Source organism: Amycolatopsis sp. NBC_01480, from assembly GCF_036227205.1.
Taxonomy (GTDB): domain Bacteria; phylum Actinomycetota; class Actinomycetes; order Mycobacteriales; family Pseudonocardiaceae; genus Amycolatopsis.
The window spans coordinates 1,250,819-1,702,034 of record NZ_CP109442.1; the positions used below are offsets into that span (position 1 = coordinate 1,250,819).

Genomic DNA, 451,216 nt, shown 5'->3' on the forward strand with positions numbered 1-451,216 from the left:
TGAGCCTGGCGGCGACGGTGGCGCTCCCGCTTGCTGCTGCGCCCCCTGCCGCACCACCTGCGACTCCTGCTGCCCCGCTTGCAATTGCTGCTGCCCGGCCTGCGTCGCCTGCCACTGCCCCGCCTGCGGTGGCTGCTGCTGCCCTGGCTGCTGTGCCCACGGCGCACCAAGCGGACCGCTCGAGTCCGCCCCCACGCCGCCGCTCGCAACCGACCCCGAACCTGCCTGCAAGGCCGCCGCCTCCGCTCGTTGCTGCACCCCAGGCGCACCGACCGGCCCCTCCGGCTCCGCCCCGGGTCCCGCAGCCGAGCCCGACTGCGGGTCCGCCGACGGCTGCGCCCACGGCGCGCCGCGCGAGCCGTCCGGCTCCGGGCCAGACCCGAGCCATCCAGCCGAGCTCTGGCTTGACTGCGGGGTCGCCGACTGCGGCACCCCAGGCGCACCGAGCAGTGCGTTCGGGTCCGGTCCTGGCCCCGGTCCCTGGCGCGGCGCTTGCCCCAGGCCAGGTTGCGGGTTCGGCGGCGAGGCCGTGGGTTGTGCCGGTCGCTGCGCCCATGGCGCGCCGAGCGGGGTGTTCGGCTGCTCGGTCATCGTGGGTTTTCACCTGCCGCTCGGATCGATCCGTCACCTACACGGGTCCCGTGCCGGCGCGGTTCAACCGACACGATCGGGGAGAGTACTGCCGCCCGCCCGGCGCCGTGGGTTAGGTTCGAGTTGATCTTGCTCCCTTCACCAGGTCGGCGCCAGGCCGGCGCGGGGTACTGGGATCACCGCCACGGCCGCCGACCGCCGTGCCGCCGGGAGCGCGGTGCACACCCGCCCTCCCGGCGGCCGGTAAAAGCCGCATCGCACTCCCGGCAACCAGCCCACGGCCACCCCGCACCCCCGACAGCCACATCGCCTTCCCGGCAGCCAGCCACCAACCGCGTCGTGCTCCCAGCAGCCGGTCGACGGCCCGTCGCAGTCGCGCCAATTCGGTCAACAACCACATCGCATGCCCAGCGGCCGGTCAACACCTGCACCACGGCCGGGGCAGCCGGTCGACTGCCACATCGCGGTCCCGGCGGCCAGCCAACAGCTGCATCGCGGTCGCGGCAATCGGTCAACAACTCGCGCCCACAGCCGGTCGCTTACTGCCCTCGATGCATGTCGAATGCCACCGAACTCCCGCGAGACACCGCGGCGTCATGCATCGTCCACCGCGAACCGCGAGAAAGGCTCCGTAGCGCACAACTCCAAAGAGTCAAAAAGTCCTTGGAACAGAACGGAATCCGGATCAACCTGATCGGCCACGCAAGCACCACTCGGCCGCGATCAGGACCTGCTCACATGCAGCAGTTCCGGCACCGTTCACCATCACGTGAGACCGAGACGAAGGCCAGGTCGCCAAGCACAGGGCCGGGTCTCAAGCCGCCAACCGCACCGCGCCGAGGTCCGTCAGCACCACCGGGCTGTCCACCGCGCCGCGCCGCCGGGCCACTGCCGCGAGCCCGCGGCGCAGCAACCGGTCCAGGGCCTGGCACTCCCACGGCGGCACGCGCCCGCCCGCGGACCACAGGTAGCACTCCGCCGCCCCCAGGAATCCATTGTGGACGGCCAGCAGCCCCCGCCGCACGTCCTCGAGCGCCCGGACTTCCTCCTCCGCCAGCACCATGACGACTCCCTTCGCCGTCCCCATGGTGCGCCGCCGGGGGCCGTGGTCACATCCGGGAAAATCACCCCAGGGGTTCCCTGAGAAACGGGGTCGCCGCGATCACCGCGGTCTGGCAGGATCCGGGTGCGTGCGGCCCAGGCGTGCTTCCGCCGGGGTCGTCGCGGAGATCGCGTGCGACGAGTCCGGTTCCGAGGGCGAGAACCTCATCGGCGCGAACACGGACGTGTTCGCCCACGCCGGGGTGCGGCTGACCGTGGCCGAGGCCGCCGGCTGCGTCGCCGAACTGCGCGAACGGATCCGCTCGCCCGCGCTGGAGTACAAGGCGAACCACCTGCTCAGGGGCAAGAACCGCGCGGCGCTCGCGTGGCTGCTCGGGCCGTCCGGACCGCTCCCGGGCAACGCGAGCGTGTTGCTGGCCGACAAGGCGCTGTTCGTCGCGGGCAAGGTGGTGGACCTGCTCGTCGACGAGGTCCCTTACCCCGAATGCCTCACCCGGCGCCCGGACGCGCGAGCCCTCGCCCTGCATCGTGAAGGCGCGCGCACCCACGGCGCCGCGGGCTGGACCGAATTCCTGCGTTCGTTCACCGATCTGCTGCGCACTTCACCGCGTCACGAGGGAACGTCGGCCGCGGAGTTCTTCGCGCAGGCCGGACGCTTCGGGCGGGCGCGGCCGCACATCGAGGACCTGCGGGCGCAGCTGCTCGCGAACCCCAAACTCGTGCCGCCGCTGGACCCGCTGATGCCCGCGCTCGTCGACACCGTCGCGCATTGGCAGCCTGCCACCATCGTCCACGACGAGCAGCAGTCGCTCACCCCGGAACGGCTCGATCTGCTCCTCGGGCCCGGCCGTGACCTGCGCTTCGTCGACTCCCGCGCCGACCCGCGCGTCCAGGTGGCGGACTTCCTGGCCGGCGTCGCGCGACGGATCGCCGAGGACCACCTGCACGGCCACGCCGACGCCGAGCTGACCGGCCTGCTCCGGCCGTACGTGCTCCCGGCGTCGGTGTGGGCCGAAGACTCTGCCTAGAGGTCCCGCGGGCTGACCACGTGCACGGCCGCTTCCTCGGCGGACGCGGCACCACCGTCGATGCCGACGTCGGAGGCGTGCAGCTCCTCGTCACTGTCGGCGCCGAAGCCCTTGTCGGTCGCGACGAGCCGGCCCGCGCGCAGATCGCCGACCTCGTCGTCCACCAGTTCGCCGTCGGTGTCCTCGCTGTCGCCGAGACCGTCACTTTCGTCGTACGGGGTGTCCGGGACCTCGCGCGCGAGGCGGCCTTCCCAGCTCTCGCCGGTCAGCTCCTCGCCGGCCGTGGTGCCCCAGTCGTTGACCGCCACCGGCCGCTCCGGCGGCGAATAACCCTCGTCGTACGGGTCGCCGTCCTGCAGGGTGTCCTCGGAGTCCAGCACGCCGGTGTCGGCGTTGTCCTCGATGTCGTCGTCCACGACGGCTCCTCTCGGGTGCGTCCCTGAAGGCTACTGCGCGGCGTCGATATCCTCCCCGCACCTGCATGCACAGAGAGGAGCCGATGGGTGACGCAGTGGGGCGGGCCGACGGTATTGGCCCTGTTCGCCGGGTTCGGGCTTATTGAAACGTATCAAGTCGCGACGGTAGCCACACTGCACGAAGGTGACAAGACCCTGCGGCAGTAGGTGAATCGTTTCATAACCCCTCCTGATCACCACGCGGCGCCGACCGAGGCTAACCACCCGACGACATCGCCGGGCCGGACACCAGCAGTGATCGCCCGGGTGAACTCGCGGCGACAAAGGCGAACCGGTCACCCGGACAGCTCCGGCAGCAACGGCGCTGGCGCGCGCTCAAGGGTGATGTCGTTTTTTCGCGAGGTTTTGCCGGTCGCCCCAGGCAGACTGGCCCTCGTGTACGAGGACACCGAACGCTGCGTCCGCGCGGTGCAGTCGAAGGACGAGCGGTTCGACGGCTGGTTCTTCACCGCCGTGGTGACCACCGGGATCTACTGCCGGCCGAGTTGCCCCGTGGTGCCGCCCAAGGTCGAGAACATGCGCTTCCACCCCAGCGCCGCGGCGGCGCAGGCGGCGGGGTTCCGGGCGTGCAAACGCTGCCGCCCCAACGCCTCGCCCGGATCGCCACAGTGGAACGAGCGCGCGGACCTCGTCGCGCGGGCCATGCGGCTGATCGCGGACGGGGTGGTCGACCGGGAGGGCGTCACCGGGCTCGCCGCGCGGCTCGGGTACAGCGTCCGGCAAGTGGAGCGGCAGGTGTACGCCGAGTTGGGCGCCGGACCCCTCGCGCTCGCGCGGGCCCAGCGCGCGGAGACCGCGCGACTGCTCGTGGAGACCACCAAAATGCCGATGGGTGACGTCGCGCACGCCGCCGGGTTCGCCAGCCTCCGCACGTTCAACGACACCGTGCGCGCGGTTTTTGCGCTCACGCCCAGCGAGCTGCGGTCGCGAGCGAAAGGCGCGGAGCAGTCACCAGGCGGGATTTCGCTGCGGTTGCCGTTCCGCAAGCCGCTGTGTCCGGACAACCTCTTCGGCCACCTCGCGGCCACGGCCGTGCCCGGGGTCGAGGAGTGGCGCGACGGCGCGTACCGCCGCACGCTCCGCCTGCCCCACGGACACGGCGTGGTCTCGCTGCGGCCGACGCCGGACCACATCGCCTGCCGGCTGAACCTCACCGACCTGCGCGACCTCGCGGCGGCGACCAGCCGCTGCCAGTGGCTGCTGGACCTCGACGCCGACCCGGTCGCCGTGGACGAGCAGCTGGCGGCCGACCCCGAGCTGGCACCGCTCGTCGCGAAGAACCCCGGCCGCCGGGTGCCGCGGACAACGGACCCGGACGAGTTCGCCGTCCGCGCGGTGCTGGGCCAGCAGGTGTCCACGGCCGCGGCCCGCACCCACGCCGCGCGGCTGGTAGTGGCCCACGGCACCGCGATCGAGGACCGCGAAGGCGGCCTCACCCACCTGTTCCCACTCCCGGAAGAGCTGGTCGGCCTCGATCCCGAGACCCTCGCGATGCCGAAGTCACGCCGATCCACCCTGCTCGGACTGCTCGGCGCGCTGACGTCGGGCGAAGTGGACCTGACCATCGGCGGCGACTGGGACCGGGCACGGGCCCAGCTGGCCGGGCTGCGCGGCTTCGGACCGTGGACGGTGGAGACCATCGCCATGCGCGCGCTGGGCGACCCCGACGCGTTTGTCGCCACCGACCTGGGGATCAAGCTCGCCGCCGAAGCGCTGGGACTGCCGGTGAAGCCGGCCGGACTGACCGAGCGCGCCGAAAGCTGGCGGCCCTGGCGCGCGTACGCCGTCCAGTACCTGTGGGCCACCGGCGACCACGCCGTCAACCGCATCCCCGCGTGAGAGGAACGACCATGCCCACCGCAGTGCACACGATACTGGACAGCCCGGTGGGCGAGCTGACCCTCGTCGCCCGCGACGGCCTGCTCGCCGGCGTCTACATGACACAGCAACGGCACCTGCCGCCGCGCGAGACGTTCGGCGAACGTGACGAGCGGCCGTTCGGCGCCGTGATCACCCAGCTCGAGGAGTACTTCGCAGGTTCGCGCACCGAATTCGACCTGCCGCTGGCGCTGCGCGGGACGCCGTTCCAGGAAACGGTCTGGCGCGCGCTGACCACCATCCCGTACGGCGAGACGACCAGCTACGGCGAGCTGGCGGAGCAGATCGGGCGGCCGGCCGCCTCGCGGGCGGTCGGGCTGGCCAACGGCAAGAACCCGGTCAGCATCATCGTGCCGTGCCACCGAGTGGTCGGCAGCAGCGGCAGCCTCACCGGCTACGGCGGCGGGCTCGAGCGCAAACGGCAGCTGCTCGACTTCGAAAACGGCCGCACCGCGGCACTCTTCTGAGCGATGCGCGGCTGTCCGGTGGCGGAGTTCTGAGCGATGCGCGGCCGTTTGGTGGCAGAGTGCGGACGGGTAACCGCCCCGTGAGAACCGCCGACGAAGGAGTGCGCTGTGGCCATCGAATCCGTGAACCCCGCGAACGGCGAACGGCTGCTCTCGTTCGACGCGCTGACCGCCCGCGAGCTCGACGGGAAGCTGGCACACGCGGCGGAGGCGTTCGCGAGCTACCGGCACACCTCGTACGCCGAGCGCGCCGGTTGGCTTCGCCGCGCCGCCGATCTGCTCGACGAGGAGGCCGGTGAGCTGGGCCGGCTCGCGACCCTCGAGATGGGCAAGACGCTGGCGTCCGCCGTCGCGGAGGTGCACAAGAGCGCGAAGGGCTGCCGCTGGTACGCCGAGCACGGCGAGGGGATGCTGGCGGACGAGCCCTGGCCGATCGACGGCGCGCGGGTGCGCACCCGCTACGAGCCGCTGGGCCCGGTGCTCGCGGTGATGCCGTGGAACTTCCCGTACTGGCAGGTGTTCCGGTTCGCGGCGCCGGCGCTGATGGCTGGCAACGTCGGGCTGCTCAAGCACGCCTCGAACGTGCCGCAGTGCGCGCTGAAGATCGAGGATGTGCTGCTGCGCGCGGGTTTCGCCGAGGGCGTGTTCCAGACGCTGCTCATCCCGTCCTCGGCCGTCAAGGGGGTGATCGAGGACGACCGCGTGCGCGCGGTGACGCTGACCGGCAGCGAGCCCGCCGGGCGCCAGGTGGCCGCGACGGCCGGCGGCGCGGTCAAGCCGAGCGTGCTCGAGCTGGGCGGGGCCGACCCGTTCATCGTGATGCCGTCGGCGGACATCGAGGAAGCGGCGAAGCAGGCCGTGGCGTCGCGGATGCTGAACAACGGCCAGTCTTGCGTGAACGCGAAGCGGTTCCTGCTGCACGAGTCCATCGCCGACGAGTTCCTGCGGCACATGGTCGCGCGGATGGAGGCGTTGAAGATCGGCGACCCGATGGCCGACGACACCGACCTCGGCCCGCTGTCTTCGGCCGATGCGGTGAAGACGCTCGACCAACAGGTGCGCGACACCGTGGAAGCGGGCGCCGACGTCCTCACCGGTGGCACACCCCTGGACGGCCCGGGGTATTTCTACCCGCCGACGGTGCTCACCAACATCCCGGACAGCTCCCCCGGCCACCACGAGGAGTTCTTCGGCCCGGTCGCCCTGGTCTGGCGCGTCAGCAGCGCCGACGAAGCCGTCCGCGTCGCCAACGACTCCCCGTTCGGCCTGAGCGGCTCGGCCTGGACCGCCGACGAGGCCGAGCAGGAGAAGTTCATCGCCGAGGTGGACACCGGCATGATGTACGTCAACAAATTCACCGAGTCCACGCCGGAGGTCCCCTTCGGCGGCACCCGCAACTCGGGTTACGGCCGGGAGCTGGCCGCGTTCGGCCCGCGTTCGTTCGTGAACCCGAAAACCGTGTGGGTGCAAGGGAAGTAATCCCCGGCAACGCCGCCGCTCCGGTCGGCCCGTCGACGAACCGGAGCGGCGGGCGGCCACCGTCTCCGATGGACAGACGAACCGACCGCCAGCCCGGAACAGCCGTCGTTTGGCCATGCGCCTCCAAGCCCGCGCGACCTTCGTGGTTATCCTGCTGGCGACGGTGCGGTGGTTCCGTCCGGTGGGATTTACGAGGATGAGGACAGTGCTGTGGTCACAGGTAAAGTTGTTCATTTCGACGAGGCTCGCGGGTTCGGTTTCGTCTCGCCCGACGACGGCGGGGACGATGTCTTCCTGCACGTGAATGACATTCACTTCGACAAGCGCCTGCTCGCGCCCGGGGTGCAGCTGCAATTCGACACCGAAGAGGGCGACCGGGGCCTGAAGGCCGCGCGGGTCAGCCTGGTCGAAAGCGGGCAGCGCCGTCCGGTGCACGACGACGACCTCGGCGACCTCCTGCCGGAACACGAGTTCCTGGAGGAGCTCACCGAGCAGCTGCTGGTCAAAGCGTCCTCTTTGACCGGTGAGCAGATCGTCGCCGTGCGGCGGTGTGTGATGGGGCTGGCACGCTCCCACGGCTGGCTGGAGGAGTGACCGTGGTCGCCGCCGGTCCGGCGGCGACCACCGGCTCCACGTCCGGCGGAGACTGATCACGGCTCAGCGTCCGAAAAGGGCGTTCAGCGTGCCGAAGTCCAGGCTTTGCTCCAGCTCCGCATACGTGCCCTTGGTGAGCATCTCGGCCGCCGCGCGCTCGGCGAGGGTGTACGCCGCCTGGGCGATGACGGTGCCGACGGTGACCCGACGGACGCCCACGCCCGCCAGCTCGGAAACCGAGGGCGCACCCGGACCCGCCATGGCGGCGATGGGAATCGGGGCGGCCGCAGTGAGCCTGCGCAGGACTTCGAGATCCACCAGGCCCGGCACGAACAGGCAGTCCGCGCCCGCCTCGGCATAAGCGGTCGCCCGCGCCAGCACGTCGTCCAGCCGGCCTTCCGGGGCGCCGACCCCGAACAGGTACACGTCGGTCCTCGCGTTGATCACCAGCTCCGGCAGCCCAGCCGCCGTTGCCGCTTCGCGAGCCGCACGCAGCCGTTCCGCATGGGCCGGCACATCGAACAGGTTCAGCGTGCCCGCAATCGAATCCTCCAGGTTCACCCCGGCCGCGCCCGCCTCGACGATCGCCGAGACCGTCTCCGCGACGTCGGCCGGCGCCGGCCCGTAACCGCCCTCGATGTCCGCGCTCACCGGAACCGTGACGGCCGCCGCGATACGCCGCACCGCCGACACCATCTCCGCCCGGCTGAGCCGCTGCCCGTCGCCCCGGCCGAGGGCCCACGAAACGCCGCCGCTCGTCGTCGCGATCGCCGGGGCGCCCGCGCGCTCGATGACCGCCGCACTGCCCGCGTCCCACGCGTTCGGCAGCACCAGCACTGCCCGCTCGTGCGCCGCCCTGAACGCCTTTGCCTTGTCCCGCAACGATTCCAGTGTCATGTCGATCCTCCCCGGCCGGCGCTCGCCGACCGAGGAAGAAGCTAGCAGCGGGCACCGACAAAAACCGGCCGCCGGTCACGCCCCCAGTTCTAGCACCACGCGAAAACGGGCCTGGCCGGAGAGCATGCGCTCGTACGCCTGGGGAGCCTCGGCGAAGGGCCGCACCTCGGTCATCGGGTGAATGCCGCGGGCGTTCGCGAACGCCAGGCTGTCCTCGTTTTCGATCGACGAGCCGGTGAGGCTGCCGCTGACGGTGCGCGTGCCGAAAATCAGTTCCGAGGTCTGTACCTCGATCGGGTCGGCCGCCGCGCCGACGACGATCAGCCGCCCGCGCGGCGCAAGCCCGGCAACCAGCGGGGACATGGACGCGCCACTCGCGGCCGTCGCGACGATCGCTGCCGCGCCACCGAGTGCCTGCAACGCCTGGCCGGGGTCCTCGGCGGAGCTGTCGATGTAACGGTCCGCGCCGAGCTTCGCGGCCAGCTCCGCCTTGTCCGTGCCACGCGCGATGGCGGCAACGCGGTGGCCGAGCGCCTTCGCGTACTGGACGCCGAGATGGCCGAGCCCCCCGATTCCCTGCACCGCGACCAGCGAACCAGGACACGCGTCGATCTGGCCGAGCGCACTGTAAGTGGTCAGCCCGGCGCACAGCAGCGGGGCGGCGTCCACAGAGGACAGTCCCTCGGGCACCCGGGCGAGGCCGGACGTGCGTGCGTACGCGTATTCGGCGTACCCGCCGTCGACGTCGCTGCCGGTCTGCGGCTGATCGGCGCAGTTGACGAAGTCCCCTCGGCGACACTGCTCGCACTCGCCGCAGTGGCCGGCGAGGAAGCCGATGCCAACCCGCTCGCCCACCCGCCAGGCCCGTACCCCGGCGCCGACGGCGTCGATCACGCCGACGATCTCGTGCCCGGGTACCACGGGCTGCTCGGGGTGGGCCCGCAGCCCCTCGACACCGAGGACGTCGGAATGGCAGACGCCGCAGTACTCGACCTTGACCCGCACCTGACCGGGCAGCGGCTCGGCCAGCTCCCGTTCGACCAGCCGGAACTGGCGGGACCCGGTGACTTCGAAGGCTCGGTAAGTTGTCATGAATTGATATGACCGGTCGTCTTAGATCATGTCAAGGGGTTCCCACCGCCGGCAGGGCGGAAAAATCGCGGAACTCAGGGCAAGTCGAAGCCCAGTTCCTTCGCGGCGTTCTCCGGGGTCGGCTGAGCCCAGCGCTCGGCGACCGCGGTATGCGTGGACAGGCTGCGCAGCTCCGCGCGGTCCAGGTACAGCATTCCGGCCAGGTGATCCGTCTCGTGCTGGATGATGCGGGCCGGCCAGCCGGCCAGCTCCTCGTCCAGGAACGAACCCGTCTCGTCCTCCGTTTCGAGGCGAACGCGCAACGGGCGGGAAACCACCGCCTGCCAGCCGTGCACGCTGAGGCAGCCCTCGAAGAACGCGGCGCGCTCCTCACCCAGCGGGGTGTAGCGCGGGTTCACCAGGACGCGGAACGGCAGCGGTGCGATCCCGCGAGCCTCGAGCGTCGACGCGGGCACGCCGGGACGTTCCTGGGCGCGGTCCTCGACCACGGCGAGCCGCACCGGAAGGCCGATTTGCGGCGCCGCCAGGCCTACGCCGGGAGCCTCGTGCATGGTCACCTTCATGCCTTCCACCAGCGCAGCCAAGGTGCCGGCGGCAAGCTCGCCCTCATACGGAAGCGCCGGGTTTCGCAGCACCGGGTCGCCCGCCTGGACGATGGGCCACGGCAGCGGCCGCGCGAGCAGTTCGTCCACCAGGTCGATGAGCAAGCGCTCCCTCTCTACAACAGTGAGCCGAAGACGACCGCGAAGAAGTCGTCCAGCGGGGCGGCGGACTTCGCCACCTTGGCCCGGATGATCGCACCCTCCCACGCGTCCAGCACGAACCGGCCGAGCCGGTCGGCGTCGCGGTCGGCCGGGACCTCGCCGGCCCGCTGGGCTTCTCGGATCGACTCGGCGATGTGCCCCGACCACTCGCTCAGGCTCGCCGCGACCTGATCCCGGATCACCTGACTGTGGTCGGCGCGCTCGGCACCCATGTTGCCGATCAGGCAGCCGCGCGTGAAGTCGGCGGCGACCAGCACGTCGCGCATCACGCCGAAGCGGGCGCGGAGGGTGTCCAGCGGGCCGAGGTCGCCGTGCCCGTCGCGCCATCCGGAGCTCTCCGCATACCGGGCGACCACCTCGGCGCCGAGGTCTTCCTTGCTCTTGAAGTGGTTGTAGAACGAGCCTTTCGGCACTCCGGCGGCCCGGGTGATGGTGTCGACCGAGCAGGCCGAGAACCCGTGGCGGTGGAACTCCGTGACCGCCGTCTCGACGATCACCTCACGAACGCTGGGACGAGGCATCCCGCCAGCATATGACCGGTCGTCTCACCTTGCCAAGCGGCCGATCTGCGGCATGCTGGGCGACGTGGCCTACGACGTGAACGCGATCCGCAAGCACTTCCCCGCACTGGACGAGGGCGCCGCCCACTTCGACGGGCCCGGCGGGTCCCAAGTACCGGACGTGGTGGGCGAGGCCGTCGCGGCCACCCTCTGCTCCGCGATCTCCAACCGGGGCACGATCACCCCCGCGGAGCGCCGCGCCGACGGCCTCGTCCGCGACGCCCGTCAAGCGGTGGCCGACCTGCTGGCCGCCCAGCCCGAGGGCGTTGTCGTCGGGCGCAGCATGACTCAGGTGACCTACGACTTCTCGCGTGCCATCGCGAAGGACTGGCGCGACGGCGACGAGGTCGTGGTCACCCGCCTCGACCACGACGCGAACATCCGGCCGTGGATCCAGGCCGCCGAGGCGCGCGGGGTCACCGTGCGCTGGGCCGACTTCGACCCGGCGACGGGTGAGCTGCCCGTCGAAGCGGTGTCCTCGCTGCTTTCCGCGAAGACGCGGCTGGTGGCCGTGACGGCCGCGTCCAACCTGCTCGGCACCCGCCCGGACATCCCCGCCATCACGGCGAAAGCGCGTGAAGCGGGCGCGCTGAGCTACGTCGACGGCGTCCACCTCACGCCGCATTCGCCGGTAGACGTCAGCGCGCTGGGCGCGGACTTCTACGCGTGCTCGTCGTACAAGTTCCTCGGTCCGCACCTCGGCCTGCTGGCCGCGGCCCCGGAGCTGCTGGAGACGCTGCGGCCGGACAAGCTGGTGCCCTCCAGCGACGCCGTGCCCGAGCGATTCGAACTCGGCACCCTCCCCTATGAACTGCTCGCGGGCGCCACCGCGGCGATCGACTTCCTCGCCGGCCTCGTGCCTTCAGCGGGCAGCCGCCGAGAGCGTCTGCTGACGTCGATGGCCGAGCTGGAGGCGCACGAGGAAGCCCTGCGCGAACGCCTCGACGCCGGCCTGGCCGAGCTGCCCCGAGTGGTGCGATACGGCTCTCCGGACCGCCGCCGTACGCCGACGGTGCTGTTCACCGTCGAGGGCTTCACTCCGAAGGACGTGTACGAGCACCTCGCAAGCCACGGAATCAACGCGCCGGCCGCGACCTTCTACGCCATCGAATGCTCGCGACACCTTGGCCTCGGCGACACCGGCGCAGTCCGCGCGGGCATCGCGCCGTACACCACCGCCGCGGAGGTGGACCGGCTGATCAGCGCGGTGGCCGCCCTGTGACGGGCAGGTGATTTCAGGCGGACCGACGGCGCCGCTTGTCCACCGCGCCGTCCAGCAGGGGCCGCAACTCCTCCACCACCACATCGAGCGGGCCCACGTCCTGATGGGCGCGGGCCAGCACGATGGCGCCTTCGAGCGCGCTGATCATCAACACCGCCAGCGAAGCCGTGCGCGCCGGCGGAACTCCCAGCTGCGACAGCGCCTCTTCGACCGGGCGCTGCCAGCCGGTGAAGGCCGAGCTGACGGCTTCGCGCAGGGACTCGTTGACCGCGGCCGCGTCGGCGACCGTGGCGACCAGCGGGCAGCCACCGTCGTAATCACGTTCGACCAGTTCCTCACGCCATTGGGCCGCCATCGCGGCGAACAGGCCGCCCGGCGTCGGCTCGTCGAGGGACTCGAGGCCGCGATGCACGCGGCGCGCGGCGTACCCGCCCGCCCAGGCGACGGCCTCGGCGAGGAGCTGGTCCTTACCCCGGGGGAAGTAGTGCTGGAGCGAGCCCCGCGGCGCACCCGCGTGCGCGACCACGTCCCGCATGCCGGTGCCGCCGACCCCCTGCGTCCTCAGCAGCTGCGCGGCGCTGAACACCATCCGCTCCCTGGCCGGCCTCTCCGCCATCAACGACCTCCTTCACCACATTCGCCAGGCTAGCCGTCACGACCAGCTCGAAGTCGCGCTCGCCGCGCTCGAACACCGGGACCAGGCGGAACCCGTGACGGCGCAGCAATCCCTCCGCGGGCGCGTTGCCCTCCTGCACGGTCGCGTGCACCGTCCAGCCCAGCCAGCGGGCCTCCCGCCAGGCGTGGCGGATCAGCGTGCTCGCGACGCCCCGCCGGTGCCACGCGTCCGCCACCAGAATGCCGAGATCGGCGCGGCACACGTCGTCCGGGACCAGGTTCAGCAGGCCGATCGGGACGTTGCCCACCTTGGCGACCAGCGCCGTCCCAGCCTGCAGGTAACCCCGGTACAGCAGCAGGATCCGCTCCGCGTCCGGCGGCCCGCCGAGCATGAAGCGGAGCCGGAGGCTCTCCGGCGAGCACGCCCGGACCAGGCTGGTCACCTCGTCGTCCGTGGCCGGCCCGGCCACCGTTATGACAGTTGTCATAGTCCAGGTCTAGCACGGCACTGCCGATCGACTCACTATGACGAGTGTCATAATGTTGCTCACGCAGGCGACACGGCGGGGCCCCACGAACCGGCGGCGCCCCGCCAAAACGGTGGCGCGCCACCCCTGGGAGGTTATTTGTATTCACGTGCCGTGTCCGCCATCACCCGTAGGCGCTAAAAAACGCCGGAATTCATGCGTCGGTCATCATCAGTTCCCGCGTAGGCCTCATCGGGTGAAAACCGTTCCCAAAACCTCCCCGGACCCGGTTTTATCCCTATCTTTCAATGGACTCTCCAGCTCGGTCAGCAAAGGGGAAAGGCCATGACCCAGTCGCTCGAGGTTCCGACAAAGGAATTCTGCATCGAGTGGACGATGGACGGCCATGAAGGCGGTCGCGTCCGCTTCACCCTCTCCGGGCAGGTGAGTCTGCTCGACGGCAAGCGCTTCTACAAAGTCGACGGCGTGCTCTACATCTCCGAAGGCAGCACGTACTGCCGCGAAATCGGGAATCCGCGGCTGTACGTCCGGCGCAACGGCGTCGAGGCGAGCGGGCGGCAATGGGGCTGGGAGACGATCAGCTCCCGCAAGACCGCGAACCGCCTCTGCTCGATGGACGGCTATTTCGTGCGCACCGGCTACTGGGCTCCCGCCGACCGCTCGATCCAGTTGAGCATCGTCGCGGAGCACGGCCTCGGCCGCCGCAAGTCGTACAGCCCGACCACTACCCTCCGACTGGTCGACTGAGCACCGGCACACCTGACCTGCGGTGACCGCGTTCACCCACAAGTGTCACGCCACGCCCGAAGGGTGCTGAGAAACACACCGGTTTCTCCCTAAATTCAGGCAAAAAGTTGCGCCGGACACAGCGCTCGCGAACACGTCAGAGGAGCATGGGAGGCATGCGGAACAAGGCCCGGGGCGGCAAACCGCCCCATCCCTGCACACGACTGCTCCGGCGGCTCGGGGCCGCCCGCAATCCGCTCGTCCGGCGGTCCGATCGACTCGAGGGGGTGTTCCTCGCCGTGACGATCGTGCTCGCGCTGCTGGCAGTCCCGCTGGTGCTGGCACTGGGCCAGGCCGACGTGGCGATGGAGACGGCGGCCTCCGACGCACAGGCCCGCACCCGGCACGAGGTCACCGCGACCGTGCTGAAGACCGCACCGCAGGCCGCGACCGTCGGCGACGGCGCGCCCATCACGCAGAACTCGCGCGTCACCGCCGGCTGGCGACTGCCCAACGGTTCGCCGCGCACCGGCGTGGTCACCGTGCCCGCCGGGGACGCGACCGTCGGCACGCAGACCCCGATCTGGCTGGACCACAAGGGCAAGCAGACCACCGCGCCGCTGACCCACTCCGACGCCGTGACCAACGGCGTGCTCGTGGGCGCTTTCGCCTGGTTGTGCGTGATCGCCCTGCTGGCCGCCGCGTACTGGGTGGCCCGCCGGGTGCTGGACCGTCAGCGCGCGGCCCGGTGGGCGGCCGAGTGGCAGCAGTTCGCCGGCCCGGAAGCCGTGCGCTAGTCCACTGTGGACAACCGGCGGCGTGGCTGCCCCTCGTCGAAGGACAGCCACGGCTTGCGGCTCAGACGGGCTGAGGCACGTCTGCCCGCTGTTGCGGAGCGTCGGCCAGCAGGGTTTCACCCTTGACCAGCCAGGCCAACGCGAACGCGAAGATCGCCAGCGACTCCAGCCAGACCGTCGGATGCAGTGACGCCGTGGCGGTGTTGAAGAAGAGGCCGACGAGCACGATCAGGACCAGGCTGGCCAGCATCACCACCCCGCACACGCGGTACAGCACATTGCGTGCCTTTTTCCTCGGCGTGACAACGGAACCGTCCGACTTCGTGAACAGGAACAGGCAGAAGAAGGCCAGCGTCAGGAAGAACACCGCCGCGAAGACCAGGTGCGCCACGCCGATCACGTGCTCCGTCGTGGTCGGCGACGAAGGGCTGGTGGGGAACAGCGCGACGCCGATGCCCGCCACCGCCGCGATGTCGGCCGCGATGTCGTCGATCCGGCCGTAACCGCGATAGGAAATCAGGAACACGCCGATCGCGCACAGGATGCCGACGAAGACGTTGCGCATGTCGCTGTAGTAGTAGCCGCTCAACGAGCCGAGCAGGCCACCTCCTTGCAGGATCTCCTTGCCCACGATCACGACGATCGGCAGGGCGAAGCCCAGCACCCCGATCGCGCGGCGGAGGAAGAGGTACGAGCGGACGAGTGTGTTCATGGGTGGGGCCTCCCCGGGGTCCGACGCTGCCTTGCCCTAAGTTATCGGCTCGGCACCGGGCTCACCTGAGGGCGTCGTCCAGTTCCGCGAGCAGCTTGGCCTTCGGGCGGGCGCCGACGAACGCGCGCACCGGCTTGCCGCCGCGGAAGAGCATCAACGTGGGCAGCGACATCACCTGGTAGGCCCGCGCGGTCTCGGGGTTCTCGTCGGTGTTCACCTCGCGCACGGTCAGCGAGCCGGCGCGCTCCTCGGCGATCGCCGCCAGCACCGGCGCGATCATCCGGCACGGCGGGCACCAGGTGGCCCAGAAGTCGACCAGCACCGGCTGGTCGTGCTCCAGCACCTCGGCGGCGAACGTGGCGTCAGTGGTCATCGGAGTCCTTCCTCAGCCGGGACGACACAGGTCCCGGTACGGGCGGTGGCCTCGGCGAGCTTGTCCATCAACGTGGCCCGCACGGCGCCGAGGTCGCGCAGGCAGGCCTCGACCTCTTCGAGCTTGCGGCGGTAGACCTCGACCGACTCGGCGCAGGAATCGCCGGTTTCGTGGCCGGTGCGCAGGCACTCGACGAACGAACGGGTGTCGTCGAGGCTGAACCCGACCGTGCGCAGGGTCTGGATCTCGCTGACCAGACGCAGGTCGTCCTCGCCGTACTCCCGGTACCCGTTCGCCGAGCGCTCCGCCGGCATCAGCCCCTGCGCCTCGTAGAAGCGCAGCGCCCGTGGTGTGGTCCCCGCCCGCTGGGCGAACTCGCCGATCCGCATGCCCTGACGCTAAACCTTGACGCTCGCGTGAAGGCAACTTCTCAGCTCGCGACCCGGCGGGGGTACTCGCGGTACTCGACCGCGTTCGCGGCGCGGGAGCCCATGTAGTCCCACAGCTTGCCGAACAGCGCGTTGCCCATCATCTTGTAACCGCGGTTGCGGGTGTGGATCCCCTTCTGTGTGGCCGGCACGAGGAAGTTGGCCGAACCGGCGCTGTTCTTGTGCCCGACGTGCGCGGGCTTGCGCAGCCGCTGTTCATAGCGCGCGAACGCGGTCACGTGGTCGCCGTCCGCCGCGGCGAGCTCGCCCGCGAGGATCTGCGCGCCCATCATCGCCAGCCCGGTGCCGGAGCCGCCGGGGCCCGCGCACCACGCGGCGTCGCCGAGCAGCACCACGCGCCCGGTCGACCACCGGTCGAGCCGGATCTGCCCGACGGTGTCGAAGTACAGGTCGTCCGCCTCCGGCATCGCGCGCATCAGCCGGGGGATCTCCCAGCCCGCGCCCGCGTAGACGTCGGCCAGGATTTCCTTCTGCCGCGCCAAGTCCGGGCGGCCGTAACCACCCGGGTCACCGCGGAAGTACAGGCCGACGGTGACCGTTTCCGGCTCGCGGTTGCTGGCGATCATCGCGCTGCGGCCGGGTTCGCTGTAGATGAGGCCGCTGTGGTCGAGGCCGAGGTGGTTGGGCGCGGTGAAGCCCGCGACGTGGTAACCGAGGCCCTGGCGGAACGACGCCTCCGGGCCGAACGCCACCGCGCGGACGCCGGAGTGGATGCCGTCGGCGCCCACCACCAGGTCGAACTCACGCGGCGCGCCATGGCGGAACGTCACCTGCACCCCGTCGGCCGTCTCGGTGAGCGCGGTGACGCGGTCGCCGAAGACGTACTCGGTGTAGTCCTTGGTGCGGTCGTAGAGGATGCGGGCGAGGTCGCCGCGCAGTACCTCGACCTCGCCGCTGATGAACCGGGACGGCACGGTGAACGCCGGTTGCCCGGCCTGGTCGAGCACGACCTGGTCGCCCATCGCGGTCTCCCGCTCGCGGACCTCGTCGGCGATCCCCATGGCGCCCAGCAGCTTCATCTGCTCGCCGCGGAAGTCGACGGCCTGGCCGCCGGGCCGCAGGGCCGGCGCCGTCTCGACGACGGTCACCGAGTAGCCGTGCTGGTGCAGCCAGTAGGCGGCGGACGGCCCAGCCACGCTGGCGCCGGAAACGAGGACGGTCTTGCTGGTCATCGCTGATCCCCTTCTCGGGTTCGGTTGGTGATGACGCAAGACTGCGGCGGGGCGCTGACCACGCCCGCACGAGACGCTGACGGCCCCGCGAGGGACCGTCAGCGGTCAGTGAAACGAGTGTTCACGAGTCAGCGGGTGCAGGGATCGCCCTCGGCGTCCTCGTCGAGCCGCGCCAGCATCCGGTCGAAGGCCCGGCCGAGCACTTCCAGCTCGTCGCCGGAAAGCGGGTCGAAGAAGTACCGCCGCACCGTTTCCACGTGCTGGGGCGCGGCGGCCTCGATCGCGCCGCGCCCGGTCGCCGTCAGCCGCACCATCGAGCCGCGCGCGTCGTCCGGGCAGTCCTCGCGTGAGACCAGTCCGCGCTTCTCCATCCGGCTCACGTGATGCGAGAGCCGGCTGCGGTCCCAGTCGACCTGGGTGCCGAGGTCGCGCATCCGCAGCACTTCATCGGGAGCTTCGGACAGCGGCACGAGCAGGGCGTAGTCGGCGCCGGACAGGCCCGCGTCCCGTTCCAGCTGCCGGTCCACCGCGCCGCCGAAGTCCCGGAGGAGCCGTTGATAGGACCGCCAGACGTGCGCCTCCCGCTCATCGAGCCATCGCGCGTCTGCCATCCCTCGATCCTACAAAATTGTTGACACATCATCACGGTCTCGCGGCGAGGATCACCCCCGGGCCGGGATCGGCGGCGTAGAGCCGTTCGACGATCCCGGCGCGCCGCCGCAGCACCTGGCGCTGGTTGACGTACCCCTTGTCCGTGATTTCGCCGGCATCGAGATCCGGCGGTTCGGCGAGCAGCACGAGCCGCTCGACGCGTCCGGCAGAGCCCGCGGTGGCGTTGAGCGCGGCGAGCAACTTCGCGAGGTGCTCGGCCAGCTCGGGGTGGACCAGGCAGCCGTCGACGACCGTGGGTTCGGCGATCGACAAAGCCCGCGCTTCGGCTTGGTTGAGCCAAGCCAGCGCGCCCACGTGCGCGCGGTCCTCCCCCGCGATCACCGCGTCCGAGAGCACGCGGACGGCCGAAAGCAGCGCCGTCCGCAGCGCGCCGACGCGGACGAAAGTGCCAGTGCCGAGCTTGAAGTCCTCCGCGATCCGGCCACCGAACAGCAGCCCCGCGTTCGGGTCCGCCGGATCGACCGGCAATGCGGCGTCGCCGGGGCGATAAAAACCGTCACTATCGAACGCGGCTGCGGTCGCTTCCGGGCGGCCCAGATAGCCGGGTGTCACGGCGGCACCCCGTACCCGGATCTCTCGCGCATCGCCGACGGGCGCGAGCTTTACCTCCAGCCCCGGGAGCGGGACGCCGATGCACCGCGCGTCCTCGAACGCGTAGTGCGCGCTAGTCACGCAGGGCGCAGTTTCGGTGGCACCCCACGAGCCTGTGAGCGCGACGTCCCGGCCGGTGGTGGCGCGCGCGACCGCCGCGAGCCGTTCGCGCAACGCGGCGGGGAGCGCGGCCGCGGCATTGAACAGGAGCCACACGCGGGAGAAGAAGACCCGGGCGAACTCGGCGTCCTGCTCCAGCACGGGCACGAGCTGGGCATAGCCGGCGGGCACATTGAAGTAGAGCGTCGGCGGCGCGGAGCGCAGGTTCTCCACACTCCGGGCGAACAGGTGCGGCGCGGGCTTGCCGTCGTCGACGTACAGCGTGCCGCCGCTCCGTAGCACCAGGCCGACGTTGTGGTTGCCGCCGAACGTGTGGCTCCATGGCAGCCAGTCGACGAGCACCGGCCGCTCTTCGGCCAGAAGCGGCCAGACCTGGCTGATCGCTTGCTGGTTGGAGCACAGCATGCGGTGGGTGTTCAGCACGCCCTTGGGCGTTCCGGTTGAGCCGGACGTGAAAAGCACCTTCGCCAGCGTGTCCGGCCCGACTCCGGCGGACGCGGCTTCAAGACCGGGCCCCGGCTCCGTCGCGAGCAGGTCGTCGAGCAGTTCGGCACCGGGCACGGGATCACGCGCGACGACCACCGTGCTGGGCGACACCGCGGCGAGTGCGGCCGCGAACGGGCCGCCTTCCTCTGCGAACACCAGCCCCGGCCGCAACAGTGCGGTGATCTCGCGGATACGCGCATGGTCAGCGCTGAGCAGGGAGTACGCCGCGCTGATCGGCGCCACTGGGACGCCCGCCGTCAGCGCGCCGAGAGTGAGCACGAGGTGGGCCGCGGAATTGCCGGAAAGGATCATCAACGGCGAGGCCGGGCCGAGCCCGCGGTCGAGCAGGGCCTGGCCGACGGCGTCGGCACGGCGGCGGACCTCGCCGTAGCTCAACGTCGCCCAGCCGTCTCCGGCGCGCTCGGCCACCAGCGGGTAGTCCGGGTCGAGGGCCGCCCACTCGCGCAGCGTGGCGGCGACGCTCCTCGGGTACGGGCCCAGCGGCGTCCGGGAGCGGAAGACCACGCTCCCGTCCGGCCGGTCCTCGCGCTCGATGTCGGGCACAGCGAACATCCGGCCTCCTCCGCGAGGGCCCCTCACATAACTATTGCGCCTCGCGGGAAATTTGTCGAACGTCAGCCGGTTCAGGCTCGACCAGCCGGCGCATCACGGCGCCGGCCTTGAGCAGCAGCTCCACTTCGTCCTGGTCGAGCTCGCCCAGCCGCTCGACCAATGCCTCGGATTCGTCGCGGACCACCGCGCGCAGCCGCCGCCGTCCCGGCTGGGTGAGGTGGACGTAGCTCACGCGCCGGTCGTCCGCGTCCGTCCCGCGCGCCACCAGGCCGGTCTCTTCCATGGCGTGCACGACCTTCGTCGCGGTCGGCTGGGAGCAGCCGACCTCCTCGGCGAGCGCGCCGACCCGCAACGGCCCGGAGCGCGACAGCTTGGCCAGCACCAGGAGCTGGGTACGGGGCAGGCCGTCCGGCGGCGCGGCCCGGCGCAGCTCCCGCAGCAGCCGGTGCAGCGACAACACGAACTGGAACGCCTCGTCGGCGTCGGCATCCCGCGGCTCGCGCACCATGTCCGCTCCTTCCCTCACCCGGCTGACGTCACCGGATGCGCAGCTCCGGTGAGTACAGATCGAACCAGGTCGCGAAGTTCAGCACCCGCTCGAGGAGCGGGCGCAGCGGCAAGGCCGTGTCACCGGCCGCCAGCAGCCCCTTCAACGACCGGTGGTCGACCAGGTCGAACACCGGGTGCGCGCGGTTCGCCAGCACGTCCTCGACCTGGTCGCGCAGTGCTTCGACGTACTTCGGATCCTGCGTGGACGGATACGGGCTCTTCACCCGCTCCGCCACCGAGACCGGCAGGACATCACGAGCCGCGGCCCGCAACAGGCTCTTCTCGCGGCCGTCGAACGTCTTCATCGCCCACGGCGTGCGGTAGACGTACTCCACCAGCCGGTGGTCGCAGAACGGCACGCGCACCTCCAGGCCCACTGCCATGCTGAGCCGGTCCTTGCGGTCGAGCAGGACCCGCACGAACCGCGTCAGGTGCAGGTAGCTGATCACGCGCATGCGGCGTTCGTGCTCGCTCTCGCCCGCGAGCGTCCCGGCTTCGGCGACGGCGGTGGCGTAGGAGTCGCGGATGTGCCCACCGAGGTCCAATGTGGACATCAGGTGGCCGTCGAACAGTCCCCCGCCAGGCCGTCCGCCCGCGCCGAGCCGGCGCGCCAGCCACGGGAACGTGTCGGCCTGCTGCACCACGGGATCGTGGAACCACGCGTAACCGCCGAACACCTCGTCCGCCGACTCGCCCGAAAGCGCCACGGTGGACCGCTCACGGATCGCCCGGAACAGCAGCAAGAGCGAGTTGTCGAGATCGCCCAGCCCGGACGGCAGGTCGCGCGCGGCCACCACGGCGCGGCGCACCGCCGGGTCGGCGAGGTCACCCGAGTCGAGCACGATGTCCTGGTGCAGGGAGCCGACGTGCTCGTGGACGTCGCGGACGTACGGCGCGTCCGGGGTGGACCGCGACTGGTCGGCTACGAAGCGCTCGGTGTGCCCGGCGAAGTCGACGGCGAAGCTGCGCACCTGCTCGTCCTGATCGGCCAGCTGCCGCGCGGCCAGCGCGGTGAGCACGCTGGAGTCGAGGCCGCCGGAAAGCAGCACACAACGCGGCACATCGGCGACGAGCTGGCGGCGCACGATGTCGTCGAGCAGTTCGCGCACGCGTTCCACGGTCACGCTGACGTCGTCGGCGTGCTCACCCGGCTCCAGCCGCCAGTATCGATGCGTGTGCAGGCCTTGGCGGTCCAGCGTGACGACAGTGCCGGGCTCGACCTCCCGCATGCCTGCCCACACCGCGTTGCCGGGGTTCTTGGTGAACGACAGCAGCTCACGCAGGCCGTCCGCCTCGATCACCGGCCGGACGCCGGGGTGCTCGAGGATCGCCTTCGGCTCGGAGCCGAACAGCAGCCCTTCGCCGTGCGGGAAGTAGTAGAGCGGCTTGATGCCCATCCGGTCGCGCACGAGCAGCAGGCACTCCTCGCGGGAATCCCAGATCGCGAAGGCGTACATGCCGTTGAGCCGCTCGGCCAGGCCGGCGCCCCACTCGAGGTAGCCGCGCAGGACCACCTCGGTGTCACTGGCCGTGGTGAACCGGTGCCCGCGCCGGGTCAGCTCCGCGCGTAATTCGGCGAAGTTGTAGACCTCGCCGCTGTAGGTGAGCGCGACGGTCCCGCCCGCCTCGGCGGTCATCGGCTGGGTGCCCAGCTCCAGATCGATGACGGCCAGCCGGCGGTGGCCGAACGCCACCGGCCCGGCCGCCCACAGCCCGGCCGCGTCCGGCCCCCGGCAGGCCATGGTCGCGGTCATCGCCTCGACCGTCTCCCGCTCAGCCGTCAGGTCCCGGCCGAAGTCCACCCATCCCGTGATCCCGCACATGCCCGCACCCCGTTGTCCGTCGCGTCACCGAGAAACATTCATAGGGAATGAAACTATCTTGCGGACGAGCTTCGCCACCCCGCGAGTGGGTGTCCTGAGTCACATCAGGGCGTCACGAAGACGGGTACAGCCGACCCATCAGCTCCAGCACTTCGTCGATCATCCGGGTCGCCTCGGCCTTCGACGGCGCGTCGGCCACCTCGCGGCCGGCCTCGGTGGACATGGCGGTCAGCGAGAGCACCAGCATGTCCGACAGCGGCCGGGTGTGGCCGTTGACCAGGGTCGCGTTGGCCGTGAGCCACTCGCGGAACCGCTCGCGGGAAAGCAGGCCGAAGCCGGCCGGGCCGTTTCCCGAAAGAAACAGCCGGGCCAGCTTCCGCTCCTGCCAGCAGCCCTCGAGGTAGGCCCGCGCCCCGGCGATGTACAGCCGCAGCGCGTCCTCCTCGCCCGCCGCCAGCGCCGTCCGGAACGCCTTGGCCGACCGGTGCTGCTGGCGGCGGTTGTACTCGTTGTAAACGGTGATGTACAAATCGGACTTCGCGGCGAAGTGGTGATACAGGCTGCCGATACTCGCGCCGGCCCGTTCGGCGATCGCGGCCATGCTCGCCCGCTCGTAGCCGGCGGCGATGAACACCTCACCGGCCGCCAAGAGCAGCGCCGCCCGGGTTGCCTGCGCCCGCTTGCTCCCTGTCGCCTCCGTCATGACGCGATTGTGCCGGACGCGTCTCAACCGGCCGGGATGCCGTTGGCCGGGGCCTGCGGCTGGGGCTGCGTGTAGGGGGTCACGGCGCCGTCTCCGTCATCGGTGACGAGCGGGGTGCCCGCGGAGACCTGCTTGCCGGCCTTCACCATCGCGATCTGACCGCCGGTGTACCCGGCGTGCGAGTCCTTGCCGTAGCGGAACGGGACCAGCCCCGACCCGGTCAGCCCACCCTTTTCCAGCGCGTCGATGACGCCCTGGCGCGTCGGGTTCTTCCCGGCCCGCGCCAGCGCCTGGGTGAACGTGTAGGCGTAGGACATCGCGTAGTAGACATTGCCGTCAAAGGGCACGTTCGGGATGTACTGGTCGTGGATCTTCTTGAACAGCGCGGTCCACGAGTTGCTCGTGTCGTCGAGCGCGGGCAGGTACGCCGAGGTGACCAGGCCTTCGATCAGGTCCTGGCCCTTCACCGACGAGCCCGCCTGCTTCGCGAAGTTCTCCAGCAGCCCGGAAACCGTGATCGGGTCGGCGCCCACGCTGGAGGCCACCAGCGTCGGCGAGTAGCCGAGCTTCAGCGAGGTCAGCTTGAACAGCGCGGTGTACGCCGGGATCGCCTCCAGCACGACAACGTCCGCCTTCGACGCCGCGATCGCCGAAACCTGCGCGGCCACGTCGGTGTTTCCCGGCTGGTACGGCTGGCGCGAGACGACCGAACTCTGGTCGATGTACTTGTCGAGGCCCTTCATGCCGTCGTGGCCGAAGTCGTCGTCCTGGTAGAAATAAGCGACCTTCTTGCCGGCGAAGTTCTTCTTCACGTAGTCGCCGAGGATCTTGCCTTCGACGGTGTAGTCCGGCTGCCAGCCGAACGTGTAAGGGTGCGCCTTCGGCTGGTCCCAGCAGGTGCAGCCGGACGCGACGAACAGGTCCGGCACCCGCGAGGAGTTCAGGAAGTCGACGACCTTGGTGTGCGTCGGCGTGCCCAGCGAGCCGACGATCGCGAACACCTTGTCCTGCAGCACCAGCTGCTTGGTGAGGGTGACGGTCTGGGCCGGGTTGTAGGCGTCGTCGAGGTATTTCAGGGTGATCTTGCGGCCGTTGACGCCGCCATTGGCATTGACGTAGTCGAAAAACGCCTTCGCGGCCGGGCCCTGCTCGCTGTAGCCCGGCGCGGCGGTGCCGGTGAGGGGGATGGTGGAGCCGATGGTCACGGTGTCGGCGGTGACCCCGGGCGTGGCCCCGGCCGAATCACTGCGCGAAGCGCAGGCGGCGGCCAATGCGACCGTCGCGGTCAGGGCGACCGCGACGGAAATGTGTCGGCGTACGGTCATCTTCATGTCTCCTGACGGCTCTCTTGTGGACGGTCGGGGCGGGCGCGCCGCAGCAGCAGCGCGCCGAGCTTGCGCACCCCGGACTGGATGCCACCGGGGAACACGACGATCACCACGATCAGCACCAGCCCGTAGAGGACCAGCGGGATGTTCGCGTAGATCGCCCGTGGCAGATTCGCCTGCTGCGCCAGGTCGGCGGTCCAGTTCGGCAGCAGGGTGACGATGACCGCGCCGTAGACCGCGCCGGCGAGGGAGCCGAGCCCGCCGACCACGGCGGCGGTGAGCAGCGACAGTGAGAGGGCCAGGGTGAACGCGCCGGGCGCGGCCAGGTTGTTGACGATCGCGAACAGGCCGCCGGCCAGGCCCGCGAACGCGGCGCTGATGCCGAACGTGACGATCTGCGTGCGCGCCACGGGCACGCCGGACAGCGCGGCGGCCTGCTCGTCCTCGCGCACCAGCCGCATGTCGCGGCCGAGCCGGCTGCTCGCCAGGTTCGACAGCAGGAACAGCGTGATCACCAGGCACAGCCCGCAAATCCAGGCCTGCCAACGTTCCAGCGGGAAACTCTCACCGAGCGAAAGCGGCGGTGGCTCGGGAGTGACGATCAGGCCGTTCGCGCCGCCGAGCAGGTCGCGTAGCCCGTGGTAGTCCGCCAGCGAGGGCAGTCCGACGGCGAGCGCCAGCGTCGCCCCGGCCAGATACGGCCCGCGGAGCCGGGCGGCCGCGACGCCCACCAGGCAGCCGAGCGCACCGCCGACGACCACGGACCCGAACAACACCAATGCCAGCGGCCATTGGAGGTGCTCCAGCAGCAACGCCGTGGTGTACGCGCCGACCGCGACAAAAGCGCCGTGGCCCAAGGAGATCTGGCCGGACAGCCCGGAGAGAACGGTGAGGCCGGCGGTCGCGATGGCGGTGTAGCAGACCTGCGCCAGTTGCAGGTTCGCGAACGCGTCGAGCGAGGTGGAGACGAAGTAGAGCACGACGAGGCCGACGACCGACAGCGTCAGATGCCGGACCACAGTGGACTGTCGCCATAGCCGCAGTGGGGCGGCGGAGGCCAGTGCCGTCATACCCGCCTGCCCTTCGCGGTGCCGAAAAGCCCCTGTGGCCGCACCATGAGCACGGCGATGAGGACAACGAGCGACGCCAGCGTCACGATGTCCGAGCCGAGGTAGCCGGCCACGTAGCTGAGCACGATCCCGAGCGCGAGCCCGCCGACGACCGCGCCCGGCGGGCTGTCGAGGCCGCCGATCACCGCGGCGGTGAAGCCGAACACCAGCACGGCGTCGAAGGCCGTCGGGCTGACGAACGTGCTCGGCGCGATCAGCACCCCGGCGAGCGCGCCGACCGCGGCGGCCAGCGCCCAGCCGAGCGTCAGCATCCGCCCGACGCGCACGCCGAGCAGCCGCGCGACTTCCGGCGCGAACGCCGTCGCCCGCATCCGCAGGCCGAGCGAGGTCTTGCGGAACACCAGCGCCAGCGCGGCCATCACGGCCAGCACGACGAGCACGATCCACAAGTCGTTGGGCGCGAACAGAAGCTGCCTGCCGCCGGCCTGGAACCCGGCGATGCCGAACGCGGGCGGGTACGAGCGCGGGGTGCCGCCGAACAGCATCCCGGCCGCGCCCTGCAACAGCACGAGCAGGCCGAACGTGACGACCACCGCGTCGAGCGGCGATCTCTTTTCCACCGGCCGCACCAGCACCCGTTCCACCACCGCGCCGAGCACCAGCCCGCCGGCCACCGCGACGACCAGCGCGAGCCAGTACGAGCCGCCGTGGGAGATGATCGTGTAGGCGATGAACGTGGTGATCATCAGCATGCCGCCCTGCGCGAAGTTCACGATCCGCGTCGAGCGCCAGATGAGCACCAGTGCCAGCGCGACGGCCGCGTACACGGCCCCACTGGTGAGCCCGGCCAGGGTCAGGTCCACGAAACGGCCCATCACACCTCCAGGTAGGCGCGGCGCACCCGATCGTCGGCGGCCAGCATGTCCGCGGTGTCGTCGGCGACTTTGCGGCCGAGGTACAGCACGACGGCGCGGTCGGCGACCGACAGCGCCGTCGCGGCGTTTTGCTCCACCAGCAGGAGGGTGAGGCCGCTTTCGGCGCGCAAGGTGCGCAGCACGGCCACGATGCGGGCCGCCACGCGAGGGGCGAGGCCCAGCGACGGCTCGTCGAGCAGGAGCAGGTCCGGGCGGCTCATCAGGGCGCGGCCGATGGCCAGCATCTGCCGCTCGCCCCCGGAAAGCTCCTCCGCGCGCTGGTTTCTCCGGTCCGCCAGCGGCGGGAACAGCTCGTACATCTCCTCCGCACCCGAGCGCAGCCAGCGACGGTCGCGCCGCCACAGGCCGCCGAGGCGAAGGTTCTCCGCCACCGTCAGCTCGGCGATCACCCCGCGTCCTTCCGGCACGTGCGCGACGCCGAGGCGCACCAGATCCTCAGGCGCCAGGCGGGTGATGTCCTTGCCGTCGAGCGACACGGAGCCGTCGCGCGGCCGGTGCAGGCCGCTCAACGTGCGCAGCAACGTCGTCTTCCCGGCGCCGTTCGCGCCGAGCACCGCGGTGATCGACCCGCGCGTCACGTTCAGGTCCACGTGGTCGAGCGCCCGCACCGCGCCGTAGTCGGCGACGAGCCCGCTGACGTCAAGCATGCGCGCCGTCCTCCTCCACGACGGCCGCCACCGGGTCGCCCAGGTAGGCCCGCTGCACCTGCGGGTCGGACCGGACCTCGGCCGGCGTGCCGCGGGCGATGACCTCGCCGAAATCCAGCACCACCAGCTGATCGCACAGGTTCATGACGAAGTCCATGTGGTGCTCGACGAGCATCACGGTGGTCGCGGGCGCGAGGCCGCGGACGGTCTCGGCCAGTTCGCCGATCTCGGCCTCCGACAGCCCGGCCGCCGGCTCGTCGAGCAACAGCAACCGTGGTTCGCTGACGAGCGCCCGCGCGAGCGCGACCCGTTTCCGCACCCCGTAGGGCAGGCCGGCGCAGATCCGGTGCGCGTCGCCGTCGATTCCCAGCTGCCGCAGCACCTCCATCGCCGCGGATGCCAACGCGCGCTCGTCCCGGTCCGCCCACGGCGACCCGAGCAGCGCGCCGACCAGCCCGGTGCGCGAGCGGTGCGTCGCCCCGGCGACGACGTTCTCCAGGGCGGTCAGTCCGGTGAACAAGCCGAGACCTTGAAGTGTGCGGGCGATTCCGTGGTGGGTCAGCCGCTCGGGACGCGGGCGGACGAGTTCGGTGCCGGCGAACGTCAGCCGGCCGGCGTCGGGCCGGACGAACCCGCAGATCGCGTTGAACAGGGTGGTCTTCCCGGCGCCGTTGGGCCCGATCACCCCCAGCACGCAGCCCGCCCGGACCTCGAGCGAAACCTGCCGCAGCACTTCGAGCCCGCCGAAGGACACACACAGCCCCTCGGTGCGCAGCAGCACTTGGTCCTCGGCCACGCTCACCTCCACCGCCTCGTTGCAGTGAAACCGCCGAATCAGAATCCGATTCGGACGCGACGAACAGTACAGTGGCGAACCTGGCTTGCCCAGACCTGTTATCAGGCCGAGTTTTTCGGGTGCCGAGGTGGGTGGCCGGACGTCGTTCACTCGGGGAACCGAATGTTGTTCGACCTAAGTATCGCGTGCTATACCCGGCAGCGGGTGGCGTCGCGCCGGAGCGGCGCCGAGAGCAACGAGGTGCGTTGTGACGAACCGTGCTTGGCGCTCCACCGCGGTGCTGGCCGCACTGGCCGTACCGATCCTCCTCACTTCGATGGCGACCGCCGCCGAGGCTTCGCCCTCGCGTCTGGGCATCACCACCGTCTCCAATCCCCGGCCCGACCTGGTCAGCGGCGGCCAGGTACTGATCAGGGTCACGGCACCGGACCCGGGATCTGCCCGGCAGGTCCGCGTGACCGCGGGCGGCCACGACGTCACGTCCGTTTTCCACAGCCAGGCCGACGGCAGCCTGCTCGGGCTCGTCACGGGCCTGCGCGACGGCGGCACCGACGTCACCGCCACCGCCGGCCACGGCGGCCGCGCGAGCGTGCGCGTGGTGAACCACCCGATCACCGGGCCGGTCTTCTCCGGCCGCCAGCAGCAGCCGTTCTACTGCGAGACCACGGCGTACGGCCTGCCGCCCGCGACGATGCCGCTCTGCAGCGCGCCGACGCAGGTCACCTACCAGTACAAGACGACGGCTGGGAAGTTCCAGCCGCTGGCCGATCCCGCGAGCCGTCCGGCCGACCTGGCGACGGCCACCGTCGGCGGTCACCCGGTGCCGTACGTGGTGCGGGTGGAACGCGGGACGATCGACCGCGCGGTGTACGAGATCGCCGCGCTCACCTCCGACGCCGCGGCACCGTCGCCGTACACCGCGAGCCCCGGCTGGAACGGCAAGCTCGTGTACACCTTCGGCGGCGGCTGCAACGCCGGCTACCACCAGGGCGCCACGACCGGCGGAGTGGTCAACGACCTCTTCCTGGCCCAGGGTTACGCGGTCGCGTCGTCGAGCCTGAACGTGCTCGACAACAACTGCAGCCCGATCATCTCGGCCGAGGCGGCGATGATGGTCAAGGAGCACTTCGTCGACACGTACGGCCCGGTCGCGCACACCATCGGCTGGGGCGGGTCCGGCGGCGCGATCCAGCAGTACGACATCGCCGAGGCCTACCCCGGCATCGTCGACGGCATCATCCCCGGAGTGTCCTTTCCGGACCCGATGACCACGTTCGGGCCAGTGTCGGACTGTGAGCTGCTGAACCACTACTTCGCCGGGAACGGCGCTTCGTTCACCGCCGCGCAGAAGCTCGCCGTCGGCGGCTGGAACTCCTACGACACCTGCGTTTCCTGGGAGCTGACCTTTGCCAACCGTGCGACGGCCACCGACAGCTGCAACGCGGCGATCCCCGTCTCCGCGCGGTGGAACCCGGTGACGAACCCGAACGGGGTGCGCTGCAACTCGAACGAGCAGTTCGTGAACCAGATCGGCCGTGACCCGAAGACCGGGTTCGTGCGCACTCCGTTGGATAACGTCGGGGTGCAGTACGGCCTCGACGCCCTGCGGGCCGGGAAGATCACGCCGGCGCAGTTCGTCGACCTCAACGCGTCGGTCGGCGGGCTGGACTACACCGGCAAGCCGGTGCCGCAGCGCAGTGCCGCGGACCCGAAGGCACTGGACGCGGTCTACCGCGACGACATCTACAACTCCGCCTCGCTGGGGCTGCGCTCGACGCCGATCATCGACCAGCGCACGGACCTCGACTTCGCGGGCACCGGCAACGACATCCACACCAGCGACTGGTCGTACGTGCTGCGACAGCGGCTGCTGGACGCCAACGGGACGGCGGCGAACCAGGTGATCATCGAGAACCAGCCGACGGCCGAGCAGCAGGCCGCCGCGAGCGTCTACGAACTGGACGCGATGGACCGCTGGCTGACCGCGATCGACCGCGACGGCTCGCACCGCCCCGCCGCGGCGAAGGTGATCGCGAACCGGCCCGCGGATCTGTCGGACGGCTGTTACGTCTCGGCGACCCAGCGGGTGCAGGAGAAGCTGACCTACCCGTCGAGCGGCCAGTGCGGCGCGGCGTACCCGGTGGCCGAGAACACCCGGACGGCCGCGGGCGAGGGCACCGCGATGAACACGCTGAAGTGCCGGCTGGAACCGGTGGACTTCCGTTCCTACCCGGTGCGGTTCACCCCGGCCGAGCAGACGGCGCTGCGGTCCGCTTTCCCGTCCGGCGTCTGCGACTACAACCGGCCCGGCGTCGGCGAGCGCCGGCCCGCCGGAACGTGGCTGGACTACGGCAGCCGCTGAGCCGGTGAGGGCCACCCCGCGCCGCCGGGGGTGGCCCTCACCCACCGCGGCCTGCGGTCCGGCGCCAGCGGTGCGATGCTGGGCCGATGACTCACTACGCGCTGGCTCAGGCGGTCACCGTCGCGCAGGACCTCGAAGCGAAGGGGTTCCTGGGCACGGTCGGGAAGATCGCGGCCGCGACCATCATCTTCTTCATCGCGATCGGGCTGATCCTGGGCCTGATCCTCGGTTTCTTCATCGGCCGCGCGGCCGGGCGCCGGCAGGGCTCCGGCTCCTGACCGCGTTCCGAAGACCACGCCGTCCACGCTGTCCACAGAGGACTCGACTCAACGCCGTCTCGGCTCCGGCAGGTGCGGCGACGGCCACTGCCAGTGCCAGGGACTGCGGCGCGCCTCGGTCACCTTGGACGGGTCCGGACGATGCGCCTCCGGCCGCCCGTACCGGTATTCCTGCTGCATCTGCACCAGATCGAAGATCCAGTCGCCTCTCATGTCTTCCTCCCGTGGTCGTCGGTGCTTACGGTGTCCACGTTCTTCCTGAGGGCGCGGTGCGGGCATCGGAAGATCACGTCGCCCCCATCCCTTACGCCGGGCATTCCCTTACCCGCACCGGACGGCCGCACGCGTCCGGTGATCTTCTGGCAAGATTCAGGCGGACTCGGTCGAATTCTCGCCGGAAGGATGGGCACCCATGGGCCTGGGCAGGAAACTGGCGCTCGTCGCCACGGCCGCGGCGGCGGTGGCAGCGACGCTGTCCGGTGTGCCGGCCGGAGCCGCACCGGACGGCGGCATCGCGTGGAAACCTTGCCCCACGGGGAAAGACGTCGACTGCGGCACGGTGACCGTGCCGATCGACTGGGACCACCCGGACCACGGCACGATCCAGCTCGCGCTCGCCCGGCGCAGGGCGACTGATCCGTCGGCGCGGATCGGCTCGATCCTGATGGACCCGGGCGGCCCGGGCGGGGCCGGCGCGGGTGAGGTGCAGGACGGCTGGTCGCTGTCGCCGCAGATCACCCGCCGGTTCGACACCGTCGGCTTCGACCCGCGTGGCGTCGGGCAGAGCAACCCGGTGCGCTGCGGGCTGACCGAGGTCACCGCCCCGGACCCGCAACTGCCGAAGAATGCGAGCGAGTACGAGCAGCTCACGGCATACAACCGCGCACTCGGCGCGAGCTGCGCCAAGAACACCGGGCCGCTCACCGGGTTCGTCGACACCAAGAGCGTCGTGCGCGACATGGACGCCATCCGCGCCGCCCTCGGCGAGGCCAAGCTGACGTACTACGGCGTTTCCTACGGTTCGCTGATGGGCCAGCAGTACGCCGAGACGTACCCGGACCGGGTGCGCGCGCTGGTGCTGGACAGCAACATGGACCACTCGCTGCGGACCACGTGGGAGTTCCTGAGCACCGAGACCGTGTCGTCGCAGGAGTTGTTCGAGCAGTTCGCTTCCTGGTGCGGGCGGACCGCGAGCTGCGCGTTGCACGGCCAGGACGTCCACGCGCTGATGGCGAAGCTGTACGCCCGCGCGGAAAGCGGCGACCTCGGCACCCCGGACGACCGGCTCGACCCGGTGGCGTTCGTCAACCTGGTCAGCCAGAACTTCTACGGCCCCACCTGGGGCCAGCTCGCCACCACGATGGTCAACCTGCGCGACGGCAAGCCCGCCCAGCCCTCGGCGTTCGGCGACATCACCGTGCCGTCGGCGTTCGGCAGCATCTTCTGCTCCGACTGGAAGCTGCCGGTCAGCGGCTACGGCGAGCTGGAGACCTACCGCCGCGCGCTCGCCGCGATGGCGCCGGACATGCGGTTCTCGCCCCTGGGCTGGACCTCGACCGCCAGCTGCCTCGGCTGGCCCGGCCAGGTGCGCAACCCGCAGCACCGGCTTTCGGTGCACGGCGCCCCGCCGCTGCTCACGCTGAACAGCCGGTACGACCCGGCCACGCCGTACCAGTGGGCGCAACGCGCGGCCCGGCAGAGCGGCGCCACCCTGCTGACCTACGACGGCTGGGGCCACGGCGCGTACTTCAAGAACAGCGACTGCGTCACCAAGGCGACCGACGACTACCTGATCTCCGGCACCGTGCCGCCGAAGGGGACGCATTGCGCCGCCGTGGAGCCGAAGGCCCAACAGTCCAGGATGGACGGTCCGATGATGCCGCGCACCACGCTCTTCTGACGCTCACCGACAACGCGGCCCTCCTCGCTTGCTACTCGCGAGGAGGGCCGCGTCGTCTCGAACGGATCAGTAATCGTCGCGCCCGGTGAACTGCTGCTCCAGCAGTTCGGCCGACCCTGCGACCAGCTCCAGCGGGTCGATGAACTCGTTGATGTCGAGGTTGATCAACGGCAGCGAATGCCGCAGCACCACGTGCTCGCCCATCACCACCACCCCGCCGACGACCAGCGTGTTGCCGACCTCGGTGAGCACCGACAGCAGGTCGACCTCGTCCACCCGCGCGAACGGGGTCGCGATCTGCACCCAGTCCTCCCGCTGGTCGAAGATCTCCCGGGCGATCACCATGACCTGCGCGCGCCCCTCCGTCTCCGCGTCGTCGCCGAACGACATGCGGATCCGGATCTCGTCCGGATCATCCAGAATCACCCGGTACTCGTGCCTGATGTACCCGACCAGATCGGCCCAGTCCGCCACGCGTTTCCTCCCGTTTCGCTTCGTGAACGGTCAGGGTAGTGAAGATCCGGCAGCGGAGGGCGGGAAGCGTCGGCTATGTCCGGGTCAAGCGCCGAATCGGGCGACACAATGCCAAAGCTGCTTCACGGTCCGGGGATCAAACGCAGCCGCAGCGTTCCCGACGATACGGGCGTCGATCACCCCGTCTTCCGCGATCTCCAGCCCGGTCCGCAGGAGCGCCGGCCCGTAGAAGGAAGCACGCGCTACGAGGACGTCCGTGGTCAGCCGGAACCCGTGATGCCACGTGACGGGCAGGCCGGTCGCCTTCGCCGCGTCCTCGATCGCCGTGCCGGCGAACGACGGGTCCAGGACCAGCTCCGCCACGTCCTCGGCGAGCCGCAGCGGACCGTGGACGTGGGCTTCGATGTGGTCGTCCAGGATGTCGGGCTCCCCCTGCCTGGCAAGCTCCACCAACGGGAAGTGGTCCGCGGTGCCGAAGTCGGCGGGGTGCGAAAAGCTGTCCGGATAACAGAAACTGGTCCGCTGCCGGACCGGGTGGCGCAGCCGGAAATGCGCCGATCCGAACCGCACCGAGCCGCCCGCCGGGCGGCGCCGGTAATTCAGCGAACCGTACTTCGGGCGCGCCGATGGTGGCGCGTCGTCGTACGCGCCGCCGAACAGACGGTGCTCCCAGTGCCACCGGTCACCGCCCGGATAGGCCGTGAGCCCGCCGTTGCTGGTGCCGGTCTCGAACTGCGAGCGGTACACACCATCGTCGGCCAGGTGCCGCAGCAGCGGGACCCCGTTCACGAGACGGTCCGGGTGGAAGTGCACCGTGATGTCGAACTCGCCGAGTGGCGGGCCGTGGCTCAGCGACGCGACGTGGGCCAAGGCCCGCTGCCAGGGTTCGGTGTCCACCCCGACCGGAATAGCACGGGCGGCGCGCCGAAGCCCCTCCGGCGCGCCGCCCGCCCCAAGCTCAGAGGAGTTTCCAAGCCCCCGTCAGCGTCTCGCGCAGAATCTGCTCCATCTCGTCGAATTCCCGCTGCCCGCAGATCAACGGCGGCGAGAGCTGCACCACCGGCTCGGCCCGATCGTCGGCCCGGCAATACAAACCGGCGTCGAACAGCGCGTCCGACAAGTAGCCCCGCAGCACCCGCTCCGACTCGTCCGCGGTGAAGGTCTCCTTGGTGGCCTTGTCCTTCACCAGCTCAATCCCGTAGAAGAACCCGGCCCCACGGACGTCGCCGACGATCGGCAAGTCCAGCAAGCGGTCCAGAGTCCCGCGGAACGCCGATTCCTGCGCCAGCACGTGCCCGTACAGGTTCTCGCGCTCGAACAGGTCCAGGTTCGCCAGCGCGACGGCACACGAAACCGGGTGGCCGCCGTAGGTGGAGCCGTGCATGAACGTCGTGGATCCGTGCAGGAACGGCTCCATCAGGCGGTCACTGGCCAGCACCGCGCCCAGCGGCGCGTAACCCGAGGTCAGACCCTTCGCCGTGGTGATGATGTCCGGCTGGTACCCGTACCGCTTCGCGGCGAAGTCGTAGCCCAGGCGGCCGAAGGCGCAGATGACCTCGTCGGAAACCAGGAGCACGTCGTGGCGGTCGCAGATTTCGCGGACGCGCTCGAAATAGCCCGGGGGCGGCACGAAACAGCCGCCCGTGTTCTGCACCGGCTCCAGGAACACCGCTGCGACCGTGTCGGCGCCCTCGAATTCGATGGCCTGCTCGATCTGGTCCGCGGCCCACCGGCCGTACGCCTCGTAGTCGTCGGCGTGCTCGGGCGCGCGGTAGAAGTTCGTGTTCGGCACCCGCATCGTGCTCGGCACCAGCGGCTCGAAGTCCGCCTTCGCGCCCGGGATGCCGGTGATGGACAGCGCGCCCTGCGAAGTGCCGTGATACGCCAGCGCTCGGCTGATCACCTTGTGCTTCGTGGGCTTGCCGACGAGCTTGAAGTACTGCTTCGCGAGCTTCCACGCCGTCTCGACGGACTCCCCGCCGCTGACGGTGAAGAAGACGCGGTTCAGGTCGCCGGGCGAAGCGGCGGTCAGGCGCTCCGCCAGCTGGATCGCCGACGGGTGCGCGTGGCCCCACAACGGGAAGTACGCGAGTTGCTTCGTCTGCCGTGCGGCGGCCTCGGCCAGTTCCTCACGGCCGTGCCCGGCCTGCACGGCGAACAGGCCGGCCAGCCCGTCCAGGTAACGCTTGCCGCGCGCATCCCAGATGTAGGCGCCCTCGCCGCGCACGATCACCGGCACTTCGGCGGACTCGAAGCCGGAATGGCGCGTGAAATGCAGCCAGAGGTTGTCACGGGCGGCGGCGGCCAGGGCGGTCGCGTCGGTGGGTTCGGCGGTGGTGCTCATGGCTCCCTCGAAACGGCCTCGGGGCTGCCGGCACGCATGGCGCGCACCGGCCGGACCTCTCGGTTATCGCACGAGCAGACCCATCGTCGCAAGTGGATCGGTTGAAACCAGAGGTTTACACAACCGATTCAAAGCTGATTTGGGCGATCAACCTTCGGATTTAGTCGTCACCCTCAGCGCACACCCCACTGGTACGACTGTTTCCGCAGCTTGAGGTAGACGAGCACCTCCGCATTGCGCACGCCGGGCAGCGCGCGGATGCGGTTGGACGTCAGGTCGAGCAGCGCTTCGTCGTCGGCGCACACCGCCTCGCACAGCACGTCGAAGCGGCCGGCGCACAGCACCACGTAGTCGATCTCGTTCATCTCGGCGAGCGCGTCGGCGACCGGCTCGAGCGGACCGTCCACATTGATCGCCACCATCGCCTGCCGGAACAGCCCGACCTGCAAGGGATCCGACACCGCGACGATCTGGATGACCCCGGAGTCCGAGAGCCGCTGCACGCGCTGGCGGACGGCGGCCTCGGACAGCCCGACGGCCTTGCCGATCGTGGCGTACGCCCGCCGCCCGTCCTCCTGCAGCTGCGCGATGATCTGCTTGGAGAGGTCGTCGATCACCGGCGGCGCGGTCCGGCTCGGGTTCGGTTCCTGGCTGCTCACCACCGGATCATCCCCTCCACCGGCGAGCGCGGGCAAACCGGCGGCCACCGTGTCACCCGGCTCCGAATCGTCACCGAAAGCGACCGTCCGACCAGCGCCAACAACGGATTTAGTCGTCTTTGTGGCGTTGACAACACTGAATCAGTGCTGTTCCATCCGTCGAAACATTCCGCCGCTGACGGAGGGACACCGCCCATGCCCCCTAACCCGGCCCCCACCGAACCCGGCCTGTCCGGCACCGCGGAAGCCACTGCGGAGCCGCCCGCCCGCCGTGGCCTCACCCGCTCGATCGGCGTCGGCGGCGGCACTCTGCTGACGCTCAGCTGTGTGACGCCCGCGTCCTCCCTGTTCGTCCTGGTGCCCCCGCTCTTCGCCCAGCTCGGCACCGGCACCGCGCTGGCCATCGCGCTCGCCGTGCTGCTGTGCGTCGGGATCGCCTTCTGCTATTCCGAGCTCGGCACGCTCGTGCCCAGCGCCGGCGGCGAGTACGCCATGGTGACGACGGTGCTCAACCGGTTCGCCGGCTGGATCACCTTCGTGCTGTCGTTCATCGTCATCCTGGTGGTGCCGCCGATTATCGCGATCGGCGTGGCCGACTACGTCGGCGCGATCGTGCACGTCGACCCGTCGGTGGCCGGCGCGATCGTCATGCTCGCCTCCACCGTGATCGGCCTGCTGAACCTGCGCTCCAACGCCTGGCTCACCGGGATCTTCCTCGCGATCGAGGTCGTCGCGATCGTCGTCGTCTCCGTGCTGGGCTTCGGCCACGTCAGCCGCTCGGCCGCGGTGCTGGTGAAGCCGAGTTTCGACGGGGTCAACGCCATCGGGCTGACGGCGGTGATCGCCGGGCTGGCCGTGGCGCTGTTCGTGGTGCAGGGCTTCTCCACCGCCGTCTACCTCGCCGAGGAGATGCGGGAGCCGCACAAAACGGTGTCCCGCACGGTGTTCTGGACGCTCGGCATCAGCGCGCTGGTGATCCTCGTGCCGGTCGTCGCGATCACGCTGGGCCTGCCGGACCTCGGCTCGCTCGGCGCGGTGGACATCACCGCGCTGGTGGTGGGCTGGAGCAACTCGACGTTCGGCACGATCATCAGCCTGTGCATCGCGGCGGCGATCGTGAACGCCGTGATCGTGATGGTCATCCAGAACTCGCGGGTGCTGTTCGCCTCCGGCCGCGACCAGGCCTGGCCCGAGCCGGTCAACCGTCTGCTGAGCGTGGTGAGCGAACGGTTCGGCTCGCCGTGGGTCGCGACGCTCGTGGTCGGCCTTTCCGAAGCGGTACTGTGCTTCGTCCCGGTGGAGACGCTCAGCGGGGTGACCGGCGTAGCCGTCGTCGCGCTGTACCTGGCGGTCGCGGCGACCGTGCTGGGAGCGCGACGCGCGACGCACCGGCGGCCGCAGGTCTGGCGGATGCCCGGCTGGCCCGTGGTGCCCATCGTCGTGGTGCTGGCGCTGGCCTACGTGCTCGTCGAGCAGAGCGCGCTCGACCTCGGCATCACCGCGGCAGTCCTCGTCGTCTCCGGCCTCTACTGGTTCGGTTACCTCCGCCGTCGCGCCGATCGCTGGCTCGTCACCGTGCCGGGCGCCTGAACCCCAACAGGAAGGAATCCATGAACGACAAGCAGGTCTTCCGGAACTTCGTCGGCGGCGAGCACCGCGACGCGACGGACGGGCGCACGCTCGACCTCATCGACCCGGTGACCGGGACGGTGTACGCCACGTCATCGCTGTCGAGCGAGGCGGATGTCGCCACCGCCGTCGACGCCGCGGCCGAGGCGTTCGAGACCTGGCGCGACACCACGCCGGCCGAGCGGCAGCTCGCACTGCTGCGGATCGCCGATGCGATGGAGTCGCGGGCCGAGGAGTTCGTCGCGGCCGAGTCCGCGAACACCGGCAAGCCGCTCGCCGTGACCCGCACGGAGGAGCTGCCGATGGGCGTCGACCACCTGCGGTTCTTCGCCGGCGCGGCGCGGGTGCTCGAAGGACGCGCGGCCGGGGAGTACATGGAGGGGTTCACCTCGTTCATCCGCCGTGAGCCGGTGGGTGTCTGCGCGCAGGTGACGCCGTGGAACTACCCGCTGCTGATGGCCATCTGGAAGATCGCGCCCGCACTGGCGGCGGGGAACACCATCGTGCTCAAGCCTTCCGACACCACCCCCGCGTCGACCCTGCTGCTCGCCGAGGTGTGCGCGGAGTTCCTGCCGCCCGGCGTGTTCAACGTCGTCTGCGGTGACCGCGACACCGGGCGCGCGCTGGTGTCACACCCGCGGCCGGACATGGTGGCGATCACCGGCTCGGTGCGTGCGGGCATCGAGGTGGCGGGCGCGGCAGCGGCCGACGTCAAGCGCGTGCACCTGGAACTGGGCGGAAAGGCACCGGTGGTGGTGTTCCCGGACGCCGACCTCGCCGCGGCCGCCGAAGCCATCGCCGCGGCGGGCTACTTCAACGCCGGCCAGGACTGCACCGCCGCGACCCGGGTGCTGGTCCACGAGGACGTGCACGACGAGTTCGTCACGGCGCTCGCCGCGACGAAAACCGGCCTGCCGGACGACCCCGATTCGGCGTACGGGCCGCTCAACAACGCGGGCCAGCTCGCGCGGGTGGCGGGGTTCGTCGACCGGCTGCCGGAGCACGCCGTCGTCGCCCACGGCGGGGAGCGGCTCGGCGACCGAGGCTTCTTCTACGCGCCCACGGTGGTCGCCGGCCTCCGCCCGGACGACGAGATCGTCCGCGACGAGGTGTTCGGCCCCGTCATCACCGTGCAGCCGTTCACGATCGAGGACGAGGCCGTGCGGCTGGCCAACGCCACCGACTACGGCCTGGCGTCCTCGGTGTGGACCCGCGACCACGCCCGCGCGATGCGCCTGACCCGCCGGCTGGACTTCGGCTGTGTGTGGGTGAACGCGCACATTCCGATCGTCTCGGAGATGCCACACGGCGGGTTCAAGAAGTCCGGCTACGGCAAGGATCTCGGGATGTACGGCTTCGAGGACTACACCCGGGTCAAGCACGTGATGACGGCGCTGGGCTGACTCACCAGCCCGGCGCAAGCCCGAGCAGTTCGGCGGTCCGGTCCCACAGCGCGCGTTCAAGCTCGGGATCGGCACCGCCGGGCACCCGCACCCGGCCGCCGGTGAAGTAGGCACCGGCCGGCAGATCCGACGCGAAAGCCAGATGCAGCAACGGTTCCGCACCCTGGTCGGGCGTCTTGAGCACCCGGCCGGCGAGCCGCGAGCGCACGGCCGACGCCAAGAACCCGCCTTCCCGGAAAAGGTCGGTGACCACCCCGCCGGGGTGGAAGCTGACAGCCGTCACCGGGGCGCGTCGGGCCAGCTCGCGGGTGAAGAGGATGTTCGCCAGCTTCGAGGTGCCGTAACGGCGAAACGAGTTGTAGCGGGCTTCGGTGGCGTCGAGGTCGTCGAGGTCGATGCGACCGATCCCGTGCGCGTTGCTGGCAGTGGAAACCACACGAGCGCCGGTGAGCGAGCCGGCCAGCAGGCGGGTGAGCAAATAAGGGGCGAAATAGTTGACCTGGATGGTCAGCTCGTGCCCATCGACGGTGACGGCGCGCTCGCCGAACTGGCCCCCGGCATTGTTGACGAGCACGTCGATGGCCGGGTAACGCTCGCCGAGGGTGTCAGCGAGGGCGCGAACGTCGTCGAGCTTCGCGAAGTCCGCCGTGAACGGCTCAGCCCCGGCCGCCCTCGCGACGGCCGCCGTCTTCTCCGGCGAACGCCCCACGACAGCGACCTCGGCGCCCAGCGCAGCGAACCGCCGGGCGGCCGCCGCGCCGATTCCCGCACTGGCCCCGGTGATGACAACGGTCGGCATGGTTCAGTCCTCCAGACGGCAGGCGGGCCCGGGTGGTCCGGCCCCGCGATCAGCGCGGTGCACCGGTCAGCCTGCCACCTGTCGTGGCGGTCCTGAAGGCGGCCTCGGAACGACCCTGGACACGCCGCGTCCTTGACCGGACAGGTCCGTGCTTTTGTTGCCACTAAAGGATTTCCGCACAATTCACCGGCGGGCAAACCTTACCCGATTGAGTGATGTATCGAACACCTGTTCTAGGTATCGTGGCTATATGGACAACACAGAGCAGGTGCTGGAATGGCGGCTTTCCGACGAAGAACTGACCGCTGAACTTCATACCGCGGAACGGGAGTTGTGTCGTGCGTATGCGCGGATGCTGGCGGTGGTCGGCGAGATAGAGCAGCGCGATCTGGCTGCAGGCAAGGGTTTCCGCAGCACTCAGGCGATGCTGGTGCGGTCGCTGCGGGTCTCGTGGAAGGAAGCGCGGGCGCGGGTCGAGCAGGCGACGGCGGTGATGCCGGTGGCGCGGGGTGCGCTGGCCGCCGGTGAGATCAACGCCGAGCACGCGGGCGAGATCGCGCACGTCCTCGGGCAGGCCCCGGATTCGGTGAGACCCGAGGAATCGGCGGGTCATGAAACCGTACTGGTGGTGCTGGCCCGCCAGGCGAGACCGTCGGCGGTGCGGAAAGCCGGGGTGGGGATACGGGACCGTAGAGCGGATTCCGCCCAGCTGGCCGGAGCCGGAACGAAGACCGATCCGCGGCATCGTCCAAGACCGATCCCGAGTCAGCAGCACTCGACGGCGTGGCCGCCCACGGAGAACCATCCGGTGGCGTTCAGTCCATATCGGACACATCGGCCCTCGAAGCATTCGGAGCGGCGGGCCGGAGCAAGACGGGCGACGACACGGCTGCGTGCTCCGCTCGAGAGACACGCCTCAGGCGGCAGCCGGCATCGGCACGCCGAGCGAAGCGGTGACCCGCATGACGAACTCGGCGTTTGACCTGGTGCCGCGGACCTGGTCGAGGAACTGCTCGACGGCGCGCTTGGTGTCCTGTCCGGACAGGGCCCGGCGGACCTCGCCCATCACCGTCAGCTCGGGGCCGGGGACGAGCAGCTCGTCGCGGCGGGTGCCGGAGGCGAACAGGTCGACGGCGGGGAACACGCGCTGGTCGGAGAGCACGCGGTCGAGCCGGATCTCGGAGTTGCCGGTGCTCTTCAGCTCCTCGAAGAACACGGTGTCGGCCAGTGAACCGGTGCCGACGAGCGCGGTCGCGACAACAGTGAGCGAGCCGCCGCCCTCGATGTTCCTGGCGGCACCGAGGATGCGCTTCATCGGCTGCAGCGCGCCGGCGTCGACGCCACCGGAGAGGATGCGGCCGGACGGTCGGCTCGCCAGGTTGTACGCGCGGCCGAGGCGGGTCAGCGAGTCGAGCAGGAGCACGACGTCACGGCCGCTCTCCACCAGCCGCTTCGCCCGCTCGACGGCCAGCTCGGCGACGGCGACGTGCTCGGCCGGCGGCCGGTCGAACGTGGACGCGACCACCTCGCCGCGCACGGAGCGCTGCATGTCGGTGACCTCCTCCGGCCGTTCGTCGGCGAGCAGCACCATCAGGTGCGCCTCCGGGTGGTTGGTGGCGACCGCCTGCGCGATCGCCTGCAGCACCGAGGTCTTGCCGGTCTTCGGCGGCGCGACGATCAGCGCGCGCTGCCCCTTCCCGATCGGCGCGACGAGGTCGAGCACCCGGGTGGTCAGCTGGTGGCGGCTGGTCTCGAGGACGAGCCGCTGGTCCGGGTGCACCGGGGTGAGATTCCCGAACTCGGGCCGCGGCCCGTCGGGCTTCTCCCCGTTGACCGAGGTGATGGTGTCACCGTCGCCCGTGATCTCGTCGCCGCGGCGCAGGCCGTACTTGCGCACGAGTCCGAAGGGGACGGTGGTGCCGCCCGGGCCGTAGCCGAGGGTGGCCTTGTTGGCCTGGATATCAAGAATTCCGTGGTATGACATGGTTTTCTCCTCATGAGAAACAGAACGATCGACGCGTGGTGCGGATCGTGTGATGGTGAACGAAGAAGGCTCTGGGAGAACCGGACTTCGGAAGAACTCCCCGGGCGGCGGATGGGCCGACATCCGTGAGGATCGTGACCGAGCATAGCGCACTCGGGGCGAGAGCCACAACACCCCGGTTTCGGCTAGACTCGCGGGCGAGCGAAAGGGGGAAGGACGGATGGACACTTTGCTGGACCTCGCCTTCCCGGCGCTGATGAGCCCCGCGGGCCTGGTGGCCTTCGCCTCGGTGGTGGCGGCCGGGCTGCTGGTCGTCCTCGTGGTGGGCTACGCGAACCGGGGCGAGCTGTCCTTGTGGGCCGTCCCGGTTCGAAACCGCTTCACGGCTCTGAACCAGCGCGCCCGCCGCGCGGCCTTCCTGCGGCTGCGCGATCCCGCTGCACCCGGCCGATGCCGGCCACGGGCACCCGGACTGCCCGGCTCGGCTGCGTAGCTCCGCGGAAGCAGCGCTTTTCCTTAACCGCCAACGCTTGGCCGGTCGAATCACCGATGTCGTCGCGCGCGATTTCGCGCACGACATCGCAGTCACAGCACTAGGTGGCCAGACCTGTCACGACGTCGTAGCGCGGTATTGCTGCCACACCAACGGTTAGCCGGTCTCGCCACCGCTCCCTAGCGCGTGATCGGCCGCCGCGGCCAATGCTCGGCGATCCCTCACTGCGGTCGTCAGCGTGCGCTGTCGCGTCCGTACTTGACGAATCCGTCAAAGCCGTTGTGGTGTGCCCTTCCGCAGGTTTCCTTGCCCGCAGCCGATTCCGCCGGCCCGAAATCCCTCTCACTCAAGCGGAGTCCAACCCATGCCCGGTTTTCTCGACGTGCCCGTCGCGGGTGCGTATCACCTCGTCCACTGGCTCGTCTCGCTCACCGCTCCCGTCGCCGGGCCGTTCGCGGCCGTGCTGGCGATCGTGGGGTTCACCGTCGCCGTGCGGCTCGCGCTGCACCCGTTCGCCAGGGCGGCGGTGCGGGGCGAGCGCGCCCGGACCGCGTTGCTGCCCGAGATCCGCAAACTGCAGGAGAAACACCGCGGGAACCGCGAAAAGCTCGCGGCCGAGATGACCAAGCTGCAGCAGGAGTCCGGCACGTCCATGTTCGTCGGGTGCCTGCCGATGGTGGCGCAGCTGCCGTTCTTCTGGGTGATGTACCACCTGTTCAGCACCGCGGTCATCGCCGGCATCCCCAACACGCTGCTCACGGCCGCGCTGTTCGGCGTTCCCCTCGGGGCGCACGGGCCGGCGGCCGCGCCGGTGGTGGTCGTGGTGGCCGGCGCGCTCGCTGTGGTCGCCTGGTTCTCGGTCCGCTGGCAGGACCGCCAACGCGATCTGACCGCCCCCGGCGCCAGGCTGCTGCGCCTCCTGCCCTATGGAACAGTCCTGGTCACCCTTTTTGTTCCCCTCGCCGCCTCGCTTTATGTGCTGACCACCACCACGTGGACCGTCGCGGAGCGGGCACTGTTGCGCCGACGTGCTGATTCACCGGTCGGTTAGGGTGCCGCGACGACCGTCACGAACCGACCGGAGGGCCGCCCGCCGTGTTCCTTGAAGTGAGCTGGACCGACCCCGCCACCGGCTGTCGCGGCTATCTGGTGATCGACCGGCTGGTGCGCGGCGTCGCCAGCGGCGGCCTGCGCATGCGGCCCGGCTGCACGCTCGCCGAGGTCCGCGGGCTCGCCAAGGGCATGACGCGCAAGGAAGCCCTCAACTACCAGCCGGAGGACCGCTATCTCCCGCTCGGCGGGGCCAAGGGCGGCATCGACTTCGACCCGTACGACCCGCCGGCCCGGGAGGTGCTCAAGCGTTACCTCGACGCCATGCGGCCGCTGATCGAGCGTTACTGGACTATGGGCGAGGACCTCGGTGTCCGCCAGGACGTGATCGACGAAGTGCTCGCCGAGCTGGGCCTGAGCAGCTCCGTCGAGGCGATCTACCCGCTGCTCGACGACCCGGTGGCCGCGACGGAGCGGCTGGCCGCGGCGTTCCGGGTCCGGGTGGCGGGCCTCGGGCTCGACGAGCTGGTCGGCGGGCTCGGCGTCGCGGAGGCCGCGCTGACCGGGCTGGACCGCCTCGGTCTCGACCGCCGGGAAAGCCGCGCGGTCGTCCAGGGGTTCGGTTCGATGGGCGGCGCCACGGCGCGGTTCCTCGCCGAGGCCGGAGTGCGGGTGGTCGCCATCGCGGACCGGCAGGGTCTGGTCGCCAACCCGGCCGGGCTCGACGTCGAGCGCCTGCTGGCGGGCCGGGACCGTTTCGGCGTGATCGACCGCGACCGCCTGCAGCCGGGCGACTCGACAGCCCCGGCCGACGGCTGGCTCACGGTGCCCGCCGAGGTGCTCGTTCCGGCCGCCGTCTCGTACTGCATCGACCACGAGAACGAAGCGGTCATCACGGCGAAGCTCGTGGTGGAGGCGGCGAACCTGCCCGTGACGGCGGAGGCCGAGGCCCGCCTCGCCGCGCGCGGCATCCCGGTGATCCCGGACTTCGTGGCCAACTCGGCCACCAATTCCTGGTGGTGGTGGACGCTTTTCGGCGACATCGGCCCGGACGCCGAGGAGTCGTTCACCAAGGTGCGCACCCGCCTGCGCGAGCTGGTCGACCCGCTGTTCGTCCACTCCGGACAGACTGGCGGCACGCTTCGCGAAGCGGCGCAACAACTCTGCGACACCAATCTGGCCGCGATCGACGCCCGGTTCGGCGACGTTCCCGTCAGGCCGTGAAGAATTCGAGCAACTCGCGCGCTATCTGAGCTGGGTCGCCTTCGTCCGAAGGGACCGAGTGGTCGAGGCGGGGAAGGTGACCCGGCGAACGTGCGGCAGCACTGCCGACAGGTCATCCAGCGCATCCTTCAGGTAAGCCGGAGACTTCCCGCCGCCGGGCAGCAGCGCCTCGGACGGCACCGCGGCGTAATCCCGCTGGGTGTCCGAGGTTCGACCGGGAGATCGCCGCGGGCGCGATGAAGGGGATGGACGTCGATCCGCTGTTCAACCGGGTCCCGCGACCTGTGCTCGCGCCGATGATGGCCCTGGCAGCCACTCCGTGGGCACCGAACCCCGCACGGACAACGGCGGCTCGTACAAGGCGATCCGTTTCAGCGCCGGGGCCACCAGTGCCGTGTTTCTGCGAGCAACGCCTGGACGTCCGACCTCACACGCCATCCCGTAGTCCGGCCCCGTTCGCCATAATTCTCAGCCACGCCGCAGACCGGGCGGCAGCCGCAGCTCGGTGACGGTTCCGGCCGCGTCGATCGCGACGTCCAGGGTTCCACCGGCCAGCGGTAATCCGGTCACCCGCAACGCGCCGACCGGGCTGGGCCGCGGCGGGTCGACGGTCACCGTGCCCGCCGGGACGTCCGCCCGCAGACCGAGGAAAGTGGCCAGCAGGGCCACCGCCGCGGCCGCGGACCAGGCCTGAGGACGGCACGACGCCGGATACGGCAGCGGCGCGTCAACGTCTTCAGGCCCGTAGCCGGCGAACAGCTCCGGCATCCGGTACCCGAACGCGCCGGCCGCGCGGACCAGCTGCATGCCCAGCTCCGCGGCGCGCGCGGACTGACCGGACTCGCTCAGCGCGCGCACCACCACGGCCGTGTCGTGCGGCCACACCGAACCGCAGTGGTAGCTCAGCGGCGAGAACCCGCCGGCCGTCGACGCCATGGTGCGCAGCCCGAAGCCTGGGGCCAGGGCGGGCCCGAGCAGCAGCGCGCCGATCTCCTCGCTCTCGGCCGCGCCGACCAGCCCCGTGCCGAGCAGGTGGCCGATGTTGCTGGTCAGCGAATCCACCGGCCGCTTCTCGCCGTCCAGGGCCAGCGCCGGGAAATGACCCTCCGAAGTGGACACCCAGAAGGTGGAGCGGAACCGCGCCCGCAGCGCCGAAGCCCACTCCGCCAGCCCGTCAGCCGGCTGCCCCAGTGCGGACAGCAGTTCGGCCGCCCGCAGCACGGCCTCGTGCTGGTAGCCCTGCACCTCGGCGAGCGCGACGGGCGGCGCGGCCTGCGTGCCATCGCCGAACCGCACCGCGTCGCCGGAGTCCTTCCAGCCCTGGTTGGCCAGGCCGCGGCCGGTCTCGTCGAGGTACTCGGCGAAGCCATCGCCGTCGGTGTCGGCGAGCCCGGTGATCCAGAACAGCGCGGCACGCAGGTTCGGCAACAGCGCGCGAACCTCGTCTTCGGGCAGTCCCCAGCGCCACGCGTCGTGCAGCAGGCAGACCCACAGCGCGGTCGCGTCGATCGTGCCGTAATAGCGTGCGGGCAACGACATCCCGTTCACCTCGAAGTCAGCCCGGCGCAGCTCGTGCAGGATCTTGCCGGGCATCTCGCCGGTCGCCGGGTCGCTCCGCTCGCCCTGGGCCCGCGCGAGAGTGCGCAGGGTGCCGCCGGCGAGATCCACCGAAAACGGCAGCGCGAGCCGCGCCGCCCACAGGCTGTCTCGGCCGAACAGGGTGAGGAACCACGGCGCGCCCGCGCCGGCGAACACGTCCTCCGGGTGCTCACGCTCGGCCAGCAGCAGCCCGTCGAGGTCGGTCAGCGAGCGGTTCAGCAGCGCGGTGAACCGCCGGTCGTCGGCCTGGACCACCGGTGCCGCGAGCGTGACGGAGGTGCCGGGCACGAACAGCGAGTCCGGGTCGGCCGCGCTCAGCGTCCAGCGCAGCCGGACGGTCCCGGCCGCCTTCACCCGCCACCGCAGCCGCACCCGGTCACCGTCCACAGTGGCCTCGGCGTCCGTGGTGACGGTGGCCGACACCGAGCCGGACGTCCAGCGGACCCCGCCGTCCACCGGAGCCGGCACCACCCGGGGCTCGCGGGCACCGGACTTGATCACCTCGATCGCCGCGAAGTCCGCGGCCAGCACCAGCTCGACCACGCACTCCGCGGGCCGCGCGGCGTGGGAGACCAGTTCCAGCTCCTCCGTCATCCCGGTCGCGGTGACCCGGCGGTGGCGCCGCAGCCACACCGTCGGGTCCGGGCCGGCGTCGCCGAGGTGGCGCAGCAGCCCGGTGAAGCTCGCCTGGGCGGCCGACGGCTCCTCGGCGCCGATCGGCACCGGTTCGTGCCCGTCGACCGTGACCACGGCTTCGCTCAGCAGGCGCAGGTCACCGTGCAGCAGGCCCTGGGTGCCGTCACCGCGGACCTGGCCGTCGCGGCCGGAGAAGACGACAGTCGGCGCTCGCAGGGCGATCGCGAGGTCGTGGAGCAGCGGCTGCATGGGGGCGTCCTCCGGTGGGGTTGGGTACGTCGATTGGATCGATCAAACCAGGTCCGTGTCAAGTTCCGGGGAAGTCTTGACAGGTCAACGTCCAACGTTCAGAGTAGCCGCCAGGTTGAACGTTCAAACCAGCAAACACGCAGGCGACGGGAGTCGGCATGGCACAGCGGGCGACGCTGAACTCGGTCGCGGAGGCAGCCGCCGTCTCGCGCCAGACGGTGTCGAACGTGATCAACTCCCCCGAAGTGGTCAGCCCGGAGACTCGGGAGCGAGTGCTCGAGGCGATCCAGCGTCTCGGCTACCGCCCGCACACCGCCGCGCGCCAGCTGCGCACCACGCGCTCGCAGATCATCGGGCTGCGCATCGCGCCGGTCGGCAACGGCGTCAGCGGCGTCGTCCTCGACCAGTTCCTGCACTCGCTCACGGCCACCGCCGAGGAGTACGAGCACCGGATCATGCTCTTCACCGCGGCCGACGACGAGTCCGAGACGCGCGCGTACGCCGATCTCATCGCTTCCGTCGGTGTCGATGCCTTCGTGCTCACCCATACCCACCACGACGACCTCCGCACCCGCTGGCTGCGGGAGCGGGAGCTGCCGTTCGTCACCTTCGGCCGCCCGTGGGGCGCCGAACGCGAGCATCCGTGGGTCGACGTCGACGGCGCGCGCGGCACCCGGCTGGCCACCGACCACCTGGTGCGCCAGGGCCACCGCCGGATCGCGTTCGTCGGCTGGCCCAAGGGTTCCGAGACCGGTGACGACCGGCGGGCCGGCTGGGCGGCCGGGCTGGCCGAGGCGGGCATCCCCGAACGGCGCGAGGCCGCGGTGTTCGACGGCGTCGAAGGCGGCCGCTCGGCCGCCGCGCGCCTGCTCGACGAGCCGCTCGCTCCCACCGCGTTCGTCTGCGCCAGCGACTCGCTCGCCCTCGGCGTGGTCGGCGAACTGCGCGACCGCGGCTTGCGGCTCGGCGCCGACGCGTCCGTGATCGGCTTCGACGACACCCCGACCGCGGCGGTGCTCGGGCTGAGCAGCGTCGCGCAGCCGATCGCCGAGGTCGCCGCCGAATGCGTCCGCCAGCTGCGCGTGATGCTGCGCGGTGAGCCCGGCCCCGCGTCGGCGCTGCTGCCCCCGCGGCTGGTGCTGCGCACGACCTGACTTCCCCACCCCACCTGCACGATCAAGGAGGATCGATGCGTCACACGCTCTCCCGCACGGCCGGTGCCGTCACCGCGACCGGGCTGCTGCTCACGCTGACCGCGTGCGGCGGCGGGTTCGGCGACTCGACGGCGCCCGCCACCCAGCAGTCCGGGCCGGCCTCGCTCAAGCTCATGATCGCCTCCAGCGGCGGCGCCGAGCTGAAGGCCATGCAGGACGCCACGGCCAAGTGGAGCGCGGCCAGCGGCGGCTCGACGGCCGAGGTGATCGCCGCGAACGACCTGCCCCAGCAGCTCAGCCAGGGCTTCGCCGCGGGCAGCCCGCCGGACGTGTTCGCCGTGGACGCCACCAAGTTCCAGGGTTACGCGGACGAGATGCTGCCGTACGGGGATTCGGTGTCCTACAAGGACGATCTCTACCCGACGCTGCGCACCACGTTCACCAAGGACGGCAAGCTCTACTGTGTCCCCAAGGACTTCTCGACGCTGGCGCTGGGCATCAACACCGACGCCTGGGCCGCCGCGGGCCTGACCGACAACGACGTGCCGAAGAACTGGGACCAGCTGAAGGCCGTCGCGCAGAAGCTCACCACGAGCAGCCGCGCCGGGCTCGTGTTCAACAACACCCGCGACCGCGTCGGCGCTTTCCTCGTGCAGGCCGGCGGCTGGCCGCTCGACGCCGACCAGAAGAAGGCCACCGCCGACACCCCGCAGAACCTCCAGGCGCTCACCTACGTGCGCGACCTGCTGGCCTCGGGTGCGGCGAAGTACCCGAAGCAGCTCGGCGCCGGCGACTCCGGCGAGGCGTTCGGCCAGGGCAAGGCCGCGATGAGCATCGACGGCAACTGGATGGTCGGCGGGCTGGCCAAGGACCACCCCGACCTGAAGTACCGCGTCGTGCCGCTGCCCGCGGGTCCGGCCGGGCCGGGCACGCTCTCGTTCACGCAGTGCTGGGGCATCGCCGCGAAGAGCAAGTTCCAGACGCAGGCCAAGCAGCTCGTGGACGCACTGATGGCGCCGCAGCAGGAGCTGGCGTTCGCGAAGACGTTCGGCGTGATGCCCTCCCGGCAGTCCGCGCGCACGCAGTACCAGCAGGACTTCCCGCAGCAGGCGGCTTTCCTGGCCGGCGCCGAGTCGGCGCACGGCCCGGTGACGCTCACCAAGATGGACCCGGTGCTGACCGACTTCGACGCCCAGATCCAGCAGCTGCCCGGCGCGGACCCCAAGCAGATCCTCACGCAGCTGCAGACCAACACCACCGCCGCGCTGGGCCAGTGAGCGCGCGCACCACAGCTCCCGCCCCCGCCGCGTCCCCATCCCCCTCGCGGCGGGGGCGGGCACCCAGGCGGAGCCCGCTCCGTCGCGAAGGCCGGGCCGGCTGGCTGTTCCTCGCCCCGACGCTGGTGATCCTCGGCCTGTTCATGGTGGTGCCGATCCTGATGGCGCTGTGGGTGAGCGTGAGCGACTGGACCGGCAACGGCAGCCCGCTGTCTTCGCGGGTGCATTTCGTCGGCGCGGACAACTACGCCGCGCTGCTCACCGATCCGGGGCTCACTCAGCGGAACTTCGCCACGAGTGTGCGCAACAACGCGTACTTCGTGCTGTTCGTGGTGCCGCTGCAGACGGCGCTCGCGCTGGGGCTCGCCATGGTGCTGAACCAGCGCCGGCTCAAGGGCAAGCAGTTCTTCCGGACCGCGTTCTACTTCCCGACCGTGACCAGCTCGGTCGCGATCTCGGTGGTGTTCCTGTTCCTCTTCTCCAGCACGGGCACGGTGAACGCCGCACTGGGGCTGTTCGGAGTGAACGGTCCCAGCTGGTTCGCCGACCCGCGCGGAATCTTCCAGCTCCTCCTGCACGGACTCGGGGTGACGAACCCGCCGCAGGCGCTGACCGACGGCAGCTTCATGGGATTGTCCTGGTGGGACTGGCTTTCCGGGCCCAGCGTGGCGATGTGCTCGATCATCGTGCTCGTCGTGTGGACCTCGACCGGCGGGTTCATGCTGATGTTCTACGCGGCCCTGCAGAACCTGCCGCCGAGCGTGGACGAGGCCGCGCTGATCGACGGCGCCGGGCCGTGGCAGCGGTTCTGGCGCGTGACGCTCCCGCAGCTGCGGCCGACGCTGTTCCTCGTGCTCACCCTCGGCCTGATCGGCACCTGGCAGGTGTTCGACCAGGTGTACGTGCTCAGCCGCGGCGAGCCGGCGAAGACCACGCTCACGCCGGCCTACCTGTCCTATTCGACGTCGTTCATCGGCAAGGAGTGGGGGCAGGGCTCGGCGATCGCGTTCCTGCTGTTCGTGGTCATCGTGCTGTTCACGCTGGGGCAGCGCTGGTTGTTGCGGGAGAAGGGCAAATGAAGCAACGCAGGTCGCTGCGCTGGGCGGGCTACGCCGTGCTCGCCGTGGTCGCGGCCGTTTACATCTACCCCTTCCTGATCCAGCTCGGCACGGCGTTCAAAACCGACGCCGACGCCACGGCCCACCCGCTGACCCCGTGGCCGCACGAGTGGTCCGTGGCGGTGTTCGGCGCACTCGCCCAGCAGGACTTCCCGCGCTGGGCGCTGAACTCCGTGTTCGTCTCGGTCTCGGTCACCGTCGGGCGGGTGGTGTTCGACTCGCTGGCCGGCTACGCGCTCGCCCGGCTGCGATTCCGCGGCCGGACCACGGTGTTCGGCGCGGTGCTGGCCGTGCTCGCCGTGCCGAGCGTGGTGCTGCTGATCCCCAAGTTCCTGGTGCTGAACCAGTTCGGCATGTACGACACCTACGCGGCGATGATCGTGCCGCTGCTGGTCGACGCCACCGGGGTGTTCATCATGAAGCAGTTCTTCGAGACGGTGCCGGTGAGTGTGGAGGAGGCCGCCCGGATCGACGGCGCCGGCCCGTTGCGCACGTTCTGGTCCGTGGTGCTGCCGATGTCGCGACCGGCCCTGATCACGCTGACCATCCTCTCGTTCCAGGGTTCCTGGAACGAGCTGCCGCACTTCATCGTCTCGCGGCAGGACCCGGCGCTGAACACGCTGACCTCGGGCGTGGCCACGCTGGTGTCCGGCCAGCTCGGCCAGGGCAACCAGTTCCCGTTGAAGCTGGCCGCCGCGCTACTGATGACGCTCCCCGTGGCGGTGGTGTACTTCATCTTCTCGAAACGCTTCACCCGCGGGACCTACGAGGGTGTCGACAAGTAGCGACAGCTTCGAGCCAATAGTCCACTGTGGATAGTTTTGCCAGGAAGCAAGCTCCAGACAAAGCGTTAGTGCGCCTTCCACGGCTCCAGCGACAGCGGCTTCCCGGTTTCCAGCAAGGACTTGAGGTTCGACAGCACCGCTGCCCAGCCACCGGAGACATCGCGGTGGGCCTTGTCGTCGGCGAGGTCGGTGTGGGTCACGGTAAGGCGCACGATGCCCTGGTACGGCTGGATGTCGAAGGCCGCGCGGGAGGGGACCTGGTCCTCCGGGCCGTTCGGGTCGTACCAGCTGGTGACGAGCCGCTTCGGCGGCTTGCTCTCGACCACCTCGCCCTTGATGTCGGCGATGCCCGATCCGTCGGCGCGCACGTGGGCCCAGCTCGAGCCTTCCTGCCAGTCGGATTCGTTGCGGTGGCCCCAGTACAGCGCGGTGATGTCCGCGTCGGTGAGCGCTTCCCAGACCTTCTCCGGGGTACTCTCGATGTAGGTGACGTAGACGAAGCTCGGCTTGTCGCTCATGTTTTCCTCTGCTCGGTGTTTGACGGCGCTCAGTGCGTGCAACCGGGGGCGTTCGAACTTGCCGACCCACCGCTCCTGCATTTCGTGCAGCGGCACGGGATTCAGGTAGTGCAGCTTCTCCCGGCCACGGCGGACCGTGCTGACCAGGTTCGCCGCTTCGAGGACGGCGAGGTGCTGCGTCGCCGACTGGCGCGTCATCTCGACGCGCCGGCACAGCTCGTTCAGCGTCAGGCCGTTGTCCTCGTGCAGCTGGTCGAGCAGGTAGCGCCGCGTCGGGTCGGCGAGCGCCTTGAAGACTTTGTCCAGCTCCGGTTGCACACTCACAGTAAGGCAGGTAAATGCCTGCATGTCAAGTCACGGGGTTGGCTCCGGGCGAGATCGAATGCGGATCCTCTTCAGCGCCACTCCCGCGTACAGCCACGTTCTGCCGTGGTCTGGTATGACCGGACTTGGGATGACCGCCGGACCGGCCTGAGGAGGCAGCGCATGAACCGCGTGATCAGAGCGTGGGCCGTGGCGGCGACCGTCAGCGGGTTGCCGTCGACTGTCCACGCGCTGCTCACCGGGCGTGACCCGCTGGCGGCCACGCGGGCGGCGGGCACGTTGCTGCCCGGCGGCCGCGCGAGTGTGCTCGGTGGTGCCGTCGCGCACGTTGTGGTCTCCGCTGGCTGGACGGCCGCGCTCGTCGGCCTGGACCGGCGCCGTCCGCTTTCGGTCATGGACGGGCTGGCCGCGGGCGCGGTGATCGCCGCACTGGACCTGGGACTGGCCGCCCGGCGCTACCCCGCGATCCGCGCCCTGCCGCAGTGGCCGCAATGGCTGGACCACCTCGCGTACGGCGCGCTCACCGCCGCTTCGCTCAAAGCAGCTCGGGACGCAGCGCCGGAGTCATCATCTCCTCGTCGAACGGGAACATCGGCCGTTCGATCGCGACGTGCCCGAGGCGCAGGAGGTCCTGGTCGACGCCGCCGGGCGTGAGCGCGAGCAGCCAGTCCGCCGCCATCTCGTACAGCTCCGGCTCGAGGTAGCCGATCTTGACGATCACGATGTCGGCCTCGCGCGGACGCAGGCCGAGGGCGAGGAAGTCCGACTCCAGGTGATACGGCTTTCGCCGCGCCGTCACGATCACGCGCAAGCCGCCGACGGCGAGCACGGCGGCCGTGCCCGCGACTGGATCGGCGTCGTCGATCGCCTCGACGCGCGCGGTCACCGGCACCGGGCCGTGCGGGCCGGCGTCGACCTTTCCGCCCAGTTCCACCGTCACGGTCGCGCCGAGCCCGGCTTCGACGGCGGCGGCCACGGCGACCGGGTCCACGATCGCGGCGTACAGGGTGGTCAGCCCGGAGTCCACGATCGCCGGAGTCCGCAGCAGCACGTCCAGCGTCCACGACGTGTCGCCCGCACCGCCGGCCGTCGGGTTGTCCCCGGAATCGCTGATGAAAAACGGGCGCTCGGCTGATTTCACGGCCTGCTCCAGGCATTCCGGCAACGTGCCGGTCGGAGCGACGAAAGCGAAGTCACGGCGAGCATCCCAATAGGACTGCGCCAGCCGGGTCACCTCGGCGGTGATCACGTCCTCGTCGTCACCGGTGACGACCACGGCGGCCTGGCAGCGCGGCTCGTCCGCCCACGCATAGCCGACCCAGATGGCCGCGTCCAGCACTCCGTCGAGCGCTTCGACCTCGTCCACGGCAGCGTAAACGCTCTTCGCCGGTTCCAGCCGCGTGCTCGTCTTCTCCCCCGGCAGCAGCACGGGCACCTGCACCCACGCCTTTTTGGGCTTTCCCCCGGAACGCAGGCGTGTGACGAGGTTGCGCGCCGCCCGCTCGCGCGTGTCCCACGCGTCGGTGTGCGGAGCCTTGCGGTAGCAGGTGATCAGGTCCAGTGCCGTGGCCAGCTCACGCGTGACGTTGCCGTGCAGATCCATCGACGCCGACACCAGCACGTCCGGCCCCACGATCGCGCGCACCTGCGCCGCCAGCTCCCCCTCGGCGTCGGTACGGCCGACCACGCTCATCGCGCCATGGATGTCGAAGAACAGCCCGTCGAGGCCTTCCACAGCCCGCAGCCGTTCCAGGATTTCGCCGGACAGCTCGGCGTACGCCTCCTCAGTCACCGCGCCGCCGGGCAGCGAACGGGCGTGCATCAGCGGCACCCACTCGACGCCTTCCGCCCACTCCGGGCGCTCTCGCAGGAAGTCGTACCGCGCCAGCAGCTCGTCGCCCCGCGTCACGTGGAAGTCATCCACAGTGGACCGATGCGGCGAGAACGTGCTCGACTCGATGGCGATTCCCGTGATCCCGACCCGCAGTTTACTCATCGCCCGCTCCGTATCGCTTCGTCGAACACCTCGTCCAGCACCAGCGCGCCCGCGCCGTACAGCCCCGCGTCGGCGCCGAAGCGCACGCGGTCGATCCTCAGTTCCCTGGTGGCCAGCGGGAGGCAGCGTTCGTAGAGGGCGCCGCGCACCGCGGCCATGAACGCCTCCGAGCCGGACAGCGCGCCGCCGAGCAGCACCTCGTCCGGATTGCTGAAGTTGACCACCGTGGCCAGCACTTCGCCGAGTTGCAGCCCGGCGCGCCGGACGGCGGTGGTCGCCGCCGGGTGGCCGTCCTCCGCCGTGGCCATCACCTGCGCGGTGCTCGCCACGTCGACTCCCTGCTCGCGCAGCTGGGCGACCAGCGCCGCGCCGCTTGCCACCGTCTCCAGGCAGCCACGGTTTCCGCAGGTGCACGGCCGATCGCCGGCCACCGGCACGCGCACGTGGCTGATGTCGCCGGCCACCCCGGCGCGGCCGCGGTAGAGCCGGCCGGCCATCACCAGGCCGGACCCGATGCCAGTACCGGCCTTGACCACGAGCAGCGTCCGCCCGGGCGAGCCGGCCACGGATTCGCCCAGCGCCAGCAGGTTCGCGTCGTTGTCCACGGCCACGGGCTGCTCGAAGTGCTCGCGCAGCGCCTCGCGCACCGCGAACCCGCGCCAGCCCGGCATCCGGGACGGCAGCGTGATCGTGCCCGCGCCGACGTCGACCGGCCCGGGGAACGCGACCCCGACGCCGAGCGAACGCCCGGGGCAATCCGCTTCGGCCGCGACCTCGCGCACGGCCGCGGCGAACTCCGTGACGACCTCTTCCGGCTCACGGTTGATGTCCAGCGGCCGCTCGTCCACGTGCAGCAGCGTGCCGGCGATGTCGAGAGCGCCGATGCGGACGTGGCGCGAGCCGACGTCGGCCGCCCAGACGTGGCCGAACCCGGCGTTCACGGACAGCAGCTTCGGCCGCCGGCCGCCCGCGGACCGGCCCTCGCCGTGCTCCGTGAGCACCCCCGCGGACAGCAACGCCTGCGTGCGCACGGAAATCGTGGACTGCGGCAGCCCGAGCACCCGCGCCAGGTCCACCCGGGACACCGCGTGCTCGTGCGCGATCAGCCAGAGCAGGCGCAACAGCCCGGCGGGATCGTCGGCCACGGCCGTCACCTACTTACTTCAGCTCTGATGTAACTACTCCGAAACTCGACCCGGAAACCGCCTCTTGGCTTTTCCCGGCACCCATGCGACATTACACGGCAACCAGGAACCCACCCAATACCCGGATTCCGACTTACATCAACCGTGTTGGAAGTGATGGCGATGGCTCGACACCCGTGGCGCACCGCGCTCGGGGTCACGCTCGCCTCCGTGCTCGCACTGTCCGGCTGCGGGGGCAGCCAGGAGCAGCACGGCGGAGGCTCCGGAGCGCCCCGGACCGGCGGCACCGCGCGGTTCGCGCTGCCGCCCTCGGCGACCCCGAACTGGATCATGCCGATCGCGATCCCCGGGTACGGCGCGAGCTACAACGGGGCCATCCGGGCCACGATGTTCGTGCCGCTCTACAACTACGACGGCAGTTCCGGCTCGGTCGCGCTCAACGACCCGAGCAGCGCCGCCGACCCGCCGCGGTACTCGGCCGACGGCAAGACGGTGACGATCACGCTCAAGCCGCTCACCTGGTCCACCGGCGACCCGGTGACCAGCCGTGACGTCGAGTTCTGGCTCAACCTGGTCCGCGCGGGCAAGGACAACTGGGGCAAGTACTCCGAAGGCCTGCTGCCGGACAACATCAAGGCCTTCCACGCCGTCGACGACCGCACCTTCACCCTCACGCTCGACAAGGCGTACAACCCGGACTGGTTCACCGCCAACCAGCTCAGCCTGGTCGTCCCGATGCCGCAACGCGCTTGGGACCGCACCAGCGCGGACGGCCCGGTCGGCGACCACGACCGCGACCCGGCCGGCGCGAAGCAGGTGTTCGACTTCCTGGTGGGACAGGCCAAAAAGCTCGGCACGTACGCGACGAACCCGCTGTGGAAGGTCGTGAACGGGCCCTTCACGCTGTCGGGGTTCACCGCCGCCGGCGAGGTGACGCTGACGAAGAACCCGAAGTACACCGGCCCCGAACCGGCGAAGCTGGACACGGTGAAGTTCCTGACCTTCACCAGTTCCTCGGCCGAGTACAACGTGCTGCGCGCGGGCGGCATCGACTACGGCTACGTGCCCACGTCGAACCTCGGCCAGCAATCGAAGCTGGAGGCGGAGGGCTACCGGGTCGAACCGTGGAACGGCTGGTCCATCACGTACTCGCCGTACAACTTCAACAACCCGCAGCTGGGCAAGGTGTTCTCGCAGCTGTACGTGCGCCAGGCGCTGCAGCACGCGGTGGACCAGAACGCCATCACGTCAGTGATCTGGCGCGGCTCCGCCCGGGTGGGCTACGGCCCGGTGCCGCAGGACAACGACACGAAGTACCTGTCACAGCGGCAAAAGACCAATCCGTACCCGTTCGACCTCGACGCCGCGCGGAAGCTGCTGGCCGACCACGGCTGGAAGCCCGGATCGGACGGAGTACTCGCCTGCGCCGAGCCGCAGCTGTGCGGCGAGGGCATCGCGGCCGGCACCCGGCTCTCCTTCACCATGCTGACCGAATCGGGCTCCGACGAAACCGACGGCACCATGCAGGAGCTGCGGTCGGAGTTTTCCCGGATCGGCGTCGAAATGAAGGTCAACGCGCAGCCGCTGAACACCGTGCTGGCGAACGGGACCTCGTGCGAGCCGGCCGACGCGTCGTGCTCCTGGCAGCTGTCCTACTTCGGCACTCAGGGCAGCTGGTACTTCCCGGCCAACCCCAGTGGCGAGCAGCTGTTCGCCACCGGCGCCGGGACGAACTTCGGCAGCTACAGCGACAAACACGCGGACGAGCTGATGACCGCGACGAACCTGTCGTCCTCCCAGCAGCCGATGTTCGACTACAGCGCCTATCTGACCGAGCAGCTGCCCGTGCTCTGGCTGCCCAACCCGCCGTACCAGGTGTCGGCGATCGACACCGCGCTGCACGGCATCAGCCAGGACCCGCTCGCCGGGTTGCAGCCCCAACGCTGGTTCTGGACGAGGTGAAGCGATGACCCGGTACATCCTCCGGCGGCTGGTGCTGGCCGTGATCGTCGTGCTGCTGGTCACTGTGGTCACGTTCGTGCTGCTGCACCTGCTGCCCGGCGGGCCCGCGCGCGGCGTGCTCGGGGTGAAGGCCACGCAGGCGCAGATCGACACGTTCAACGCCGCCCAGGGTTTCGACAAGGCGTTGCCCGTGCAGTACTGGGACTACCTGGTGCGGCTGGTGCACGGCGATCTCGGCGACTCCTATACGCAGAACTCGCCGGTGACCACGCTGCTGGGCGAGCGGCTGCCGAAAACGCTGCTGCTCACGGTCGTCTCCACGCTGCTGGCGATCGTCGTGGCCCTGCCGGTCGGCGTCTGGCAGGCGGTCCGCCGTGGCAAGGCGTCCGATCACGTGACCACGGCGTTCACCTTCGTGCTGTACGCGACGCCGGTGTTCTTCCTGTCGCTGGTGCTGATCATCCTGTTCGCGCAGGTGCTGCCGTGGTTCCCGGCGCAGGCCGCGCAAGGTGAAACCGTCGGCGAACTGTTGTCCCAGCCGGGCTCGCTCGTGCTGCCGATCCTGGCCGGGACGGGCGCCGCGCTCGCCGTGTTCAGCCGGTACATGCGGGCGTCCACACTGGACAACCTGGCCGAGGACTACGTCCGCACGGCGCGGGCGAAGGGCACGCCGGAGCGCACGATCGTCTGGCGTCACGTCTGGCCCAACTCGCTGACCTCGGTGGTCTCGATGCTCGGCTACTACGTGCCGACGGTGTTCGGCGGCTCGCTGGTGGTGGAGTCGATGTTCAACTACCCCGGCGTCGGGCTGCTGTTCTGGACCGCCGCGCGCAATGCCGACTTCCCGGTGCTGCTCGGCGTGGTGCTGGTGATCGCGATCGCGACGGTGGCCGGCTCCCTGCTCGCGGACCTGCTGCAGCTGCTGATCGACCCGCGCGTGCGGGTGAAGGGGGCGCGGTCATGACCGTCCTTTCGCGACTGCTCGCCCGGCGCACGGCCGTGGCCGGCGCGATCCTGCTCGTGCTGGTGGTGCTCTTCTGCTTCCTCGGCCCGCTGCTGTACGGCACGGACCAGTCGCACACCGACCTCGCGTCCGCACGGCTGTCTCCCGGCAGCGGGCACCCGCTCGGCACCGATGAGCTGGGGTACGACGTGCTCGGCCGGCTGATGGTCGCCGGGCGCACGTCGCTGATCATCGGGGTGCTGGCCGGGCTGATCGCGACCGCCATCGGCGCGGTGTGGGGCGCGGTCGCCGGCTACACCGGCGGCTGGCTCGACACCGTGCTGATGCGGGTGGTCGACACCGGCGTCGCGATTCCCGCACTGTTCCTGCTGCTGGTGGCGGCGACGCTGGTGACGCCGAGCGTCGGCGTGCTGGCCCTGCTGATCGGCTGCGTCTCGTGGCTGGTCCCGGCGCGGCTGATGCGCGCGGAAACCGTGAGCCTGCGCGAACGCGACTACATCCGCGCGATCACGGTGCTCGGCGCGAGCCGCACGCGGGTGGTCTTCCGGCACATCATTCCCAACGCGATCGGCACGGTGGCGGTGAACGCGACGTTCCAGATCGCCGACGCCATCCTGCTCGTGGCGTACGTGAGCTTCCTCGGACTCGGCGTGCCCGCGCCGGCCACGGACTGGGGCGCGATGCTGTCCAAGGGCATCACCTACACCTTCGACGGCGCGTGGTGGCTGATCCTGCCGCCCGGCATCGCGATCGTGCTGGTGGTGTGCGCGATCAACTTCCTCGGCGACGGGCTGCGCGACGCGTTCGCGGTGAAGGGACGGCGATGAGCGAGTCGGTGCTCGACCTCCGCGATCTGCGGGTGTCCTATGGCGACGGCGCGCCCGCCGTCGACGGTCTGTCGCTTTCCGTGGCGCCGGGCGAAATCGTGGCGATGGTCGGCGAGTCCGGCTCCGGCAAGAGCACGGCCGCGCTGGCCGTGCTGGGGCTGCTGCCCGCGTCCGCCAGGGTGTCCGGCTCGATCGTCCTGGACGGGCAGTCCGTCCTGGACCTGCGCGGCGAGGCATTGCGGAAGCTCCGCGGGCAGGGCGCGGGAATGGTGTTCCAGGAGCCGATGACGGCGCTGAACCCATTGCTGCGCATCGGTTTCCAGCTGGCCGAGGCGATCCGCAACCACGACCCCGCACCGAAACGGCACCGGCACTACTACGACCGGTGCGCCGAACTGCTGCGCCGGGTCGGCGTGCCGGACCCGGCGGCGCGGCTGAAGCAGTATCCGCACGAGCTGTCCGGCGGGCTCCGGCAGCGCGTGATGATCGCGATCGCGCTCGCGGCCGGGCCGCGGCTGATCATCGCGGACGAGCCGACCACGGCGCTGGACGTCACGGTGCAGCAGCAGATCCTCGACCTGCTGCGCGACATCCGCGACACCGAGGGCACGGCGACCCTGCTGATCACGCACAACATGGGTGTGGTCGCGGACGTCGCGGACCGGGTGCTGGTGCTGAAGTCCGGACAGGTGGTCGAACAGGCGCCGACGACGGAGCTGTTCGGCTCGCCCCAGGCCGACTACACCCGTGAACTGCTGGCGGCGGTGCCGCGGCTGGGCGCGGGCGTGCACTCCGAGCCTGAAACTGTGCCGGAATGGCCCGTGCTCGCGTTGTCGGACATCGTCGTGGAATACGGCGGACGGCGGGTGGTCGACTCGGTGTCGCTCACCGTGGCGCCGGGCGAGATCGTCGGTCTGGTCGGCGAATCCGGGTCCGGGAAGACCACGCTCGGCAACTGCGCGCTGGGCCTGGTCACGCCGAAGTCCGGACTTGTGGAGGTGCTCGGCGGTCCCCTGCCGCGCGGTACCGGGCGAGCCGCGCGGGCGGTGCGGCAGCAGATCGGCGCGGTGTTCCAGGACCCGGCGTCGTCGCTGGACCCGCGGATGACCGTGGCCCAGACGGTCGCGGAACCCCTGGCCGTGCACACCTCGGCCGGGCGCGCGGAGCGGCGGAAGCGGGTACGAGAGCTGCTGGACGCCGTCGAACTGCCCGAATCCCTGATGACCCGGTACGGCCACGAGCTGTCCGGCGGGCAGCGCCAGCGCGTGAGCCTCGCACGGGCGCTGGTGCTGGGGCCGAAGCTGCTCATCGCGGACGAGCCGACGAGTGCGCTGGACGTCTCGGTGCAGGCCGCGGTGCTGGACGTGTTCCGGCGGCTGCACGAGGAGTTCGGCTTCGGCTGCCTGTTCGTCAGCCACGATCTGGCGGTGGTGGACAGCCTGTGCGACCGCGTCGCGGTGCTGCGCTCGGGCGAGCTGGTGGAGCAGGGCCCGGCCGCGACCGTGCTTCGCGCGCCGGAACACCCGTACACCAAGGCATTGCTGCTGTCCTCCCCGGTGCCGGACCCGGAGCTGCAGCGCAGCCGGCGTGCGGCGCTGGCCGATCCGGACGTGAACCCGGCGGCGTGAGCGGGCAGTGGGCCGGTGTGGACATCGGCGGTTCGAAGACCTTGGCAGTGCTGTGCGATTCCGGTGGCCGCAAGCTCGCCTCGGCGACGGCGGACTCCGGCGCGCACCTCGGCGGGGAAGCCATCCTGGACATCGCCGCCGGACTGGTGCGGTCCCTTGTGGACGATGCGTCGGCGCTGTCCGGGGTCGGCGTCGGCGCGGCGGGGGTAGTCGACCCGGGTACCGGCACGATCGTGGTCACCGGCGATTCGTTCACCGGCTGGGCGGGCACCGCCGTCAACTCCGGGCTTTCCGCACGGCTCGGCGGAGTGCCGGTGCGCACAGAGAACGACGTGAACGCGTTCCTGCTCGGCGAACTGGACGCGGGGGAACAGCACGTGCTGGGCGTCGCGCTCGGCACCGGGGTCGGCGGCGCCCTGTATGTGGACGGCCGCCTGCTACACGGCGGCGGCACCGGCGCCGGCGAGATCGGCCACGTCGGGAACTTCGGGCCGGCGCCGTGCACCTGCGGAGTGCCCGGTCATTTGGAGGCGTACGCGTCCGGCCGGTCCCTTTCCCGCCGCTACGCCGAGGCGACGGGCGTCTCGATGCCTGCCGCGTCGGTCGCCTCTGCCGCTTTGGCTGGTGACGAAGCGGCTCTTGCGGTTTTCACCGACGCGGGCCGGTTCCTGGGCGAGGCGATCACGCACGCGGGCGGCTTGCTGGGCATCGCGACGGCTGTGGTCGGGGGCTCGGTGACGAATTCTTGGGCTCTGCTGGAAAAACCGATGCAGGCGGCGCTGGCCGCGCATCCGCTGCTTTCCGGTTCGCCGGTCGAGGTGCGGCTTTCGCGCTGGGGCGCGGACGCGATCGCCCTCGGCGCGGTCGGCCTGGTGCGGTCGGCAGGCTGACCGCACCTCGATCGGTGCGCGAATGGCTATCCTGGGAGGCACTATGCGCGCGGAACTGGACAAGCAGGCGAATCAGGTCTCGGCCATGTTCGACGAGGTTGCCGAGGGTTACGACCGGACGCGGTCGGTGCTGTGGCTGGGGCAGATGGGACGGTGGGGCCGGGCCGTTTCGCGGGCGCTGGACCTGCGGCCGGGCCAGCGTGTGCTGGACGTCGCGGCGGGCACCGGCACGTCCTCGCGCGCACTCGCGGCGCCCGGGGTTTCGGTGGTGGGCTGCGACTTCTCCCCCGGCATGCTGCGGGTGGCGCGCCGCCGCGTGCCCGAGCTGGAGTTCGTCCCCGGCGACGCGATGGACCTGCCGTTCGAGGACGATTCCTTCGACGCCGCAACGATTTCCTTCGGCCTGCGCAATGTGGCCGACCATGTGCTCGCGCTGGCCGAGATGCGCCGCGTCGTCCGCCCGGGCGGACGCGTGGTCGTCGCGGAGTACAGCCACCCGACGTCCCGGCTCACCCAGGCGGCGTTCCAGGCCTACCTCCGCAAGGCGGCCCCGCGCATCGCCCGCGCGCTCAGCACGAACGTCCCGGCGTACGACTACCTCGCCGACTCCATCCTGGCCTGGCCCACCCAGCCGGCCCTGGCCGCGGACCTGCAGCGCGCGGGGTGGACGCGGGTGGCGTGGCGGGACCTGACCGGTGGCGTGGTGGCGCTGCACCGGGGGTTCAAGGCCTGAACCCGCCGGGTACCAGCGTTTCGGCTGAGCCCGCACCGGTCGGGATCACTGGCAACCTGACCGCTGTTCGCTGGTGACCTTGAGCCGGTTGACCCAGTCGCCGAGTCCCTTGTCGAGGCTGCTCTGGTTGCCGGGGACGTCGGCGTCGACAGGCGGGCCGGCCCACGACTCCTCGGTGGTCGCCAGCACGCCGCCCCTGACCGGCTTGAAAGTCCACAGGTGCACGCCGGTGATCCCGTTCACCGGGGCGCCCCAGGCGATGCACCGTCCGGGCACGACCGTCTTCACCGTCGACGTGACCTTCATGCCCTGCGGGGACCAGGTGAAGACCGAGCCCGGCCGCAGCGGTCCCGGCGTCTCCTTGCGCGCCGGGGTGATCTCCGGGCTCCAATCCGCCCAGTTTCCGACGTCGGTGTGCAGACCCCACACCTCCCGTAACGGCGCATGGATGAAGACGCTGGCCCGGCTGATCACCGGGGCGCTCTCGTCGACAGTCACACCCCGGCATTCCGCGTGGCCTGGCTGCGACTGCCCGGCCACCGCCGGCGACTGCGCTGACAGTGCCGCGGCGGCGCTCAATGCCGCGATGCCGATGACGTTCAAGAGCTTGCGCCGGTTGTTCATCTGGATCGGTCCCTTCCGCCAATGATTACAGTCGTAAAGTTACGAGTGTTACCTGATCCGGCGCAAGAGGTAACAGGTGTAAGTTTTGTGCAGTAAGCTGACGGCATGAGCGAGGACACGGCGGCACCGGCCCGTGCCCGCAACCGTCGCGGCGAGGGCGCAAGGCTGCGCGACGAGATCGTGACGGCGGCGGCCGAACTGCTCGACGAGACCGGCGACGACAGCGCGATCAGCCTGCGGTCGGTCGCGCGTCGCGTCGGGATCGCGGCGCCCTCGATCTACCGCCACTTCCCCGATCAGCCCGCCATCGTGCTCGCCGTGACACAGAGCGCCTTCGCCGAACTGGACGACCGGCTGCGTACCGGCGTGGCCGCCGCGGGAGAGAACCCCCGGAAGCAGCTCTTCGCGATCTGCCACGGTTATCTGGAGTTCGCCGCCGCCCACCCCGGGCGCTACCGCACGATGTTCGGCGGCTTCTGGAAACCGAATCCGAGCGAAAGCTCCGTGTCCGAAACCGACTTGGCCAGGCTCGGCGAGGCGAGCATGGGGCTGCTCGCCGAGACTCTCACCGCCTGCGCCGACGCGGGCCTGCTCACCAGCACCGATCCCGGCGCCGACGCGGTCGTCCTGTGGCTCGGCCTGCACGGGCTGGCCCACCAGCGGGCAGTTTCCCCCGCCTTCCGCTGGCCGCCGGACATCGCCGAGCGCCTCATCACCAGACTCGCGCGTCTCGACGACGAATGACCCGACGCCGCGCGTCTACCCGGATTGGTCCTGACCGGCCAGGGTCCAGGTGACCGTGTCGGTGTACGCGTGACCTCCGCGTACACCGGTCACTTTCACCACGTTCGCACCCGGCGGGAGGGTGACCGGCCACCTGTAGATGTGGTCCGCGGAAGCCTCCGGACTGCCGGCCGCGACGCCGTTGATCGTCAGCGAGACGGTGTCGACGCCGTTGCCATACGCCTTCACCGTGGTCGCCGCCGTGGTCCGATCGGTCCAGCGCCGGCTGGTCAGGTAGACGAACGGCGTGGTCGTCCAGTTGGCCTTGTACCAATAGAACGCGTCCTTGCGGATCTGCCGGTCGTAGGTCACCAGGCCCTTGTCGTTGCGGCCGAGGGTGTCACCCTCGGCGCGCCCGTCCGAGGCGAAGTCGAACATGTTCCAGACGAAGGTGCCCCACAGGTAGGGCCGCGTCTCGATCTGCTTCCACGAGTTCTCGTGGACCAGCGTCTCGTATTCCTCCGGATGCGTGCGTGACGGGATGACCGGCGGCTTCACCGTGGAATTCTCCACGTGCTGGTTGACGCTGCCGCCCGCGCCGTACTCGCTGATCGCGATCCGGCGGCCCGGGTCCGCCGCGTGCAGCTGGTCGGTCCACGGGCCGGGGCCGGGCGCGGACAGGTCGTACCAGCCGAAGTACTTGTTGTAAGCCGAGAGATCGGCGTGATCCGACACCGAGTCGTGGCCGCCCCGGTTGTTGGCATAGGTGGACAGCCGCGTCGGATCCTCGGCTTTGACCTGGCCGGCGAGCGCCTGCAGGAGGTCGTTCGTGACAGCGTCGCTCTTCGCCTGCTCGTTGCCGATGCCCCAGAACGCGATCGACGGGTGGTTGTAGTTCTGCCGGATCAGCTCGGACATCTGCTGCGCGGCGTTCGCGCGGAAAGCGGCGCTGTCGGTGACGCCGTTGACCAGCGGGATTTCCGCCCAGACCACATAACCGCGCTGATCGGCGAGGTCGTAGACGTGCTGGGACTGCTGGTAGTGCGCGGTCCGCAGCGCGTTGACGCCCATCTCGTCCATCAGGTCGAAGTCCTGGTCGCGCTGCCGGTTCGCGACGGCCCAGCCCTCGTCGAGGCGGTCCTGGTGGGCGTTGACGCCGTGCAGGGCCAGGTGCTGCCCGTTGAGCGAGAAGCCGGTGTTCGGGTCCACAGTGGACGCTCGAAGCCCCAGTGGCTGGCTGACGGAGTCAGTGGCCTGGCCGGTGCGCGCGTCGACGACCTCGGCGGTCGCGCGGTACAGGTACGGGTCCGCCTTGCCCTGCCAGCGGTGCGGCTTCGGGATCTCGACCCGCTGTGTGACGTCGGCACCGGCTGCGGCGGCGAGTTCCTGCGGAGGGGACAGCACCGTCGCGGCGACCTTGCCGCTCGCGTCGGTGACCACCGTCCGCACGCGGACCTGCCGGGCGGCGGTGCCGCTGTTGCGTGTTTTCGTGGTGACGTCGACGCTCGCCGACTCCGCCGTCACGGAACGCTGGGCGAGGTAGACGCCCGGGCCGCCGAAGTCGTCCATCCGGATGCCGAGCCGGTCGACGCCGACGAGCGAGACGTCGCGGTAGATGCCGCCGAAAAACGTGTAGTCCGCGCTCAGCGGGGCGACGTCGGGCTGGCTCGAGTTGTCGACCCGCACGGCGATCACGTTGTCGCGGCCGGTCCGCAGCGCGCTCGTGGCGTCGAAGCGGAACGTCGCGTAACCGCCGCGGTGCTGGCCGAGGTGGACACCGTTGACCCAGACGTCGGCGACGGTGTTGACGCCGTCGAACTGCAGCCACAGCTGCTTGCCCGCCAGCGACGGCGGGGGCGTGAAGTGCTTCCGGTACCAGCCGGCCCCGCGGTAGTAGTCGCCGCCGCCGTCCTGGCCGTCGAGGTTGTTCCAGGTGTGCGGCACGGCCACACTCGTCCACGAAGCGTCCGGGAAGCCCGGCGCCTGGGCCCCCGGCACGTCCTCGCGGGCGAACCGCCAGCCCCCGTCGAGGCCGATCTGCGCACGCGCCCCGGCCGGCGTGGCCGAAACCCCTGGGGCGAAAGCGAATCCGGAAACGCCGAGAACCACGGCCAGTGCCACGGACAACCATCGTGAGCGGCGCACGACACCACCTCGATATTCATGGATGTGAATGAAGTCCAGACGCTTGAATGGCTCCGCAATGTAGTCGCGCTGTTACAACCACGTCAACAATCCGCCCCCGGCCCCGGAAAATCCGGCCAAGTCATGGGCCACACGGGCTAACAGGTCCGGGCCGCGGGGCCGTTCCAGGGGTAACCTCCTCGCGAACCGGCGGTGCGGGAGAGGGAACCGGGCAGGCCTGATGATCACCGGAAACGAGAAGCGGGCGGGGCGGGAGCGCTCCCGGTTGCCGGACGAGGCCGTCTGCTCCGGGAGGCTGAGCGAGAACGCGATCCCCCGGCCTGCTGACATACGCCCACTTGGTCTATACCATTCGAAGGTCAGTGATCCACTACCATGCGGTGGTCCGGTATCACGGCGGCACGGCCCACGAGGGGGATTCCATGCCCGCCATCAGGCGCAACATCGTCCCGCTCAGGTACTCCGACCCGAGCGTGGTCGCCTATGTCCGCAGTCCGAGCGACTGGCTGGTGTCCAACTGCGGCTGGATCCGGGGCCGTGACGGTGTCCTGCTCGTGGACACCTGCGGCACCGAGCGCGACACGCTCGACCTGGTCAAGGACGTGCGGAAGTACTCCACGGTCGAGATGCCGCTGACGCTCGTGATCACCCACGCGCACGGCACCCACCACAACGGCGCGGGCGTCGCGCTGCGCAACGGCGGCCGGATCCTGGCCGCGCCGGCCGCGGTGCCGATCGTGCGGGCCGGGCCGCAGCGGAACGAGGAAGCGTTCAGCTTCAGCCACTGGGGCACGCTCGAGGCCCCGGCCCCCGAAACGGTGTACGCGGTGACGGCGCCCGCGGAGATCAACCTCGGCGGCGTGGTCGTGGAGATCGTGCCCTTCCCCGGCGTCGCGCACACCGACGGCGACCTGGTGCTGTTCGAGCCCCGCACCGGCACCCTGTTCACCGGCGACCTGCTGTCCGTCGGCGCGACGCCGATGGCGGTGCACGGCTCGGTGCCCGGCTGGCTCGACGCGCTGGAGTGGATGGACAAGATGTTCCCCGGCGTCCGCACGTTCGTGCCGGGCCACGGCGGGCTCAGCCACCCGGGCAGCTTCCCGGTCGCGGTGCTGCGCACCTACCTGCACTGGCTGCTCGACGCCACGGCCGCGGAAGGCACCCCCGACTTCCCCGCGCTCGCCACCATCGCCCGCCGCCGCTGGCCGCACTGGAACAACCCGGAACGCCACGTCGGCAACCTCATGCGCGCCCACGCCGACCAGCACGGCGGCCACCTCCAGGAGGACAAGGCGATCAGCGCCATCCTGGACGCTGCGGGCGGCAAGATCGATCTTGACGCGCGGCTGGGCCTGTAGCGGCTGTTTCGGTTTCACTCCGTAGGTCACCCGCGTTGCCGAGCGGCAACAGCGAATCTTCCGGCGGTCAGCAGTCACCAGCCGAAAGCGGGTTGTCATGCCGAGAACGTGCCCGGAGTGCCTGGGATCAGGTCTGGACCGCGAGCGGAAGGCGTGTGGCCGGTGCGGCGGACTCGGCGACGTCTACGAGTTCCTGCGGCGGTGCCTGGGACTCGTGAGTGTTCACGACGGTTAGAACCGGCACGAACACTCACGAGCCAGCCTTCCCCGGTCAGCCCAGGTACTTCTTCAGATCGTCCAGGACTCGCATTGCGCCGATCGGGCCGAGGCCGAGGAACCAGACCTCGTCGTCGACCGGGATGGCGTGCTTCGCCTTGACTGCGCCGAGGGCGGTCCACAGGCCGCTCGAGGTCACGGCCTTCTCGTCGGGAGAGGGGCCCGCGCCGTAGCTGGAGTAGAAGATCCAGTCGGCGTCGGCTTCGTCGATGCGTTCCTTTGAGATCTGCGCGGCGAGTTCGTTGATGTCCTGGTTGGCCGGGCGCGTCAGCCCCACGTCCTTGAGGATCACGCCGATGAACGACAGGTTCCCGTACAGCCGGATGTTGCCGGAAAGGAAGCGCAGCAACGAGATCTTCGGCGTGCCGGCGATCCCGGCCTTCACCTCGCCGGCCTTCTTCTGGTAGTCGTTCAGCACCGTGACGGCCTGGTTCTCGTCGCCGAGCGCCGCGGCCACCAGCAGGAAGTTCTCCTTCCACGGGAAGCCGGGGCGGATGCTGAAGACCGTCGGGCCGATCTTCGACAGCTGCGGGTACAGGTCGTTCGCACGCAGTTTGCTGCCGAGGATCAGGTCCGGCTGCAGGGACGCGATCTTCTCCAGGTTCAGGTTGTTGATGTCGCCGACCGTCGGGATCCCCTTGACCCGGTCGGCGAGGTAGGACGGCACGCCGGTCTGGCCCGCGGTGGTCGCCATGCCGACGGGCGTGACGCCGAGTGCCAGCACGTCGTCGGTTCACCGCTGTCCAGCACGACCACGCGGGTGGGCTTCTTCTCCAGCTTCGTCTGTCCCAGCGCATGGGTCACCGTTCGCGGGAAGACGCCCGGGCCGACGTCGGCCTTCAGTTTCGCGGTCTCGGCGTCTGCCGTGGAGAAGAGCCGTCCGCCGGTGGCGACGTCCTTGTCGCCCACCCCGGAGGTCGTGGTGTTGGCCGGCTGGCTACATGCGCCGACGAGGGTGACGGCGGCGAGCGCGGCGACCGCCTTGGTCCAGCTGGCCAAACGCATGCGGGACTTCCTTTCCTGGGACCGGGTCTTCAACGGAGCGGGGTGGCGGGCGGGCCGGCGTGGTGCCGGCCGATCGGGACGACCATCGGGGTGCCGGACACGGGGTCGTCGATGATCCGGCACGGCAGGCCGAACACCTCCTCGACCAGTTCGGCGGTGAGGATGTCGCCGGGCGCGCCCTCGGCGGCGATCTGCCCGGCCTTCATCGCGATCAGATGATCGCCATAGCGGGCAGCGAGGTTGAGGTCGTGCAGCACGATCACCACGGTGGTGCCGTCCGCGCGGTTCAGATCCGACAGCAGGTCCAGCACCTCGATCTGGTGGCTGATGTCGAGGAACGTGGTGGGCTCGTCGAGCAGCAGCAACGGCGTGCGCTGTGCGAGCGCCATCGCGATCCACACCCGCTGGCGCTGCCCGCCGGAAAGCTCGTCGACCGGGCGGCTCGCCAGCTCGACGGTGTCGGTGGCGAGCATCGCGCGCGCCACGGCCTCGTCGTCCTCGGCGGTCCAGCGGCGGAACAGGCCCTGGTGCGGGTAGCGGCCACGGCCGACCAGATCGGCGACGGTGATGCCCTCCGGCGCCGTCGGCGACTGCGGCAGCAGGCCCAGCACCGTCGCCACATCCTTGCTGCGTAAGGAAGAGATGCTTTTTCCGTCGAGGTACACGGCGCCGGCCGACGGGCTGAGCAGGCGGGCGAGGCCACGCAGCAGCGTCGACTTCCCGCAGGCGTTGGTCCCGACGATCATCGTCACGCGGCCCTCGGGAATGGCCGCCGTGAGATCGTCCACAACGGTCACCGGGCCGTAGCCGAGGGTCAGGCGCTCGGTGCGCAGGGTGGGGGTCAACAGCATTCCCTCTCAGACTCGGCCGGCGCGATTCGCGGTCGCGAGCAGCAGGAGCAGGTACGGCGCTCCGACCGCGCCCGTGACCACCCCGACCGGCAGCTGCGCGCCGAGCAGGTGCTGCGCGGCGAAGTCGCCGAGCAGGGTCACGAGCGCGCCGGTGAGCGCGGGCGGGACGAGCCCGGTGCGGGCGCCGCCGGCCAGCCGGGTCGCGATCGGGTTGGCCACGAACGCCACAAACGCCACCGGGCCCGCCGCCGCGGTCGCGAACGCGGCAAACGCCGTCGCCACCACGAGCAGCAGGAGCCGGGTCCGTTCGACGCGCAGGCCGAGGCCCGCCGCCGTGTCGTCGCCGAGTTGCAGCCCGGTGAGCGCGCGGCTGAGCACCAGCGCCGCGGGCACCAGCACCACCAGCGCGATCGCGAGCGGCACGACGTGGTCCCAGCCGCGCCCGTTGAGATTTCCGGTCAGCCACACCAATGCCTGCTGCGCGAGCGTGACGTCGGCCCAGGTCATCAGGTACGACACGACACTGGTCAGCACGGCGCCGACACCCACGCCGATCAGCACCAGCCGGTAGCCGCTCACGCCGCCGCGCCGCGCGAGCAGGTAGATCACCGCGCCGGTGACGAGCGCGCCGCCGAGCGCCGCGGCCGAGACCACCGCGCCGGACACGCCGAACAGGAGGATGCACAGCACTGCCGCCGCGCTCGCGCCCTGCGTCACCCCGATCACGTCGGGGCTCGCCAGCGGGTTTCGCAGCAGCCGTTGGAAAAGCGCGCCCGCGAGTCCGAACGCGACCCCCACGAGCAGGCCCGTCACCGCCCGCGGCAGGCGCAGCTCCGTCACCACGTACGCGCCGCCGCCGGTGCCATTCCCCAGCAGGATGCCCGGCAGATCACCGAGCGGAACGGTGAAGTCACCGACTGCCAACGAAAGCGCGAAGACCGTCACCAGCGCAACGGCCAGCACCAGCGAAACGACCCGGACGCGCGCGGCCCCGTGACGCCGCGCCGTCTTGACCACACGGACGGCTTCGGCCAGCGGCGCGCTCACACGGTCACCAGCTTCCGGCGGCGCACCAGCACGATGAACAACGGCGCCCCGATCACCGCGGTGACGATGCCCACCTGCACCTCCGCGGGGCGGGCGACGACCCGGCCGACCACATCGGACACCAGCAGCAGCAACGGCGAGATCAGCGCCGAGTACGGCAGCAGCCACCGGTGGTCCGGCCCGGTGATCAGCCGCGCCACGTGCGGCACGGTCAGGCCGACAAACGCGATCGGGCCGGCGATCGCCGTCGCCGATCCACAAAGGACTACCACCGCGAGCGCGCAGACCACCCGCGCCACCGCGACGTTCTGGCCCAGCGCCCGGGCGACGTCCTCCCCCAGCGCCAGCGCGTTCAGCATCCGCGCGGACACCAGCGCCAGCACCACGCCGACGACGATGAACGGACGGGCCTGGATGATCGCGGCCTCGTCCCGGCCGGTCAGCGAACCGACCTGCCAGAACCGGTACTGGTCGAATGTGGTGGCGTCGGTCAGGAGTAGCCCGCTGGTCACGGACTGGAGTGCGGCAGTCACCGCCGCACCCGCGAGGGCGAGCTTCATCGGCGTCGCGCCGACGCGGCCGAGCGCGCTGATCCCGTACACCACGGCGCCGGCCACCGCGGCGCCCGCGAAGCCGAACCAGACGTAACCGGTGACGCTGGTGATACCGAGCGTGCTGATGCCGAGCACCACGAACAGCGCCGCACCGGCGTTCACGCCGAGCAGGCCGGGGTCGGCGAGCGGATTCCGGGTCGCGCCTTGGATGACAGCGCCGGACAGTCCCAATGCGACGCCCGCGAGCACCCCGGCGAGCGTCCTCGGCAGCCGCAGTTCGCGGACCACGAGGTGATCGGGATCGGCGGCGTCGAAGTGGAACAACGCGTCGAGCACCGTCGGAAGCGACAGGCCCCGCGAGCTGACGGCGATGCTGAGCAGCAAGGCCAGCACCAGCGCGACGGCGAGCACGACCAGACCGGAGGTCAGCGAAAGCGCTCTCGGCCGGGCGCGGTCAGCCACTGTTCTTTACCTTTGCGGGGCGGGGTTGATTAGGTTTGGCTAATCTACCTCTCGCGCGCGAGAACTCTACTGTCGGCTAAGTCACGGCAGCGGTTAAGTCACGCCAGCGGCCCGGGTGCCAAGAGAAAGGGCCCGTCACCGCGAGTGCGGTGACGGGCCCTCCCCCACGCGGTTCAGGCGTTCGCCTTCTTGCGCGGCGCGCGCTTGCGGGCGGGCTTGGCCGGGGCCTGCTCGACCTCCACGGTTTCCTCGCGCTCCTCGTAGGCCTTGACGATCTCGGCCGGCAGCCTGCCCCGGTCGGAGACCGCGAAGCCGTTGGCCTCGGCCCACTCACGCATGAGCCGGTTGCGCTCGCGGTCGGCCGCGGAAGACGTCGGGCGCGGGGCCTGGCCCGCGGCGATCCGGACCTTGCGGCCACCGGTGCGGCGGGAGGCGGCCACGTAACGGGCCAGCTCGTCACGAAGCGCGGCGGCGTTGTCCTCCGACAAGTCGATCTCGTAACTAACACCGTCGAGACTGAACGGGACGGTCTGCTCGGCGATGCTGCCGTCGATGTCGTCGACCATCTCGACGTGAACCTTCTGCGCCATGGTTCGTCGTTCCTTCACCTTCTACAGGATGTGCCTGGGCGAACCCTATCGTGTCGACTAATGTCGCGCTCTGTCACACGCCCAGTCCTGTCTGGACAGCGCGTACTCGACATCCCCGTGTTCCGCGCCCTCGATGTATTCGGGCCACTCGAGGAAGAAGGTGCGCACGAGCGTGAGCCCGGCCTTCTCCAGCACTCGCCGGGAACGCTTGTTGACGGTCATCGTGGTGGCGACGACCCGTTCCACACCCGGATCGGTGAGAACCCGGTCGACGAGCAGGCGCAGCCCTTCGGTCGCGAAACCGCGTCCCCACACGGCCGGCCGCAGGCGATAGCCCACCTCGATGCCGCCGTCCAGCCCTGCGCTCACGGCGGGGCGCGCGGAGAACCAGCCCAGGAACCGGCCCGTCGCGATTTCCTCCGCGGCGAAACACCCTTGTCCGCGCGGAAGTTCGCGGTATTCCGCCAGGAACCCCGGAAGCGTCGAGTTCTCGACCACCGCGCGTGGCACCGGTCGCCCGTCGTCGATGAAGCGCATCACTTCCGGGTCGCCGTGCAGCGCGGCCAGATCGGCCGCGTCGTCCGGGGTGAACGGGCGCAGCCGGAGCCGTGGCGTTTCGGTCCAGTTCGTCACCCGCGGATAACACCAGTCACGGACCCCTTTGGCCAACGCCTTTTCGCGGCGCGGCGAGGGGAACCGTCCCCGCAAAAGACTGAAGGTCACCGGGCAGGATCGCCCGGTGACCTTCAGCTCGAACAGTTACCGCGTCAGTGGTGACCGCCCGGTGCGGCCGCACCCGTCTTCGGGTCCAGCGGGAGCTTGCCCGCCTGCGGCCACCAGAAGTTGAACATGTTCCACAGCCCACCGGCCCGGCTGTCGAACGAGGAGTCGCCCACGCGGCCGGCGAACCAGTTGTCCTCGATGAACTGCAACACCGAGGTCTGGTCGGTCCGGGTGTGGTCGACGTAGTTCACCTTGCTGTACGGCGAGACGACCATCAGCGGCAGGCGCGGGCCGTAACCGCAGCGGTCCGCGTACTTGCCCTGCGTGGTCGGCTTGCCGGTGCACACCGACTGGTCCTGCGACACGTCCTGCGAGCCGTTGACGATCGGCGCGCTGACGTGGTCGTACCAGCCGTCCGAGTCGTCGTAGGCCAGCACGACAGCGGTGGAGCGCCAGTCCGGCGACTTCTGGATCTGGTTGATCTCGTTGACGACGAACTGCTGCTCGTCCAGCGGGTCGGAGTAGCCCGCGTGGCCGTCCTGGTACTCGGGCGCCTTGAGGAAGCTCACCGCGGGCATCGAACCGGCCTTCAGCGAGTCGTTGAAGTCGCTGACGTCGTACTGGTGGTTCGCGCGGTCGGTCTGGCCGATCGCCTGCACCGAGGTCGGCGCCAGGTGGTGCGGGTTCGCCGTGGACGCGTAGTACTGGAACGGCTCGTGGTGCGGGCTGTAGTCCACGGAGGACTGGGCGCCGACGTTCGCGTGCTTCGCGCCGCAGACCGCGTAACCGTTCGCGGTGCCGGTCGGCTTGAAGCCGCCCTGGAACCAGCCCCACGTGACGTGCCGCGAATTGAGCAGGTCACCGACGTTGCGGCCCTGCATCGCGCCCAGGTTGTCGGTGGCGGTGTGGTTCTTGTCGGAGCAGTCGTCCCACGCCGGGTCCGGGTCGTTGATCACCGTGCCGACGCCCTTGGCGTCCGGCGACTGGGTGACGTAGGCGTCGGTGGTCGGCTCGTGCGTGACCGGGTCGACCGCCTGCATCCCGTGCGTCTGGCCCGAGATCAGGTTGATCGCGCCCGGGGTGGACGGGCCGAACACGGTGTTGAACGAGTTGTCGCTCAGCGCGTAGTTCTGCGCGTAGTTCCACATGCCGGTGACGGTGTTGCCGTCGTAGTAGTCCATCACCAGGCCGGGCTCGCCGAACAGCACGGGCTGGCCGGTGCACTTGTCCGTCTCGGTCTTCTCGACGAACTTGTCCATCTTGCCGCCGTTGAAGGCGGCCTGCTCCGCGCCGTAACTGTGGTTCTGGTCGCAGGTCAGCGCCTGGCTCGAACCGAGCCGCTTGGGGTTGTAGGCATTCGGGTTGTTCGTCAGCAGCTGCTTCGACAGGCCGTTGACCTTGGGGGTGTTGGGCGCGGCCTGGAACGGGGTGCCGTCCTGGTTGGTCGCCTTGGGGTAGGTGCCGAAGTAGTGGTCGAACGAGATGTTCTCGCCGAAGATCACCACGACGTGCTTGATCGGGGTGAGCGTCGGCAACCACGACGCGGGCTGGGCGTGCAGCGGCTGGGCGGGTGCCGCCGTCGCCGCGGAGCCGGTGACGATCACCAGCGCGGCCGCCGAAGCGAGCGCGCCGGCGCCGAGCAGCCGCCGTGACCGGCGGCGCCGTCTGCCGATTCCTGTGTCCACTGGGGAATCCTCCTGATCTCGGTGACCTCGTGGTGGGAACTGCGGGGCCGGCTCAGGCGAGCAACGCCCGGCCGAAGTGGTCGTCGGGACCGGTGACCCCGGGCAGCGCGAAGAAGTAGCCGCCGCCGAACGGGGAGATGTAGTCGACCAGCGGCTCGTCGGCGAGCCGCTTCTGGACCGCCTCGAACTGCCGCTCGAGGTCCTGCTGGTAGCAGAGGAAAACCAGGCCCATGTCCAGGTTGCCGTTGGAGTCCACGCCGCGGTCGTAGTTGACCGCGCGGCGCAGGATCCGGCTGTTGTCGGTCTCCGCCGTGCGCGGGTTCGCCTTGCGGATGTGGCTGGTCAGCGGGATCACCGTGCCCACCGGGTCGTCGGCGTAGCGCGGCACGTCCTGCTCGTTCGCGCCGTCGAGCGGGGCGCCGGTGTCACGACGCCGGCCGAACATGTTCTCCTGCTCGGTGAGCGAGACGCGGTCCCAGAACTCCACGAGCATCCGGATCAGCCGCACCACCTGGTAGCTGCCGCCGGCGGTCCACGCGGGCTCGCCGCCCCCGGACACCCACACCAGGTGGTCCATTTCGGACTCGGCCGGGTTGGCGATGCCGTCCTTGAAGCCCATCAGGTTGCGCGGGGTGCCGGACGGGCGCGGCTGCGAGCTGAACCCGTTGATCTTCCAGCGCAGCTGCATGCCGCCGCGGGTCGCGCGGGTGATGTCGCGCAGCGCGTGCAGCACGGTGTCGGCCGAATCGGCGGAGAGGGTGAGCGACAGGTCGCCGTGGCACTGCGCCGCGTCGAGCGCGTCGTTCGGGAACATCGTCATCGGCTTGAGCTTCGCCGGCTTGCGGTCGGCCAGCCCGTACCGCCCGTCGAACAGCGAGGAGCCGGCGCCGAGCACCACGCCGAGATTGCCCGGCGGCACCACGGGACCGAGCACGCCGGAATCGGCCGGCGGCGCGGTGATGCCGAGCGCGGCCGGCGCCCCGCCCGTGGTCAGGAACCGCGAGCGATCGGTGATCTCCTGGAGCAGCTGGGTCAGCTCCGCGCGGTTTTCCGCGATCACGTCGAACGACGCGACCACGCTCTGCGCGGGCGGCTGCCGCAGGATCGCGGCCTGGCGCGCACCGTGGAACGGGACCGCTCCATTGTCCTGGCTGCCAGCCGCGGTTGCTGCGGAAGCGCCGACTCCGACTCCGGCGACCGCCGTCAGCCCGGCTCCGACGACAGTGCGGCGCAGGAAACTGCGGCGCGAAGATTCGGTCATGATGCCGCCTCCGCGGGAAAGAGTGCGTCGGCGGTGCTGGATGCCGCCTCCGCGGGAAAGAGTGCGTCGGCGGTACTCAAGAGACCCTCCGCGGCTCGGCGATGGCCGCGATCGGGGCCAGTTGCTCGGTCAGCTCGGCAACGTCGCCGTTGATCTTCTGGCGCTGCGGCGCGCTCAGCTGCCCGACGGGCGTCCAGCTGCCGTCCGCGCGGCGGGCCCCGTCGAGCGCGGTCTCGGTGCGCTTCATCCAGCTGTCTACTGTGGACAGCTGCGGGAAGCGCGGGGCGAGCACCGGGCGCAGCACGTCGAGCACGGTCTGGACGCCGTCGAGGTTGGCGCGCGCCGTGGCGAGGTTCGTGCCGCTGCCGTAATCGGTGCGGCCGGTGAGTTCGAACTGCAGGGCGTTCTCCACGATCTCGTGCGCGCGCAGGCCGAGGTCGTTGCCGTCCACCTGGCTCTTGGCGAACGAATCCTGCAGGGCGTGCGCGTCACTGTCCAGCTGGTCCGCGACGGCGCCCAAAGCGCCGAGGTCTTCGCCGTGCCACAGCCCGTATTCCAGCCGGTGGAAGCCGGTGAAACCCGGGTCGGTCACGCCGCCGGGCAGGCCGGCGGTGGTGCCGTTGAGCGCGCCGTCGGAGTCGCCGAACGCGTCGTACGCGGCACCGAGGCGTTCGTACGTCAGGTGCGCGGTCAGCCAGGCGGCCTGGGCGCCGGCGCGATCGCCGCGGTGCACCGCGTCCTTGACCGGGCCGATGTCGCCGACGAGCTGGACCAGCCCCTGCGTCACGTGTGCCTGGTACGCCTTGAGCGGCTGGAGCAGGTCGTTGTTCGTCACCGGCGCGACCCCCGGGCCGCGCTCGGCGCCGCCACTGACCGTGCTCACCGGGCCCACGATCGCCGACGAGTCCTCCGGCAGGCACCGGAACGCGTACTTTCCATTACCGAGTGTCACCGGGAGCGGCCGGGTGGTCCCGGCGCCGAGCCCCTCCACCTCGCCGTAGACCACGCCGGTGGCCGGGTCGATCAGGTCGACCTCCGAGGTCACCGAACCGGTGTTGTGGAGGTTGAAGGTCTGGGCCCCCGGCTTGGGATCGGTCCACCCCTGACCACAGGAAGAGCGGGAAATGGCGATCTCCGGATCCTGCGCCGACGCGCCGTCGGGCCAGACCGCGATGGCGATCCCCGCGACCACCACCAGACCGACGGCCCCCACCACCCAGCGGGCACGCACAGACCCCGGCACCTGAAGACTCCTGCCACTCGTTCGGACTACCGGATCGAAATTATGCGTGCGGAAAGTGAAGAAGCGAGGGGCCGGGGAGCTCACCTACCCGGAATTCACCAGGACTTCAGCCAAGGAAGCGCCAAAACGGAAATAGCGAACAAAGCGTCCACGGTCATTAAGTCCGGTTCGATCCGTATGGCGGATTCGCTCGCAGGCGCGGAAATAGGCGCCCCGCCCGGGCGCCGGTGTGGTTGGCTGCCGGGATGACCACGCCACCCGGCTATCACACCGTCACTCCGCGAATGGTGGTCGCCGACGCGGCGGCCGCGGTCGACTTCCTCGTCTCGGTCTTCGCCGCGACGGCCCCGGCGCCGGCCGGCGGCCCGGTCCAGGTCCGGCTCGGTGATTCGCTGGTACTGGTCTCTTCGGCGGAATCCCGGGAATTGTTCCCCGCCTTCCTCTACGTCTACGTCGCCGACGTCGAGGGCACCTACGCCCGCGCACTGGCCGCGGGCGCGACTTCGGTGGAGGCACCGTGGGATACGCCGTACGGCGATTTCCGCGCGATGGTGCGGGATCCGTCCGGGAACCTGTTCCAGCTGGCCGCGCAGAAGGACACCGGACGAGAGGGCTCGCGCTGATGGAGCTGCGCCGCCGTTTCGAAGGGCTCACCACCGCGCACCTCGCCGACGCCTGCGTCCGGGCGCGGTTGCAGGTCCGCTGCGCGCCGGCCGGGACGCGGGCGGCGACGCCGGGCGAACGGGTGGCTGGGCGGGCGCTGCCGGCGCAACACGTCGGAAGTGTCGACGTTTTCCTCGAGGCGTTCGCCGGCAGCGAGCCGGGTGACGTGCTCGTGGTGGACAACCAGGGCCGTCTCGACGAAAGCTGCGTCGGCGACCTCGTCGCGATCGAGGCGGCGACCGCGGGTATCGGCGGCATCGTGATCTGGGGGCTTCACCGCGACACCGCCGACCTCGCCGCGATCGGGCTGCCCGTGTTCAGCCTCGGCTCGATCCCGACCGGGCCGTTGAGCGTCCACTCACGACCGGACGACGCGCTCGAATGCGCCACCGTCGGCCCGTGGACGATCACCCGCGAAGACCTCGTGTTCGGCGACGAGGACGGCGTGCTCTTCGTGCCCGCGAGCGAGGCCGAGGAGGTTTTCCGCCTGGCCGGGTCCATTCGCGACACCGAGCACCGCCAGGCCGGGCTCATCCGCGGCGGCACCACGCTCCGGCAGCAGGTGCGGTTCGACGAATTCCTCCGCAAACGCGCGGAAAACCCCTCGCTCACGTTCCGCGAGCACCTGCGCGCAGTCGGTGGCGCCGTTGAAGAGTGAGCGCCCGCTCGCGCTGGCGACCGGTGTGGGCCGCCGGGCCGGCCTCGGCGCCGCGATCGTCGCCCGGCTGGCCGCGACCGGCTGGGACGTCGCGTGCACCCACTGGTTGCCCTACGACGACCGGATGCCCTGGGGCCACGACGCGGGCCGCGGTGAGATCGCGGCTGCCCTCGATCTGGAGGCCGACCTCGAAGACCCGGCCACTCCGTCGACACTCTTCGACCGCGTCACGGCCGAGCTGGGCGACGTCCAGGCACTGGTGCTGGCGCATTGCGAGTCCGTGGACTCCGGGCTGCTGGATACCACAACCGACAGCTTCGACCGGCACTTCGCTGTGAACACCCGCGCGAGCTGGCTGCTGATCCGCGAGTTCGCCCAGCGCTACCGCGGTCCCCATGGCGACGGCCGGATCGTCGCGCTGACCAGCGACCACGTCGTGGGCAACGTGCCCTACGGCGCGAGCAAGGCCGCGCTGGACCGGATCGTGCTCGCCGCGGCGAGCGAGCTGGGACCGCTGGGGATCACGGCCAATGCCGTCAATCCCGGCCCCACCGACACCGGCTGGCTGACGGACGAGCTGGCCACCACCGTCGTCACCCGGACCCCGCTCGGCCGCCTCGGCCTGCCCCGCGACTGCGCCAACCTGGTCGCGTTCCTGCTCAGCCCGGACGGCGGCTGGATCACCGGCCAGCTCCTCACCAGCAACGGCGGTTTCTCGTGACTCAGCCCGACAGCGTCAGGCACTCACGCGCCAGCTGTTCCGCCCGGCGCCGCAGCAAAGAGCGGGCGTCCGCGACGCAGCGGGCCGGGTCGGGCTCCAGATCGGTGAGGGCGTAAACCGCCTCGAAACCCGCCGATCGCCAGTCCTCCGGCGAGAGCAGGCAACGGCCCGCGACCGCGACGACCGGTACACCGGCCGCGGCCGCCGCGCGCTGGACCCCGATCGGAGCCTTGCCCCGCAACGACTGTTCGTCGAGCGAGCCCTCGCCGGTGACCACGAGCCGCGCGTCCTGGACGGCATCGGAGAAGCCCAGCAGTTCCAGCATCAGAGCGCTGCCCGGCCGCATCCGGGCGCCCAGCACCGCCAGCGCCGCGAAGCCCACGCCACCCGCCGCGCCCGCGCCCGGCTCCGCGGCGAACTCCGGGCCGATCACCTCGGACCACCGTCGCAGACCGCGTTCCAGCGTCAGGACATCCTCGATCGACGCACCCTTTTGCGGCCCGTACACCGCCGCCGCGCCGGAAGGCCCCAGCAACGGATTGTCCACATCGGACGCCAGCGAGATCTCCACCGGAGCCACGTCAGACAGATCCACACTGGACAGCGAGGCCAACGCAGCCCCGCCGGGCGGGAGAACGGCGCCGGAAGCGTCCAGCAGACGCGCTCCCAGCGCCGTCAGCATCCCGGCTCCGCCGTCGGTGCAAGCGCTGCCGCCGACCCCGAGCACCACCCGCGAGGCACCTGCCGCCACCGCCGCGGCGATCAGCTCACCCGTGCCGATGCTGGACGCCGTCAAGGGTTGGGGCACGCCGCCGGGCAGCCGGTGGAGGCCGGAAGCCTCGGCCAGCTCCACCACGGCGACGTCGTCTTGAAGCGCGAAGTACGCGGTTACGCGACGCCCGGTCGGGCCGTGAACCCGCGCCGGCACCCGGCGGAATCCCGCGGCGACGGCGGCCGCGACCGTTCCGTCGCCGCCGTCCGCCACCGGCAGCATCCGCACCGGTTCCGGCGAAACCGCCGCGAACCCCTCGGCCACCAGCGACGCGACTTCCGCCGCGGTCAGCGAGCCCTTGAACTTGTCCGGGGCCACCAGCACCGTCACGGGAGCGACCCGGCCGTCACGCCGCCTCCCTGCCGGCCAGATAAGCCCGCCAGTCACCGATTTCCGTGATGTCACGCAACTGCACGTGCGACGTCTGCGGCCGGCGCAGCAACATCGCGAACGCCGAGCTGCCGTCCGCCAGCTCGATCACGCCCAGCTCCAGCTCCGGCGGCTCGGCCGGCAGCACCCGGTCGCGCAGGGCGTCCAGTGAAATGTCGTAGACCTCGCCACTGACCGGCGCGCCGCCGTGGGCCACCGGGACCAGCGCGGGGCACTGCCCGCCGACAGAGTAGAAGCGGTACTTGGGCGCGGTCGTCGTGGCGGTGACCAGCGGCGCGCCATCAAGCAGGTGGTGCAGCGGCTCGCCGCGCATGGCGCCGCCGTTGAGGAAGATCAGGGTCACGGAAGGTCCTTTCTAGAGGATCGCCTTGACGACATCGACGCCGAAGTAAACGGTGAAGACCAGTGCCAGCACGGTCAGGATCCAGCCGGCCTCGCGCCATTTCCCCTTGCAGGTCTTGATCAGCACGTAGGCGATCAGGCCGGCGCCGACGCCGTTGGTGATCGAGTAGGTGAACGGGATCAGCGCGACGGTGAGGAACACCGGGATCGTGTAATCCGGGTCGTTCCAGGGGATGTTGCGGCACTGCGCCACCATCATCCCGCCGATCACCACCAGCGCGGGCGCGGCGGCCTGCGCCGGCACGATGCCCGCGATCGGGGTGAACAGCAACGTCGCGGCGAACAGCACACCGGTGACCACGCTCGCCAGCCCGGTCCGCGCGCCCTCCCCGACGCCGGCCGCGGATTCCAGGAACACGGTGTTCGGCGACGAGCCGGACAGCCCGCCCGCGATCGCGCCCGCGCCGTCGACCAGCAGGATGCGGCCCATCTTCGGCACGCGCCCGTCCTTGGACAGCCCGGCCTCGGCCGAAACGCTGGTGATCGTGCCCATCGCGTCGAAGAAGCCGGAAAGGACCAGCGTGAACAGGAAGATCGTGGCCGTCAGCGCGCCCGCGGAGGCGAAGCCGCCGAACAGGTCGACGTGCCCGAGCAGCCCGAAGTTCGGCGCCGCCACGACGTGGCTGGGCAGCGTCGGGGTGGTCAGGCCCCAGTTTCCGACGCCGAAGCCGTCGTGCAGCACAACCGCGAGCACCGTGGACACCGCGATGCTGATCAGCACCGCGCCGGGCACCTTGCGCGAGGTGAGAACGGTCATCAGCAGCAGGCCGAAGCAGAACACCGCGATCGGCCAGCCGTTGAGATGCCCGTCGAGGCCGAGCCGGACCGGGACGGTGGTGCCGGCCACGTCCGGGACCCGGGTCACGAATCCCGCGCTGACCAGGCCGACCAGGGCGATGTAGAGCCCGATGCCGACAGTGATGGCCATCTTCAGCGGCGCCGGGATCGCGTTCATGATGCGTTCCCGGATCCCGCTGACCGCCATCAGGACGATGCAGACGCCTTCGAGCACCACCAGCCCGAAGGCCTGCGCCCAGGTCATCGACGGCGCCATCTGGAACGCCACGATGCCGTTGATGCCGAGCCCGGCGGCGAGCGCGAGGGGCGCGTTGCCGACCAGTCCCATGAGGATGGTCATCACCGCGGCCGCCAGCGCGGTGGCGGTGGTGACCATCCCGGCGCTGAGCTTCGCGCCGGTGATGTCGGCGGAGGCGCCGAGGATGAGCGGGTTGAGCAGCACGATGTAGGCCATCGCGACGAACGTGGTGACGCCGCCGCGCACTTCCCGGCCGACGGTCGTGCGCCGCGCGGTCAGGTCGAACAACCGGTCCAGAAGCGACTTCCGGACCGGGTCTTTCTCCGGGCTCACAGCGTCTTCGATGCGTACCTGGGTCATGCGTCCTCCCCTTGCCGGTGGGTGTGCTGCACCGCGCCCCGAATGCGATCGGGGCATGGCCAGCGGGACGTTTCGGTTTTTGTGGTGCTCCGGTCAGCACCGGGATGGGCCCGGGGTGCGGGCTTCCGGTGTTGGGGTGGATCGATCCCTAGTAGTCGACGCGGTCCGGCCGGTCCAGCCAGGCGTCGAAGGGTGCGAAGCCGTCCTTCAAGGACAGCCGGGACACGGGTACTTCCCAGTCTTCGCGGCGGTTTTCGAACAGTTCGTAGAAGGCGCGGTCGTCGAACCCGGCCTTGGCGGCGTCGTGGCGGTCGGCCGCGTAGAGCACGCGGTCCACCCGCGCCCACAGTGCGGACGCCAGGCACATCGGGCACGGCTCGCACGAGGAGACGAGCACGCAGCCCGTCAGCTTGAAGTCGCCCAGCGCCTGGCAGGCCGCGCGGATCGCGACGACCTCGGCGTGCGCCGTCGGGTCGAGCGAGGGCGTGACGCGGTTGACGCCGGTGGAGATGATCTCGCCGTCCTTGGCGACCAGCGCGCCGAACGGGCCGCCGCCGTCGGCGACGTTGCGGGTGGCGATGCGGACGCTTTCGGCGAGCCAGCCGTGTTCCAGGTCGGCGGCGGCGGAAACGGTCATTTCTTCAGCTCTCCCATGGTCTTTCAGGTACCGGTGATGTGCTCGGGGCGGATCGGGACACGGGGCAGCTCGAGCCCGGTGGCCGCGCGGATGGCGTTGGCGATGGCCGGCGTCGCGGAGATCGTGGGCGGCTCCCCGACGCCGCGCACGCCGTACGGGGAATGCGGGTCGGGCCGTTCCAGCACATCGATGCGCATCGGCGGCATGTCGAGCACGGTCGGGATCAGGTAGTCGGTGAAGGACGGGTTGCGCACCTTGCCGTCGACGACCTGGATCTCCTCCATCACGGCCAAACCGAGGCCCTGTGCGGAACCGCCCTGGATCTGGCCGAGCACGGCGTCGGGGTTCAGCGCCTTGCCGACGTCCTGCGCGCAGTCCAGCTGCACGACCTTGACCAGGCCCAGCTCCACGTCGACGTCCACCACCGCGCGGTGGGCGGAGAAGCCGTACTGCACGTGGGCGTCGCCCTGGCCGGTCTCCGGGTCCAACGGGTAGGTCTTGCGGTGGTGGTACTCGCGGGTCTCCTCGACGATTTCCTCGCCCAGCAGCTCGGCCAGCCCGGTGAGCACCTCGCCGTCAGCGGCGACGACCTTGCCGCCGGCCAGCGACATCCCGGCAGCCGAGCGGGCGAGCCGACGCTCAGCCAGCGCGTACACCGCATCGGCCACGGCACGGCAAGCGTTGCGCACCGCGCCGCCGGTGATGTACGTCTGGCGAGAAGCCGAGCTGGAACCCGCGTCGCCGACGCTCGTGTCGGCCGGGTGCACGGTCACCCGCGGCACGCCCAGCTCCGTCCGCGCGATCTGCTGTTGCAGCGTGACGAGGCCCTGTCCCACCTCGGCCGCGGCGGTGTGGACCATCGCCACCGGCTCGCCGCCGATGACCTGCAGCCGCACGCGAGCCGTCGAGTAGTCGTCGAGGCCCTCGGCGTACGAGATGTTCTTGATGGTCACGCCGTAGCCGATGCCCCGGACCACTCCTTCGCCGTGCGTCACGTTCGACGCGCCGCCAGGCAGGTCGCGGATGTCCACGGCACCAGTGCGTTCCGGCGGCAGCGGCATGTCCTTCAGCCGCTGGACCAGCTCGCCGACCGGCGCCGGGAAGTCCACGACCTGGCCGGTGACGTTGGTGGAGCCCTCGCTCATCGCGTTGCGTATCCGCAGGTCCGCGGGGTCCATCCCGAGCGCGGCGGCGAGTTTGTCCATTTGGGACTCGTACGCGTACGTCGGCTGCACCGCGCCGAGGCCGCGCATCGCGCCGCACGTCGGGTTGTTGCTGTACACGCCCCAGCCTTCGATCTTCGCGTTCGGCACGTTGTACGGGCCGACGCTGAGCGTCGTGCCGTTGCCGACCACCACCGGGGTCTTGGACGCGTACGCGCCTCCATCGAAGTACATCCGCGCACGGACGTACACGAGGTCGCCGTCCTTCGTCGCACCGTGCTCGTAGTACATCTTCGCCGGGTGACGGTGCACGTGACCGAAGAAGGACTCTTCGCGGTTGTAGACCATCTTCACCGGACGGCCGGTGCGAAGCGCCAGCAGGCACGAGTGGATCTGCATGGAAAGGTCTTCACGCCCGCCGAACGCGCCGCCGACGCCGGACAGCGTGAGCCGCACCTTCTCCGGCGGCAGGCCGAGCGCCTTGGCCGTTTGCCGCTGGTCGACGTGCAGCCACTGGGTGGCGAGGTAGAGGTCGACCCCGCCGTCGTCGTCCGGCACGGCCAGCCCTGACTCCGGGCCGAGGAACGCCTGGTCCTGCATGCCGATCTCGTAAACGCCGGAAACCACCACCTCGGCGGCCGCGTCCGGGTCGCCCTTGAGGATCCGCTGGTAGCGCACCAGGTTCCCGTCCGGGTGCAGCTTCGGCAGGGTGCTGTCGTGCGCGGCGCGCTCGGGGTCGGTGATCGGCTCCAGTACCTCGTACTCGACCTCGATCTCCTTGAGCGCCTGCCGCGCGATCTCGGGGTGGTCGGCGGCGAGGATCGCCACCGGCTCACCCTGGAACCGCACGCGGTCCTCGGCCAGCGCGGGAGTGTCCTGGTACTTGAGGCCGTAGATGTTCTCGCCCGGCACGTCCTCGTGGGTCAGGACCGCGTGCACCCCGGGCTGGGCCAGCGCGCGGGAAACGTCGAGGCGCACGATGCGAGCGTGTGGATGCGGGCTGCGCAAAGTCGCGCCCCACAGCATGTCCTCGTGCCACAGATCGGAGGAGTACGCGAATTCGCCGCGCACCTTGAGCGTGCCGTCGGGGCGCAACGGGCTCGCGCCGATGCCGCCGCTGACGGTTTCGGCCAGATCCTGCGGGGACCGGGCCGGGGCTGACCTGGTCATCCGGCCTCCTCGACGGACGCGGCGAGCCGCGGCTGTGTCGCCACGTCGGCCAGGCACGGCGCCGATGATTCGGACCTGCAAGCAGTCCTCATGCGTTTTCCTTTCGCGCCGCGGCCAAACGCACCGCGTCCAAGATCTTCTCGTACCCGGTGCAGCGGCACAGGTTGCCCGCCAGCGCTTCGCGGATCTCGGCGTCGCTCGGGTCGGTGGTGCGCGCGACGAGGTCGTGCGCCGTCACCAGCAGGCCGGGGGTGCAGAAGCCGCACTGCACGGCGCCACACTCCACAAAGGACTCCTGAATCGGGTCCAGCTTGTCGCCGTCGGCGAGGCCTTCGACGGTCCGCACCTCGCGGCCCTCCGCCTGACCGGCCGCGACCAGGCACGAGCACACCGGGACACCGTCGAGGTACACCGTGCAGGAACCGCATTCGCCTTGTTCACAAGCGTTCTTCGAGCCCGCCAGCCCCAGCCGCTCGCGCAGCACGTACAGCAGGCTCTCGCCTTCCCAGACGTTGTCCGCCTGGCGCTTTTCGCCGTTCACCACCACGTTCACGCGCATTCGGCCTGCCTCCCGCCGCAGTAGTCGGTCCAGGCCCAGGTCAGCGTCCGCCGGGCGAGGACGGACAGGGCGTGCTTGCGGTAGTCCGCGCTGCCGCGGACGTCGTCGATCGGGGCCGCGGCCTGCGCGACCAGCTCGCCGAACCGGCGTTTCACCGAGTCAGCGAGCGCGCGGGGCCGGTCCCACTGGTCCTCGGCCGCCAGCTCGCCGGCGATGAACTCCTCGGCGTCGACGGCGCGGCGCGGGGTCGGGGCGGCCGAGCCGACCCCGGTCCCGACCCGGCGCTCGCCCGGGTGCAGCGCGAGGCCGAAGGCGCAGACGGCGATGACCATCGCGTTGCGCGTGCCGACCTTGCTGAACTGCTGCGGACCGGCGGCGGGCGCGAGGTGGACGGCGGTGATCAGCTCGTCCGGCTCAAGAACGTTGCGCTTCACCCCGAGGTAGAAGTCCTTCGCCTCGACGCGGCGGGTGCCTCGCACCGACGCGATCTCGACCTCGGCTCCATCCGCGAGCAGCGCCGGATGCGAGTCACCCGCGGGCGAGGCCGCGCCGAGGTTTCCGCCGACGCTGCCGCGGTTGCGGATCTGCGGCGAGCCCACCGTCCGGGCGGCCATGGCGAGCCCGGGCAGGCGGTCGCCGAGTTCCGCGATGATCCGGGTGTACGGCGTCGCGGCGGCGATCCGGATCCGGCCGTCCACCGTGTCATGGCCGTACAGCTCGGCGACGCGGTTGAGGTCGAGCAGCGCGGGCGGGCGGCGGTGGTCGAAGTTGATCTCCACCAGCACGTCCGTGCCGCCCGCGACGGGCACCGCGTCCGGGTGCGCCGCCTTGGCCGCCAAGGCCTCGGCCAGCGAGGCGGGGCGCAGGAACTCCATGACGTCCTTTCAGTTCCAGGCCGGGCCGGCGGGCGGCGCGTCGTCGCGCAGCACGGTGCCCTCGATCAGGCCGTACGGCCGGTCGGCGGCGTGGAACACCTCACCGGGGTTGTCCAGGCCGAACGGTGAGAGATCGGTCAGGAAGTGGTGTTTGTTCGGCAGCGAAAGCCGGATCTCGACGATTTCGGGCACCGTCTCCAGCACCCGCGTACCCATCGCGTACAGCGTCTGCTGCAGCGAGAGGCTGTACGTTCCTCCGAACGCGTCGAGCAGCGACGCCAGCGCCGTGTCGTACGCCTTGGTCCAGTCGGCCTCGTCGCCGGCGAAGCGCCAGGTCGCGGACACCGCCGTGGCCAGGATCCGGTCCTTCGTCTCGGCGAGGGTGGTGTACTCCTCGCGCGGGAAACCCCAGAATTCCGAGTCCGTGGTGTTCAGCACCGTCAAGTCACGTACGCCGCCCAGCACCCAGGCGCGCTCGCCGTCGTAGGTCACGGTGGTCGCGCGGGTGCCGCCGCCGGAGCGGGCGAACGAGTGGTGCGCGGGCCGGCCGCCGACCTGCAGCCGCTGCCACGGGTACGACTCGACCTCGACGCGCGCCGTGTGGATGCTCTCCTGCGAAGTCACGAAGTGGCGGGACAGCCGCAGGGCGTAGTCCTCGATCTCGCCGATCCCCTCGCGGGCGAACGCGTGCACCGTGTTCTTCTGCGTGTCGGTGGCCAGGACCTTGTCATTGGCCCCGGTCAGGTGGGTGTCGCTCATGTCGCCCGAGAGCGACACGCTCACGTTGAGGTCGGTGATCCGGTGCTCGTCGCCGTCGCGGTCGACGCGCACGAGCCGGTTCTCCGCCTTCCCGTAGCGGTTGTCACCCAGAACGATCGCCATGGTCTTCCCTTCCCGCGCTCTGCCTTCGATGTCTTGCAGTACACACGCCGCGACGTGGCGCGGACCACGGCAGATCCACTGAAAGGAGCGGGGTGCGCGGGGCCGGATTTCGTAGATTCCTCCAAACGACGCGCCCGGTGGGGTGTGCGGTACTGATGAGGTCCGGACACGGAAGGCCGGAAGCTCGGAAGGAGGTGCGGGGTGCGGCTCGGTGCGCTGCTGGACACGCCGGGGCTCGGGCTGACGCTGCTGGCCGGTGCCGACGCGCTGGACCGCGAGTTCGAGCGCGTGTTCCAGGCGACCCTGCAGGATCCGACGCGGTACCTGGACGGCGGCGAGATCGTGCTGTGCGGCCTGCGCTGGCTGCCCGGTCCCGCCGACGCGGACGAGTTCGTCGGCACCCTGGCCGCGGCGGGCGTGGTCGCGCTGGGCGCGGGCACGGCCGAGGTCGGCGGCCCGGTGCCGGAGCACCTGGTGGAATCGTGCCGCCGGGTCGGGCTGCCGCTGTTCGAAGTGCCGCTTTCGGTGTCCTTCGCGACGGTGACGGAACGCGTGATCCTCGGCCTGGCCGCCGAGCGCGAAGCCCCGGCGCAGGACTCGCACCGGCGGCTGATCGCGGCCGTCACCGAAGGCCGTGGGCTGCCCGCGCTGGTGGCCGCGGGCGCGGCCGAGCTGGCCGCGGACTGCTGGGTGCTCAGCGCGACGGGCCGCCTGATCGCCGGCCCGGACTCCCTGCCTGCCGATCGGCGCGCGGCCCTCGCCCGGCACTTCCTGCGGGCCGAACGCCTGCCGTTGACCGTGAGTCCCCAGACCGACGCGGCCGCCCCGGTCACCCTCTTCGCCGCGGCGAGCCGGTCCGGGCACCGCGTGGCCAGCTGGTTCCTGGTGGTCGACGGCGACTGCTCGGCCTGGCCGTCGTGGCGGCGGGAGCTGGCGCTGGAGCTGGCCCCGCTGGTCGGGTTGGAGCGAACGCGCGTCGACGAAGCCAAACGCATCGAAAACCGCGCAGCCGAGCCATTGCTGAGACTGGCGCTTTCCGACTCGCCGACGGCCGAGCTGGCGTCCCGGCTGGCAGCGGCGGAGTTCCCCGTGCGGGAGCAGCTGGTGGCGCTGTCCGCCGAAGTCACCGGCGGCGGCCCCGGCCTGACGCCGGTGCTGGTCGAAGAACTGCTGGCGGCCGTCTCCGGGCCGACGCTCGTCGGCACCGTGGACGGTGAGACTTTCGGCCTGTTTCCCGCATTCCTGCGCCTCGACCGCGTGGCGGCGGACCTGCGCGAGGCCGTTCGCATCCTCGAGCCGGCGCTGGGTTCGGCGCGGCTGGCCATCGGGCTGAGCCGGGCGCCGGACGCGGCCGGGCTGCGCGCGGGAATCCAGGAAGCCCGACACGCGCGGACGCTCGCGGCGCTTTCGCCCGGACGCGCGAGCGTGCTGGCGGGCGACGAGGTCGCGTCCCACCTGCTGCTGCTCGCCGCCGTGCCGGACGACCTTCGCCGTTCCTTCGGCGAGAAGGTGCTCGGCCCGGTCCTGGCCTACGACGCCGCGCACGGCTCCGAACTACTGGGCACGCTGAAGGCCTTCCTCGAGCACTCGGGCTCCTGGACGCAGACGTCCGCCGCGCTGCACCTGCACGTGAACACCCTGCGGTACCGGGTGAGCCGGATCTCGGACCTCACCGGACGGGACCTGGGCCGGTTCGCCGACCGCGTCGACCTCTACCTGGCGGGCTGCTTCACGCAGGGCTGGGGCTGGTCATGAGGTGCGCCCGTCGTGGACCGCTTCCAGCGCCCATTCCGCGCGCGGCTGGTTGTGCAGCCGCCAGTAGTGCTCGGCGATGTCGTCCGGATCGAACGCGGTACCCGGGGCGACCGCGCCGGCGACGGTAACCGAGGCACAGCGCTGTTTGAAATACAGTGCAGCTCAGGATGTTGCTCGGCGAACAACGCCACCAGCGTCCGCACGCCCGCCTTGCCCAGCGAAAGACTGCTGTAACCCGCCTTCGGCTCCGGCATCCCGCCGGTGACCAGGAAGGTGCCGTGGCCCCGCGCGGCCATTGCCGGCGCCAAGTGCGCCGCGGCCACGTACGCGCCGAGCACGTTGACCCGCCACCGGTCCAGGTGCTCGTCGACGGTCAGCTCGCCCGGGGTGTCCGGCCGGATCACGGCGGCGTTGTAAACCACCACTTCGGGCCGCCCGAGGTCCGCGACGGCCGCGTCCAGTGCCGTGCGCAAGGACCTCTCGTCCGCGACATCCGCCTGGTACGGCCCGGTGCGCGAGATCAGCCCGGTCTCGAACCCTTCACGCTCGAAGCGGCGCGCCACGGAACGGCCGATGCCCGGCCCCGCCCCGATCACGATCGTCACCGGCATGCCCGGCTCCTTCCCTCGGTCTCCTCGACCGTAGGGCCTGACACCAGTGTGAACGTCAAATCGACTGACCGGTTGGTTGCTAGCCTGGGGCATGGCTCGCGACGCGGAACAGACGAAACGCCGGCTTCTCGACGCCGCCACCGCCGAGTTCTCCGGCTACGGCATCGCGGGCGCGCGCGTCGATCGGATCGCCGCCGCCTCGGGCTGCAACAAGGCGATGATCTACTCCTACTTCGGCAGCAAAGAGCAGCTGTTCGACGCCGTCTTCGACGAGCGGACGAAGGCGTTCTTCGCCGCCGTGCCGTTCGACGCCGGCGACCTCGCCGGCTACACCGGGCGCGCGTTCGACTACTACGAGGACCATCCCGAGACGCTGCGGCTGTCCACCTGGTACCGGCTCGAACGGCCCGCCGACGAGCACCTGCGCGCGATCACCGAGGCGAACGACGTCCGGCTCGGCGAGATCGGCCGCGCACAGCGGGCGGGCGAGGTGCCGGAGCACTACTCGCCCGTGCAACTGGTCGTGCTGATCCAGGCGCTGTCCGCGGCGTGGCACACCACGAATCCGGAACTCGGTCCTCGGCTGCCCGCCGATCGGGCCGAACGGCGGCTTACCCTCGTCGACGCCGTTCAGGGATTGCTTGCGCGGAAATAGTCAGGACTTTCTTTGGCGCGCAGTGCGGAAAACAACGAAAAAATAACGGCCCCGACGAGAACAGCGAGTGCGGCAGCGGACAACCCGGTGTAAACGGCCGGCGCCGAGAACGGCGGAATTCCGGTGAAGGCCTCGATTCCGATGACGGCCGTCAGCACCGCGTCCGCGACAACGGCGAGCCACACCAGCCGAAGGCGCTGCCGCTCGGCCAAGCCGGTGAACCGCAGCAGCCAGGCGAGCCCGGGCAGCACCAGGATCGCGTGCATGGCCACGGCGTGCAGGGGTTTCAGCGCACCCGCCGTGGTGTAGGCCAGCTGAGCGTTGCCGCCACGCGATTCGCCGACGCCGCGGGCGATCATCACCGCGCCGGTCGCGAGCGCGACCATCAGCACCAGCAGGCCGAACCGCACCGCGAGCCGCTGACTCGGCGACATCACGCCCGGCGAGAGGAAGGCCGCGATGGTGAAGCCGAGCCCGGTCAGCACGATCACCGCGCCACCGGCGGCGAGCGTCATCGAAACGGCCGTGTCGAAGCCGGTCTCGAAGTTGAAATGCGACAGGACTCCGCGCCACGCCTGCATCGTCACCAGCACCACCTCGGCCACACAGGCGAGGAGGAACGCGCCGAGCAGCACCGTCCGGCCCCGGACCGTGAGGTACGAGGTCGCCCACGCGACCGTCGCCAGGGTGAGGCCGAACGACAACCCGAATGTGACCGCTTTGCGCAGTGAAACCGGCCCGAGCCAGGAGCCGCCGGAAGCCAGCAGCACCACGGCGTTCACCAGCCCACCGGCGAAGAGCACGGCACCCACCACGTACGCGGCGCGCTCGACTCGCCGGCCGTCGCGCCAGATGCGGCCCGCGGCCGCCACCATCGGTGTCATACGCCGAGTCTGGTGCCACGACAACGTTTCGTCGTCGTGCCGGTGTCGACACCAGCGTACGCAGGTTTACGTACGCCGGTCGCTTTAAAAAGGAACAAAAAGCCCCGGTAAAGGAATTCTGGAATTATTGACCGGGAGATGACTTTACGCGTGGGACGCGACACTCGGGAGGAGGATGCAAGGTCGGCTCCGGAGTTCTACCCTGAAGTCATGTACATAGCCTTGCTGACATACACAGCGCCTCGAAACGAAGTCGACTACGCACTTCCGGAACACGCGGATTGGGTGCGCTCGCACTTCTCGCACGGCTTGTTCCTGGTTTCCGGAAAAGGAAACGGGGATGCCGACCAGGTCATCCTCACCCGCCCGTGCCTGCGCGGCAAGCTGGACGCCGTGCTCGCCACCGACCCCTTCGTCATCCAACGCCTCGCGCGCTACACCGTGATCGAGTTCTCCGCCACCCGCACGTCCCACGAATTCCACGCCATCAACGAGGCACTCGCCTCCTGAACCGGTCGAAGGCCCGCGCGCAGGTGGCCTCCGGCATCGTCGCCCGCCACCTGCCGGCCGTAATGCCGTCGTCTGCTCGCCTATGATCGCGGAGACCGACGCACCGGCACGGGAGAGCACATTGAAGACGCCCGACCTCGTCTTCCGAGGCCGCCGCCTCACCGGAGATCGCGCACTGGTGATGGCCATCGTCAACCGCACGCCCGATTCGTTCTACGACCACGGCGCCACCTTCGAAGAGCAGCGCGCGCAGGACGCCGTCCGCCGCGCCCGCGCCGAGGGAGCGGACCTCATCGACATCGGCGGAGTGCCCGCCGGCCACGGCCCCGAAGTCAGCACCGCGGAAGAGATCAGCCGCGTCGTGCCGACTGTCGCCTGGGCCCGCGAGACCTTCCCGGACCTCGTGATCAGCGTCGACACCTACCGCGCCGAAGTCGCCGATGCCGTCTGCCGCGCCGGCGCGGACCTGGTCAACGACAACTGGGCCGCCGTCGAACCGGAGATCCTGGACGTCGCCGCGCAGTACGGCGCCGGGTACATCTGCGCGCACACCAACGGTTTGCAGCCGCGGACGGAAGCCGTCCGGCCCGAGTACGACGACGTCGTCAAGGCCGTGATCGAAGGCACCACCGCGCTGGCCGAGCGGGCGCTGGAACGCGGGGTGCCGCGCGAGGGCATCATGATCGACCCCTGCATCGACTTCGGGAAGAACTCCTACCAGTCGCTGGAGCTGCTGCGGAACGTCGAAACGCTGACCGAGACCGGCTGGCCGGTGCTGATGGCGCTGTCGAACAAGGACGTGATCGGCGAGACGCTGGACGTGCCGGTCGGCGAGCGCGTGAGCGGGACCCTCGCGGCGACGGCGGTGGCTGCGCTGCACGGAGCCGCGATGTTCCGCGCGCACCAGGTGCGCGAGACCCGGCACGTGGTCGAGATGGTGGCCAGCATCGCGGGCACCCGCCCGCCCGCGAACGTGGTGCGTTCGCTGTGATCCGCGAGATCTGGCCCGGCACCCGCGACCTGGCCGACGCCGACCTGGAAGAGCTGTACTCCTACCCGGCGGACCCGAAGTGGCTGGCGGTGAACTTCGTTTCCAGCGCCGACGGCGCCGTGACGGTCGACGGCCGCTCGGCCACGCTGTCGACCCCGGCGGACCGGGTCGTCTACCGGCTGGGCAACGACCTCGCCGATGTCGTGCTGGTCGGTGCGGGGACGGCGTTGATCGAGGGTTTCGAAGGCGGTCAGCCGGACCCGCAGGCGGCCGAACGCCGCCGTCGCCACGGCCTGGCCCCGATCGCACCGGTCGCGGTGGTGACTTCGGGCCGCTCGCTGCCCCCGGACGCACCGGTGATCACGAAGGCCACGGTGCCCACGATCGTCATCACCAGTGAGGCCGCGCCCGCGGACCTGCGCTCGGCATGGTCCGCAGCGGGCGCGGACGTACTGGTCGCCGGCACCGACACCGTGGACTTCCACGCAGCCGTCGACGGTCTGGTCGCCCGCGGCCTGACCCGCATCGACTGCGAGGGCGGCCCGCACCTGTTCGCCTCGCTCGCCGCCGCCGGAGCGGTCGACGAGCTGCGTCTCACGATCGCCCCGCTCCTGGTCGCCGGCACGGCGTCCCGCATCGCCGCCGGCGCCGGGTTGGACCCGGCCCGGCTGGAGCTGGCCTCGGTTCTGGTCGAAGACGGGACGCTTTTGCTGCGGTACCTGCTTTAGGCGCGGTTGCCTGCGGTGTCTCAGCGCTGATGGTGCTCGTAGAAAGCACGGACGCGGGCGGCTTTGCCCGCGGCGTCCAGTTCCACGACGTCGAGCACGCGATTGCCGTTCTCCCGGTGGTAGAACAGCGCGTACCCGTCCGGGCTGCTCAGGAGTGCCTCTTCGGTGAGCCTCAAGTCCGGCGCCAGTTTCAGCCCCTGCTCGAAATGCAGGCGCAGCTCCTCCCGGCCGCGCAGCCGCCCGTCGGCCCGGCCCCACCGGCGGACCACGGTGGACGCCACGAAGTCGATGTCCTCGGCGTAACAGGCCATGACCGCGTCGAGGTCCCGGGCTCGCCAGGCCGCAAGCCAGGCATCAACGTGCGCCCGAGCATCCATGGTCGCAGTATGCCCGCGTCGGGAGACGTCCGCGATCAAGGAAGACGCGGGCGGGCGGGTTTCCGGGCCAGGACTCGACGCTCCGGGTTCCCGGCCCGGGCTCATCGGTCGCGGGTCTGGCCCAGCAGCTCGACGTACGGGGCCGTCCGCAGGTCCCCGCCCTTCAGCTCGGCAGTCCGTTCCGCGCCCAGCACTCCGATCCCCTCTTGGTAGGTCGCGCCGCCGCGGACGCCCAGCGGCAACGAGATCCCCGGCGACGCCGGGGAGTACACCGTGAGCGGCCCGCCCTCGATGAGCGCCCGGATGTTCGCGGCCACGACGTCGGCCTGCATTCCGGCCGCCCGCGCCATCTTCGCCTCCGGCAGGTCCACCAGGTCGCCGAGCGCGAAGACCCGCTCGTGGCCGGCGACGCGAAGGTGCGGAGTCACCCGTAATGTCCCGGCCGTCGTCCGCGCCGGAGAGCCGGAAAAGTAGCCGGAAGCCGGCGCGACGCCGAAGCAGCGAAACCACACTCCGGCGCTCACCCGGTGCCCCGAACGCGTCGTCACGGTGAACGCTTTCGATTGTCCTGCCTGGGAAACCGGATCCTCCGTCAGGCTGGTGCCCAGGAGCAACGTCACGCCCAGCGCGTCGAGCTGGCGGCGCAGCTCCGCGCGGAACTCGTCCGGGTACTGCCCGCCGAGCACGTCCGCCGCGGGGTCGACAATCGTCACGGCCTTGTCCGGCCAGCGGTCTTTGATCTCGCCGGTCAGCTCCAGCCCGACCGGGCCGGCGCCGAGCAGCAGCACCGCGTCGGCCTCGGCCACGGCCTCCCTCGCGGCGTGGAGCCGGCCTTTCGCCGCGGTGGTACCGAAAACGTCCATCTTCGCCGGTAACGGATACGCCGACCCCGTGGCGAGCACGACGTAGTCGGCCACCACCCGCTCGCCCGACGAGAGCGTCACCTCGCCGCAGCTGTCGCCGACCTGCACGACGTGGTCGCGGAGAATTCGGCCGTGCCTGAGCAAGTTCTCGTACGGCAGGAAGATCCGGTCCGTCCACTCGGGATCGACCAGCGCGCGCAACGCCGCATTGTGGTGCACGAACTCCTCCCGCGGCTCGACGAGCACCACCTCCGCCACGTCGTCGAGCGCCTTCGCCACCGCGATCCCGCCGTAGCCGCCGCCGGCCACCACCACTCTCGCCATCGCGCCCCCTTGGTTCGCCATACGAACAGTTCGTAGTACGAACCTTACGTTAGTTCGCACTACGAACTGTCGTCAAGTAGGCTTCGCACCGGGAGGAGCCATGACGAAGACAGTGCCCACCGCGGACATCGAGCTGGCGGGTTCCCTGGTGCGGCTTTCGCATCTGGTGCAGCACGTGTTCGCCGACGTCAGCCGTCAGCACGATCTGACGCCGCAGCAGGCTCAGCTGCTGTGCGTGCTGATGGACGGGCCGCTCGGGATGTCGGAGCTGGGCCGGGTGCTGCACCTGGAGAAGTCCAGCCTCTCCGGCCTGGTCGACCGGGTGGTGCGCCGCGCGCTGGCCACGCGCGGCCAGCACCGCACCGACCGCCGCACCTGCCAGGTCACCCTGACCGACGAGGGCCGCGCCCTGGCCTGCGCCACCCACGACGGCATCACCGCCGAACTGGCCACCCTCCTCGCCGACCTGCCCCCAACCCACCGAACCCGCCTCGGCGCCGACCTCACCCACCTGCTCGCGGGCACCCACCTGGCCTGACCTGCGAAGCCCTCGGGCATCGGCCCGGACCGGTAGGTGTGCCCGGCATCAGCCCGAGTTGCCAAGCGCGCCTGGGCAGCAGCCCGAAGCAGCAGTGCCCGGACCATCGGTCCGAACCACCACGCGCCTCGGGCATTTCAGGCCAAACCACCAGTCGCCCCAGGGCATCAGCCCGAACTTCCAGTCGCCACAGGGCAACAGTCCAAACCACCACGTACCTCGGAGCCTCAGTCCGGACTAGCAGCCGCCTTGGGGCCACAAGCCCAACCCCGGGTCTCCGGACCCGGCGCGCCAGCCCGACACCTGAGCCCGGGCCGACCACCAAGCACCCCAGGACATCAGCCCGAAGCACCAGTCATCCCGTAGCCCCAACCCAGACCACCACTCACCTCGGTCCCTCGGCCCGGACTGCCAGCCGCCTTGGGGCGCCAGCCCAGCCCTCGGACTTTCGGTCCTGGCACGCCAGGCCGCCGCGAGCACCAGCCCGACACCGGCCCCCGGCCGACCACCAGTCCCCCGGCGCACCAGCTCCGGCACCGCCGGCTGCCGCGGACACGTCTGCCCACCGCTTGCCCTGCAACCAAGGCTCTGCAGCCCCACCGCCGCAGCCCAACTCGAAGCGAGTCACCGCAGCGAGCGGCCGGACCCCGCAAAGCCGCAGCCCGCGCCGCAAGCCGCTACCAGCGTCCCGACCCGCCGCTACTCACCTCTCACGCGACCGGAAGCAGCTCGAACCCCGCCTTCCCGAACGATTCGCCGTTCACCTGGATTTCCAGCGCGTGCGGTCCCGGGTGGTACACGCGAGTGGTGATCAGCCGGAACGAGTGGGTCCGCTCGACCACCAGCTCTGCCCCCGGCTCGAGGGTTTTCGTGGTGAGTTTGAAGACCTTGGGGGTGGTGGAGCCGTTGGCTTTGCGGTGGTGCACCACGTAGTCGACGACCAGGTTGGCGGGCTCAGTGCTCGTGTTTCGCAGCGTGCAGCTGAAACCGAGGTCGTCGCCGACTGTCACGGATTCGTCCGAGAGCGCGGGACCGTCGAGGGTGATGCCGGACGGCGGGGCGAAACCCAGCAATGCCAACGCATCCGCGTCGCCCTGCTTGATCAGCGTGCGGAGGCCGTGGCGCACGAGTTGCGCGGTCTGCTTTCCGGCGTCTGCGGACGACCAGCGAGCTGCGGCCGAGACTGCGACCTCCGGGCGGCCGCGGCTCAGGTCGTTCAGATGATTGGCGACGGAACGCCGCACGTACGCGGACTCGTCGCGGTAGAGCGCGTCGAGGATCGGCACCGTCACGCCCGGCCGCTCCACGATCGCGGTGACCCGCCTTGCCCACGGCAGCAACGGCCGCGTGCCCTCCGAAGCCAGCCGGCGGACATGTTCGTCGGGGTGTTCGGTCCAGCTCAGCACCTTCGGCAGCGCGCGTTTTAGGTCGGCGTCCAGCAGCGGGCGGACGGCGAACTCGGCGGTGAGCCGCGGGGTGAGGTCGGCAAGCAGGTCGAGCGCCGCGTCGAACGCCGCCGTCCCACCGTTTTCGAGCGCCCGCGACGAGACCGCCTCGGTGACCGGCCAGATCATCCAGCCGGTGAAGGTGTCGTCGGCCAGCGCCCGGCGCACCACGTCCTCCAGCTCGCGATAGCCGCCGGGCAGGTCGGTCAGCAACGCGTCGCGCAGCAAATCGGTGCGCTGACGCAAGCCGAGCCCGGTCAACCGCGCCCGGCCGAGCGCCGGGAACCGCAGACCCGGCGCCGCGGTTTTCAGGCTCGCGGCCAACCCCTTCGCTACCCGCGCGTTGAGCAGCTCGTCTGCCAGTGGCATCGCTTCCCCCTCTGTTACACACATCACTATAGCGTATGTAGCGCTACAGTTGCTACATGGACATCGTGAACGGCAGCGCCAAGGACCGGCTCCTGCTCGCCGCCGCCCAACTGCTCGACGGCGCCGAAGCCCACTCGGTGTCCACCCGCGCGATCTGCGAGCGGGCCCACGTCCAGGCGCCGACGCTTTACCACCACTTCGGCAGCAAACAGGGCCTGCTCGACGCCGTGGTCAACTTCGGCTTCACCCAGTATCTGGAGAGCACCGACAAAATCGATCCGGACGCGGATCCGGTCCAGCAGATCCGCGACGGCTGGGACCGGCACGTCAAGTACGGACTGCACCACCCGGCCTTCTACGTGCTGCTCTACGGCCAGATCAGGCCCGGTGAGCCGTGCACGCTCACTTCCAGCGCAGAGGAGATGCTGCGCAACCTGTTCACCCTCGTCGCCCGCCAGGGCCGGCTGCGCACCACTCCCGCAGAGGCCGCGCGGCAGGTCGCGGCCGCCAACTCCGGCGTCACGCTGAGCCTGATCGCACAGCCCGAATCGAACCCCGACCTGGCGATGTCACACCAGGTCCGCGAGTCCGTGCTGGCCGGGCTGCTCACCGACGAGCCCGCCAAGGAACCGTCCACCGTCGGCGCGCTCGCGGTCGCTTTGTCGACCGCGCTGGACTCGCAAGCCGCCGAGTTGACCGCGACCGAGCAGAGCATGTTGCGCGAATGGCTCAGTCGCCTCGCCCTCTGACTCGTGCTACATTCGCTACAGTTCAATCTGTAGCCAATGTAGGGGGTGTGGGGTGACAGTACGACTCGGCCGGTTCGGCGCCTGGATGAGCCCGGCGACCGACGAGCAGACGCGTCGGAAAACCGCTGTGGAAGCGGAGAAACTGGGCTACGACGCCGTGTGGTTCGGCATCGGCAGCGGCACGGTCGAAGACCTGGCCTACTTCGAGGAGGTACTGGCGGCGACCGAGACCGTCACCGTCGCCACGGCGATCGTGAACATGTGGACCAACGACGCGGGCCGGATCGCCGCGTCTTACCACCGTTTGATCGAGCGTTACGGCAACCGGTTCCTGCTCGGCGTCGGCGTCGGCCACCCGGAATCCGTGGCCCAGTACGAAAGTCCGTACGCGAAGATGGTCGGTTACCTCGACCGGCTAGACGCCGAGGGCGTGCCGAAGGAGGGCCGGATCCTGGCCGCGCTGGGCGACAAGTCGTTGAAACTGGCCGCGGACCGCATGCTGGGCGCGCACCCGTACCTCGTGCCCCCTGCGCACACCGGGCACGCTCGCAAGATCCTGGGCCCGGACGCAATCCTCGCCCCCGAGCACAAGATCGTGGTGGAGGAGGACGCGGAAGCGGCGCGGCTGATCGGGCGGCCGTTCGTGGAGAAGCCGTATTTGGGGCTGCGCAACTACGTGAGCAACCTCCGCCGGCACGGCTACACCGAGGAAGACGTCGCGGGCAGCGGCACCGACCGGCTGATCGACGACCTCGTCCTGCACGGCTCACCCGCGACGATCGCGAACCGGCTCGGCGAGCACCTGACCGCGGGCGCCGACCACGTGGGGATCCACGTACTGGGCCCGGACATCCTGACGGGGTACCGAAAACTGGCCGAGGTGGTGTTCTGACCATCGAGGAATCGGTCCTGGCGACGGATCTCGGGGTTTCCGAGCGCCAGTAGCGCATCGTGCATACGGCAAAGCACATAAGGGAAAGCGGAGAACCCTGCCGACGCACGTGAATATCGGGATGCTCGTGATCGTTTCCCGATGCTCGGCTCACTTGCGTTCACGAGTCGATCAAGCCGCCGCCAGCCAGCCGCGCATTGGCAGCGAGCAGGACACCTTGGGCGAGTTCCCGCATCTCCGCGCGGATTGCTTCATCGTCACGGTTTGCCGCCAGTGTCTCGTCCCAGGCTTCCAGCGGCTGGAGCATCAGCCCGATCTCGGCTGCATTGTCACAGGACCACCGCAAACTCCACAGTGAACGCGCTCCCGCTTCGGGGAGCAGAGTGCCGGCGATCATCTGGCGGGCGATGTCACGGGCAACGACCCACGGGGCCTGCGACGCGTCAATCGGCACCACGCCGAGGTCTGCGAGCAGCTGCCGAACGAGCGGCACAGCATCGGAGAGAAGCAGGCGGGTTGCCGACTCGCCGGCCAGCTCGGCCGTTGAAGGGCTCTCGACACCGGCGACGAGCAGATCGCAAGCCAGCCAGACCGCTTCACCGGGTCGGACCAGGTCCAGCAACAGATCAGCGTTGAGCCGTGACACCCGGTCGCGCAGTTCGTCAGGCAGGTTCTCCACGACCGCCAGTGAAACGCACGATCGCAGTGATCGTTACCGAATATCCGCGAGAACTTTCCGGTCACCAGAGCAGGCGACACCGCGCAGACCGATCAGTCCTCGTTCTCTGAAGCGGCCTTCTTCGCAGCCTCGAAGGCTGAGCGGGCGGCGGTGAGATCTTTGGTCGCTTGGGTGGCGCGGGCTTCGGCGTCGGCGAGGCGGGTGCGGAGGTCGGTGACGCGCGCGTCGGCCTGTTCGGCTGCGTGTTCGGCGCGGATGAGGGTGCGGGCGGCCTCGGCGCGTTCTCGTTGGGCGGCGGCAGCTTTGCGGCGTTGTTCCTCGCGCCGGGCGTGAGCCTGGGCGCGTTCGCGTTCGCGGGCCTGACGGTCCTCCTCGGCCTTTTTCCTTTCCACAGAAGGAGAAGCTGCCTTTTTCGGTGCGGCCTTCGCCGGCGCAGATTTCGTCGGCGCGGGCTTCTTCGAAGCCACCGAAGAAACCGGCAAGGACAGCCACTGGTCCGCGTCCTGCTGGGCCATCGACGTCAGGCGTCCGGCCAGGGCCAGTTCGGCGACGGACGGGTCGGCGACCACTGCCTCCAGGGTTTCCTCCACTTCGCGCGCAACGGCGTCGCTGAGGCTGGGAGCGTCGGCCATGATGCGGCGGACCAGTTCGTTCCGACGGTGGGCCAAGTCGCGCAGTTCGGCGCCGGCGAGGTTCGTATGGGCCTCCCGCAGGCGTTGGCCCAGGGCGGCCAGCTCGGTCAGCGAGGCGGCGCCGTCGCGGGCCAGGCGGTTGATGACGAAGGCCGCGCGGGTCGGCTTGCGCAGCGCGCGGATCCGGGCGGCCAGCTCGCGGTCGCCGGCGGCCGTGGCGTCGCGCGCGGCGGCGGTGCGGGCCGCGACGAACTCGCCGGGCTCCCCTGAGTAGAGGGCCTCGGCGACGGTGTCGAAGTCCGGAACGTCCACCCCGCCACCGAACCACAACCGTGGTCCGATTGCGACGGACGGCGTAGCGTGAATGCCCCACCGCAGGTCAAGCAAGGCGAGGACGATGCCCATGACGTCATCGGCCCGGCTCGCGCTGGCAGCCAGCCCCCTGGTCGCCGGCGCGCTGCAGGCACTCCAGCGCGCGACCGGGCTGCCGGTCGCGATGGGCGGACCCGTGTCGGCGGGTTCGCGCTCCCTGGTGATCGACCAGCTCCGCGGCACGGCCACGCGCTCGTTGCAGCACTTGCAGGTCGCCACCGGCGCCGGGCTCGGCGGCAAAGCCGTGGCGCTGCGGCGGCCGTCCACGGTCACCGACTACCTGAATGCGCAAGGCATCACGCACAAATACGACCGGGCCGTGGCTCCCGAACAGCTGCGGGCCATCGTCGCGCTGCCGGTGTGCGTCGGGGATTCGACGCGCGCGGTGCTCTACGCCGCGACCCGCGATTCGATCACGTTCGGCGATCGGGTGCTGCGCGCCGCGACCGCGGTGGTGTCGAGGCTGGAGCGTGACATCGAGGTGGAGGAAGAGGTCCGCCGTCGCATCGCGACCCAGGCTTACGTTCCCCTGGGCGAGCCGCAACGTTTCTCGACACTCGCCGGGGAGCACCAGGAGCTGCAGGCCGAGCTGCTCGCAATCGCCGGTTCGATGCACGACGTCGAAGCCCGCGCGCGACTACTGGACGTTTGCGAACGCCTCCGCCCGGACGACGAAACCACCAGCGTCGACAGCGACATCACGCTCACCCCACGGGAGCTGGACGTGCTGCGGCTCGTGGGAGCCGGCTGCACCAACGACGAAATCTCCGCGGGGCTGGGACTGCGGGCCAACACCGTCAAGTCGTACCTCAAGCACGCGATGCGCAAGCTCGACGCGTCGAACCGGATCCAGGCGGTGAACCGGGCGCGCGCGGCCGGGCTGCTGGACCACCCGCACCACTGACCACCCCCTTTGTGGGGTGGCCGGTACCCCCGGCGGCGAGTCATCATCGCCGAGCGGGCGGTGCCGCCCGCAAGACAGCGAAGGGACCGGCACGTGTTCTACGACCTCGGCGTCCGCGATTTCCTCGACCGCGCGGAGTCCGTCTACCCGGACCGGATCGCGGTCGTGGACGAGCCCGACCAGCCCGCCGCGTCGTGGGGCGAGGTGACCTACCGGGAGCTGGCCCGCCGCGCCCGCGCGCAGGCCGCGAACCTCGACGCGCTCGGCGTGCCGGTAGGCGGGCGCGTCGCGATCGTTTCGCACAATTCCGCGCGGTTGCTGACGTCGTTCTTCGGCGTCTCCGGCTGGGGACGGGTGCTGGTGCCGGTGAACTTCCGGCTCGCCGCGGCGGAGGTGCGGTACATCGTCGAGCATTCCGGGGCCGAAGTGGTCATGATCGACCCGGAACTGAAGCCACTGCTGGACAGCGTCACCGCGAAGCACGTGTACGTGCTGGGCGAGCACGACGAGCAGATCTTCGGCGGTGACGGCGAGCCGCGGCCGTGGGCCGGCGACGAATCGGCCACAGCCACGCTGAACTACACCTCCGGCACCACCGCGCGGCCCAAGGGTGTGCAGCTCACGCACCGCAACCTCTGGCTGAATGCCGCCGTCTTCGGCCTGCACACCACCTTGAACGACAACGACGTCCTGCTGCACACCCTGCCGATGTTCCACGCGAACGGCTGGGGCATGCCGTACGCCGTCACCGGTCTCGGCGGACGCCACATCGTGCTGCGGAAAGTGGACGGCACGGAGATCCTCCGGCGCATCGAAGAGCACGGCGTCACGATCATGTGCGCCGCGCCCGCAGTGGTCACGGCCGCGCTCGACGGCGCCGCGAAGTGGGAAGGCGAAATACCGGGCCGCGATCGCGTGCGGATCGTGGTGGCCGGCGCGCCGCCGCCGACCCGCACCATCGAGCGGGTGCGCGCCGAGCTGGGCTGGGAGTTCATCCAGATCTACGGCCTCACCGAGACCTCGCCGCTGCTCACGGTGAACCGGTTCCGCAGCGAGTGGGCGGACCTCGACCCGCACGAGCAGGCGAAGCGCCTCGGCCGCGCCGGCACGCCCGCGCTCGGCGTGCGGGTGTCGATCGACACCGACGGCGAGGTGCTGGTCCAGTCGAACATGAACCTCGACGGCTACTGGGAGAACCCGGAGGAGACCGCGCGCGTCCAGGAGGGCAACTGGTTCCACACCGGCGACGGCGGCTCGTTCACCGACGGCTACCTCACCATCGCCGACCGGAAGAAGGACGTGATCATCACCGGTGGCGAGAACGTCTCGTCCATCGAGGTGGAGGACGCGCTCTCCTCGCACCCGGCCGTCCGCGAGGTCGCAGTGATCGGCATCCCGGACCAGAAGTGGGGCGAACTCGTCACGGCGCTCGTGGTCACCGACGGCTCCCCCGTGACGGCCGAGGAGCTGATCACCCACTGCCGCGACTACCTGGCGGGCTACAAGTGCCCGAAACGCGTGGAGTTCCTCGACGAGCTGCCCCGAACGGCGACCGGGAAGATCCAGAAGTTCAAGCTGCGCAAGCCGTTCTGGGACGGCCAGGACCGGCAGGTGAACTGACCCGCCGTCCACTGTGGAAGCCGGCGGGCCTCACTCGGCCGGACGGTAGACCAGCTGCACGACACCGTTGCCGAAGGCCTTCGTCCGGGCCAGCTCGAAGTCGAACGACGGCCCCTCGACCGGGAACAGGCGCCGTCCGCGGCCGACGACCACGGGGTACTGCAACAGGGTCAGCTCATCGACCAGGCCCTCGGCCAGCAGCCAGCGCACCAGCGTCGTGCTGCCGCTGGTCATGATGTCGCCGCCCTCGCCGGCCTTCAGCCCGGCGAGCGCCGCGGCGAGGTCGCCCTCCAGAAGGGTCGAGTTCTGCCATTCGACGCTCGTCAGCGTGGTCGACGCGACGTACTTGCGGACGTTGTTCATGAACTCCGCGCCCGGGTCGTCGGCCACCGTGCGGCCCGGCCACGACTCCGCGAAGCCCTCGTAGGTGACCCGGCCGAGCAGCATCGTGTCCGCGTCCGCCATGCCGGCGCCGACGGCGTGCTCGAGTTCTTCGTTCCAATAGGACAGCGACCACTGGTCCGGCGCCTCGACCACGCCGTCCAGCGAGATGAACAATGTGGACACGATCTTGCGCATCGGGCGGCTCCTCGGCTCGGGAATGCCGCCACTATCGCGCAGGCGGGACCGCCCGTGCAGGCGTTTGGCCGAAGCCGTCCCGAACGCCTCAGCCGACCTGCCGCACCAGGTCGAGGGCCCGGCCCAGAGTGCTGAGTTTCGCGTCGAGCGTTTCGCCCGACGGGTACAGGCGGACGGTGTCGACGCCGGCTTCGCGCCACACGCGCAGGCGCTCGCGGACCATGTCCTCGGTGCCGATCAGCGTGGTGCCCAGCACCATCTCGTCCGTGACGAGCGCGGTGGCGCCGTCGCGGTCGCCGGCCAGCCAGCGCTCGCGGACCTCGGCCGCGACGTCGGCCCAGCCCTGGCGGCTGTACGCGTCGTTGTAGAAGTTCGTGCTCGCGGAGCCCATGCCGCCGAGCGAAAAAGCCAGCTCCTTCTTGCGGCCGCCCACCATCGTCCGCAGTTCGTCCTCATCGGCGGCGAACGCGACTTCCGCGCCCTGACAGACGTCCAGGTCCTTGCGCGTGCGCCCGGACTTCGCGAGCCCGGCGTCGATGGGTCCGAAGTAGGCGCTCGCGCCTTCGGGCACGAAGCTGGTGCCGAGCCAGCCGTCGGCGATCTCGCCGGTCAGCTCCAGCAGCTTCGGCGAGAGCGTGGCCAGGTAGATCGGGATGTCCTCATTCGGCTTCGACGAAAGCCGCATCGGCCGCGCCTCGCCGGGCAACGGGATCTCGAAAGCCTTGCCGGAGAAGGAGATCTTCTCACCGGCGAAGGCCTGGCGGATGATCTGGACGGTCTCGCGCATCCGCGTCAGCGGCTTCGCGAACGACACCCCGTGCAGGCCCTCGATCACCTGCGGGCCGGACGCGCCGAGGCCGAGGGAGAACCGGCCGCCGGACACCTCCGCCAGTGTCAGCGCGGCCTGCGCGATCGCGACCGGCGTGCGGGTGCCGAGCTGGATGATCCCGGAGCCGAGTTGCAAACGCTCCGTGCGCCCGGCGAGGTACCCGAGCACGGACGGCGCGTCGGAGCCCCACGCCTCGGCGACCCAGCACACGTCGAGGCCCAGTTTTTCGGCCTCCAAGACAAAAGCGAGCGTTTCCGCCCAGCCGCCGGACGCCTCGATCGTGGTCGCCGTCCGCATCACTTCGCGGCCTCGACGCGGTCCTTGATCGCCGCGATGGTGGCGGTCATCGAGTTCTCGAACTCGCGCATCCGCACGAAGACGATCTTCTGCTCCTTGTCCGGCATCCGGTCGATCGCGAAGGACAGGCCGGAGCGGGCCGGGCCGATGCGCATCCACTGGGTGAGCCGGGTGCCGCCGTTCTCCGGGGCCAGCGTGAACCGCCAGGTGGCCGTCGGGTTCTCGGTGTCCTGGACGGCCCAGGCGAACACCCGCGGCTCTTCGCATTCGACGACAAACGACTTCGTCTGCCATTCGCCGAGCGCGTCGTGCTTGCTGCTGCCGAGGAACGAGTTGCCCAGCGCCGGGCCCGTCGCGCCGTCACACCACTCGACGGACTGCAGCTCCTGGCTCATCGAGGGCATCAGCCGGACGTCGGCCACGACCTGCCACACCTGCTCGGGGTCGCCGTTGATCCACGTCGTGGCCTCGGCCGTGGGTTGGTCCGCGTACCGCGCGCCGGTCCACTCCATCGTGGTGCGCCTCCTCGCTCGTCTCCCTGCCAATGGCCTCTGACCACGATAGTTGCGTAGTGAAACCCTGATTGTCAACGCGTGGGCGGCGCTAGGCCTCCTGCCGGGCGAACCGCGCCTCGACGTCGGGCCGGTGCGCGATCCGCTCCGGGAAGCCGGGGCCGCGGCGCATCCGGGTCGACTCCGCCGTCAGCCGCTCGCCGCATTCCGCGCACACGACTTCGGCGTGGGTGTCGTGCCCGCAGTCCTTGTGCTGCATGGTTATCGGCGGTCCGGCCTCGGTGGCGAGCCAGCGGTCGCCCCACGCCGTCATCGCCGCGAGCACGCTCCAGAAGTCGCGGCCCTTCTCGGTCAGCACGTAGTCGTACCGCACCGGCTCGGCCTGGTACGGCCGCTTCTCCAGCAGGCCCTCGTCGACCAGCCGCCGGAGCCGGTCGGCGAGGGTGTTGCGCGCGATGCCGAGCGCCTGCTGGAACTCGTCGAAGCGCGTGACGCCGTAGAACGCGTCACGCAGCACCAGCGGCGTCCACCAGTCCCCGAGCAGGTCCATGGTCCTCGCGATGGAGCACGGCCACTGCGCGAAGGAAGTCCGTTTCATGGCGCCGAGGGTACGCCGTCTCAGACTGAAACTCAGCAGTTGAAGGCCATAATCAGACGCGATGGCCGACCGTCACGTCCACATAGTCGGGCACTTCTTCGTGCTGGTCGCCCACCGAGAGCGTGCCCGTCGGCTCAACCAGCAGCACGGCCGCGCCCGCCTTCGAAGACGGCTTGTGGAACGTGCCGCGCGGGACCACGAAGACCGATCCGCGGGTCACCGTGACCACCCGTTCGCCCGCGGGCTCGCGCAGGCCGATCCCGATCTCGCCGTCGAGGACCAGGAAGAACTCGTCGGTTTCCTCGTGGACGTGCCACACGTGCTCGCCGGCGAAGCGGGCGAGGCGGATGTCGTAGTCGTTGACGGTGTCGACGATGCGGGGGCTCCACACGGCGTCGAAACCGTCGAGCACGGACTGGAGGTTGATCGGGTTTTCGCTCATGAAGCCGATTTTCGGCCTGGCCAGGCGGCGGCGGGAGTGCTAGGAATCGCATATGCCGCAAGAATCCTCGCACCGGGTCGTGATGGTGGTGGACGAGGGCTCGAACCCGTTCGAAATGGGCGTCGCCACCGAGCTGTTCGGCTTGCGCCGGCCCGAGCTGGACCGGCCGTGGTACGAGTTCACACTCGCCTCCGCCGGCCCGGAAGTGACCATGCACCTGGGGATGTTCACGCTGTCCGGGGTCGCGGGGCTGGACGCCGTCGACGCGGCGGACACGGTGATCGTGCCGAACCGCCCGGATCCGGAGACGCCCGCGCACCCCGGCGTGCTGGCCGCGATCCGGCGCGCGCAAGAGCGGGGCGCGCGGCTGATGAGCTTCTGCACCGGCGCGTTCACCCTCGCCGAAGCGGGTGTTCTGGACGGACGGCGGGCGACCACGCATTGGCGCTGGGCGGCGGAGTTCATAGCCCGATACCCGCGGGTGCGGCTGGAGCCGGACGTCCTGTTCGTCGACGAGGGCAACGTGCTCACGGCAGCGGGCAGCGCGGCGGCCCTGGACCTGGGCCTGTACGTGATCCAGCGCGACCACGGCGCGGAAATCGCGAACGCCGTCAGCCGGCGGCTGGTCTTCGCCGGCCACCGCGACGGCGGCCAGCGGCAGTTCGTGGCCCGTCCGGTGCCGGCGGTCCCGGACACCTCGCTCGCGCCGGTGCTGGAGTGGGCGCGGGCGAACCTCGGCCGCGCGCTGACCGTCGCCGATCTGGCCGCGCGTGCTGCCACGAGCCCGGCCACACTGCACCGCCGTTTCCGCGCGGAACTCGGCGCCACGCCGTTGTCGTGGCTGACCACCGAACGCGTCACGCTGGCGTGCCGCCTGATCGAACGCGGCGAACTGCGCCTCGACCACATCGCGTCCGCCAGCGGCTTCGGCACGGCGGCCAACCTCCGCGCCCAGCTGCGGCGGCACACCGGGCTGAGCCCTTCGGAGTACCGGCGACGCTTCGGCCCGGCCGCCTAGCGCGGCTTACAGCGCGGCAACAGCAGCGGCGACCGCGTCGCGCTGCATGGCCGGCGAATAAGTCTCCGGATCCGCGGCGGCCAGGGTGTTGAGGCCTTCGGCCAAGGCCACCAGCCGTTTCGCCACCGCTCGGCACCGCTCGTCTGTCCACTCAGGACCGACGGCGCCGGTCAGCCGCGCGATCCGGGTGACAAACGAGCGGTTGTTCGCGCGGTGCCGGGCGGCCAGTTCCGGATCGGCCAGCGCGGCGGCGAGGAACCCGACCCAGACGCGCGCCTCGTCGGCCGCTTCGGGGGTGAGCGTGACCGCCCGGAGAAGCACGTCGCGCAGCACGGCCCGAGGCTCGCCGCCCGCGTCCTGCAACGCGTCCGCGCGGGCGGCGGTGCGCTCGTGCAGCAGCTCCCGGGCGTGCAGCAGCAGCGCCCGCTTGGTCGGGAACGTGTGCATGACCAGCCCGCTCGTGCACCCGGCGCGGGCGGCGACCGCGCGGACCGTCAGGCCGGGCAACCCCTCCTCCGCCAGCACCTGCCAGACGGCGCCGGACAGGAGTTCCCGCTGAGCGGTGACGTCACGCTGTCTTGGCATCCCGGCCTCCGTTCCGTAACGTCAGTTACCGTAACAGGTGTTCCGAGACTGCTACCCCGGGAGTGCCGTGATCAGCATCGAGCCCTGGGACTCTCCCGACGCCGTCACGCTCCGGCAGGCGCAGCGAGACGAGCTGAACGCCCGCTACGAGACCCCGGACCACGAAGCCGGGCCGGTCCCGACCGCCGAAAGCATCGCGCTGTTCCTGGTCGCGCGTGACCAGGACGGCAAGCCCGTCGGGTGCGGCGGCCTACGCCGGCTCGGCCCGGGCGAGGCCGAGATCAAGCGCATGTACGTCGTCCCGGAAGCCCGCGGTTCAGGTCTCTCCACCCGGCTGCTGCGTGCCCTCGAAGAGCAGGCCCGCAGCTACGGCGTCACCCGGCTGCTGCTGGAGACCGGCATCCGCCAGCCGGACGCGATGCGTTTCTACGAACGTGAGGGGTACCGCGCGATCGACGCTTTCGGCGCGTATCGCGGAGACCCGCTGGCCCGCTGTTACGCCCGCGAAATCACCGCCGTTACTCCATTCGGCCTATTCCCCGAAAACGCGGTCGAATAGCCGGTTGCACCAGTAAAACCTTGGTGAAAAAGGACAGTCGGCCGACGATGGATTTATGCCAGATGGACGAAAGTTGGCCGTCTAGGACAAATTCCGCTCAGTGGCTCACCGAATCCCGTCGGCATCGGCTAACTTGGCGAGCGGTGCAGGTCCAACAGACGGGGAGTGACCACATGCCGAAACACCGGCCACGCCCGGAACGCGCCCGCTCGGTCCGGCACCGGACGGCGGCCGCCCTCGCGGGTGGCGCGCTCGTCGTGCTGCCGACGGTGACCGCGTCGGGCCTGCCGGCCCCGCTCGCCGTGCAGAGCCCGCTTGGCGGCGGGCAGCCGGCGCTGGCCGCGCCGTTCTTCCCGCCGGACATCGCGCTCCCGCCGATCGCCGTGGACGGCAGCCTGCCGCAGCCGCCGGTGCCCTCGCCGCTGATGGTGCCCGGCGCGCAGGCCGGCAACGGGTCCTCGGCGCCGTCCGGGCCGCTCGGCATTCCCGGCAGCATGCTCAAGGCGTACAAGAACGCGGCCGACATCATGGCCAAGGAGCAGCCCGGCTGCCACCTCGACTGGGAGCTGATCGCCGCGATCGGCCGCATCGAGTCGAACCACGCGCGCGGCGGCTACGTCGACGCGAAGGGCAACACCCTCGAGCCGATCCTGGGCCCGGTGCTCAACGGCGCCGGCGCGTTCGCCGCGATCCGCGACACCGACGGCGGCCGCTACGACGGCGACCGCACGTGGGACCGCGCTGTCGGCGCCATGCAGTTCATCCCGTCGACCTGGAACGGCTACGCCTCCGACGGCAACGGCGACGGCATCGCCGACCCGAACAACGTCTACGACGAGTCGCTGGCCACCGCGCGGTACCTGTGCTCCGGCGGGCTGGACCTGTCCAGCGACGCGATGCAGCGGCTGGCCGTGCGCCGGTACAACAATTCGCAGTCCTATGTGGACACCGTGATGTCCTACGCCGCGGCGTACCGCGGCGGGGTCTCGCAGTTGCCGGACAGCCAGGTCCCGATCGGCGCGCCGCCGGGGCCGGGCGCCGTCGACGCGGCCGCGGGCAGCCCGGGCGGGGATCCGGCGCCGCCGGTCACGCAGCCGCCGCCGTCGAGCGTGCCGCCTTCGCAGCTGCCGCCGACCAGCACGACGCCGACCAGCAGCTCGCCCACGAGCACACCGACCAGCCCGACCACACCCACAACGCCGACCAGTCCGACGTCGAGCACGCCGACCAGCGACAGCCCGCCGCCGACCACTCCCACCACGCCGACGACCCCGACCACCACGTCGTCCTCGGGTGCCCCGGCGGGCTCGGGCAGCAGCTCAGCGCCGGCGACCACCAGCACGCCGGCCGGCTGACTCAGGAGTCGCGGCGCGCCTGGTCGTAGTCCTCGCGCGCCGCCAGAACCTGCGGAACCCGCCGCTCGGTCCAGCGCGCCAGCGACCACACCTGCTCGGCCGCCTCGCGCCCGAGCGCGGTGAGCGAATAGTCGACGCGCGGCGGGATCACCGGCTTGGCGTCGCGGTCCACAAAACCGTCGCGTTCCAGCGTCTGCAGGGTCTGAGCCAGCATCTTCTCGCTCACGCCGCCGACCTCGCGGCGCAGCTCGCTGAACCGAAACGAGCGCTCCAGCAGCGCGACGAGCACCAGCACGCCCCACCGGCTGGTGACGTGTTCGAGCACGCCGCGCGACGGGCAGTCCGCGCGCTTGACGTCGGGGGCCAGGTCGATCGCCTCGGTCATGCCCGATCCTCCTCGATTACGGGAACACCAGTACCTTACCCCAAAGTGGGTACTATCCCTGAGTTAGTACCACTCCTAAGGTTAGCGACGCATCGTCCACCCGACCTGAGGACCATCAGCATGAGCATCGTCATCACCGGAGCCACCGGCCAGCTCGGCCAGCTCGTCGTCGCGGACCTGCTGGCGGCGGGGGTCGCACCGGACGACGTCACCGCCATCGCCCGCAGCAAGGAGAAGGCCGCCGGCCTGGGCGTCCACGTGCACGTCGGCGACTACGACCGGCCGGAGACGCTCGAAGGCGCGTTCGGGCCGGGCGATCGCGTGCTGCTGATCTCCGGTCCCGACGCGGGCAGGCGCGTTCCGCAGCACACCGCCGTGGTCGACGCCGCGAAGGCTGCGGGCGTCGCGCAACTCGCGTACACGGGCGTCTTCGGCGGCCCGAAGGCGGACTTCGCGCTCGCCGAGGAGCACCGCGTCACCGAGGACCTGATCCTCGCTTCCGGTCTGCCGTATACGTTCCTGCGCAACAACTGGTACAGCGACGTCTATACCGCCGGCCTCGCGGACACGGTCGCGCGCGGCGCCGTCACCAACAGCGTTCCGCCGGAAGCCCGCATCGCCACGGCGAGCCGCGCGGACTACGCGGCCGCGGCAGCGATCGTGCTGCGCACCGAAGGGCACCTGAACGCCGCGTACGAGCTGAGCGGCGACAAGGCATGGACGTTCGGGGAGTTCGCCGCCGAGGTCGCCCGGCAGAGCGGCAAGCCGGTGGTGCACAACTCCGTGAGCCCGGAGGAGAACACGAAGATCCTGATCTCCGTCGGGTTGCCGGAGGCGTTCGCCGAGGTGCTGACGGGTGTGGACGACGCCATCGGCCGGGGTCTGCTCGCCGGCACGCCGGGCGACCTGTCGCGGCTGATCGGACGGCCGACGACGCCGATCGCCGACTCGATCGCGGCGGCCCTGGCGGCTTAGTCGGCGTAGCGGATGACGCTTTCCACGCGCCCAGTGCAGGGAAAGCGTCATCCGCTACCTGCGGCACTCACGAGACCAGCCATCTGAGACACGGCTCCGCGGTGCCGGCCGGGCGGCGACCTCCCTATAGTTCGGGCAGTCCGAGTCCCCGAGGTGCTGGAGGGATCGTGTCCTGGAACCCCGGGTCGCCGCCTGACCTGTCCGGCCGGACCTACGCGGTGACCGGGGGCAACTCCGGGATCGGCTACTTCATCTCCGAGCAGCTCGCCGCGGCCGGCGCGCACGTGGTCATCCTCGGCCGGAATCCCGAGCGCTTGCGCACCGCCGTGGCCGCCATCCGCGGGCACGTCGGCGCCGCGGCGGAGGTGAGCACCATCCCGCTGGACCTGGCCGACCTCGAGTCGGTGGCGTCGGCGGCCGAGGCGCTGGTCCGGCTGGGACGGGTCGACGCGCTGGTCGAAAACGCGGGCACGACGTCGCCCGGCCGCACGCGGCAGACCACCAAGCAGGGCTTCGAGCTGGCCCTGGGCACGAACCACCTCGGTCACTTCGCGTTGACCGCGCTGGCCATGCCGGTACTGAAGTCGACGCCCGGCAGCCGCGTGGTCCCGACGGGCAGCCTCATCTCCCTGCTGGTGAAGTTCGATCTCGACGATCTGCAGAGTGAGCGAAAGTACTCGGAATTCCGGGCGTACGGCCTGTCCAAGCACGCCGTGACGTCGTTCGGCCTCGAGCTGGATCGACGGCTGCGTGCGTCCAATGTGGACGTCCACTGTGTCCTCACTCATCCGGGCCTCTGCCTCGACGGCGGGAGCCCCTCGCGCGAAGGCATCAGCAAGCCTTCGCGGCTCGCCCGCCTTTCACCGATCACGCAGGGCGAGGATCACGGTGCTTGGCCCGCCGTTCGCGCGGCGACCGACCCGTCTGCCGTCGGCGGCGAGTACTACGGCCCGAGCCGGGCGACCGCCGGCCGTCCGGTGCGGCACCGGGCCACTGCCGCCGACCGCGACCCGGCAAAAGCCGCCCGGTTGTGGGAGCTTTCCGAAAAGCTGACCGGCGTCGTATTCACGGTATGAACCTCCGGAAGGAGATCGGCCATGGTGGAACCCGCCTATCAGGCGGCCGCGGGCGGCGCCCTCGACGTGGACCGTGAGTTCTACAGACGGCTCGCCAGCAGCCACAGCGCGCACGAGCTGGTCGAGGCGTTCGAGATCCCGATCCGCTCCGGGCGGGCGTGGACCGTGCCGCAGGGCCACCTGTGCCGGATCGTCACCGTCGAGGGCCCGCAGGTCGGGGACCTCAACGTGTGGAACCGGCACGATCCGCGGGAACGGCTGTGGGCTTCGCGCACCCGGCAGCTGCAGCGCGCGCACGTGAGCACGTTCGACCGGCTCTGGTCGACACTGCCGTTCCTGCGCCCGTTGCTCACCATCACCGCGGACACGCTGGCGGACTACGGCACCGACGCCGACGGCGGCCGCGTGCACGACCTGCTCGGCACGCGCTGCGACCCGTACGTCAACCGGATGCTCACCGGCGAGGACTTCGACTTCCACTGCCATTCCAACCTGGTGCGCGCCGTCCTCCCGTACGGCCTGACCGAGTTCGACGTGCACGACGTGCTCAATGTCTTCCAATGCACCGGGTTGACCGCCGAAGACAAGTACTTCATGGCGGCCTGCCCCGCCCGGCCCGGCGACCACCTGGAGTTCTTCGCCGAGCAGGACCTGCTCTGCGCGCTGTCCACCTGCCCCGGCGGCGACCTCTCGATCCCGTTGTGGGGCCCCGACGCCCGCGATCCGATCGACGTCTGCCACCCGATCGGCATCGAGGTCTACCGGCCCGCCACGGACCTTCTTGACGGCTGGAACCCGCCTGGGCGCGCGGAATACCGTGGCCTGCATGGGATCCGCGTGCCCGAGGGTCAGTCTTCGAAGTAGCGGCCGCGCTCGATCCCGTCCAGCAACCGGTCAAGCCCGAATTCGTACGCTTCAGCCGCCTGTTCGCCCGCGCTCTGGTCGAACCCGCCGCCGAGCCAGGTGCGGTTCATGGCCGGGTGCGCTTCGATGTCGAAGTACTTGCCCCAGAACGACGAGCGCTGATCCCACCACGCGTCGTTCGACTGGCCGGTACTGCGCTCCAGGTGGGCGCTCTCGGCCTCGAGCGCGGCGTTCGCGTCCACGTGGGTGGCGATGCTGTTGGCCGCGGCGACGGCCAGGCGCGGGGGCAGCCCAAGACAGTCCACTATGGACAACAGGTACTCCTGCCCGGCGAGCTGCCCCGGGCCCAGCGCCGGCCGCACGCGGGACATCTCGCGCAGCCACGGGTGCCGTCGATGGACTTCGCGCGTGCGGTCGGAGTAGAGCTTCACCTGTGCGCGCCAGTCGCCGAGCCGGGGCTCGCCGGGCTTGGGCAGGCGGCGTTCGACCAGTGCGTCGTCCACCATCAGGTCGACCAGCTCGGTTTTTCCCGGCACATAGGTATAGAGGGTCATCGTGCCCGCGCCCAGTTCCTTGGCCACGCGGTGCATCGACGTGGCGGCCAGGCCGTCGGCGTCGGCGACCGCGATGGCCGCGGCGACGATGCGGGCGACGGTGAGCGTGGGACGCCGCCCCCGCGCCGGCTCGCCCGCGCGGACCTCCCGGTCCCGCCAGAGCAGGCGCAGGGTCCGGTCGATCTGGTCGTCGACGGTCGGCTCTTCGCCGCACGAACCGGCCGGCATGGGCCTCAGCGCGGCCGTGTCCTTGCCGGTCCGCTCGCCTTCGACGGTCATCGCGCAGCCCGCTCCCCTGCCCCGGCGCCAGTGGTCACCGGCGATCCTACCGGCCGATCCGGGACCTTCGACCCATCCGCCGCGGACCTCACCCGGCTACCGTCAGTAGAACTGGAGGTGGTTCCCGCGACCAAGCGCAAGCCGATCGGCGCGTCCTTCGGGTCCTGGGTGGACCGGCAGATCAACGCCGCGCAGGAACGCGGCGACTTCGACGATCTGCCCGGCGCGGGCAAGCCCCTGCCGAAGCCCACGGGCCGGGACAGCGCCACCGAGTGGGTGCGGCAGCGGCTGAAGGAAGACGACCTCAGCGCCATCGACCTGCTGCCGCCGTCGCTCGCGTTGCCGCGGGAAATCCAGGACCTGCCCGCGAAGCTGGCGAAGGTCCGCGCGGAACGGCGGGTGCGCGAGATCGTCGAAGACCTCAACGCCCGGATCCGCGACGCCCACCGCCGCCCACAGGTCGGGCCGCCGCTGACCGCCGTGCCGCTGGACGTCGAGGAAACCGTGCAGGAGTGGCGCGCCGCGCGCGGGTGAGCGGGTTACGCGGCTCGGGTTTCCATGGCCTGGATGAGTGCGCCGTCGGGGTCGTAGAACAGGAAAGACCGGAGCCCGGGTGAGGGGGACCAGATGTAGCCGGTCTGGGTCTCGTGACCGGCGGCCTTGACCCGCTGGAAGAGGTCGTCGATGTCGGTCACCGCGATCGCCAGCTCCGCCAGGCCGGTCGCGCCGTAACGCAGGTATTCGTCCGGGGTCTTGGTGGTGCGCGGATTGTGCGCCTGTTGCAGCTCCAGTGTGGCGCCGGAATCATCGGCGACGATCACGATCCGGTTCGACGCGTTTTTCGTGCCGAGGATGTCGTCGAGCGTCGGGGCGTCGAACCAGCCGCCGCCGGGCTCGGCGTGGTCGGCCAGGACGTTCTTGAATCCCAGCAGGTCCCGGTAGAACGGCAGCGATCGGTCCAGATCGCTCACCATGACGCAGATGTGGTGGAAAGGCACGGGTTTCTCCTCGGTGAAGTGACGGGACTCCGGCTACGGCTGGTCACCTATTCCTGCGGTTCTCCAGGACGACCTTGCCCCGGACGTGGCCGCCGGCCAGCAGCCGCTGGGCGTCCGCCGCCTCCTCCAGTGGGAAGGCGCGGTCGACGTGCACCGTGACCTTGCCCGACTCGACCAGCTCCACCAGCCCGGTCAGGTCCTCGCCGTCGAGTTTGAGGTAAACGGCGATGGTCCCGGGATAATCGGTGAGGGACTGCGTGATGGAAGCGGCCCGCACCCCCGGGGCGGCGAGCGCCGGCGTCGTGGCCAGAGAGCCGCGGCCCGCGGTGTCGAGCACGGCATCGACTCCGTCCGGAACGATCTTCAGCACCTGGTCGACGAGTTCGTCGCCGTACCGCACCGGCGTCGCGCCGAGTGACTCGATGAACGCCTGGCTGGCCTCGGAGCCCGTGCCGAGCACCCGGGCTCCCTGTGCCACGGCGATCTGGACGGCGAGGTGCCCGACTCCGCCTGCCGCACCGTGGACAAGGACCGTGTCGCCTTCCGTCACCCGGAGGCTGTGCAGGATCGCCTGGTACGCGGTGAGCCCGGCGACCGGCAGCCCGGCGGCCTGGGCCCAGGTCAGGTTCTTCGGCTTGCGGATGAGCTGGTGCGGTTCGGCCCAGATCTTCTCCGCGTAGGTGCCGTAGTGCATGGCCTTGCCGCGGACGTACCCGATCACCTCGTCGCCGGGCCGGAATCCGGTCGCCGAGGCGCCGAGCCGCTCGACGACCCCGGCCAGGTCCCAGCCGGGCGTCACGGGGAAGAGGGAATCCACGAGAAAGTCCACGGCTCCGCTCTGGTACGCCAGATCCGCCGGATTGAGCCCCGCCGCCTCGATCCGCACCAGGACGAAATCAGCGAACGTCTTCGGTTCCGGGAGGTCGACGATTTCGAGGACCTCGGGTCCACCGAAGGTCCGGTACTGAACAGCTTTCATGACTCCAGCTTTTCTAGTGGTTCGGGTTGGCACCTCCAGCTGACCAGGGCGTGCGTGGCGCGGCAATGACGGTCTGGGCAACGGGTAATACCGTGGAGGCATGAATCAGCTGGAGACCCGGGAGCTGGCCTATTTCGTGGCGGTCGCCGAGACGCTGCACTTCGGCCAGGCCGCGGAGCGCCTCGGCATCACCCAGCCGCCGCTTTCCCGCGCCATCGCCCAGCTGGAACGGCGCGTCGGCGTCCCGCTGCTGGAGCGCACCACGCGCCAGGTGACGCTGACCGCCGCGGGCGAGGTCTTCCTGGCCGAATGCCGCGCGATCCTGGCGGCGATGGACACCGCCGTGCGTAAGGCGCACAAGGCCGCCGATCGGCAACGGATCACCGTCGCTGTCCGCCCGTCGGCCGGCCCCGGCGTCCTTCCTGCCCTGCTCGCCGCCGGCACGCAGGGGGTGCTCGTCGACGTCGTTTTCACCTACGACGAGATCAGCGCCCTCCGGGACGGCACTGCGGACATCGCCCTCATGTGCCAGTCGGCCGCCATCCCCGGTCTGGAGCTGATGGAGCTGGGACTGGAACAGCCGATAGCGCTGCTTCCGGCGGGCCACCCACTGGCCGACCGGCCGTTCGTGACCCTCGCCGAGGTCGAGGCCCTGCCGGGCTACGCGGCGCAGATGCCGAACGAGGCACTGGACACCATGGTCGACCGCGTCGCGCTCGGACAGCTGGTGGTCGTTGTCGGGGACAGCGTTCGCGACCGGCTCGGCGGGACGGTGCGGGTGGTGCCGGTTCGGGGATACCCTGCCACGCAACTGGTTCTGGCCTGGCTCCCGGCCGCACGCACGACTGTTTCTCGGCTTACTGCGGCTGCTCAGGCGCTGTTGGCGGCGCAGGCTGCGACTGTTGGGGTGGGGAGCGCTGGGGTGGGAGATGCCGACCTCGGCGACACCCAGCCACTCGGCGGGACCCGCAATCAGCAGGATGCGGCGCGGGCGGCAGCACCCGTCGGCAGCGAGGCGAGCCCTGGCGGTCAGCCCGACGCATGAGCGGGTGGCGGGTTTGCACGGTCCGGGCAGCCCGGCCGCATGCGCGATCCGGCTCTCCGCATCAGCAGTCCGGCTCGCTGCACCAGCAGCCCGGCTCTCCAAATCAGCGGTTCGACTCGCTGCGTCAGCAGTCCGAATCTCCGCATGAGCGGCTGGCCGCATGAGCCCCCTGGCCGCCTTCACCCCATCAAGCGACTGCCATTCGCTCATGTGTTCGATATCGTAGAACCATGAAACCACCCCGCCGAACCACCGAAGTCACCCGCCGCCTCGCCCTGTCCGCCACGGAGATAGCTGCCATGACCGCCCTCGCCACAGCACTCGCCAACGACCTGCCGGAGACCCAAAAAGCCTTACAGGACGGCGAAATCGACATCGGTGTGGCCGCGGAACTAGCCGCCCTCGCCGGCTACCTGACCCCACACCAGGCCCACCTGGCCGCCGACGTGATGAATCCCGGCACCCCCGAATGGCGCTGGCTCAACCCGACACCCGAACCCACCCCGGTCGCCCCCACCACCTCGGCCACCCCAACTGCCCCGACTATCCCTGCCACTCCAGCGGCTTCGACCTAGCCACGCCAACATCCCAGCCATTCCAACAGTTTCGACCGAGCCGCCCCGACATCCCAGCCATTCCAGCGGCTTCCACCTAGCCGCCCCAACACCCCGATCAGCCCAGCGGCCTCCGCCTAACGCCCCGACATCCTGGCCACTCCGGCGGCTTCCACCTAGCCACCCCAACACCCCGGTCAGCCCAGCGGCCTCCACCTAACTCCCTGACATCCCGGCCACCTCAACGGCTTCCACCTGGGCACCCCAACATCCCAGCCGCCCCAATGCCTTCCGCCGAGCTGCCCCAGCCAATCCGACTGCCCGAACCACGCCCGGAGGTTCCCCTCAGCCCCCTGACCGCTTCAGCCGCTCAGCCCCAGCCGCTCCAACCAGTGCGGCCGCACCATTTGCTTCCGCTCCAGCCGCCGCGGCCACTCCAGTTTCCTCCAGGAAGCCATCCCAGGCACCCCAACCAGCCCGGCCGCAGCAACCGCTTCGGTCCCAGGCACCGCGGCCACTCCAGTTGCGTCCATGTAGCCGCCGCAGGCACCACGGGTACTCCAGCGGCTTCGACCTTGCCGCCACAGCCACCGCGGCCGTCCCGGTCACTCCAACCGTTCCATCTTCCCCACAGGAGGCCCATCAGTCCTTTGAGGACAATGCGTAATGCTCCCGCATCCCCGCACTAGCGCCGGGACCCGCGGCAAAACCCACATCAAGCTCGTCGAGCGGCAGGCCCGTGCGGCGGTCGACGAGCACGGCGTCCACCGGTTCGCCCGAAGTTCGGTTGATCAGCTGGATGCTCCGGGAATCAGCTGGCACGTGACGGTCACCGAAACCTGCCAGGGTGATCAGCACCGGCAAGAACTCGCGGCCGCGGGTGGTGAGCACGTACTCGTGTCGAGGCGGGCGGGCCTGGTAGCGGCGGCGTTCCAGCAAACCCCCGTCGACGAGTTTGCGGAGGCGGCGGGTCAGCATGTTCGGTGCGATGCCGAGGTTTCGCTGGAACTCGTCGAACCTTGTGTACCCGTCGAAGGCGTCACGGAGGATGAGCATGCTCCACCATTCCCCTACGTCGTCCAGGGAGCGCGCGATCGGGCACTCCGCGCCGCCGAGATCTGTGCGCGACGCCATCAGACGACCGGGATCGGGTTGCGGACGAAAGACTCGCCGACGATGTCCGTTGACACGCCGGCCGCGGCCTCGTGCGGATTGCCCAACGGCACCGCGCTCACCTCGCCGAGCCGCGACAACTGCTCGGCAGACAAGGAAACGTCCAGTGCGCCAAGGTAATCCTCGAGTTGCGCGACGTTGCGCGGGCCGATCACCGGCACCAGCGTCGTGGGAGACTGCTGGGCGAGCGAAAGCTGCCACGCCGCGGCGGCCTGCGACGGTGTCACGCCGGCTTCGCGCGCGACGTCCAGCAGTACATCGACCACCGCGGTCTTCTGCGTGCTGTCCTCGGTGTGCACCAGGCGGCCCCAGTCCTCCAGCCGACCCGACGCGCCGGCGCGATACTTGCCGGTCAGCAGACCGCCGCCGAGGGGCGACCACAGCGCGACACCCAGCCCCAGCGCCTCGGCCATCGGCAGCAGTTCACGGTCCGCGGTTCGCTCGACCAGGCTGTACTCCACCTGGATCCCGGCCAGCGGCGCCCAGCCACGCAAGTCCGCCGTCGCCGCGGCCCACGAAACGCGCCAGGCCGGGAAGTTCGACAGGCCGGCGTGCAGGATCTTGCCCGACGAGACCAGGTCGTCCAGCCCGCGCAGGATCTCTTCCATCGGCGTCACGCCGTCCGGGAAATGCACCCAGTACAAATCAATCCGGTCGGTCTTCAGCCGCGTCAGGCTCTCCTCCACCGAGCGCACCATGGTCCGGCGGCTGTTGCCGCTCGCGGTCACCGAGCCACGGCCGGGCGAGGCGCCGCGCGTGTACTTGGTGGCGACGACGAAGTTGTCCCGCTCCGCGCCGAGGAATTCGCCGAGCAGCTTCTCCGACTCGCCGAACTGGTAGCCGTCCGCCGTGTCGATCAGCGTGCCGCCCGCCTCGGCGAAGCGGTTGAAGACCTTGCGGGACTCGCTTGCGTCGGCGCCCGCGCCCCAAGCCGTGCCGAAGTTGCCCGTGCCCAGCGCGTACTCCGAAACCCGCAAACCCGTGCGACGCCCGAACGTCCGGTAACGCATGGTCCACCTCCGCCTAGTGACTATCAATATGCAAGTTACCACGTAAACGGCAGTGCCTCGAGGGGTAACAGCCCATCGGGCCGTTAGCCGGCGATTCCGGCTACGCTGGGTTGTCCAGGGACCGGATGACGAGGGATGGCCACTGTGATGCGTCGAGTTCGCCTGGCCGCGATGCTGGTGATCGCCCTGCTCCTGTTGTTCGGCGAGCCGTGGACGGTGTTCGTGCTGCTGCCGGACTGGCCGGTGGCGGGCACCGTCATCGGCACGGTCGTGTTCGCGGCGGCGATGATCGGGTTCCCGCTCCTGATGTTCCGCGGCCACGGCCCGGCGCAGAGCGACGCGGCCGCCCGCGCCGGCGACGTGGTGCTCGGCTCGATCTGGGTGCTGTTCACCTGGAGCGTGCTCGGCCACGTGCTGCGGCCGGCGCTCGCACTGTCCGGTGTGGACGATCCCGCCCGCCCGCGGATCGTCGCGGGCGCAGTGCTCGTCGTTTCGGCCGTCTTGCTCGTGACGGGCAACCGGATCGCGATGCGCGTGCCTCCCGTCAAGGAGGTCGACGTCGTGATCCCGCGGCTCGGCGCCGGCGTCGACGGGCTGCGCGTCGCGGTGATCACCGACACCCACTACGGCCCGATCGACCGCACGAAGTGGTCCGAGCGGGTGGTGGCCGAGCTGAACCGGCTGCAGGCCGACGTCGTCTGCCACGCGGGCGACCTCGCGGACGGCTCGGTGGCCAGGCGCCGCAAGCAGGTCGACCCGCTCGGCGGCGTCGAGGCCCGGCTCGGCCGGTTCTACATCACCGGGAACCACGAGTACTTCGGCGAGGCCCAGGCCTGGCTCGACCACATGACCAGCCTCGGCTGGGACGCGCTGCACAACCGCAGCACCGTCATCGAGCGAGACGGCGACGGAGTGCTCTTCGCGGGCATCGACGACCCGACCGGCGCGACGTCCGGCCTCCCCGGCCACGGCCCCGACCTGCCCGCCGCGCTGGCCGGCGCGGACCCGGAGCTGCCCGTCGTGCTGCTGGCCCACCAGCCGAAGCAGGTGACGCAGGCCAGCGAAGCCGGCGTCGACCTGCAGATCTCGGGACACACCCACGGTGGCCAGATCTGGCCGTTCCACCTCCTGGTCCGCCTCGACCAGCCCACCCTGTCCGGCCTGACGCGCCACGGCGACCGCACCCAGCTCTACAACAGCCGCGGCTCCGGCTTCTGGGGCCCGCCGTTCCGTGTGTTCGCGCCAAACGAGATCACGCTGCTCACGCTGCGCCGCGAAACCGCGCACTGAGCCGCCCGCCACTCCGCCTTGCCGCCCCGGGACGCGGTGCGGCAGTCTGCCGGAGTGGTCACGCGAGCTTTGATCTTCGACTTCGACGGCACGCTGGCCGACACCGAAGCCGCAGTACTCCAGTCCTGGCAGGAGACCTTCCGCAAGCACGGCGCGGAACTGCCGCTGGACGTCTGGCACACCGTCATCGGCACGCAGAACACGGCGTCGACGATGCTGGCGCTGCTGGGCAAACACGTGCCGGACCCGGAGACCCTGCGCCCCGGGATGCGCGCCCGGGTCCTGGAACTGCTGGAAACCGGCGGCCCGCGCGAAGGCGTGCTCGACTACCTCGACGCGGCGGACGCGCGCGGGCTGCGGCTCGGCGTGGCGTCCAGCTCGTCCGGCACCTGGGTGCACGGCCAGCTCGATCGGCTGGGCCTCGCCGCCCGCTTCACGTCCGTGGAGACTGGCGACCGGCACGCGGCCAAGCCCCATCCGGACACTTACCTCGCGGCCCTGGCGACGCTCGACGTCACCGCTGACGAAGCCATCGCGTTCGAAGACTCGCCGCACGGTGTCAGCGCCGCGAAAGCCGCCGGGATCACCACCGTCGCGGTGCCGAACCCGATCACGGTGGACCTGGACTTCGGCCACGCCGACCTGATCCTGCCGTCCTTCGCCGACCGGCCGCTGGACGATCTGCTCGCGGTGCTCGGACGCGGAGCCGGCTAGAGCAGCTCGACGAGCCGGTCCAGCAACGGCAGCTGGCCCTTCAAGAGCTTCTCCCGCGCCGCGGTCAGCCCGAACCACTCGACCCGGTCCATTTCCGGGAACTCCTGCCGGCGCCCGGATCGCGGCGGCCACTCCATCTCGAACGTCCCGGGCTCCACCGCGGCCGGGTCCAGGTCGCCCTCGACGGCCCAGGCCGTGACGACCTTCCCGCCCGACTGCTTGACCTCGCCGAGCGGCCGGTACTCACCGTCGGGTGCCGGCAGCCCCAGCTCCTCGGTGAATTCGCGCCGCGCCGCGGTCTCCGGCTCCTCGTCCGGCTCCAGCTCGCCCTTCGGCAGCGACCACGAGGCCGCGTCCTTCTTCGCCCAGAACGGGCCGCCCATGTGCCCGAGCAGCACCTCGACCCCGGTGTCGTGACGGCGGAAGAGCAGCAGCCCGGCACTGCGTTTGGCAACCATCGGCACAGTCTGCCGGGCCGCGCCGACCGGGATCGAAGACGGTGCGAAAAAAGTTTCCGGGCGGATGTCGATCCGCGGCCGGGCCGTTCGACGCCTCGGTGAAAGCACGGAGAACGCCCCTACGGAAGGACCCCAGCCATGAGCATCACCACCACCACCGCGACCCGCACCCAGTCCGGCACCACCAGCCAGGACACCCGCGAAGACCGGACCACGAGCCACGGCATCCGCGGCAAACTCACCGCCGCCGTCCGGGCCCAGGGCCGCCCCGGGGTGCTGGCCGCCTTCCGCGTCGTGGTCTCGTTCCTGTTCCTCTGCCACGGCCTTCAGGGTTTCGGGCTGCTCGGCGGGATCGACGGGGCCGGGATGGCCGTGCCGTTCGGGCAGTGGCCGGGCTGGTGGGCCGGGGTGATCGAGGTCGTCGGCGCGGTGTTCGTGCTGGCCGGGTTCGCCACGCGGCCCGCGGCGGTGCTGCTGTCCGGCACGATGGCGTACGCCTACTTCACCGTGCACGCGCCGGTCGGCCTGCTGCCGTTGCACAACATGGGCGAGCCCGCCGCGCTGTACTCGTGGATCTTCCTGCTGATCGCGGTGTTCGGGCCGGGCTCGTTCGCACTGGGGCGCAAGCGCCGCGCTCAGTGACCGGGCTCAGTGACCGGGGTGGGCCGCAGCGAGGTCGTTGCGGTCCATCACGTGTTCCATGAGGATCGTCAGCACCTGCTTGGTGGAGTCCCGCTCGCGTGCGTCGCACAGCAGCAGCGGGACTTCCTGGCTGAGGTCGAGCGCCGCGCGCACCTCCTCGGTGCCGTAGCGGTACGCGCCGTCGAAGCAGTTGACACCAACGACAAACGGCAAACCGCGGCGCTCGAAGAAGTCCACAGCCGCGAAGCAGGACTCGAGCCGTCGCGTGTCGGCGAGGACCACGGCGCCGAGCGCGCCCTCGGCCAGCTCGTCCCACATGAACCAGAACCGGTCCTGTCCCGGGGTGCCGAACAGGTACAGGATCAGCTCGGGGTTGATGGTGATCCGGCCGAAGTCGAGCGCGACGGTGGTCGTGGTCTTCTGCTCGACGCCGGCGAGGTCGTCGACGCCCTCCGAAGCGGTGGTGATCACTTCTTCGGTGCGCAGTGGCGCCACCTCGCTGACCGAGCCGACCATCGTCGTCTTGCCGACCCCGAAGCCACCGGCGATCAGGACCTTGACCGCGGTCGCGGTCAGGGTCCGCCGGGGCTCAGAGCTTTCGGATGCCATCAAGAACCGCCTGGAGTACGTGGTGACTGGGGGCTTCACTCACCGGCGCCGCGGTACGGAACAGCACCAGGTTCTGCTCGATCAGGTCGCTCAGCAGCACCTTCACCACCGGCAGCGGCAGGTCGACGCGAGCGGCCACTTCCGCGACGGAAGTGGGCTTCTGGCACAGCGAAAGGATCCGCGCGTACTCCGGCTCGCCGACACCGGACTCCCGCGCCGTGCGCATGGCAACGACCAGGGTGATCAGGTCCAGGGCGAGCGTGCCGGACCGCGTGCGCCCGCCGGTCACCGCGTAGGACCGGACCAGCGGGCCGGCCTCGTCGTCGTACCAGGACTCGTGCCGTGCGCTCATGGCGAAGTCCGCTGGACCACCCCGGCCCTCGGCGCCGCGGTGAGGACCGCGCCCACCCGCTTGACCATCAGGTTCATCTCGTACGCGACCAGGCCCATGTCGGCGTCCTCGCTCGCCAGCAGGGCGAGGCAGGCGCCGCGGCCGGCGGCGGTGACGAAGAGGAATGCGTGGTCCATCTCCACCATGGTCTGGCGGACATTGCCGCCGCCGAAGTGCCGGCCGGTGCCGCGGGCCAGGCTCTGGAACGCCGAGGCCACCGCGGAAAGGTGCTCGGCGTCCTCTTCGGACAGTGTGCCGGACCGGCCGATCAGCAGCCCGTCCGAGGACAGGACCACGGCCCGGTCGGCACCGGCGACCCGCTTGACGAGGTCGTCGAGCAGCCAGTCGAGCTCATTGACGCCGTTGTTGGCCATTACTCGCGATCTCCGTACCTGGTGTCGAAGTAACCGGATCCGGCGTCCGTCGCGCGGGCGCGCCGGGTGCCCTGCTGGAACGCCGCCAGCCGGTCGCGGACGATCTCCGGCGAGTCCTCACGGGTTTCTTCCCGCTCCGGTTCGGGCCGGTCCGCCCGCAGCTGCGGGACGAGGTTCTGCTGACGACGGCGCTGCGGCAGCGGCGGCCGGCCGGGCGCCTCGGGCCGGCGCGGCTGCTGCGGCCGGCCGTTTTCCGGCGTGGGCTCGCGGGCCGGCCACGCGGGCTGCGGCGGACGCGGCGGCCGGGCGGGCGGCTGCTGTTCCGGCTGCGGGACGGCGGCGACCGGAACCGGCGGGACCGCGACCGGGGCGGGCGGAACTGCGACTGGGCCGGGCGGCATGGCGCGGTGCCGCGAGCGTCGTCCGATCCGCGTGACGTCCGCGACGGCCGGCTGGTCCGGGATCGGCGTGTCGGCGGGCTCCCCGGGCTCGGGGTCCGGCGTCACCTCGCTGATCGGGGCGAGCAGGTCGGTCCGCACCAGCACGATCGCCCGGGTGCCGCCGTACGCGGATTCGCGCAGGTGCACGGAAATCCCGTGCCGCGAAGCCAGCCGAGCGACCACGAACAGGCCGAGGCGGGGCTCGTCGGACAGCGCCATGATGCCGAAGTCGGGCGGGTCCGCCAGCATCTCGTTGAGCTCTTCGGTCTGCTCGCGCTCCAGGCCGAGGCCCTGGTCCTCGACCTCGATGACCACGCCCTTGCCGACCACGTTGCCGCGCAGCTCCACCCGCGACTCGGGCGGGGAGAACGAAGTCGCGTTGTCGATCAGCTCCGCGAGCAGGTGCACGAGGTCGCCGACGACCGGGCCGCGCACGGCGATCGACGGCAGCGTGGCCGTCTTCACCCGCGCGAAGTCCTCGGTCTCGGCCGCGGCGCCGCGGACCAGCTCGGCGAGCCCGACCGGCTGCCGCCACTGCCGTCCCGGCTGGCCGCCGCCGAGGATGATCAGGTTCTCGGCGTTGCGGCGGGCGCGGGTGGACAGGTGGTCGAGCTGGAACAGCGTGTCCAGCTGGTCCGGGTCCTCCTGCTTGCGCTCGGCCTGGTCGAGCACCTTCAGCTGCCGGTGCACGATCACCTGGCTGCGGTGGGCGATGTTGAGGAACACCGCCTTGGTGCCCTCCCGGGTCTTGGCCTCTTCGACGGCGGCCGCGATGGCCGCCGACTGCGCCTTGTTGAAGGCCTCGGCGACCTGGCCGATCTCGTCGGTGCCGTGGTCGAGGAAGTGACCGCCGGCTTCGAGGTCCACGGGCTGTCCGGCGCGGACCTGCTCCACCAGTTCGGGCAGCCGCACTTCGGCCGCGTCGAGGGTGTCCTCCCGCAGCCGCGCGAGCCGCGCGATGAAGCGCCGGGACAACCGCAGGGCGACGAGCACGACTGCGATCGCGATCAGCATCGCGACGACACCCGCGATGATCGAGTTCACCAGGGTGCGGTCGGCGTCGCTGATGGCCGCGTTGGTCGCATTCGCGCTCTGCGTGACGAAAAGCGTCATCATCGTGGTCGCCACCTGGTGGGCGGCGGTGCGCCACTGCTCCTGCGGAACGGGCAGCTGGTTCGCCCCGCCGGCCAGGAACGCCGCCTCGACCTGGTTCACGGTCTTCCAGTCCGGGCTCGCGACGAGCTTGTCGTAACTCGCGCGCACCTCGGGGATCATCTGCGGCACGGACTGTTCGAGCTGGGCGTGGTACGCGCCGACCTCGCCGACGTACGCCCGCAGCTCGTCACCGCGGAGGCCGCCGGCCGCGAGCCCCGCAGTGGAGAGCGCGTCGCTGCGCTGCATCTCCTCGGCGGCGTTGAAGATCGGGATGGCCGAAAGCCGCGCGAAAGCGTTCTCCGCGCCGCGGGCGGCCTGGGCCAGACCGGCGACGCCCTGGGTGAACTGGTCGATGATCTGGTTGTAGAAGGTGAACGCCTGCAGCAGCGGGAGCTGGCCGGCGTCGACCTGCTGGCGGAGTTCGTGGATCTTCCCGTACAGCGAGGCGAACGTGGCGATGTTCTGCTTCACGCTCGCCGGCACCGTGCTGTCGTCGGCGAAGCTGCCCTGCAGCAACGCGCTGATCTGGCCGGCCGCGGCGTCGGTCTTCGGCCGTGTCGCCAGCAGCGTCGGGCGCGCCGAGCCCTGCCCGGCGAGCACGCTCATCGTCAGCTGGCGCTCCTGCTCCGCCGCGACGATGAACGAGATGCCCGGGTTCTCCGACGCGCGGATCTTGTTCGCGTAGTCACGCGCCTTCACCGCGTCGGTGATGAGGTAGCCCGCCAGCGCGATCCCGACGAGCAGTAGAGCGACGCTCGGAATCAGCGCGATCGAGAGCACGCGTGATCGAATCGACGACCCTCGGTTGCGTCGAACAGAATTCTGCTTCACCGTGGCCCGTATTCCTTCCGGCAGTAGCTGCGGTTCGGGTCACCCCGGGGCTTTCTCACCCGGTTCCGACCAGCCGGATCAACCACCGTGGTCCGCATCGCCCGCGACGACGGTATGAGTAGCCGAGAGGCACGTCAAGTCCGGATGCGTTTCGTGAGCAGCATCGCGTGATTGACTCACAACCCCGTGCCAGGCTTCGGAAATCGACCACGGCAGAACTGACGCCAAACGGACGGGCGCGGTGTCCCGGCGACGATGGCGGGGTGACCTGCGGCGCAGTGCCGAGCGTCAGAAGTGTACGTACACCGGCCCTGAAACGGTTCGGTGAGATCCGTCACGGACTTCCCGGACGTTCGGTGATGATCGGCTTACCGGCGACCTCGGCAGCCCATGCCGAGAGAAAAGGGTGAAATTGCCGACACTCGCCACGGAATCGCCGCTTTGCGCGGTCGGATTACCACTTTTCAGTGCCGAACGCCGTTCGGATGCCGGTGGTTCCGGTCGCTCTGATGAGGCAGTGACAGCCGCGGGTAGCCGGTCCCGGCCGGGCCCGGCTCGCTGTGGCCGGGATCGGCCCCGCGCTTGAAAAGGTCGCGCAGCATCTCCCGGCACGCCCAGGCGAGCACCGCGACCGAGCAGACGAGCACGGCGACGAGCACCGCCTCCACCGGGTAGCGCACGAGGATCCGGCCGAATTCGGCGAGCAGGAGTCCGAGCGCCACGCCGGCCAGAAGCGTTACGAGATAGGAGATCGGCACCTCACGACCACGCGCCTCAGTCATCTGGCATCCCCCTCCAGCCGGTTTTCCCGCAGCACGATTTCCATTTCCCCGCGGGCCGGTGATCCTGCCCCGGCAAGGCCACGACCAGCGGGAACCAGGTGGCGATCATAACCGGCGAGACCGGGAAAAGACCCCAGCAGCTCACCCGAAGGGGCGATGCGTGGATCAATTCCGCAGCCTGGTCCGGCCATTATCGCGAATTACGTTCACCACGATTTCCGCCTCGGCGTGGGCGGGCGTCACGCCGAAAACTCCTCCGCGAGGGTGTTCCAGAACATCAGCTCGTAGCCCTGGAACAGCCGGGCGTACGTCCGGGCGCGGCCCGCGTCGAGCCGGCCGGCGTCGAGGCCTGCCTGGATCGCCGCGAGGGCCTGGTCCTCGAGCCCCGGCGCGTCGGCGGCGAAGAAGTCGAAGAACGCGCAGGCGTCGTCGTCGAAGCCGTAGTGCTCGCGCATGCCCGCGGCGATGGCGCCGCAATACCGGCCCCACGCGGCGAAGTTCGCGAAAATGGCGACGGCGACTTCGGCCGATTCGCCGTTCAGCGCCAGCCACGCGAAGTACGCCGGGTACGCCTGGCAGCCCACGCGCGGCAACTCGGTGCCGGGGTCCGGGCCCGCAGCCGACGCGAGGGCGTCGAGCTTGCCCAGCGCGAGTTGCTCCCCCGGCGCGAGCCCGCCGAAGAACTCCCGCGCCCGCAGCTCGTCCGCGCGCGCCGCCAGTTCGTGAAAACTGCGCCAGTCACTGCGCACGATCCACTTCTCCTCGGCGGCGATCGCGGCGAACACCGCCCGGTCCGCGCGGCCGGCGGACACCAGCGGCACGAGCCGGTTGCCGTCGTCGCGAGGCGCCAGCTCCGCTTGGATGGTGTCGAGCAGCTCGCGGGCCAGGCTGGTCATGGGCACTCCTCGAGGTCTGGGCGGCGAGTCTCCAGTCAATCAGGCCGGCCGGATCCACGCGGTGGGTAAATGACCGTTTCGACCGGTTCACCGCCAGGTCCACGCCGGTGCCGAAGCTGGCCTCGATTCTCTATCCACACCGGCGGGGAGCCCCTACAGTGACGTGATCAGCCACCGTTGGAGGAGGGTCAGCGTTGACCACGCCCAAGTCCGTCGCCGAGCAGGCCGAAGGCCAGACGATCCCGGGTCTGCTGTTCCGCAACGCCACCGAGTACGGCGACCGCCCCGCGGTCACCTCGCTCGACCTCGAAGGCCACCCGACGCTGACCTGGAGCGAGTTCCGCACCGCGATCGCCGAGGTGTCGCGCGGCCTGGCCGGGCTCGGGCTCGGCGCCCGCGACCGGATGCTGATCATGGCGCCCGGCAGCCCGGACCACCTCATCGCCGACCTCGCCGCCGTGCACCTCGGCGCCATCCCGTGCACCGCGTACGCCACCCTCAGCCCGGACCAGATCCGTTACGTGGCAAGGCACAGCGCTGCCCCAGTGGTCGTCCTCGCGGGCGCCGGAGAGCTGGAGCGCTGGCTGCCGGTACTCGACGACCTGCCGGCCCTGCGCCACGTCGTGGTGCTGGACGCCGGGTCGATCCCGGCCGGCGACCAGCGGTTCGCCTCGTTCGCCGAAGTGCGCGAAACCGGCCGCGCGGCGATCGCCGCCGACCCGGACGTCTTCGAAAACTCGTGGTCCTCGATCAAGCCGGACGACCCGCTGTCGATGATCTACACCTCCGGCACCACCGGCGACCCGAAGGGCGTGGTGCTCTCGCACCGCAACGCCATCCACGAGGGTTACGCGGTGCAGGTGATGCACGGCTCCCCCATGCACGTCACCAACATCGCCTACCTGCCGCTGGCGCACATCGCCGAGCGCGAGATGTCGGTGTACATGCCGATCATGTGGGCGGGCCACGTGCACACGCTCGCCGACCCGTCGGCCGTCGTCACGGCGCTCGGCCAGGTGCGCCCGCAGAGTTTCTTCGGCGTGCCGCGGGTCTGGGAGAAGATGGTGGCGGGGCTGAAGAACATGCTCGGCGGCGTCCCCGAAGACCGGCGGGCAGCGCTGCTGGCGGCCAACGCCTTGCTGCAGGAGGGATACAAGCTCCGCAGCGAGGGCCAGGAGGTCCCGGCCGAGCTGGCCGAGCGCATCGCGAAAACCGACGAAGCCGTGCTCGCCCCGGTCCGCGCGCTGCTCGGTCTCGACCAGATCCTGGTCCCCGCGAGCGGCGCGGCCGCGCTGCCGCTCGAGGTGCTCTACTTCATCGCCGGGCTGGGCATCGAAATCCTCGAAGTCTGGGGGCTGTCCGAGACGACCGGCGCGGTGACGGCGAACGGCGCGGGCGCGTTCCGCGCGGGCACCGTCGGGCGGACGCTCGACGGCGTCGAGGTGAAGATCGCCGAAGACGGCGAACTGCTCGTACGCGGGCCCATCGTGTTCCTCGGCTACCTCCAAGCCGACGGCTCGATCGAGAAGGCGACCGACGACGAGGGCTGGTTCGCCACCGGCGACATCGGCACCGTCGACGAAGACGGCTACGTGCGGATCACCGACCGCAAGAAGGAACTGATCATCACCTCGAGCGGCAAGAACATCGCGCCGACGCACATCGAGGGGCTGCTGAAGGAGCACCCGCTGATCGGCCAGGCGGTCGCGATCGGCGACGACAAGCCGTACGTCACCGCGCTGATCGTGCTCGACGACGAAATCGCGCCCGGATGGGCGGCGGCGAACGGCATCGAGGGCGCCGACACCCTGGAAGCGTTGGCCGTCCACGAAAAGGTCCGCGCGGAGATCGAGCGAGCCGTGGAATCGGCCAACAGCCGGCTGGCGCGCATCGAGCAGATCAAGCGCTACCAGGTGATCACGCGCGTCTGGACGCCCGAGTCCGGCGAACTGACGCCGACGCTCAAGCTCAAGCGGCGCGTGATCAACGAGCGCTACGGCGACGACATCGCCGGGCTGTACACCGGGAGCCCGGCGCCGGCCGCCGGCGCCTGAACCAGCTGTCAAGGCCCCCTTACCCGCGTCGCACGCCGGTAAGGAGGCCTTGACGGACTTGGCCGGACCCGCCGCTAAGCGATGCGGCTGGGGGTTTCCGTCCACTTGCGCAGGCGCGGCGGCACGCGCTTCTCCAGCCCGTAGTTCTCCAGGTGCGCGCTGAACACCTCGTCGAACGCCTTCTGCACCGTCTCGGTGTCCCAGACCGGCCGTTCGAGGATCGGCTGTTTCAAGTACGGCTGGCCCATCACGTGCAGCTGCGGGCCGTTGCACCGGATCATCTGGCCGGTGATCCCGGCCGAGCCGCCGCCGAGCAGGAACAGCACCACCGGCGCGATCTTCGACGGCGTGCGGTCCGGCGGGCAGGCCCGCAGCGCGCGCTCGGACTTCCACACCATCCGCGTGTGCGCCACCGGGCACACGGCGTTGACGCGGATCCCGGCCTCCTCCAGGTCGAGCGCCCAGGAGTAGGTGAGCGACGCGACCGCGCCCTTGCTCGCCGCGTACACGCCGAGCTTGCGCTGGCCCAGCGAAGCACCCGAGGAGATGTTCACGATCGACCCGCCGGTGCCGCGCGCGACCATCGCCTTGATCGCCGCGAGCCCGGTGTACATCACGCCGAGGACGTTGACTTCGACCAGCTCCCTGGCCTGCTCGACGTCGTCCTCCCACGGCAGCGCCTCGTAGTTCAGCCCCGCGTTGTTGACCAGCCCGTCGATCCGGCCGAAGGCCCGCAGGCACTCGTCCACGATCGCCTGCGCCTGGGCCGGGTCGGCCACGCTGTGCCCGCTGGGCACCGCCCGGCCGCCGTACGCGCGGATGTTCTCCGCCGTGCGCTCGGCCAGTTCCACGTCGACGTCGTTGACCAGCACGGCGCCGCCCGCGCGCGCCACGTGCACGGCGAACGCTTCGCCGAGTCCCCGGCCGGCGCCGGTCACGATCACGGCCTTGTCCTGCATCAGCCCGTCCATAACCTCTCCCCACTGCGTGCGCCGGCGGGCGAGGGGCCGCTCCGCCGGGCTCCCCACCAGTCTTGGTCCATTCGGCGCAGCGGACAGGGCGATGGCGACGAACGGTGCCGGACCTGCGCCGAGCGAGTAACCGTCGATCAGTCCACCGGTACCTCCCGACGGGTCAGTACCACCGGAAGACGCGGTCCACCCGGCGTAGCCCGATCGGCTCAACAGCCGACGACATCCCCGTTCCCGGTCCACCTCCGGGTAATCAGCGGCATACTGGCTGTCGTCCCCGGTCACCGAACCTGTGACGCGCCGACCGGCGCTGTCACGGCACAGGCAGAATGCGGGAACGCCACGTTCGCCCGACCGGGGAGGGGGGAATGGTCACCCCGTGACGACCCACGCCAGTGCACCGCTGACCGCACCGCTGCGGAACGTCGAATATCGCGTTCTGTGGGCGGCCGAGGCCATCTCGAGCGCGGGCGACCAGCTGGCGAAGGTGGCGCTGTCCATCCTCGTCTACAACCGCACCGGCTCGGCACTCTGGGCCGCGGTGGTCTACGCGCTCACCTTCCTGCCCGCGCTGGCGGGTGGGCTCGGGCTGTCCTTCCTGGCCGACCGCTATCCGCGACGAGCGGTGCTGGCCTCGAGCGCGACGGTCCAGGCGGTGCTGGTGGGGCTGATGAGCATCCCGGGAATGCCGCTCGGCGTGCTGTGCGGGCTGCTCGTCGCGGTGCAGCTGGCCGCTTCGCCGGCGAACGCGGCGCAGAACGCGATCACCCGTGAGGTGTTCGACGACGACGAGCTGTACCTGCGCAGCCAGGACCTGCGCGGGATCACCACCAACACGGTGATGCTGCTGGGGCTGGCCGGCGGCGGACTGCTGGTGACGGCGGTCGGCTCGTCGTGGGCGCTGGCGATCGACGCGGTGAGCTTCGCCGTGGCCGCGGCCATCGTCCGGGTCTGGGTGCAGGACCGGCCCGCGGCGGGCGGAGAGCAGACGACCTGGTTCGGGGCGACTCGGTGGGTGTTCGGGCAGCGGCGGCTGCGGGTGCTGATCGCGCTGTCCTGGCTGGTCGGGCTCTCGGTGGTGCCGGAGGGGCTGGCCGCGCCGCTGGCCCGTCAGCTCGGCGCGCCGTCCGCGGCCGTCGGCTGGCTGCTCGCCGCCGACCCGCTCGGCTTCGTGATCGGGGCCTACCTGCTGTCCAAATTCGCCTCGGCGCCGACGCGGCAGCGGCTGCTCGGGGTGCTCGCCACCCTGTCGCTGGCCCTGCTCGCGCTGTTCCTGCTGCGGCCGAATTTGCCGGTCGCGCTGGTGCTGCTGGCACTGGCGGGCGCCATGGGGGCGTACATCATCACGGTCACCGCGACGTTCGCCACCTGGGTGCCGAACGAGATGCGCGGCGGCGCCGGCGGGCTGTATCGCACGGGGCTGCGCGTCGCGCAGGGTGTCGGCGTCGCGATCGGCGGGGTGGTCGCGCAGGCGACCGGCTCGGCCGTCACTGCCATCGCACTCGCCGGGGTGGCCGGCGTCGTACTGGCGATCCCCACCGCGTTCTCCTGGACCCGGGTCCGGCACGCGGTCGCCGCCGACTCCGGGCTCTGAATCATGGCCGGATCACTGCCGCCGGCCCGGCGAAAGAGGTCCGGGCATCGAAGCCGGACCGAACTGTTTTCACGCCTCGCGGTCACGCACGGAATCCACCTCCGCTCAGAATGTCACGGAACAAGCATGGTCAGGTCCAGCTCAGGCTTCACGGTCCGACATCGTCCGGCACCTCCTCGTGACTGCAATTCGGACGGAAAAGGGGCGGGAACGATTCAGGCCTCACGGTCCGACATCGGGAAAACACCTCCTGTGGCACACCGCGGGGATGCGGAAGAAGCCGGTGCCGCAATTCGCATTCGGCATTCACCAGCCATCGGGGGAAGGTACCTCCGGGGTGCGGAGGCACGCGAGTGGGCGGAACACGAATTCTGTCCTCGGGGAGGACTCCCTGCCGGGAAGTCGGTGAGTGCGATGATACCGGTAAGGCATCCCACCACCACAGCGGGAACCATCACACGCCGACGACCCGAGAGACCGGAGGAGGCCGAGCCCGATGCCCGAGAACGGACACGCGCGCGGTGAACCGACGGACTCCGGTGACGGAGTACCCAAAGCCGCCCATGATCACCCTGCCCGGAACCAGAATTCTCCGAGTGGTGCACAAACCGCGACCGAACGGTCGCAGGGTGTCGGCGGCAGGCTGCGCTCGCTGATTTCCGCGAATCCGGTGTCCTCGTGGGATCTGTGGACGAAGCCGCGCCCGATGATCATTTTCCTGCTTTCCTGGGAAGCGGTCGCGGTCGCGCTGCTGACGTTCGCGATCGTCACCACCGGCGCCACCACTCTCGTCGACTGGGCGCGGTTCGGGATCCTCGCCGCCTGCGCGACGGTGCACATCCAGCTGACCCGGCGGCAGGAAGAGCGGCGGCGCAACCGGGTCACGGCCGTCCACATCGACCTGTCCGGCATCTGGGTCTTCCCGGGCGCGCTGCTGCTGCCGATCCACCTGACCCTGCTGCTGATCGTCATCGTGCGGACCCAGCGGTGGTTCAACTCGCGGCGGCCGCCGCACAAGTTCGTCTTCACCTCGCTGACCCACGCCGTTTCGGCATTGCTGGCCCATCAGCTCTACCAGAGCTTCGCGTCGGCGGAAGTGGCCCGGCTGAGCCCGGCGAACTCACTGCAGGTCTTCGGCATCCTGATGCTCGTCGGCTTCTGTTACGCCGCGTTGCAGGCGATCGTCATCGGCGGCCTGCTCGCGCTGGGCGGCACCTCGGCGCCGACGCTGAGCAATGTGCTGGGCACCAAGGACGACAACCTCCTGGAGCTCTCGACGATCGGGCTCGGCACCATCGCCACCATCCTGCTCGTGGACATCCCGCCGGCGATCGTGATCCTGGTGCTGATCACCGTGCTCGGCAACCGGCTGGCGGAGATCAACCAATTGCAGTCGGAAGCGCGGACGGACCCGAAGACGGGGATCTTCAACGTGCGCGGCTGGTCCGAATCGGCCGAGCGCGCGCTGGCCCGCTCCGCGCGCGGCGGCGAAATGCTGGCGCTGCTGATGATCGACCTCGACCATTTCAAGTGGATCAACGACACCTACGGTCACCCGGCGGGCGACGACGTGCTGCGCACCGTCGCGCAGACCCTCGACGAGATCACCCGCCCCAAGGACATCATCGGCCGGTTCGGCGGCGAGGAGTTCCTGATCCTGCTGCCGGACGTCGACGAGACCGCGTCGAAGGTGACGGCCGAACGCATCCGCGTCGCGATCGCCGAACAGCAGATCGTCAGCACCGACAAGCGCGGCGGCCAGGCCCGGATCAGCGGGCGCACCGCGTCGATCGGGGTGGCGCTGCTCGGGCCCAACGGGGCCACTGTGGAACAGCTGCTGCACGCCGCGGACGCCGCCGTTTACGCGGCTAAAGAGGGCGGCCGCAACCAAGTGCGGTTCGCCGACGCGGACCAGTCGTTCACCGAGGGCCAGTCCTTCACCGAGAACTGAGCGCCCGTTTCCGGGCCCTCGCGTTTCCGGCCCGCCCTAACCTCCGGACGCCGAATCCGATTAATCGCGTTCGGCTCCAGCCCCGGGCGAGCGGCGGCCGAATTCGCTTTCCGCCAGGTTTCCCGCGGGTTTCGCGAGCCGTTATTCATCAACGCCCGAAATAAGCGGTATGTTCGGCGCCGTCGGCATCGGGGGCTATCCCCCGGCCGCGCCGGGGGCTGTCACCGTGCCGTCCCGGCGGGCGGGCTGGCACTCTAGGACCCATGCCAGCCATCGACGACCGCGCCCCGGCCGCCGCGCGCCCACGACGTCGCTGGTCGACGTCGGGGTGGCTGCTGCTTGTCCTGTTCACCGTGTTCGCCTTCGGGCTGATCGCCTCGCGCCCGGCGTCGCCGCCGGACCAGGGGCCGCCGACCGGTGACGTGCTGGCGGCGCAGAACGCCATCGCGGCGCTGGTGCACCCCGGCCCGCAGCCGAGCGCGCTGGCCCTGCTGCCCAAGGACTTCACCGCCGTGATGGACGTGCTGCCGGGCGTGCTGACCGCGCGCGACGGGACGGTGCGGGCCGTGCACGTCGACGGCGGCTGCTCCGCGCCGTGGGGTGACGACAACACGAAGTGGGACTACTCCGTGCCGTGCAAGGCGCACGACCTCGGCTACGACCTGCTGCGTTACGCCGACAAGAAGGGCCACCCGCTGGACCAGCAGGTCCGCGCGTCGCTCGACGCCCAGCTGTCGAAGGACATGCACCACACCTGCGCGCTGAACCCGATGGACTCGCCGCGCACCTGCCAGCTCGTCGCGACGCTGTACTCGGCCGGGCTGGTGGTGAACTCGTGGCATCAGCGCTGGGGCCCGCCGGTGGGCGACCCGATCGGCGCGATGGTCATCGGCGTGCTGGTCATCGGGGTGCTCCTGGCGTTCCGGCTGCGCGGCTGGCCCGCGGCCCGCCGGACCCGGCCCGCGGTTCGCCGGACCGGCCCGCCGACGCGATGGGCGCTGCTCGGCGCGGGCGGCGCGGCGTTGCTGATGCTCGGCGAATCCGTGACCGCGCTCTTCGACTGGGCGGGCGCGCCGGAACAGGCGTTGTGGCCGTTGACCTGGCTCGCGCAGCTGACCCCGCTGCTGTTCTTCGCCGGCGGCCACGCCAACGAGGCGGGCTGGCAAGCCGAACGCGATCGCGGCTACCGGCACTACCTCGCCGAGCGCGCGAGCCCGTTGCTGCGGCCCGCGCTGATCTTCGCCGTGGTCGCGCTACTCGTGCCGCTGGCACTGGAGCTGCTCGGGATCCCGGCGGGCACCAACGCCACGGTGATGCGGATCGCGCTGCACCCGCTGTGGCTGCTGGGCGTGTACCTGCTGATGATCGTCTGCGCGCCGGCGCTGCTGGCGCTGTACCGCCGGGCGCGGCTGGCGTCCGTGCTCACGCTGCTGGCCCTGGTCGTCGCGGGCGAGCTGGCGGCGACCTGGTCGGGCTCACAACTGCCGCGTTACGGCGCGACGCTCGCGCTGGCGCTGCTGGCCCAGCAGCTGGCCTTCGCGCACGCTGACGGCGTCCGGCCGTCCCGGCGGGTGCTGGCCGTGGCGGCAGTGGTGGGCGTCGGCGGGCTCGCGGTGGCGAGCTTCGTGCTGGGCGCCTCGCCGACGCTGCTGGGCAGCCCCGGCGCACCCGCGGCCCTGTCCGCCGCGCCGTGGGAAGTGCTGCTGCTGGGCGTCACGCAGCTGAGCCTGGCCGGCCTCTTCGTGACGCCGTTGCGGCGCTGGGCCGCGCGGCCGTTGGTCCGGCGGGCAGCTGGGCTGGTGCTGCGCGCGCCGATGAGCCTGTACCTGGCGTTCCTGGCGGCGATGCTGCTGCTCGTCGCCGTGGTCTACCTGCCGGGCCCGATCGCGGACGGCCTCAGCTGGCTGGTCCGGCCGCGGACCGCGATGGCCGTGGCGCTGCTGGCCGTGCCCGCGATCGCCGTGTTCTGGTGGTTCGAGCGGCACCCGGGCGCGCCGGCCGCGGACGCCGTCGAGCCGCCGGTCCGCGTCCGCAGCGGCCCCGGCTGGCACGCGATGCTGCTGACCAGGGCCGCCGCCGTGCTCGGCATCGGCTACGCGACGGCCGGCGTGTTCGGTCTCGCGCTGGCCCGCTTCGGCGACGTCGCCGCGGACGCCGACCTGCTCGGCCTCCGCTTCGACCCGGTGCAGAGCCTGGTCCACCTCCTGCTCGGCGTGCTGCTGCTGCACACCATCCGGACCGGCGCGACCACGGCGGCGAGCACCTGGCTGGCCTGCGCGCTCGGCAGCATTCCCGCGCTGGTGGCCGCTTCGGACGGCGAGCCCTCGGGCGCCGCCACGGTCGTCCTGCATGCCGGGACCGCGGTGTTCGCCCTGATCGCCGCGGCATCGTGCCTGGTCCCTGACCGGCGGGCGGCCGGGGCGACGCCGGGCTGAGCCGGACACTCCGGGTACGACCGGCATTCCGCCGGTCGGGCGAGCAAGGCGCGGATGGCGGAACATGGGTGGTGCGTGCCACACCAAGAAGGGGATGTGTAAACCTACGGCAACCACGTCCCGGCACCATGCGTCTTCAACACCGGGACTTGCAGGACTGACGAGAAGGAGCCGTCGCGTGGATTACCCGCCTCGGAACGGGCAAGGCGACCGCCGCCCCGCCCGCCCCTGGCAGGACCCGCCGGGGCGCGGCCAGGCCCGCCGCGTCCCACCGTCCGGGCGCCCGCCCCGCGAAAACGCCGAGTACGGCGCGCCCCGCGACCCGCGCAAGGCCCCGCCCCGCCGTCCCGGCCCGCCGCCGGAGCGCCGGCCCGCCCGCCGGGTCCGCCGCAACTCCTTCCGCGGCGCCAAGATCGCCCTCACCGTGGTGTCGCTGCTGGTCATGGGCCTCACCGGGTACGCGTGGGCCTCGTTCCAGGGCCTGGTCAACGGCCTGAACTACGCCGACGTGATCGACCCGAAGTCCGGCGGCGACCAGCCGGCCGACGGTGCCCGCGACATCCTCCTGGTCGGCCTCGACAGCCGGACCGACGCGCAGGGCAACCCGCTCTCCCAGGAACTGCTCGACCAGCTGCGCGCGGGCGAGTCCGACGGCGAGCTGAACACCGACTCGCTGATCTTCGTGCACATCCCGAACGACGGAAGCAAGGCCGTCGCCATCTCGCTGCCGCGCGACTCGTACGTGGACATCCCCGGCGGCTACGGCAAGCACAAGATCAACTCCGCGTACGCCCGCGCGATGCTCCAGGCCCGCAAGGACCTGCAGAAACAAGGCGTCACGGACCCGAAGGAGCTCGACGTCAAGGCCAACCAGGCCGGCGCGAAGGAGCTGATCTCCACCGTCGAGGCACTCACCGGGTCCACGATCGACAACTACGCGGCGATCAACCTGCTCGGCTTCAGCGATATCACGCAGGCCATCGGCGGCGTCGACGTCTGCCTGGCCGACAACGTGAACGACACCTACTCCGGCGCGAACTTCACCAAGGGCGTGCACACCATCTCCGGCGTGCAGGCGCTCGAGTTCGTCCGGCAGCGCCACGGCCTGCCCCGCGGCGACCTCGACCGCGTCGTGCGCCAGCAGGTGTTCATGGCCGGCATGGCGCGCAAGGTGCTCTCGGCGGGCACGCTGACCGACCCGACGAAGCTGAACGCGCTGATCGACGCCATCAAGAAGTCCGTGGTGCTCAACCAGAACTGGGACATCTTCGGCTTCGCCGAGCAGATGAAGGGCCTCACCGGCGGCCAGCTCGAGTTCCGCACCATCCCGGTGCAGAACGTCGACTACCAGACCCCGAGCGACGGCTCCGCGATCCAGGTGGACCCGGCCGCGGTCCGGGCGTTCGTGCAGGGGCTGGTCCCGAAGCAGCAGGGCCAGCAGCAGGCGCCGCCCGCCGCTGACAGCGCGAACAAGGCGACCACCGTCGACGTCCGCAACTCCTCGGGCCGCACCGGCCTGGCGGCGAGCGTCTCCAAGGAGCTCGCCGGCAAGGGCTTCACCGCGGGCGACACGGCGAACGGGACCTCGCGCAAGACCACCGTGATCTGGGTGCCGAAGGGCGGCAAGAACACCGGGCAGGCGGTCGCGGACGCGCTGGGCACGAAGGCCACGGTCCAGGAGGACAAGAGCGTCAGCGCCGGCCACGTGATGATCTTCCTCGGCTCGGACTACTCCCCGTCCACCTCGAGTTCCGGCGGCTCGAACGCGGCCGGGGCCCCGGCCAGCGCCCCGGCTTCCTCCCCCGCGGCCCCGCCCGCCGGGGACTCCGGGGGCGACAAGCCGATCACGGCCGACGGGGTCCCCTGCGTCAACTGAGCCGCTTGCGCCGACTGGCCTGTTCAGGCCAGCGCGGTACTCCGTTCGGAGCAGCTGGCGAAATCGTCACCAAAGTCTTCGGCGAAACCGCGTAAGGAAAAGCGCACTGCCCACTTTCATACACGTGAGACGCGCACGCGTTCGCAGCAACGACAGCGGACGCGACGCGGTGGAGCGTGATCAGGGCAGGGGACGAGGAGTGGTGATCGACGTTGAGCACTACCAGCGGATACTCGGGGACGAGCTCCGCAAGCTCAGGCGCGGGCGCGGCTGGACGCGCAAGGAGCTGAACCGGCATCTGCAGAGCGAAATCTCCCTGCAGACGCTGGCGACGTACGAGCTGGGCACGCGCCAGTGTTCCGTGGTGCGCCTGGTCGAGCTGTGCGTCGCCATGGACGAGCTTCCCCAGGACCTGCTGGCGAAGGTGCACAGACGCGTATTCGTGGAAGAGCCCGGCCGCGTCCGGGTCGATCTGCACCGGGTGATCGCGGAGGCCGCCCCGGAGCTGCTGCCGCTGCGCCGCTGGGCGGAAGACCGCCTCCGCCAGGCCGCCGACCCGGGCCCGGACTCGAGTTCGGCGGAAGTGTCGCTCGACCTCGCGGCGCTGGAACGCATGGCGGAACTCTGTGACTTGCCGACTGTCGAGTTGATTACCCACCTTCGCAAGCTCCAACCCAGCTGAGGGGTTCGAGCCTGACCTGGTCTGGCACGAGGGGGACTTTCGCGTCGTCGAGGGCCGCGAAGTCCCCTTCACCGCCGGGCACTCGGGCTTCGGCGCTGCGCAGGCCACCGACGCCGCACCAAGCGGACCTCTGTCGCTGAATCACGTCGATCTCCGCCCACTGGAAAGTTCCCGCTCCGCCACCGGCGACGCCGAGTGGTCACCGCAACGCGCCCGGCGGCCGTCTGCCCTCGGACCGCCGGGCCACCCCTGACCGCTCGGCGGCGCGAACGTCCCCCTCGCGCCGCCGAGCACCGGATGGCCGTGGACGTCGCCAGTTGTTGTCACCCCGCCGAGCAGCCCTCGCGGCGGATCGGTGCGCTTGCCCGTCGGATCCGGGAACTTACTCAGAGTAGGTTACCGCCGGTAGAGTGCTCCCGTGACCACCGCGAAACGCAAGCGCATGCCTCGAGCCGAGCGAGAACGGCAGATGCTCGAGGTCGCGGAGCGGGTGTTCAGCGAGCGCGGCTACGCGGCGGCCTCGATGGACGAGATCGCCGAGCTGGTGGGCGTCTCGAAGCCGATGCTGTACGAGTACTTCCGCTCGAAGGAGGGCTTGCTGCTGGCGTGCATCGCGGAGTCGCGGGCGGCGTTGCGCGAGGTCACGGAGCGGGCGACGGTCGGCGCGGAGACCGCGGAAGAGGCGCTGCGGCGTGGATTGCTGGCGTTTTTCGTGTTCATCCGCGAGCGCCGTCAGGCCTGGTCGCTGCTGCGGCACGAAATGGCCTTGATCGGCACGCCGGCGGCCGACGAAATCGAGCAGACCCGCCGCCAGCAGACCGACCTGATCGCGGCCCTGGTGAGCGGCCACCTCGACAGCGAGGACGAGATGCGCGCCGGAGCGTCCGCCGAACTCGTCGTCGGCGCCTGCGAGCGGCTCGCGATCTGGTGCGAGCGCTTCCCCGACGTCACCCCCGAAATGGCGACCGGCTACGCCATGGACATGCTCTGGTCCGGACTGTCACGACCGGGCCGCTGAGACGCCCGTGAAGATGCGCGTGCATTAGGCCATTCGGTCGTCACTCAGCGCTCATTCCCTCTCGTTACTTGTGACACAGAGTTTTCCTACGGTATCGATGACACTGTAGAAAGACTGATGGAGAGTCGCGGGGAGCAGAAAATCGCGTCATGAACGTGCGGTGGCCGAGTCCCGGCCAGTAACGCATGCTGATGACGAGAGGGGTGGGACAGTGGTGGAGACGATCACAGCGACGTACCTGCACGACGACGAAGACTGGACGATCACCGTCAACGGCCGGGGCAAGGAGCTGTCGGCGAAGGCGCCGGGGATCATCGCTGCCCGTGACCGCGCCGACCAGCTGGTCGAACAGGTCGCCCCGGACGGGCGACCCACGGTCGTGCACCTGCTCAACGGCAGTGCGCTGGAGTTCACCAGCACCTACATGACCGCCCGGCTGACCCTCCCGGAGATCGAACCCCTGCAGGTCCCGCCCGCGGGGACGAAGTCCGCTGCTGGTGCCGCGCCTGCTGGTTCTGCGGTTTCTGCTGGTGACGCGGCTGCGGGTTCGGCGGCTGGAGATCCCGCCTCCGCCGGTGCTACTTCTGCTGGTCCTGCCTCCGCCGGTCCCGCGCCTGCCACCACTCCGGTCGACCGGGCCCCGTCCTCGGCCGGGACCTCCGCGACTCCGGCCGAGGGCCCCGCGAACGCCGACGCCACGGCCGACTCGGTGTCCGTGCCCGGCCAGGCTTCCGCCTCCGCGACCCCGAGGGCGGCCAAGCCGCAGCTCCCGTCGAGCAAGCAGCTCTCGAAGGAGGTCGAGGACCGCAAGCCCGAGGCGCCCAGCCGTCCCGGCGTCCCCGCGGGTGCCTCGGCGAAGCCACCGGTAACTCGCGCCTGACCAGTACAAACACCAGCCTCGGCTGGATCGCGGGCCCCGCCGAGATCGCGGACCCGCTAGAGAGTCGCGCCCAGTAGAACCACTGGGCGCGCAGAGCCTCACAGAACCGCTCGCCCGCGGAGTCCGAGCGGGACCTAGGGCATGCCACGAAACGGCGCTGCCTTCAGCCGGTCCGCAAATTAGCGGTGCGGGTTCCCAGCCAGGCGCGCGAAGCAGCACAGGGTCTCAGCAAGACTGCGAAAGCTGCGCAGGACGAAGCGAGATCTCCACTGCGCCGCGGACCTGCCATGAAGTATTGCCGGGTGTCGGCGAGACCGTGAAGCTGCCGCGGTGCGAGCGGGATCTCAAGCAGGGCTGCGGACCTGCCACCAAGCCGCGGCGTGCCAGCGAACCGCCACAGACCGGCGCGTCAGCCAGACCGCGAAGCTGCCGCAGGGGCAGCGGGGTCTCAGCGGAACAGTTTGCGAACCAGCAGCACGGCGATCAGTGCGCCGGCGCCGATCAGGGGGTACTTGACCTTCGGGTTGTCCAGCTTGGCGCGAAGGCCGTCCTTGGCCGCGTTCGCGAGCTTCTGCGGGTTGGCCTTGGTGCCCAGCTGGTCGAGCGTCGCCACCAGGTTGGTCCTGGCCTGCTCGATCTCACGCTCGATAGTCTCGGGGTCGCGAGCCACGTGCCCTCCTCGCCGCATGGACTGTAGGCGCCCACGTTAGAGGACTCCCCGCCCACGACGGCCACTGGCCACGCCGAGCCGACCCGAACGTGGTGCACGCTACGATTCCCGGAGGTTCCCGGGGGCCGTAGCCCAATTGGCAGAGGCACACGGTTTAGGTCCGTGCCAGTGAGAGTTCGAGTCTCTCCGGCCCCACTCGCAGGCTCTGACCTGCACGGCGACTATCAGCCCGGAAGGCCCTCAGGGGCCTGTGCCACCAACGTGCCACGCCCAGAGGAGTTGGCCTACGGCAGCGGCCAGGGCTGCCCGCACAGGGATCTGTTATGCAGGCTGCGAGCTTCGCTGTCGCGAAATCGCGGCTCGTCGTGGGCGAAGACGACTTGGCCGGCCGCGGCAGTGGACGCCGGTCTTGTCGAAGATGCTCTTCAGGTGTCGCTGGACGGTGTGCGCGGGCACCAGCCAGCTCGGCCACGATCTGGGTGGTCAACGCGCCCTGCGGAACCAGTCCGGTGAGCGCCAGGACGGCAAGGCCGTCCTGGTGGACCCGGCCCCGGGACAGGTCGGTGCGGCCTTACAGGCAGTGCTCGACGCCGGCGCCTCGGCGTTCGACCTCAAGCTGAAGAGCACCGGTGGCCAGCCGGCGAACCTCGAGCTGGACGCCGTCGGTCTGTCCAAGATCCAGTTCGCTGATCCCGGCGCCGATATCTGGTTGCCCCGCCCTGCGCGGCGAAGCACGATCGGGGCATGCGCTTTTCGATCAACATTCCGAACTTCGGGGAGTTCGCCGACGCCAGGACGGTCGCGGCGGTGGCCGCGGCGGCCGAGCAGGCGGGCTGGGACGCGTTGTTCGTGTGGGATCACGTGGTGCACGACAAACGCGAGCGCCAAGGACAGCCGTTCGGCGATCCTTGGATGCTGCTGACCGCCGCCGCGCTGGCGACTTCGCGGATCAAGCTGGGCACGCTGGTCACCCCGGTGGCGCGGCGACGGCCGGAGCAGCTGGCCCGGCAGGTGGCCACCCTGGACTCGGCGAGCGGCGGGCGGGTGATCTTCAGCGCCGGCCTCGGCGGCCCGATCGCGGACGAGTTCGGCAGCTTCGGCGAGCCGACCGACCCGGTGGTGCTGGCCGAGCGGCTGGACGAAGGCCTGGGCCTGCTGGAGCGTTATTGGACCGGCGAGCCGGTGGACCATCAGGGCCGGCACTACCAAGTCCACGACGTCACATTGCTGCCCGCCTCGGTGCAACGCCCCCGCCCGCCGGTCTGGATCGCCGGGTACTGGCCGCACCGCCGGCCGATGCGCCGGGCCGCGCGCTGGGACGGCGTGGTCCCGATGTTCGCCGACGCCGGGCACGGGCGCGCTCCGCAGGCCGGCCAGGTCCGCGAGCTGGTCAGCTACGTCCGCCAGCATCGTGACGGACGGGAGAACGAGCCGTTCGGGGTGGTCGTCGGCGGGATCAGCCCGGGTGATCGGGCCCAGGCCCGCGACCTGATCGGACCGCTGGCCGACGCGGGCGCCACCTGGTGGGACGAACGCCAGCTCCAAACCGGCGAAGACCTCTCCCGCCTGGAGCCGACCCTGCGCCGGATCGAGCAGGGGCCGCCCGTTCTGTAGCCGCACAGGTTGCAGCGGCCCGGATTTCACGCGGCCAGGTTGTAGCGATCCGGCTTGCGGACACAGGCCGCCGACGCTTGTGGCAGCCTTCAGCCATGTCACCACTTCTCGTCCGCCCGGCCGACCTCGCCGCGGAGGCGGACGCGGTCGGCGACCTCATGGTCGAGTACATGACCTGGGCCACCAAGCAGTTCAGAGCCACCTTCGGTCTCGACGCCCCCACCGATCCCGCGCAGATGCGGGACGGTCTCGACGATTACGCCAAGCCGTCGAGCGCCCTGCTGGTCGCCGTCACCGCGGACGGGGACCTCGCCGGGGCCGGGGCGCTGCGGACCCTGGAACCGGGGATCGTGGAGCTCAAGCGGATGTACGTCCGCCCGGCCTGGCGCGGCCGGCACGTTGGGTCCCGGCTGCTCGACGGGCTGCTGGACCAGGCGGCCGAGCTGGGCGCCTCGACGATCCGGCTCGACACCGCGCGCTTCATGCAGGACGCCCATGGCCTGTACCGATCGCGGGGCTTCGTGGAGCGGGACCACTATCAGGGCACCGAAATCCCCCCGGACTTCCAGCAGTACTGGGCCTTCTTCGAGCGGTCCGTCACGGGCGCCTGAGCACTTTTCACCGCAGCAGGGCGGTCGCGGCACGGCTATCGTCTTCCCATGGGGCAGACACTTCCGGTCGAGTTCACCGCCGACGAGGTCGAGGAGATCCAGCGGGAGGCCGCCGCCGCGGGACGGAGCGTGCAGGACTTCGTGCGCGAGACGCTGATGGTCGCCGTGACCTCGCGGGGAGGCCGGCGCTGCGCCGCGCTCGACCACGTGCTCGAAGCCAGCACCGGCCTCAACGAACGGCTCGCGCGGTGATCGACTACCTCACTGTGCACGACCTGATGGTCGTCGCGCGGCGGGTGGTCACCGGGGAGCTGGCGGTGCGCGACACGGGCATCCTGGCGTCCGCCGCCGCGCGGCCGCAGACGTGTGTGTTCGGTGAGGACGCCTACCCCGGCGTCTGGGAGAAGGCCGCGGCGCTGATGGAGTCCCTCGGCCGCGGTCATCCCCTGATCGACGGCAACAAACGCCTCGCCTGGACCGCCACCTGGTTCTTCCTCGGCCTCAACGACCACCCGCTGCGCGCGCCGCTGGACGAGGACGCGGCCGAGCCGTTTGTCCACGACGTCGTCCAGGGCCGGCTCGACCTGCCGCGCATCGCGGCCCGGCTCCCCGATTTCGCTTAGCCGCGAAGCCACACTTTAGTCCTAAGTAGACGGTCCCGCGAAGGACCGGCTGCTTCACCACACGGCCACCGGACCCGTAGGCTGGCCATCCGAAGCGAAATACGGGGAGGTGCGCCGTGGCGAAGGGCGGCCCGCTGAGCTGGCTCCGCCGGTGGACGGACTGGTTCGAGAACCGCGGCGTCTACATCCCCGGCGAGGAGAGCCGCGCCGTCGACCCCGTGCGTGACTTCGGCTGGCTGATGGTCGCGTGGGGCGCGGGCGTCGCAGTCTTCATCCTCCTGTTCGCCTTCGCCGTTTAAGTGGCGTTTCGGTGACGACTGTCACCCGGTGTGCCCTTTCGGTCACGGATCGGCCACGGGTCGACACCAGGTGCGCGTCTTCGCCCGCGCGCACGTGCATGTACGGCCACAGTGGAGCGGGTCCGCTTCGGCAGCTACGCCGAACGGCCCCCGCACACACCCCGACTGGAGTACCCCGCGATGGCGCCCGCGCGCACCCCGAAGCTGTTGCTGTCCGCCTTCCTGCTGTTCGGGGTGGCGGCCTGCGGGGTCGACGCGCGCGAGGGCACGGCGGCGCTCGGCGGTGGCGGCGCCCCGGCGAAGGCGGCGGCCGCGCAGTCCTCGAACGAACTGCAGTTCGGCGCCGAGCACCGGTTCGCCAGCGGCATCACGATCTCCGTTTCGGCCCCGCAGTCGTTCCAGCCGAGCCCGGCGGCATATCCGCGTAGCCCGCGAGCGGCGTCGTTCGACATCGCGGTGACGAACAACGGCGCCGATGCGTACAAACTGTCCGGCCTCGCGGTCACGGCGACCATCGCCGGACGGCCGGCCAAGCAGGTCGTGGACGCCACGCAGGGGTTGAACGGCATCTTCGACGCGGGCAAGGACCTTCAGTCCGGCCGCACGGCGCAGATGACCCTCGCGTTCGCCGTGCCCGCGCAGACCACGCAGCTCAAGGTGCAGCTGCGGCCCAGCGGCGCCGAGCCTGGCGTGGTCACGTACTGCGGCGACGCCTGAATTAGTCTCGGAGTCATGACCGAGCGACTTTCCCAGGGCGACGCCGCCCCCGACTTCACCCTGTCCGACAGCACGGGCAAGGACGTCTCGTTGAGCGACTTCCGCGGCCAGGCCGTGGTCGTGTACTTCTACCCCGCCGCCGGCACGCCGGGCTGCACCAAGCAGGCCTGCGACTTCCGCGACAACCTGGCCGAGCTGAACGACGCCGGTTACCAGGTGCTGGGCGTCTCGCCGGACAAGCCGGAGAAGCTCGCCAAGTTCGTCGCGGCCGAGCAGCTGACCTTCCCGCTGCTTTCGGACCCGGACAAGACGGTGCTCACCGCGTGGGGCGCGTTCGGCGAGAAGAAGAACTACGGCCGAGTGGTGCAGGGCGTCATCCGCTCCACGTTCATCGTGGACGCCGAGGGCAAGATCGCGAAGGCGCTCTACAACGTCCGCGCCACCGGGCACGTCGCGAAGCTGATCAAGGACCTCGGCCTGGCGGCCTGACCTGTACCAGGCTCGTGAGTGTTTAGACCGGTTCTAACCGTCTGTTGCAGTTCAGGACTTCGTGGACAGTTGATGTTTCAGGACATCGTGGACACTGACCGGCCTGTCGGCGTGGTGACCAGGGCGTGTGTGGTGATCATGCGGCGATGGGCAGAGCAGGGTTTTCGATGGATCCTGAGTTCGTTGCCGCGGTCGCGCAGGTCGCGGCGGGCGAGAAGGTCAACATTGCGCGGTTCTGCCGCGAGCACGGCGTGTCCCGGGGGTGTTCCACAAGTACCTGGCCCGGTTCCGGGCCGAGGGCGCGGACGGGTTCACCCGCCGCAGCACCGCCCCGCACCACCATCCGAGGGCTCTGGGCGCCGGGGTGGCCGAGGCGGTGCTGCGAGCGCGCAAAGAACTAGCCGGTGAGGGCCTGGACAACGGGCCGATCTCCATCCGCTGGCGGCTCGAGGACACCGGGGTCACCCCGCTGCCGTCGCAGTCCGCGGTCTACCGAATCCTGTGCGAGCACGGCCAGATCGTCCCGGAACCCCGCAAGAAGCCCCGGACCCGGCGCCGGTTCGAATACGCCGACCCCAACGGCTGCTGGCAGATCGACGGCATGGAGCACTACCTCGCCGATGGCACCAAGGTCTGCATCATCCAGATCCTCGACGACCACTCCCGCCTCGACGTCGGCTCCTACGCCGCGGCCAGCGAGAACGGCGCCGACACCTGGACCGCGCTGCAACACGCCTTCGCCGGCTACGGCCTGCCCGTGAAAGTGCTGTCCGACAACGGACTGGCCTTCTCCGGCAAACACCGCGGGAGGACGGCCGAGCTGGAACGCCACCTCGCCGAACGAGGCGTGGCCGCCATCGCCTCCTCGGTCTATCACCCGCAGACCTGCGGGAAAAACGAACGCTCCCACCAAACCCTGCAAAAATGGCTCCGCGCCCGGCCCACGCCCACCACGGTGCCCGAGATGCAACAACTTCTCGACGAGTACCGGACGATCTACAACCACCGCCGCCACCAAAGCCTGGACGGCGAAACCCCGCAGCAACGCTACGACGCCACCCCCAAAACCGCCCCCAGCACCGCCGCCCACCGGCCCAGCGGCGTCACCACCCGCCCCGTCTCCACCACCGGCGTGATCGCCTTCTCCGGCTGCTCCATCGTCCTGGGCCGCGCCTGGGCCGGCCACACCGCGACCGTTTACTGGCAAGGCGACCGCGTCACCGTCATGATCAACAACACCGTCGCCCGCCACCTCACCCTCGACCGATCAGTACGCTACCAACCACTGACCAGCCACAAACCGTCCACGAAGTCCTGAAACACATCTGTTCACGAAGTCCTGAAACATGACAACCGGTTCTAACCGTCATAGCCACTCACGAGCCGTTCATGGGGAAGCGGAGCGTGAACGTCGAGCCGTGGTCCGGGGTGCTGGTGACCGCCGCGGTGCCGCCGTGCGCTTCGGCCAGGTTGCGGACGATGGCCAGGCCCAGCCCGCTGCCGCCGGAGCCGCGGGTGCGGGACCGGTCCGCACGCCAGAACCGGTCGAACACGTGCGGCAGGTCCTCGGGCGCGATGCCGACGCCGGTGTCGGCCACCTCGAAGACGACGTCGCCGCCGTCGCGTCGGCCGGTCACGGTGACCGAGCCGCCGCTCGGGGTGTGCCGCACCGCGTTGGACACGAGGTTGTCGAGGGATTGGCGCAGCCGCACCGGGTCCGCGGTCAGCTCGGGCTCGGCCATCAGCGGGACGGTCAGCCGGACGCCCGCCGCGTCGGCGCGCTGGGCGTGGGCCGCGGCCAGCTGGGTGAGGAGCACGTTCGCGTCGATCGGCTCCGGGTGCACGCGCAGGGAGCCGGCGTCGGCGAGCGCCAGGTCCTGCAGGTCGTCGACGATGTGCTGCAGGTGCAGCGCCTCCTCCAGCAGTGACGCGACGAGTTCGTCGTCGAGCCGGCTGATGCCGTCCTGCGTGGCCTCCAGCCAGCCGCGGATGTTGCTCAACGGCGTGCGCAGCTCGTGCGCGACGTCGCTGACCATCGCCTTGCGCGCGGCCTCCAGCCGCTCGCGCGCCTCGGACATGTCGTTGAACGCGACGGCCAGCCGCGCGATCTCGTCCTTGCCCCGGACCCGCACCCGCGCGCCGCTTTCGCCCGCCTTCATCCGCTGGGCCGCGCCGGTGAGCGCGTGCAGCGGCCGGATCAGCCGGATCGAGGCGAGACCGGTGACGACGATGGTGAGCAGCAGGATCAGGCCCGCCACCTTGACCAGGCGCACCCGGTTCTCCGCGGACAGCGTGAACCCGCTCGGCGGCTGGTCACTGCCCTTTTCGGTGATGTAGAGCCACGCGGCCGGCGCGACGTACGGCGTCAGCTGCTCACGCCGGGCCGAGGTCACGCAGTTGCGGGCGGCCGGGTCGGTCGCGCCGGAGACCGGGCCCGCGAACGTCCAGGTCACCGGCGCGAGCTGGACGGCGGCCCCGGACTGCGCGTTACGGCCGAAGCAGGCGCTGACGAGCTGGTTCAGCTTGTCCAGCGCGGCCTCCTCGGTGTCGACGGGCTGCTCCAGGGAAAGCTCGCCGCACCGGGTCATCGCGAACGGGTCCTGCACGGTCACGCGCGGGTGCCCGCCCGGGCTGACCTCGATGTCGGCGAAGCCGGCGTAGCGCTCCATGCACGCCTGCACTTTGTGCGCGACGTTCATCAGCGCCTGCTTCTCTTGCGCAGTCAGCTCGTACGGCCCGACGGCGGCGGGGTCGATCCGGTCCGGCGTCGACGGGACGCCGAGGCCCGGGTCCACCGAAAGCGGGTCGATCACCACCGACGGCTGCGCCGGCAGCCGGCCCGGGTCCGGGTCCGAGCTGGCGATCACCTTGCCCTGCGGGGTGGTCAGCACGACGCGGCGGCCGGTGGCGTCGGCGTACTTCCGCACCACCGGGCCGGCGCCGTCCCAGTTCGGGTGGGTGGCGGCGTAGGACAGCAGGCCCTGGTAGATGGTGCCGTCGTCGGCGAAGACCTGCCCCTGCTCCTGCTGGATCGCGCCCGAAGTGGTCTGCGCGGCGAGCCACGCGGTGGCCGCGATCGCGGCCACCGCGACCAGCGCCGACACCGCGATCCAGCGGATCAGCAGGCTACGGCGCATCGGCCGGCCCCGCCGTCAGCTTGTAGCCGACCCCGTAGACGGTGACCAGCCGCGCGGGCTTGCGCGGGGACACTTCGATCTTCTTGCGCAGGTTCATCACGTGCACGTCGATCGCGCGCTGGGTGATGTAACGGTCGAAGCCGTGCAGGTGCTCCAGCAGCTGCCCGCGGGTGAACACCTGGTCCGGGTGCGCGGCCATCACCTCGAGCAGCCGGAATTCCCCCGGCGTGGTGTCCACCGGCTTCTCGTTCACGCTCACCTCGTGCCGCCCGACGTCCACCGACAGCGCGCCGACGCGCATCGGCCCGGCGTCCCGCTCCGCGGCATGGGTGCGGCGCAACAGGGTCCGCACTCGGGCCATCAGCTCACGCGGGCTGTACGGCTTGGTCATGTAGTCGTCGGCGCCGAGGTCGAGGCCGCGCAGCAGGTCGTCCTCTGTGGACCGTGCGGTGAGCATCAGCACCGGCACGTCGGACTCCGCGCGCAGGATCCGGCAGACCTCGAGGCCGTCCAGCCCGGGCAGCATGACGTCGAGCACCAGCAGGTCGGGCCGGCGGCGGCGGACGAGCTCCAGCGTCTCGCGGCCGTCGGGCACGACCACCACCGAATGGCGCTCCCGCTCGAGGTAGCGGCGGACGAGCTCCGCTTGTTTCGGGTCGTCCTCCGCCAGCACGATGTCAGCACACATGCAGCGAGCATATGGATCACCGCGGCCCCGGGCGAGCGGCCCCGCTCGCGGGCCCGGCGAGCGGAACGCCCTCGCCGGGCCGCGGCCTCAGGAACCGGCGAGCTTGCGCAGGTCCGGGACCAGTGCGCGCAGGGCCCGGCCACGGTGCGACGACGCGTCCTTCTCGGCCGGCGGCAGCTCGGCGGACGTGCGCGCCCCGCCGTCCGGGACGAAGATCGGGTCGTAGCCGAAGCCGTTGGTGCCACGGCGTTCCCGGATCAGCGTGCCGCGCCATTCGCCGCGGACCACCGTCTCCTCACCACCCGGGAGGACCAGCGCGGCAGCGCACACGAAGGCGGCGCCACGGCGTTCGTCGGGGGTGTCGGTGAGCTGGCCGAGCACCAGGTCGAGGTTCGCCTCGTCGTCGCCGTGCCGGCCGGACCAGCGGGCGGACAGCACACCCGGCATGCCGTTCAGCGCGTCGACCGCCAGGCCCGAGTCGTCGGCGATCGCGGGCAGCCCGGTGGCCGCCACGGCGTCGCGGGCCTTGGCCACGGCGTTGCCCTCGAAGTCCGGCGCGGTCTCCGGCGCCTCGGGGAACTCCTCGACCTCGTTCAGCCCGACGACCTCGATGCCCGAGATGCCCTCGGCCTCGAGGATCCGCCGCAGCTCGCCCAGCTTCTTCTGGTTGCGGCTGGCGAGCAGCAACCGGGTCACTTCGAGCCCTTCTTGCGGTCCGGGCGCGGCTCCGGCAGCTCGCCGGGGTACGGCAGCGCCAGCGCCTCGTTCTGCATCCGGGTCAGGTCCGCGCAGCCGGCCAGCGCAATGTCCAGCATGGTGTCCAAAGTGGACCGGGCGAAGGTGGCGCCCTCGCCGGTGCCCTGCACCTCGATCATCGTGCCGGCGTCGGTGGCCACCACGTTCATGTCGACCTCCGCGCGCGAGTCCTCCTCGTACGGCAGGTCGAGGCGCACCCGGCCGTCCACCACGCCGACGCTGATCGCGGCGACCGAGGACGACAGCGGCTGCGGGTCGTTCAGCCGGTTCGCCGCGCCGAGCCAGGTGATGGCGTCGGCGAGCGCGACGTAGCCGCCGGTCACCGCGGCCGTGCGGGTGCCGCCGTCGGCCTGGATCACGTCGCAGTCGATCACGATCGTGTTCTCCCCCAGCGCCGCGAGGTCGATGCAGGCGCGCAGGGACCGGCCGATCAGCCGGGAGATCTCGTGGGTGCGCCCGCCGATGCGGCCCTTGACCGACTCGCGGTCGCCACGGGTGTTGGTCGCCGACGGGAGCATCGCGTACTCCGCCGTGACCCAGCCCAGCCCGGACCCGGCCCGCCAGCGCGGCACGCCCTCGGTGACGCTGGCCGCGCACAGCACCCGGGTGTTGCCGAACTCGATCAGCACCGAACCGGCGGGCCACTTCTGGAAGCCGCGGGTGATCTTGACTTCGCGGAGCTGGTCGTCGTTCCTGCCATCTTTTCTCGACACGCGGTGCACTCTAGAACGTGGCACCGACAGTCTGCCGTTCAGATGTCGTAGACCGAGCCCTGCCGCACGGCTTCGGTGTCCGGGAACACCGCCGAGGCCTCGGCGAGCACCGCGCCCCGGTCGGTCCACGGCGCGATGTGGGTGAGCAGCAGCCGCCCGACGCCGGCGTCCTTGGCCAGCTCGCCCGCCTGCTTGCCGGAGAGGTGGACGCCGCCGGGGCGGTCGGCCGCGTCGGTCCAGGAGGCTTCGGACAGCAGCACGTCGACGCCGTCGGCCAGCTCGCCGAGCGCGGCGCACGGGCCGGTGTCACCGGTGTACGCGAGGATCCGGCCGCCGTAGGAGACGCGCAGCCCGAACGCCGGCGTCGGATGGTGCACGGCGACAGCGGTGACCTCGAACGGGCCGATCGACAGCCGTTCTTCGCGCAGCGCATGGAACTCGTAGACGTCCGAGAGGTCGGCGCCGGCCCGCTCATCCGCGTCTGCGGCGTACAGGTGAGCGAGGCGCGAAGGCGCATCCGGCGGCCCGTACAACGGCAGCCGCTGCGGCCGGGCCGGGTACGGCGGCGCGGGGTGGTAGCGGCGCAGCACGGTGAGCGCGTTGACGTCCGCGCAGTGGTCCGAGTGCAGGTGCGAAAGGACCAGCGCGTCCAGGTCGAACGGGTCCAGCACCGTCTGGAGCTGGGCGAACGCGCCGTTGCCGAGTTCGAGCCCGAGCTGGAACCCCTCCGCCTCCAGCAGGTAACCGGAGGCTGCGGTGTTCGGCCCGGGAATGCTGCCCGAGCACCCGAGGATCGTCAGTCGCACGTCCCTCAGCCTAAACTTCCCCGGCCGGTTCTACGCGCTGGTGGGAGCGAGGACACCCGGCGCGAAGCCCATGAAGCGCTGGGCGAGGCGGGTGAACGGCTCCGGCGAGCCGGTGGCCAGGAACTCGTGCTGCGGCGGGGTGTCCCGCTCGGACAGCAGGTCGAGTTCGGTGAGCACGCGGAACAGGTCCTTGGCCGTCTCGTCGGCGCTGGAGACGAGCGTGACCTCTTGGCCCATCACGATCTGCAGCACCCCGGACAACAGCGGGTAGTGCGTGCAGCCGAGCACCAGAGTGTCCACTTCGGCGTCCAGCAACGGTTCCAGGTAACCCTGCGCGAGCCCGAGCACCTGGCGTCCGGAAGTGATGCCGCGCTCGACGAAGTCGACGAAGCGCGGGCACGCGACACTCGTGAGCTTCACGTCGGGCGCCGCGGCGAAGGCGTCTTCGTACGCGCGTGAGCGGACCGTTCCCTCCGTGCCGATGACCCCGACGCGCTTCGAGTGCGTGGCCACCACGGCGCGGCGCGCGGCGGGCAGCACGACCTCGATCACCGGCACGTCATAACGCTCGCGAGCGTCGCGCAGACAGGCGGCCGAAGCGGTGTTGCAGGCGATCACGAGGGCCTTCACGCCGCCTTCGACGAGGTCGTCGAGCGCCGCCAGCGCGTACTCACGGGCCGTGGCGATGGGCAGTGGGCCGTACGGGTTGTGCGCGGTGTCGCCGACGTAGCGAAGCTGCTCCGACGGCAGCAGCTCCAGGATCGAGCGGGCGACGGTGAGACCGCCGACGCCGGAGTCGAAAACACCGATGGGCGCGTCCGGGGAGGTCACACCCCGAGGTTACCGCCGGGCGCCGCCGGGATGGCCTTGGCGCCCCTGCGATCGCCGCGCGAGGTCAGCCAGGCCGCGAGGATGCCGGCCAGCGCGCCGAACAGGTGGCCCTGCCAGGAGATGCCGGTGTTGCCCGGCAACAGGCCCCAGAGCATGCCGCTCCAGATGCCGAGCAGCACCACGGCCACCAGGATCTGGCCGACCGCGCGGTTGAAGATGCCGCGCACCAGCAGGTAGGCCAGCCAGCCGAAGGCGAGCCCGGAAGCACCCACGGTGTAGGTGTTGGCCGGCCCGACCAGCCACACGCCGACGCCGGAGATCACCCAGATGATCGCCGTGACCACGGCCCAGCGCCCGATGCCCGCCGCCATGGCCAGGAAGGAGAACACCAGCACCGGCACCGTGTTCGAGAACAGGTGCGACCAGTTCGCGTGCAGCAGCGGCGCCCAGAGGATCCCGTCGAGCCCGGACAGCCGCCGCGACACGATGCCGCCGTGGTCCAGGTTCGCCGGGAGGATCACGTCGATCAGCTCCACCAGGTACAGGACCAAGGTGAACGACAGCGCCACGATCGCCGCCGCCTTCGGGTTCGGCGGCAGGATCCGCTTCGCCACGTCGGTGGGCTGGTCACCGGACGGCGCGGGCAGAGGAGACAGTGGTGTGCTCACTTGTCCAGGTTACGACGGTCCTGGTACATCGCGCCTCGGGTGAAATCCCTGATACTCGGCCCCGGGACAACCGCCGCTAAGGCCTCCTTACCTGCGTGGGACGCGGGTAAGGAGGCCTTGACGGCGCCGCTCACGAGGGCGGAAGGGGCAGCGGCACCAGGCCTAGTGCCCAGTCGACCGCCGCCTCCGCGTGCAGCCGCGTGGTCGGGAAGGACGGCACCGGGCTGTCCGTGGCGTCCACGAGCAGCTCGATCTCCGTGCAGCCGTAGATGACGCCTTCCGCGCCGGCCTCGACCAGCCGCCGGATCACGCCGCGGTAAGCCTCGCGCGACTCCGCGCGGACGACGCCCTGCACCAGCTCGTCGTAGATGATCCGGTGCACCAGCGCCTGGTCTTCCGGAGACGGCACCAGCACGTCCAGCCCGTGTGCGGCCAGGCGTTCGCGGTAGAACGGCCGGCTCATGGTGAACGCGGTGCCCAGCAGCCCGACGCGAGAAACGCCCGCGGCGCGGATCGCCGACGCCGTGGTGTCGGCCAGGTGCAGCAGCGGGATGCCGAGGCCATCGACGATCCGGTCGGCGACCTGGTGCATCGTGTTCGTGCAGAGCACCACGACGTCCGCGCCCGCCGCCTCCAGCTTTCGGGCGGCGTCGCCGAGCAGCGCGCCCGCGTCGTCCCAGCGGTCCTGCGCCTGCATGGCCTCGACCTCGGCGAAGTCGACCGAGTAGAGCACCACCCGCGCGGAGTGGAAGCCGCCCAGAGCGGCCTTCACCCGCTCGTTGGCCAGCCGGTAGTACTCGGCCGAGGACTCCCAGCTCATGCCGCCCAGCAGGCCGACGACCTTCACGCCCAGAGCTGCCCGTCCAGCCGCGCCGCGGCCTCGTCCAGGGAACCGGAGTACGCGCCCGTCGAGAGGTATTTCCAGCCCGCGTCGGCCACGACGAACGCGACGTCGGCAGGCTCGCCCTTCGCCGCCGCCTTCTCCGCGACGGCGAGCGCCGCGTGCAGCACCGCGCCCGTCGAGATGCCCGCGAAGATGCCTTCGTGCTCCAGCAGCTCACGAGTGCGGCGAAGCGCGTCGTACGCGCCAACGGAGTAGCGGCTGTTCAGCACGCTGGGGTCGTACAGCTCCGGCACAAACCCCTCGTCGAGGTTGCGCAGGCCGTACACCAGCTCGCCGTACCGCGGCTCGGCCGCGATGATCTGCACGTCCGGCTTCGCCTCGTGCAGGTAGCGCCCGACGCCCACGAGAGTCCCGGTCGTGCCGAGGCCGCCGACGAAGTGCGTCACCGTCGGCAGGTCCTTCAGCAGCTCCGGGCCCGTGCCGCGGTAGTGCGCGTCCGCGTTGGCCGGGTTGCCGTACTGGTAGAGCATCACCCACTCCGGGTTCTGCTCCGCCAGCTCCTTCGCGCGGCGGACGGCCTCGTTCGAGCCGCCCGCGGCGGGTGAGAACACGATCCTCGCGCCGTACGCCTGCAGCAGCTGCTTGCGTTCGATCGAGGTGTTCTCCGGCATCACGCAGACCAGCCCGTAGCCCTTGAGCTTGGCGGCCATGGCCAGCGAGATGCCGGTGTTGCCCGAGGTCGGCTCCAGGATCGTGGAGCCGCGCCGCAGCCGCCCCTCACGCTCGGCGGCCTCGATCATCGCCAGCGCGGGGCGGTCCTTGATCGAACCGGTCGGGTTGCGGTCCTCGAGCTTCGCCCACAGCCGCACGTCGTGCGTCGGGGAAAGCCGGGGCAACCCCACCAGCGGGGTGCCGCCGAGGGCGTCCAGGAGCGACTCGTAGCGGGCCATGGATCAGCGTGCGCCGCCGGCCACGGCGGGCAGGATCGTCAGCGTGTCGCCGTCCTTGACCTCGGCCTCGAGGCCGCCGGCGAAGCGCACGTCCTCGTCGTTGACGTAGACGTTGATGAAGCGGTGCAGCTTCTCCTCCTTGACCAGGCGCGCCTTGAGCCCGGCGTGGCGCGACTCGACGTCGTCGATCACCTCGAGGACGGTCTTGCCCGCCGCTTCGACGGACTTCTCGCCGCCGGTGTGCGTGCGCAGGATGGTCGGGATGGACACGGTCACGGCCATGGGTTTCTACCTCCGGTGGGTTCTCACAGGCTGACGCGCGGGACGCCGCCCTTATTCCGGGAGCTCAGTCGAGGATTTCGACCGGCTCCTCGGTGATCTCGGCGTCCACGATCCGGTACGAGCGGAACTCGTGCGAGTCGGGGTCCCGCGTGGAGACGAGCACGTAGTGCGCTTCCGGCTCGGCGGCGATGTTCGCGTCGGTGCGCGACGGGTAGGCCTCCGTCGCGGTGTGCGAGTGGTAGATGACCACCGGCACCTCGTCGTTCGCGTCCATCTCGCGGTAGAGCTTGAGTAGGTCGCCCGAGTCGAACTCGTAGAACGTCGGCGAGCGGGCCGCGTTCAGCATGGGGATGAAGCGTTCGGGCCGATCGAAGCCCTCGGGCCCGGCGATCACCCCGCACGCCTCGTCGGGGTGGTCACGGCGGGCGTGGGCGACGATCTCGTCGACGAGTTCACGGCGGATCCGGAGCACATCGACATCTTAGGTGGTGGACGCGGCGCGTCCACATGGTGAGAGCTTCCGCTCACCGGCCCGATTCGGGAGAATCGTCCGCGTGCCGGTGCCGTCGAAAGTCCGTGAAAGCTGCCGCCCGTTCCTGGCCGAGGGCGACGTGGTCCAGTACGTCTTCCCGGGCACTTCGCTGATCCTCGGCGGAATGGCCGCGCAGCACAGCTTCCTGGTGGTGGTCACCGACCGGCACGTGACGGTGCTGGCGTGCAGCCGGTTCCGCCGGTCACGGCCCAAGTCCGTGTGGGAGCAGCTGCCGCGCACCACCGAGCTGGGCCCGGTGGACGTCCACCCGTCGCTCGGCCCGACGGTCTCGTTCGGCGGGCTGGTGCTGGAGATCGACGAGGAGTTCGTGCCGGCGATCCGGGCCGCGGACCTGGAACGGGGCGGTGTCGGACTGCCGGACGACCCGCTGCCCGGCCTCTAGAAACCCTCAATACGCCTCGGGCCAGACGTCCCGGTAGGCCACGACGCCGCCGGCCGCGGTGGCCGCCAGCAGTCCGTGCACCATCGCCCGCGCGAACACCCGGGCGGCGGCCGAGCACAACACGTCGAGGGCGGCCGCGCGCTGGCCGTCGGCGAACGTGCCCGTGGCCACGGGCAGCTCGCGAGCGCCGGTGGCGAGCGCGAAAACCGTGTCGCCGTCGAACATCGTGTGCGCGGGGCGGACGGCGCGGGCCAGCCCGTCCTGCGCGGCCACCGCCAGCCGTCGCGACTCGGCCTTGGACAGCGCGGCGTCGCAGGCCACTACGCCGATCGTGGTGTTCAGGTCGGTCCCGGCCGGGGGCACCGAGCCGGGCCGGTCCGGCCAGCGGACGCCGAACTCGCCGTCCACCTCGTGGTCGGCCGCGAACGGGCGGCCGGTGGCGAAGTCCACGGCCTGGCCGGCGGCGTTCACCGCGGCCAGCGCGCCCACGGTGAACCCGTCGACGACCTCGCTCGCGGTCCCGATCCCGCCCTTCAGCGAGCCGACGACAGCACCCGCCCCGGCCCCGACGGTCCCCTGCGTGATCGCGCCCGAAGCGGCGGCTTCACAAGCGGCGTAACCGAAAGACGCGTCCGGCCGGTTGCCCCACTCGCTGCGCGGCAGGTCGAACAGCACCGCCGCGGGCACGATCGGCACCACCTCGTGCGGCGCCGCGCCGACCGGGAAGCCCAGGTTCCGCTCGCCGAGCCAGCGCATCACCCCGTCGGCCGCCGCGAGCCCGTACGCGCTGCCGCCGGACAGGCAGACCGCGTTGACGCGCTGCACCAGGTTCTCCGGCTCCAGCAGGTTCGTCTCGCGGGTGCCGGGGGCGCCGCCGCGCTGGTCGACCGCGCCGGTCGCGCCGCCCGGCACCAGCACCACCGTGGTGCCGGACGCCCAGCCGTCGCCGACCCGCTGGTGGTGGCCCACCAGCACGCCGGGCACATCCGTCAGCCCGCTCACGCGGTCAGCGCCTGGATCAGCGTTTCCTGCACCCAGGTCAGCCAGTGGTAAACGCCGAGGTGCGGGGCGCGCGGATCGTCGTCGGGCAGCTCGTCCGGCATGTCCTCGGTGACGTCGAGGGCGGTGCCGAGCGCCAGGCGCACGTCGTTGAGCGCGCCCAGCCAGGCGTCGGCCTGCTCGAAGCTCAGCCGCACGTTGCCGCCGTCGCGGGGCAGCGTGTCCAGCACGATCTTCGCGACGCCGACCTTCGTCTCCAGCAGCTCCGGCTCGTGCAGCGACCGCATCGCGGCGGCGGAGTCGAGGTCCTCGCGCGTCGGGTTGTCCGGGTCGAGCTTGTGGAAGTCGGGCAGCAACCGCGAGAGCACCGGGTCGTCCGGCGATTCCGACGGGCCGGTGCGGATGCCGGTGAGCTCGGCCAGCTCGTCCTGCGGCGCCTCCTCGGCGCGCGCGGTGAGCATGTCCTCGAGCTGGCTGACCAGGCCCCGCAGCACGGCGGCCTCCTGCTGCTCGAAACCCGCCAGAATCGACTCGCCCTTGCGGCGCCAAGGCTTCATGAAGGCTGTTCCATGGTCGCCCACAGGCCCGCCGCGTGCAGCTTCGCCACGTCGACCTCCACCTTCTCCTTCGAGCCCGACGACACGATGGCCTTGCCCTTGTGGTGCACGTCGAGCATCAGCTTCGTGGCGTGGTCCCGGCTGTAGCCGAAGAGCTTCTGGAACACGTACGTCACGTACGACATCAAGTTGACCGGGTCGTTCCACACGACGGTGCGCCACGGCTTGTCCTCCTCGGCGACTTCGACCCCGAGTGGATCAACCTGCGTCTGTTCGGATGCGACAGGCGTGGACATGCACTCCATGGTGTCACGGGGGTCACCGGGTACGCCGCGCCAGGTCCGGCCATGTGGGTGAATAGGCTGACCCCATGGGTTCACCCGAGCCGGTCACCAGCGCCAGCACGGCGCTGCTCACCGACCACTACGAGCTGACCATGCTGAGCAGTGCGCTCGCCGACGGAACCGCCGAACGCCCTTGTGTGTTCGAGGTCTTCGCGCGCCGCCTGCCCGACGGCCGCCGCTACGGCGTCGTGGCCGGGACCGCGCGGGTGCTCGACGCGATCGCGGACTTCCGGTTCACCGACGCCGAGCTGACGCAGCTGGAGCAGACCGCCGTCGTCGACGACGCGACGATCGCCTGGCTCGCCGACTACGAGTTCTCCGGGGACATCGACGGCTACCCCGAGGGCGAGCTGTACTTCCCCGGCTCGCCGCTGCTGACCGTCACCGGCGGCTTCGGCGAGGCGGTGCTGCTGGAGACGCTGGTGCTCTCGATCCTCAACCACGACAGCGCGATCGCGTCCGCCGCGGCGCGGATGTCCGGCGCCGCGCACGGCCGGCCGATCATCGAGATGGGCGGCCGTCGCACGCACGAGTACGCCGCCGTCGCCGCCGCGCGCGCCTCGTACCTGGCCGGTTTCGCCACGACGTCGAACCTCGAGGCCGGCCGCCGCTACGGGATCCCCACGCGCGGCACCGTCGCGCACGCCTTCATGCTGCTGCACGACAACGAGGAGCAGGCGTTCCGCGCGCAGGTCGACAAGATGGGCGCGGACACCACGCTGCTGGTGGACACCTACGACATCACCGCGGGCATCGAAGCGGCCGTGCGCGTGGCCGGGCCGGAGCTGGGCGCGATCCGGATCGACTCCGGCGACGTCGGCCCGCTCGCCCGCAAGGCCCGGGACCAGCTCGATTCCCTCGGCGCCAAGGACACCCGCATCGTGGTTTCCGGCGACCTCGACGAGCACGCTATCGCGGCGCTGCGCGCGGAGCCGGTGGACGCGTACGGCGTGGGCACCTCCGTGGTCACCGGCTCGGGCGCGCCGACCGCCGGCATGGTCTACAAGCTGGTCGAGGTCGACGGCCGGCCGGTCGCCAAGCGCAGCGCGCACAAGGAGTCCCGCGGCGGCCGGAAGTCCGCGCTCCGCCGCCACCGCGTCACCGGGACCGCGATGGAGGAGGTCGTCTGGACGGCCGCTTCCGGGCGTCCCGAGCCCGAGGAGCACGACCGCGAACTCCAGATCCCCCTGGTCCGCGGCGGCCGCGCGGTGGATGATTTGCCCACGCTGGACGACGCGCGGGCCCGGCTGCGGCGCGCGCAGGTCAGCCTGCCGTGGGAGGGCCTCAAGCTTTCGCACGGCGAGCCCGCGATACCGACGACGTTTCTGTAGAGGGAGCCGACCATGGGAACCGCGCTGATCGTGGTGGACGTGCAGAACGACTTCTGCGAAGGGGGTTCGCTCGGCCTGCCGGGCGGGGCCGCCGCCGCGGAGGCGATTTCCGCGCGGGCCGCCGAGGGCGGCTACAGCCACGTGGTCGCGACCCGCGACCACCACATCGACCCCGGCGACCACTTCAGCGACACGCCGGACTTCAACACCAGCTGGCCGGTCCACTGCGTCGCGGGCACGCCGGGCGCGTCGTTCCACCCGGCGCTCGACGTGGTGCCGATCGAGGCGGTCTTCTCGAAGGGCGAGTACACCGCCGCGTACTCCGGCTTCGAAGGCAAGTCACGCGAAGGCAAGACGCTCGAGGAATGGCTTCGTGCCAACGAAGTCACCGACGTGGACGTGGTCGGCATCGCCACCGACTTCTGCGTACGCGCGACAGCGCTCGACGCGGCGAAGGCGGGCTTCGGCGTGCGCGTGCTGCTGGACCTGACCGTCGGCGGCTCGCAGCCCACCGTGGACGCGACGCTGAAGGACTTCGAGGAAGCCGGCGTCGCGTACTCCGGCAAGGCCGCGGTGCCGCCCGCTGCCTGACCTCGGACTCGTGAGTGTCTATGCCGGTTCTAACCGTCATAGACACTCACGAGGAGGTCAGCTCTGCGGCGGGGCCGGCGCGCCGCCCTTGCCGAACGGGTTGCAGGCCGCGGTGCCGAGGTAGATGTCGCCGCTGGCCGGGCCGCCCTGCGGGAACAGCTGGATGTGCACAGCGTGCGTAACCAGGCTGCCGTCGGCCGGCTGCGGGGTCACGGTCTCGTTGAGCGTGACCGTGGCCAGCGCCGTGCCGGCCGCGCCGCCGGGGATGGCGACCCGGTAGTTCGCCGGGATCGACGAAGGCACGGTGATGCCCTCGACCGTGCCGATCGAGACGTCGCCGGTGCTGCCGTTCTGCGTGGTGCTGCAGCCCACCGAGTAGGTGCGGACCTTCAGCACCGGGCCGCCGTAGCGCTTCAGCACGTCCGACTCGAAGCGCTGGCCGCCGGCCTGCACCGTGGTCACGGCGTCCTTGCGGCCGCAGGTCGTGCCGCCGAGGCCGAACACGGCGACGTCGCCTGTCTTGCCGCCGTCGCTGCGGGCGGTGACCGGCCCGTCGGCGTCGCAGCGGGCAAGGTCGCCGGTGGTCACGTGCTCGCCGTCGGCCAGCACGTCGACGCTGCCCGAGGCGCCCCACCCGGTGGAGGTGACCTGGTCCGCCCGCGCCACGCCGGGCAGGACCGCCAGCGCCAGCGCCGTCACCATCAGGACCCGTCCGTGCTTTCCCGGCATGCCCGCACTCCTCTCCGTCGTGCTTCGACATCGGCAGCGCGGCACCCCGCCCAAACGTCGCAACCCCTACACCACCCGGACGAGTGGCGTGGTGAGGAACGCAACTTGTGGGGTTCCGGCGAACTAACGAGCGTTAACCTCCTCGGACGTCCGTTCTCGTTCTGGGAGGTCCCGTGTCGTCGTTGTCCCTCACCGGCCGCCGCCAGGTGCTCGCCGACCTCGTCCCCGGCACCCTCGCGCGCGACCTGGCCCTGGTCGCCGGCGGTGCCCTGCTCACCGGCGCCGCCGCGCAGCTGGTCATCCCGGTCCCGGGCAGCCCGGTGCCGATGACCGGCCAGACGTTCGCCGCGCTGCTCGTGGGCGCGTCGCTCGGCATGCGCCGCGGCGCCGCCTCGATGCTGCTGTACCTGCTCGTGGGCGCGGCCGGCGTGCCGTGGTTCCAGGGCGCCACCTCGGGGCTGTCCGGCGCCTCGGCCGGTTACATCGTCGGCTTCGTCTTCGCCGGTGCCCTCGTGGGCGCGCTCGCCCGCCGCGGCGGTGACCGCACCCCGCTGCGCATGGTGGGGACCATGGTGGCCGGCAACGTGGTGATCTACGCGTTCGGCGTGCCGTGGCTGATGGCCGCCACCGGCTTCGACCTGGCGACCGCGTTCGACAAGGGCGTGACGCCGTTCCTGATCGGCGACGCGCTGAAGACGCTCGTCGCGGCGGGTGTGCTGCCGCTGGCGTGGGCCGCCGTTTCGCACCTCGGTAAAGAACACAGCCGCAAGGAAGACTGAGCCACCAGGAAGATCCCTGCGGTTCCGGCGCGAACGGCCCGTTCGCGCCGGAACGCGCGGTCCTGTCGGACCCGGCGGCTATCGTGTCTCGCTGTGCCCGTCCGAACAGATTTCCCCGGCGTCCTCGAGCTCTTGACCCACGCGGTCGAGTCGGTGGGCGGTACCGAGCGCCCCGGCCAGGTCGAGATGGCCGACGCCGTCGGCCGCGCCATCCGCACCGGTGAGCACCTCGCCGTCCAGGCCGGCACGGGCACCGGCAAGTCGCTGGCCTACCTGGTGCCCGCGATCCGCCACGCGGTCGAGAAAGAGGCCACGGTCGTGGTCTCCACGGCCACCATCGCGCTGCAGCGCCAGCTGGTCGACCGCGATCTGCCGCGCCTGGCGAAGGCGCTGAAGAAGCCGCTCGGCCGCGAGCCGACCTTCGCGATCCTCAAGGGCCGCCGCAACTATCTCTGCCTCCACCGGCTCGACACGGGCGCGCCCGACGAGCCGGAGGACGCGCAGCTGTTCGACCCGTTCGCGGTGTCACGGCTGGGCAAGGAGGTCACGCGGCTGCGGGAATGGTCCTCCGACACCGAAACCGGCGACCGCGACGAGCTGGTGCCCGGCGTCAGCGACCAGGCCTGGCGGCAGGTTTCGGTCACGGCCAGGGAATGTCTGGGCGCTTCGCGCTGCCCGATCGGCACGGACTGCTTCGCCGAGCGCGCGCGGGCGGAGGCCGGGCGCGCCGACGTGGTGGTGACCAACCACGCGTTGCTGGCCATCGACGCATTGCAGGGCTACCAGGTGCTGCCCGACCACGACCTGGTGATCATCGACGAGGCGCACGACCTGGTCGACCGCGTCACCTCCGTCGCCACCGGCGAGCTGAGCAGCGCCATGGTGTCCGCCGCCGCACGCCGCAGCGGGCGGGTGATCGACGCGGACGTGGCCGACCGCCTGCTGGAGTCGGGCGACGGGCTCGCGCTGATCCTCGACGACCTGCCCGCGGGCCGGATGGACACGCTGCCGCAGGCGTTGAAGGGCGCCGTCCCCGCGGTCCGCGACGCGGCCAAGGCCTGTCTCACCGCGCTGGGGTCCGACCGCAAGGAAGACGTCGAGGGAGCGACCGCGCGCAAGCTCGCGCGCACGCTGCTGGAAGAGGTGCACGACACCGCCGTCCGCCTGCTGGAGGCGTACGAAGAGGACCAAGCGCACCAACGAGACGTGGTCTGGCTGACCGGCGACAAGTACTCCTCGAACCCGCGCCCGCCCGCGTTGAAGGTCGCGCCGCTGGGCGTCGCCGGGCTGCTGCGCGAGCGCGTGTTCAACCTCAGCACCACGGTGCTGACCTCGGCCACGCTGACCCTCGGCGGCACGTTCGACACGATGGCGCGTCAGTGGGGCCTGCCCCCGGCGCAGGCGAGGGTGGAGAAGGCGCCGGGCACCGCCACGGACAAGGAGGCGCCGTCCGACGAGGACAAGGGGCCCAAGTGGACGGGCCTCGACGTCGGCTCGCCGTTCGACCACAAGCGCAACGGGATCCTGTACTTGGCCAAGCACCTGCCGCCGCCGGGCCGCGACGGGCTGGCGGAGTCCACAATGGACGAGCTGGCCGGGCTGGTCGAGGCCGCGGGCGGGCGCACGCTCGGGCTGTTCTCCTCGATGCGCGCGGCGAAGCAGGCCGCCGAAGCCATGCGGGAGCGGCTGGACCACCCGATCCTCTGCCAGGGCGACGACGCCACCTCGCTGCTGGTGCGCAAGTTCGCGGACGACCCGCGCACCTGCCTGTTCGGCACGCTGACCCTGTGGCAGGGCGTGGATGTGCCGGGCCCGTCGCTGCAACTCGTGGTGGTGGACCGGATTCCGTTCCCGCGCCCGGACGACCCGGTGTCCTCGGCGCGCCAGCGGGCCGTGGAAGCCAGGGGTGGCAACGGGTTCCTCACGGTCGCGGCCACCCACGCGGCGCTGCTGCTGGCCCAGGGCACCGGCCGGCTGCACCGGTCGATCACCGACCGCGGCGTGGTGGCCGTGCTCGACTCGCGGCTGGCCACCGCGCGGTACGGCGGATTCCTGCGCGCTTCGCTGCCGCCGTTCTGGCCCACCACGGATTCGCAGGTCGCGCGGGATGCGTTGAAGCGGCTGGACGCTGCCGCGCCCGCGTGACGGCGCGCACAACCCCAGCGGGTACGGTAAAGAGAACGAACACGACAGGGAGCACCGGTTGACCCAGGATTCGTCCAGCGCACGATCCCGGACCGTCAGTGTCGACGACACCGGGGTGCGGCGCGTTCTCGCCGATGGCAGCGAAGAAGCCGTGACGTGGTCGGACCTCTCGTCCGTGATGGTCAGGGTGATCCCGGACGGCCCCTGGAACGAGGACGTCTTCTTCATGCTCGTCGGCCACGACGGCAAGGGCACCGCGGTGCCGAGCGGCGACCCGGCGGCCGACGCGCTGATCGAGCGGCTCCAGTCGCTGCCCGGCTTCGACAACGACAAGTTCATCGAAGCCATGACGACGGACGCCGACCAGGCCTACGTCGTCTGGCAGAGCTGACCTGATCCGTCTGAGCTGACCCGTTTGAGCCCGGCCCACCGCCCGGTCCGCAGCAACACCAGCGGGCCGGGCGCATTCACGTGCGCCGGGTTCAGGCGGTCGGGAACGTCTCCGTTACCGGGACGCCCTTCTTGAGCGTCCGGCTCACCGTGCACAGGCGCTCGATCGCGCGGTCCACGGCGGCGGCCAGCGCCTCGCGCTGAGCCGGCTCGAGGCCGGACACGTCGACGTCGAAGGCCAGGTGCACCGCGTCCAGCTCGGAGGCGCCCTCCCGCCGGTCGGCGGTGACGCCGACGCGGAACTTGGAATCCTCGCCCACGCGCCGGGTGATCAGCTCCTCGGCGGTGACGGCGGCGCAGCCGGCCGCCGCGATCTGCAGCAGCTCGGCCGGGGAGAACGCGCCCTCGGCGCCCTTGCGGCCCAGCCGCACCTGCGCGCCGCGCTCATTGCGCCCGACGAAACTGTGCTCACCTTCGCGCTGCACTTCCAGGGTCACGTCAAGCTCCTCTTGCTCAAGGGAAAACGCCTCACCTGCATGAACCTCGGCCCGGACGGCGATGTTCCGTGTCCCGCCCCACGGGCCGGCTCAGGCGGGCTGCTGCGCCAGCACCGTGATCGTGCCCGGGTCGACCTCGGTGAACCCCGCGTCCCGCACCGCGACCACGCGGTTCTCACGCCAGCCGGCCGCCGGGTCGTCCACCGGGCACAGCTCTTTCCATCGGGCGGGTGTGGGCGTGCGGACGGCCACGCGGTAGTCCCGCACCGCCCACGCGGCCAGCTCGGCCTCGTCGAGCAGCGAGGCCAGGATCATCGTGGCGTGGCCGACCTGGGCGGAGGCCTTGCCGACGGTCATCGTCACTTCCGGGTTGAGCAGCAGCAGCGGCACTCCCGCAGGCGCGGGCCCCGGGGTGTCCGGCGGCAGCTCGCTGCCCGAGATCTGCAGCCGTGACACCTCTTTCGGCGTCTCTACGACCAGCCCGGGCACCAGCGCGCGGGCCTCGGCGCCGTCGACCTCGACGGTGATACCCGGCAATCCCTGCACGGCCTGCCAGTGCGCACCGCGCGCCCGGCGCGCGACCTTGCGGATGCGGTTGTCCAGCCACGCCTGCATCGGCTCGGCCCATTCGCCGCCCGGCTCGGCGCGCTCGTCCAGGCACACCGCCAGCGCGGCCGCGGCCGCCGCCTCGAGCAGCGGGGTCCGGCCGGGCGGCTCGGCCCGCTCGATGCGCAGGATAACCGGCATCGCCCGGACCTGGTCCGGTTCCTCGTCCGAGGTGTCGGAGGTGGCTTCGGCGGGCAGCCCCAGCCAGTAGGCGTAGCGGCTGCCCAGCGGCTCCAGGACGCGGTTCACGGCCGGACCAGTTCCAGCCCGTCGGCCGCGTCGGCGGCCTCGACCTCCGCCCGCGTGACGCCGAGGACGAACAGCACGGCGTCCAGGTACGGGTGCGAAAGCGCGGTGTCGGCGACCTCGCGCAGCGCCGGCTTGGCGTTGAACGCCACGCCCATCCCGGCCGCGGACAGCATGTCGATGTCGTTCGCCCCGTCGCCGACCGCGACGCACTGGCCCAGCGGAATGCCGTACTCGCCGGCGAACCGGCGCAGCGCCGTCGCCTTGCCCGCGCGGTCGACCACGTCGCCGACCACCCGGCCGGTGAGCTTGCCGTCGACGATCTCCAGCTCGTTCGCCGCCGCGAAGTCCAGCCCGAGGTCGGCCACCAGGTGGTCGATGACCTGGGTGAACCCGCCCGAGACGACGCCGCAGCGGAAGCCCATGCGCTTGAGCGTGCGGACCGTGGTGCGCGCGCCCGGCATCAGCTCCAGCGAGGCCGCGACCTCGTCGAGCACCGTCGCGGGCAGCCCGGCCAGCAGCGAGACGCGCCGCTCCAGCGATTCGGCGAAGTTCAGCTCGCCGCGCATCGCGGCCTCGGTGATCTGGCGGATCTCCGGCTCGGCCCCGGCGTACGCGCCGAGCATCTCGATCACCTCGCCCTGCACCAGCGTCGAGTCGACGTCGAAGACCACCAGCCGCTTGGCCCGGCGCGCGATGCCCGCGCGCTCCACGGCGACGTCCACGGCCACCTGGGACGCCGCGTCCGCCACCACCGAGCGCAGTTCGGCGTCGGCCGCCGGGGTGTCCTCCCGGACCGAGACGTACAGCTCCAGCCCGGTCACCGGGTAGTCCGCGACACTGCGGATCGAGTCGATGTTCGCGCCCATGCCCGCGAGCCGCCGCGCGACCTCGGAGAACGCCCGCGCCGTCACCGGGCGGCCCATCATCACCAGAACGTGTGACGAATCGCGGCGGCCGAGCGCGAACGGGTCCGCGCCGATCGCGTCGCCGATCCGCACGTCCACCTCCATGCCGACGCTGGCCATCGCCTGCTCCACGGACTCCTGCAGGCCCTCCGGGTCGCGGTACACCCCGGCCAGCACCCCGAGCACGAGCTGGCCGCGGATCACCACCTGCTCGACGTCGAGCACGTCGACGTCGTGCCGGGTGAGCACGGCGAACAGCACGGACGAGACGCCGGGCTTGTCAGGGCCGGTCGTGGTGATCAGGACGGGCGTCTGGGTCACTGGGCTCTATCCCTCGTTCGGCGCGGGCTGCGGGCAACGATCAGTCTGGACTGCCGGACCGGGACACAAAAAGGGCGCGTGCCCGGCTTCACACCAGCCGGGCACGCGCCTTTTCGAAATCAACGGGTCTTAGTGCTCGCCCGAGTTGTCCTTGTCGTGGTCACCCGGCATGGTCGCGTCGACCAGCTTCTGCGACGGCGCGCCGTGGCCGTTGCGCGGCTTGCCGAAGAAGCCGATCTCACCCTCGGCGTGCAGCCGCTCCACCATGTGCGGGTAGTGCAGCTCGAACGCGGGCCGCTCGGACCGGATCCGGGGCAGCTCGGTGAAGTTGTGCCGCGGCGGCGGGCAGGACGTGGCCCACTCGAGCGAGTTGCCGTAGCCCCACGGGTCGTCGACCGTGACGATCTCGCCGTAGCGGTAGCTCTTGAACACGTTCCAGATGAACGGCAGCGTCGAGGCGCCGAGGATGTACGCGCCGATCGTGGAGATCGTGTTCAGCGTGGTGAACCCGTCGCTGGCCAGGTAGTCGGCGTACCGGCGGGGCATGCCCTCCGCGCCCAGCCAGTGCTGGACCAGGAAGGTGCCGTGGAAGCCGATGAACGTGGTCCAGAAGTGCCACTTGCCGAGCTTCTCGTCCATCATCCGGCCGGTGATCTTCGGGAACCAGAAGTAGATCCCGGCGAAGGTCGCGAACACGATCGTGCCGTAGAGGACGTAGTGGAAGTGCGCCACCACGAAGTAGCTGTCCGACACGTGGAAGTCGATCGCCGGCGCGGCCAGCAGGATGCCGGTCAGGCCACCGAAGAGGAACGTGACGATGAAGCCCATCGAGAAGATCATCGGCGTCTCGAAGGACAGCTGGCCCTTCCACATCGTGCCGATCCAGTTGAAGAACTTCACGCCGGTCGGGACCGCGATCAGGAACGTCATGAAGGAGAAGAACGGCAGCAGGACCGCGCCGGTGGCGTACATGTGGTGCGCCCACACCGCCACGGACAGGGCCGCGATCGCCAGCGTCGCGAAGACCAGGCCCTTGTAACCGAAGATCGGCTTCCGGCTGAACACCGGGAAGATCTCGGAGACGATCCCGAAGAATGGTAGAGCGACGATATATACCTCTGGATGGCCGAAGAACCAGAACAGGTGTTGCCAGAGGATGACCCCGCCGTTGGCTGGATCGAAGACGTGCGCGCCGAGGTGCCGGTCCGCCAGCAGGCCCATCAGGGCCGCGGTCAGGATCGGGAACGCCAGCAGGATCAGGATGCTGGTGACCAGGATGTTCCAGGTGAAGATCGGCATCCGGAACATCGTCATGCCCGGGGCGCGCAGGCAGATCACCGTGGTGATCATGTTGACGCCACCGAGGATGGTGCCCAGGCCCGAGACGACCAGACCGGAGATCCACAGGTCCGCGCCGACGCCCGGCGAGTGGATCGCGTCCGACAGCGGGGTGTAGGCGAACCAGCCGAAGTCGGCGGCGCCACCCGGGGTCAGGAAGCCGGACAGGACGATCAGGCCGCCGAAGAGGTACAGCCAGTAAGAGAACGCGTTCAGCCGCGGGAACGCCACGTCCGGCGAGCCGATCTGCAGCGGCAGGATGAAGTTCGCGAAACCGAACAGGATCGGCGTCGCGTACAGCAGCAGCATGATCGTGCCGTGCATGGTGAACAACTGGTTGTACTGCTCAGACGACAGGAACTGCTGGCCCGGGCGGGCCAGCTCCGTGCGGATGAGCATCGCCATCGCGCCGCCCGCCATGAAGAAGGCGAACGACGTGACCAGGTACATGATGCCGATCTGCTTGTGGTCCGTCGTGCGGAACAACCGCAGCAGGTACGAACCCTTAACCGACTCGCGCGCGGGATACGGGCGCGTTGCGATCGGCTTGGGGGCTACGGCCGTCACTCCTGCCTCCAACACTGAAACCTTGTGGTGGTCAACATCCGGGACACCGAAGGGTCAGGCGGGCCTGATCCGGCGGCTAGGTGGGATCGTAGCCCTCGCTACCGACAGTCGCGCGCACCGGCTGGTTAGATCACCGCATGACCGACCCCTACACCGCTTCGGCGGTGCTCGCGGCCACCGCGGTGGCCCGGAGGCTGGGGTTGCCGGCGGACTCGCCCGAGGTGCTCCACGAGCGGTCGAACGTGCTGGTGAGAATAGGTCACGTAGTCGCGAGAGTGCCTGGCACGACGCTGCTCCTGCGCCCCGACGCGACGGCCTGGCTGGCGCGGGACGTGGCCCTGTCGGCCTTTCTCACCGAGCGTGATGTGCGCGTCGTCTCACCCACCACGGATCCCCCGGCCGGCCCGCATTTCGCCGAGGGCCTGCCGGTCACGCTCTGGCACTGGACGCCGCACGATCCGGACCATCGGCACAGCCCGGGCGAGGTCGCGGATTCACTCGCCCGGGTCCATTCAGTACTGCGCGACTTTCCCGGCGAACTGCCCATTCGCGGGCCGTTCGACGAAGTGGAGACGATGCTCCGGCTCCACGGCGACGCCATGGACGGGGCCGCGGACCGGATCCGCGAGGAGGCCGCCCGGATCGAGGCGGAAGTGCCGCTGGCCCCCGTCCAGGCGCTGCACGGGGACGCGCACCCGGGCAACCTCATCGCGACCGCGGACGGGCCGTGCTGGCTCGACTTCGAAGACACCTGGCGCGGCCCGCTCGCGTGGGACCTGGCGATCCTGGCGAAGCAGGGCGGACCGGACCTGCTCGCCGCGTATCCGGCCGAAGTGGACGAAGCCGCCATCGCGTCGTATCTGCGGCTGCGTTCGCTTTTCGCCGTGGGCTGGCGGTTTCTGATCGCGAAGCGGTTCCCGCACCGGCTCGGCGACGCCCGCGCGGCGCTGGCCGAATACTTCAGCTGATCGGGTACCAGACGAGGATCGCCTCCACGACGCCCGCGGGGTCCTCCAGCGGAGTCAGGTGACCGACGCCGGGAAGCACGACGAGGGTGGCGTCCGGCAGCGCGCCGACCATCGTGTTCGCCGCTTCGAGCGGGGTGATGGCGTCCTGCTCGCCGACGATCACCAGCGCCGGAACGTTGGTGTCACGCAGTAATTCGACGGAATCCGGCCGGGCGCGCAGGGCGCGCGCGGCCCAGGCGACCCCAGCGGGCGGCTGCTCGTCGATCAGCCCGCGCACGCGCTCGACGACGTCCGGCGCGGCGGTCGAAGCCAGCAGGTTGGGCAGATTGGCCTCGGCGAGCCACCCGGCGACGCCGTCGGTCTCGGCCCGCTCCGCCACATCCAGCCGGGCCCGCGCGGCTTCGGGCGTGTCGGCCGTCGCCTTGGTGTCGATGAGCACGAGGCCGCCGACGCGTTCAGGGGCCAGCCGCAGCACGGCCATCGCGAGGTAGCCGCCCATCGAACAGCCGCCGAGCACCACGCGATCCAGTTCGAGGCGGTCGAGCAACGCGACGACGTCCCGGGCGGCGTCGTCGAGGTTAGGCTCGCGGCCGCTCTCGGGCAGCGGGCTGCGGCCCAGCCCGCGCTGGTCGGGCGTGACGAGCCGGACGCGCTCGGCGAGCGGCGCGCGCACCGGGTCCCACATCCGGGCGTCGAGGGGGAAGGCGTGCAAAAGCAGCAGGGGCAGTTCGGTCATGCCCGCCATTTTGTCGGACCCCGGGGCTACCTTCGGGGATGTGCTGACGGAGATCAAGACCGAACGGCTGCTGCTCCGCCCCTTCACCGAGGCGGACCGGCAGGAGATGGTGGCCATTGAGACCGACCCGAGAACCAACCGCTTCCGCGTGAACCCGCCGGACGAGCCGGCCGCGCAGCGCATGTTCGACGCCTGGCTCGCGCACTGGCGAGAACACGGCTACGGCTACCTGGCCGTGCGCGACCACCACGGTCCCGCCCTGCTCGGCATGTCGGGCGTCCGCCTCCGCGACTTCCAGGGCGAGAAGGTGCTGAACCTGGGCTACCGCTTCCACCCGTCGGCGTGGGGCCAGGGCTACGCGGTGGAAGCGGCGAGCGCCTCGGTGGACTGGGCGGAGCGCGAACTGGCCCAGGCCCCGGTGCTGATCTCGGTGAACGTCATCAACAAACCGTCGCTGCGCGTCGTCGAACGGCTGGGATTCACGAACTACGAGGAGGTGACTTACGAGGATGGTGCGGTGGTGCGCAACTTCCGGCGGTGACGGGGTCTGGTTGCCGGGTGAGTGGGTGGTTCGGCGCCGGTCGTGACCTGCCTGGCTCCTGGTGGCAGCGCCGGGATCGCGGTGGTGTGGGCGCTGTCGTCACCAGCGGCGGGTTGGTCGACGCGGGCCTCACCAACGGCGGCGGGGCGTGGCGGGTCCCAGCCGACTGGGGTTGGCTGGCGGGATCCCCATCCACGGCAGGCTGACTGGCAGATCCCCCACCAACGGCGGGCGGGTCAACGGTTCTCGCCAACGCCCGGTTGACTGCCTGGGCTCTACCGGCAGCGAGTCGGCTGGCGGCCGTCGCCAACGGTGCGGCGACAGGCGGGTCCTCATCAGCGGTGCGGCGACAGGCAGGGACGTCACCAGCGGCGGGTGGGCCGGCGGCGGCCGCGCGCGTCCCAGCAGGCGCGATGCCAGTGTCGCCGGTCGGCGACAGAGCCGGTTTCGTCGGCGGGCCAGACCACCACGTGCGGGGTGCCGGGGCGGATCTCGTGGTCGCAGCCTGGGCAGCGGTAGGTCTTGGTGGCGTGGGCGCCGGGCACGGTGCGGACCAGCCAGTCCCCGTCCTGACCCGACTCGGAATGCGCCCAGCCACTGGTGCCGCCGACGTCGGGACGGTCGGCGCGATCGGGACGGTCACGCCCGGGGCGGTTACGTCGGGGCACACCGAAAACGGTAACCGTCGGCTGGGCACGCCCGCGCAGGAGTCTCGCCACACCCGCGGAAATCAGCCTGCCATCAGGCACCCGCCGGACCTGCGCCTGCCAACCAGACACCCTCGAACACGCACCCGCTAAGGGAGCCGCCGGGCATGGACCCACCAATCGGCACCCGCGGACACGCACCCGCCACCGGACGCCCACCGGATATGCGCCTGCCAACCGGGCACCCTCGAACACGCCCGCCAAGGGAGCCGCCGGACACGCACCCACCAATCGGCACCCGCGGGCACACAACCACCAACAGACGCCCACCGGACCTGCGCCCGCCAACCAGGCACCGTCGAACACGCGTCCGCCAAGGGACCCGCCGAGCACGCACCCACCAATCGGCACCCACGGGCACCCACCACCAACAGACGCCCACCGGACCTGCGCCCGCCAACAAACACCCGGCGGATCCGCGCCTGCCAACAGACACCCGCGGACACCCGCCCGCTAACAAGCACCCGCCAGGTATGCGCCCGGCAACAGGTACTCCGGGCACGTGCACCACCATCGGCTTTGGGCGAGGGTCGGCGGCCCTCGCTTTCCCTCGCGGCGCCGCCGAAGTCAGACTCGGGTTCCTGCGCAGCGCCCGCGGACGTCAGACTCGGGCTCCTTCGCAGCGCCTCCGAAGTCAGGATCGGGCGAGGGTTGACGTTCCCCCTCTCCGCAGCACGCCCGCGCCCAGCACCCTCCGCGCCACAACCCTCGGTGAGCGTTGTCCCGCAGGCCTGCGGCCAGCCCCTGTACAAGGACCAGCCGCCCGCCCTCCGGAAACGCCCAGCGGTCAGCCTTGTGCGAGCGCCAACGGGACCAGTTGCTCGGCCTCGGTCAGGGAGCCGTGCTGGCCGATGAGGGAGGACTCGACGGCCTCGGCGAGTTCGCGGACCAGGCCGAAAGTCCCGGTCGCCGCTGCGACGACGTCGCCGATGCGCGGGCGGATGCGGTCGCTCACCGGGTGGCCGAACCAGCCGCGTTCGATGGCCTCGTCGCGGGGCAGGACCCAGGCACGGTCGCCGAGGACGGTGCGCCACGCGGCCAGCACGTCGGCCGCCGCGCCGGGTTCGGTGTAGACGTGGCGGGCCCGCACTTCGCCGCCGAACGCGCGGACGCCGGCGAGCAGGTCGGGCGTGTCGTCGAGGTCCAGCTTTTCGTCGACGGTCACCATTCCGTGATCCGCCACCACCGCCAGCAGCGCACCGGGCGGTAGTCCGTCCACAATGGACTCCACGAGCCGGTCGACGTGCCGAAGCTGCATGCGCCACGCCGTCGAGCCGGGTCCGTACAGATGCCCCAGCAGGTCGAGTTCGCTGTGGTAGGCGTAGCAGAACGAGCGTGACGACAACACGTCCAGCGTCCGCGCGGCCAGGTCGCCCAGGGCGTGCACGCCGGCGTAACGCGCGCCGCTCTGCGTCGCCCGGGTCAGGGCCGTGTCCGCGAACTGCGCCGACGACACCACCACCGCGTCGATCCCGGCGGCCGCGGCGCGTTCGAACGTCGTCGGCAACGGCTGCACCTCCCGCGGCGGCAGGGCGCCGCGCAGGTCGCTGCCGTCGGTGTGGGAACGCCAGCGCAACGCGTTCAGCACGCCGGTCCCGGGCATCTCGAAGGTGTAGCCGACCATGCCGTGCTCCCCGGACGCCAGCCCGGTCCCGATCGCCGCGACCCCCGCCGCGGTCGTCGACGGAAAGCCGACCCGCAGCGGCCGCTTCGCGAGTTCCGCGAGCACCGGCGCGTCGGCGGCGTGTTCGGCGAGCAGCTGCCAGCCGAGCCCGTCGATGAGCAGCACGCACGCACTGCTCGCCTCGGGCAGGGCGAGGCTGCTCACCTCCCCCGGCACGCCGAGCGAGCCGAGCAACGCCGGGACAACCTGGCCAAGGTGCGGGAGATCCGCAAGCTGGGGAACATCCACCACCACAGCTTCCCACCGGACAGCGCCACCCGGACATCACCCCGGCCACACAGGCCGACTGGCCGTTTCCTGTCCGGCCCCGTGGCCCTTGGCTGCTCCGGCAATGCTTGCCACCAACCACTTCACCGTCACGGCGACCGGCAGAAGCAGCAGACAGCCAAGCGGCAAGCCCGGCGCGACAGCCACCCGGGCCACCTACCGCCCGGACAGCTCGGCCCATGTCGCAGGGCAGACAGCGTGGCCCGCCCGCACAACAGCCGACCCCGCCGCTGCCAAGGCGACCCGGCCAAGGCAGCAGGCAGCCGATGAGGCCTGCCCGACTCAGGAGTCCACCGGTCGCCCTCCAGAAGGGCGGTGCTTCCCCTGCGGCACCCCGGCGGCGATAATCCCGCCATGCCCACCTACGCCTACCGCTGCCGCGACTGCACCGGGACGTTCGAGTTGCAACGGCCGATGAGCGAGTCCGCCGCGCCGGCGCCCTGCCCTGAGGGGCACACGGACACGGTGAAGCTGCTGACCACGGTCGCGCTCACGGGGTCGGCCGCGGCTCCCGCTTCCTCGGGTGGCGGCTGCTGCGGTGGCGGTTGCTGCAGCTGACGAACAAACGCTTGCGGTCAAGCGCCCGAGTCGGTGCGCGGCCGTACGGGGTCGCCACCGCAACCACCGGGACCGCACGTCGACACCGGGTCGCCAGCACGACCACCGGCGCCCGCACTTCGCTACCGAGCCGCCACCGTGGCAACCAGCAACTGCACCGTGACGTCCGGCCGCCACAACTCGACGCCCGGGCACCACAGGCAATCGCACCGTGGCACCCGGCAATGACCTCAACCGCCGGTAACCGCACCAGCCCTCTGGCAGCCGTAAATCGGCACCCGGTCACCGCCGGCAACCGCACCGTGAGCCCCGACAGCCGCACTTCGATACCCGGCCATCGCTCCGACCACCGGCAACCGCCTCGCGGTGGGCGGCAGGCACGCCTCGACGCCCGGATGCCACCCCAGTCACCGGCAAGCCACGTGTCGGCAGCGGCCGCCACGCCTCGGGTCGCCAGCGCAACGAGCGCGGGGCGGCGAGTGGGTGCGGCCCGGGTGTCAGCAGGCTTTCAGGGCCTGGTCCAGGTCATGCCACAGGTCTTCGACGTCTTCCAGGCCGGCGGAGAGGCGGATCAGGCTGGCGGTGATGCCGGCTTCCTCGCGGTCGGCGGCGGGCACTACTCGGTGGGTCAGGGAGGCGGGGTGCTGGATCAGCGTGTCGACGCTGCCGAGGCTTACCGCGGGCGTGATCAGGCGGACGGCGCCGATCAGGGCGTGCGGGTCGCCCGTTAGCTCGAAGGCCACCAGGGGGCCGCCGAGTTTCGGGTAGTGCACGGTGCGGACCGCGGGGTGCGAGGCGAGGCGCTCGGCCAGGGTGGCGGCCGTGGCGGAGGCCGCGGTGACGCGCAGGGGCAGCGTCGCGAGGCCGCGCAGGAGCAGGTAGCCCGCGAGAGGGTGAAGGACACCGCCCGTTGCGAAGCGGATTTGGCGTAGGCGCGCGGCTTCTTCGGCGTCGCAGGCTACGACGCCGCCCATGACGTCTCCGTGGCCGCCGAGGAACTTCGTTGCGCTGTGCAGGACGATTCGGGCGCCGAGACGGCCGGGGCGTTGGAGGACGGGCGTCGCGAAGGTGTTGTCGACCAGGAGGGGAACTTCGCCGCACGCCGAGGCGAGGGCAGCGATGTCCAGCTCGGTCAGGGTCGGGTTCGCGGGCGTCTCGACGAACACCAGCCCCGTGTCCGGCCGGATCTCCCCCGCCACGTCCTCGGGCGCGACCCAGGTGACCTCCGTGCCGAGCAGGCCCGAGGTGAGCAGGTGGTCGGTCGAGCCGTACATCGGCCGGACCCCGACGACGTGACGTTTCCCTTGCGCCACAGCGGAAAGCAGGCACGCGGAGATCGCCGCCATACCGCTGGCGAACGCGACGCCGTGCTCGAAGCCCTCCAGCTCGGCCAGCGCCTGCTCGAACCGCTCGACCGTCGGGTTGCCGATGCGCCCGTAGATGCCGGTGACGTTGCCGCCCGAGGTGAACTCGTCGATCCGGCGCGCCTCCTCCGCGCTGTCCCGCGAGGGGTACGTCGTGGAGAAATCGAGCGGGGCGACGTGCAGGCCCAGGTCGGTCAGGTCGTCCCGCCCGGCGTGGACGGCTCGGGTGCGCAGCACAGAAGTCATTTGCAAAGGCTCGGTCAAAGCACGGCGGCAAAGCAATGATCTCGGATATCATTCGCGGATGACTGGATCCGTCGAACTGAGTCCGGTTGATCTCGACATCCTGCGCCTCCTGCAGAACGACGCCCGGATCTCCAACAAGGACCTCGCCGCCGAGGTCGGGCTCGCGCCGTCCACCTGCCTCGACCGCGTGGCCCGGCTGCGCGAGTCGGGCGTGATCACCGGCCAGCACGCGTCCGTGGACGCGGCGAAGCTGGGCCGTCCGCTGGAGGCCTTCCTGTTCGTGCAGGTCCGCCCGCACCGGCGGCCGCTGGTGGACCCGTTCGTCAAGCACCTGCTGGCGCTGCCGGAGGTCCGCGCGGTCTACCACCTCACCGGGCCGGACGACTTCCTCGCGCACGTGGCCACCAGCTCCGCCGCCGAGCTGCAACGCCTGGTGCTGGACGAGCTGACCGCCCGCGACGAGGTCGCGCGCGTGCACACCAACCTCGTCTTCCAGCACTGGAGCGGCGGTCCGCTGCTGCCCCCGGCGTGAGCATCAGTCGATCCGCACCTTGAACGGGTGCCGCACGTCGGCCGGGCACAGGAAAACGTTGAGTACCCCCGAATCGCTGACGAAGAGCCCGGTCTCGGCATCCTCCCCGAGGCCGCCGAGACCGAGGTCGCAGCCGCACGGCCGCTCGTCCTCCTGCGACGCGAACGCCAACGTCTGACGCAGCCGCTCCCCGCACTCCCCGCAGTCGAGCTGCCACGGGTCCGCGGAATACCAGGACGTCCAGCCGCCGATCTTGGAGAACTGGCCCAGCTCCGGCCAGTCCACCGCCGCGTGGTCGGCCGGAAAGCCCATCGAGGCACGGTCTTGCGCCGGAATGTCCGCGGTGTAAGGAAGTTCCGGGAACCGGCACGGCCGGAGCGCCCGGGCTTCGAGGATCAGTTCAGGCTCGGCCTCCTCCGGTTCCGGCGGCGGTTCGGCGACCACCGTGACGTCGGCCGCGGTCCGCCAGACCAGCCGCACCGCCGGCCCGTAGTGGTGCTCGCTGTTGTGCAGGGTCGGGCAGAAAAGCACCTGCAGCACGTCCGCCCCGTCCGGAAACGGCAATTCCGGGAAGTCCGGCCGGAAGAACTGCGCGGCGCCCACCATCGACGGCACCGGCTCGTCGGCCGGATGCCCGCCGGCCCACTGGTCGTCGGACGCCCCGGGCCGCGGCGGCCAGGTCACCGGGCACGTCGGCCACGGTTCGCCCGCGGGCCACAGCAGCGGCCCGCCGACATGGCTTTCGCGCACCCCGGGCGAACCCTCGGCGGGATGCAGGCGCACGGCGGTACGCAGGTAGTCGGCGAGGCCCGGGATCGGGGCCCCGCCCAGCGTTGGCAAGTCCATGGCCGCAGCCTAACCAGCACCACCGACAACTTTGGAGCACAGCGCGAGCACCAAGCGCGACGAATTCTCTCGATCCGGTCGCGAAAAAGGGCCCGGGCGCCATTGCCGGTAACGGATTCCCGAGTCGTCCCGACCTCCCGGCCACAATGGATTGCCGAGAACGGTACGGAGGCTGGAGCGATGACAAGCACTACGGAGCCGACTTCGGGGAACACGCCGGATTATTGGAGCCCGCCAACGGAACCACTGCGCCTGCCGACCCCGGCAGAACGCGCGGACACGCTCTGGCTGCTGCTCGCGGCCCTCGCCGGAGCCGCCGTGATCGGCGCGATCTGGCTGGGTATCGCGCTGGCCGTCGGCTAAGGCCCGAAACCGGTTCGTGAATTGCCGAAATCGGTGGCGGGACACCAGCGGAAAACGGTAACGTCCGGCCGGTGAAGATCATTCTGCTGGGCGCGTCCGGGCTCGTCGGCCGGGCCGTCGCCGCCGCCCTCGCGCCGCGTCACGAGCTGGTTCCGGTCTCGCGCAAGAGCGACACCAAAGCCGACCTCACCGACCCCGCGTCGCTCGGCGCGCTGTTCGAAAACACCACCGCCGACGCCGTGGTCTGCTGCGCCGCGAACGTCCCCCTCAGGCCACTGGCCGACCTCACCGAGGACCAGGTCCTCGAAGACCTCCACGGCAAGCTCCTCGGGCAGGTCGCCCTCGCGCGCCGGGCCGCCGCGCACCTCGCCGACGGCGGCTCGATCACCCTCACCGCGGGCACGTTCACCGAGCCGATCCCCGGCAGCAGCCTGGGCGCGCTGGCCAACGCGGGCCTCGCCGGGTTCGTCCGCTCAGCGGCCACCGACCTGCCGCGCGGGCTCCGGATCAACGCCGTCAGCCCCGGCTGGATCAGCGAAACCCTCGAGGCCATGGGCGAAGACGGCAGCAGCGGCACGCCCGTGGCCAGGGTCGCGGCCGCCTACGCCGGACTCGTCGAAGGCACCGCGCAGGGCACCACCGTCATTCCTCAGTAGTCCTTGAAACCCTTGCCCGTCTTACGCCCGAGCCGCCCCGCCGTCACCAGATGCTCCAGCAGCGGCGCAGGCGAAAACCCCTCTTCGCGGAACTCGTTGAACAGCGTCCGCTCGATCGCCAGCGAGACGTCCAGCCCCACCACGTCGAGCAGCTCGAACGGTCCCATCGGCAGGCCGCAGCCGACCTTCATCGCGGTGTCGATGTCGTCGGCCGACGCGTAGTGCGCTTCCAGCATCTTCACCGCGTCGTTGAGGTAGGGGAACAGCAGCGCGTTGACGATGAAGCCCGCCCGGTCGCCGCAGTGCACCGGATGCTTGCCCACGGCCGCGCACACGGCGGCGGCGGTCGCGACCACGTCCGGCGCGGTCGCGATCGTGGACACGACCTCCACCAGCTTCATCACCGGCGCGGGGTTGAAGAAGTGCAGCCCCAGCACGTCCCCGGGGCGCGAGGTCGCGGCCGCGCACTCGATCACCGGCAGCGAGGACGTCGTCGTGGCGAGGACCGCCCCGGGCCGCACCACTTCGTCCAGGGCCGCGAAAACCGCCTGTTTCACGGCCAGTTCCTCGGCCACCGCCTCCACCACGAGGTCCACGTCCGCCAGCGCCTCGAAGTCGGTGACCGGCACGATCCGGCCCAGCGCGACGGCAGCGTCCTCTTCGGACAGACGCCCTTTCACCACGGATTTGTCCAGTGACTTCTTTACTTTCGCCACGGACGCCTCGGCCTTCTCCAGGCTCCGCGCCCGCAGCACGACGTCGAATCCGCGCTTGGCGAACACCTCCGCGATGCCCGTGGCCATCGTCCCGGTGCCGATCACGCCCACCTTCCGCACTTCGCGCGGCGCCACGGATTCCACTGTGGATGAAGGGGTGAAGCCGTCGGCCACGACGGTGGGCGAGTCCGGCGCGTCGTAGGTGTAGAAGCCCCGGCCGGTCTTGCGGCCCAGCAGGCCGGCGGTGATCATCTGCTTCAGCAGCGGTGCCGGCGCGTGCAGCCGGTTGCGCGACTGGTGGTACATCGTGTCGAGGATTTCGTACGCCGTGTCCAGGCCGATCAGGTCCAGCAGCGCCAGCGGCCCCATCGGGTAGCCGCAGCCGAAGCGCATCGCGGCGTCCAGGTCCTCCCGCGTCGCATACCGCTGCTCGTACATCCGCACGGCGTGGTTGAGGTAGCCGAACAGCAGCGCGTTCGCGATGAACCCGGCGCGGTCGCCCATCACCACGGGCACCTTGCCGAGCCGTTCGGCGAACGCGACGACGTCGGTCACCACCTCCGGCTCGGTGACGACCGTGCGCACCACCTCGACCAGCTTCAGCACCGGCGCCGGGTTGAAGAAGTGCATGCCGACGACCTTGCCCGGGCGCGCCGTGTGCACGCTGATCTCGGTGATGGACAAGGACGAGGTGTTCGACACGAAGACCACGTCCGGCCGCGTCACCTTGTCGAGCTGGGAGAAGACCTCCGCCTTCGCCGCCAGGCTCTCCGGGATCGCCTCGATCACCAGGTCCACTTCGGACAGGTCGGACAGCGAGGTCGAGCAGCTGACCCGCGCCAGCAGCGCTTCGCGATCCGCCTCGTCGAGCTTGCCGCCGGCCAGCGCGCGTTCGGTGGAATGCCGCAGATGCCCCTGGCCGCGGGCGACGCCGGCTTCGTCCAGCTCCACGGCGACGACGTCGATCCCGCTGCGCGCCAGCACCTCCGCGATGCCGGCGCCCATCGTGCCCAGGCCGACGACGCCGACCTTCGAGATGTCCCGTGCCATCGGGTCCTCCGGAGGTTACTCGCGGGTAGTGTGGGCCTACTGTGGCACGGCAGCCTCGCGAAAGCACTTCGGAATCGAGTCAGACCGGGGGCATCTCACCCGGTCGCGAACCCGGCTCACCCCCCGAAGTTCGTCTCCACCAGCGCGGTCACCTTCGCCAGCGCCTCACCCGCCTGTGGCCCGCTGGCCCGGACGACGATCCGGTCGCCCTGGCGCGCGCCGAGCGACATCAGCGCGAGCACGCTGTGCCCGTCGACCTCCCGCTCGCCCAGCCGCACGGAGACCTCGGCGTCGATCCCGGCCAGGCTCCGCACCAGCACCGCGGCCGGGCGCGCGTGCAGCCCGACCTCGTTGGCCAGCGTCAGCGCCTTCTCCTCGGCACCATCGGCCTCGGCGTCCACGGCCAGCAGGTCGGGCGCCAGCCCCGCGCTCGCCGCGGCCTCGCCCACGGCCTTGCGGCTCGCCCCGCCCTGCGCGGCCACGGCCGCCGCCACCGCGCCCTCCACCAGCGGCGCGTCGACGACCACCGCCGAGGACGGGTCGGCCAGCGACTCCACCGCCAGCTCGGCCGTCATCTGCGCGCTGCCCAGGTCGTACAGCAGCACCACGCCGTCGCCGGAGTCGGCGCGCTGGACGGCCGCGACGACCTCGTCGTAGTCGGTGCCGATCCCGCCGCCGTCGGGCAGCCCGCCGGCCGGGCGGATCCGGACGTCCGGCGCCATCTGCGCCGCCAGCTCGGCCAGCCCTTCGGCCAGCTTCGCGCTGTGCGACACGAGCACGATTCCGACGGTCACCGGGCCGCCTCCGCGAACGCGCGAAGCAGCAACGCCGTCGACCTGGCGCCGGGATCCATGTGCCCGACGGCGCGCTCGCCGAGGTAGGACGCGCGGCCCTTGCGCGGCACCAGGTCCACTGTGGACTCCGCGCCGCGGTCGGCCGCGTCGGCCGCGGCCGCGAGCACCGAAGCGACCGAGGCGTCGACGGCGGCTTCCTCAGCGGCCGAAACGGCCGGGATCAGCGCGTCCACCATCGTCGCGTCGCCACCGACCGCCTTGCCGCGCGCCTGCACGCCTTCCAGCGCGGCCCGCAGCGCTTCGAGCAGCAGCGGCACGTCGATCTCCGCGGCGTCGCCCAGCTTCGCCGACGCACGCAGGAAAGCCGTGCCGTACAACGGTCCCGCCGCGCCGCCGACCTTCGAGATCAACGTCGTAGCGGCCAGTTTCGCGACGGCCCCCGGCGTCGGCGGCACCTCCGTCTCCAACGCCGAGACGATCGCGGTGAAGCCCCGGCTCAGGTTCTCGCCGTGGTCGCCGTCGCCGATCGCGCGGTCGAGCTCGATCAGCTCGGTGCGGTGCTCGGCGACGACCTCGGCCGCGGCCCGCAGCGCGGCCGCGAAGCCTTCCGAAGAACAGCCCATCAGATCCCCCACCGCAGCGCGGGCGTCCACACGGGCACGTCCCACAGCTCGGTCAGCTCGTCGTCCAGTTTCAGCAGCGTCAGGCTCATCCCCTGCATCTCGAGACTGGTGATGTACGGGCCGACGAGCCTGCGTTCCACCACGATCCCACGCTCCGCCAGCAGCCGCTCGGCGATCCCGTGCGCGAGGTACAGCTCCACCAGCGGGGTGCCGCCCATCGAATTGGTGAACAGCAGCACCTTGTCGCCCGCCTCGTACGGCAGGTCCGAGACGACGGCTTCGACCATCCGGGCGACCAGCGCGTCGGCCGGTTCGAGCGGGATGCGCTCGCGGCCGGGCTCGCCGTGGATGCCGATGCCGAACTCGACCTCGTCCGGGCCGAGGTCGAAACTCGGCTCGCCGACGTGTGGCACCGTCGGCGCGGTCAGCGCCACGCCGATCGAGCGCACCTGCCCGATCACCTTGCGCGCCAGCGCTTCCACCGCGTCCAGCGAGTCGCCGCGCTCCGCCGCCGCGCCGGTGATCTTCTCCAGCAGCACCGTGCCGCCCACCCCGCGCCGCCCGGCGGTGAACGTCGAGTCCTTCACCGCGACGTCGTCGTCGATCACCACGCTGCGCACGTCGAGGTCTTCGGCCGCGGCCAGCTCGGCGGCGGTCTCGAAGTTGAGCACGTCGCCGGTGTAGTTCTTGACGATCAGCAACGCCCCGGCGGGCCCGGTGGTCGCGGCGACGGCGGCCTGCACCGCGTCCGGCGTCGGCGAGGTGAAGACCGGGCCCGGCACCGCCGCGTCGAGCATGCCGCGGCCGACGAACCCGCCGTGCAACGGCTCGTGGCCGGACCCGCCACCGGAGATCACCGCGACTTTGCCGGAAACCGGCGCGTCGGCCCGGACGACCACAGCGGGATCGTCCTGTATCCGAAGGATGTCCGCGTGGGCGAGCGCGAGGCCCTTGAGCGACTCCGCGACCACTGCGGCCGGATCGTTGATGATCTTCTTCATGAGGACCTCCGGCGTCTTCGGTGGGGGTGCGCACCCAACCTATCCGCCCGCGGCCACCCACCGCCAAGGCTCGTGAGTGTCTATGCCGGTTCTAACCGTCATAGACACTCACGAGCTGGTCAGGGCTGCGGCAGTTTCGGCGCCAGCTGCTTGGCCAGGCCGAGCGCCTTGCCGCACGGGTCGTCGGTCTCCGGCTTGGTGTCGTAGTTCGTGTACTGCACCTGGGCCACCTCGACGCTGTCGTCCTGCCACGGCCGGTGCTGCCACTGGACCCGGCAGTCGGAGCTGCCCGCGGTGCCCTGCTTCTGGAACGCCTGGTTCGGGGTGCCGGCGTCGGCCTTCACCCAGCCGTCGCCCTCGAGCGGCGCGGTGCTGGGGAAGAACAGGACCGTGACACTCGCGCTGCTGCCCCACACGCAGCTGTGCATCGAGGCGGCCCTGGCCTTGGCGTTCTTGATCACCGGGTCCACCGCCGCGTCGGTCAGCACCGAGCACGGGTCGACGTTGATCAGGGAGCCCTTGGCTTCGGCGTACTTCTGCGGCGAGGAGTGCAGCTTCTGCACGGCCGGCGTGAGCAGCGTCCGCCCGGCGCGGCACGGGTCGCCGCCCGCGTAGTCGATCACGAACGAGAGGCCGAGGTCGGGGTCCCGCGAGGTGAGCGCGCTGACCGTGCAGGAGCCTCCGGTGGTGTCCTTCACCTCGACCTGCGGCAGGCCGCCGACCTGGCCGGTGCCCTTGCTGGAGGCGAAGCTGACCGGGGTGCCGACCTGGACGTCGACCGAGATCTCCTTGCCACCCGGGTCTTTCACCTTCGCGCGGCAGTCGTCGAACCGAACGCTGGACGGCATCGGGTCGCCGTCGGGCGTGCCGAGCACGGCGAGCGAGGCCTGGTCCACGAACGGGCAAGGCTGCACCGGGCGCAGCGCGGCGGCCGCGACCGCCGGGTCGGTGATCGGGCCGGAGGACGCCGACGAATCCCCGCTCGCGGCGGGGACCGTCGTCCGCGCGAAGTTCTGCTTGCCCAGGTCCGGGCCGCCGCACGCGGACACCACCAGGGCACCCGCCGCGACCAGTGCGGACAGCTTCAGGAACCGGCCGCGCCGGAGATCGTGCACCACGCGGAGCACGGTAGCCGCCACCGGCGCGGCCTGTCCGGACAACCCGGTTATTCGACCGGTGCCGGCGGCTCGGCGATGTTCTCCGACGCCCCGGCGTCCGCGGGGACCACGATCGGGCGCAGCAGCGCCCACGTCACGAAGATCGCCGTGAACACCAGCAGGCCGATGCCGGCCCACAGGTTGATGTTCACCCCGGCGGCCTTGTCCAGGTCCGCCTGGGTGGTGAACGCCGCGCCCATCACCGTCAGCACCACGCCGTACACGCCGGTCAGCAACGCGATGATCAACCGGATGTCGAAGGCGCCCGCCTTGCGCGGCCGCGAGGACTCGTCAGTCATTCCGACCTCCTAGAAGATGACGTTGAGGACGATGGTCACGGCGAGCACGATGCCGGCCAGCAGGCCCGGCTTGCGGTACCAGCCCGAGTTCTCGCCGCTGTCGTCGTGCTTCAGCGAAGCGCGCGGGGTCAGCGAGTAGACCAGCCCGACCAGCTCGCTGTCCGCCTTCGGCCGCGTGACCATCGAGACGCCGACGCTGACCACGATGTCCACCACGAACGCCGCGCCGGCGGCCACGAAGCTGATGCCCTGGCCGGTCAGCCCGATGATCCCGGCCTGCGAAAGGCTCCAGATCAGGATCGCCGACACGGTACCGGCCACCAGGCCGATCCAGCCCGCGCTGGCCGTCATCCGCTTCCAGAACATGCCGAGGATGAAGGTGGCGAACAGTGGCGCGTTGAAGAAGGAGAACAGGTCCTGCAGGTAGTTCAGGATGTTGCCCGAGTTCGACGCGATGAACGCGGTGCCGATCGCCAGGATCGTGCCGCCCGCGGTGACGCCGCGGCCGAGCCGCAGGTAGTAGCCGTCCGGCTTGTCCTTCTTGACGTACGCCTGCCAGATGTCGTACGTGAACACGGAGTTGAACGCGCTCAGGTTGGCTGCCATACCGGCCATGAACGAGGCGAGCAGACCGGCGATCGCGATGCCGAGCATGCCGTTGGGCAGCAGGTCGCGCATCAGCAGCAGCAGTGCGTTGTTGAACGTGACACCGCTCGGCGCGCTGCCGCCCTGGAGCAGGATTCCCTTGTCGTGCAAGTACTCCGGCACCGTGACCGCGGCGATCATGCCGGGGATGATCACGATGAACGGGACCAGCATCTTCGGGAACGCGCCGATGATCGGCGTGCGCCGCGCGGCCGACATGCTCTTCGACGCCATGGCCCGCTGGACCTCCACGAAGTTCGTGGTCCAGTAGCCGAAGGAGAGCACGAAGCCGAGGCCGAAGACGATGCCCAGCACCGAAAGGAAGTTGTTGCCGAAGCCGGTCAGGTTGTCACCCGGCCACGAATGCAGCTGCGCGGTACCGCCCGGGCTGCCGGTGACCTTGTTGACCAGGCCCTGCCAGCCGCCGACCTTCACCAGGCCGACGATGGTCAGCGGCAGCAGCGCGGCGACGATCACGAAGAACTGCAGCACCTCGTTGTAGATCGCCGCGGACAGGCCGCCGAGCGCGGTGTAGGAGAGCACGATGACCGCCGCGATGACGATCGAGATCCACAGGTCCCAGCCGAGCAGCAGCTTCACCACGCTGGCCAGCAGGAACAGGTTCGCGCCGGCGATCAGGATCTGCGCGGCGGCGAAACTGATGCCGTTGACCAGGTGCGCGACGTTGCCGAACCGGCGGCGCATGAACTCGGGCACGCTGCGGACCTTGGAGCCGTAGTAGAACGGCATCATGACCAGGCCCAGGAACAGCATCGCCGGAATGGCGCCGATCCAGAAGTAATGCACGGTCGGCAGGCCGTACTGGGCACCGTTGGCCGACATGCCCATCACCTCGACCGCGCCGAGGTTCGCCGAAATGAACGCCAGCCCGGTCACCCAGGCCGGCAGCGACCGTCCGGAGAGGAAGAAGTCGAGACTGCTCGACACCTGCCTTCTGGCCAGATAACCGATGCCGAGCACCAGCACGAAATAGAACGCCAACTCGATGTAGTCGATAGCACTAGCGTCGAGTCGCAGGTTCGCGTCGGCAAGGACGTGCACCCGACCCACCTCCGAATCAAACAATTTCCCACAGGAACCACCACGTTCCTGCCAGGCGGGAACAGTACTGCATGGATTCAGGGTCGGCACCACGACATGGCGGTTTTCGCCCGGAAGGCCTCCCCACCTCGGGGCAAGGAGGGCAAAAGAGGCTTACGGACGGCGTTGCGAGCGGGTCGGCTGGCGGCCTGTTGCCCGGTGCTCGGTTGAGGGAGCCCGGTTCAGAACAGGCGGAACTCGTCGGACTCGATGCCGCGCAGCGCGTCGTAGTCGAGGGTGAGGCAGCGGATGCCGCGGTCCTCGGCGAGGGTGCGCGCCTGCGGCTTGATCAGCTGCGCGGCGAACACGCCCTGCACCGGTGCCAGCAACGGGTCGCGGTTGAGCAGCTCGAGGTACCGCGTCAGCTGTTCCACGCCGTCGATCTCGCCGCGGCGCTTGATCTCGACGGCGACGCTGCCGCCCTCGGGGTCGCGCGCCATGATGTCGACCGGGCCGATGGCGGTGGGGAACTCCCGGCGCACCAGCGTGTAGCCGTCGCCGAGGGTCTTGATGTGCTCGGCCAGCAGCTCCTGGAGGTGGGCCTCCACGCCGTCCTTCTGCAGGCCGGGCTCTGCACCCAGCTCTTGGGCGTGGTCGTGGTAGATCTCCTCGATCGAGATCACCAGCTTCTCGCCCTGCTTGTTCTCGACGATCCACAGCTTGCCGTCCTCGATGAGCCAGCACGGCGGGCTCATCCAGTTCAGCGGCTTGTAGGCGCGGTCATCGGAGTGGACGGACACGGAGCCGTCGGACTTGACGAGCAGCAGCCGGGTGGCCATCGGCAGATGGGCGGTCAGACGGCCGGCGTAGTCGACCTGGCAGCGAGCGATCACGAGACGCACCCGCCGAGGGTAGGACAGGCTCGGCGATACTGGGTGAGTGGACCCCATTCAGCGTGTCGCGACCCGCGAGGTGTACCGGAACAACTGGATGTCGGTGCGGGAGGACGCCATTCGCCGCGCTGACGGCAGCGAAGGCATCTACGGCGTCGTCGACAAACCGACCTATGCCCTGATCATCCCCCTGGACGGCGACCGGGTGCTGCTCGTCGACCAGTTCCGCTACCCGGTGGGCGAACGGCGCTGGGAATTCCCGCAGGGCACCGCCCCCGGCCTCGCCGAGGTCCCACCCGACGACGTCGCGCGCCGCGAACTGCGCGAGGAAACCGGCCTGCGCGCCGAAACCATCACCGAACTCGGCCGGCTCGAGGTCGCTCCCGGCATGTCCAGCCAGCGCGGGCACGTCTACCTGGCCACGGATCTCACCGAGGGCGCGCCGGAGCGGGAGATCGAAGAGCAGGACATGACGACGGCGTGGTTTGCGCGGGCCGATGTGGAGAAGATGATCATGGCTGGTGGGATTACCGACGCACAGACTGTTGCTGCTTATACGCTTTTGCTGTTGCACGAACGGCGTTGAGTTCGGCGGGTTTGTGGGTAGTGGCGGCTTTGGGTGTTTGTCCGGCGGGTTGATGCGGGCCGTGGCTCCTGGTGTGTGACGGCTGCGGGCGTTCGTCGGGCAGAATGACGGGATGCCTCGACCAGTCCCCGCCGACCTGCTGGAAATCGCCGAAGCACTGGTCCCCGACGCGCCTCTTGCCTCCGCAAGCCTTGCCGGACAAGGGAATATGCACCACGTCGTGCTGTTCCCCGACGTCGCCGCGGTGCGAATCAGCAAACGCCCCGACGCCGCCGCCGAACTGCCGCGCCGGGCCGAGATCCTTCGAGCCGTCGCGGCGGCCGACCTGCCTTTTGCCGTGCCGTCGCCTTTGACGCCGGTGTCCACGTTCGGGGAACACGCGGCCGTCGCAATTTCGTGGATCGACGGCGAACCGTTGCCGGAAGGCACCGGCGACCCGGCGGCGTTCAGCCTGCTCTTGGAGGCATTGCGCGATTTCGAGGTCTCACCGGAGCTTAAGGCCGTTCTCCACACGCCGCGCCGATACGCGGATGGCTTGGGCTGGGCCGACATTCTGAGCGACGAGGTCATCCCGCGCCTGCCGTCTCAGTGGCGCGAGGGCGTTCAGCAGCGGCTGGACACGTTGCTGGCGTTGGAGGAAGTCCCAGCCAGACTCGTCCACGGCGACTTAGGCGGCAGCAATGTGCACTTCGGCTACGACGGCAAACTGACCGGCGTCCTCGACTGGGACATGGCAATCCTGTCCGACCCAGCAATCGACGCCGCCCTGGTCGCAACCTGGCACGGCTGGGACCTCCTCCGCGCATCCGTCGACAAGGAGACCTACCAACGCGCCTGGGCCTGGAACGACGCCATCGAGGTCGGCCACCTCCACGCGGTCTTCACCGGCAAGCCCTTGTCCCGCGTCGACGGCTTCGTCGCTTCCGTCGTCGCTTGGCTGGAACAGCGCTAATCCCCCACGGCCAGTCGGTGCGGCACCCGCCGAATCGCCCAGGCCTCAGACCCCCGCCGCCCGAGAGCAACCCCCGCCCTCCTCTGGGGGGCGTCCCATGCCCAGTCTACCGCCCCACCCCGTCAAACCTCGTGGTCAAGCCGCTAGAGACCTGAGTTGTCCACAACGGGGAGTCCCTGTGGACAACCCGAGTGCGGACGTGCCCCGGACCGGACAAGCCGGGTATGGGAGTGCCTAAGCCAGCCAAGTCGAGCAAGGGTGTGGCCAGTTCGGGCGAGGGGTGTGCGCCAGCCCAAGGACGGCAGCGCTCAACTCGGCCGAGCTGGGCGTGGGAGCGACAAAGTCGGACAACCCGAGGGCGGGAGTAGCCGAAGCAGCCGACCCGAACGCGGCGGTGTCCAAGGCGGCCAACCACAAGCGCGGGAGCGTCCGAGGCAGCCGAACCGAGCGCCTGCACGACCCAACTGACCGAGCCGAACAAGAAAGCAGCCGAACCGAGCGCGACAGTCCCCAAAAGCGGGCAACCACGAACGCCGGGGGGTGCCCGAGGCAGCCGAACCGAGCGCCTGCATGACCGAACCGGCCGAGCCGAACAAAGCAGCAGCCGACCCGAGCGCGACAGTCCCCAAAGCAGCCAACCACAAACGCGGGGGTGCCCGAGGCAGCCGACCCGAGCACGGGTGGGGGTGCGGGTGCAGGGTGCGGGTGCGACCAAACCGGTCAAGCCGGACAAGGGAGCGGTCGATCCAAGCGCGGCAGCACCCAAGGCTGCCAACCACGAACCCGGAAGCACTCGAGGAACGCGGCAGCACCCAACACAGCCGGCCCAAGCACGAAACACCCAGGCCAGCCCAAGCGAAGAAACCGGTCAGTCAGGCCATTCCGCGTGGCGCTTCTCCAAAAACGCAGCCATCCCCTCCCGAGCACCAGGCAGCTGAGAAGCCGAAGCCATCACCTCAACAGCCAGCGCGTAAGCGTCCGCCTCCGGCCGGTCCAGCTGGGCGTAAAGCGTCTGCTTCCCCAAAGCCTTGCTAGCCCGGCTGCCACGCGTAGCGCGAGCCAGCAGCGAAGCGACCTCCTCATCCAGCAAAGAATCCGGGACCACGCGGTTGACGAGGCCCCACTCAAGCGCAGTCGGAGCGTCCACGACATCGCCGGTGAGGGCCAGTTCCATCAGGCGCTTGCGGCCGATCGAGCGCGCCACCGGGACCGCGGGAGTGTGGCAGAACCAGCCGCCCTTGCCACCCGGGAGGGCGAAACCCGCCGACTCCGCGGCGACGGCCAGGTCGCACGAGGCGACGAGTTGGCAGCCCGCCGCGGTGGCCAGGCCGTGTACCCGGGCGATCACCACCTGGGGGAGCGACTGCATCGTCCGCATCAGGTCGGTGCACAGCGTCAGCAACGAGCGCACGCCCATCAGGTCCCGGGAAGCCACGTCGCCGAAGTCGTGGCCCGCGGAGAAGACCGGGCCGGCGGCGGCCAGCACTATGCCCGTCGCGTCGGTTTCGCCTGCCGAGCGGAACGCTTCGAGCAGCTCACGCAAATGGTCGGCGGACAGCGAGTTCCGCCGCGCCGCGCGGTTCATGGTGACGGTGATCGTGTCCCCGTCCCGTTTCACCAGGATGTGCTCGTACTCGCCCATCCCCCGACCGTAACCCCGCGGCCTCAGGAACGGAACGTGCGCCGGTACGAGTCCGGGCCCACGCCGACCTCCGCGCGCAGCCGGCGCCGCAGGTTCGCGGCCGTGCCCAGGCCCGACCGCTGAGCAACGCGCTCCACCGGCAGCTCCGTGGTTTCCAGCAACCGCTGCGCATAACGGACGCGCTGCACCCGCAGCCAGCGCCCGGGCGTCGCACCGGTGGCGGCCGCGAACTCGCGGTGGAACGTCCGCTCGCTCATCCCGGCGTGCCCGACGAGGTCGTCGACGCCGATGTCGTCGCCCAGCCGCGCCATCGCCCAGTCCATAGTGGACGACAGGCCGGGCCGGGAAACCAACGACGGCAATGGGTTCTCGACGTACTGACGTTGCCCACCCTCGCGCGCGGGCGGCATCACCAGCCGCCGAGCGAGCCGCGATGCGACGTCCGCGCCGTGGTCACGGCGGACCAGGTACAGGCAGAGGTCGAGCCCGCCGACCACGCCCGCCGACGTCAGCACGCCGCCGGAATCCGTGTAGAGCACGTCGCGCTGCAGGTCGGCACCCGGTGCGGCGGCGGCCAGCGCATCGAGGTCGCGCCAGTGCGTGGTGGCCGGGCGGCCGTCGAGCAGCCCGGCCGCGGCCAGCGTGAACGCGCCGGAGCACAGCCCCGCCACCGTCGCGCCCGCGCGGTGGGCCCGGCGCAGCGCCGCCCGGGCCGGGCCGGGCACGTCGGCCAGCGGGTCGCTGCGGCCGGGTGCGAGCACGAGGTCGCAGCCGTCGAGGCCGGCCAGCCCGTGCGTGGCCGCGACCTCGCCGAACGGCGCGACGGTCGTGCGCGCTCGCCCCGAAGCGCACAACCGCACGGAAAACGGGCCGATCCCGCTGTCGGTGCGGTCCTGGGCCCACACCTCGGCGATCACGGCGAGGTCGAACATCCGGCTGCCCGGCAGGAGCAGCACCCCGATCGTGCGCATGGCAGGAAAGTACCGCATCGCGCGCCTTCTGCCACTGCCCGCGACGCCTCCGGGCAGCCAGACTCGTCCGTATGACCGCTCTCATCCTCATCGACGTCCAGCGCGGGTTCGACGAGCCGGGGTTCTGGGGCCCGCGCAACAACCCCGGCGCCGAAGCGAACATGAAGGCCCTGCTCGACGCGTGGCAGGAACGCCGCCTGCCCGTGGTCCTGGTGCACCACGACTCGCCGAAGCCGGGCTCGCCGCTGCGCCCGGGCCAGCCCGGCCACGACTTCAAACCCGAGCTCGACGGCGCGCGCCCCGACCTCGTGTTCGGCAAGAAGGTCAACTCCGCCTTCATCGGCGACATCGACCTCGGCGCCTGGCTCAAGGCACGCGGCATCAGCAGCTTCGTGGTCGCCGGCATCCAGACCAACTTCTGCTGCGAAACCACCGCCCGCATGGGCGGCAACCTCGGCTACGACGTCACCTTCGCCCTCGACGCGACGTACACGTTCGACCTGCCGGGCGTCGACGGCGACGTTGTGACGGCCGACGAGCTGTACCGCGTGACCACGGCGAACCTCGCCAACCAGTTCGCCACCGTCAAGTCCACAAAGGACATCCTGAGTGGACTGGACTAGCCGGTGAGCCCGTGCCGCTCGCGGATCAGGTCGACGATTCCCGCCATGATCCCGGTCAGCTCGTAGTCCTTGGGCGTGAACACGCGGGCGATGCCGCGCTCGGTGAGCAGCGCGGCGTCGTCCGGCGGGATGATGCCGCCGACGATCACCGGGATGTCGGCGGCGCCCGCGGCGCGCAGGCCGTCGACCACCAGCGGCACGACCTCCAGGTGCGAGCCGGACAGCACGGACAGGCCGACCACGTGCACGCCCTCCTGCACCGCGGCCGCGACGATCTGGTCCGGGGTCAGCCGGATGCCCTGGTAGACCACCTCGAACCCGGCGTCGCGGGCCCGGACGGCGACCTGCTCGGCGCCGTTGGAGTGCCCGTCCAGGCCGGGTTTCCCGACCAGGATCCGCAGCCGCTCACCCAGTTCCGCCTCGGTGACCCGGACCCGGGCGCGCACGCGCTCCAGCTCCGGGTCACCCTTCCCGGCGGCCGCGGCCGCGGAGACGCCCGTCGGCGCGCGGTACTCGCCGAACACCTCTCGCAGCGCGCCGGACCACTCACCGGTGGTCACGCCCGCCCGCGCACAGTCCACAGTGGCCTCGAACAGGTTGTCCGAAGTCGCCGCCTTTTCCTTCAGCGCCGCAAGGGAAGCCTCGACCGCGGCCGAATCCCGCCGCTCCCGCCAGTCCTCGATCGCCGACACCGCGGCCTTCTCGACGGCCGGGTCGATCGTCTCGATCGCCTTCGCGCCCTCAGCCTGCAGCGGCGACGGCTCGGTGGTCTCGAACTTGTTCACGCCCACCAGTACGCGCTCGCCGTTCTCCATCCCCCGCCGGTACTCGGCGAGCGACGTGACCAGCTGCGACTTCATGTACCCGCTCTCGACGGCCGCGACCGCCCCGCCGAGATCCTGCACCCGCGCGATCTCCTCGCGCGCGCCGGTCATGATCTCGTCCACTTTGGCCTGCACGACGTGCGAGCCGTCGAAGATGTCCTCGTATTCCAGCAGATCGGTCTCGAACGCGAGCACCTGCTGCATCCGCAACGCCCACTGCTGGTCCCACGGCCGCGGCAGGCCGAGCGCCTCGTTCCAGGCCGGCAGCTGGATCGCGCGCGCCCGCGAGCCGCGCGAAAGCGAGACCGCCAGCATCTCCAGCACGATCCGCTGGACGTTGTTCTCCGGCTGCGCTTCGGTGAGCCCCAGCGAGTTCACCTGCACGCCGTAACGCAGGCGCCGCGCCTTCGGGTCCTCGACGCCGTAACGGTCGCGCGTCAGCTCGTCCCACAGCGCGGTGAACGCGCGCATCTTGCACATCTCTTCGACGAACCGCACGCCGGCGTTGACGAAGAACGACATCCGCGCGACGACCTTCGCCATGTCCGACGGCTCCACCTGGCCGGAGTCGCGCACCGCGTCCAGCACGGCGATGGCGGTGCACAACGCGTACGCGACTTCCTGCGTCGGCGTCGCGCCGGCTTCCTGGAGGTGGTAACTGCAGATGTTGATCGGGTTCCACTTGGGCACGTGGTGCACGGTCCACGCGATCATGTCGGTGATCAGCCGCAGGCTCGGCCCGGGCGGGAAGATGTACGTCCCGCGGGAGAGGTACTCCTTGATGATGTCGTTCTGCGTGGTCCCGGTGAGCTTCGCGAGCACCTCGTCCACGTCGCGGCCCTCGGCCTCGGCCTGCTCGCGCGCGACCGAGACGTACAGCGCGAGCAGCCACATCGCCGGCGCGTTGATGGTCATCGAGGTGTTGGCCTCGGCCAGCGGGATGCCGTCGAACAGGCGCCGCATGTCGCCGATGTGGGAGACGGGCACGCCGACCTTGCCGACCTCGCCGCGCGCGAGCACGTGGTCCGGGTCGTAGCCGGTCTGCGTGGGCAGGTCGAAGGCGACCGAGAGCCCGGTCTGGCCCTTCGCGAGATTGCGGCGGTACAGCTCGTTGGACGCGGCGGCCGAGGAGTGCCCGGCGTAAGTGCGCATCACCCAGGGCCGATCGCGCTCGTGGTCGGATGGATACGGCACGGGCCACCTCCGGCGTTGGGTGGACCGATTGTACCCACCGGTAACTTCCGCCGGGCAGTGCAATCGGACACGTAAGGGTGGCACAGCTCGTGAGTGTTCATTCCGGTTCTAACCGTCATGAACACTCACGAGTCAGCGTTCGGGACGGCTGTCCTGAGAAACCGGACGCACGATCACCACACCCTTGTCGAGGTCGACGGTGCCCAGCGGCGGCGCCCCTTGCGCGTCCTGGTCGAGCGTCATCTCCACCGAGTCGCGGTGCTCCAGCTCGTTTCGCTTGGTGCCGTAGAGGAACGCGGTGACCTCGTCCAGGTAGGTCGAGGACAGCCGCGCCTTCAACTTCGACGGCTTGCGCTTCGGCCGCATCTCGTACGCCCCGACGGCCACCAGCAAGAGCGTCATGCCGGGCAGCCCCAGGGCCAGCACTGTCTCCACGGCCACCGAACGAACGGCGACACCGCGGAGTTCCGAGCGGTTTGTCCCGGTACTCGGAGCGCTGTGACGAAAACTCGCGAGACTCTGCTCGTCCAGGCCCCTAGGCTGGGAAAACGTGACTTGGAGTGTGTACGGAAGCTACCTGGTGATCGTCGTCCTCATCGTGCTCGCGCCGGGGCCGGACACGATGGTGATGCTGAAGAACTCGCTGTCCGGCGGCACGCGGGGCGGGCTGCTCGCGACGTTCGGCATCTTCGCCGGCAACGCGGTGCAGGGCACGGCCGCGGCGCTCGGGCTCGGTGTGGTGATCGCCCGGTCCCAGCCGGTGTTCCTCACGCTCAAGTGGCTCGGCGCGGCCTACCTGGTCTTCCTCGGGTTCCAGGCGCTGCGCGGCGCGTGGCGTGGGAACTACGCCGCGGTCGAGGAAACGCGGCGCAAGCGCACCAGCGGGTTCCGCCGGTGGCGCGAGGGCTTCCTGTCCAACATCACCAACCCCAAGGTGCTGGTGCTCTACCTGTCCGTGCTGCCGCAGTTCCTCGACCCGGTGCGGACCACGACGTGGGACGCGCTGGTGCTCGCGTACACCGTCGCGGTGCTGGGCGCGCTGTGGCTGCTGGTGCTGTTGTTCTTCGTGCACCGGGTGCGGACCTGGTTGGAGCGCCGGAAGGTGCGTCGCGCGCTCGACGGCGTCACCGGCACCGCGTTGCTCGGCTTCGGGGCGGCTCTGGCCTTGGAGTCCTGACCGGAGTTACGGTGCGGCCATGACGTGGGGTGTGTACGGCGGGTTCCTCGCCATGATGATGCTGCTCGCCGCCGCGCCGGGGCCGGACAGCATGGTGGTGCTGAAAAACGCGCTGTCCGGCGGCGCCCGTGGCGGCGCGTGGGCGTGCTTCGGCATCGCCGTCGCGAACTTCCTGCAGGGCACCGCCGCCGCGCTCGGCCTGGGCGCGGTGATCACCAGTTCGCGGCCGGTGTTCGAGACCGTGAAATGGCTGGGCGTGGCGTACCTCTGTTACCTCGGCTTCCAGGCCCTGCGCGGCGCCTGGCGCGGGGACTACGAGGCGCTGACCGACGCCCGGCGCCAGCGGCAGACCCCGTTCCGCCGCTGGCGCGAGGGCTTCCTGTCCAACGTGACCAACCCGAAGGTGCTGGTGCTGTACCTCTCGGTGCTGCCGCAGTTCCTCATCCCCGGGGTGACCACCACCGGCGACGCGCTGCTGCTGGCGTACACCGTGGCCGGCGTCGGCGCGATCTGGCAGGTGCTGCTGCTCCTGCTCGTCCACCGCGTCCGCGCCTGGCTGGAGCGCCGCAAGGTGTGCCGCACGCTCGACGGCGTCACCGGCACCGTGCTGATCGGCTTCGGCGCCGCGCTCGCTTTGGAGAGCTAGCGGATCTCCTCGTTCGCGAAAGTGCGGAAATCCCGGGCGGGACGGCCGGTTACGCGCTCGACGGTGTCGGTCACGCGGTCCTCAGAGCCTTCGCGGATGGCGTCGTCCATCGCGGCGAGGACGGCCGCGAATTCCGCCGGGATTCCCGCTGCCGTATGGCGCGCCTCGAGTTCGGCCGAGCTGACCGCGCGATGGGTGACGGGCCGGCCGAGCCGTTCCGCCACGATCGCCGCGGCTTCGGCGTAACTGAGCACCGACGGGCCGGTGAGCACGTGTTCGGTGTTGTGCGGTTCGTCGTCGGTCAGCGCGCGGACGGCGACGGTGGCGATGTCGGTCGCGTCCACGAACCCGACGCGGGCGTCCCTGGTCGCCGTGACGATCTCGCCGTCCCGCGACGACTGGGCGACCAGGTGGTCGCCGGTGAAGTTCTGCATGAACCACGACGGCCGCAGGACCGCCCAGCCCGGCTGCCCTTTCACGAGCCCGTGCAGCTCACCGAGCCCGGGAGTGGCGTCGTCCACGGGCGACGAGCTGAGCAGCACGACCCGCGCGTCGGGCGCGACGGCGAGGAACGGCTCGACCAGCGCCCGCGGCTCGGCGACGCCGATCGGGGCGACCAGGTAGACGGCCCCGACGCCGTCGAGGGCCTCGGCGTGCGTCGTGCGGTCAGCCCAGTCGAAGCGGACCTGGCCCGGTTGCGTCGGCCTGCGGGTGGCGGCTCGGGCCGGAACGCCGCGGTCGCGCAACTGCCGGAGCACGCGGCCGCCGGTGTTCCCCGTCGAGCCGAGCACCAGCACGTCACGCATCCCGGCCCCCGGCGAACGCGGTGAGCAGCTGGTCGGCGCCGCCGAGCACCTCGGCCGCGGCGAGCGGGCTCCAGTAGTCGCGGTAGTGCCGGATCTCGCCGTCGCGGACGGTCAGCACGGCGATGTAGCCGAGCCGGTACGGCTTCCCGGTGGCGACGGCCACCCCGGCCACCTCGAACTCGACCACGGTCACCTCCGGGTCCGCCGTCCGGTGCACGGTCTTCTCGGTGACCTCGCGGATGTCCAGCAAATCGGGATAGCCGCGTAGGTATTCGGCGATCGCCGCGCCGCCCTCGATCCGGCGCGGGTAACCGGGCGAGGCGAACGGGAATTCGAGCACCCCGTCCTCGGCCCACAGGTTCGCGAACCCGGCCATGTCGTGGGCGAGCAGCCGGTCGAGCGCGCGGTCGACGAGGTCCATCGCTTCCTCTCAGGTTAGGACGGGACTGTATCGTCCCGACCAAAGACTACCCGAAATGAAGCGATGGCTCGAAGCCGATGGGTCGGACGCCGGCGCAGGCCCGGGCTACGCGCGGTCCGGCTCCCCCGCCACGCGCTTGATCTTCGCGCCGAGGCGGTTCAGGTTCTCGACGAAGTGCGGGTAACCGCGGTCGATGTGGAAGACGTCCCAGACCTCGGTGATTCCGTCGGCGCAGAGGCCGGCCAGCACCAGGCCCGCGCCGGCGCGGATGTCCGAGGCCCAGACCGGGGCGCTGGACAGGCGTTCGACACCGCGGACGACGGCGTGGTGGCCGTCGGTGCGGGCGTCGCCGGAGAGGCGGATCATCTCCTCGATGAAGCGGAACCGCGCCTCGTAGACGTTTTCCGTGATCATCGAGGTGCCCTCGGAAACCGCCGAGAGCGCGACCGCGAACGGCTGCAGGTCGGTGGCGAAGCCGGGGTACGGCAGCGTCACCCAGTCGACCGCCTTCGGGCGCTCGGGCTGGACGATGCGGAAACCCTTGTCGTCGAAGGTGGTCACGTCCGCGCCGCCGAGGCGGAGCTTGTCCAGCACCAGGTCCAGGTGGTGCGGGTTGACCCCGCGAACGGTCAGGTCGCCGCGCGTCATGGCGGCGGCGAACGCCCAAGTGGCGCCCACGATCCGGTCGCCGATCACGCGGTGCTCGGTCGGGCGGAGCTGCTCGACCCCGTGCACCGTGAGCGTCGACGTGCCGGCGCCCTCGATCTTCGCGCCCATCTCGATCAGCATCTCGCAGATGTTGATGATCTCCGGCTCGCGCGCGGCGTTGTCGATCACCGTGGTGCCCTCGGCCAGCACCGCGGCCATCAGGATGTTCTCGGTCGCGCCGACGCTCGGGAAGTCCAGCCAGATCTGCGCGCCGATCAACGACTCCGCCTTCGCCACCACACAACCGTGCTCGATGATGCTCGTGGCGCCCAGCTTGCGGAGGCCGTTCTGGTGCATGTCGAGCGGCCGCGACCCGATCGCGTCCCCGCCCGGCAGCGCGACGACGGCCTGCTTCAGCCGGCCGACCAGCGGCCCCAGCACGCAGACGGACGCGCGCAGCTTGCCCATCGCCGGCGAATCCGCGCGGTGCGACAGCTCGGCGGGCGTGGTGATGGTCGCCGTGTCGCCCTCGATCACCACCTCGCAGCCCACGCTGCGCAGGACGTCGCCCATCAGCGGGACGTCCAGGATCTGCGGGCAGTTCCGGATGGTGGTCGTGCCCTCGGCCAGCAGGGCCGCCGCCATCAGCTTCAGCACGCTGTTCTTGGCTCCGACCACGTCGACCTCGCCGACCAGCCGTGCCCCGCCGTGCACGTCGAAGTGCTCGCTCATGGCCGCCAATCATGCCCTCTGGTCCAGTTTTGCCTTACGCGGGGCCGGTAGAGTCGGGCGCATGGTCGTTCGCATCAACCGCGTCTACACGAAGGTCGGCGACAGCGGCAGCACCGCGCTCGGCGACGGCTCCCGCGTGCCCAAGACCTCGCCGCGCCTGGGCGCGTACGCAGAAACCGACGAGGCGAACTCGGTCATCGGCCTGGCCGTCTCGGTCGGCGGCCTCACCGAGGAGCTGGGCACCGTGCTGCGACGCGTGCAGAACGACCTCTTCGACGTCGGCGCCGACCTGTGCCTGCCGATCCAGCCGGACCCGCCGTACCAGCCGCTGCGCATCACCGAGGCGTACCTGGAACGGCTGGAGGGCTGGTGCGACGAGTTCAACGAGCGGCTGCCGAAGCTCACCTCGTTCATCCTGCCGGGCGGCACCCCCGGCGCGGCCTACCTGCACCAGGCCCGCACCGTCACCCGCCGCGCGGAACGCGCCGCCTGGGCCCTGGTCGAGGCCGAGCCGGACACCACCAACCCGATCGCGGCCAAGTACCTGAACCGGCTCTCCGACCTGCTCTTCATCCTCGCCCGCCTGGCCAACCCCGAGGGCGACGTGCTGTGGCAGCCGGGCGGCTGAGCAGTTTGCGCCCCGGGCAGCGGCACGCTAGTCCCCGCCGCCGGGAACGACGTTGAGCCCGTGCCGCGGGTCCGGCACGGCGTCGAGCGCCGCCTTGACCGCAAGCTGATCGCGGAACTCGTCGCGGATTTGCTCAGTCCGGAAGGCAACCTCGAGCACCACACCACGGCCGCTTTCCCGCCAGTGCCACCGCACAGCCCGGTCCGCGATCGCAGCGGTGACCAGGGCTTCGGCGTGGGCACTGCGCCAGTCGCGCGCCGGGACCGGCCCATCAAGGACCTCGATGCGCAGCCAGGGATCCGACATCCGGCTACAGCCGCTGCCGGTCAACGTGCTCCTCGGCGCCCATGGCACCCAGGGTAAGCCCCATTCAGGACGCCCGCGGCAGCCTTCGCCCCGGTGGGGCGGACTCGAGCCAGGACAGGAAACCCGTCAGCGCGCCCGGGCCCATGGCGATCTCGATCGCTTCCTGCGTGGGCGATTCACAACGCAGGACGGTCGCGCCTTCGGGCACCGCGTAGGCCTCCGTGCCCGAAGGGTCGCGGCGGTCGGCGATCTGCATGCTGGCCCGCTGGAAGACGCGGTCCGGGCCGGTGCGGAGGCTCCAGACGCGGTACCAGACGAACTCGTCCCCCTCGTAGCGGCCGAGGCCGAGGTGCCAGCTGGAGCGGGCCGCGTCCGGGCGCCACCGCAGCGCGACGCTGACGCCGCCACCGCGGCGCATCCGGATCCAGCGCTGGCCGTACCAGGCGACCAGCACGGCGAGCACGACCAGGAGCCCCAGCACCACGATGGCGATCTTCACGGCCCGGCTCCTGCTCGTCGCTCGATCAGACCGACTGACCAGCCGCGCGCAGCTGGGCCGATGCCCTCGCCCGCTCTGCCTCGTCGTCGCCGGTGAGGGCCGCCTTCGCGGCGTCCACGTCGATCTCGTCGGAGAGCTCGGCGCTCTCGGCGAGCACGCTCACCCCTGTACCGGTCACCGACAGGAACCCGCCGTGCACGGCCGCGCAGATCGTCTCGTCGTCGGTGGTGGCCACCTTCACCACGCCACCCTCGACGAGCTGGCCCAGTACCGGCTCGTGGCCGGGCATGATGCCGATCTCGCCCTCGGTGGTCTGGGCCACCACGAAGGTGGCGGTACCCGACCAGAGCCGGCGCTCCACGGCCACCAGCTCCACGGACATCTCAGCCACGTAGCACTCCCTCGCTCGCCGGTGTCACCACCGAGTGTAATAGGTCCAGCTCCGGTTACGAGAACGGCGGGGGCCGGAGTCCACAATGGACACAGCCCCCGCCGCCCCCGGGAAGTCACTTCTTGGTGATTTCCTTGTACTTCTTCTCGAGGTCTTCGAGGCCACCGATGCCCAGGAACGCCTGCTCCGGGTAGTGGTCGAAGTCGCCCTTGGCGATGCGGTCGAACGACTCGATGGTCTCGGCCAGCGGCACCGTCGAGCCCGGGATCTGCGTGAACGCCTCCGCGACCAGCATGTTCTGGGAGAGGAAACGCTCGATCCGGCGGGCGCGCTGCACGGTGAGCTTGTCCTCTTCCGAGAGCTCGTCCATGCCGAGGATCGCGATGATGTCCTGCAGCTCCTTGTACTTCTGCAGGATCCGGATGACCTCGGAGGCGACCCGGTAGTGGTCCTCGCCGACGATGGCCGGGTCGAGGATCGTCGAGGTCGACGCCAGCGGGTCCACCGCCGGGAAGATGCCCTTCTGGAACACGCCACGCGAGAGCTCCGTGGTGGCGTCCAGGTGGGCGAACGTCGCGGCCGGGGCCGGGTCGGTGTAGTCGTCCGCGGGCACGTAGATCGCCTGCATCGAGGTGATCGAACGGCCCCGGGTCGAGGTGATCCGCTCCTGCAGCTGGCCCATCTCGTCCGCCAGCGTCGGCTGGTAGCCCACGGCCGAAGGCATGCGACCCAGCAGGGTCGAGACCTCGGAGCCGGCCTGGGTGAACCGGAAGATGTTGTCGATGAACAGCAGCACGTCCTGGTTCTGGACGTCGCGGAAGTACTCCGCCATGGTCAGCGCGGACAGCGCGACGCGCATACGCGTGCCGGGCGGCTCGTCCATCTGGCCGAAGACGAGGGCGGTGTCGTTGATGACGCCGTCCTCGCTCATCTCCAGGAAGAGGTCGTTGCCCTCACGGGTGCGCTCGCCGACGCCGGCGAACACCGAGGTGCCACCGAAGTTCCGGGCGACACGGGTGATCATCTCCTTGATCAGCACCGTCTTGCCCACGCCGGCACCGCCGAACAGGCCGATCTTGCCACCCTGCACGTACGGGGTGAGCAGGTCGACGACCTTCAGGCCGGTCTCCAGCATCTCCGTCTTGCCCTCGAGCTGGTCGAAGGACGGCGGGTTGCGGTGGATGCCCCAGCGCTCGAGGTCGTCGCCGTAGCCGGGCTCGTCCAGGCACTCGCCGAGCGCGTTGTAGACGTGGCCCTTGACCTTGTCGCCCACCGGCACGGTGATCGGCTTGCCGGTGTCGGTGACCTCGGCGCCGCGGACCAGGCCGTCCTGCGGCTGCAGCGAAATGGTGCGGACGAGGTTGTCGCCGAGGTGGCTGGCGACCTCGAGCGTCACGGTCTTGCGCAGCTGCTCGAACTCGATCTCGACCTTGAGCGCGTTGAACTGGTCGGGCACGGAACCGCGCGGGAACTCGACGTCGACGACCGGACCGGTCACCGACACGATGCGCCCCTTGGCGCGCGGGGCTTCAGTACTGGTCATCAGTCATCACTTCCTGCTGCGGTGAGCGCGTTCGCGCCACCGACGATTTCGGAGATCTCCTGGGTGATCTGCGCCTGACGGGCCTGGTTCATCTCCCGCGTCAGGGTGCCCACCAGGTCGTTGGCGTTGTCCGACGCGGCCTTCATCGCGGTGCGCCGGGCCGCCAGCTCCGACGCCGCCGACTCCAGCAGCGCCGAGTAGAGGCGCGTGTTGATGTACTTCGGCAGCAGCGCGGACAGCAGGCGGTCGGCACTCGGCTCGAACTCGTAGCTCGGCAGCAGCCCGGACGGCGGCTGCTCCTCGCCCTCGGTGTACTCGACCTCCAGCGGGGCGACCCGCTTGGCCACCGGGCGCTGGGTCAGCATCGAGACGAACTCGGTGTAGACGACGTGGATCTCGTCGACCCCTTCGATGCCGTCCGCGTTGCCGGCGGCGTCGTCGGTGCCGGCGAGGAACGAGCCCACCAGCGTCTCGGCCGTCTCGACCGCGTCGGCGTAACCCGGCTGGTCGGAGAAGCCCGTCCAGCTGCCGCTGACCTCGCGGCCGCGGAACCGGTAGTAGTTGAGCCCCTTGCTGCCGGTCACGTAGACCTCGGGCTGCTTGCCTTCCTCACGCAGGAGGGCGAGCAGTTCCTCGGTCGCCTTCAGCACGTTGGTGTTGTACCCACCGCACTGGCCCTTGTCGCTGGTGACGACCAGTACCGCGGCCCGCTTCGGGTTCGGGCGCTCGACCAGCAGCGGGTGGTCGAGGTTGGCCGCCGCACCGGCCAGCGCCGAGAGCACCTTGGTGATCTCTTCGGCGTACGGCCGGGAAGCGGCGACCTTCGCCCGCGCCTTGGTGATGCGCGCGGTGGCGATGAGCTCCATCGCCTTGGTGATCTTGCCGATCGACTTGGTCGCCTTGATGCGCGACCGAAGTTCCCGGAGTTGTGCGGCCATGAGCTACCAGCTCACTTCTTCGGCGCGGGCTTGTTGACCTTCACGGTCTCCTGCCCGACCTGGTCGGCGTCCATGGCCGCGGCGTCCGCCTCGGCCAGGTTCTTGCCCTCGGAGGTGGTGAACTCCTTCTTGAACTCGTTCACCGCGTCGACCAGGCTCTCGCGGGCCTCGGGCGAGAACTTGCCCGTGTCGCGGACCGAGCCGAGGATCTCGCCGTGCTTGCGGCGAGCCGAGTCGAGGAACTCGTGGTTGAACCGGCGCACGTCCTCGGTCGGGACCGAGTCGTAGTGCCCGTTCGTGCCCAGGAACACCGTGGCGACCTGCTCCTCGACCGGGACCGGCGAGTACTGCGGCTGCTTGAGCACCTCGTAGAGGCGCGCGCCCCGCTCGAGCTGCGCCTTGGAGGCGTCGTCGAGGTCGGAGGCGAACGCGGCGAAGGACTCCAGCTCGCGGTACTGCGACAGGTCGATCCGGAGCGAGCCCGAAACGTCCTTCATCGCCTTGACCTGCGCGGCACCACCCACGCGGGACACCGAGATGCCCACGTCGATGGCCGGGCGCTGGCCGGCGTTGAACAGGTCCGACTGGAAGAAGCACTGGCCGTCGGTGATCGAGATGACGTTCGTCGGGATGTAGGCCGACACGTCGTTGGCCTTCGTCTCGATGATCGGCAGCCCGGTCAGCGAGCCGGCGCCCAGCTCGTCCGACAGCTTCGCGCAACGCTCGAGCAGGCGGGAGTGCAAGTAGAAGACGTCGCCGGGGAAGGCCTCGCGGCCCGGCGGGCGGCGCAGCAGCAGCGAGATCGCGCGGTACGCGTCGGCCTGCTTGGTCAGGTCGTCGAACACGATCAGGACGTGCTTGCCCTCGTACATCCAGTGCTGGCCGATGGCCGAGCCGGTGTACGGGGCGATCCACTTGAAGCCGGCCGAGTCCGAAGCCGGGGCGGCGACGATGGTGGTGTACTCCATCGCGCCCGCGTCCTCGAGCGACTTCTTCACCGCGGCGATCGTGGAGCCCTTCTGGCCGACCGCGACGTAGATGCAGCGAACCTGCTTCTTCTCGTCGCCGGTCTCCCAGTTGGCCTTCTGGTTGATGATCGTGTCGACCGCGACCGCCGTCTTGCCGGTCTTGCGGTCGCCGATGATCAGCTGGCGCTGGCCACGGCCGATCGGCGTCATCGCGTCGATCGCGGTGATGCCGGTCTGCAGCGGCTCGGACACCGGCTGGCGCTCGACCACCGAGGCGGCCTTGAGCTCCAGCGGGCGACGGCCCGTGGTCTCGATCTCGCCGAGCCCGTCGATGGCCTGGCCCAGCGGGTCCACGACCCGGCCGAGGTAGCCGTCGCCGACCGGCACGGACAGCACCTGGCCGGTCCGCTTGACCTGCTGGCCCTCTTCGATGGTCTCGAAGTCACCCAGGATCGCGACACCGATCGAACGCGCGTCGAGGTTCAGCGCCACACCGAGCACGCCGCCCGGGAACTCGAGCAGCTCGTTGGCCATGGCCGAGGGCAGGCCCTCGACGTGGGCGATACCGTCACCGGCGTCGACGACGACGCCGACCTCTTCCCTTTCAACGGAAGGGGCGTAACTCGAGACGTAGTTCTCGATCGCGTGGGCGATCTCGTCCGAGGAGATCGTCAGCTCCGCCATTTCGTTCCCGCTCTCGCTTCTGTTCTGTCCAGTGTGCAAAGTCTGTTGGGCCGGCCGGGCACGCCGGTCAGGCCCGGCTCAGCCGGCCGCGCAGGGCGGCGAGCTGTCCGGCCGTGCTGCCGTCGATGACCTCGTCGCCGACGCGGACGACGAGCCCGCCGCCGAGCCGGGGGTCCACCTCGACGTGCAGGGCCATGGGCCGGCCGTACATCCCGGTGAGCTTCGACCCGAGCTGGGTCTGCTGCTCGTCGGTGAGGGCGTTGGCGCTGGTCACGTAGGCGACGGAGCGCTGACGCCGTTCCGCGGCCAGCTTGACCAGCTTGTCGAGCCCGATGCCGACGCCGCGCCCCTTGGCCCGGCGGACGACCTGCTCGACCAGTGTCTCGGTGACCACGTCGACCTTGTCCGCGAACAGCCCGCGGACCAGTGCCCGCTTGGCGTCGGCGGGGCCGGCCAGGTCCGACAGCGCGGCCTCCAGCTCCGGGGAGCCGGCGACGACCCGCGCGATCTGGAACAGCTGGGATTCGACGGTGTCGACGTTCCCGGCCTGCTCGGCGGCGGTGAGCAGCGCGGAGCGGCCCACCGACTCGAGCCCGTCGGTCAGCTGACGCGGGCTGGACCAGCGGCTGCCCGCCACGGTGTCGAGCACCTTCAGCGCCGGTTCGCTCAGCTTCCCGTCGAACAGCCGGCGGATGAGGCCGCGGCGGGCCTCGGGCTCGACCGAAGCGTCGCCGACCGCCCGGCGCAGGCCGATCTCGCGGTCGAGCAGGTCGACGACCGAGAGCAGCTCGTCTCCGACCGTCGCAGCGTCGGCGCCCGCGTCGGCCAGTACCTCGCCGAGACGGTTCTCGGCGAGGTCGAGCGCTTCACGGCTCGCAGCATGCAGCGTCATTCTGGTCTACTTCCCCGCTCCGTTGGCGCCGGCCGTCTCGAGCTCCTGCAGGAAACGGTCGACGGTGCCCCGGCGGCGTGCCTCGTCCTCGAGCGACTCGCCGACGATGCGGCTGGCCAGCTCGACCGCGTTGCGGCCCATGTCGGCCCGCAGCTCGGCGACGATCTGCGCCTTCTGGGCCTGCAGCTGAGCGTGTCCCTGGGCGACGATCCGCTGGGACTCGGACTCGGCCTCGGCCCGCAGCTCCGCCTTGATCTGCTCGGCCTCGAGCCGCGCGTCATCACGGATCTTCGCGGCCTCGGACCGGGCTTCGGCCAGCTGTGCCTTGTACTGGGCCAGCGCTTCCTCGGCCTCGGCCTGGGCCCGCTCGGCCTTCTCGATGCCGCCTTCGATCTTCTGCGCCCGCTCCTCGTACGCGGTCTCGAAACGAGGGACCACGTACTTCTTCATGACCAGGAGCAGCAGGATGAAGGCGACGAACCCGAGGATCAGCTCGGGGATGTGCGGGATGATCGGGCTCGGCGTCTCCGCGGCGAGCACCAACTCGGTCTTCAGCACAACGTCTCCTTAAGCGATGAGCGGGTGACTCAGGCCGCGGCGGAGGCGATGAAGTAGATGACGATACCGATCAGCGCCAGCACCTCGACCAGAACGAAGGTCGTGTAACCCAGGGTCTGGAGCTTGCCCTGGGCCTCCGGCTGACGCGCGGTGCCGTTGATGACAGCGGCGAAGATCAGACCCACGCCGATACCGGGGCCGATGGCGCCGAGGCCGTAACCGATGGCGGCGAGGCCCGGGTTGATGCTGCCGGCGGCCTGGGCGAGAACCTCAGTAGTCACTTGCGTTTCCCTTCAAACTCGGTCCGCGCGACTCACGCGGATCGGGGGCTTGTGTGTTCTTCTCAGTGCTCGGCGGCCAGTGCGGCGCCGATGTAACTCGCGGACAGGATCGCGAAGATGTAGGCCTGCAGGACCTGGATGAAAGCCTCCAGGAAGGTCATCAGGATGGCGAAGATCCAGGCCACCGCCGAAACCGGCTTCAGCGCCCCGCTCGCCTCGTTCAGCAGGAACGCCCCGCCGAGCGTGAACACCGCGATGATGAGGTGCCCGGCGAACATGGCGGCGAAGACTCGGATCGCGAGCGTGATCGGCGCCAGGAAGAACTTCTGCGCGAACTCGATCAGCGAGAACAGCGGGAGCACGAACGCCGGCACGCCCGGCGGGGCCAGTTCCTTCTTCAGGTAGTGGCCGAGCCCGTGCCGCTTGATGCCGACGTAGTGGTAGACCGGGTAGACCACCAGCACCGCCAGCGCGACCGGGAAGCCGATCCGCGACATGGTCGGGAACTGGAGCACCGGGATGATGCCGAACAGGTTGTTCACCAACACGAAGGTGAACAGCGAGAAAATAAGCGGGACGAACTTCTTGAAGTCCTGGGAACCGATCTGGTCCCGCGCGATGTTGTTGCGGCCGAAGTCGTAGATCGATTCGGCGACGAACTGCCCCTTGGTCGGGACCACCTTCAGCTTGCGTGTGGCCACCAGGAAGTACACCGCGATGATGATGACGGACAGCACCACCAGCAGCATCGGCTTGGTGACACTGCCCCAATAGCCGGAGCCGAAAATCGGCGGCAACACGAAGTCTCCGGCGCCGGGGGGCTGAAAAGTAGCACCCTCGGCTAGTACCAGCGCGCCCACTGGGCTCCTTCCGGTTCTCCCGGCCGGCGTTCACTCCGCCGGGGGAATCGTCACGATCTGGACTTAACGTACCCGATACGTATCGGGACGCCGGAGGCGGCTACCCCACGATGCGCTGAACACGACTTCACGTTCTGCACACGCGGGTTCTCGCGTGAACACTCCCTGGGGACTGCCAGAGATACAGCGGGAGACGGGACGTGCCATCACGGTCGCCACGTTGCTGATCGCGGTGCGTCTCAAGGGAGAGTGCGGCCGAGGCCGCCACCCATTAAGCGGGACCATACCAGCAGGTAATCCGGTGCCGTACGGGCGTACTTCTAACCAGCCGTTCGGCCGAGGACCAAGGTCCCTAGTGGACCCGGGACCTCAGTCCCGAACCGCTCAGCTGCCCGCGGGGATGATCGTCGGGATCTTGGCGCGCTTCTGCGCGCGGACCTCGGCGGCGGCCGAGATGATCACCGCGACGAGCAGGGTGACGCCCAGTGCGAGCGGGTTCACGATCGCGATTCCCTTGAGGAGGGTCAGCGCGCCGAAGAGCACCAGGATCTTGAAGATGTAGCCGCCCAGCGCGATCACCATGCTGAACATCGGGTCCTGCCCGGCGCTGAACCGCATCATGGCGAGAGTGGCCAAAGAGGACAGCAGCCCGAGCGCGCCGCCGATCAGCCCGCCGATCAGCCCGGGCATGCCCTTGAGCACCAGGAAGACCACAACGGACACGACGATCGCCGGGGGCGTCACGAGCAGGGTCGCCCGCTGCATCGCCGCGGCCGCCGTCAGCACGGTCTTCGCGTGCGGGTTCTCGGTCTCGGTGTCGCTCACAGCAAGCTCCCTGCTCGGTTCGACCCACCAGTGTAGAGGTGCCCGCCGCGGCCGGTCCGCCGCCCGGTGCGTTCCGTGATCCGGGTCGCGCCACGCGGGCGCGTTCGAGGATAGCGCTCAGCCGACGGGACGGTGGCGCGCGCGCAGCCGCGGGATGATCGAGATCAGCACGGCGATCGCGAGCGCCAGGCCGATCACCCAGAACTTCACCGGGCCGTCGAACAGCGTCACCGAAACCGCGCCGAAGGCCAGGATCCCGGCCCACAAATAGATCAGCAGCACCGCGCGGCGCTGCGAGTGGCCGATCTCCAGCAGGCGGTGGTGCAGGTGCATTTTGTCCGCGGCGAACGGGCTTTCGCCGCGGCGGGTGCGGCGGATGACCGCCATGATCAGGTCCAGCAACGGCACGAAGAGCACCGCGACCACCACGACGAGTGGCGAAAGCAGGGCCAGCGCGTCCGAAGCGCTGAAGCGCGTGTAGCTCACCCGGCCGCTGGCGGACGTCGTCGCGCCGGCGAGCATCAGCCCGATCATCATCGAGCCCGAGTCGCCCATGAAGATCTTGGCGGGCTGGAAATTGTAGGGCAGGAAGCCCAGACAGGCGCCGGCGAGCGTGGCCGCGATCAGCGCCGGCGGGTACGAGCCGACGTCGCCGCCCGCGCTGTCCAGCAGGCCCAGGGAGAACGCGCAGGTGGCCGCCGCGGCGATGAAGCCGAGGCCGCCCGCGAGCCCGTCGAGGCCGTCGACGAAGTTCATCGCGTTGACCATCACCACGACCATCAGCACGGTCAGCAGCGCGCCCTGGTTCTTGTCCAGCACCAGGACCGAGCCGAACGAGTCGCCCTGGCCGCCCCACGGCACCCAGAACGACACCCACTGCACGCCGAAGATGACCAGGATCCCGGCGCACATCACCTGTCCGGCGAGCTTGGTCCACGCGTCCAGCTCGAACCGGTCGTCGAGCGCGCCGATGAGCGACAGGACGCCGGCCGCGAGCAGCACGCCGACCGCGTCGAGCGAGGCGTCGAAACCGTGGCTGAGCGCGGGCAGCTGGTGCGCGAGCCCCATCGCCGCGGCGACCCCGAGGTAGATGCCGACCCCGCCCATGCGCGGGATCGGCGTCACGTGGACGTCGCGGGCGCGCGGGTTGGCGATCGCGCCGATGCGGATCGCGACGCGGCGGACGACGCCGGTGAGCAGGAACGTCACAGCCGTCGCGGTGAGCGCGACGAGGAGGTACTCCCGGATCGGGAGAAGTCCTTGCACAGGGGACATGACAGCGTCACGCCTGCCGGGGGGTCCGAGTCACCGCGTCACGCTACCGCGACCGTGAGACAGCGTTGTAAACGACTGTCACGCCGTTCGCGGCGGCGGGGCGGTGAGACCATTGTGGACTCCCCCGCTCAGGCCAGCGCCTCGACGGCGATGCCCATCACCTCGGCGATCGCGGCCCGGGTGACCGCGCCCTCGCGCAGCACCACGGGCGTATCGCCGGTGAGGTCGACGATCGAGGACGCGACCGGCTCGCCGCTCGAACCGCCGTCGAGGTACACCGCCACGGAGTCGCCGAGCTGGTCCTGCGCCTCGGCGGCGGTGGCCGCGGGCGGGCGGCCCGAGACGTTCGCGCTCGACACGGCCATCGGGCCGACGTCGCGCAGCAGCTCCAGCGCGACCGGGTGCAGCGGCATGCGCAGCATCACGGTGCCGCGCGACTGCCCGAGGTTCCACTGCAGGCTCGGCGCGTGCGGCAGCACGATGGACAGGTCGCCGGGCCAGAACGCCTCGATCAGCGCCCGCGCCTGCGGCGGCACGCCCAGCACCAGACCGTCCACAGTGGACCAGGACCCGACCAGCACGCCGACCGGCATGTCCGGGCCGCGGTTCTTGGCGCGCAGCAGCGCCTGCACGGCGCCCGCGTCGAAGGCGTCCGCGCCGATCCCGTAAACGGTGTCGGTGGGCAGGACGACCAGCCGGCTGGACCGCACGGAGGCGGCCGCGGCGGCCAGCCCTTCGGCCCGGGACTCGCGCTTGCTGCAGTCGTACACCGTGCTCATGCCGCGAGCCTAGCCCTCGTCCCCGGCGCCTGATCCGGTGGTCAGGTGCCGGGGACGGGCGGCTCAGAAGCCGATCGCGGAGCAGGTGGTGGTGCTCGTGCGGGACGGATCGGCGACCGAGGTCGCGGTGAGCTTGACGCGCGCGGTGTAGGCCGCGCCCGGTGCCCGTTTCGCGTAGGCCCGCACCGGGGCCGTCTTGCCGAACTTCGCCGTCGCCAGCTCGTTGGGCAGGCGGACCTCCCAGCCCTTCGCGTCGGTGCTGACGCTCAGCCGGTAGGTGTCGGAGTCGTACGGGGCCTTCGCACCGCGCGCCGAACCGGTGTTGAGCAGGCGGAAGTCGCACGTCGCGAGTCCGCCGTCGGTGAATGCCGGCAAGGCGGGCAGCAGTGCCGCGCCACGCGTCTGCGGCCCCGCGCCGTCGAGCGAGGCGACCGTGACGGTGTACGAGAGGATCCCGCTGCCGTCCCGCTTGACGTCGGTGACCAGGAAGTGCAGCCGGTTCGCCTGGTCGGTGTACTCGTACCCGCCGGACGCGCCGGTGCCCGCCTTGAACGCGGCATCGTTGAGCTGCCGGTAGTCGCCGACGGTGGCCTTCACCGGCGTGCCGTCCGGCTTCACGTAGTCGGTGAGCCCGACGTCCTGCGGATTGGCGTCGACGATCCATTCGAACGGCGCGGCGTCGCGGTTCTTCGTCTTGGCCAGCAGCACCCCGGAGTCGGGCGCGAACGAGTCCGAGCCCATGCGGTCGACGACCTCGACGGTGTAGTTGTCGTAACCGCCGCCGTCGCACAAGGGATCGGTCTTACCGTCGCACTTCGGCGATTTGTCGCCGCCGGGCAGCGCGATGGTGATGCCGGTGTACGCGCCGGGTTCCGGCGCTGCCTCGCGCGCAGTCACCCGCGCCGTGACGGGGCCGGTCTTGGCCAGCTGGTCGCGGTCGAGCTGCAGCACCTGGGCGGGGTCGACGATGCCGAGCTTGAGCTTGTTGCGCAGCATGTGGTGCGCGCCCATGGAGCCGCCCTCGGTGGCCGGGATCTGCCAGCGCGTGTGCGGTCCGCCGGGGCCGTTGAAGCTGCCGCGCGAAAGCATTTCCCACGGGCCGGTGTAACTGCGCTGGGGCGGGTCGCCGAACGGGTTGTTGTAGTTGTCGCCGATGCCGAGGATGTGGCTGAACTCGTGCGCGTAGACCGCCTGGCCGGAGCTCTCGGCCTGGGTGGACGAGCCGTTCTGCGCGTTGGGCCAGATGCTCGCGGCCGAAGCCCACGAGGTCCACGGCACGTAGCGGGTGTCCGCCCAGTTGGGCAGGGTCTCGTCGCCGGGCGGGCCGAACTCGTCCGGCACGGACTCCTTGTCGCCGAACTTCATCTCGCCGAACTCCTGCCAGGTCGAGCTTTCGTCCTGGCCCGCGGACAGGAAGAAGACGAAGTCGAACTGGTCGGCCACGGGGCCGACGTCGGCGCGCCACGCGGCCGCGGCGTCCGTGCGGAGGTTCCGGGTGCAGTTCGCGCCGTGGGGGCAGGCGTTCTGCTGGAACTCCATGCCGTACTCGAAGGACTTGCCGGGCATCCGGTACGGGCCGAACGCGGTCAGGTCGACGCCGAGGCGGCCGCCGGAGTCCTCCATCCAGTACTCGTTGATGGTGTGGCCGTGGTTGAGCGCTTCGGGCTTGTTGAGGAAGTCCTGGTAGTACTTCGCGACGCCGTCACGCGGGAGGTCGTGCGCGCTCGGGCCGGGGTTGCCGAACACCGTCGAATGCGGCGCCTTGGTGACGACGAAGTCCTGGTCGGGGTAATCGGTGAGGACCACGGCGCCCTTGAACGTGCGCTGGGTCGGCTTCAGCGCCGGGTCGGCCCAGTTCGTGCCGGGGATCTTGCGGTAGTCGTCCCAGGTCATGGCCGCCTGGTCGGTCCAGCGCGCGGCGTCGATCGGGGCGGGCCAGCCGCGGGTGAGCGGGTCGGCGGCCGCGGTGCCGGCGGCCAGGCCGGGCAGCAGCACCGCGGCGACGACCACGGCGAGGGCGGTCTTGACGCGTCGGTAGGAGGGTCTCATCCACGCTCCTTCACGAACTCCGGCCGCCTCGGGGACGGCGGCTCGAAGATCGACCGTAGGGCCGTTAGTTAGGGCTGCGAACGAAATCCACCCCCATGCCTCACGACGAAAGTCGGGCACCGGGGCCGGAAAGGGCAAAAATTCGCGACCGGCGCATTGCGGCCTTCGGTGCCCACTGGGGCTACAAGCCGAACGCGCCGCCCTCGACGAGGATGAGCAGACCGAGGCCGATCAGGACGACCGGCAGCAGGATGTGGCCCCACCGGGCCAGTGCCCTCGCGACGGCCGCGCGGGTGGCGAAGAACCGGCCGGCCGCGAGCCAGCCGGCCATCAGGACGAGGAACACGACCGCGTACTCGGTCATGCCGCCGACGCCCGCGGTGGCGAAGACCGGCACGTACGCGCCGATGTTGTCGCCGCCGTTGGCGAAGGTGATCACCGCGACCTCGAGGATCTTCGGGCCGCGGCGCGCGTTTTCCTGGTCGAGATCGTCGCGGCGCCGCCACGCCTCCACCGCCGCCTTGACCCCGAGCGCGAGCGGCAGCAGCCCGAGGTACGGGACGGCCCCGTCCGGCAGGAACGTCGCGCCGAACGCCGCGGCCACGCTGACGGCGAGGATGACCAGGAAGCCGAGGTACTGGCCTAGGGCGATCGTCCGCGTCGCCCCGCGGTGCCCGGCGTCCTGGGCGAAGAACACCGCCAGTACCAGGAGGTCGTCGATGTTCGTGGCGGCGAACAGGACCACGGCCTGACCGAGGACGCCGAAGTTCACCGCCGGATCACGGACAGGCCGGCCGTCACGACGTGCCCGCGCCGCTCAGCCGAGGCGGCGGGCCGTCACGAAGCGGGCGCGGCCGGTGTAGTCGTTGTGGTCCTCGACGCCGGTCAGCACGCGGCGCGCGCGGACCAGGGCCGGGGCGGCCGAGCCGTGGGTGTCGTCGTGCTCGATGGCCAGCCCGCCGCCCGGGCGGAGCAGGCGGGCGCCCGCGGCGACGGCGTGGCGGATGATCGCCAGGCCGCTCTCCTCCGCGAACACCGCGCGCGCCGGGTCGTGCTCGGCGACCTCCGGCGGCACGTAGGTGCCCTCGGGCACGTACGGCGGGTTGCACAGCACCAGGTCGACGAGCCCGTCCAGCTCGGCGAACATGGTCGGGTCGGTGATGTCGCCGGAGTACAGCCGGATCGGGGTGTTGCCGGCGTCGGAGTGGACGTCGGCGTTGTGGCGGGCCCAGGCGAGCGCCTGCGCGTCCACGTCGACCGCGTAGACCACCGCGTCCGGCCGCTCGTGGGCCAGCGCCAGCGCCAGCGCGGCCGAGCCGGTGCACAGGTCGACCACCACCGGGTACTCGCGTCCCTGCAGGAACTTCAGCCCCCACTCCAGCAGCAGCTCGGTCTCCGGCCGCGGGACGAACACCCCCGCGCCGACGTTCACCGTGATGTTGCCCAGCGCCGCCCAGCCGGTGAGGTACTGCAGCGGGATGCGCTTGGCCCGCTGCGCGACCAGCTGGCCGATCGCCTCGATCACCGGCGGGTCGACCAGCGGCACCATCGGCAGCCTGCCCCGGTCGACGCCGAGGACGTGCGCGGCGATGAGGTCCGCGTCCGACCGCGGGGACTCCACACCGGCCTCGGTGAGAATCCGGGTCGCCTCCATGATGGCCAGGCGCAGCGGCTGCCGATTCACTGGTCGTCCTTCACGTCGTCAAGCCTGACACAGCAGGGGGAATTCCCAGGGTATCGACACCGCGCCCAGCCCGGTCACGCCTGGCCGAGATACCTCGCGAGCGAGCCGCGCCGCCGGCGCATCGCGTCGATCCGCTCGTCCATCGCGGCCAGCTCGCCGTGCAGCAGCGAAACCAGCTGCGGGCACGGGTCGAGCCGCGCCTCCGGGCCGTTGACGCAGTCCAGCGCCCCGGCGATCACCTCGGTTGTCAGCCCGGCGGCGAGCAGGCGCCGGATCTGGCAGACGCGAACCACGGCGTCCTCGCCGTACACGCGGTAGCCGTTGCTGTTGCGCTTGGACGGCAACAGCCCCTGTTCGCCGTAGTAACGCAGCAGCCGCGGGCTCACCTCGGTCCGCCTCGACAGCTCACCGATCAGCATCCGACCCCCAGACTTGACCTTCACACCGGTGTCAATACTTAACGTCGCGGGCATGAGCAAACATTTCGCGCACGTGGTCCGCGGGGCCGGCCCCGGGCTGCTGCTGGCCCACGGTGGCGGCGGCGGGGTCGAGGGCAACTTCGGCGGCATCCTCGACGAGCTGGCCCGCACCCGCACCGTGGTCGGCCCCGACTATCCCGGCTCCGGCGCCACGCCGCGCTCGACGGTCCCGCTGGTGCTCGACGAGGTGGCCGACGAACTGGTGGCCACGGCCGTGGCCGCCGGGGTCGAGCGGTTCGCGATCCTCGGCTACTCGCTGGGCACGGCGGTCGCGGTGCGCGCGGCGACCCGGCACCCGTCGCGGGTCACCGGGCTGGTCCTGACGTCCGGCTTCGCCCGGATGGACAACCGCATGCGCCTGGCCGTGGACGTCTGGAAGTCCCTGCTCGGCGGCGACCGCGAGCTGCTCGCCCGGTACCTGGTGCTCGCGGCGACGGGGGCCAAGCACCTGGCCGCGCTCACCCCGGACGAGCTGGAGACGGCGGTGAAGGAGCTGGCCGCGTTCGTGCCCGAGGGCACTCCCGAGCAGGTCGGGCTGGTGGAATCGGTGGACACCCGGGCCGAGCTGGCCGGGATCGCCGTGCCCACGCTGGTCATCGCGACGACCCTCGACGGCCTCGCCTCCCCCGCGCTGTCGCACGAGCTGGCGGACGGCATCCCCGGCGCGCGGCTGGTCGAGATCGAGGCGGGGCACAACATCGGCGCCGAAGCCCGTGACGAATGGCTCGCGGCGATCGTCCCGTTCCTGGCGGAGGTGGCGTGAGCATGGACTTGCAGGTGGTGTTGCCCAACGAGGCCCCGGACCTCGACCCCGGGCAGTTCGCCGAGCTGGCCCGGCTCGCCGAGGAGCTGGGGTACGAGTCGGTCTGGCTGCCCGACCACGTGCTGCCGCCGGGGCCGTTCGGCGAGGTCTACGGCGGGGCGTACGAGCCGCTGGTGACCCTCGCGTACGTCGCCGCGGCCACCGAGAGGATCGGCTTGGGGACGTCGGTGCTGATCCTGCCGCTGCGGGAGCCGTACGTGCTGGCCAAGCAGGTCGCGACGCTCTCGCGGCTGTCGGGCGGACGGCTGGTCCTCGGCGTCGGCGTCGGCTGGAACGCCGAGGAGTTCGCCGAGGTGGGCGCGGATTTCGCCGGTCGCGGCAAGCGCACGGACGAGACGCTGGACCTGCTGGACCGCCTGTCCACCACCGGCCGCGGCCCGTCGGGCGGCTATTTCGAGCCGCGTCTTACGGAACGCGTGCCGATCTTGGTCGGCGGCAACTCCATGCCGGCCCTACGCCGAGCCGCCCGCACCGGCGACGCGTGGCTCGGTGTGCAACTGGACCCGGCAGCTTTCGCCGAACGCGCGCGGACGCTGGCCGGTCTTGCCGGGGGCCGAACGGTACGGCCGATGACCCGGATGGAGTGGTCCGGCTCCCCAGCTGATCTCGACCGGGCCGTTGCGGACTACCACGCGTACGCGGCCGCGGGTGCCGCTGCCGTGGCCGTGCACTTCGGTGCGAACGCCGGGTACGCCGACCGGATGCGCACCTTCGCCGACGCCGTGCGCTGACGCGGGCGGACTGAACCGCGCAGGTCGGGACCGGTTGCCCACTGTCATCTCCTAGACTCGGCCGGTGCGATCCAAGGAACTGCGCTTCGGCCTGACGGTCTTCGTCGCCTCGTTGGCGCTGCTGCTGGTGCGGTTCCTGGTTCCGCGGCCGATCGGCATGGCGGACAACGGCGACGGCTGGCGGCTGCTCTGCGGGCTCGGCGGCAAGCAGCTCGACCGGCCGTCCGAGGGCTGGGTGCGTTTCAGTTACGGCCAGGGCGTGCCCTGCACCAGCGACTACGTCTCCAGCCAGAGCTGGCTCGACTGGCTCGCGAACAAGGTCGGCACCCTGCTCGGCTCCACCGGCATCCTCAACCTGCTGGTGCTGGGAGTGATCACCTGCGTGCTGGTCGCCGCCGCGATCACGGCCACGGTGCTCGGGCTGGACCTGACCGGGCGGTACCGCTGGATCGCCACCGCGCTGCTGCTGCTCGTGATGGGCGACTCCGCGTTCTTCGGCTACTTCGCGTCCACGCTCAGCGAAGGCGCGGGGTTCCTCGGCATCCTGCTGATCGCCGGCGGGCTGTTCCTCATGCACCGCAAGCACTTGCGGTACGCGGGCGCGATCGTCACCGTCCTCGGTGGACTGATCGGGATCAACGCGAAATCGCAGACGTTGCTGCTCATCCCGCTTTTTGTCATCGCGGTGCTGATGGCGCGCCCGGCCGGCACGCCCGGCAAGGCCCGCTGGGTGCTGCCGCTGGCGGTGCTCGCGATCGTCGGCGTGGGCACCCTGGGCATGCAGTCGCACGGCGACCCGGCGAACGCGGAATACCGCGAGGCCAACATGTACAACGCCGTCTTCGACTCCATTGTGGACGGCAAGCACGACACGAACGCCGACCTGGCCGCCCTCGGGCTGCCGGCGTCCTTCGCGCAGTACATCGGCACCGGCTGGTGGAGCCCGGGCGCGGCCTGGCACGACCCGCTGTACCCGCAGTACCGCGACCAGATCAGCCGCCGCAACATCGCGCACTACTACGCGACGCACCCCGTGCGCGTGGCCCAGATCCTGCAGCAGGGCGGGGTCAACACGCTCACCGCGCGCCCGGACAACCTCGGCAGCTTCGGCGAACTGTCCGGCGAACCGAGGCTGTCGAAGGAATACCGCGTGCCGGTGTTCTCCGGCCTGGCCGCGCTGGTCGCCCCGGCCGGCCTGTTCGTGCTGATCCCGGTCTGGCTGCTCACCGGCTGGGCCGCCGTCCGCGCCTTCCGCCGCCGCGAAAACGGGCGCGAGTACGGGATCGTGCTGTTCCTGCTGCTGTTCTTCTCGGTCGGCCAGCTCGGGCTGTCCGCACTCGGCGAGGGCGTGGAAGGCGTGAAGCACCAGCTGCTCACGCTCTTCCCGACCGTGCTGGCCGCGGTGTTCGCCGGGATCAGCCTGTTGCCCCGCCCCGCGAAAGCCGAGCCGGCCGTCACCGACGAGGAGCCGATGACGGAGACGCTGGAAGCGATCCGTTAGCCGGACTGCGAAGCCAGCCGTTCCTCGCGGTCCGCGGTAGCCAGGGCGTCGAGCACGCCGTCGAGGTCGCCGTCGAGGACCTGGTCGAGGTTGTAGGCCTTGTAGTTCACGCGGTGGTCGGAGATCCGGTTCTCCGGGAAGTTGTACGTGCGCACGCGCTCCGAGCGGTCGACTGTGCGGACCTGCGAACGCCGCGCGTCGGACGCCTTCGCGGCGGCCTCCTCCTCGGCGATGGCCTGCAAGCGCGCCTGGAGCACCTGCAACGCGCGGGCGCGGTTCTGGATCTGCGACTTCTCGTTCTGGCACGACACCACGATCCCGGTCGGCAGGTGCGTGATCCGCACGGCCGAGTCGGTGGTGTTCACACTCTGGCCGCCGGGGCCGGACGAGCGGAAGACGTCGATGCGCAGTTCGTTCGGGTCGATCTCGACCTCTACCTCCTCGGGCTCCGGGTAGATCAGCACCCCGGAGGCGGAGGTGTGGATGCGGCCCTGCGACTCGGTCGCCGGCACGCGCTGCACGCGGTGCACGCCGCCCTCGAACTTCAGCCGCGACCAGACGCCGTCGACGTCGGCCGACTTGCTCTTGATCGACAGCGTGACGTCCTTGTAGCCGCCGAGGTCGGAGTCGGTGGAGTCGAGCACCTCGGCCTTCCAGCCGTGCCGCTCGGCGTAGCGCAGGTACATCCGCAGCAGGTCGCCGGCGAACAGCGCGGACTCCTCGCCGCCCTCACCGGACTTGATCTCCATCACCACGTCGGAGCCGTCGTACGGGTCGCGCGGCAGGAGCAGCTCGGTGAGGCGGGACTCGAGGTCCGGGATCTTCGCGGCCAGCTCGGCGGCTTCCTCGGCGAAGGTGGAGTCCTCGGCCGCCAGCTCGCGGGCGGCGGACAGGTCGTCGCGCGTCTGGTCCAGTTCACGCACCGCGCGGACGACCGGGCCCAGCTCGGCGTACCGGCGGCCGAGCTTGCGGGCCCGGGCCTGGTCGGTGTGCACGGCCGGATCCGCCAGCTGCTCCTCGAGCTGGGCGTGCTCTTGGAGCAGACCCTTGAGCGACGTCGAATCCACGTGTGCCTCTTTCCCGGCCTTGAGAAAATCAAAAGACAAAAAACGGCGCCCACCCGAGCGTGCGGGTGGGCGCCGTTGATCAAGCTACTTGGCGTCGGTCTTCGTCCGCTTGCCGTAGCGCTTCTCGAACCGCGCGACCCGGCCACCGGTGTCCATGATCTTCTGCTTGCCGGTGTAGAACGGGTGGCAGTTCGAACAGATCTCGACGTGGATCTCGCCCGAGTCCTTGGTGCTGCGGGTGGTGAAGCTGTTCCCGCAGTTGCAAGTGACCTGGGTGGTCACGTATTCGGGGTGAATACCGCTCTTCATGGTGTCCTCTCTCGTTGGCCCCGGGTCCCCGGAGGTAGGGTGAACCGGTGCCGGACTTCAGCGGGTCATTCTGCCAGACGGGCTGACAGCTGCTTCAACACACCCCGGTGACCTGGTATTCCACGCCGCCACGGCCGGCGGTTGAGCCCTCAACCAGCCCTCGTTTGTACGAATCTTGTACCTATTGGCGCGATGCTCGCCGGACTCGTGAATTACCCACAGGTAGGAGGCTCAGCATGCGCACAACCGACCTGCTCTCCCGGGTGGTGAAGCCCGCGGCCGTGGCCGCGCTGGTCGCCGCCGCGGTGCTCGTCGCCCCGGCCGCGAACGCGAGCACCGGGATCACCGCCGCCGACGTCCACCCCGCCGCCGCCACCTTCACCGAGCTGCCCTCGAGCACGGTGAGCGTCGACAGCGCCGGTGACGGCACCCCGGCCGGCGCCGTCGCCTGGTACAAGGCGCACCTGGGCAGCACCGGCTGGCAGGGCTACTGCGAGAAGGCCGCCGAGAACGCCTACGGCACCACCGGCGTCTGGGCCTCGGCGAACGCGCACTGGAACGGCGCGAGCCCGAAGCACACCAGCGGCACCCCGCCGCTCGGCTCGTTCGTGTACTGGAACATCAGCGCGTACGGCCACGTCGGCATCGCCGACGGCAGCGGCGGCTTCTACGCCAGCAGCGTCAACGGCGCGATCGGCCACGGCAGCTCGACCAGCTACTTCTCCAACTACCGCGGCTGGACCCCGGCCGCCGTGCCGCACCAGTAACCCACGAAAGCCGTCAAGGCCTCCTTACCCGCGTGGGACGCGGGTAAGGAGGCCTTGACGGCTTTGCCGGGAACGGTCAGTCGTCGTCGTTCGAGCCGAGGGCCGTCTTCGAGACCTGCATGAGGAACTCGATGTTGGTCTTCGTCTTGCGCAGGCGCGAGATCAGCAGGTCGATGGCCTGCTGCGAGTCCAGCGCGTGCAGCACGCGCTGCAGCTTGTGCGTGACCGCCAGCTCGTCCGGCGAGAGCAGCAGCTCTTCCTTACGGGTGCTGGACGGGTTGATGTCCACGGCCGGGAACACGCGCCGCTCGGCGATCTTGCGGTCGAGCTTGAGCTCGGCGTTGCCGGTGCCCTTGAACTCCTCGAAGATCACCGTGTCCATCGTCGACCCGGTCTCCACCATGGCGGTGGCGAACACGGTCAGCGAGCCGCCGTTCTCGATGTTGCGCGCCGCGCCGAGGAACCGCTTCGGCGGGTACAGCGCGGTCGAGTCGACACCACCGGACAGGATCCGGCCGGACGCCGGGGCCGCTAGGTTGTACGCGCGGCCCAGGCGGGTGATCGAGTCGAGCAGCACGACCACGTCGTGGCCCATCTCGACCAGTCGCTTGGCCCGTTCGATGGACAGCTCCGCGACCGAGGTGTGGTCGGCCGGCGGGCGGTCGAAGGTGGAGGCGATGACCTCGCCCTTCACCGACCGCTGCATGTCGGTGACCTCTTCGGGACGTTCGTCCACGAGCACGACCATCAGGTGGCACTCGGGGTTGTTCGTCGCGATCGCGTTGGCGATGTCCTGCATGATCGTGGTCTTACCGGCCTTGGGCGGCGACACGATCAGCGCCCGCTGTCCCTTGCCCACCGGCATGATCAGGTCGATCACGCGGGTGGTGAGCTTGTGCGACTCGGTCTCGAGGCGCAGCCGCTCGTTCGGGTACAGCGGGGTCAGCTTGGTGAACTCGGGACGGCGCTTGGACTCGTCCGGGTCCAGCCCGTTGATCGAGTCGACGCGCACCAGCGGGTTGAACTTCTGCCGCTGCTGCTCGCCGTCGCGCGGCTGGCGCACGACGCCGGTGATGGCGTCACCGCGGCGCAGGCCGTACTTGCGGACCAGCGAAAGCGAGACGTACACGTCGTTCGGCCCGGCGAGGTAGCCCGAGGTGCGGACGAACGCGTAGTTGTCCAGCACGTCCAGGATGCCCGCGACGGGCAGCAGGACGTCGTCCTCGCGGATCTCGGTGTCCGGCGAGCCGCTTTCGCGCTGGCCGCCACCGGTGCCGCGGCGACGGCGGTCGCGGAAGCGACGGCCGCGACGGCCGCCTTCCTCGTCGTCGTCCCCGCCCTGCTGGCGGTTGTCCTGCTGGCCGCGGTTGCCGTTGTCCTGCTGGTTGCCGCGCTGCTGCCGGTTGTCCTGGCCGCCCCGGTTGTCCCGGTTGCCGCCCTGCCGGTCGCCACGGTCGCCGCGGTCGCGCTGGTTGCCGTTCTCCCGGTCGCCGCGCTGGTTGCCGCCATCGCGCTCGGCCCGGTCGCCGCGCTGCTGGTTGCCGCCTTCACGGTCACCGCGGTCACCGCGCTGGCCGCCGTCACGCTGGCCCTCGGGCGCACCCGCGGGCCGGTTCGAACCGCGGCGGCGACGGCCTCGGCCGCCCTCCTCCTGCTGCTGACCGTCGCCGTCTTGGCGCTCCTGCTGCGCGGGGCGCTGCTCGGCCGGGGCGGAGTTCTGCGGCGCCTCGGCCACCGGGGCCGAGCCGTTGCTCTCGGCCTTGGGCGCCTCGGCCGGGGCCTCCTCGCGCTTCTTCGCGGCGCGAGCCGGCTCCTCGGTCTTGACGGCCTTCGGGGCCTTGGCGGCCTCGGGAGCGTCGCCGACGCCTTCGAGCGGGAGCGTCTCCGCGGTACCGGCGGCGCGCTTCTTGGTCTTGCCCTGACGCTCGCGGATGGCCGCGATCAGGTCACCCTTGCGCATCCCGGTGGTCTCGCCCACACCCAGTTCGCCCGCCAGCTGGCGGAGCTCGGCGATGACCATTCCGGACAGGCCCCCGGTGCGGCGCTTCGGAGCGGCCGCGGCCCCATTGCTCTCAGCGGCCGCGGCGGGGGTTTCCACGTCGCCGCTCAACAGATCGGTGTTGCTCACACATGTCCTTCCTGACCGATCCACGCCTCCAGGTGGATCAGCGGACTGCCGCCGATCGCGTCTGATCGCGAAACGGCATTTGCTTCCGATGCGGACGAGTCGCGCCTAACCGTGCGAGACACAGCGAGAGCGCCGCCAGCACAGGGGTGTTTGCCTCCCCCAAACGGAGGAAACGGAATTCGGCACCGCCGAAACCGGAAACCCGCCTGCGTCCTCCGCTTTCCCGCAGCTCATGCGGTACGGATTGGCGGATCGACGAAGGATGCGATCCGGAGACTCCCGAGGAGCGGACAGGACCGGCACCGGATGCGGAAACGCACGGTGATCGAACGCCCCCGAGGGTAGACCGACGCCCACCGGGGTGCAACAACCACCCCCCGCGTGGCGCGGCTGCCCCCTGCCCCGTGACCGGGGCTTTACAGAGCCGCAACCTGCACACCGGCGAGGTCCACGCCCAGCTCCGCGACGTCGAATCCGGTGACGTCGGTATCCGGCGGCAATTCTCCGGTGGTGGTCAGCGCCAGGACGGTGGGACCGGCGCCGGAAATCGTCGCAGCGATTCCTCGAGCACGGAGCGTGCGCACCAGCTCGGTGCTGGCCGGGTACGCGCTCGCGCGGTAGTCCTGGTGCAGCCGGTCCTCGGTGGCCGCCAGCAGCAGCTCGGGGCGGGCGGTCATGGCCAGCACCGAAAGTGCGGCCCGCCCGGCACTGTGCGCCGCGTCCGGGTGCGGGACCTGGGCCGGGAGCAGCCCGCGGGTGGCGTCGGTGGACGACTTCACCGCGGGCACGGCCACGACCGGCCGGATCGACGGCGCCGGCGTCACGCGCTCGGCGTGGAACCGGCCGTCCTCGCACCAGGCCACGACCAGGCCGCCCAGCAGGCTCGCGGCCGCGTTGTCGGCGTGGCCCTCGAACTCGGCGGCCAGCTGGAGTGCCTCGTCGTCGAGCGGCGCCCCGGCCAGTGCGTAGCCCAGCGCCACCCCGGAAACCACCGCCGCCGCGGACGAGCCGAGCCCGCGCGCGTGCGGGATGTTGTTGAAACAACGCAGGTGCAGTCCCGGCGGGCGGACGCCGAGGTGCGCGCACGCCCGGCGGATGGCCCGCACCACCAGGTGCGTCTCGTCGGTCGGCACGTCGGCGATACCGCCCGCGCCCGCGTCGAAGACCTCGACTTTCAGGCCCTCGTCGGTGACCTGCAGCTCGACCACGTCGTGCCGGGCCAGAGCCAGGCCGAGCGCGTCGAAACCCGGGCCCAGGTTGGCCGTGGACCCCGGGACAGTTGCCCGGAACCCGGTGCTCGTCACCGCAGTTCCAGCGCGGCGGCCACCGCCGAGGGGTCCACCGCCAGCGGCTCGACCTCGACGTTGCCTTCCAAGGCCGTGGCCGGGTCCTTGAGCCCGTGGCCGGTCACCGTGCAGACGACGGTGGCGCCCTTCGGCAGCCGGCCGTCCGCGGCGGTGGCGAGCAGGCCCGCGACGCTGGTGGCCGACGCCGGCTCGACGAACACGCCCTCGCGGCTGGCGAGCAGGCGGTACGCCTCAAGGATCTTCTCGTCGGTGACGGCCTCGAACAGCCCGCCGGAAGACTCCTTCGCGGTCACCGCGCCGGCCCACGACGCGGGGCTGCCGATGCGGATCGCGGTCGCGATCGTGTCCGGTTCGGACACCGGCTCGCCGTGCACGAGCGGGGCCGCGCCGGCCGCCTGGAAACCGAACATCCGCGGCGTGTTCTTCACCACACCGTCGGCGGCGTACTCGGAGTACCCGGCCCAATACGCGGTGATGTTGCCGGCGTTGCCGACCGGCAGGCAGTGGATGTCCGGTGCCTGGCCGAGCACGTCGCAGATCTCGAACGCGGCCGTCTTCTGCCCGGCGATGCGCACCGGGTTGACGGAGTTCACCAGCGTCACCGGGTAGTCGGCCGCGGTCTTGCGGGCCAGCTCCAGGCAGTCGTCGAAGTTGCCGTCGACCTGGAGGATGCGCGCGCCGTGCAGCACGGCCTGGGCGAGCTTGCCCATCGCGATCTTGCCCTGCGGCACCAGCACCGCGCAGGTGAGCCCGGCGCGCGCGGCATACGCGGCCGCCGAGGCGGAGGTGTTGCCGGTGGACGCGCAGATCACCGCCTTGAGCCCGCTGGCCAGCGCGTGCGTGATGGCCACGGTCATGCCGCGGTCCTTGAACGAGCCGGTCGGGTTCGCGCCCTCCACCTTGAGATACACCGTCGTGCCGGTGAGCCCGGACAGGTGCGGGGCCGGCAGCAGCGGCGTGTTGCCCTCGCCGAGCGTCACCACTTTCGCGCCGTCCGGAACGGGAATCCGGTCGCGGTACGCCTCGATGATCCCCGGCCAGCCGCTCATGCCGACGCCTCGATTCGGAGTTGCACACTGCTCATTGAGGAGGCGCCGACATGAATAGCGATGATTCGCTTGCAAGCTGCGGTCATTGGTCTTCACCTTCCACGCGCATGACGCTGACGACTTCGTGCACCACGTCGAGTTTCGCGATCTCGTCCACAGTGGATTGCAGCGCCGCGTCGGGCGCCAGGTGGGTGACCACGACGAGGCTCGCCGTGTCGTTCGCGTCGCGCTGGCGGACCGCGGCGATGCTCACGCCGTGGCCCGCGAAGGCCTGCGCCACCTGGGCGAGCACACCCGCGCGGTCGGCGACGTCGAGGCTCACGTGGTAACGCGTCGGCGTCTGGCCCATCGGGCGCACCGGCAGCGCGGCGTGCGCGGACTCGCGCGGGCCGCGGCCGCCCGCGACCTGGTTACGGGCCACCGCGACCAAGTCGCCGAGCACGGCGCTCGCGGTGGGCGCGCCACCCGCGCCCTGGCCGTAGAACATCAGCTCGCCGGCCGCGTCGGCTTCGACGTACACGGCGTTGAACGCGCCGCCCACCCCGGCCAGCTGATGGCTGCGCGGGATCATCACCGGGTGCACGCGCGCCGAGACGGACTCGGTGCCGTCGTCACTCGTCACGCGCTCGCAGATGGCCAGCAGCTTCACCGTGCGGCCCAGCACACGCGCGGCGTGCAGGTCGGCCGCCGTGACGTCGGCGATGCCCTCGCGGTGCACCTCCGAAGCCGTGACGCGCGTGTGGAACGCCAGCGACGCCAGGATCGCGGCCTTGGACGCGGCGTCGTAACCGTCGACGTCCGCGGTCGGGTCCGCCTCGGCGTACCCGAGCCGGCCGGCCTCGTCCAGCGTCTCGGCGTAACCCGCGCCGGTCGAGTCCATTGCGGACAGGATGAAGTTGGTGGTGCCGTTGACAATGCCCATCACCCGCGTGATGCGGTCACCGGCCAGGGATTCGCGCAACGGCCGCAGCAACGGGATCGCGCCGGCCACGGCGGCCTCGAAGTAGAGGTCCACGCCCGCGGCGTCGGCGGCCTCGAACAGGTCGGCCGAATGCTCGGCCAGCAGCGCCTTGTTGGCCGTGACCACGGACTTCCCGGCGCCCAGCGCGGCGAGCAGCCAGCCGCGGACCGGCTCGATGCCGCCGACCAGCTCGACCACCACGTCCACGTCCTCGCGGACCACCAGCGCCGCGGCGTCGTCGGTGAGCAGTTCCGGCGGCAGCTCCGGGTGCTTGTCGGGGCGCCGCACGGCGATGCCGGCCAGCTCCACCCGCGCCCCGGCGCGCGCCGCCAGCTCGTCCGCCTGCTCGACCAGCAGCCGGGCGACCTCACGGCCGACCGTGCCGCAGCCCAGCAGGGCGACCCTGATCGCGCGACCGTCCGATGGAGACCCCGATGGAGACACACCCGATGGAGACACAGTGGACACTTCTCAAACCTCCAGGCGCAGCATGTCGTCCGTCGTCTCCCGCCGCAGCAGCACGCGGGCGCCGCCGTTGCGCACGGCCACCACCGCCGGGCGCGGCTGCCGGTTGTAGCCGCTCGCCATGGAGTAGCAGTAGGCCCCGGTCGCCGCGACGGCCAGCAGGTCGCCGGGGGCCAGCGTGTCGGGCAGCCAGCAGTCCCGGACCACGATGTCGCCGGACTCACAGTGCTTTCCCACGACTCGGGACAAAGTGGCGGCCGCGGGGTCGGTCCCGTCCGCCGCCGAGCGCGAGACGACGCGGCAGTCGTACACCGCGTCGTACAGCGCGGTGCGGATGTTGTCGCTCATGCCGCCGTCGACGCTCACGTAGCGGCGCGCGGTTTCGTCGCCGAGCGCGACGTCCTTGATGGTGCCCACCTCGTACAGCGTGATCGTGCCCGGGCCGGCGATGGCGCGGCCCGGCTCGCCCGCGATGCGCGGCACCGGCAGGTCCGCGTACGCGCATTCCTTGCGCACGATCTCGCGGATCTGCGTGATCATCTGCGCGGGCGGCGGCGGGTTGTCCTTTTCGGTGTACGCGATGCCGAAGCCGCCGCCGAGGTCGACCAGGTTCAGCTGGTCGAGCAGCTCGCGGCCGTGCTCCTTGGCCAGGTCGCCGAGCAGCCCGACCACGCGGCGGGCGGCGACCTCGAAGCCGTCGGCGTCGAAGATCTGCGAGCCGATGTGGCTGTGCAGCCCGGTCAGCTTCAGCGACGGCGCGTTCAGCACCCGGCGCACGGCCTCGGCGGCGTCGCCCGAAGCCAGCGAGAAGCCGAACTTCTGGTCCTCGTGCGCGGTGGCGATGAACTCGTGGGTGTGCGCCTCGACGCCCACCGTGACCCGGACCAGCACCGGCTGCACGACGTCGCGCTGCGCGGCCACGTCGGCCAGCCGGGCGATCTCGTAGTACGAGTCGACCACCACAGTGCCGACGCCCGCGTCCACCGCGGCCTCCAGCTCGGCGACCGACTTGTTGTTGCCGTGGAAGGTGATCCGCTCGGCCGGGAAGTCCGCGCGCTGCGCGACGGCCAGCTCGCCGCCGCTGCACACGTCCAGGCTCAGCCCCTGCTCGGCCACCCAGCGGGCGATCTCGATGGAGAGGAAGGCCTTGGACGCGTAGTGCACCAGCGCCGGGTCGTCGAACGCCTCCGCGTAGTCGGCGCAGCGGGACTTGAAGTCCGCCTCGTCGACCACGAACAGCGGCGTGCCGTAGGTCTCGGCCAGCTCGCGCACGTCGACGCCGGCGATCCGCACCACGCCGTCGGCGGCGCGGAAGGTGTTGCGCGGCCACACTTTCGCGGGCAGCTGGTCGAGTTCGACGGCGCTCGCGGGCGGGAACCCGGAGGCGTCGGCATGGGGGTAGACGTCGGCGTGGCGGGGGCCCGCGGGGTGCGCCATGGGTTACATCCGTTCCGGAGCGGAGACACCGAGGAGGGACAGGCCGTTCGCCAGGACCTGGCGGGCGGCTTCGCACAACGCGAGACGGGCGTACGTCAGAGGGGTCGCCTCCTCGTCGCCCTGCGGCAGGACCCGCGCCTCGCGTACGGCGTAGAACTTGTGCAGCGCGCCGGCCAGCTCTTCGAGATAGCGCGCGACCCGGTGGGGCTCACGCATTTCGGCGGCGCGGCGCACCATGGCGGGGTATTCGCCGATGGTGCGCATGAGGTCGCCCTCGACCGGCAGCGTCAGCAGTCCGAATTGGACGCTGTCGACGTCCGCCGCGATCGCTTCGGGCTTGAGGCCGAGGTCGGCCGCGGAGCGCTGCATCGAGCGCAGCCGGGCGTGGGCGTACTGCACGTAGTAGACCGGGTTGTCGTTGGAGTGCTTGCGCAGCAGGTCCAGGTCGACGTCCAGGCTGGAGTCCACGGAGTAGCGGATCAGCTCGTACCGGGCCGGGTCGACGCCGACCGCCTCGACCAGGTCCTCCATGGTGATCACGGTGCCCGCGCGCTTGGACATGCGCACCGGCTTGCCGTCGCTGACCAGGTTCACCATCTGGCCGATCAGCACCTCGACGCTGTCCGGGTCGTCGCCGAAGGCCGCGGCCGCGGCCTTGAGCCGGGCGATGTAGCCGTGGTGGTCCGCGCCGAGCATGTAGATGCACAGGTCGAAGCCGCGGTTGCGCTTGTCCTTGAAGTAGGCGAGGTCGCCGGCGATGTAGGCCGGGTTGCCGTCGGTCTTGATGACGACGCGGTCCTTGTCGTCGCCGTACTCGCTGGAGCGCAGCCACCAGGCGCCCTCGTCGAAGTACAGGTTGCCGGAGTCCTTGAGCTGCTGCACCGCGGCGTCGACGGCGCCGGACTCGTGCAGCGAGTTCTCGTGGAAGTAGACGTCGAAGTCGGTGCCGAAATCGTGCAGGCTCTGCTTGATCTCGCTGAACATCAGCTCGATGCCGATCCGGCGGAAGGCCTCGTGCCGCTCGGCCTCGGGCAGCGACAGCGCGCTCGGCTCGGCCTTGAGCACCTCGGCCGCGATGTCGGTGATGTAGCCGCCCGAGTACCCGTCCTCCGGCGCCGGCTCGCCCTTGGCGGCGGCGATCAGGGAGCGCACGAAGCGGTCGATCTGCGCGCCGGCGTCGTTGAAGTAGTACTCGCGCGTGACGTCGGCGCCCTGCGCGGACAGCACGCGGCCCAGCGCGTCGCCGACCGCCGCCCAGCGGGTGCCGCCGAGGTGGATCGGGCCGGTCGGGTTGGCCGAGACGAACTCGAGGTTGATCACGCGCCCGGCGAGCGCGTCGCCGCGCCCGTAGCCGTCACCCGCGGTGAGCACCTGGCGGACGACCTCGCCCTGCGCGCCGGCCGCGAGCCGGAAGTTGAGGAAGCCGGGCCCGGCGACCTCGGCGGCGTCGACCCCGTCGGCGGCCGACACGACCTCGGCCAGCGCGTCGGCGAACTCCCGCGGCTTCAGCCCGGCCTTCTTGGCCACCTGGAGGGCGAGGTTGGTCGCGTAGTCGCCGTGTTCGGGGTTGCGCGGGCGTTCGATGGTCACCTGCTCCGGCAGCACGGCGGTGTCGACGCCCCGTGCGTCGAGCACCTGCACGGCGGAGCTGCGGACCAGGTCGGCGAGAGCGGCGGGAGTCACTCGCCGAATTCTAGGTGTGCCCAGGTCGGACGCCCACGGCGGCACGGGCGTGTCGGGAGCGCCGTCACACCCCCCGTGATCGTGAGAGGTGTTCACGGTCACCAGACGCCAGGTCTCTACACTGGCCGGGGGCAGGGTCCGTCCGGATCCCTCCAATCCCTCACGAGGAGATCGCGGGAACCATGGCGAACGGGACAACCAGGAAGAAGGGGACGCCCAACAAGGCGATGAAGGCGGCCAAAGCCCGCTCGGTCGTCGCCAAGAAGGGCACACCGTGGGGCACCATCGCCGGTGTGGTCCTGGTGGTCGCCCTCCTGGCTTCGGTGATCACCTATTACATGGTGAAGTCCGCACCGCAGCGTGACCAGAAGTCGCGTGACGAGGCCGCGGCCGCGTACGCGCCGAGCGCGTCCAACCCGGACCCGTCCAAGAAGATCCCCGGCGTGATCACCGCCAACTACGCCGGCTCGGTGCACATCCTGCCGACCGAGCGCGTGGCCTACGACCACTCCCCGCCCTTCGGCGGCCCGCACGACGGCTACTGGGCCGCCTGCAACGGCGTCGTCTACCCGAACGCGGTGCGCACCGAGAACATGGTGCACAGCCTGGAGCACGGCACCGTGTGGATCGCCTACAACCCGCAGCAGATCACCGGGGACCAGGTGTCCTTGCTGTCCGCTCGGGTCAAGGGCAAGCCGTACACGATGATGTCGCCGTACCCGGGCCTGGACAAGCCGATCTCGCTGCAGTCGTGGGGCCACCAGCTGAAGCTGGACAAGGCCGACGACCCGCGCATCGACGAGTTCATCGCCGCGCTGCGGACCAACCCGAACGGCGTGTACCCGGAAATCGGCGCGTCCTGCGACGCGCTCGGCCCCGGCCAGTTCGACCCGAGCAACCCGCCGCCGTTCGACCCGAGCAAGCCGGGCCCGGACGCGAAGCCGATGACCTACAAGGGCAGCACCGGTGCGCAGGGCGACGCCGGCACCGCTCCGGGCAGCTCGGGCATGCCGTCCAGCCCGCCGGCCGGGCAGTGATCGCTCAATGAGCTCGGAAACCGACCTCGAACCGGACCAGGCCGACGCCGTGGTGGCCGAGCGGCCGGCCTGGTCGCGCTGGGTGGTCATCGGCGGGACGCTGGTCGCCGTGCTGCTGATCGGCGCCGCCATCGGGATGTTCGCCACGCGGCTGACCGACGGCGACTCGGCGACCTTGTCGACGCCGGGCGCCGGCTCGGTCGAGGTCGGTTTCGCGCAGGACATGTCGGTGCACCACCTGCAGGCCGTCACGATGGCGAACTGGGCGCGCGACCACACCACGGACCCCGAGGTGAAGCAGCTCGCGTTCGACATCGAGAGCACGCAGACCGAGCAGGTCGGCCGGATGAAGGGCTGGCTCATGCTGTGGGACCAGCCCGAGCAGACCACCGGCGCGTACATGACCTGGATGACCGAGCCCATGGGCCACGCCGGCATGCAGATGCCGTCCAGCTCCCCGGCCGGCGGCGCGCCGATGCCCGGCATGGCCACCGACGAGGACCTGGCCAAGATGCGCACGCTTTCGGGCAAGGCGCTGGACATCGACTTCCTCCAGCTGATGCTGCGCCACCACCAGGGCGGCACGGCGATGGCGCAGTACGCGCAGGACCACTCGAGCCTGCCGGCGCTCAAGGCGCTCACCACGAGCATGCTGACCTCGCAGGGCGCCGAGATGGACCAGATGAAGCTGATGCTGCAGGCGCGGGGCGCGAAGCCGCTTCCCGCGCCTTGATCTGACACGCGAAAAGCGGGGCCGTCCGACGTCGGACGGCCCCGCTTTTCGCGTGCTACCAAGACATTTCTTGGCACCGTCTCGCACATTGGGGCGCTTCGACCTGCAGCGTGGCGTGCTTGATCGCGTAGCGCGCGGATAGCAGGTCCTGCGCCTCGGTGAGGACGGCCGACTGCTCGGCCTCCCCCTTGATCGTCAGGTGCGCCGAGGCGACCTCCATGCCGGAGGTCAGCGTCCAGACGTGCAGGTCGTGCACGTCCTCGACGCCGGGCAGCGCGGCCAGTTCGGTGCTGATCTCGCCGACGTCGACGCCCGTCGGGGCGTGCTGGAAGAGGATGCGCAGCGCGCGGCGGGCCAGCGTCCAGGTCCGGGGCAGCACGAACAGCCCGATCGCGACACCGATGATCGGGTCGGCGTACCGCCAGCCCGTGGTCAGCGTGATGGCGCCGCTGACCAGCACGCCGACCGAGCCGATCAGGTCGGCGAGCACTTCGAGGTACGCGCCGCGCACGTTCAGGCTTTCCTTGGCGCCTGAGCGAAGCATCAGGAACGACACGATGTTCGCGATCAGGCCGGCGCCCGCGGCGAGCATCACCGGCAGCCCGGCCACCTCCGGCGGGTCGCTGATCCGGCCGATCGCCTCCACCAGCACGTAACCGGCGACGCCGAACAGCAGCACGGCGTTCGCCAGCGCGGCCAGGACTTCCGCGCGGTACATGCCGAACGTGCGGCTGAGCGTCGGGCCGCTGCGCCGCGCCAGCAGGATCGCGGCCAGGGCCATGCCGACGCCGAGGACGTCGGTGAACATGTGCGCCGCGTCGGAGATCAGGGCGAGCGAACCGGTGGCGAAGCCGACCACGAACTCCAGCACCATGAACCCGGCGCCGATGAACAGCGAGATCAGCAGCGCGCGCACGTACCGCCCCGAGGCGCTGCCCGGCGCGACCGCCTGCCCGTGGCCATGTCCGTGGCCCATGTTCCGCCTCCCTGTCCGCGTCTCAGCCGAAATATATAGTCACATGCGCATATGTGCAATACAGGTAAGCCTAAGTTCACCTTAACGACCGGAGGGCGGACAGAACCATCCCCCGGGCGTGGGCTTCCCGGGGGATGGGACGAGCGGTCAGCGGAACAGGCGGAAGAACCCACGCACCTGCTGCACCAGCGATTCCGGCTGTTCCAGCGCGGCGAAGTGGCCGCCGTGCGGCATCTCTTCGAACCAGCGCAGGTCGGTGAACCGCTGCTCGGCCTCCCGCCGCGACGGGCGGGTGATCTCACGCGGGTAGATCGACAGCCCGGACGGCGCCGTGACCTGGGCCCGGAAGCTGCCGAAGCTCTCCCAGTACAGGCGCGCCGACGACGTGGCGGACGCGGTGAACCAGTACACCGAGATCGCGTCCAGGATCTTCTGGCGCGACAAGGCGTCCTCGGGATGGCCGTTGTTGTCCGTCCAGGCCCAGAACTTCTCGGCGATCCAGGCGGCCTGGCCGGCCGGGGAGTCGGTGAGGCCGTAGCCGAGCGTCTGCGGGCGGGTCGACTGCTGCCCCGAATAACCCCGGCCGGTGCGCCCGAACTCCTGCGCGGCTTCGAGGTTCGCCAGCTCCTCGGGCGTCGGGTCGTCGAATGTGCCCTGCGGCGCGGCCGCCATGTTCAGGTGCACGGCGGCGACCCGCTCGGGCGCCACCTCGCCCAGCGCGCCGGACACCGCCGAGCCCCAGTCGCCGCCCTGCGCGCCGTACCGCTCGTAGCCCAGCGAAACCATCAACGTGTCCCAGGCGCGCGCGATGCGCTCCACGCCCCACCCGGTCTCCGACGGCTTGTCACTCCAGCCGTACCCGGGCAGCGACGGCGCGACCACGTGGAATGCGTCCGCCGGGTCCCCGCCGTGCGCGCGCGGGTCGGTCAGCGGCCCGAGCACCTCCAGGAACTCCAGCACCGAACCCGGCCAGCCGTGCGTGATCACCAGGGGGAACGCGTCCGGCTCCGGCGAGCGGACGTGCAGGAAGTGGATGCCCAGCCCGTCGACGGTGTCGCGGTACTGCGGGAAGGCGTTCACCCGCTCGGCGAACCCGAAGTCGTAGTCCTCGGCCCAGCTGCGGCACAGCTCCTGCGCGTACGCCAGCGGCAGTCCCTGCGACCAGTCGTCCACCGGCTCGGCCTCGGGCCATCGCGTCCTTCGCAGCCGTTCCCGCAGATCCGCGATCTCGGCGTCGGTGATGCTGACCTCAAACGGCTCGGCGGCCACGGTGGCTCCCTTCCTCGGCAAGATCGACGTTAGCAGCGCCCCGGCGGGCCCGGCTCCGAAGATCAATCCGTGAGACCCCTCCTGTTGTCAGCCCCGGCGGCGGCATGCGCTAAGCTTCTCCAGTCGCGCAAGCGATGGTTTCGCCCTCGTAGCTCAGGGGATAGAGCACTGCCCTCCGGAGGCAGGTGTCGCAGGTTCGAATCCTGCCGAGGGCACTGCAAGGATGGGAACGGGAGAGGTGCCAGACATGGCATCGCTCCCGTTCTTTTTTGTCGCGTTTGCGCTGGTCTGGCGCTTCAACCGCAGGATGCCAGCCTCGTGAGCGGCATGCTGCGCTGCTGGCACCGTGGCTCCAGACAGAGTGGCCCTGCACTTGATCTGATTAGCGTCCTTGCGGTAGCGGAGTTCGAGCCACCGGGCTTCAAAGAGCCGTCGCGCGGTGTCTTCAGGTAGTTCCTCGACCAGGACCCTGCCTAGAGGTAGGGCGTCGAGCAGGTCGGGGTTGGGTGCCTGCTGGTTCTCCTCCTCACCTTCGGCGAGCACGTTCCTCGTTGATGTCGCGGACGAGGTCGTCAGTTGCCGAAGATGCGGATGGAAGGGAACTCGTTGAGCTTGTCGATGATCGCGTCTTCGCGGTGTCCGCCGATGTCCTGGGCTTCGAAGCTAGTCCTCCAGGGTGACGAGTGGTTCATGGACTGGCTGTGCGGACCAGATCCATTCCTCGATGGGGTTGGTGAGGATGTCGCGCACGTTCGAATAGGTCCAGCGGCCGACGGAGCGCTTCGGGTCGACAGGGATAGGTGGCGAGATCGAGGTTCCGCCGGTCCGCGATGGCCTGGTAGCCCAGGCGTTCGGTGATCCGCCAGTGGTAGGCGATGCGGACAGCGGGCGCCTGTGCGGGGACGACGTCGAGGGACGTCTTCTTGACTCCCTTGGCCCGCTTGGCGGGGACCAGGTGCGGGACGTGGCGAGCGCGGTAGCCGTAGCACGGTTTCCCGACGTTCTACCCCGCCTCGGCGTGGACGGCATAGCCGTCCCATGCCTTCTCCAGCATGTCGACGACGTAGAACTCGGCAATACTCTGCTTTACCCACCGGGTCAGCAAGAACGTAGCAACCTTGGGCTTACGACCGTCCACTGTGGTCAGATGAAAGGGCTCGTCGGCTGCCAGAATACGCACTCCTACGCGTTCGAAGCGATGCATGTGCCGGCCAGCACGTTCGATCGATTCACAGATGACGTGGTCGAATTGCTCGTGCGAGTGGCCGCCGCCGCGTGTGTCGAGGCCCATGCGCCCGGACTCGACATCGTAGAAGTGCGCAACGATCAGCCCGCCTTCAGGAAGCGCACGCTGGGACGAACCGAGTTGGCGAGGCAAGGACAGCGGGGCCCTGCATGTCGCGAGTGGACACCCGGCCCAGCCACGCGAACCGCAGCAGGGTCTTCCGCGCACGAGCATCAATCGACTCGCCACCCGCTTCCGCTGTGCCGTAAGGGCTTCTCGCCCGTCCTACGCCGCGTTGCCCAGCCCACGCGCGGACCTGCTCCAGACCCAAAAGCACGCGGCGGGCGGCAGTCGTAAGACTGTTAATAACCAACCAAGAATGCTGCAGAAACTTTCTTTGCGCCATTAGACTGATAATCTTCACGAATGGTACGTAATGGACTTGTTGTTGTGACGAAGCAGCGGCCGTCCACGATCAAACCTCCTGCACGATGTTCTGCCGTGCGAGGGGGCTTCTTCGGGGTTGTTTATGGTGCCTGGTCAAGGTCTTCTGGCGCGGTTTCATGCTGCACTCATGCGTGTCGAGGGGAAGACTGATGAGGCATAGATCTGCTGCGGCAGTAGCCGCTGTGACGCTGGGGGCACTGGTGGTCGCTGTACCGCACACCGCGTCCGCCGAGGTGCATACGGTGGCGCCGCCGTCGACGGTGTGGACGCCGCCCGCGACGGTGAATCACACCCCGACCGGCGGCCTGCCGCCGTCCGCGAACTGGTCTCCTGGGTGGAAGCCCGGTCTCGCCCCTGCGGCGGTGTCGTCGTGCGGGGCGAACGAGACCGGGCTGCTGCCGCAGTACCCGCTGGAGCGGTTCCCGATCTCGGACCGGATGGAAGCGCTGGTCAACACCCACGACGGGAACCTGACGATCACCCAGCGGCAGCTGACGATCCAGGGCACGGGTGAGAATCTGTCGCTGAGCCAGGTCTACAACAACCAGCGTCCGGGCAACGGCAGCTTCGGCACCGGCTGGACGCTCAGCCACGGCCAGGACATCGGCCTCACGTTCTCCGGCAGCGACGTCGTCGTGCACGGAGACTCCGGTTACTGCGCCACGTACAAGCACAACGCCGACGGCAGTTACGTCGAGGCGCCGGGCATGCACGCCGAGCTGTCCAAGGGGTCGGACGGCAAATACGCGCTGATCTTCGACAGCTCGAACGAGCGGTGGACGTTCAGCCCGGCGGGCTGGCTGCTGTCGCAGTCCGACCGCAACGGCAACAGCAACACCGCGCGCTACAACCCGGACGGCACCACCGCGTCGATCACCGACTCCCAGACCCGGGTGACGACATTCGGGTACCAGAACGGGCTGGTCTCGACGATCACCGACCCGACCGGCACCACTGCCGCGACCTACAGCTACAACACCGCCGGGCAGCTGCAGGACTTCACCGACCGCGCCGGCACCTCGATGCATCTGACCTGGTTCCCCTCCGGTGACCTGGCCACGATCCAGGACCCGGACAGCAAGACCTACAACTTCAGCTACGACGGCAACCACCGCGTGACGAAGGTGACCGTGCCCCAAAAGGCCGGCGACTCGGTCACCCAGTTCGGTTACAGCAGCGGGCAGACCACCGAGACCGACGCGAACTCGCACTCGGTGACCTACCACTACGACACCCAGGGCCGGCAGACCTCGGCCGTGGACGCGCTCGGCCATCAGCGGCAGCAACAGTGGACCGCCAACAGCGACGTCCAGACCACTATGGACGGTTTGAACAACACCACCACCAACCACTACGACCCGCTGAACAACCTCATCGGCACCGACCTTCCGACCGGCGCGAAAACCGGGGTCGGCTATACCGACGCGGCGCACCCGCACCTGCCCACCACGGTCACGGACCCGGCCGGGGACCAGGTCTCCCGCACCTACGACGACGCCGGGAACGTGAAGCTGGTCCACTCCGACGGGCTCAACGCCGACCTGCAGACCCTGACCTACTGGCAGCCACTCGGTCTGGTCCGGACCAGTGTCGATGGCAACGGGCACTCGACCACCTACGACTACGACAACGCCGGCAACCTCAAGCAGGTCACCCCGCCGACCCCGCTCGGGCCGACGACCTACACCTACGACTCGCTCTCGCGGGTCGCCACGGTCACCGACGGCCGCGGCATCGAGCTGGACTACAGCTACGACAAACTCGACCGCGTCGTCTCGGTGACCCGCCACCACACCAGCGGCCCCGACACCGTGCTGCAGACCTCGGCGTATGACAACAACGGCAGCCTCAAACGCCGCGAAACCGCCACCGCGGTCCACACCTTCACCTACGACACCGGCGGCCTGGTCCTCACCGACACCCGCACCGACAGCACCAGCCCGACGGAGAACATCACCTACGGCTACGACCCCGCGACCAACCTGACCAGTATGACCGACCCAGGTGGCCAGACGATCTACGGCTACGACCCCGCGAACCGGCTCACCTCGCTGACCGACCCGTTCGGGCAGACCACCGGCTTCGGCTACGACAACGCCGACCACCGCACCAGCGTCACCTGGCCCGGCGCCGGCAGCCAGACCAACGGCTACGACAACTCCGGCCGCCAGACCAGCCTGACCGTCAAGAACAGCAGCGGCACCCAGCTGTTGCAGACCACCTACAGCTTCACCCGCAGTGACGGCAAGGACTCCGATCAGATGCAGTCCAAGACCGACGCCTCCGGCACCACCACCTACGGCTACGACAGCCTGCAACGGCTGAAGACCGCCGGCTCGACCGCGTTCGACTACGACAACGCGTCGAACATGAAGCAACTCGGCGGCACCACATTCACCTTCAACGCCGCCGACGAACTCGTCAACGACGGCCGCACCCGCAGCTACGACACCGCCGGCAACCTCACCGGCGCCGACAACCCCACCGAAACCAACTACTACAGCGACACCAGCCAATACACCTCCGGCACCGACGCCGCCGGCGACAGCTTCACCGCCAGCTACGACACCCTCGACCAAACCCAACCCCACACACTCACCTACACCACCACCAACGGCACCACCACCGACCAGTTCACCACCACCGCCCTGGGCATGACCCAAGCCATCCACAATGGCGTCCGGACCAGCCTCGTGCGGGACCCCAAGGGCACCATCGTGACCGAGAAGGCCGGGGCCAACCGCTACAACCTGGTCACCGACTACCAGGGCAGCGTCGTCGGGCTGGTCTCCACCACCGGCGCCCTCGCCGCCACCTACAAATACGACCCCTACGGCGGCAGCACCGCCACCGGACCCTCAGCCGGGGACAACCCATTCCACTACCTCGGCCAATACCAATACGGCGTCGACATGCTCCTCGGCTACCGCTGGTACTTCCCCGGCTGGGGCCGCTACACCACCCCCGACCCCACCGGACAAGAAACCAACCACTACACCTACGCCAAAGACGACCCCATCAACAACAGCGATCCCGGTGGCGATTCGCTGCTGGGAGGAATCGGTAAACTGTTCATCGCCGCTGGAGCAGCTATCGTCGGGGGTACCGCAGTCGCCTCTGGTTGCACGGTCGGAGCTGTGACCGCTATCGGTTGCGTAGCCGGGATTGGTGCAGGTGTGGCTGCACTCGGTACCGGCCTGGTGGCTATCAATGAGGCCAATAAAGAATTTAAATCGAAAGACTAAACTATCAGCAAGGAGAATAATGGAGAAGAGTAGCATCGGTTTACTAGCAGGTATCATCGGTGCAATTCTGGCAATCCTCGCTGCCGCCTTCGTCTTCTTGCAGTATGATCCAAAATTCGGCGAGACTCTAAATGTGATAGCAATCGCCATGATAATTGCTGGCGTTGTAATATTTTTAATCGCGTCAGCGATCCTGGCGAAGAAGAATAGAAATAGAAAATAGCATGAAATGGCGATAACCTGGCCAATCGGAGGTTGGGTTGCATTATTATGGTGCAGGCCTCCCTGATTGGCATTTCACCAGCGGGGCTGGTAGTGACCGTCGCCGGCGGATTGAGTCTCGGACAACGCGCTCGCAGGAACTCTCGTCGGCGGCGCCGTCGACCTCATCGTCAGCGCCGGCCCGCTGAGCCCTCTGGGTTGCGCTGTCATCGGAGGCTTGCATCGGTGGGCTCGCCGCTGCAGCCCTTGACCATGTGAACTTGACAGCAGGATGCGGCATCGGAGCCACTACGGGCGTTGCGAGCAGAGGCTCGGAAGCCTGGGTAAGGCTGTGGGATCGCCCTTTAACAAATAGATTAGTTATGGCTCTTCAGCGGGCGTGCGAGAACGCAATCTGACACGTCCGCCGCAGTTTTGGATCGACCATCAGGAGTAGTGATCGAGTGGCAAGAGAAAAAAAGTTCACATGGTGGCCGGTCGCGTCCCTCGCCATCTTGGCTGTCGCCTCCATATGCATACCGCTTACCGTGCCAGGGGCAGAATTTATGCAGTATGTTGCGATTGGATTATTTGTTGGAGCAGTTTCCGCGTGGGCGGGATCCTTCTTCAACAGGGGTCGAACGTAAATCAAGAAATCGATCTTACAAGCAGACCTCGCGCCCGCAGCGGAGAACGCTCCGCAAACGGCGGAATGCCTACGCGGTCATTCTCCGGAAACGCACGCTGCGCAGCGTGCAGCACCGCCACCGGGCACTCGGCCGGTGACAACCCGTTCCGCTGCCGCGTGGGGGCAATCGGAGGCACCCTGGGCGGTGGTTGCGGGATCGCCGTCTTGCCGGCATCGGCCGCGACTTCAAGGCTGCGCACAATGCGCTTGCCCCAGACTTCGGCATCGGCGTCGGCGGGGTTCTCCGCGAACCACAGCAGTAATTCTCCCGCAGTAGCACCGACATCGCTGGGTTGCACAGAAGGCGCTGGAAGATCTCGTCGCGCCACTGCGTTCCACCCGCCCCGTGTCCAGAGCAGGTCACGCATTCCCGAACAGCCGGTCCAGATGCACGTCGATCGCGGCGAGTGCGGCCTGGGGCTTGATCACGTCGAGTTCGATCAGGGGGGTGAAGCCGGTGAAGGCGAGGAGCAGGTTGGTCTCGGTCGCCGGGTCGTGGGCGGAGTCGATGTGCCCGTCGGCGATTGCCTGGCGGACCAACTGCTCGACGTGGGCCCGCCCTTGGACGAGGCCGCGGCGCGCCTGCTCGTGCACGGCCTCGTCGTGCAGCGCCTCCAGGACGTAGGCGGCGCTCATCCGGCTGGTCGCGCGGGCGTCGGCGTGCAGGGGGAGCATTTCCGCGAGCGTCAGTCGCAGTACGTCACGGGGGTGCGGACGGTCACCGAGCTTTTCGAGCCCCTCGAGTACGCGCACCGAGGTCTGCTCGGACGCGAAATCCATGGCGAAGGAGAGCATCGCGGTCCTGGAGGCGAAGTAGTGCTGCAGCTGCCCGAGTGACATGCCCGCTTCCTGCCCCACCACGCGCATCGTCAGCTGGGTGACGCCGCGCTGCTCCACCACCCGCCACAGTGCGCGGGCGATCGCTTCGCGGCGTCCGCGGTGATCCACCTGCTTCGGCATCGCCGGCCCTCCTCGCAACCCGGGATTGTTTCAATACAGTTGACATAATACACCTGACCCATAATCCTGGGCCCACTCGAGGGAGGGAGTCGTCATGTCCGAACAGCCCAAGGTACGGACCACGGAAGGCGTGGTGCAGGGTCTCCGGCGGCAGGGGCACGCGGTGTTCCGCGGCATCCCCTACGCCCAGCCCCCGGTCGGAGCACTCCGCTTCGCCGCGCCCGCGCCGCCGCGCAGCTGGGAGGGGATAAGGCCGGCGGTCGAGTTCGGCTCCGTGGTGCCGCTGTCCCTGCCGATCGACGTGCCCCCGCGGGGCACCGACTGGCTGACGCTCAACGTCGGCACCCCGGACCCCGGCGCGGCGGGACTGCCGGTGCTGGTGTGGATTCCCGTGGGCGGCTACCTCTCGGCGGCGTCGAGCGACCCGATGTTCGACCCGGCCGCGCTGGCCGAGGCGGGACTCGTCGTGGTGACCATCAACTGCCGCGTGGGCGCGGAGGGGTTCGCATTCCTCGAGGACGTGCCGCCCAACCGCGGATTCCTCGACCAGATCGCGGCGCTGGAATGGGTGCAGCGCAACATCGCCGCCTTCGGAGGCGACCCCGGCCGGGTCACCGTGGGCGGGGTATCCGCCGGGGCGGGCTCGGTCGCCGCCCTGCTGACGATGAAGCCGGCGCGCGGCCTGTTCCGGCGGGCCATCGCCCATTCGGTGCCGGGGCTGTACAGCACCCCCGCGCTGGCCCGGCAGGTCACCGCCGCGTTCGCGGACCGGCTCGGCGCGGCGGCCCCCACCGCCGAGGCCCTGCGCGACATCGACCCGTGGCACCTGGCCGCCGAGCTCACCTCCTTCAACGCCGGCCTCCACGCGCACCGGGAGAGCTGGGGACGCCTCACGGCGGCCGGCACCGCGCTGTGCCCCGTCGTCGACGGCGAGGTCCTCCGGGAAACGCCTTGGCCCGCGCTGACCGGCACCCGCGCGAGCGGGACCGAACTGCTCGTCGGCCACACCCGGGACAAATTCCGGTACTTCAGCGTCATGAGCGGACGGCACGGCACCTTCACCGAGGCGGACGCCCACGAAGCCCTGGAACTGCTCGCCCCGCAGCCGGACGGCGCGCGGGCCTACCGTGCCGCGTTCCCGCAGGCAGGCCCGGAGGAGCTGGTGGAGACGGTGTACTCCGACGCCCTCTTCCGCATGCCGTCACAGAAGCTGGCCGAGGCGAACGCCGCAGCCGGCGGCACCTCGTACCTGTTCGAACTGCGCTGGGTCGCCCCGGCCCTCGGCGGCATCCTGGGCGCCTGCCACAGCCTCGACGTGCCCCTGGCGTTCGGCACGCTGGACAGCCCCGCCGGCACCCAGCTCATCGGCGAGGAGCCCACGCCGGAGGCCGTCGCGCTCTCCCGCGAACTCCAGGAGGCCTGGGTCCATTTCGTCACCACCGGCAACGCGGGTTGGTCCGCCCACCGGCCCGACCGGCACCTCACCCGCGTCCTGGACACCGAGTCGAAGACTCTGCCGTACCCCGAACAGGCATCCCGCCGGATCTGGGAAGGCCACTCCCCTGCCCCCTTCGATCTCTCGTAATCGTCCGGGCCGGCTCCTGCGCCTGCGACGCCGCCACTCGCCTGCCCCGTCGCACGCTCCGCGACCACCGTGGTCCGCGGCGCACCGGACCAGTTCAGCGACGCCTTCCAGACCCTGAACAACTGGATCACGCGTGCCCAGGCCACAGCGTTCGATCGCGAGGTCTACATCGACTGCGCCTCCACTGGGCTACTCGCGACTCTGCGGTTCATCCCAGTTGCAAGCCCAACACACGCTTCCGCAGCCGAACGTACGTGCAGGCGCCCGCTCCTTTAAACCGCCTGGAGATGCTCGTCCACGCTCGGCTCGCCGTCGCCGGATCTGGTGCCGCACAAGGGGAATCGGCGGCCAGGCAGGATCGAGTTCACGGCTGCCGGAGGTCCGACGCCTGCTCATCAGGCTGGTTCTGCGGGTCGTCCCGGCCAGGTCTGGCCGCGGTCGTCAGCGCTTGTGCGCCCAGGCTGCGGCCAGGCAGTAGGCGCCGAACGCCGCGAGGCCGAACGCCACCACGGCCAGCAACACGGTGCCGAAGGGCTGCGCGGCGAGTGTCCTGAGGGCGGCGTCCAGCCCGCCGGCCTTGTTCGCGTCGGCGTTGAAGCCGGCGTAGCCCAGCAGGATCGCGATCACCGCGAAGACGACGCCCTTGGCCAGGTACCCGGTGGTGCCGAGCCAGCCGACCCATCGCTTCGTCTTTCCGGGCAGCCCGGCGGGGTCGAGGTCTTCGAGGAAACTCTGCTTCACGCCCTTGACGCCGGCGGCGATGGCCACCCCGAGCACGGCGACCGCGGCGACCACCACCAGTGCCGGGCCGGCGGGCAGCCGGAGCAGCTTGGCGGTGAACTCCTGCTGGGTCTGGTCACTCGAGCCCCCGCTGCCGGTACCGGTGGCGATCCTGAAGGCACTGACGCCGAGCGCGATCACGACAACCCCGCGGGCGCCGGCGCCGAGCCGTTTGCGCGTCCGCTTCCCGCCGCTGGTCCAGGTGTAGCCGGTGGCGGCCATCAGGAACTGCCACAGCCCGAACGCGACCAGGCCGAGGGCGAGGACCCAGAGCATGACCTGCCCGAACGCCGTCGAGCCGACCTGCTCCAGTGCGCCCTTCTGGTCGGCCTGCTCCCCGCCCCCGCCGAAGGCGACCTGCAGGGCGAGATAGGCGAGGACGAGGTGCACGACGCCGTAGCAGGCCATCCCCGCCCTGCCGAGAAGCTGTGCGGTGTCGGTCTTCTCGCCTCGAGCGACCGTGCCCGTTATGCGGTTCATACCTCCTCAGGTACCCACAACGGATCGCGCGCCGCTGGGCCGTGCGGCGTAATTCGCCGTGGCAGTGAGACGACCGCAGGCGCACCCGGGCTGGTTGCTCGACGAAACCGAACCCGGCATCCCGGCCCGAGTCTCAGCACACGGCCCGCGCCACGAGCAACAGGTCGATCAGCTCGCGGACCGCATCGGCAGAGCAGCGCCGGCAGGCGTGGCGGCGGGCGCGCTGTTCGCGCTCGGGTGGTGCCTCACGTCGTGGATTGCGGTGGCGGGCCTGATCGTCGGCATCGTGGTGTACGCGGTGGCGCGGCTGCCGACATCCACGCTGCCTTTCCGGTGCGACAACGTGAGGTCGGCCAACCCCAACTACGCGAAGAACAGCGACTGCGTCTTCGATGGCGCAACCGGGTGGTTCACCATGAAGATTTCAAACCCGGGAATCACTGAATCGGCCCAGTTCATCTGGGATGCCCGGAACAACATCACCAGCATCTACCCGGGTATTCAAGGAAAGTACGTTCCCGGGCAGCAGGGCTACCGCCGAATCCGACGTCGTCGGGCTAGCCGCGAGCGACCTCGGCGGTGTGCGCCGGGAGGTAGCGCTCGCCCGTCACCTGGTCGCTCAGCGGGTCCAGCGCGGCCAGTGCCTCGGTGTCCAGGGTGAGGTCCAGCGCGGCCGCGTTCTGCTCCAGCCGGGCCGGGCTGCGGGTGCCCGGAATGGTCGCCACGGCCACGTCGAGCCGCTCGGCCTGGGCGTGCACCCAGGCCAGCGCCACCTGGGCCGGGGTGGCACCCAGCCGATCGGCCACCTCGCGCACGGTCTGCGCGATCTTCTCGTTGGCCTCGCCCGCCTCGCCGGCGAAGCGGGGGTTGGTGCGCCGGAAATCCTTCTCGCCCAACGTGGAGCGGTCCAGGGTGCCGGTCAGGAACCCCCGTCCCAACGGCGAGTACGGCACCAGCCCGACCCCCAGCTCGGCCATCACCGGGGTCACCGCCTCGACGTCGCGGGTCCACAGCGAGTACTCGCTCTGCACCGCGGTGATCGGGTGCACCGAGTGGGCCCGGCGCAGCAGCTCGCCGTCGACCTCGGACAGGCCCAGATGGCGGACCTTGCCCGCCTCGACCAGCTCGGCCATCGCCCCGACGGTCTCCTCGATCTCCACGTCCTGGGGCGGGCGGTGGGCGTAGTACAGGTCGATCACCTCGACCCCCAGCCGCAGCAGCGAGGCGTCGCAAGAGCGCAGGACGTAGTCCCGGGCACCGCGGATACGGCGGGCGCGGTCGCCGGCGCTGCGGTCGATGCCGAATTTGGTGGCCAGCTGCACCTGGTCCCGGCGCCCGTGGATGGCCCGGCCCACCAGCACCTCGTTGTGCCCGGCGCCGTAGGCGTCGGCGGTGTCCAGGAACGTGACGCCCAGCTCCAGGGCCCGGCCGATGGTGGCCAGGCCGCCGTCCCAGTCGGCGGCGCCGTAGCTCTCGCTCATCCCCATGCACCCCAGGCCCATCGCGCTGACGGTGAGACCGGGCGAGCCGAGCGTGGTTCGGGTGATCATGTGCGGATACTCCTCCTGCCCGGCGGACCGGGCGGTACCTCGATGGCTGACGAACACCGCCGACGCTAGGAGCTGGAGCGCGCTCCAGGTCAAGTCGGACGACCAGGACGGGGCCAGCCCTATTCCCGCTCGTCTGCCCAGCCATCCGGATTCCCTTGCGGGACCGCGGGTTTGACGGCGCGGATGATCGCGGAGAGCAGCTGATCCCCGGCCGGATGAGTCGGACGGATCTCCACGCCGGCAAACCCGGCCGCGTCGAGCAGGGACCGGTACTCGACTTGGGTGAGGGCGCCGGCGAGGCATTCGACGTGCCCGGCGCGCCGGGCACGGTCGGCGTCGGTGAGGGTGTCGGCGGCGAGGATGTCGGTGATCCCGATCCGGCCGCCGGGTCGCAGGACGCGGGCGATCTCGGTGAACACCGCGGCCTTGTCGACGGACAGGGCGATGACGCAGTTGGAGATCACCACGTCCACCGAGTTGCCGGGCAGTGGAATGTCTTCGATCCGCCCGGCGAGGAACTCGACGTTGGTCGCGCCGGCTCGGGCGGCGTGGTCCTGGGCGAGGGTGAGCATCTCCTCGGTCATGTCCAATCCGATGGCCTTACCGGCCGGGCCGACCCGGCGCGCCGAGAGCAGAACATCGAGGCCGCCACCGGAGCCGAGGTCCAGCACAGTGTCACCGGGCCGCAGGTCGGCGACCTCGACGGGATTGCCGCAGCCCAAGCTCGCTGCCACGGCACCGTCGGGCACCTCAACGTCCGGCTCGTAGTGGGCGCCGCCGAATCGGTCACCGTCCTCGGGGCCGGCGGCGAGTCCGGCTTCCTGGCCGGCGGACAGACGTCGGGCGGCGGCGGCGTAACGCTGCCGCACCTGCTCAACCTCATCGGCCGACTCACCCCCGGTCACGACGTCACCTCGTCCGCCGGGGCCGCGCAGCCGGCGGCGGCTGCGTCGAACGCGGTGACCGGGCGGCCCATGACGACGTCGGCGGCCGACGGGAAGCAGCTGACGCAGCGTTGGTTGACCTGGTAGAGCCGGGCGGTCCCGCGCGGCTCTACCAGCACGAAGCGGGCGTCGGTGAGGACCTTCAGATGCGCCGAAACGGTCGACTGCCCCACGGCGACCTGCTCGACGATCTGGCCGACGGTCATCGGTGCGCCGGGCGCGGCGAGCAGGTTCAGGATCTGGACCCTGGTCGGGTCGGCCAGCGCGCGGAACCATCCCGCGTAGGTCTCGGCGAGTTCACGATCAAGCACGAGAATCCCCTTCCATCGTTCATCGACGATAAACGATGGAAGGGGTTCCGGGAAGGCGCCGGCGCTGCCCGTCAGCGGGCGACCGGCACGAGTTCCGCGAGCAGGACGCGGACGCGCCGGTCGATCTCGTCGCGGATCGGGCGCACCGCGTCGATGCCCTGGCCCGCCGGGTCGTCGAGCTGCCAGTCGAGGTAGCGCTTGCCGGGGAAGACCGGGCAGGCGTCGCCGCAGCCCATGGTGATCACCACGTCGGACGCCTGGACGGCCTCGGTGGTCAGCGGTTTGGGGAACTCCCGGCTCAGGTCCAGTCCGAGTTCGTCCATCACGGCCACGACCGCGGGGTTGATCGAGCCGGCCGGAGCGGATCCGGCCGAGCGCACTACGACGCGGCCTTGGCCGTGGTGGTTCAGCAGGGCGGCGGCCATCTGGGAGCGGCCGGCGTTGTGCACGCAGACGAACAGCACCTCAGGCAGGTCGGACACGGCGGCTCCTTGGTTCTCGGCGGTGGCATCGAGCTGCTCGTCCCCGGAGGTGAAGCGGCGGCGCAGCGCGAGTGAGACGTACACGAGCCCGACCAGCACTGGAACTTCGATGAGCGGGCCGACGACGCCGGCGAGAGCTTGTCCGCTGGTGGCGCCGAAGGTCGCGATGGCGACGGCGATGGCCAGTTCGAAGTTGTTGCCCGCGGCGGTGAACGCCAGCGTTGTCGTGCGCTCGTAACCGAGGCCGACAGCCTTGCCGAAGGCGTAGCCGCCGCCCCACATGATCGCGAAGTACACCAGCAGCGGCACGGCGATCCGGACGACGTCCACCGGGCGACTGGTGATCTGATCCCCTTGCAGGGCAAAGAGGATCACGATGGTGAACAGCAGTCCGTACAGCGCGGCGGGCCCGGCCTTGGGCAGGAACTCGGCCTCGTACCACGCCCGGCCCTTGACCTTCTCGCCGAAGTGGCGGGTCAGAAACCCTGCCACCAAAGGGATTCCGAGGAAGATGAGGACGCTCTTCGCGATCTGCCAGCCCGATACGGCGAGGTCGGCCCGGGCGAGGCCGAGCCAGCCGGGCAGCACCGACAGGTAGAACCAGCCGAGCACGCCGAACATGACGACCTGGAATACCGAGTTCAGCGCGACGAGCACGGCGGCGGCTTCGCGGTCGCCGCAGGCGAGGTCGTTCCAGATCACGACCATCGCGATGCAGCGCGCCAGCCCGACGATGATCAGGCCGGTCCGGTACTCGGGCAGATCCGGCAGCATCAGCCAGGCGAGGGCGAACATCAACGCCGGGCCGATGATCCAGTTCAGCACCAGCGACGACCAGAGAAGCCGGCGGTCGCCGGTGACCGTGCCGAGCCGGTCGTAGCGGACCTTCGCCAGGACCGGGTACATCATGACCAGCAGCCCGATGGCGATCGGCAGCGAGATCCCGTCGACCGAGACCGCGTTCAGCGCCGTGTCCAGGCCGGGGATGATCCGGCCGCCGAGCAGGCCGGCGGCCATCGCGGCAGCGATCCAGACCGGCAGGAACCGGTCCAAAGTCGACAGTTTGCCGACGACGCCCGCCGAGGCGGGCCCCCCGGTGACGCTCATGCCGGCACTACCGCCGGGCCGGCGGGAACGAGCACGGCGGACAGGCGGGCGAGGACTTCGGGGTGGACACGGTAGTAAACCCAGGTCCCGCGGCGTTCGCCGTCGATGAGGCCGGATTCGCGCAGCACCTTGAGGTGGTGCGAGATCGTGGGGCCGGTGACCTCGAAGGCGTCGGTCAGGTCGCACACACACGCCTCGCCACCCTCGTGCGAGGCGATGAGCGAGAGCAAGCGCAGCCGGATCGGATCGGAGATGGCCTTGAACACCTTCGCCAGCTCAACCGCCTGCGGCTCGGACAGGGGCTCGCGGGCCAGGGGGTTGCAGCAGGCGTCCATCGCCACCAGCGGCAGTTGCTTCGACATACGTCTATGTTGACAGACTTCTATCTAGACGGCAATCTAAGTCAGGTCTTGTTTTGATGAACGTCTATTCAAGGGAGTCAACCCATGTCCCGCGTCCAGCTCGCCCTCCGTGTCGGCGACCTCGAAGGCTCGATCGACTTCTACGCCAAGCTGTTCAACACCGAACCGGCCAAGCGCCGCCCCGGCTACGCCAACTTCGCCATCGCCGAGCCCGCGCTCAAGCTGGTCCTGCTCGAAGGCAAGCCGGGCCAGGCGACCGTGATGGATCACCTCGGTGTCGAGGTCGAGTCCGCCGGCGAGGTCGGCGCGGCGTCCAAGCGACTGACCGGCGAAGGCATGGAAACCTTGGTGGAGAACGGAACGACGTGCTGCTACGCCCTGCAGGACAAGGTGTGGGTACACGGTCCCGGCCAGGAGCCGTGGGAGGTCTACACGGTCAAGGACGACTCCGCCTCGTTCGGCGAGGACAGCCCCGCCACCGCCACCGCGGCCGCCTGCTGCACGCCCGACGCCGAGACCGGTGAGGCCGAAAAGGACGCTCAGCCCGCCGGCTGCTGCGACTGAACCCCGGCGGTCGCCGCCGCCGCGCGCAGTTTTCGTCTTGAGAGCTCATTTCTGCTTGAGCTGCTTGCGATTGACGGCCAGAACCTCGTCGGACAGTGCCGGCGCGGCGGCGGCGACGGCGCGGGAGAGCATCAGCGCACCGACCATCTGGCTGAACATGACGATGGCGTGCTCGCGGGCGGTCGCGGGGTCCAGCTTGGTGCCGGACTGGCGCCCGCGGTCCACCAGCAGCTCGGTGAAGGCGGCGAAGTAGCCGTCCAGCCCGCGCTGGTACTCGGCCTGGGCCGCGGCGCCGTGACGGCCGGCGTCGGAGACCAGGGCGGCGGAGGCGCAGCCGGATTCCGGGTGGTCGCGATGGGCCGGGGTGACGTAGCTGTCGACGATGTCGTTCAGGGCGGCCCGGGCGGAACGCGGGTGGGCGGCGCGCATGGCGGCGACCGCGTCCAGTGAGTCGGTGAAGCCCCCGCGGAGGACTTCGAGCGCGAGGTCCTCTTTCGAGCCGAAGTGGTTGTAGAAGCCGCCGTGGGTCATGCCGGCGTTTTTCATCAGCTCTTCGATGCCGACGCCGTCGATGCCGCGCGCCCGGAAGCCCTCGCCGGCGGCGTTGACGATCTTCTCCCGGTTCCGCTGCTTCTGCTCCTGCGTGATGCGGGGCATTCCGGCACCTCCCTGGCTCCGCTTGTGATGTTACCTGGCATCAAAGTTGACAATCAATGATGACGAACCACATCATAATATTGCGGTTGGACACCATCATCGGCCGGAGGGGACGAGTCATGGACTTCGGAACGATCGGTGCGGGCGTGATCGGGCAGGCCGTCGCCGCCCATCTCGTCGCGGCCGGACATCACGTTGTGCTCAGCAACAGCCGAGGTCCCGCCTCGCTCGAGGACGTCGTGCAGAGCTTGGGTCCGCTGGCGACGGCCGGCACGGTCGCCGAGGCGGCGGCCGCGGACATGGTCTTCCTCGCCGTCGGGTGGCCGGCCATTCCCGGCGCGCTCGCCGGCCTGCCGGACTGGGGCGGCCGCATCCTCGTGGACACCAGCAACCAGCTGACCGGCCCCACGCCGGCGGACTACGTCGACCTCGGCCCGCAGACCGGCAGCGAGTTCGTGGCCGCACTGGCGCCGGGCGCGCGGGTGGTCAAGGCGTTCAACACGTTGTACGCCAAGTACATCGCCGCCGATCCGCGGCACCCGGAGGGCCGCCGGCTGTTGTTCTACGCCGGCGACGACACCGACGCGAAAGCCGCCTTCCAGCAGACCGCCGCCGAGATCGGCTTCGCCCCGGTGGACGCCGGTCCGCTTCGTGAGGGCGGCCGGCTGATGCAGGTCGGCGGCCCGCTGTCCGCGCTGCACGCCCTCAAACAGGACTGAACGGAGCACCACCATGAAGGCCCTCGGATACGAGAAGGCCCATCCGCTCGACGCGTTCGCCCTGGAGCTGATCGACGTGCCGGAGCCGCGGCCCCGGGAGACCGACCTGCTGGTCGAGATCCGCGCCGTCGGCATCAATCCCGGTGAAACGGCGATCCGCCGGACGCGCAGTGCCGAGCCGGGCGGACGCCTCATCCTCGGCTGGGAGTTCTCCGGGGTGGTCGTCGAAGCAGGCCCGGCGGTCACGGGTTTCGCGGCCGGCGACCGGGTCATGGGCACCGGCGAGGTGACCCGGGACGGCGCGTGGGCCGAGCGGCTGGCGGTCGATCACCGCGTCGTCGCCAAGATCCCGGATCGGTTGTCCTTTGTGGACGCCGCGTCGCTGCCCATCGGCGGCCTTACGGCGTGGGAAGCGTTGTTCCGTGACCAGGACGGCCTGCCGCCCGGGGTGGACCGGGTGCTCGTCCTCGGCAGCGCCGGCGGCGTGGGATCGATGGCGACACAACTGCTGAAGGCCAAGACGCCGGCGTTCGTGATCGGCACGGCGTCACGTCCTGAATCACGCGAGTGGTCCACCACGATGGGCGCCGACCTGGTCGTCGACCATTCGGGAGATGTGGTCGCACAGCTGAATGACGCCGGCGTCGGCCCGGTCGACCTGGTGCTGTCCACCGCCGGGACCATCGGCAGCCTCGGGTGGATCGCCGAGGCCCTCCGGCCGTTCGGCCACGTCTCGGCGATCGACCTCGACGGGCCCGTCGACACCGCTCCCCTGATGCGGAAGTCCTTGTCACTGCACGCCGAAGTGGTGTTCAGCAGGATGGACGGCCAGGCCACGGTGCTCGCCGAACTGGCGCGAGACGCCGCCGAAGGCCGGATACGGCCCATCACCACGACTATCCTCAAAGGACTCACCGTGGACAGCATGCGGCAGGCGCACGAACTCCTCGAGACCGGCCGCACCATCGGCAAGGTGGTGCTGTCGTTCCAGATCGACTGAGGGCCGGGGGAATCACTCCCCCGGCCCCGTTTCCGCCTGTGGTCAGTCGGTCCAGCGCGTGGCGATGCCGGTGGAATCGCCGACGATCACGCCGGTGGTGTTGACGGCCCGGGCGCGGCTGCCGGCCCGGCCGGGCAGGAAGCGCAGGTCCGTGACGCTTCCGTCGGGGGACCACCGCACCGCGGTCCGGTAGAAGTCGGCCGCCTGGGCCTCGCCGACGATCGTGCCGTCGGCGTTGATCGCGTACGCGTAGGCATCCGCCTTGGACGCTCCCGGCAGCGCGGGGAGGTCGCTGATCACGCCGGCGGGCGTCCACTTCACCGCGTGGGTGTACCCGCCGGCGCCGCTTGCATACCCGACGACGGTGCCGCTGTTGTTGATACCGCTCGGAGTGCTGTAGCCCTTGCCGTTGCCCTCCAGCGTGCCGAGGCGGGTGACGGTGCCGTCGGTGTTCCAGCGCACGCCCTCGCTGATGGCCACGCCCGGACCGTCCGCGTCGCCCACGATGACGCCGTCGTTGTTGATGGCCCACGCGTCGGTGCGCTGCCCGCCGGTGCTGGGGCCGAGGTCGGTCGGCGCGCCGGCCGCGCTCCACTTGACCGCGTGGTCGGTGCAGTCGATCTGCGTCCAGCCGACGATGACCCCGGCGTCGTTGACCGCTCGCGCCTCGCCGCCCACCGCGCCGGGCGGCAGGGCGAGCGTGGTCGCCGTGCCGTCGGGGGCCCAGCGGGTCGGGTTGCGGTGGCCGTCGCCGTCGTGGCTGCCGACGACCACGCCGCTTCCGTTCATCCCCCAGGCCTCGCTCCACTGCGTGCCGAACGGGACGCCGAGATCGGTGATGGAGCCGTCGGCGTTCCAGCGCACCGCGTGCCCGGCGCCGTCCGGCGTGAACGACTTGCCGGCCGCCTGCCCGGCGCCGTTGACCGCGCGCGCCTCGGCGACGGTGCCCTTGGTCAGGGCGGGCAGTTCGGTGATGCTCGGCGCCGCCGAAGCGGGTACGGCGGTCAACGGCGCCGCCACCAGCGCCGTGAGGACGGCGCCAGCCATCGTGAGTCTTCGGACCTTTTTCACACTGCCTCCCCTGGATCCGGACAATACTGCACCATTCGCTACTAATCCGACTACAGCCACGGCGGAAACGGGTTCCTACGAGCAGATCGGCTGCAGCCCGTATCCGCCTACTTCCGGTCGGATTAGTAACGACGACAAAGCCCCCGAACTCCGTCGACAGCAGCAAAATTAGCAGGATTCGGCGGGGACGAAGTTGGGGCCGCTGAGATCGAAGCGATCTTTGTGCGCGGTCACGAACTCCCCGACCGACTGCGGGACGCGGTGGCCGACCCGTTCGACGTTGTCGTTGGTCCCGGCGAAGACGCCGTTCCGGTAGTCGACGGCGACGTGGCTCAGGTGCTGGACGAGGTGCGGCGACAGGCCGCGCGCGGTCATGGCCGCGGCGAACTCGTCGACGCTGATCGGCTCGTAGTGCACGGGGAAACCGAGCGTGGCGGCCATGGCGGCGGCGATCTCGTGGTGGTCCAGCTCGACCGGGCCGTGCAGGGTGTACACGGCGCGGTCGTGCGGCTCGGGGTCGGTCAGCAGCGCGGCGATCACGTGGGACTGGTCGGCGGCGGCGATCGGGGCGTGGCGGCCCTCGCCGAACGGGAGCCGGAGGTAGCCCTCACCGTCGCGCAGCTCCCACCACGTCGTGAGCCACTCGGCGAAGAAGGTGGGACGCAGGTGCGCGGTGAGCAGGCCGGTCCGGTCGAGCAGGCGCTCGCTCAGCCAGTGCTGCCGGGCGGCGTCGCTCCCGGCGTCGCGGCGGGCGGAGATCTGCGACATGTCGACCACCGACCGGACCCCCGCATCCGTTGCCGCCTGGGCGAAATTGACAGTCGCCTCGATCAGGCTCGGGGCGATCGGATGGCACAGGTAGGCGCCGGTGACCCCGCGCATGGCGGCGCTCACCCCGTTCAGATCGTGCAGGTCCGCCACCGCGATCTCGGCGCCGGCCGCGGCCAGCGCGCGGGACCGCTCGTCCTCGCGGCGCACCATGGCCCGGACGCGATGGCCGCGTTCCAGCAGCAGTTTGACTGTGCCACCACCGGTTTTGCCGGTCGCGCCACTGATCAGGTACAGGCTGTCGGTCATCTTGATGCCTTTCTCGGTGGACGCCGGTTCAGGCCGTGACCTCGGCGCCGACCAGGTTTCCCTTCATCAGCCAGGTCGGGCCCTCGGCGTAGGTGGTGGCTTCGGCGAAGAACGCGCCGAAGTACGGGCCGGCGGCGTGGGCGTTGAAGGCGTCGACGTCCGCATAGACCTCGTTGAGGTAGAAGACGTCCGGGTTCTCCTCGTCGGCGATGACCTCGAAGCGGTGGGAGCCGGGCTCGTGCGCGAGGGAGTCGCGGCCGGTCTGGGCGGCGAGCCGGACGAAGTCCTCGTGGTGCTCGGCCGGACGGTGAAGGAGACAAGGAACTGGTACACGTCGAAGGCCTTCCGAACGTAGTTCACTGAATGAACTCCGACCGTAGCACGCGGGAGTTCATTCAGTGAACTACCGCGTGTAAGGTGGACGGCATGGTTCTTCCCAGCACGTACGCGGATCGCAACTGCTCGCTGGCCCGGGCGTTGGAGGTGGTCGGCGAGCGGTGGACGCTGCTGATCGTGCGGGACGCGTTCTACGGGATCCGCCGGTTCGGCGATTTCGCCACGCAGCTCGGCATTCCCCGCGCCGTCCTGACCAGCCGGCTCAAGCTGCTCGTGCGTGAGGGCGTGCTCGTCCACGACAACACCGGCGAGTACCGGCTGACCGACAAGGGGATCGGCCTCTGGCCGGTCGTGCGCGTGATGATGGCCTGGGGCGACGAGCATTACTCGCCGGCCGGCGTCAAGCGCGCGCTGCGGCACGACCGCGACGGCACGCTGCTCGACCACGAAGGACGCTGCAGGGAATGCGGTGAACTCGTCCCGGTTCCGGAGATCCGGATCGAGCCGGGGCCCGGGTTCACCCCCGCGAAATCCAGCCCTGATCCCGTTTCCGCCCGGCTCAACGCGCCACGCCGGCTCCTCGAACCGCTCGCGGCCCAGCACTGAGGACCCCGCCGTGCCGACCCATCCGCTGGACAACGCCACCCACTCCGCCCTGACCGGGCCGCACGCCCGGTTCGCCGAGCGCCGCGGCAACGCGCTGCGCTACCCGGCCGACATTTCGCCGTTGATGGCGCTGCCGGACGACCCCGAGACAAAAGACTGGACCGACCTCGCGGCTCTCGCCGGCGCGCGGCTCAGCCTGACCGGCCCCGTGCTCGAACCGCCGGACGGCTGGACGGTCGAAGCGCGCATCCCGCTGCTACAGTTCGTCGACGACGGGATCGCCGCCGCGTCGGACGAGGAGGCCGTCCGTCTCGGCGAGGCCGACGTGCCGGAAATACTCGAGCTGGTCGAGCTGACCAAGCCCGGGCCGTTCCTGAAGCGCACCATCGAAATGGGCACCTACCTCGGGATCCGCCGTGACGGCCGGCTGGTGGCCATGGCCGGCGAACGCCTGCACGCTCCCGGATGGACGGAGATCAGCGCGGTCTGCAGCGACCCGGCCTACCGCGGGCACGGCCTCGGCACGCGGCTGCTGCTGGCCGTCGCCGCCGGAATCCGGGACCGCGGCGAGACCCCGTTCCTGCACGTTCTGGAGTCCAATGTGGACGCTGTCCGGCTGTATGAGCGCCTCGGGTTCCGGCTGCGGCTGCGCACGAACATCGTGATCGCCGCCCAGCCGTGATCACTGGCCGAGCAGCGCGGCCTGGCTCTCCAGAACCGCCGACACCGCCTCGAAGGGCTCAGTGCTACGCAACGCGCGAGCAGTGACCAGCGCCCCCTCCATGCCCGCGACGGCCGTGTGGGCGAAGCGGCGCGCGGCAGCTTCGTCAATGCCGAAAGCCGCGAAGTGTCCTGTCAAACTCTCGATCATCGCGGAGAAAGCCTTGCCGCCCATGGCATCGAGTTCGTCGGAGCCGCCGGCGGACTCGATCACCAGCGGCGCCAGCGCGCACCCCTGCCGGTAATCCGCGGCCACGAGGTTTTCCCGAGCCTGGCCGAGATAAGCGTGGACCAGCTCGACCGGTGATCCGGCTGCCACGGCGGCGCGGTCGATCTGCGCGACCTGCTCGCGTACATGCAGTTCAGCCGCCTCCACCGCCAGCTGGGCCTTGCCGCCAGGGAAATGGAAGTACACCGAACCGCGCGGAGCCTCGCTCAACGCCAGCACGTCCGAGAAGGCCGTCGCGTGGTAGCCCCGCTCGCGCAGGCACTGCCCGGCGGCCCGGACCATCTTCTCTCGCGCATCCGTGCGCCGTCCTGCCATGGTGCCCACGCTACGCCGCTATGTATGTCGTGCGACATAGTTTGTAGCCGAGTATGACGACTGTCATGGAAGGTGAGGGGGTCGAGCGAACGAAGGAGAGCGCCCATGTCATCCGTGCTCATCACCGGCGCGTCCCAGGGAATCGGCCGGGCCATCGCCCTGGAGCTGGCGAACCGCGGCCACCGGGTGATCGCCACCGCCCGCCGCCCGGAGACTCTGGCCGACCTGCCCGTCGACGAGCGCTTGCGGCTCGACGTCACCGACCAGGACAGCGTCGACGAGGCCATGGCCGCGGCCGGGGAGGTCGACGTGCTGGTCAGCAACGCCGGCGCGACCCTGCGCGCGCCGCTGGAAAGCGTTCCCCTGGCCGAGGTCGAACGGATCTACCAGCTCAACACCATCGGCGCGTTACGCGTGGCGCAAGGCGTGCTGCCCGCGATGCGCGAGCGGGGGTCGGGCCGCCTGGTCTTCGTCTCCAGCATCCAGGGACGGCTGGTGCTGCCGGTCATCGGCGCGTACGGCGCGAGCAAGTGGGCGCTGGAGGCGATCGCCGAGACGCTGGCCATCGAGACCCGTCCCTTCGGCGTCAAGGTGAGCATCGTGCAACCGGGCGCGGTGGCCACGAACGGCGCCGGTCAGACCGGCACCTTCTTCACCGACGACGACCCGTACGCCCCGCTGTACCGGCAATTGGGCGCACTGCGCGGCGAGGTCGTCACGCCCGAGGAGGTGGCCGCCGTCGTCGCCGACACGATCGAACAGCCGGAGCCGCCGCTGCGCGTACCCGCTGGCGCCCCGGCTGAACGAGCCTTGCGGGCACGCAAGGAAGCCCCCGAAGATCAGCCGTTCATGCCGGTCGACATCGACTGGTGATCAGGGCCGCCGGAAGATCGTGATCGAGTGGCCGACTTCGTCGATCGGGGTGCTGCTGTCGAGCAGTGACCGCAGGTGTGCGTCGGCCTTGGCGATGAGGGAATCGGAGACCACGAGCAGGCCGTGGACCTCGTTCGGGGGGACGCGGAGCGGGTCGGCGGCGTTGATGCCGTAGTAGGACGGCACGCCGCTGCCCTGGTAGGCGAGCCAGATCGGCCGGCCCGGGTAGCGCTGCTTCAGCCGGTCGCCCAGGCGGCCGAGATCCTGGCCCCAGTCGACGTTCGAGTCGTGCAGGCGCAGGTGCGTTTCGGCCGGGCCGCCGAACGCCTCGTTGGCGTAGGGCAGGTAGTACGGGAACGTCCGCAGCGAGCTGACCGCCACGAAAACGACCAGGACCGCCGCCGCGAGGTGGGCCCACCGGCGGCGCAACGCGACCACGCCGGCCGCCGCGACGGTCAGGAACATCGGCAGGAAAACCGTGTACCGGACGCCGAAGTCGCGGCTGCCGGTCATGGCCGCGGCCAGCAGCAAGGCGGCGGGAACGAGCACGTACGGCGCGGCCGGGCGCAGCCGGGGAATCGCCACCAGCACAACGGCACCGGCCAGCCAGAGCGCCAGCAGGCCCAGCGGCGTTTTCACCAGGATCGCGGCCGGGAGGTAGTACCACAACGAGCCGAAGTAGTGCCGGCCGAACATGAATCCGTTCCACACCTGGTCTTCGAAGCCGAACTGGAAATGCATGCCGTCGCGGTACGGCTGGGGCAGCGGCAACCAGTCGGCGAGCGCGCGCACGCCGTGGAGCACCGGCAACCCCGGCGGCGTCGTCCAGCGCAGCCGCGGATCCACGGCGAGATAGGACGCCCACACCACGGCGATCGCGATCAGCGCCACCCCGACGACGGCCGCCGCGAACTGAAAGAACCCCGTCTCGCGCGTGCGGCGGGTGTGCCAGACGGACAGCACGACCAGGAGCAGCACCACCGGAACTCCGGCCAGTGCGCTCATCTTCGTGGCAATCGCCGCACCGAGGGCCAGCCCCGCCAAGGGGAGATACAGGACCGGCCGGCGCCGGGCCCGCCACACCAGCCAGACCGAGGTCAGCAGGAAACCGGCCTCCGGCACGTCGAGGTTGGCCAGTGCCCCGTACGCGATCAGGTCGGGCGAAAACGCGTACAGCGCGAGCGCCGTCAGCCCGCCGACGGGGCCGAAGAGATCACGCGCGAACGCGAAGACGACCAGCCCGAACAGCAGCGTGAGCACGATCATCGGCAGCCGCGCCAGCAGCATCAGCCGTCCCGGATCGTTGCCCGACTCATACAGCACGTGCCGGCCGAGCTGCGTCTGGTCGCCGGCGAACGCGGGGTCGAGGTGCACGTCGGCGAAGGCCAGCCCGGACGCGATGATCAGCTTGCCCAGCGGCGGGTGCTCCGGGTTGTACCGCAGGCTGTGCTGCTGCAGGTAGACCACCGCCGTGCCCGCGTACACCGGCTCGTCGATGGTCGGCGTCTGCTCCACGGCCGTGGTGATCATCGCGAACGCCATCTCGGCCAGCAGCGCGACCACCACAACCGCGAACGCCCACCGCCGCCACCCAGCCCGGCCCGGCGGACGTCGGCCGTCCGCGGGCGGCAAGTCCTGCGCGGTCGCCTCCTCCGCGCTCGGCAACTGGCTCGTAGACGGCGACAACCCGCGGTCCTTCCCGGCGAGAACCAACCTTCAGCGTGATGACAGCGTAGCCAGCGATCAGCACGAGGCGGCGAACCGTCAGGCCGGCAATGGTGGCGCCGCGGATCAGCCGGCGTAGATGTGTTCGGCCACCATGATCACCGTGACGTTGGTGGTGGAAGACGGCACTTCCGGAATGATCGAAGCGTCGACAACCCGCAGCCCGCTGACGCCCTTGACCGCGCCGACCAAGTCGACCACGGCCCGGTTGCGGCTGGCCAGCTTCAGCGTGCCGGTCGACTCCGGCCGGACCAGCGCGGCCATCACGACGATCGCCCCCGCCGGTGGGGCGGAACGAACCGTCCATCAGGTGCGTCGCGGTGAGGTGCAGGTCCAGCTCGTCGCCGGTCGCCTCGCTCGACGCTGTCCACAGTAGGGCGCCGACGGCCGGGTCCACTTCCAGGTGATCGGGCGCCAGCGCGTACGCGCGATGAACCTCGTCGTCGCGTCCGTGCCCGAAGAGCGGATCGCGAGCGTTTCCGGGCTGGGCTGGGTGTTGCGCAGCGTCGGCGGCACTCTGGGCGGGCAGTTGAGCGGCAGCCTGCTGGCCGGCCGGCTGCTGCCGGGCACGTCGCTCCCGGCCTGGCCGGCGTTCGTGACCGCGTTTTGGGCCGACCTCGCGGTGGGGCTGCTGGCGCTGGTGGGCAGCCTTGCGTTGAGGCGCCGCGCGAGGCTGGCGGGTACCAGCCTGGCCACCTCGTAGGACTCGTGAGTGTTTATACCGGTTCTAACCGTCATGAACACTCACGAGCACAACCCCGTCCGCCAGGCCCAGGCGGCGATCTCCACCCGGTTCCGCACGGCCAGCTTCCGCTGCACGTTCGCCAGGTGGGTTTTGACCGTGGCCTGGGTGACGTACAGGCTGTCGGCGATCTCGCTGTTCGTCCGCCCCTGCGCCACCTGCCGCACCACGTCGATCTCCCGCTCGGTCAACGGCTCGCTCGGCGCCGGCTCCGGCGTCGCGGTGTCCGAGCGGTCCACCGCGAAGTGCGACAGCAGCCGCGTGGTCACCGTCGGCGCGATCAGCGTCGCCCCGACCGCGGCCGCGCGCACCGCTTCGATGAGCAGCGCGGGCGACATGTCCTTGAGCAGGAACCCGCAGGCCCCGTTGCGCAGCGCCCGGTACACGTACTCGTCCAGGTCGAACGTGGTGGCGATCAGGACGTTGAGCGGGTTCAGCACCCCCGGGCCGGCCAGCAGGCGGGTCGCCTCCAGCCCGTCCAGCTTGGGCATCCTGATGTCGAGCAGGCAGACGTCCGGGCGCAGGCGGCGGGCTTCGTCAACCGCGGCGCGGCCGTCCTCGACCGAGGCGACGACCTCCATGTCGGGCTGGGAGTCCAGGATCATCCGGAACGCCGAGCGCATCATCTCCTGGTCGTCGGCGATCAGCACGCGGATGCTCATGGCCGGTCATCATGGCAGAGCCGGCGTCAGCGGCAGGACCGCCCTCACGCGCCAGCCGCCGTCCGCGGGCCCCGCGGTGAGGGTTCCCCCGGCGTCGCCGACGCGTTCGGTCAAGCCCACCAAGCCGAAGCCGCCGCCGGAAGTGTCCGATGTGGACTTCCCATCGTCGGCCACCGTGATCTCGAGCCGTTCGCCGGACCGGGTCCGGGCGCGCACCTCGACGCCCGTGGCCCCGCCCGCGTGGCGCAGGATGTTGGTGAGCGACTCCTGGACGACGTGGTGCACCGCGTCGAGCACGTGCGGCGCCAGGTGCGTGATGGCGAGGTCGTCGTCGATGTAGGTGCGGACCGGCGGGCCGACGAAATGCCCGACCGGCTCCGCGACCGCCTCGCCCAGCGTCGCGCGGACCGGCGCCGGCTCGTCGTCGCGCAGCACCGAGATCATCCCCCGCATCGACGCGAGCGCCTGCGAGCCGGCCTTTTCGATCCCGGCCAGCATGTCGTCGAGCGCCTCCGGAGTGGGCTGGTGGCCACTGCTCGAGGTGAACCGGACCGCCTGCGTCTGGGCGACGATCGCGGTCACGTGGTGGGCGACGAAGTCGTGCAGGTCGCGGGCGTAGGCGAGGCGCTGCGCCTGCTTGGCGAGCTCACCCGCGTCGATGCGGCGCTGGTCGCGCAGGCGCAGGTACATGCCGAGCAGGATCACCAGCAGCATGCCGAAGAGCAGGACCGCCACCACGTTCCCGAGCCACGTGCTCCCCAGCGTGTAACAGCGGCTCGGCAGGGCCACGACCGCGGCGTACAGCAGCGGCACCACCAGCACCGAGCGGCCGGGCCGCAGCTCGATGATCGACCGCGCGGTCAGCCAGGCCAGCGAGACGATCTCCACGATGCCGAAGGTGTTGTCCAGCCCGTCCGGCAGCACCTGGCACAGCACGGTGAACGCGAGCGAGACCACGGCCAGCCCCGCGACCACCGGCGCGCGCACCGCGGGCATCGCCAGCACGGCCAGCGCGAGCAGGCCGCAGACCACCAGCCCCACCCCGGTCGCCACGGTCTCCGCGGTCAGGCCCTCGAGCACCACGAGCACCGCCGCGAGCAGGCCGAGGACGAGCAGCAGGCGCTGCGCCCAGGAAAGTCTTCCGATCATGACCGTCACGGTAGGACAGTCCGCCCGCGACGGTCCTCATCCCTTCGGCGGACCCGGCCCGCGCCGTCTCGTCAGTTCGGTTGAACCGCCGGGGCGGGCGCCCGCGCGAGCATGGCGATCATGAACGAACAAACGGTGGCCGACGTGGAACAGCTAGGCAAGGTCTACGGCGACGGCGGGGCCGCGGTGGTCGCGCTGGCCGGGGTGAGCGCCGGCTTCCGGCGCGGCGAGTTCACCGCGATCATGGGCCCGTCGGGCTCGGGCAAGTCGACCTTCATGCACTGCCTGGCCGGGCTGGACAAGCCCACCACGGGGAAGGCGCGGATCGCGGGGATCGACCTGGGCTCGCTGGACGACGAGAAGCTCACGCGCGTGCGCCGCGAGAAGATCGGCTTCGTCTTCCAGTCCTTCAACCTGCTGCCGACGCTGAGCGCCTGGGAGAACATCATCCTGCCGTTGTCGCTGTCCGGCCGGCAGCCGGACCGGGCCTGGGCCGACCGGGTGATCACGGCGATGGGCCTCGGCGACCGGCTCGAGCACCGGCCCGCGCAGCTTTCCGGCGGACAGCAGCAGCGCGTCGCGTGCGCGCGGGCGCTGATCACCCGGCCGGAGCTCATCGTCGCCGACGAGCCCACCGGGAACCTCGACTCCCGCTCCGGCGCGCAGATCCTCGGCCTGCTCCAGCGCTGCGCCCGCGAGTGGCGGCAGACCGTGCTCATGGTGACGCACGACCCCACCGGACCGGACCAGGTCGCGCTCGACCGGTTCACCGCCGAACGCGCGGGTTACCAGGTCGGCGACCAGGTGCGGGTGATCGTCAACGGGGCCGTGCGCCAGGTCAAGGTCACCGGCATCTTCACCGCCGACGACGCGCGGCTCGCCGGGGGCGGCACGCTGGTCGCGTTTGACCTCAAGACCGCGGGCGCGCAGTTCGCCCCAGCAGGCGGCTACACGACGGCCGACCTGGTGGCCGCGCCCGGCGTCAGCCAGGACGCGATCGCCACCAGTGTCCGCGCCGCGCTGCCGCGAACGTTCATCGCCGAAACGGGGACCTCGCTCAACTCCGCCCCGGCGGACAGCAAGCTCATCGAAATCCTGCTGCTGTTCGCCGCCGTGGCCCTCTTCGTCGCGGTTTTCTTGGTGGCCAACATGTTCACCATGCTCGCCGCGGCCCGCGCCCGGGAAAACGCGCTGCTGCGCGCGGTCGGCGCGTCACGCCGGTACGTGCTCCGGAGCGTGCTCGCCGAAGCCGCTGTGCTCGGCCTGATCGCGACGGTCCTCGGCTACCTGCTCGGGATCGGCGTGGCCGCGGTGCTCAACCGCGGGTTCTCCGTGATCAACGGTCCCGACGTGCCGCTGCGGGTGTTCAGCGCCGGCGCGCTGGCCGCCGCGCTCGGCGTCGGTGTCGGCGTGACGATGATCGCCGCGTACGTCCCGGCCCGGCGCGCCGCCGCGATCCCGCCGATCGCGGCGCTGCGGTCCGGGCTGCCGCCGACCGCGAAGTCGTTGCGCCGCCGGAACATCATCGGTGTGGTGACCTTCCTGCTCGGCGCGATGGTCACCGCGGCCGGGATCGAGTCGCAGGACCTGATGTACCTCGGCGCGCCGCTGCTCATGCTCGGGCTGATCGTGCTGACCCCGTGGCTGGGCCTCGGCCTGACCAAGCTCTTGCGCGGCCCGTTGACCAGGCTTTCCGGCATGCGCGGCACGCTGGCCGTGGAGAACACGCGCCGCAACCCGCGCCGGACCGCCGCCACCGCCGCGACGCTGATGATCGGGCTGTCCGTCTGCGCGGCGGTCACCGTGATGATCTCCTCGGTCGCGGCGAAGGACGCGAAGGAAACTGCGGCCGGCGACAACGCCGACATCCACGTCACCGCGATCCCGTTCTCCGACCTCAGCTCCGGCACTACCACCGACCTCGCGAAGGTGCCCGGCGTGCAGGCGGTCAGCCCGCTCACACCGGTTTCGGTCAAGCTCGGGGAGCGCCGGTTCCTTCAGCTGACGGCGGTCGATCCGGGCAGTGCCAAGGATTTCCTGCCGCTGACGGTCCAGGCGGGCTCACTCGAACGGCTGGCCGACGGCATCGCGGTCTCAACGGCGACAGCTGCGGAGTACGACCTCAAGGTCGGCTCCGAGGTGTCCGGGCCGCTCCAGTCGCTGGGCGCGGCGGACCAGCCGGTGTCGCTGCCCGTCGTGGCGGTCTACAACGCCCCGGAGTCCGTCGATCAGAGGGCGCTGATCCCGGCTCGGCTCGCGCCGAAAACCGCTTCGCCGCAGACGATTCTGGTGAAGGCCGCTCCCGGCCAGGATCCGGTGGCGCTGCGCGAGCGGATCCAGCGGACGCTCGCGAACCCGGTGCTGACAGTGCAAACCCGCGCCGAGGCCGCCGACGCGGCGAGCAGTCAAGCCGAGGAATTCCTCAACATCCTGTACGCGCTGCTGAGCGTTTCGGTGCTGATCGGCGCCCTCGGCGTGGTGAACACCATGACGATGTCCACGATGGAGCGAGTGCGCGAGATCGGGCTGCTGGGCGCGGTCGGGCTCGGCCGCAAGCAGGTCGGTTCGGTGCTGCGCTGGGAGTCGGTGATCACCGCGATGCTCGGCGCCGTGATCGGGCTGGTGGCCGGGTGCGCGCTCGGCGCGATGGGCGTGCTGAGCCAGAAGGGCGTTCCGCTCGCGGTGCCGTGGGCGCAGCTGGGCGTGTTCGTGCTGGTGACGTTGGTGATCGGGGTTCTCGCTTCGCTGTGGCCGGCCCGGACCGCCGCCCGCACGCCGATCCTGACCGCGATCCACAGCGACACCGAGTAGCCGGTGCGCACCCGGGCAGGGCGTGAAGGTGCCTGCCCGGGTGCCGCGCCGCCCGTTACGCCGTGACGGTCAGGCTCTGCTTGAAGAAGTCGGCCAGCTTCGCGACCGCGGGCATGACGTACTCGTCCTTGTCATAGAGGTCGTTGTGCACGGCGCCTTCGATCCAGTGCAGCTCCTTCGGGCCGGTCGCCTTCTGGAACGCTTCGACGCTCATCCAGGAGGTCACCGCGTCGCGTCCGACGATCATGAGCAGTGGGCGCGGGGCGATCAGCTCCACTGCGTGGAAGGCGTCGAAGGTGGCGATCCGGTCGACGCTGGTCCAAGCCAGCGCCTTGGCCGAACGGGGGTGCCCGGCGCGCGGAGTGCAGTAGTACTCCCAACCTTCGTAGACGTGCGGACCGGCCGCGCGGGCCTGTTCCTCGGTGTCGGGGAAGAGCTTGAACATCCGGACGTCCTCGCCGCCGGCTTCGGCAGTGCGGGCGGCCGCGGCCGCGCCGAGCATGCTCTGGAAGACGGCCGGGTCCTGGGCACCGTCGGCGCCCAAGCGGAACTGGCGGGCGATGTCGACGGCGCTGACCGTGCCGAGGGCCCTGACGCGGTGGTCGGTCGCGGCAGCGGCCAGGCCGTACCCGCCGGACGCGCAGATGCCCAGGATCCCGATGCGCTCGGCGTCGACCTCGTCACGGGTGGTCAGGTACGAGACTGCGGCCTTGAGGTCCTCGATCCGGTGCGCCGGGTCCTCCAGGCCGCGCGGCTCACCCTCGCTCTCGCCCTGGTACGCGGCGTCGAAGGCGAGCGTGACAAAGCCCTGTGCGGCGAGCCGCTCGGCGTACAGGCCGGCAGCCTGCTCCTTGACGCCGCTGCCCGGGTGGCCGACGACCAGGGCCGGGCCGGGGGCGGCCTCACCGTCCGGGAGGTACAGGTGGCCGGCGAGATTCAGCCCGGCGCTGGGGAAAGTGACGGAATTCCTCATGGGTGACGCTCCCTTTCACTGGGACTCGGGCTCACGGGGTGCGGCCCGCTTCCCCAAGATCGCCCCGCCCGGCCCGCCGTCACCAGGGAGGGATTTGCCTATGGAGTCCAGTACCAGGCGCGCGGCCCGGATCGCGCTCACACTGGGGCCATGGTTTCCGATGAGCTGGGCGATTTCCTGCGCGCCCGCCGCGCCGCGCTCGACCCGCGGACGGCGGGCCTGCCCGACGACGGCCGCCAGCGCCGTGTCCCGGGCCTGCGCCGGGAGGAGCTGGCCCAGCTCGCGCACGTGAGCGTCGACTACATCGTCCGGCTGGAGCAGGGCCGCACCCGCAGCGTCTCCCGCCCGGTCCTCGACGCGCTCGCCGACGCGTTGCGGCTCGCCCCGGACGAGCGGGACTACCTGTTCACCGTCGCCGACGTCGTCCATCCGCCCCGGACGGCCGCCCGACCCGGTGTCGCCGCCCACCTGCGGCAACTGCTGGACACCATGCACGACGTGCCCGCCATCGTGCTGCACCGGGGCATGGACGTGCTGGCCTGGAACCGCGGCGCCGTCGCCCTGCTCACCGATTTCGGCAAGCTGCCCCCGGCCGAGCGCAACCTGATCCGGCTCACCTTCCTCGACCCGGGCTTCCGCGCGCTCTACGCGGACTGGCCCCGCGCCGCCCGCGAATGCGTCGCCGCCCTGCGGATGGAGGCCGGCCGGAACCCGCACGACCGCGCGCTGAGCGACCTGGTCGGCGAGCTGAGCGTGCACGACGCCGACTTCCGCGCCTGGTGGGCCGGGCACCAGGTCCGCGGGCCGCGGCAGCTCACCAAGACCTACCACCACCCCGTCGTCGGCTCGCTCACCCTCGACGTCCAGCAGTTCACTGTGGACACTCATCCGGACCAGCTGCTCGTCGCCTACACCGCGGAACCCGATTCCCCGGCGCACGAAGCACTGCGGTTCCTGCTGCAGTGGTCGGCACCCGAGCAGCACGCTCCTGTGGTGCCGAGCGAACGCGCGCCCGAATGACGTACGGCTACTGCGGAGTCGACAGCTGAACGAACTCCGGGGTCTCACCCAGCCGGACCCGCACCGCCTTGCTCACCGGATCACCGCGCTCGTCGAACGAGATCATGCCGCTCGCGCCCGGGACGGCGAGGGTGCCGTACAGCCGGTTCTTCGCCTGGAGCACGTCCTGCGCGGTCACCCGGGCGGGCGCGGCCCCCGGGGATCTGGCGGATCCCCCACACCACGGTGAGCACGGCGTCGTGCGCGAGGATGGCGACGCCGTCGTCCAGCCGCTCCTGCGGGAACAACGCCTGGAAGCAACCCGTGCAGCAGGGTTCCTGGAAGTTGGCCACCGCGGTTTTGTCGAACGCGTTCGGCTCGCTGGTCCAGGCCTGCGGATGGGCCGGCCCGGGGGCGAACACCGTGACGTTCGATCGCTGGCCGCGCCGCATCTCCGGGCCCGGCGGGCCGCATCTCCAGGCCCGGCGGGCCGCTCTGCGCCAGGTCGCCGGTCAGCTGCCCAGACCGATCTCCTCCTCACCGTCCCAACGCGAACTCCTGCTCACCGTCGTCCATGCGAACTCCTCCTCACCGCCCCAGCGCGATCTCCTCCTCTCCGTCCTACATCCGAACTCCTTGCCGCTGCTCCCTTCGCAGGCGCGCGTCACGATATTGGAGTCCTGCCGCGTGAGCGATGCTCCTTCACCCGTCCCACCAATGCGGCACAACACGTTGTCGAGGCGGCATCGAAGCGGCGCCGGCACCGTCCGAAGCCCCGAATCAAACCGCCGCTCAGTGCCCGGCGAACTCGACCATCTCGCTAGTCAGCACCGTCACCCCCTCCGCGGAAAGCTCAGCCTCAACAGCTTTCGAGGTCGCAGCAGCAGGCTCACTACCGTCGTAAGTCGCGTGCGCATCGGACACCAGAGTCACCGGGTGACCGCGACGGAGGGCCGCCAGCGACGTCGCGCGTACGCAGAACTCGCTCTGCATCCCCGCCACCACCAACGGCGCCGAAGGAGGCAGCAGACTCGCCAATGTGGTGCCGTCGAACGAATCCGGAGTCTCTTTGTCCACAATGTGCTCGCCCTCCTGCGCGTCGTGGATCAGGGCCCAGCCAGGTGAACCGGGCACGTCGGGATCGCCGTCTGTGCCGTTGTTGCGCACGTGCACGACGAGGGCACCAGCCGAGCGCGCGCGGGCCAGCACCGCGGCGATCGCCGGCCCCACTGTGTCGGCAGCGGGCACCGGCTCAGGCGGGCGGAGCATGTTGTTCTGGACGTCGATGAGAAGCAGTACTGGAGTCATACCGAGAGCATCGCACCCACCACCGACAAAAACGGCTCCGCGCCACTGTGGACGTTCAGTCCGGCATGACGTCGTAGCCCAGTTCGGCCAGCAGGGCGGCATTGTGTTCGCCCACGTCGGGGATGGGGTCGAGGCGTGGTTCGCGGCCCGCGACCGTCACCGGCGGCACAAGCGAGCGCAGCGGCCCGGCCGGTGAGCCGACCTCGCCCCAGCGCCCTCGTTCGGTGAGCTGCGGGTGCTCGGCCAGCTGGGCGATCCCCCGTAACCGCGCGTTGGCGATCGACGCCGCGTCGAGCCGGTCGAGGACCGTGGCCGAGTCGAGTGGGGCGAACGCCGCCTCGATGACGGCACGCAGCTCTTCGCGGTTCTCAGAGCGGAAGTCGTTGGTGGCAAATGAATCCACCAGCTCCGGCTGCTCCAGAACGTCCGCGCAGAGCCGCCGCCACTCGCGGTCGTTCTGGACGGCCAGGAAAATCGTCTCGCCGTCGCCGCAGGTGAACGGGCCGTACGGGGCGATGGCCGCGTGCGAAAGTCCCGTTCGCGCCGGCTGGGTGCCCCCGTACACAGTGTAGTAGAGCGGGAAGCCGACCCATTCGGTGAGTGCGTCGAAGAGGGAGACCTCGAAGGCCTGGCCGCGGCCGGTGCGCTCGCGTTCGTACAGCGCGGAAAGCACGCCGCTGTAGGCGTACATGCCGCCGGCGATGTCGGCGACCGGAATGCCGGTTTTCGCGGGCTGGTCCGGGGTGCCGGTCAGCGCGGGGACGCCGGTTTCGCACTGCACCAACAGGTCGTAGGCCTTTTTGTCGCGGTACGGGCCGTCGGTGCCGTAGCCGGAGATGCCGCAGACGATCAGGCGCGGGTGCTCGGCCAGCAGCCGCCCGGCGCCGAGGCCGAGCCGCTCCGCCGCGCCGGGTGCGAGGTTCTGCACGAAGACGTCCGCGCGCGCCAGCAGTTCGTCCAGCACCTGTCGCTGACCGGGTGCTTTCACGTCGAGCGCGAACGACTCTTTGTTGCGGTTGAGCCAAACGAAGTGACTCGACAGGCCGTGCACCGTCGCGTCGTAGGACCGTGCGAAATCGCCCGCACCCGGCCGTTCGATCTTGATCACCCGCGCGCCGAGGTCGGCGAGCTGCCGCGTCGCGAACGGCGCCGCGACGGCCTGTTCCAGCGAAACAACGGTGATTCCGGACAGTGGCAGCATGCGAAGTCCTTTCCACGAGACCTGCCGACGAGGGTAGGTGCCCGCGGCCGCCTGGCCACCGGAAGTTCGAGGCCGGGCCCGCAAACCACGGGCCCGGCCGAGCCCGCCGCCCCGACGGTGGGGGAGGAACCGCGACGGCGGGCTACTCCTCACGTACCCGACCGACGGCGTCCTCAATCGTGTGACGTCACTCCGCTGCTCTGGGCAGCGTTTACCGACCCTTCAGATTCACTGCGGGCCTGGCGGATCGTGGTCAGCGGTCGTCCGGCCGACGGGGATTCTTTCCCGGTTCATCCTCGGGAGGCCGGGTGCCCCGCCCCCACCGCCGACGCTCCGGCGGCCCGACCAGCCTGCGCCCGCGATCAACGTTGCCCGCCGCCGGTACGCCTGACTGCGGCTCGACGGGCTGGTGGCGCCGGTCGCCCGCTTCGTGTTCCTGGTCGACCAGGCGGAGACGGGGGTTGCCGGGCCAGTCGTGCTCGCTGTCGCTACCCGGATGACCCTTGCGGACCGGGTTGCTGGTCTCGTTGCGCGAATCGTCGTTGTGGACGGGGTTACGGGTCTCGTCCACGGAGAGAGGGCGCTGAGCACCGGGCTGGTGGGACGGCATCGAGCTGAAACTCGCGGCGTCGCGGTTCGTCCTGAGGGACGGTGAGTTGCGGGGTTGTGGCAAGCCGGCGTCGGGCCACGTCGTGGTATCGGGAGTTCGCCGGGTTCGGCCCGGGCCGGTGTGACGAAGGTCCGGCAGGTAGACCGGCTGGGTCGGCGTGGTGCCGGAGGAGTCGAAGTGTTCCGGCGCAGCGGGTTGGGACGCACGCGGCTGCGATGCGCTCGCCTGCGCGGCCGGGCCCGCTGCCGGGTGGGGATAGCTACCCGCGGCAGACGTCGGTGCGATGCCCTGCCGAGCTGGCTGCGGACGTTCCCAACCACTGGCCTCTTCCTGACGCGGCTGCGGGCGGCCTGCACCAGTAGCCATCGAGGGACTGTCGCCCCTGGGCGGGTGCTGATGATCCCGACCGGCAGCCCTCGGCGCGCTCTGCTCGGGTGCGGCGCGGGAATCGTTCGCGCGAGCCGACTCCGGGCCGCGACGCTCTGGGGCCAACGGCGGGCGGTTCGCAGCACGCACCGCCGGGTTGCGGTCCTCCAGAGCCGGGGGTGCGGGGCTGTCGGCAGCACGGTGACCATCCGGCGCCGAGGGGACGCGGGTCGCACCATCGGCCGCGTCGTGGCGGGACGGTGCGGGGGGTGTGGGGCCCGCGTTGTCGGCCGTGCGGTGGTGGTCCAATGGCGGGGTGGGGAGCGGCGCCAAGTAGGGGCGGTTTCGCGATGGGTCCCGTGGTGGGGTGAGGCGGGTGGTGGGGTTCGGGACTGGGCGTTGACGGGCTGTGGGGTAGCGGGCGAACGGGTCGTCCGTGGTGTCTGGGCTGGTGCGAGAGCCCGAGCTGGAAGCAGACGGCAAAGGCGAGCGGGAGGCGGCGCGGCGACGTGAGCCTGAGCGACGGGCAGCGCGAGAGGCGGAGCGCGAGCCAGCGCCAGAGGCAGAGGCAGAGGCAGAGGCGGCAGTGGTGCGCGAGTCAAGATCAGAGCGGGAGGCAGAGGCAGAGCTGGCGCCCGACCCAGAACTGGAGCTGGGGCCGGAGGCGGCGCGGGAACGCCAGTCGGAGACGGAAGCGGCGGTGGCGCGCGCGGCACGGCGGCGCAGGACGATCAGCACCGCGACCACTACGAGCACGACAGCGCCCACGGCCACTGCCCACCAGGCTGTCATCCGCGCGGCTCCCGTCGTTGTGCGGTCGCCGCAAGGATGCCCGGTGCGGGCATGATCAACCGAAGCACCACACGCGTGAGTGACACCCGGCCGGGGAAGGCTATTCGTAGACGACGTAGGCGGGCGTCGGGGTCAGGGCCAGGACTTCGGCGGGGGTCATCAGGGCTGCGCCGTGACGGGTGTCCTCCTGGAAGAAGAGTTTGAAGCCCGGCTGGACGTGCGGGGGTTTGGTCGCCATCAGCCGCTTCCAGGTGGCCTTCTTCGCGCCGGCGCTGCCGATTCCGTCGACGATCTTCACCACCGACACCCCCGGGTGCGCGCGCAGGCCTGCTTCGTCACTGACGATCGAGGGCGCGACCTGGTGGTAGGCCATGATCTTGTCCGGCAGGTGCCGGGTGCGCGCGAACTCGCCCAGGTACGCGGCGACGCCGTCCAGCTCGGCGCCGGTCGTGCGGCCGAACTTCTGCCCCGGTATGACGCCGGGCTCCACCGCCCACTCCGGGTCCAGCGCGACGCCGACGTCCGGCTCCGCCAGCCAGTGTTCGTACGCCTGCACCTCGGGCAGGAAGTCGGCGCGGCCGGGCTGGATGTTGAGCAGCAGTACGCCCTTCAACGCGCGCGCCTCGTCGAGGTACTCGCGCACGGTCTCGTCCGACGCGCGGCTGCGGAACATTCCGTCGGGACCCGGCGTGCGGTGCGCGGCAGTGGCGATCAGCTCGACGACTGGTGTCACCGGCCGGTACTTGGGGAAAGTCCCGATCTGGTTCGTCAGTTCCCGGCCGGCTGCGGCCAGGTCGCCCGTCATCTCGCCGAGTGCCTTCGCTCCCGGGGCGCCGCAGAAGCCGACGAGCAGGCTTGTGGCCAGGGCGTTCGGTGGAGGTGGTGGGAGCGTCTGCCGCGGAGGCGGTGACGGCCGGGGTGACGGCGGCTCTGCTCGCGGCTGGACGTCCTGTGGCGGCGCGCCGCACGCGCTCGCGGCGAGTCCGGTGAGCACCGTCATGAATACCGCTCGACGGGTGAACTCCCAACCCATTCTCATCCGCGCCTCCGATCGAGAATTCCTTACCTTCAAAGGGAAGTACCCGAAGATCGATAGATCGAACCCTCCGGCTGATCAGCTGAGGTTCCGGGAAATTGGCTTCAGCAAAGGGAATTATCGAATACTTTGCGGTGTAACAGAATCCGGTCCGCCGAGGAAAATGTGGTAGTGCTTATATAAGCCCTGTTAGACTCTTGGGCATGGCTGAGGAAGACATCGCGGACCCGACCGAGCAGAGCGCCTGGCGACCGCTGCGACTGTTGCAGGCCGCGATGGACGACGACATCGCTCGGCTCTACACCGAGCGTGGCATCGACGGCCTCAAGCCCAGCTACGTGATGGAGCTGCTGCGTCTGCACGCGCGCGGGCCGATGACCATCACGGAGCTGGCCGCGTCCGTCGACCGGACTCACTCCGCGCTGAGCCAGAAGGTCGCGGCGATGCGGAAGGCCGGCCTGGTCACAACCGCCACCGGCGACGACGCCCGCAGCAAGAAGGTGACCCTGACCCCCAAGGCGGCGGACACCGTCGACCGGCTGGCCGCCGAGTGGCGCGCGACGGAGGCCGCGCTCGCCGAGCTCGAAGATGAGATCCCGTACGCGCTCAGCAAGGTTGTCGTTGACCTCGAGAAGGCGTTGCAGCGCAAGAGTTTTCACGATCGCATTGCCGAGAAGCTCGCCGGGGACGACGCCTGGACCTGAGCAGAGATCCGAGCGGTGGCACGAGTAGCGAGCTGAAGGTCGGTCCGCAAGCTGGCCTCGATCATCGGCGCTACACGGCAGCCAAGACGGCGAGGTAAGGAGTCGCCCAGGCTCAGTGAGAGCGGCGCCCAGGACACCGGCGCGCGCACCGGCCAAACAAGGAGCACAAGGCGGCAGCTCAAACGATAGCCCGGGCGGCGACACGAGTCCGCGACGCAAGCGTCGGCGCGAGGAGTGGCCGAGACTCAGCCATGACGGTGCACCGCATCAGCCCGCGCTTCGGCCAAGGCAGGAGCACAACCCGCGGACGCAAGCGTCGATGCGAGGAGTGGCCGAGGCCTGGCAAGAGCCGCGACCCGGGCACCGCGCCGGCCAATGCCGCGGCACAAAGGCCAGCCCGAGCGGTGGCACGAACCGCAGAACAAGCGGCGACCGAGCGCAGGACCCGCGCGGCTACCCCAGCAGCTCCGGACGGCGCCATGGGAGGCCGCGGACGTGGTGGTCGGCGAAGGCGAGGATGGTTTCGTACCAGAGTTTGACGTGGCCGGGGGCGAGGGTGAAGTGGTCTTCGTCCGGGAAGTACAGAAATTTGTGCGGGGTGCTGCCGTCTTCGGACTTCGAGCGGGACAGCAGGGCCCACCAGAGGGACAGGGCCTCGCCGATGGGGCAGCGGTAGTCGCGGACGCCGTGGGTGATGAGCATCGGGGTGGTGATGGCGTCGGCGAACTGGTGGGGGGACGAGGCTTGCGCGGTCTCCGGGGTCATCTCACGTTGGAAGAAGTGGGCGAGGTCGGCGGCTTGGCTCTGTTGCTGGAGGTTCCACATCGAGGCGTGGCTGATGATCGCGGAGAAACGGTCGGTCTGGGTCGCGATCCAGTTGGCCATGAAGCCGCCGAAGGAAGCGCCCATGGCTGCCGCACGGTGGGGGTCGATGTCCGGGCGGGCTTGGGCGGCGTCGGTGAGGGTCAGCAGGTCGGTGTACGGCGTGCCGCCCCATTGGCCCCAGCCACGCCGGATGAACTCGACGCCGTAGCCGGTCGAGAGTGCGAAGTCCGGTAGCAGCACCGCATAGCCGCGCGCGGCGAACAGCCACGGGCTCCAGCGCCACGACCAGGCTTTCGCCGAGCTGACCGGGCCGCCGTGGATCAGCACGACCAGTGGCGCGGGCGCGTCCTCGGCCGGGTGCTCGGGCAGCACCAGCCAGCCTCGGATCTCCGTGCCGTCCGACGCCGTGGTGACGACCTCCTCCAGCCGACCGGGCAGGTCCAGCGGCGCCACCGGGCTCGGCAGCTCCTCGAACCCACCACCGGACCCATCAGCGAACGCGCCGGGGATCCGGCCGACCGACCCGCCAGAGAGCCCACCACCGGACACACCGGAGGACTCACCAGCGAACCCGCCGGAGAGCCCGACAGCCGCCCCATCAGCGGGCCTACCAGCGAACGCGCCGGAGATCCGCTCAGCGGACCCACCAGAGAGCCCACGGCCGGACACACCGGAGGACTCACCAGCCAACCCACCGGAGGACTCACCACCGGACACTCCAGAGAGCCCATCAGGCAACTCACCAGAGGACTCACCAGCGAGCGCGCCAGAGGGCCCACCGGCGGACACAGCAGAGAGCCCGACAGCCGCCCCACCAGAGGGCCCACCACCGGACCCAGCAGCGAACCCGCCAGAGCCGCCCGCACCGGCACGCAGGTCGATCCGCACAGGGATTCGGGGGCTGTCCATGGCTGCGCGTGACGCGTACGCCCACTGCCCGTCCGGCGAGACCTGCGCGTCCGGATACGCGCCATGGTCCGCAGTCAGCCGTGTGACCACCCCAGTCGTCACGTCGACCCGCCACAGCGGGGCCCGGCCGTGGTCGTCGGCGACCGTCAGCAGGGCGGAGCCGTCCGGGGTCCAGCACACCGACTCCGGACGCCGGTCCCAGTCCTCGGCCAGGATCCGTGCCTTGCCGCCCTCCAGCGGGATGAGGCCGAGCCAGCAGTCGCTGGGGGCTTCCGGGGTAAACCTGCGGCTGACGATCACGGCCACTTGTGTGCCGTCGGGCGAGAACCGCGGGCTCGCGTACTCGTGGGCGGCGTCGTCGGCGAGGGTGCGGCGCTCGCCGGTGGCCACGTCGATCGCGACCAGCGTGTAGCGCTGCGAGCCGCCTGGTTCGGCCACTGCCCAGGTGGTGACCACGGTGCGGCCGTCCGGGCTGATCTCCCAGGTGCAGACGTCGTCCAGCGCGCGCCCGACGTGCCCGGTCAGGTCGCGCAGCTCCAGGTCCCCGTCGGTCAGCTGGCCGGTGAACAGCCGGGTGCGCGCCGGGCCGATGTCGTGGTTCCAGAACCGCACGGGGAACTCCTCGTGCAGCAGCGCCGTGACCCCCGCGTCCGCCCGCCCCGTGCGCAGCTCCCGGTCACTCGCGTCGTCGGTCGCCGACGGCAGCCTGCCCGACCCGAGCACCACCGTCCCCGTGCCGCTGACCGAAACTCCCCGCACCCCACCGGAAGGCGACACCAGCATCCGCGCCTCGCCGCCGTCCGCGGGCAGCAGCCACAACGCGGGCTCGCCGGAGCGCGACGACACGAACAGCAGATCGCCGGACGGGGTGAACCCGGCCGCAGACTCGCCGACCGCGCCCAGCGTGAGCCGACGCGGTGGACGCCCGCCCTCGGGATCCACCTCCCACAACGCCGTGATCTCCCGGCTGCCCGCTTCGTCGAGCGAAGACACGGGCACGACGAGACGCCGGCCGTCGGGGGACAGCCAGAGCCCGGGGGTCAGCCGGGGAAGGCCGACGTAGGCTTCGAGGTCGGTGAAGGGCCCGTTGCGGGCGTCGTCTGCAGCCACCCGTTCTTCCTACCCCAAGCCACCGACAGTTTTCGCCGGATTCAGTGCAATTGGCCCCGTAGCGAGGAAATCCGGTCGACGGCGGCGGTGAAGTCGGCCCGCGGGAGGCTCCCGTCGGTCAGCCCGGCGGCGAGCGCGCTGACCGCGTCGTCCCCTTGCTGCACGTCACGGGCGGACGCCAGGATCAAGTCCATCCCCGCCTTGGCCGCGAGCGTCGCGCGGTTGCCCGTGGCGCCATAATCCTTCAGTGCACCGGCTTCCAGCGCGTCGGTGATCGTGACGCCGTGGAAGTTGTTGTGCTGCCGCAATTCCCGCTCGACGACGGTCGGCGACAGCCCGGCCGGACGGCTGGCGTCCAGCGCCGGGTACACCGCCCACGACAGCATCACCATGTTCACCCACGCGCTGACAGCGGCCGGGTACGGCGCTTCGTCCTTCGCGCGCAGCTCCGAGAGCGGCATGTTCAACGTCACCGGGCCGACGTCGGTGTTCGCGCCGGCCGGAACCGCGCCGAGACCGGGGAAATGCTTCGCCGTGGCAGCGGCGCCCGCGGCCTGCTGCGCGGTGATGAAGTCGTAGCCCAGCTTCGAAACCGTGCCCGGGTCGTTGCTGTACGAGCGGCCGAACTGGTCGATGAAGTTGCCCGCCTGCCGGTAGACGTCCAGCACCGGCGAGAGGTTCACGTTCATCCCGACGCTCTTGAGGTTCTCCCCCGCGCCGGTTCCGGCGGCGCGCGCCGCGGCCTCGGGATCGGCCGCCTGGCCCACCTGCTTCTCCGACAGCGTCGGCTCGCCCGGCAGCCGCCGGACCTTGCCGCCCTCCTGGTCGGTCATCAGCAGCAGCGGCCGGTGCACCGGGCTCTGCGCGGCGGCCGCGCGCAGCTGCTGCACGACACCGGCGATTTGCTGGCTGCTCTGGACGTTCTCGCCGAAGAAGATGACCCCCGCCGCCTCGCCGGCGCGGATGCGCTGCAGCAGCGTGTCCGGCGGGGTGAGGCCGGGGTAGGAATAGATCACCCGCTGGCCGGCCAGCTGCTGCGGGGTCAGTCCGGCCGGGCCGGGGGCGGCGGCCGCGGTGCCGGCCAGTACCGCGACGGCGGCCAGCGCGAGCATGGTCTTCCCGGGCGTGACAAGGCTCATGGTGTGGGGCTCCCTCCAGGTGGCGTTCACGGTAACGCCTTCGGACGGCTGAAGGAAACTTTCCGGCTGATGCACGCCGGATGTCCGGAATCTGCCCGAACGGGTCCCCCCATTCGGCCGCAGAAAGTCCTAAGTGGACGTCAGACCCAGTACGCCACCCGCGACCGGTAGCTGCGCAGCACGGCCAGCGCCAGCGCCCAGCCGGCGATCGTCACGACCCCGGCCACCAGCCAGTGCGTCCAGCTCTGCTGCTGGCCGACCAGCGGCGCCCGGACGATCTCCACGAAGTGGTACACCGGGTTCAGCTGCAGCAGGTCGACGGCGATCGAGCCGAACCCGCTCTTGGCGCCCTGGTTCATCGCCCGCACCTGGTCCATCGACCACATGATGGGCGTGGCGTAGAAGAGCATCGTGATGAAGCTCTGGATCACCGGCGGGATGTCGCGGAACCGGGTGGACACCACGCCGAGCAGCAGCACCACCCACGCGCCGTTGAGCAGGACCAGCGCGAGCGCCGGGATCGCCAGCAGGCCCGCCCAGCTCAAGCCGGGGTGCAGCAGCGCGCCGGGCCGGTCCACGAGGTGGTACGGGTGGTTCAGCTTGCCGAAGAAGACGATCAGCACCACTACGTACACGATCAGGTTGTGCCCCAGGTACAGCGCCTGCCGCCACACCGTGCGCAGCGCGTACACCGAAACCGGGGCCGGCAGCTGTTTGATCAGGCCCTCGTTCGCGATGAACGCCTCGGAGCCCTCGACGATGCAGCCGTTCATGAAGTTCCACAGGATCAGCCCGGTGGTGATGCTCGGCAGCAGCGTGGAGATGGACGTGCCGAACAGCGCCGCGTTCACCACTCCGAGCGCCAGCGCGGTCACGGCCATGCCGACGGTGATCCAGAGTGGACCGAGCGACGAACGCCGGTAGCGCTGCCGGATGTCCTGCCAGGCCAGCATCGCCCACAGCTCCCGCGCGCGCAGCCCGGCGCCCAGATCCGCGAACGCCCGCCGGAAGCTCTTCGACGGGGCATCGACGGCGGCTGTCGGGGTGGCGGTCATCAACCCAACCTAACGACGATTCCGCGCCGCGGCCACCACACCCGAACGCGCCGGTTAGGGTACGTTGGTGGCACCCAGTTTTTTCCTCACCCGCGTAGTGGCCGCGCTCGAGCAGGGCGGCTCCGCCGTGCTGTTCCACCACGAAGACGGTGTGACGACTTACCGCGAGGCGCACCAAATCCTGTTGCGGCTCCACACCGGACTCGGTGACGTCGACGGCGACGTGGTGGCGATCGACGCCCGCAACCGGCCGGAAACCGTGCTGGCCCAGCTCGCCGCGCAGCTGCGGGGCTTCGAGGTGCTGCTGGTGGCCGCGTCGTCGAGCCGGCCCGCGCGGGCCGCGGTCCTCGCGTCGACCGGCGCGACCCTGTTGACCGACAACGATCTCGACCGGCTATCCGGCGCCACACCGTCCACTCCTGACTCACTGCCGTCCGGCGTCACCACGGTCTTCCCCAGCGGCGGCACCACCGGGACGCCCAAGCTGATCCGGCACAGCGGCATCTACGACGGCATGGCGCACATCTTCGCGCCGGACCCGGCCGGGCCGGGCCGCATCCTGGTCACCGCGCCCCTGACGCACATGACCGGCAACGCGGCCGTGCTCGGCGCACTGCTCTGCGGCAACACTGTGGTGCTGCGTAACGCTTTCCAGGCCGAACAGCTGCTCTCCGACATCGCCGGGCACCGCGTCACGTCGCTGTCCCTGACTCCGCCCCGGCTCTCCGCGGTGCTGGACAGCCCGGCGCTGTCGACCACCGACCTCAGCAGCGTGCGGTCACTTTCGCTCGGCGCCGCGCCGCTCTCGCCACAACGGCTGGCTGACGCACTGGCCGTGTTCGGCCCTGTGGTCGGGCAGGGGTACGGGCTCACCGAGGCCCCGATGATCGCCAGCATCTCCGCCGACGAGCTGATCGAGCGGCCCGAACGGCTCGGCTCCGTCGGCCGGATCGTGCCGGGCATGGAGGCCCGGATCGAGGCCGGGCAAGTCCTTGTCCGCGGATTGTCCATGATGGACGGTTACCAGGGCGAGCCCCCGATCGGCGACGGCTGGCTGCCCACCGGCGACCTCGGCTCGTTCGACGACGAGGGTTACCTCTATCTGTCCGACCGCATCGGCGACGTGATCGTAACCGGCGAGCACGGCACGAAAGTCGCGTCGACCACGGTGGAACACACGCTGCTCGCCCATCGGCTGGTCAAAGCGGCGGCGGTTTTCGGCGTCCCCGGCCCCGGCGGCGAGGGCGAGCTGGTGCACGCGGTGGTGGTGACGAGCGGCCCGGTGACGCCGGGCGAACTGCGTGACCACGTCCGGGCCGAGCTGGGCGGCGAGCACTTCGTACCGTCCGAAGTGGAGTTCACCACGGCGCTGCCGCTGACCGCCGTCGGAAAAGTCGACAAACGGTCCCTGCGCGAGCCGTTCTGGGCCGGGCACGACCGCGGTATCGCCTGAAACGGCAAGGAGCCGGAGTGCGTGCGCACCCCGGCTCCTTGCCGTGTTGCCTTACTTGTCGCCGAAGCGGATCGAGACGACCTGCTTGTCGAAGCCGATCGTCGCGAGGTCCGCGACGCTGCTGGTGATCACCATCGACTGGCCGGTGCAGCCCGGGCCCTTCCAGAGCTTCACCGGGCCGCCGTCGAGCTTGATCGAGGAGACCTGCGCCGGCTGCGGAACCGCGACGCAGCCCGGGCCCGAGACGCCGGAGGAACCGTTGGGCTCGCTGAAGTTCGTGCCGCTGTCCAGGATCGCGCTGCCGTTGCCGAGGGTCACCGTGCCCGAGCCGGCCGGGGCCGAGGCGGGGGCCGACGTGCCGGGGGCCGGCTGCGAGGACTGCGGGGCCGGGGTGCCGCCCTTGGGCAGGACCTTGCCGCCGGTCGGCGAGACCGCGAACCAGGTGCCGCCGACGCCCTCGCCGTTGGTGTCGCCGGCCTGCTTGTCACCGCTGAAGCGGTAGACCGGCCAGCCGCCGATGGAGACCTGGCGGCTGCCGTCGGCGCGGGTCAGGATGCCGATCTTCGAGGTGGCCACGCCGTTGACGAAGATGCGCGAGCCCGGCTTCACGAGCACCGGCGGCCAGGTCTTGGCGCAGTCACCGTTGCAGTTGGACGTCGGGGGCTTCGGGCTGTCCTTGTCGAAGCGGTACAGCGTGAAGCCGGCGCCATCGTGGACGATCGGGTTCAGGCCGCCGGCCGAGCCGCGGGTGAGCTGGACCCACTTCATCGCGGCGTCGTCCGTGCGCGGGCCCTTGTAGTCGTCGCCCGCGGTGAGGTCCGCGCCGTTTTCCTTGGCAGTGCCGGTTTTGTAGCCGACGCCCGTCGCCTGGTCGGTGCCCTCCTGGGACTTGCCGGCCTTCGCGCCCTCCGGCGTGACGCCGAACCAGGTGCCGCCCACGCCCTGGCCGTTGGTCTGGCCCGCCTGGGTGTCGCCGCTGTACTTGTAGATCGGCCAGCCGCCCAGCGTCACCTGCATGGTGCCGTCGTCACGCGTCACGAAGCCGACGTCGGACTGGGCCACGCCGTTGAGGAAGAGCTTGGCGCCCTGCTTCAACGTGACCGGCGGCCAGGTCTTGGCGCAGTCACCGTTGCAAGTGGACTTCGGCGGCTTCGGGCTGTCCTTGTCGAAGCGGTAGAGCGTGAAGCCCTTTCCGTTGAGCACCACCGGGTTCAAGCTGCCGGCCGAGCCCGCGTCCAGCTCCACCCACTGCTCGGCCGCGGCGGTGTCCCCGGGGGCGGCGAAGTCGCCGGTGTTCTGCGGCGCGCCATTGGCCGACGCGGTGCCGGTCTGGAAATCGACCGGCGCGATGTTCCCGGCGGGCGCGGCGGCGGTCGGCGTGCCGGCGGTGGAGCCGCAGGCACTCAGCACCGCCACCCCCGTCGCCACTAGGGCAGCGAGCATCGCAACTCGGATACGCATCATTTCGGGATTCTCCCCTGTAAGAGCCCGGGCTTCGGCAGTTCCGGAAGCCTTGATGCCGGGTACACGGATGCCGTCGCGAAAACGGTTCACAGAGGTTTAGTGACGCCGGTCACACTGAATTTCGCGGGTCAGGTGGACGATCGGCTCGCCCGTGACGAGGCGGTGGGTGCGGCCGGTTTTCCGGAAGCCGCTGCGGTGGTAGACGCGAAGCGCGCGTTCGTTTGCCGCGCCGGTCCAGAGCTGGAGCCGCTGGTGACCGCGGCCTCGGGCCGCCTCGGCGATGGCGTCGAGCAACTGCCCGCCGATGCCGCGGCCCCAGTGGCCGGGGTCGACGAACACCATCGACACGTGGCAGAGACCGGGATCGAGGGCCCCGTCGTCGGCGCGGCCCGGCTCGGCCTGCGCCATGCCGACCACTTCAGCGCTCTCGATGGCCACGACCACCAACGCGCCCGGATCCGCGAGCTTCGCGCCCACCCGCGCGAACCGTTGCGCCCCGGGAACCTTTCCCCGGGCGACGTTCGCGCGGCGCCAGCACCGACGAGCGGCGTCGAGCTCGGCGGGCCAACGGCCCGGACTTCGGGCATACCGATGATCTTCGCCTATGGTGGATCCCAGCGACGCGGAGGTGAGCCCGGTGGAGAACCACCCTCTCCGGGGTAACCCCGGGGTGCATGAGGACACGCAGGCACAGCGCCCCGCGCGAGCGCGGCACGCTCCGCGTACAGGACCGCGCGGATGAACGGAGAATCAGTCACCTCCGCGTCGCTTCTCGAACCGTGGCCGGTGTGGCGGTGGGCGGTGAGCCGGTGGACCTCGTTCGACGAGTGTGCTGCCGCGTTGGATTTGACGCCTGGGGAGCTGGGCTGGTTCGCCGACGCGCGGAGCTGGAACCGGCGGACGAATTCCGTTCTGCGGCACTACTCATTCCGCTGGATTCCCACGGCGTCCGGCGGAATCCGGCTGATCGAGCGGCCGAAACCGCGGCTGGCGGAGTTGCAGCGCCGCGTCCGGCGGCACGTGCTCGACGCGCTGCCGGTGCACGAGGCGGCGCACGGATTCCGCGCGGGACGCTCGGTTCTCACCTGCGCGCAGCCGCACGCCGGGCAGCAGCTCGTGGTGCGGATGGACCTCGAAGCCTTCTTCCCGACGGTGTCCGCGCGGCGGATCCGCTCCCTGCTTGAGCTGGCGGGCTACCCCGGCGCCGTGTCGGCCGCGCTGGCCGGGATCCTGACCACGGCCACCCCCGCCGACGTCCTGCGCGAAGCCCCCGCCGGACGACGGGACCCGGCCCGCAGCCGGCTGTTGAACAGTCTCGCGGCCACCCACCTCCCGCAGGGCGCGCCGTCTTCGCCGAGCGTCGCGAACGCCGTGACGCACCATCTCGACCGCAGGCTCGCCGGGCTGGCCCGCACGCTCGGCGCGCGCTACACCCGGTACGCCGACGACCTCGCCTTTTCCGGCGACACCGGGCTTCCGCTGTACCGGCTGCTGCCCGGCGTCCGCCTGATCGTCATGAGTGAGGGCTTCCGGTTGCGCGAGGACAAGACGTCCGTGGCCGCGGCGCACCAACAACAGCGGGTGGCGGGCCTCGTCGTCAACAGCGCGCCGGCCGCCACGCGCGCGAGTTACGACGAGTTGCGCGCGGTGCTGCACAACTGCGCCCGCACCGGCCCGGCCGCGCAGAACCGCGCCGGGCACCCGGACTTCCGCGCCCACCTGCTCGGCCGGATCGGCTGGATCGCGGCGACGAGCCGGGCGCGCGGGGAGAAGCTCAAGGCGCTGTTCGACCGGATCGAGTGGCGCGCGGAACCGGGAACGGCGGGAGACTGAAGCCATGGAGAGCGACAACACCGAGAGCGTCTTCGACGTCTTCGCCGAGCTGGCGCAGCTGCCGGAGACCGCCGAAACCATGCTGGTGGACAAGTACTTCGTGGACAAGCCGTCGGCGAGCGCGCGGATCTTCCGGATCTACCGGGAGCTGCCGCTGCACTACCACACCGAATGCGACGAGCACCTGTATGTGGTGAGCGGCCGCGGCACGTTCCACCTCGACGGCCAGGAGTACGAAGCGCGGCCGGGGATGTTCCTCAGCTTCGCGAAGACCAAGGTGCACGGGTTCCCGCGGATCACCGAGCACCCGCTGGTCGTGCTGTCCGTGGACGTGCCCCGCCGCCGGCCCGACGACATCGTGTTCGTCGATCCGGAGCAGGGCGACGCCGCTTCGTTCATGGCCCGCAACAACCCGCGTTGAGACCACAATGGACGGACCTCAGGTGAGCAGCGGGTTGTACTTGCGCTCCAGCTCGGCCCAGCTGCCGGTGGACGCGACGTCGCGGGACTCGATCTTGCCCGCGCGCAGCACGAGGTCGAAGCGCTTCTCGCGCCAGGCGTAGGAGAGCAGCTCGTCGTACTGGGCCTTCGGCAGCCAGCCCTTGGCCCGGGCGGCCTCGAGCCGCACCAGGTGCCGGACGAGCTTGATGCTGTCGCGGTCCTGCTCGCGGAGCCGGGTCATGAAACGCTTCGCCTCGTCGGTCTTTCCGTCCCGGAATGCCCGGTACGCCAGGAAAAGCGAGGTCGCGGCCAGGATGTCGGACCGGCGCACGCCACCCTCCGCGGCGAGGTGCTCGGCCAGCCGGAAGCTGCGGTCGCCGGCCCCCGCGACCACCGCTTCGGCCAACGCGCGCTGCTGGCGGGTGAGATAGTCTTCGCCGCGGGACGCCACGTCATCGAGTTCCTTCACAACACCCTCCCCCTACGGCCGGGACTGCACCCGGCCGTACCTCTTGAGTAGGACCCTCGGGCGGCGCGGCAGATACATCGAATGCCCTAACGCGTTCACCTACCAGAAGGCTAGCGGTCACGATGTGTGCTCCGGGGTCGGCCCGAACGGCCCCACCCGGCGGTTTCCAGGAGTAGGTTCGGGCAAGATCGTCGGCACCGGGGGCACCATGTCGGACAAACCTCTCACCAGAGACCATTTGATCACGCTCTTGGTGAGCTCTTCCATCGGCGTCCTGTTCGGCGCCGCGTGGTGGTTCGCGGGGGCCACGACGATCCCCGACGCCACCGGGGTCCTGCGTGGACTGGACGTGGCCATCGTGCTCGCTTTCGCGGTCTGGGCGTTCCTGATCGGACGGCGCGGGGCCGAGCTGCCGTCCGGCTCCGCGGGCCGGGGCCCGTTCGGCCGCCGGTACGGCGTGGTCGTGGTGATCATGGTGGCCGCCATCATCGCGGGCTCCCGGGTGCTCGGCAGCGTTCTCGAGCGGCCCGACGCGGTGCCGGCCTGGGTGCTGCTGTGCGTCGGACTGCATTTCCTCCCGTTCTACCGGATCTTCGGCTCCCGCCGCTTCCTCGTGCTCGCCGCGGCCCTGTGCCTGCTGGCCGCGCTCGCCGTGGTCCTCGGCGGCACCGGGCAGGCCTGGGCCTGGCTCGGACTGCCCGGCTTCGGCGGCGCGCTCGCCCTGTGGGCCGCCGCGGCCGCGGGCTTCGTCGACGCGCCGTGGCCAGGCGCCGGGCGCTGATACCCTGACGCCCATGGTCGTACCCATCCACGCGCACGCAGTCCGCTAGTCGGCCGCGCCCTCGCGGCGCGCGACTTCGTGGACTGTTCTCTGACGCGTGGAAGTGGAGACTTTTGCTGGACTCACCCATGCCCGGTTTTCCGGGCTGTTCGTGGTACTCCGAAACCGGCGCCCCACCACCCCGGCGGGTGATCACGGCCGACGACACCCTCCCGGCCGCGAGCGCCTACCGCCTGGCGACGGCCGGGACCGGTTTCCTCTGGACGGGCAGCTTCCCGGGCGCCCGCCGGCTGCTGACGGCGCTGGACCGCAGGCTCCCGCGGCCTTCTGCGGACCTCGCCCCGGCCGAGGCGTTCCGGCGGCACCGGGAAGCCCGAGCTCTCCGGGCGCGGATCCTCGGGAAACTGCTGGTGCGCCTGGAACCGGGCGCCCGGCTGACCACCTCCCGGGCCCCGGACGTCCGAGCGGCGTGCGTCGAGGCGGGGTGTTCGACGGAGCGGGCTTTCCTCTGCTCGCTGCGCGATCTGCTCGGCCTGATCGGGGCGCACGAGTGGCGGCGCCGGGGCGTGCTCGTGCCCGCGCTCGGCGCGCGGATCCATCCGCATCACGGGGTGTTTTCGCCCGTCCGCGGTGAATACGTCGATCTGGTGGCGCGGGCTCCGTTGCCCACGGGGGCGCGGACCGCGCTGGACATCGGCACCGGGACCGGCGTGCTCGCGGCGGTGCTGGCCCGCCGCGGGGTGCCGTCGGTGCTCGCGTCGGATTCCTCGGCCCGCGCGGTCGCGTGCGCCGAGGACAACCTGACGCGGCTGGGACTGACCGGGCGGGTCACGGTCACCGAGGCCGACGTCTTCCCGGCGCGGGCCCGGGCGCCGCTGGTGGTGTGCAACCCGCCGTGGCTGCCGGGACGGGCGGCGTCGGCCCTCGACGCCGCGGTGTACGACCCGGGCAGCCGCATGCTGCGGGCGTTCCTCGACCGGCTGCCGCGCCACCTCGAACCGGACGGCGAGGCCTGGCTGATCCTCTCGGATTTCGCCGAGCTGGCCGGTCTTCGCACCCGCGAGGAGTTGCTGGGCCGGATCGACCGGGCGGGTATGAAGGTCGTCGGACGGCTGGACACCGCACCGCGGCACCGCCGGGCGCTTGATCCCGCCGACCCGCTGCACGCCTTGCGGGCCGCCGAAGTCACCTCGTTGTGGCGGCTGAAACCCAGCACAATGGCGGGATGAGCACGACCAGGGTCTTCCGCGGCGGCCGCGTCTTCACCGCGGACGCCGCGGGGACCGTCGCGTCCGCGGTCGCGGTGGCCGGCGGGCGGATCGTCGCGGTGGGAGGCGACCACACGGTGGCGCCGTATCTGCACGAGGCCGAAGAGGTCGTGGAGCTGGACGGACGGCTTCTGCTGCCCGGCTTCGGCGACGCGCACGTGCACCCCGTGATGGGCGGGCTCGAGCGCATCCGCTGCGACCTCTCCGGCGCGACCACCGTGGCCGCGTACGTCGAAATCATCGGCGATTACGCCCGCCGCCATCCCGGGCGTGAGTGGATCCTCGGCGGCGGCTGGGCGATGGAGGCGTTCCCCGGCGGCCGGCCGCACCGCGAAGTGCTGGACGCGGTCGCCGGGGACCGTCCCGTGCTGCTGCCCAACCGCGATCACCACTCCAGCTGGGCCAGTTCGGCGGCGCTGGCGCGGGCCGGGATCACCCGCGGCACCCCGGATCCCGCGGACGGCCGCATCGAGCGTGACGCCGACGGCGAGCCCACCGGCCTGCTGCACGAGGGCGCTGCCGACCTCGTCCGCGCGGTCGCTCCCGAGGACACCCAGGAGGATCTCGACGCGGCGCTGGCCGAGGCCCAGCGCCACCTCCACGCCCACGGCATCACCAGCTGGCAGGACGCCCTCCTGACGGTGCACGAGCCGGGCCCGTCCGCGCACGAGTCGTACCGCCGCGCCGATCTCGACGGCCGCCTCACGGCGAGGGTCGCCGGAGCTTTGTGGTGGGACCGCTCGTGCCCGCGTTCGCAGGTGGCCGAACAGGTCGCGCGGCTCGCCGCGATCCGCGCCGCCACGGACGGCCGGAATTACCGCACCGGCACGGTCAAGGTGATGCAGGACGGCGTCGTCGAAACGTTCACCGCCGCGATGCTCGAGCCGTACCTGGACTGCTGCGGCGGGGCCACCGGCAACCACGGCATCAGCTTCCTCGAACCCGATTTGCTCCGCGAGGTCACCATCGCGCTCGACGCGACCGGCTTCCAGGTGCACTACCACGCGATCGGCGACCGCGCGGTCCGCGAAGTCCTCGACGCGATCGAAGCCGCGATCGCCGCCAACGGCGCTTCGGCGCGGCGCCACCACCTCGCGCACCTCCAGGTGGTGCATCCCGACGACGTGCCGCGGTTCCACCGGCTCGGCGTCACCGCGAATCTCCAGGCTCTGTGGGCGGCCCACGAGCCGCAGATGGACGAACTCACGCTGCCGTTCCTGGGCGATCCGCGCGCCGGCTGGCAGTACCCGTTCGGCGACCTGTTACGCACCGGCGCGGCGCTCGCGATGGGCAGCGACTGGCCGGTGAGCAGCCCGGACCCGCTCGCCGCCGTCCACGTCGCCGTCACCCGCGTCGCGCCGGACGCCCCGGCGGGCACTCCCGCGCTCGGGCCGGAGCAGGCAATTCCGCTCGCGACGGCCTTGCGCGCGTACACCGCAGGCTCCGCTGCTGTGAACCACCTCGACCACGTCACGGGCTCGATCTCCGTCGGCAAGGCGGCCGACCTGGTGCTGCTCGACCGCGACCCGTTCGACGGCCCGGCCGAGCAGATCGCGGCGGCTCGGGTGGCGCGGACTTACGCGGACGGCGTCGAAGTCCACCGGTCTTGACCGCCCACCGTCCACAAAGGATCTGAGATCACAGCCAGTCGCGACGCTTGAACGAGGCGTACAGGGCCACCGAAAGCAGCACGATGACCACTGTGGACACCCAGAACCCGGACATCGTCTGGAAACCCGGATACGGCACGTTCTGCCCGTAGAACCCGGTCACCGCCGTGGGCACCGCGATGATCGCGGCCCAGCTGGTGACCTTCTTCATGATCAGGTTCAGCCGGTTGCCCTGCAGGTTCAGCTGGGTCTCGCGCACGGTCGCCACCAGGTCCCGCAACGACTCCGTCCACTCCGACGCGCGCAGCACGTGGTCGTAGACGTCCTGGAAGTACGGCATCATCACGTCGTCGACCAGGTGCTGGTCGCGGCGCATCAGCGCGTTCACCACCTCGCGCATGGGCAGCACGACCCGGCGCAGCGTGGTGAGGCTCTTGCGCAGCCGGAACGAGCGCCGTTGCAGCTCCCGCTGGTCGGGCCGCTCGTCGAAGACCAGGTCCTCCAGGGCCTCGATCTGCTCGTCGAGCGCCTGCACGCTCTCGAAGTGCCCGTCGACGACATAGTCGAGCAATCCGTGCAGCAGGAAGGAAATGCCGGATTTCGCCAGGTCCGCCGACGAGTCCCAGCGCGCGGCGACGGCCTCGATGTCGAAGCCGTCGTCCTTGCGCACGGTGACCAGCGCGCGCGGGGTGATGAACGCGGCCAGCTCCGACCGCGTGACCGCCCCGCTCTCGGGGTCGAAATGCGCCGAGTACGCGGTGAGGAACGCATGCGTCTCATACCGGTCGAGTTTCGGCCGCTGATGCTCGTGCACCGCGTCCTCGACGGCCAGCGCGTGCAGGCCCAGCTCCTCGCTGATCGCGGCGAGGTCCGCCTCGGTCGGCTCGCAGAAGTCGAGCCACACCGTGGCCGACGGGTCCTGCAGGTAGTCCGAGACCCGCTCGACCGGGAAATCCCGCTCCGCCAGCACGCCTTCGCGGTAAACCCGCGTGTACGCCACGACCTTCCGCCTTCCACCGGGGGTTCAGTTCCGCCGAACGTACCCGGCAGCGGTCAGACCCGCGCCATGCTCCTCCCGTACACCGCGGCCAGCGTCTCGACGATTCCGGCCATTCGGTCACGCAGCTCGGGCGGCGACACGACTTCGGCACCCTCGCCCAGCCCCAGGAAGCCGCGCGCGGCGTGGTCCACCGACTCGATCGGGACGACCACGCGCACCCAGCCGCCGGGCTCGGGCACCGCCGTCTCGCGTGCCGCTGCGGCCTGCACCGGCTCCAGCAAGTCGGCGATGTTCGCGAACACCTCCGGAGACAGCCGGAGCACGGCCTCGGCGCGCAGCCGCCGGGCCTCGAAATCGGCCAGGTACGCGGCCCAGTGTTGTTCCAGCACAAAGCTTTCCGGCCGGCTGAACCCGGCATCGAGCACTTCGGCGGCCTCGATCTGCGAGACGCGGTAGGTGCGCGCCGCGCCGCCGACGCCCGCCACCAGGTACCAGCTGCCGGCTTTGAGCACCACGCCGTACGGCTCCACCGTGCGGACCACCTCCCGCGGCTCCGCCCAGCGCCGGTAACGCAGGCGCAGCAACCGGCCCTGCCACGTCGCCTCGACCACCGCCGCCAGGTGCGGCACGGCCTCGCGCTGCGCGTACCAGCCCGCGGTGTCGAGGTGGAAGCGCGCCTGGACATGACCGGCGCGCTCGCGCAGGCCCTCGGGCAACGCGGCGAGCAGCTTGAGCCGCCCGGTCGCCCGCACCCCGCCGAGCCCGAGGTCGGCCGCCGCGTCCGGCAGCCCGGCCAGGAACAACGCCTCCGCCTCACCGGCGGTGAGCCCGGTCAGCCGCGTGCGGTAGCCCTCGACCAGCTGGTAGCCGCCGTCGTGGCCCGCCTCGCCGTACAGCGGGATGCCCGCCGCGGCCAGCGACTCCATGTCGCGATAAACCGTGCGCACGGAGACCTCCAGCTCCTGGGCCAGCTGCCCCGCGGTCAGCCGGCCGCGGGCCTGCAGGAGCAGCAGGGCGGACACCAGCCGGCTCGCTCTCATGGCCCCAGTGTGGCGGCGCCCACCGACAAAAACGGTCTCCGCCGATCGAGTGGTGTGACTGGCGTCACCCCATCGGGCGAAGGGACTATGTCCGGCGATGAGAACCCCCGAGAACCCCGTCCGGACCGCGCTGATCGGGCTCGTCGTGCTGGCGCTGGCCTTCGTCACCGCGCTGAACGCGCCGGACCTGCCCGTGATCGGCGACGGCACCACGTACGCGGCGGAGTTCACCGAGGCCGCCGGCCTGCAGGCCGGGAACGACGTGCGCATCGCCGGGGTGAAGGTCGGCCGCGTGTCGGCGATCGGCCTGAACGGCGCGCGCGTGCGGGTTTCGTTCAAGGTCAAGGGCGCCTGGCTCGGCGACACCACCGGCGCGGCGATCAAGCTCAAGACCGTGCTGGGCCAGAAGTACCTCGCGCTGGACCCCGAGGGCAGCGGCACCCTCGACCCGGACCAGCCGATCCCGAGTTCCCGCACCACCGTGCCGTACGACCTGCTCCCGGCGTTCCAGCAGCTTTCCGCGACCGTGGACAACATCGACACCGGGCAGCTCGCGCGGAGTTTCGAGGCCATCACCGCGACGTTCGCGAACACCCCCGCGGACGTGCGAACCACGCTCGGCGGGCTCTCCCGGCTGTCGGACACCATCGCCTCGCGCGACCGCGGGCTGACGCAGCTGCTCGCGAACACCCGGCAGGTCTCGTCCACGCTGGCCGACCGCGACGCGGAGGTCCAGCGCCTGTTCACCGACGGCAACCAGCTGCTCGACGAGGTCCGCCGCCGCGAGTCCGCGATCTCCGCCCTGCTCGGCGGCTCACGCGAACTCGCGACCCAGCTGTCCGGCCTGATCGAGGACAACGACCACACGCTAGGCCCCGTGCTCACCCAGCTCGATCAGCTCACGTCGCTGCTGCAACGCAACCAGGACTCACTCGCCAAGGGCATTCAGGCGTTCGCGCCGTTCATCCGCTTCGCCACCAACTTGTCCGGCAACGGCCGCTGGATCGACGGTTACCTGTGCGGCCTGCTGCCGCCCTCGGTCGGGCCGCTCAACGAGCCGGGGTGCTTCGGCTGACGTCGTCGGCCGCGGGCCGGTCGAGGCCGGGCACGCCGGTGATGCGCACGGTCACCTGGTTGTCGTTGTAGGTGTAGGCCTCGTAGGTGAACTCGACGCCGGTCTTCTCGACGTGCTCCATCCAGGCGCGGTACTCGTGCCGCTTCCAGCCCGGGAAGTTGAAGAACTCGTCGAAGTGCACGATGCTGCCCGGTCGCAGGCGCGGGCCGACGAGGTCCAGCACGGTCTTGGCCGAGCTGTACAGGTCGCCGTCCACGTGCAGGAAATCGACGTGGCCCTGGTGCTTTTCCAGGAATCCCGGGAGGCTGTCGGCGAACAGGCCCACCACGAGTTCGGCACCGGGGACGTCCGGCAGGTCGTCACGCGCGAAGGCGCCGGCGGGCATGCCGTTCAGCCACGCTTCGGGCAGGCCCTCGAACGAATCGAAGCCGTAAACCTCGACGCCGCCGCGCGCGCCCGCGATGGTACGCAAGGTGTTTCCCGACGCGACCCCGAATTCCAGCGCCATGCCCCCGGTCGGCGCGAGCGAAAGCGCGAACTTCAGCGTCTCCGGCGGGCTGCCGAAATGCTTGGCGCCGATCAGGCTTTCGCGGGCGAAGATGTTGCTCTCCAGCGCCGCGTCCTGGTCGCCGGCGTAGACGATGTCGCGGCGGCTGCGGATCTCGAACTCGACCACCCGGTCGAGGAGCCGGTCACCCTGCTGGACGATCTCGGCGCGCAGCTGTTCGCGCATCCGGCCCAATTGGTCCTGCATTCCGTTCAGCTGATCGGTGTACGGGTCATGCAGCCGGGCGGCGGCGCGGCGCAGCACCGTGCCCGCCTTGCGCCGCAGGGCCCCGCTCAAAGTCCTTGCAGTCAAACGATCTTCGCGCTGATGGTCCATTCACGGACGGTACACAACGGGCAATCGGCCACCTCGGCGCGGGGCGGTCTACCCGCGGGTAACGACGACTGTCCCCTGCGCCACGGCGCACAGTGCCGACGTGCCGTCTTCGTCCACTGTGTACAGATCGCAGCGGGAGGTCGCGCGCGAGCGGCCGGACTGGACGACCACGGCTTCGGCCCGCAGCTTCGGACCGCCGGCGGGCTTGAGGTAGTCGATGGTGAAGCCAGCGGTCAGCACGGCCGGGCCGAGAACGGCGCCGGCGGCGAACGTGAGGGTGTTGTCCGCGGCGTACGCGAGCACCCCGCCATGGACGTAGCCATTCTGCTGTCGCAACTCTTCGCGGATGTCGAGCTCGATCGTCGCGCGGCGGTCGCCGAACTCCGTCAGCCGAGCGCCGAGCAAAACGGAGAACGGCTGCGACGCGAGCCCTGCACGAGCGGCGGCGAGATCCATCGAGGCTCCTCACTTCAGTAGTGAAGTGAGGATGGCGCCCGGCGAGCCGCACTGTCGAGATCGGGGCCATGTCCGACGACCAGCGCCTGTTCTTTTTGTTGCAACGGGCTGCCCACCAGCTCCGCGTAACCGGCGACCGGCGCTGCCTCGCCGCCGCCGGCATCACGACGGCCCAGCTCGGAGCGTTGTTCACCGTCCAGGACCGGCCCGGGCTCACCCAACGCGAACTGGCCGCGGAGCTGGGCCAACGGGAATCGGCGGTGACGGCGATGATCGGGCGGTTGGTGGAGGGTGGGCTGATCGCGAAACGGCCGCATCCTCGGCAGCACCGGGCGGTGGTCCTGGAGCTGACCGACGCGGGCGCCCGGGCGCTCGTTCGGGCTCGGCCTGAGGTCGACCGGGTCAATGCCGAGCTACGGGCACTGGTCGGGGACTCCGACTACACGCGTACGGCGGCCGCGTTGCAGCGGCTAGCCGACTGGGGGCTATAGCAGCGGCCCTGGCCCACCCGGGCCTCGGATGCTCTGAAGGTCACCTTGAGGGCATCCAGGTCCCTCAAGGTGACCTTCAGAGCGTCACCCACCCTGCTGCAGCCGAATGGCCGCCGTAGCAGGGTGTGGCCCAGGCGTCACCCCCTGCACCCCTGCTCGTTTTTCCCTGGAAACTTCCAGCCCCGACCATGGCACCGTGGTGACCATGACGGCACGCGCCTGGTGGGCCTGGCAAACACTGCGATCCGCGGCGATCGCCTATCGCGGGACGCGGCGGCGGGCCCGGTCGTGAGTGTTCATGACGGTTAGAACCGTCATGAACACTCACGACTCAGCGGCGCGTTACCGGTCCGGGGACTCGCTGCCGCCCTGCTGCTCGGCGAGGAAACGCTCGAACTGCGAGCCCAGCTCCTCCGCCGTGGGCATGTGCTCCTTGGACTCCGCGAGCAGGCTGTCGTGCGCGGCGGCCTCGACGAACGTGTCGTACTGGCGCTCCAGCGCGCGCACCACGTCGGCGACCTCGTCGGACTCCGAGACCTGGCGGTCGATCTCCGCGGTGGCCACGTCGGCGGCCGCGCGCAGCTCGCCGTCGGGCAGGTTCAGACCAGTCGCGCGGCCAAGGGCCTCGAAGACCTTCAGCGCGGCCGACGGATAGGCCGACTGGGCCAGGTAGTGCGGCACGTGCGCGGCGAAGCCCATCGCGTCGTGGCCCAGCTCGCCGAGGCGGAACTCGATCAGCGCCGCGACGCTGCCGGGCACCTGCATGCGGTTGGGCAGCGGCTGGTGGTCGCCCACCAGCTCACCGCGCGTCGCGTGGGCCGTGACGCCCAGCGGGCGCGTGTGCGGGGTGCCCATCGGGATGCCGTGGTAACCGACGGTCAGGCGCACGCCCCAGCGTTCCACCAGCTGCTTGACCGCGGTGGCGAAGCGCTCCCAGTCGTGGTCCGGCTCCGGACCGGACAGCAGCAGGAACGGCGTGCCGTCGGTGTCGTGCATCAGCCGGACGGTCAGCTCGGGCGCCTCGTAGTCCTCCCAGTGGTCCACCGCGTAGGTCATCGGCGGGCGGCGGGAGCGGTAGTCGATCAGCCGGTCGACGTCGAACCGCGCGATCACGCGGCCCTTGACCTCGTTCGTCAGGTGGTCGGTGACCAGCCGGCCGGTGGAACCCGCGTCCATGAAGCCTTCGAAGAAGTGCAGGAGCACGGCACCGGACAGGTCGGGGACGTCCGAATCCACCTCGTACAGTTCCTCGGGATCGAACCCCACCGGAATCCTCCTGCTGCTCGCTGTCGTACACGGACGTATCGGAGTACAACGCGGCACAACCGCGATTCCATTCCACCCACGTGGCCGAAATAGTAACGCCACGCACTCACCCGGGCCCCGGATCGGGGCATGATGACACTTGTCGTGGCCATATCTTCACGGAGTCAGGCACGCTGAGCAGGTGACCGTAGAGAACACCAGCACGTTGCGCCTGCGTCTGCGCCCACCGGCGCACCGGGTGAGCCGCAAAGCCGTCGGCCAGTGGACGGTGTCCGCGGCGATCGGCTGGATCGTCGTGATCGGCATCCAGGCGGTGGTGGTGGCGACCAGCGACGACCCGCCGTCGTGGCTGTCCGTGACGCTGACGATCTGCTGTGTGCTCGCCGCGGCGCACCTGATCGTGATGCCGCAGTGGCGCTACCGCGTGCACCGCTGGGAGGTCACCGGCGAAGCGGTGTACACGCAGTCCGGCTGGCTGAAGCAGGAGTGGCGGATCGCGCCGATCTCGCGGATCCAGACCGTGGACCTCGAGCGCGGGCCGATCGAGCAGCTGTTCGGGCTGGCCAAGATCACCGTGACCACGGCGTCGGCCGCCGGGCCGCTGCACATCTCCGGGCTCGACCACGAGCGCGCGGTGGAGCTGGCCGACGAGCTGACCCGCACCACGCAGGCCTCCCCCGGCGACGCGACATGACCGGCGTGACCACCGCGGAGACCACCCCGCCCATCCCGGACGCGGGCGGCGAGGGCACGGCCGGCGCGCCGTGGCACCGGCTCGACCGCCGCATGCTGCTCATCCGCCCGGTGCTGGACGTGGTGCGGTCGCTGCCCCTGCTGATCGGCACGCTGGTGCTCGGGCACGGCAACAACTGGCAGTGGATCGGGCTCGCCGCGACCGCCGTGACCGTGGCCGTCGGCATCTCGCACTGCCTCACCTCGCGCTATCGCGTCACCGCGACGCAGGTCGAGTGGCACACCGGGCTGCTGCTGCGCAAACAGCGCGCCGTGCCGCGCGACCGGATCCGCACCGTCGACGTCATGTCGGAGCCGAAACACCGGCTGTTCTCCCTCGCCGCCGTGCGGATCGGCACCGGACGGCACTCGCACGGCAAGGGCCCGGGCAAGGACGAGCTGGTGCTGGACGCCGTCACCGGCGCGGAGGCCCAGCGGCTGAGAACCCTTCTGCTGCACCGGAAAACCTCCACCACGAACGCTGAAGCGAGCACCGACGCCGAAACCGGCCCGCCGGAGCGGCTGGTCGCGGCCGTCGACAAGCGGTGGCTGCGGTACGCGCCGTTCACGCTGTCCGGCATCGCGGTGGTCGGCGCGATCGTCGGCACGCTGTACCACTTCGTGCACGAGCTGCACCTGGACCCGCTGCGTTACGGGCCGCTGCGCGAGCTGGCCCAGCAGTACACCGCCGCGCCGACGTGGCTGGTCGTGCTGCCCACGGCGGTCGGGCTGCTGCTGATCGTGGCGGCACTTTCGATCGGCGGCTACGTGCTGTCGTTCTGGAACTTCCGGCTCACCCGCGAGGACGGCGGCACGCTGCACATCCGGCGCGGCCTGGTCACCACGCGGTCGGTCTCCATCGAGGAGGACCGGCTGCGCGGCGTCGAGGTGAAGGAACCGTTGCCGCTGCGGATGGTCGGCGGCGCGAAGTGCGTCGCCGTGGCGGCCGGGCTGCGCGAGGGCAAGGGCGCGGACAAGGGCGGCGGGCTGCTCCTGCCGCCGGCGCCGATCGGGCGGGTGCACGAAGTGGTGGCGGACGTGCTGAACGAGGACATCGCCGCCGTCCCGCTCGTGCGGCACCCGCGGCGGGCGCTGACGCGGCGGCTGACCCGCGCCGTGACGGGCGTGCTGCTGCTCGCCGCGGCGCTGTTCCTGTTGGCGTGGATCAATTTCCTGCCCGCGTGGCCGTGGCAGGCGGCCCTGGTGCTGCTGCCGTTCGCGGTGCTCGTGGGCTGGGACCGCTACCGGACGCTGGGCCACGCGCTGGCCGGCAAGTACCTGGTGACGCGCTCGGGCTCGCTGGCACGCAACACCGTCGCCGTCCGCCGCGACAAGCTGACCGGCATTGTCGTGCACCGCTCGTTTTTCCAGCGGCGGGCCGGGCTGATCACGGTGGTGGCGCCGATCGCCGCGGGCAGGGGGCACTACCACGTGCTGGACGTCGACGAGACCGACGGGCTGGCGCTCGCCGACCGCGCCGTGCCGGGGCTGCTGAGCCAGTTCCTGATCGCCGAGTCCTGAAGCCGTTTCCGGGCCCTCGAAAGCAGTTCCGCGTGGTGGTCCCGCGCGGTAGGAATGGGTCATGACCCGTCTCGCGCGTCCGGAAGACCTGCCTGTGCTCCGCGAACTCGAACGGGCCGCCGGCGTGCTGTTCCGGGACGTCGGCATGGCGAAGATCGCCGACGACGAGCCGTGGTCGATCGAGGAACTCACGCCGTTCCAGGCGGACGGGCGGTGCTGGGTCACCGAGGACGCCGGGCGCGTGGTCGCGTACCTCATCGCGGAGGTGGTGGATGGGCGCGGGCACATCGAGCAGGTTTCGGTGCGGCCGAGCCACGCCCACCGCGGGCTGGGGCGCGAGCTGATCGAGACGGCGGACGAGTGGGCCGGCCGGCTCGGGCTGCCCGCGCTGACCCTCACCACGTACACCGAGGTGCCGTGGAACGCGCCCTACTACACGAGGCTCGGCTTCCGCGTCCTGCCGAGCGCGGAACTGGGCCCCGAGCTGCGGGAAATCCGCGCCACGGAGATCTCGCGCGGCCTCGACGAGTGGCCGCGCGTGGCCATGATCCGCAACCGCTGACCTGCGGTTTTACCCACCCGGGCGACTTGGGTCGCCCGCGCGGGGGACCCGATTTGCGAGCTGATTCGAACACGTGTTCTACTGGTCGAGCCGGTCCCGGAGGGGGAAGCTCCGCGGGCCGGCTCCCACTACGAGGAGGCAGCGTGGCGGTCAAGATCACCCATCTCACCAACGGCCAGCAGGTCCGCTTCGCCAACGCGGACGGCGCCCGCCGCTACGCCGAGATCATGGGCGGCGGCATCGACAAATGGGACTTCACCGTGGTCCCGGGTGAGGCGGGGCTGCCGCAGGTGTCGGGGGCGGTCGTCAACGTGCCGGTGTGGCGGATGACGTCTCAGTAAGGCGGAATCCCTTGTGCAGCCGGGAATCCGTGGTCACTGCTCAGGGCCGCGAGCCGGGGCCAGGTCCTGGAGGCCGACGACCCGCAGAAGTTCAAGGCGTTCGTACGTCTCCGTGCCGGGCTGCGCCGAATGCACGATGAGCTGCTGGCTGTGGCCGTCGCTGAGCAGTACCTCGCAGTCGAGGTCGAGGGCGCCGACCACCGGGTGCCGGAAACTCTTCGGCGAGGGGCGGCGGACCACGACGTCGTGCGACTCCCACAGAGCCTCGAATTCCGTTGAGGCAGCACGGAGTTCGGCCACCAGGGCGGCCCGGGGTCGTCCGGGCGGGCCGCGGTGACCGCACGCAGGCTCGCCACGTGCGCGCGGGCGTGCGCCTCGTGCTTCTCGGGCGGGGCCAGATCCCGTGCGCCCGGCACCAGGAACCAGCGGCGGATCATGTTCGTCCCGGTGTGGTCGCCAGCCAGTGCCACGGACATGGCGTTCTGCGCGAGCAGTTCGCCCCAATCGCTCATCACCGAAGCCGGCAGGTCGTGGAGGCGATCCAGGATCAGCAGCAGTCCGGGGCGGATGTGGTCCGAGGAGCCGCCGGGCCGCGGCGGCTCGTCGCCGGCCAGGTGGAACAGGTGGTCGCGTTCGACGTCGGTGAGCCGTAGCGCGCGGGCGAGGGCGACCAGCATCTGGCGTGACGGGTGGGAGCCGCGGCGCTGCTCCAGGCGCGTGTAGTAGTCCGCGGACATCCCCGCCAGCTGCGCCACCTCCTCGCGGCGAAGCCCCGGCGTCCGGCGCCGCGGACCCGCGTTCAGGCCCACGTCGGACGGGCTCAGACGCGCGCGGGCGCGGCGCAGGAAGTCGGCGAGTTCGATTCGGTCCACGGTGCCATGATCCTCCGCGCCCGGACGCGTATCCAGGGAGAGCAAGTCCCTGGACAAGCGCGTCTCTCCCGCCGCCGCCGCGTTGCCCGCACGCTGGGCTCATGGTTACGACAACGAGGAGGCAGCCGTGCTGACATTGGTGACGGGAGCGACGGGCCAGGTCGGACGCCGGTTCGTGCCGCGCCTGCTGCAGAGCGCGGCACCCGGCGACGAGGTGCGGGTGCTGGTTCGGGACGCGGCGCGCGGCGAACGGTTCGCCGAGCTCGGCGCCCAGGTGCTGATCGGCGACCTGCGTGATGCGGAAGTGCTCGGCAAGGCGACGGCGGGCGTGGACGCGGTGGTGAACGTCGCCGCCGCGTTCCGCGGGGTGCCGGACGAGGAGGCGCGCGCGGTCAACCGGGGCGCGGCCATCGAGCTCGGCCGGGCCGCGGTGGCCTCCGGGGTACGGCGATTCGTGCAGGTCAGCACCGGGCTCGTATACGGCTCGGGCCGCGGCCGGGCGCTGGTCGAGGACGACGAGACGGTGCCGGGCGACCATCTCTGGGGTGCCTACCCCGAGTCTAAATGGGAGGCCGAGCAGGCGCTCAAGGCGATGGACGGCCTCGGCGACCTGCGCATCGGCCGGTTGCCGTTCGTCTACGGCGACGGCGATCCGCACCTGGGCGACGTGATGAAGCACGCGGCGAACTGGCCCGCCATGCAGCGCCTGCACATGGGCCATCACCTGGACGTGGCCCAGGGTCTGCAGCGGCTGCTCTACGCACCCGGGGCCCACGGCGTTTACAACATCGCCGACGACGCCCCGGTCACCATGGCCGACCTCTTCCAGTTCCACGGCCTGGAGGTGCCGCCGGAGGCGTCCGCCAAGGAAACCCCGGACCCGTGGCACAGCGTGATGTCGACGACCCGGATCCGCCGCGAACTGGGCTACCGCCCGCTGGTCCCGTCGGTGTGGACGGCGCGGGAAGCCGGGCTGCTGTAACCGGGACCGGCCGCCACCGGACAACGGTGACGGCCGGGCCGGGGCTCAGGACTTCAGCCGGTCCAACGCCTTCGGCAACGCAGCCGCCAACATGTCCAGCTCCGGCTCCGCAGCGATCAACGGCGGAGACACCACAATGCCCTTGGCCACCGGACGAACCAGCACACCCTCCTCACGGATCAGCCGCTGGAGCCGACCCGGCGCACCAGGATCCGCCGCGAGCGTTTCCGCGCTCAGCTCGACCGCGGCGAGAAAGCCCAGCCCGGCGCGGACTTCGCCGACCAACGGGTGGACGGCGGCATCCGCGAGGGCGTCGGCGAGGGGCTTCTCCAGTTCGCGGCCGCGGGGAATCAGGTTGTCGCGCTCGTAGATGTCCAGGGTCGCGTTCGCGGCGGCGCAGGCGACCGGGTGGCCCGAGTACGTCGGGCCGTGGCGCAGCGCCGGGGCGCCCGGCTCACCCGTGAAAAACGGCTCCGCGACGTGGGGCGCGACCAGCAGCGCGGCCAGCGGCACGGTCCCGCCGGTGATGCCTTTCGCGGTGGTGATCAGGTCCGGCTGCACGGCCCAGCGGTCGATGCCGAACCAGGTGCCCAGCCGGCCGAACGCGGCGATCACGCAGTCCGCCACGAACAGCACGTCGTGCCGGCGGCAGATCGCCGCGACCTCCTCGATGTAGCCCTCCGGCGGGAGCAGCACCCCGCCCGCGCCGATCACCGGCTCGCAGAAGAACGCGGCCACCTGGTCGGCGCCGAGCCGCTGGATCTCGGCTTCCAGCGCCGCCGCGCTGTCGTACGCGATGTGCGAGAAACCCTCCAGCAGCGGCCCGAAACCCTGGGCGTTCACGGAAATCCCGCCGACGGCCGTGCCGAACCCGTGCGTGCCGTGGTACCCCTGCACCCGGCCGATCACGTGGGTCTTCGACGGCCGCCCGGTGTTCGCGAAGTACGCGCGGGCGATCTTCACCGCCGTGTCCACCACGTCGCCGCCGCCGGAGCCGAGGAACACCTTGGACCCCGGCGTCGGCGCCAGCGCGGAAAGCCGCAAAGCCAGCTCCAGCGCCGGCTCGTTCGCGTAGTAGCCGAAGAGGTTGTACGAGTCGAGCTTCTCGAGCTGGGCCGTCACGGCGCGGGTGATTTCCGGCCGCCCGTGGCCGAAGTTGGCGTACCAGAGCGAAGCGGTCGCGTCGAAGTACTTCCGGTCCGCGTCGTCCCAGACGTACGAGCCCTCGCCGCGGGTGATGATCATGCGGTCGCCGTCCACGGCGCCCATGTCCGCGAACGGGTGCCACAGGGGGTTCAGCGGCTGGTCGGCCATGTCTTTCCTCCTCGGATTCGGGGCCGGCATCACAGTAAGGGCGGGTCAGAACTCCGCGATCTCCGCCGCGGAATAACCCAGCTCGGCCAGCACCTCGGCGGTGTGCTGGCCCAGCGTCGGCGGCGCGGACGTCGGCCTCGGCTGGGTGTCCGACGCCTTGATCGGGAACCCGTTGCCGAGGTAGGTCCCGACGGTCGGGTGCGGCAGCCGCACGACCTGGTCCCGCTCGGCCGCCCACGGGTCGGCGTACACGTCGTCGATGTCGTTGATCGGCGCGGCCGGAATGCTCGCCGCGTCGAAGGTCTTCATCCAGTCCTCGACGGTACGCGTCACGAGCACCTCGCCCAGCCGGGCGTTCAGCTCGTCGCGGTTCGCCGCGCGCGCAGCGTTGGTGGCGAACTTCGGGCCCTCGGCGATGTCCAGCTCCAGCACCCGGCACAGCGCGCGCCACAGCTTCTCGCTGCCGATCGCGACGATCAGCCAGCCGTCGGACACGTGGTACGCCTGGTACGGGACGATGCTGGGGTGCGCCGAGCCCATCCGGCGCGGCCGCGGCGCGTCGTAGAAATGCGCGCCGGCGGCGTAGACGTGCCAGGCGAGCTGGGCGTCGAGCAGCGAGACGTCGAGGTACTGGCCGCGCCCGGTCGTGTGCCGGGCCTGCAACGCCATCAGCACGGCGATGATGGCCCAGGTGCCCGCGTTCAGGTCGGCGACGGGCAGGCCCACCTTCGCGGGCGCGCCGTCCGGCTCGCCGGTCAGCCCCATCACGCCGCCCATCGCCTGCGCGACGAGGTCGTAACCCGGCCGGTCGCGGTACGGCCCGGTCTGGCCGAACCCGGTGATCGACACGTGGATCAGCCGCGGGTTCAGCGCCGACAGCTCGGCGTAGGACAGGCCCCACTTCTCGAGCGTGCCCGGGCGGAAGTTCTCGACGAGCACGTCGGCGTCCGCCAGCAGCCGGCGGACGGCTTCGCGGCCGCGCTCGCTCTTGAGGTCGAGCACGATCCCGCGCTTGTTCCGGTTCGCCGCGAGGAAGTAGACCGCGTCGTCCCCCTCGCCGACGAACGGCGGCCCCCACAGCCGGGTGTCGTCGCCGTGTCCTGGCGGCTCGACCTTGACCACGTCCGCGCCCATCTCGCCGAGGTACTGCGTGCAGTACGGCCCGGCGAGGATCCGGGACAGGTCAACGACCTTGATCCCGTCGAGTGGACGGACCTCGGGCATGCACGGCTCCTCGCGGTTCGGGCTTGATCTCCTTTCTACCTCGCGAAGCCCGGATTCCCTACCAACGGCCGCTTGACGGCGAACCTGTGTGTGATGTTGATTGTTGAGTGAGTTTGTGCAGAGTTGCGCACTCCTGGAGGAATCTATGCGTCGTCTTGTGGGTCTGCTGGCCGTCAGTGCACTGGCCGCGGGCTTGACCACCGCCTTCACCACCCCGGCCGCCGTGGCCGCACCGGCCGCCCCGGCCCCGTTCGCCGCCCAGCAGGCCGCCGGCGCGCTGCCGCCGATGGGCTGGAACAGCTGGAACAAGTTCGGCTGCAACATCAACGAGGAGCTGATCCGCGAGACCGCGGACGCCATCGTCAGCTCCGGGTTGAAGGACGCCGGCTACCAGTACGTCAACATCGACGACTGCTGGGCCGAGCACGACCGCAACGCCGAGGGGAAGTTCGAGCCCAACCACCAGCGTTTCCCGAGCGGAATCAAGGCCCTGGCCGACTACGTGCACGCGAAGGGCCTCAAGCTCGGCATCTACACCAGCGCGGGCACGATGACCTGCGCGCAGACCATGCCCGGTGGGCTCGACCACGAGGACGTCGACGCGCAGACCTTCGCGGACTGGGGCGTGGACTACCTCAAGTACGACAACTGCAACAACCAGGGCCGCCCGGCGATCGAGCGTTACACGAAGATGGGCGACGCGATCAAGAAGACCGGCCGTCCGATGGTCTACGCGCTGTGCGAGTGGGGCGAGAACCAGCCGTGGCTGTGGGGCAAGAGCTCCGGCGCGCAGCTGTGGCGCACCACCGGCGACATCAGCGACAACTGGGCCAGCATGACCGGCATCCTGGACCAGCAGGTGGGGCTCGAGAAGTACTCCGGCCCGGGTGGCTGGAACGACCCGGACATGCTCGAGGTCGGCAACGGCGGCATGACCGACGCCGAGTACCGCTCGCACTTCGCGCTCTGGTCGCTGATGAACGCGCCACTGCTGGCGGGCAACGACATCCGCACGATGCCCGACGCCACCAAGAAGATCCTGGAGAACAAGGACATCGTCGCGCTCGACCAGGACTTCGCCGGCACGCAGGGGCACAAGGTCCGCGACGACGGCGACACCGAGGTCTGGTCCAAGCCGATGTCCGACGGCTCGGCCGCCGTGGTGCTGTTCAACCGCGGGCTGAGCGGCGCCACGATGACCAGCAGCGCCGCCGAGCTCGGCCTGTCCGGCAAGGACTTCCGCGTCCGCGACCTGTGGACCGGTACCGACACCGAGAGCACCGGCACGCTGCGGGCCCTCGTGCCCAGCCACGGCTCCGCGGTCTTCCGCGTCTGGCCGACGAAGGCCCCCACCGCCGCGCCGTCCACGACGTTCTCCCTCGACCCGGGCGCGTACTTCCCCGCGGGCAAGCCGTTCACCGTGAAACTGAGCCTGACCAACGACGGCAGCACCCCGGTCGCCGCCGCGCGGGTGAAGGTGACCGCGCCGGCCGGCTGGCGGCTCGACGGGCGCGGCGACATGTTCGTGCCCGTGGTGCTGCCGGGCAAGACCTGGCAGCAATCGGTGCAGGTGCAACCGGTGAATCCCAGTGGTGACAAGGTTTCCATGTCCGCGGACGTCTCGTACTTGACCGCTTGGGGCGCCCGGAAACTGTCGGCCGACGCCAGCGGACCGGTGGTCACCCCGCTGCCGCCGGGCGTGAACCCGATGTCGAAGGCGCCGTTCGTGGTCAGCGAAAACGGCTGGGGCCCGGTGGAGCGCGGCACCAGCAACGGCGAGAACCAGGCCGGCGACGGCAACCCGATCACCATCAACGGCCAGGTCTACCCGGACGGCCTCGGGGCGCACGCGCCTTCGCTGGTCCGCGTTTACCTCGGCGGCGGATGCACCTCGTTCAGCTCGGTGGTCGGCCTGGACGACGAGTTCGCCACCGGCAGCATCACCTTCGAGGTCCACGGTGACGGGAAAACCCTGGCCTCGACCGGCGTCTTCCGGCACGGCGCCCCGGCGCAAACGCTGAACGTGCCGCTCAAGGGCGTCCAGATGCTGGACCTCATCGTCACCGACGGCGGCGACGGCAACAACACCGACCACGCCGACTGGGCCAACGCGGCGGTCACCTGCTGAGCAGTCCCGGCCGGACGGACGACCCGCTCGGGGAAACCCGGGCGGGCCGTTCCGCGTCCGGGCGCGGGCCGGGACAATGGGGCATGGGCAAAACCGAGGCCGAGCACTGGATGCTGACCGGGGAGCGGGGCGGCCGGCCGCTGCCGGAGGTGGTGGTCCGGCGGTGGTCGTGGTTCCGGCGGCGGGCCCGGAGCAGCCGCCGGAACTACGTGACCGCCGAGGTGGTCAGCGTGGTCGCCGCGGCGGCCGTGCCGGTGTTCGCCGCGCTGCGGTGGGACGTGGCGCTGAGCGCGATCGCCGGGGCCGTCGTGCTGATCGCCACGACCGTGCGCACCGTGCTGGGCTTCCACGACGACTGGGTCGAGTACGTCCGGCTCCGGTTCGATCTGGAACGGGAGGCCAGCGCGTTCCTCTACCGCATCGAGCCGTACGAACGGAAGACACCGAAGCGGTGCGCACGCTCGTGATCCGCAACGACGACCTCGCCGCCGCTTCACGGAGCGGCTGGCTCAACCGCCGTCAACAGCTCGCCGCCACACCGTCGCCATCCCCGCACGGGGAGAAGGCCCCGTGAACCTCAGCGAACGCCGAGGTCGAAGTCCACGCTGTAGCGGTTCGAGGGCATCGCCCCGGCGGCCTTGGCGCCGTCCACCGGGAGCACCGCGCCGCTGATGAACCGGGATTCGTCGCTGGCCAGGAAAACGATGGCCTTCGCCACTTCCCACGCCTCGCCGACGCGGGCGGCGGGGGTGCTGGCCACGAGCTGGTGCTGCTTGGCTTCGAAGTCGTCCGGCGACGCGAGCGTCGAGCGCAGCATGTCGGTGTCGATGGCGCCCGGGTTGACGGTGTTCGCGCGGATGCCCTGGTGCGCGTGCGCCACCGCGATCGACTTCGTCAGGCCGACGAGTGCGTGCTTCGTGGCGTTGTAAACCGGGTCGGCGGGGCGGCCCATCATCCCGCCGTTCGACGAGGTCGTGACGATGCTGCCCGCGCGCTGCTCGATCATGTGCGGCAGCACCGCGCGGGTGCCGAGGAAGGCCGCGCGCACGTTCAGCGCGAAAATGTTGTCGAACTCCTCGAGCGTGGTTTCGGCCAGCGGCTTCGCCAGGTGGATGCCGACGTTGTTGACCAGCACGTCGATCCGCCCGGCCGTGGCCAGCGCGCCGGCCACGAAGGTCGCGACCTGCTCCTCGTCCGTCGCGTCCGCGAGGGCGTACTGCGCGCCCTCGACCGGCGACTCGGGCTCGCGGATGTCGCTCGCGAACACCGTCGCGCCCTCGGCGACGAACTCCCGCACCGTGGCGAGCCCGATCCCCCGCGCGCCACCGAAAACCACCGCGACCTTGCCGGCCAACCGACCCATGACGTTCAGTCCCTCGCTCTCAGCTGTGCGGTTCCGGCCGCGTCGAACTCGTAGTCCCCGGGCAGCCGGACCAGCGCGTCCGGCGCGCCGGTGTAACGGATCACCACACCGTAGACGGCGCGGGCGGCTTCAGCCGAAACGTACCCGGCCACGACGTCGTCGAACACGTCCTCAGGCGCCCGCCGGTGTGGGTCGCCATTGCCGCCGCCACCGGGCAGCACCACGTCGACCTCGTCGCCGGGCCCGAGCGCGACGCGGCTCTTCGACGGCAGGTCCGGGCCGTCGACCAGGCCGAACCGCCCGACGGCACCGGCTTTGCCACCGTCCACACCGGACGCTGCCTGTCGCACGCGGTCGACGTTCCCGTTGACACTCCAGGAAATCTGCTCGCGCGCGGCCATCGTGGTCCGCTGGCCGAGGCCGCCGCGGTACTCCCCGGCGCCGCCGGAATCCACGCGCAACGCCCGCTCGTGCTGCACCAGCGGCGCCATCGTCTCGATCACCTCGGTCGGCGTCGAGCGCAGGCCGCTCGGGAATCCGGTGGTGTTCAGGCCGTCCTTCGCCGGGCGCGCGCCCATGCCGCCGGTCTGGAAGACGTTCAGCATGAAGCCCTCGCCGCGCCAGATCGTCATCCACAGCGCGTCGGCGCTCGGCGCGACCGCGTGCCCCGGCAGCGCCCCGATCAGCAGCGACGGCAGGAAATGCCCGATCAGATGCCGTGACGCCACGGGCGCGGGCGGCCGGCAGTTGAGCACCGAGCCCTCCGGCGCGGTCACGTGCACGGGACGGAACGAGCCCGCGTTGTGCGGCACCTCCGGCGAGATCGCCGCCTTCACCGCGAACGACGCGTACGCGCGGGTGTAGTTCAGCACCACGTTGATCCCGCGACGGCTCTGCGGCGACGATCCGGCGAAGTCGACGTGGATCTCGTCGCCCGCGATCGTGACGGCCACGCGCAGCACGACTTCCTCGTCGTCGAAGCCGTCGGTGACCAACTCGTTGTGGTGGACGCCGTCCGGCAGGTTCGCGATCGCCTCGCGCAGCGCGCGCTCGGAGCGGTCCATGATCTCCGCGGCGATGTCGTCGAGCGTCTCCAGCCCGAACTCCGCGAGCAGCCGCACCAGGCTCGCGGCCCCGACCTCGTTGCCGGTGACCTGCGCGTACAGGTCGCCGATGGTCTCCTCCGGCGTGCGCACGTTCGCGCGGATCAGCCGTTCCAGATCCGCGTTCACCTCGCCGGCCCGCAGGAACTTCAGGATCGGCAGCCGGAGCCCCTCCTCGAAGACCTCGGTCGCCTCGGCCGAAACGAGCCTTCCGCCGATGTCCGGCGCGTGGCAGCACGAGGCGAACCACGCGACCAGCCGCCCGCCCGCGAACACCGGCGTCGCCACGGTGATGTCGTTGATCTGCCCGGCGGTCAGCCACGGGTCGTTGGTGAGCAGGACGTCGCCGGGCTCCAGCGTTTCCGGCGGGTACGCGGCGACGAAGTGGTGCATGCCGGTCGCCATCGCGTTGATGTGCCCGGGGGTGCCGCCGACGGACTGGCCGATCATCTCGCCGCGTGAGTCGAACACCGCGCACGCGAGGTCGAGCGATTCGCGGACCACGGCCGAGAACGCGGTGTTGACCAGCGCGTTCTGCTGCTCGGCGAGGATCGAGTGCAGCCGGTTGCCGAGCACGCCGACGAGGATCGGGTCGACCGTCACACGATCACCGCCAGGCTCGCGTCCGCGCGTACTTCGCAGCGGGCGCCGGGCGGAACGACCACAGTGGACTCTCGTTCTTCGACGATCGCCGGGCCCTCGAGCCGGGACCCCGGTGGCAGCCGGTACCGGTCGAACACCGCCGTGTCGACAAATCCACCTTCGGCCGGGAAGTAGGCCGGACGGCGGCCCTTGTGCGCGTCACCGGCCGCGATTTCCTTGAGCCGCAAGGAAACCTCCGGCGCGGGGGTCGACGAGACCACCCGCCAGTTCAGCACTTCAACCGCCACCGCCGGCCCGGTCCGCCGGTACAGCGAGCGGTAGACGTCCGTGAAGTCCGAAACCAGCGTCTCCGGCCAGGAGCCGCCGCGGACCGGCACCCGGACCTCGTAACCCTGTCCGGCGTAACGCATTTCGGCGATCCGGCGGTGCGTCACCTCGGCCGGGCCCTGGAGCAGCGCGGCGCCTTCGGCCTCCATCTCGGCGAACAGCGCGTCGACCTCGTCCCAGGACAGGTCCAGCACGGCGGCGCGGGCCGAACGCACGAAGTCGAACGCGAGCGGCGCGGTCAGGAAACCCAGTGCGCTCAGCACTCCGGCCGCGGGCGGCGCCACGACCGTCGGCGCGCCCAAGGCCCGCGCGACCCCCGCGCCGTGCACCGGGCCGGCTCCGCCGAAGGTGTACATCGGCAGCTTCGCCGGGTCCTTGCCGCGCTCGACGGCGTGCACGCGCGCGGCGTTCGCCATGTCCTCGTTGACGCTGGTGTGGATGCCCCAGGCCGCCTCCTCGACGCTGACGCCGAGCGGTTCCGCGATCCGCGTGCGCACGGCTTCGCGGGCGGCGCCGACGTCGAGGGCCATGCCGCCGCCGAGGAAGTAGGCCGGGTCGAGGTAACCGAGCAGCAGGTCGGCGTCGGTGACGGTCGGCTCGGTGCCGCCACGGCCGTAACAGGCCGGGCCTGGTTTGGAGCCCGCGGAATCCGGGCCGACGGTGAGCAGGCCGAGCCGGTTGATCCGCGCGATCGAGCCGCCGCCGACGCCGATCTCGATCATGTCCGTCACCGGCACCTTCACCGGCAGGCCGGAACCGGGCAGCAGGCGGTACTTGCGGTCCACTTCGAACTCGTGCGTCACCAGCGGGGCGCCGTCCGCGACCAGGCAGAGCTTCGCCGTGGTGCCGCCCATATCGAACGCCAGCAGGTCGTTTTCCCCCGCTTTTGCGCCGAAGGCGGACGCCGCGAGCGCGCCGCCGGCCGGGCCGGACTCGAGGATGCGGATCGGGTACTTCGCGGCCGTGGCCACGGTCGCGATCCCGCCGTGGGAAAGCATGATGTGCGGGGCCGGTCGCACGCCGAGGCCGTGCAGGCGGCGTTCGAGATCGGCCAGGTAGCGCTCGGCGAGGTCCTGCACGTAGACGTTCGCGACGGTGGTGGAAGTCCGTTCGAACTCCCGGATCTCCGGCACCACATCGGACGAAAGCGCCACGCGCAGCCGCGGCGCGACGCGGGCGAGGATGGCGCCGGCCCGCCGCTCGTGCTCCGGATTCGTGAAGGCGTGCAGGAAACAGACGGCAACGGCCTCGACGCCGCGTGCGTCCAGCTCCCGGCCGAGCCGGGCGACGTACTCCTCGTCTAGTCCGGTGTGGACGGTTCCGTCGGCGAGAATCCGCTCCGGCACGTCGAAGCGCAGGTACCGCGGCACCAGCGGCTCGGGCAGCTCGATGCCCAGGTCGTACAGCTCGTAACGGTGCTCGCGGCGCATCTCGAGCACGTCGCGGAAGCCGGCGGTGGCCAGCAGCGCGGTGCGTGCGCCCTTGCGTTCGATCAGCGCGTTGGTGACCAGGGTGGTGCCGTGCACGAGCTGGTCGACGTCGCCGGGATTCAGGCCGGCTTTGGCGAACGTCTCGGCCAGGCCGTCCGCGACCGCGCGGGCGGGCTCGTCGTGCGTGGTGAGCACTTTGCCGACGGCGACCACGCCGGTCGCGTCGACCACGCAGAGATCCGTGAAGGTACCGCCGATGTCGACGCCGACCCGCAGGCCGGTCATCGGCCCTGCCTGCGGTACCACCGCGGGGAAGTGTTCAGCGGCGGCTTCAGCTTCGCCCGCACCACCAGCACGTTCGGCTCGCCGGACTCGATGAACTCGCTCAGCAGCCGCCGGAACGCGCGGCCGAAGCCGGCCACCCGGTCCGCGTGCACACCGAACGAGCGCGCCAGGCCGACGAAGTCCGGGCTGTCCCAGTCGACGCCGCGGTGCGGCAGGCCCTCCTGCTCCTGGTCGTAGCGGAGCATGCCGTAACCGCCGTCGTCGACCACCACCACCGTTACCGGCAGCTGCTCCTCGGCCAGCGTGGCGAGATCGCCGACGGCGTAGAGGAAACCGCCGTCGCCGGTCACGCAGATGACGCGGCCGGTCTCCGCGGCCGCGGCGCCGAGCGAGGACGGGAAGCCGTAGCCGAGTGTGCCCCAGCCCATCGGGTAAGCGAGCTTGCGCGGGCCGCGGACGCGGTGGAAGCCGCCGACCCAGTAGCCGGCGACGCACATGTCGGACACCAGCACGGCGTCTTCCGGGAGCACCTCCTCCAAAGTGGACAGGAAGTCGGCGGCCTGCGGGTCCTCGTCGCGGATGCGCTGGCGCACCCGCCGGCTGATCGCGCCGAGGCGCGTGGTCAGCTCGGGCAGCCCGGGCCGGCTCGCCGGGCGCAGCGACTCGACCACGCGACGGGCGTCGCCGACGAGCGTGATGTCCGGCGGGTAGTTCTTGGCGGCGTCGTCGGCGTCGACGTTCACCGCGATCAGCTTCGGCGGCTGCGGCATCAGCCAGTTCTGCGTCATCAGGCCGTCGAAGTCGGTGCCGATGGCGAGCACGACGTCGGCCTCGTCCCACAGCTCGCCGACCTCGGGCGAGTGCACGGGATTCGGGGCCAGGCAAGGATGATCGAGCGGCAGCAGCCCGCGGGCGGCGAACGTGGTGATCACCGGCGCGGCCAGTCGCTCGGCCAGCCGTCCGATCGCCTCGCCCGCCTCGGCCCGCAGCGCCCCGCCGCCGGCCCAGATCAGCGGCCGGCGCGCGCCCGACAGCAGATCCGCGGCACGCGCGAGGTCAGGCAGGTCGAGCACCCCTTCGGCCGGCGTCGCGGGCGGCTCGCGCGACTCGGACTTCTCCCGCAAGTAGTCCGTGGGAATGCCGAGATAAACCGGCCCGGTCTGCGGCTGAAGGGCCAGCCGCGCCGCCCGGTGCACGGTGGTGCCGATCTGGTCGGCGCGGTGCACGGTGAAGCCGCCCTTGGTGACGGGCGCGAACATGGCCTGCTGATCGGACGTCTCGTGCAGCACCCCGCGCACGACTCCGGGCCGCTTGAGCGTGGAGGGAATGTCGGTCGCCACCACCAGCACCGGCGCGGCCGAAGCCATCGCCTCCCCGACCGCCCCGAGCGTGTTCGCCGCCCCCGGCCCGGTCGTCACCAGCGCGACGCCGAGTTTCCCGGTGGCGCGGGCATAACCGTCCGCCGCATACCCCGCGGTCTGTTCGTGCCGGACATTGACGATCCGGATCCCGGCCTCCGCCAACGCCTCCCACAACGGCAGGTTGTGCACCCCGGGAAGTCCGAAGACGACGTCGGTCCCGAGTGCCTTCAGCGCGTCGCCCAGATGCTGAGCACCAGTCCGTCCTGCCACGGCCGCGATGGTATCCGCCCCGCCCGAGCCGCCGCACGGACGTCACCGGACATGGTTTGTCACCGGTGAAAAGGCGGGGTTCAGCTCACCTTGGCCACACACGGCTCTTGGCTTCCTGGGCTCTCTCGGCTTCCTTGGTTCCCTTGGCAGGGACGGGGACCCGTTCGATGCGCCCTTGGCCCAGCACGGCCTTCACGGCCTTCAGCACGCTCTGGTCGGCGCGGTTTTCATTCCGCGTACTCGTTCGGCATGCCGCCGTCGGCACAGTCCGGTCAGTGCACTCGTCAACGCTCCCGACACAGTCCCCGTCAGCGTTCCCGAGCCGACACAGTCCCCGTCAGCGCGTTCGTCACACGCCCGGCCGCTTCCCCGCAACCGCCACGCGCACCCCGCCCCGGCCCGGCCCGGCCCGGCCGCGCAACCCCACTTCACCGCCCCGTCGCCCACCTGTCAGTCACCACCCACCAGGCAGAACACCAACGCGGCAAGCCACAACCAACCCCAACCCCCAGCCGGACAAACCCCCGCCCTCCTCGGGGGGCGTCCCATGCCCAGCCTACCGCCGCCCACCCCCGGAACCGGCAAAACGGCCATCGGGAGAGCGGAGTTGTCCACATCGCGGGGTGGCTGTGGACAAGATCGGCGCCAGCCGGGAAGGACGCGGCTGGGAGGGCCATAATCGCCAGTGTCAGGCCGGTGGCAACCGGGGAGATCGTGCGTAGACTTCGTGCTCCGGGCGCGACGAAGCGCCTTGGCGCGCGGAAGGTGGGCCGAATGCCGTTGATGCCTGTGACCGACTCGATGTTCCTCCTGGTCGAGACCCGCGAGCACCCGATGCACGTCGGCGGCCTCCAGCTGTTCCGCAAACCCGAAGGCGCGGACGGCAACTACCTGCGCGACCTGCGCCGCAGCATGCTCGACTCGGACAACATGCGCAGCGTCTTCCGGCGGCGGCCTAGCCGTCCGGTGAACACCCTCGGTCACGTCTCGTGGTCCACCGACGCGGAGCTGGAACTCGATTACCACTTCCGGCACTCCGCGCTGCCCCAGCCGGGCCGCATCCGCGAGCTGCTCGAACTCACCTCGCGCTGGCACAGCACCCTGCTCGACCGGCACCGGCCGCTGTGGGAGACCCATCTCATCGAGGGCCTGCAGGACGGGAGATTCGCCGTCTACACCAAGGTCCACCACGCGCTGATGGACGGCGTCTCCGCACTGCGCCACCTCCAGGGCACCCTGTCCGACGACCCGGACGACCTGAACTGCCCGCCGCCGTGGGGCACGCGCCAGACCGAAAACAAGCACAACGGCAAGGCGCCGTCGTCGTTCTTGGAGACCGCGGGCAAGACCTTCGGCCAGGTCGCCGGGATCGCGCCGGCGGCGGCGAAAGTCGCGCGGGAAGCCTTCCGCGAGCACACACTGACGCTGCCGATGCAGGCGCCGAAAACGATGCTGAACGTGCCGATCGGCGGCGCCCGGCGGTTCGCGGCGCAGTCCTGGTCGCTGGACCGGGTCAAGGCGATCGCGACCGCGGCCGGCGTCTCGCGCAACGACGTGGTGCTGGCCATGTGCTCCGGCGCCCTGCGCGATTACCTGATCGAGCAGAGCGCGCTGCCGGACGCGCCACTGATCGCCATGGTGCCGGTCTCACTGCGGCGCAAGACCGACGCCGGCGAGGCCTCGGGCAACAACATCGGCGCGCTGCTGTGCAACCTCGGCACCGACCTGACGGACCCGGCGCAGCGGCTGGCGGCCGTGCACCTGTCCATGCGCAACGGGAAGAAACTGTTCTCGGAGCTCACGCCACTGCAGACGTTGCTGCTGTCCGGCGTCAACGTGGCCCAGCTGGGCGTCTCACCGCTGCCCGGCGTCGTCAACAACACCCGGCCGCCGTTCAACCTGGTGATCTCCAACGTGCCCGGCCCGCGCAAGCAGATGTACTGGAACGGCGCCACCCTCGACGGCATCTACCCGGCCTCGGTGCTGCTGGACGGCCAGGCCCTCAACATCACGCTGACCAGCAACGGCGACAACCTCGACTTCGGGATCACCGGATGCCGCCGGAGCGTGCCGCACCTGCAGCGGATCCTGACGCACCTGGACACCGCGCTGGCGGAGCTGGAAGGAGCCGCCGGGGTGCGGTGAGCGGCCAGCGCGGCGACGGCTTTTCCCGCAGCCGCACGGGATCCCGGCACGAACGCGACGTCAGGCGATGCCCTCCGGGCTGGCGCCGCCGATCTGGATCGCGTCGGCGGTGAGGCGCGTGATCTCGGCCAGGTCTTCGGGCGTCAGGTCGACGTCCGCGGCCGCGGTGCTCTGTTCGATGTTGTGTGGTTTCCGGGCGCCGACGATCGCGGTGTGGATGCCGGGCTGGGCCAGCGTCCAGGCGATGGCCAGCTGGCTCACCGAAAGGCCCCGTTCCGCGGCGAACGCCGCCAGCTTGTCGACGATCTCCAGGTTGTGGCGCAGGTTCTCGCCCAGGAACGCCGAGGAACGGGACCGCCAGTCGGACTCCTCGAAGACCGTGTCGGTGGTCATGGTTCCGGTGAGCAGTCCGCTGGCCAGCGGGCTGTACGCGAGGACGCCGATGTTGTGCTCGCGCGCGTAGGGCAGCGGATCGGTTTCGATGCCACGGCGAAAGAGGTGGTACGGCGGCTGCAGGGTTTCCACGGGGCGCGTCTCGTCGAAGTCGGCGAGCTGCGCGGTGTTGTAGTTGGAGACGCCGGCGTGGCGGATCTTCCCGGCGTCCACGAACCCCTGCAGTGTTTCGGCGACCTCGGCGGCCGGAGTCAACGAGTCGGGCCAGTGGATCTGGTACAGGTCGATGTGGTCGACGCCCAGCAGGCGCAGGCTGTCGTCGACGCCTTTCGTCAGCCATTCGCGACGGGAGTCGCGCGCGCGTTCCGAACGGGGTTTCGTGCCGCCCTTCGTCGCGACGACCACGCTTTCACGGTCGTGCTCGAGTTCGTGGCACAGGGCCTTGCCCAGCAGGGCCTCGGACTGGCCGGAACCGTAGGCCTGCGCGGTGTCGAAGAGGGTCACGCCCAGCTCACGCGCGTGCCGGATGGCGGCGATCGCCGTGTCCTCGTCGAACGCGCCCCACTGCCCGCTGAGCTGCCAGGTGCCGAAGGCGATCCTCGAAACTTCGAGGCCGCTGCGGCCCAGAATCGTCGTACGCATACCTCCAGCACAACACAGACGCCCGGCCCTCGCAGCACCCTCCGACCATCAATCCCGGCCACCGGATACTCGATTGACGCCCCTGTCCCGATGATCGGATACTCGGCCGGGTGGGTAGCCGATGAGCCTCCTGGAGCCCTTGCGGCAGCGCGGTTTCCGCGCTCTGGTGACCGGCCGTACTCTCGCCACCTTCGCCAACTCCGTGGCCCCCGTCGCACTCGCCTTCGCGGTGCTGGACCTCACCGGCTCGGCCGCCGACCTCGGCCTGGTGGTGGGCGCGCGCTCGATCGCGAACCTCGTGTTGCTGCTGCTCGGCGGAGTGCTCGCGGACCGGCTGCCCCGGTCGGTGATCATGCAGGGCACGGAGATCGCGGCGGGCGTCACGCAGGGCCTGCTCGCGGTGAGCGTCCTTTGTGGATTCGCGTCGATCCCGCTGCTGGTCGGGCTGAGCCTGCTCAACGGCGCGGTGTCCGCGATCTCGCTGCCCGCCGCGGCGGCCATCACGTCGCAGACCGTGCCGCGCACGCTGCTCAGCCAGGCGAACGCACTGCTGCGGCTGCTGTCCAACACCGGCCGCATCGCGGGGGCGGGCACGGCGGGGGTGGTGGTCGCGGCCGCGGGATCCGGCTGGGCGGTGGCGGTGAACTCCTTGCTGTTCTTCGCGGCCGCGGCGGCCTACCGCGGGATCCGGCTGCCGCGCGGCACGCGGGTCGACGCCAGTCACCCGATCGCCGACCTGATCGCCGGCTGGCACGAGTTCCGCTCGCGCTCGTGGGTGTGGATCGTCGTGGTGCAGTTCGCCTTCGTCAACGCCGCCGGCCTCGGCACCCTCGTGGTGATCGGGCCGGTGGTGGCGGACGAGACGTTCGGCCGCTCGGGCTGGGGGCTGGCGCTCGCGATGTCGACGGCCGGCGCCCTCGTCGGCGGGATCATCGCCGCGCACTGGCAGCCGCGCCGGGCGCTGTTCGCCGGCGTGGTGCTGGTGACGGCGGAAGCGCTGCCGGTGACAACCCTCGGCTTGTGGCCCACGCTCGTCCCGCTGCTGGTGGCGATGCTGCTGGCGGGCCTGGCGATGGAGCAGTTCAGCGTGGTGTGGGACGTCTCGCTGCAGGAGAACGTGCCCGAGGACCGGCTCGCCCGCGTGTACTCCTACGACATGGTGGGCTCGATCATCGCGATGCCCGCCGGGCAGATCGCGGCGGGCCCGCTCGTCGAGGCCTTCGGGCGGGAGCCGGTGCTGCTGACCTGCGGCGCGCTGATCGTGGTGTCGACCCTGCTCGCGCTGTGCAGCCGGCAGATCCGCGGCCTGGTGCGCCGGGAGCCGGTCAGCTCGGGCGCACCAGCAGGAAGTTGACCGCGGTGGTGCTCAACTTCAGCTCGCCGCCGGCGTCGAAGACCTCCATCCGGGTGCGGACCAGCCCGCGGTCCGGCTTCGACTGCGAAAGCCGGGTTTCCGTGACGGTCGCGCGCATCCACAGCTTGTCCCCCGGCCGGACGGGACGCAGCCAGCGCAGCTCGTCGACACCAGGGCTGCCGAGGCTGGCGACCGAAGACAGGTAGTGGTCCGCGAACATCCGCATCATCAGGCTCGCCGTGTGCCAGCCGCTGGCGATCAGACCGCCGAAGGGCCCTTCCTTCGCGGCGACCGGATCGGTGTGGAAGCTCTGCGGGTCGAACCGCCCGGCGAACTCGAGGATCTCCTCTTCGGTCACCAAGGCCTCGCCGAATTCGTACACCGCCCCGAGCGGGTAATCCTCGAACCAGCGGTCGTCGATCGGCGTCGTGAACTCCGTCATGACGGCAGCCTGCCACAACAACACTTCGCCCCGCAGCGAACTGTTAGCAGGTTATCTTGGACCGATGACGGCGGACCCGGACATCGCGACGGTCGCGCAGGCGATCGGCGAACCGGCGCGCGCGGCGATGCTGCTGCAGTTGATGGACGGTGACGCCCACACCGCGCACAGCCTGGCGACGATCGCGGGCATCGCTCCGTCCACGGCGAGCGCGCACTTGCGCCGGCTGTGCGACGCCGGCCTGATCCGCGTGACCGAGTCCGGCCGGCAACGGTTGCACCGGCTCGCCGGCCCGGAAGTCGCCCAGCTCGTGGAGGCCCTGACCGCGCTCGCCCCGCCGCGGCTGCCCCGTCACCTCCAGCCGGACCCGCCGACGGGCCAGCTCCTGGAAGCCCGATCCTGTTACGGCCACCTCGGCGGCCGTCTCGGCGTCACGATCGCGGCGCGCCTGCGCGAGGACGGCGTGGTCGACGACCTCCATCCCGGTGACACCGGCGCCGTGCACACTTTCGACCACCCGCTGCTCACCACACTCGGCATCACGGGCCTCGCGGCACCCCCGCCTGTCCGCGCCTGCCTCGACTGGTCACACGGCAGCGTCCACCTCGCGGGCGCCCTGGGCCTGGCCCTGCTGACCGCTCTGCTCGACGCGCGCTGGCTGCGCCGCCGCCCCACTGGCCGGGCCCTGCGAATCACCCCGAACGGCCGCAATCACTTGGCCCAGCTGGGTTTCGACTAGCACGACCGGTTCGGCCGGGACGCGTGGCCACGGTTGCCGCAGCACGACGGACTTCGCTACGACCACCTGGCTCCCGCTGCCCGGCGAGCCGGCGCGGCGACCAGGGATTGCCGCAGCGCTGGTCGGCGAGTTGATGCGGCGGCCGGGGCTACCCGCAGTGCCGCACGGCTCGCACGGTCTCCACCGAGTCCGAGCGACGCCGCGGTGCCGCAGCACAACCAACTCCGGCCCCGCCGGGCCGCCACACCCCGCCGAAGCTGGCACGGCAACCGGGTCCCTCGAAACGCAGGACGCTTCGCGCAGCGGCGGGACTCCCGCAACGAGGCTGACTGGACGCACGAACTGGACCTCTTACAACACGGCACTCCTGGCCCACCGGCAAGGAGAGGGATGGACTTGGCTCGGTGGGCAGGCCTTCCGCAGGTATAGGGCAGCGCTACCGGCGATCTGCCTGAATCCCGGTAGCCCTGCCGAATTCCGGCAGGGCAGCCGGATTCCAGTAGGCAGCAGAATTCCGGTGGGACGGCCGGATTCCGGCAGCGCGGTCGGTCTCCGGCCGCGCAGTCAGGCTCCGGTGGTGCCGTCAGCTCCAGCCCCCGCCGTCAGGCTCCGGTAGTGCGGCCGGTTCCGGTGGTGCGGTCAGTTTCCGCCGGTGCGGGGTTCCGGGGCGATGTCGCGGTGGCCGTCGAGTTTCCACCAGCTCTCGAGGGTCTGACGGAGGGCCTTGAGTAGCTCACCGCCGGTTTCCAGGGGGACCAGGGCGGTAGGCCCGCCGTCGATGCGCAGGGCGGCCGAGAGGCGGTCGTCGTGTTCGATGAGGCCCACGATTACCTCAGTGGGCCGGCCTGCCATGTCTACGGTGGGGATCGCCTGTTCATAACGCCAGCCGGTGGAATGCACGCCGAGACATTGGCACAGTTTCCGGCCGCCTCCCGCGGAGTTCACCCGGACGTGGGTCAGTGCCGGGCCCAGGGCCGGACCTCCTCCAGCAGCTTCGCCACCGCCAGCACAAGATCGTCCGAATGCCGCGGGCCGACAATCTGCAAGCCCACCGGCAAACCCGCCTCCGTCCGGCCGGCCGGCACGCTGATCGCGGGCTGTTGGGTCATGTTGAACGGGTAGGTGAACGGGGTCCATTCCGGCCACCCGCCCAGCCCGCTGCCCGGCGGCACCTCGTGCCCGGCCTCGAACGCCGGGATCGGGACGGTCGGCGTGATCAGCACGTCGTACCGCGTGTGGAACTCGCCCATCAGGATGCCGAGCGCGGCCCGCTCGGCGGTGGCGCCGAGGTAGTCGCTCGCGGAGAACTGCTTGCCGAAGTCCCACACCCGGCGCAGGCCGGGGTCGACACGTTCATGGGTGCCCGGGCCGAAACCGTCGAGCATCTTCGCGGCGCCGGTGGACCACAGGATGTCGAAGGCGGCCTTGGGGTCTTCGAAGCCCGGGTCGGTTTCCTCGATCTGCAGGCCGGCGTCGCCGAGCGCTTTGACCGAGGCCCCGACGATGGCCGCCACCTCCGGGTCGACGTCCACGTAACCGAGCGTCGGCGAGAACGCGGCGATCAGCCCGCGCACGTCACGCCGCACGGCCTCGCGGTAGGTGCCGACCGGCGGCGCCAGCCCGGCCGGGTCGCGGGGGTCGGGCGTCGCGATGACGTCGAGCAGCAGTGCGGTGTCATCAACACTGCAGGCCATCGGCCCGGCGTGCGCGAGCGGGCCGAACGGGCTCGCCGGGTACAGCGGGATCCGGCCGTGCGTCGGCTTCATGCCGACGATGCCGCAGAACGACGCGGGAATCCGGACCGAGCCACCACCGTCGGTGCCGACGGAAAGCCCGCCCATGCCCGCCGCGACGGCCGCCGCGCTGCCGCCGCTGGAGCCGCCCGCCGTTTTCGACGGGTCCACCGGGTTGCGGGTGATGCCGGTCAGCTCGCTGTCGGTGACACCCTTCCACGCGATCTCCGGCGTGGTCGTCTTGCCGAGCACCACCAGGCCGGCCTCGCGCATCCGCGCCATCACCGGGCTGTCGACGTCCCAGGGCTGGTCCTTCGGGATGCTCGTGGACCCGCGCAGCGTCGGCCAGCCCTGCGTGAGGAACATGTCCTTGATCGACGCGGGCACCCCGTCGAGCCAGCCGATCGGATTCCCGTCACGCCACCGGATCTCCGCGGCCTTCGCCTGTTCCAGCGCGCGATCGGCGTCCACGAGGCAGTACGCGTTGATCTCGCCATCCCGTTCCTCGATGGCCGACAACGCGTTCTGCGTCGCCTCCACCGGGGACAGCTCCCCCGTGGCGTACGCGGCGACGAGCTCACTCGCGGTCAGTTCCCGATCGGTCATCCGCTGGCTCCCTGTGTTTCGGTCGGCACGTACCCGAGCTGTTTGTCGACGACGTTCTGCAGCGGCTCCCCGGCCACCCAGCGGCGGAAGTTCGCCGCGAAGACCTCCACCAGTGTGTTCCGCCAGCCGACGAAGTCCCCCGACATGTGCGGCGAGAGCAGCACGTCCGGCATTGTCCATAGTGGACTGTCAGCGGGCAGCGGCTCGGTGTCGAACACGTCCAGCGCGGCGCCGGCGATCTGCCCGCCCTGCAGCGCGCCGATCAGGTCGGACGTCACCACCAGCTCGCCCCGCCCGACGTTCAGGAACCGGGCGGTGGGCTTCATCGCCGCGAAGGCGCGTGCGTCGAACATGCCCTTGGTCTTTTCGGTGAGCGGCGCGACGGCCACCACGTAGTCGTAGGCGGGCAGGTGCCGGGCCAGCTCGGCGGTGTCGTGGACCTCGCCGAAGTCCGGGTCGCCGGTCCGCGGCCGCCGTCCCGCGCCGGACACGCGCAGGCCCGCCGCGCGCAGCAGCCGGGCGATCGAGCGGCCGATCGGGCCGGTGCCCACGACCAGCGCCTCGCGCCCGGCGACCCGCTCGGTCTCACGGTGCAACCACTTCCCGGCCCGCTGCAGGTCGAGCGACCGCGCGAAGTCCTTCGCGAACGACAGCACCACACCGAGCACGTACTCCGCGATGGCGTCGTCGAACACCCCTCGCGAGTTCGTGAGCACCACATCGCTCTCCCGCAGGCCCGGGAACAGCACCGGGTCCACACCCGCGCTGGCGATGTGCAGCCAGCGCAGCCGGTCCGCGGCCGGCCAGGCGGCGGGCACGGCCGTGGAAAGGAAGTCGTACACGAACAGCGCGTCGGCCCCGGCCAGCGCTTCGCCCAGCCCGGACGCGTCCGTGTAACGAACCACCGCCGCCGCTTCGATACCGGCCATGTCCGGTGGTGGGGCTGCCCCGCAGAGCACCGCCAGGACGGGGGTTTCCGAGGCAATCACATTGACACCGTAAAAGTGGCTCGTATGATTGTCAACAATCCGAGGAACGACCCCCGGAGCACCGGACGTGTCACCTGCACCGGCGATTCCGGAGGCTGAGCCTTGGATCTGGACTTCCTCGCGTTTGAAGGCCCGTTGGCGCAACGCGGCATCGGCATCATCGCTCCCTTCGACCTCGCGCTGGAACGCGAGCTCTGGCGTTGGGTACCCATGGATGTCTCCCTTCATCTGGCGCGGACGCCGTACGAGCCGGTGCCGGTGAGCATGGAGATGGCGCAACTCGTCAGCGACAGCCGGCACCTGGCCGCCGCGACGCGGGACGTGCTGCACGTGGAGCCGGAAGTGGTGGCTTACCTCTGCAGCTCCGGCAGCTTCGTGAACGGCATCGACTACGAGCGCTCCCTGACCAAGGCGATCTGCGACGCGGGCGCGCCCGACGCCGTGACCACCTCCGGCGCACTCGCCGAGGTGCTGCAGCAGCTCGACCTGCGCAACGTCTCGGTGCTGACGCCGTACGACGCCGACCTCACCGGGAAGCTGCACGACTTCCTCGGCGAGCTGGGCGTGCGCACCGTTTCGAGCGATCACCTCGGCCTGGGCGGCGGCATCTGGAAGGTCAGCTACCGCACCATCGCCGAGCGGATCCTGGCCGCCGACCACAGCGAGGCCGAGGCGATCTTCGTCAGCTGCACCAATCTGCCGACGTTCGACCTGATCGAGCCGCTCGAGGCGGCGCTCGGCAAACCGGTGCTGACCGCGAACCAGCTGACCATGTGGGCCTGCCTGCGCCGGATGAGCCTGCCCATCGTGGGCCCCGGCCGGTGGCTGCGTGAGGTCTCCTGATGGTTCCGGTTAACATTGTCGACAATCTGCGTATCCCGGAGGTTTCGTGACCACCATCGGCTTCATCTACCCCGACCACGCGGCCGAGGACGACTACCTGCTCGCGCAGCAGCTGCTCGGCGGCACCGACAGCGAGCAGGGCGACATCCGGCTGCCGGTGGAGCACATCTACGGCACCGACCTGCACGCCGTGCCGGAGCTGCTCGACCTCGGCAGCGAGGCCCGGCTGGCCGACGGCGCCGCGCTGCTGGCCAAGCACGAGCCCGACGCGGTGATCTGGGCCTGCACGTCCGGCAGCTTCGTGTACGGCTGGGACGGGGCGCGCGACCAGGCCGACGGTCTGGCCCGGGTGGCCGGGGTGCCGGCTTCGAGCACCTCCTTCGCGTTCGTGCACGCCGCGCAGGCGCTGGAAGTGAAGCGGGTGGCCGTGGCGGCCAGCTACCCCGACGACGTGGCGCAGCTGTTCGTGGAGTTCCTCGCCGCGGGCGGCATCGAGGTGGTTTCCATGGCGAGCGCGGACATCACCACGGCCGCCGAGGTCGGCCGGCTCGCGCCCGACGCCGTGGTGCGCCTGGCCGTGCAGCACGACCACGCCGAGGCCGACGCCGTGCTGGTGCCGGACACCGCGATGCGCACGCTGGCCGAGATCAACGCCATCGAGGCCGCGCTCGGCAAGCCGGTGCTGACCGCGAACCAGGTGACCGTGTGGGAGGGCCTGCGGCTCACCGGCACCACGAGGCTGGTGCGTTCGATGGGCCGGCTGTTCCGGGCGAGGGGCTGAGCCATGGTCACCTTGCCCGACATCGAGCCGGTCAGCCGCGAGTCTACGGCCGCGGTGATCGCGCGGCAGCTGCGCGACGCGATCATGACCGGTGCGCTGCCGCCCGGCACCCAGCTCGGCGAAACCGACCTGGCCGCCCGCTTCCAGGTTTCGCGCGGCCCGCTGCGGGAGGCGATGCAGCACCTCGTCTCGGAAGGCCTGCTGCGCAGCGAACGCCACCGCGGGCTCTTTGTGATCGACCTCGAACCGGGCGACGTCTACGACATCTACCTCGCCCGCTCGGCGGTCGAGCGGGCCGCCCTGCTGCGCGCGCTGCGGGGCGACCGCGACGCGGTGGCGGCCGTGCTGGAGCAGACCGTGGCGGACATGGCCGCCGCCGCGGACGACGACGATCCCACCGCACTGTCCACAGCGGACCTCCGGTTCCACGAGGCACTGATCAACGCCTCCGGCAGCAAACGCCTGGTGCGCATGGCCCGCACCCTGCTGATCGAGACGCGGATGTGCCTGAGCCTGCTGCAGAACACCTACCAGCGAGTCGAGGAGCGCGTGGACGAGCACACCCGCATCATCGACGCGCTGCGGGCCGGCGACGACGAGACCGCGCTGCACCTGCTCGAGGCCCACATGGAGGACGCGGTGCAGCGCCTGGCGCCCGGCACGAGCCTGAAACAGGGCACGGCGCCGGCTGTTCCGTAGGCACTGCAGCAAAAGCCGGGGTAGAGCTATCGGACTGGCGTGGGGTCGGCGTGGCGACGGAAGGTGCTCAGCCATCGTCGCGCACCCCCAGGACGGGCTGGCCGCCACGGCCGCCCCGATAGGACGGTGACCACGGAAAGGCGCCCGAATCGTCCGCGTAGACCAACTGGAGCGCACGCACATCGGGGCCATACAAGGTGATCGCCAGCGACAGGTGCGCCGAAGGCTCCGCCAGCGCCACAACCTCCATCGGCGGCCCACCACGCAAGGTGAGCACGTCGCCCGGCCCAAGTGGGCCGGAGGACAACGACTCCGCGGCGACGGCGTTCAGCACCATTGCCGACAGCGGCTGATCCAGGCCGGTGACCACTAGTTCCGGTAAGCCGTGCACGGTCAGACCCGCGGTATAGGCCCAAGCCGGCCGTGAATCCCGCGCGCTCACAGCCTGGACGATCCAGCCGGTCTCATCGATCAGGCCCAGGATTCCGGTCAGGTACTCCGCCACGACCCGGCCGGGTTCGCGGCGGAACCGTTCCCGGACCTGGCTTTCCGGCAGGACGCCCTGCGGCGGAACACTTTGCGGCAGAACACCCGGCGGCAGAACGTTCTCCGGCAGAGCGCTGCCCGATAAAACTCCGTCCGGCACACCGTTTTCGCAGAACCAGCACATCCGAAGCTCTCCTCCCCCTCGTCCCGGTGGGGTTCCGCCGGGACGAGGAGGAGTCAAGCGCGGGGTACCGACAAAAAATCAGCGGAGGGCTTCGGCCACCGCCGTGCCGAGGCGGGTTGTGGTAGCGGTGCCGCCTAGGTCGGGGGTGAGCTCGGCGCCGGCCGTGAGCACCTCGTCCACGGCTGCGCGGATTGCTTGTGCGGCAACGGTTTCACCCAAGTGTTCGAGCATCATCGCGCCCGCCAGGATCTGCGCCACCGGGTTGGCGATGCCCTGGCCGGCGATGTCCGGGGCACTCCCGTGGACCGCCTCGAACATCGACGGGTATTCACCCGATGGGTTGATGTTCCCGGACGGTGCCATGCCCAGGCCGCCCGTCACGGCGGCGGCGAGGTCGCTCAGGATGTCGCCGAACAGGTTCGACCCGACGACCACGTCGAGCCGTTCCGGTGCCTGCACCATGCGCGCGGCCAGAGCGTCCACATGGCACTGTTCGGCGCACACGTCCGGGTAGCCGGCCGCGACCTCGGCGAAGATCTCGTCCCAGAACGGCATCGAGTGGATCAGCCCGTTGGACTTCGTCGCCGACGTGACGCGCCCGGAACGGGTGCCCGCCAGCTCGAACGCGTAGCGGATGATCCGCTCCACGCCCACCCGCGTGAACACCGACTCCTGCAACACGAACTCGTCGGGGCGGCCGGCGTTGTGCCGCCCGCCGATCGCCGAGTACTCGCCCTCGGAGTTCTCCCGGACGATCACCATTTCCAGCTCCTCGGCGGAGCGCCCCGCGAGCACCGACGTGGTGCCCGGCAGCAGCCGCACCGGCCGCAGGTTCACGTACTGCTGGAACGCCCGGCGCAGCGGGATCAGCAGGCCCCACAGGGAAACGTGGTCCGGCACCCCGGGGAAGCCAACGGCACCAAGGAAAATCCCGTCGAACGCCGCCAGCTGGTCCACCCCGTCGTCCGGCATCATCGCGCCGGCCTTGGTGTAGCGCTCGCAGCTCCAGTCGAACTCGTTCCACGCCAGGGAGAAGCCGTGTTTCGCGGCCGCCGCGTCGAGCACCTTGCGGGCCTCCACCGTGACGTCGACGCCGATCCCGTCGCCCGGGATGCTCGCGATCCGGTAGTCGTTCACAGGCTCACCGCGATGTACTTGGTCTCCAGGAACTCGTCGATACCGACCGTGCCGCCCTCGCGGCCGAGCCCGGACTGCTTGATCCCGCCGAACGGCGCCGCCGGGTTCGACACGACGCCCTGGTTCAGCCCGATCATGCCGGCCTCCAGCCGCTCCGAGACGCGCAGCGCGCGCTTCACATCGCTGGTGTAGAGGTAGGAAACCAGGCCGTACTCGGTGTTGTTGGCCTTCGCCACCGCCTCGTCCTCGGTGTCGAACGGGGTGATGGGCGCGACCGGGCCGAAGATCTCCTCGGCCGCCAGCCGCGCTTCGGCCGGCACGTCGGTGAGCACCGTCGCCGGGTAGAAGTGGCCCGGCCCGTCGACGGCCGCGCCGCCGGTCAGCACGCGCGCGCCGCGCTCGGTGGCGTCCTCGACCAGCGCGGTGACCTTCTTCACCGCGGCCTCGTCGATCAGCGGGCCGACGACCACCCCGTCCTCGGTGCCGCGGCCCATCGGCAGCGCCTGCATGCGCTCGGTGAGGCGTCGCGAGAACTCCTCGACCACACCGCGCTGCACGTAAAACCGGTTCGCCGCAGTGCAAGCCTCGCCGATGTTGCGCATCTTCGCCTGCATCGCGCCCTCGACGGCGGCGTCCAGGTCCGCGTCCTCGAACACCAGGAACGGGGCGTTCCCGCCCAGCTCCATCGACGTGCGCAGCACCTTCTCCGCGCACTGCTCCAGCAACTTGCGGCCGACCGCGGTCGAGCCGGTGAACGAGAGCTTGCGCGCCCGCCCGTCGCGGATCAGCGGCTCCATCACGCCACCCGCGTCCGTGGTCGTGACGATGTTCAGCACACCCTCGGGCAGCCCCGCCTCGGCCAGGATCGCGGCGAGCGCGAGCATCGACAACGGCGTCTGCGCGGCCGGCTTGATCACCATCGTGCAGCCCGCGGCCACGGCCGGGCCGATCTTGCGGGTGCCCATCGCCATCGGGAAGTTCCACGGTGTGATCAGCAGCGCGGGGCCGACCGGCTGGCGGGTGACCAGGAAGCGGCCGACGCCGTTCGGGGCGACCGCGTAACCGCCGTCGATGCGCACGGCCTCTTCCGCGAACCAGCGGAAGAACTCGGCGGCGTAAGTGATCTCACCAGCGGCCTCGGCGAGCGGTTTGCCCATCTCCAGCGTCATGAGCAGCGCGAGCTGGTCGCGGCGCTCGATCAGCTTGTCGTACGCCCGGCGCAGGATCTCGCCGCGCTCGCGGGGCGCGACGGCGGCCCAGCCCGCCTGCGACTCGGCAGCCGCGTCCAGCGCCGCCAGGCCGTCTTCCGGCGTGGCGTCCGCGACCTGGCACAGCACGGCCCCGGTCGAGGGGTCCTGGACGTCGAACGTCCGGCCGCCGGTCGCCGGCACCCACTTGCCGCCGATGAAAAGCTCCTTGTCGACCGCGCCGACGACGCCTGCCTCACTGATCGCGCTCATGCAGCCAACTCCCTGTTCGTGGTTGTCCCGAAGCCATGCTATGGATATTGTCAACAATCGACAACCGTTCGAACCCAGCTTAGGAGCGCCGCCGCATGGCCCAGCTTTCCCCGCTGCTCAAGCAGGCAACGCCCGTCGTGGTCGACCACGGCGAAGGGGTGTACCTCTACGACGTCGACGGGAAACGTCACCTCGACTTCACCGCGGGGATCGGCGTGACCAGTACCGGTCACTGCCACCCGCGGGTCGTCGAGGCGGCCCGGGAGCAGATCGGCAAGCTCGTGCACGGCCAGTACACAACCGTGATGCACAAGCCGCTGCTCGAACTCACCAAGCGGCTCGGCGACGTGCTGCCGGCCGGCCTGGACTCGCTGTTCTTCGCCAACTCCGGCAGCGAGGCCGTGGAGGCCGCGCTGCGCCTGGCCCGTCAGGCCACCAAGCGGCCCAACGTGATCGTGTTCCAGGGCGGCTTCCACGGCCGCACCGTGGCCGCCGCGTCGATGACCACCTCCGGCACCCGGTTCAGCGCCGGCATCTCGCCGCTGATGGCCGGGGTGCACGTCGCCCCGTTCCCGTACGCCTACCACTACGGCTGGGACCAGGACACCGCGACGAAGTTCGCGTTGCGCGAGCTGGACTACCTGTTCCAGACGGTCTCCGCGCCGAACGAGACGGCCGCGTTCTTCATCGAGCCGGTGCTCGGCGAGGGCGGTTACGTGCCCGGCAACACCGAATTCTTCGCCGGTCTGCGCGAGCGCGCCGACCGCCACGGGATCCTGCTGGTGATGGACGAGGTGCAGACCGGCTTCGGCCGCACCGGCAAGTTCTGGGGCCACGACCACTTCGACGTCTCCCCCGACGTGGTGCTCATCGCGAAGGGCCTGGCCAGCGGCTTCCCGCTGTCCGGCATCGCGGCCTCTCAGGAGCTGATGGAGAAGGCACTGCCCGGCTCGCAGGGCGGCACCTACGGCGGCAACGCGGTCTCGTGCGCCGCCGCCATCGCGACGCTGGCCGTGATCCAGGACGAGGGCCTGGTCGAGAACGCCGCCGAGCGCGGCCGCCAGCTGCTGGAGGGCGCGCGGCTGGTCGCGGACAAGACGCCGGCGATCGGCGACGTGCGCGGGCTCGGCCTGCTGGTCGGCACCGAGTTCACCACCGCCGACGGCGAGCCGGACCCGGCCACGGCGGCCGCCGCCCAGCAGGCCGCGGCGAAGAGCGGTCTGCTGCTGCTGACCTGCGGCGCCTACTCGAACGTGGTCCGCATGGTGCCGCCGCTGGTCGTCACCGCCGAGCAGGTCGACGACGCCCTGCGCATCTGGGGCGAAGTGGTCGCCTCGGTCACGGGGAGCTGAGCCATGGCCCGGTACATCACCATCACGCTGGACAAGCGCGGCGTCACCTGCCGCGCGCGGCTGCTCGACGCCGAGGCGCCGCGGACCTGCAAGGCCGTGTGGGACGCGCTGCCGCAGAGCGGCTCGGCCTACCACGCGAAGTACGCGCGCAACGAGGTCTACACCCTCGTGCCGCCCTTCGCGGAGCCCAAGCCGGGCCGCGAAAACCCGACGATCACGCCGATCCCCGGCGACGTCGTCTACTTCGGATTCGAGGCGTGGGAGATCGGCAATCCCGCGTACGGCTACGACGACGGCAGCGAGGCCCACAGCGATCAGGGCGCGACCGACCTCGCGATCTTCTACGGCCGCAACAACCTCTTGATCAACGGCGACGCGGGCTGGGTGCCCGGCAACGTGTTCGCCACCATCGAAGAGGGCCTGGCCGAGATGGCGGAGGCCGCGCAGGACCTGTGGCTGCGCGGCGTCGAGGGCGAGACGCTCTCGTTCGCCCGCGTCGACTGACCCGCCTTGCCTTGAAGGACTCCTTGCCCGCGTCGGACGCGGGTGAGGAGTCCTTCCACTCGTTCGGGCCGGCACCCCGTCGAGGGTGGGTCTGTCCACACTGTTCAGTGAAGGCCGGTTGACCGTCGGTGATCACGCGGTGGGGCCGGGAAACCGGTGGCAGCACGGGAAAATCGCCCTGGCCCGACCCGCTGATCACCCGGCCGTGTGAACCTGGCGGACTCACCATTCGTGGCAGGCCGCTCACCGGTTCGTGTCAGCGCCCCGCCCACTTGCCCTAGCCGACTTCTGCTACTCAGAGTGATCATCGGGCGTTTCGCTACACACCGTGGCCACGGACGTGTCAAGTCACCCCCGCCGGAGAACACGAAAGCCTTACGCGTTTATGGTGGGAAGATTCGCGGCACCCACCGGTACGGGCACCGGCTTTTTGACAACGCGCCAGCCTGGTGAAAATCTTCAATCGTTCCTCGCGAGGGCACAACTGAACACGAAAATCCGAACAAGGAGCCCCTCAATGCAGCTTTTCACCCAGCACGCGCACCACTGCCACGACCTGATCACGGGTGTGCTGGCGCACCTGGCGCACGTGCTCGGCTGGCTTGTCTGACCTCCTGAGCAGGATTACCGAGGGGCCGGCCTGTTGGCGCGGGCCGGCCTCTCGGCCCCCATTCCTAAACTGCGGGCCACCCGATCAGCCGGGTGGCCTTTGCGCATTTCCGGGAATTGTTTCCGCCACGTTTCCCCGCGCCGCCGTGACGCTCACCGGCGGTCACCCCGGGCAAACGTGAACAGGTTTCATGGCCAGCTCACCACACGACGTACTACGCTTCGGGCACAGGCGAAGGCGCGTGAGGAAGAGGCTGCCGATGGGCGACGTGACGGCACAGCTGGCCGCTATCGTCGGGGAGGCGAACCTGCTCACGGGCGAGGCCATCTCCGACGACTACGCGCACGACGAGGCGCTCAGCTCCCCGCCGCAGAAGCCCGCGTACGTCGCGAAGCCCGCTTCCGCCGAAGAAGTCGCGGAGCTGCTGAAGGCCGCTTCGACGGCGAGCGTGCCCGTCACCGCGCGCGGGTCCGGCAGCGGTCTTTCGGCCGCCGCGCGCCCGTTGGCCGACGGTCTGGTCATCTCGTTCGAACGGATGAACGCGGTGCTGGAGATCGACGTCGAGAACCACCTCGCGGTCGTCCAGCCCGGCGTCACGCTGGCGGAGCTGGACGAACGGGCCGCCGCCGCGGGCCTCACTTATCCCGTTTACCCGGGTGAGCTGAGCGCGACCATCGGCGGCACCGTCGGCACCAACGCGGGCGGCATGCGCGCGGTGAAGTACGGCGTCACGCGCAACAACGTCCTCGGCTTGCAGGCCGTGCTGCCGACGGGCGAGATCATCCGCACCGGCGGGCGCACGTCGAAGGTGTCCACGGGGTACGACCTCACGCAGCTGATCATCGGCTCCGAGGGCACGCTGGCGCTGGCCACCGAGGTGATCGTGAAGCTGCACCCGCGGCTGCCGCACGGCGCCACGGTGCTCGCCCCGTTCGACGACCTCGACCAGGTGATGGCCGTGGTGCCGAAGATCCTGGCGAGCGGGCTCGCGCCGCACATCCTCGAGTACATCGACAACATGACGATGGCCGCGATGGTCTACAACGAGAAGCTCGAGCTGGGTGTGCCGGACGCGATCCGCGAGCGTTCTCAGGCGTATCTGTTGGTGGCGCTGGAAAACAGCGACACCGGACGGCTGGGCGAAGACGTCGAGACGCTCGGCGGGCTGCTGGACGAGCTGGGCGCGCTCGACGTCTACGTCCTCGAAGGCGGCTCGGCGCGCAAGCTGGTCGAGGCGCGGGAGAAGGCGTTCTGGTCGGCCAAGTCCGCGGGCGCCGACGACGTGGTCGACGTGGTGGTGCCGCGCTCGGCGATGCCGGTTTTCCTGGCCACGGCCCGGGAACTCGCGCTCGCGGCCGGCGGCGGGGTGATCGGCTGCGGGCACGCCGGCGACGGCAACGTGCACCTCGCGGTCTTCTGCAAGGACCCGGAAACCCGGTCGGAACTGCTGACCGGCATCTTCGCCAAGGCCATGGAGCTGGGCGGCGCCATCTCCGGCGAGCACGGCCTCGGCCGGACCAAGGCCAAGTACTACCTGAAGCTCGAAGACCCGGCGAAGATCGAGCTGCTGCGCCGCGTCAAGTCGGGCTTCGACCCCGCCGGCATCCTCAACCCCGGTGTCCTCTTCGGCTGAGCACCCGGCCTCCGACCAGAAAGCGAGCACCATGAACGGCGCCCAGTCCTTGATCCGCACGCTTGTCGACGCCGGGGTGGAGGTGTGTTTCTCGAACCCCGGCACGTCGGAGATGCACTTCGTCGCGGCGCTCGACTCGGTGCCGGAGATGCGCGGTGTGCTCGGGTTGTTCGAAGGAGCCGTGACCGGCGCGGCGGACGGCTACGCGCGGATGGCGGGCAAGCCGGCCGCGACGCTGCTGCACCTCGGGCCGGGCCTGGGCAACGGGCTGGCGAACCTGCACAACGCGCGGCGCGCGCACACGCCGATCGTCAACATCGTCGGCGACCACGCGACGTACCACAAGAAGTACGACGCGCCGCTGGAGTCGGACATCGACGCGATCGCCAGCTCGCTGGAGGGCTGGGTCCGCCGGTCCGAGCACACCAAGGACGTCGGCGCGGACGCGGCGGCGGCGGTCGCGGCGGCGCAGGACGCGCCCGGCCGGATCGCGACGCTGATCTTGCCCGCCGACGCTTCATGGGGCGAAGGCGGCGAGACGTGCGCGCCGATTCCTCCGCGCGCACCGCAGTCCGTCGATGCGACGACGGTCAAGAAGATCGCCGAAGTCTTGCGCAGCGGCGAATCCGTCGCGCTGCTCATCGGCGGCGCCGCCTGCCGTGAGCCGGGATTGCTTGCCACCAGCCGGATCGCGGCGGCGACGGGCGTGAAGGCGTTCGCCGAGACGTTCCCCGCGCGGCTGGAGCGCGGCGCCGGGCTGCCCTCGATCGAACGGCTCGGTTACCTGGCCGAGCAGGTGGCCTACCAGCTCGACGGCGTCAAGCACCTGATCGTCGCCGGCACCAAGGCGCCGGTGTCGTTTTTCGCCTACCCCGGCAAGCCGAGCGACCTGGTGCCGGAAGGCGCGCAGGTGCACGTGCTCGCCGAGGTGGGCCAGGACGCGACGGGCGCGCTGAACGACGTCGCCGCCCTCGTCGCCCCGGACACCGCGCCGGTGCTGCAAGAAGCCTCGCGCCCGGCGTTGCCGACCGGCCCGCTGACGGCGCAGAACTGGGCCGACGTAATCGGCGCGCTGCTGCCCGAGCAAGCGATCATCGCGGACGAGGCCAACACGTCCGGCCTGCTGATCCCGGCCGCGACTGCGGGCGCCCCGCGCCACGACGTGCTCACCCTGACCGGCGGCGCGATCGGCTACGGCATCCCGGTGGCGACGGGCGCCGCGGTCGCCGCCCCGGACCGCCCGGTGGTGAACCTCCAGTCCGACGGCAGTGCGCTGTACACGATTTCGGCGCTGTGGACGCAGGCGCGGGAGAACCTGAACGTCACCACGGTGATCCTCAACAACCACGCGTACGCGATCCTGCGGATCGAGCTGCAGCGCGTCGGCGCCGCGCCGGACGGCCCGAAGGCCAACGACCTGCTCGACCTGAGCCGCCCGGACATGGACTTCGCGAAGATCGCGGAGGGCCTGGGCATCCCGGCCACCCGGGCGACCACGGCGGAGGAGCTGGCCGAGCAGTTCGCCCGCGCGGTGGCGGAGCCTGGGCCGCACCTGATCGACGCGGCGGTGCCTTCGCTGATCTGAGCCTTGTGAGTGTTCATGACGGTTCTCACCGTCATGAACACTCACAAGTCCTCAAGCCGCCACGGGTTCACGAGCGGCGGCGGCGCGAGCGCGTGGGACGAGGGCGGTGAAGCCCAGCCCCACCACCGCGGCCAGCCCGGCGACCGCGAACGTCGCCCGGAAACCCGGAAGGGACGGCCAAGTCAGGCCGCCTGCGGTGATGGTCAGTGAGGCGAGCATGGTGGCCATCACCGCGCTGGAGGTGGACGTGCCGACCGAGCGCATCAGCGAGTTCAGGCCGTTGGCCGACGCCGTTTCGGTGACCGGCACCGAGCCCATGATCAGCGCGGGCATGGCCGCGTACGCGATGCCGACGCCCGCGCCGATGATCACCGACGCGGCGATGATCTCCAGCGCGTTGTCCATCAGCAGGATGGCGAAGACGTAGCCCAGCGCGATCACCACGGCGCCGGTCATCAGCGTGGTTCGCGCGCCGTAACGGTTGGTCAGCCGCGCCGAGACCGGCGACAGCAGCATCATCACCAGCCCGTTCGGCGCCAGGCACAGACCGGCCTCGACCATCGTGCGGCCGAGGCCGTACCCCGTGGACGAGGGCGCCTGCAGCAGCTGCGGGAACGACAAAGCCATGGCGTACATGGCAAAACCGACCATGATCGACGCCAGGTTGGTGAACAGCACCGGCCGCCGCGCGGACACGCGCAGGTCGACCAGCGGGTCTCGGCGGCGCAGCTGGTACCAGCCCCAGCCGAGCAGCACGGCGACGGCCGCGGCGGCGAACCCGAGCGTGCGCGGGCTGCCCCAGCCCCAGGTGGCGCCCTTGACGATCGGGAGCAGCAGGCAGGTCAGCCCGGCCACGAGGCCGAGCGCGCCCAGGTAGTCGAACGGCGCGGGCGTGCGCAGCGGCGACTCCGGCACGTACCGCAGGATCAGCAGCGCGCACGCCAGCCCGAGCGCGGCCGAGCCCCAGAACAGCACGTGCCAGTCGGTGTTCTGCGCGACCACCGCCGCCAGCGGCAGGCCGATCGCGCCGCCGACCCCGAGCGTCGCGCTCATCAGGGAGATCGCACCGCTGACGCGTTCGGCCGGCAGCTCGTCCCGCATGATGCTGATGCCCAACGGGATCACGCCCATCGCGCAGCCCTGGAGCCCGCGCCCGGCCACCATCAGCGCGAGCGAGCTGGTCAGCGCCGAGAGCACCGAGCCCGCCACCAGCACGGCGAGGCTCGCCAGCAGCACCCGCCGCTTGCCGTAGAGGTCGCCGAGCCGTCCGCTCACCGGCGTGATCACGGCCGCCGCGAGCAGCGTGACGGTGACTACCCACGACGCGTCCGCCGTCGAAGCGTTGAGCAGCTGGGGAAACGCCGGGATGAGCGGCACCACCAGCGTTTGCATGAACGACGCGACCAGGCCGCACGAAGCCAGCACCACGACGATCGCCCGACCGCTGCCCTGCGCCACCTCGACCCCCAAAGCCCGTACGCGATACCAAAACGCACGGTACCGGGCAGGACCGACAATCTCGGTGCTTCGTGACCGATCCGACTTAGCCGCTCGTGAGTGGCTATGACGGTTCTAACCGTCATAGCCACTCACGAGCTTCTCCTTGCCGACGTTGCGTGGCGCGGCGGCACTAGAGCCACTGTTTGACGCCACCGTGGCCGGAGCAGGTGCCGGACCGATGCTGGCTGTAGCTGTAGCTGCCGTCCTTGCACTGCGCCGTCGCGCCGGACGGGTTCGACGACGGGCGGTGCACGCAGGCGCCGCTCGAGTTGCGGTAGTAGTCACTGCCGCACGCGGCGGGTGTCGTCGGCTGGGCCGCGGCCTTTTTGGTCGCCGGGATTTTCGGAACGGCCTTCTTCGTCACCGCGGGCGGCTGCGCGACCGGAGCGACCGCGACGGGCGAGTCCGACGTCGTCGGAATAGCCGCGTCCGAGGTGGCCTCCGGCGGGGAATAAGCCGGCAACGACGAAGTGGTGGTATCGGGCGTGACGACACCGGAGTCCTTGACGGGCAACGTACCCACGCCGCACCCGGCGACGAGCGCACCCGCCGCCAGCACCATTCCCAGCTTCCTCAGCATCGCGGCCTCCCGTTCCGGAATAACTTCGTTCCGCATAGTCGGGAAGGTCCCGAAAAGTGTTACGCCGGTTAAGAGCCAGCTAATGGCGCAACAGGTCACTGGGAAACGATTCGGCAACAAAAGCCGCCGGGCCGTGCGGGGTTCGTCCGATCGGAGCAGCATCACCGCGGTGCCGAACAGTTCTGAGCGACGAGCAGTGGTCGCGGGCGGCGGGGTCGTGGGTCTCACCACGGGGTTCGCCCTGCGCCAGGCCGGATTCGACGTACTGGTGTGCGAGCAGGAGCCCGAGGTGCGCGGCATCGGCGCCGCGCTCGGGCTGTGGGCGAACGCGCTGGAGGTCTTCGACCGGCTCGGCGTCGGCGCCGCGATCCGCGCGGCCGGCCACCCGAGCGCGATCCGCTACCAGGACCCGACCGGGCAAGTGCTGGACGAGTACTACGCCGATCTCGCCGGCGTCAACTACCTGATGGTCACCCGACAGCGGCTCAACGAATTGCTCGCCGAGGCCGTTGGTCCGGACCACCTGCGCACCAGCGCCCGCGTGGTCGGCTACGAGGACCGGGCAAGCGCCGTCACCGTGCGGTTCGAGGACGGCAGCACCACGGAAGCCGACCTGCTCATCGGCGCCGACGGCGTCTACTCGAAGGTGCGCGAGCAGCTTTCCCCGGGTTCCGCCGCGCAGGAATACCCGGGACACCTGGCGTGGCGCGGAATCGTGCCGGAGAGCGCGATCCCCGAGATCACCAGCGAACGGTTCGTGGTCGGGCGCGAGCGCACCCGCGGCGGGGTGGTGCGCAGCGGCGGCGGGCTGGCGTTCTGGGTGCTCGCGCAGCTGGGTGCGCAGTCCTCGGCCGCGTCCGGGAAGCAGGAAGCCCTTGCACTGGTGCCGTATCTGCACGAGGGCGACTGGACGTTCCCGCTGCGCGAAGCGATCGAGGCGACGCCGGAAGACAAGGTGGTCCGCAACCGCGTGATGGCCGTGCCGCTGCAAACCCGCTGGGTCGACGGCCACGTGGCCCTGGCCGGCGACGCGGCACACGCGCTCTCACCGCACATCACCTCCGGCGCCTCGCTGGGCATCGAGGACGCCGCCGTGCTGGCCGACCACTTAGGACGGTCCGGCGACGTGCCTGCCGCGCTCAAGGCGTACGAAGCCGACCGGCTCCCGCGCTACGCCGAGGCCTACCGCCGGGTAGACGAGGTCGCCGAGGCGTCGGTGGAGCCGCGCGAGTTCGCGAAGGAGTTCTTCGGCTTCATCCGGTGGATGCTCGGCTAGTGTCGTGTGGCTCTGGCGGGTTTACGCCCCAATGTGGCGTTCGGTGCGCTCAACGCAACCAACGCCACATTGGGGCGCTCCGGGCCAAGCCAGAGGCGGAGCACACAGCAGGTAAAGAAAGCGGAATCACGCGGCACTAGACGCCCCAGCCCGTCGGCGTCGGTGACAGGCGGAAGTCGAGCGTGCCACCGAAACGGACGAACGACGGATCAAGTTTCCAATCCCGCTGCGGATGCCCACCACGCCGGACGTCCTGGATGTACTTACCGTCGCCGGACGCGGTGATCGTCAACACCGCACCACCGCCGGAACGCACCACCGCCTTCGGAAACAACGGGCTCGACAACAGCAACTCACCCGAGCCCGGCGTACGCGGGTAGACGCCGAGGGCCGCGAAGACGTACCAGGCGGACATCGTGCCGAGGTCGTCGTTGCCGGGCAGGCCGGACGGGCCGGTGGTGTACACGGTTTCGGCCAGCTGCCGCACCGTCTCCTGCGTCTTCCACGGCTGTCCCAGCTCGTTGTACAGCCAGGGCGCGTGGATGTCGGGCTCGTTCGTCGGGTCGTACTTGAGCGGGCCGCCGCCTTCCAGTTGCCAGTTTCCGTTGGCGTCGTGGAAAAAGCCGTCGAGGCGGGTGACGGCCGTCGCCTTGCCGCCCATCGCGGTGGCGAGGCCGGAGACGTCCTGCGGCACCATCCAGGTGTACGCCGCCGCGCTGCCCTGCGCGAAGCCGCGGTCGCTCGCCGGGTCGAACGGCGTGACCCAGCTGCCGTCGAGGTTGCGCGCCTGCGTGTAACCGGTGGCCGGGTTGAAGACGTTGCGCCAGTACTCGCCGCGCGCGCCCAGCTCCGCGGCCTCCTTGGTGCGGCCCAGCGCCTTCGCCCACTGGCCGAGCGAGTAGTCCGCGACCGAGTCCTCGAGGGTCTCCGCCGCGCCGCCCCAGCAGTGGCAGACGTCGTTCGCGGCGTAGTGGGAACTCAGGTACTGGGCCAGATTCGGCCGCTGCCCGACGCACTGGCCGGGACAGCCGCCGTCCTGCAGCCCTTCCGGGCGCGGCACGGTCGCCTGCCGGTACAACGAGTCGAAAGCGCCGCGGTAGTCGAAGTTCCGCACGCCCATCGCGTAGAACGTGGCGAGCGTGGCCGCCGACGGATCCCCGGTCATCACGTGCGTGGCGCCGTTCACGTGCACCCAGCGGTCCCAGACGCCGTTGTTCTGCTTGGCGTAGTTGAACAACGACTGCGCGAAGTCCCCGGCGACGCGTGGCTCCAGCAGCGCGAGCAGCTGCACCTGCGCGCGGTACTGGTCCCAGCCGGAGAAATTGCCGTACTGCGCGCGCTGCCCCGGCGCGAGCCGATGCGGCACCTGGTCCATGCCGAGGTACTGGCCGTCGACGTCGTTGACCAGGTTCGGCTGCTGCAACCCGTGGTACAGCGCGGTGTAGAAGACCTTCCGCTGGTCCGGTGTGCCGCCGCCGATGGCCACGCGGCCCAGCTCGTCGTTCCACGCGCGCCGGGTCGCGGCCGCCACGCTGTCCACAGTGGACGTCGGGGACTGCTCGGCCCGCAGGTTCCGCTCCGCGCCTTCGAGCGAGACGTACGAGATCGCGAGCCGCATGGTGACCTGGCTGCCGGGCGCGAAGCCGACGTAACCGCCCGAGCCGCGGCCGGCCCGGTCCTTGCCCGTCGCGTACCCCTCGCCGCCGGTCTGCGCCAGCCCGCCCGGCTGCAGCGTCGCGTCCTTCCACGTGCCGGTGCCGGTGAACGGCTGGTCGAACTGCGCGGTGAAGTACAGCCGGTAGTAGCTCTTGCGGTTGTTGACGCCGCCGTTCGCGCGGCGGCCGCAGAACGCGCCGGTCAGCACGGATCCGGTGACCTTCCGATGCGCCGGGTCAAGGCGGGTTTCCGCGTCTTCGCTGCCGTTGAGCGAGTTCGACGTGCGGAACAGCAGGTTCGCGGGCTTGCCCGCGGGAAAGGACAGCGTGCCGACGGTCGTGCGATCGGTCGCGGCGAAGTCCGTGGTGACGCCGTTCGCCAGGCCCAGCCGGTAACGCCCGGGCGTCGCGGATTCGTCGGCGTGCGCGAAGTCGCTCGCGAACACGGCGTCGGTGGTGTCTGCGCTCGGCGAAGAGGTGACGTCGCCGGTGAACGGCAGGATCGGCACGTCGCCCGCCGCTCCCGGGTTGCAGCCCGCGCCGTTCACGTGCGTGAGGCTGAAACCACGCAGCCGGGTCGTGTCGTACTGGTAGCCGTTGGCCGCGCCGGTGCTGGTCTGGTCGCCGCGCGTGCTGGTCGGGCTCCAGGCCAGCATGCCGAACGGCGCCGTCGCCCCCGGGTACGTGTTGCCGTCGCCCGCCGAGCCGATCAGCGGGTCGACGGAGGCGGCGAGATCAGCGGGCGCGGCCTCGGCCGGTGCCACGGCGGAGGTCAGCAGGACGGCGGCGAGGACCACCGTGAGACGACGGCGCATGGGCGGACCCTAACCGCGTCCGGTGACTTCCCGGCGAACTCCGCCGGACGAAATCACGGACAGAAACCCGCCTCAACCGTCCGTCGGGCACCACGGGTCCGAGCTGCGCCCGACGGCCAGCCCGCAGAAGCCCTGCAAGGTCCGGACCACCTCGCCGCCCTCGACGCGCAGGACCGCGACGGGCTTGTTCTCCGGCACGTTCCGGCTGATGTCGCCGCCGTAGTCGATGGTCCCGGTGACGCCCTCGATGTACTTGTTGGTCTGCTGCGGGTTCTCGCGCGAGGTGTGGATGGCGGTGATCTCGCGCCAGACCGCGCCGGGCGTGACCGGGATGTTCGACGACGTCTCGCGCAGGTACGCCGTGGCCGTGATCATCACCAGCGCGGCGTCGTAGGACAGCCCGGCGTGGCCGTCGTACGAACGGCCGCGCTCGGTCTGCTCGAAGGGGAACAGCGTGGTGTTCAGTGTTGTATAGAAGTCCCGCGCCAGTCCTTGCGGATCGGTCGCCGGCTCGGTCGCGAACGAGAGGTAGTAGTACGGCAGCGCCCGGTTCTGCTCGCGCGCGACCTGGTCGGCGACGTACCGGCTGACGTCGTCGTCGCCGATGATCGTCGCGGTGCTGCCGCATTGCGCGGCGCCGCCGGCGAAGTCGCCGAAGTCCGGCACGCCGCGGCCGGCGAAGAAGACCAGGCCGTCGTACGAGCAGGTGTCACGTCCGGCCGAGGCGGCGTTGCCCACCAGCCGGTCGCCGTAGCGCTGGTGCGACGGCGGTGCGAGCTGTCCGCCGTCCGGCGCGAACGCCCGCGCCTCGACGGCGAAACCCTTGCCCTGGAACGACTTCACCACGTCGTCGCGCAGGTTGGTGCTGTAGCTGTCGGAATCGTCGTCGGAGTAATATACGCGCAGCGAGCGCGGCCCCGGACGCTGGGTCGCGAACGCCGCGGCGACGGCCGCCTCGCGCCGGTTCTGGGGCGCCACCTGGAAGTAGATGGGGTTCTGGTCGGCCAGGCCGTCGGCGCTGAGGGTGGAGGCGACCACCGGGAGTCCGGCGTTGCCCAGCGCGCGGATGGTCGCCTGCGTCGGCTCGCTGCTCATGTCCAGCCCGACCACGCCGACCAGGCTCTTGTCCTGCTCCGCCATCTGCTTCAGCTGCCCGGCGACGCGCACGCCCTCACGCATCCCGCGGCCGCCGTTCGCGATCAGCATCCGCAAGATCGGCTCGGACGTCGCCGTCGCGTTGAGCTGCCGCAGCTGGGCGACGGCGAAGCCTTCCAGCGACTCGCGCTCGGCGGTCAGGCCTTCGGCGGTGCCGTTGGAAGAGGTCAGCGCCTCGAAGTCGACCAGCGTGATGTACGGCCGTTCCGGGTGTTCCTGGTGCAGCTGCTCGGCCTGCCGGTTCTGGTCGGTGATCACCTGCCCGACCTGGCGGACGGTGTCGTCGGCCGGGTCGAACAGGGTGAACGTGCCGTCGGAGATGCCGACGCACTCGCTGCCGGTCCAGGTGAGCCACTCGCTGGAGGTGCCGCAGTGGCTCGCGCGGAAGTCCTCGTACCGCGCGGCCACCAGCCCGGCGGCGAGGACGAGCACCATCAGCGGCACGCCGATCCGCATCCACCGCGTCGCCCACCACGGCGGGCGGGATTCGCGGCGGCGCAGCACATACGTGTCCCCGAGCGATTGCAGTTCCTTGCGCGCCTCGAGTTGCTGCTCGGGCGAGCCGGCGTGGTCGAGGCCGATCGGCAGGTACCAGGCGGCGGCGTCGCGGGCGCGGCGGTCCTTGAGCAGTTCGTGCTGCCAGGCCCGGTACGCCCCGCCCGCGTCGGACGCGCGGCGCTTGGGCCGCAGCTCGCTCGGCGCCGCGTCCGGCGGCGGCGCGTGGCTCGTGGAGACCACGAGCAGCGGGTCGAACAGGCCGGTCTGGTTGCGCACGTCGTTGATCAGCTTCAGCAGCCGGTAGCCGCCGTTCACGGTGCTCACGTGGTCGAGCAGCAGCACCGGGTAGGTCATCCGGCGGCGGCGCCAGAACCCCGACGGCCGCAGCCGGTACCCGCGGCGGAGGTCTTCCAGGAACGCGTTCACCAGCAGCCGCCCGACGAACTCGGGTGACTCGCGCTGCCACTCGCCGTCGGTCAGCCGCAGCGCGAACCGCACGAAGCTGCCCGACATCTCCGGCGCCAGGTGCGGCTGGCGGAGGAACCAGCGGTACCGGCCGGACAGCCCCGGCACCCGCCCGGTGACGGCGAGCCGGAACGTCGCCATGGTCAGCAAACGCAGCAGCAGCAACGGAATCCGCCACGCGTCGTTCTGCGGCACCAGCTCCTGCCCGACGTTCTCGATGGCCGAGCGGAACCGCACCATCAGGCCGTTCTCCTGCAGCCGCCGCAACAGCGTCCGCTCCGGCTCGGGATCGTGCCCGGCCAGCTTCTCCCCCATCAGCTGGACGACGAGCGTGAACAGCCCGAAGCGCAGCCCCGTGCCGCGCGAACGCGGGCTGCGGAGCAGTTCGTTGCGCGCGTCCCACAGGATGTCCCGAACCGCCTCGACGCTGGCGGCGGTCGCGACGCCCTCGGTGTCGGTCGCTTTGCGCTGGTCGAGCGGCAGGTAGGCATACCGGACGCTGCCGCTGGGCCGGGCGCTGCGCAGCCGTGAGCTGAACTCCTCCAGCACGCCCTCACAGGAGTCCGACCGGACCAGGCAGAACATCGGCAGCCCGCGCCGTCCCGCGCGTTCCTGCTGGTACCCGGGCTCCCACTCGACGTTCGCCTGGTGCAGCGACCGGGGCAGGTCCCCCATCCGCGGCCGCTGGTAGAGCGCGCCGATGAGCTTCACCAGCTTCTCGCCGCCACGGAAGGCGAGCGGGTCGTGCCGGTGCTCCTGGGTGGCGGTGGTCTGGTCCATGAACCAGTTTCACATACCGGGACGGGGCGGGGTCCCGCAATTTTGCCGTCCCGCCAAGAGATCGCGGCCCCCTGCCGTGGAATCCGCACGACGAAAAGGGGCCCTCTCCCGAATCCGGGAAAGGGCCCCTCGACGTCAGCGGTTATTCGTAGATCTCGCCCTTGGCCGCCTTGGCCACCAGGGACTCCGGCGGCGTGAAGTGGTCGCCGTACCGGGCGGCCAGCTCACGGGACCGGTCGACGAAGCCCTGCAGGCCGCCGTCGTACTGGTTGATGTACTGGATGACCCCGCCGGTCCAGGCCGGGAACCCGATGCCGAAGATCGAGCCGATGTTGGCGTCGGCGACGGACGTCAGCACGCCCTCGTCGAAGCACTTCACCGTTTCGAGGGCTTCGGCGAAGAGCATGCGCTCCTTGAGGTCCTCGAACGGGACGTCGCCGGTGCCGGACTTGAACGCGTCGCGCAGGCCGGGCCAGAGGCCGGTGCGCTTGCCGTTCTCGTCGTACTCGTAGAAGCCCGCGCCGGTGGAGCGGCCCTTGCGGTCGTACTCGTCCAGCATGGTGTCGATGACGGCCTCGGAGGCGTGCGCCTCCCACTTGCCGCCCGCGGCCTCGATCGCGGCACGCGTCTCCTTGCGGATCTTGCGCGGCAGCGTCAGGGTCAGCTCGTCCATCAGCTGGAGCGGCGGCGCCGGGTAGCCGGCCTGCGAGCCCGCCTGCTCGATCGACGCCGGCTCCACGCCCTCGCCCAGCGCGGCCACGGCCTCGTTGATGAACGTGCCGATCACGCGCGAGGTGAAGAAGCCGCGGCTGTCGTTGACGACGATCGGGGTCTTCTTGATCTGCAGGGTGTAGTCGAAGACCTTGGCCAGCGTGGCCGGCGAGGTCTTCTCCCCGCAGATGATCTCGACCAGCGGCATCTTGTCCACCGGCGAGAAGAAGTGGATCCCGATGAAGTCCTCCTGCCGCTGCACGCCCTCGGCGAGCGTGGTGATCGGCAGGGTGGAGGTGTTGGAGCCCAGCACCGCGTCGGCGTTCACGATGCCCTCGATCTCGCCGAACACCTTGTGCTTGAGCTCGACGCTCTCGAACACGGCCTCGATCACGAAGTCGACGCCGGCGAAGTCGGCCGCGTCGGCTGTCGGCTTGATCTTGGCCAGCAGCGCGTCGGACTTCTCCTGCGTGGTCTTGCCACGCGAGAGGGCCTTCTCCTCGATCTTGGCGGCGTAGCCCTTGCCTCGCTCGGCGGCTTCCTGGCTGACGTCCTTGAGCACGACGTCGATCCCGGCTTTCGCTGACACGTAAGCGATCGCGGCGCCCATCATGCCCGCGCCGAGCACGCCGACCTTGCGGGCGGTGTACTTCTCGAAGCCGTCCGGACGCGAGCCGCCCGAGTTGATCGTCTGCAGGTCGAAGAAAAACGCCTTGGTCATGTTCTTCGAGACCTGCCCGGTGGCCAGGTGCACGAAGTAGCGCGACTCCACCGTGATCGCGGTGTCGAAGTCGACCTGCGCGCCCTCGATGGCCGTGGCCAGGATCGCCCGCGGGGCCGGCATCGGCGCGCCCTTGAGCTGCTTGCGCAGGTTCGCCGGGAACGCGGGCAGGTTCGCCGCGAAGCTCGGGTTCGACGGGGTGCCGCCCGGGATCTTGTAACCCTTGACGTCCCACGGCTGCACGCCGCCCTCGGGGTTCGCCTTGATCCACGCCTTGGCGGCGGGCACCAGCTCCTCGACGGTGTCCACGACCTCGTGCACCAGGCCCAGCTCCAGCGCCTTGCGCGGACGGTGGCGCTGTCCCTGCAACAGCACGTTCAGCAGCGCGCTCTGGATGCCCAGCAGCCGCACGGTCCGGACCACGCCGCCACCGCCGGGCAGCAGGCCCAGGGTGACCTCGGGCAGGCCGATCTGGCTGCCCTTGGCGTCGGCCGCGATGCGGTGGTGCGTGGCGAGCGCGATCTCCAGGCCGCCGCCGAGCGCGGCGCCGTTGATGGCCGCGACCACCGGCTTGCCCAGCTGCTCGATGCGCCGCATCTGGCTCTTCATCGCCGTGCTCGACGCGGTGAACTCGGCCGCGTGCTCCGGCTTCGCCTGGATCAGGTCGTTCAGGTCGCCGCCGGCGAAGAAGGTCTTCTTCGCCGAAGTGACGACCACGCCGGTGATGTCGTCCTTCTCCGCCTCCAGCCGGTCGACGATCACGCCGAGCGACTCGCGGAACGCGGCGTTCATCGTGTTCGCCGACTGGTTCGGGTCGTCGAGGGTCAGCGTGACGATGCCGTCGGCATCCTGCTCCCAGCGGATGGTCTTGCTCTCAGCCATTTGAGTCCTCACACCCGCTCGATGATGGTCGCGACGCCCATGCCGCCGCCGATGCACAGGGTCACCAGCGCGCGCCGCGCCTGGCGCCGTTCCAGCTCGTCGACCACGGTGCCGACCAGCATCGCGCCGGTGGCGCCGAGCGGGTGGCCCATGGCGATCGCGCCGCCGTTGACGTTCACCTTCTCGTCCGGCAGGTGCAGGTCCTTCTGCCACTTGAGCACGACGGACGCGAACGCCTCGTTCAGCTCCCACAGGTCGATGTCGTCCGGGGTCAGGCCCGCGGTCTTGAGCACCTTCTCGGTGGCCGGCGTCGGGCCGGTGAGCATGATGGTCGGCTCGGAGCCGATCGACGCGGTGGCCACGATGCGCGCCCGCGGGGTGAGCCCGAAGGTCTTGCCGACGGCCTCGCTGCCGACGAGCACCAGCGCGGCGCCGTCGACGATGCCGGAGGAGTTGCCGCCCGTGTGGACGTGGTCGATCCGCTCGACCTGGTGGTACTTCTGCAGCGCGACGGCGTCGAAGCCGCCCATCTCGCCGATCGCGGTGAACGCGGGCTTGAGCTTGCCGAGGCCCTCGACGGTGCTGCCCGGGCGGCGGTGCTCGTCGTGGTCGAGGATCGTGACGCCGTTGATGTCCTTGACCGGCACCACGGACTTCGCGAAGTAGCCGCCGGACCAGGCCGCCTCGGCCTTCTCCTGCGAGCGCACGGCGAACCGGTCGACGTCCTCGCGGGAGAAGCCCTCCATGGTCGCGATCAGGTCGGCGCCGATGCCCTGCGGGACGATGTACTGGTCGTACGCGGTGGCCGGGTCCATGAACAGCGCGCCGCCGTCGGAGCCCATCGGCACGCGCGACATCGACTCGACGCCGCCGGCGATGACCAGGTTGTCCCAGCCCGAGCGCACCTTCTGCGCCGCGGTGTTGGTGGCCTCCAGGCCGGACGCGCAGAACCGATTGAGCTGGACGCCCGCGACCGTCTCCGGCAGGCCGGAGACCAGCGCCGCCGTGCGCGCGATGTCGGCGCCCTGCTCGCCCACCGGGGAGACGACGCCGAGCACGATGTCGTCGATCGCGGCGGGGTCGAGGTTCGGGTGGCGGACCTTGAGCTCTTCGATCAGGCCGGCCACCAGGTCGACCGGCTTGGTGCCGTGCAGCGCACCGCCCTTGTTCTTGCCCCGAGGCGTGCGAATCGCCTCGTAGATGTAGGCCTCGCTACTCACTGAACACTCCTCCGCACAGGGCGTCTGGATGGACACTTCGTTGGATCAGTCGACGTGCACCGGCACTGCCAGCATACCCGTCAGTAGTGCTAATGCCGATTAACATATGCCCTCGGAACCCGATGGTGTCAATGGGTTGCCACTGTTCCGATTAAGGCTATGGTCGGTTCACCATGAGTACCGATCCCGCCCGCGCGCCGCGGCCCCGCGACCGCAAGGCCCAGCTCGCCGCGGTCGCCGCCGGGCTGTTCCGCGCCCGCGGCTTCCACGGGGTGGGGATCAACGACATCGCCGCCGCGGCGGGCGTCACCGGGCCCGCGCTGTACCGGCACTTCACCGACAAGCAGGCGATCCTGGCGTACGTCGTGCTCAGCGGGATCGACGACATGGAGGCGGTCACGGCGGACGCGCTGACGGACTCCGTGCCGGCGTCCGAGCAGCTCCAGACCCTGCTCACCGGCTTGGCGGCGCAGGCCGTGGAACGCCGGGAGATCGCCGCGCTGTGGCGCTGGGAGGGCCCGCACCTGGCGCGCGAGGAGCGCCGGGAGATCCGCCGCCGCTCCGGCGCGGTGCTCGACGCGTGGACCAAATTGGTGCTCACGACCCGGCCAGAACTGCCCGCCGAAGAGGCCGAGCTGCTGTGCTGGGCCGCGCTGTCGGTGTTCGGCAGCGTGTCCGTGCACCACACCACCGTGGCCCGGAAACGGTTCATCGCGCTGCTCGTGGAACTGGCGACGGCTGTGGTGGAAACCACACTGCCGTCGGCCACGACGCCGCCGCCCGCGCCGGTCGCGGGCCTCGGCACACCGTCACGCCGTGAGCAGGTGCTGGCGGCCGCGACGGCACTGTTCGCCGAACGCGGTTTCCACGCGGTCAGCATGGAGGACATCGGCGCGGCGGCGGGCATCGCCGGCCCGAGCGTCTACCGCCACTTCCCGAGCAAGGCCGCGCTGATGGTCGCCATCGGCCACCGCGCCGCCGACCGCCTCGCGCTGGCCGCCGAGCAGGCCCTCCAGGCGCCGGACGAGGCGACCGGCCTGCGCCGCCTCGCCGCGTCGTACGTCCACACGCTGCTGCACACGCCGGAACTGCTGGTCTCCTTCACCGCCGACCGCGTCACCATGCCCGAGCGCGACAAGGCCGACCTGCTGCGGGTCCAGCGCGACTACGTGGGCCAATGGCTCAGCCTGCTCACCGCCGTCCACCCGGGACTGCCGGCACGCGAGGCGAAGGTCCGCGTCCACGCGGCGCTCACCGTGGCCAACGACCTGAGCCGCACCCGCCGCGTCTCCGGGCGGCCGCACCTGCAGGCCGAGCTGACCGCGCTGCTGCACGCCGTCCTCGGGCTCGGCTGACCGCGAAACCGCTCCCGATCAAGGCTTTGCCGTGCAACGATGCCGCGTGCCCCCACGACAGCGACTCCACCTGGTCGGCGAGGACGAGGACCACCGCGTCTCGACGCTCGAGCTGTTCTTCGACCTCGTTTTCGTCTACGCCATCACGCAGACGACCCAGCTGATGGCCGACCACCTGAGCCTGCTCGGCGTCGCGCAGGGGCTGATGGTGCTGGCGGTGCTGTGGTGGTGCTGGTGCAGCTACGCGTGGCTCGGCACGACGATCCACGTGGACCAGGGGATCGCGCGGCTGGCGATGTTCGGCGCGATGGCCGTGATGTTCCTGGTGTCCCTCACCGTGCCCGAGGCGTTCACCGACCCGCCGGGCGGCCTGGACGCGCCGCTGCTGTTCGTCGGGTGTTACGCGGTGGTGCGGCTGCTGCACGAAGTCGCGTACCTCGGCGCGGCGCGGCACGACCCGGAGCTGCGCCGGGTGCTGCTGCGGATGCTGCGCGGCCTGGTGCCGAGCATCGCGCTGCTGGTCGTGGCGACGTTCCTGCACGGGCCGTGGCAGCTCGTGGTGTGGGCGGTGGCGCTGTTCGTCGACTACCTCAACGTCTACCTGTCCGGCCCGGCCGGCTGGCGGCTGAACTCGCCGGCCCACTTCTCCGAGCGGTTCGGGCTGATCGTGATCATCGCGCTGGGCGAGTCGATCGTGGCGATCGGGATCGGCATCGGCGAGCTGCCGATGACCTGGCTCGTCGCCGGGTCGGCGATCTGCGGGATCGCGCTGGCGGCCGGGATGTGGTGGACGTACTTCGACGTCGTCGCCCATGCCGCGGAGCACCGGCTCACGCGCGCGACCGGGCTGGAGCGCACGAAGATCGCCACCGACTCGTACACCTTCCTGCACCTGCCGCTGATCGCCGGCGTGGTGCTCGTGGCGCTGGGGCTGAAGAAGTCGTTCCTGTACCTGGCCGACACCGTCCACTATGGACCTTCGGTGGCGCTGCACGGCGTGCCGCTCTGGTCGCTCACCGGCGGCCTCGCGCTCTACCTCGTGGCGGTCAGCTCATTGCGCCGCCGCAATCTCGGGAGCTGGAACCGTCAGCGGCTGGTGCTGGCCGTGGTGCTGCTCGCGCTGACACCGCTGCTGGAACACGTGCCCGCGGCCGTGCTGGTGCTGATCGTGGCCGCCACCGTGCTCGCGCTGATCGCGTTCGAACGCACGCCGTGGGCGCGTCGTCCGGTCAGCGTCCCGCGAGTTGGCCGATGACCCCGAGCAACGCCAGCTTTTCGTAGTCCTCGGAGCCGGGCGTGGCCGTGAAGACGAGCAGCGACTGCGCGAGGTCGTCGGTGTAGAGGAACTGGCAGTCCAGCTCGATGCCGCCCAGCTCCGGGTGGACGACCACCTTGCGCCGCGCGGGTTTCAGGCCCACCTCGTGCCGTTCCCACAGCTCGGCGAACTCGGCGCTCTGCTCCGAAAGCCGCCGTACCAGCTCGGCGACGCGGGTGTCGCGACCAAGCCGGGACGACGTCGCGCGCAGGCCCGAGACGAGTTCACGAGCGAACTTCTCGTGGTAGCTGTCCGGATAGATCGCGCGCTCGGCGGGATCGGTGAACCAGCGGTAGACCGCGCTGCGGGCCGGGCCGGTGTACCCGCTGTGGTCGCCGAGCAGCGCGGCCGCGAGCCGGTTCTGCGCAAGCGTTTCGCCGAGGTCGGACAGCACCATCGCGGGGGTGTCCTCGAGCCGGTCGAGCACCCGCAGCAGCGCCGGGCTCACGTGGTCCATCCGCGCCATCCGGGTCGGCGTGCCGTGGCCGGCCAGGCGGAACAGGTGGTCGCGCTCGTCGGCCGAAAGCCGCAGCCCGCGCGCGATCGCGGCCAGCATCTGCTCCGACGGCTGCGGCCCGCGCCGCTGCTCGAGGCGGGTGTAGTAGTCGGTCGACATGCCGGACAGCGTCGCGATCTCCTCGCGGCGCAGGCCGCTGGTGCGCCGGCGCGGCCCCTTGGGCAGGCCGACGTCGGCGGGCTGCAGCGCCTCGCGGCGCCGGCGCAGGAAGTCGGCCATTCCGGGACGGTCCATACCGTCCATTATCGGCGCCCGCCCGCGGCGAGCCAGGGATCGCCGATCCCTGGCTCGCCGGACTCTGCCCGTCGCGTCGCGCCGGGCTCACACTCGGCGCATGACATCCGGACAGTGGAAACTCCCCGATCTCACCGGGCGCACGATGGTGGTCACGGGCGCGTCGAGCGGGCTCGGCGCGGTCACCGCGCGCGAACTCGCGCAGGCAGGCGCCCACGTGGTGCTGGCCGTACGCGATGTGGCGAAGGGCGAACGCGTCGCCGCGGGCATCGGCGGGAAGACCGAGGTGCGCGCGCTCGATCTGGCCGATCTCGCTTCGGTGCGCGCGTTCGCCGACGCGTGGACGGGAAAGCTCGACGTGCTGGTCAACAACGCCGGGATCATGGCCGTGCCCCGAGGGAAAACGGCCGACGGCTTCGAGGACCACTTCGGCACCAACCACCTCGGCCCGTTCGCGCTGACGAACCTGCTGCTGCCGCACATCACCGACCGCGTGGTCACGGTCTCATCCGGGCTCGCGCGGATCGGCACCATCCGGCTGGACGACCTGAACTGGGAGCGCCGTCGCTACCAGCCGATGCGCGCGTACGGCGCTTCGAAGCTCGCGAACCTGCTGTTCACGCTGGAGCTGCAACGCCGTCTTACTGCCGCGGGCAGCTCCGTACGGGCGCTCGCCGCGCACCCCGGCGTCGCGGCGACTTCGCTGGATCAGCACCTTCGCGGACCACAGCAGGCCGTCACGCGCTTCAGCTACCGCTTCATGGCGCAGCGCGAAGCCGCGTACGGCGCGTTGCCGACGCTGTACGCAGTAGCCGAAGACCTGCCCGGGAACTCGTACGTTGGCCCCACCGGCCGTTCCGGCGCACGACCGTCGCTCGAGCGTCGACGAAAGGCCGACAGCGACGCCGACCTCGCGAAGCAGCTGTGGGAGGTCTCGGCGCGGCTCACCGGCGTCAACCGGCACGAGTGAGGGACGGCACTGGCGCATCCGGGCACTCCACGTTAACCTACTGGTGAGTAGGTAACGCGAGGGAGAGGCCATATGGCTGCGCCAAGGAAACGAGACGCGATGGGCTTCGGCCTGGCCGCGCTCACCCGGTTGGCCGGGAGCAAGGTGATCGGCAAGGCGGGGCTCCGCGAACCCGTGCAGAACCTGGTCAAGGCCGGGACGCGCACCGGTTTTCGCGCCGCCGGGGCGGCCACGCGGTCGTTCACCTCGGTGCAGCGGCTGGGCAAGCCCGCGCGGCTCGCCCACGCGTCCGGCGCGGGCCTGTTCGACCTGACGCCGAGCGAGGACCAGCAGCTCATCGTCGAGACGGTGACCGAGTTCGCCGCCGAGCAGCTGCGGCCCGCCGCCGCGGACGCCGACGCCAAGCTCGAAGCCCCCGAAGGCCTGCTGACGCGCGCGGCCGAGCTGGGCATCAGCCTCGTCGGGATTCCGGAAGAACTGGGTGGCGTCGGCACCGAGCGTTCGGTGGTCACCAACGCGCTGGTCGCCGAGGCCCTCGCGCACGGCGACCTGGGGCTGGCCGTGGCCGTGCTCGCGCCGTCGGCCGTCAGCACCGCGCTGGTGGCGTGGGGCGACGAGCAGCAGCAGGCCGATTACGTGCCCGCGTTCGCCGGCGAGCAGGTGCCCGCGGCGGCGCTGGCGCTGCAGGAGCGCGCGCCGCTGTTCGACCCGTTCAAGCCGGCCACCAAGGCGAAGCGCACGCCGAAGGGCTATCAGCTCGACGGCGTGAAGTCGCTTGTGCCGCGCGCCGCGCAGGCCGAGCTCTTCATCGTGTCGGCCGATCTCGAAGGCCGTGGCCCGGCGTTGTTCATCGTCGAGTCTTCGAGCGCGGGCGTGTCGGTCGAATCCGAGCCGGCCATGGGCCTGCGCGGCGCCGCGACCGGGAAGCTGCACCTGGAGAAGGTCGCGCTGTCCGCGGGCGCGCTGCTGGGCGGCGGCAAGGCGGACGTCTTCGCCGAGGTCGTCCGGCTGTCGCGGCTGGGCTGGGCGGCGCTCGCGGCCGGGACCGCGAAGGCCGTGCTCGACTACGTGGTGCCGTACGTGAACGAGCGCACGGCGTTCGGCGAGCCGATCAGCCACCGTCAGGCCGTGGCGTTCTCGGTGGCGGACATCGCGATCGAGCTGGAGGGCCTGCGCTTGGTGACGCTGCGCGCGGCCGCGCGGGCCGAGCAGGGCCTGCCGTACGCGCGGGAGGCCGCGCTGGCGCGCAAGCTGGCCGTGGACAAGGGCATGCAGATCGGCAACGCGGGGGTGCAGCTGCTCGGCGGGCACGGCTTCGTCAAGGAGCACCCGGTGGAGCGCTGGTACCGCGACCTGCGGGCGATCGGCGTCATGGAAGGCGCCGTCCTTCTCTAAACCTCGTGAGTGTTCCGGACGGTTCTAACCGTCATAAACACTCACGAGTCTCCTTTTCGAAAGGCAGCTCATGATCAACCTTGAGGTTCCGAAGAAGGCCGGCGCGCTGATCAACCAGGCGTACCAGGCCGCGGCCGAGGTGTTCCGGCCGATCTCGCGCAAGTACGACCGCGCCGAGCACACCTACCCGGCCGAGCTGGACATGTTCGCGGCCCTGCTGGACGGCCTCAACTCCTCGGGCGAGGGCGGCGCGGGCGCGGCTGGCGTACGACGGTCCGGAGACGACGCTGCGAAGGGAAACCGCAACGGCGCCAACCTGAACGTCGTCCTCGGCACGATCGAAATGTGCTGGGGCGACGTGGGCCTCCTGCTGTCGATGCCGCGTCAGGGCTTGGGCAACGCGGCCATCGGCTCAGTGGCGACGGACGAGCAGCTGGAGCGTTTCTCCGGCCTGTGGGCGGCAATGGCGATCACCGAGCCCGGCTGCGGCTCGGACTCCGCCGCGATCACCACCACGGCCGTCGAGGACGGCGACGCCTATGTCTTGAACGGCGAGAAGATCTTCGTGACGTCCGGCCAGCGCGCCGACGCCGTGGTCGTCTGGGCCACTTTGGACAAGTCCAAGGGCCGCGCCGCGATCAAGAGTTTTGTGGTCGAGAAGGGCACGCCGGGCTTCGAGGTCGTGCGCGTGGAGCACAAACTCGGAATCCGCGCCTCCGACACGGCCGTCCTGCGCTTCGAAAACTGCCGAGTCCCGCGCGAAAACCTCCTGGGCACCCCGGAAATCGACACCGCGAAGGGCTTCGCGGGCGTCATGCAGACCTTCGACAACACCCGCCCCCTGGTCGCGGCCATGGCCATCGGCGTCGCGCGTGCGGCCCTGGAGGAGACGCGCGCGATCCTGTCTTCCGCCGGTGTCACCATCGACTACGACCGCCCTTCCTCCACGCAACACGCCGCGGCTGCGACTTTCTTGCAACTGGAGGCGGATTACGAGGCCGCGTACCTGCTGACGCTGGAATCGGCGTGGATGGCGGACAACCGGCAGCCGAACTCTCTTCAGGCCTCGATGGCGAAGGCCAAGGCGGGGCGGTCGGTTGTGGAGATCACGTTGAAGTGCGTTGAGTTGGCTGGGGTTTTTGGGTACACGGAAGAGTCTTTGCTGGAGAAGTGGGCTCGGGATGCGAAGATCTTGGATATTTTTGAGGGGACACAGCAGATTCAGCAGCTGATCGTGGCTCGGCGGGTTCTTGGGAAGACTTCCGCTCAGCTCAAGTAGGTTGCAGCGCAACAAAAAGCCGCCTGACCGCTACCCCTCTCGGGACGGTCGGGCGGCTTCGTCTTGTGCTACTGAAACTCAGTGACCCGAAATCCGGTCATCCAAGAACTCGTCCAAATACTTCCAAGTGGTCCCCCGAGCCCGCCGCCCCGTCAAAACCCCCAGGTGACCCCCAGGTGCAGTCCTGAACCGAACCTCAGGCGCGTTCTCCAGCAGCTGCACCACCCGCTCCACCGAAGCCTGCGGGGCAATAGTGTCGTTCTCACCCGCCACGACCAGCATCGGCGCCTTCACATCGGACAGGCTGATCACCCGCCCATTCAGGTCGACGGTCCCCTCGGCGAGATCGTTCGTACGGAACAGCCGGTGGTACAGCTGACCGAAAGTGCGCCCAGGGTAGGCATACATGTTGTCCATAAAGTGGTCAACAGCCTCGATCTGCGCCAAGTAGTCACGATCGTCCAGGTTCTTCAGGATGGCCAGGGGCTTGGTGATCTCCTTGCTGATGCCGGTGGCGCGGAAGACGCGGGTGACCAAATAGGACGGTGCGCCGCCGAAGGCGCGGTAGACCGGGGTGAGCAGGTGGCCGCCGGTGAGGTCGACCAGGGGGCGGAACGGGGCGACGATCGGGATGGCCGTGAAGTCCACCGGGGAGGCGATCGCGGTGATGGACTCGATCGGGAGGCCCGGCTGGTCGGCGTTCACCAGCATCGAGAAGATTCCGCCCAGCGACCACGAAACCAGGTGCACACCCTGGCCGCCCGCGTTCTCGCTCACCTTGCGGATCGCGCGCGGCAGCACCTCGTCGATCCAGTGCTCGATGCCCAGGCGGCGGTCGGAGAAGGCGACGGAGCCGTAGTCGACCAGGTAGGTCGGGCGGCCGGCCTCCACCAGGTGCTCGATCAGGCTGCAGCCGCGGCGCAGGTCGAAGCACAGCGCGGGCGCGGCCAGCGGCGGCACCAGCAGGATCGGCGGGCCGGAGACCTCGGACGCGCCGTGCGTCATCCGGTACACCGAACGGTTCGGGCCCTGGTCGATCAGCACCCTGGGCATCGGGCGGAGGTCGGCGACACCACCACGCAGCACCTTGCCCACGACGTTCGAAGCCGCGGCCGCCAGCCGTGCCGATGGTGAAGCCATATCGTGCCTCCTGGAGCTCGTCTCCAGGCCAATCTTGCCGTGCCGGACGGTGCGGCTTCAACCGCCACAGTTGCAAGCACCCGGCAAGCAGGTCCATTTCGGACAGTTACCGGCCCGAATCCGCCGCCGGCGCGCTGCGCGCGGCCCGATCCTCGTACTCCGCGCGTTCCGGTGAGTGGGCCGCCGAGGCCAGCAGCTGGTCGCCGCCGAGAGTGCGGACGAACCATTCGCCGAACGCCCGCGGAAAGAGCCGCGTGAAGCGGCCCGTGAGGTCCAAAGACTTCGGCACGAACACGTCGAACCGCGGATACCGCAGCGCCTGCGCGATCGCCGCCGCCACGTCCTCCGGCCCCACGGACTTGATGAAACGCGCCTCACCCAGCCCGGACGCCAGCTCCGTGCGCACCACCGCGGGCATCACGCAGGACACCAGCACCCCGGTCCCGCGCAGCTCCAAGTGCACCGACTCGGACAGCCCGACCACGGCGTGCTTGGTCGCGCAATACGTGGCCGCGCCGGGAAAACCGGACTTTCCGGCCAGCGAGGCGACGTTCACGATGTGCCCGGTCCCCCGCGGCCGCATCCGTTTCACGGCCTCGCGCGTGCCGTGGAGCACCGCGTGCAAGTTGATCTCCAACGTCCGCCGCGTGGTCGCGTCGTCCTCCTCGGCCAGCGGCGAAAGCGGCATGATGCCGGCGTTGTTGATCAGCACGTCGATCGGGCCGACGCGGCGCTCGACCTCGTCGAGGAATCCGGTGAACGCCGCGGTGTCGGTGACGTCGAGCGGCAGGGCGAGCGCGTCCGTGCCCAGCTCGGCCGCCGTCTTCTCCGCGCGAGCCTGGTCGAGGTCGCCGATCACCACCCGCGCGCCGAGCCGGCTCAGCGCCGACGCGGTACTGGCGCCGATGCCCTGCGCACCCCCCGTGATGACGATGACTTTCCCGGTGAGCGAACGGGGCGGCCTGGCCATGGCGGGCTCCTCCTGCGGTTTCGGAGACGGAACACTATTGGCGTCGTGTCAATATGGTGCACCCGCGACGGTGATAACGCCAGTTATGCGTCACAACCGCTGTTCGAGCACCTGTCCGATCCAGCCGTTGACGTCGAAGCGGACGGTCGACTTGAAGCCTTGCCCCTCGTAATAACGCTGGAGTTCGCCGTCGCCGCCGGCCCAGCAGTCGACGCGCACCAGCTCGATGCCGCGCCGCTTCGCCTCGTCCAGCGCGTACTCGATCAGCCGCGCGCCCACGCCGTGGCCGCCGAACTTCCGCGACGTGATGAGCAGCCGGATGTACAGCTCGCGCTCGCTGGCCTCCGGCACGTGCGCCGGGCATTCCTCGGCCACGATCAACGCGCCCGCGGCCACCCCGTCGACCTCGGCGATCCGCAGGCCCGGATCCGCGGCCATGACGCGCACCTGGTCGATCCGCTTCTGCTGCCCGGACCACGGCTCAGTGCCCCACTGACCGGAACTGCCCCGCGCCACCAGCCACTCGACAGCCTCGTCGAAGAACCCGAGCACGGTGTCCACGTCGGTGTCCGCACCCGATCGGACGATGTAGTACCCCATGGAAGACGTTCTACCGCACGGTGCGAGCCCGCGGGCCGGAAAACCGGATGCCCGCACGGTCCGGGCGCTGGTTGGGTGGGCGGTATGACCGACGCCGCCGATTTGGTCCGCGCGCGGTTCCGTTGGATCGACGGCCACGCGGACGTCTGGGCGCTCTTCCGCGACCCGCGCGCGTTGACGGCGATGGTCGCGGCACTCGCCGACCCGTACCGAAGCCTGGGCGTTACCGCGGTCTGCGGGGTCGAGTCTCGCGGTTTCCTGCTGGGCGGCGCGGCGGCGGTGGAGCTCGGCGCCGGTTTCGTCGCCGTGCGGAAGGGCGGCCTGCTGCCGGGCGACAAGATCAGCCGCGAGGCCGCCCCCGACTACCGCGGACAGCGGCACCGCCTGCGCCTGCAGCGCGCCGCTCTTCGCCCGGACGACCGGGTCCTGTTCGTCGACGACTGGATCGAGACCGGCAGCCAGGCCACCGCGGTCCGGGCCATGGTCGAGGAGTGCGGCGCGACCTGGCTGGGCTGCAGTGTGATCGTCGATCAGCTCGGCGCCCCGTGGGCACGGGGGATCGTCACGACGGACGAGCTGGGAGACGCCGAATGACCGGGCCCGAGGAAATCCCGCTCGCCGGCGGCAACATGAACACCGGCGTGGTGCGGGTCGGCGACACGGTCCGGCGGCCGGCCGGGCCGTGGACACCCGCGGTGCACGCGCTGCTGAAACACTTGCGCAGCACCGGTTTTCGCGGGGCACCGCGGCCGCTCGGGCTGGACGATCAAGGCCGCGAAGTACTCACCTACGCCGAGGGGCCGGTAGTCCACCCGGACCACCCCGAGACCATGGAGCCCGACGCCGCGCTCACCCGTGTGGCCCGCCTGATCCGGGACTTCCACGACGCCGTCGCGGGATTCGAGCCGCCGCCGGACGCGCGATGGCAGGTCGTGATCCCGGGTGACGGGGCCGAGATCATCGCCCACCACGACCTCGCGCCGTGGAACCTCGTCGCCGGAGCGGAGTGGGTGTTCATCGACTGGGACACCGCCGCGCCCGGGACCCGGCTCTGGGACCTGGCCTACGCCGCGCCCGCCTTCGCGCCGCTGCGACCGGGGACGCCGCGGGCCGAGGCGAAGCGCCGACTACGCCTGTTCGCCGACGCGTACGGCCTCGACCAGCAGCAGCGCAAGAAGCTCGCCCAGCTCATGGGACCGCGATCCCGATCGATGTATACCCACCTCAAAACCCAAGCTGAACAAGGAAATCAGCCGTGGGCGCGGCTGTGGCACGAGTGTCACGGCCGCGTCTGGCTCGCCGCCGCCGATTACCTCGACGCGCACGCCGAGGACTGGAGGGCAGCGCTGCTGGCCTGATCAAGCCACGCCGAGGTGCCGCGCGATCAGCATCCGCTGCACCTCGCTGGTCCCCTCGCCGATCTCCAGGATCTTGGCGTCACGGTAGAACCGGCCGACCGGGAACTCGTTCATGAAGCCGTAGCCGCCGAAGATCTGGGTGGCGTCGCGGGCATTGTCCATGGCGGCGTTGGAGGCGACGAGCTTCGCGATCGAAGCTTCCTTCTTGAACGGCTCACCGCGGAGCATCTTCGACGCCGCCTGGTAGTACGCCAGGCGCGCGGTGTGCGTGCGCACCTCCATGTCCGCGATCTTGAACTGGATCGCCTGGTACTCCCCGATACGGTGGCCGAACGCCACGCGGTCCTTCGCGTACTTCAGGCACTCGTCGACGCAGCCCTGCGCCAGACCCACGCTCACCGCGGCGATCGCGACGCGACCTTCGTCCAAAATAGACAGGAACTGCGCGTAACCACGGCCCCGCGTGCCGACCAGGTTCGAGGCCGGGACCCGGACGTCCGAAAAGGACAGCTCGTGGGTGTCCGAGCAGTTCCAGCCGACCTTCGAGTACTTGCGCGCCACGGCGAAGCCCGGGGTGCCGGCCGGGACGATGATCGCGGAGATCTCCTTGCGGCCGTTCTCCATCACGTCGGTGACGGCCGTGACGGTGACCAGCCGGGTGATGTCGGTGCCGGAGTTCGTGATGAACGCCTTGCTGCCGTTGATCACCCAGTCCTCGCCGTCGAGCTTGGCGCGGGTGCGCGTGGCGCCGGCGTCCGAGCCGCCGCCCGGTTCGGTCAGGCCGAAGCCGCCCAGCGCCTCGCCCGTGCACAGGGCGGGCAGCCAGGTTTCCTTCTGCTCCTGCGTGCCGAAGCGGTAGATCGGCATCGCCCCGAGCGAGACGCCCGCCTCGAGCGTGATGGCCACCGACGAGTCGATCCGGGCCAGCTCCTCCAGCGCCAGGCAGAGCGCGAAGTAGTCACCGCCCATGCCGCCGAACTCCTCGGCGAACGGCAGGCCGAACAGGCCCATGCCGCCCATCTTGGCCACGATCTCGTACGGGAACTCCTCCTTCTCGTACATCGGGCCGATCACCGGCGCGACCTCCGCCTGCGCGAAGTCCTCGACCGTCTTGCGGAGTGCCTCGTACTCTTCGTCCAGGCGGAAGTCGATCACTGCTTCTCCTCGGTCGGGCTGATCACAGCCAGCGTCTCGTCCAGCGCGACCTGCTGGCCGGCGCGGACGGAAAGCTCACTCACCACACCGTCGATCGGCGCGGTCACGGTGTGCTCCATCTTCATCGCCTCGACGATCAGCAACGGCGTGCCCGCGCTGACCTCGTCGCCGGCGGCGACCTTCACCACGAGCACGGTGCCCGGCATGGGACTGGTGACCGGCCCGGCGCCCGCGGCTTCCCCGCGCGCCGAAAGCCGCACTTCCTGGTCGGAGAAAGCAAAACTGCGTCCCTCGCCGGCCAGCCAGACTGTCCTTTCCGGACTTGAAGCACGCCGGTAACGCAGGAATCCTTGCGGCTGACGGACTTCCAGCAGATCGCCGTCGCGGCGGGCCGAAACCCGCACCGGCTCGGCGTCGTCCACCGTCACGGTGGCGTCGGCCGGAGTGCCCTCGACGCGGACCACGGCCTGTGTGGTCGAGCAGCGCAGCCGGAACGTCACGCCACCGGTGGCGCCGAGGCGCCAGCCGTTCGGCACGTCCCACGGGTCCACAGTGGACCCGCTGGGCTGCAGCGAGAGCAGCCGGTCCATCGCCGCGGCCACGAAGAACTCGGCCGGGATGTCGCCGGCGACCAGCTCGTCCAGCCGCCGGTCCACCAGCTCGGTGTCGAGCCGGCCCGCGCGGACGTCCTCGTCGGCCAGCAATCCGCGCAGGAACGCGATATTCGTGCCGACGCCCAGCAACGCGGTGTCGGCCAGCGCGAGGTCCAGCTTGCGCAGCGCCGACGCGCGGTCCGGGCCGTACGCGATGACCTTGGCCAGCATCGGGTCGTAATTCGAGCCGATCACGGCGCCCTCGGTCATCCACGAGTCGACGCGCACGCCTTCGCCCGAAGGCTCGTGCACGGCCAGCACCGTGCCGCCGGTCGGGATGAACCCTCGCGCCGGATCCTCGGCGTACACCCGCGCTTCGATGGCGTGGCCTTCGAGCCGGACGTCCTCCTGGCGCAGCGTCAGCGGTTCGCCGGCGGCGATCCGGACCTGCCACGAGACAAGGTCGAGGCCGGTCACCATCTCCGTGACCGGGTGCTCGACCTGCAGCCGGGTGTTCATCTCCATGAAGAAGAACTCGTCCGGGTCGTGCGCCGACAGGATGAACTCGACGGTGCCCGCGCCGACGTAGCCCACGGACCGCGCGGCCTCGGCGGCAGCCGCGCCCATCTTGGCGCGTTTGGCTTCGTCGAGCAGCACCGAAGGCGCCTCTTCGATGATCTTCTGGTGCCGCCGCTGCAGGCTGCACTCGCGCTCGCCGAGGTGCAGCACGGTCCCGTGCGCGTCGGCCAGCACCTGGATCTCGATGTGCCGCGGGGTGGTGACGAACCGCTCCATCAGCAGCGTGTCGTCGCCGAACGAGCCCTTGGCCTCGCGTCGCGCGGACTCGATCGCGGCGTCCAGTTCGGACTCCGCGTGCACCAGCCGCATGCCCTTGCCGCCACCGCCGGCGGACGGCTTGAGCAGCAGCGGGTACCCGACTTTCGCGGCCGCCTCGGCGAAACCGCCCTCGGGAATGTCCATATCGGACGCTCCGGGCACGACCGGCACCCCGGCCGCGGACACCGTGGCCTTGGCGTGGATCTTGTCGCCCATCGCGTCGATCGCGCTCGGCGGCGGCCCGATGAAGACCAGGCCGGCCTCCTCGCAGGCCCGGGCGAACCCGGCGTTCTCGGCCAGGAAGCCGTACCCCGGATGCACGGCTTGCGCACCCGTGTCCCGCGCGGCTTGCACGATCGCCGGTATCGACAAATAGCTTTTCGCCGCTTCGGCCGGGCCGATGCGGACCGCGGTGTCCGCCTCACGCACGTGCTTCGCGTCAGCGTCCGCGTCGCTGTACACCGCGACCGAACGGACGCCCAGCGCGCGCAGCGACCGGATGACCCGGACCGCGATCTCCCCGCGGTTGGCGACTAGAACAGTGGTGAACACACTCATCACATCCGGAAGACGCCGTAGTTGACCTCGGGCAGGGGCGCGTTGGCCGCGGCCGACAGCGCGAGCCCGAGCACCGTGCGGGTGTCCGCCGGGTCGATCACCCCGTCGTCCCACAGCCTCGCGGTGGAGTAGTACGGGCTGCCTTGTGCCTCGTACTGCTCGCGGATCGGGTCCTTGAAGGTCTCCTCGTCCTCGGCGGACCACTCGCCGCCGCGGGCCTCGATCGAGTCCCGGCGGACCGTGGACAGCACCGAAGCCGCCTGTTCCCCGCCCATCACGGAAATCCGCGCATTGGGCCACATCCACAGGAACCGCGGCGAGTACGCCCGGCCGCACATCGAGTAGTTCCCGGCGCCGAACGAGCCGCCGATGATCACGGTGAACTTCGGCACCCGCGCGCAGGCGACGGCGGTGACCATCTTGGCGCCGTGCTTGGCGATGCCGCCCGCCTCGTACGCCTTGCCGACCATGAAGCCGGTGATGTTCTGGAGGAACAGCAACGGGATCGAACGGCGGTCGCACAGTTCGATGAAGTGCGCGCCCTTCATCGCCGACTCGGAGAACAGCACGCCGTTGTTCGCGACGATGCCGACCGGGTGACCGTGGATGTGCGCGAAGCCGGTGACGAGCGTCGAGCCGTACTCCTTCTTGAACTCCGCGAACCGGCTGCCGTCGGTGATGCGGGCGATCACCTCGCGGACGTCGTACGGCGTGCGCGGGTCGGTCGGCACCACGCCGTACAGCTCGCGCGGGTCGACGACCGGCTCCTCGGTGGGCAGCACGTCCCACGGCCGCGGCGTGCGCGGGCCGAGGGTGGAGACGATGGAGCGGACGATGCGCAGCGCGTGCGCGTCGTCGTCCGCCAGGTGGTCGGTGACGCCGGACTGGCGCGAGTGCACGTCGCCGCCGCCCAGCTCCTCGGCCGTGACGACCTCGCCGGTCGCGGCCTTCACCAGGGGCGGGCCGCCGAGGAAGATCGTGCCCTGGTTGCGCACGATCACCGCTTCGTCGCTCATGGCGGGCACGTACGCGCCGCCCGCGGTACACGAGCCGAGCACGGCGGCGATCTGCGGGATGCCCCGCGCGGACATGGTGGCCTGGTTGTAGAAGATGCGGCCGAAGTGCTCCCGGTCGGGGAACACGTCGTCCTGGCGCGGCAGGAACGCGCCGCCCGAGTCGACCAGGTAGATGCACGGAAGGTTGTTGTGCAGCGCCACTTCCTGGGCGCGCAGGTGCTTCTTGACGGTCAGCGGGTAGTAGGTGCCGCCCTTGACCGTGGCGTCGTTGGCCACGATCACGCACTCGCGGCCGGACACCCGCCCGATGCCGGTGATCACGCCGGCGGACGGGGCCTCGTCGTCGTACAGGCCGTTCGCCGCCAGCGGGGAGAGCTCCAGGAACGGCGAACCCGGGTCGAGCAGCGTGTCGACGCGGTCGCGCGGCAGGAGCTTGCCGCGCTCGACGTGCCGCGCGCGCGACTTCTCCGGCCCGCCGAGGCGCGCGGCGGCCAGCCGCTTGCGCAGGTCCTCCACCAGTTCGGCGTGCGAGGTGACGCTGCGGGCGAACGGTTCGCTCCGCGGATCCGCGGAGCTGCTCAGTACCGGCGTGTCCATGACTCCCCGTCGCGAGGTTAGCGTTCGTTAACTTCACCTCGGATGTTAGCGAGCGCTAACCGGAGTGTCCAGCGGGGACCCCTGTGATCCGGGCCCGCCCGCGAAAAAGGCCCGTGGGCGGCGGCGCCGGTCAGCACCACCGCCCACGGGCCGGGGAAAAACGGGCTGATCAGCCGATCGCGGAGGTCAGCGGGGAGTAGTAGCCGCCCCGCTGGCCGGCGGCCGTCGGGTGGTACGACTCGTCCACCGGCCAGGTGAGGCTGTGCAGGTAGTCGCCGGCCGAGGAGCAGATGTTGTGCCCGTCGAACGCCGACCGGACGTCCACGAACTGGGCACCGGCCGCCGAGGCCCGCGCCGAGATCACGCCGGCGATGGTGTCCGCGCCGGAGTTGATCGCGGAGCGCTTGGTGTCGCTCAGGCCGACGCTGCAGGAACCCGGCACGGTGTAGAAGCGCGGGTAGGACAGCACCACGAGCTTGGCGCTGGGCGCCTTCGCCTTGACCGCCGCGTACACCTTGTCCAGCAGGCCCGGGAGGGTGTTCTGGACGTAGGCCTTCGCGGTGTTCACCCGGTCCACACAGGTCTGGTCGCTGTTCAGGGTGCAGGTGGTGATCACGTCGGTGAAGCCGGCGTCGTTGCCGCCGACGGTCACCGTCACCAGGCCGGCGTTGGACGGCATCGAGCCGATCTGGGTCAGCACGTCACCCGTCTTCGCGCCGGAGCAGGCGAGGAAGGTGAACGTGGTGCCGCTGTGGGCGTTGGCGTACAGCTGGCCGTACGCGTTGGCGCTGCGCTTGCAGGCACCGGAACTGCCGTAGTCCCCGGCGCCGACTCCCGAGGAGTAGGAGTCGCCGAGGGCCACGTAACTGGTGGCCGCGCCGGCGGTGCCGGCCAAGCCGAGGCAAGCGAGTAGAGCGACCCCCAGGGCCGCGCACATCCGTTGGAGGTTTCGAGTGGTGGAACGGGCGGGAACAGCCATGGGTCACTCCTGTCGTGACAGCTCAACGAGGTAAAGCAATACCAGGTGGTTTCCCCACTGGACACCCTTAAAAGTGCCCTGCCGCCACTTGGCCCAGGCCGGAAGTCGGACCGGAGGTTAGCGCTCGCTAACCGGCGGTCCTACTATGGCCGGATGCCGGCGAACCCCACCCCACTCGTGACTGGCGAGAAGGCGAACAGGCGGGAACAGATCATGGCCGCCGCCGCCGAGCTGTTCGCCCACCACGGCTTCCACGGCGTGGGCATCGACGACATCGGCGCCGCGGTGGGCATTTCGGGCCCCGCGCTGTACCGCCACTTCCGCAGCAAGGACGCCATCCTCGGCGAGATGCTGAACTCGATCAGCCACTACCTGCTCGACGGCGGCACCGAGCGCGCGGCGATCGGGGGCTCGGCCGGCGAGCTGCTGGCCGCGCTCGTGCGGTTCCACGTGGACTTCGCGCTCGACCACCCGGCGCTGATCACGGTGCAGGAGCGGAACCTGGCGAATCTCACCGACAGTGACCGCAAAGAGGTCCGGGCGCTGCAACGCCAGTACGTCGAGGTATGGGTGCGGGCGATCCGTGACGCCGTCCCCGGGCTCGAGGAGCGCGAGGCGCGGTCGGCGGCGCACGCGGTTTTCGGCTTGATCAATTCGACGCCGTACAACCGCCATCTCGGTGACGGCGAGCTCGCCGACCTGCTCTGCCGGCTCGCGCTGGGCGCACTTTCGGCGGCCGGCTGATCCGCCGGATTCGGGGTATCCCCACGGATGCCGGTGCTGGTGTTTGATAGGCACGTGACCCCGGACCGGAGCGAGGATGAGCAGCGGCTCGTCGAGAAGGCGCAACGCGCGCTCGTCGCCATCAGCCTCGGCGAAGACGCCGAAGCGCTCGACGAGGTCACGCCGTCTTCCGAGGAGCCGAAGGAGCGCTCGGACGAGACGAAAGCGCTGATGCTGCTGCTGTTCGGCGAGTGCAGCACCATGGTGTCCACGCTCGGTGACGGCGGGACGGCACCGGTGAAGGTCCAGGTTTTCGACGAGGACGGCGAAGAGGTTTCCATCGACCAGGCCGACCCGCCGGTGCGCACCGCGGTCCGCACGCTGCTCGCCGAGGTCCACGGCAACACCGCCGCCGCGCAGGAGCAGGTCGAGATCGCGCTCGCCAACGCCGCGCCGAACGAGGTCGACAGCCTGGTCCTGCAGGCCCTGCGCTGGACGATCCGGCTGTCGGTCGAATGCCTGGAGCGGGACCTGCCGGTCGCGGACTGGATCTCGGACGCCGTCGACGGCTGAGCGCCCCCGGGTCCCCGCAAGCCGAGGCGCCGTCAAGGACTCCTTACCGGCGTCCCACGCGGGTAAGGAGTCCTTGACGGCTTTCAGGCCCCGGAGATCAGCCGAGCAGGGACTTCACCAGCGCGCCGATCTGGCCGCTCTCGATCAGGAACGAATCGTGGCCGTACGGCGAGGAAACCACCGCGGCCTCGCCGCCGGCCGCGCCCGCGATCTCCGCCGACTGGTACAGCGGGTACAGCCGGTCGCTGTCCACGCCGGCGACCACGGTCCGCGCGGTGACCTGCGCCAGCGCCGCACCGATCCCGCCGCGGTCCCGGCCGATGTCGTGCGTGTTCATCGACTCCGTCAGCACCACGTACGAGCCCGCGTCGAAGCGCGCGGCCAGCTTCTCCGCGTGGTGGTCCAAATAGGACTCGACGGCGAACCGCCCGCCGCGCAACGGGTCCTCCTCGCCCTGGTACCGGCGGCCGAAGCGCTGGGCCAGCTCGGGCTCGCTGCGGTAGGTCACGTGCGCGATCCGCCGGGCGACGCCGAGGCCGCGGTGCGGGCCTTCGCCGTCGGGACGGCCGTAGTAGTCCCCGCCGTGCCAGCCCGGGTCGGAGCGGATGGCGTGCAGCTGCGGGGCGGCCCAGGCGATCTGCTCGGCCGAGGCCCGCGCCGTGGACGCCAGCACCAGCACCGAATCCACCCGATCGGGCGTGGAAACGGCCCATTCGAGCGCCCGCATGCCGCCCATCGACCCGCCCGCGACGGCCGCCCAGCGGTACACGCCGAGCGCGTCCGCGAGCGCCTCTTCGGTGCGCACCTGGTCCCGCGCCGTCACGACGGGGAAGCGGCTGCCGTACGGCCGCCCGTCTTCGGCGTCGGACGAAGGCCCGGTCGAGCCCTGGCAGCCGCCGAGCACGTTCGGGACCACCACGAACAGCTCGTCGGTGTCGAAGGCCTTGCCCGGCCCGATCAGCCCGTCCCACCAGCCCGGGCTGGGGTGGCCCGGCTCAGCGGGGCCGGCCGCGTGGCTGTCGCCGGTGAGGGCGTGCTCGATGAGGACGGCGTTGGAGCCGTCGGAGTTCAGCGTGCCCCAGGTTTCGTACGCGAGGGTGTACGACGGCAGCGAGCCACCGGCCTCCAGCGCGAGCGCGCCGGGGCCGGTGAACCACTTTCGCCGGCCGGGCGGGTCACCCGGCCGCCATGCTCCGGTGACCGGCGGGAGACCGGTGCCGGAATCCGTCACTGCGCCGCCTTGGCGGCCCGGAAGCCCGCCTCGAGGTCGGCCTTCAGGTCTTCGAGGCCTTCCAGGCCCACGGCGAGCCGCACCAGGCCCGGCGTGACGCCGCTGGCCAGCTGCTCCTCGGGGCTCAGCTGGCTGTGCGTGGTGGACGCCGGGTGCACGATCAGGCTGCGCACGTCGCCGATGTTCACCAGCTGGCTGTGCAGTTCCGTGCCGTCCACGAAGCTGCGGCCGGCGTCGACCCCGCCACGGAGATCGAACGACAGCACCGCGCCCGCGCCGCGCGGCAGGTACTTCTGCGCGACGGAGTAGAACGGGCTCGACGGCAGGCCGGCGTAGTAGACCTTCTCGACCTCGTCGCGCTGCTCCAGCCACTCGGCCAGCGCCTGCGCGTTGGACACGTGCCGCTCCAGCCGCAGCGAAAGCGTCTCGATGCCCTGCAGGATGAGGAAACTGTTCAACGGCGAGATGGCCGCGCCGGTGTCGCGGAGGATCTGCACCCGCGCCTTCGCCGCGTACGCGCCCGGGCCGAGCGCCTCCCAGTACTTGAGGCCGTGGTAACTCGGGTCCGCCTCGTTGAAGCCCGGGAACCTCGCCGGGTCCTTGCCGAAGTCGAACGTGCCGCCGTCGACCAGCACGCCGGCGACGGTGGTGCCGTGGCCGCCCAGGTACTTGGTCGCGGAGTGCACGACGACGTCCGCGCCGTGCTCGATCGGGCGCAGCAGGTACGGCGTGGGCACGGTGTTGTCCACGACCAGCGGCACGCCGGCCTCGTGCGCGACGTCGGCGACCGCGCGCACGTCGAGCACGTTGCTGCCCGGGTTCGCCAGCGTCTCGGCGAAGAACAGCTTGGTGTTGGGCCGGACCGCGGCGCGCCACTGCTCGAGGTCGTCCTGGTCGTCGATGAACGTGACCTCGATGCCGAGCTTCGGCAGCGTGTAGTGGAACAGGTTGTACGTGCCGCCGTAGAGCGAAGGGCTGGAGACGAAGTGGTCGCCGGCACCGGCCAGGTTGAGGATCGCCGCGGTGGTGGCGGCGGAACCGGAGGCGAACGCGAGCGCGGCGACCCCGCCCTCGAGCGCGGCGAGCCGCTGCTCCAGCACGTCCTGCGTCGGGTTCATGATGCGGGTGTAGATGTTGCCCGGCTCGGCCAGGCTGAACAGGTCGGCGCCGTGCTGGCTGTCGCGGAAGACGTACGACGTCGTCTGGTAGATCGGCGTCGCGCGGGCCCCGGTCGTGGGATCCGGCGCCGCGCCCGCGTGGATCTGCTTGGTCTCGAAGGACCAGGCCGAGGTGTCTTCCGGCATCGACTTCTCCTTGCGGCTCAATGGGATCGGCTCCGTGGTCGAAGCTAGCTCGGCCGAACGGAGCACCCAAGGGCTCCCACGGGGTGGGAGTCCCCGTCCCAACGTACGCCGGTCACCGCGCCCGGCCGGCCCTTCAGCGGCGCACGGCCGTGGCCAGCTCGGTCAGGTAGCGCTTGGTGATCCGGCCGCCGTGCTCCTCGTCGATCAGCCGGGTGATGGCGTCGAGCAGGCCCTCGCGGCGCTCCGGCGGCAGGGCGCGGTGGCCGGAGTAGGTCAGCAGCAGGTCGATGTACTCCGCGGTCGAATAGTCCAGCTCCCATTCCCAGCGTCGGAAGCGCGGCGGCCCGAAGCGGTCGGACTCGTCGAAGGTGGTGGGCACGTCCGCGGCCGCGGACAGGCGCAGGCCGGGCGGGGTCGCCGGGTCGAAGCGCTCGTAACAGCGCTGGACGTCGGTGAAAAACCGCCCGCTGCCGCCCGCCACGTGGTGGGTCGTGATCAGGGCGAGCGTGCCGCCTTCACGCAGGGCGTCTGCGGCCTTCGCCATGCGGGTCGCCGGGTCGAGCCAGTGGAAGGCCGTCGCGGCGAGCACGACGTCGAACGGCTCGGGCGACGGCGGCCAGTCCTCGAAAGCGCCGGTTTCGACTGTCGCGGAAGGGAAATCGGCCAGCTTCGCGGACGCGACGGCCGCCAGGTCCGCGCTCAGTTCGACGGCGGTGAGCACGCACCCGCGCTCGGCCAGCGGGACGCTCGCCTGCCCGGTCCCACAGCCGATCTCGAGCACCCGCGTGCCCGCTTCGAGATCCTCGAACACCGCCGCCGGATAACCCGGGCGCGCCCGGTCATACCGCCCGGCGTCCTCACCGAAGGTCGTCCGCAGCTGTTCCCGCATGGTCTGAAAGCTACCGTTTCGCGCGCCGGTGACGGCTCGGCGAAGATGTACCTCGTGGTCTCCGTACGCAGCGTTGTCGACCGGGTGGGGCCGACGCTGCTGCACGCGTTGCAACTGCCCGAGGACGGCCCGGCGGTCGGCGATGTGGTGATCGCCGAGCCGGGCACACCGACCGGGGTCGCGGCCGGCGACCTCGTGCTGGGCGTGGCGACGGCGGAGGCGGCCGACGCGGCGGAGCTGGTGCGGCTCAGCGCGAGCCAGGGCGCGGCGGCGGTGCTGCTGAAGCCGCCGCTCGCGGCGAAGCCCACGGTGAAACGGGCGGCCAAGACCGCCGGGATCGCGCTGGTCCAGGTGCACGCGGCGACTTCGTGGGCCCAGCTCGTCTGGCTGCTGCGCACGGTGCTCGACGCGCTCGGCGACGAGTCGGAATCGCTGGAGGAGGGCGGTGATCCCGGGTCCGGCGACCTGTTCCGGCTGGCCGACGCGGTGGCGTCCGTGGTGGACGCCCCGGTGACCATCGAGGACACCAACTCGAGGGTGCTCGCCTACTCCGCGCGCCAGGACCTCACCGACCCCGCGCGGGTGGCCACGATCATGGGCCGCCGGATCCCCGACGACGTGCTCGCGCGGTTCCGTTCCCGCGGCGTGTTCCGCGAGCTTTCCCGTGGCCGGCAGACGATTTTCGTACCGGCCCAGCGCGACGGCACACTGCCGCGGCTGATCGTGCCCATCCGGATGGGCGGTGAGCTGCTGGGCTCGATGTGGGCGGTGGTCGCCGGGCCAGTCTCGGAGGAACGCGCGGCCGCCTTCGCCGACGCCGCGCCCGTCGTCGCCCTTCACCTGCTTCGGCGACGCGCGCACACGGACACGCAGCGCCGCGCTTCGGCCGAGCTGCTGCGCGCTGTCCTCGAAGGACGAGCCGGGCCCCGTCGCGCGGTCGGCGAGCTGGACCTCTCCGACGAGCCGCACCGCGTTGTCGTCATCGAGGTCACCGGCGGCGACGGGCGCGACGCCGAGGGCCTGCGGCTGGCGTTGCTGGAACGGATTTCGCAGGGCGTCGGCCGCCGTCCGGTGGCGACGGAGCTGGGTGGGCTGCTGTACGCGGTCGTCCCGGACACCCCCGGAGCCGGGGGCTGGGCCGAGTTGCGCGACGCGATCGCGAGCCAGACCGCGTCACGGCGCGGCGGCGTCCCCCGGGCGGCCGCGGGCGCACCGGGCGACGTCACGGCGCTGCCGACGTCACGGGCCCAGGCCGACGAGGCCCTCGGCCTGCTGCGCGCGGGCATCGTGGACGGCCGCGTCGTCGCGTACGACCAGCAGTGGACGGCGCTGGTCCTGCACCGCGGCGCGACCGGCGCGGCCGCGGCGAAGGTGGCGGAGCTGGGCCCGCTCGGCCAGTTGCGCGCCCACGACGAGACGAACAGCGCCGGCTACGTCGACACGCTGTACGCCTGGCTCCGCCACCCCGGCGACCCCCGCGCGGCGGCCCAGGAGCTGCGGATCCATCCGAACACCTTGCGCTACCGGATGAAACGCCTGCTGGCGCTGGTCCCCCTCGACCTGGACGACCCCGACGTCCGGCTGGCTTTGACCACCCAGCTGGTCGCGTTGCGGTGGAGCTGATTTCCGTTCCACCGCAACGCTTTCAGACCTGGTAGCTGAGATCGTGCGCCCGCAGCGACGCCGGCGCGAGCCGCACCCAGACGGTGCGGTCGTCCTCGTGCAGGTAATCGCGGAAGCGCGGGTCCCAGCGGTGTTCGTCCGGGCCTAGGTAACGCACCAGCTTGCGGCGGCCGCGCGGCACGTCGAACGGCCGGATCTCCGCGTCGCCGCTCGCGCCGACCTGGCGGACAAGCCCGGTGGCCACGTCGCAGACGTCGACCGTCAGCGCGATCCGCGGCGTGGCGCGGATCCGGCCGGGCAGCCGCGACCACGAACCGCTCAGGATCCAGAACGCGTTGTCCTCCCACAGGTACCAGGTGGGGCGCACCGTCGGCCCGGCCGTGGCGACCCTGGCGGTGAGCGGTTGGGCCAGGAACTCGTCGAGGTCGAAAGGACTCTCGAACCCGCTCACGCGACGAGCAAGGTCTTGCCGAACGTCGCACGCGCCTCGATCGCCGCGTGGGCCTCCGCGGCATCAGCGAGCGGGAAGCGCTGGCCGATCACCGGGGTGAGGTCTCCCGCGGCAGCCGCGGCGAGGGCGGACTCCGTGAAGCCGCGCAGGGCGGCCGCGTCGCCGATCGAGCCGACCAGCGTGACGCCGCGGGCGCGAGCGTCCTCTTCGGACACTTCGGCCCAGGTGCCGCTCGCCAGGCCGTACCGCGCCATGCGGCCGCCCGGGCGCAGCAGGGAGAACGCCGTGGTGCCGATTTCGCCGCCGACGCCGTCGAAGACCACGTCGACCTCGCCGGCCTTCTCCGGCCAGCCGGGTTCGGTGTAGTCGACCGCGAAGTCCGCGCCCAGTTCCCGGGCGCGGGCAACCTTCTCCGCCCCGCCGGCCGCGGCGACCACCTCGGCGCCCGCGGCCTTCGCCAGCTGCACCAGCAGGCTGCCGACACCGCCGGCCGCCGCCTCGACCAGCACCCGCTCACCCGGCCTGACCGACGCCGCGTGCACCAGGCCGGTCGCCGTCCGGCCGTCGGCGAGGAGCGCGACGGCGACGTCCAGGCTCAGCGCGTCCGGCACCGGGAACACCAGCGACGCGTCCACCGCAACCCGCTGCGCGTAACCGCCCGCCCCGCCGGTCGAGGTCACCACGCGCTTGCCGACCAGGCCGAGCCCGACGCCCTCGCCCACCCGGCTGATCACGCCGCCGACGCCGTTGCCGGGAATCATCGGCAGCACCGGGGTGAACGGGCCGGAGCCCGACGCCCGGAACTGGGTCTCCACAAACGTCACGTTCGAGAAGGCCACCTCCACGAGCACCTGTCCCGGTCCCGCGACCGGGTCCGGCGCCTCCCCCGCGACCAGCACCCCGGGACCCCCGAACTCGCCTAGCCAGACCGCACGCATGAACGCCCTTCCTCACCGACATCCGCCGGGTCACAGCCAACAACCTCGACCGCGCTCGAGGTCAAGGGTTTGTGCCGAAACAGGTGGCCTCGGCGCGGGAAAACCCCGAGCTGCGGGCCGTCGTCGACGAGGTTTTCGACCAGCGGCAGGCGACCCTGCGAGACCGCCTGCAGACCGCGGTCGAGCGCGGCGAGCTGCCCGCGGTCGACCTGTCCTTCCTCGGCGCGATGCTCGCCGGGCCCGTCCAGCTGTTCGTCAGCCGCGGTTCCCGCGCCTTCACCCGGGCCGACGCGCAGCGGGTGAGCTCGATCGTGCTCGCCGGGGTGCGGGCCACCGCAGCCGACGACGCCCGGCCCCGCCGATGATCGTCCGCGCGATCTGAGCCCACGCGGAAAAGCGTCAGCGGCGGGATTCGACCTTCAGATCACCGCGGTTGAACGCGCGGCCCCGGTCACTGGCGAGCAGCGCGTGCGGATTGCCGAGTTCGATCGCGCTGGCCTGGTCGAGTTGGGCCAACTGGGCGTCGGTGAAGTCGACCTCCAGCGCGCCCAGGTTGTCCTCCAGCTGCGCCGGGGTGCGCGCGCCGATGATCGGCGCCGTCACGTCCGGGTGCTGCCCGGCCCAGGCCAGCCCGACCTGGCCGGGGCTGCGGCCCAGCTCCGCGGCGACCTCCTTCAGCACGTCCGCGATCGCCAGGTTTCGCTCGGTGACGTCGCCGTTGGCGATGTTGAAGTCCTTGCGGGTGCCGTCGCCGGTCTTGCCCGCGGTGAGGTCGGCGCGGCTGTACTTGCCCGCGAGCACCCCGCCGGCCAGCGGCGAATACGGGATCACGCCCAGCCCCATCTCACGGGCCATCGGGATCAGGTCGCGTTCCCCGGTGCGCTCGATCAGGCTGTACTCGAACTGCAGCGCCACCAACGGAGACCAGCCGCGCAGGTCGGCGATCGCCTGCATGCGCGAGACCTGCCACGCCGGGGTGTTGCAGATCGCCACGTACAGGACCTTGCCCTGGCGGACCAGGTCGTCCATCCCGCGCAGGACCTCCTCGACCGACGTCGTGAAGTCCCACACGTGCAGGTAAAGCAGGTCGATGTAGTCCGTGTTCAGCCGCCGCAGGCTGGTCTCCACCGACGCGAACATGGTCTTCCGGTGGCTGCCGCCGGAATTCGGGTCGCCGGGCCGGCTCAGCGTCGAGTATTTCGTGGCCAGCACCAGGCTTTCGCGGTTGTCGCGGGCGAATTCGCCCAGCAGCCGCTCGGAGCTGCCGTTGGTGTACGTGCTGGCGGTGTCGATGAAATTGCCGCCGCGCTCGACGTAGATGTCGAACAGCTTGCGCGCGTCGTCCTGCTCGGCGCCCCAGCCCCATTCGGTGCCGAAGGTCGCCGCGCCCAGTGCCAGCGGGGAGACCCGCAGCCCGGAGCGGCCCAGCAGCCGGTAGCTGTCGAGGGTGGTCGACATCAGGTGTCCTCCTGTGCTTGATCCGTTGTCCGGGCCAGTCTGTGACCGCCGGGAGCCGGGGATAAGGGAGAGGACTTCCTGGGAATACCAGTCCTACCCTCGCGGTAGGAATGGGCATGACGACGAGCACCGCGGACCCGAACCAGGAGCTGGCCGTTTTCCTCCGGACCCGGCGCGAACGCCTGGACCCGGACGATTTCGGCCTGCCGGCCCGCCGCCGCGTCCGGCGGACCCCGGGCTTGCGCCGTGAAGAGGTCGCCGAGCTGGCCGGGGTCAGCATCGACTACATCGTGCGGCTCGAACAGGCCCGCGGGCTGCGGCCGTCCGCGAACGTGGTGGAGGCGCTGGCCAAGGCCCTGCGCCTGGCCCCGGACGAACGCGCGTACCTGTTCGACCTGGCCCAGCAGCGGCCCCTGAACACCGACAAGCCCGCCACCACCGCGCCGGAGCCGCTCGCCCGGCTCGTGGCCGGTCTGTCGCCGCTGCCGGCCATGCTGATGAACCACCGTTACGACATCCTGGCCTGGAATCCCGAAATGGCGAGCCTGCTGATGGACTTCGGCACGCTGCCGCCGTCGCGGCGCAATCAGATGTGGCTGTGCCTGATGCACCCGCAAGTCCGGGCGTTTTACGCCGACCGCGAAGTCGTTGTACGCGAGGCGATCGCGCACCTGCGTGCCGCCTGGGCCGCGCATCCGGAAGACCAGGTGCTGGCCGACTTCATCACCGAATTCGCCGCCGACGACGAGTTGTTCGCGCGCTTGTGGGCCGAGCGGGACATCGTGCTGAACGGCCGCGGGCGCAAGGTGCTGCGCCGTCCCGACGTCGGGATGCTCACCGTCGACTTCGAAGTGCTGATGCCCCTGCAGGACCAGGACCAGCGGCTGGTGATCTACCGCGCCGCCGACGAGGCGAGCCAGTCGGCCTTGGACCGGCTGTGCGCACGGTGAGCACTTGTGCGCTGAGGACTACGAAAGGACGGTAAGACTGTCCCACGAGCACGATGACACCGCCGTCCGGGTGCATCACCGTGAGTGGCAGCACCTTCGAAACCCATCCGCCGCCAGGAGGCCGCCGTGCGTATCGCCGTTCCCCGTGAGATCAAGAGGCACGAGTACCGGGTCGCGCTGACCCCGGCCGGGGTGCACGAGCTGGTCGGCCGAGGACACGACGTTTTCGTCGAGACCGGCGCCGGTGTCGGCTCGTCGATCAGCGACGAGGAGTACGTCACGGCCGGGGCGAAGATCCTCGCCACCGCCGAGGACACCTGGGCCGAGGGCGAGCTGGTGCTGAAGGTCAAGGAGCCGATCGCCGAGGAGTACCCGCGGCTGCGCCGGGACCAGGTGCTGTTCACCTACCTGCACATCGCCGCCGACCGCGCGCTGACCGACGCGCTGCTGGCCGCCGGCACCACCGCGATCGCGTACGAGACGGTGCAGACCCCGAACGGCGCGCTGCCGCTGCTCGCCCCGATGTCCGAGGTCGCGGGCCGGCTGGCCCCGCAGGTCGGCGCGTTCTCCCTGATGAAGCCCAGCGGCGGCCGCGGCGTGCTGCCCGGCGGCATCCCCGGCGTGCACCCGGCGCGGGTCGTCGTGATCGGCGGCGGCGTGGCCGGCCTGAACGCCGCGCGCGTGGCGCTGGGCCTCGGCTCGGACGTCGAGATCCTGGACACGAACGTCGACCGCCTCCGCCAGATCGACAACGACTTCGGCGGCCGCATCCGCACGGTCACCTCGAACCGGCTGGCCGTCGAGGAGTCCGTGCTGGCGGCCGACCTCGTCATCGGCGCGGTGCTGGTGCCCGGTGCGAAGGCGCCGAAGCTGGTGTCAAACGACCTCGTCAGCCGGATGAAGCCGGGCAGCGTGCTCGTCGACATCGCCATCGACCAGGGCGGCTGCTTCGCCGACTCCCGCCCGACCACGCACGACGAGCCCACCTACCAGGTGCACGAGTCGGTGTTCTACTGCGTCGCGAACATGCCGGGCGCGGTGCCGCGGACCTCGACCTACGGCCTCACCAACGTGACCCTGCCGTACGCCGTGCAGCTCGCCGACCACGGCTGGAAGTCGGCCCTGACCGCCGACGCGAGCCTCGCGAAGGGCCTCAACACCCACGCCGGCCAGCTGACGAACGAGCCGGTCGCCGTCGCGCACTCGCTGCCCCACACCTCGGTGGAGAGCGTTCTCGCCTGAGGTCAGTGGCATATCCCGGCGTGATCGCCGGGATATGCCACGATGAACCTCATGAGCGACGACCTGGCCATGCTGCTCGGCACTCAGGAGACCACGAGCCTGGAGTTCAAGCAGTCCGCCAAGGATCGCGACAAACTCAGCAAGGCGATCTGCGCACTCGCCAACGATCTTGCCCAGAAGGGCGGCGGTCACCTTCTGATCGGTGTCGACGACAGCGGTGTACCCGTCGCGGGCGTTGACACGAGCGACGATGAACTCCTCCGTCTGACGGAAATTCGGGATAGTGGGCAGGTTCTCGATCGGCCGTCCATGACTGTCGAAGTCGCTACCTTCGCGGGCAAGCCGATCGTCCACATCGAAGTCAAGGCCTCGGGCACACCACCTGTCAGGTACAAGGGGAAAATCTGGGTCCGCCCAGGTCCGACTACCCGCGAAGCCAGTCGCGATGACGAACGTGTGCTGAGTGAGCGCAGGCGCGCACTCGATCTGCCGTACGACAGCCGCCCTCTGAGCACGGCGACACTCGGCGATCTCGACTTGGTCCTGTTCCGGTCGGACTATCTGCCCTCGATCGTCGCGCCTGAGGTGATCGAGGAGAACGGCCGTTCCATCGAGCAACAGCTGTCTTCGTTGCGGTTGGCTGACTCTGCAGATGCCGTGGTCAGGCCGACTGTGCTTGGGTTGCTGGTCCTCGGCCTGAACCCAAGCGCGCACATCCCCGGCGCGTACGTGCAGTTTGTGCGATACAGCGGTACCGGCTTCGACGCGCCGATCCTGGACGACCAGGAGATGCGCGGAAACCTGGTCGGCACCGCTACCCGGCTGGCCGCCGTGCTCAGGGGACACCTGCATACACGGCTGTCCGAAGGAGACGGTTTCCGGGAGGAAAAGAAGCCGGACTATCCGCTCGACGCGCTCCGGGAAGTCTGCATGAACGCGATCATGCACCGCAACTACGAGAACTCGAACGCCCCAGTACGGATCACCTGGTTCGAAGACCGGATCGAGATACTCAACCCCGGCGGCCCCTTCGGCCAGGTGCGGCCGGACAACTTCGATCGAGTGAACGACTACCGCAATCCCTCACTGGCGGCGGCGATGAAGTCCCTGGGCTACGTCAACCGGTTCGGGCGCGGAATCGGCCGGATACGAGCCGCGCTCGAGGCCAACGGCAATCCGGCACCGGAATTCGACGTGGACACGTCTTCATGGTCGGTTGTACTGAGGAGGGCTTGTTGACGTCGATCGCACTGTTCAACAACAAAGGCGGGGTGGGCAAGACAACGCTCGCCTACCACCTCGCCCACATGTTCCAGCGCCTCGGCCACCGGGTGCTCGCGGTCGACCTGGATCCCCAGGCGAACCTGACCGCACAGTTCCTGAGCGAGGACGACCTCGCCGTTCTTTGGCATGAACCTCAGAGCCCAGCCTGGCAGGAGCCCTCCGCCAAGTCACCGCAGCTGTTCAGCCGGGTCTCGGCGAACACCGGCACAATGGCGTCTGCGGTAGCTCCGATCAGGGAGGGCCTCGGTGACATCGAAGTGCCGGACCCCGTCGAGATCACGGACAACCTGTGGTTACTCGCCGGTGACCTGGAGCTGAGCGCTTTCGAAGACAAACTGTCAGCAGCTTGGCCGGCTGGCTTCACCGGTTCGGATCCGGCCGCACACCGGACGACTACGGCCTTCCATCGGACCATCGAACAAGCGCGTCGCGCTGTCGAGGCAAACCTTGTCCTGATCGATGTCGGACCGAATCTCGGCGCGATCAACCGGGCTGCGTTGCTGTCCGCCGACACCGTTCTCACCCCGTTGGCAGCGGACTTGTTTTCTCTTCGCGGCCTCCACAACCTCGGGCCCACGCTCCGGGAGTGGCGGCGGATCTGGCAGGACGTCGTCCTCAAAGTCATACCCAGCGATATCTCAGCTCCAGCAGGAACGATGACACCGCTCGGTTACGTCGTCATGCAACCGATCATGCGGCTCGACCGCCCGGTGAAGGCGTACCGCAGATGGCTGGAACGCATTCCTCAGGTGTACGCCTCAGCTGTAATCGACCAGCAGATACCGGGTTCACCGTACGAGGTCGCGACGCTGAAGAACTACCAAAGCCTCATGCCATTGGCCCACGACGCACGGAAACCCATGTTCGACCTCCGCTCGGCCGACGGTGCGCTGGGCAGCACACAGACCTACGTCCAGCAGTGCTATCAAGATTTCCAGGCGCTCGCTCGCAAGGTGCTGACCAGGCTGGACGAAGTTCAATGAGCACTTCTTCATGCCGAATGCCGGAAACCGTTCTCGCCTGATTCAGCTCACCCGGGCGGGCCCCTGCTGTGTGACGGCGGGGGCCTGCTTGCGTTTCGCCACCAGCTTCCGGCCGAACGCGATCGCCGGCAGCTCGACCCACCGGCGCAGGAGGCACGCGAAGAACAGCGCGACCGCCGACGTCGCAATGGCTTTGGCGAGGCCCGACGGCAGCAGCAGCCCGGTCACGCCCGCGGCCGCGGTCTGCGTGAGGTACAGCGCGTACGACCGGTCCCCGATGAAGGTCAGCGGACGGCTCGCCAGCAGCCGCCGGACCGGGCCCGCCGAGACCACCGCGACCAGCAGCAGCGCCGAACCGGCCGCGTAGATCGGGATGACGAACTGCCACTGCCCGCCCAGCACGTCGCGCAGCGGCTCGATCGACAGCTGCAGCACGCAGAACCCGAGCGCGACCAGCACCGCCGCGGCCGGGCTGGTCAGCGGCCGGAACACGGCGAACCCCCGCGGGTGGTGCAGCGCCAGCCCCAGCAGGCAGCCGACGACCAGCGAGCAGTAGTGCGCGGTGAGACTCGCCCAGTGCGCCGAGGGCGCCATCGGCAGGGTGAACAGCAGCACGCCGAGCACCGCGCCGACGCCGATCATCAAGCGCAGCACGGTTTTCGCGCTCTTCGCGAACGCCGTCAGCACCAGCAGCGCGGGCCAGACGAGGTAGAACTTCTCCTCCACGCCCAGCGACCACGACGTCGGGTACGGCGTGTTGTAGTCGACGATTTCGTTGAGGAACGTGAGGTAGTACGGCATCGCGTCGGCGAGCCGGCTGCTGTGGTAGACCCCGGCGAGCGCGACCCCCAGCGTCGTCAGCCCGAGCAGCAGGAAGTACACCGGCATGATCCGGAAAACGCGGCGGATGTAGAAGTCCGGCAAGGAGATCCGGCCGGTGCGGTCCTCTTCGCGCAGCGACAGCGTGGTGATCAGGAAGCCCGACAGCACGAAGAACAGCTGGACGGAAATCCAGCCCTGCAGCCGTTCGGTGACCGGGGCGCCGTAGTGGAAGAACACGACGGCGAGCGCGGCCAGCGCACGCACGCCGGCCAGGCCGGGAAACCACGAAGACGCGCGGTATTCGGCGTGGCTCAGTGGCGACCACCAGGTTCGGGACGGGGTGACGGGCATGTCCCGCAGCGTCGGGCGTTCAGCTGAACCCACGCTGAAGGAAGCTTAAGACGGCTTCAGATTCGGGAACCGGACGACGAACCGGGCGCCGTCCTCGTGGTCGGCGACCTCGGCGACGCCGCCGTGCGCGCGGGCGATGTCGGCGACGATGGCCAGGCCGAGCCCGGCGCCGCTTTCGTCCCGGGCCAGGCCGTCGTCCAGCCGGACGAAGCGGTTGAACACCCGCTCGCGGTCCTCGGCGGGGATGCCGGGCCCGTCGTCGGCGACCGTGAGCACCGCCTGTCCGTCCACAACGGACACAGTGACGTCGACCCGCGAGCGCGCGTGCCGTTCGGCGTTGTCGAGCAGGTTGCGGACCAGCCGCTCCAGCCGCGTCCGGTGGCCGCGCACGACCGCCGCCGCGTCGAGCTCGGCGTGGATCGAGACGCCTTCGCGGGCCTCGCGCCCGGACAAGCCGGCGTCGACGGTTTCGGTCAGCGGGACGGCATCCAGCCGTTCCGGCGGGGCGTGGTCCAGCTTCCCGAGCAGCACGAGGTCGGCGACCAGGGCCTGCAGCCGGGCGACGTCGAGCAGCGTGTTCTCGCAGACCTCCCGCCAGTCGAACCGGCCGGGGTGGGCCAGCAGCACCTCCAGCTGCGTCTGCATCGAGGCGAGCGGGCTGCGCAGCTCGTGCGACGCGTCCGAGGTGAACCGGCTCTGCCGGGCGACGGCGTCGTCGAGGCGGGCGAGCATCGTGTTCATCGTCCCGGCGAGGCGCGCGATCTCGTCGCCGCTGCGGGGATCGGGGACGCGGCGGCCGAGGTCGTGCGCGCCGATCTCGGCGACCTCGGCGCGGATCGCCTCGACCGGGCGCAGCGAGCGGCGGACGGCGAGCCACGCGATCACCCCGATCAGCACCGCGACCAGGGGAACCCCGGCGGACAGCACAGCGCGGGCGGTGTCGGCCCTCGCCCGCCCGACCGGGTCGACCCAGGCGGCGACGTAAACGTCGACGGCGCCGTCACCGCTGAGCACATGGGTGATGTGCAGGTCGAGGCCCTCCAGCCGGGGCGCGCAGCCGACCCGACCGTCGGTGAAGACGCCGATGTGCTGGTCGGTGTTCACCGGTGTGCCGCGGGCCAGCGTCGACAAGCCGGGGCAGGCGGTCACGTGGGTGCCCGCGCGGTCGATGACCTCGTAAACCGTGTCGCGCACGAACCGCGGCAGATCGCCAGGGCCGGCGCCGTTGTCGAGCAGCTGGACGATCGCGTCGGCGCGGGTGCGGGCGAGCTGGGCCGCGGCGTCGTCGAGCCGGTCGCGGGTTTGCGCGATGAACCACACCGACACTGCCCCGAGTGCGACCGCCGAGGCCGCGAAGGCCGTCACCGCGACGCGAAATCGGGTCGAGCGAAGGAACTTAGGCACTCTGGGGCACCACGTGGTAGCCCGCGCCCCGGACGGTCCGGATGGTCTCGGCGCCGAACGGCAGGTCGATCTTGCGCCGCAGTGCGCTGACGTGGACCTCGACCAGGTTGGCGCTCGCGGACGCGGCGAAGTCCCAGAGGTTGTCGACCAGCTCGGCCTTGGCGACGACCTGTCCTGGCCGTTGCATGAGGTAGGCGAGCAGCGCGAATTCCTTGCCGGTGAGCGTGACGGGGGTGTCGCCGCGGCGGCAGGTGCGGGCGGACTGGTCGAGTTCGAGGTCGCCGAGTTTGAGCACGCGCGGGCGGGTGGCGCCGCCGCGGCGGATGAGGGCGCGCAGGCGGGAGAGCAGGACGCCGTAGGAGAAGGGTTTGTGGAGGAAGTCGTCGGCGCCGGTGTCGAGGGCCTCGATCTCGTCGTCCTCGCCGTCTTTGGCGGTGAGCATGAGGATCGGGGTGGTGTCGCCTTGGTCGCGCAGGCGCCCGCAGACGCGGTAGCCGTTGAGGCCGGGCAGCGTGATGTCGAGGATGATGGCCGAATACGGGTGCTCGGCCGCGTACCAAAGCGCGTCGCGCCCGTTGTGCGTCACGTCAACGGCGTACCCCTCGGCCCCGAGCCCGGCCCGCAGCGCCTCCGCCAGCCGCCTCTCGTCCTCGACGAGCAAGATCCGCATGCCCCCCACCGTCCCACACCCCACCCCTCCCCCACCCCAAAACCTGCCCCTCTTGCCCTCCGTACCCCGCCCATCACACCCCGCACCCCGGCCCCGCTAACCAATGCGGGACTGGCACCGACCTCATCACGAACCACAACGACGCCACTCACCTGTGCTGGGTTGGCACCTGCCGCACCGTGGGGGTCCGGGGGCTCGGGCCCCCGGGAGACGCTCTCGCCCCTTCCCCTCCGGGAGCGCGCCAGCGCGAACAGGGGAAGGCAAGGAAGGGGCGACCCGCTCAACCAGCCTGGGGGTCACTGGGAGCGGGTCGCCATGGACAAGCTTAGGTAATAACTTCGGAGTTCGCTCCCCGGGGTGCCGAACTAGTGCCCTTACTTCTCCGGTTCCTGCGTCTGCGTCCGGTGAGCCGGGCCACTCGGAATCGTTAAAGCCGTCGTCAGGGGCTTTCGCCCGGGCGGCTTGTGGCGCGTCCGGCGTGACGAAGGTCGCGTCCGGCGGGCTGTCCCATTCAGCCCGCATGGCGCTCATCTGTGCGGCAGGATGGCCGCGGTCGGTGTCAGGCGGATCTAGGCAGGGGGCGCGATGCACGACGGCAGCGGCCGGATAGTGGTGCAGAACCTCGGCAAGCAGTTCGGCAGCGTGGTCGCGGTGCAGAACCTGAGTTTTGTGGTGGAGCCGGGTTCGGTGACGGGGTTTCTCGGGCCGAACGGCGCGGGCAAGACCACGACGTTGCGCATGCTGCTCGGCTTGGTGACCCCGACGACGGGCTCGGCGACGATCAACGGCCGCCCGCACGATCAGCTGGGCACGCCGGCGCGGGTGGTCGGGTCGGTGCTGGAGAACGAGGGTTTCCATCCGAGCCGCACGGCGCGTGACCATCTGCGGGTGTACGCCGCGGCCATCGGCGTGCCGGACCGGCGGGCGGACGAGGTGCTCGGGATCGTCGGGCTGGCCCCGGTGGCGGGGCGCAAGGCGGGCGGGTTCTCGCTCGGCATGCGGCAGCGGCTGGCGCTGGCCACGGCATTGCTCGGGGACCCGCAGGTGCTGGTGCTCGACGAGCCGACGAACGGCCTCGACCCCGAGGGAATCCTTTGGCTGCGCAACTTCCTGCGCGCGTACGCCCGTGAGCGGCGCACCGTGCTCGTGTCGAGCCACCTGCTGAACGAGGTCGAGCAGACCATCGACCAGGTGGTGATCATCAGCCAGGGCATGACGCGTTATTACGGTTCGCTCGAGCAGCTGCGCGCGAGCCGGCAGTCGCGGGTGCTGGTGCAGCCCGCGGATCCGGGCGCGCTGGTGAAAACGTTGCAGGAGAACGGGTTCACGCAGGTTTCGCCGACGCCGGACGGCCGGGTGGCGGTGGCGGGCGCGTCGGTGCAGCAGATCGGCGACCTCGCGGCCAAGAGCGGCATCGCCGTGTACGGCATGCAGGAGGAGACGGCTGATCTGGAGCGGCTGTTCTTCCAGCTCACCCAGCCCCAGTACGGCGGTTACCCGCAGCAGCCTCAACAGCAACAGCAACAGCCGCCGCCGGGCTGGGGCCCGCCGCCGCAACAGCCACCACAACCCCAGCAACCACAACAGCACTACCCGCCGCAGAACTGGAACGGTGGCCGGTGATGGGAAACCTGATCAAGGCGGAGTTCCGCAAGACGCTCTCGCTCAACACCTGGTGGGTGCTGCTGATCCCGCTCGTGGCCGTTTCGTTCGGCCTCACTTTCGTCTGGGGCAAGATCACCAACGACTTCGTCGGCTTCATCGGCTCGGACACCGCGCGCGACCTCGCGCGGCCGCTCGGGCTGAACCCGGACGCGTTCCCGGTCGGCCTGCTGGCGATCGCGCACGGGGTGAACATCGCGCAGCTCGTGCCGGCGTTGTTCGGGATCTTCGCGCTGGCGGGCGAGTACCGCAGCAAGACGATCACCACGACGTTCCTCACCGCCCCGAACCGGATCTCCGCGCTGACCGCGAAGATGCTCACCTACATCGTGTGGGGGGCGCTCTACGGCCTGGTCAGCTTCGGCGTCGCGGCACTGGCGACGCTCGCGAGCGTCGACTCGGAGCGGCTGCCGACCGGGCCGCAGTGGCTCGCGGCGCTGGGCGGCACGGTGCTCGCGTCGATCCTGGTCACTTTGTTCGGGATCGGCTTCGGCGCGGTGCTGCGCAACGTCACGCTCGCCGTGGTGCTGCTGCTCGTGTGGTTCCTGATCATCGAGAACGTGCTGGTGATCGCCACCTGGAACCTCACCTCGGTGCTCGGCGGGATCCTGCCCAACGGCACCGCGAACGGCATCGTCGGCGGGATCGCGGCCGACGCGTTCGGCATCAACACGCTGAACCTGCCGGGCGGGGTGGACCGCTGGTCGCAGCTCGGCCTGCAACTCGCGGCGGGCGCGCCCGGAGTGTTCTCCTGGTGGGCCTCGGCGCTCATTTTCTTCGGCTGGACCATGGTGTTCTTCGCGTTCGGCTGGGCCGGGAACCAGCGCCGCGACATCACCTGAGCGGACGCGGGCGGGGGCCGCCGGGAATAAATTGTCGGTCCCCCTCCCTAGGTTTGTTACGTGACCACCACCCCGACGCGTCCGCGTCAAGCCCGTCCGACTGCTGAGACCGAACCCCGCCCCGAAGGCTGGGTGCGGCGGCTGTCCGCGGCCTGCTGGCAGCACCGCGGGGTGGTCGTGCTGGCCATGGCGGCGGCGATCCTCAGCGTCGGGGTCCAGGCGGCGAGCCCGTTGCTCGTGCGCTCGGCGGTGGACGACGCGGTGGCCGGCCAGACCGCGCAGATCGCCGGCATCGCGGTGGCGCTGGTGGCGTTGCAGGCGGTCGCGTTCGGCTCGGCGTTCCTGCGCCGGTACGTCGGCGGCCGGCTGGCCCTGGACGTGCAGCACGACCTGCGCAACCGCGTGTTCAAGGCGCTCTCGCGGCTCGACGGCGGCAAGCAGGACGCGCTGCGCACCGGCCAGGTGGTCTCACGCGCGATCTCCGACCTGCAGCTGGTCACCGGGCTGCTGATGCAGGTGCCGCTCTCGGCCGGGTCGGTGATCTTCGCGGTGCTCGCGCTCGGCGCGATGCTGTGGATGTCGCCGGTGCTCACGCTGATCGCGCTGGTGGTCGCGCCCGCCGTCGGGATTGTGGTGGCACTGAGCCGGAAACGGCTCTTCCCGGCCACCTGGTCGGCGCAGCAGCGCGCGGCCGACGTGGCGCAGCGGGTGGAGGAGACCGTCACCGGCGTGCGCGTGGTGAAGGGCTTCGGTCAGGAGGCACGTGAGGTCTCGCGGCTCGAGCGCACGGCGCGCAAGCTGTTCGCCGAGCGGCTGCGCGCGGCCCGGCTGTCCGCGCTGCCCACGGCCACCACTTCGGCGCTGCCCGCGGCCGGGCAGGTCGCGGTGCTCGCGGTCGGCGGCATCCTCGCGCTGAAGGGCGAGATCAGCCTCGGCACGTTCCTCGCCTTCGCCACCTACCTCGCCGCGCTGATCGGGCCGGCCCGAATGCTGTCCGGGCTCGTGGTGCAGGCGCAGCTGACCCGCGCGGGCGCCGAGCGGGTGTACGAGCTGATCGACGCACAGCCGGACGTCACCGAGCGCGCGGAACCGTTACCGCTGCCCGAAGGCGCGCTCGGCATCGAGCTGGAAGACGTCCGCTTCGGCTACACCCGCAGCGAGCCGGTGCTCGACGGCCTGTCGCTCACCGCGCGGCCGGGCGAGACGCTGGCGCTGGTGGGCACGGCGGGCTCCGGCAAGTCCACGATTTCCCTGCTGCTGCCCCGTTTTTACGACGCGCACTCCGGCTCGATCCGCCTGGGCGGCACCGACGTACGCGATGTGGCGCTGAAACAGCTGCGGCAGTCGATCGGCGTGGTGTTCGAGGAAGCGTTCCTGTTCTCCACGTCGGTGCGCGACAACATCGCGTACGGCCGCCCGGACGCGAGCGACGAAGAGGTCTTCGCCGCGGCGCGTGCGGCGGAGGCCGACGAGTTCATCCGCGCGCTGCCGGACGGTTACGACACCGAGGTCGGCGAGCGCGGCCTGACCCTGTCCGGCGGCCAGCGCCAGCGCCTCGGCCTGGCCCGGGCGCTGATGACCGACCCGCGGGTGCTGATCCTGGACGACGCGACGTCGGCGATCGACACCGTCACCGAGGCCGCCATCCACGACACGCTGCGGTCGGTCACGGCCACGCGCACCACGTTGCTGGTCGCGCACCGCCGTTCCACGCTCCAGCTGGCCGACCGGATCGCGGTGCTCGACCGGGGCCGGGTCGTCGACGTCGGCACGGAGGCGGAGCTGCAGGCGCGCTGCCCGCTGTTCCGCGAGCTGGTGTCCGGGCCGGACGACAACGCCGAGCAGCCGTTGCGCCACAAGAACCTGGACCGCGACGAAACCGGCGTCACGCCCGCGTTGTGGCCGCGCGACGAGAACCAGGACGAGGTCGACGCGCTCGCCGAGGCCGCGGCGCAGCGCGGCGGGCAGCCGGGCGGCGGCTCCGGGTTCGCCGGCGACGGGCCGGACGTGCCGCCGACGCCGGAGCTGCTGGAGGGCGTCCGCAAGCTGCCGCCGGCCACGGACCGGCCGCGACTGTCCGAAGTGGACGTCACGGCGGCGGACCCCGGGTTCCGCCTCGGCCGGCTGCTGCGGCCGGTGCGCTGGCCGCTGGTCGCCGTGATCGCGCTGGTGGCGGCCGACGCGCTGGCGTCGCTGGCGCTGCCCGCGCTGTACCAGCGGGGAGTCGACCACGGCGTGCTGCCGGGCGTCGAGAGCGTGGTGTGGCTGATGTCGGCGATCGGCGTGCTGGTGGTCGCGGCCGACTGGGTCGTGGTGCGCGGGCAGACGCGGCTCACCGCGCGCGTCGGCGAGACGGTGCTGTACTCGCTGCGCGTGCGCAGCTACGCCCACCTGCAGCGGCTCGGGCTCGACTACTACGAGCGCGAGCTGTCCGGGAAGATCATGACGCGGATGACCACGGACGTCGACGCGCTGTCCACCTTCCTGCAGACCGGGCTCGCCACCGCCGTGGTGAGCGCGCTGACGCTGGTGGGCATCACCGTCGCGCTGCTGGTCACCGATGTGTCGCTGGCGCTGTACGCGCTGGCGATGCTGCCCCTGCTGCTCGTCGCGACCATGGTGTTCCGGCGGGTCGCTTCGCGGGCGTACAGCGAAGCGCGCGAGAAGGTCAGCGTGGTCAACGCGGACCTGCAGGAGAACGTGAGCGGCCTGCGCGTCGCCCAGGCGTACACGCGCGAGGAGCGTTCGGCCGAGGCCTTCGCCTCACGCAGCGACGCTTACCGGCGCTCGCGGCTGCGGGCCCAGCGTTACATCGCCATCTACTTCCCGCTGGTCTCGCTGATGTCGGACCTGGCGACCACCACGGTGCTGGTCGCGGGCGCGCACCGGGTGGCGGCCGGGACACTGGAAGCCGGGGTGCTGCTGGGCTTCCTGCTGTACCTGCAGCAGTTCTTCTCCCCGATCCAGCAGCTCTCGTCGGTCTTCGACGGCTACCAGCAGGCGCGGGTCGGGCTGAGCCGGATCGGCGACCTGCTGCGCACGCCGACCTCGGTGCCCCCGGCGGACCACCCGGTCCGGCTGCCGGACCGGCTGACCGGCGAGGTGAGCTTCAAGGACGTCGACTTCTCCTACGCCGGTGCCGAGCGCCCGGCGCTGGAGCACCTGTCGATGGACGTGGCGCCGGGCGAAACCGTCGCACTGGTCGGCGCGACCGGCGCGGGCAAGTCCACCGCGGTGAAGCTGGTGGCGCGCTACTACGACGTGACCGGCGGCGTGGTGCGGATCGACGGCACCGACATCCGCGAATACGACCTGCCCGGCCTGCGCGCCCGGATGGGCGTGGTGCCGCAGGAGGCGCACCTGTTCTCCGGCACGGTCGCCGACAACGTCCGCTACGGCCGCCCCGAAGCCTCCGACGCGGAGGTCGAAGCGGCGGTCCGCTCGGTCGGCGCCCTCGACGGCATCGCCGCCCTCCCCGCCGGCTTCCTCCAACCAGTGGGCGAACGCGGCCGCTCCCTGTCGGCCGGCCAGCGCCAGCTGGTCGCCCTGGCCCGCGCCGAACTGGTCGACCCGGACGTCCTGCTCCTGGACGAGGCCACCGCCGCCCTGGACCCGTCCACGGAAGCCGCGGTCCTGCGCGCGACCGAACACCTGGCCCGCCGCCGCACCACCTTCGTCGTCGCCCACCGCCTGGCCACCGCCGCCAAGGCCGACCGCATCATCGTCCTGGACCACGGCCGCATCATCGAACAGGGCACCCACACCCAGCTCCTCACTGCCGACGGCCACTACGCAAAGCTGTGGTCCCTCGGCTGACCTGTTTCCGGCGACGGCTCGTTTACGCCCATGCGGGCCGTCGTCGCCAGCCGGGCCAACGCCGGATGAGCCGCCGCCGTAAGCGAAACCGCTCGCCACGACCGTCTGGCGCTGCGAGGATTGCCGCTGTGTTCGAGGAAAACCGAGCGCCTGCCCATCAGATCCGGGCCCGTCACGATGACCGGACCGTGCGGGTCTACCAGGCGTACGCGCCGGAGATCGCCGGGCCTGCCCTGAAAGCGGGCACGTTCGTGGCGCCGTTCAAGCGGGAGCGGATGACGTGGATCAAGCCGTCGTTCCGGTGGATGGGGTACCGCTGCGGCTGGGCGGCCAAACCCGGCCAGGAGTGTGTGCTGGCGCTGGACATCACCCGCGAGGGCTTCGAGTGGGCGCTCACGCACTCCGCGCTGAGCCACTACGACGCCGACGTCCACCCGGACCGCGAGGCCTGGCAGACAGCGGTCCAGACCAGCCCGGTCCGCATCCAGTGGGACCCCGAGCGCGACGTCCACCACCGGCCACTGCCGCACCGTTCGATCCAGATCGGGTTGAGCGGCGAGGCCGTCGGGCGTTACGTGGACGAGTGGATCACCGCGGTCACCGACGTCACACCGGTCATGCGCGAGATCCGGGGCCACCTCGCCGCCGACCGGCTGCCCGAGGCACTGGCCCTCCTGCCGGACGAACCGCCCTACCCGCTCTCCACCGAGCTGGCCAAGGCCGTCGACGCGCGCTAGGCAAGCCCGCCAAACACCTCAGCCAGGCGAGCCCGGGCAAAGCAGCTCAGCCAGGGCCAGCCTAGCGACGGGTCTTCAGGGCAGTTCCCGCCAAGCCAGTGAGCCCCACCCCGCCGACGAGACGTCCGCCGGTTCCGCCCAGCGGACCGTCCCCGGGCGCACGTGCGCGCCCGCGCCGATGGACCAGTCCGGCTCGCACGGTTCGACGTGTTCGAACTCCTCGATGTGCGCCGGGGTGTGCCACACGGCGGCGCACGAATCGCACATCAGGACGACCTTGCCGCCCTCCACGACCAGCGGGCGGATGAGCCCCTGGTCCCAGAACGACGGACACTCCACCAGCCACATCGCGCTGCACCACCTCGTCGGGCCGCCGCGGCGCACGCGGCCGCGTCTGAGCAGGTCAGTGCAGCCGAGCGGGGTGAACGGCCGCGGGCAGCCCGGCAAATCAGGCATCAACGATGCCCGAAAAGACCGTGCCAACCACCCGCCGCCCAGTACCAGAACGGCCCGCCACGCGTCGATCTTGATCGAGTCAGTGATCGATCCCTTAGTGCGCCACGCCTCACACAGGGCAGTTCCATCACACGGCCGTCACGGAGGGGGTTAGCCTGGTAGGCGCATTAGCACAGACAAGATCGAGACGGATAGAGGCGAGCCCAAGCCGTGTCCAGCAGCAGCCCTGCGTCACAGTTCGGCCCCAATGAGTGGCTGGTCGAGGAAATGTACGACCAGTTCCTCGCGGACCCATCCTCAGTCGATGCCGCGTGGCACGACTTCTTCGCGGATTTCAAGCCGACGCAGACGGCCCAGGCGAAGGCTGACACCGCCCGCCAGACCGCCGACACGCAGCAGCCCGCGGGCAGCGGAAACGGCCACGTCAGCGCGCCTTCGGCCAAGGCGGTCCAGAACGCGGCTTCGGCCGCGCAGCAGACCTCCACCCCGGCGAAGGCGGCACCCGCGCCGGCGAAGAGCGCCGCTCCCGCGAAGCCGGCCGCCAAGCCCGTCGCGAAGGAAGCCGCTCCGGCGGCGAAGGACACGAAGGAAGAGCCGGAGTCGAAGCAGCTGCGCGGCGCCGCGGCCGCGATCGCGAAGAACATGGACGCTTCCCTGTCCGTGCCCACCGCGACCAGCGTGCGCGCCGTGCCGGCGAAGCTGATGGCGGACAACCGCATCGTCATCAACAACCACCTCAAGCGCACGCGCGGCGGCAAGATCTCCTTCACGCACCTCATCGGCTACGCCATGGTGCGGGCGCTGAAGGACTACCCGAACATGAACCGGCACTACCAGCTGATCGACGGCAAGCCGTTCTCGATCACGCCGGAGCACGTGAACTTCGGGCTCGCCATCGACATGAAGGGCAAGGACAACTCCCGCACGCTCGTCGTGGCCTCGGTGAAGGGCACCGAGAACATGACGTTCCTGCAGTTCTGGCAGGCGTACGAGGACATCGTCAAGAAGGCCCGCAACAACAAGCTGACCGCCGACGACTTCGCCGGCACCACCATCTCGCTGACCAACCCGGGCGGCATCGGCACCAACCACTCGGTGCCGCGGCTGCAGGCGGGCCAGGGCGCGATCATCGGCGTCGGCGCCATGCAGTACCCGGCGGCGTTCGAGGGCACCAGCGAGAAGACCCTGGTCGACCTCGGCATCAGCAAGATCATGACGCTGACCTCGACCTACGACCACCGCATCATCCAGGGCGCGGAGTCGGGCGAGTTCCTCAAGCGCATCCACCAGCTGCTGCTCGGCGAAGACGGCTTCTACGACGACGTCTTCACCTCGCTGCGCCTGCCGTACGAGCCGATCCGCTGGGTCGCCGACATCCCGGACGGCCCGGTCGACAAGACCGCGCGCGTGATCGAGCTGATCGACGCCTTCCGCATGCGCGGGCACCTGATGGCCGACACCGACCCGCTGAACTACCGCCAGCGCAGCCACGCCGACCTCGACGTGCTGAGCCACGGCCTCACGCTGTGGGACCTCGAGCGCGAGTTCCCGGTCGGCGGCTTCTCCGGCCAGGAGCGGATGAAGCTGCGCGACATCCTCGGCGTGCTGCGCAACTCCTACTGCCGCACCGTCGGCATCGAGTACACGCACATCCTCGACCCCGAGGAGCGGCGCTGGATCCAGGAGCGGGTGGAGATCCCGCACGAGAAGCCGGACCCCGCGGTGCAGAAGTACGTGCTCTCGAAGCTCAACGCCGCCGAGGCGTTCGAGACCTTCCTGCAGACCAAGTACGTCGGCCAGAAGCGGTTCTCGCTCGAGGGCGGCGAGACGGCGATCCCGCTGCTGGACACCCTGCTGGACAAGGCCGCCGAGCACGAGCTGGACGAGGTCGTCATCGGCATGCCGCACCGCGGCCGGCTGAACGTGCTGGCGAACATCGTCGGCAAGCCGATCTCGCAGATCTTCCAGGAGTTCGAGGGCAACCTCGACCCGGGCCAGGCGCACGGCTCCGGCGACGTGAAGTACCACCTCGGCGCCGAGGGCAAGTACTTCCGCATGTTCGGCGACGGTGAGACGAAGGTGTCGCTGACCGCGAACCCGTCGCACCTGGAGACCGTCGACCCGGTGCTCGAGGGCATCGTGCGCGCGAAGCAGGACCTGCTCGACAAGGGCGGCGAGGGCTACACCGTGCTGCCGGTGCTGATGCACGGCGACGCGGCCTTCGCGGGCCAGGGCGTCGTCGCGGAGACGCTGAACCTGGCGCTGCTGCGCGGTTACCGCACCGGCGGCACCGTGCACGTGATCGTCAACAACCAGGTCGGCTTCACCACCGCGCCCGAGCACTCCCGCTCGTCGCAGTACGCCACCGACGTCGCGAAGATGATCGGCTCGCCGATCTTCCACGTGAACGGCGACGACCCCGAGGCCGCGCACTGGGTGGCCAAGCTGGCCGTGGAGTACCGCCAGGCGTTCCACAAGGACGTCGTGATCGACCTGATCTGCTACCGCCGCCGCGGCCACAACGAGGGCGACGACCCTTCGATGACGCAGCCGGCGATGTACGACATCATCGACACGAAGCGCTCGGTGCGGAAGACCTACACCGAGTCGCTGATCGGCCGCGGGGACATCTCCGTGGACGAGGCCGAGGCCGCGCTGCGCGACTTCTCGAGCCAGCTGGAGCACGTCTTCAATGAGGTGCGCGAGCTGGAGAAGCGCCCGGCGAAGGCCAGCCCGTCGGTCGAGGGCGAGCAGCAGATCCCGGCCAAGGTGACCACCGCCGTGTCCACCGAGGTCGTGGAGAAGATCGGCGACGCGTTCCTGTACACCCCCCAGGGCTTCACCCCGCACCCGCGCGTCAAGCCGGTGATGGAGCGGCGCCACAAGATGTCGCGCGAGGGCGACGCGGACTGGGCCTTCGGCGAGCTGCTCGCGTTCGGCTCCCTGGCACTGGAGGGCCGCCTGGTGCGGCTGTCCGGCCAGGACTCGCGACGCGGCACGTTCACCCAGCGGCACTCGGTGTACATCGACCGCAAGACCGGCCAGGAGTACTCGCCGCTGCAGCACCTGGCCGAGGGCCAGGGCCGCGTGATGATCTACGACTCGGCGCTGTCGGAGTACGCGGCCGTCGGCTTCGAGTACGGCTACTCGGTGGCGAACTCCGAGGCGCTGGTCATGTGGGAGGCGCAGTTCGGCGACTTCGTCAACGGCGCGCAGACCGTGATCGACGAGTACATCTCCTCCGGCGAGGCCAAGTGGGGCCAGCGCTCGGACGTCGTGCTGCTGCTGCCGCACGGCGCCGAGGGCCAGGGCCCGGACCACACCTCCGGCCGCATCGAGCGGTTCCTCTCGCTGTGCGCGGAGGGCTCGATGACGGTGGCGGTGCCGTCCACCCCGGCGAACTACTTCCACCTGCTGCGCCGGCACGCGCTCGACGGCATCCAGCGCCCGCTGGTCGTCTTCACCCCGAAGTCGATGCTGCGCAACAAGGCCGCGACCTCGTCGGTGGCGGACTTCACCGGCTCCAGCCGCTTCATGTCGGTCATCGACGATGTCACGCCGGACCCGGCCAAGGTCCGCAAGGTGCTGCTGACCTCGGGCAAGCTGTACTGGGAGCTGGTCGCCGAGCGCACCAAGCGCGAGGCGGACGACGTCGCGATCGTCCGGATCGAGCAGTACTACCCGCTGCCCAAGAAGAAGCTGCTCGCGGCGCTGGAGCGCTACACCAACGCGACGCAGGTCGCGTGGGTCCAGGAGGAGCCGGAAAACCAGGGCGCCTGGCCGTTCTTCGGCCTGAACCTGCCGCGGAAGTTCCCGGAGGCGCTCTCGGGCCTGCAGGTCGTCTCGCGCCGCCCGATGGCCGCGCCGTCGGCCGGCTCGTCGAAGGTGCACGAGGTCGAGCAGAAGGCGCTGATCGCGAAGGCGTTCGAGTGATCACTGCTTGAGCCAGGCAAGCCCGGAAGGCCACCGTGGGGAATCCCCCGCGGTGGCCTTCCGCTTTCTGCTCGCCGTGCTCCACAAAGGACAGTAACCGCGAAAAACGGTTTCCGTTCCAGAGCGGCCGCGAGGCAGACTTCCGGCCATGTTCATCCGCCAGGCCACCGAGGCCGACGCCGCGGCGATCCACGCCGTGCACACCGCCGCGTTCCGCGACCACAACCCCGTGGGCACCGCCGAGATCCCGGAAGCCCGGCTGGTCGGCGAACTGCGCGCCGACGGCGACCTGATCCCGGCCCTGTCCCTCGTCGCCGAGCGCGACGGCGAGGTGATCGGCCACGCGTGCTCCAGCTCGGCCCGCGTCGCCGACGACACCGCTGCCGCAGTCGGCTTCGGCCCGCTGGGCGTGCTCCCGGAGTTCCAGCGCAGCGGCGCCGGCTCGGCTCTCGTGCACGCGACGCTCGGCGCGGCCAACGCGCTGGGCTTCGCCGCCGTTGTCCTGCTCGGCGACCCGAAGTACTACTCCCGCTTCGGTTTCGTCCTGGCCTCGACGCTGGGCATCACCCCGCCGGAACCGGACTGGGCCCCGCACTTCCAGGCCCGCACCCTCACCGCGTACATCCCGTCGGTCCGCGGCCCGTTCCGCTACTCCCCGGCGTTCGAACGGCTCTGAGCGGGCCCGAACCAGGTGGCCAGCGCAGTCCTCAGCTCGACGGCGGACTCCGGGAGCCAGGCGACGTAGCCGTCGGGGCGGACCAGGAGCGCCGTCGAGGCCGGGATCTCGCCCACCGCGGGAATCGCCCAGCGCTCGGTGGGGCAGATGGCCTCGACGTGGTCGACGCGATCGGTCCAGCCTTCGAGGCCGGCGCCGGAACCGCCGCCGAAGTCGAGCAGGACCGGACGGCCGCGGTGCAGGAGTTCGTAGAGGCGGACGGCGCCGTCGGCGGTTTTCAGGTCGAGGTCGGGCACGCGCCCGCCGAGCAGCGGGTGCTCGTCGCCGATCGGGTATTCGAGGTCCAGGGCCGAGAGCATGGTGCCGATGACGTCGTTCCCGGCCTCGGTCCCGATCAGCGCGGCGACGCTCTCGCGCAAGGCCTCCACGCGCGGGCCCGGCCGGCCGAGCACCGTTTGCGCGCGGGTGTTGCGCACGACCCGGTCCGCGACCGGGCGGCGTTCGGTTTCGTAGCTGTCCAGCAGGGTTTCCGGCGCGCTGCCGGCGAGCACGAGGGCGAGCTTCCAGCCGAGGTTGACCGCGTCCTGCACCCCGGTGTTCAGCCCCTGCCCGCCGGCCGGGAGGTGGATGTGCGCGGCGTCCCCGGCGAGCAGGACGCGGCCGCTCCGGTACCGGTCGGCGAGCCGGGCCGCGTCGCCGAAGTGGGAGACCCAGCGCGGGCTGTGCATGCCGAAGTCGGTGCCGGCCACACGGACCATGGCTGACCGCACGTCTTCGAAACCGACCTCGGCCTGCCGATCCAGGACGCGGTCGTACTCGGAGACGATCACCCGGTACCAGCCGGGCTCGAACCCGAGCACCGAGAAACTGCCCAGCTCGGCGCGTTCCTGGATGAACGACCCGGCCGGCGGCTCGGTCAGCTCGACGTCGCCGAGCAGGGAGGTCATGGTCGCCGCGGTGCCGTCGAAGCCGATGCCGGCGAGCTTGCGCACCGCGCTGCGGCCACCGTCGCAGCCGACCAGGCAATCGGCGCGAATCGGCTCCCCGCCGTTGATCTGCACGGTGACGCCGTGTTCGTCCTGGTCCAGGCCGGTGATCTCGGACGACCACCGCGCCTGCCCGCCCAGCTCGGCCAGGCGCGCTTCGAGCAGCCGCTCGACCTTCGACTGGAGCAGCACCAGCGTGTACGGGTAACGCGTGTCGAAGCGGCTGAAGTCCAGCGGCAGGCCGGAAAAGTGCCCGGCCTGGACCGGGCGCCCCTGGGCTTGGAACGGCGCCAGCATTCCGCGCTGGTCCAGCACTTCGAGGGTGCGCGGGTGCATGCCCCCGGCGCGGGATTCGTCGCCGCGCCGCTCGAGCCGGTCGACGACCAGCACGTCGACTCCGGCCAGGCGAAGCTCGCAGGCCAGCATCAGGCCGGTCGGGCCGCCGCCGGCGATCAGCACGCTCGTGGACTCCATCAGACTCTCCTTAACGTTGTTCAATGAACGTTGTTAAGGGTTACTCTAACGATGTTAAGGTGTCAAGCATGGTGACGACGAAGCTCAACCGCGAGATGATCGCCAGGACCGCCCTCGGCCTGCTCAACGACGTCGGCCTCGACGGGCTGACCATGCGGCTGCTCGCCAAGGAGCTCGGCGTCCAGGCGGCGGCGCTGTACTGGCACCTGAAGAACAAGCAGCAGCTGCTCGACGCGATGGCGGGCATCATGTTCGCCGAGCTGAACGACGAGCTGGAAGCCCCGCGCAAGGACGAGGACTGGGCGGCCTGGGTCAGCGAACGGGTCCGCGCCATCCGCCGGATGATGCTGAAGTACCGCGACGGCGCCCGGGTGTTCGCCGGCACCTACCTCGCCGAATCCGAGCTGCCCCGGGCCCTCGAGCTGACCCTGGGCACCATGGTCGACGGCGGCTTCTCAGCCCGTGACGCGGCGCGCGGCTTCCCGGTGCTGTACCACTACGCGATCGGCTTCACCATCGAGGAACAGGCGCGCATCGGCGCCGACTACGCCGACCACAACCCGTACCACGCCGACGAACTGACGGAAACCGTTGACGCCCAACGGTTTCCGCTCACCGCGCAGGCGGCCGGCGAGCTGTTCGACGTGCGCACCGACGACGGGTTCGAGGACGGGCTGCAGGTCATCGTCGCCGGCCTCCAGGCCCGTTACCTCACCAGCTGACGACCAGGGACTCGTGAGTGGCGATGACGGTTCTAACCGTCACCAACACTCACGAGCTCGCCGCCTTCAAGTGGTTGCGCGCCAGGAAGTCGTCCGCGATGTCGAGCGGATTGCGCTTCTCGTCGGTGAACTGGACGTTCAGCTCGGTCAGCTGATCGGTCGTCAGCACGGCCGAAACGTGGTTCAGCGCGGCCACTTCGCCCGGGGACAACGTGCCCTTCGCGACCAGCGGCACGATGTTCTGCGCCGGGAACATGTTCTTGTCGTCGTCCAGCGGGACGAAGCCGTTGGACTTGATCGTGGACGAGGTGCTGAACAGGTCCGCCACCTGCACGTCCCCCGACTTCAGCGCGGCCACCGTGACCGGGCCGCCGGTGTCGGTCGTGCGGATCTCCTTGAACGCGCACCCGTAGAGCTGCTTGATCCGGTCCTTCCAGCGGCTGCTCCACTGGCCCGGCCCGCCCATCACCAGCTCGCCGCAGCGCGGGCCCAGCTCGGAGAACGTCTTCACGCCCGAGTCGGCCAGCTGCTTGCCCACCACGAGCAGGTCCTTGTCCTGCGCGGGCGCCTGGTCCAGCACCTCGAACCCGGCGGGCAGCTTCTGCTTCAGCTGCGCGTACACGTCTTCCGACGTGGTCGCCTGCGTGTTCTTGTCGAAGTACCGCAACAGGTTCCCGCTGTAGTCCGGCACCACCGAGAGCGATTTGTCCTGCAGGGCCTTGACCACGACCTCGCGGCTGCCCACCGGCGGGCGCACGGTGACGTTCGCCGCGCCCGCGTTGCGCAGCGCGCCCGCGTAGATCTGGGCCAGCAGAAGGCTTTCCCCGACGTCGGACGCGCCGATGATGATGTTGCCGCTGTCGCCGCCCTCACCGCCGCCGGCCAGCGGGTTGCCGCAGCCCGCCGCCAGCAGGGCGACGGCCGCCGCGAGCACTCCGAAACGCTTCACGCCACACCTCCGGCAGCCGCGGCCCGGCCGGACGTCGCCTGCGCGGCGAGCCGGACCCCCTTCGGGACCAACGCCCGCTGGACCGCGGCGAGGACGAGGTCGAACACGATGGCCAGCAACGCGGTGAGGATCGCGCCGGCGACCACCTCGGTGTAGTCCAGGATCGCCAGCCCGTCGAGCAGGAACCGGCCGAGACCGCCGAGACCGACGTACGCGGCGACGGCGGCCGTCGCGATCAGCTGCATCACCGCGTTGCGGATCCCGCCCAGCACCAACGGCAGCGCGATCGGCAGCTCGACCTGCCACAGCTGCTGCCAGCCGGTCATGCCGATGCCCTCGGCGGCGTCGACCACGTCGTGCTCGGCCGCCAGCAGCCCGGCGTACGTGCCGGCCAGGATCGGCGGGATGGCCAGCACCACCAGCCCGATCACGGCCGCCAGCTTGCTGTCGGTGAACAGCAGGAACAGGAAGGTCACCAGGCCCAGCGTCGGCAGCGCGCGGATCGCGTTGCCCGCGCCGACGAGCACGACCGAGCCGCGGCCGGTGTGCCCGACGTACAGGCCCAGCGGGACCGCGATGACCAGCGCGATCACCAGCGCCAGCAGCACGTAGCCGATGTGCGCGAGGAGCTGGGCGCCGATGCCGTCCGGGCCTTGCCAGTTCGCGGCGGTGGTGAACCAGCCGAAGACGTCGCCGATCATCCGGCCGCCACCTCCACCGCGGGCGCTTTACCCGCGCGTTCCCAGGGGGTAAGGAGATTTCTCAGCAGTACCAACACGAAGTCGACGACCAGGGCCAGCAGCAGCGTCAGCACGATGCCCACCACGATCGGCGAGAAGTACGTCCGCTGGAAGCCGTCGGTGAACAGCACGCCGAGGCCGCCGGTGCCGATCAGCGCGCCGACGCTGACCAGGCTGATGTTGCTCACCGAAGCCACCCGCACCCCGGCCGCCAGCACCGGCACCGAAAGCGGCAGCTCGACGCCGAGGAACCGGCGCGGCGCGCGGTAGCCGATGGCCGTGGCCGCGGCGACGATGTGCGGCGGCACGGCCTCGAGCGCGTCGAGCACCGGGCGCACCAGCAGCGCCGTGGTGTAGATGGTCAGCGCGACGATGACGTTGATGCTGTCCAGGATCTTCGAGCCGATGATGCCCGGGATCACCACGAACAGCGCCAGCGACGGGATCGTGTACAGCAGGTTCGACAGCACCAGCAGCACGCTGCGCACCGGCTGCCACTGGTGCCCGGCCCAGCCGAGCAGGATGGCCAGCACGATGCCGATCACCAGCGGCACCAGCGCGAGGTAGATGTGCTCGCCCAGGTCGCCGAGGATCTCGCCGCGGTTGTTGGCGCTGGCCAGGTACCGGCCCAGCTCACCGAAGAAGCCTCCCATCAGGACGCCTGCGGGGTGGCCTCGATTACTTCCAGCACCTGGCGCGCCAGCACCGTGCCGACCACGCGGTGCTCGTCGTCGACGACCACGCCGAGGCTGGCCGGCGACGAAAGCGCCGCGTCCAGCGCGCCGCGGATGGGCGTGCCCTGCACGTACAGCGAACCGCCGGCGACGAGGTCGTCCTCGGTCAGCTCACCGTCCACAGTGGAATTCGGTGGCAGCCAGCCGCGTGGCTGCTTTTCCGCGTTCACCACCAGCTGCCAGCCGGTGCTCGGCCCGGTGAGCTTGCCGCCCAGCTCGACCAGCGTGACGTCGGAGACCTCGACCCCGTTGGCGGACAGGAAGGACAGCCCGCGGTAGCCCCGGTCCTTGCCGACGAACGAGGCGACGAAATCGTCCACCGGGTGCCGCAGCACGTCCGACGGGGTGCCGTACTGCGCGAGCTTGCCGCCGACGCGCATCACCGCCACCTTGTCGCCGAGCCGCACGGCCTCGTCGATGTCGTGGGTGACGAACACGATCGTCTTGCCCAGCTGCGATTGCAGGCGCAGCAGCTCGTCCTGGAGGCCCTCGCGCACGATCGGGTCGACCGCGGAGAACGGCTCGTCCATCAGCAGCACCGGCGAGTCCGCCGCGAGCGCCCGGGCGACGCCGACGCGCTGCTGCTGGCCGCCCGAAAGCTGCGCCGGGTACCGCTTGCCCAGCTCGGCAGGCAGGCCGACGGTCTCCAGCAGCTCGCCCGCGCGGGCCCGGGCCTTGCGCTTGTCCCAACCGGACAGCAGCGGGACCGTGGCGATGTTGTCCAGCACCGTCCTGTGTGGAAAGAGGCCGGCGTGCTGGATGACGTAGCCGATGCCGCGCCGCAGCAGCGCGGGATCGCCGTCGGCGACGTCCTTGCCGTCGAGCAGCACGGCGCCGGAAGTCGGCTCCACCATGCGGTTGATCATCCGCAGGGACGTGGTCTTGCCGCAGCCGGACGGGCCGACGAACACCGTGATGGTGCCGTCCTCGACCGTCAGGGAGAGGCCGTCGACGGCCACCGTGCCATCCGGATACCGTTTGGTCACGTCACGGAATTCGATTGTCACAGACTTCTCCCCACGTCAGATGCAGGATCGACGGTAGCCCACTCGACCGCCCTTGGCAGCCTGTCCCGAAGGTTGGCCGGTTAGGCTCGGCGACCGTGAAAGCTCTCGACGACGTCCTGGCCGCGCACGGCGTCGGCGTCCGCCCGCTGTACCAGGTGATCGACCTGCTGCGCACCGGTCCCCACGAGCTGGCCGACCTGGTGCGGCTGGCGGCCGCGCCCCGGCGCAGCGTGGAGGACGTGCTGGCGGCGATGGCGGACGACTTGGAGCGTTCCGGTGCCGGTGTCCGGATCGCACCGTCCGCGCTGGCTTCGTATGCGAAATATGCGCTGCCCCGCCAGCCGGACCCGCTGGACGAAGCCGTGGCCGCACACGGCGAGCTGCTCGCCGAGCTGACCGCGCGGATCGCCGCCGTGCCCGCGCCGCTGGCCGCGCTGGACCACGTGCAGGCGACGCCGGAGACGGTGCTGCGCCGGGCGTTGTGGCTGAACGCGCGCTACGACCTGCGCCGCTCGCGCCTGCTGTTCCTGGGCGATCACGACCTGACCTCGCTCGCCGTGCGGGCGCTGTGCCCCGAGGCCGATCTGTCCGTCGTGGACCTGGACGAGCGGGTTCTGTCCTACCTGGACGAAACGAGCGACCGGACCATCACCACCGCGCACACCGATCTGCGCGTCGGCCTGCCGCCGGCCCTGACCGGGCGCGCGGACCTGGTGTTCAGCGACCCGCCGTACACGCCGGAGGGCATGGGCCTGTTCGCCGCGCGGGCGGTGCAGGCGCTGCGCGAGCCGAGCGAGGGCCGGATCCTGCTCGCCTACGGTTACAGCCCGCGGCATCCGGCGCTGGGCGCGCAGGTGCAGCGTTCGCTGGCGACGCTGGGGCTGACGTTCGAAGCGATCCTGCCGGACTTCAACCGCTACTTCGGCGCGCAGGCCATCGGCAGCGCCGCCGACCTGTACGTCTGCCAGCCGACGGCGAAGGCCAAGAAATCCCGTGCGGGCAAGGGAAAGCCGGCGATCTACACGCACGGCCCGCAGTCGGTCGAGTCGGCCGGGACGAAGCCCGCGCTACTGTCGGCCCTGCACGAGATCGCCGCGGCCGGCGGGCTGGCCCTGGAGACCCGCCCCGTCGGCTGGTCGACGTCCGGCCCGGAGGGCGACGCGGTCGCCATGGACCTGTCCGCCGACCCCGGCCCGTGGCTGCTGCGCACCCTGCTGGGCACCAACGCCCGCCGGCTGGCCCTGCTGGTCCCGAACAACCACCCGGACTTGGCCGACGCGGTGTCGCAGCAGGCGCTGTCCGAGCTGATCGGCCCCAAGTACCGCCTGCGCTTCCTGCGCAGCACCCCGGACAACCGCCACGCCGTCGTGGTCGCCGACCTGGCCGACCACCCGGACGAGGTGCTCTCCCGAGCCCACGCCCGCCTGGCGAACGTCTCCCTCACCGTCCCGCCCGCCCTGGCCGACCTCCGCCTGGTCGACGTCCCCCGCCACCGGCTCCCGGAACTGCTCGGCTCCTGAAACCGGCGGCCGGATAGAAGGACCCCAGCGGCCGGATTGAAGGCAACCTGGTGGCTGGATTGAAGGCACCCCGGCGGCCAGATTGAAGGCAACCTGGTGGCTAGATTGAAGGCACCCCCGCGGCCAGATTGCACTACAGGCCATTGACCAGGCATAATATCGGAATGACGACACCCTCGAACCCGCTCCTCGCCAGACGGGCCGAAGCGAGCGTCTCAGCGGCGATGGCCGACACTCGGGTGATCCTGGTCAACGGTGCCCGTCAGGCCGGAAAGAGCACGCTGGCCGGGTTGATCGCCGGCCGCTCCTCGGTCGAAGTGCGGAATCTCGACCGGCCTCAGGACCTCGAGGCAGCACAGACAGACCCCAGCGGCTTCGTCGACTTCGACCAGCTCATGGTGATCGACGAGATCCAGCGCGCGCCGGAGCTGTTCCTGGCGATCAAGGCGACCGTCGACGCCGATCCCCGGCCAGGAAGGTTCCTGCTCACCGGCTCCTCGCAGGTACTCGCCCTGCGCGGCCTGCCGGACACCCTGCCGGGCCGCAGCGAGACCATCGAACTGTGGCCGCTCTCGCAGGGCGAGATCGACGGCACGCCCGACGCGTTCGTCGACGCGGCGTTCGCACTCGGCCCCGATCTCCACCACCACTCGGCCATAACCCGGTCCGGCTACGCGGAGCGCGCTGTCCGCGGTGGCTTCCCCGAGGCAGCACGCCGGACGGATCCCCGTCGTCGAGCGCGCTTCTTCGAGTCCTATCTGACCGATCTGATCAACCGGGACATCCGGCAGCTGGGCGAGATCGAACGTCTCGCCCAGCTTCGCGCGATGCTCAGGCTGATCGCCGGGCGCAACGCCGGGCTGCTGGTGCCGTCCTCGCTCGGCAACGACGTCGGCCTGACCTATCACACCGTTCAGCGCTATCTCGGCCTGCTGGAAGAGATCTTCCTGATCAAGCGGATCCCGGCATGGTCGCGCAACATCAACGCGAGAGCCGTCGACAACCCCAAAGTCGCCTTCGTGGACACGGGAATCGTGGCCAACCTGCTGCAGGCCGACCCGCAGTCGCTCCTGCGCCCCGGCGGCGAGTTCGGCCCGCTGCTCGAAGGATTCGTGACGATGGAGCTGGCCCGGCAGCTGACCTGGTCCGAAACACGCGCCGAGCTGTACCACTACCGCACCAAGGACAAGGTGGAAGTCGATGTGGTGCTCGAAAACGCGCGCGGCCAGGTAATCGCCGTCGAGGTGAAGGCATCGACGACGGTGACCGCGAAGGACTTCCGCGGTCTCCGTCACCTCGAAGACCGGCTCGGCGAAGACTTCCTCGCCGGATATGTGCTCCACACCGGACCGGAAACCCTGCCGTTCGGGCCGAAACTGCGGGCCGTGCCGATCAGCGCGCTGTGGCAGGTCTCCTGACCTCGCCTCAGAACAGCGCCGCGGCCAGTTCCTGGTACACCGCGAACACCTCGTCGTCGTAGACCTGGAGTTCGACGTCCGGCAGGTCGGGGTGGGTGGCGTGGCGGGTGGTGACGACCTGGATCGCGACGTGGTCGGCGCCTGCGGTGTGGTGTTCGGCGAGGCGGCGGGCGATCGTGGGGGCGTCGCCGTGGGCGACGAGGGCGTCGATCAGGCGGTCGCTGCCGTTGCCGGACAGGTCTTCGTCGGTGAAGCCCAGGCGGCGGAGGTTGTTCGTGTAGTTCGTCAGGCCCAGGTACGGGTGTTTGATCCGCGGCCGGCCCGTCTCACGCGCCCGCTCCGGGTCGGTGTCCAGCACGACCTTCTGCTCCGGCGCCAGCACCGAGCCGGGTCCCAGCGCAGCGCGCGCGATCCGGGTGTGCTCCGGCGTCACCAGGTACGGCACGGCGCCGCCCGCGCGGGAAGCCGTCAGCTCCAGCATTTTCGGCCCCAGCGCGGCGATCGCGCGCCCCTCGACGGGCACGCCGCCCGCGTCCAGGCCGTCGAGGTACTGCTTCAGCGAAGCCAACGGCTTGGTGAACTGCGACGACTGCTCGGGGTGCCCCACGCCGAGCCCGAGCCAGAACCGGCCCGGGAACCGCCGGGTGATCCGCTGGTACGCGGCCGCCGCGACGGCCGGGTCGCCCTGCCAGATGTTGAGGATGCTGGTGCCGACCACCAGCGAGGACGTCGCCTCGAGGAGTTCGTCGATGCCCGCGAGGTCGACCGGCGGGCCCGCGGCCCACAGGGTCGTGAAGCCGAGGGCCTCGATCTCCACGGCCATGGCCGGAGTGGTCAACGCCGTGGGCTGCCAGATGCCGTATGCGCCGAAGTCAATGGTCATACCGGCCAGCGTGGAGCAGCAAAAATGGACCCGCAAGTCCAGAAAAGGGGCCTCCCCTCCGAGCACGCCGGAGGGGAGGCCCCGTTCAGGCGATCAGGCCGTCACGCCGTCCGATTCGGCCGCCTTGGCCACGGCCGCGGCCACCTCGGGGGCGACGCGCGGGTCGAGCGGGCTCGGCACGATCCGGTCGGGGCCGAGGTCGTCCGCCGCGACCGCCACGATCGCGTCGGCGGCCGCCAGCTTCATGTTCTCCGTGATCGCCCGCGCGCCGGCGTCCAGCGCGCCGCGGAACACCCCGGGGAAGGCCAGCACGTTGTTGATCTGGTTGGGGAAGTCGCTGCGCCCGGTGGCGACGATGGCCGCGTACCGCGCGGCGTCGTCCGGGTGCACCTCCGGGTCCGGATTGGACAGTGCGAAGACGATCGGGTCGGCCGCCATGGTGGCGAGCAGCTCCGGGTCGATGGTCGCGCAGGACAGGCCGAGGAACACGTCGGCCCCGCGCAGCGCTTCGGCGATGCCGCCGCGCAGACCGGCCTTGTTCGTGGTCTCCGCCAGCTGCTCCTTGATCGGGTTCAGCCCCTCGCGGCCGGAGTGGATGATGCCGCGCGAGTCGAGCACCGTCACGTCGGCGACGCCGGCCGCCTGCAGGATCCGGGCGCAGGCCACACCCGCCGCGCCCGCACCCGAGATGACCACCCGCTCGTTCGAGATGGCGCGGTCCAGCACCAGGTTCGCCCCGCGCAGCGCCGCGAGCGTGACGATCGCGGTGCCGTGCTGGTCGTCGTGCATGACCGGGCAGTCGAGCGCCTCCTTGAGCTTGTCCTCCAGCTCGAAGCAGCGCGGCGCCGAGACGTCCTCGAGGTTCACCGCGCCGTACGAGGGGCGCAGCCGCACCAGCGTCTCGACGATCTCGTCGACGTCGGTGGTGTCGAGCACCAGCGGGATCGAGTTGAGACCGCCGAAGGTCTTGAACAGGACCGACTTGCCCTCCATCACCGGCAGCGAGGCGCTCGCGCCGATGTCACCGAGCCCGAGCACGGCGGTGCCGTCGCTGACGACCACGACCAGCCGGTCGGCCCAGGTGTACCGCTTGGCCTTGGCCGCGTCCTCGGCGATCGCGCGGCTCACCTTCGCCACGCCGGGCGTGTACGCGATCGAGAGGTCACGCGGGTCGGAGATCGGCCGCGTGGCCGCCACGGCGAGCTTGCCGCCCTCGTGCCCGGTGAAGATCTCGGCGTCGGTCACGGGCAGCATGGTGTCGGACGACGCGGGGCCGGCCTGGTCGCTCATCGGGGTTCCTGTCGTCGTTTCCGTCATTCGCCCTGAGGGGACGACGGAACTCGCGGAATGGGTCTGGGTCACTGGAATACTCCTGGGACTGCGAGCGGGGGACCACCGGTGGCGGGCGAAGGCACACCCGGCACCCATGGAACTTGTCCTCCGTACGGCAGCCCAGCGCGGTAGCGCCGGCCTGTCGGCGAGGCGTCACAGCGGCCATCCGAGTCCGTGGGGTGTGGCGATGGCCGCGGACGCTGCGGTCCGTCAACTATGACAGGCGCCCCGGGCCGGGTGACCCCTCGGTGCGGTTCATGTCACAGATTCGGCGTTATTCCCCGGCAAAACCCCAATTCCCAAGACGTCCGTCCGGTTTCGTAAGCGGCGAAACCGGAACGGAACCGATTCAGTGATTTCCCGATGCCCCCTCCCAGGCCCCCACCCCGCCCGGCATTCGCCGGCACCACCACTCGATATGGTGATCCCATGCAATTCCGCCCGCTGAAGGTGCTCGACGCCTACGCCTACACCCCGCGCGCGTTTCCGGATGAGCGCGGCCTGTTCGTGGCCCCGTTCCAGGAGGAGGCCGTGCTGGCCACCGCGGGGCACCCGATGCGCGTGGCCCAGACGAACCACAGCGTGTCGAAGCGGGGCACCATCCGCGGCGTGCACTTCGCCGACACCCCGCCCGGCCAGGCGAAGTACGTCTACTGCCCGGCCGGCTCGCTGCTCGACGTGATCGTGGACCTGCGCACCGGCTCGCCGACGTACGGGCAGTGGGACTCCGTGCTGCTCGACGCGAAGGACTTCCGCGCGGTGTACGTCGCCGAAGGGCTCGGCCACGCCTTCGTCGCGCTCGAGGACAACACGGTGATGGCCTACCTGTGCTCGGAGCCGTACAACCCCTCGGGCGAGCGCGGGATCAGCCCGCTGGACCCGGCGCTCGACCTGCCGTGGCCCGCCGGCACCACGCCGATTGTGTCCGAAAAGGACCGTAACGCCCCGACGCTGGCGGAAGCCGAGGCGCAAGGCATCCTGCCGTCCTACGGGGACTGCACGGCGTACTACGAGAAGCTGCGCGCCGCCCACCGCTGAAGACTCAGCGGACGACGTCCTCCGCCAGCACCCGCTCGATGTTGCGCTCGGCCAGCGCGGTGATCGTCACGAACGGGTTCACGCCGGTGCTGCCCGGGATCAGCGAGCCGTCGGTGACGTACAGGTTCCGGTAGCCCTTCACCCGCCCGTAGTCGTCGGTCGCCTGGCCCAGCACGAGGCCGCCGAGCGGATGGTAGGTGAAGCGGTTCTCAAACGGGCGGGTGTCGCCGAACAGGTCGTAGCGGTAGATCGTCGCGTTCGCCGAGTTGATCTTGTCGAAGAGCGACTTCGCGGCGTCGATCGACGGCTGACCCTGCGCGGACGTCCACTGCAGCTTCGCCGAGTCCGTCACCGCGTCGTAGGTGAAGTGGCCGCGTTCCGGGTTCTTCGTGATCGCGAGGTACAGGCTCACCCAGGTCTCGAGCCCGGCCGGCACCGGCGCGATCTCCGCGAAGACCGGGTGCACCGGGTCGTTCCAGTTGTCGATGCCGAGCGCGGGCATGCCGGACTGGAGGCTGCCGGTGGTGTCCCAGATGTGGTTGGCGCGCCCCAGCATCACGTTGCCGTTGGTGCCCCAGCCCTGCCCGACCTCCTCGGCCAGCGCGGGCAGCCGGCCGGTCTCGCGGGCACGCAGCAGCAGTTCCGTCGAACCGAGGCTGCCGGCGCCAAGGAACAGGTACTTCGTGCTGATGTGCTTGGTGGAGAGCACATTGCCGAGCACGTCGCTCTCGCGCACGGCCAGCGTGTACGTGCCGTCCGGCTGCTGGATGATCTCGCGCACTTCGTGCATCGTCTGGATCGTCACGTGCCCGGTGCCGAGCGCGGCGGCGAGGTAGGTCTTGTCCAGCGAGCGCTTGCCGTAGTTGTTGCCGTAGATGACTTCGGACGCGAGCGCGGACCGCGGGACGGTGCCCGCCTCTTCCTGCTTCAGGTACTCGAAGTCGTACACGCTGGGCACGAACGTGGTGCTGAAACCGGCCTTCTGCGCGGCTTTCCGCGAAACGCGGGCGAACTGGTAGGACTTGCAGGTCTCGAACCACTGCGGGTCGATCTGGTTCATCCCGAGCCCGGTGTTGGCGCGCGGGAAGTACTTGCCGTACATCTCGTCCGCGTCGACGCGCGGCAGGATCTCCTCGAAGTACGAGCGCTTCGGCGTCACGGCCATGGCTCCGTTGACCAGCGAGCCGCCGCCGACGCCGCGGCCGAGGTACACCGACATGTCGCCGAAGTTCACGCGGTCGAGCACCCCGGCGTACGGCTTGATGTCGCGGTTGGCGATGTCGAGCCAGAGGAACGAGGCGAGCGGCGCCTGGGTGCGGTTCTTGAACCACATCGAGCGCTGGTCGGGGTTGAGCATCTGGCAGAAGACCTTGCCGTCGGGGCCCGGCTCGTTCCACAGCTGCCCCATTTCGAGCATCACCGTGGAAACGCCGGCCTCGCCGAGCCGCAACGCCGTGGCGGCGGCCCCGTAGCCGGTCCCGATCACGACCGCGGGCGAGTAGTCCGGCAGCGGGGCCACGGTCGCGGCTCGCGCGGTGGCCGCGGAGATGCTGGTCAGTCCGAAGGCCGCGGCGGTGTTCAGCGCGGCGAGGCCGAGGAATCGGCGGCGCGTCAGGGCTGGCATCCCTGCATCGTGTCGCCGCTTCCCGGCCCTGACAAGAGCAAAATGAAGACTATTCGCTTTTGCCCAGTAAACGGTGTTAATCTCCACCCGTTCGGGTCAATTTCCGAGCCGCCCGAGAACCGGCGCGTACGCCCGATGCCTCCGCCGAACGGCGGCATTCGTTGCTGCGCAAGGAAAACAAGATCGGCCGGGCGAACCGCGCCTAACGCTTCTTCGGCGTCACCCAGATCGTGATCGTGGCCGTCACCACAGTCCGGCCGCGCGCGTCCAGGATCGTCACCGGCACGGGCAGGTCGAAACCGTCGTCGCCGAACTCCGGGAGCTGGGGCAGCTCGGCGACGGCGCGCAAGCCGGTCTCCGCCTTCGCCAGGTACTCGACGCTCATCCCCTTCGGCAGCCAGCGGTGCGAAGGCGGCACGGTCGCCTCCGCGAGCATGCCCATCGCGATCTCCGCGAGATTGCAGGCGGCGATCGCGTGGAAGGTGTGAATGTGGTTGTGGACACCCCACCACTTCGGCGCGGTCACCGAACAGTGGCCGGGACGCAGCTCGCGGACCGACGGCAGCACCGTCCCGAAGTAGGGCACACGAAGGCACATCGCGGCGGAAAACAGCTGCTTACCGCCGGGTTTGGCGACCAACCGGCGCCACATCGCGTACGTCGGGCTCGAGCCCATCAAGACCTCCCGGTGAACCTACTCACGAGTAGGTAAGCACATCGCGCACCCGGCCCGCAAACCGGACCCGGGCTATATTCGCCACGTGGCACATCGGCTCTTCCTTCTCCGTCACGGCCAGACCGAATGGTCGGCCGACGGACGGCACACCGGACGCACGGACATCCCGCTCACCGCCGCGGGCGAGGAACAGGCGCGCGCGGCGGGAGGCACCCTGCGCACGCTGCTGGGCGGCGCGCAGCTCGTCCTGTCCAGCCCCCGCGACCGCGCGAAGCGGACGGCCGAGCTCGCCGGCCTGCGCGTCGACGAGTTCACCGAAGACCTCGCCGAGTGGGATTACGGCGACTACGAAGGCATCACCACGCCCCAGATCCGCGAGACCGACCCCGGCTGGACCGTGTGGACCCACCCGAGCCCCGGCGGCGAGAACGCCGAGGAGGTGGGCGCGCGGGCCGACAAGGTGCTCGACCGCGCGCGCCGCGAGGTCGAGCACGGCGACGTCGTGCTGGTCGGGCACGGGCACTTCAGCCGGGTGCTGGTCGCGCGCTGGGTCGGCCTGCCCGCGCCGTCGGGTGTCCACTTCGGACTCGACCCGGCCGGGATCGCGGTGCTCGGCGACGAGCGCGGCGAGCCGCAGGTCGAGCACCTGAACCTGCTTCCGGCGCTGGAAGCCTGACGCCGTGGCCGACCCCCGAGTCCGCCGGATCCGGCCCGAGGACGTCGACGCCGTCGTGGAGCTGGTCTACGCGCTGGCCGAGTACGAGCGCGAGCCCGACGCGTGCCACCTCACCGCCCCGCAGCTGCACGCCGCGCTGTTCGGTGAGGCGCCCGCGTTGTTCGGGCACGTCGCCGAGCTGGACGGCGCCATCGCCGGTTTCACGCTGTGGTTCCTGAACTTCTCGACCTGGCGCGGCACCCACGGCATCTACCTGGAAGACCTGTACGTCCGCGAAGAACTACGCGGGTCCGGGCTGGGCAAGGCGCTGCTCGCGACGCTGGCCGCGGAGTGCGTCGAGCAGGGCTACCAGCGGCTGGAGTGGTCGGTGCTCAACTGGAACCCGGCGATCGGGTTCTACCGGGCACTGGGCGCGTCGCCGCAGGACGAGTGGACCGTCTACCGGCTGGCCGACGACCCGCTGCGGTCGCTGGCCGCCGACGTCTGAGCGGCCTCAGTCCTCGTCGTTCTTCTCCCGCTCGGCGCGGCGGCCGGCGAGGCCGCCGCGCTCGGCGGCCTCCTCCTCCGTCTCGTCCACGTGCTGTCCCAGCGCCCAGGCCCGCGCCGGGCGGCGGAAGAGCAGCACCAGCGCGGCGATGCCGAACACGGCGATCGGCGCGCCCCAGGCCGGCTGGCCGGACGGGCCGAGCACGTACCAGCCGACGCCGACCAGCAGCAGCGCGACGACCACGCCGGGCGAACGGGCCCAGGTGCGGCCCAGCACCAGCCCGGTCGACGCGGCGAGGAAAGCCAGCGCCAGCACCGCGTAGGTGATGAACTCGGCCCAGATGTTGTTGCCCGGCTGCGGCGGCGACTCCAGGCCGCGCACGAGCACCACGACGCCCAGTGCCAGCAGCCCGAGGCCGGGCAGGGCGGTGAGGACACCCGCCAGCCGGACCTCGGCCGGGGTGGACGGCGGCTTCTCGGTGAGCGACACGGGAGGGCCTTCCAGACGCTGGGCGGAATACGGGCGGGGTGGAACGCGCTGTAGCTCACGTGGAGTGCGGGTGCTTCGAGACCTGCTTTGCGAGAGCACAGTGGACCCGACCTGCACGAGTCACAATGCGTGAGCAGTTTCGATGGTATGCCACCCGGTCGGCCGTTTTCGCGGGGCGCCGGGAACGTGAAAATCGTGGTGTCGTCGATGAGCGGGCGGTCGGCCCGGGTGCACTTGTCACGACGGAAACGAGAGTTCGCCGTCCGCAGAGGAGGACCGCCCGCCACAGCGTCCTTGGGTCTTGGGCCGGGTCTCGGGTCACCGGCCAGGAATGCCGCCGGAGGGGCTGAGCTTCGCGTCACCATGTGACGTCGGAGGTTCTCGTGGCGGCCGCGGGTCACCTACCCTGCGGTAGTGCGCGCGATCCTGATCGTGAACCCCCAGGCCACCTCGACCACCGCCGGTGGCCGGGATGTGCTGGCGCACGCACTGGCCAGCCAGGTGAAGCTCGACGTGGTCGAAACCGACTACCGCGGCCACGCGATGGCCGTGGCGCGCTCGGCGGCCCGGGACGGCATCGACCTGGTCGTGGCGCACGGCGGCGACGGCACGGTGAACGAGGTCGTCAACGGCCTTCTCGCGGATTCCGACGGCGATCCCGGCGAGTTCGGGTCCGCGCCCGCGCTGGGTGTGGTGCCCGGCGGGTCCGCCAACGTCTTCGCGCGCGCCCTCGGTCTGCCCGTCGATCCCGTCGAGGCGACGCACCAGCTGCTGAACGCGCTGGAGTCGGGCCGCAGCCGCAGCGTCGGCCTCGGGCTCGCCGACGGGCACTGGTTCACCTTCAACGCCGGCCTCGGCTGGGACGCGGACGTCGTCGGCCGCGTCGCCAAGCGCCGGGGCAAGGAGACCAGCGCCGGGCTCTACTTACGCGCCGCCGTGCGCTCCTACTTCCGGCCGCCGCTGGGCCGCCCGGCCCTGACCGTCCGGATCCCGGGCGAGGAGCCCGTGGAGGTGGTGACCGCGTTCGTGTCGAACACCGATCCGTGGACCTACCTGGGCGAGCGTCCGGTGCACCTGAACTCGGGCTGCTCGTTCGAGACGGGATTGGGCCTGTTCGCGTTGAACGGTATGCCGTTGCCGACCGTGTTCACGCATGTACGCCAAGCTTTGCTCACCAAGAGCAACCAGCGCGGACGGCGTCTCGTGCGTCACGATGACCTGCCGTTGATCCGCATCGACGCAGCTGAACCGGTAAACTTCCAGGTGGACGGCGACCTCGTCGGCCAGCGCACGCGAGTGGAGTTCCACAGCGTCCCCGACGCACTCTCCGTAATCGTGTGACGACCGGACCGCTGATCGCCTGCGGCAAAGTGCCCATTGCCGCTCGGCGACGCAGAAGCTCCGCTCACCGCATCGGCCTTCCCCCGGGCGGTCTGTTTCAGACAGAAACCGCAGGTCAGAGGCGTCGCCCGGCCGGGTGAGCTGACTCACCGATCTTCAAGAAACCCTTGTCGAAAGCGGTGCTTCGTGAAAGCATTCACAAGCACCCAAAAACACGACCGCCATGACGACTGTGGCGCGGCCTTCCCGCGTCGCTATAAAGGAGCTCACGAACATGGACTGGCGCCACGACGCGGCCTGCCGAGACGAGGACCCCGAGCTGTTCTTCCCGGTGGGAACCAGCGGTCCTGCTCTGCTTCAGGTCTCCGAGGCGAAGGCCGTGTGCCACCGCTGCACCGTCGCATCCGACTGCTTGGCCTGGGCACTGGCCAGCGGTCAGGACGCCGGCGTGTGGGGCGGCATGAGCGAGGACGAGCGACGCGCGCTCAAGCGCCGCCGTACGCACATCGGCACGCGTACCAACGCCTGAGCTTCGGCTCAGAAAAAAGCACCACGGGGAACCGGAAACTTCCGCCGGCTGGCAGCTCCACGCCACGCCGTCCGGGGCGATACCTATCCGGTTCCAGCTTAACAACTGAGGTGAAATCACCCATAAGCGGGTGTCGCGCCACCTCACCTGGACGTTGACAGGGCCGGTACCGCTTCGGCGGACACCGGCCCTTCAGCGTGTCCGGGGTCGAAAGTCCACCGGGGACCGCAGCGGGGTCAGTCCAGTTCGGACGGTGCGACAGTCCCTTTCGGACACTGCCCGGCTCCTTTGACGTTCAACACCTTCCGCGCCACGACCGGCTCTGCCCCAAGGCCCGGCAGGAGCGCTGAAAGCTAGAGCCGCCGGGAAAGCGGGATGCGCAGCGCGGCTTCCGTGCCCGACACCCGCGCCCCGGCCTTGTCGCTGCTGACCTTGCGCAGCGAGAGGGACCCCCGCAGCTCCGACTCCACCAGGGTCCGCACGATCTGCAGGCCGAGGCCGTCGCTGCGTTCCAGGGAGAACCCCGAGGGCAGGCCGCGGCCGTTGTCGCGGATGACCACGTCCAGCCAGCGCGCCGAGCGCTCCACCACCAGCTCGACCTTGCCCGGCCGGCCCTGCGGGAACGCGTGCTCGATGGCGTTCTGCACCAGCTCGGCCAGCACCATCACCAGCGGCGTCGCGATCTCCGCGATCACGATGCCGAACGAGCCCTTCCGGGTCAGCCCGACCTGCGACTCCGCGGTGGCGACCTCGCCGACCATCGGCAGCACGTTGTCGAGCAGCTTGTCGAGGTCCACGCGCTCGTCCACGGAGATGGACAGCGCCTCGTGCACCATCGCGATCGACGAGACCCGGCGCACGGACTCGCCGAGGGCCAGCCGCGCCTCCTCGCTCGACGTGCGGCGCGACTGGAGCCGCAGCAGGGCCGCGACGGTCTGGAGGTTGTTCTTCACCCGGTGGTGGATCTCGCGGATCGTCGCGTCCTTGGACAGCAGCGCGCGGTCGCGGCGCTTGACCTCGGTGACGTCGCGGACCAGTACCAGCGCGCCCGCCGCCTGGCCCGCGGGGCGCAGCGGCAGGGCGCGGAACAGCACCACGGCGCCGCGCCGCGAGTCGGCCTCGGTGCGCGTCGACGGCTTACCGTCGAGGGCCTCGATGATGCGGTGCGAGATCTCGGTGGCGTCGAACGGGTCGCGGATCAGCGAGCGCGTCAACGGGGCCAGCCGCTGCCCGACCAGATCGGACTCGTGGCCCATCCGGTGGTAGGCGGACAGGCCGTTGGGGCTGGCGAACACCACGGTGCCCGTCGGGTCCAGCCGGATCAGGCCGTCACCGACGCGCGGGCTGGTGTGGGTGTCGGTCTGGTTGCCGCCGCCGGGCGGGAAGGTGCCGTCCACGATCATCTGGCACAGGTCGCCCGCGCTGCCCAGGTAGGCGATCTCCAACGGGCTCGGCACGCGCGGCGCGGCGAGGTTCGTCTCGCGGCTCATCACCCCGACCACCTCGCCGCCGAAACTCACCGGCACGGCCTCGCGGCGCATCGGCACGTCGCGGTACCAGTGCGGGTCCTCCTCGCGGCAGATCCGCACCTCACGCACGGCCTTGGCCAGCTGCGGGTGCTCCTCGACGGTGAACCGCGTGCCGACGACGTCCTCGGGGTGCGCGGTCGGCGCCGTGGTCGGGCGGGCGTGCGCGACGCAGACGAAGTCGCCGCCGTCGGTCTGCAGGTCCTTGGCGACAGGCACCCAGAGCAGGAAGTCGGCGAACGAGAGGTCGGCCAGCAGCTGCCACTCGGCGACGACGGTCTGCAGGTGGTCGGCCGCTTCACCGGTGAGGCCGGTGTTCTCGGCGAGCAGGTCGGAAAGGGTCGACACGGCGTTACCCGGCCGTCCCGGCCACGGTGACGGCCGCGTCGGGCCCGGTCGTGGCAGTCCTGTCCGCGCAGCTCATGCTCGCCATCCAACCAGAGCGACCCCGGATCAGCACGGGTGCCGCGGGTGAGCCGGGGCACGCATGACACACTGGAACGGTTGACCCGAGCCCGGCAGGTGTGCCCGCACCCCCGCCCACGGGCCATCCGGTGCAAGTACGAGGAGTGAAGCATGTCGAAGCGCGCCCGCAAGCGTCGCGACCGTAAGAAGAACGGCGCGAACCACGGCAAGAAGCCCAACGCCTGATTTCCGGCGTACGGACGCGACACGGCCCCCGCACCAGCTGGTACGGGGGCCGTCGTCGTTACCAAAAAGCCGGAAGTCAGCCGACCGGGAGAGGCGACCGATCTGCACCGACTGCTTACTTCCGGCCGGTTTGGTGTCTACCGGCACAGTGAGCCGCTTGAGCGAAGGGCTACTCGCCGGTCCGCTGCTCGATGGTGACTTCGGTGCGCTCCACGGTCACCCCGCCGCGGGTGGCGACGGTCTGCCGGATCGAGGCGCGCAGCCTGCTCTTCAGGTCGTCCGGGGCGTGGTCGCCGCCGCACTTGCGGGCCAGCAGGTGCTTGAGCTGCTCGTCGATCCCGTACTCCTCGAGGCACGGCGGGCAGTCGTCGATGTGCCGCCGGAGCTCGGCGTCACGGCCGGGGCTGCACTCCTTGTCCAGGAGCAGGAAGATCTCCGAAAGCGCCTCTTCGCACCGGACCTTGTCCTTGGCACCCTTGGCGTCCTTCGAGCCGTCACCCGTGCTCATCGCTTACCCACCTCCTGGCGGTCGCCGCGGATGAAGCCGCGCTCGCGCGCGACGTCGGCGAGCAGGTCGCGCAGCTGGGCGCGGCCACGGTGCAGGCGGGACATCACGGTGCCGATCGGCGTGTCCATGATCTCGGCGATCTCCTTGTAGGCGAAGCCCTCGACATCCGCCAGGTAGACGGCCAGCCGGAACTCCTCGGGCAGCTTCTGCAGCGCGGCCTTCACGTCGACGTCGGGGAGGTTGTCCATCGCCTCGACCTCGGCCGAGCGCAGGCCGACCGAGGTGTGATTCTCCGCCTTGGCGATCTGCCAGTCGGTGATCTCCTCGGTGGGCTGCTGCACCGGCTGCCGCTGCCGCTTGCGGTAGCCGTTGATGTAGGTGTTGGTGAGGATGCGGTACATCCACGCCTTCAGGTTGGTGCCGGCCTTGAACGACGCGAACGCGGCGTAGGCCTTCAGGTACGTCTCCTGGACCAGGTCCTCGGCGTCGGCAGGGTTGCGGGTCATCCGCATCGCGGCCGAATACAGCTGGTCGAGCAGGGGCATTGCGTCCCGCTCGAAGCGTTCGGCCAGCTCCAGCTCGTCGGTCGCCGTCTCCGGCGCGGAGTTGGGGGTGCTCGGCAAACCGTTCCCTTCCCGATCGGCGTCGATGCGCGGGCGCGCATACGGCAGGATCGAGTTTACGCGGGGTCCGGAGAGGCCTGAACCCCCCGGGCTCTCGGGCCGGCGCCGGGCTGGGCGAGTGGTGGCGAGCGTGCTGTTCACATCGGCTACAACAGAGCGTGGCGGCGGTCCATTCCCGCACCACTCGTAGACTCGACGGCCATGGCGGGCAAGGGAACTCCGGCGACGGCGCTGCTCACGAAGCAGAAGGTGGCGCACGTCCTGCACGCGTACAACCACGATCCGCGCGCCGATTCGTACGGCCTGGAGGCCGTCGAAGCGCTGGGGCTGGAGCCGGCCCGGGTGTTCAAGACGCTGGTGGCCGAGGTCGAGGGCAAGCTGGTCGTGGGCGTGGTGCCGGTCACCGGCCAGCTCGACCTGAAGGCGCTGGCCATGGCCGCGGGCGGCAAGAAGGCCAAGATGGCCGACCCGGCCGCCGCCCAGCGGGCCACCGGTTACGTGCTGGGCGGGATCTCGCCGCTGGGCCACCGCAGCCGCCTCCCGGTGGTGATCGACACGACCGCCGGCGCGTTTCCCACGGTGTACTGCTCGGCCGGCCGACGCGGCCTCGAGGTCGAACTCGCCCCGGCCGACCTGGTCCGGCTGACGAACGCGGTGGTCGCCGGGATCGCGGCCTAGCCGATCGCGGTCAGCCAGGTCTCTTCCAGGTGGAGCGCGGCTTCTTCGGTGCGGCGCACGCGGAACTCGGACATCCGGAGATCGGCGTGGCCCCACGGGTCGAACGGGTCCAGCAGCTGACGGCCGAAGTGTCCCCAAGGGATGGTCCACGGTTCGTCGTCGAGGTCGATGTACGCCGCGGCAAGGACTTCCGCGCTGACGCCGACGGCGCGCGCGATGGCGTGCGGGTCACCGTCCAAGGAGAACTGATCGGGCCCGGGCCAGGCTTCGGTGTACAGCTTCAGCCCGCCGGGCAGGTGGACGGCGGACTGCTGGTGGTTCTCCCCGCGGTCGATGCTCGCCGCGCCGATGATCCTGGCCTCGGGATGGCGTTCGGCCAGGGCGCTGGTCACGTCCCACAGGGTCTTGTCGAAGCTGTCGCCCGCGAGGGCGGGGTCGGAGATGCCGATGACGCTGCCCCAGCAACCGACCGCGACGAGGTCCAGGTCCACGCGCGTCTCCGGAGACGAGCGGACGGCACCGGTTTCGGGCAGCTCTTCGAGGACCGCGTCGACGGTGGGGAAAGACTCGGCCAACGCCCGGGCCCGCGCCGGATCGTGCGGCGCGAAGTTGGCGGGACTGCTGCGCGCGTGCGGCTGGAACGGAGGGAAGACGACGGCGAGGGTGAACTCGCCGTAGCCGTTGACTTCCTGGTCGTCGATCACCCGGACACCGTAGTGAAAACCGGCGCTCCGGCCCGCGGGTTTCGCCGAACCACGCGTCAAAGATGCGGCCGCAGCACCCGTCCCAGCCACTCGGTGGCCGCCCGCGACACCGCCTCCAGATCGGCGGAAAGGTTGTGGTCGCCGGGAATCAGCAGGACTTCGTGGTGCGGGCCGGGCGAGGGGCGGCCGAACGGGTCGCGTTCGCCCTGGATCACCAGCGCCGGGACCTCCACCGCGTCCAGCTCCGGCTGACGGGTCTTCTCCGGCTTGCCCGGCGGGTGCTCCGGGAACGCCAGGCACAGCACCGCCACCGCCTGGCCCGCGGACGCCGTGCGGCACGCCACGCGCGCGCCCGAGGAGCGGCCGCCGAACACCAGCGGCAGGTCGTCGAACCGGGCGGACAGCTCGTCGGCCACCGTCAGCCACGCCGAGTCCAGCTGCTTCACCGGCGCGGGAGCACGGCGGCCCGCGACGCGGTACGGCTGCTCCACCAGCGCGACGTGCACGCCCGCTTCCTTCGCGGCGCGCGCCACCACGACGAGGTCCTTCGCACCGATGCCGCCACCGGCTCCGTGGCCGAGCATCAGCACCGCGACCCCGTCCTTCGCGCAGTGCAGCTCGGCCCGCGCGAGGCCGTGGTCGGTGTCGATCTCCAAGGTGGTCATTTCACCTCGAACAGGCCGTCGTCCAGCGGCTGGACCGGCGTCTCGACGCGCTCCAGCAGTTCGGGGCCGTTGTTGCGTACGTTGTTGACCAGGCTGGAAATCGGCCGCAGCTCGAGCGATTCCACGATCGCGGGCGGGGTCGGCACCATCAGGCCGTCGACGTCGTCGCGGTCCGGGTCCAGCCAGCCGTCCCAGTGCTCGCGCGGGACGATCAGCGGCATCCGGTGGTGCACGTCGGTGAGCTGCCCGGCGGCGTCCGTGGTGATGATCGAGAACGTGACCAGCGGGTCGGCCTCGCCGTCGTCCTTCGGCCGCCAGGTCTCCCAGATCCCGCCGAACGCGATCGACGAACCGGCCGGGTCCGTCATGTAGAACGGCTCCTTCTCCTTGCCCGTGCGCCGCCACTCGAACCAGCCGTCGGCGGGCACCAGGCACCGCCGCGAGGCCAGCGCGCGCTTGAACGCGGGTTTTTCACGCGCCGTCTCGGAGCGGGTGTTGATCATCCGCGAACCCACGGACGGGTCCTTCGCCCAGAACGGCACCAGGCCCCACCGCATAATTCGGAGCGAGCGCTCGGCCGGCTCGTCCTCGAGCACCAGGCCTTCGGCGTCCCGGGGATGGCGCTGCACCACAGTCACGACGTTCTTCGTGGGCGCGACGTTGTGGTCCACCCGGGCCCGGCCCTCGGTCAGGTCGACCGCGGCGAACTCCTCGATCAGCGCCGCCGGATCCTTCGTCGCGGCGTAACGGCCGCACATGCCAACCTCCTCCGATACCGGGCCCCGGGACCAATCGTTACACGCAGGCCGGGCCGGGCGCGAGCGCCATGGGATCATTCGGCCAGGCAGGACTAGGCGGAAGGACGTGGGCGGCTTGGCGCGAGGCGACTGGAGCAAGCTGGACGAATCCGATGTGCGGGTCCGTCCCGGCAAGGGCACCAGGCCGCGCAGCAAGCGCCGCCCCGAGCACGCCGACGCCGTCACCGCGATGGTGGTCGGCAAGGACCGGGGCCGCTGGACCTGCGCGATCGACGCCGACCCGGACCAGCTCGTGACGGCCATGCGCGCCCGCGAGATGGGCCGCGTCTCGGTGGTCGTGGGTGACATGGTGGGCGTGGTCGGCGACGTCTCGGGCAAGCCGGACACGCTCGCCCGAATCATCCGCGTCGACGAGCGCTCCAGCGTGCTGCGCCGCACAGCCGACGACACCGACCCGTACGAGCGGGTGGTGGTCGCGAACGCCGCGCAGCTGCTGATCGTGACGTCGCTGGCCGACCCGCCGCCGCGGACCGGGTTCATCGACCGCTGCCTCGTCGCCTGTTACGCGGGCGGGGTGGAACCCGTGCTGTGCCTGACCAAAGCCGATCTGGCGAGCCCGGACGAGCTGCTCGCCGGCTACGCGGGGCTCGACGTGCCCGCCGTCGTCACCCGGCACGACGAGAAGCCCGAAGGCCTCGCGGAACGGCTGGAAGGCCGCGTGACGGCGCTGGTCGGGCACTCCGGCGTCGGCAAGTCCACGCTGGTCAACCGCCTGGTGCCGGACGCTTACCTGGCGACCGGCGACGTGAGCGCGGTCGGCAAGGGCCGGCACACCTCCGTCGCGGCCGTCGCGCTGCCGCTCCCCCTGGCCGGCGGCGGCTGGGTGGTCGACACCCCGGGCATCCGCTCGTTCGGGCTGGCCCACGTGACCAGCGACGACATCGTCAAGGCGTTCGAGGAGTTCGCCGAGGCCGCCGAGGAGTGCCCGACCAACTGCGGCCACCTCGGCCCGCCCGAGGACCCGGACTGCGCGCTGGACGACGTCGTCACCGACGGCCGCGCGGGCGCCGACCGGCTGGCCTCGCTGCGCCGGCTGCTCACTTCACGCGCGGGCACGCTCGAGACGTGACGTACATCGTTTTGCACGAAAACGGTGTAACCGCTCCCTCTGTCCGGCGATACTGCGGGTGAAAACGACCTTTCACAGGGGGAGAAGCATGCGCAAGACCACTTTCGCCGTCGCCGCGGGCGCCGCGCTGGCACTCGTGCTGACGGGCTGTGGGGCGAAGAGCGAGTCCGGCACCGCCTCGGCCGGCGGCGCCAAGCCGGAGCTGGGGCTGGCGGCGCCGTTCGGCAACGTGCTGGAGCTCGCGAGCGCGGCGAAGCAGGGCACGGAGAAGTCGAAGTCCGCGAAGATGTCCATGGAGATGGCGGCCGGCGGCAAGACCGAGTCCATGCAGGGCGCGATGTCGTTCAACGGCGCGGACTCCGCGTTCACCATGACGATGACGGGCGCGGAAGGCCCGACCGAGATGCGCTACGTCGACAAGACGCTGTACATGAAGGTGCCCGCGAGCGAGGCGTCGCAGTTCGGCACCGCCAAGGCGTGGCTGAAGATCTCGCCGGACGCCACGGACCCGCTTTCGCAGGCGTTCAGCAAGGCGATGTCGCAGGCTTCGGAGCAGGGTGACCCGTCGCGGGTGCTGGACCAGGTCGCCAAGGCCGGCCGGATCATCAGCTCCGACCAGACCCAGCTCGCCGGCGAGCAGGTCAACCACTACGTGGTGGAGCTGGACGTGGACAAGGCCGTCGACCAGTTCACCGGCCAGCTGCCGGCCGACGTCAAGGCCAAGATGACCGAGATGCTCAAGGGCAAGAACATCAAGATCCCGGCCGAGCTGTGGCTCAACAAGGACCAGCTGCCCGTTCAGATCACCATGGACCAGGGCCCGATGATGCAGGCGATGGGCGCCGGCGCGGCCGGCTCGGGCAAGACCACCGTCAAGTACAGCGACTGGGGCACCCCGGTCGACGTGACCGCCCCGCCGGCCGACCAGGTCGGGGACTTCGGCGAGATCGTGAAGAAGCTGGGTCACTGACCCATTCCGCGTAAGAGTGGGTCCCCCGAACGGGTTCGGGGGACCCACTGTGCTTTTGTAGGGTCTCTTTCCGCCGGTCAGGACGGGGTTCCGGATGCGCAGGACGGCCTTGGCCCTCGGTGCCGTACTCGCCGTGACCCTCACCGGCGCCTGCTCCGGCAACTCGGCGCCGCTGTTCTCCGACGCCCGCGCGCTCGCCGACGCGGCCTCGGCCGCCACCGTCGCCGGGCACTCGGCGAAGTTCACCACCGACGTCGCGGCGGGGACTCTCGTTTCGCACGGGCAGGGGCAGGCGAAGTTCGCGGCGGACGGCACTTCCCTGGTGATGACCACGGACTACATCGGCGAGCCGCTGGAACTGCGGCTGGTGGCCGGGCAGCTGTACGCGAAGGTCCCGGAGGGCTCGCGCGACCAGGTGACCGGCGGGAAGCCGTGGGTGAAGGTGTCCCCCGACGGCAGCGACCCGTTCTCCCAGGTGCTCGGCGGCAGCCTCGTGCAGCTGACCGAGCAGAACGACCCGGCGCGCACGCTCGCGCAGGTCCGCACGGCGGGGACCCTCGCCTCCGGCGAGCGGACCCAGCTCGACGGCGTCGGCGCCGAGCACTACCGGGTGGACGTCGACCTGGCGAAACTCGGCTCGGAGCTGCCCGCCGGACTGCCGCCGGGCAGCGTGGCGCCCGGCACGAAAGTCCCCCTCGAACTGTGGCTCGACGCGGCGCACCGGCCGTTGCAGCTGGTGCTGGACCTGTCTCCGATCCTCAAGGGGGCTGAGGGAGCCCGGATCACCGCGCGTTACAGCGCTTGGGGCTCGCCGGTGGACGTCCAGGCTCCCGCTGCCGACCAGCTGGGCGCGTTCGCCGGCAGCTGACCGGCTTCGGGGAACGGGTTACAGCAGCTCCAGGAAAAACGGCAGCTCCTGCGGTGCGTACCAGGCCAGCTCGTGGTCTTCCGCGTCGCCGAGGGCGAACTCGGCGTCCTCGTCACCCAGGTCGGCGGCGTCGATCACGTCGGCCGCCGCGGCGACGGCCTCGGTGGCCTCCGGCGCGTCCACGTGGATGGCGGCGATCTGCGCCAGCGGCACCGGGCCGTCGAGGCGCACCACGGGCGCGTCCAGGTCCGAGCGCAGCGTCACGTTGTCGACGTCGGCGGATACGACGACGCGGCGTGGCTCCGCCTTCTCCTCCGCCGCGATCAGGCGGATCGACGCGCGCGCTGCGTCGAGGAGCGCGGCGTACTCCAGCTCTTCGTCGGAGCCGCTGACGTACGCCTCGCGCAGCGCGGGCGTCAGCGCGAATCCCGTGCCGCTGCGGGCGCGGAACTCGCCGTTCGCTTCGAGGTCACGGAGCATCGCGATCGTCGCGGGGAGATAAACCCTCACCAGTGCGCACCCTTCAGTTCTTCCAGCGCTTCCTCGATCATCCCGCCGAGCAGCCCGATGTCGAACGCGGCCTTGCGGTCGCCGTTGAGTCCGAAGTAGACACCGCCGTGGTAGGACGTGACCCCGATCGCCAGCGCCTGGGTGCGCATCAGCGGCATCACGGGGAACATCTCCACCAGTCTCGCCTCCCCCGCGTACATCGGCACCTGCGGCCCCGGCGAGTTGGTGACCATCACGTTGAAGATGCGCCCGGACAGCGATCCGGCGGCCCGCGCGCCGAGCGAGTGCAGCGTCGCCGGCGCGAACCCGCCGACCTTCAGCAGCCCGCGCGCGGCCACCGAGCGGCCGGACTCCAGGTGCTCGGAGATGGCGTGCCCGATGTGCTGCAGCCGCAGCACGGCGTTGGGCTCCCCCACCGGCAGGTCGATGAGGAACGCCGCCACCTGGTTGCCGACCAGCGCGGGCGTGGAGAACTCGGCCGTTTCGGCGTCTCGCACGGCCATCGGCACCAGCGCGCGGACGGTGGTCGTCGGGGTCAGGCTCGAACCGCGCGAGAGCAGCCATTCGCGCAGGGCGCCGGTGATGGCCGCGAGGACCACGTCGTTCACCGTGCCGCCGTGCTCGGCGCGGACCTTGCGGAAGTCCTCCAGCCGCGTGCGCACCACGGAGAACAGCCGGCCGCCGGACACGCGCACGTTCAGCGGCCCGGACGGCGCCGGGCTCACCACCGTGCGCAGCGTCGACGCGACGCCACCGAGGGTTTCGGCCACCTTGCCCAGCGAAGCGACGGCGTCGTCCGCGGCCGAGCGCACGTTCTCCACCAGCTCGGTCGGGCGTTGCACGGTCTCGGTGACGGCGTCGAGCACCAGCTGCGCCCGGCTCGGCTCGCGCCGGGGCGTCCAGGTGTCCTCGAACGGCTCCGGCGGCGCCGGGCGCGCGTCCAGGATGAGCTGGCCGAGGTCGATCGTGCCGATTCCGTCCACAACGGACTGGTGCGTTTTCGTCACCAGCGCCACGCGGTCGCCGGACAGCCCCTCGACGAAGTACGCCTCCCACAGCGGCCGCTCGGGCGCCAGCCGTCGCGAGATCAGGCGCGCGACCAGGTCGAACAGCTGCTCGTCGGTCCCCGGCTGCGGCAGCGCGGAACGTCGGACGTGGTAGTTGAGGTCGAAGTCGGTGTCGTCCACCCACACCGGGCGCGCGAGGTGGCCGGGCACCGTCAGCACCCGCTGGCGGTACCGCGGCAGGAACGCCAGCCGCGCGCCGATCAGGTCCAGCAGCTGCCCGTAGTCGAACCCGGTGCGCGGCCGCTCGAAGATCGCCACGCTGCCGACGTGCATCGGGGTCGCGTGGTCCTCGACGTACAGGAAGGAGGCGTCCAGCGCGGACAGGCGGTCGGGCATGAGCCGATCCTTACACAGTGCGAGACTGGCTCGCGTGGGTGATGACGAGGCGGTTTCGCCGAAAGACCGGTTCCTGACCGTGTACGGGCGCAAGCCGGTGCTCGAGGCGCTGGCGGACACCGCTCTCGAGGTCGACAAGGTGATCCTCGCCGACACCGCGCGCGGCCCGGGCGCCACGGAAATCCAGCGCGCGGCGAAGGCGGCCGGCGTGCCGGTCCAGCGCGCGAGCGCACACCGGGTGAAAGTGCTGGCCGGCAACGGCAAACAGGACCAGGGCGTCCTCGCCGACGTCGTCGCCCCGCGGATGCGCTCCCTCGCCGCAGCACTGGACGACCGCCGCCCACCCGCGCGCGTCCTGCTGCTCGACGGCATCACGACGCCGGCGAACGTCGGCATGATCCTCCGCACAGCCACCGCGGCCGGGTTGGAGGGAGTGGTCGTGCCACGTCGGGGCGTCGCCGCGCTGGATCCCCTGGTGGTCAAGGCTTCCGCGGGCGTCGCATTCCGCGCCCCGGTGCTGCGTTGCGGCAGCGCGCGCGAAGCGGCGGAGTTGCTGACGGAGGCGGGGTACAGCCTGTACGCACTGGGCGCCTCCGCGAAGACGACGCTGTATGACGCGGAATTGCCTCAGCGTGCGGCCTTTGTTCTTGGCGCGGAGACCGCGGGGGTCGGCGAGGAGGTCGGCGAGCTGGTGACGGAATGGCTGTCGATTCCGATGCCTGGTGATGTTGAATCGCTGAATGTCTCGGCCGCGGCGGCGGTGCTGTCGTTCGAACTGGTGCGGCGCGCGGTCGGCTGAACGGGCGGCTCGTCGAGCTTGGTGGGCACGCTGATGTGGCGGCTTTGCCTCAGCGCGCGGCCTTCGTTCCGGGTGCCGGAGCCGCGGGCGTCGGCGAGCTGGTGACCGAATGGCTGCCCATCCCGATGCCCGGAGGCGGCCTTGCCGCCGTTCGAACTGGTTCGGCGCGCCGTCAGGTGAACAAGGCGGCCAGTTCGTCGAGGGTCGCGGGCATGGTGATGTGGTGGATGCCGACCAGTCCGGCGTCGGCGGCGCCTTGGACGTTTCGGGCGGCGTCGTCGATGAAGACGCAGCTGGCGGCGGAGAGCCCGAGCCGTTCGGCGGCGATGAGGTAGATCTCGCGGTTCGGCTTGGCGACGCCGACCTCACCGGAGAAGACCAGGGCGTCGAAGTACTCGGACAGCTCGGCCTTCGCCGCGGGACCGGCGCCGGGCGCGTTGGACACGAGCGCGGTGCGGGTGCCGCGGGCCCGGGCGGTGCGGAGGTAGTCGTAGAGCAGGTGCGCGTCGGGGTCGGTCAGGACACCCGCGTAGTCGACCAGCAACCCTTTGAGCACCCGGCCCACCCTAGCCTCGGCCGGCCGTAGCACAGCCCGTGGACCGCCGGGCCGAGCTTGCGCGGTTTTCCCCGGATCAGGCGCAGTTTGTCGCATTTTCCGCCTCCCCAGGCCACTACTGACGACGGATCGTCCGAGTTTCGGGGAGGAACATATGACGATCGACCACCGCATGACCACGCTGGCGCCATTCGAACCGGCGCCCCGGCCCCGCCCGGCCCGGAACCGGCCCGAGAGCCGGCCAGTACGCGATCTGCCACCGGCGGACCGCCTGGTCACCCCATTGCCGGAACCGCCGGACGACCGCCGCCTGACCCAGCGGCTGAACACGATCCTCGAAGTCCTGGGCCGCCGCCGCGCGGCCGCCCAGATCGAGCACCTGGTCGACCCGGCGCTGTTCGCCCGGCTGCGTGACCATCCGCGCCTGCCCGGCACCCGCCACCGCATCGGCCCGCTCCACGTCTGCCACCCCTCGGACACCGCGATCGAAGCCTGCGCCACCATCCGCAGCGGCCCGCGAGTCCTCGCCCTGGCAGCACGCTTCCAACAAACGCGATCCGGCTGGGTGTGCATGCGCTTCCACCTGCTGGCCCCGAGAACCGGCCCGATGCGAGCAGTCCAGCCCGCCGCCCCAGTCCGACGGCTGGCTGCTTGAGCAACTCGGCGGCTGGCTCTCCGAGTCGGCCTTGGGTGGGCGGCGCCCTGCTGCCCACCCGGTTCGGCGGCTGGCCGCCCGAACAGCTCGACGGCTAGCCGCTCGAGCCGGCCTCAGGCAGGCAGTCCAGCCCTCCGCACCGCAGAGTGGTCGGCCGCCAGAGCAGTTCGACGGCCAGCCACCTGAGTCGGCCATAGGCGGACACAGCCAGCACAGCAGCCGGCCGCCAGAGCAGTCGGCCTTGAGCGGCGGTCCCGCCGACACAGCCGTTGTGGCGGGTCACCTGAGCAGCTCGGCGGCCGGCCTTCTGACTCGGTATCGAGCGGGCAGTCCAGCCCGCCACACCGGTACATCAGTCTGAGGCCTGAGCACGTCAGCGGCCAACCGCCCTGAGGCGGTCTTGGGCGGGCCCGCTTGAGGGGCGAGATGCCCGGCCGCCGTATCGGTGCGGCGGCCGGGCTCTTGAGCTGAGGGCGCGGCCGATCGTTCGTGTGCAGGCGGGTCCAGCCACGGCTCGGCTCACGCTCGTCACCGGGCCATGGGGCCGTTCACGCCAGCCCGGGTCCAGGCACGGCTCACGTTCGCCGCCGAGGGCAGGGGCGTTCGGGCCAAAGCCGGGCCTAGCCAGGGCTCGCGTTCGCCGGTCGGGACGGGGCGGCGGGGTCGCTGCGGCCGAGCGCGCCGCAGGCGAATCGGGACAGGGGTCCTGAAAAACCGGTCAGCTGGTCGAAACCGGCAGGCTCGCGAGGCCGCGCAAAGTGGTCATCGGGCCCCAGGACGGGGCGCCCGCGAGGCGGAGCGAAGGGACCCGACGCGCGAGCGTGCGGAAGACGATCCGGCCCTCCAAGCGGGCCAACGGCGCGCCGAGGCAGAAGTGGATGCCCTGGCCGAACGCGAGGTGGCGGCCGGGTTCGCGGGATGGGTCGAAGCGGTCCGGGTTCGGGTGGCCGGCCGGGTCGCGGTTGGCTGCGCCGATCAGGACGATCGCCTGCCATCCCTCGTCCACCTCGAAGCCGCCGACAGAGGTGTCACGCAAGGCTATGCGCGAAGTGAGCTGCACGGGCGAGTCATAGCGCAGTACCTCTTCGACGGCCGGCTCCGCCAGCTCGCCTGCGGGGCCCAGGGCGCCGAGGCCGGCCGGGGCACGCAGCAACGCCAGCACGCCGTTGCCGATCAGGTTGGTGGTGGTTTCGTGGCCGGCGACCAGCAGCAGCGTCAGGGTGACGAGCAGTTCGCCCTCGCTGAGCTTGTCGCCCGCGTCCGAGACCGTGACCAAGTCGGACAGCAGGTCCTGGCCCGGGGAGCGACGGCGTTCGGCCGCCAGATCCCGGAAATACGCGACGAACTCGCGGCGGGCGCGCACCGCCGCCGTACGGTCGGCCTCCGACAGCAGGAAATCCGGGTCGACCGCTCGCGCCATGGCGTGGGACCAAGCGGCGAAACGCTCGCGGTCGGCCAGTGGGACGCCCAGCATCTCGCTGATCACCTCGACCGGCAGCGGCGCCGCTAGCGCGGGCATCAGATCGCCCTCGCCCGCGTCGAGCAAGTCGGTGACCAGGCGGTCGGCGATCGCCTCGATGCGGGGGGCCAGCCGCTCCACCGTGCGCGGCGTGAACGCCTTCGACACCAGCCGTCGCAGCCGGGTGTGGTCCGGCGGGTTCAGGCCGAGGAACGCCCGTACCACCCGGCCGTTTTCGTCCACCGGCTCGTCGGCGTCGCGCTCTGACGGGTCCAGCAGCTCCGGCTCGGGATGGCCGAACGCCGGGTCGCGCACCAGCTCGGTGGCCTCGGCCAAGCCGCTCACCACCAGCGAGCCCGGCGCCAGCTCGGTGACCGCCGACCGCTCGCGCCACCGCCCGTACAACGGATAGGGATCCGCCTTGTGCTCGGGCGCGAACATCGCCGTGAGTTCCTGCGGATCCGCTCGCACGGGCGCGGTGGTCACTGGCGTCCCCTCCTCAACCAGCTCGGAAAAAGCCGCGGGCCGTCCGATGTGGACGGCCCGCAGTTCTGCAAGGTCAGCGACGCGGACCCTTCTTGCCCTTCTTCGCCTGCGCGCGCTCCGCGGCCCGGCGCTCGCGGCGGGTGTTGCCGCCGCCCGCCGCGTCGTCATCGCTCTCGGCACTGTCCGAATGGGACTCGACGCCGCCGCCCTCGGACGGGCCCGACATCGTCAGTCCGGATTGGACACCGCCGCCGATTCCCTTGCCCCGCAAGGCGGACGGCACCGACTCGGTGTCGGTGCTCGGCGCCTGCGGCGGAGTCGGACGCGCGTGGCGGCCGTCGCCCTGGCCGTTTCCGTTGCCATTGCCGAAGGAAGACGCCGCCGCGGCAGTCGCGGAAGTGACCCCGGCGGGCAGCGACGCGGCGCTGTCGGCCGCGGGCTCCGGCTCGGCGCGCTCGACCTGGAGGTTGAACAGGAAGCCGACGGCCTCCTCCTTCAGCGAGTCGAGCATCGCGCGGAACATGTCGAAGCCCTCGCGCTGGTACTCGATCAGCGGGTCGCGCTGCGCGAGCGCCCGCATGCCGATGCCCTCCTTGAGATAGTCCATCTCGTAGAGGTGCTCACGCCACTTGCGGTCGAGCACGGTCAGCATCACCTGGCGCTCGAGGCGGCGCATCGCGCCCTCCTCGCCGACCAGCTCGTCGATCTCAGCCTCACGCCGGTCGTACGCGTTGTGCGCGTCCTCGATCAGCGCCTGGCGCAGGCCGTCGGCGTCGAGGTCGCTGTCGGCCTCCATCAGCTCGTCCCAGTCCAGCCGGACCGGGTAGAGCGTCTTGAGCGCGGTCCACAGCTGCTCGTGGTCCCAGTCCTCGGCGTAACCCGAGGCCGTGGCGCCGTCGACATAGGCGTTCACGACGTCGACCAGCATGTGCTCGATCTGCTCGCGCAGGTCCTCGCCCTCGAGCACGCGGTGACGCTCGGCGTAGATCACCTTGCGCTGCTCGTTCATCACCTCGTCGTACTTGAGGACGTTCTTGCGGGTCTCCATGTTGAGCTGCTCGACCTGGGTCTGCGCGCTCCGGATCGCCTTGGAGACCATCTTGTGCTCGATCGGCACCTCGTCCGGCAGGCGCATCGTGGTCATCACGCGCTCCACCATCACGGCGTTGAACCGGCGCATCAGGTCGTCGCCGAGCGAGAGGTAGAACCGCGACTCGCCCGGGTCGCCCTGACGGCCGGCGCGACCACGCAGCTGGTTGTCGATGCGGCGCGACTCGTGCCGCTCGGTGCCCAGCACGTACAGGCCGCCGGCCTCGCGGACCTCGTCGGCCTCGTCCTTCGCCGCTTCCTTGATCTCCTCGAGCACCTTCGGCCACTCGGCCTCGTACTCCTCGGAGTTCTCCACCGGGTCCAGGCCGCGCTCGCGCAGCTGCTGGTCGGCGATGATGTCCGGGTTGCCGCCCAGCACGATGTCGGTACCGCGGCCGGCCATGTTGGTGGCGACCGTGATGGCGCCCTTCTTGCCGGCCCTGGCGACGATCAGCGCCTCGCGGTCGTGGTGCTTCGCGTTCAGCACCTCGTGCGGGACCTGAAGCTTCAGCAGCAGCTTCGAAAGGTGCTCGGACTTCTCGACGCTGGTGGTGCCGACCAGCACCGGCTGGCCGTTCTCGTACCGCTCGGCGATGTCCTCGGCGACGGCCTCGAACTTGGCCTGCTCGGTCTTGTAGATCAGGTCGGCGCGGTCGTCGCGGACCATCGGCCGGTTGGTCGGGATCGGCACCACGCCCAGCTTGTAGGTCTGGTGGAACTCGGCGGCCTCGGTCTCGGCGGTACCGGTCATGCCCGCGAGCTTCTTGTACAGCCGGAAGTAGTTCTGCAGCGTGATCGTGGCGAGCGTCTGGTTCTCCGCCTTGATCTCGACCTTCTCCTTGGCCTCGATCGCCTGGTGCATGCCCTCGTTGTAGCGGCGGCCCACCAGGATGCGGCCGGTGAACTCGTCGACGATCATGACCTCGCCGTCGCGGACGATGTAGTCCTTGTCCTTGTGGTACAGCTCCTGCACCTTGAGGGCGTTGTTCAGGTAGCCGACCAGCGGCGTGTTCGCGGCCTCGTACAGGTTCTCGATGCCCAGCTGGTCCTCGACGAAGCGGACGCCGGTCTCGGTCACCGCGACCGTGCGCTTCCGGACGTCGACCTCGTAGTGGTACTTCGAGTTGATCAGGTTGGCCTTTTCGGTCCGCTCGCGCGTGCCCATGGTGGTGGTGTCGATGCCCTGCATCAGCGGCGCCAGCCGGGCGAACTCCATGTACCACCGCGACGACTGGTCCGCCGGGCCCGAGATGATCAGCGGCGTCCGGGCCTCGTCGATCAGGATCGAGTCGACCTCGTCCACGATCGCGAAGTTGTGCCCGCGCTGCACGCACTCGTCGAGCGACCACGTCATGTTGTCGCGCAGGTAGTCGAAGCCGAACTCGTTGTTCGTGCCGTACGTGATGTCGGCGTTGTACATGCGGTGCCGCTCCTGCGGCGTCTGCTCCGCCAGGATCACGCCGACCTCGAGCCCGAGGAAACGGTGGATGCGGCCCATCCACTCCGAGTCGCGCTTGGCCAGGTAGTCGTTGGTCGTGACGACGTGCACGCCCTTGCCGGAGATCGCGTTCAGGTAGGCCGCGAGGACACAGGTGAGCGTCTTGCCCTCACCGGTCTTCATCTCGGCGACCTGGCCGAGGTGCAGCGCCGCGGCGCCCATCAGCTGGACGTCGAAGGGCCGCTGGGCGAGCACCCGCTTCGAGGCCTCCCGGGCCACGGCGAACGCCTCGGGCAGCAGCTCGTCGAGCGACTCTCCCTTGCCGTTCCGCTCGCGGAACTCCTCGGTCTTGGCCCGCAGCTCGGCGTCCGACAGATCCTTCACGTCGTCTTCGAGGGTGTTGATGTGATCGGCGATGTTGCGCAGCCGCTTCACCATCTTGCCCTCACCCGCGCGGAGCAGGCGGTTCAGCACCATCCGGTCGACCTCACTAGCTGATCTCGATCGCACCCGAGCCGGTCCCGGGCAATCTGGGCACGGCGGCGCCCGAGTGCGTCGCCGTCGTCTGACCCCATCGTAGGGAACACGGCGCGGTCCGTGCACGCACGTGCTCGCCAAAGGCCACGAAAAGCCCCGGTGACACCCTACCTTCGACGTGCGGATGGCCCGCACGCGAGCGCGTGCGGGCCATCCGGGACAGGTGATCGGAGGGGCTCAGCCGAGCCGGATCACGCCGTAGTCGAAGCCCTTTCGCCGGTAGACGACACTCGGCCGGCCGGCCTCGGAGTCGTTGAACAGGTAGAAGTCGTGGCCGACCAGCTCCATCTCGTAGAGAGCCTGGTCCACCGTCATCGGGTCCGCGCCGTGCTGCTTCTCGCGGACGACGCGGCCGGGCTGATGGCCCAGTTCGTCGTCTTCCCAGCGCTTCTGCTGGGGAATCTCCCCGGTGCCCGCGAAGCCGTTCACCATGGGTTCGGCCGCTTCGCTCTCGGGGGCGTCCAGCACCGCCGTACCGGCGGCAGGACGGGCGACGGCGTCGGATCCGCCGGCCATCGCCACGGAGGTCGCCTCGGCGACCGACTCCGGGCGGCTGCGTCCGTAGTGCACGCGCCGCCGGTCGTGTGTCCGCCTCAGCCGGTTCTCCAGCTTGGTGACGGCGGAGTCGAGCGCGGCGTAGAAGTCCGCTGCGCACGCTTCAGCGCGTACGGCCGGGCCTCGGCCCTTCCCGGTGATCTCGACGCGCTGGCAGCTCTTGGCCTGCCGGCGGTTGGGCTCATGGAAGAGTTCGACCTCGTAGCGGATGACCTTCTTGTCGTAGCGCTCGAGCCGGGCCAGCTTCTCGCTGACGAGTGCCCGATAGTGCTCGGGCACCTCCACGTTGCGGCCCTTAACGACGATGTCCATACACGACCTCCCTCGCTGAGATGACTGCGAGCTGTTGTGTGTTTACACGGCGCCGGTACTGCGGGGACGGAGCCCGGATCTGGCGGGCTGAGAAGAACTCGGGAACCGGTCACGACGTCTCGTGGCGATTGCGCGAGCGCGGACTCAGCAGGCCTCCGGCGCCAGGGACATGGGCTGCATACCTCCCTGCCTGCGGGAATTACTGATAGCGGTGCACGTTAGCTTCATCACGCCGCTTGCAACAGCCCCCGAGCCGGGGGATGTCCCGGACTGGTAACCCGTCACGGCGCGCAGCGAAACCCCCGTGCCCATGGCGAAATCCCGTACCGGACGGCCGAGCGCGTGTCGCTCGATTTCACGCGGACGGCGCAATGGTCCAGGACCCCGGAGACCGAGGGTGACGGCCCGCTCCGCCACAGCCGCCACCCCGGTGGGGTGCTCGGCTGCCGGAGTGATTTCCCGACGAACCCTCATGTCCCGACAACGGCCCGGGACCACGCCGCGTTCCCGCTTGACATCACTCATGTAGGTGACACCCCCATCACCCGGCAGCGAGCAGCGTGAGCACAGCCGCGACGGCGACGCCCGAACTTTTCAACGCGGCCACGCACGCGGCCGCGGTGGCCCCGGTGGTGACGATGTCGTCGAGCACCACGACCCGGCATCCCGGCGGCGGCCGCCCGTCCGGGACGAACCTGAGGCGCCCGGCCAGATTGGCGACGCGCTCGGCCCGGCCCAGGCCTACGGCGTCGCGGGTGGCTTTGAGTTCCAGTGCTGGTGCGACGAAGACTTCGGCGTGCGGGCTCGTTTCTGTTGAGGCCAGCTCCTGGGCGGCTGCCTCGGCGATCCGCAGCATGTGCGGGCCGCCTCGAACGCGCGACGCCGAACGTCGGCTAGGCGCGGGAACCAGGCACAGTGGGTCCGAGGTGGCGAACTGTGTGCAGGACCGCGTGGGTGTGCCGGGTGAGGCCGACGCCGCGGCAACTGGACCCGGCCGAGCTGGATTCGAGTGCCGGTCCGGATTCGAGTAGCCGAGGCCCGAGCCGGTGGGGCTGGGGCTTGCGCGGCTCGAACTCGCGCGGCCGGGGCTGAGGCCGCCGCCGGGCAGGGCGGGGAGGGCGGCAGCGATCGCCCGGCCGAGGAACGGGGCCAGGTCACGGCGGCCTCGCTCCTTGTACGCGATCAGGATTCGCCGGGCCGCGCCCTGGTGGCGGGCCAGGGCGTACGCGCGGACGACACCCGTCAGCGGGGGGCGGACCACCTCCGTGAGCGACCCCCACACCTGCGAACACGTCGCACAGCACGGGGCACCACGGACACCACAACCGGCGCAGCGGGCCGGGATGAGCAGATCGAGAACCATGACCCGCAGTGTGCACCCGGGCACCGACAGTTTCCGGCTCGTGAGTGCCTATGACGGTTAGAACCGGCGTAGCCACTCACGAGCCCCGAACCGTCAGCCCGGGTAGAACGGCTCCGCGTCCGGCATCGAGTGGGGCTGGGGGCGCCAGACCTCGCCCAGTTCCGTGGCGTTCCACAGGCCACCGGCGTCCGCGACGACGATCGGGCGGCTCGGGGCGGAGGTGACGGCTCGGACCGGCGCCGTCAGGTTCGAGCTGTTGAACGCGTCCATCCGCCGCCCGTCCAGCGTGACGCGCTGGACCGGCTGGGAGGACGACGAGGTGACCACCACCAGCGAGTCCGCGGTCGAGCCCCAGTCGACGTCCACGACGTCGGACAGGACGCCCGGCTGCAGGACCCGCGGCTCGCGCAGGGTCACCGTGTCGGCGCTGCGGACCACGGCCGCCACGACGAGCTGGCCGTTCACGATGGCGGCCACGCGGGCGCCGTCGCGGGAAAGGCGCAGGCCGTCGATCTGGCCGAGGGCCAGCACGTCGTTCGCGTTCACGCTCTGGCGCAGCCAGTGGCCGGTCGGGTCGAGGACCATGCGGGCGACCGTCGAGCGGTCCACCACCGTCCAGACCTCGCCCGACGGACCCGCGCCGGCCGGTGCCGGGCGCCAGGTCGGACGGCTCAGGGTGCCGCCGGTGAGATCGGCCAGCGGCAGGTCCCGGCCCATGTCGCCGATCCGCAGGCGCACCTGCCCGCCGTCGCGCTCCACCACCGCGAGGCGCTTGCCGTCGATGGACTGGGCGGCGTTGACGACGTTGTACGCGCCGTTGCCCGCGGCCCCCTCGATGGGCGCGCCGTCGCCGAGCGAGCGGATGCGGCCGCCGGCCGTCATCAGGCCTGTGAGGCCCGAGTTGGGCGACGAAGCGGCGCTGTACGCGGGTACGTCGCTGCTTCGCCAGTACTCGTGGTCGCGCACCAGCGGCATGCCGTCGGCGAGCAGCCGGATGCGCGTGGACGTGACAGTCTGCATCGACAGGACGATCTGCGCGGCGATCAGCGCGCGCGTCTCCGGGCTGGCCCCGGTGAGGCCGGACAGCTGCACCATCAGCGAGCCGTCGTCGTTGTTCTTCACGTTCGTCTCGAGCGAGACCTGGTCGCCGAGCAGGTTCTTCACCGCGCCGGCCAGCCCGGCCGACGGGCCCTGCAGGATCAGGTCCATCACGCGCCCGGGCAGCCCGGACTGGGGCGCCGCCGCGACGTAGCGCAGATCCGGCACGAAAGTCCCCGAGTCCGTCGAGTAGAAGCTCACCGCGACCCGGTTGTAGTTGGCCTCGAAGTCGTCGTCGGTCACCAGCAGCGCCGACGGCGGGACGGAGATCCGCCACTGCCCGTCCGCCTGCTTGCGGACCTCGACCCGCTGCTCCGTCGGGCCGGAGCCGGGGATGAACGCGCTGTCCGCGCTCATCGTGCCGAGCACGGACCCGCGCAGGACCACCTCGCGCACGTTCGGGTCCCGCGCGGGCCCGGTGGACGGCGGGGCCGCCTGGGTGTCGAAGTTGGTGCCGAAGATGTTGTCGATGATCGTCATCGAGCGGCTGGGCTTCCAGGCGCTGCGCTGCTGGTCGTCGAGGTACGCCCGGGCGGCCGCGTTGCTCGACCGCGGGTCGCCGCTGGCGAGCACGAAGTTCCGCACCAGCGTCAGCGGGTCGATGTCCTTCGCCGGCTCGGGCGCGTCGTTCCCTTGCGGCGAGGGGCGGTCGTCGGAGACGGCCACGGGCTGGGACTCGAGCGGGACGTTCGCGCAGCCGGCCACGACCAGCACGCTGAGCAGGACGAGCAGGACGCGCTTCACCGGCCGACCTCCTCGCGGTCGGCGCCGGAGTCGGCCAGGATCGCCTCGGGCGCGGGCTGGACCTCCAGCACCGCGGGCAGCACCGGCACGGCCGGCACGTGGTCCGGTGGCGGCAGCGGCAACGGGCTGTCGGCGGGCCCGACCGGCACGTCCTGGCGGCGCGGCAGCAGCAGGCGGAAGCAGGCGCCGTAGCCGGGTTCGCCCCAGGCCTCCAGCGCGCCGCCGTGCAGCCGGGCGTCCTCCTGGCTGATGGCCAGGCCGAGCCCGGTGCCGCCGGTGCGCCGGTTGCGCGACGGGTCGGCCCGCCAGAACCGGTTGAACACCAGGTCGGCCTCGCCGGCGCGCAGGCCGACGCCGTGGTCCCGGACGGTGATGGCCACCGCCGTCTCGTTCACCCCGACGGTCAGCACCACCGGCTTCCCCTCGCTGTGGTCGACGGCGTTGGCCAGCAGGTTCCGCAGAATGCGCTCCACGCGCCGCGCGTCGACCTCCGCCGCGGCGTCTTCCTCGGGCAGGACCAGCTCCACCGTGCTACCCGCCGTGCCCGCGATCACGCGGACCTGCTCGACGGCGCGAGTGGCGATCGGCCGGACGTCGATCAGCTCGGCCGAAAGCTCCTCGACCCCGGCGTCCAGCCGGCTGATCTCCAGCAGGTCGCCGAGCAGCGCCTCGAACCGGTCCAGCTCGTCCACCAGCAGCTCGGTGGAGCGCGCGAGGCCGGCCGGGAACTGCTCACGCGAGGCGTGCAGCACGTCGGCGGCCATCCGGACGGTGGTCAACGGCGTGCGCAGCTCGTGCGAGACGTCTGAGGTGAACCGGCGCTGCAGGCCGCCGAACTCCTCGAGCTGGCGGATCTGGCCCTGGATGCTCGCGGCCATGCCGTTGTAGGACACGGCGAGCTTCGCCAGGTCGTCCTCGCCGACCGCGGCGAGCCGCTGGTCGAGGTCGCCGCCGGCGAACTGCTCGGCCGCGGCGGCGGCCTCGCGGACCGGCCGCACCACCTGCCGGACCACCAGGTTCGTGATGCCGGCCAGCAGGATCAGCAGCACCAGCCCGCCGACCAGCAGCGTGTTCTGCACGGTCGAGACGGTGTTCTGCTCACTGGTCAGCGGGAACAGCAGGTACAGCTGCAACGGGGTGGCCACCGAGTTGAGCGGCGTGCCGACGATCAGGTACGTGGTAGGCCCGCCGCCGGTGTCGACGGTGTGCTCCAGCCGGGCCAGGTGGTTGCCCTCCACGAACTGGCGCAGCCCCACCGGCACCGAGTTGAACGGCCCGGCGAACACCGTGTCCTTGTCGGACTGGTCGGGCGCGGCGCTGGCCAGCACCGGCTCGAACGTGCCCGCGGTCGAGCCCGCGGGCGAGGCGGAGGTGGTGGAGATCTTCTTGAGCGCGTTCTCCAGCCGCGTGTGCAGCGCGTCCGGCGACTCGCCGCCGACCCCGACCAGCTCGCGCGCGGCCGTGTCGGCCAGGTTCTGGGTCTGCTCGATCGCCGCGTGCCGCTTGGTGTCCAGCAGCCGCTCGGTGATCTGGTTCTGCAGCACCATGCCCAGCACGAAGACCACGGCCGAGGACAGCGCGAGCGTCGAGATCGTGACGCGGAACTGCAGCGAGTGGCGCCACAGGTCGTTCAGCCCGACGGCCCGGCGGCGCGCGGAAACCACGACGCGCCGGACGAGGCGTGCCGTGGCGCGGGCGGAGGCACGCAGCCGTCCCGCCTTCGGGGCACGCGGGGTGTCCGGTTCCGTTGGTTCGGTGCGGGGTTCCGCCGTCATCGCCCGATCACGGCGGGCCGGCCTTGTACCCGACGCCGCGCACCGTCAACACCACCTCGGGGTGCTCCGGGTCCTTCTCGACCTTCGACCGCAGGCGCTGGACGTGCACGTTGACCAGGCGGGTGTCGGCCGCGTGCCGGTAGCCCCAGACCTGCTCCAGCAGCACCTCGCGGGTGAACACCTGGCGCGGCTTGCGGGCCAGCGCCACCAGCAGGTCGAACTCCAGCGGGGTGAGCGGGATGGCCTTGCCCTCGCGGGTGACCTCGTGGCCGGGCACGTCGATCGCCAGGTCGCCGATGGTCAGCGACTCGGCGGGCTCGGCCTCGGTGCGGCGCATCCGGGCGCGGACCCGGGCGACGAGCTCCTTCGGCTTGAACGGCTTGACCACGTAGTCGTCGGCGCCGGACTCCAGGCCCAGCACGATGTCCACCGTGTCGCTCTTGGCGGTCAGCATGACGATGGGCACGCCGGACTCCGCGCGGATCGCCTTGCAGACGTCGATGCCGTTCATGCCGGGCAGCATGAGGTCGAGCAGGACGAGGTCCGGCTTCAGCTCCCGCAGCGCCGGCAGCGCCCTCGAACCGTCCGCGACCACCGCGGTGTCGAACCCCTCGCCGCGGAGCACGATGGTGAGCATCTCCGCGAGCGCGGGGTCGTCGTCGACCACCAAGACACGTGCCTTCATGAGCACATGTTCGCACTAGTTCGCACGGGCCCGGGCACGACCCGCGCGTTTGACCACCAGAAAGATCAAGATCGGGGCACCCCATTGCTCCATCCGGACGCGTGCGGCCGGTCCGGAACGACTCAGGCGACGTCCTCGACACCGGCCACGGCGGGCACCGGCGCGTCGACGTAGACCACGCCTTCGGTGACGACGACCGTGTACGTGCGCACGGGGTTCTTCGCAGGCAGGCAGCTCGGCATGCCGGTGCGGAGGTCGAACAGCGCGGCGTGCAGCGGGCACTCCACGAAGCAGCCTTCGAGCCAGCCGTCGGCCAGCGACGCGTCCTGGTGCGTGCAGGTGTCGTCGATGGCGTAGAAGCCGTCTTCGGTGTGGAAGATCGAGATCGGGACGGGACCGTCGAGGCGGAGCGCTTCGCCTTCGGGCAGGTCGGCGGCGGCGCAGGCGCGGATCATCAGGGGCCTTTCGGGAAACGGGTCACGGGAACCGAAGACGGTTCGGCAGCTTGTTGCGTATTGCGAGACAGGTCGTACTGTGCGCAACAATCCGGGTTACGCACCCCCGTCGTCAAGGGATTCGCCCGCTCAGCCGAACAGATCCACAGCCAGCGGTTAGTGTTGCGCCATGCGGAACCAGGACTCGGGCAACGCAACGGGAAGTCAAGTTCAGTCGGTCGACCGCGCGATCAACGTGCTGGAACTGCTGGCGCGCAACGGCGAGTCGGGGATCACCGAGATCGCCGGCGAGCTGGGGGTGCACAAGTCGACCGCGTCCCGGCTGCTCAGTGTCCTGGAGTCGCACGGCCTGGTCGAGCAGCTGGGCGAACGCGGCAAGTACGCGATCGGCTTCGGCATCGTCCGGCTGGCCGGCGCGGCCACCGGCCGGATGGACATCGCGAAGCTCGGCCGCCAGACCTGCCAGTCGCTCGCCGAGGAGCTGGGCGAGACGGTGAACATCGCGATCGCCGACGACGGCGTGGCCATCAACATCAGCCAGGCCCGCGGCGCGGCCGCCATCACCACGCAGAACTGGACCGGCCAGCGGACCCCGCTGCACGCGACGTCCAGCGGCAAGGTCCTGCTGGCGTACATGGGCGAGCCGGACCGCAAGCGCGTGCTGGGCCACGACCTGGAGCCGTACACCCCGCGCACCACGGTGGACGCCGAGGAGCTGGACCACGAGCTGGAGCGCGTCGCCGAGGACGGCTACGCGGCCTGCTTCGAGGAATTCGAACTCGGCATGCACGCGGTCGCGGTGCCGATCCACGGCCCCGGCGGCGAGGTCGTCGCGGCGATGAGCGCGTCCGGGCCGTCCTATCGCCTTTCGAAGCAGCGGATACGGCAGATTGTCCGGCCGATGTCCGAAGCGGCGCAAGAACTTTCGGCCCAGCTCGGCTACTTCGCGAGCTGACTGCGGCTCCGTCGAGTTACCGCCGCATTACGCGCACGAGCGGCCTGAGGACAAGTGCGAAAACCGCATCCTCGCGCGGTCTTGACAGCGTGCCCGCGATCCCGCACTTTGTTGCAGAAGACGGAACACCATCCCCCATCCGCAACCTCGCCCGCTGCCGGCGGGTCGTTCGGCATGCCTGTCTCACCCCGAGCCGGCGCGTCCGCCGCGGACGCCCCCGGCAGGCAGGAGGTACCCGCGATGGCAGCCCGACCGCGAGTGGTCGTCATCGGCGCCGGGCTGGCCGGCTGCGCGCTGGCCGACGAGCTGACCGAGCGCGGCTGGACCGACGTCACCGTGCTGGAGCAGAACAGCCTCTTCGCCGCCGGCGGGTCCACGCCGCAGTCGCCAGGGCTGGTGTTCCAGACCGGCGCGGATCGCACGCTGACCGAGTTCGCCAAGTACACCGTCGCGAAGTACAGCTCGCTCACGCTGGCCGGGAAGTGGTGCTTCCAGCCCGTCGGCGGCCTCGAGGTGGCGACCACGCCGGAGCGGCTCGCGGACCTGAAGCGGCGGCACGGCTGGGCCACCGCGTCCGGCGTGCGGAGCTACCTGCGTGAGCCGGGCGAATGCGCCGAACTGCACCCGCTGCTCGACGCGGCGAAGGTGCTGGGCGGGCTCCACATCCCCGGCGACGGGCTGGCGAAGCCGCTGCACGCGGCCGAGGCGCAGGCCCGCCGCGCCCGGGACCGCGGGGCGAAGTTCCTTGCCCACCAACGAGTCACGGGCATCGAGCGGCACGCCGGGCGGGTCACCGGCGTGGTCACCGAGACCGATCGCTTCCGCGCCGACGTGGTGGTCTCGTGCGCCGGGATCCGGGCGCCGCAGGTCGGCCGGCTGGTGGACCTCACCGTGCCGCTGGTGCCGATGGCGCACCCGTACGCCCGCACCACACCGCTGGCCGTGCTGGCCGGCGACAACGACGACTTCACCGAGGCGGGCAAGCCGATCCTGCGCCACCCGGACGCCGGCCTGTACTTCCGCGAGCACGTCGACCGGCTCGGCATCGGCTCGTACGGGCACCGCGCGATGCCCGCCGGCGCGGCGGATCCGGGACAGCCGGGCGCCGCCTTCACCCCGGCCGGCTTCGAGGACGCGTGGGCCGCCGCCGTGGACCTGATGCCGGTACTGGGAGAGGCCAAGGTGGAGGACGGCGTCAACGGCCAGTTCCCCGTCACCCCGGACGGGATGCCGCTGCTCGGCGAGCACCCGGACCTCGACGGCTTCTGGCTGGCCGAGGCCGCCTCGGTCACGCACTCCGCGGGCGTCGCCAGGGAGGTGGCGCGCTGGCTGGTCGACGGGCAGCCGCAGCTCGACCTGCACGCGAGCGACCTCGCGCGGTTCGAGCAGGTGCAGCTGGCGCCGGACCACGTGCGCGAGCGATGCCTGCGCAGCTTCGTCGAGGTCTGCGACATCATCCATCCCCGGCAGCCGGCCGAGCAGCCGCGGCCGCTGCGCACGTCGCCGTTCTACGAGCGGCACACCGGGCTGGGCGCGTACTTCCTGGAGTCCGGCGGCTGGGAGCGGCCGCAGTGGTTCGGCGCGAACGAGAACCTGCCGGAGGTCGCTCAGGTGCCGGCCCGCGGCGGCTGGGCCTCCCGCTACTGGTCCCCGGTCGGCGGCGCCGAAGCGCTGGTGGCGCGCAAGCGGGTGGCGATGTTCGACCTGACCCCGGTGCGACGGCTGGAGGTGACCGGGCCCGGCGCGCTGCCGTTCCTGCAGGCGATGACCACGAACCAGCTCGACAAGCCGCCCGGCACGGTGACGTACACGCTGCTGCTGGGCGAGCACGGCGGCGTGCGCAGCGACCTCACCGTCGCGCGGCTCGGGGCCGAGCGGTTCCAGGTGGGCGTGAACGGCTGCCTCGACGTCGACTGGCTGCGCCGCCACCTGCCCGGCGACGGCGCGGTGCAGGTCCACGAGACCACCGCCGGCACCTGCGGCATCGGCCTGTGGGGCCCGCTCGCCCGGCAGGTGCTGCAACCACTGTCCACAACGGACTTCTCGCACGCCGGGATGGGCTACTTCCGGGCCCGGCGCGCGTATGTCGGCAACGTCCCGGTGATCGCGCTGCGACTGTCCACTGTGGGCGAACTGGGCTGGGAGCTGTACACCACCGCGGACCTGGGCCGCCGGCTGTGGGACACGCTGTGGGAGGCCGGGCAGCCGCACGGGGTGATCGCCGCCGGGCGCGAGGCCGTCTCGAGCATGCGGCTGGAGAAGGGCTACCGCTCGTGGGGCGCGGACGTCACCGCCGAGCACGACCCGTTCGAGGCCGGGCTGGGCTTCGCGGTGCGGATGGACAAGGGCTACTTCCTCGGCCGCGACGCGCTGCGCGGCCGGTCCGAGGCGACTGTCAGCCGGAAGCTGACCTGCCTGACCGTCGACGATCCGCAGGCCGTGGTGCTGGGCAAGGAACCGGTGTACGCCGAGGGGCGGCCCACGGGGTACGTCACCAGCGCCGCGTACGGGTACACGGTCGGCAAGAACATCGCGTACGCCTGGCTTCCGGTGGAGTACACCAGACCCGGGACGCCCGTGGAGATCGAGTACTTCGGCGCGAAAGTCCCCGCCGTGGTGGCCGTCGAGCCGCTGTTCGACGTGGGCAAGACGCGGTTGAGGAGCGCCGCGTAACGCCGGCTCAGGCGAGCAGGGACTTCGCGAGCGTCGGCAGGTCCACCCCGGCGACACCGTCGAGGACGTGCCACGGCGCGAGCCAGCCCGAAGCGGCCAGCTCGTCGTACACGGCGGCGCACCGTTGCTGCAGGGCGTCGTCGGACTCGAAGGCGTCGCGGGCACGGTCGGCTTCCGTCGCGGCGCGGCGGACCGCGCGTTCGGCGGCGACTTCGGGGGCCACGCGCAGGAGCAGGTGCGCGTCCGGGCGCGGCAGCGCGAACCGGCCGATCTCCAGGTCCCACACCCACTGCACCACTTCGCCGTCGGCGGACTGACGCAGGCGCGCGGCGGCGTACGCGGCATTCGAGGCGACGTAACGGTCGAGCAGCACCACGTCGTGCTCCGCCTGCAACGCCCGGATTTCGTCGGCGGCGCCGCTGCGGTCCAGCGCGTACAGCATGGCCATGCCGTACACCGAGTCGGCGAGGTCGCCGTGGCCGCGATGCAGGGCTTCACGCACGAGGTCGGCGTGGACGCTGCGGCCGTAACGCGGGAAAGCGAGAGTCGCGACGCTCGCCCCGATTTCGCCGAGGGCAGCGGTCAGCCCGTCCGCCAGGGTGCGCTTGCCCGCACCGTCCAGACCTTCGATCACGACCAGTCGCCCCACGCCGCCCAGCGTAACGGGGCGGGGCCGGGGATGGTCGACCGGCGGCCCGGCGGGAGGGACGGCACCGCCGGGCCGGCGGTCCGTCTAGGCGGCCTCGCGGCGCGCGTACACCAGGTATCCCGCGCCGCTCATGACCAGCAGGCCGGCGAGGATGACCAAGGCGATCCACGCGTCGTCGTGGGCCGGCGGCGCCTGGCCGCGGTTGTCGCCGTCGCGGGGCAGGACGTTGCTCACGAGGCTGTAGCTGTACGGGCCCGCGAGCTTGTCGGCGTCCTGGGCGGAGACCGTGTGCCGGTAGCCGGTGAGGACGGCGCGGTGGCCGCGCATCAGCAGGGCGCCGGACGACAACGCGAGCCCGGCGGCGGCGGTGCGCGCCCGGGCGAGGTCGGCGTTGCTGACTCCGGCGGGCTGCGCCGCGCCCGCGCCCGGTGCCGTCGCCAGCAACGCCAAGCCCGCAAGCACCACGAGCACCAGGAGGCGGCGGCTGATCGCGCCGTCCCGGTGAGTGCGTGCGTCCAGGTGAAGCCCGGTGTCCTCCGACTGCAGAGCACGTCCTGAGTGGACGCCGGCGGAACGAATCCGTATCGACATCACCGCCACGGACCCCTTTCGCCGCACGTCACGAACCCGGCCATCGGTCGTCACAACGGTGAACAGTGCGGTGACCGAGAGCAAGGTGCTCTTCCGGTGATCAGGGTGTTCCGGGGTTGTTGTGGAACACGGAACGGGCACCCTTCCGTGGCCAACCACCCCAAACGGGGGTCGGACCGACTACCGTGCGCTGCTAACGTGAACGTTCCGCGGTGTTCACGCCCAGCGCAGACACTGGTCGGGTGAAGGGACAAGCGGTGGCACAAGACAGGGAAGGTCCACTGATCATCGAACCTGCCCGGCGGGGCGCGAACGACCTGCCGACCGAGCTGGCCGACGCGCTGCGGACCGGGGAATTCCACCTGGTGCTGAGGCTCGCCATCGGCCACCGCGGCCTGTCGCTGGCCCGGCTGCGGGCCCACCTCGCGCTCCGGGGTGTCCAAATCGGACAGTCGACGCTCAGCTATTGGCAGCGCGGTCTGCGCCAGCCCGAAGTGCCCAAGGCGCTGCCGGCCGTCCGCGCGCTGGAATCGGTGCTGCAACTGCCCGCCGACTCGCTGGTGGTGCTGATCGGCCCGCGCTCGGCGCGCCCGCGCGGGCACCAGGCCGCGGTGTCGTTCTACGACCTGCGCTCGGGCGACGTCGGTTCGATCGTCGACAAGCTGCTCACCGACCTGGGCGTGCTGCCGTCGGCCAGCCACTCGAACGCCGACCTCGAACTACTGTCGGTGCACGACACCATCACGCTGGACGCCGAACGGCGGCAGGTGAGCATCCGGACGCGCCTCGTCGTGCGCGCGCGGCGGCATGGTCCAGACCGCTACGTGACCGTGTACAGCGGCGATCCGGGCTGCCGCATCGACGACGTCGAGATCATCACCGCGGAAGGCTGCCGCGTCGGGCGCATCCGGCGCCACCCCGGCGGCGAGATCATGGCGACCGAACTGCTCTTCGACCGCAAACTCGGCGAGGGCGACGTCCACGTCTTCTGCTTCGAAATGCGCGACGACTCGGGCGCGGTCTGCCCCGGCTACTACCGCATGCTGCGCGACCAGTGCTCCAGCTACCTGCTGCAGATGCAATTCGCGGCCGAGGCCATGCCCGCCCGCTGCACCCGCGAAATCCGCGCCCGCGACGACGCCATCCCCGTCGAAACCGAAGAACTCCCGTGCGACACGGGCGGCGTGACCAGCGGCTACTTCCGCGACCCCGGGCCCGGACTGGCCGGGATCGCGGTGGAGTGGAACTGAGGCGACGGCTTCCCGCGAAGGTGCGGACCGGGCCTGGCGCCTGAAAACGCTCGCCGTCAAGGCCTCCTTACCCGCGTCGGACGCGGGCAAGGAGGCCTTGACGGGCTCTGGTCGAGGACGGCCGAGGCGTCCGCGGATCCGGCCGGTTCGCTTGGAACTGCGGCCACGGTGTTTCCACCGGCGCCGTGCCGAACCGGCTTCCCGCCAACACCCGTCCGGCGTCAGGGCAGGTCGAAGCCGTTGACCCCCGGCTGCCGCCGGGCAGTTCCGTCCGGCCTGTCGGCGACAGCTTGCAGCACCTCGACGACCAGGGCGTTCATGCTGCACCCATCCGTCTTGGCCTTCGCCTTCAGCAGTGTGTGCAGTTCGTCGTCGATCCGGGTCATCATCCGCTTCATGCCGCCATGCTCGCTGTTGGCAAATGCAGGCGAAAGGCCGCCCCGGACACCCTCCGGAGCGGCCTTTCGCCAGAAAAAACGCCTAAGAACTCAGTACCGGTAATGCTCCGACTTGAACGGGCCCTCGACGTCCACGTCGATGTACTCCGCCTGGTCCTTGGTGAGCTTGGTCAGCTCGCCGCCGAGGGCGTCGAGGTGGATGCGGGCGACCTTTTCGTCGAGTTTCTTCGGGAGGCGGAAGACCTCCTTGTCGTACTCCTCGTGCTTGGTGAAGAGCTCGATCTGCGCGATCACCTGGTTCGAGAAGCTGTTCGACATCACGAACGACGGGTGGCCGGTGGCGTTGCCGAGGTTCAGCAGCCGGCCCTCGGACAGCACCAGGATGGTGTTGCCGTTCGGGAACACCCACTCGTCGACCTGGGGCTTGATGTTCACCCGGCGGATGCCCGGGTAACGCGCCAGGCCGGCCATGTCCAGCTCGTTGTCGAAGTGGCCGATGTTGCCCAGGATCGCCTGGTGCTTCATCTGCGCCATGTGCTCGACCATCACCACGTTCTTGTTGCCGGTGGTGGTGATCACGATGTCGGCCTCGCCGAGCACGTTCTCGAGCCGCTTGACCTGGTAGCCGTCCATCGCGGCCTGCAGGGCGCAGATCGGGTCGATCTCGGTGATGATCACGCGCGCGCCCTGGCCGCGCAGGGACTCCGCGGCGCCCTTGCCGACGTCGCCGTAGCCGCAGACCACGGCGACCTTGCCGCCGATCAGCACGTCGGTGCCGCGGTTGATGCCGTCGATCAGGGAGTGGCGGATGCCGTAGCGGTTGTCGAACTTCGACTTGGTCACCGCGTCGTTCACGTTGATCGCCGGGAAGAGCAGCTCACCCGCGGCCGCGAGCTGGTACAGCCGCAGCACGCCGGTGGTGGTCTCCTCGGTGACCCCGCGGATCCCCGCGCCGACGGTGGTCCACTTCGAGTTGTCGGCCGCGGTGGAGGCGCGCAGCAGCTCCAGGAAGACCTTCCACTCGTCGGGGTCGTTGTCGTCGGTGGACGGCACCGCGCCGGCCTTCTCGAACTCCGTGCCCTTGTGCACGAGCATGGTGGCGTCACCGCCGTCGTCCAGGATCATGTTCGGGCCTTCGCCGTCCCAGGTGAGCATCTTCTCGGTGCACCACCAGTACTCCTCCAGCGACTCGCCCTTCCAGGCGAACACCGGCACGCCCTTGGGCTCCTCGGGGGTGCCGTGCGGGCCGACGACCACGGCGGCGGCCGCGTGGTCCTGGGTGGAGAAGATGTTGCAGGAGGCCCAGCGGACCTCGGCGCCGAGCGCGACCAGCGTCTCGATCAGCACGGCGGTCTGGACGGTCATGTGCAGCGAGCCGGAGATCCGCGCGCCCCGCAGCGGGTAGACCTCGGCGTACTCCCGGCGGAACGCCATCAGGCCCGGCATCTCGTGCTCGGCCAGGCGGATCTCCTTGCGGCCGAACTCGGCGGCTTCGAGGTCGGCGACGGCGAACTCGATGCCGCCCCGGGTGTCGTGCCGCTTGGCAACGCTTTCGGGGGTCATAGTGCGGTTCCTCCAAGGATTGATGGCACCTGAACAGTACCGTTGTCGGCTCGACACCCACACGATCGGATTAGGAGACCCTTACCGTGCCCGCCCCACTGCCCGGCCCTGACACCCGCATCGTCGAGCTCAGGGTGGCCGGACTAGCAGGCACGCAGGGCGAAACCCTGCTCGACGCGGTTTCGACGGTGGATGTCGCGGGTGACGGGATCGGCCGGGTGGTGCGCCCGGCGGACCGGCTGCGGCGCCCGGCCCCGGGGCCGGTGGTGCCCGCACTGGGCCGGTCCATCCCGCGCACGCTCGAAGGATACCTGTGGAGCCGGATGACCTCCGGCACTGCCGCGAAGGCCACCTGGGCGCTGCTGTTCCCGTTCTCCCTGGCCAATGTCGCGTTCTGGATGCTGCCGCCGGTCCGGCGCGCGCGGTGGCTCGGCGGCCTGTGCCGCGGGCTGCTGCGCGTGGCTTCCGTGCTGCTCACGATGCTGCTGCTCGGCCAGATCGCGGCGACCGCGCTCGACCTGTTCGCGACGCAGTGCCTGGCACCGGGCACCGGTTGCCTGCCGTGGGTGCCCTCGGGGCTGCGGAGTTCAGCGCCACGGCTGGGGGTCGGCGGGGTGCCGCTGCTGCTGGTGATCTTTGTCCTGCACCGGATTTCGTCGGCGAACTGGCAGGTGCACGCGCCCGAGACCCGCAAACGCACGTCACCGATGCAGCTGCGCGCGGACCCGGAAGCCCCGGGCATGTCGGCGACGCACACCGTCGCGGCGCTCGCGTGCGTCTCGCTGCTGCTGCTCGGCGGGCCGTTCCGGGTGCCGTCCGGCACGCTCGACCTGATCGCCTGGATCTGTGTGCTGGCACTGGTGCTGACGGTGATAGTGGGCGCGGCCGTCGGCAGTGACCCCGGACGGATCGCGCGCCGCAGCCTGATCACCTTCGCCACGCTGCTGTTCATCGCGGCCGCGGTGCTGGCCGCGCCGCTCCCGGCACGCGGCGGGCTGCCGGGCACCGACGCGACCGTCGAAGGCCTCGGCGGCGCGCTGCTCGTCGTCACGGTGCTGTTCGCGCTCGCGCTGGTGCCGGCCGCGCTGCTGGCCCGGCCGCTGTGGAAGAAGCGGCCGCATCGGCTGCGCCCGTGGCTCGGCGGCTGGGCCGCGGCGCCGGTGCTCGCCCTCGCCGGCTTGCTGGGCGGCGGTTTCGGCGCGGGGCTGGCGGTCGCCGTCCGGCGCCTGCTCGGCACCGAAGGGCTGCGGCTGCCCACGACGTACGACCTGATCACGGTCCTCTGGGGCGGCGGGCTCGCGCTGATCGTGGTGCTGAGCGTGGCCGGGTTCGCGATCGCGGTGCCGCTGCGCCGGTGGCGGCGCGGCATCCCGGCGATCGTCGAGCTGATGGAGCACGACCTCAAGCAGGAGACCGCCGCCGCGCGCGCCTGGGCCCGGTCGGCCTGGGAGCGGCGGCACCTGCACCACCTGGCTTTGATCGTGGCGATGGCCCTGTCCGTCGGCGGCGCGGCGCTGCTCGTGGTGCGGTTCGGCTTCAACACCCGGCCGGACTGGTTCACGCCGGTCGCGGCCGTCGGCGTTTTCGCGCTCGGCGGCTTGGCCGCGGGACTCGTGCGGGTCGTCTACTCCGCCGCCCGGGAACCGCAACGCGGGCGGCATCTCGGCATGTTGTCGGACCTGGTCTCGTTCTGGCCGCGCGCCGCGCATCCGACCGTGCCGCCGTGTTACGCGCTGAAGGTCGTGCCGGAGCTGGCCGGACGCGTCAAGGAGCACCTCGCCGAGCCGGGCACGCGGGTGGTGCTGGCCGGGCAGAACCTGGGCAGCCTGCTCACCGTGCTCACGGCCGCGCGGCTGATGGCGGAGCTGCCCGAGGACGAGCGCGAGCGCGTCGGGCTGCTGACCGCGGGCTCGCCGCTGCAATGGGGTTATCAACGGGCGTTCCCCGCGATGCTGCCGGAGGAGTCGCTGGCCGGGTTGTTCGGCGACCTCGACGGCCGCTGGCGCGCGCTGTGCCGGGGCACGGACATCTTCGGCGGCGGCGTGACCACCTGGCGGCACAAGGTTTCCGGCCGCCACCTGATCGGCGACGGCTACCTGTCCGACGGCGGCTCGGGCCCGCTCGAGACGACGTCGGAGTCCTCCGGCGTGCTCGTGCTGGGCGGCGACCACTGGCTGCCCGACCCCTTGCGCGGCCCGGACGGCCGGACTCGCTGGGCGCCGGGAGTGCTCAAGCACACGGACTACGTCGCCGACCCCGAATGGGACCACGCCGTCGCGATGGCCGCGGGCCTCGGCCGGCCGAGTACCTGGGCGTCCCGGCACGGCGAGCAGGGCTCGTTGTTCGGCGATCTGCCGCGCCCGCGCTGAAACCCTTGCCCCATAAGGAAAAGGGGGCCTCCGCTCGTGGGCGAACGAGCGGAGGTCCCCTTCACCGGGAATCCTTGTTACGTCAGTTGGTGCCGCGACGGCGCAGCTTCAGCAGCGCCAGCAGGCCTCCACCCAGGACCAGCAGCAGGCCACCGGTCCAGACCAGCCACATGTTGTCGAAACCGGTGTTGGCGAGGCCGCCGCCGGTGCCGCTCTCGTTGCCGGCCGGCACGACTGCCGGGGCGCTGGTGCTGGTCGGCGTCGAGGTCTCGGCCGGAGCCGAGGTCGGGGCCGCGGTCGGCGTGCCGGACGGCTGCGACGGCTTGGTCGGCTCCGTCGTCGGCGCCTTCTCGGTGCCACAGGCGAACCAGTGGTCGACCTTCGGCTGGCTGTGGTCGAAGCTGAACGGCGCGATCAGGTCGTTCCAGGGCAGGTCCTTGCCCAGTGTCTGACCCTGCGCACCCTTCTTGCCCGGCACGTACACCGCGTGGCCGTCGTCGCCGCCGACGACGACGATCGCCTCGACCGTCACGCCTTCCTTGACGCCGGTGATGCTCACGGACTTGCTCTTGGGGCCACCGGTGAAGGTGAAGTCACCCTGGTCGAGCGTCTTGCCGCTGATGCCGCGGATGTCGGAGCACTTGGTGACGTCGGTGCCCGGCGTGGGGTTCGCGCGGCCGTCGCCCGACGTGCACGCGAGGGCGGACGTCGCCGACCCGAGCAGGGCGAGACCGGCCACGGCGGCGATGGTCAGACCGGCGCGAACGGGTCGTCTGGACATGGTGGGCATGAGGAACTCTCCTGTACCGAACGGGGGACATCGAGCAAGATCAGTGCACCCTCTGTGGATTCCCCTGCCACTCACCGCGTGAATTACACCGAAGTGATTAACCCGTCAGAGGGAGTCAAGGCTCGGAAGGTATCGCATATGGGTCAGACGGTCACCCAGCGTCCGAGAGCCGATCCAAAGCGAGACGCGTCGGTTATCGTTCCGTGACAAATCTGCGCTTATGTCCCGAATCGGTTACCTCGGGCAACCTCGCCGGGACTTGGTGAATCCCCAGGTCAGGACACGAAACGGCCCGCCGTCCCGAGGGGGACGACGGGCCGTGACGAGTGCAGTTGCGGTCAGTCTTGCGAAGCCGCCGGAGGCCCTTCGGGCTCGCCAGCGTGCGAAGCGGTGGGCGCCTCGCCCGCGGCCTGGCGCTTGCCCAGCAGCGAATGCCGCCGGCTGTAGGCAAAGTAGATCACCACGCCCACGACCATCCACACGATGAACCGCAGCCAGGTCAGCACGGTCAGGTTCAGCATCAGCCACAGGCAGGCCACGATCGCCAGCACCGGGATCACCGGCATCCACGGCACCCGGAACGCCCGCGGCAGGTCCGGGCGCGTCCGGCGCAGCACCATCACGCCCGCCGACACCAGGATGAACGCGAACAGCGTGCCGACGTTGACCATCTCCTCCAGCTTGTCGGCCGGGAAGAACGTCGCCGCGAGGGCGACCAGGCCGCCGACCACCAGCGTCGCGCGCTTCGGCGTGCCGCTGCCGCCGGTCTTGGCCATGCTGCGCGGCATCAGGCCGTCACGCGACATCGCGAAGATGATCCGGACCTGGCCGAGCATCAGCACCATGACCACCGTGGTGAGGCCGGCCAGCGCGCCGAACGAGATGATGTTCGCGGCCCAGTCCACGCCGTTGGCGGAGAACGCCGTGGCGAGGGTCTTGTGGCTGCCGTCGCCCGCCGAAGTCGCCAAGTCCTTGTAGGACACCATTCCGACGACCACCAGCGACACCGCGACGTACAGGATCGTGACGATCGCCAGCGAGCCGAAGATGCCGCGGGGCACGGACTTCTGCGGGTTGCGCGTCTCCTCGGCGGTGGTCGCGACGATGTCGAAGCCGATGAACGCGAAGAACACCAGCGAGGCGCCGGCCAGCAGGCCGAACACCCCGAACGAACTGCTGCCGCCGCCCGCGATGAGCGAGAACAGCGACTGGTCGACACCGGTCTCCGAGGAGGCGGAGGCGCCCTGGCCGGGCGGGGTGAACGGGGTGTAGTTCGCGCCCTTGATGTAGAAGAGGCCGAGCACGATCACGAACAGCACCACGGCGACCTTGACGCCGGTGATCACCATGGAGAACCGCGAGGACAGCTTGGTGCCGATCGCCAGCAGCGTGGTCAGCACGGCGACCAGGACGAACGCGCCCCAGTCGACGGTCACGCCGCCGAGGTCGAACGTCGTCTTGGTGCCCTGGCCGAACAGGTAGCCCAGCACCGTCTCGAGGTAGACCGACCAGCCCTTGGCCACCGCGGCGGCGCCGACGGCGAGCTCCAGGATCAGGTCCCAGCCGATGATCCACGCGACGAACTCGCCGAACGTGGCGTACGAGAACGTGTACGCGCTGCCCGCGACCGGAACGGTGGAGGCGAACTCGGCGTAACACAGCGCGGCGAGCGCGCAGGCGATCGCCGCGAACACGAACGCGAGCGACACCGACGGGCCCGCGTAGTCACCGGCCGTGCGCGCGGTGAGCGTGAAGATGCCCGCGCCGATGACCACCGCGACGCCGAACACAGTCAGGTCCCAGGCGCTCAGGTTTCTTCGGAGCTTGGTGTCCGGTTCATCGGTGTCCGCCATGGACTGCTCGATGGACTTCGTGCGCCACAAACCCGTCCCGGGCAACGTGAACCTCCTGCGGTGACCTGCGTGAATCGGGGTAAATCACCCTATCGCGTCAACCCCGGCACGGCCCAGCAGAGTCACCGCGTCAGGCCGGCGTGCGATCGAGGTCCGGCTCCAGGTAGATCAGCGCCGCGACCGGGACCTTCGCGCGGACGCGGGCCTCGGCGTCGTCGATGGCCTCGGCGACCTGCGCGGTGTCGAGGCCGGGCACCAGCGCGAGCTTGGCGGCCACGAGCAGCTCGTCCGGGCCGAGGTACTGGGTGCGGATGTGGATCACGCGCTCGACCTTGCCCGCGGCCAGCTCGTCGATGATCGTCGCCAGGTCGGTGTCGGTGGCGCCCTCGCCGATCAGCAGGCTCTTCATCTCCACGATCAGGATCACCGCGATGATGCCGAGCAGCACGCCGATCATCACGGTGCCGAGGCCGTCCCACACCGGGTCGCCGGTCAGGGTGGACAGCCCGACGCCCAGCAGCGCGAACACCAGGCCGATCAGCGCGCCGCTGTCCTCCAGCAGCACCACCGGCAGCTCGGGCTCCTTGGCCTGGCGGATGAACCGCCACCAGCCGGCGTTGCCCTTGATCTTCCTCGACTCGCCGACGGCGGTGTAGAAGCTGTAGCCCTCCAGGCCGATCGCCACCACGAGGATGATCACCGCGACGATCGGCGAGTCCAGCGGCTCCGGTGCGATGACCTTGTGGATGCCCTCGTACAGCGCGAACGCGGAGCCGAGCGTGAACAGCATCAGCGCGACGATGAACGAGTAGAAGTACCGCTCCCGCCCGAAGCCGAACGGGTGCTCGCGCGTAGCCTGCCGCCGCGACGTCTTCTGCCCGAGCAGCAGCAGCCCCTGGTTCGACGTGTCGGCCAGCGAGTGCACCGACTCCGCCAGCATCGACGAGGACCCGGTCACCAGGAACCCGGCGAACTTGGCCACCGCGATCCCGGCATTGGCCGCGAGTGCCGCGACGATCGCCTTCGTACCGCCACCAGCTGACACTGTCTGCTCCCCTGTTTCCGCGGACGGGCCACCCGCTTGCGCCGGATCACCGCTGGGCCGGATGCCTGAATTGCCCGATCGGAGCCTAGAGGATCAGCTGGGGGTCCGAAGCCGCGGCTACTCCTCGCAGGTACCGGCAGTAGCGCGGAACAACTGGGCCCGGGCCCCGTCCAGCGGACGGACTTTGACGGCCGGGTCGGCGGCCGGGAGCCAGACCGACTGGCCGCGGCGCAGCTCGATCCGCTCGCCGTCGTCGGCGGTCACCAGGAGGTCGCCGGCGGTGCAGAGCAGGATCTGGGGGCCGGCGGAGTCGACCTCGATTTCGGTGGGGTCGTCGGCGGTCCACTCGACGCGCGAGAGCTCGAATTCCGGGGCGTCGGTGTGGTAGACGGCCATCCGGTCATCCGCGCATTCACCGGGCTGCACCGGCATTTCGCCGCACGCGAAGTCGACCACGCGCAGCAGCTCGGGCACGTCCACGTGCTTCGGCGTGAGGCCGCAGCGCAGGATGTTGTCCGAGTTGGCCAGGATCTCCACGGCGGTGCCGCTGAGGTACAGGTGCAGGTTGCCGGCCGGCAGGTAGATCGCCTCGCCCGCGCGCAGGGTCAGGCGGTTCAGCAGCAGGGCCGCGAGCACGCCGGCGTCACGCGGGTGCGCCTCGCCCAGCTCCAGGATCGTGCGGCACTCGGTCGCGAACTCGCCGTGCTCCTTGACATGTTGGACGCAGGCGTCGAGCACCTCCGGCAGCAGCCCGTCCAGCGAGGGCTGCGGCAGCGTGATCCACGTGGTGAACAGCGCGCGCAGCCCGGACGGGTCCGGCTGCGCCTCGAGCAGGCCGGTGTACTTCGCCAGGCCCGGCGTCTCGATCGCCTTCAGCAGCTTCATGGTGCGGCCCGGGTCCCGGAATCCGGCCAGCGCATGGAATTCCGTGAGCGCGCAGACCAGCTCCGGCTTCGCCGTCGGGTCCGGGTAGTTGCGGTTCGAGGCGTCCCGCGGAATCCCCAGCCGCTCCTCGCGCGCGTGCCCTTCGGCGGCCTGCGCGGCCGAAGGGTGCGCCTGCATCGAAAGCGGTTCCTCGGCGGCCAGGATCTTCAGCAGGAACGGCAGCCGGCCGCCCCAGCGTTTCGCGCAGCGTTCGCCGAGCTGGCCGACCGGATCGGCGTCGACCAGTTCGAGCAGGCTCCGTTCCGTGCCGTCCGGGCCGATCACGTGGGACGGGTCGCCCGGGTGGGCGCCCATCCACAGCTCGGCCTCGGGGTGCGGCGCCGGCACCGGACGCCCCAGCAGCTCCGGGATCGCGGTGCGCGATCCCCAGGCGTACGGCCGTACGGCGTTGCGCAACAGCTCCACTGTCACCTCAACTCCCAATCCTTCCCGTCGGCCGGAGCCGACGTGGTGCGCCGCGGCACCCTCGCGCGCCGGCTCGTCGTTACGCCGTGGCCGGCTCGTAGCGTCCGGCACCACCGATGCTGCCTGCTGCAAGCCCGAGATAAACAGCAGAAAGTTCGAATCTCAGCGCCAGCACGGCCGCGCGGACGATCTCGTCCGACTCGAACTCCTCCGCCGGCGCGATCACGTCCACCCCGGGCAGCAGCTCCTCGGCCTCGAACCGCGCGGCCTCGGCGGCCTGCCCGGTCCGCACCGAGAGCAGCAGCACCCGGGTCTCGGTGCCTTCCGGTGAGTCGTCCGGGTCGGCGAAAATGTCACGTCCCCCGCCGCCCGACTGCGCCCGGATGCGCAACGCCGGCCGCGCGAGCGCCTGCCGGTAGTCCTCCACGTCGCACACCATCGCCGCGTGGGCCGCGTACGCGTGCGCCGCGTGCTCCCCGACGGCGACCGCCACCGGGTCCAGCCCCCACAGCAGCGGCACCCGGTCGGCAACGCGCAAGGCCAGCGCCTTCGCCGGGTTCGCGAACGAATCCCGGGCCAGATAGTCCTTCTCGGCCTCGAGGTCCAGCTGGTCGGCCAGCGCCTGGACGTCGGCGACCAGCAGCCCCAGCGCGTTCGCCGTGAGCAGCCCGGCGGCGAGCCCGCGTGGGAACGCCAGCTCCGGCGGCACCGGCACGCGCGGGGCGAGCACCAGGCCCTTGCCCGCGACTGCAGCGGCGACGGGGCCGTCCGGCGGCGCGGACAGCACCACGGAAGCGCCGAACCGGGCCGCCCGCTCCAGCGAAGCGGCCAGCTCGCGGTCACCCGCATCGTCGGTGTGCGCGAAGACCACGTCGAGCGCGCCGATCCACGACGGCACTGCCTCGGCCACCACCACCGGCACCGGGCACGACGGCGCGAGCAGGGCCGCGAGCAGGCGGGTCAGCGTCCGGCTGACACCCGGCCGGTCGATCAGCACCACCGAGCGCGGCCGTCCGACGTCGAGCCGGTCGCTCAGCCCGATCTCGGCCGCGGCCTCGGCGGCGGCCCGGACCTGCGCGCCCGCCATCGCGGCGGCACGCAGCAGCCCCGCGCTGTCGGCCTCGGCCAGCCGCGCGGGATCGTCAAGCAGGGAATCGTCAAGCACTGTCGGCATGGCTGTCATCCGGGTCTCCCGTGGCATCGCCCTGGCCGGGCGCCTGCCCGTCGACTACGGCCTCGTCCAGCAGCAGGACGGGGATCCCGTCGCGGACCGGGTACACCCGGCCGCACTCGGTGCAGGTCAGCGCCTCGGCCTCCGGGTCGGCCGGGGTGCCGGGCCGCAGGGGCGCGTGATCCGCCGACGGGCAGGCGAGGATCTCCAGCAGCTGTGCGTCAAGCGTGATGGCCATGGTTCCTCCATACCACGCGCAGGTGGGTGGTGACGGGCGTTTCCCGGCTACGGTTCGGCCAGGAAAAGACCCTCGGCACGGCCTCTTCAGGCCCGGACAATGGACAGCACGTCGTCGGTCAGCGCCTCGACCGCGGCGCGGTCGGCGGCCTCCACGTTCAGCCGCAGCAGCGGCTCGGTGTTGGACGGGCGCAGGTTGAACCAGGCGCCGCCCGGCAGCTGCACGGTCAGCCCGTCCAGCTCGTCGATCTCGACGCCGGACTTGTCCGCGTACGCGTCCTTGACCGCCATCATGCGCGCGACCTGGTCGGTGACCGTCGAGTTGATCTCGCCGGACGCGGCGTAGCGGGAGAAGTCCTGGGTGAGCGCGGACAGCGGGCCGTCCTGCTCGCCCAGCGCGGCCAGCACGTGCAGCGCGGCCAGCATGCCGGTGTCGGCGCGCCAGAAGTCGCGGAAGTAGTAGTGCGCGGAGTGCTCGCCGCCGAAGATCGCGCCGGTGCGCGCCATCTCGGCCTTGATGAACGAGTGCCCCACGCGCGTGCGCACCGGCTTGCCGCCGTGCTCGGCGACGATCTCCGGCACGCCCTTGGAGGTGATCAGGTTGTGGATGACCGTGCCGCCCGGCTCCTTGACCAGCTCGCGCACGGCCACCAGCGCGGTGATCGCGCTCGGCGAAACCGGCTCGCCGCGCTCGTCGACCACGAAGCAGCGGTCGGCGTCGCCGTCGAAGGCCACGCCCGCGTCCGCGCCGACTTCGCGGACCTTCGCCTGCAGGTCGACGATGTTGGCCGGGTCGAGCGGGTTGGCCTCGTGGTTCGGGAAATTGCCGTCGAGCTCGAAGTACATCGGGACGATCTCGATCGGCAGCCCGTCGAAGACCGTCGGCACGGTGTGCCCGCCCATGCCGTTGCCGGCGTCGACCACGATCTTCAACGGCCGCGAGCCGGACAGGTCGACGAGGTTGCGCAGGTAGGCGGCGTAGTCGTGGAGCACGTCCTGCTCGGAGACGGTGCCGCGCTTGCCCTCGAACGACGGCACACCCTGCTCGACGGTGTCGCGGATCTCGGCGAGGCCGGTGTCCTGCCCGACCGGGGCGGCGCCGGCGCGGCACATCTTGATGCCGTTGTACTTGGCCGGGTTGTGGCTCGCGGTGAACATCGCGCCCGGCAGGTTGAGCGAGCCCGAGGCGAAGTACAGCTGGTCCGTGCTGGCCAGGCCGATCGAGACCACGTCGATGCCCTGCGAGGTCACGCCGTCGGCGAACGCGGCGGACAGCTCCGGCGAGGAGTCGCGCATGTCGTGGCCGATCACCACGGCCGGCGCCTCGGGCTTGATGAGCAGGGCGAACGCGGCGCCGAAGTCACGGACGAGGGCCGCGTCGAGCTGCTCGCCGACCACGCCGCGAATGTCGTAAGCCTTCACGATGCCCGAAAGGTCTGGCACGCCGTCTCCCCGCCGATAGTCGTCCCGGCGCCGGACGCGCCGCGCGGAAAGCCTACCGGCGGGAGCCTGGTTCAGGCGCGCCCGGGGAGCACGCGGAGATGGCCGCGCCTGCCGGACGGGGCGTCGGGCTCCGGCGGAGGGGCCGGGCGGTCCGAGCGGCCGGCCTCGCGCACGGCCTCGGCCAGCGCGGTCAGCTCGTCGTTCGAGGGGTCCGGAGCGGCGAAGGCGCCCTCGTGGCGCACGACCTCCCAGCCCTTGGGCACGGTGAGCCGGAGTGCGTGGGCTTCACAGAGGTCGTACGAATGCGGTTCGGACGCGGTGGCGAGGGGGCCGACGACGGCGGTCGAATCGCTGTAGGCATACGTGAGCGTGGCGACAGCGGGCTCGGGGCAACCCGTTCGCGAACATTTCCGTACGCTCCGCACGATCGAGAACGATAGCGCGTCGTGGCAAGGGGGCACCGGCGACACGCGCGTGGGGCCGGTGACCGCATAGACTTACCCGGTGGCGACGGCTCGTGACTACCGACAGCGGCGGCGTCTGCGCAGGGACCGGCACGGCCGGGGCCTGCGCGGGACGCTCTATCCGGCGTCCCTGCCCGCTGCCGCGAGCCGGGCGGAGCGGTTCGACGCGCTGGTGCTCGACGCGCTCGAGCCGATCGAGGCCCGCTGGCGCCACGAGCTGACCACGCTGGACGTGGCGGTCGACGACGTCCCGGAGGTCAACGCGGACAGCCGCGCCCCGATCGACGGCGTCCTGCACGACGGCGCCGTGCCGCTCTCGCGCCTGGTCCCGGCCGGGGTCGACCGGGCCGGCCTGCCGACGCGCGCCCGGATCGTGCTCTACCGGCGCCCGCTCGAAGCCCGCGCCAAGGACCCCGGCGAGCTGGCCGACCTGGTGCACGACGTGCTCGTGGAACAGGTCGCGGGCTACCTGGGCGTCGAACCGGACGTCATCGAAGGCGACTGACCTCCGGCCCAGCCCGGCCCGGCCCGATGCGCCCCAATGTGGCGTTCGGTGCGTGGAATCGGGGCTGGGCGCGGAGCGTCTCCGTTGAGGGTGGTGGTGGGGCAGGACTGGAGCACCCAACGCCACATTGGGGCGCTTCAGGCAGTGCGGCGACGCCGGGGCGGCACCGCGGTCAGCGCGGTGAACAGCACCGCGGCGAGCTGCACGAGCAGCAGCAGACCCCGTTCAGTACCCGGGAAAGTCACCGAAACCTCCGACGGCGACGGCGGGATCGAGACCGCGACCTGGTGCCCCCAGGCGGGCACGATCGGCACCGCCTTGCCGTTCACCGTCGCCTGCCAGCCTGCTTCCTGCTCGGCGGCGAGGACCAGCAGCCGTCCGGTCGGGCCGTCGGAGGCGCGGACGCGGACGTCCGGCAGCCGGGCGTCGACCGGGGACACGCCGGGGGACGCGCCAGGCGCGCCGCCGCCGGTGACCGCCTGCTTGGCCAGTTCCGGGGAGATCAGCTCGACCCCGCCGGACTTCGCCACGAGCTTGAGCACCGGGCGGCCGTCGGACATCGGGGCGGCGGTGGCCGCCAGGTCGCCGGCGATCGCCGTGAACGGCCGCAAATCCGTGCCCTGCGGGAAGACCACGTACTGCACGCCGGACGCCGAGGCGGCGGCGAAGGCGCGCTTCACCGCGTTCGCGTCGCCCTGCCCGAGGTCGCGGCGCCAGCCGGCGAGCCGGTCCGGGGTGCCGGGGGTCGGCGCCAGCTCGTCGTCGCCGAACAGCGCGAGTCGCCCGCCGGTCTGGCGCGGCGGCTCCCCCAGCCGGCTCAAGTCGAGCACCGCGCGTCCCGAAGCAGCGATGTCGGCCGCCACCTCCGGCGCGAGCTGGGCCGGCGGCTGCGCGGTCAACGGACCTTCGTGCCCGGTCACGACGGCGCCCGCGCCGAGCGCGGCGAGCACCACCACACCGGCGATCCCGGCCGCTTTCGGCAGCCAGGGCGCCGGCATGCCGGACGAGCCGCCGCGCTGCCAGGTGGCGAGCACCGCCCACAGCAGCCCGGCGCCGACCACCAGCAGCGGCACGCCGGTGTAGCCGGTCGCGGCCGCGCCGCCGTGCAGGGGCGTCACCGGGATCTGCCGCACGAGCACCACGCCGAGCACGCCCAGCACGGCGAGCGCGAGCCCGCCGGCCACCCGCCGCGTCGGCCGGACCACGAGCGCGACGATCGTCGCCGCCAGCACCACCACGCCGATCGGCCAGGCGCCGGGCCCGCCCGGGGTGAGCCCGGCCAGATCGGTGCCGGACGCGGGCGCGGCCGGCCCGCCGAGGCCGTGCAGCAGCAGTTCGGGGTGCTTCAGCAGCACCGTCGGCCACGGCAGCAGCAGCACCAGCGGCAGGATCACCACGATCCCGACCGACGCCACGCGGCGCGCGAGCCCGGTCGGGGCCGGCAGCACGACAAAGCCGATCAGCAGGCCGGCCAGCGCCAGCGCGTGCGCGAGCGGCGAGAACGCGCCGAGCAGCGCAACACCGAACGCGGACAACGCCGAGACGTGCAGCCACCGCGTGCCCGGCCGGGTCAGCAGCCGCGTGATCCCGGCGACCACCAGCGGCAGCACGAGGTGGACCACCACCACGTCGAGCCGCCCCTGCGCGACGGACGCCGTGGCCGCCGGCAGCAGCGCGTACGTCGCCGCGACGACCGCGCGCACCCAACGCCGCACGGGAAGCTTGCGCGTGGCCGCGTACGCGCTCAGCCCGGCCAACGGGATGTCGCCGATGAGCAGGATCGCCACCAGCGCGGCGGGCCCGCCGATCGGCGTGAAGATCGCGCCGATGGTGCCGAGCACGGGCAGCGTTGCCGGCGCCGGCGCGCCCGTGCCGCCACCGATCGCGTGCCACGGCGAGAGGTAGGCCGACCAGATCTCGCCGAGCCCGCCGACCGGCAGCAGCCCGCCGCCGGACAGGTCGAGCCCGAGCCGTCCGGCGTTGACCGCCAGCGCGAGCGCGATCAGCACCACGGCGAGGACAAACGGCGGCGCGAACACCGTCGCGGCGAGCACGCGCCGGCGGTTCACCTCCACGAAGACCAGTTCCGGCTCGCCTGAAGCCGGGGCCGGGCGCGGCACCGGCGACGGCCGGGCGTCCTCGGTCTCCAGCGGCTCGGCGCCCTCACTGTCCTCAGTGGCCGGTGCCTCGTCACGCGTCGGCGCCTCCGGCAACGCGACGGCGACGACCGTGCCGGGCCGCCGCAGCCCGGAGCCTCGGGCGCTCAGTCCCCGCAACGCCCCGGCGGGCAGCGCGTCGGGCCCGACCGGCCGGCCGGCGGTCGCGGCGAGCGCCTCCGGCGGGATCCACGCCGAGTCCTGCTGGACGCCCTCGGGGACCGTGCCGAGCGCCATGTCGCTCTCCACGCCCTTGCGCACCAGGCCGACCACCCCGGCGCGCACGGCGTTGCGCAGCCGCGTGAGCCGTCCGGTGAAGAGTCCACGGACCGTGCCGGGGCGCGGGATTTCCCGCCGCCGGGCCCGCGCGGCCCGCAGTTTTCCCCGGCCGCTGCACAGATATCCGAGGGCCGAAAGCTCCGCGCCGGCCTCGGACGTCCGGCGCAGCACGAAGAACACGAGCGCGCGCAACACCAGCAGCACCGGCAGCCGGATCAGCCCGAACCAGAACGAAAACGGCGAGCAGTTCACCAGGAACACCCGCAGCCCGTGGGCCCGGTTCAGCGCGGCGAGCGACGAGGGCACGGCGTCGGGCGAGCGCTGCCCGGTCGTGAGGGCGCGCGCGTGCCGCAGCCGCGCGGCGGGCACGGACAGCACGAGCGAGCCGGCCGCGTTCGCGCGCCAGCCGAAGTCGAGATCCTCACGCAGCAGCGGGAACTCCTCGTCGAAGCCGCCGAGGTCCTCCCAGAGTTCCCGGCGCACCAACGATCCCGCGCTGGGGACCGCGAGCACCTCGCTCGGCCCGCCGTCGGCCGCGGCCATCTGCTGGCGGTGCCCGGAGGCGTCGGTGGACAGCCCGGCCTCGACGACGAGGCGCGGGTCGGCCCAGTCGAGCCCGAGCGGACCGAGCACCTTCGCCGACGGCGTGACCTCCGCCGCGTGCAGCAGCTGTTCCAGGCAGTCGGGCTCCGGCGCGCAGTCGTCGTGCAGGATCCACAGCCACGCGCCGGGGTCGCCCCAGCGCTCGACGGCGTGCTCGACCGCGGCCGCGATCGCCGCAGCGAAGCCGGTTTCACTCGATAGGGTGACGACGCCGGACAGCACCGGTGGTGCGTCAGAGCCCGTTGCCACGCCGTGGGGGTCGGCCGCCTCAGCCAGCAGCCGGGCGGTCCGGTCGGTCGACCCGGTGTCGACCGCGAGCACGTGCCGTGGCCGGATCGTGCTGCGGCGCAAGGAAGAAAGCGCCAGCGGCAGCCATTCTTCGCCGTCGTGACAGACCACAATGGCCAGAACTGGCAGCGTCCGCACGGCGGACGGAGCGACGGTGCGGGTCAACAACCACTCCTGGACAGGCGGCGGACGGGTGCGGCCACCCTACGGCCTCACCTCGTCGCCGGGCGTCGACCCACGCCGTTCACCGGGCCGGTTCCACCGTGTGGACCCGGGCGCGGGCTTGCTTCTGGACCGAGTGCGCCAGAGGTGCGCCGTCGCCGCCGACGCAGGGCTCGCACGGGGCTTGCCGCCAGCTGACACCCCATCGCGTGGCATTTTGCTCAAAAGTGTCACTCTCGCCTGGTCAAGACGCTACCCTCGGCCGTGTTTTGCCGGTTTTGCCGCATCACGCGGCCGCGGCTTCCGATGCTTCGGCCGTGCTCACCGACCTGAAAGGTGCCCCATGTCCACTCGCGCGCTCCCCCTGTACGTCACGGGTTTCGCCC

At 70.6% G+C, this 451,216-nt stretch carries 434 protein-coding genes, 2 tRNA genes and 5 pseudogenes (1 of these 441 only partly in view); 179 read left to right on the forward strand and 262 right to left on the reverse strand.

What is annotated here, in order from left to right; translation table 11 throughout:
• Positions 1-1,405: 1,405 nt before the first annotated feature.
• Positions 1,406-1,654: a hypothetical protein gene (locus OG371_RS05695; RefSeq protein ID WP_329066261.1), complete on the reverse strand. Its 249-nt coding sequence runs from the start codon at positions 1,652-1,654 to the stop codon at positions 1,406-1,408.
• A 127-nt stretch (positions 1,655-1,781) separates the two neighbouring features.
• On the opposite strand from OG371_RS05695, the gene OG371_RS05700 reads away from it, so the two are divergent.
• Positions 1,782-2,681: a DUF3800 domain-containing protein gene (locus OG371_RS05700; protein ID WP_329066262.1), complete on the forward strand. Its 900-nt coding sequence runs from the start codon at positions 1,782-1,784 to the stop codon at positions 2,679-2,681.
• Here OG371_RS05700 and OG371_RS05705 read toward each other — a convergent pair.
• A complete protein-coding gene (locus OG371_RS05705) occupies positions 2,678-3,097 on the reverse strand; it encodes a DUF5709 domain-containing protein (RefSeq protein ID WP_329066264.1) in 420 nt (139 codons plus the stop codon). The two genes, OG371_RS05700 and OG371_RS05705, sit on opposite strands and share 4 nt — an antisense overlap.
• 435 nt (positions 3,098-3,532) lie before the next feature.
• Between OG371_RS05705 and OG371_RS05710 the strand changes: the two genes are divergently transcribed.
• The 4 genes from OG371_RS05710 to OG371_RS05725 all read left to right on the forward strand — a co-directional run bounded on the left by OG371_RS05710 (position 3,533) and on the right by OG371_RS05725 (position 7,575).
• Entirely contained in the window at positions 3,533-4,996 is a 1,464-nt protein-coding gene (locus OG371_RS05710; protein ID WP_329066266.1) for a DNA-3-methyladenine glycosylase 2 family protein, read from the forward strand.
• A gap of 11 nt (positions 4,997-5,007) precedes the next feature.
• Positions 5,008-5,502 (forward strand): methylated-DNA--[protein]-cysteine S-methyltransferase, encoded by a 495-nt coding sequence (locus OG371_RS05715; RefSeq protein ID WP_329066268.1) that lies wholly within the window; start codon positions 5,008-5,010, stop codon positions 5,500-5,502.
• Between the two features lie 108 nt (positions 5,503-5,610).
• Positions 5,611-6,981: an NAD-dependent succinate-semialdehyde dehydrogenase gene (locus tag OG371_RS05720; RefSeq protein WP_329066270.1), complete on the forward strand. Its 1,371-nt coding sequence runs from the start codon at positions 5,611-5,613 to the stop codon at positions 6,979-6,981.
• Between the two features lie 168 nt (positions 6,982-7,149).
• Positions 7,150-7,575: a cold-shock protein gene (locus tag OG371_RS05725; protein ID WP_329066272.1), complete on the forward strand. Its 426-nt coding sequence runs from the start codon at positions 7,150-7,152 to the stop codon at positions 7,573-7,575.
• A gap of 63 nt (positions 7,576-7,638) precedes the next feature.
• Here OG371_RS05725 and OG371_RS05730 read toward each other — a convergent pair whose 3' ends face one another.
• The 4 genes from OG371_RS05730 to OG371_RS05745 form a co-directional block, all read right to left on the reverse strand.
• Positions 7,639-8,472 carry an isocitrate lyase/PEP mutase family protein gene (locus OG371_RS05730; protein ID WP_329066274.1) on the reverse strand — a complete coding sequence of 278 codons (834 nt, stop codon included), beginning with the start codon at positions 8,470-8,472 and terminating at the stop codon, positions 7,639-7,641.
• Between the two features lie 75 nt (positions 8,473-8,547).
• Entirely contained in the window at positions 8,548-9,564 is a 1,017-nt protein-coding gene (locus OG371_RS05735) for an alcohol dehydrogenase catalytic domain-containing protein (RefSeq protein WP_329066276.1), read from the reverse strand.
• Positions 9,565-9,638: 74 nt separating this feature from the next.
• Positions 9,639-10,271 carry a peptide deformylase gene (locus OG371_RS05740; RefSeq protein ID WP_329066278.1) on the reverse strand — a complete coding sequence of 211 codons (633 nt, stop codon included), beginning with the start codon at positions 10,269-10,271 and terminating at the stop codon, positions 9,639-9,641.
• A gap of 11 nt (positions 10,272-10,282) precedes the next feature.
• Positions 10,283-10,849, reverse strand: coding sequence for a TetR/AcrR family transcriptional regulator (locus OG371_RS05745; protein ID WP_329066280.1), 567 nt, complete (start codon positions 10,847-10,849; stop codon positions 10,283-10,285).
• A gap of 52 nt (positions 10,850-10,901) precedes the next feature.
• On the opposite strand from OG371_RS05745, the gene OG371_RS05750 reads away from it, so the two are divergent.
• Complete coding sequence (locus OG371_RS05750; protein WP_329066283.1) at positions 10,902-12,110, forward strand: cysteine desulfurase-like protein; 1,209 nt, start codon at positions 10,902-10,904, stop codon at positions 12,108-12,110.
• A gap of 13 nt (positions 12,111-12,123) precedes the next feature.
• Here the strand turns inward: OG371_RS05750 and OG371_RS05755 are convergent, their stop codons facing one another.
• Entirely contained in the window at positions 12,124-12,645 is a 522-nt protein-coding gene (locus OG371_RS05755) for a TetR/AcrR family transcriptional regulator (protein ID WP_329066285.1), read from the reverse strand.
• Positions 12,578-13,168 (reverse strand): GNAT family N-acetyltransferase, encoded by a 591-nt coding sequence (locus tag OG371_RS05760; protein ID WP_329066286.1) that lies wholly within the window; start codon positions 13,166-13,168, stop codon positions 12,578-12,580. The genes OG371_RS05755 and OG371_RS05760 overlap by 68 nt, the downstream gene beginning before the upstream one ends.
• A gap of 369 nt (positions 13,169-13,537) precedes the next feature.
• Here OG371_RS05760 and OG371_RS05765 point away from each other — a divergent pair, with 369 nt between their 5' ends.
• Positions 13,538-13,960: a hypothetical protein gene (locus OG371_RS05765; protein ID WP_329066288.1), complete on the forward strand. Its 423-nt coding sequence runs from the start codon at positions 13,538-13,540 to the stop codon at positions 13,958-13,960.
• 155 nt (positions 13,961-14,115) lie between these two features.
• Entirely contained in the window at positions 14,116-14,736 is a 621-nt protein-coding gene (locus OG371_RS05770) for an Rv1733c family protein (RefSeq protein WP_329066290.1), read from the forward strand.
• A gap of 61 nt (positions 14,737-14,797) precedes the next feature.
• Here the strand turns inward: OG371_RS05770 and OG371_RS05775 are convergent, their stop codons facing one another.
• The 14 genes from OG371_RS05775 to OG371_RS05840 all read right to left on the reverse strand — a co-directional run bounded on the left by OG371_RS05775 (position 14,798) and on the right by OG371_RS05840 (position 27,735).
• Positions 14,798-15,448: a DUF998 domain-containing protein gene (locus OG371_RS05775; RefSeq protein WP_329066292.1), complete on the reverse strand. Its 651-nt coding sequence runs from the start codon at positions 15,446-15,448 to the stop codon at positions 14,798-14,800.
• Positions 15,449-15,509: 61 nt separating this feature from the next.
• Positions 15,510-15,821 (reverse strand): thioredoxin, encoded by a 312-nt coding sequence (gene trxA / locus OG371_RS05780; protein WP_329066294.1) that lies wholly within the window; start codon positions 15,819-15,821, stop codon positions 15,510-15,512.
• A complete protein-coding gene (locus OG371_RS05785; RefSeq protein WP_329066296.1) occupies positions 15,818-16,210 on the reverse strand; it encodes a MerR family transcriptional regulator in 393 nt (130 codons plus the stop codon). The genes trxA and OG371_RS05785 overlap by 4 nt, the downstream gene beginning before the upstream one ends.
• 41 nt (positions 16,211-16,251) lie before the next feature.
• Complete coding sequence (locus OG371_RS05790) at positions 16,252-17,442, reverse strand: FAD-dependent monooxygenase (RefSeq protein WP_329066298.1); 1,191 nt, start codon at positions 17,440-17,442, stop codon at positions 16,252-16,254.
• A gap of 128 nt (positions 17,443-17,570) precedes the next feature.
• Complete coding sequence (locus OG371_RS05795; RefSeq protein WP_329066300.1) at positions 17,571-18,053, reverse strand: MarR family winged helix-turn-helix transcriptional regulator; 483 nt, start codon at positions 18,051-18,053, stop codon at positions 17,571-17,573.
• Between the two features lie 31 nt (positions 18,054-18,084).
• Positions 18,085-19,884 (reverse strand): feruloyl-CoA synthase, encoded by a 1,800-nt coding sequence (locus tag OG371_RS05800; RefSeq protein WP_329066301.1) that lies wholly within the window; start codon positions 19,882-19,884, stop codon positions 18,085-18,087.
• A gap of 31 nt (positions 19,885-19,915) precedes the next feature.
• The gene (locus OG371_RS05805; protein WP_329066303.1) at positions 19,916-20,392 is read right to left on the reverse strand and encodes a MarR family winged helix-turn-helix transcriptional regulator; all 477 of its coding nucleotides are present in this window, start codon (positions 20,390-20,392) and stop codon (positions 19,916-19,918) included.
• A gap of 28 nt (positions 20,393-20,420) precedes the next feature.
• Positions 20,421-22,256 (reverse strand): asparagine synthase (glutamine-hydrolyzing), encoded by a 1,836-nt coding sequence (gene asnB, locus OG371_RS05810; RefSeq protein ID WP_329066305.1) that lies wholly within the window; start codon positions 22,254-22,256, stop codon positions 20,421-20,423.
• A 112-nt stretch (positions 22,257-22,368) separates the two neighbouring features.
• The gene (locus OG371_RS05815) at positions 22,369-22,959 is read right to left on the reverse strand and encodes a TetR family transcriptional regulator (RefSeq protein ID WP_329066307.1); all 591 of its coding nucleotides are present in this window, start codon (positions 22,957-22,959) and stop codon (positions 22,369-22,371) included.
• 23 nt (positions 22,960-22,982) lie between these two features.
• A complete protein-coding gene (locus OG371_RS05820) occupies positions 22,983-24,284 on the reverse strand; it encodes an ABC transporter substrate-binding protein (RefSeq protein WP_329066308.1) in 1,302 nt (433 codons plus the stop codon).
• A 2-nt stretch (positions 24,285-24,286) separates the two neighbouring features.
• Positions 24,287-25,357 (reverse strand): branched-chain amino acid ABC transporter permease, encoded by a 1,071-nt coding sequence (locus tag OG371_RS05825; RefSeq protein WP_329066310.1) that lies wholly within the window; start codon positions 25,355-25,357, stop codon positions 24,287-24,289.
• Positions 25,354-26,232, reverse strand: a complete 879-nt coding sequence (locus OG371_RS05830; protein WP_329066312.1) for a branched-chain amino acid ABC transporter permease — start codon at positions 26,230-26,232, stop codon at positions 25,354-25,356. The genes OG371_RS05825 and OG371_RS05830 overlap by 4 nt, the downstream gene beginning before the upstream one ends.
• The gene (locus OG371_RS05835) at positions 26,232-26,939 is read right to left on the reverse strand and encodes an ABC transporter ATP-binding protein (protein ID WP_329066314.1); all 708 of its coding nucleotides are present in this window, start codon (positions 26,937-26,939) and stop codon (positions 26,232-26,234) included. The genes OG371_RS05830 and OG371_RS05835 overlap by 1 nt, the downstream gene beginning before the upstream one ends.
• Positions 26,932-27,735, reverse strand: coding sequence for an ABC transporter ATP-binding protein (locus tag OG371_RS05840; RefSeq protein WP_329066316.1), 804 nt, complete (start codon positions 27,733-27,735; stop codon positions 26,932-26,934). The genes OG371_RS05835 and OG371_RS05840 overlap by 8 nt, the downstream gene beginning before the upstream one ends.
• Before the next feature lie 247 nt (positions 27,736-27,982).
• Here OG371_RS05840 and OG371_RS05845 point away from each other — a divergent pair, with 247 nt between their 5' ends.
• Both OG371_RS05845 and OG371_RS05850 read left to right on the forward strand, forming a co-directional pair.
• Complete coding sequence (locus OG371_RS05845) at positions 27,983-30,097, forward strand: DUF6351 family protein (RefSeq protein ID WP_329066318.1); 2,115 nt, start codon at positions 27,983-27,985, stop codon at positions 30,095-30,097.
• Between the two features lie 86 nt (positions 30,098-30,183).
• A complete protein-coding gene (locus tag OG371_RS05850; protein WP_329066320.1) occupies positions 30,184-30,375 on the forward strand; it encodes a hypothetical protein in 192 nt (63 codons plus the stop codon).
• Positions 30,376-30,423: 48 nt separating this feature from the next.
• Here OG371_RS05850 and OG371_RS05855 read toward each other — a convergent pair whose 3' ends face one another.
• Positions 30,424-30,588, reverse strand: coding sequence for a hypothetical protein (locus tag OG371_RS05855; RefSeq protein WP_329066322.1), 165 nt, complete (start codon positions 30,586-30,588; stop codon positions 30,424-30,426).
• Between the two features lie 199 nt (positions 30,589-30,787).
• Here OG371_RS05855 and OG371_RS05860 point away from each other — a divergent pair, with 199 nt between their 5' ends.
• Positions 30,788-32,275, forward strand: coding sequence for an alpha/beta hydrolase (locus OG371_RS05860; protein WP_329066325.1), 1,488 nt, complete (start codon positions 30,788-30,790; stop codon positions 32,273-32,275).
• A gap of 66 nt (positions 32,276-32,341) precedes the next feature.
• Here the strand turns inward: OG371_RS05860 and OG371_RS05865 are convergent, their stop codons facing one another.
• The 4 genes from OG371_RS05865 to OG371_RS05880 form a co-directional block, all read right to left on the reverse strand.
• On the reverse strand, positions 32,342-32,749 hold the full coding sequence (locus OG371_RS05865) for a hypothetical protein (protein ID WP_329066326.1): 408 nt from the start codon (positions 32,747-32,749) through the stop codon (positions 32,342-32,344).
• Positions 32,750-32,833: 84 nt separating this feature from the next.
• Complete coding sequence (locus OG371_RS05870) at positions 32,834-33,646, reverse strand: DUF3626 domain-containing protein (RefSeq protein ID WP_329066328.1); 813 nt, start codon at positions 33,644-33,646, stop codon at positions 32,834-32,836.
• 61 nt (positions 33,647-33,707) lie between these two features.
• On the reverse strand, positions 33,708-35,093 hold the full coding sequence (locus OG371_RS05875) for an aspartate aminotransferase family protein (RefSeq protein ID WP_329066330.1): 1,386 nt from the start codon (positions 35,091-35,093) through the stop codon (positions 33,708-33,710).
• Positions 35,094-35,266: 173 nt separating this feature from the next.
• On the reverse strand, positions 35,267-35,752 hold the full coding sequence (locus OG371_RS05880; protein WP_329066332.1) for an Lrp/AsnC family transcriptional regulator: 486 nt from the start codon (positions 35,750-35,752) through the stop codon (positions 35,267-35,269).
• A 195-nt stretch (positions 35,753-35,947) separates the two neighbouring features.
• Between OG371_RS05880 and OG371_RS05885 the strand changes: the two genes are divergently transcribed.
• On the forward strand, positions 35,948-37,342 hold the full coding sequence (locus tag OG371_RS05885; RefSeq protein WP_329066334.1) for an APC family permease: 1,395 nt from the start codon (positions 35,948-35,950) through the stop codon (positions 37,340-37,342).
• Between the two features lie 20 nt (positions 37,343-37,362).
• Entirely contained in the window at positions 37,363-38,784 is a 1,422-nt protein-coding gene (locus tag OG371_RS05890) for an aminobutyraldehyde dehydrogenase (protein ID WP_329066336.1), read from the forward strand.
• Between the two features lies 1 nt (position 38,785).
• Here OG371_RS05890 and OG371_RS05895 read toward each other — a convergent pair whose 3' ends face one another.
• Positions 38,786-39,583, reverse strand: a complete 798-nt coding sequence (locus OG371_RS05895) for an SDR family NAD(P)-dependent oxidoreductase (protein ID WP_329066338.1) — start codon at positions 39,581-39,583, stop codon at positions 38,786-38,788.
• A 250-nt stretch (positions 39,584-39,833) separates the two neighbouring features.
• On the opposite strand from OG371_RS05895, the gene OG371_RS05900 reads away from it, so the two are divergent.
• Positions 39,834-40,565, forward strand: coding sequence for a DUF222 domain-containing protein (locus tag OG371_RS05900; RefSeq protein ID WP_329066340.1), 732 nt, complete (start codon positions 39,834-39,836; stop codon positions 40,563-40,565).
• Here the strand turns inward: OG371_RS05900 and rho (OG371_RS05905) are convergent.
• The gene (gene rho / locus OG371_RS05905; RefSeq protein ID WP_329066342.1) at positions 40,500-41,567 is read right to left on the reverse strand and encodes a transcription termination factor Rho; all 1,068 of its coding nucleotides are present in this window, start codon (positions 41,565-41,567) and stop codon (positions 40,500-40,502) included. The genes OG371_RS05900 and rho (OG371_RS05905) overlap by 66 nt on opposite strands.
• Before the next feature lie 220 nt (positions 41,568-41,787).
• On the opposite strand from rho (OG371_RS05905), the gene OG371_RS05910 reads away from it, so the two are divergent.
• The 3 genes from OG371_RS05910 to OG371_RS05920 all read left to right on the forward strand — a co-directional run bounded on the left by OG371_RS05910 (position 41,788) and on the right by OG371_RS05920 (position 44,334).
• Positions 41,788-42,060 (forward strand): DUF6412 domain-containing protein, encoded by a 273-nt coding sequence (locus OG371_RS05910; RefSeq protein ID WP_329066343.1) that lies wholly within the window; start codon positions 41,788-41,790, stop codon positions 42,058-42,060.
• Between the two features lie 364 nt (positions 42,061-42,424).
• Positions 42,425-43,111 (forward strand): YidC/Oxa1 family membrane protein insertase, encoded by a 687-nt coding sequence (locus tag OG371_RS05915; RefSeq protein WP_329066345.1) that lies wholly within the window; start codon positions 42,425-42,427, stop codon positions 43,109-43,111.
• Between the two features lie 56 nt (positions 43,112-43,167).
• The gene (locus OG371_RS05920) at positions 43,168-44,334 is read left to right on the forward strand and encodes a Glu/Leu/Phe/Val dehydrogenase dimerization domain-containing protein (protein ID WP_329066346.1); all 1,167 of its coding nucleotides are present in this window, start codon (positions 43,168-43,170) and stop codon (positions 44,332-44,334) included.
• 468 nt (positions 44,335-44,802) lie between these two features.
• Here the strand turns inward: OG371_RS05920 and OG371_RS05925 are convergent, their stop codons facing one another.
• Positions 44,803-46,818 (reverse strand): amylo-alpha-1,6-glucosidase, encoded by a 2,016-nt coding sequence (locus OG371_RS05925; RefSeq protein ID WP_329066347.1) that lies wholly within the window; start codon positions 46,816-46,818, stop codon positions 44,803-44,805.
• A gap of 158 nt (positions 46,819-46,976) precedes the next feature.
• On the opposite strand from OG371_RS05925, the gene OG371_RS05930 reads away from it, so the two are divergent.
• From OG371_RS05930 to OG371_RS05945, 4 genes are all read left to right on the forward strand, one after another.
• Positions 46,977-47,972: a LacI family DNA-binding transcriptional regulator gene (locus OG371_RS05930; protein ID WP_329066349.1), complete on the forward strand. Its 996-nt coding sequence runs from the start codon at positions 46,977-46,979 to the stop codon at positions 47,970-47,972.
• A 35-nt stretch (positions 47,973-48,007) separates the two neighbouring features.
• On the forward strand, positions 48,008-49,249 hold the full coding sequence (locus OG371_RS05935) for a sugar ABC transporter substrate-binding protein (protein WP_329066351.1): 1,242 nt from the start codon (positions 48,008-48,010) through the stop codon (positions 49,247-49,249).
• A 143-nt stretch (positions 49,250-49,392) separates the two neighbouring features.
• Positions 49,393-50,328, forward strand: a complete 936-nt coding sequence (locus OG371_RS05940) for a carbohydrate ABC transporter permease (RefSeq protein ID WP_329066353.1) — start codon at positions 49,393-49,395, stop codon at positions 50,326-50,328.
• The gene (locus OG371_RS05945) at positions 50,325-51,152 is read left to right on the forward strand and encodes a carbohydrate ABC transporter permease (protein WP_329066355.1); all 828 of its coding nucleotides are present in this window, start codon (positions 50,325-50,327) and stop codon (positions 51,150-51,152) included. The genes OG371_RS05940 and OG371_RS05945 overlap by 4 nt, the downstream gene beginning before the upstream one ends.
• A 65-nt stretch (positions 51,153-51,217) precedes the next feature.
• Here the strand turns inward: OG371_RS05945 and OG371_RS05950 are convergent, their stop codons facing one another.
• Complete coding sequence (locus tag OG371_RS05950) at positions 51,218-51,994, reverse strand: ArsR/SmtB family transcription factor (protein WP_329066357.1); 777 nt, start codon at positions 51,992-51,994, stop codon at positions 51,218-51,220.
• 162 nt (positions 51,995-52,156) lie between these two features.
• Between OG371_RS05950 and OG371_RS05955 the strand changes: the two genes are divergently transcribed.
• A complete protein-coding gene (locus tag OG371_RS05955) occupies positions 52,157-52,648 on the forward strand; it encodes a hypothetical protein (protein WP_329066359.1) in 492 nt (163 codons plus the stop codon).
• Here the strand turns inward: OG371_RS05955 and OG371_RS05960 are convergent.
• Complete coding sequence (locus OG371_RS05960) at positions 52,530-53,990, reverse strand: M81 family metallopeptidase (protein ID WP_329066361.1); 1,461 nt, start codon at positions 53,988-53,990, stop codon at positions 52,530-52,532. The two genes, OG371_RS05955 and OG371_RS05960, sit on opposite strands and share 119 nt — an antisense overlap.
• Positions 53,987-55,135, reverse strand: coding sequence for an ROK family transcriptional regulator (locus OG371_RS05965; RefSeq protein ID WP_329066363.1), 1,149 nt, complete (start codon positions 55,133-55,135; stop codon positions 53,987-53,989). Before OG371_RS05965 ends, OG371_RS05960 begins: the two co-directional genes overlap by 4 nt.
• A 162-nt stretch (positions 55,136-55,297) precedes the next feature.
• On the opposite strand from OG371_RS05965, the gene OG371_RS05970 reads away from it, so the two are divergent.
• Genes OG371_RS05970 through OG371_RS05995 form a run of 6 tightly spaced genes read left to right on the forward strand, consistent with a single transcriptional unit; the run spans position 55,298 to position 62,139 of the window.
• The gene (locus OG371_RS05970) at positions 55,298-57,097 is read left to right on the forward strand and encodes a peptide ABC transporter substrate-binding protein (protein ID WP_329066365.1); all 1,800 of its coding nucleotides are present in this window, start codon (positions 55,298-55,300) and stop codon (positions 57,095-57,097) included.
• A gap of 4 nt (positions 57,098-57,101) precedes the next feature.
• Complete coding sequence (locus OG371_RS05975; RefSeq protein ID WP_329066367.1) at positions 57,102-58,061, forward strand: ABC transporter permease; 960 nt, start codon at positions 57,102-57,104, stop codon at positions 58,059-58,061.
• On the forward strand, positions 58,058-58,888 hold the full coding sequence (locus OG371_RS05980; protein ID WP_329066369.1) for an ABC transporter permease: 831 nt from the start codon (positions 58,058-58,060) through the stop codon (positions 58,886-58,888). Before OG371_RS05975 ends, OG371_RS05980 begins: the two co-directional genes overlap by 4 nt.
• A complete protein-coding gene (locus OG371_RS05985; protein ID WP_329066371.1) occupies positions 58,885-60,516 on the forward strand; it encodes an ABC transporter ATP-binding protein in 1,632 nt (543 codons plus the stop codon). The genes OG371_RS05980 and OG371_RS05985 overlap by 4 nt, the downstream gene beginning before the upstream one ends.
• Positions 60,513-61,406: an ROK family protein gene (locus tag OG371_RS05990; RefSeq protein WP_329066373.1), complete on the forward strand. Its 894-nt coding sequence runs from the start codon at positions 60,513-60,515 to the stop codon at positions 61,404-61,406. Before OG371_RS05985 ends, OG371_RS05990 begins: the two co-directional genes overlap by 4 nt.
• A gap of 22 nt (positions 61,407-61,428) precedes the next feature.
• Positions 61,429-62,139, forward strand: a complete 711-nt coding sequence (locus OG371_RS05995) for a ubiquinone/menaquinone biosynthesis methyltransferase (RefSeq protein ID WP_329066375.1) — start codon at positions 61,429-61,431, stop codon at positions 62,137-62,139.
• A gap of 45 nt (positions 62,140-62,184) precedes the next feature.
• On the opposite strand, the gene OG371_RS06000 is transcribed toward OG371_RS05995, so the two are convergent.
• The gene (locus tag OG371_RS06000) at positions 62,185-62,763 is read right to left on the reverse strand and encodes an SRPBCC family protein (RefSeq protein WP_329066377.1); all 579 of its coding nucleotides are present in this window, start codon (positions 62,761-62,763) and stop codon (positions 62,185-62,187) included.
• A 105-nt stretch (positions 62,764-62,868) separates the two neighbouring features.
• On the opposite strand from OG371_RS06000, the gene OG371_RS06005 reads away from it, so the two are divergent.
• Complete coding sequence (locus tag OG371_RS06005; RefSeq protein WP_329066379.1) at positions 62,869-63,507, forward strand: TetR/AcrR family transcriptional regulator; 639 nt, start codon at positions 62,869-62,871, stop codon at positions 63,505-63,507.
• A 15-nt stretch (positions 63,508-63,522) separates the two neighbouring features.
• Here OG371_RS06005 and OG371_RS06010 read toward each other — a convergent pair whose 3' ends face one another.
• A complete protein-coding gene (locus OG371_RS06010; RefSeq protein WP_329066381.1) occupies positions 63,523-65,631 on the reverse strand; it encodes a glycoside hydrolase family 2 protein in 2,109 nt (702 codons plus the stop codon).
• Between the two features lie 422 nt (positions 65,632-66,053).
• On the opposite strand from OG371_RS06010, the gene OG371_RS06015 reads away from it, so the two are divergent.
• Positions 66,054-66,989 carry an MBL fold metallo-hydrolase gene (locus OG371_RS06015; RefSeq protein WP_329066383.1) on the forward strand — a complete coding sequence of 312 codons (936 nt, stop codon included), beginning with the start codon at positions 66,054-66,056 and terminating at the stop codon, positions 66,987-66,989.
• Between the two features lie 271 nt (positions 66,990-67,260).
• On the opposite strand, the gene OG371_RS06020 is transcribed toward OG371_RS06015, so the two are convergent.
• The 10 genes from OG371_RS06020 to OG371_RS06065 all read right to left on the reverse strand — a co-directional run bounded on the left by OG371_RS06020 (position 67,261) and on the right by OG371_RS06065 (position 76,686).
• Positions 67,261-67,959, reverse strand: coding sequence for an iron-siderophore ABC transporter substrate-binding protein (locus OG371_RS06020; RefSeq protein WP_329066385.1), 699 nt, complete (start codon positions 67,957-67,959; stop codon positions 67,261-67,263).
• Positions 67,869-68,270, reverse strand: a complete 402-nt coding sequence (locus OG371_RS06025; RefSeq protein WP_329066387.1) for a hypothetical protein — start codon at positions 68,268-68,270, stop codon at positions 67,869-67,871. The genes OG371_RS06020 and OG371_RS06025 overlap by 91 nt, the downstream gene beginning before the upstream one ends.
• 29 nt (positions 68,271-68,299) lie before the next feature.
• Positions 68,300-69,121, reverse strand: a complete 822-nt coding sequence (locus tag OG371_RS06030; RefSeq protein WP_329066389.1) for an ABC transporter ATP-binding protein — start codon at positions 69,119-69,121, stop codon at positions 68,300-68,302.
• Between the two features lie 6 nt (positions 69,122-69,127).
• Positions 69,128-70,168, reverse strand: coding sequence for a FecCD family ABC transporter permease (locus tag OG371_RS06035; protein ID WP_329066390.1), 1,041 nt, complete (start codon positions 70,166-70,168; stop codon positions 69,128-69,130).
• Complete coding sequence (locus OG371_RS06040) at positions 70,165-71,184, reverse strand: FecCD family ABC transporter permease (protein WP_329066392.1); 1,020 nt, start codon at positions 71,182-71,184, stop codon at positions 70,165-70,167. Before OG371_RS06040 ends, OG371_RS06035 begins: the two co-directional genes overlap by 4 nt.
• A 173-nt stretch (positions 71,185-71,357) precedes the next feature.
• A complete protein-coding gene (locus tag OG371_RS06045) occupies positions 71,358-71,774 on the reverse strand; it encodes a histone-like nucleoid-structuring protein Lsr2 (protein WP_329066394.1) in 417 nt (138 codons plus the stop codon).
• A 57-nt stretch (positions 71,775-71,831) separates the two neighbouring features.
• A complete protein-coding gene (locus OG371_RS06050) occupies positions 71,832-72,407 on the reverse strand; it encodes a GNAT family N-acetyltransferase (RefSeq protein WP_329066396.1) in 576 nt (191 codons plus the stop codon).
• Between the two features lie 134 nt (positions 72,408-72,541).
• Entirely contained in the window at positions 72,542-74,182 is a 1,641-nt protein-coding gene (locus OG371_RS06055) for a phospholipase C (RefSeq protein WP_329066398.1), read from the reverse strand.
• A gap of 52 nt (positions 74,183-74,234) precedes the next feature.
• Positions 74,235-75,443, reverse strand: a complete 1,209-nt coding sequence (locus OG371_RS06060; protein WP_329066400.1) for a Dyp-type peroxidase — start codon at positions 75,441-75,443, stop codon at positions 74,235-74,237.
• Between the two features lie 76 nt (positions 75,444-75,519).
• Positions 75,520-76,686: an EfeM/EfeO family lipoprotein gene (locus OG371_RS06065; RefSeq protein ID WP_329066402.1), complete on the reverse strand. Its 1,167-nt coding sequence runs from the start codon at positions 76,684-76,686 to the stop codon at positions 75,520-75,522.
• Positions 76,687-76,931: 245 nt separating this feature from the next.
• Between OG371_RS06065 and OG371_RS06070 the strand changes: the two genes are divergently transcribed.
• From OG371_RS06070 to OG371_RS06080, 3 genes are read left to right on the forward strand one after another with little or no spacing between them, the layout of a single operon-like run.
• The gene (locus tag OG371_RS06070) at positions 76,932-77,309 is read left to right on the forward strand and encodes a VOC family protein (RefSeq protein WP_329066404.1); all 378 of its coding nucleotides are present in this window, start codon (positions 76,932-76,934) and stop codon (positions 77,307-77,309) included.
• Positions 77,309-78,007, forward strand: coding sequence for an RraA family protein (locus OG371_RS06075; protein WP_329066406.1), 699 nt, complete (start codon positions 77,309-77,311; stop codon positions 78,005-78,007). Before OG371_RS06070 ends, OG371_RS06075 begins: the two co-directional genes overlap by 1 nt.
• Positions 77,997-78,728, forward strand: coding sequence for an SDR family oxidoreductase (locus tag OG371_RS06080; RefSeq protein ID WP_442876082.1), 732 nt, complete (start codon positions 77,997-77,999; stop codon positions 78,726-78,728). Before OG371_RS06075 ends, OG371_RS06080 begins: the two co-directional genes overlap by 11 nt.
• A 1-nt stretch (position 78,729) precedes the next feature.
• On the opposite strand, the gene OG371_RS06085 is transcribed toward OG371_RS06080, so the two are convergent.
• From OG371_RS06085 to pucL, 8 genes are all read right to left on the reverse strand, one after another.
• The gene (locus tag OG371_RS06085) at positions 78,730-79,830 is read right to left on the reverse strand and encodes a glycerate kinase (protein WP_329066409.1); all 1,101 of its coding nucleotides are present in this window, start codon (positions 79,828-79,830) and stop codon (positions 78,730-78,732) included.
• Positions 79,831-79,846: 16 nt separating this feature from the next.
• Complete coding sequence (locus tag OG371_RS06090) at positions 79,847-80,233, reverse strand: allophanate hydrolase-related protein (protein WP_329066411.1); 387 nt, start codon at positions 80,231-80,233, stop codon at positions 79,847-79,849.
• Between the two features lie 12 nt (positions 80,234-80,245).
• Positions 80,246-81,688 (reverse strand): NCS2 family permease, encoded by a 1,443-nt coding sequence (locus OG371_RS06095; RefSeq protein ID WP_329066413.1) that lies wholly within the window; start codon positions 81,686-81,688, stop codon positions 80,246-80,248.
• Between the two features lie 148 nt (positions 81,689-81,836).
• Positions 81,837-82,325, reverse strand: coding sequence for a nucleoside deaminase (locus OG371_RS06100; RefSeq protein WP_329066415.1), 489 nt, complete (start codon positions 82,323-82,325; stop codon positions 81,837-81,839).
• Between the two features lie 23 nt (positions 82,326-82,348).
• On the reverse strand, positions 82,349-84,658 hold the full coding sequence (gene pucD, locus OG371_RS06105; RefSeq protein WP_329066417.1) for a xanthine dehydrogenase subunit D: 2,310 nt from the start codon (positions 84,656-84,658) through the stop codon (positions 82,349-82,351).
• Positions 84,659-84,746: 88 nt separating this feature from the next.
• Positions 84,747-85,217: a (2Fe-2S)-binding protein gene (locus OG371_RS06110; RefSeq protein ID WP_329066419.1), complete on the reverse strand. Its 471-nt coding sequence runs from the start codon at positions 85,215-85,217 to the stop codon at positions 84,747-84,749.
• Positions 85,208-86,092 (reverse strand): FAD binding domain-containing protein, encoded by an 885-nt coding sequence (locus OG371_RS06115; protein ID WP_329066421.1) that lies wholly within the window; start codon positions 86,090-86,092, stop codon positions 85,208-85,210. Before OG371_RS06115 ends, OG371_RS06110 begins: the two co-directional genes overlap by 10 nt.
• Before the next feature lie 9 nt (positions 86,093-86,101).
• Complete coding sequence (gene pucL, locus OG371_RS06120) at positions 86,102-86,974, reverse strand: factor-independent urate hydroxylase (protein ID WP_329066423.1); 873 nt, start codon at positions 86,972-86,974, stop codon at positions 86,102-86,104.
• A 201-nt stretch (positions 86,975-87,175) separates the two neighbouring features.
• On the opposite strand from pucL, the gene OG371_RS06125 reads away from it, so the two are divergent.
• A complete protein-coding gene (locus OG371_RS06125) occupies positions 87,176-88,729 on the forward strand; it encodes a helix-turn-helix domain-containing protein (protein WP_329066424.1) in 1,554 nt (517 codons plus the stop codon).
• On the opposite strand, the gene OG371_RS06130 is transcribed toward OG371_RS06125, so the two are convergent.
• Positions 88,687-89,340 (reverse strand): SDR family NAD(P)-dependent oxidoreductase, encoded by a 654-nt coding sequence (locus tag OG371_RS06130; RefSeq protein ID WP_329066426.1) that lies wholly within the window; start codon positions 89,338-89,340, stop codon positions 88,687-88,689. The genes OG371_RS06125 and OG371_RS06130 overlap by 43 nt on opposite strands.
• A 91-nt stretch (positions 89,341-89,431) precedes the next feature.
• On the opposite strand from OG371_RS06130, the gene OG371_RS06135 reads away from it, so the two are divergent.
• Positions 89,432-89,995, forward strand: a complete 564-nt coding sequence (locus OG371_RS06135) for a TetR family transcriptional regulator (RefSeq protein ID WP_329066428.1) — start codon at positions 89,432-89,434, stop codon at positions 89,993-89,995.
• Here OG371_RS06135 and OG371_RS06140 read toward each other — a convergent pair.
• Positions 89,971-90,879, reverse strand: a complete 909-nt coding sequence (locus OG371_RS06140) for a hypothetical protein (RefSeq protein WP_329066430.1) — start codon at positions 90,877-90,879, stop codon at positions 89,971-89,973. The two genes, OG371_RS06135 and OG371_RS06140, sit on opposite strands and share 25 nt — an antisense overlap.
• Positions 90,880-91,089: 210 nt before the next feature.
• On the opposite strand from OG371_RS06140, the gene OG371_RS06145 reads away from it, so the two are divergent.
• The 3 genes from OG371_RS06145 (at position 91,090) to OG371_RS06155 (ending at position 93,108) form a co-directional block, all read left to right on the forward strand.
• The gene (locus tag OG371_RS06145; RefSeq protein ID WP_329066432.1) at positions 91,090-91,389 is read left to right on the forward strand and encodes a YciI family protein; all 300 of its coding nucleotides are present in this window, start codon (positions 91,090-91,092) and stop codon (positions 91,387-91,389) included.
• Between the two features lie 181 nt (positions 91,390-91,570).
• Positions 91,571-92,380, forward strand: a complete 810-nt coding sequence (gene folP, locus OG371_RS06150; RefSeq protein ID WP_442876147.1) for a dihydropteroate synthase — start codon at positions 91,571-91,573, stop codon at positions 92,378-92,380.
• Positions 92,377-93,108 carry a pyrimidine reductase family protein gene (locus tag OG371_RS06155; RefSeq protein ID WP_329066436.1) on the forward strand — a complete coding sequence of 244 codons (732 nt, stop codon included), beginning with the start codon at positions 92,377-92,379 and terminating at the stop codon, positions 93,106-93,108. The genes folP and OG371_RS06155 overlap by 4 nt, the downstream gene beginning before the upstream one ends.
• A gap of 20 nt (positions 93,109-93,128) precedes the next feature.
• On the opposite strand, the gene OG371_RS06160 is transcribed toward OG371_RS06155, so the two are convergent.
• Both OG371_RS06160 and OG371_RS06165 read right to left on the reverse strand, forming a co-directional pair.
• Positions 93,129-93,485 carry a nuclear transport factor 2 family protein gene (locus tag OG371_RS06160; protein ID WP_329066438.1) on the reverse strand — a complete coding sequence of 119 codons (357 nt, stop codon included), beginning with the start codon at positions 93,483-93,485 and terminating at the stop codon, positions 93,129-93,131.
• Between the two features lie 101 nt (positions 93,486-93,586).
• Positions 93,587-94,672 (reverse strand): FAD-dependent oxidoreductase, encoded by a 1,086-nt coding sequence (locus OG371_RS06165; RefSeq protein ID WP_329066440.1) that lies wholly within the window; start codon positions 94,670-94,672, stop codon positions 93,587-93,589.
• Positions 94,673-94,772: 100 nt separating this feature from the next.
• Here OG371_RS06165 and OG371_RS06170 point away from each other — a divergent pair, with 100 nt between their 5' ends.
• Entirely contained in the window at positions 94,773-95,210 is a 438-nt protein-coding gene (locus tag OG371_RS06170; RefSeq protein ID WP_329066442.1) for a MarR family winged helix-turn-helix transcriptional regulator, read from the forward strand.
• Positions 95,211-95,920: 710 nt separating this feature from the next.
• Here OG371_RS06170 and OG371_RS06175 read toward each other — a convergent pair.
• On the reverse strand, positions 95,921-97,024 hold the full coding sequence (locus OG371_RS06175; protein ID WP_329066443.1) for a DNA alkylation repair protein: 1,104 nt from the start codon (positions 97,022-97,024) through the stop codon (positions 95,921-95,923).
• A gap of 56 nt (positions 97,025-97,080) precedes the next feature.
• Here OG371_RS06175 and OG371_RS06180 point away from each other — a divergent pair, with 56 nt between their 5' ends.
• Together OG371_RS06180 and OG371_RS06185 are read left to right on the forward strand one after the other, a co-directional pair.
• A complete protein-coding gene (locus OG371_RS06180; RefSeq protein WP_329066445.1) occupies positions 97,081-97,773 on the forward strand; it encodes a TetR/AcrR family transcriptional regulator in 693 nt (230 codons plus the stop codon).
• A 52-nt stretch (positions 97,774-97,825) separates the two neighbouring features.
• Complete coding sequence (locus tag OG371_RS06185; protein ID WP_329066448.1) at positions 97,826-98,665, forward strand: LLM class F420-dependent oxidoreductase; 840 nt, start codon at positions 97,826-97,828, stop codon at positions 98,663-98,665.
• A 160-nt stretch (positions 98,666-98,825) separates the two neighbouring features.
• Here OG371_RS06185 and OG371_RS06190 read toward each other — a convergent pair whose 3' ends face one another.
• Entirely contained in the window at positions 98,826-99,344 is a 519-nt protein-coding gene (locus tag OG371_RS06190; protein WP_329066450.1) for a hypothetical protein, read from the reverse strand.
• A gap of 92 nt (positions 99,345-99,436) precedes the next feature.
• The gene (locus OG371_RS06195) at positions 99,437-100,381 is read right to left on the reverse strand and encodes a hypothetical protein (RefSeq protein WP_329066452.1); all 945 of its coding nucleotides are present in this window, start codon (positions 100,379-100,381) and stop codon (positions 99,437-99,439) included.
• On the opposite strand from OG371_RS06195, the gene OG371_RS06200 reads away from it, so the two are divergent.
• Positions 100,380-101,252 carry a helix-turn-helix transcriptional regulator gene (locus OG371_RS06200; RefSeq protein ID WP_329066454.1) on the forward strand — a complete coding sequence of 291 codons (873 nt, stop codon included), beginning with the start codon at positions 100,380-100,382 and terminating at the stop codon, positions 101,250-101,252. The genes OG371_RS06195 and OG371_RS06200 overlap by 2 nt on opposite strands.
• Positions 101,253-101,345: 93 nt before the next feature.
• Positions 101,346-102,872 carry an AMP-binding protein gene (locus tag OG371_RS06205; RefSeq protein ID WP_329066456.1) on the forward strand — a complete coding sequence of 509 codons (1,527 nt, stop codon included), beginning with the start codon at positions 101,346-101,348 and terminating at the stop codon, positions 102,870-102,872.
• Between the two features lie 30 nt (positions 102,873-102,902).
• Here OG371_RS06205 and OG371_RS06210 read toward each other — a convergent pair whose 3' ends face one another.
• From OG371_RS06210 to OG371_RS06230, 5 genes are all read right to left on the reverse strand, one after another.
• On the reverse strand, positions 102,903-103,451 hold the full coding sequence (locus OG371_RS06210) for a dihydrofolate reductase family protein (RefSeq protein WP_329066458.1): 549 nt from the start codon (positions 103,449-103,451) through the stop codon (positions 102,903-102,905).
• A gap of 88 nt (positions 103,452-103,539) precedes the next feature.
• Entirely contained in the window at positions 103,540-104,577 is a 1,038-nt protein-coding gene (locus OG371_RS06215) for an LLM class flavin-dependent oxidoreductase (protein WP_329066459.1), read from the reverse strand.
• Positions 104,577-105,089, reverse strand: a complete 513-nt coding sequence (locus OG371_RS06220; RefSeq protein ID WP_329066461.1) for an SRPBCC family protein — start codon at positions 105,087-105,089, stop codon at positions 104,577-104,579. The genes OG371_RS06215 and OG371_RS06220 overlap by 1 nt, the downstream gene beginning before the upstream one ends.
• A 91-nt stretch (positions 105,090-105,180) precedes the next feature.
• A complete protein-coding gene (locus tag OG371_RS06225; RefSeq protein ID WP_329066463.1) occupies positions 105,181-105,687 on the reverse strand; it encodes a winged helix-turn-helix transcriptional regulator in 507 nt (168 codons plus the stop codon).
• A gap of 52 nt (positions 105,688-105,739) precedes the next feature.
• On the reverse strand, positions 105,740-106,129 hold the full coding sequence (locus OG371_RS06230) for a cupin domain-containing protein (RefSeq protein WP_329066465.1): 390 nt from the start codon (positions 106,127-106,129) through the stop codon (positions 105,740-105,742).
• Positions 106,130-106,181: 52 nt separating this feature from the next.
• Between OG371_RS06230 and OG371_RS06235 the strand changes: the two genes are divergently transcribed.
• A complete protein-coding gene (locus tag OG371_RS06235) occupies positions 106,182-107,147 on the forward strand; it encodes a helix-turn-helix domain-containing protein (protein ID WP_329066467.1) in 966 nt (321 codons plus the stop codon).
• 6 nt (positions 107,148-107,153) lie between these two features.
• Here the strand turns inward: OG371_RS06235 and OG371_RS06240 are convergent, their stop codons facing one another.
• A complete protein-coding gene (locus OG371_RS06240) occupies positions 107,154-107,732 on the reverse strand; it encodes a TetR/AcrR family transcriptional regulator (protein ID WP_329066469.1) in 579 nt (192 codons plus the stop codon).
• A 67-nt stretch (positions 107,733-107,799) separates the two neighbouring features.
• Here OG371_RS06240 and OG371_RS06245 point away from each other — a divergent pair, with 67 nt between their 5' ends.
• Both OG371_RS06245 and OG371_RS06250 read left to right on the forward strand, forming a co-directional pair.
• Positions 107,800-108,291 (forward strand): GNAT family N-acetyltransferase, encoded by a 492-nt coding sequence (locus OG371_RS06245; RefSeq protein ID WP_329066471.1) that lies wholly within the window; start codon positions 107,800-107,802, stop codon positions 108,289-108,291.
• Positions 108,292-108,464: 173 nt separating this feature from the next.
• The gene (locus OG371_RS06250; RefSeq protein ID WP_329066473.1) at positions 108,465-109,646 is read left to right on the forward strand and encodes a lytic transglycosylase domain-containing protein; all 1,182 of its coding nucleotides are present in this window, start codon (positions 108,465-108,467) and stop codon (positions 109,644-109,646) included.
• 1 nt (position 109,647) lies between these two features.
• Here OG371_RS06250 and OG371_RS06255 read toward each other — a convergent pair whose 3' ends face one another.
• On the reverse strand, positions 109,648-110,031 hold the full coding sequence (locus OG371_RS06255) for a winged helix-turn-helix transcriptional regulator (RefSeq protein ID WP_329066475.1): 384 nt from the start codon (positions 110,029-110,031) through the stop codon (positions 109,648-109,650).
• Between the two features lie 120 nt (positions 110,032-110,151).
• On the opposite strand from OG371_RS06255, the gene OG371_RS06260 reads away from it, so the two are divergent.
• From OG371_RS06260 to OG371_RS06270, 3 genes are all read left to right on the forward strand, one after another.
• Positions 110,152-111,006 carry an SDR family oxidoreductase gene (locus OG371_RS06260; RefSeq protein WP_329066477.1) on the forward strand — a complete coding sequence of 285 codons (855 nt, stop codon included), beginning with the start codon at positions 110,152-110,154 and terminating at the stop codon, positions 111,004-111,006.
• 167 nt (positions 111,007-111,173) lie between these two features.
• Positions 111,174-112,082 (forward strand): SDR family NAD(P)-dependent oxidoreductase, encoded by a 909-nt coding sequence (locus tag OG371_RS06265; RefSeq protein ID WP_329066479.1) that lies wholly within the window; start codon positions 111,174-111,176, stop codon positions 112,080-112,082.
• Positions 112,083-112,103: 21 nt separating this feature from the next.
• Positions 112,104-112,946, forward strand: coding sequence for an urea carboxylase-associated family protein (locus OG371_RS06270; protein WP_329066480.1), 843 nt, complete (start codon positions 112,104-112,106; stop codon positions 112,944-112,946).
• On the opposite strand, the gene OG371_RS06275 is transcribed toward OG371_RS06270, so the two are convergent.
• Positions 112,931-113,728 (reverse strand): TetR/AcrR family transcriptional regulator, encoded by a 798-nt coding sequence (locus OG371_RS06275; protein ID WP_329072917.1) that lies wholly within the window; start codon positions 113,726-113,728, stop codon positions 112,931-112,933. The genes OG371_RS06270 and OG371_RS06275 overlap by 16 nt on opposite strands.
• 168 nt (positions 113,729-113,896) lie before the next feature.
• Between OG371_RS06275 and OG371_RS06280 the strand changes: the two genes are divergently transcribed.
• Positions 113,897-114,313, forward strand: coding sequence for a J-domain-containing protein (locus OG371_RS06280; protein ID WP_329066482.1), 417 nt, complete (start codon positions 113,897-113,899; stop codon positions 114,311-114,313).
• A 5-nt stretch (positions 114,314-114,318) separates the two neighbouring features.
• Here OG371_RS06280 and OG371_RS06285 read toward each other — a convergent pair whose 3' ends face one another.
• Entirely contained in the window at positions 114,319-114,777 is a 459-nt protein-coding gene (locus tag OG371_RS06285) for a VOC family protein (protein ID WP_329066484.1), read from the reverse strand.
• A 43-nt stretch (positions 114,778-114,820) separates the two neighbouring features.
• Complete coding sequence (locus OG371_RS06290) at positions 114,821-115,756, reverse strand: NADP-dependent oxidoreductase (RefSeq protein ID WP_329066486.1); 936 nt, start codon at positions 115,754-115,756, stop codon at positions 114,821-114,823.
• 100 nt (positions 115,757-115,856) lie between these two features.
• Here OG371_RS06290 and OG371_RS06295 point away from each other — a divergent pair, with 100 nt between their 5' ends.
• On the forward strand, positions 115,857-116,801 hold the full coding sequence (locus OG371_RS06295; RefSeq protein WP_329066488.1) for a LysR family transcriptional regulator: 945 nt from the start codon (positions 115,857-115,859) through the stop codon (positions 116,799-116,801).
• Positions 116,802-117,031: 230 nt separating this feature from the next.
• Positions 117,032-117,376 carry a hypothetical protein gene (locus OG371_RS06300; protein ID WP_329066490.1) on the forward strand — a complete coding sequence of 115 codons (345 nt, stop codon included), beginning with the start codon at positions 117,032-117,034 and terminating at the stop codon, positions 117,374-117,376.
• Between the two features lie 621 nt (positions 117,377-117,997).
• Here OG371_RS06300 and OG371_RS06305 read toward each other — a convergent pair.
• Together OG371_RS06305 and OG371_RS06310 are read right to left on the reverse strand one after the other, a co-directional pair.
• Positions 117,998-118,489 carry a winged helix-turn-helix transcriptional regulator gene (locus OG371_RS06305; RefSeq protein WP_329066492.1) on the reverse strand — a complete coding sequence of 164 codons (492 nt, stop codon included), beginning with the start codon at positions 118,487-118,489 and terminating at the stop codon, positions 117,998-118,000.
• Entirely contained in the window at positions 118,489-119,538 is a 1,050-nt protein-coding gene (locus OG371_RS06310) for an aldo/keto reductase (RefSeq protein ID WP_329066494.1), read from the reverse strand. The genes OG371_RS06305 and OG371_RS06310 overlap by 1 nt, the downstream gene beginning before the upstream one ends.
• 147 nt (positions 119,539-119,685) lie before the next feature.
• Between OG371_RS06310 and OG371_RS06315 the strand changes: the two genes are divergently transcribed.
• Positions 119,686-120,828, forward strand: a complete 1,143-nt coding sequence (locus tag OG371_RS06315; RefSeq protein ID WP_329066496.1) for a metallophosphoesterase — start codon at positions 119,686-119,688, stop codon at positions 120,826-120,828.
• Between the two features lie 54 nt (positions 120,829-120,882).
• Positions 120,883-121,542 (forward strand): HAD family hydrolase, encoded by a 660-nt coding sequence (locus tag OG371_RS06320; protein ID WP_329066498.1) that lies wholly within the window; start codon positions 120,883-120,885, stop codon positions 121,540-121,542.
• Here OG371_RS06320 and OG371_RS06325 read toward each other — a convergent pair.
• Positions 121,539-122,000, reverse strand: coding sequence for an NUDIX domain-containing protein (locus OG371_RS06325; protein ID WP_329066500.1), 462 nt, complete (start codon positions 121,998-122,000; stop codon positions 121,539-121,541). The two genes, OG371_RS06320 and OG371_RS06325, sit on opposite strands and share 4 nt — an antisense overlap.
• Positions 122,001-122,138: 138 nt before the next feature.
• Between OG371_RS06325 and OG371_RS06330 the strand changes: the two genes are divergently transcribed.
• Positions 122,139-122,642: a DoxX family protein gene (locus OG371_RS06330; protein ID WP_329066502.1), complete on the forward strand. Its 504-nt coding sequence runs from the start codon at positions 122,139-122,141 to the stop codon at positions 122,640-122,642.
• A 6-nt stretch (positions 122,643-122,648) separates the two neighbouring features.
• Here the strand turns inward: OG371_RS06330 and OG371_RS06335 are convergent, their stop codons facing one another.
• The 6 genes from OG371_RS06335 to OG371_RS06360 form a co-directional block, all read right to left on the reverse strand.
• Positions 122,649-123,251: a GTP-binding protein gene (locus tag OG371_RS06335; RefSeq protein WP_329066504.1), complete on the reverse strand. Its 603-nt coding sequence runs from the start codon at positions 123,249-123,251 to the stop codon at positions 122,649-122,651.
• Entirely contained in the window at positions 123,232-123,603 is a 372-nt protein-coding gene (locus OG371_RS06340) for a DUF742 domain-containing protein (protein ID WP_329066506.1), read from the reverse strand. The genes OG371_RS06335 and OG371_RS06340 overlap by 20 nt, the downstream gene beginning before the upstream one ends.
• Positions 123,600-124,016 (reverse strand): roadblock/LC7 domain-containing protein, encoded by a 417-nt coding sequence (locus OG371_RS06345; RefSeq protein ID WP_091611274.1) that lies wholly within the window; start codon positions 124,014-124,016, stop codon positions 123,600-123,602. Before OG371_RS06345 ends, OG371_RS06340 begins: the two co-directional genes overlap by 4 nt.
• Positions 124,016-126,391, reverse strand: a complete 2,376-nt coding sequence (locus OG371_RS06350; protein WP_329066511.1) for a sensor histidine kinase — start codon at positions 126,389-126,391, stop codon at positions 124,016-124,018. Before OG371_RS06350 ends, OG371_RS06345 begins: the two co-directional genes overlap by 1 nt.
• A gap of 515 nt (positions 126,392-126,906) precedes the next feature.
• On the reverse strand, positions 126,907-127,224 hold the full coding sequence (locus OG371_RS06355) for a hypothetical protein (RefSeq protein ID WP_329066513.1): 318 nt from the start codon (positions 127,222-127,224) through the stop codon (positions 126,907-126,909).
• 239 nt (positions 127,225-127,463) lie between these two features.
• Positions 127,464-128,120 carry a transcriptional regulator gene (locus OG371_RS06360; RefSeq protein ID WP_329066515.1) on the reverse strand — a complete coding sequence of 219 codons (657 nt, stop codon included), beginning with the start codon at positions 128,118-128,120 and terminating at the stop codon, positions 127,464-127,466.
• 194 nt (positions 128,121-128,314) lie between these two features.
• Between OG371_RS06360 and OG371_RS06365 the strand changes: the two genes are divergently transcribed.
• Positions 128,315-130,174, forward strand: coding sequence for an AMP-dependent synthetase/ligase (locus OG371_RS06365; RefSeq protein ID WP_329066517.1), 1,860 nt, complete (start codon positions 128,315-128,317; stop codon positions 130,172-130,174).
• Between the two features lie 74 nt (positions 130,175-130,248).
• On the opposite strand, the gene OG371_RS06370 is transcribed toward OG371_RS06365, so the two are convergent.
• Positions 130,249-131,145, reverse strand: a complete 897-nt coding sequence (locus OG371_RS06370; RefSeq protein ID WP_329066519.1) for an SDR family NAD(P)-dependent oxidoreductase — start codon at positions 131,143-131,145, stop codon at positions 130,249-130,251.
• 379 nt (positions 131,146-131,524) lie between these two features.
• Between OG371_RS06370 and OG371_RS06375 the strand changes: the two genes are divergently transcribed.
• The 7 genes from OG371_RS06375 to OG371_RS47345 all read left to right on the forward strand — a co-directional run bounded on the left by OG371_RS06375 (position 131,525) and on the right by OG371_RS47345 (position 141,581).
• Positions 131,525-132,739: an MFS transporter gene (locus OG371_RS06375; RefSeq protein ID WP_329066521.1), complete on the forward strand. Its 1,215-nt coding sequence runs from the start codon at positions 131,525-131,527 to the stop codon at positions 132,737-132,739.
• Between the two features lie 706 nt (positions 132,740-133,445).
• On the forward strand, positions 133,446-134,690 hold the full coding sequence (locus OG371_RS06380; protein ID WP_329066523.1) for a GGDEF domain-containing protein: 1,245 nt from the start codon (positions 133,446-133,448) through the stop codon (positions 134,688-134,690).
• A 263-nt stretch (positions 134,691-134,953) separates the two neighbouring features.
• Positions 134,954-137,125, forward strand: coding sequence for a phospholipase A2 (locus OG371_RS06385; protein WP_329066525.1), 2,172 nt, complete (start codon positions 134,954-134,956; stop codon positions 137,123-137,125).
• Between the two features lie 178 nt (positions 137,126-137,303).
• The gene (locus OG371_RS06390; protein WP_329066527.1) at positions 137,304-139,001 is read left to right on the forward strand and encodes an LCP family protein; all 1,698 of its coding nucleotides are present in this window, start codon (positions 137,304-137,306) and stop codon (positions 138,999-139,001) included.
• A gap of 199 nt (positions 139,002-139,200) precedes the next feature.
• Positions 139,201-139,683, forward strand: coding sequence for a helix-turn-helix domain-containing protein (locus tag OG371_RS06395; protein ID WP_329066529.1), 483 nt, complete (start codon positions 139,201-139,203; stop codon positions 139,681-139,683).
• A gap of 418 nt (positions 139,684-140,101) precedes the next feature.
• Positions 140,102-140,701 carry a TetR/AcrR family transcriptional regulator gene (locus tag OG371_RS06400; RefSeq protein ID WP_329066530.1) on the forward strand — a complete coding sequence of 200 codons (600 nt, stop codon included), beginning with the start codon at positions 140,102-140,104 and terminating at the stop codon, positions 140,699-140,701.
• 214 nt (positions 140,702-140,915) lie between these two features.
• The gene (locus OG371_RS47345; protein ID WP_442876083.1) at positions 140,916-141,581 is read left to right on the forward strand and encodes a hypothetical protein; all 666 of its coding nucleotides are present in this window, start codon (positions 140,916-140,918) and stop codon (positions 141,579-141,581) included.
• A 448-nt stretch (positions 141,582-142,029) separates the two neighbouring features.
• Here the strand turns inward: OG371_RS47345 and OG371_RS06410 are convergent, their stop codons facing one another.
• Positions 142,030-142,251 carry a DUF3618 domain-containing protein gene (locus tag OG371_RS06410; protein WP_329066532.1) on the reverse strand — a complete coding sequence of 74 codons (222 nt, stop codon included), beginning with the start codon at positions 142,249-142,251 and terminating at the stop codon, positions 142,030-142,032.
• 121 nt (positions 142,252-142,372) lie between these two features.
• Between OG371_RS06410 and OG371_RS06415 the strand changes: the two genes are divergently transcribed.
• From OG371_RS06415 to OG371_RS06455, 9 genes are all read left to right on the forward strand, one after another.
• Positions 142,373-142,446, forward strand: a tRNA-Leu gene (locus OG371_RS06415).
• Between the two features lie 549 nt (positions 142,447-142,995).
• Positions 142,996-143,865 (forward strand): LLM class flavin-dependent oxidoreductase, encoded by an 870-nt coding sequence (locus tag OG371_RS06420; protein ID WP_329066534.1) that lies wholly within the window; start codon positions 142,996-142,998, stop codon positions 143,863-143,865.
• Positions 143,866-143,960: 95 nt separating this feature from the next.
• Positions 143,961-144,476, forward strand: a complete 516-nt coding sequence (locus OG371_RS06425; protein WP_329066536.1) for a GNAT family N-acetyltransferase — start codon at positions 143,961-143,963, stop codon at positions 144,474-144,476.
• Positions 144,477-144,524: 48 nt separating this feature from the next.
• The gene (locus tag OG371_RS06430; protein WP_329066538.1) at positions 144,525-144,728 is read left to right on the forward strand and encodes a plasmid mobilization protein; all 204 of its coding nucleotides are present in this window, start codon (positions 144,525-144,527) and stop codon (positions 144,726-144,728) included.
• Entirely contained in the window at positions 144,725-145,099 is a 375-nt protein-coding gene (locus OG371_RS06435) for a type II toxin-antitoxin system death-on-curing family toxin (RefSeq protein ID WP_329066540.1), read from the forward strand. Before OG371_RS06430 ends, OG371_RS06435 begins: the two co-directional genes overlap by 4 nt.
• Positions 145,100-145,215: 116 nt before the next feature.
• On the forward strand, positions 145,216-145,398 hold the full coding sequence (locus OG371_RS06440; RefSeq protein WP_091611324.1) for a hypothetical protein: 183 nt from the start codon (positions 145,216-145,218) through the stop codon (positions 145,396-145,398).
• A 111-nt stretch (positions 145,399-145,509) separates the two neighbouring features.
• The gene (locus OG371_RS06445) at positions 145,510-146,115 is read left to right on the forward strand and encodes a hypothetical protein (RefSeq protein ID WP_442876084.1); all 606 of its coding nucleotides are present in this window, start codon (positions 145,510-145,512) and stop codon (positions 146,113-146,115) included.
• 15 nt (positions 146,116-146,130) lie between these two features.
• Positions 146,131-146,604 (forward strand): thioredoxin-dependent thiol peroxidase, encoded by a 474-nt coding sequence (bcp, locus tag OG371_RS06450; protein ID WP_329066544.1) that lies wholly within the window; start codon positions 146,131-146,133, stop codon positions 146,602-146,604.
• 262 nt (positions 146,605-146,866) lie between these two features.
• Positions 146,867-147,922 carry an integrase core domain-containing protein gene (locus OG371_RS06455; protein WP_329066546.1) on the forward strand — a complete coding sequence of 352 codons (1,056 nt, stop codon included), beginning with the start codon at positions 146,867-146,869 and terminating at the stop codon, positions 147,920-147,922.
• A gap of 58 nt (positions 147,923-147,980) precedes the next feature.
• Here OG371_RS06455 and OG371_RS06460 read toward each other — a convergent pair whose 3' ends face one another.
• The 11 genes from OG371_RS06460 to OG371_RS06510 all read right to left on the reverse strand — a co-directional run bounded on the left by OG371_RS06460 (position 147,981) and on the right by OG371_RS06510 (position 156,751).
• Positions 147,981-149,741 (reverse strand): sensor histidine kinase, encoded by a 1,761-nt coding sequence (locus OG371_RS06460; RefSeq protein WP_329066548.1) that lies wholly within the window; start codon positions 149,739-149,741, stop codon positions 147,981-147,983.
• A complete protein-coding gene (locus OG371_RS06465) occupies positions 149,731-150,429 on the reverse strand; it encodes a response regulator transcription factor (protein ID WP_329066550.1) in 699 nt (232 codons plus the stop codon). Before OG371_RS06465 ends, OG371_RS06460 begins: the two co-directional genes overlap by 11 nt.
• A gap of 87 nt (positions 150,430-150,516) precedes the next feature.
• Positions 150,517-151,125: an RdgB/HAM1 family non-canonical purine NTP pyrophosphatase gene (gene rdgB / locus OG371_RS06470; RefSeq protein ID WP_329066551.1), complete on the reverse strand. Its 609-nt coding sequence runs from the start codon at positions 151,123-151,125 to the stop codon at positions 150,517-150,519.
• Entirely contained in the window at positions 151,122-151,898 is a 777-nt protein-coding gene (gene rph, locus OG371_RS06475) for a ribonuclease PH (protein WP_329066554.1), read from the reverse strand. The genes rdgB and rph overlap by 4 nt, the downstream gene beginning before the upstream one ends.
• 38 nt (positions 151,899-151,936) lie before the next feature.
• Positions 151,937-152,704: an MBL fold metallo-hydrolase gene (locus OG371_RS06480; RefSeq protein WP_329066556.1), complete on the reverse strand. Its 768-nt coding sequence runs from the start codon at positions 152,702-152,704 to the stop codon at positions 151,937-151,939.
• 30 nt (positions 152,705-152,734) lie between these two features.
• Positions 152,735-153,535 (reverse strand): glutamate racemase, encoded by an 801-nt coding sequence (gene murI, locus OG371_RS06485; RefSeq protein ID WP_329066558.1) that lies wholly within the window; start codon positions 153,533-153,535, stop codon positions 152,735-152,737.
• Entirely contained in the window at positions 153,532-154,203 is a 672-nt protein-coding gene (locus OG371_RS06490) for a rhomboid family intramembrane serine protease (protein ID WP_329066560.1), read from the reverse strand. The genes murI and OG371_RS06490 overlap by 4 nt, the downstream gene beginning before the upstream one ends.
• Before the next feature lie 130 nt (positions 154,204-154,333).
• Positions 154,334-155,050 carry an aspartate/glutamate racemase family protein gene (locus OG371_RS06495; protein WP_329066562.1) on the reverse strand — a complete coding sequence of 239 codons (717 nt, stop codon included), beginning with the start codon at positions 155,048-155,050 and terminating at the stop codon, positions 154,334-154,336.
• Positions 155,047-155,997 (reverse strand): PLP-dependent cysteine synthase family protein, encoded by a 951-nt coding sequence (locus OG371_RS06500; protein ID WP_329066564.1) that lies wholly within the window; start codon positions 155,995-155,997, stop codon positions 155,047-155,049. The genes OG371_RS06495 and OG371_RS06500 overlap by 4 nt, the downstream gene beginning before the upstream one ends.
• A 3-nt stretch (positions 155,998-156,000) precedes the next feature.
• Complete coding sequence (locus OG371_RS06505) at positions 156,001-156,279, reverse strand: MoaD/ThiS family protein (RefSeq protein ID WP_091611350.1); 279 nt, start codon at positions 156,277-156,279, stop codon at positions 156,001-156,003.
• Positions 156,280-156,343: 64 nt separating this feature from the next.
• Positions 156,344-156,751 (reverse strand): M67 family metallopeptidase, encoded by a 408-nt coding sequence (locus tag OG371_RS06510; protein ID WP_329066566.1) that lies wholly within the window; start codon positions 156,749-156,751, stop codon positions 156,344-156,346.
• Positions 156,752-156,833: 82 nt separating this feature from the next.
• Here OG371_RS06510 and OG371_RS06515 point away from each other — a divergent pair, with 82 nt between their 5' ends.
• The gene (locus tag OG371_RS06515; RefSeq protein ID WP_329066569.1) at positions 156,834-157,214 is read left to right on the forward strand and encodes a hypothetical protein; all 381 of its coding nucleotides are present in this window, start codon (positions 156,834-156,836) and stop codon (positions 157,212-157,214) included.
• A 6-nt stretch (positions 157,215-157,220) separates the two neighbouring features.
• Here the strand turns inward: OG371_RS06515 and OG371_RS06520 are convergent, their stop codons facing one another.
• From OG371_RS06520 to clpS, 3 genes are read right to left on the reverse strand one after another with little or no spacing between them, the layout of a single operon-like run.
• Positions 157,221-158,216 carry a P1 family peptidase gene (locus tag OG371_RS06520; RefSeq protein ID WP_329066571.1) on the reverse strand — a complete coding sequence of 332 codons (996 nt, stop codon included), beginning with the start codon at positions 158,214-158,216 and terminating at the stop codon, positions 157,221-157,223.
• A complete protein-coding gene (locus OG371_RS06525) occupies positions 158,213-158,770 on the reverse strand; it encodes a DUF2017 domain-containing protein (protein ID WP_329066573.1) in 558 nt (185 codons plus the stop codon). Before OG371_RS06525 ends, OG371_RS06520 begins: the two co-directional genes overlap by 4 nt.
• Positions 158,767-159,066, reverse strand: coding sequence for an ATP-dependent Clp protease adapter ClpS (gene clpS, locus OG371_RS06530; RefSeq protein WP_091611360.1), 300 nt, complete (start codon positions 159,064-159,066; stop codon positions 158,767-158,769). The genes OG371_RS06525 and clpS overlap by 4 nt, the downstream gene beginning before the upstream one ends.
• Positions 159,067-159,140: 74 nt before the next feature.
• Between clpS and OG371_RS06535 the strand changes: the two genes are divergently transcribed.
• Positions 159,141-160,445: a nicotinate phosphoribosyltransferase gene (locus OG371_RS06535; protein ID WP_329066575.1), complete on the forward strand. Its 1,305-nt coding sequence runs from the start codon at positions 159,141-159,143 to the stop codon at positions 160,443-160,445.
• A 12-nt stretch (positions 160,446-160,457) separates the two neighbouring features.
• Positions 160,458-161,036, forward strand: a complete 579-nt coding sequence (locus tag OG371_RS06540) for an isochorismatase family protein (RefSeq protein WP_329066576.1) — start codon at positions 160,458-160,460, stop codon at positions 161,034-161,036.
• Between the two features lie 57 nt (positions 161,037-161,093).
• On the opposite strand, the gene OG371_RS06545 is transcribed toward OG371_RS06540, so the two are convergent.
• Complete coding sequence (locus OG371_RS06545) at positions 161,094-161,765, reverse strand: hypothetical protein (protein ID WP_329066578.1); 672 nt, start codon at positions 161,763-161,765, stop codon at positions 161,094-161,096.
• 173 nt (positions 161,766-161,938) lie between these two features.
• Here OG371_RS06545 and OG371_RS06550 point away from each other — a divergent pair, with 173 nt between their 5' ends.
• From OG371_RS06550 to OG371_RS06560, 3 genes are all read left to right on the forward strand, one after another.
• Positions 161,939-162,544, forward strand: coding sequence for a biotin transporter BioY (locus tag OG371_RS06550; RefSeq protein ID WP_329066580.1), 606 nt, complete (start codon positions 161,939-161,941; stop codon positions 162,542-162,544).
• Positions 162,545-162,637: 93 nt separating this feature from the next.
• Complete coding sequence (locus OG371_RS06555; protein ID WP_329066582.1) at positions 162,638-164,689, forward strand: ATP-dependent DNA helicase; 2,052 nt, start codon at positions 162,638-162,640, stop codon at positions 164,687-164,689.
• 58 nt (positions 164,690-164,747) lie between these two features.
• On the forward strand, positions 164,748-165,080 hold the full coding sequence (locus tag OG371_RS06560; protein ID WP_091611378.1) for a hypothetical protein: 333 nt from the start codon (positions 164,748-164,750) through the stop codon (positions 165,078-165,080).
• 91 nt (positions 165,081-165,171) lie between these two features.
• Here the strand turns inward: OG371_RS06560 and OG371_RS06565 are convergent, their stop codons facing one another.
• From OG371_RS06565 to ctaD, 4 genes are all read right to left on the reverse strand, one after another.
• Positions 165,172-165,576 (reverse strand): OsmC family protein, encoded by a 405-nt coding sequence (locus OG371_RS06565; protein ID WP_329066584.1) that lies wholly within the window; start codon positions 165,574-165,576, stop codon positions 165,172-165,174.
• 90 nt (positions 165,577-165,666) lie between these two features.
• The gene (locus OG371_RS06570; RefSeq protein WP_329066586.1) at positions 165,667-166,431 is read right to left on the reverse strand and encodes a peptidyl-tRNA hydrolase; all 765 of its coding nucleotides are present in this window, start codon (positions 166,429-166,431) and stop codon (positions 165,667-165,669) included.
• On the reverse strand, positions 166,428-167,657 hold the full coding sequence (serB, locus tag OG371_RS06575; RefSeq protein WP_329066588.1) for a phosphoserine phosphatase SerB: 1,230 nt from the start codon (positions 167,655-167,657) through the stop codon (positions 166,428-166,430). Before serB ends, OG371_RS06570 begins: the two co-directional genes overlap by 4 nt.
• 129 nt (positions 167,658-167,786) lie before the next feature.
• Complete coding sequence (gene ctaD / locus OG371_RS06580) at positions 167,787-169,562, reverse strand: aa3-type cytochrome oxidase subunit I (protein WP_329066590.1); 1,776 nt, start codon at positions 169,560-169,562, stop codon at positions 167,787-167,789.
• A gap of 137 nt (positions 169,563-169,699) precedes the next feature.
• Between ctaD and OG371_RS06585 the strand changes: the two genes are divergently transcribed.
• A complete protein-coding gene (locus OG371_RS06585) occupies positions 169,700-170,530 on the forward strand; it encodes a phosphotransferase enzyme family protein (RefSeq protein ID WP_329066592.1) in 831 nt (276 codons plus the stop codon).
• On the opposite strand, the gene OG371_RS06590 is transcribed toward OG371_RS06585, so the two are convergent.
• Positions 170,523-171,266: an alpha/beta fold hydrolase gene (locus tag OG371_RS06590; RefSeq protein WP_329066594.1), complete on the reverse strand. Its 744-nt coding sequence runs from the start codon at positions 171,264-171,266 to the stop codon at positions 170,523-170,525. The genes OG371_RS06585 and OG371_RS06590 overlap by 8 nt on opposite strands.
• Between OG371_RS06590 and OG371_RS06595 the strand changes: the two genes are divergently transcribed.
• On the forward strand, positions 171,265-171,807 hold the full coding sequence (locus OG371_RS06595) for a GNAT family N-acetyltransferase (RefSeq protein ID WP_329066596.1): 543 nt from the start codon (positions 171,265-171,267) through the stop codon (positions 171,805-171,807). The genes OG371_RS06590 and OG371_RS06595 overlap by 2 nt on opposite strands.
• A gap of 362 nt (positions 171,808-172,169) precedes the next feature.
• Here the strand turns inward: OG371_RS06595 and OG371_RS06600 are convergent, their stop codons facing one another.
• Positions 172,170-172,475, reverse strand: a complete 306-nt coding sequence (locus tag OG371_RS06600; protein ID WP_329066599.1) for a hypothetical protein — start codon at positions 172,473-172,475, stop codon at positions 172,170-172,172.
• 826 nt (positions 172,476-173,301) lie between these two features.
• Positions 173,302-174,426 carry an alkaline phosphatase family protein gene (locus tag OG371_RS06605; protein WP_329066601.1) on the reverse strand — a complete coding sequence of 375 codons (1,125 nt, stop codon included), beginning with the start codon at positions 174,424-174,426 and terminating at the stop codon, positions 173,302-173,304.
• 393 nt (positions 174,427-174,819) lie between these two features.
• Between OG371_RS06605 and OG371_RS06610 the strand changes: the two genes are divergently transcribed.
• Positions 174,820-175,023, forward strand: coding sequence for an FmdB family zinc ribbon protein (locus OG371_RS06610; protein WP_329066603.1), 204 nt, complete (start codon positions 174,820-174,822; stop codon positions 175,021-175,023).
• Between the two features lie 497 nt (positions 175,024-175,520).
• Here the strand turns inward: OG371_RS06610 and OG371_RS06615 are convergent, their stop codons facing one another.
• Positions 175,521-176,633, reverse strand: a complete 1,113-nt coding sequence (locus OG371_RS06615) for a trans-sulfuration enzyme family protein (protein ID WP_329066605.1) — start codon at positions 176,631-176,633, stop codon at positions 175,521-175,523.
• A 58-nt stretch (positions 176,634-176,691) separates the two neighbouring features.
• Between OG371_RS06615 and OG371_RS06620 the strand changes: the two genes are divergently transcribed.
• On the forward strand, positions 176,692-177,165 hold the full coding sequence (locus OG371_RS06620; protein WP_329066608.1) for an Lrp/AsnC family transcriptional regulator: 474 nt from the start codon (positions 176,692-176,694) through the stop codon (positions 177,163-177,165).
• Between the two features lie 3 nt (positions 177,166-177,168).
• On the opposite strand, the gene OG371_RS06625 is transcribed toward OG371_RS06620, so the two are convergent.
• The gene (locus tag OG371_RS06625; RefSeq protein ID WP_329066609.1) at positions 177,169-178,011 is read right to left on the reverse strand and encodes a hypothetical protein; all 843 of its coding nucleotides are present in this window, start codon (positions 178,009-178,011) and stop codon (positions 177,169-177,171) included.
• Positions 178,012-178,191: 180 nt separating this feature from the next.
• Here OG371_RS06625 and OG371_RS06630 point away from each other — a divergent pair, with 180 nt between their 5' ends.
• A complete protein-coding gene (locus tag OG371_RS06630; RefSeq protein WP_329066611.1) occupies positions 178,192-178,374 on the forward strand; it encodes a hypothetical protein in 183 nt (60 codons plus the stop codon).
• 71 nt (positions 178,375-178,445) lie between these two features.
• Complete coding sequence (locus OG371_RS06635; RefSeq protein ID WP_329066613.1) at positions 178,446-179,030, forward strand: short chain dehydrogenase; 585 nt, start codon at positions 178,446-178,448, stop codon at positions 179,028-179,030.
• Here the strand turns inward: OG371_RS06635 and OG371_RS06640 are convergent.
• The 8 genes from OG371_RS06640 to nucS form a co-directional block, all read right to left on the reverse strand.
• Positions 179,024-180,796: a 3-hydroxyacyl-CoA dehydrogenase family protein gene (locus OG371_RS06640; RefSeq protein ID WP_329066615.1), complete on the reverse strand. Its 1,773-nt coding sequence runs from the start codon at positions 180,794-180,796 to the stop codon at positions 179,024-179,026. The two genes, OG371_RS06635 and OG371_RS06640, sit on opposite strands and share 7 nt — an antisense overlap.
• Positions 180,797-180,912: 116 nt before the next feature.
• Entirely contained in the window at positions 180,913-181,590 is a 678-nt protein-coding gene (gene dhaM, locus OG371_RS06645) for a dihydroxyacetone kinase phosphoryl donor subunit DhaM (RefSeq protein WP_329066617.1), read from the reverse strand.
• On the reverse strand, positions 181,587-182,213 hold the full coding sequence (gene dhaL, locus OG371_RS06650) for a dihydroxyacetone kinase subunit DhaL (protein ID WP_329066620.1): 627 nt from the start codon (positions 182,211-182,213) through the stop codon (positions 181,587-181,589). The genes dhaM and dhaL overlap by 4 nt, the downstream gene beginning before the upstream one ends.
• On the reverse strand, positions 182,213-183,214 hold the full coding sequence (gene dhaK, locus OG371_RS06655) for a dihydroxyacetone kinase subunit DhaK (RefSeq protein ID WP_329066622.1): 1,002 nt from the start codon (positions 183,212-183,214) through the stop codon (positions 182,213-182,215). The genes dhaL and dhaK overlap by 1 nt, the downstream gene beginning before the upstream one ends.
• A 119-nt stretch (positions 183,215-183,333) precedes the next feature.
• Complete coding sequence (locus OG371_RS06660) at positions 183,334-184,332, reverse strand: hypothetical protein (protein WP_329066624.1); 999 nt, start codon at positions 184,330-184,332, stop codon at positions 183,334-183,336.
• 47 nt (positions 184,333-184,379) lie between these two features.
• On the reverse strand, positions 184,380-184,670 hold the full coding sequence (locus OG371_RS06665) for a hypothetical protein (RefSeq protein WP_329066626.1): 291 nt from the start codon (positions 184,668-184,670) through the stop codon (positions 184,380-184,382).
• 9 nt (positions 184,671-184,679) lie between these two features.
• The gene (locus tag OG371_RS06670; protein WP_329066628.1) at positions 184,680-186,377 is read right to left on the reverse strand and encodes a sodium:solute symporter family protein; all 1,698 of its coding nucleotides are present in this window, start codon (positions 186,375-186,377) and stop codon (positions 184,680-184,682) included.
• A 221-nt stretch (positions 186,378-186,598) separates the two neighbouring features.
• Entirely contained in the window at positions 186,599-187,258 is a 660-nt protein-coding gene (nucS, locus tag OG371_RS06675; RefSeq protein ID WP_329066629.1) for an endonuclease NucS, read from the reverse strand.
• 37 nt (positions 187,259-187,295) lie between these two features.
• On the opposite strand from nucS, the gene OG371_RS06680 reads away from it, so the two are divergent.
• Positions 187,296-187,835 carry an NUDIX hydrolase gene (locus OG371_RS06680; protein WP_329066631.1) on the forward strand — a complete coding sequence of 180 codons (540 nt, stop codon included), beginning with the start codon at positions 187,296-187,298 and terminating at the stop codon, positions 187,833-187,835.
• A gap of 112 nt (positions 187,836-187,947) precedes the next feature.
• On the forward strand, positions 187,948-188,787 hold the full coding sequence (locus OG371_RS06685) for an aminoglycoside phosphotransferase family protein (RefSeq protein WP_329066633.1): 840 nt from the start codon (positions 187,948-187,950) through the stop codon (positions 188,785-188,787).
• An 868-nt stretch (positions 188,788-189,655) separates the two neighbouring features.
• Here the strand turns inward: OG371_RS06685 and OG371_RS06690 are convergent.
• Both OG371_RS06690 and OG371_RS06695 read right to left on the reverse strand, forming a co-directional pair.
• Positions 189,656-190,429: an enoyl-CoA hydratase-related protein gene (locus tag OG371_RS06690; RefSeq protein WP_329066635.1), complete on the reverse strand. Its 774-nt coding sequence runs from the start codon at positions 190,427-190,429 to the stop codon at positions 189,656-189,658.
• 23 nt (positions 190,430-190,452) lie between these two features.
• Entirely contained in the window at positions 190,453-191,400 is a 948-nt protein-coding gene (locus OG371_RS06695; RefSeq protein WP_329066637.1) for a GlxA family transcriptional regulator, read from the reverse strand.
• A gap of 71 nt (positions 191,401-191,471) precedes the next feature.
• On the opposite strand from OG371_RS06695, the gene OG371_RS06700 reads away from it, so the two are divergent.
• The gene (locus OG371_RS06700; protein ID WP_329066639.1) at positions 191,472-192,023 is read left to right on the forward strand and encodes a cysteine hydrolase family protein; all 552 of its coding nucleotides are present in this window, start codon (positions 191,472-191,474) and stop codon (positions 192,021-192,023) included.
• On the opposite strand, the gene OG371_RS06705 is transcribed toward OG371_RS06700, so the two are convergent.
• Entirely contained in the window at positions 192,020-194,041 is a 2,022-nt protein-coding gene (locus OG371_RS06705; RefSeq protein WP_329066641.1) for a protein meaA, read from the reverse strand. The genes OG371_RS06700 and OG371_RS06705 overlap by 4 nt on opposite strands.
• 132 nt (positions 194,042-194,173) lie before the next feature.
• A complete protein-coding gene (locus tag OG371_RS06710; RefSeq protein ID WP_329066643.1) occupies positions 194,174-194,482 on the reverse strand; it encodes a DUF6191 domain-containing protein in 309 nt (102 codons plus the stop codon).
• A 109-nt stretch (positions 194,483-194,591) separates the two neighbouring features.
• Between OG371_RS06710 and OG371_RS06715 the strand changes: the two genes are divergently transcribed.
• Together OG371_RS06715 and OG371_RS06720 are read left to right on the forward strand one after the other, a co-directional pair.
• Positions 194,592-195,218 (forward strand): LysE family translocator, encoded by a 627-nt coding sequence (locus OG371_RS06715; RefSeq protein ID WP_329066645.1) that lies wholly within the window; start codon positions 194,592-194,594, stop codon positions 195,216-195,218.
• 19 nt (positions 195,219-195,237) lie between these two features.
• Positions 195,238-195,864, forward strand: coding sequence for a LysE family translocator (locus OG371_RS06720; RefSeq protein WP_329066647.1), 627 nt, complete (start codon positions 195,238-195,240; stop codon positions 195,862-195,864).
• On the opposite strand, the gene OG371_RS06725 is transcribed toward OG371_RS06720, so the two are convergent.
• The 3 genes from OG371_RS06725 to murA form a co-directional block, all read right to left on the reverse strand.
• Positions 195,861-196,670, reverse strand: a complete 810-nt coding sequence (locus OG371_RS06725; protein WP_329066649.1) for an NmrA family NAD(P)-binding protein — start codon at positions 196,668-196,670, stop codon at positions 195,861-195,863. The genes OG371_RS06720 and OG371_RS06725 overlap by 4 nt on opposite strands.
• Complete coding sequence (locus OG371_RS06730) at positions 196,663-197,091, reverse strand: nuclear transport factor 2 family protein (RefSeq protein WP_329066651.1); 429 nt, start codon at positions 197,089-197,091, stop codon at positions 196,663-196,665. The genes OG371_RS06725 and OG371_RS06730 overlap by 8 nt, the downstream gene beginning before the upstream one ends.
• Before the next feature lie 105 nt (positions 197,092-197,196).
• A complete protein-coding gene (murA, locus tag OG371_RS06735; protein WP_329066653.1) occupies positions 197,197-198,471 on the reverse strand; it encodes a UDP-N-acetylglucosamine 1-carboxyvinyltransferase in 1,275 nt (424 codons plus the stop codon).
• A 61-nt stretch (positions 198,472-198,532) separates the two neighbouring features.
• Between murA and OG371_RS06740 the strand changes: the two genes are divergently transcribed.
• Positions 198,533-199,099, forward strand: a complete 567-nt coding sequence (locus OG371_RS06740; protein ID WP_329066655.1) for a cob(I)yrinic acid a,c-diamide adenosyltransferase — start codon at positions 198,533-198,535, stop codon at positions 199,097-199,099.
• A 27-nt stretch (positions 199,100-199,126) separates the two neighbouring features.
• Here OG371_RS06740 and OG371_RS06745 read toward each other — a convergent pair whose 3' ends face one another.
• The 17 genes from OG371_RS06745 to OG371_RS06825 all read right to left on the reverse strand — a co-directional run bounded on the left by OG371_RS06745 (position 199,127) and on the right by OG371_RS06825 (position 214,050).
• The gene (locus OG371_RS06745) at positions 199,127-199,429 is read right to left on the reverse strand and encodes a hypothetical protein (protein WP_329066657.1); all 303 of its coding nucleotides are present in this window, start codon (positions 199,427-199,429) and stop codon (positions 199,127-199,129) included.
• A gap of 40 nt (positions 199,430-199,469) precedes the next feature.
• A complete protein-coding gene (locus OG371_RS06750; protein ID WP_329066659.1) occupies positions 199,470-199,904 on the reverse strand; it encodes a DUF2550 domain-containing protein in 435 nt (144 codons plus the stop codon).
• 25 nt (positions 199,905-199,929) lie between these two features.
• The gene (locus OG371_RS06755; protein WP_329066661.1) at positions 199,930-200,295 is read right to left on the reverse strand and encodes a F0F1 ATP synthase subunit epsilon; all 366 of its coding nucleotides are present in this window, start codon (positions 200,293-200,295) and stop codon (positions 199,930-199,932) included.
• A gap of 115 nt (positions 200,296-200,410) precedes the next feature.
• The gene (gene atpD, locus OG371_RS06760; RefSeq protein ID WP_091611484.1) at positions 200,411-201,838 is read right to left on the reverse strand and encodes a F0F1 ATP synthase subunit beta; all 1,428 of its coding nucleotides are present in this window, start codon (positions 201,836-201,838) and stop codon (positions 200,411-200,413) included.
• The gene (locus OG371_RS06765; RefSeq protein ID WP_329066664.1) at positions 201,838-202,776 is read right to left on the reverse strand and encodes a F0F1 ATP synthase subunit gamma; all 939 of its coding nucleotides are present in this window, start codon (positions 202,774-202,776) and stop codon (positions 201,838-201,840) included. Before OG371_RS06765 ends, atpD begins: the two co-directional genes overlap by 1 nt.
• A gap of 11 nt (positions 202,777-202,787) precedes the next feature.
• Positions 202,788-204,428 carry a F0F1 ATP synthase subunit alpha gene (gene atpA, locus OG371_RS06770; RefSeq protein WP_329066665.1) on the reverse strand — a complete coding sequence of 547 codons (1,641 nt, stop codon included), beginning with the start codon at positions 204,426-204,428 and terminating at the stop codon, positions 202,788-202,790.
• A gap of 67 nt (positions 204,429-204,495) precedes the next feature.
• Entirely contained in the window at positions 204,496-205,320 is an 825-nt protein-coding gene (locus tag OG371_RS06775) for a F0F1 ATP synthase subunit delta (protein WP_329066666.1), read from the reverse strand.
• A gap of 6 nt (positions 205,321-205,326) precedes the next feature.
• Entirely contained in the window at positions 205,327-205,878 is a 552-nt protein-coding gene (locus OG371_RS06780) for a F0F1 ATP synthase subunit B (RefSeq protein ID WP_329066667.1), read from the reverse strand.
• 29 nt (positions 205,879-205,907) lie between these two features.
• Positions 205,908-206,159 carry an ATP F0F1 synthase subunit C gene (locus OG371_RS06785; protein WP_329066669.1) on the reverse strand — a complete coding sequence of 84 codons (252 nt, stop codon included), beginning with the start codon at positions 206,157-206,159 and terminating at the stop codon, positions 205,908-205,910.
• Positions 206,160-206,221: 62 nt separating this feature from the next.
• On the reverse strand, positions 206,222-207,019 hold the full coding sequence (gene atpB / locus OG371_RS06790; protein WP_329066671.1) for a F0F1 ATP synthase subunit A: 798 nt from the start codon (positions 207,017-207,019) through the stop codon (positions 206,222-206,224).
• A gap of 384 nt (positions 207,020-207,403) precedes the next feature.
• Positions 207,404-207,844: a hypothetical protein gene (locus OG371_RS06795; protein WP_329066673.1), complete on the reverse strand. Its 441-nt coding sequence runs from the start codon at positions 207,842-207,844 to the stop codon at positions 207,404-207,406.
• Between the two features lie 117 nt (positions 207,845-207,961).
• On the reverse strand, positions 207,962-209,119 hold the full coding sequence (locus OG371_RS06800; protein ID WP_329066675.1) for a glycosyltransferase family 4 protein: 1,158 nt from the start codon (positions 209,117-209,119) through the stop codon (positions 207,962-207,964).
• Positions 209,120-209,247: 128 nt separating this feature from the next.
• Positions 209,248-209,898 (reverse strand): L-threonylcarbamoyladenylate synthase, encoded by a 651-nt coding sequence (locus tag OG371_RS06805; protein ID WP_329066677.1) that lies wholly within the window; start codon positions 209,896-209,898, stop codon positions 209,248-209,250.
• A 63-nt stretch (positions 209,899-209,961) separates the two neighbouring features.
• Positions 209,962-211,947: a M6 family metalloprotease domain-containing protein gene (locus OG371_RS06810; RefSeq protein ID WP_329066679.1), complete on the reverse strand. Its 1,986-nt coding sequence runs from the start codon at positions 211,945-211,947 to the stop codon at positions 209,962-209,964.
• Positions 211,948-212,128: 181 nt separating this feature from the next.
• Positions 212,129-212,719, reverse strand: coding sequence for a cadmium resistance transporter (locus OG371_RS06815; protein WP_329066681.1), 591 nt, complete (start codon positions 212,717-212,719; stop codon positions 212,129-212,131).
• Positions 212,720-212,764: 45 nt separating this feature from the next.
• Positions 212,765-213,631, reverse strand: coding sequence for a peptide chain release factor N(5)-glutamine methyltransferase (gene prmC, locus OG371_RS06820; protein WP_329066683.1), 867 nt, complete (start codon positions 213,629-213,631; stop codon positions 212,765-212,767).
• Between the two features lie 74 nt (positions 213,632-213,705).
• On the reverse strand, positions 213,706-214,050 hold the full coding sequence (locus OG371_RS06825) for a MerR family transcriptional regulator (protein WP_329066685.1): 345 nt from the start codon (positions 214,048-214,050) through the stop codon (positions 213,706-213,708).
• A gap of 52 nt (positions 214,051-214,102) precedes the next feature.
• Here OG371_RS06825 and OG371_RS06830 point away from each other — a divergent pair, with 52 nt between their 5' ends.
• The 3 genes from OG371_RS06830 (at position 214,103) to wsfD (ending at position 217,165) form a co-directional block, all read left to right on the forward strand.
• Positions 214,103-214,873: an alpha/beta fold hydrolase gene (locus OG371_RS06830; RefSeq protein WP_329066687.1), complete on the forward strand. Its 771-nt coding sequence runs from the start codon at positions 214,103-214,105 to the stop codon at positions 214,871-214,873.
• A 2-nt stretch (positions 214,874-214,875) separates the two neighbouring features.
• Positions 214,876-215,664, forward strand: a complete 789-nt coding sequence (locus OG371_RS06835; RefSeq protein WP_329066688.1) for a TIGR03619 family F420-dependent LLM class oxidoreductase — start codon at positions 214,876-214,878, stop codon at positions 215,662-215,664.
• Positions 215,665-215,728: 64 nt separating this feature from the next.
• The gene (gene wsfD, locus OG371_RS06840) at positions 215,729-217,165 is read left to right on the forward strand and encodes a glycan biosynthesis hexose transferase WsfD (RefSeq protein WP_329066690.1); all 1,437 of its coding nucleotides are present in this window, start codon (positions 215,729-215,731) and stop codon (positions 217,163-217,165) included.
• Here the strand turns inward: wsfD and prfA are convergent.
• Together prfA and rpmE are read right to left on the reverse strand one after the other, a co-directional pair.
• Positions 217,162-218,232 carry a peptide chain release factor 1 gene (prfA, locus tag OG371_RS06845; protein ID WP_329066692.1) on the reverse strand — a complete coding sequence of 357 codons (1,071 nt, stop codon included), beginning with the start codon at positions 218,230-218,232 and terminating at the stop codon, positions 217,162-217,164. The two genes, wsfD and prfA, sit on opposite strands and share 4 nt — an antisense overlap.
• Before the next feature lie 84 nt (positions 218,233-218,316).
• Positions 218,317-218,541 carry a 50S ribosomal protein L31 gene (rpmE, locus tag OG371_RS06850; RefSeq protein ID WP_329066694.1) on the reverse strand — a complete coding sequence of 75 codons (225 nt, stop codon included), beginning with the start codon at positions 218,539-218,541 and terminating at the stop codon, positions 218,317-218,319.
• A 236-nt stretch (positions 218,542-218,777) separates the two neighbouring features.
• On the opposite strand from rpmE, the gene OG371_RS06855 reads away from it, so the two are divergent.
• Entirely contained in the window at positions 218,778-219,308 is a 531-nt protein-coding gene (locus OG371_RS06855) for a CHAP domain-containing protein (protein ID WP_329066696.1), read from the forward strand.
• Between the two features lie 76 nt (positions 219,309-219,384).
• Here OG371_RS06855 and rho (OG371_RS06860) read toward each other — a convergent pair whose 3' ends face one another.
• From rho (OG371_RS06860) to argS, 6 genes are all read right to left on the reverse strand, one after another.
• Entirely contained in the window at positions 219,385-221,436 is a 2,052-nt protein-coding gene (gene rho, locus OG371_RS06860; protein WP_329066698.1) for a transcription termination factor Rho, read from the reverse strand.
• A 416-nt stretch (positions 221,437-221,852) separates the two neighbouring features.
• Positions 221,853-222,740 (reverse strand): homoserine kinase, encoded by an 888-nt coding sequence (gene thrB / locus OG371_RS06865; RefSeq protein ID WP_329066700.1) that lies wholly within the window; start codon positions 222,738-222,740, stop codon positions 221,853-221,855.
• On the reverse strand, positions 222,737-223,792 hold the full coding sequence (gene thrC / locus OG371_RS06870; protein ID WP_329066702.1) for a threonine synthase: 1,056 nt from the start codon (positions 223,790-223,792) through the stop codon (positions 222,737-222,739). Before thrC ends, thrB begins: the two co-directional genes overlap by 4 nt.
• Positions 223,793-223,874: 82 nt before the next feature.
• Positions 223,875-225,197 (reverse strand): homoserine dehydrogenase, encoded by a 1,323-nt coding sequence (locus tag OG371_RS06875; protein ID WP_329066704.1) that lies wholly within the window; start codon positions 225,195-225,197, stop codon positions 223,875-223,877.
• Between the two features lie 27 nt (positions 225,198-225,224).
• A complete protein-coding gene (gene lysA / locus OG371_RS06880) occupies positions 225,225-226,655 on the reverse strand; it encodes a diaminopimelate decarboxylase (protein WP_329066706.1) in 1,431 nt (476 codons plus the stop codon).
• Positions 226,656-226,658: 3 nt separating this feature from the next.
• Positions 226,659-228,338 (reverse strand): arginine--tRNA ligase, encoded by a 1,680-nt coding sequence (argS, locus tag OG371_RS06885; protein WP_329066708.1) that lies wholly within the window; start codon positions 228,336-228,338, stop codon positions 226,659-226,661.
• A gap of 182 nt (positions 228,339-228,520) precedes the next feature.
• Here argS and OG371_RS06890 point away from each other — a divergent pair, with 182 nt between their 5' ends.
• Both OG371_RS06890 and OG371_RS06895 read left to right on the forward strand, forming a co-directional pair.
• Positions 228,521-229,375 carry a DUF3105 domain-containing protein gene (locus OG371_RS06890; protein WP_442876085.1) on the forward strand — a complete coding sequence of 285 codons (855 nt, stop codon included), beginning with the start codon at positions 228,521-228,523 and terminating at the stop codon, positions 229,373-229,375.
• A gap of 7 nt (positions 229,376-229,382) precedes the next feature.
• Entirely contained in the window at positions 229,383-230,108 is a 726-nt protein-coding gene (locus OG371_RS06895) for a DUF305 domain-containing protein (protein ID WP_329066710.1), read from the forward strand.
• 55 nt (positions 230,109-230,163) lie between these two features.
• Here OG371_RS06895 and OG371_RS06900 read toward each other — a convergent pair whose 3' ends face one another.
• Together OG371_RS06900 and OG371_RS06905 are read right to left on the reverse strand one after the other, a co-directional pair.
• Positions 230,164-231,084, reverse strand: a complete 921-nt coding sequence (locus tag OG371_RS06900) for a cation diffusion facilitator family transporter (RefSeq protein WP_329066712.1) — start codon at positions 231,082-231,084, stop codon at positions 230,164-230,166.
• A 147-nt stretch (positions 231,085-231,231) separates the two neighbouring features.
• A complete protein-coding gene (locus OG371_RS06905; RefSeq protein WP_329066714.1) occupies positions 231,232-232,353 on the reverse strand; it encodes an epoxide hydrolase family protein in 1,122 nt (373 codons plus the stop codon).
• A gap of 142 nt (positions 232,354-232,495) precedes the next feature.
• Between OG371_RS06905 and OG371_RS06910 the strand changes: the two genes are divergently transcribed.
• Positions 232,496-232,568, forward strand: a tRNA-Arg gene (locus tag OG371_RS06910).
• A 788-nt stretch (positions 232,569-233,356) separates the two neighbouring features.
• Here OG371_RS06910 and OG371_RS06915 read toward each other — a convergent pair.
• Positions 233,357-233,644: a hypothetical protein gene (locus OG371_RS06915; RefSeq protein ID WP_329066716.1), complete on the reverse strand. Its 288-nt coding sequence runs from the start codon at positions 233,642-233,644 to the stop codon at positions 233,357-233,359.
• 563 nt (positions 233,645-234,207) lie between these two features.
• Here OG371_RS06915 and OG371_RS06920 point away from each other — a divergent pair.
• Together OG371_RS06920 and OG371_RS06925 are read left to right on the forward strand one after the other, a co-directional pair.
• Complete coding sequence (locus tag OG371_RS06920; RefSeq protein WP_329066720.1) at positions 234,208-237,270, forward strand: RHS repeat-associated core domain-containing protein; 3,063 nt, start codon at positions 234,208-234,210, stop codon at positions 237,268-237,270.
• A gap of 19 nt (positions 237,271-237,289) precedes the next feature.
• Entirely contained in the window at positions 237,290-237,493 is a 204-nt protein-coding gene (locus tag OG371_RS06925) for a hypothetical protein (protein ID WP_329066722.1), read from the forward strand.
• Positions 237,494-238,119: 626 nt separating this feature from the next.
• Here OG371_RS06925 and OG371_RS06930 read toward each other — a convergent pair.
• Positions 238,120-238,527: a hypothetical protein gene (locus tag OG371_RS06930; RefSeq protein ID WP_329066725.1), complete on the reverse strand. Its 408-nt coding sequence runs from the start codon at positions 238,525-238,527 to the stop codon at positions 238,120-238,122.
• Entirely contained in the window at positions 238,520-239,119 is a 600-nt protein-coding gene (locus OG371_RS06935; protein WP_329066727.1) for a TetR/AcrR family transcriptional regulator, read from the reverse strand. Before OG371_RS06935 ends, OG371_RS06930 begins: the two co-directional genes overlap by 8 nt.
• Positions 239,120-239,213: 94 nt before the next feature.
• On the opposite strand from OG371_RS06935, the gene OG371_RS06940 reads away from it, so the two are divergent.
• The gene (locus OG371_RS06940) at positions 239,214-240,704 is read left to right on the forward strand and encodes a carboxylesterase/lipase family protein (protein ID WP_329066729.1); all 1,491 of its coding nucleotides are present in this window, start codon (positions 239,214-239,216) and stop codon (positions 240,702-240,704) included.
• A 441-nt stretch (positions 240,705-241,145) separates the two neighbouring features.
• Here OG371_RS06940 and OG371_RS06945 read toward each other — a convergent pair whose 3' ends face one another.
• From OG371_RS06945 to OG371_RS06975, 7 genes and pseudogenes are all read right to left on the reverse strand, one after another.
• Positions 241,146-241,964: a DUF1206 domain-containing protein gene (locus OG371_RS06945; RefSeq protein WP_329066731.1), complete on the reverse strand. Its 819-nt coding sequence runs from the start codon at positions 241,962-241,964 to the stop codon at positions 241,146-241,148.
• Positions 241,965-242,521: 557 nt separating this feature from the next.
• Positions 242,522-243,514 (reverse strand): aldo/keto reductase, encoded by a 993-nt coding sequence (locus tag OG371_RS06950; RefSeq protein WP_329066733.1) that lies wholly within the window; start codon positions 243,512-243,514, stop codon positions 242,522-242,524.
• A gap of 119 nt (positions 243,515-243,633) precedes the next feature.
• A complete protein-coding gene (locus OG371_RS06955; RefSeq protein WP_329066735.1) occupies positions 243,634-244,419 on the reverse strand; it encodes a methyltransferase domain-containing protein in 786 nt (261 codons plus the stop codon).
• Positions 244,416-244,769, reverse strand: coding sequence for an ArsR/SmtB family transcription factor (locus OG371_RS06960; protein ID WP_329066737.1), 354 nt, complete (start codon positions 244,767-244,769; stop codon positions 244,416-244,418). Before OG371_RS06960 ends, OG371_RS06955 begins: the two co-directional genes overlap by 4 nt.
• 71 nt (positions 244,770-244,840) lie before the next feature.
• Positions 244,841-245,251, reverse strand: a complete 411-nt coding sequence (locus OG371_RS06965; protein WP_329072923.1) for an arsenate reductase ArsC — start codon at positions 245,249-245,251, stop codon at positions 244,841-244,843.
• 48 nt (positions 245,252-245,299) lie between these two features.
• Positions 245,300-246,358, reverse strand: a pseudogene (gene arsB / locus OG371_RS06970) (ACR3 family arsenite efflux transporter); the annotation flags it as partial.
• Positions 246,355-246,720, reverse strand: a complete 366-nt coding sequence (locus OG371_RS06975) for an ArsR/SmtB family transcription factor (protein WP_329066740.1) — start codon at positions 246,718-246,720, stop codon at positions 246,355-246,357. The gene OG371_RS06975 and the pseudogene arsB, both read right to left, overlap by 4 nt.
• Before the next feature lie 84 nt (positions 246,721-246,804).
• Between OG371_RS06975 and OG371_RS06980 the strand changes: the two genes are divergently transcribed.
• Complete coding sequence (locus OG371_RS06980) at positions 246,805-247,284, forward strand: ArsI/CadI family heavy metal resistance metalloenzyme (protein ID WP_329066742.1); 480 nt, start codon at positions 246,805-246,807, stop codon at positions 247,282-247,284.
• 45 nt (positions 247,285-247,329) lie between these two features.
• Here the strand turns inward: OG371_RS06980 and OG371_RS06985 are convergent, their stop codons facing one another.
• On the reverse strand, positions 247,330-247,941 hold the full coding sequence (locus tag OG371_RS06985; RefSeq protein ID WP_329066743.1) for a TetR/AcrR family transcriptional regulator: 612 nt from the start codon (positions 247,939-247,941) through the stop codon (positions 247,330-247,332).
• 119 nt (positions 247,942-248,060) lie between these two features.
• Between OG371_RS06985 and OG371_RS06990 the strand changes: the two genes are divergently transcribed.
• Positions 248,061-248,660 carry an NADPH-dependent F420 reductase gene (locus OG371_RS06990; RefSeq protein WP_329066744.1) on the forward strand — a complete coding sequence of 200 codons (600 nt, stop codon included), beginning with the start codon at positions 248,061-248,063 and terminating at the stop codon, positions 248,658-248,660.
• A gap of 13 nt (positions 248,661-248,673) precedes the next feature.
• Positions 248,674-249,660, forward strand: coding sequence for an alcohol dehydrogenase catalytic domain-containing protein (locus tag OG371_RS06995; protein ID WP_329066746.1), 987 nt, complete (start codon positions 248,674-248,676; stop codon positions 249,658-249,660).
• A gap of 42 nt (positions 249,661-249,702) precedes the next feature.
• Here OG371_RS06995 and OG371_RS07000 read toward each other — a convergent pair whose 3' ends face one another.
• The 3 genes and pseudogenes from OG371_RS07000 to OG371_RS47350 form a co-directional block, all read right to left on the reverse strand.
• Complete coding sequence (locus OG371_RS07000; protein ID WP_329066748.1) at positions 249,703-250,707, reverse strand: hypothetical protein; 1,005 nt, start codon at positions 250,705-250,707, stop codon at positions 249,703-249,705.
• A 192-nt stretch (positions 250,708-250,899) separates the two neighbouring features.
• Positions 250,900-251,808, reverse strand: a complete 909-nt coding sequence (locus OG371_RS07005; protein ID WP_329066750.1) for an NmrA family NAD(P)-binding protein — start codon at positions 251,806-251,808, stop codon at positions 250,900-250,902.
• 28 nt (positions 251,809-251,836) lie between these two features.
• Positions 251,837-252,049: pseudogene (locus OG371_RS47350) on the reverse strand (putative quinol monooxygenase); the annotation flags it as partial.
• Between the two features lie 185 nt (positions 252,050-252,234).
• On the opposite strand from OG371_RS47350, the gene OG371_RS07015 reads away from it, so the two are divergent.
• Positions 252,235-252,750: a winged helix-turn-helix transcriptional regulator gene (locus tag OG371_RS07015; protein WP_329066754.1), complete on the forward strand. Its 516-nt coding sequence runs from the start codon at positions 252,235-252,237 to the stop codon at positions 252,748-252,750.
• Between the two features lie 10 nt (positions 252,751-252,760).
• The gene (locus OG371_RS07020; protein WP_329066756.1) at positions 252,761-253,432 is read left to right on the forward strand and encodes a GNAT family N-acetyltransferase; all 672 of its coding nucleotides are present in this window, start codon (positions 252,761-252,763) and stop codon (positions 253,430-253,432) included.
• On the opposite strand, the gene OG371_RS07025 is transcribed toward OG371_RS07020, so the two are convergent.
• On the reverse strand, positions 253,433-254,014 hold the full coding sequence (locus tag OG371_RS07025; protein WP_329066758.1) for a TetR/AcrR family transcriptional regulator: 582 nt from the start codon (positions 254,012-254,014) through the stop codon (positions 253,433-253,435).
• Positions 254,015-254,119: 105 nt separating this feature from the next.
• On the opposite strand from OG371_RS07025, the gene OG371_RS07030 reads away from it, so the two are divergent.
• The gene (locus OG371_RS07030) at positions 254,120-254,887 is read left to right on the forward strand and encodes an SDR family oxidoreductase (RefSeq protein ID WP_329066760.1); all 768 of its coding nucleotides are present in this window, start codon (positions 254,120-254,122) and stop codon (positions 254,885-254,887) included.
• Here the strand turns inward: OG371_RS07030 and OG371_RS07035 are convergent, their stop codons facing one another.
• Together OG371_RS07035 and OG371_RS07040 are read right to left on the reverse strand one after the other, a co-directional pair.
• Positions 254,888-256,573 carry a glycosyltransferase family 39 protein gene (locus OG371_RS07035; RefSeq protein WP_329066762.1) on the reverse strand — a complete coding sequence of 562 codons (1,686 nt, stop codon included), beginning with the start codon at positions 256,571-256,573 and terminating at the stop codon, positions 254,888-254,890.
• Between the two features lie 105 nt (positions 256,574-256,678).
• Entirely contained in the window at positions 256,679-256,876 is a 198-nt protein-coding gene (locus tag OG371_RS07040; protein WP_329066763.1) for a GMC oxidoreductase, read from the reverse strand.
• Between the two features lie 166 nt (positions 256,877-257,042).
• On the opposite strand from OG371_RS07040, the gene OG371_RS07045 reads away from it, so the two are divergent.
• On the forward strand, positions 257,043-257,315 hold the full coding sequence (locus tag OG371_RS07045; RefSeq protein WP_329066766.1) for a hypothetical protein: 273 nt from the start codon (positions 257,043-257,045) through the stop codon (positions 257,313-257,315).
• A 41-nt stretch (positions 257,316-257,356) separates the two neighbouring features.
• On the opposite strand, the gene OG371_RS07050 is transcribed toward OG371_RS07045, so the two are convergent.
• Both OG371_RS07050 and OG371_RS07055 read right to left on the reverse strand, forming a co-directional pair.
• Positions 257,357-258,016 carry a response regulator transcription factor gene (locus OG371_RS07050; protein ID WP_329066768.1) on the reverse strand — a complete coding sequence of 220 codons (660 nt, stop codon included), beginning with the start codon at positions 258,014-258,016 and terminating at the stop codon, positions 257,357-257,359.
• 9 nt (positions 258,017-258,025) lie between these two features.
• Positions 258,026-259,165, reverse strand: coding sequence for a sensor histidine kinase (locus tag OG371_RS07055; protein ID WP_329066770.1), 1,140 nt, complete (start codon positions 259,163-259,165; stop codon positions 258,026-258,028).
• Positions 259,166-259,285: 120 nt separating this feature from the next.
• On the opposite strand from OG371_RS07055, the pseudogene OG371_RS07060 reads away from it, so the two are divergent.
• Together OG371_RS07060 and OG371_RS07065 are read left to right on the forward strand one after the other, a co-directional pair.
• Positions 259,286-259,900 (forward strand): annotated as a pseudogene (locus OG371_RS07060) (ABC transporter ATP-binding protein); the annotation flags it as partial.
• Positions 259,883-261,976 carry an ABC transporter permease gene (locus tag OG371_RS07065; protein WP_329072925.1) on the forward strand — a complete coding sequence of 698 codons (2,094 nt, stop codon included), beginning with the start codon at positions 259,883-259,885 and terminating at the stop codon, positions 261,974-261,976. The pseudogene OG371_RS07060 and the gene OG371_RS07065, both read left to right, overlap by 18 nt.
• A 55-nt stretch (positions 261,977-262,031) precedes the next feature.
• On the opposite strand, the gene OG371_RS07070 is transcribed toward OG371_RS07065, so the two are convergent.
• Positions 262,032-262,949 (reverse strand): alpha/beta hydrolase, encoded by a 918-nt coding sequence (locus OG371_RS07070; RefSeq protein WP_329066772.1) that lies wholly within the window; start codon positions 262,947-262,949, stop codon positions 262,032-262,034.
• 150 nt (positions 262,950-263,099) lie between these two features.
• On the opposite strand from OG371_RS07070, the gene OG371_RS07075 reads away from it, so the two are divergent.
• Complete coding sequence (locus OG371_RS07075) at positions 263,100-263,969, forward strand: helix-turn-helix transcriptional regulator (protein ID WP_329066774.1); 870 nt, start codon at positions 263,100-263,102, stop codon at positions 263,967-263,969.
• A gap of 7 nt (positions 263,970-263,976) precedes the next feature.
• Here OG371_RS07075 and OG371_RS07080 read toward each other — a convergent pair whose 3' ends face one another.
• The 5 genes from OG371_RS07080 to OG371_RS07100 form a co-directional block, all read right to left on the reverse strand.
• Positions 263,977-264,147 carry a hypothetical protein gene (locus tag OG371_RS07080; RefSeq protein ID WP_329066776.1) on the reverse strand — a complete coding sequence of 57 codons (171 nt, stop codon included), beginning with the start codon at positions 264,145-264,147 and terminating at the stop codon, positions 263,977-263,979.
• Positions 264,148-264,740: 593 nt separating this feature from the next.
• Entirely contained in the window at positions 264,741-265,256 is a 516-nt protein-coding gene (locus tag OG371_RS07085; protein ID WP_329066778.1) for an isochorismatase family protein, read from the reverse strand.
• Between the two features lie 55 nt (positions 265,257-265,311).
• Positions 265,312-266,457: a CaiB/BaiF CoA transferase family protein gene (locus OG371_RS07090; RefSeq protein ID WP_329066780.1), complete on the reverse strand. Its 1,146-nt coding sequence runs from the start codon at positions 266,455-266,457 to the stop codon at positions 265,312-265,314.
• Between the two features lie 253 nt (positions 266,458-266,710).
• Entirely contained in the window at positions 266,711-267,028 is a 318-nt protein-coding gene (locus OG371_RS07095; RefSeq protein WP_329066781.1) for a hypothetical protein, read from the reverse strand.
• Between the two features lie 1,297 nt (positions 267,029-268,325).
• On the reverse strand, positions 268,326-269,225 hold the full coding sequence (locus OG371_RS07100) for a hypothetical protein (RefSeq protein WP_329066783.1): 900 nt from the start codon (positions 269,223-269,225) through the stop codon (positions 268,326-268,328).
• A 239-nt stretch (positions 269,226-269,464) separates the two neighbouring features.
• Here OG371_RS07100 and OG371_RS07105 point away from each other — a divergent pair, with 239 nt between their 5' ends.
• Positions 269,465-269,965, forward strand: coding sequence for a MarR family winged helix-turn-helix transcriptional regulator (locus tag OG371_RS07105; protein ID WP_329066784.1), 501 nt, complete (start codon positions 269,465-269,467; stop codon positions 269,963-269,965).
• Positions 269,966-270,418: 453 nt separating this feature from the next.
• On the opposite strand, the gene OG371_RS07110 is transcribed toward OG371_RS07105, so the two are convergent.
• From OG371_RS07110 to wzm, 3 genes are all read right to left on the reverse strand, one after another.
• Positions 270,419-272,809: a S9 family peptidase gene (locus OG371_RS07110; protein ID WP_329066787.1), complete on the reverse strand. Its 2,391-nt coding sequence runs from the start codon at positions 272,807-272,809 to the stop codon at positions 270,419-270,421.
• 41 nt (positions 272,810-272,850) lie between these two features.
• Complete coding sequence (locus OG371_RS07115; RefSeq protein ID WP_329066789.1) at positions 272,851-273,948, reverse strand: glycoside hydrolase family 3 N-terminal domain-containing protein; 1,098 nt, start codon at positions 273,946-273,948, stop codon at positions 272,851-272,853.
• Between the two features lie 140 nt (positions 273,949-274,088).
• Positions 274,089-275,003: a galactan export ABC transporter permease subunit Wzm/RfbD gene (wzm, locus tag OG371_RS07120; protein ID WP_329066791.1), complete on the reverse strand. Its 915-nt coding sequence runs from the start codon at positions 275,001-275,003 to the stop codon at positions 274,089-274,091.
• Positions 275,004-275,070: 67 nt separating this feature from the next.
• Here wzm and OG371_RS07125 point away from each other — a divergent pair, with 67 nt between their 5' ends.
• Positions 275,071-276,456, forward strand: coding sequence for a class I adenylate-forming enzyme family protein (locus tag OG371_RS07125; protein ID WP_329066792.1), 1,386 nt, complete (start codon positions 275,071-275,073; stop codon positions 276,454-276,456).
• Between the two features lie 51 nt (positions 276,457-276,507).
• On the opposite strand, the gene OG371_RS07130 is transcribed toward OG371_RS07125, so the two are convergent.
• Entirely contained in the window at positions 276,508-277,920 is a 1,413-nt protein-coding gene (locus OG371_RS07130; RefSeq protein ID WP_329066793.1) for a hypothetical protein, read from the reverse strand.
• A 96-nt stretch (positions 277,921-278,016) separates the two neighbouring features.
• Positions 278,017-278,604, reverse strand: a complete 588-nt coding sequence (locus OG371_RS47355) for a GNAT family N-acetyltransferase (protein ID WP_442876086.1) — start codon at positions 278,602-278,604, stop codon at positions 278,017-278,019.
• A 54-nt stretch (positions 278,605-278,658) separates the two neighbouring features.
• Between OG371_RS47355 and OG371_RS07140 the strand changes: the two genes are divergently transcribed.
• Together OG371_RS07140 and OG371_RS07145 are read left to right on the forward strand one after the other, a co-directional pair.
• Positions 278,659-279,753, forward strand: a complete 1,095-nt coding sequence (locus OG371_RS07140) for a reverse transcriptase family protein (protein ID WP_329066795.1) — start codon at positions 278,659-278,661, stop codon at positions 279,751-279,753.
• Between the two features lie 4 nt (positions 279,754-279,757).
• Positions 279,758-280,174 (forward strand): cupin domain-containing protein, encoded by a 417-nt coding sequence (locus OG371_RS07145; RefSeq protein WP_329066797.1) that lies wholly within the window; start codon positions 279,758-279,760, stop codon positions 280,172-280,174.
• Positions 280,175-280,192: 18 nt separating this feature from the next.
• Here the strand turns inward: OG371_RS07145 and OG371_RS07150 are convergent, their stop codons facing one another.
• Positions 280,193-280,663, reverse strand: coding sequence for a hypothetical protein (locus OG371_RS07150; RefSeq protein ID WP_329066799.1), 471 nt, complete (start codon positions 280,661-280,663; stop codon positions 280,193-280,195).
• Positions 280,664-280,916: 253 nt separating this feature from the next.
• On the opposite strand from OG371_RS07150, the gene OG371_RS07155 reads away from it, so the two are divergent.
• The 3 genes from OG371_RS07155 (at position 280,917) to OG371_RS07165 (ending at position 284,322) form a co-directional block, all read left to right on the forward strand.
• Positions 280,917-281,444, forward strand: coding sequence for a DUF7010 family protein (locus OG371_RS07155; RefSeq protein WP_329066801.1), 528 nt, complete (start codon positions 280,917-280,919; stop codon positions 281,442-281,444).
• Between the two features lie 128 nt (positions 281,445-281,572).
• Complete coding sequence (locus OG371_RS07160) at positions 281,573-282,673, forward strand: class I SAM-dependent methyltransferase (protein WP_329066802.1); 1,101 nt, start codon at positions 281,573-281,575, stop codon at positions 282,671-282,673.
• On the forward strand, positions 282,670-284,322 hold the full coding sequence (locus OG371_RS07165) for an amidohydrolase (RefSeq protein WP_329066803.1): 1,653 nt from the start codon (positions 282,670-282,672) through the stop codon (positions 284,320-284,322). Before OG371_RS07160 ends, OG371_RS07165 begins: the two co-directional genes overlap by 4 nt.
• A 28-nt stretch (positions 284,323-284,350) precedes the next feature.
• Here the strand turns inward: OG371_RS07165 and OG371_RS07170 are convergent, their stop codons facing one another.
• Positions 284,351-285,322, reverse strand: a complete 972-nt coding sequence (locus tag OG371_RS07170; RefSeq protein WP_329066805.1) for a magnesium transporter CorA family protein — start codon at positions 285,320-285,322, stop codon at positions 284,351-284,353.
• A gap of 53 nt (positions 285,323-285,375) precedes the next feature.
• Positions 285,376-286,362, reverse strand: coding sequence for a helix-turn-helix transcriptional regulator (locus OG371_RS07175; protein WP_329066806.1), 987 nt, complete (start codon positions 286,360-286,362; stop codon positions 285,376-285,378).
• 97 nt (positions 286,363-286,459) lie between these two features.
• Between OG371_RS07175 and OG371_RS07180 the strand changes: the two genes are divergently transcribed.
• A complete protein-coding gene (locus tag OG371_RS07180) occupies positions 286,460-287,437 on the forward strand; it encodes an MCE family protein (protein ID WP_329066809.1) in 978 nt (325 codons plus the stop codon).
• Here OG371_RS07180 and OG371_RS07185 read toward each other — a convergent pair.
• Entirely contained in the window at positions 287,412-288,320 is a 909-nt protein-coding gene (locus tag OG371_RS07185) for a class I SAM-dependent methyltransferase (protein WP_329066811.1), read from the reverse strand. The two genes, OG371_RS07180 and OG371_RS07185, sit on opposite strands and share 26 nt — an antisense overlap.
• A 48-nt stretch (positions 288,321-288,368) precedes the next feature.
• On the reverse strand, positions 288,369-288,776 hold the full coding sequence (locus OG371_RS07190) for a PaaI family thioesterase (protein ID WP_329066813.1): 408 nt from the start codon (positions 288,774-288,776) through the stop codon (positions 288,369-288,371).
• Positions 288,777-288,844: 68 nt separating this feature from the next.
• Here OG371_RS07190 and OG371_RS07195 point away from each other — a divergent pair, with 68 nt between their 5' ends.
• The gene (locus tag OG371_RS07195) at positions 288,845-289,267 is read left to right on the forward strand and encodes a MarR family winged helix-turn-helix transcriptional regulator (RefSeq protein WP_329066816.1); all 423 of its coding nucleotides are present in this window, start codon (positions 288,845-288,847) and stop codon (positions 289,265-289,267) included.
• Between the two features lie 342 nt (positions 289,268-289,609).
• On the opposite strand, the gene OG371_RS07200 is transcribed toward OG371_RS07195, so the two are convergent.
• Positions 289,610-290,533, reverse strand: coding sequence for a proteasome assembly chaperone family protein (locus tag OG371_RS07200; RefSeq protein ID WP_329066818.1), 924 nt, complete (start codon positions 290,531-290,533; stop codon positions 289,610-289,612).
• Positions 290,534-290,714: 181 nt separating this feature from the next.
• Here OG371_RS07200 and OG371_RS07205 point away from each other — a divergent pair, with 181 nt between their 5' ends.
• The 4 genes from OG371_RS07205 (at position 290,715) to OG371_RS07220 (ending at position 293,689) form a co-directional block, all read left to right on the forward strand.
• Positions 290,715-291,227: a PH domain-containing protein gene (locus OG371_RS07205; protein WP_329066820.1), complete on the forward strand. Its 513-nt coding sequence runs from the start codon at positions 290,715-290,717 to the stop codon at positions 291,225-291,227.
• Positions 291,224-292,786 (forward strand): PH domain-containing protein, encoded by a 1,563-nt coding sequence (locus tag OG371_RS07210; RefSeq protein WP_329066822.1) that lies wholly within the window; start codon positions 291,224-291,226, stop codon positions 292,784-292,786. The genes OG371_RS07205 and OG371_RS07210 overlap by 4 nt, the downstream gene beginning before the upstream one ends.
• A 61-nt stretch (positions 292,787-292,847) precedes the next feature.
• The gene (locus tag OG371_RS07215; RefSeq protein WP_329066824.1) at positions 292,848-293,348 is read left to right on the forward strand and encodes a GNAT family N-acetyltransferase; all 501 of its coding nucleotides are present in this window, start codon (positions 292,848-292,850) and stop codon (positions 293,346-293,348) included.
• 143 nt (positions 293,349-293,491) lie between these two features.
• The gene (locus OG371_RS07220; protein ID WP_329066826.1) at positions 293,492-293,689 is read left to right on the forward strand and encodes a hypothetical protein; all 198 of its coding nucleotides are present in this window, start codon (positions 293,492-293,494) and stop codon (positions 293,687-293,689) included.
• Between the two features lie 33 nt (positions 293,690-293,722).
• Here the strand turns inward: OG371_RS07220 and OG371_RS47360 are convergent.
• Positions 293,723-294,561 (reverse strand): annotated as a pseudogene (locus tag OG371_RS47360) (helix-turn-helix transcriptional regulator).
• A 127-nt stretch (positions 294,562-294,688) separates the two neighbouring features.
• On the opposite strand from OG371_RS47360, the gene OG371_RS07235 reads away from it, so the two are divergent.
• Positions 294,689-295,543 carry an NAD-dependent epimerase/dehydratase family protein gene (locus OG371_RS07235; protein ID WP_329066827.1) on the forward strand — a complete coding sequence of 285 codons (855 nt, stop codon included), beginning with the start codon at positions 294,689-294,691 and terminating at the stop codon, positions 295,541-295,543.
• A 45-nt stretch (positions 295,544-295,588) separates the two neighbouring features.
• Here OG371_RS07235 and OG371_RS07240 read toward each other — a convergent pair whose 3' ends face one another.
• A complete protein-coding gene (locus tag OG371_RS07240; protein WP_329066828.1) occupies positions 295,589-296,857 on the reverse strand; it encodes an aminotransferase family protein in 1,269 nt (422 codons plus the stop codon).
• Between the two features lie 45 nt (positions 296,858-296,902).
• Positions 296,903-298,081 (reverse strand): CaiB/BaiF CoA transferase family protein, encoded by a 1,179-nt coding sequence (locus tag OG371_RS07245; RefSeq protein WP_329066830.1) that lies wholly within the window; start codon positions 298,079-298,081, stop codon positions 296,903-296,905.
• A 145-nt stretch (positions 298,082-298,226) separates the two neighbouring features.
• On the opposite strand from OG371_RS07245, the gene OG371_RS07250 reads away from it, so the two are divergent.
• Together OG371_RS07250 and OG371_RS07255 are read left to right on the forward strand one after the other, a co-directional pair.
• Positions 298,227-300,209: an NPCBM/NEW2 domain-containing protein gene (locus tag OG371_RS07250; protein WP_329066832.1), complete on the forward strand. Its 1,983-nt coding sequence runs from the start codon at positions 298,227-298,229 to the stop codon at positions 300,207-300,209.
• A gap of 83 nt (positions 300,210-300,292) precedes the next feature.
• Positions 300,293-300,676, forward strand: coding sequence for a DUF4231 domain-containing protein (locus tag OG371_RS07255; protein WP_329066834.1), 384 nt, complete (start codon positions 300,293-300,295; stop codon positions 300,674-300,676).
• Between the two features lie 110 nt (positions 300,677-300,786).
• On the opposite strand, the gene OG371_RS07260 is transcribed toward OG371_RS07255, so the two are convergent.
• The 4 genes from OG371_RS07260 to OG371_RS07275 are packed head-to-tail and all read right to left on the reverse strand — an operon-like array spanning position 300,787 to position 306,951.
• A complete protein-coding gene (locus OG371_RS07260) occupies positions 300,787-301,572 on the reverse strand; it encodes an SDR family NAD(P)-dependent oxidoreductase (protein WP_329066835.1) in 786 nt (261 codons plus the stop codon).
• A 5-nt stretch (positions 301,573-301,577) separates the two neighbouring features.
• Positions 301,578-303,278, reverse strand: coding sequence for a hydantoinase B/oxoprolinase family protein (locus OG371_RS07265; protein WP_329066837.1), 1,701 nt, complete (start codon positions 303,276-303,278; stop codon positions 301,578-301,580).
• Positions 303,275-305,320, reverse strand: coding sequence for a hydantoinase/oxoprolinase family protein (locus tag OG371_RS07270; RefSeq protein ID WP_329066839.1), 2,046 nt, complete (start codon positions 305,318-305,320; stop codon positions 303,275-303,277). The genes OG371_RS07265 and OG371_RS07270 overlap by 4 nt, the downstream gene beginning before the upstream one ends.
• The gene (locus tag OG371_RS07275) at positions 305,317-306,951 is read right to left on the reverse strand and encodes a thiamine pyrophosphate-binding protein (RefSeq protein ID WP_329066841.1); all 1,635 of its coding nucleotides are present in this window, start codon (positions 306,949-306,951) and stop codon (positions 305,317-305,319) included. The genes OG371_RS07270 and OG371_RS07275 overlap by 4 nt, the downstream gene beginning before the upstream one ends.
• A 774-nt stretch (positions 306,952-307,725) precedes the next feature.
• Between OG371_RS07275 and OG371_RS07280 the strand changes: the two genes are divergently transcribed.
• Positions 307,726-309,096 carry a WS/DGAT/MGAT family O-acyltransferase gene (locus OG371_RS07280; protein ID WP_329066843.1) on the forward strand — a complete coding sequence of 457 codons (1,371 nt, stop codon included), beginning with the start codon at positions 307,726-307,728 and terminating at the stop codon, positions 309,094-309,096.
• Positions 309,097-309,156: 60 nt separating this feature from the next.
• Here OG371_RS07280 and OG371_RS07285 read toward each other — a convergent pair whose 3' ends face one another.
• On the reverse strand, positions 309,157-310,131 hold the full coding sequence (locus tag OG371_RS07285; RefSeq protein ID WP_329066845.1) for an aldo/keto reductase: 975 nt from the start codon (positions 310,129-310,131) through the stop codon (positions 309,157-309,159).
• A gap of 121 nt (positions 310,132-310,252) precedes the next feature.
• On the opposite strand from OG371_RS07285, the gene OG371_RS07290 reads away from it, so the two are divergent.
• Positions 310,253-311,485 (forward strand): MFS transporter, encoded by a 1,233-nt coding sequence (locus OG371_RS07290; protein ID WP_329066847.1) that lies wholly within the window; start codon positions 310,253-310,255, stop codon positions 311,483-311,485.
• Here OG371_RS07290 and OG371_RS07295 read toward each other — a convergent pair.
• Positions 311,457-311,927 (reverse strand): MaoC family dehydratase, encoded by a 471-nt coding sequence (locus tag OG371_RS07295; protein ID WP_329066849.1) that lies wholly within the window; start codon positions 311,925-311,927, stop codon positions 311,457-311,459. The genes OG371_RS07290 and OG371_RS07295 overlap by 29 nt on opposite strands.
• A gap of 64 nt (positions 311,928-311,991) precedes the next feature.
• Between OG371_RS07295 and OG371_RS07300 the strand changes: the two genes are divergently transcribed.
• Positions 311,992-312,666 carry an ArsR/SmtB family transcription factor gene (locus OG371_RS07300; protein WP_329066851.1) on the forward strand — a complete coding sequence of 225 codons (675 nt, stop codon included), beginning with the start codon at positions 311,992-311,994 and terminating at the stop codon, positions 312,664-312,666.
• A 639-nt stretch (positions 312,667-313,305) separates the two neighbouring features.
• Here the strand turns inward: OG371_RS07300 and OG371_RS07305 are convergent.
• The 3 genes from OG371_RS07305 to OG371_RS07315 all read right to left on the reverse strand — a co-directional run bounded on the left by OG371_RS07305 (position 313,306) and on the right by OG371_RS07315 (position 315,994).
• Positions 313,306-313,491, reverse strand: a complete 186-nt coding sequence (locus OG371_RS07305) for a hypothetical protein (RefSeq protein WP_329066853.1) — start codon at positions 313,489-313,491, stop codon at positions 313,306-313,308.
• 131 nt (positions 313,492-313,622) lie between these two features.
• Complete coding sequence (locus tag OG371_RS07310; protein ID WP_329066856.1) at positions 313,623-315,005, reverse strand: amidase; 1,383 nt, start codon at positions 315,003-315,005, stop codon at positions 313,623-313,625.
• Positions 315,002-315,994 carry a D-2-hydroxyacid dehydrogenase gene (locus OG371_RS07315; protein WP_329066858.1) on the reverse strand — a complete coding sequence of 331 codons (993 nt, stop codon included), beginning with the start codon at positions 315,992-315,994 and terminating at the stop codon, positions 315,002-315,004. The genes OG371_RS07310 and OG371_RS07315 overlap by 4 nt, the downstream gene beginning before the upstream one ends.
• A gap of 102 nt (positions 315,995-316,096) precedes the next feature.
• On the opposite strand from OG371_RS07315, the gene OG371_RS07320 reads away from it, so the two are divergent.
• From OG371_RS07320 to OG371_RS07330, 3 genes are read left to right on the forward strand one after another with little or no spacing between them, the layout of a single operon-like run.
• Positions 316,097-316,837 carry a maleate cis-trans isomerase family protein gene (locus tag OG371_RS07320; protein WP_329066860.1) on the forward strand — a complete coding sequence of 247 codons (741 nt, stop codon included), beginning with the start codon at positions 316,097-316,099 and terminating at the stop codon, positions 316,835-316,837.
• Between the two features lie 46 nt (positions 316,838-316,883).
• Positions 316,884-317,618, forward strand: coding sequence for a maleate cis-trans isomerase family protein (locus OG371_RS07325; protein WP_329066862.1), 735 nt, complete (start codon positions 316,884-316,886; stop codon positions 317,616-317,618).
• A gap of 3 nt (positions 317,619-317,621) precedes the next feature.
• Positions 317,622-318,317, forward strand: coding sequence for a GntR family transcriptional regulator (locus tag OG371_RS07330; RefSeq protein WP_329066864.1), 696 nt, complete (start codon positions 317,622-317,624; stop codon positions 318,315-318,317).
• 67 nt (positions 318,318-318,384) lie between these two features.
• Here the strand turns inward: OG371_RS07330 and OG371_RS07335 are convergent, their stop codons facing one another.
• The 3 genes from OG371_RS07335 to OG371_RS07345 form a co-directional block, all read right to left on the reverse strand.
• Positions 318,385-318,987, reverse strand: coding sequence for a DUF4262 domain-containing protein (locus tag OG371_RS07335; protein ID WP_329066866.1), 603 nt, complete (start codon positions 318,985-318,987; stop codon positions 318,385-318,387).
• A gap of 78 nt (positions 318,988-319,065) precedes the next feature.
• A complete protein-coding gene (locus OG371_RS07340) occupies positions 319,066-320,124 on the reverse strand; it encodes a tartrate dehydrogenase (RefSeq protein ID WP_329066868.1) in 1,059 nt (352 codons plus the stop codon).
• Positions 320,121-321,584, reverse strand: a complete 1,464-nt coding sequence (locus tag OG371_RS07345; RefSeq protein ID WP_329066870.1) for an NAD-dependent succinate-semialdehyde dehydrogenase — start codon at positions 321,582-321,584, stop codon at positions 320,121-320,123. The genes OG371_RS07340 and OG371_RS07345 overlap by 4 nt, the downstream gene beginning before the upstream one ends.
• Positions 321,585-321,679: 95 nt before the next feature.
• Here OG371_RS07345 and OG371_RS07350 point away from each other — a divergent pair, with 95 nt between their 5' ends.
• The 4 genes from OG371_RS07350 (at position 321,680) to OG371_RS07365 (ending at position 327,268) form a co-directional block, all read left to right on the forward strand.
• Complete coding sequence (locus OG371_RS07350) at positions 321,680-322,936, forward strand: aspartate aminotransferase family protein (RefSeq protein ID WP_329066871.1); 1,257 nt, start codon at positions 321,680-321,682, stop codon at positions 322,934-322,936.
• A 3-nt stretch (positions 322,937-322,939) separates the two neighbouring features.
• Positions 322,940-323,440, forward strand: a complete 501-nt coding sequence (locus OG371_RS07355; protein WP_329066873.1) for a DUF3830 family protein — start codon at positions 322,940-322,942, stop codon at positions 323,438-323,440.
• A gap of 869 nt (positions 323,441-324,309) precedes the next feature.
• Positions 324,310-325,683 (forward strand): FAD-binding oxidoreductase, encoded by a 1,374-nt coding sequence (locus OG371_RS07360; RefSeq protein WP_329066874.1) that lies wholly within the window; start codon positions 324,310-324,312, stop codon positions 325,681-325,683.
• A gap of 31 nt (positions 325,684-325,714) precedes the next feature.
• A complete protein-coding gene (locus OG371_RS07365) occupies positions 325,715-327,268 on the forward strand; it encodes an acetolactate synthase large subunit (RefSeq protein WP_329072930.1) in 1,554 nt (517 codons plus the stop codon).
• A 51-nt stretch (positions 327,269-327,319) separates the two neighbouring features.
• Here the strand turns inward: OG371_RS07365 and OG371_RS07370 are convergent, their stop codons facing one another.
• Together OG371_RS07370 and OG371_RS07375 are read right to left on the reverse strand one after the other, a co-directional pair.
• Positions 327,320-328,738 carry an MFS transporter gene (locus OG371_RS07370; protein WP_329066876.1) on the reverse strand — a complete coding sequence of 473 codons (1,419 nt, stop codon included), beginning with the start codon at positions 328,736-328,738 and terminating at the stop codon, positions 327,320-327,322.
• A gap of 160 nt (positions 328,739-328,898) precedes the next feature.
• Positions 328,899-329,348 carry a DUF3761 domain-containing protein gene (locus OG371_RS07375; protein ID WP_329066878.1) on the reverse strand — a complete coding sequence of 150 codons (450 nt, stop codon included), beginning with the start codon at positions 329,346-329,348 and terminating at the stop codon, positions 328,899-328,901.
• 169 nt (positions 329,349-329,517) lie between these two features.
• Between OG371_RS07375 and OG371_RS07380 the strand changes: the two genes are divergently transcribed.
• On the forward strand, positions 329,518-330,624 hold the full coding sequence (locus tag OG371_RS07380; protein ID WP_329066880.1) for an FAD-dependent oxidoreductase: 1,107 nt from the start codon (positions 329,518-329,520) through the stop codon (positions 330,622-330,624).
• 136 nt (positions 330,625-330,760) lie between these two features.
• Here the strand turns inward: OG371_RS07380 and OG371_RS07385 are convergent, their stop codons facing one another.
• The 4 genes from OG371_RS07385 to OG371_RS07400 form a co-directional block, all read right to left on the reverse strand.
• Positions 330,761-333,094: a GH92 family glycosyl hydrolase gene (locus OG371_RS07385; protein WP_329066882.1), complete on the reverse strand. Its 2,334-nt coding sequence runs from the start codon at positions 333,092-333,094 to the stop codon at positions 330,761-330,763.
• A 72-nt stretch (positions 333,095-333,166) separates the two neighbouring features.
• On the reverse strand, positions 333,167-335,992 hold the full coding sequence (locus tag OG371_RS07390) for a hypothetical protein (RefSeq protein WP_329066885.1): 2,826 nt from the start codon (positions 335,990-335,992) through the stop codon (positions 333,167-333,169).
• A 142-nt stretch (positions 335,993-336,134) separates the two neighbouring features.
• Entirely contained in the window at positions 336,135-338,306 is a 2,172-nt protein-coding gene (locus OG371_RS07395; RefSeq protein WP_329066887.1) for a 3-hydroxyacyl-CoA dehydrogenase NAD-binding domain-containing protein, read from the reverse strand.
• An 8-nt stretch (positions 338,307-338,314) separates the two neighbouring features.
• Complete coding sequence (locus OG371_RS07400) at positions 338,315-339,526, reverse strand: acetyl-CoA C-acetyltransferase (RefSeq protein WP_329066889.1); 1,212 nt, start codon at positions 339,524-339,526, stop codon at positions 338,315-338,317.
• Between the two features lie 173 nt (positions 339,527-339,699).
• Between OG371_RS07400 and OG371_RS07405 the strand changes: the two genes are divergently transcribed.
• Both OG371_RS07405 and OG371_RS07410 read left to right on the forward strand, forming a co-directional pair.
• Positions 339,700-340,881 carry a TetR/AcrR family transcriptional regulator gene (locus OG371_RS07405; protein ID WP_329066891.1) on the forward strand — a complete coding sequence of 394 codons (1,182 nt, stop codon included), beginning with the start codon at positions 339,700-339,702 and terminating at the stop codon, positions 340,879-340,881.
• 46 nt (positions 340,882-340,927) lie between these two features.
• Entirely contained in the window at positions 340,928-342,136 is a 1,209-nt protein-coding gene (locus OG371_RS07410) for a low temperature requirement protein A (RefSeq protein ID WP_329066894.1), read from the forward strand.
• On the opposite strand, the gene OG371_RS07415 is transcribed toward OG371_RS07410, so the two are convergent.
• Positions 342,111-342,947: a helix-turn-helix transcriptional regulator gene (locus OG371_RS07415; RefSeq protein ID WP_329066896.1), complete on the reverse strand. Its 837-nt coding sequence runs from the start codon at positions 342,945-342,947 to the stop codon at positions 342,111-342,113. The two genes, OG371_RS07410 and OG371_RS07415, sit on opposite strands and share 26 nt — an antisense overlap.
• 100 nt (positions 342,948-343,047) lie before the next feature.
• Here OG371_RS07415 and OG371_RS07420 point away from each other — a divergent pair, with 100 nt between their 5' ends.
• The 3 genes from OG371_RS07420 (at position 343,048) to OG371_RS07430 (ending at position 346,591) form a co-directional block, all read left to right on the forward strand.
• Complete coding sequence (locus OG371_RS07420; protein ID WP_329066898.1) at positions 343,048-343,917, forward strand: oxidoreductase; 870 nt, start codon at positions 343,048-343,050, stop codon at positions 343,915-343,917.
• 99 nt (positions 343,918-344,016) lie between these two features.
• A complete protein-coding gene (locus tag OG371_RS07425) occupies positions 344,017-345,312 on the forward strand; it encodes an acyl-CoA dehydrogenase family protein (RefSeq protein ID WP_329072932.1) in 1,296 nt (431 codons plus the stop codon).
• A gap of 70 nt (positions 345,313-345,382) precedes the next feature.
• Complete coding sequence (locus OG371_RS07430; protein WP_329066900.1) at positions 345,383-346,591, forward strand: acyl-CoA dehydrogenase family protein; 1,209 nt, start codon at positions 345,383-345,385, stop codon at positions 346,589-346,591.
• Positions 346,592-346,669: 78 nt separating this feature from the next.
• On the opposite strand, the gene OG371_RS07435 is transcribed toward OG371_RS07430, so the two are convergent.
• From OG371_RS07435 to OG371_RS07445, 3 genes are all read right to left on the reverse strand, one after another.
• Positions 346,670-347,731, reverse strand: a complete 1,062-nt coding sequence (locus OG371_RS07435; protein ID WP_329066902.1) for an alpha/beta fold hydrolase — start codon at positions 347,729-347,731, stop codon at positions 346,670-346,672.
• 106 nt (positions 347,732-347,837) lie between these two features.
• Complete coding sequence (locus OG371_RS07440; protein ID WP_329066904.1) at positions 347,838-348,701, reverse strand: SDR family oxidoreductase; 864 nt, start codon at positions 348,699-348,701, stop codon at positions 347,838-347,840.
• A 90-nt stretch (positions 348,702-348,791) separates the two neighbouring features.
• The gene (locus tag OG371_RS07445) at positions 348,792-349,301 is read right to left on the reverse strand and encodes a GNAT family N-acetyltransferase (protein ID WP_329066906.1); all 510 of its coding nucleotides are present in this window, start codon (positions 349,299-349,301) and stop codon (positions 348,792-348,794) included.
• 84 nt (positions 349,302-349,385) lie between these two features.
• Here OG371_RS07445 and OG371_RS07450 point away from each other — a divergent pair, with 84 nt between their 5' ends.
• Complete coding sequence (locus OG371_RS07450; protein ID WP_329066908.1) at positions 349,386-349,895, forward strand: phosphoribosyltransferase; 510 nt, start codon at positions 349,386-349,388, stop codon at positions 349,893-349,895.
• Positions 349,892-350,659: a phosphotransferase gene (locus tag OG371_RS07455; RefSeq protein WP_329066910.1), complete on the forward strand. Its 768-nt coding sequence runs from the start codon at positions 349,892-349,894 to the stop codon at positions 350,657-350,659. The genes OG371_RS07450 and OG371_RS07455 overlap by 4 nt, the downstream gene beginning before the upstream one ends.
• Here OG371_RS07455 and OG371_RS07460 read toward each other — a convergent pair whose 3' ends face one another.
• From OG371_RS07460 to OG371_RS07475, 4 genes are all read right to left on the reverse strand, one after another.
• Positions 350,660-351,814 carry an acyl-CoA dehydrogenase family protein gene (locus OG371_RS07460; RefSeq protein ID WP_329066912.1) on the reverse strand — a complete coding sequence of 385 codons (1,155 nt, stop codon included), beginning with the start codon at positions 351,812-351,814 and terminating at the stop codon, positions 350,660-350,662. It lies immediately after the preceding gene.
• Positions 351,811-353,796, reverse strand: a complete 1,986-nt coding sequence (locus tag OG371_RS07465) for an acetyl/propionyl/methylcrotonyl-CoA carboxylase subunit alpha (RefSeq protein WP_329072934.1) — start codon at positions 353,794-353,796, stop codon at positions 351,811-351,813. The genes OG371_RS07460 and OG371_RS07465 overlap by 4 nt, the downstream gene beginning before the upstream one ends.
• Positions 353,797-353,801: 5 nt before the next feature.
• Complete coding sequence (locus OG371_RS07470; protein WP_329066913.1) at positions 353,802-355,415, reverse strand: carboxyl transferase domain-containing protein; 1,614 nt, start codon at positions 355,413-355,415, stop codon at positions 353,802-353,804.
• Between the two features lie 169 nt (positions 355,416-355,584).
• A complete protein-coding gene (locus OG371_RS07475; RefSeq protein ID WP_329066914.1) occupies positions 355,585-356,352 on the reverse strand; it encodes an SGNH/GDSL hydrolase family protein in 768 nt (255 codons plus the stop codon).
• A gap of 195 nt (positions 356,353-356,547) precedes the next feature.
• On the opposite strand from OG371_RS07475, the gene OG371_RS07480 reads away from it, so the two are divergent.
• Together OG371_RS07480 and OG371_RS07485 are read left to right on the forward strand one after the other, a co-directional pair.
• A complete protein-coding gene (locus OG371_RS07480; protein ID WP_329066916.1) occupies positions 356,548-357,138 on the forward strand; it encodes an SACE_7040 family transcriptional regulator in 591 nt (196 codons plus the stop codon).
• 54 nt (positions 357,139-357,192) lie between these two features.
• A complete protein-coding gene (locus OG371_RS07485) occupies positions 357,193-357,690 on the forward strand; it encodes a hypothetical protein (RefSeq protein ID WP_177231138.1) in 498 nt (165 codons plus the stop codon).
• A gap of 97 nt (positions 357,691-357,787) precedes the next feature.
• Here OG371_RS07485 and metX read toward each other — a convergent pair whose 3' ends face one another.
• The 3 genes from metX to OG371_RS07500 all read right to left on the reverse strand — a co-directional run bounded on the left by metX (position 357,788) and on the right by OG371_RS07500 (position 361,114).
• Positions 357,788-358,921 (reverse strand): homoserine O-acetyltransferase MetX, encoded by a 1,134-nt coding sequence (gene metX, locus OG371_RS07490; RefSeq protein WP_329066920.1) that lies wholly within the window; start codon positions 358,919-358,921, stop codon positions 357,788-357,790.
• Positions 358,918-360,225, reverse strand: coding sequence for a bifunctional o-acetylhomoserine/o-acetylserine sulfhydrylase (locus OG371_RS07495; RefSeq protein ID WP_329066922.1), 1,308 nt, complete (start codon positions 360,223-360,225; stop codon positions 358,918-358,920). Before OG371_RS07495 ends, metX begins: the two co-directional genes overlap by 4 nt.
• Positions 360,226-360,358: 133 nt before the next feature.
• Positions 360,359-361,114 (reverse strand): class I SAM-dependent methyltransferase, encoded by a 756-nt coding sequence (locus tag OG371_RS07500; protein WP_329066924.1) that lies wholly within the window; start codon positions 361,112-361,114, stop codon positions 360,359-360,361.
• Positions 361,115-361,168: 54 nt separating this feature from the next.
• Here OG371_RS07500 and OG371_RS07505 point away from each other — a divergent pair, with 54 nt between their 5' ends.
• Positions 361,169-362,737, forward strand: a complete 1,569-nt coding sequence (locus tag OG371_RS07505; RefSeq protein ID WP_329066926.1) for a PucR family transcriptional regulator — start codon at positions 361,169-361,171, stop codon at positions 362,735-362,737.
• 22 nt (positions 362,738-362,759) lie between these two features.
• Here the strand turns inward: OG371_RS07505 and OG371_RS07510 are convergent, their stop codons facing one another.
• Together OG371_RS07510 and OG371_RS07515 are read right to left on the reverse strand one after the other, a co-directional pair.
• The gene (locus tag OG371_RS07510; RefSeq protein ID WP_329066928.1) at positions 362,760-363,188 is read right to left on the reverse strand and encodes a pyridoxamine 5'-phosphate oxidase family protein; all 429 of its coding nucleotides are present in this window, start codon (positions 363,186-363,188) and stop codon (positions 362,760-362,762) included.
• On the reverse strand, positions 363,185-364,126 hold the full coding sequence (locus tag OG371_RS07515) for a zinc-binding dehydrogenase (RefSeq protein ID WP_329066930.1): 942 nt from the start codon (positions 364,124-364,126) through the stop codon (positions 363,185-363,187). Before OG371_RS07515 ends, OG371_RS07510 begins: the two co-directional genes overlap by 4 nt.
• Before the next feature lie 20 nt (positions 364,127-364,146).
• Here OG371_RS07515 and OG371_RS07520 point away from each other — a divergent pair, with 20 nt between their 5' ends.
• On the forward strand, positions 364,147-364,491 hold the full coding sequence (locus OG371_RS07520; RefSeq protein ID WP_329072936.1) for a TetR-like C-terminal domain-containing protein: 345 nt from the start codon (positions 364,147-364,149) through the stop codon (positions 364,489-364,491).
• Positions 364,492-364,525: 34 nt separating this feature from the next.
• On the opposite strand, the gene OG371_RS07525 is transcribed toward OG371_RS07520, so the two are convergent.
• Positions 364,526-365,584, reverse strand: coding sequence for an aldo/keto reductase (locus OG371_RS07525; RefSeq protein ID WP_329066932.1), 1,059 nt, complete (start codon positions 365,582-365,584; stop codon positions 364,526-364,528).
• 116 nt (positions 365,585-365,700) lie between these two features.
• On the opposite strand from OG371_RS07525, the gene OG371_RS07530 reads away from it, so the two are divergent.
• The 4 genes from OG371_RS07530 to OG371_RS07545 all read left to right on the forward strand — a co-directional run bounded on the left by OG371_RS07530 (position 365,701) and on the right by OG371_RS07545 (position 370,043).
• A complete protein-coding gene (locus OG371_RS07530; protein WP_329066934.1) occupies positions 365,701-366,534 on the forward strand; it encodes a helix-turn-helix transcriptional regulator in 834 nt (277 codons plus the stop codon).
• Between the two features lie 126 nt (positions 366,535-366,660).
• Entirely contained in the window at positions 366,661-367,776 is a 1,116-nt protein-coding gene (gene ald / locus OG371_RS07535; RefSeq protein WP_329066937.1) for an alanine dehydrogenase, read from the forward strand.
• Positions 367,777-367,827: 51 nt separating this feature from the next.
• Complete coding sequence (locus OG371_RS07540) at positions 367,828-369,015, forward strand: ATP-binding protein (protein WP_329066939.1); 1,188 nt, start codon at positions 367,828-367,830, stop codon at positions 369,013-369,015.
• Positions 369,012-370,043: a ParA family protein gene (locus OG371_RS07545; protein WP_329066940.1), complete on the forward strand. Its 1,032-nt coding sequence runs from the start codon at positions 369,012-369,014 to the stop codon at positions 370,041-370,043. The genes OG371_RS07540 and OG371_RS07545 overlap by 4 nt, the downstream gene beginning before the upstream one ends.
• 42 nt (positions 370,044-370,085) lie before the next feature.
• Here OG371_RS07545 and OG371_RS07550 read toward each other — a convergent pair whose 3' ends face one another.
• The 3 genes from OG371_RS07550 to OG371_RS07560 are packed head-to-tail and all read right to left on the reverse strand — an operon-like array spanning position 370,086 to position 373,290.
• Complete coding sequence (locus tag OG371_RS07550) at positions 370,086-371,216, reverse strand: acyltransferase family protein (RefSeq protein WP_329066942.1); 1,131 nt, start codon at positions 371,214-371,216, stop codon at positions 370,086-370,088.
• A gap of 45 nt (positions 371,217-371,261) precedes the next feature.
• Positions 371,262-372,620 (reverse strand): sensor histidine kinase, encoded by a 1,359-nt coding sequence (locus OG371_RS07555; RefSeq protein ID WP_329066944.1) that lies wholly within the window; start codon positions 372,618-372,620, stop codon positions 371,262-371,264.
• Positions 372,613-373,290 carry a response regulator transcription factor gene (locus OG371_RS07560; RefSeq protein ID WP_329066946.1) on the reverse strand — a complete coding sequence of 226 codons (678 nt, stop codon included), beginning with the start codon at positions 373,288-373,290 and terminating at the stop codon, positions 372,613-372,615. The genes OG371_RS07555 and OG371_RS07560 overlap by 8 nt, the downstream gene beginning before the upstream one ends.
• A gap of 585 nt (positions 373,291-373,875) precedes the next feature.
• Here OG371_RS07560 and OG371_RS07565 point away from each other — a divergent pair.
• The 4 genes from OG371_RS07565 (at position 373,876) to OG371_RS07580 (ending at position 380,347) form a co-directional block, all read left to right on the forward strand.
• Positions 373,876-374,913: an ABC transporter ATP-binding protein gene (locus tag OG371_RS07565; RefSeq protein WP_329066948.1), complete on the forward strand. Its 1,038-nt coding sequence runs from the start codon at positions 373,876-373,878 to the stop codon at positions 374,911-374,913.
• On the forward strand, positions 374,913-375,794 hold the full coding sequence (locus OG371_RS07570) for an ABC transporter permease (RefSeq protein ID WP_329066950.1): 882 nt from the start codon (positions 374,913-374,915) through the stop codon (positions 375,792-375,794). Before OG371_RS07565 ends, OG371_RS07570 begins: the two co-directional genes overlap by 1 nt.
• A gap of 60 nt (positions 375,795-375,854) precedes the next feature.
• Positions 375,855-379,610, forward strand: a complete 3,756-nt coding sequence (locus OG371_RS07575) for an ABC transporter ATP-binding protein (protein ID WP_442876087.1) — start codon at positions 375,855-375,857, stop codon at positions 379,608-379,610.
• Between the two features lie 128 nt (positions 379,611-379,738).
• Positions 379,739-380,347, forward strand: a complete 609-nt coding sequence (locus OG371_RS07580; protein ID WP_329066952.1) for a DUF4291 domain-containing protein — start codon at positions 379,739-379,741, stop codon at positions 380,345-380,347.
• A gap of 75 nt (positions 380,348-380,422) precedes the next feature.
• On the opposite strand, the gene OG371_RS07585 is transcribed toward OG371_RS07580, so the two are convergent.
• Positions 380,423-380,803: a hypothetical protein gene (locus OG371_RS07585; RefSeq protein WP_329066954.1), complete on the reverse strand. Its 381-nt coding sequence runs from the start codon at positions 380,801-380,803 to the stop codon at positions 380,423-380,425.
• 210 nt (positions 380,804-381,013) lie between these two features.
• Between OG371_RS07585 and OG371_RS07590 the strand changes: the two genes are divergently transcribed.
• Together OG371_RS07590 and OG371_RS07595 are read left to right on the forward strand one after the other, a co-directional pair.
• Positions 381,014-384,736 (forward strand): multifunctional oxoglutarate decarboxylase/oxoglutarate dehydrogenase thiamine pyrophosphate-binding subunit/dihydrolipoyllysine-residue succinyltransferase subunit, encoded by a 3,723-nt coding sequence (locus OG371_RS07590; protein WP_329066956.1) that lies wholly within the window; start codon positions 381,014-381,016, stop codon positions 384,734-384,736.
• A 148-nt stretch (positions 384,737-384,884) separates the two neighbouring features.
• The gene (locus OG371_RS07595) at positions 384,885-385,412 is read left to right on the forward strand and encodes a GNAT family N-acetyltransferase (RefSeq protein ID WP_329066958.1); all 528 of its coding nucleotides are present in this window, start codon (positions 384,885-384,887) and stop codon (positions 385,410-385,412) included.
• Here the strand turns inward: OG371_RS07595 and OG371_RS07600 are convergent.
• Complete coding sequence (locus OG371_RS07600; RefSeq protein WP_329066961.1) at positions 385,385-386,872, reverse strand: FAD-dependent monooxygenase; 1,488 nt, start codon at positions 386,870-386,872, stop codon at positions 385,385-385,387. The two genes, OG371_RS07595 and OG371_RS07600, sit on opposite strands and share 28 nt — an antisense overlap.
• Positions 386,873-386,940: 68 nt before the next feature.
• Here OG371_RS07600 and OG371_RS07605 point away from each other — a divergent pair, with 68 nt between their 5' ends.
• Positions 386,941-387,594 carry a TetR/AcrR family transcriptional regulator C-terminal domain-containing protein gene (locus tag OG371_RS07605; RefSeq protein WP_329066963.1) on the forward strand — a complete coding sequence of 218 codons (654 nt, stop codon included), beginning with the start codon at positions 386,941-386,943 and terminating at the stop codon, positions 387,592-387,594.
• A gap of 49 nt (positions 387,595-387,643) precedes the next feature.
• Here the strand turns inward: OG371_RS07605 and OG371_RS07610 are convergent, their stop codons facing one another.
• The 4 genes from OG371_RS07610 to OG371_RS07625 are packed head-to-tail and all read right to left on the reverse strand — an operon-like array spanning position 387,644 to position 391,024.
• A complete protein-coding gene (locus OG371_RS07610) occupies positions 387,644-388,543 on the reverse strand; it encodes an ABC transporter substrate-binding protein (protein ID WP_329066965.1) in 900 nt (299 codons plus the stop codon).
• Positions 388,540-389,244 carry an ABC transporter permease gene (locus OG371_RS07615; RefSeq protein WP_091611859.1) on the reverse strand — a complete coding sequence of 235 codons (705 nt, stop codon included), beginning with the start codon at positions 389,242-389,244 and terminating at the stop codon, positions 388,540-388,542. The genes OG371_RS07610 and OG371_RS07615 overlap by 4 nt, the downstream gene beginning before the upstream one ends.
• Positions 389,241-389,936: an ABC transporter permease gene (locus OG371_RS07620; protein WP_329066970.1), complete on the reverse strand. Its 696-nt coding sequence runs from the start codon at positions 389,934-389,936 to the stop codon at positions 389,241-389,243. The genes OG371_RS07615 and OG371_RS07620 overlap by 4 nt, the downstream gene beginning before the upstream one ends.
• A complete protein-coding gene (locus OG371_RS07625; protein ID WP_329066972.1) occupies positions 389,936-391,024 on the reverse strand; it encodes an ABC transporter ATP-binding protein in 1,089 nt (362 codons plus the stop codon). Before OG371_RS07625 ends, OG371_RS07620 begins: the two co-directional genes overlap by 1 nt.
• 95 nt (positions 391,025-391,119) lie before the next feature.
• On the opposite strand from OG371_RS07625, the gene OG371_RS07630 reads away from it, so the two are divergent.
• Both OG371_RS07630 and OG371_RS07635 read left to right on the forward strand, forming a co-directional pair.
• A complete protein-coding gene (locus tag OG371_RS07630) occupies positions 391,120-392,544 on the forward strand; it encodes a bis-aminopropyl spermidine synthase family protein (RefSeq protein ID WP_329066975.1) in 1,425 nt (474 codons plus the stop codon).
• Between the two features lie 164 nt (positions 392,545-392,708).
• Positions 392,709-393,962: an ATP-binding protein gene (locus OG371_RS07635; RefSeq protein ID WP_329066978.1), complete on the forward strand. Its 1,254-nt coding sequence runs from the start codon at positions 392,709-392,711 to the stop codon at positions 393,960-393,962.
• A 7-nt stretch (positions 393,963-393,969) separates the two neighbouring features.
• Here the strand turns inward: OG371_RS07635 and OG371_RS07640 are convergent, their stop codons facing one another.
• Both OG371_RS07640 and OG371_RS07645 read right to left on the reverse strand, forming a co-directional pair.
• A complete protein-coding gene (locus OG371_RS07640; RefSeq protein ID WP_329066980.1) occupies positions 393,970-394,845 on the reverse strand; it encodes an LLM class F420-dependent oxidoreductase in 876 nt (291 codons plus the stop codon).
• A 93-nt stretch (positions 394,846-394,938) separates the two neighbouring features.
• Positions 394,939-396,135, reverse strand: coding sequence for an NAD(P)-dependent malic enzyme (locus tag OG371_RS07645; RefSeq protein ID WP_329066982.1), 1,197 nt, complete (start codon positions 396,133-396,135; stop codon positions 394,939-394,941).
• 471 nt (positions 396,136-396,606) lie between these two features.
• On the opposite strand from OG371_RS07645, the gene OG371_RS07650 reads away from it, so the two are divergent.
• The gene (locus OG371_RS07650) at positions 396,607-397,215 is read left to right on the forward strand and encodes a dTDP-4-dehydrorhamnose 3,5-epimerase family protein (RefSeq protein ID WP_329066984.1); all 609 of its coding nucleotides are present in this window, start codon (positions 396,607-396,609) and stop codon (positions 397,213-397,215) included.
• Between the two features lie 4 nt (positions 397,216-397,219).
• Here OG371_RS07650 and OG371_RS07655 read toward each other — a convergent pair whose 3' ends face one another.
• Complete coding sequence (locus tag OG371_RS07655; protein WP_329066987.1) at positions 397,220-398,839, reverse strand: GMC oxidoreductase; 1,620 nt, start codon at positions 398,837-398,839, stop codon at positions 397,220-397,222.
• A gap of 202 nt (positions 398,840-399,041) precedes the next feature.
• Positions 399,042-399,515 (reverse strand): hotdog fold domain-containing protein, encoded by a 474-nt coding sequence (locus tag OG371_RS07660; protein WP_329066989.1) that lies wholly within the window; start codon positions 399,513-399,515, stop codon positions 399,042-399,044.
• Between the two features lie 85 nt (positions 399,516-399,600).
• Between OG371_RS07660 and OG371_RS07665 the strand changes: the two genes are divergently transcribed.
• Positions 399,601-400,191: an acid phosphatase gene (locus tag OG371_RS07665; protein WP_329066991.1), complete on the forward strand. Its 591-nt coding sequence runs from the start codon at positions 399,601-399,603 to the stop codon at positions 400,189-400,191.
• 4 nt (positions 400,192-400,195) lie between these two features.
• A complete protein-coding gene (locus tag OG371_RS07670) occupies positions 400,196-400,678 on the forward strand; it encodes a GNAT family N-acetyltransferase (RefSeq protein ID WP_329066993.1) in 483 nt (160 codons plus the stop codon).
• Positions 400,679-400,684: 6 nt separating this feature from the next.
• On the opposite strand, the gene OG371_RS07675 is transcribed toward OG371_RS07670, so the two are convergent.
• Complete coding sequence (locus OG371_RS07675; RefSeq protein ID WP_329066994.1) at positions 400,685-401,167, reverse strand: hypothetical protein; 483 nt, start codon at positions 401,165-401,167, stop codon at positions 400,685-400,687.
• Between the two features lie 414 nt (positions 401,168-401,581).
• On the opposite strand from OG371_RS07675, the gene OG371_RS07680 reads away from it, so the two are divergent.
• Together OG371_RS07680 and OG371_RS07685 are read left to right on the forward strand one after the other, a co-directional pair.
• Positions 401,582-402,508, forward strand: a complete 927-nt coding sequence (locus OG371_RS07680; RefSeq protein ID WP_329066996.1) for a diacylglycerol/lipid kinase family protein — start codon at positions 401,582-401,584, stop codon at positions 402,506-402,508.
• 274 nt (positions 402,509-402,782) lie between these two features.
• A complete protein-coding gene (locus OG371_RS07685) occupies positions 402,783-403,037 on the forward strand; it encodes a WhiB family transcriptional regulator (RefSeq protein WP_091612873.1) in 255 nt (84 codons plus the stop codon).
• Between the two features lie 353 nt (positions 403,038-403,390).
• Here the strand turns inward: OG371_RS07685 and OG371_RS07690 are convergent, their stop codons facing one another.
• A complete protein-coding gene (locus OG371_RS07690) occupies positions 403,391-404,911 on the reverse strand; it encodes a sensor histidine kinase (protein WP_329066999.1) in 1,521 nt (506 codons plus the stop codon).
• Positions 404,912-405,139: 228 nt separating this feature from the next.
• On the opposite strand from OG371_RS07690, the gene OG371_RS47365 reads away from it, so the two are divergent.
• Complete coding sequence (locus OG371_RS47365) at positions 405,140-405,214, forward strand: 50S ribosomal protein bL37 (protein WP_098515123.1); 75 nt, start codon at positions 405,140-405,142, stop codon at positions 405,212-405,214.
• Positions 405,215-405,383: 169 nt separating this feature from the next.
• Here OG371_RS47365 and rsrA read toward each other — a convergent pair whose 3' ends face one another.
• Together rsrA and OG371_RS07700 are read right to left on the reverse strand one after the other, a co-directional pair.
• On the reverse strand, positions 405,384-405,722 hold the full coding sequence (rsrA, locus tag OG371_RS07695; RefSeq protein WP_329067001.1) for a mycothiol system anti-sigma-R factor: 339 nt from the start codon (positions 405,720-405,722) through the stop codon (positions 405,384-405,386).
• Complete coding sequence (locus OG371_RS07700) at positions 405,719-406,345, reverse strand: sigma-70 family RNA polymerase sigma factor (RefSeq protein ID WP_329067004.1); 627 nt, start codon at positions 406,343-406,345, stop codon at positions 405,719-405,721. Before OG371_RS07700 ends, rsrA begins: the two co-directional genes overlap by 4 nt.
• A 201-nt stretch (positions 406,346-406,546) precedes the next feature.
• On the opposite strand from OG371_RS07700, the gene ybaK reads away from it, so the two are divergent.
• Positions 406,547-407,023, forward strand: a complete 477-nt coding sequence (gene ybaK / locus OG371_RS07705; RefSeq protein WP_329067006.1) for a Cys-tRNA(Pro) deacylase — start codon at positions 406,547-406,549, stop codon at positions 407,021-407,023.
• Here the strand turns inward: ybaK and OG371_RS07710 are convergent.
• Genes OG371_RS07710 through OG371_RS07720 form a run of 3 tightly spaced genes read right to left on the reverse strand, consistent with a single transcriptional unit; the run spans position 407,020 to position 409,150 of the window.
• The gene (locus OG371_RS07710; RefSeq protein ID WP_329067009.1) at positions 407,020-407,727 is read right to left on the reverse strand and encodes a DUF6333 family protein; all 708 of its coding nucleotides are present in this window, start codon (positions 407,725-407,727) and stop codon (positions 407,020-407,022) included. The two genes, ybaK and OG371_RS07710, sit on opposite strands and share 4 nt — an antisense overlap.
• Before the next feature lie 56 nt (positions 407,728-407,783).
• Positions 407,784-408,392: an alpha/beta hydrolase family protein gene (locus tag OG371_RS07715; RefSeq protein WP_329067011.1), complete on the reverse strand. Its 609-nt coding sequence runs from the start codon at positions 408,390-408,392 to the stop codon at positions 407,784-407,786.
• Positions 408,389-409,150: an SOS response-associated peptidase gene (locus OG371_RS07720; RefSeq protein ID WP_329067012.1), complete on the reverse strand. Its 762-nt coding sequence runs from the start codon at positions 409,148-409,150 to the stop codon at positions 408,389-408,391. The genes OG371_RS07715 and OG371_RS07720 overlap by 4 nt, the downstream gene beginning before the upstream one ends.
• Positions 409,151-409,265: 115 nt before the next feature.
• On the opposite strand from OG371_RS07720, the gene rsgA reads away from it, so the two are divergent.
• From rsgA to OG371_RS07735, 3 genes are all read left to right on the forward strand, one after another.
• Positions 409,266-410,279 carry a ribosome small subunit-dependent GTPase A gene (gene rsgA / locus OG371_RS07725; protein ID WP_329067014.1) on the forward strand — a complete coding sequence of 338 codons (1,014 nt, stop codon included), beginning with the start codon at positions 409,266-409,268 and terminating at the stop codon, positions 410,277-410,279.
• 88 nt (positions 410,280-410,367) lie between these two features.
• Complete coding sequence (locus OG371_RS07730) at positions 410,368-411,249, forward strand: hypothetical protein (protein WP_329067016.1); 882 nt, start codon at positions 410,368-410,370, stop codon at positions 411,247-411,249.
• 94 nt (positions 411,250-411,343) lie between these two features.
• Entirely contained in the window at positions 411,344-412,117 is a 774-nt protein-coding gene (locus tag OG371_RS07735) for a hypothetical protein (protein ID WP_329067018.1), read from the forward strand.
• An 18-nt stretch (positions 412,118-412,135) separates the two neighbouring features.
• Here OG371_RS07735 and OG371_RS07740 read toward each other — a convergent pair whose 3' ends face one another.
• Both OG371_RS07740 and OG371_RS07745 read right to left on the reverse strand, forming a co-directional pair.
• Entirely contained in the window at positions 412,136-412,627 is a 492-nt protein-coding gene (locus OG371_RS07740) for a DUF6912 family protein (protein WP_329067021.1), read from the reverse strand.
• Positions 412,624-414,030, reverse strand: coding sequence for a WS/DGAT/MGAT family O-acyltransferase (locus tag OG371_RS07745; RefSeq protein WP_329067023.1), 1,407 nt, complete (start codon positions 414,028-414,030; stop codon positions 412,624-412,626). Before OG371_RS07745 ends, OG371_RS07740 begins: the two co-directional genes overlap by 4 nt.
• A 34-nt stretch (positions 414,031-414,064) precedes the next feature.
• Here OG371_RS07745 and OG371_RS07750 point away from each other — a divergent pair, with 34 nt between their 5' ends.
• The gene (locus OG371_RS07750; RefSeq protein ID WP_329067026.1) at positions 414,065-414,829 is read left to right on the forward strand and encodes a TrmH family RNA methyltransferase; all 765 of its coding nucleotides are present in this window, start codon (positions 414,065-414,067) and stop codon (positions 414,827-414,829) included.
• Positions 414,830-415,001: 172 nt separating this feature from the next.
• Here OG371_RS07750 and OG371_RS07760 read toward each other — a convergent pair whose 3' ends face one another.
• Positions 415,002-415,385, reverse strand: coding sequence for an HAD-IA family hydrolase (locus tag OG371_RS07760; protein ID WP_329067028.1), 384 nt, complete (start codon positions 415,383-415,385; stop codon positions 415,002-415,004).
• A 154-nt stretch (positions 415,386-415,539) separates the two neighbouring features.
• Between OG371_RS07760 and OG371_RS07765 the strand changes: the two genes are divergently transcribed.
• Positions 415,540-416,040, forward strand: a complete 501-nt coding sequence (locus tag OG371_RS07765; RefSeq protein ID WP_329067030.1) for an Rv3235 family protein — start codon at positions 415,540-415,542, stop codon at positions 416,038-416,040.
• 718 nt (positions 416,041-416,758) lie between these two features.
• Here OG371_RS07765 and OG371_RS07770 read toward each other — a convergent pair.
• The 8 genes and pseudogenes from OG371_RS07770 to OG371_RS07805 all read right to left on the reverse strand — a co-directional run bounded on the left by OG371_RS07770 (position 416,759) and on the right by OG371_RS07805 (position 428,036).
• Complete coding sequence (locus tag OG371_RS07770; protein ID WP_329067032.1) at positions 416,759-417,985, reverse strand: cytochrome P450; 1,227 nt, start codon at positions 417,983-417,985, stop codon at positions 416,759-416,761.
• A 444-nt stretch (positions 417,986-418,429) separates the two neighbouring features.
• Positions 418,430-420,989 (reverse strand): annotated as a pseudogene (secA, locus tag OG371_RS07775) (preprotein translocase subunit SecA); the annotation flags it as partial.
• A gap of 237 nt (positions 420,990-421,226) precedes the next feature.
• The gene (hpf, locus tag OG371_RS07780) at positions 421,227-421,916 is read right to left on the reverse strand and encodes a ribosome hibernation-promoting factor, HPF/YfiA family (RefSeq protein ID WP_329067036.1); all 690 of its coding nucleotides are present in this window, start codon (positions 421,914-421,916) and stop codon (positions 421,227-421,229) included.
• A gap of 541 nt (positions 421,917-422,457) precedes the next feature.
• Positions 422,458-422,772, reverse strand: coding sequence for a hypothetical protein (locus OG371_RS07785; protein WP_329067038.1), 315 nt, complete (start codon positions 422,770-422,772; stop codon positions 422,458-422,460).
• 600 nt (positions 422,773-423,372) lie between these two features.
• Positions 423,373-425,121: an LpqB family beta-propeller domain-containing protein gene (locus tag OG371_RS07790; RefSeq protein WP_329067040.1), complete on the reverse strand. Its 1,749-nt coding sequence runs from the start codon at positions 425,119-425,121 to the stop codon at positions 423,373-423,375.
• Complete coding sequence (gene mtrB / locus OG371_RS07795; RefSeq protein ID WP_329067042.1) at positions 425,118-426,896, reverse strand: MtrAB system histidine kinase MtrB; 1,779 nt, start codon at positions 426,894-426,896, stop codon at positions 425,118-425,120. Before mtrB ends, OG371_RS07790 begins: the two co-directional genes overlap by 4 nt.
• A gap of 7 nt (positions 426,897-426,903) precedes the next feature.
• A complete protein-coding gene (gene mtrA / locus OG371_RS07800; RefSeq protein ID WP_005150760.1) occupies positions 426,904-427,581 on the reverse strand; it encodes an MtrAB system response regulator MtrA in 678 nt (225 codons plus the stop codon).
• Between the two features lie 122 nt (positions 427,582-427,703).
• Positions 427,704-428,036, reverse strand: coding sequence for a bifunctional 3-phenylpropionate/cinnamic acid dioxygenase ferredoxin subunit (locus OG371_RS07805; protein ID WP_329067044.1), 333 nt, complete (start codon positions 428,034-428,036; stop codon positions 427,704-427,706).
• 169 nt (positions 428,037-428,205) lie between these two features.
• Between OG371_RS07805 and OG371_RS07810 the strand changes: the two genes are divergently transcribed.
• Together OG371_RS07810 and OG371_RS07815 are read left to right on the forward strand one after the other, a co-directional pair.
• Complete coding sequence (locus tag OG371_RS07810; RefSeq protein WP_329067046.1) at positions 428,206-428,991, forward strand: IclR family transcriptional regulator; 786 nt, start codon at positions 428,206-428,208, stop codon at positions 428,989-428,991.
• A gap of 240 nt (positions 428,992-429,231) precedes the next feature.
• Positions 429,232-431,664 (forward strand): GcvT family protein, encoded by a 2,433-nt coding sequence (locus tag OG371_RS07815; RefSeq protein ID WP_329067048.1) that lies wholly within the window; start codon positions 429,232-429,234, stop codon positions 431,662-431,664.
• Positions 431,665-431,671: 7 nt separating this feature from the next.
• On the opposite strand, the gene OG371_RS07820 is transcribed toward OG371_RS07815, so the two are convergent.
• Together OG371_RS07820 and OG371_RS07825 are read right to left on the reverse strand one after the other, a co-directional pair.
• Positions 431,672-432,313: a dTMP kinase gene (locus tag OG371_RS07820; protein WP_329067050.1), complete on the reverse strand. Its 642-nt coding sequence runs from the start codon at positions 432,311-432,313 to the stop codon at positions 431,672-431,674.
• An 84-nt stretch (positions 432,314-432,397) separates the two neighbouring features.
• Positions 432,398-432,775: a hypothetical protein gene (locus tag OG371_RS07825; protein ID WP_329067052.1), complete on the reverse strand. Its 378-nt coding sequence runs from the start codon at positions 432,773-432,775 to the stop codon at positions 432,398-432,400.
• Between the two features lie 386 nt (positions 432,776-433,161).
• Between OG371_RS07825 and OG371_RS07830 the strand changes: the two genes are divergently transcribed.
• The gene (locus tag OG371_RS07830; RefSeq protein WP_329067054.1) at positions 433,162-434,154 is read left to right on the forward strand and encodes a hypothetical protein; all 993 of its coding nucleotides are present in this window, start codon (positions 433,162-433,164) and stop codon (positions 434,152-434,154) included.
• Positions 434,155-434,375: 221 nt separating this feature from the next.
• Here OG371_RS07830 and OG371_RS07835 read toward each other — a convergent pair whose 3' ends face one another.
• On the reverse strand, positions 434,376-434,552 hold the full coding sequence (locus tag OG371_RS07835; protein ID WP_329067056.1) for a toxin-antitoxin system HicB family antitoxin: 177 nt from the start codon (positions 434,550-434,552) through the stop codon (positions 434,376-434,378).
• Between the two features lie 90 nt (positions 434,553-434,642).
• Complete coding sequence (ahcY, locus tag OG371_RS07840; RefSeq protein WP_329067058.1) at positions 434,643-436,115, reverse strand: adenosylhomocysteinase; 1,473 nt, start codon at positions 436,113-436,115, stop codon at positions 434,643-434,645.
• A 98-nt stretch (positions 436,116-436,213) separates the two neighbouring features.
• Here ahcY and OG371_RS07845 point away from each other — a divergent pair, with 98 nt between their 5' ends.
• Positions 436,214-438,484: a hypothetical protein gene (locus tag OG371_RS07845; protein ID WP_329072940.1), complete on the forward strand. Its 2,271-nt coding sequence runs from the start codon at positions 436,214-436,216 to the stop codon at positions 438,482-438,484.
• Positions 438,485-438,566: 82 nt separating this feature from the next.
• Here the strand turns inward: OG371_RS07845 and OG371_RS07850 are convergent, their stop codons facing one another.
• The 8 genes from OG371_RS07850 to OG371_RS07885 form a co-directional block, all read right to left on the reverse strand.
• Complete coding sequence (locus OG371_RS07850) at positions 438,567-439,265, reverse strand: LPXTG cell wall anchor domain-containing protein (RefSeq protein ID WP_329067060.1); 699 nt, start codon at positions 439,263-439,265, stop codon at positions 438,567-438,569.
• A gap of 347 nt (positions 439,266-439,612) precedes the next feature.
• A complete protein-coding gene (locus OG371_RS07855) occupies positions 439,613-441,172 on the reverse strand; it encodes an amino acid permease (RefSeq protein WP_329067062.1) in 1,560 nt (519 codons plus the stop codon).
• A gap of 85 nt (positions 441,173-441,257) precedes the next feature.
• Positions 441,258-442,172, reverse strand: a complete 915-nt coding sequence (locus tag OG371_RS07860) for a cation diffusion facilitator family transporter (protein WP_329067065.1) — start codon at positions 442,170-442,172, stop codon at positions 441,258-441,260.
• Between the two features lie 117 nt (positions 442,173-442,289).
• Entirely contained in the window at positions 442,290-443,522 is a 1,233-nt protein-coding gene (gene manA, locus OG371_RS07865) for a mannose-6-phosphate isomerase, class I (protein ID WP_329072942.1), read from the reverse strand.
• 79 nt (positions 443,523-443,601) lie between these two features.
• Positions 443,602-444,696: a hypothetical protein gene (locus OG371_RS07870; protein ID WP_329067067.1), complete on the reverse strand. Its 1,095-nt coding sequence runs from the start codon at positions 444,694-444,696 to the stop codon at positions 443,602-443,604.
• Positions 444,680-444,931, reverse strand: coding sequence for a Trm112 family protein (locus OG371_RS07875; RefSeq protein ID WP_329067068.1), 252 nt, complete (start codon positions 444,929-444,931; stop codon positions 444,680-444,682). Before OG371_RS07875 ends, OG371_RS07870 begins: the two co-directional genes overlap by 17 nt.
• A gap of 86 nt (positions 444,932-445,017) precedes the next feature.
• Positions 445,018-446,373 carry a phosphomannomutase/phosphoglucomutase gene (locus OG371_RS07880; protein ID WP_329067069.1) on the reverse strand — a complete coding sequence of 452 codons (1,356 nt, stop codon included), beginning with the start codon at positions 446,371-446,373 and terminating at the stop codon, positions 445,018-445,020.
• Positions 446,374-446,444: 71 nt separating this feature from the next.
• Complete coding sequence (locus OG371_RS07885) at positions 446,445-446,798, reverse strand: DUF3499 domain-containing protein (protein WP_091611991.1); 354 nt, start codon at positions 446,796-446,798, stop codon at positions 446,445-446,447.
• A gap of 79 nt (positions 446,799-446,877) precedes the next feature.
• Here OG371_RS07885 and OG371_RS07890 point away from each other — a divergent pair, with 79 nt between their 5' ends.
• The gene (locus OG371_RS07890) at positions 446,878-447,342 is read left to right on the forward strand and encodes a metallopeptidase family protein (RefSeq protein WP_091611994.1); all 465 of its coding nucleotides are present in this window, start codon (positions 446,878-446,880) and stop codon (positions 447,340-447,342) included.
• Between the two features lie 137 nt (positions 447,343-447,479).
• Here OG371_RS07890 and OG371_RS07895 read toward each other — a convergent pair whose 3' ends face one another.
• Positions 447,480-450,833, reverse strand: a complete 3,354-nt coding sequence (locus OG371_RS07895; protein ID WP_329067076.1) for a glycosyltransferase family 2 protein — start codon at positions 450,831-450,833, stop codon at positions 447,480-447,482.
• A 340-nt stretch (positions 450,834-451,173) separates the two neighbouring features.
• On the opposite strand from OG371_RS07895, the gene OG371_RS07900 reads away from it, so the two are divergent.
• A protein-coding gene (locus OG371_RS07900) for a hypothetical protein (protein ID WP_329067078.1) crosses the window boundary here: on the forward strand, positions 451,174-451,216 show its 5' portion. It continues 491 nt past the right edge of the window; the window shows 43 of its 534 coding nt (coding positions 1-43); its start codon is at positions 451,174-451,176; the stop codon falls past the right edge of the window.

Excerpts from the sequence above, each read along its gene's own strand:
- OG371_RS05875 (WP_329066330.1), bottom strand. The coding sequence starts at position 35,093 with ATGAGCACCACCGCCGAACCCACCGACGCGACCGCCCTGGCCGCCGCC.
- OG371_RS06005 (WP_329066379.1), top strand. The coding sequence starts at position 62,869 with ATGAGCGAGGACACGGCGGCACCGGCCCGTGCCCGCAACCGTCGCGGC.
- OG371_RS07685 (WP_091612873.1), top strand. The coding sequence starts at position 402,783 with ATGGACTGGCGCCACGACGCGGCCTGCCGAGACGAGGACCCCGAGCTG.
- OG371_RS06145 (WP_329066432.1), top strand. The coding sequence starts at position 91,090 with ATGTACATAGCCTTGCTGACATACACAGCGCCTCGAAACGAAGTCGAC.
- OG371_RS07350 (WP_329066871.1), top strand. The coding sequence starts at position 321,680 with ATGGCCCAGCTTTCCCCGCTGCTCAAGCAGGCAACGCCCGTCGTGGTC.
- OG371_RS05855 (WP_329066322.1), bottom strand. The coding sequence starts at position 30,588 with ATGAGAGGCGACTGGATCTTCGATCTGGTGCAGATGCAGCAGGAATAC.
- OG371_RS05985 (WP_329066371.1), top strand. The coding sequence starts at position 58,885 with ATGAGCGAGTCGGTGCTCGACCTCCGCGATCTGCGGGTGTCCTATGGC.
- OG371_RS06225 (WP_329066463.1), bottom strand. The coding sequence starts at position 105,687 with ATGAAACGGACTTCCTTCGCGCAGTGGCCGTGCTCCATCGCGAGGACC.
- OG371_RS07175 (WP_329066806.1), bottom strand. The coding sequence starts at position 286,362 with ATGAGAGCGAGCCGGCTGGTGTCCGCCCTGCTGCTCCTGCAGGCCCGC.
- OG371_RS07180 (WP_329066809.1), top strand. The coding sequence starts at position 286,460 with ATGAGAACCCCCGAGAACCCCGTCCGGACCGCGCTGATCGGGCTCGTC.
- OG371_RS07430 (WP_329066900.1), top strand. The coding sequence starts at position 345,383 with ATGATCAACCTTGAGGTTCCGAAGAAGGCCGGCGCGCTGATCAACCAG.
- OG371_RS07655 (WP_329066987.1), bottom strand. The coding sequence starts at position 398,839 with ATGCCAGCCCTGACGCGCCGCCGATTCCTCGGCCTCGCCGCGCTGAAC.
- OG371_RS06000 (WP_329066377.1), bottom strand. The coding sequence starts at position 62,763 with ATGAACAACCGGCGCAAGCTCTTGAACGTCATCGGCATCGCGGCATTG.
- OG371_RS06430 (WP_329066538.1), top strand. The coding sequence starts at position 144,525 with ATGGGGCAGACACTTCCGGTCGAGTTCACCGCCGACGAGGTCGAGGAG.
- OG371_RS05800 (WP_329066301.1), bottom strand. The coding sequence starts at position 19,884 with ATGTTCGCTGTGCCCGACATCGAGCGCGAGGACCGGCCGGACGGGAGC.
- OG371_RS07145 (WP_329066797.1), top strand. The coding sequence starts at position 279,758 with ATGGAGAGCGACAACACCGAGAGCGTCTTCGACGTCTTCGCCGAGCTG.
- OG371_RS06060 (WP_329066400.1), bottom strand. The coding sequence starts at position 75,443 with ATGACCGAATCTTCGCGCCGCAGTTTCCTGCGCCGCACTGTCGTCGGA.
- OG371_RS05785 (WP_329066296.1), bottom strand. The coding sequence starts at position 16,210 with ATGCGGATCGGCGAGTTCGCCCAGCGGGCGGGGACCACACCACGGGCG.
- OG371_RS06620 (WP_329066608.1), top strand. The coding sequence starts at position 176,692 with ATGACTGGATCCGTCGAACTGAGTCCGGTTGATCTCGACATCCTGCGC.
- OG371_RS06240 (WP_329066469.1), bottom strand. The coding sequence starts at position 107,732 with ATGCCAAGACAGCGTGACGTCACCGCTCAGCGGGAACTCCTGTCCGGC.
- OG371_RS05895 (WP_329066338.1), bottom strand. The coding sequence starts at position 39,583 with ATGCCGACCGTTGTCATCACCGGGGCCAGTGCGGGAATCGGCGCGGCG.
- OG371_RS07605 (WP_329066963.1), top strand. The coding sequence starts at position 386,941 with ATGGTGACGACGAAGCTCAACCGCGAGATGATCGCCAGGACCGCCCTC.
- OG371_RS07650 (WP_329066984.1), top strand. The coding sequence starts at position 396,607 with ATGCAATTCCGCCCGCTGAAGGTGCTCGACGCCTACGCCTACACCCCG.
- OG371_RS07185 (WP_329066811.1), bottom strand. The coding sequence starts at position 288,320 with ATGGACCATCAGCGCGAAGATCGTTTGACTGCAAGGACTTTGAGCGGG.
- OG371_RS06020 (WP_329066385.1), bottom strand. The coding sequence starts at position 67,959 with ATGGCGACCACCGCGGGCCAGACCGGCGTGCCGTCCTACCTCGCCGAC.
- OG371_RS06070 (WP_329066404.1), top strand. The coding sequence starts at position 76,932 with ATGACCACGCCACCCGGCTATCACACCGTCACTCCGCGAATGGTGGTC.
- OG371_RS07270 (WP_329066839.1), bottom strand. The coding sequence starts at position 305,320 with ATGACCGGCCTGCGGGTCGGCGTCGACATCGGCGGTACCTTCACGGAT.
- OG371_RS06100 (WP_329066415.1), bottom strand. The coding sequence starts at position 82,325 with ATGACCGTTTCCGCCGCCGCCGACCTGGAACACGGCTGGCTCGCCGAA.
- OG371_RS07405 (WP_329066891.1), top strand. The coding sequence starts at position 339,700 with ATGAGTACCGATCCCGCCCGCGCGCCGCGGCCCCGCGACCGCAAGGCC.
- OG371_RS07025 (WP_329066758.1), bottom strand. The coding sequence starts at position 254,014 with ATGGCAGGACGGCGCACGGATGCGCGAGAGAAGATGGTCCGGGCCGCC.
- OG371_RS06075 (WP_329066406.1), top strand. The coding sequence starts at position 77,309 with ATGGAGCTGCGCCGCCGTTTCGAAGGGCTCACCACCGCGCACCTCGCC.
- OG371_RS06170 (WP_329066442.1), top strand. The coding sequence starts at position 94,773 with ATGACGAAGACAGTGCCCACCGCGGACATCGAGCTGGCGGGTTCCCTG.
- wzm (WP_329066791.1), bottom strand. The coding sequence starts at position 275,003 with ATGACCGCCACCCCGACAGCCGCCGTCGATGCCCCGTCGAAGAGCTTC.
- OG371_RS06175 (WP_329066443.1), bottom strand. The coding sequence starts at position 97,024 with ATGCCACTGGCAGACGAGCTGCTCAACGCGCGGGTAGCGAAGGGGTTG.
- OG371_RS05795 (WP_329066300.1), bottom strand. The coding sequence starts at position 18,053 with ATGGCAGACGCGCGATGGCTCGATGAGCGGGAGGCGCACGTCTGGCGG.
- ahcY (WP_329067058.1), bottom strand. The coding sequence starts at position 436,115 with ATGACCCCCGAAAGCGTTGCCAAGCGGCACGACACCCGGGGCGGCATC.
- rsrA (WP_329067001.1), bottom strand. The coding sequence starts at position 405,722 with ATGAGCACGGGTGACGGCTCGAAGGACGCCAAGGGTGCCAAGGACAAG.
- OG371_RS07730 (WP_329067016.1), top strand. The coding sequence starts at position 410,368 with ATGCGCAAGACCACTTTCGCCGTCGCCGCGGGCGCCGCGCTGGCACTC.
- OG371_RS07515 (WP_329066930.1), bottom strand. The coding sequence starts at position 364,126 with ATGCGTGCGGTCTGGCTAGGCGAGTTCGGGGGTCCCGGGGTGCTGGTC.
- OG371_RS07355 (WP_329066873.1), top strand. The coding sequence starts at position 322,940 with ATGGCCCGGTACATCACCATCACGCTGGACAAGCGCGGCGTCACCTGC.
- OG371_RS06425 (WP_329066536.1), top strand. The coding sequence starts at position 143,961 with ATGTCACCACTTCTCGTCCGCCCGGCCGACCTCGCCGCGGAGGCGGAC.
- OG371_RS06975 (WP_329066740.1), bottom strand. The coding sequence starts at position 246,720 with ATGTCGAAGCAACTGCCGCTGGTGGCGATGGACGCCTGCTGCAACCCC.
- OG371_RS07050 (WP_329066768.1), bottom strand. The coding sequence starts at position 258,016 with ATGAGCATCCGCGTGCTGATCGCCGACGACCAGGAGATGATGCGCTCG.
- OG371_RS06385 (WP_329066525.1), top strand. The coding sequence starts at position 134,954 with ATGCCAGCCATCGACGACCGCGCCCCGGCCGCCGCGCGCCCACGACGT.
- OG371_RS06665 (WP_329066626.1), bottom strand. The coding sequence starts at position 184,670 with ATGACTGACGAGTCCTCGCGGCCGCGCAAGGCGGGCGCCTTCGACATC.
- OG371_RS06915 (WP_329066716.1), bottom strand. The coding sequence starts at position 233,644 with ATGGGCCTCGACACACGCGGCGGCGGCCACTCGCACGAGCAATTCGAC.
- OG371_RS07835 (WP_329067056.1), bottom strand. The coding sequence starts at position 434,552 with ATGAAGCGGATGATGACCCGGATCGACGACGAACTGCACACACTGCTG.
- lysA (WP_329066706.1), bottom strand. The coding sequence starts at position 226,655 with ATGGCGCACCCCGCGGGCCCCCGCCACGCCGACGTCTACCCCCATGCC.
- OG371_RS06220 (WP_329066461.1), bottom strand. The coding sequence starts at position 105,089 with ATGGAGTGGACCGGCGCGCGGTACGCGGACCAACCCACGGCCGAGGCC.
- OG371_RS06725 (WP_329066649.1), bottom strand. The coding sequence starts at position 196,670 with ATGCGTGACGTGCTGGTGCTCGGCTCGACGGGGAACACCGGCGGCCGC.
- OG371_RS05815 (WP_329066307.1), bottom strand. The coding sequence starts at position 22,959 with ATGACGGAGGCGACAGGGAGCAAGCGGGCGCAGGCAACCCGGGCGGCG.
- OG371_RS06950 (WP_329066733.1), bottom strand. The coding sequence starts at position 243,514 with ATGATCACCCGAACCACGCTCGGCTCGCCCGGTCTCACCGTCAGCGCG.
- OG371_RS07475 (WP_329066914.1), bottom strand. The coding sequence starts at position 356,352 with ATGTGCGCGGCCCTGGGGGTCGCTCTACTCGCTTGCCTCGGCTTGGCC.
- dhaK (WP_329066622.1), bottom strand. The coding sequence starts at position 183,214 with ATGAAGAAGATCATCAACGATCCGGCCGCAGTGGTCGCGGAGTCGCTC.
- OG371_RS07390 (WP_329066885.1), bottom strand. The coding sequence starts at position 335,992 with ATGGACCAGACCACCGCCACCCAGGAGCACCGGCACGACCCGCTCGCC.
- OG371_RS05940 (WP_329066353.1), top strand. The coding sequence starts at position 49,393 with ATGGTGGTGCCGATCCTGATGGCGCTGTGGGTGAGCGTGAGCGACTGG.
- OG371_RS07560 (WP_329066946.1), bottom strand. The coding sequence starts at position 373,290 with ATGCGGATCTTGCTCGTCGAGGACGAGAGGCGGCTGGCGGAGGCGCTG.
- OG371_RS06765 (WP_329066664.1), bottom strand. The coding sequence starts at position 202,776 with ATGGCCGCACAACTCCGGGAACTTCGGTCGCGCATCAAGGCGACCAAG.
- OG371_RS07040 (WP_329066763.1), bottom strand. The coding sequence starts at position 256,876 with ATGGCCGCGCTGGTCCGGCCGGAGTCGACCGGCACGCTGAAGCTGGCC.
- OG371_RS06460 (WP_329066548.1), bottom strand. The coding sequence starts at position 149,741 with ATGCGCCGTAGCCTGCTGATCCGCTGGATCGCGGTGTCGGCGCTGGTC.
- OG371_RS07260 (WP_329066835.1), bottom strand. The coding sequence starts at position 301,572 with ATGGGTCGGTTGGCCGGCAAGGTCGCGGTGGTTTTCGGTGGCGCGCGG.
- OG371_RS05860 (WP_329066325.1), top strand. The coding sequence starts at position 30,788 with ATGGGCCTGGGCAGGAAACTGGCGCTCGTCGCCACGGCCGCGGCGGCG.
- OG371_RS07130 (WP_329066793.1), bottom strand. The coding sequence starts at position 277,920 with ATGATGCGTATCCGAGTTGCGATGCTCGCTGCCCTAGTGGCGACGGGG.
- OG371_RS07570 (WP_329066950.1), top strand. The coding sequence starts at position 374,913 with ATGGGAAACCTGATCAAGGCGGAGTTCCGCAAGACGCTCTCGCTCAAC.
- OG371_RS05830 (WP_329066312.1), bottom strand. The coding sequence starts at position 26,232 with ATGGGCCGTTTCGTGGACCTGACCCTGGCCGGGCTCACCAGTGGGGCC.
- OG371_RS06775 (WP_329066666.1), bottom strand. The coding sequence starts at position 205,320 with ATGACGCTGCATGCTGCGAGCCGTGAAGCGCTCGACCTCGCCGAGAAC.
- OG371_RS07300 (WP_329066851.1), top strand. The coding sequence starts at position 311,992 with ATGACGGCGGACCCGGACATCGCGACGGTCGCGCAGGCGATCGGCGAA.
- OG371_RS07045 (WP_329066766.1), top strand. The coding sequence starts at position 257,043 with ATGAACCTCGTCGTCGCGTCCGTGCCCGAAGAGCGGATCGCGAGCGTT.
- OG371_RS07290 (WP_329066847.1), top strand. The coding sequence starts at position 310,253 with ATGAGCCTCCTGGAGCCCTTGCGGCAGCGCGGTTTCCGCGCTCTGGTG.
- OG371_RS07785 (WP_329067038.1), bottom strand. The coding sequence starts at position 422,772 with ATGCTGCGGATCGCCGAGGCAGCCGCCCAGGAGCTGGCCTCAACAGAA.
- OG371_RS07365 (WP_329072930.1), top strand. The coding sequence starts at position 325,715 with ATGAACGGCGCCCAGTCCTTGATCCGCACGCTTGTCGACGCCGGGGTG.
- OG371_RS07065 (WP_329072925.1), top strand. The coding sequence starts at position 259,883 with ATGGTGACGCACGACCCCACCGGACCGGACCAGGTCGCGCTCGACCGG.
- OG371_RS05980 (WP_329066369.1), top strand. The coding sequence starts at position 58,058 with ATGACCGTCCTTTCGCGACTGCTCGCCCGGCGCACGGCCGTGGCCGGC.
- OG371_RS06275 (WP_329072917.1), bottom strand. The coding sequence starts at position 113,728 with ATGCCGGCCGGTTCGTGCGGCGAAGAGCCGACCGTCGACGACCAGATC.
- OG371_RS06995 (WP_329066746.1), top strand. The coding sequence starts at position 248,674 with ATGAAGGCCCTCGGATACGAGAAGGCCCATCCGCTCGACGCGTTCGCC.
- OG371_RS06855 (WP_329066696.1), top strand. The coding sequence starts at position 218,778 with ATGCGCACAACCGACCTGCTCTCCCGGGTGGTGAAGCCCGCGGCCGTG.
- OG371_RS06980 (WP_329066742.1), top strand. The coding sequence starts at position 246,805 with ATGTCCCGCGTCCAGCTCGCCCTCCGTGTCGGCGACCTCGAAGGCTCG.
- OG371_RS06805 (WP_329066677.1), bottom strand. The coding sequence starts at position 209,898 with ATGAGCACGGTGTACGACTGCAGCAAGCGCGAGTCCCGGGCCGAAGGG.
- OG371_RS07075 (WP_329066774.1), top strand. The coding sequence starts at position 263,100 with ATGGTTTCCGATGAGCTGGGCGATTTCCTGCGCGCCCGCCGCGCCGCG.
- OG371_RS07480 (WP_329066916.1), top strand. The coding sequence starts at position 356,548 with ATGCCGGCGAACCCCACCCCACTCGTGACTGGCGAGAAGGCGAACAGG.
- OG371_RS07735 (WP_329067018.1), top strand. The coding sequence starts at position 411,344 with ATGCGCAGGACGGCCTTGGCCCTCGGTGCCGTACTCGCCGTGACCCTC.
- OG371_RS06930 (WP_329066725.1), bottom strand. The coding sequence starts at position 238,527 with ATGCGTGACCTGCTCTGGACACGGGGCGGGTGGAACGCAGTGGCGCGA.
- OG371_RS07470 (WP_329066913.1), bottom strand. The coding sequence starts at position 355,415 with ATGGACACGCCGGTACTGAGCAGCTCCGCGGATCCGCGGAGCGAACCG.
- OG371_RS07195 (WP_329066816.1), top strand. The coding sequence starts at position 288,845 with ATGTCCGACGACCAGCGCCTGTTCTTTTTGTTGCAACGGGCTGCCCAC.
- OG371_RS06295 (WP_329066488.1), top strand. The coding sequence starts at position 115,857 with ATGAATCAGCTGGAGACCCGGGAGCTGGCCTATTTCGTGGCGGTCGCC.
- OG371_RS05745 (WP_329066280.1), bottom strand. The coding sequence starts at position 10,849 with ATGCCTCGTCCCAGCGTTCGTGAGGTGATCGTCGAGACGGCGGTCACG.
- OG371_RS06610 (WP_329066603.1), top strand. The coding sequence starts at position 174,820 with ATGCCCACCTACGCCTACCGCTGCCGCGACTGCACCGGGACGTTCGAG.
- OG371_RS07345 (WP_329066870.1), bottom strand. The coding sequence starts at position 321,584 with ATGAGCGCGATCAGTGAGGCAGGCGTCGTCGGCGCGGTCGACAAGGAG.
- OG371_RS07085 (WP_329066778.1), bottom strand. The coding sequence starts at position 265,256 with ATGACTCCAGTACTGCTTCTCATCGACGTCCAGAACAACATGCTCCGC.
- OG371_RS06685 (WP_329066633.1), top strand. The coding sequence starts at position 187,948 with ATGCCTCGACCAGTCCCCGCCGACCTGCTGGAAATCGCCGAAGCACTG.
- OG371_RS07190 (WP_329066813.1), bottom strand. The coding sequence starts at position 288,776 with ATGGATCTCGCCGCCGCTCGTGCAGGGCTCGCGTCGCAGCCGTTCTCC.
- OG371_RS07105 (WP_329066784.1), top strand. The coding sequence starts at position 269,465 with ATGGCTGAGGAAGACATCGCGGACCCGACCGAGCAGAGCGCCTGGCGA.
- OG371_RS05900 (WP_329066340.1), top strand. The coding sequence starts at position 39,834 with ATGGACAACACAGAGCAGGTGCTGGAATGGCGGCTTTCCGACGAAGAA.
- OG371_RS07455 (WP_329066910.1), top strand. The coding sequence starts at position 349,892 with ATGACCGGGCCCGAGGAAATCCCGCTCGCCGGCGGCAACATGAACACC.
- OG371_RS07615 (WP_091611859.1), bottom strand. The coding sequence starts at position 389,244 with ATGATCGGCGACGTCTTCGGCTGGTTCACCACCGCCGCGAACTGGCAA.
- OG371_RS07850 (WP_329067060.1), bottom strand. The coding sequence starts at position 439,265 with ATGTCCAGACGACCCGTTCGCGCCGGTCTGACCATCGCCGCCGTGGCC.
- OG371_RS07210 (WP_329066822.1), top strand. The coding sequence starts at position 291,224 with ATGACCGGCGTGACCACCGCGGAGACCACCCCGCCCATCCCGGACGCG.
- OG371_RS07620 (WP_329066970.1), bottom strand. The coding sequence starts at position 389,936 with ATGGGAGGCTTCTTCGGTGAGCTGGGCCGGTACCTGGCCAGCGCCAAC.
- OG371_RS07285 (WP_329066845.1), bottom strand. The coding sequence starts at position 310,131 with ATGCGTACGACGATTCTGGGCCGCAGCGGCCTCGAAGTTTCGAGGATC.
- OG371_RS06935 (WP_329066727.1), bottom strand. The coding sequence starts at position 239,119 with ATGCCGAAGCAGGTGGATCACCGCGGACGCCGCGAAGCGATCGCCCGC.
- OG371_RS05790 (WP_329066298.1), bottom strand. The coding sequence starts at position 17,442 with ATGACCAGCAAGACCGTCCTCGTTTCCGGCGCCAGCGTGGCTGGGCCG.
- OG371_RS07810 (WP_329067046.1), top strand. The coding sequence starts at position 428,206 with ATGCGGAACCAGGACTCGGGCAACGCAACGGGAAGTCAAGTTCAGTCG.
- OG371_RS06340 (WP_329066506.1), bottom strand. The coding sequence starts at position 123,603 with ATGAGCGCACGGCACGAGTCCTGGTACGACGACGAGGCCGGCCCGCTG.
- OG371_RS07805 (WP_329067044.1), bottom strand. The coding sequence starts at position 428,036 with ATGATCCGCGCCTGCGCCGCCGCCGACCTGCCCGAAGGCGAAGCGCTC.
- OG371_RS07440 (WP_329066904.1), bottom strand. The coding sequence starts at position 348,701 with ATGGCCAGGCCGCCCCGTTCGCTCACCGGGAAAGTCATCGTCATCACG.
- OG371_RS07385 (WP_329066882.1), bottom strand. The coding sequence starts at position 333,094 with ATGCGCCGTCGTCTCACGGTGGTCCTCGCCGCCGTCCTGCTGACCTCC.
- OG371_RS07420 (WP_329066898.1), top strand. The coding sequence starts at position 343,048 with ATGACATCCGGACAGTGGAAACTCCCCGATCTCACCGGGCGCACGATG.
- OG371_RS07280 (WP_329066843.1), top strand. The coding sequence starts at position 307,726 with ATGCCGTTGATGCCTGTGACCGACTCGATGTTCCTCCTGGTCGAGACC.
- OG371_RS07525 (WP_329066932.1), bottom strand. The coding sequence starts at position 365,584 with ATGTCGACCACCCTCGACAGCTACCGGCTGCTGGGCCGCTCCGGGCTG.
- OG371_RS06255 (WP_329066475.1), bottom strand. The coding sequence starts at position 110,031 with ATGACCGAGGCGATCGACCTGGCCCCCGACGTCAAGCGCGCGGACTGC.
- OG371_RS05885 (WP_329066334.1), top strand. The coding sequence starts at position 35,948 with ATGCCCCCTAACCCGGCCCCCACCGAACCCGGCCTGTCCGGCACCGCG.
- OG371_RS05945 (WP_329066355.1), top strand. The coding sequence starts at position 50,325 with ATGAAGCAACGCAGGTCGCTGCGCTGGGCGGGCTACGCCGTGCTCGCC.
- OG371_RS07140 (WP_329066795.1), top strand. The coding sequence starts at position 278,659 with ATGAACGGAGAATCAGTCACCTCCGCGTCGCTTCTCGAACCGTGGCCG.
- OG371_RS07765 (WP_329067030.1), top strand. The coding sequence starts at position 415,540 with ATGACGATCGACCACCGCATGACCACGCTGGCGCCATTCGAACCGGCG.
- OG371_RS07360 (WP_329066874.1), top strand. The coding sequence starts at position 324,310 with ATGGGCGACGTGACGGCACAGCTGGCCGCTATCGTCGGGGAGGCGAAC.
- OG371_RS07030 (WP_329066760.1), top strand. The coding sequence starts at position 254,120 with ATGTCATCCGTGCTCATCACCGGCGCGTCCCAGGGAATCGGCCGGGCC.
- OG371_RS06615 (WP_329066605.1), bottom strand. The coding sequence starts at position 176,633 with ATGACTTCTGTGCTGCGCACCCGAGCCGTCCACGCCGGGCGGGACGAC.
- OG371_RS06500 (WP_329066564.1), bottom strand. The coding sequence starts at position 155,997 with ATGGCCCGCTACGAGTCGCTCCTGGACGCCCTCGGCGGCACCCCGCTG.
- OG371_RS06210 (WP_329066458.1), bottom strand. The coding sequence starts at position 103,451 with ATGCGCAAGATCGTGTCCACATTGTTCATCTCGCTGGACGGCGTGGTC.
- OG371_RS06800 (WP_329066675.1), bottom strand. The coding sequence starts at position 209,119 with ATGTCCCCTGTGCAAGGACTTCTCCCGATCCGGGAGTACCTCCTCGTC.
- OG371_RS05915 (WP_329066345.1), top strand. The coding sequence starts at position 42,425 with ATGCCCGGTTTTCTCGACGTGCCCGTCGCGGGTGCGTATCACCTCGTC.
- OG371_RS05805 (WP_329066303.1), bottom strand. The coding sequence starts at position 20,392 with ATGGTGCGCGAGCCGCGGGATGCCGACGCCGACGAGGCGTTCCAGTTC.
- OG371_RS07015 (WP_329066754.1), top strand. The coding sequence starts at position 252,235 with ATGGTTCTTCCCAGCACGTACGCGGATCGCAACTGCTCGCTGGCCCGG.
- trxA (WP_329066294.1), bottom strand. The coding sequence starts at position 15,821 with ATGACCACTGACGCCACGTTCGCCGCCGAGGTGCTGGAGCACGACCAG.
- atpA (WP_329066665.1), bottom strand. The coding sequence starts at position 204,428 with ATGGCGGAGCTGACGATCTCCTCGGACGAGATCGCCCACGCGATCGAG.
- OG371_RS06700 (WP_329066639.1), top strand. The coding sequence starts at position 191,472 with ATGACCGCTCTCATCCTCATCGACGTCCAGCGCGGGTTCGACGAGCCG.
- OG371_RS07495 (WP_329066922.1), bottom strand. The coding sequence starts at position 360,225 with ATGCCGGAAGACACCTCGGCCTGGTCCTTCGAGACCAAGCAGATCCAC.
- OG371_RS06990 (WP_329066744.1), top strand. The coding sequence starts at position 248,061 with ATGGACTTCGGAACGATCGGTGCGGGCGTGATCGGGCAGGCCGTCGCC.
- OG371_RS07595 (WP_329066958.1), top strand. The coding sequence starts at position 384,885 with ATGTTCATCCGCCAGGCCACCGAGGCCGACGCCGCGGCGATCCACGCC.
- OG371_RS07245 (WP_329066830.1), bottom strand. The coding sequence starts at position 298,081 with ATGCCCGAGGTCCGTCCACTCGACGGGATCAAGGTCGTTGACCTGTCC.
- OG371_RS05890 (WP_329066336.1), top strand. The coding sequence starts at position 37,363 with ATGAACGACAAGCAGGTCTTCCGGAACTTCGTCGGCGGCGAGCACCGC.
- bcp (WP_329066544.1), top strand. The coding sequence starts at position 146,131 with ATGACCGAGCGACTTTCCCAGGGCGACGCCGCCCCCGACTTCACCCTG.
- OG371_RS06140 (WP_329066430.1), bottom strand. The coding sequence starts at position 90,879 with ATGACACCGATGGTGGCGGCCGCGGGCCGCATCTGGCGCGACGGCCGG.
- OG371_RS07550 (WP_329066942.1), bottom strand. The coding sequence starts at position 371,216 with ATGCCCGTCACCCCGTCCCGAACCTGGTGGTCGCCACTGAGCCACGCC.
- OG371_RS05850 (WP_329066320.1), top strand. The coding sequence starts at position 30,184 with ATGACTCACTACGCGCTGGCTCAGGCGGTCACCGTCGCGCAGGACCTC.
- OG371_RS06730 (WP_329066651.1), bottom strand. The coding sequence starts at position 197,091 with ATGGACCTCGTCGACCGCGCGCTCGACCGGCTGCTCGCCCACGACATG.
- dhaL (WP_329066620.1), bottom strand. The coding sequence starts at position 182,213 with ATGGGCTGTTCTTCGGAAGGCTTCGCGGCCGCGCTGCGGGCCGCGGCC.
- OG371_RS06030 (WP_329066389.1), bottom strand. The coding sequence starts at position 69,121 with ATGCTGTTGACCCCCACCCTGCGCACCGAGCGCCTGACCCTCGGCTAC.
- OG371_RS05910 (WP_329066343.1), top strand. The coding sequence starts at position 41,788 with ATGGACACTTTGCTGGACCTCGCCTTCCCGGCGCTGATGAGCCCCGCG.
- OG371_RS07240 (WP_329066828.1), bottom strand. The coding sequence starts at position 296,857 with ATGGCCGACCAGCCGCTGAACCCCCTGTGGCACCCGTTCGCGGACATG.
- OG371_RS07255 (WP_329066834.1), top strand. The coding sequence starts at position 300,293 with ATGGGCAAAACCGAGGCCGAGCACTGGATGCTGACCGGGGAGCGGGGC.
- OG371_RS05925 (WP_329066347.1), bottom strand. The coding sequence starts at position 46,818 with ATGCAGCCGCTGCTCCACGACCTCGCGATCGCCCTGCGAGCGCCGACT.
- thrC (WP_329066702.1), bottom strand. The coding sequence starts at position 223,792 with ATGAGCGGCTGGCCGGGGATCATCGAGGCGTACCGCGACCGGATTCCC.
- OG371_RS06200 (WP_329066454.1), top strand. The coding sequence starts at position 100,380 with ATGACGTCATCGGCCCGGCTCGCGCTGGCAGCCAGCCCCCTGGTCGCC.
- OG371_RS07565 (WP_329066948.1), top strand. The coding sequence starts at position 373,876 with ATGCACGACGGCAGCGGCCGGATAGTGGTGCAGAACCTCGGCAAGCAG.
- OG371_RS07000 (WP_329066748.1), bottom strand. The coding sequence starts at position 250,707 with ATGGCTGGCGCCGTCCTCACGGCGCTGGTGGCGGCGCCGTTGACCGCC.
- OG371_RS07395 (WP_329066887.1), bottom strand. The coding sequence starts at position 338,306 with ATGGCTGAGAGCAAGACCATCCGCTGGGAGCAGGATGCCGACGGCATC.
- rho (WP_329066342.1), bottom strand. The coding sequence starts at position 41,567 with ATGTCATACCACGGAATTCTTGATATCCAGGCCAACAAGGCCACCCTC.
- OG371_RS06335 (WP_329066504.1), bottom strand. The coding sequence starts at position 123,251 with ATGGCATCCGAAAGCTCTGAGCCCCGGCGGACCCTGACCGCGACCGCG.
- OG371_RS06740 (WP_329066655.1), top strand. The coding sequence starts at position 198,533 with ATGGTCGTTCGCATCAACCGCGTCTACACGAAGGTCGGCGACAGCGGC.
- OG371_RS06250 (WP_329066473.1), top strand. The coding sequence starts at position 108,465 with ATGCCGAAACACCGGCCACGCCCGGAACGCGCCCGCTCGGTCCGGCAC.
- OG371_RS07160 (WP_329066802.1), top strand. The coding sequence starts at position 281,573 with ATGCCCGGTTTTCCGGGCTGTTCGTGGTACTCCGAAACCGGCGCCCCA.
- clpS (WP_091611360.1), bottom strand. The coding sequence starts at position 159,066 with ATGTCCACGCCTGTCGCATCCGAACAGACGCAGGTTGATCCACTCGGG.
- OG371_RS06595 (WP_329066596.1), top strand. The coding sequence starts at position 171,265 with ATGCCCGCCATTTTGTCGGACCCCGGGGCTACCTTCGGGGATGTGCTG.
- OG371_RS06985 (WP_329066743.1), bottom strand. The coding sequence starts at position 247,941 with ATGCCCCGCATCACGCAGGAGCAGAAGCAGCGGAACCGGGAGAAGATC.
- OG371_RS07435 (WP_329066902.1), bottom strand. The coding sequence starts at position 347,731 with ATGGCTTCACCATCGGCACGGCTGGCGGCCGCGGCTTCGAACGTCGTG.
- OG371_RS06825 (WP_329066685.1), bottom strand. The coding sequence starts at position 214,050 with ATGCTGATCGGTGAGCTGTCGAGGCGGACCGAGGTGAGCCCGCGGCTG.
- OG371_RS06505 (WP_091611350.1), bottom strand. The coding sequence starts at position 156,279 with ATGGCCGTGACCGTGTCCATCCCGACCATCCTGCGCACGCACACCGGC.
- OG371_RS06130 (WP_329066426.1), bottom strand. The coding sequence starts at position 89,340 with ATGCCGGTGACGATCGTGATCGGGGCGGGGCCGGGCATCGGCCGTTCC.
- OG371_RS06360 (WP_329066515.1), bottom strand. The coding sequence starts at position 128,120 with ATGACCAGCCTGGCCCGCGAGCTGCTCGACACCATCCAAGCGGAGCTG.
- OG371_RS06690 (WP_329066635.1), bottom strand. The coding sequence starts at position 190,429 with ATGGGCGAGTACGAGCACATCCTGGTGAAACGGGACGGGGACACGATC.
- OG371_RS07745 (WP_329067023.1), bottom strand. The coding sequence starts at position 414,030 with ATGCCCGACCGCCTGTCCGCGCTGGACGCCTCCTTCCTGTACGTCGAG.
- OG371_RS07720 (WP_329067012.1), bottom strand. The coding sequence starts at position 409,150 with ATGTGCGGCCGTTACGCCGCGACGAAGGATCCGGCGGCGCTGATCGAG.
- OG371_RS06345 (WP_091611274.1), bottom strand. The coding sequence starts at position 124,016 with ATGGCCAACAACGGCGTCAATGAGCTCGACTGGCTGCTCGACGACCTC.
- OG371_RS06630 (WP_329066611.1), top strand. The coding sequence starts at position 178,192 with ATGACAAGCACTACGGAGCCGACTTCGGGGAACACGCCGGATTATTGG.
- OG371_RS07660 (WP_329066989.1), bottom strand. The coding sequence starts at position 399,515 with ATGGGCTCGAGCCCGACGTACGCGATGTGGCGCCGGTTGGTCGCCAAA.
- OG371_RS05935 (WP_329066351.1), top strand. The coding sequence starts at position 48,008 with ATGCGTCACACGCTCTCCCGCACGGCCGGTGCCGTCACCGCGACCGGG.
- OG371_RS07600 (WP_329066961.1), bottom strand. The coding sequence starts at position 386,872 with ATGGAGTCCACGAGCGTGCTGATCGCCGGCGGCGGCCCGACCGGCCTG.
- asnB (WP_329066305.1), bottom strand. The coding sequence starts at position 22,256 with ATGTGCGGGATCACGGGATGGGTGGACTTCGGCCGGGACCTGACGGCT.
- OG371_RS07090 (WP_329066780.1), bottom strand. The coding sequence starts at position 266,457 with ATGCTGCCACTGTCCGGAATCACCGTTGTTTCGCTGGAACAGGCCGTC.
- OG371_RS06325 (WP_329066500.1), bottom strand. The coding sequence starts at position 122,000 with ATGGTTGCCAAACGCAGTGCCGGGCTGCTGCTCTTCCGCCGTCACGAC.
- mtrB (WP_329067042.1), bottom strand. The coding sequence starts at position 426,896 with ATGACGGCGGAACCCCGCACCGAACCAACGGAACCGGACACCCCGCGT.
- OG371_RS06310 (WP_329066494.1), bottom strand. The coding sequence starts at position 119,538 with ATGCGTTACCGGACGTTCGGGCGTCGCACGGGTTTGCGGGTTTCGGAG.
- OG371_RS06290 (WP_329066486.1), bottom strand. The coding sequence starts at position 115,756 with ATGAAAGCTGTTCAGTACCGGACCTTCGGTGGACCCGAGGTCCTCGAA.
- OG371_RS06235 (WP_329066467.1), top strand. The coding sequence starts at position 106,182 with ATGCCGCAAGAATCCTCGCACCGGGTCGTGATGGTGGTGGACGAGGGC.
- OG371_RS06940 (WP_329066729.1), top strand. The coding sequence starts at position 239,214 with ATGTCCGAACAGCCCAAGGTACGGACCACGGAAGGCGTGGTGCAGGGT.
- OG371_RS05835 (WP_329066314.1), bottom strand. The coding sequence starts at position 26,939 with ATGCTTGACGTCAGCGGGCTCGTCGCCGACTACGGCGCGGTGCGGGCG.
- OG371_RS06015 (WP_329066383.1), top strand. The coding sequence starts at position 66,054 with ATGCCCGCCATCAGGCGCAACATCGTCCCGCTCAGGTACTCCGACCCG.
- OG371_RS07330 (WP_329066864.1), top strand. The coding sequence starts at position 317,622 with ATGGTCACCTTGCCCGACATCGAGCCGGTCAGCCGCGAGTCTACGGCC.
- OG371_RS07250 (WP_329066832.1), top strand. The coding sequence starts at position 298,227 with ATGCGTCGTCTTGTGGGTCTGCTGGCCGTCAGTGCACTGGCCGCGGGC.
- OG371_RS06925 (WP_329066722.1), top strand. The coding sequence starts at position 237,290 with ATGGAGAAGAGTAGCATCGGTTTACTAGCAGGTATCATCGGTGCAATT.
- OG371_RS05755 (WP_329066285.1), bottom strand. The coding sequence starts at position 12,645 with ATGCGGGACGTGGTCGCGCACGCGGGTGCGCCGCGGGGCTCGCTCCAG.
- OG371_RS06160 (WP_329066438.1), bottom strand. The coding sequence starts at position 93,485 with ATGGATGCTCGGGCGCACGTTGATGCCTGGCTTGCGGCCTGGCGAGCC.
- OG371_RS07070 (WP_329066772.1), bottom strand. The coding sequence starts at position 262,949 with ATGAGGAATTCCGTCACTTTCCCCAGCGCCGGGCTGAATCTCGCCGGC.
- ybaK (WP_329067006.1), top strand. The coding sequence starts at position 406,547 with ATGGCGGGCAAGGGAACTCCGGCGACGGCGCTGCTCACGAAGCAGAAG.
- OG371_RS06025 (WP_329066387.1), bottom strand. The coding sequence starts at position 68,270 with ATGCGTTTGGCCAGCTGGACCAAGGCGGTCGCCGCGCTCGCCGCCGTC.
- OG371_RS06900 (WP_329066712.1), bottom strand. The coding sequence starts at position 231,084 with ATGGGCCACGGACATGGCCACGGGCAGGCGGTCGCGCCGGGCAGCGCC.
- OG371_RS06305 (WP_329066492.1), bottom strand. The coding sequence starts at position 118,489 with ATGGCGTCGCGCACAGATCTCGGCGGCGCGGAGTGCCCGATCGCGCGC.
- OG371_RS07055 (WP_329066770.1), bottom strand. The coding sequence starts at position 259,165 with ATGATCGGAAGACTTTCCTGGGCGCAGCGCCTGCTGCTCGTCCTCGGC.
- rpmE (WP_329066694.1), bottom strand. The coding sequence starts at position 218,541 with ATGAAGAGCGGTATTCACCCCGAATACGTGACCACCCAGGTCACTTGC.
- OG371_RS06545 (WP_329066578.1), bottom strand. The coding sequence starts at position 161,765 with ATGCCGGGAAAGCACGGACGGGTCCTGATGGTGACGGCGCTGGCGCTG.
- OG371_RS06590 (WP_329066594.1), bottom strand. The coding sequence starts at position 171,266 with ATGACCGAACTGCCCCTGCTGCTTTTGCACGCCTTCCCCCTCGACGCC.
- OG371_RS06260 (WP_329066477.1), top strand. The coding sequence starts at position 110,152 with ATGAGCATCGTCATCACCGGAGCCACCGGCCAGCTCGGCCAGCTCGTC.
- OG371_RS06535 (WP_329066575.1), top strand. The coding sequence starts at position 159,141 with ATGGGTTCACCCGAGCCGGTCACCAGCGCCAGCACGGCGCTGCTCACC.
- OG371_RS05715 (WP_329066268.1), top strand. The coding sequence starts at position 5,008 with ATGCCCACCGCAGTGCACACGATACTGGACAGCCCGGTGGGCGAGCTG.
- OG371_RS06230 (WP_329066465.1), bottom strand. The coding sequence starts at position 106,129 with ATGAGCGAAAACCCGATCAACCTCCAGTCCGTGCTCGACGGTTTCGAC.
- OG371_RS05695 (WP_329066261.1), bottom strand. The coding sequence starts at position 1,654 with ATGGTGCTGGCGGAGGAGGAAGTCCGGGCGCTCGAGGACGTGCGGCGG.
- OG371_RS06215 (WP_329066459.1), bottom strand. The coding sequence starts at position 104,577 with ATGCGGACGGCGACCACGATCGAGGCGTCCGGCGGCTGGGCGGAAACG.
- folP (WP_442876147.1), top strand. The coding sequence starts at position 91,571 with ATGGCCATCGTCAACCGCACGCCCGATTCGTTCTACGACCACGGCGCC.
- OG371_RS05765 (WP_329066288.1), top strand. The coding sequence starts at position 13,538 with ATGACCCAGTCGCTCGAGGTTCCGACAAAGGAATTCTGCATCGAGTGG.
- OG371_RS05960 (WP_329066361.1), bottom strand. The coding sequence starts at position 53,990 with ATGAGTAAACTGCGGGTCGGGATCACGGGAATCGCCATCGAGTCGAGC.
- OG371_RS07815 (WP_329067048.1), top strand. The coding sequence starts at position 429,232 with ATGGCAGCCCGACCGCGAGTGGTCGTCATCGGCGCCGGGCTGGCCGGC.
- OG371_RS06585 (WP_329066592.1), top strand. The coding sequence starts at position 169,700 with ATGACCGACCCCTACACCGCTTCGGCGGTGCTCGCGGCCACCGCGGTG.
- OG371_RS05970 (WP_329066365.1), top strand. The coding sequence starts at position 55,298 with ATGGCTCGACACCCGTGGCGCACCGCGCTCGGGGTCACGCTCGCCTCC.
- OG371_RS07215 (WP_329066824.1), top strand. The coding sequence starts at position 292,848 with ATGACCCGTCTCGCGCGTCCGGAAGACCTGCCTGTGCTCCGCGAACTC.
- OG371_RS07445 (WP_329066906.1), bottom strand. The coding sequence starts at position 349,301 with ATGGGGTACTACATCGTCCGATCGGGTGCGGACACCGACGTGGACACC.
- OG371_RS06810 (WP_329066679.1), bottom strand. The coding sequence starts at position 211,947 with ATGAGACCCTCCTACCGACGCGTCAAGACCGCCCTCGCCGTGGTCGTC.
- OG371_RS07635 (WP_329066978.1), top strand. The coding sequence starts at position 392,709 with ATGACGACACCCTCGAACCCGCTCCTCGCCAGACGGGCCGAAGCGAGC.
- OG371_RS06640 (WP_329066615.1), bottom strand. The coding sequence starts at position 180,796 with ATGGCACGGGACATCTCGAAGGTCGGCGTCGTCGGCCTGGGCACGATG.
- OG371_RS07870 (WP_329067067.1), bottom strand. The coding sequence starts at position 444,696 with ATGCCGACAGTGCTTGACGATTCCCTGCTTGACGATCCCGCGCGGCTG.
- OG371_RS06890 (WP_442876085.1), top strand. The coding sequence starts at position 228,521 with ATGGCGAACGGGACAACCAGGAAGAAGGGGACGCCCAACAAGGCGATG.
- OG371_RS07375 (WP_329066878.1), bottom strand. The coding sequence starts at position 329,348 with ATGCTGAGGAAGCTGGGAATGGTGCTGGCGGCGGGTGCGCTCGTCGCC.
- OG371_RS06115 (WP_329066421.1), bottom strand. The coding sequence starts at position 86,092 with ATGGAGTTCCTGCGCCCCGCCTCGCTGGCCGAGGCCTTGGCGGCCAAG.
- OG371_RS06195 (WP_329066452.1), bottom strand. The coding sequence starts at position 100,381 with ATGGGCATCGTCCTCGCCTTGCTTGACCTGCGGTGGGGCATTCACGCT.
- OG371_RS06300 (WP_329066490.1), top strand. The coding sequence starts at position 117,032 with ATGAAACCACCCCGCCGAACCACCGAAGTCACCCGCCGCCTCGCCCTG.
- OG371_RS05770 (WP_329066290.1), top strand. The coding sequence starts at position 14,116 with ATGCGGAACAAGGCCCGGGGCGGCAAACCGCCCCATCCCTGCACACGA.
- OG371_RS07530 (WP_329066934.1), top strand. The coding sequence starts at position 365,701 with ATGACGACGAGCACCGCGGACCCGAACCAGGAGCTGGCCGTTTTCCTC.
- OG371_RS06380 (WP_329066523.1), top strand. The coding sequence starts at position 133,446 with ATGATCATTTTCCTGCTTTCCTGGGAAGCGGTCGCGGTCGCGCTGCTG.
- atpD (WP_091611484.1), bottom strand. The coding sequence starts at position 201,838 with ATGACCAGTACTGAAGCCCCGCGCGCCAAGGGGCGCATCGTGTCGGTG.
- OG371_RS07450 (WP_329066908.1), top strand. The coding sequence starts at position 349,386 with ATGACCGACGCCGCCGATTTGGTCCGCGCGCGGTTCCGTTGGATCGAC.
- pucL (WP_329066423.1), bottom strand. The coding sequence starts at position 86,974 with ATGGCGATCGTTCTGGGTGACAACCGCTACGGGAAGGCGGAGAACCGG.
- OG371_RS05955 (WP_329066359.1), top strand. The coding sequence starts at position 52,157 with ATGAACCGCGTGATCAGAGCGTGGGCCGTGGCGGCGACCGTCAGCGGG.
- OG371_RS07165 (WP_329066803.1), top strand. The coding sequence starts at position 282,670 with ATGAGCACGACCAGGGTCTTCCGCGGCGGCCGCGTCTTCACCGCGGAC.
- OG371_RS06110 (WP_329066419.1), bottom strand. The coding sequence starts at position 85,217 with ATGCGCGTGAACGTGGTGGTGAACGGCGAAAAGCGCCAGGCGGACAAC.
- OG371_RS06525 (WP_329066573.1), bottom strand. The coding sequence starts at position 158,770 with ATGAAGCCTTGGCGCCGCAAGGGCGAGTCGATTCTGGCGGGTTTCGAG.
- OG371_RS06895 (WP_329066710.1), top strand. The coding sequence starts at position 229,383 with ATGAGCTCGGAAACCGACCTCGAACCGGACCAGGCCGACGCCGTGGTG.
- OG371_RS07645 (WP_329066982.1), bottom strand. The coding sequence starts at position 396,135 with ATGAGCGACCAGGCCGGCCCCGCGTCGTCCGACACCATGCTGCCCGTG.
- OG371_RS05750 (WP_329066283.1), top strand. The coding sequence starts at position 10,902 with ATGCTGGGCGACGTGGCCTACGACGTGAACGCGATCCGCAAGCACTTC.
- OG371_RS07715 (WP_329067011.1), bottom strand. The coding sequence starts at position 408,392 with ATGACCACCTTGGAGATCGACACCGACCACGGCCTCGCGCGGGCCGAG.
- OG371_RS05975 (WP_329066367.1), top strand. The coding sequence starts at position 57,102 with ATGACCCGGTACATCCTCCGGCGGCTGGTGCTGGCCGTGATCGTCGTG.
- murA (WP_329066653.1), bottom strand. The coding sequence starts at position 198,471 with ATGAGCGAGCACTTCGACGTGCACGGCGGGGCACGGCTGGTCGGCGAG.
- OG371_RS06370 (WP_329066519.1), bottom strand. The coding sequence starts at position 131,145 with ATGGACGGGCTGATGCAGGACAAGGCCGTGATCGTGACCGGCGCCGGC.
- OG371_RS06465 (WP_329066550.1), bottom strand. The coding sequence starts at position 150,429 with ATGTGTGCTGACATCGTGCTGGCGGAGGACGACCCGAAACAAGCGGAG.
- OG371_RS05735 (WP_329066276.1), bottom strand. The coding sequence starts at position 9,564 with ATGACAACTTACCGAGCCTTCGAAGTCACCGGGTCCCGCCAGTTCCGG.
- OG371_RS05825 (WP_329066310.1), bottom strand. The coding sequence starts at position 25,357 with ATGACGGCACTGGCCTCCGCCGCCCCACTGCGGCTATGGCGACAGTCC.
- OG371_RS07115 (WP_329066789.1), bottom strand. The coding sequence starts at position 273,948 with ATGAGCCTTGTCACGCCCGGGAAGACCATGCTCGCGCTGGCCGCCGTC.
- pucD (WP_329066417.1), bottom strand. The coding sequence starts at position 84,658 with ATGACCAGGTCAGCCCCGGCCCGGTCCCCGCAGGATCTGGCCGAAACC.
- OG371_RS07415 (WP_329066896.1), bottom strand. The coding sequence starts at position 342,947 with ATGGACCGTCCCGGAATGGCCGACTTCCTGCGCCGGCGCCGCGAGGCG.
- OG371_RS07005 (WP_329066750.1), bottom strand. The coding sequence starts at position 251,808 with ATGACCGACAGCCTGTACCTGATCAGTGGCGCGACCGGCAAAACCGGT.
- OG371_RS06135 (WP_329066428.1), top strand. The coding sequence starts at position 89,432 with ATGGCTCGCGACGCGGAACAGACGAAACGCCGGCTTCTCGACGCCGCC.
- OG371_RS07310 (WP_329066856.1), bottom strand. The coding sequence starts at position 315,005 with ATGACCGATCGGGAACTGACCGCGAGTGAGCTCGTCGCCGCGTACGCC.
- OG371_RS06330 (WP_329066502.1), top strand. The coding sequence starts at position 122,139 with ATGAGCATCACCACCACCACCGCGACCCGCACCCAGTCCGGCACCACC.
- OG371_RS06625 (WP_329066609.1), bottom strand. The coding sequence starts at position 178,011 with ATGGACTTGCCAACGCTGGGCGGGGCCCCGATCCCGGGCCTCGCCGAC.
- OG371_RS06165 (WP_329066440.1), bottom strand. The coding sequence starts at position 94,672 with ATGGCGAGAGTGGTGGTGGCCGGCGGCGGCTACGGCGGGATCGCGGTG.
- mtrA (WP_005150760.1), bottom strand. The coding sequence starts at position 427,581 with ATGAAGGCACGTGTCTTGGTGGTCGACGACGACCCCGCGCTCGCGGAG.
- OG371_RS05730 (WP_329066274.1), bottom strand. The coding sequence starts at position 8,472 with ATGACACTGGAATCGTTGCGGGACAAGGCAAAGGCGTTCAGGGCGGCG.
- OG371_RS07585 (WP_329066954.1), bottom strand. The coding sequence starts at position 380,803 with ATGCCTGATTTGCCGGGCTGCCCGCGGCCGTTCACCCCGCTCGGCTGC.
- OG371_RS07295 (WP_329066849.1), bottom strand. The coding sequence starts at position 311,927 with ATGACGGAGTTCACGACGCCGATCGACGACCGCTGGTTCGAGGATTAC.
- OG371_RS06355 (WP_329066513.1), bottom strand. The coding sequence starts at position 127,224 with ATGACTGAGGCGCGTGGTCGTGAGGTGCCGATCTCCTATCTCGTAACG.
- OG371_RS06945 (WP_329066731.1), bottom strand. The coding sequence starts at position 241,964 with ATGAACCGCATAACGGGCACGGTCGCTCGAGGCGAGAAGACCGACACC.
- OG371_RS06420 (WP_329066534.1), top strand. The coding sequence starts at position 142,996 with ATGCGCTTTTCGATCAACATTCCGAACTTCGGGGAGTTCGCCGACGCC.
- OG371_RS07875 (WP_329067068.1), bottom strand. The coding sequence starts at position 444,931 with ATGGCCATCACGCTTGACGCACAGCTGCTGGAGATCCTCGCCTGCCCG.
- OG371_RS05820 (WP_329066308.1), bottom strand. The coding sequence starts at position 24,284 with ATGACCGTACGCCGACACATTTCCGTCGCGGTCGCCCTGACCGCGACG.
- OG371_RS07640 (WP_329066980.1), bottom strand. The coding sequence starts at position 394,845 with ATGACCATTGACTTCGGCGCATACGGCATCTGGCAGCCCACGGCGTTG.
- OG371_RS06695 (WP_329066637.1), bottom strand. The coding sequence starts at position 191,400 with ATGCGCACGATCGGGGTGCTGCTCCTGCCGGGCAGCCGGATGTTCGAC.
- hpf (WP_329067036.1), bottom strand. The coding sequence starts at position 421,916 with ATGGACATCGTCGTTAAGGGCCGCAACGTGGAGGTGCCCGAGCACTAT.
- OG371_RS07540 (WP_329066939.1), top strand. The coding sequence starts at position 367,828 with ATGAGCGACGACCTGGCCATGCTGCTCGGCACTCAGGAGACCACGAGC.
- OG371_RS06095 (WP_329066413.1), bottom strand. The coding sequence starts at position 81,688 with ATGACCCAGGTACGCATCGAAGACGCTGTGAGCCCGGAGAAAGACCCG.
- OG371_RS07500 (WP_329066924.1), bottom strand. The coding sequence starts at position 361,114 with ATGCGGGAACAGCTGCGGACGACCTTCGGTGAGGACGCCGGGCGGTAT.
- OG371_RS05930 (WP_329066349.1), top strand. The coding sequence starts at position 46,977 with ATGGCACAGCGGGCGACGCTGAACTCGGTCGCGGAGGCAGCCGCCGTC.
- OG371_RS06720 (WP_329066647.1), top strand. The coding sequence starts at position 195,238 with ATGACGTGGGGTGTGTACGGCGGGTTCCTCGCCATGATGATGCTGCTC.
- OG371_RS06045 (WP_329066394.1), bottom strand. The coding sequence starts at position 71,774 with ATGGCGCAGAAGGTTCACGTCGAGATGGTCGACGACATCGACGGCAGC.
- OG371_RS06315 (WP_329066496.1), top strand. The coding sequence starts at position 119,686 with ATGCGTCGAGTTCGCCTGGCCGCGATGCTGGTGATCGCCCTGCTCCTG.
- OG371_RS06270 (WP_329066480.1), top strand. The coding sequence starts at position 112,104 with ATGGTGGAACCCGCCTATCAGGCGGCCGCGGGCGGCGCCCTCGACGTG.
- OG371_RS07425 (WP_329072932.1), top strand. The coding sequence starts at position 344,017 with ATGGGCTTCGGCCTGGCCGCGCTCACCCGGTTGGCCGGGAGCAAGGTG.
- OG371_RS06540 (WP_329066576.1), top strand. The coding sequence starts at position 160,458 with ATGGGAACCGCGCTGATCGTGGTGGACGTGCAGAACGACTTCTGCGAA.
- OG371_RS06835 (WP_329066688.1), top strand. The coding sequence starts at position 214,876 with ATGGACTTGCAGGTGGTGTTGCCCAACGAGGCCCCGGACCTCGACCCC.
- OG371_RS07100 (WP_329066783.1), bottom strand. The coding sequence starts at position 269,225 with ATGACGGTGCTCACCGGACTCGCCGCGAGCGCGTGCGGCGCGCCGCCA.
- OG371_RS05775 (WP_329066292.1), bottom strand. The coding sequence starts at position 15,448 with ATGAACACACTCGTCCGCTCGTACCTCTTCCTCCGCCGCGCGATCGGG.
- OG371_RS06180 (WP_329066445.1), top strand. The coding sequence starts at position 97,081 with ATGGACATCGTGAACGGCAGCGCCAAGGACCGGCTCCTGCTCGCCGCC.
- OG371_RS05995 (WP_329066375.1), top strand. The coding sequence starts at position 61,429 with ATGGCTATCCTGGGAGGCACTATGCGCGCGGAACTGGACAAGCAGGCG.
- OG371_RS06830 (WP_329066687.1), top strand. The coding sequence starts at position 214,103 with ATGAGCAAACATTTCGCGCACGTGGTCCGCGGGGCCGGCCCCGGGCTG.
- OG371_RS07335 (WP_329066866.1), bottom strand. The coding sequence starts at position 318,987 with ATGTGCTGGTTCTGCGAAAACGGTGTGCCGGACGGAGTTTTATCGGGC.